Genomic DNA, 382917 nt, shown 5'->3' on the forward strand with positions numbered 1-382917 from the left:
CGGTTACATTCCGAACCCGGAAGCTAAGCCTCACAGCGCCGATGGTACTGCAGGGGGGACCCTGTGGGAGAGTAGGACGCCGCCGAACAAATTTTGAGAAAACCCCCGGACCGGGGATACCGGTCCGGGGGTTTTCTGCGTTCAAGGGCTTTTTCCGAGCCTCGATTCCCGGGCTTGTTCTCAGGTTCCGCGGTTTATAGGCGGCCGGCGGACTTCAGCGCCAGGTAGGCGTCCGCCAGGGCCGGCGCGAGGTCGTCCGGAGTCGCGTCCACGACAATGACGCCGCGACGCCGCAGCGTCTCGGCGGTGCGCTGACGTCCCGCCTCGGCCTGGGCCGCCGCCGCTGCCTCGTACACCGCGTCGATGTCTCCCCGGGCCTTCGCCATGCGTGCGACGTGCGGGTCCGCGACCGATGCCAGCAGCACCGTATGGCGCTGGGTGAGGCTGGAGAGCACCGGGAGCAGGCCCTCTTCGACCGGGGCGGCGTCGAGGGTCGTCAGGAGCACGATCAAGGAGCGTCGCGGGGTCGTACGCAGGGCTGTCGCGGTCAGGCCGCGGGCGTCCGTCTCGACGAGCTCCGGTTCGAGCCCGGCCATGGCGTTGACCAGGGACGGAAGGACGTCGCCGGCCGCACGGCCCTGGACCAGGGCGCGCACCCGGCGGTCGTAGGCGAGGAGGTCCACGCGGTCGCCGGCGCGGGAGGCCAGGGCGCCGAGGAGCAGGGCCGCGTCCATGGAAGCGTCGAGGCGGGGCGCGTCGCCGACGCGGCCCGCGGAGGTGCGGCCGGTGTCGAGGACCAGAAGGATGTGCCGGTCGCGCTCGGGACGCCAGGTGCGTACGGCGACCGTCGTCCGGCGAGCTGTGGCGCGCCAGTCGATGGACCGGGTGTCGTCGCCGGGAACGTACTCGCGCAGGCTGTCGAACTCCGTTCCCTCACCGCGCGTCAGCACACTGGTGCGGCCGTCGAGTTCACGGAGCCGGGCCAGTTTGGAGGGGAGGTGCTTCCGGCTGGTGAAAGGGGGCAGGACGCGTACGGCCCAGGGGACTTGGTGACTGCCCTGACGGGAGAACAGACCGAGCGGGCCGAACGAGCGGATCGTGACACGGTCGGCCAGGCGGTCGCCGCGGCGCGTGGGGCGCAGACGGGTCGTCAGACGGCGGCGTTCGCCGGCGGGGACCGTCAGGCGATGGCGGGAGGCCTCGACCTCCGTGCCGGGTTCCCAACTGCTCGGCGGCCAGGCGTCCCTGAGGTGCGCTCGCAGGAGGCGGCCCGAGGGGTTGGTGACGGTGAGGGTGACGTCGGCGGACTCACCGAGGCGCACCGAGGTGTCCCCGGAGCGGGTCAGGCCCAGACGTCGTACGGGAGCCGCGAGGGCGGCGTCGCAGGCGCAGGCCAGGGCCAGGGGGACGTTCACGGCGAGGACGCCCGTCCAACTGGGCCCCCAGATGCCGACGGGGAGTGCGCCCAGGGCCGCCAGGAGAGCGGCGCGTCCGGTGAGTGCCATCAGCGGGGGACGGGGACGTGGGCGAGGATCGCGCTGATGACGGAGTCGGCGGTCACGCCCTCCATCTCGGCCTCGGGGCGGAGTTGCACACGGTGACGGAGGGTCGGCAGGGCCAGGGCCTTGACGTCGTCGGGGATGACGTAGTCGCGGCCGGTCAACCAGGCCCAGGCGCGGGCGGTGGCGAGCAGGGCCGTCGCGCCGCGAGGGGAGGCGCCGAGGGTGAGCGACGGCGACTGGCGGGTCGCGCGGCACAGGTCGACGACGTAACCGGTGATCTCGGGAGAGACCGTCGTCTTGGCGACCGCGGCGCGGGCGGCTTCGAGGTCGGCGGGGCCGGCGACGGGACGCAGGCCCGCGGCGCGCAGGTCGCGCGGATTGAAGCCCTCGGAGTGGCGGGTGAGGACGTCGATCTCGTCCTGGCGGGAGGGCAGCGGGATCGTCAGTTTGAGGAGGAAACGGTCCAGTTGGGCCTCGGGGAGCGGATACGTTCCCTCGTACTCGACCGGGTTCTGGGTCGCGGCGACCAGGAAGGGCTCGGGCAGCGGCCGGGGGGTGCCGTCGACGGTGACCTGGCGTTCCTCCATCGCCTCCAGCAGCGACGACTGGGTCTTGGGAGGCGTGCGGTTGATCTCGTCAGCGAGCAGGAGGTTGGTGAACACCGGGCCGGGCTGGAAGGAGAACTCGGCGGTGCGGGCGTCGTAGACGAGCGAGCCGGTGACGTCGCTCGGCATGAGGTCGGGGGTGAACTGGACGCGCTTGGTGTCGAGTTCCAGTGCGGACGCGAGGGCGCGGACGAGCAGCGTCTTGGCCACTCCGGGGACTCCTTCGAGGAGAACGTGTCCGCGGCACAGGAGGGCGACGACGAGGCCGGTCACAGCGGGGTCCTGGCCGACCACGGCTTTGGCGATCTCGGTGCGCAGGGCTTCCAGGGAGGAGCGGGCGGTGTCCGCGTCCCTGGTGTACCCGGTGTACCCGGCGTTGTCAGTGGTCGGGTCCATCATGAAATGCGTACCTCTCTTTCGAGGGCGTCGAGTTGGTCGGCGAGGGAGACCAGGGCCGCGTCGTCGCGGGGCGGCGGCCCGAAGAGGAGCGGGAGCAGGGCCTGTGGGTTGCCGTCGACGTGGGTGGCCAGGGAGGGGAGCAGGGTCTCGGGCGCGTGTGCCTGGGCCGGAGGTACGCCGATGAGGGGGGCGAGGCGCGTGCGGGTGGCGGAGCGGAGAGCGGCGGCCGCGCGGTCGCGGGCGGCGGCCTTGCGGTAGAGGCGGGCGCGGCCTTCGGCGGTCTCGGAGGCGCGGATCGCGACGGGAAGCCGTTCGGGTACGAGGGGGCCCATGCGGCGTGCCCGCCACAGTGCTGCCACGACGGCCGCGATGAAGAGCTGCAGGGTGCCCCAGAGCCAGCCCGAGGGGAGCAGGTCGAAGAAGCTCCGGCCGTCCGTGTCGGTGGCCGAGTCGTCGGAGAGCGAGGGGAGGTACCAGACCAGATGGGTGCGGGAGCCGAGGAGTTGGAGCGCGAGCGAGGCGTTGCCCTGCTCGTCGAGACGCTCGTTGTAGAGGATGTCGGGGGCGCCGAGCACGACGGTGTCGCCGCTTCCCGTGCGTGCCGGCACGCGTACGAGCGTGGGCAGTCCGTCGCTCGGGTAGCAGGTGTCGGCGTTCTGGTCGGTGGTGCTGTAGCGGATGCCGCCCGTGTCGGCGCTGCCCGCTCGGCGGGCGGCGGGCAGTCCGCAGCGGGGGGAGAGCGTCGAGTCGAAGCTGACCGCGGGGTCGGCGGTGACCTCGGGGGCGAGGGTGCCGAGGGAGGGCGATCCGGGGGAGATCAGGACCGTACGGCCACCGGACTGTTCCGTCGCCGTGCGCAGGAGGGTCTGCTGACGCCTGGTCAGCAGGTCGGGGGACGTGATCAGCAGGGTGGTGTCGGGGCCGGCCGCGGAGCGTGCCTCGCCGAGGGTGGTGACCACGCGCGTGGAGACTCCCCGGTCGGCGAGGAGCCGGGCGACGGCCTTGCTGCCCGAGGGGTCGGCGGAGCGCGGGTCGAGGCGGCCGTGCAGGGTGTCCGAGCGGACCGCGGCTATCGCTACGCCGGCCGCCAGCAGGAGGACGAGCGCGAGGACGATTCCGCGCGTGCGGGTCCAGGTCTGGCGGGTGGTGGGCGAGGACGAGGTGGGGGTGAGGGTGGCCTCGGTCATGAGGCGGCTCCCCGGTGGCCGTCGCGGGCCGAGCCCGGGTGCGGGCCGGCGGCGCTGTCCGTGAGTACGGGCCTGGTGCGCTCCAGGTCGCGGTCGAGTCCGGTGAGGTGCTGGTACGCGCGGGGGTCGCCGGGGCGGCCGCCGTACGTGATGTCGTCGAAGTCGCGTGCCGCGGCGCGCAGCCGGTCGGCGTGGGAGGGCAGGGAGCGGCTCGCCTCGGCGGCCGCCTCGTCGGCCGTGCGGCCGGGGCGCGGATCGAGCAGGGCGCGTTCCTCCAGGGACCGCACGACGGCGCGCATCCGTTCCTGGACGGCCTGGTTCCAGTGGCCCTGGGCGGCGTGTGCCTCGGCGGCGGCGCGGTGTTCGGCGGCGCTCCTGGGGCGGTCGTCGAAGAGGGCGGCGGACGAGGCGGGGGTGCGGTGCGGAGTGCCCAGGCGCCACCACAGGGCGGCCACGACCGCCACGACGGCGAGGACGATGACGACGAGTCCGAGCGTTCCGCCGGGTGTCGCGGACGAGGCGGCGCCGAACAGTCTGTCGACCCAGTCCCAGAAGGCGTTCAGGGCGCGCTGGACGAGGCCGGGGTCGTTCTCGTGGTACATCCGCTTGGACAGTTCGCGTCTGGCCGCCTCCCGAGCGGCCTCACGCGATGTGGTCACCGGTGGTGTGTCGTCGCGGGACAGCGCGAGGACCGTCGTCGCACCGGTGTGCGGCCCCGCGAGTACCGCCGTGAGAACTCCCCCCGCCCCGTTCACCGCATCAACTCCCTGGTGTGGTGCCGGTGGTGCCGTATCCCTGGAGTCCGGCGGCCCGGGCCAGATCGAGGTCGAGGGCTTCGCGGCGGATGCGTCGGTCGATGTACAGGAGCACCGTGACGCCCGCGGTGATCGGGAAGGTGATCATGGATCCGATCACCGAGCCGATGCCGCTGACGATGAGGTAGGTCCAGCCGAGGTCGCCGCCGGAGCTGTCGAGGAAGCCGGTCAGGCCGTCGCCGCTCAGCGCGGCGGCGAGGACGGCGAAGGGGATCACGACGATCGACTCGACGATGAAGGCGATGATCGCGGCGAGGAGCTGGATGCCGAACACCCGCCACCAGGAGCCGCGGACGAGTTTCGCGGAGCGGCGCATCGACTTCACGATGCTCTGCTTCTCCAGCATCAGGGCGGGCGAGGCGAGCGAGAAGCGGATCATCAGCCAGAGGGTGACGACACTTGCGGCCAGGGCGCCGAAGACGGCGAGCGTGAAACCGGCGTCGGTCGAGCCGCCCGCCATCACGAGCAGACCCGGCAGCGCGCCCACGGTGAGGATCGCGACGGCGATGAGCGGGAGCAGCAGGGTCAAGCCGAGCAGCTTGGCGAGCTGGGGACGCGCGTCCCGCCACGCCTCGCCCGTGGTCACCGGCTTGCCGATCACGGCACGGCTGGTCACCGAGGTGAGCAGGGCCGTCGCGACGATGGTGCCGAGCAGGGTGACGAGCAGGACGAGACCCGAGCCGAGAAGGGCGTCGCCCATGGCCCGGCTCAGCTCGCCGATGGTGGCGCTGGGGTCGTTGAGCGCTTCCGTGTCGGTGCTGTCCAGGACGAAGCCCTGGAGCAGGATGATGGCGACCTGCGTGACGACGGCGACGGCCAGCGAGACGCCGAGGACCGTGCGCCAGTGGGCGCGCATGGTCGACACGGCGCCGTCCAGGATCTCGCCGACGCCGAGCGGTCGCAGCGGGATCACGCCGGGCTTGGCGGCGGGTGCCTGTGCGCTCCAGGCGCCGCCCCAGCCGCCGGGGCCTCCGGGAGCGCCTTGTCCGGGGCCGCCCCAGCCGCCGTGTCCACCGCCCTGGCCGCCCGGCGGACGGCCGCCCCAGCCCGGGGCGGATGCGGGGGGCCGCGGGGCCTGTGCGGGCCCCTGCGGGGCGGGCGCGGACCACTGACCGGGCGGGGGCTGCTCCTTGGACCACTTCGACGGCTGCTCGGGCGGGTTCGCTCCGTCCTGGTCCGCGGGCCGCGGGGTGCCGGACGCCTCCGGCGTCTCTTCGCCGGAGGGGGCGGATCCGGGCGACGCCCAGCCCGGAGTGTCGTTCATCGTCGCTCCTTCACGGTGCCCGTCCCGCGGTCGCGGCGGCAGGTTGGCAGCCATCGTGTCACGGCGTGCCCGGCAAGGGACGGGCCCCCGTATGGGCTGCACACCTTCAATTGTCCGCCGGGTACGGGGCAGACTGGGCGAATGGCCGATCACTACGCGCAAGCCCGCGAGGACAGTGGACCGACGGAGATACCCGCGATCCGCTGGCACGAGCCGCCCGAAGGGCCCGTAGTGGTCCTTCTCGACCAGACGCGGCTCCCCGCGGAGGAGGTCGAGCTGGTGTGCACGGACGCGCCGGCACTGGTGGAGGCGATCCGTACGCTCGCGGTGCGCGGGGCGCCGCTGCTCGGGATCGCCGGCGCGTACGGCGTCGCGCTCGCCGCCGTACGCGGCTTCGACGTGGAGGAGGCCGCCCATGCCCTGGCCGGTGCCCGGCCGACCGCCGTGAACCTCGCGGTCGGTGTGCGCCGGGCGCAGGCGGCCCACCGGGCGGCGCTCTCCGCGGGCGGCGACGAGGCGGTGGCCGCGGCGGCCGCGCTGAACGCGGCGCGGACCCTGCACCGCGAGGACGCCGAGGCGAGCGCGCGCATGGCCGAGCGCGGCCTCGCGCTGCTCGACGAACTGCTGCCGGGCGGCAGCCACCGGGTGCTCACGCACTGCAACACCGGCGCGCTGGTCTCCGGTGGTGAGGGCACCGCGTTCGCCGTGGCGCTCGCCGCGCACCGTGCGGGGCAGTTGCGGCGGCTCTGGGTGGACGAGACGCGGCCCCTGCTGCAGGGTGCCCGGCTGACGGCCTACGAGGCCGCTCGCAACGGCATGGCGTACACCCTGCTCACGGACAATGCGGCGGGCTCCCTGTTCGCGGCCGGGGAGGTGGACGCGGTGCTGATCGGGGCCGACCGCATCACCGCCGACGGTTCGGTGGCGAACAAGGTGGGGAGCTATCCGCTCGCGGTGCTGGCCAGGTACCACCATGTGCCGTTCATCGTGGTGGCGCCGGTGACGACCATCGATCAGGACACGCCCGACGGCGCGTCGATCGAAGTCGAGCAGCGCGCGGGTCATGAAGTGACGGAGATCGCAGCTCCGCAGGTCCCGATGGCGGGCGTGGAGCCGGGAGGGGGTATACCTGTGGCACCCCTGGGGACCCAGGCGTACAACCCGGCGTTCGACGTGACGCCGCCGGAGTTGATCACGGCGATCGTCACCGAAGAGGGCGTTGTTTCGCCCGTGACGGCTGAGGCTCTCGCCGAGCTGTGTGACTTGTCACGCCAGGTAACGATTTAGTTAATGGGATGATGTCGTTTATGAAGGGACGAGTCCTTGTCGTCGATGACGACACCGCACTGGCCGAGATGCTCGGCATCGTGTTGCGTGGTGAAGGTTTTGAGCCGTCTTTCGTAGCCGACGGCGACAAGGCGCTGGCCGCCTTTCGCGACGCCAAGCCCGACCTGGTGCTCCTGGACCTCATGCTGCCCGGACGGGACGGCATCGAGGTGTGCCGCCTGATCAGGGCGGAGTCCGGGGTACCGATCGTGATGCTCACGGCGAAGAGCGACACCGTCGATGTCGTGGTCGGCCTCGAGTCGGGCGCCGACGACTACATCGTGAAGCCGTTCAAGCCAAAGGAGCTGGTGGCGCGGATCAGGGCGCGACTGCGCCGTTCGGAGGAACCGGCGCCCGAGCAGCTCTCGATCGGCGATCTCGTCATCGACGTCGCCGGTCACTCTGTGAAACGGGAAGGCATGTCGATCGCGCTGACGCCGCTGGAGTTCGACCTGCTGGTCGCTCTGGCGCGTAAGCCGTGGCAGGTGTTCACGCGTGAGGTCCTCCTGGAGCAGGTGTGGGGCTACCGGCACGCGGCGGACACCCGTCTGGTCAACGTGCACGTCCAGCGACTGCGCTCCAAGGTCGAGAAGGACCCGGAGCGCCCGGAGATCGTGGTGACCGTTCGAGGCGTCGGATACAAGGCAGGACCGAGCTGACATGTCATGGGACAGTGCCGCTTCGGCGTCCGCTGAGCTGGGGGATCGTTCGGGGCGGCCTGTCGGCCGGGAAATGAAGGGCTCCCGCTGGGAGCGGTTCTTCGAAGGGGGACTGCTCCAGGGCGGGGTCCAGGGCAGCCCGGTTCTCCGGCTGCTCATACGTTGGGTGCGCCGTCCGCTGCTGCCCGTGATGCGGCTGTGGCGGCGCAACATCCAGCTCAGGATCGTCGCGACGACGCTGCTGATGTCGATGGGCGTCGTCCTGCTGCTCGGCTTCGTCGTGATCGGGCAGGTCCGCAACGGTCTGCTGGACGCCAAGGTGAGGGCCTCGCAGAGCCAGGCCACCGGCGGTTTCGCGGTGGCCAAGCAGAAAGCGGACTCCACGGCGACGGCGAACGGTGACGACGGTTCGGCAGCGGGCGGCCGGTCGAAGAACGTCAGCCAGTGGATGACCGACCTCGTCGTGTCCCTGTCCAGTGGCGGGCAGGGCGCGTTCGACGTGGTCACGCTCAACTCCACCGCCCCGGGCGGCGGCAGCGGCGGTCTCGCACCGCGGTACTCGGGCCAGGTCGACCCCACGGTGAGCGTCCCCGAGAACCTGCGCGCCCGGGTCGACAAGACCACCGCGGCGGCGCAGAGCTACACCCGTGTGGTCTACAAGGACGGCCGGGAGTCCCAGCCGGCGCTCGTCATCGGCAAGCAGGTCAGCGACCCCAACGGGAACGCGTACCAGCTCTACTACCTCTTCCCGCTGACGCAGGAGGAGAAGTCGCTGAGCCTGGTCAAGGGCACCCTCGCGACGGCCGGACTGTTCGTCGTGGTGCTCCTCGGGGCCATCGCCTGGCTCGTGGTGCGCCAGGTCGTCACACCGGTGCGGATGGCGGCAGGGATCGCCGAGCGGCTCTCCGCCGGACGCCTCCAGGAACGTATGAAGGTCACCGGCGAGGACGACATCGCGCGTCTGGGTGAAGCCTTCAACAAGATGGCGCAGAACCTCCAGCTCAAGATCCAGCAGCTCGAGGACCTGTCGCGCATGCAGCGGCGGTTCGTGTCCGACGTGTCGCACGAACTGCGCACACCCCTGACCACCGTGCGGATGGCCGCCGACGTCATCCATGACGCGCGCGTGGACTTCGACCCGGTGACCGCGCGGTCGGCCGAACTCCTCGCCGACCAGTTGGACCGCTTCGAGACGCTGCTCGCCGACCTGCTGGAGATCAGCCGGTTCGACGCGGGCGCGGCCGCGCTGGAGGCCGACGCGATCGACCTCAGGGAGGTCGTACGACGGGTGGTCGGCGGCGCCGAACCGCTCGCCGAGCGCAAGGGCACGCACATACGTGTCGTCGGCGACCAGCAGCCGCTGATCGCCGAGGCGGACGCCCGGCGTGTCGAGCGGGTGCTGCGCAACCTCGTCGTGAACGCCGTGGAGCACGGTGAGGGCAGGGACGTCGTCGTCAAGCTCGCCGCGGCGGGCGGAGCGGTCGCGATCGCGGTCCGCGACTACGGCGTCGGGCTCAAGCCCGGCGAGGCGACCCGCGTGTTCAGCCGCTTCTGGCGGGCCGACCCGGCACGCGCGCGTACCACCGGTGGCACCGGTCTCGGGCTGTCCATCGCCCTGGAGGACGCCCGGCTGCACGGCGGCTGGCTGCAGGCCTGGGGCGAGCCGGGCGGCGGTTCGCAGTTCCGGCTGACCTTGCCGCGCACGGCCGACGAGCCGCTCAGGGGATCACCGATACCCCTGGAACCCAAGGACTCCCGGCGCAACCGCGGACTCGACGACGCCGGGCTGCCGCACGGCGGCGCCACGAAGCGCGCCACGGTCCCCGTACAGCAGTCCGGGTCCGCCGCGGATCCGATGGCGCCGCGCGGGGCCATGGCCCCCCGGCTGGCCGGGGCCTCGCCCACGGCCGATCCGACGGCCCTGCCGGGCAACGGCGCCCGCGTGGTGCCCCGGCCCGCCGGGGCGCTGCGGCGCCAGGAGGAGACATCCGGCACCGGCCGGGAACGGACCGCGCAGGAGCGGGGGCGGGACGGCGAGACGCCGGAGGAGCTCGGACATGGGGAGGCATTTCGTGGGCGCTGACCGCGGGGGGAACGGCGTCCGCGGACGCCGTTCGGTGAGCGTCATGGTGTACGCCGGTTGTGGCGTCCTGCTGTTGGCGGGGTGTGCCTCGATGCCGGACAGCGGGGATCTGCGCGGGGTGGAGTCCACCCCGCGCCAGGACTCGCAGGTCCGCGTCTACGCCATGCCGCCGCATCCCGGCGCCTCGGCGGCGGAGATAGTCCAGGGTTTCCTGGAGGCGCTGACCAGCGACGACGCCAAATATGAGACGGCGGGCAAGTACCTCACCGACAGCGCGCGCAAGACGTGGGACCCGTACCACTCCACGACGGTCCTCGCGGACGCGCCGGAGCCGGTGGGAGCGCCCTCGGGGACCAAGGAGGGCAGCCGTGACGTCCTGTTCCGGCTGAACGGCACCAAGGTCGCCACCGTGGACGTCCGGCACGCGTACGGGCCGGACTCCGGCCAGTACAGCGGATCGGTGCACCTGACCAAGCTCAAGAGCAACAAGCAGTGGCGCATCGACGGTCTGCCGCAGGGCGTCGTGATGGGCACGTCGGACTTCCAGCGCAACTACGTGTCCGTCAACAAGTACTACTACGCGTCGAACGGGACCTCCGGGACCGGCCGTCCCCGGGGGACCGTCGCCGACCCGGTCTACGTGCGCGCGCAGGTGGACCCGATGACACAGATCGTGCGCGCCCTGCTGAAGGGGCCCACGAGCTGGCTGGACCCGGTGGTCAGGTCGAGTTTCCCCTCGGGCACGGACCTGAAGGACAGCGACGTGTCGCTGTCGCCCGACGACCGCAACAGCGTCACGGTGCCGCTGAACAAGAGGGCCGACCGGGTCGGAAGCGCCACGTGCCGGGAGATGGCGGCCCAGATCCTCCTCACCCTCCGGGATCTGACCCCCACCGGCGTCGACGAGGTGGAGCTCCAGCGGGCGAACGGCACACAGCTGTGCGTGCTGACCAAGGCCGGGGCCGAGAGCGTCGCCTCGCACGGAACGGGCGAGCACCCGGAGTACCAGTACTTCATCGACCACGAGCAGCGGCTCGTACGGATGCCCGGCGGCAACCGCGACAAGAAGCCCGAGCCGGTGCCCGGTGCGCTGGGCGAGGGCGGCAAGAAGCTGCGGGCGGCCGCGGTGTCGCGGGACGAGGACACCGCCGCCGGAGTGTCGGCCGACGGCCGGAACCTGTACGTCGGGTCGCTGGTGCCGGGCGGTTCGCTCGCCGAGCCGGTGGTGCGCAGCCAGGGCAGGACGGTCGACGACCGGCTGACGACGCCGAGCTGGGACGCGCACGGCGATCTGTGGGTGGCCGACCGCGACCCGAAGAAACCCAGGCTGCTTCTGCTGCGCAAGGGCGCGGGCGAGCCCGTCGTCGTGCAGACGCCGGAACTCGACGGGCGCATCGACGCGGTGCGGGTGGCCGCCGACGGTGTGCGCGTCGCGCTGATCGTCGAGAAGGACGGCAGGAGCTCGCTGCAGATCGGACGCGTCGAGAGGTCCGGTGCGGACGAGCCCGACGGCGCGTTCATCGTCGAACCGCGTTCCGTCGCGCCCCAGCTCGAGGAGGTCACGGCCATGTCCTGGGCCGGGGACAGCCGCCTCGTGGTGGTCGGCAGCGAGAAGGGCGGCGTGCAGCAGATGCAGTACGTCCAGGTCGACGGCTCCACCCCGCTGGGCACCTCGCCCTCCGCGCTGGCCAACGTCAAGGAGATCGCCGCGTCGGAGGACGAGCAGTTGCCGCTGGTGGCGCACTCCGAGGCGGACGGGATCGTGCGGCTGTCGGCGGGAGAGCAGTGGCAGAAGGTGGTCCAGGACGGGACGGCGCCGGTCTATCCGGGGTAGCGCCGTGTGCGTCTCAGGTGGGCTCGTCCGGTTCCCGGGCGGGCCCACCGCCGTTTCGGGAGCCGTCCACAGGCGGTTCTCCACGGTTTTCCACAGGGGTGGTCGAGCGGGCCGGGCGTTGGCACAGTGGTGGCCATGCGGGGGTGGTGGCGGGATCTCACGGATCTGGTGCTGCCGGCCGAGTGCGGAGGCTGCGGGATGCCTCGCACGGTGCTCTGTCCCGAGTGCCGTGCCGCCCTGACGGGCGCCGCGCCGTGCCGGGTGCGGCCGGTGCCCGAGCCGGCGGGGCTGTCCGTGGTGCACGCGGCGGCTCCCTACGGGGACGAGGTGCGGGCCATGCTCCTCGCCCACAAGGAACGGGGTGCGCTGGCGCTGGCGGCACCCCTGGGCGCGGCCCTCGCGGGGGCTGTGCGGGCAGGTCTGGGGCCTGCGGGACGTCCTGGTCCGGGAGGGCGGCTCGTGGCTCCGCAGGGACGACAGGGCGTCGGGAAGGGGGACGTGTGGGGAGAGCTGGAGTCCAGGAGGAGGGACGCGCGGGGAGAGCGGGCCGGGCCGGGCGGTGGTGGCGCGCGGGTACGGGAGACGGACGCGGGCACCGGCGGCGTGCCGGTCCGGGAGACGGGGGCGGGGCGCGGGCCCGTGCTGCTGGTGCCTGTGCCGTCGGCGCGGTGGGCGGTCCGGGCGCGGGGCCATGATCCGGTGCGGCGGATCGCGCTCGCGGCGGGGCGGGAGCTGCGGCGCGCCGGAACACCGGCCCGGGTGCTCGGTGTGCTGCGGCAGCGGCGGGCCGTGGCCGACCAGTCGGGGCTGAACTCCCGTCAGCGGGCGGCGAACGTGGCCGGCGCCCTGGAGGTCGTCGCCGGGGGCGAGCGGCTGCTGGCGGAGGGCGGGCGGGTCGTGTTGGTGGACGACCTGATGACGACGGGGGCGTCGCTGGCGGAGGCGGCGCGGGCGGTGCGGACGGCGCAGTCGGGTGTGCGGGCGCTGGGATGGACGGGTGAGAGGACGGTAGGGACGGAGGTGTACGGGCGAATCAGGGGTAGGGAGCAGGCCGGAGGGAAGAGCGGAGACATGGTCTGCTCGGCCGTGATCGCGGCACCGCCGGACGCCTTCGAAATAAACCGGAACTGACCGAGAACTTGCAACGTTGCAGGTAACGAGAGGGTCAATTCACCTGAACGGAGGTACGTATCAGTAGAGGGTGACGACATCCGTCCGGGCGAGATATGTTCGGTTGTGAGGCAATGGCGCAGGCCGTACCTCGCGCATCCGAGTGCCGAAGCGTGACTTTCCGGCAATCACCCGCATCGGTGGGGTGGAGATCTTGTCCTTGGGGGAGGAGGAGGTGAAAGTCACCGAGTCCGAGGTTCCGGGGCTCACCGGAGCCTGGTGCAAAAGGGAGATGCTCCGCCAGTGGAGCGGGGCTATCCGGGAACGGAGTTCTGCGTGGACATCGTCGTCAAGGGCCGCAAGACCGAGGTGCCCGAGCGGTTCCGCAAGCACGTGGCCGAGAAGCTGAAGCTGGAGAAGATCCAGAAGCTCGATGGCAAGGTGATCAGCCTCGACGTCGAGGTGTCCAAGGAGCCCAACCCCCGACAGGCCGACCGCAGTGACCGGGTGGAGATCACGCTCCACTCCCGCGGGCCGGTGATCCGGGCGGAGGCGGCGGCAAGCGACGCGTATGCAGCACTCGACCTGGCCGCGGACAAGCTCGAGGCCCGGCTGCGCAAGCAGCACGACAAGCGTTACACCCGCCGTGGCAACGGCAGGATCTCGGCGGCCGAGGTCGCCGACGTCGTCCCGGGGGCCGCGACCCTGAACGGCAGCGGTGACGTCGTCCACGACGAGGAGCCGGACGCCGTACCCACCAAGAAGATCGGCTCTCTCGAGATCATGGGGGAAGGCCCCTGTGTCGTCCGGGAGAAGACCCACGTGGCCGCACCGATGACGCTCGACCAGGCGCTCTACGAAATGGAGCTGGTCGGGCACGACTTCTACCTCTTCGTCGACTCCGAGACGAAGGAGCCCAGCGTCGTCTACCGGCGCCACGCGTACGACTACGGGGTCATCCACCTCAGCACGGACCCGATGGTCACCCAGGGCGGGGCGGACGCTCCGGGTGGCGCGCTCGGCGGCTGACCGTCCCCTGTGACGGATGAGAGCGGTGCCCCTGGAGCGCGAGTGCGCCCCCAGGGGCACCGGTGTGCGACCACTTCACGCCCCGCTCCGTCACCCCGCCGCCGTCCGGACGTGGAATCATGGCCGCACCGGCCCAACCGGTGGGTCGTTGCCTTGGGTTGGCGATGCCACGGAAACACAGGCCACGGCCTTCAGGGGGAGGAACGATGGCGGACAGCTTCGGACCGATGCGTGCCGGCGGCACCGGCGACGGAGTCGTCGCCTCCGGCCCGGACGGGAGTTCTTCACGCGAGGAGCCCATCAGGGTGCTCGTCGTCGACGACCACGCCCTCTTCCGCCGCGGTCTGGAGATCGTGCTCGCGGCCGAGGAGGACATCCAGGTCGTCGGTGAGGCGGGGGACGGGGCGGAGGCGGTCGACAAGGCCGCCGACCTGCTGCCCGACATCGTGCTGATGGACGTTCGGATGCCCAAGCGCGGCGGTATCGAGGCGTGCACCTCCATCAAGGAGGTGGCCCCCAGCGCGAAGATCATCATGCTGACGATCAGCGATGAGGAGGCCGACCTCTACGACGCGATCAAGGCGGGGGCGACCGGCTATCTCCTCAAGGAGATCTCCACGGACGAGGTGGCCACGGCCATCCGCGCGGTCGCCGACGGGCAGTCGCAGATCAGCCCGTCGATGGCGTCGAAGCTCCTCACCGAGTTCAAGTCGATGATCCAGCGCACGGACGAGCGCCGGCTGGTGCCCGCGCCGCGGCTCACCGACCGTGAGCTGGAGGTCCTCAAGCTGGTGGCCACGGGGATGAACAACCGTGACATCGCCAAGGAACTGTTCATCTCCGAGAACACCGTGAAGAACCACGTGCGCAACATCCTGGAGAAGCTGCAACTGCACTCCCGGATGGAGGCCGTGGTCTACGCGATGCGGGAGAAGATCCTCGAGATCCGCTAGGCGCCAGGCCGGGGCGTCACCGGACGCCGTCCGACGCCGCCGCCGGGCGTCACCCCAGGATGCGCGCGAGCTCCGCGGTCAGCGGTTCGCGCAGGTCCGGGGCGTCCACCCGCTCGACCCTCACCGCCGTGCAGTCCACCCAGTCCGCGGCCTCCGCCAGGGCCTGGGCCACCGCCGGGACCGCCTTCGCGCCGTCCAGCGTGACCTGCCGGGCGATCAGGGTGCGGCCCTCCCGCGCCGGGTCGACCCGGCCGACGAGCCGGCCGCCGGCGAGGACCGGCATCGCGAAGTAGCCGTGGACCCGCTTCGGCTTGGGCGTGTACGCCTCCAGGCGATGCGTGAAATCGAAGATCCGCTCCGTGCGCGCCCGCTCCCAGATGAGGGAGTCGAACGGGGACAGGAGCGTCGTGCGGTGACGGCCGCGCGGGACCGTCTCCAGCGCCGCGGGGTCCGCCCACGCGCTGCCGGACGGTCTCGCGCCCGCGCTCCCCGCACCGCTCTTGCCGGCCGCGGTCCTGCCCCAGCCCTCCACCGTCACCGGGACCAGACCCGAGTCCGCGATCACCGCGTCGACCTGTTCCAGCTTGAGGCGGTGGTAGTCGGCGATGTCCGCGCGGGTGCCGACGCCGAGGGACTGTCCGGCCAGGCGCACCAGACGGCGCAGGCACTCCCTGTCGTCCAGCTCGTCGTGCAGCAGGGCCTTCGGGACGGCCCGCTCCGCGAGGTCGTAGACCCGCTTCCAGCCGCGCCGCTCGACGCACACCACCTCGCCGTACATCAGCGCGCGTTCGACGGCCACCTTCGTGCCCGACCAGTCCCACCACTCACTGGTCTTCTTCGCCCCGCCCAAGTCCGTGGCCGTCAGCGGGCCTTCGGCACGGAGCTGCTTGACGACCTGGTCGTAGGCGCCGTCGGGCAGGTCGTGGTTCCAGTGCGGGCGGGCGCGGTAGGCGCGGCGGCGGAACGCGAAGTGCGGCCACTCCTCCACGGGCAGGATGCAGGCCGCGTGGGACCAGTACTCGAAGGCGTGCGGTACCGGGGATGTCCCGCCGGACGGCGCGGACGTCCAGTACGCCTGCTCCACGGTCTTGCGGCCGACGGCGCCGAGCCGGGCGTACGGAATCAGTTCGTGGGAGCGGGCGAGGACGGAGATCGTGTCGAGCTGCACCGCGCCGAGGTGCCGCAGGACTCCGCGGACGCCCGCCCGGCGGTCCGGGGCGCCCAGGAAACCCTGCGCCCGCAGAGCGATACGCCGGGCTTCGTCCGCGGAGAGTTCGGTGGTGGGACGCGGGAGACTCGTCATGCCCACACGTTAGGCGGTGCCACTGACAACCGGGACGCTCACGGGCGGACCGCGGCGGCGCCCGGGCGGGACCCGGGCGCGGGGCACGCGGGCGGCGGCCCGGTCCGGCTCCCCGCGTGCGATCGCCCGCAGGGAGCCGCCGCGGCGCTCACCTGCCCGGTAGGTACGGCGCCGTCGACGGCAGACCCAGGTCCGACGGGAGCAGCGAACCCACCCAGCAGTCCCTGCGTACGCCCTTGTTGTTGAGGGCGGAGCGCAGGGTCCCCTCGATGGTGAAGCCGGCGCGCTCGGCGACCGCGCGGGAGCCGGCGTTGCCGACCTCGGCGCGCCATTCGACGCGGTCGACGGACAGGTCGGTGAAGGCCCAGCGGGAAGCGGCGACGGTGGCCTCGGCGATGTAGCCGTTGCCGCGGTGCTCCTTGGTCGCCCAGTACCCCACTTCGCCGACGCCCAGGGAGCGCATGGTGATGGAGAGCATCCCGACCAGTTCCCCGGCGGGGAGGAAGACCCCGAAGGCGAAGGCCGAGCCGTCCGCCCAGCCCTCGGGCACGATCTGGTCCGTGAAACCCGACGCGTGCTCGCGCAGATAGGGGGACGGGATGGTGGTCCAGCGCTGGATGTCGGGATCCTGTGCGGCCTCGAAGACGGCGTCGGTGTCGTCCACGCCCACGGCGCGCAGGACGAGACGGTCGGTGGTCAGCGTGACGGGGTCCATCGGGCGATTCTGCTCGGGCAACCGGAAGGATGCCATTCCTTTGCCCTGGGTGACCGGTTCGCTACTTTTCGCTGAGGGAACGCGGCACCTTCGGCGCCCCCTGTCCGTTGTCCTGGTGGCTGTCACCGGCAGACCTCCCGGCGCGGTGTGGTCCTCGCTTACGATGGCCGTTGCTCAAGCTGTGATTTGAAACTGTCATTGAAACCGACCGTCCCAGGCCCGACCGGCAAGGAGACAAACCCCCGTGTCCGTCCTCTCGAAGATCATGCGTGCAGGCGAAGGCAAGATCCTGCGCAAACTGCACCGCATCGCGGACCAGGTCAACTCCATCGAAGAGGACTTCGTCGACCTCTCCGACGCCGAGCTGAGGGCCCTCACCGATGAGTACAAGCAGCGGTACGCCGACGGCGAGACCCTCGACGACCTGATGCCCGAGGCCTTCGCCACCGTCCGCGAAGGGGCCAAGCGCGCCCTTGGCCAGCGTCACTACGACGTGCAGATCATGGGCGGCGCCGCGCTCCACCTCGGCTATGTCGCGGAGATGAAGACCGGTGAGGGCAAGACCCTCGTCGGCACCCTGCCCGCGTATCTGAACGCCCTCTCCGGGAACGGCGTTCACCTCATCACGGTCAACGACTACCTGGCCGAGCGCGACTCCGAAATGATGGGCCGCGTCCACAAGTTCCTGGGCCTCGAGGTCGGCTGCATCCTCGCCAACATGACCCCGGCCCAGCGCCGCGAGCAGTACGCGTGCGACATCACGTACGGCACGAACAACGAGTTCGGCTTCGACTACCTGCGCGACAACATGGCGTGGTCCCAGGACGAGCTCGTCCAGCGCGGCCACAACTTCGCGATCGTGGACGAGGTCGACTCCATCCTCGTCGACGAGGCCCGTACCCCGCTGATCATCTCCGGCCCGGCCGACCAGGCCACCAAGTGGTACGGCGACTTCGCCAAGCTGGTCACCCGCCTGAAGAAGGGCGAGCCCGGCAACCCCCTGAAGGGCATCGAGGAGACCGGCGACTACGAGGTCGACGAGAAGAAGCGCACCGTCGCCATCCACGAGCCCGGCGTCGCCAAGGTCGAGGACTGGCTGGGCATCGACAACCTCTACGAGTCGGTGAACACCCCGCTCGTCGGTTACCTGAACAACGCCATCAAGGCCAAGGAACTGTTCAAGAAGGACAAGGACTACGTCGTCATCGACGGCGAAGTCATGATCGTCGACGAGCACACCGGCCGTATCCTCGCCGGCCGCCGCTACAACGAGGGCATGCACCAGGCGATCGAGGCGAAGGAAGGGGTGGACATCAAGGACGAGAACCAGACGCTCGCCACGATCACCCTGCAGAACTTCTTCCGCCTCTACAAGCGCCACGACCACAACGGCAAGGAAGTGCCCGGTCTCTCCGGCATGACCGGTACGGCGATGACCGAGGCCGCCGAGTTCCACCAGATCTACAAGCTCGGCGTCGTCCCGATCCCGACCAACCGGCCGATGGTCCGCAAGGACCAGTCCGACCTGATCTACCGCACCGAGGTCGCGAAGTTCGAGGCGGTCGTCGACGACATCGTCGAGAAGCACGAGAAGGGCCAGCCGATCCTCGTCGGTACGACGTCGGTCGAGAAGTCCGAGTACCTCTCGCAGCAGCTCTCCAAGCGCGGTGTCCAGCACGAGGTGCTGAACGCCAAGCAGCACGACCGGGAGGCGACGATCGTCGCCCAGGCCGGCCGCAGGGGCGCCGTGACCGTCGCCACGAACATGGCCGGCCGCGGTACGGACATCAAGCTCGGCGGCAACCCCGAGGACCTCGCCGAGGCGGAGCTGCGCCAGCGCGGCCTCGACCCCGAGGAGCACATCGAGGAGTGGGCGCACGCCCTGCCCGCCGCCCTGGAGAAGGCCGAGCAGGCCGTCCGCGCGGAGAACGAAGAGGTCAAGGACCTCGGCGGTCTCTACGTGCTCGGCACCGAGCGCCACGAGTCGCGGCGTATCGACAACCAGCTCCGCGGTCGTTCCGGTCGTCAGGGCGACCCGGGTGAGTCCCGCTTCTACCTCTCGCTGGGCGACGACCTGATGCGCCTGTTCAAGGCGCAGATGGTCGAGCGCGTCATGTCGATGGCGAACGTGCCGGACGACGTGCCGATCGAGAACAAGATGGTCACCCGCGCCATCGCCTCCGCGCAGTCGCAGGTCGAGCAGCAGAACTTCGAGACCCGCAAGAACGTCCTGAAGTACGACGAGGTGCTCAACCGGCAGCGCGAGGTCATCTACGGCGAGCGCCGCCGCGTCCTGGAGGGCGAGGACCTGCAGGAGCAGATCCAGCACTTCATGGACGACACCATCGACGCCTACATCGCGGCCGAGACCGCCGAGGGCTTCGCCGAGGAGTGGGACCTCGACCGGCTGTGGGGCGCCTTCAAGCAGCTCTACCCCGTGAAGGTCACCGTCGACGAGATGGAGGAGGAGGCCGGCGACCGTTCCGGTCTGACCGCCGAGTTCATCTCCGAGTCCATCAAGGACGACATCCACGACCAGTACGCGGCCCGCGAGGAGCAGCTCGGCTCCGAGATCATGCGTGAGCTGGAGCGCCGGGTCGTGCTGTCGGTCCTGGACCGCAAGTGGCGTGAGCACCTCTACGAGATGGACTACCTCCAGGAGGGCATCGGCCTGCGCGCGATGGCCCAGAAGGACCCGCTGGTCGAGTACCAGCGCGAGGGCTTCGACATGTTCAGCGCCATGATGGACGGCATCAAGGAGGAGTCCGTCGGCTACCTGTTCAACCTGGAGGTCCAGGTCGAGCAGCAGGTCGAGGAGGTCCCGGTCCAGGACTCCGCGCCGTCCCTGGCCAAGCAGGAAGCGGTCCCCGCGGGTGCGGGCGCGGCGCGCCCCGAGATCCGCGCCAAGGGCCTCGACGCCCCGCAGCGGCCGGACCGGCTGCACTTCTCCGCGCCGACCGTGGACGGCGAGGGCGGCATCGTCGAGGGCGACTTCGCCAGCGACGAGCCCGTGCGGTCCGAGGCGGACGGCCTCACGCGCGCGGAGCGCCGCAAGGCCCAGAAGGGTGGCGTGCGCCGCCGCAAGAAGTGAGTGAGGGTCGCCTGCGGCGGGCAGTGCCGCCGCGAGCGACCGGATGACACGGGGAAGGGCCGGACACCAGGTGTCCGGCCCTTCCCCGTGTCCGGGGGGGGTCGTTCAGTCGTGAGGGTGGGGTGTGCGGGGGCCGCCGAGTTCGATCGCCGTGCAGCGCCAGCGGAGGTCGGGGCCCTGTTCCAGCCGGAAGGCCATGGCGCGGAGCTGGTCGCCGGCGCCGATGCGGGCGAAGGCCTCGACGGCGTCCGGGCGGGCGACGTAGTAGCCGATGTCCCGGACGACGGGGCGGGCGCCGCGGGTGCGCAGCGGGCCGCGCTCGGCGAGCCGGACCAGTTCGTCGTAGGCCCGGCCCGCGGTGTGGCGCAGCATGCAGTGGACGGGGCGGGCACCGCTCAGTACGGCCAGCAGCCGCTCGGCGAAGACGTCGGTCGGGCGCGGTCCCGGAGCGGGGCGCCCGGGCGCCCCGGGGGACGCCGTGGCGAGCGTCCGGGCCCCACCGGGCGGCAGGGTGCTCGTGCGGGCCCCGCCGGGCGGCGGAGTGCTCGTCCGGGCCCCGCCGGGGGGCGGAGTGCTCGTCCGGGCCTCACCCCGTGGCTGGGTGCCTGTTGAGGGCGCGGGGGACGGGCTCGTGTCCTGGGGCGGGGTGCCGCCCGGGCGGCCGGCGGGGGTGCCCGTGCCCGGGGTGCGCGGCGGGGCGCCGCCGGGGCGGCGGGAGTCCTGACGGCCGGGCGGGCGGGTGCCCGGGTGGCGCCTGGTCCTCGTCATCACCTTGTTCATGGGTCGTCCCCGCTCGTCGTCCGGACCGGCGATACCCGCCGGTAACGTTCGTGTCGGGGATCTTGTACGAGCCGGGAAGGGGCCCGCGCAAGGACGGCGGGCGCGCGTCGCGGCCGCCGGAAAGTTCACCTATCAGGGTTGCCCCGAGGCGCGGAACCGTTGGCGGCGAAGGGGAGTACCGGGTGAATCGCGGGCGTGGGGTGGACGCCGCGACGGGTGCGGCCGGGACCTCGAAAGGGGACGCCCGCACGTATCCTGAAGGCCCTCCCCGGAGGCGCGGGACCGCCCTCCCCGGAGTGCTCGCACCGCGTGACCCTCGGAGCCCCGACTACGAAAGCGGCCAGCCATGCGCGTCTACGTCCCCCTGACCCTCTCCGGTCTCGCCGAGGCGTACAAGACGGGAGAGCTGCAGACGGGACCGTTCACCGCGTACGCCGTCACGCCCGCCCTGCGCGAGTGGTATCTCTCCGACGACATCGAGGAACTGGAGTACGCGGCGCTGAACCGCGCCGCACTGGCCTCGCTGCGGCTGCTGGCCATCGACCGGGAGGCCGTGCGGCGCCGGGTCGTCGTCGCGGTCGACGTCCCGGACCGGGTGGCGGCGGCCGACCCCGACCGGGGACTCGACCCCGCGGCGCTCGGCGAGGTGCGGGTCTCCCAGGACGTGACCCTGGCGAAGGCGGCCGCCGTGCACGTCGACGCGGACGACGCCGAGACGGACGTGACCGCGGCCGCGGCGGCGCTCGGCGCGGCGGACGCGGGTGACGACGACGCCCAGTTCGTGGTGGACGGGGCCGAGGACCACGAGCTGCTGTGGTTCGCCACGCAGGAGGTCCCGGGCCTGGTCGGACTCGGGGAGTAACGGCCCGGTCGCCGCCCGCCCGGTCTCCGCCCACGACGACGCGTTGTCGGTGGTGGCGGGTACGTTTCTCGGTATGGGGAAGCAAGGAAACGCGCACATCGTGTGGGACTGGAACGGCACGCTGTTCCACGACAATGACGCGATCATCGGGGCGACGAACGCTGCCTTCGCCGAGCTGGGGCTCGAGCCGATCACCTTGGAGCGGTACCGGGCGATGTACTGCGTGCCCGTGCCCAGGTTCTACGAGCGGCTGATGGGGCGGCTGCCGACGGACGCCGAGTGGCAGGTCATGGACGACACCTTCCACCGGTACTACGCCGAGCACCGCAGGGCGTGTGGGCTCACCGCCGGGGTGCCCGCGCTGCTCGCAGGGTGGGAGGCGGCGGGCCGCAGCCAGTCCCTCCTGAGCATGTACGGGCACGAGGAGCTGGTCCCGCTCGTGCGGGGCTTCGGCATCGAGCCGCACTTCCTCCGGGTCGACGGGCGGACCGGGCCCTCCGGCGGCAGCAAGGCCGAGCACATGGTGCGCCACCTCGCCGCGCTCGCCGGTGTCGAACCGGCCCGCGTGGTGGTCATCGGCGACGCGGTGGACGACGCGACGGCCGCGCGGCACGTCGGCGCCGGGGCCGTCCTCTACACCGGCGGCTCCCACAGCCGAGCCAGCCTGGAAGAGGCCGGCGTTCCCGTGGTGGACAGCCTGGAGGAGGCCGTCGAGGAGGCCGGCAGACAGGCGGCCTGAGGCTTCCGCCGCCTCTCGGACCGCGAGCCGAAGGACTCTCCCGGACCGTGAGCCGAAGGGCCCTCCCGGACAGCGAGCCGAAGGCCCTCGGCCGGTCGGCCGAGGCGCCCTCCCGGACAGCTCGTCCGAGCGCCGTGCCCGGTCAGCTCACCGGGGCCTTCGAGCGCAGCACCTTGAGGAACTCCCGCATCCAGGCGGAGTGGTCCGGCCAGGCGCGGGCGGAGACCAGCGTGCCGTCGACGACGGCCTCCGCGTCCTGGAAGGTCGCGCCGGCCGCCTGCATGTCGAGTTCCAGCGCGGGATAGGCCGTGACGCGGCGCCCGCTCAGGCTGTCCACGGCCGCGGTCAGCAGCGGCCCGTGACAGATCTGGGCCACCGGCTTGTCCGCGTCGAAGAACGACTTCAGGATCTTGCGGAGTTCCAGGTCGTTGCGGAGGTACTCCGGGGCGCGCCCGCCGGGGATGACCAGGGCGACGTACGCGCCGGGGTCGACCTCCGCGAACGCCAGGTCCGCGGGCCAGGTGTAGCCGGGCTTCTCGGTGTAGGTGTCGAAGCCCGGCTCGAAGTCGTGGACCACGAACTGCAGCTTCTTGCGGGTGGGGGCCGCGATGTGGACCTCGTAGCCCTCCTCGCGAAGACGCTGGTAGGGGTAGAGGACTTCCAGCGACTCCGCCGCGTCGCCGGTGACAATCAGGATCTTCGCTGCCATGGTGCTGCGCTCCCGTCGGCCGTCCTTGCGCGTCGCGTTCGCCGTCCCCGTCAACCTGCCTCCGGGGGAGGTGTTTGCCAAGGGGCAGAACACGGTCCGTAGGACGACGGTAGCCCGCAGTCGGCTCGCACTGCATGCCGTCGCCCTCTTCGTCCCTGTGCATAGTGTCAAAGTTCCACCCCCGGTTTTGTACACATACGGCTCATGACGACCCCCCGGTCGGGGGCGATAGCCTGGTGGCGTGATCAGCGCGATATCTCGCGGGGGCATCGTCGCCCCTGCCCCGCGCCCGGAGCACACGGACGACATCCGTGACCGGGCGTCGATCGCTGATCTTCACGGGCGGGACGGGATCACGGCGACGGCCGTGCGCGCGAGCGGAAACGCGGCGAGCGCCCACGGCAACGCGATCCGTACGTCGTCGGCACCCGGGGAACGGACGTCGCCGAGAGCGGCGTCACACTCTCCCGGGCGGCCCAGAATGGCCGATACCCCTCCGCCCGTCTCCCCTTGCGGCATAGCGTCGAACCCGACCGGACACCCCGCGTCACGGCGTTGCGTCGGAAGCGACGAGACCGTATTTCCTTCAACGTCACGCAACGGCGCGCGACAGGAGCCAGAGGACAATGCAGACCAAGCTGGACGAAGCCAAGGCCGAGCTGCTCGAGAGGGCTGCCCGGGTAGCTGAGAACAGCCCGGTCGGGGGGCACCTACCGACTGGGACGACGGGCGAGGGCACCCCCGACCGGGACACCGTGCTCGCGTTCCTCCAGCGCTACTACCTGCACACGGCCCCGGAGGACCTCACCGACCGCGACCCGGTCGATGTCTTCGGAACGGCCTTCTCCCACTACAGACTGGCCGAGACACGCCCTCAGGGCACGGCCAACGTGCGCGTGCACACGCCCACCGTCGAGGAGAACGGCTGGACCTCCAGCCACTCCGTCGTCGAGGTGGTCACGGACGACATGCCCTTCCTCGTCGACTCCGTGACCAACGAGCTGTCCCGTCAGGGACGCGGCATCCACGTCGTCATCCACCCACAGTTCGTCGTCCGGCGCGACCTCACCGGCAAGCTCATCGAGGTGCTGCCCACGCGGCCCTCCGCCGAGGACCTGCCGCACGACGCGCACGTCGAGTCCTGGATCCACGTCGAGATCGACCGGGAGACCGACCGCGCCGACCTGAAGCAGATCACCGCCGACCTGCTGCGTGTCCTGTCCGACGTCCGTGAGGCCGTCGAGGACTGGGAGAAGATGCGCGACGCGGCGCTGCGGATGGCCGAGGAGCTCCCGAAGGAGCCGACCGCCGACGATCTGCGCGACCAGGAGGTCGAGGAGGCCCGGGAGCTGCTGCGCTGGCTCTCCGGCGACCACTTCACCTTCCTCGGGTACCGCGAGTACCAGCTCCGCGACGACGACTCGCTGGCCGCCGTCCCCGGCACCGGGCTCGGCATCCTGCGGTCCGACCCGCAGCACGGCGAGGACAGCCACCCGGTCAGCCCGTCCTTCGAGCGGCTGCCCGCCGACGCCCGGGCCAAGGCCCGCGAGCACAAGCTGCTGGTCCTGACCAAGGCGAACAGCCGTGCCACCGTGCACCGGCCGTCGTACCTGGACTACGTCGGCGTCAAGAAGTTCGACGAGAACGGCGAGGTGATCGGGGAGCGCCGCTTCCTGGGCCTGTTCTCCTCCGCCGCGTACACCGAGTCCGTGCGCCGGGTGCCCGTCGTCCGCCGCAAGGTCGACGAGGTCCTGCGCGGTGCCGGGTTCTCGCCCAACAGCCACGACGGACGCGACCTGCTCCAGATCCTGGAGACGTACCCGCGCGACGAGCTGTTCCAGACCCCCGCCGACGAGCTCCGCGCGATCGTCACGTCCGTCCTGTACCTCCAGGAGCGGCGCCGGCTGCGGCTCTACCTGCGCCAGGACGAGTACGGCCGCTACTACTCGGCCCTCGTCTACCTCCCGCGCGACCGCTACACCACCGGTGTGCGCCTGCGGATCATCGACATCCTCAAGGAAGAGCTCAACGGCACCAGCGTCGACTTCACGGCCTGGAACACCGAGTCGATCCTGTCCCGGCTGCACTTCGTGGTCCGGGTCGAGCCCGGCACCGAGCTGCCGCAGCTCTCCGACTCCGACAAGGAGCGCATCGAGGCCCGCCTCGTCGAGGCCGCCCGCTCCTGGGCCGACGGCTTCGCGGAGGCGCTGACCGCCGAGTGCGGCGAGGAGCGCGCCGCGGAACTGCTGCGCCGGTACGGCAACGCCTTCCCCGAGGGCTACAAGGCCGACCACTCCCCGCGTTCCGCCGTCGCCGACCTGGTCCACCTCCAGGCGCTCGGCAAGGAGCCCCGCAAGGACTTCGCGCTCAGCCTCTACGAGCCGGTGGGCGCGGCGCCCGGCGAGCGCCGCTTCAAGATCTACCGCACCGGCGAGCAGGTCTCGCTCTCCGCGGTCCTGCCGGCTCTGAACCGCATGGGCGTCGAGGTCACCGACGAGCGGCCCTACGAACTGCGCTGCTCGGACCGTACGACCGCGTGGATCTACGACTTCGGGCTGCGCCTGCCCAAGTCCCTGAACGGCAACGGCGACTACCTCGGCGACGACGGCCGCGAGCGGTTCCAGGAGGCCTTCGCCGCCACCTGGACCGGACAGGCCGAGATCGACGGCTTCAACGCCCTCGTGCTGAGCGCCGGGCTCACCTGGCGGCAGTCGATGGTGCTGCGCGCCTACGCGAAGTACCTGCGCCAGGCCGGTTCCACCTTCAGCCAGGACTACATGGAGGACACCCTCCGCAACAACGTCCACACCACCCGGCTGCTCGTCTCGCTGTTCGAGGCGCGGATGTCGCCGGAGCGCCAGCGTGCCGGGGTCGAGCTGACCGACGCGCTGCTGGAGGAGCTGGAGGCGGCCCTCGACCAGGTCGCCTCGCTGGACGAGGACCGGATCCTGCGGTCCTTCCTCCACCTGATCAAGGCGACCCTGCGCACGAACTTCTTCCAGCAGGCGGTCGGCGGCACGCCGCACGAGTACGTCTCCATGAAGTTCGACCCGACGGCCATCCCGGACCTTCCGGCGCCGCGCCCGGCGTTCGAGATCTGGGTGTACTCGCCCCGCGTCGAGGGCGTGCACCTGCGCTTCGGCAAGGTCGCGCGCGGCGGTCTGCGCTGGTCCGACCGGAAGGAGGACTTCCGCACGGAGATCCTCGGCCTGGTCAAGGCGCAGATGGTGAAGAACACCGTCATCGTGCCGGTCGGCGCCAAGGGCGGCTTCGTCGCCAAGCAGCTCCCCGACCCGTCCGTGGACCGCGACGCCTGGATGGCCGAGGGCATCCGCAGCTACCGGACCTTCATCTCCGCGCTGCTCGACATCACCGACAACATGGTGGCCGGCGAGATCGTCCCGCCCGCCGACGTCGTCCGGCACGACGAGGACGACACCTACCTGGTGGTCGCGGCCGACAAGGGCACGGCCACGTTCTCGGACATCGCCAACGAGGTCGCCCAGTCGTACGACTTCTGGCTCGGCGACGCCTTCGCCTCCGGCGGCTCCGCCGGATACGACCACAAGAAGATGGGCATCACCGCCCGTGGTGCCTGGGAGTCCGTGAAGCGGCACTTCCGGGAGCTCGGCGTCAACACCCAGACGCAGGACTTCACCGTGGTCGGTGTCGGCGACATGTCCGGCGACGTGTTCGGCAACGGCATGCTGCTCTCCGAGCACATCCGCCTGGTCGCGGCGTTCGACCACCGGCACATCTTCATCGACCCGACCCCGGACGCGGAGACCTCGTACGCCGAGCGCCGCCGTCTGTTCGAGCTGCCGCGCTCCTCGTGGGCCGACTACGACACCGCGCTGATCTCGGCCGGTGGCGGCGTCTTCCCGCGCAGCGCCAAGGCCATCCCGGTCAACGCGCACATCCGTGAGGTCCTCGGCATCGAGTCGAACGTCGCGAAGATGACGCCGGCCGACCTGATGCGGGCCATCCTCCAGGCGCCCGTCGACCTGCTGTGGAACGGCGGCATCGGCACCTACGTGAAGTCGTCCGCCGAGTCGCACGCCGAGGTCGGCGACAAGGCCAACGACGCGATCCGCGTCGACGGCGCCGACCTGCGCGTCAAGGTCGTCGGCGAGGGCGGCAACCTGGGTCTGACCCAGCTCGGCCGGATCGAGTTCGCCCAGAACGGCGGCCGGATCAACACCGACGCCATCGACAACAGCGCGGGCGTGGACACCTCCGACCACGAGGTGAACATCAAGATCCTGCTCAACGCGGTGGTGGCCAACGGCGATCTGACCGTCAAGCAGCGCAACAAGCTGCTCGCCGAGATGACCGACGAGGTCGGCGCCCTGGTGCTGCGCAACAACTACGCGCAGAACGTGGCGATCTCCAACGCGCTGGCCCAGTCCCCGAGCATGCTCCACGCCCAGCAGCGCTTCCTGCGCCACCTGGTCCGCGAGGGGCATCTCGACCGGGCCCTGGAGTTCCTGCCCACCGAGCGCCAGATCCGCGAGCGGCTCAACGCCGGCCAGGGTCTGACCGGTCCGGAGACGGCCGTCCTGCTCGCGTACACGAAGATCACGGTCTCCGTGGACCTGCTCGCCACCTCGCTGCCGGACGACCCGTATCTGCACAGCCTGCTGCTCGCGTACTTCCCGACGGCACTGCGCGAGAAGTTCCGCGAGCAGATCGAGGGGCACGCGCTGAGCCGGGAGATCGTGACGACCGTCCTGGTCAACGACACGGTCAACACGGGCGGCACGAGCTTCCTGCACCGTCTGCGCGAGGAGACGGGTGCCTCGCTGGAGGAGATCGTCCGGGCGCAGACCGCGGCCCGCGCGATCTTCAACTCCAGCGCGGTGTGGGACGCGGTGGAGGCGCTCGACAACGCCGTCGCCGCCGACGTGCAGACCCGGATCCGGCTGCACTCGCGCCGGCTCGTCGAGCGCGGCACGCGCTGGCTGCTCAACAACCGGCCGCAGCCGCTCCAGCTCGCCGAGACGATCAGCTTCTTCACCGACGGTGTCGAGCAGGTCTGGTCGGAGCTGCCCAAGCTGGTCCGCGGCACGGACCTGGAGTGGTACCAGCAGATCTACGACGAGCTGTCGGACGCCGGGGTGCCGGACGAACTCGCCACCCGCGTGGCCGGGTTCTCCTCCGCCTTCCCGGCGCTGGACATCGTCTCGGTGGCCGACCGCACGGGCCAGGACCCGATGGCCGTCGCCGAGGTCTACTACGACCTCGCCGACCGTCTCGGCATCACCCGGCTCATGGACCGCATCATCGAGCTGCCGCGCGCCGACCGCTGGCAGTCCATGGCCCGCGCGTCGATCCGCGAGGACCTGTACGCGGCCCACGCGTCGCTGACCGCCGACGTCCTGGCGGTGGGCAACGGGGCCTCCACTCCCGAGCAGCGCTTCGAGGCCTGGCAGGAGAAGAACGCGGCGATCCTCGGGCGGGCCCGCACGACACTGGACGAGATCCAGGGCTCGGACTCGTTCGACCTCGCCAACCTGTCGGTGGCGATGCGGACGATGCGGACCCTGCTGCGCTCGCATTCCTGAGCGGTACGTGAACGGGGGCGCCCCGAGCCGGTCATGGCTCGGGGCGCCCCCGTTTCGCGCGCGGGGAAGGACGTGCGCCGGCTTCCTTGCCTGCTTCTGGTGATTCTCCGAAGAAACCCCGGCTCGCGATTTACCTATACCTGGTAAATAGGACATTTAGCTTTAGGGTGGGCTCGACCGACGGACAGACCTGTGGAGGATCCGGACCCGTGACAGTGCATCTCTCCGAGGGCCCGGCTCGCGTCGCCACCCTGCCCGCCCCCGTCGTCCGCCCCCGCTCCGTCCCGAGCGCCCCGAGGGCCCGCCGGCTCGTCCTGGAGGTCGCCCGGTTCGCCGTCGTCGGCGGCAGCGGGGTCGCCGTCAACATCCTCTTCTTCAATCTGGCGCTGCACGGCCTGCGGTGGGCCCCGATGGTCGCCACGGTGGTCGCGAGCTGTGTCGCCATGGGGACGAACTACCTCGGCTTTCGCTACTTCGCCTACCGGGACCGGGCCTCGCGCACCCGGCGCCAGATCGCCCTCTTCTTCGCGTTCAGCGGGCTCGGCGTCGCCATGGAGAGCGTGCTGTTCTACGCCGGCTATCAGGGTCTGGGCATGAGCGGCCCGCTCGGCTCGAACGTCGCCAAGGCGGTGTCGATCGTCCTGGCCTCGGCGTTCCGCTTCGTGGTGTACCGGACGTGGGTGTTCCAACACGCGAGGAACGGGCGATAGCGCCCCAAAACGGGCCGCACTGACTACGATTAATAGGATGAACGAGGATCAACCTCGCGCGTCCGCCGAGCGCCGCGCGTTCACCGGGTCCGGGCCCAGGAGACCTGCCGTCTCCGTGGTCGTCATCGTCTACAACGACGCCGCCCGGTTGTCCACGGCCGTGCGTTCCGTCCTGGACCAGACGCTGCACGACGTCGAGGTGATCGTCGTCGACGACCGGAGCACCGACGGCTCGTACGAGGTGGCGCGCGGGCTGGCCGCGGCGCACCCCGGCCGGGTCCGCGCCTGCCGGCTGCCCGAGAACAGCGGCGGCTGCGGCGCCCCCCGCAACCGCGGCATGACCGAGGCCCGCGGCACCTACGTCGTCTTCCTCGACAGCGACGACGTCCTGGAGCGCAACGCCTGCCGCAACATGCTGGAGGCCGCGGAGTCCACCGGTGCGGACCTGGTGTCCGGCCTGTGCGTGCGCGTGCACGTCGACGCGCGCACGCGCAAGGAGGTCAAGTGGTACCCCTGGCTGTACCGGCGCACCCGGACCCTGGAGTCGATCTCCGAACTGCCCGACCTGCTGGTCTTCGACACCCTGTCGACCAACAAGTTCTACCGCAGGCGGTTCCTGCTCGACGAGGGCCTGCGCTTCCCGGTCGGCATCCACTACGAGGACCTGCTCTTCTCCGCCCAGGCCTACGCCACCGCCCGCCGCATCACCCTCATCCCCAACCGGGTGTACGACTGGCGGGTCTCCGACAAGGCGGAGGCGAAGTCCATCAGCAACCGGCGCGACGAGATCGCCAACTTCACGCACCGCATGGAGATCCACCGCAGGGTCGACCAACTCCTCGCGGACAGAGGGCTCCTGGAGCTGAAGTTCGCCAAGGACGTCAAGTTCCTCAAGCACGACCTCGTGCTGCACCTGCGCGAACTGCCCTTCCGTGACGCCGCCTTCCGCGAGGACTTCGCGGCGATCGCCCGCAGGTACCTGGAGTCGATCGACCGCGCGGCCTTCGACGAGACCGAGCCCATCCAGGCCATCTGCGCCTACCTCCTCCAGGTGAGCGACTGGGACAACCTGCTGCCCGCCGTGGACACCCTCACCAACCGCGACAAGATCTCCTCGCCGCTCGTCGAGCGCGACGGCCGCGTGTACTGGTGCGCCGAGCATCTCGACGACCCCTTCGGCCGCCATGTCCTGGACGTCACCGACCTCGGCCACCACATCAAGCCGGTCGACCGTATGTTCCTGCGCAACACGCTGACCTCGTACGAGAGCACCGGCGGCACCGTCCGGCTCGCCGGGCGCGTCACCAACCCGCTCGGTGTGATCCCGCCCGGCGCCCGGCTCACCGGCGAGCTGGAGTTCTACGCCCGCCGTCCCGGAGTGCGCTTCCAGACCTTCCGCTTTCCCGTGGCGAACGTGCGGCACGCGGGCGAGAGCATCGCCTGGGAGGGCGCGGCGAACCTCCTGGCCGTACGGCCGCTCGGCATCGTGGACGCCGTGTGGGACGTACGGCTCCACCTCGACGTCGACGGGGTGCGCACCAGCACGAGGATCACCGCGGCCGAACCCGGCCTGGCCGTCGGACAGTTGCCCGTCCGGCCCCGGCTCACCCGGCTGGTCGCCGACCGCATGGAGCCGGTCGTCTCCTCACGCGGGCATCTCTCCTTCCGGCTGGTCCCCGACAAGAAGGCGAACCTCGTCGTGCGGCGCGGAGTGCACGGCCGGGCCGTCACACTCGCCAAGACCGGCTACCGCAAGGCCCGTTCCCTGCGCAAGGAACTCACCTCCGGCGAGACCAAGATCCGTATCTACCACGAGGTGTTCAGCCGGTTGCCCGTCCGCACGGGGCTCGTCGTCTTCGAGAGCCATCTGGGCCGCCAGTACAGCGACAGCCCCCGGGCGATCTACGAGGAGATGCGCCGCCAGGGGCTGGAGTTCGAGCCGGTCTGGTCTTACACCGGCAGCCCGGCCGGCTTCCCGGACGACGCCACCCTCGTACGCCGCTGGTCGCTGCCCTACCTCAGGGCGCTCGCGCAGGCCGAGTTCTGGGTCGACAACCAGAGCTACCCGCTGAAACTGACCAAGCGGCCGGGCACGACGTACATCCAGACGTGGCACGGCTCCGCGCTCAAGCGGATGGGCTTCGACGAGGCCGAATGGAAACTCAAGTCCCGTGAGGGGCAGGCCGAACAGCAGAAGGTACTGGACCGGTTCGACCGGTTCCTCATCCGCTCCGAGCACGACGTGCGTACCCTCGCGCGGGCGTTCCGGCTGAAGGAGCGGACCCTGCTGCGGGTCGGATACCCGCGCAACGACGCGCTCGTGCGGGCCAGACAGCGGGAGGCGGCGGGCGGCGGGCGCGAACGCGGCCCGCTCGCGGCGGAGCTGGGCATCCCCGACGACCGCCAGATCCTCCTGTACGCCCCGACGTTCCGCAGCCGCGGCGACGGGAAGAAGCGGTTCGAGCTGCCCTTCGACGTCGAGCGCTTCGCCGACACCTTCGGCGACCGCTACGTCCTGCTGGTCCGCTCCCACTACCTGAACCACGTCGTGCTCCCGCCGTCCGTACGCGGCCGGGTCGTCGATGTCACGGCCCACCACGACATGACCCCACTGCTCGCCCTCGCCGACGCCCTGATCACCGACTACTCGTCCGTGATGTTCGACTACGCCCTCCTCGACCGCCCGATGTTCTTCTTCGCCTACGACTACGACGCGTATGTGCACGAGGACCGCGGAACCTACTTCGACCTGCTGGAGCGGGCGCCGGGGCCGGTGGTGCGGACCGAGGACGAACTGCACGCCGTCCTCGGCTCGCTGGAGGAGCAGAGCGTCAAGTACGCGCCCAGGCGCGAGCAGTTCCTCGCCGACTTCGGCGAGTACGACCAGGGGACGGCGGCCCGCAGCGTCGTCGACCAGTTCTTCGGGCACGGGAGGCGCGGATGACCGGCCCGCGGCGGGACATCTTCTTCGTCTCCAACAGCGTCGACGAACTGGGCGGGGTGACGAGCTGGTCGCACCAGATGGCCCGGCTCTTCACCGAACGCGGTCACCGCGTGCATGTCGTGGGCGTCACCGAGCCCGCAGTCCCGCAGGAACTGGGCGAACTCCCGTACCCCACCACGACGTTGTACGACGTCCACCCGCCCCGCGTGGGACCGGCGCGGGGTCTCAGGGGGCGGCTCGACGTCGCGGAGCGGAGACTGCGTGCCGAGCGGGCCGCGGGCATGCGGGAGAAGGCCGCCGAGCTGACGGCGCTGTTCCGGGCCGCGCGCCCGGGTGCCGTCGTGATCGTCACCCAGGTGTGGGCCATGGAATGGGTGGAGCTCGCCGACACCGGCGGCATGACCGTCATCGGGATGAGCCACGAGTCCTACGACTACTCGCGGACGACCTCGCGCTTCCGCCGGGTGCTGAAGCACTACAAGGACGTCGACCGGATGCTCGCGCTCACCCGTGAGGACGCCGACCTCTGGATCGGGCAGGGCATGAACAACGCGTCCTTCATGCCGAACCCCCTTCCGTTCATGCCGGAGGTGCCCTCGCCGCGTACCGGGAACGTCGTCGTCAGCGTGGGGCGGCTGACCGACCAGAAGGGCATCGACATGCTCCTCGACGCCTGGGCCGAGACCGCCCCGCTCCACCCCGACTGGCGGCTGCGGATCTACGGCTCGGGCGAGGACGAGGAGATCCTGAGGAAGCAGTGCACCGCGCTCGGACTCGACGACTCGGTCGACTGGATGGGACGGACGAGCGATGTCCCGGGCGCGCTGCGCGGCGGCTCGGTCTTCGTGCTCTCCTCGCGCGGCGAGGGCTTCCCGCTCGCCCTCATGGAGGCGATGGCCGCCGGGCTGCCGTGCGCCGCCTTCGACTGCGCGCCCGGTGTCCACGAGATCGTCCGGGACGGCGAGGACGGCCTGCTGGCCACCCTCGGCAACACCGGTGAACTGGCCCGCCGGCTGGACACGCTGATGTCCGACAAGGCGCTGCGGGACTCCCTGGGCGACGCGGCGCGCGTGAACGTCCGGCGCTTCACGACGGAGGAGGTCGTCCGCGGGTGGGAGGACCTGTTCGCTTTCCTGGAGCGCTGAACGGGCGGACTGAGCCGGAACGAGCGTGGAACGAGACCTGGGGCGGAGCCGTCGACGGCTCCGCCCCAGGTCACTGCGCGCGGGTCACTGCGCGCGGGTCACTGCTCACGAGTCACCGCGCGGGTCGCGCGCTCGACGGACCCGGTGCGGCTACTTGCCCGTGAACTTCTCGTACTCCTTGAGGACGTCCGCGGTCGGGCCGTCCATGCGCAGCTCGCCGCGCTCCAGCCACAGCACGCGGTCGCAGGTGTCGCGGATCGACTTGTTGTTGTGGCTGACCAGGAACACCGTGCCCGCGGTCTTGCGGAGTTCGCGGATGCGGGCCTCGGAGCGCTTCTGGAAGGAGCGGTCACCGGTCGCGAGGGCCTCGTCGATCATCAGGACGTCGTGGTCCTTGGCCGCCGCGATGGAGAAGCGCAGCCGGGCCGACATGCCCGAGGAGTAGGTCCGCATCGGCAGGGTGATGAAGTCGCCCTTCTCGTTGATGCCGGAGAAGTCGACGATCTCCTGGTAGCGCTCCTTGACCTGCTCGCGGGACATGCCCATGGCGAGGCCGCCGAGGTAGACGTTCCGCTCGCCGGTGAGGTCGTTCATGAGGGCCGCGTTCACGCCGAGCAGCGAGGGCTGGCCGTCGGTGTAGATCCTGCCGTTCTCCACCGGGAGCAGGCCCGCGACCGCCTTGAGCAGCGTGGACTTGCCGGAGCCGTTGGTGCCGATCAGGCCGATGGCCTCGCCGCGGTAGGCGGTGAAGGAGACGCACTTGACCGCGTGGACCTTGCGGACGCCCGACGCCTTCTCGGACTGCTTGCGGCGCAGGATGCGGTTGAGGGCGGCGGTGGCGCTGCCCCGTCCGGCACCGGTGCCGTTGACGCGGTACACGATGTCGACGCGGTCCGCGATGACGGTCGGGATGGGCTCCGCGCCGGCCGCGGGGGCGGCCGTCGCCGCGCTCGCGGTGTCCTGCGGCTGGGTGTCCTGCGCGATGATGTCAGCCACGGCCGTACGTCTCCTCAGCCTTCCAGAAGTAGATGAAGCCGCCGACGCCCGCGACCAGCGCCCAGCCCACCGCCAGTGCCCAGACGTGGTGCGGAAGCTGGTGCGCGTGGAAGCTGTCGATCAGCGAGAAGCGCATCAGGTCGATGTAGACGGCGGCCGGATTGCTCTCCAGCAGGACCATCGCCCAGTGCGGCAGATGGTTCTTGCTGAGCACCTTGTCGATGCTCCACATGACGCCCGAGACGTACATCCAGGTGCGCAGGATGAAGGGCATGAGCTGCGCGATGTCCGGGGTCTTGGCGCCCATCCGCGCCACGATCAGCGCGACGCCCGCGTTGAACGTGAACTGGAGCACCAGCACGGGCAGCGCGAGCAGCCACGAGGCGGCGACCGGTACGCCGAAGAAGAGCAGGATGACGACCAGCGCGGCCATCGAGAACAGGAGCTGCTGGAGCTGCTGGATCGCGTACGACACCGGCAGCGCGGCACGCGGGAAGTGCAGGGCGCGGACCAGGCCGAGGCTGCCGGAGATCGCCCGGGTGCCCGCCATGATCGAGCTCTGCGTGAAGGTCCAGATGAAGACGCCGGTGACCAGGAACGGGATGTAGTCCGGCACGCCGTGCTTGGTGCCGAGCAGCACACCGAAGATGAAGTAGTAGACCGCCGCGTTGAGCAGCGGGGTCATCACCTGCCACACCTGGCCCAGCTTGGCCTGGCTGTACTGCGAGGTGAGCTTGGCGGTGGCGAACGCGGTGATGAAGTGGCGCCGTGCCCACAGCTGGCCGACGTACGCGGGCAGGCTCGGGCGCGCGCCGCTGACGGTGAGGCCGTACCGGGCGGCGATGGCCGCGGCGTCGTCGGCGGGGGAGACCGGTGACGCTGTCGGGGGCGGTGTGTTGAGGACCTGGCTCACATCCGTTGCTTTCGCTCGGGGGGTGGGGGCGCGCGGTCGGTCCCCGGGCGTTTCCAACGGCGTTTCCTACCGTTTTCTTACGTCGGAACGGGACCGTATCGTCGTAACGCGAGAGTAGGCCCACTCGACGTCGGAACGCAACCGTTTCGTCGTAACGCCCTATGCTGGTCCGTATGACGACGAACGCCGATACGGCCGCGAGTGCCGCCACGCCCGCGCCTGCCGACGGAAAGCCCAGGCGCCGCCGGGCTCCCGCCGGTGCGGCAGTCCTCCGCGAGGATGTGACCGAGGCGATCCGCGCCGCCGTCTTCGAGGAACTCGCGTCCGTCGGCTACGCCAGGATGTCCATCGAGGGCATCGCCCGCCGCGCGGGTGTCGGCAAGACCGCGGTGTACCGGCGCTGGCGCTCCAAGCTCCACCTCGTGCTCGACCTGGTCTCGGCGATCGCGGTCCAGGGGCTGCCCGCGCCCGACACCGGCTCCCTGGAGGGCGACCTGCGGCTGCTGTACGAGGTCACCTCGCGCGCCCTGCGGCACCCGGTGGCCGGCCAGATCATCCCCGACCTCCAGGCCGAGGCGGCCCGCAACCCCGAGATCGCGGACGCCATGCAGGCCGCGCTGCGGGAGGGCCAGCAGTCGGTGGCGAGCGGGATCGTCGCGTCGGCCGTCGAGCGGGGCGAGATCCGTGCGGGCGTCGACGTCGAACTCGCGCTGGACCTGATGTCGGGCCCGCTGTACTGGCGCGCGGTCGTCGTCCGCGGCCCCAAGGTCCCGAAGGGCTACCTGGCCAGCCTGGCCCGCGCGACGGCGGCGGCCCTGAAGGCCCTCTGACTCAGCCCGGCTCCCCCCGGGCCGCCCCTTCCCCGCCGGGCGGCCGCCCGGACAGCCGAACCGCGAGATCCACGAGCTCGGCCACCCGCAGCACCCGCCCACCGCAACCCGGCAACGGCACGTGCAGCGGCTCGCTCCAGCGGGCGGGCACGGCATCCTCCCCGTACACCGCCCCCGCGAGCGCACCCGTCACCGCCGCGACGGTGTCCGTGTCGCCGCCGAGATCGACCGCCGCGCGCACGGCGTCCTCGAAGGAGCCGGTGTTCCGCACGGCCCACACGGCCGAGCCGAGACAGGGCCACACGGCTCCGTTGAACTCGGTCGCCAGATCGGGGTGCCAGTCGCGGGCGAGGACCGTGGCGTAGCGGGCCCGGTGGTCCGGGTGGACGGCGTCGAGGGTGTCCGGGAGCGCGGTGAGGGGGTCTTGTCCGAGCAGGGCGACGCGGATCAGTTCGTGGAGGATCGCCGTCCCCTCCCAGGCGGCACGGTCGCCGTGGGTCAGGGCGGCGATGCGGCGTGCCGCGGACATCGTGGCGTCTCTGCCGTACGGGGCGAAGAACACGGCGGAGGTCGACGCCCGCATCAACGAGCCGTTCCCGGCGCCGCGTTGGTTGGTCTGGAAGTGCAGGGCGGCCGCCAGGTCCCAGGGGTCGCCGCTCGTCAGGACCGCCTCGGTCTGCAGACCGATGTCCTTGGGGTCGGCCGCCGCCCAGCGCCGGAACCGGTCGAAGACGTCCGGGAGTTCGAGGCGGCCGTACCGGAGCAGCGACTCGCCGACCAGGACGGCCATCTGCGTGTCGTCGGTCGCCTCACCCGGATCCCAGCCGCCGCCCCCGCACATCTCGCCGTCCTGCCCGGGCACCGGGAAGCGCCGGGTGAACGCGCCTTCCGGGCCGAACTCGAACGGTGCGCCGAGGGCGTCGCCCACCGCGGAGCCGAGGATGGTGCCGGTGGCGGTCATGGGGGGAGCGTACGGGGGAGGGAGGGGGCCGTCAGGGGGTCGGTGGGGTCCTGCGGTCGGTCGGCGCCTTCTCGGCCGGTGCGGGCGGTGGGTCTAGCTCCGGTTCGCGGCCGGGTGGTGGTGGAGCCAGCCCGACCAGGCCGAGGTGATCATGTCGTCCACGTCGTGGCGGGCCTTCCAGCCCAGTTCGTCGGCGGCGCGGTCGGCGGAGGCGACGACGCGGGCCGGGTCGCCGGGTCGGCGCGGGGTGGTGACCGGGGGCCGGTCGTACCCGGTGAGCGCGTTGATGCGGTCGATCATCTCGCGCACCGAAACCCCCTCGCCGCGCCCGATGTTGAGGGTCAGGGAGGCCCGGGGGGAGGCCGTCAGGGCGCGGGCCGCGGCCACGTGCGCCTCGGCCAGGTCGACCACGTGGATGTAGTCACGCACGCAGGTGCCGTCCGGCGTCGGGTAGTCGTCGCCGAAGACGCGCGGCGCGGCGTCCTCCGTCAGCTTCTCGAAGACCATGGGGACGAGGTTGAAGACGCCCACGTCGGCCAGCTCCGGGGCCGCCGCGCCCGCCACGTTGAAGTAGCGCAGACAGGCCGTGGACAGACCCGTCGCACGGCCGGTCGCGCGCACCAGCCATTCGCCCGCCAGCTTCGTCTCGCCGTACGGGCTCATCGGCGCGCACGGTGTCTCCTCCGTCACCAGGTCCACGTCCGGCATGCCGTACACCGCGGCCGAGGACGAGAAGACGAACGCCGTCACGGAGGCCGCGGTCACGGCCTCCAGCAGGACACGCAGGCCCTCGACGTTCTCCCGGTAGTAGTGCAGGGGCAGGTCCACGGACTCGCCGACCTGCTTCTTCGCCGCCAGGTGGACGACGCCGGTGACGGAGTGTCCGGTGAGCGTCCGGGCGAGCAGGTCGCCGTCCAGGGTCGAGCCGACGACCAGCGGAACGTCCGAGGGCACCCGCTCCGCGACCCCGGTGGACAGGTCGTCGTAGACCACGGCCTGTTCGCCCGCCTCGCGCAGCGCGCGGACGACGTGCGCTCCGATGTAGCCGGCGCCGCCGGTGATCAGCCAGGTCATGTGCGGCCGTTCCCCTCGTGAGTGAGTCCGTGGTGCCGGACGTCGTGCCTGCGGCCGGGGAAGGCGGGCGCGCGTGACGGTGTCCGCGTCCGCGCCTCGCGTCTCCGCGTCCGCGTCCGCGTATCAGTGAAGCAGGCGGCGGAGCCTGCGGGACACCACGCCGGTCAGGCCCCGCAGGCCGGACGCCGTCCGCAGCCCCAGTGCCCCGGCGTGCGTCCGGTAGGGCTGTACGAGGAGAACGCCGTGGTGAGCGTCGGCGACCGCGCGGCGGCGCAGCAGACCCGGGCCGCCGAGCGCGTGCGCCGACACCTCCCGGCTCGTACCGTCGTGAAAGCGCACGGCCAGGCGCAGATCCCAGACGCCCGCGCCCAGTGCCGACAGTTCCACCGGGGTCTCCGCGCACCAGGAGTCGCCGTGACGGTCGGCCACCAGGGCCGCCCTGCCGCGCAGGCCCACCCGCCCCTCGTCCCGGTGGACGAACGTCACGTCCACCGAGGCGGGACCCGCCTCGGCCATCCGCCCGTACAGCTCGTGCAGGCGCAGCCGCAGCCGGGTGCCCCGCGAACGGGGGCGCAGTTCCGCGTCGACGGCGGCGGGCAGCAGATGGGCGGGCCGGTCCAGGAAGTCCTCCAGGGTCACCTCGGGGAGATCCGCCGACCACACGGGTCTGCCGTCGCCGTCGCGGGTGTAGGGCGGGAGCAGCCGGGCCGGGCGGGCCGCGAGTTCCCTCAGGCGGGGCAGGTCGCGGGGGGCGGGGCAGGCGAGGATCACGCGGGCGACGAGGCGGCCGGGGGCCGAGGGGTTGACGCCGAGGTCGTCCGCGTCGAACGTCGACAGGTACGCCCGTGTGTGGTCCCACCAGGCGGTGCGGTAGCCGGGGGCGCGCAGTTCCAGTTCGCGCGTGTACATCCGCAGCTCGTGGTCGAGGAACTTGGCGCGCACGGCCCGCGCGAGCCGCTTCTCCCCGGCGCCCAGGAGGATCTCGTACGCCTCCCGGTTCGCCTCGGTGCGGGCCCGCCAGTTGTCGATGCCGGCGCGGTCGAGCGAGATGGACAGGCGGTCGGCGGTGCGTCGTACGTGCCAGATGTAGACCGTGTCGGGGATGAGCGCGATGCGCGGCGCGGCGGCCAGCACCCGCGCGGTGAACACGAAGTCCTCGTAGGGGTGGCGGCCTTCGGGGAAGCGGATGCCGTGCCCGCGCAGAAAATCGGTGCGGTACAGCTTGTTGACGCAGAGGGTGTCGTGGGCGAGGCGGAGGCGGCGCGAGGGGCGGGATATCAGGGCGGGCCGCGCGTAGAGGGCGCGTTCCCAGGGAACCTCGCGGCCCGAGGGCAGTTCCCGGCGCACGCAGAGCCCGGCGGCGACCTCGGCGCGGTGTTCCTCGGCGGCGCCGAGCAGCGCGTCCACCGCGCCGGCCGGCAGGACGTCGTCGCTGTCCAGGAACATCACGTACGGGGCGCCGGCCGCGTCGACGCCGTCGTTGCGCGGGCTGCCGCAGCCGCCGCTGTTGACCGGCCGGTGGATCACTCTCAGGCGTGGCTCCCCTTCGGCGAGGGTGTCGAGGAGGGCGGCGCTGCCGTCCGTCGAGCGGTCGTCCACCGCGATCACCTCGCGCACGGCGGGACCTTGCGCGAGCGCCGAGCGCACCGCGTCCGCCACATGGGCGGCGTCGTCGTACCCGATGACGACGACGCTGACCTTCGCCTGGTGAGGGTTCATGTGATCCACGGGTCGGAATCGTAGGGATTGCGGGTAATTCTCCGTCAAGAGACGGTCACTGTCGCGTTCGGAGCCCGGTGGGAATCCGGTGGGTGCCGCGCTCCCGCCCGGCCGGAACACCGCGGCGCGGGGCGGCCGCGGGCAGACCCGACCGCCACAGCCGTACGAAGGACACTCCCGCCGCCGTCGCCAGCAGGCCGTTGCGTACGAGCATCAGCAGACAGCCCGTCCAGGTGCTGTGCACCACCTCGCCGTACAGCCCCGGATAGGCCACCGAACTCACCGCCGTAGCCGCCAGGATCAGCGCGGCGACCGGGCGCTGCGTGGTGTGCCGCGAGGTCAGGCAGACGGCGGCGAGGCCCAGCAGCCACACCATGTACTGGGGGCTGATCACCCGGCTGGTCACGGTGAACAGCAGGACGGCCGTGAGCGCCGCGTCGTACGGGGTGGCCGTCGTCCAGCGCCGCGCGCGGACCCGCCACAGCAGCATGAGCCCGAACGCGGCGACGGTCAGGGCGAGCGAGCAGGCCGCGACCGCGCCGGTGTACGGACCGACGAACTCCATCGCGCCGTACTGGTAGCGGGCCGCACCGGGCCAGCCGGCGTGGCGCGCGAAGCCCAGGACGGTGCCGCCGAGGGACTCGATCTGGACACCCCGGCCGCTCTGCTGGCGCAGGAAGTCGAACGGGCCGCTGAAGAGGGCCGCGAGGACGGCGAGCAGGGCTGCCGCGGTGACCGCCGCCGAGGCCCACACCTCGCGGGTGCTCCGGCCCCGGGGGGTTCCGATCAGCGCGAGCGCGGGCCAGACCTTCACCAGGGCCCCCATCGCGGCGAACGCGCCGCACACGCGGGGACGGCGCGAGAGCGCCAGCAGGGAGACGACGGCGAACGCGGTGACCTGCACGTCGTACCGGGCGAGCGGGATGTGCAGCAGCAGGGGCAGGCCCAGCACCCACAGCCAGGCGCCGCGCGGACTACGCCCGGGCCGCAGCCCGGCGCGGGTGAGGGCGGCGGCGATCACCGCGTCGGCGGCGAGCGCGCAGACCACGAACGCGGTGAAGTACGTCAGCCCCGGCAGCAGTCCGGGCGCGAGCAGCACCGGGCCGGCCCCCGGCGGGTACTGCCACAGCCGGTCGCCGGCCGGGAACGCGCCCTCGGACAGCACGCCGTACCAGTGGAAGTAGAGATGGCCCACCTCGCGCGACACTCCGCCCCCGCCGAGCGGGGCGAGCCGGTCGTGGGCGAGGAGCCACAGCATGAGGGCGCGGGTGGCGAGCCAGGCGGCGGCGAGGGCGCGGACGCGTCCTGGCGTGCGGTGCTTCCGGAAGGGGCTCATGAAGCCCGGATCGTAAGCCGCATGGATGGGTCATACCGTGCAATAGGCTGTCAATACCGACTAAAGGTTGTTAATAGCAAAAAATCGCCCCCATGGTGTATGCGTGGATGAGGCTGTCGACGGCGAGGCATCCGGCGGCCCGGCGCCCGACCGCCCGGCCTCCGGCCGTCCGGCGTCCCGGGGCCTCCGGTGGCCGGGCCCCCCGTGGCCGGGACCGGCGCCGGGCCGACCGGCGCCGGCACGTGGCGGGCGTCGTCCTGTCCGTCCTCGTGCCCGTCCTGGCCATGCTCGCGATCGGCCTGTGGGGGCTCGACCGCGGCGGCATGTGGCGCGACGAGGCCGTCACGTTCCAGGTCGCCCGGCGCTCGGTGCCCCAGATCTGGCACCTGCTGCACTCCGTGGACGCCGTGCACGGCCTCTACTACCTCCTCATGCACCCCGTCCTCGCCTCCCACCCCGGCGAGGTCGCCCTGCGCCTGCCCTCCGTCTGCGGCGCCGCCGCGACCGCCGGGCTCGTGGCCGCGCTCGGCGTCCGGCTGGGCCGCCCGCGCGTCGGCCTGTGGGCGGGCCTCCTGTACGCCGTCACGCCCATGACCGGCCACTTCGCCCAGGAGGGCCGCTCCTACGCGCTCGTCGCGGCCGGGGCGGCCGGAGCGACCCTGCTGCTGGTCGGGGCCGCCCGCTCCACCCGGCCCGGCCCCTGGTTCGCCTACGGGGCGACGGCCGCCGCCACCTGCCTGCTGCACGAGATGGCCCTGCTCCTGCTCCTCGCCCACGCCACGACACTGGCGCTCGCCCGCGTACCGGCGCGGGTGTGGCGGGCCTGGACCATCGCCGCCGCGGCCACGGTCCTGGTGCTGGCGCCCCTCCTCCTGGTCTCCCACGGCCAGGCCGCGCAGGTCGCCTGGCTGCCGCGCACCGGCCTCGCCAGCGCGAGGCGGCTGCTCGGCATGTTCACCGGACCGGCCCGGCTCGTGATCGTGCCGTACCTCGTCCTCGCCGCCCTCGCGTTCCGGCCCGAGCGGACCCCGCGCGGCGCCCTCTCGCTCACGTCCGTCGCCCTGCCCCTGGTGGCCGTGCCCCCGGCGGTGCTGCTGACCGTGTCCCACTGGTGGCCGCTCTACGACGAGCGCTACGTCCTCTACGCCCTCGCCGGGGCCCCGCTGCTCGCGGCCGCCGGAGCCGACCACCTCGCGGCGAGACTCCCGAGGCTGCTGCCCCACGCCGTCACCACCGGCGTCCTCGCCGTGACCCTCGTCCTCGCCGTCCAGCTCCCGCTGCTGCGCGCGGACCGCAGCCCCGACCGCCGTCCCGACGACCTGGCCGCCGTCTCCGCCGTCGCCCACCGCGCACTGCGCCCCGGCGACCCGGTGCTGTTCCTGCCGTCCCTCGCGCGGCGCGCGGCCCTCGCGTACCCGAAGGGCTTCCGAGGGATCCGCGACATCGCGCTGAGCGTCCCCGCGCCCGCGTCCGGAACCCTGTACGGCCGTGAGGCGGACCCCGCCGAACTGCGCCGCAGGCTCGACGGGCTCGACCGGGTGTGGCTGGTGGCCGCGCCCTTCGCGACGCGCCGGGCCTGGTCCCCGGCGGAGGCGACCGAGCGCCTCAAGCTCGCCGTGCTCGACGAGCGGTTCGAGTCCGTGGAGCGGGTCGTGGGCCGAGGTGTGACGCTGCGCCTCTACGTACGCCGGCCTACGTACATCCCGGAGCCTCGGACAGGGCCGCCTCGTCCAGTGCCGCCGTCAGCCGGTCCAGCCGGGCCCGGAGCTCTCGGATCTCCTCCAGGTCCGCCCCGGTAGCGGCCGCGATCCGGCGCGGCACGTCCAGCGCGCGCTCCCGCAGCGCGGACCCCTCCTCGGTGAGCGCCACCCGCACGGACCGCTCGTCGCGCGCGCTGCGCTCCCGCCGTACGAGACCCGCCGCCTCCAGCCGCTTCAGCAGCGGCGACAGGGTTCCCGAGTCGAGCCGCAGATGCTCGCCGACCTTCTTCACGGGCAGCTCGCCGTGCTCCCACAGCACCAGCATGACCAGGTACTGCGGGTAGGTGAGCCCGAGGTCCTTCAGGAGGACGCGGTAGACGCCGCCGAAGGCGCGCGAGGCGGCGTTCAGCGAGAAGCAGATCTGTTCGTCGAGGCGGAGGAAGTCCCCCGTGACGGGGGCCCCGGGGCTCGGGGCGGGTGTCGCGGTCATGCCCTCAGGATAGCTCTAGCGAGCAATTAAGTTGTGCACAACTGAATTGCGTGCTCTAATTCTGGTCGTGGGGCCGCCGGACCGGCAGCCCCCGCCACGATTCCGACCTGAGAGGGATGGTCCCCATGGACGCGCTCTACACCGCCGTCGCCACCGCCACCCACGGCCGCGAGGGCCGTGCCGTCAGCTCCGACGGCACGCTCGACCTCGAACTCGGCATTCCGGTGGAGATGGGCGGCAGTGGCAAGGGCACCAACCCCGAGCAGCTCTTCGCCGCCGGGTACGCGGCCTGCTTCGCGAGCGCCCTCGGCCTGGTCGGCCGCGCCGCGAAGGTCGACGTCACCCAGGCCGCCGTGACCGGCGAGGTGGGCATCGGCAAGCAGGGCGAGGGCTTCGGCCTGGCCGTCACGCTCCGCGTCGAGCTGCCCGACACCGTGGACGAGGAGACCGGCCGCAAGCTGGTCGAGCAGGCCCACCAGGTCTGCCCCTACTCCAACGCCACCCGCGGCAACATCCCGGTCGAGCTCGTCATCGAGTAACCGGCACCGAGCGGGCCGGTGCCGGAGGGTCCGTCATCGAGCGGTACGGACCGCCGCACCGGCCTCACGTCGTGTCCGCGACGTCCCGCCCGCCCCGCGGGCGGGACGACGTCACGGACGCGACCCGGCACCGGCACCCGCATCGCCCTTCGCGCCGGCTCCTGCACCGGCCGCCGCACCGGTGCGGGTGCCGGGCCCCGGCCCGATCCGGGCCAGCACCTCCCCGGTCTCCCGGCTCCACGCCACCACCGTCGCCTCCTCGGGCACCGGCCGCCAGCGCGTCAGCAGCAGCCAGCGGGCGTGGTACCGGCGGGCGACCGCCGTGCGTTCGGCCCTGGTCGACGACGGGTCGAGATAGGCGCGCACGGCCCTGAGCCGGCGCAGCCGTTCGCTCTCGGCGAGGGCCGGGTCGGGCCAGGCGGGCGCCGCGAGATCCGGGCCGTAGCCCGCGAGCAGATGGACCGAGTAGTACCCGTCCGCGATGACCGCCTCGCCGGGCCGGATGTACCGGGCCGCCCAGTCGTACGTCGGCCAGTGCGGCGGCTGGGCGAAGCCGACGGGGTCGAGCCATCGCGGCACCACCGCTCCGGCCTGCACGGCCAGGAACCCGGTCAGCGCCCCCGCGGCCGCGGCCCCGCCCAGCACCCGCCGCCACGGTCCCCACGGCCGCGGCTCCGCCAGCTCCACCCCGAGCGCGAACTGGAGCGGCACCAGCGTGAGCCCGAGGATCCTGCCGTACGTGTAGTGGCCGCTCACCCAGCCGTACGCCACCACCGCGCACTCCAGCGCGAACATCAGGACCAGCGGATCGCGCCACCCGTGCCCCTCGCTCCGCCGGGCGCGCCGGGCGCGCAGCCACAGCGCGGGCACCCCGGTCAGCGCCAGCCAGAAGTGTCCGGGCATCCGGTCGTACAACTGCTCGTGCATGGCGTCCACGCTGCGGTCCCCGGTCAGCGCGAAGACGTCGAAGTACGGCCACGCGTACGCGACGAGGAGCGCCACCACGCCCGCGAGCAGCCACCGGCACACCACCGCCGGACGCCGGCCGCGTTGCCACCCCGCCACGAACGCCACCCCGCCCAGCACCGCCGCGATCGACGTGATCGGATGCACGAGCAGGATCAGTCCGTACAGGGCGCCGAGCGCCGCGTACCCCCACCGGCTTCCGAGGCCGCCCGGGCCGACGAACCGGACGAGGCCGCCCGTGCCCGCCGCGCGCCGGCCCGTGAACGCCCAGGCCCAGAAGGCCAGTCCGATGGCGAACGTCGAGGGATAGCCCAGGTTGCCGGTCATCGACATCAGCCCGAGGTAGCCGCTCCACCAGGCCCGCTCCGTGCCCCACAGCAGCACCATCGCGAACAGGCACAGGACGGGCGCCGCGCGACGGGGTGTCAGCACACGGGTGAAGCGGCCGATGCCGGTCAGCAGCACCAGCAGGTTGACCGGCCCCGACAGCCGCACCACCGCCCAGCCGCCGAGTCCGGTCAGCCGCGCGAAGGCGCCCTGGGCCACCGCGTACGGCGAGTAGTACGGGCTGCCCGCGCCCGGCAGGTCCGCCATCGGATGGCGCGGGTGCAGCAGGTCCGCCCGCAGGCGTTCGACGACTGCCGCGTGCTGGCCGGCGTCGCAGCACAACGGGGTCCGCCAGTACGCGAGTGTCATCACCAGCCAGAACAGGCCGCCCCAGACCTGGTAGGGCGTCGGACGCCGGCGGCCCCGGCCGCGCAGCGCGGTCGCGCCGCGGACGGCCACCCGCCGGGTGACGACGTCGGCGCTCATCGGGCGGCGGGGGAACAGGGAGCGGCGGTTTCCGGCATCTGCCCTATATGCCCGCCGCGATCGGCGGCCTAGCCCTTGATCACCTCATCGAGCGACCTCGGACTCCCTCCGCCTGTGCCCCGGAACCAGACCGCCGGGCAGCCGGGTGCCCGGGCGGGTGACCGTGTCCAGCAGTAGGGGCAGGCCCACCGCCGGCAGCAGCCACAGCAGCACGATCAGCCGGTCGCCCCAGACGTTGATGTCGGGGTGCGCGGCCTGGTTGAGCACCCCGGTGCCCGCCGCCGCCAGCAGGAACACGGCGAAGGCCCGATGCCTGCGCAGCGCCCCCCACCCGGCCGCCACCACGGCCGCGAGGAACAGCGGCTCCCACAACTGGCGGCGCGTCCACTCGATCCAGAAGGCCGCCTCCAGATGGAGGAACTCCGGCCACGGATGGACGCGGTCGGGACGCGCGTAATGCCCGGTGAGCAGATCCTGCACGCTCTCCGACTGGGACGGGTAGTGCAGGACCTTCGCGAGCAGCAGGGTGGCCAGCACGCCGCAGCCCGCCACCGCGCCCAGCGTCCGCAGCGGCCCGTCCCACCGGCGCCGCCGCGCCAGGAGCACCGCGCAGGAGGCGCCCAGACACAGCCCGAGGAACAGCGCCTGCGAGTGCTTCACCGTGAACAGGACCGCCAGACAGCCGCCGACCAGCCAGGTCCCGGCCCGCGCCCGGTCCTCCAGGACCAGCGCGCAGCCCCACAGGGCCGCGAGGGTCACGGCCATCATCAGGCCCTCGGTCATCGGGCGCATCGCCGTCGTACCGCACGGCAGGACGTAGTAGAGGGCCTGCCCGGTCAGGGCCGCGCCGGTGGAGGTGCCCAGGGTGCGCAGGAGGAGGAAGAGGAGGACGCCCCCGGCCACCGTCACGACGACGGCCGAGGCCCACAGGCCCCAGGTCACCCCCAGCAGCGTGACGAAGGGAACCAGAAGCACCGGATATCCCGGCCGCGCCTCGAAGATCCGCATGAATCGGGGCGGCATGAACGGCACCGTGTGTCCCGTCGTCGGCTCGGCCGCCAGCCGCGCGGACAGGCCCCGCCACTGCTCGCGCCGGCACTCGGCGACGACCCGCCGGGTCGGACTCGCCCGATGGAAGCGCACCACGTCGACGGCCTGGTTGCGCCGGGCCACGGACGCCTTGCCCGCGCACACGTAGTCGATCGTCAGCGCGGCGGCCTCCTGCTTGCCGTAGCCGCTCAGGTCCAGCGCGTAAGTCAGATAGTTCTTGGTGTCCGGGGTGTCCCGGTTGGTGACGTTGGCGAGCTGGAGGACCGCGAAGACGACGGCGATCAGGATCACCCGGCCACGGGCCGAACGCGGGACCCGCGCCCGGAACCGACGGGGCCGCGCGGCTCCGGGCGCGGCACCGCGGCCGCCCGGGACGCCGGTCGCCGTGTCGGTCGCCGTGTCGGTCGCGGGGCCGTCCGAGGCGGCGCTCATGACGACGCGAGGACGTCGTGGCCCGCCTGGGCGGGCAGGGCGGCGATCGTCGACGGCGGTACGAGCCGCTCGCCGAGCATCAGCGTGCGCACCACCCGCTCCGCGGCCCTGCCGTCGTCGAACTCGCAGAACCGTGACCGGAATCCGGCCCGCAGCCGCTCCGACTCCCCGTCCCGCCAGGCCTCCGACGCGAACAGTTCCGCCAACTCCCGCTGAGAGAAGGCGACATGTCCCGGAGCATCGGCCGTGATGTCGAAGTAGGCGCCCCGGCTCGCCGCGTACGCGCCCCAGTCGTCGGCGAGGAGCACGATCGGCCGGTCGAGGTTGGCGTAGTCGAACATGAGGGCCGAGTAGTCGGTCACCAGGGCGTCGGAGGCCAGCATCACGTCCTCGACGCACGGCTCGTCGGTCGCGTCGACCACGACACCGCGCCGGTGCAGCTCGGCCAGCCCCATTCCGCGCGCCGGGCCGTCCGCGAGCGAGGGATGCAGCCGTACGACCAGGGTGTGGTCCGCGCCGAGGCCGTCCGCGAACGCGGTCAGGTCGAGACGTTCGGCGTGCCCGCCGCGGACGTACTCGCGGCGCGTCGGCGCGTACAGCACCACCCGGTTCCCGGCCGGGATCCCGAGGCGCGCGCGGGCCGCCTCCCCGTCCTCGGTCCGGGCCCGCACCAGGACGTCGTTGCGGGGGCTGCCGCTGCGCAGCGAGGTGAAGTGGCAGGGGTAGGCACGGTCCCAGACCAGCTCCGAGTGCCGGTTGGCGACCAGGCTGTAGTCCCAGCGGTCGGCGCGGCGCAGCATCTGCGGCACGTCGACGCCGTGCCGCGCGCCCGGCTTGTGCAGCAGGTCCGCGGCCATGTACTTCAGCGGGGTGCCCTGGTGGGTGTGGACGTGGACGCTGCCGGGCCGCTTGACCAGCGAGCCGGGCCAGTTGACGTTGTTCACGAAGTACGTGGCCCGCGCGGTGATCCGGCGGTAGGCGAGCGAGTCGAGCAGGACGTGCTCGGTGTCCGGCGGCAGCAGCGCCGCCTGCTCCTCGTCACGCACCACCCACACCCCGCGTACGTGCGGGGCGAGTTCGCGCGCGGCGGCGTACACCGCGGCAGGATCGCCGAGCACCCCCCGGTGCGAGAACGCCGAGTACACCGCCAGACGCGGGTCCAGCGGCCGGTGTCCGTGCACCGCGGACCAGCCGTGCTTGACCCGCGCGGCGACGGCCCGGCGGCCCTGCTGTGCGCGCCGGGCCAGTTCCCGCCCCGCGCGGTCCGCCTGCCGCCGTACCCGGTAGCGGGTGAAACCGCCTTCCAGGAGCCGCAGTTCGGCCGGGACGGGACCGCTCCCGTGCCTGCGGAACAGCGCGGCCGTCAGCCGGAAGAACTCGGCCTTGTCCTCCTCGGGCAGCCGGTCCTCCTTGGAGAGGATGTCGAGGCAGTGCTCGCCCATCTTGCGGTGCAGGTAAGGGCGCCAGTGCGCGAGTTCCGGCCGGGAGCCGACGAACGCGAAGACCCGCTCGTACTGGTCGTGGATGTCGAAGTGCTTGCGGCTGGTGGTGGACAGGATGTTGCCCTGCCTGCGCTGGCGGTAGGCCAGACAGATCCGGTCCAGGGCCGCGATCCGCTCCGCGCTGAGCATCACCGGGAACGTCCAGGGCGTGTCCTCGTAGTACCCCGGCGGGAAGGCGAAGCCCTCCCGCTCCACGAACGCGCGGCGGTAGACCTTGTTCCACACCACCATCAACAGATCGAGGATCTCCGGGTGTTCGGCCGCGGAGAAGGTGCCGGGGCCGGCCTCCGCGAGGACCCGCGCGAGCACGTTCCTGCGGGTGCCGCCCCACCAATAGGTGCGCGCGTAGTCGAAGACCAGCACATCCGGGTCGGCCGTCTCGTCCAGGCGGTCGGCGACGGCGCGCAGCGCGCCCGGTGTGAGGGTGTCGTCGCTGTCGAGGAAGAAGAGGTAGTCGCCGCCGGCGAGCGGCATCCCGGCGTTGCGGGCGCGGCCGAGGCCCACGTTCTCCGGCAGGTGCAGCACCCGTACCCGGGGATCGCGGGCCGCGTACTCGTCGAGGATCTCGCCGCAGCCGTCCGGGGAACAGTCGTCGACGGCGATGACCTCGATGTCCGTGTACGACTGCTCCAGGACCGAGTCGAGACACTCGCGCAGAAAGCCCTGCACCTTGAAGACGGGGACGATGATGCTGAAGCGGGGCACGTCAGCTCCTTACGAGGGTGGACGCGGCGGGAGCCGGGACGCGTTCGGCGAGCGGCAGGACGGGCGGGATCGTCTCGGGGGACTCGCCCAGCAGCACCCTGCGCACCACCCGCTCGGCGGCCCTGCCGTCGTCGAACTGGCAGAAGCGCTCACGGAAGCGGGCCCGCAGCGCGGCGGCGGCCGGATCCGCGTAGGAGCCGTCGGTGAACAGCGCGGCCAGCTCGTCCGGGGTGCGCGCCACCCGGCCCGGCGGCTCCTCCATCACGTCGAAGTAGACGCCCCGGGTCTCCCGGTAGACCTCCCAGTCGTCCGCGTACACGACGACCGGCCGGTCGAGGTTGGCGTAGTCGAACATGATCGACGAGTAGTCCGTGATCAGCGCGTCGGCGGCCAGACAGACGTCCTCGGAGGACCGGTGCCCGGTCACGTCGATGATCCGTCCGCTGCCGCGCCCACGGCCCTCGTCGTAGAAGTAGTGGGCGCGCAGCAGGACGACGAACCGCTCGCCGATCGCCTCGCAGAAGGCCTCCAGGTCCAGCCGGGACTCGAAGCCGGTGCTGTGGTCGCGGTGCGTGGGCGCGTACAGCAGCGCCGTCCGGCCCTCGGGCACCCCGAGCCGTTCGCGGACCCGGGCCACGTCCTCGGCGGACGCCGTGCAGTAGACGTCGTTGCGCGGATAGCCGTACTCCAGCGCCTCGTAGCCGCCCGGGAAGGCCCGTTCCCACATCTGGGTGGAGTGCCGGTTGGAGGAGAGGTTGTAGTCCCAGCGGTCCACCCGGGCCAGCAGCTTGGTGAAGCTGCCGGTCGCGGCGGCCACCACCGGGAACGTCGACTGGTCGACACCCATCTTCTTCAGCGGTGTGCCGTGCTGGGTCTGGAGGTGCACGCTGCCGGGGCGTTTGACCACACCGTCCGCGAAGTTGGCGTTGTTGACCAGGTACTTGGCACGGGCCAGCACCTCCCAGGCGCGCCGGCTGCCGATCACCGCGTGCTCGACGTCCTTCGGCAGCGCGTCGACGGCCTCCGGCTCGACCAGGAACACCGACCGGACGTGCGGGGCGAGTTCGCGCGCCTTGGCGTGGATCGCCGCCGGATTGCAGGCGTAACCCCGGCCCCAGTACGCGCAGTACACCGCGAGGTTCTCGTCGAGGGGACGGCGGAGCTGGAGGGCGTAGCGCGCCCGGGTGCGCAGGGTCCGCCCCCGGGGCACCCGGCGCAGCACACCGGAGACGGCCCGGTTCGTGCCGCGCAGCGCGCGGAACGCGCTGTACGCGCCCGCCGCGAGCAGCAGGTGCTGCACCCCGAGACTGCCCGCAGGAGTCCGGAACCCGGCCGGACGGTGCCGCCGGTAGAGCTTGCCCGCCCGGCGGAAGAAGGCCCGGCGGCGGCGCGCGGGCACCCGGGCCGGGTGCGCGGCCGTCTTCAGGACCTGGGAGAAGAGCTGGCCGAACAGCGCCTTCGACCGGGCCGCGGGCAGGGTCCGCCGTGCGGCGTGGACGAGGACCCGCTCGACCTGGTCGAGGAGGTCGAAGTGGTGCTCGCCCGGGGCGTTGAGCCGACTGCCCTGACGGCGCAGGTGATGCCGTACGCAGACCGTCCGCAGCACCGCCGGCCGCTCGGCCGCCACCGTCACCAGGCCGCCCCAGCCCGTGTCCGTGTAATGCCCTTCGGGGAAGGCGAGTTCGTGCTCGGCGACGAAGCCGCGGCGGTACACGGCGCTCCACGCCGGAACGTGTACGCCGAGGACCTCCGGGGCCTTGTCGAGCGGGGGCGTGCTCGGCTCGCCCTCCCACCAGTGCACCCGCTGATGCCCGAAGTAGAGGACGTCCAGGCCGGCCGGGAGACCCGCGTCGAGGGCGTCCAGGGCGCCCGGCACCAGTTCGTCGTCGCCGTCGAGGAAGAGCAGGTACGCGCCCTTCGCCGCCGCGGTCCCGGCGTTGCGCGCCGCGCCCAGTCCGCCCGACGGCGGCGAATGGACCGGGACCACCCGGGAGTCCCGGTCCGCGTACGCGGCGGCGACCGCCGCGGCCGGGGAGTCCGGCTCGTCGCAGACCGGGATCAGCTCGAAGTCGCCGAAGGACTGGGCCAGGACCGAGTCCAGCGCGCGGGCCAGGTGCCCGGCGACTTCGAAGGTGGGCACGATGACACTGAAGCGGGGCATTCTGCTCTTTCTCTCAAGGGGCGCCTGACGGGGAGTTCATCTCCCGGGGCGCCCGGCCGGCCGCCAGGTGGAGGGCCGGGTGGGCGTGGGCCGCGAGGGACTGGACGGCACGCGGACTCCGGTTCAGAGGGTCTCGGTCGACGGAACGGCGCCCCCGGGAGCCGGGACGCCCCCGAGCGGCGGATCGGATTCAGGGACGCTCGCGAGCGGTCGGCCGGGGTCCGGGACGCTCCCGAGCGACTGGCCGGGGTCCGGGACGCTCACGAGGGTCCGCTCGGCGCCCGGAACGCCCCCGAGCGGTCGGCCGGAATCCGGGACACCCACGAGCGGTCGGCCCGAGTCCGGGACGCCCGTGGGCGACCGCTCGGCGCCTGGGACGCTCCCGAGCGGTCGGCTCGACTCCGGGACGCCCGTGCGCGACCGCTCGGTGCCCGGGACACCCACGAGAGGTCGGTCGATGGCCGGGACGCCCGCCAGGGCCGCTTCGGCCGAGGGGGCGGGGCGGCGTTCGGCGAGGGGGACGAACGGGGGCAGTCCGGCGCTCTCGCCGAGCACCACATGCCGTACGACCCGTTCGGCGGCCCGCCCGTCGTCGTAGGGGCAGAACCGCTCGCGGAACGCGGCCCGCAGCCGGGCCGACTCCGGGCCGCGCCACCGCCCGGTCGCGAAGACGTCGATCAGCTCGTCCTCGCCGCGCGCGAGGGCGCCCGGCGGGAAGGCGCGCACGTCGAAGTAGGTGCCGCGGGCCGCCTCGTACGCCTCCCAGTCGTCGGCGAGGACGACGACCGGCCGGTCCAGGACCGCGTAGTCGAACATCAGCGACGAGTAGTCGGTGACCAGCGCGTCCGAGGCGAGGCACAGCGACTCGACACTCGGATGGCCGGACACGTCGATGACCCGGCCGCCCGCCGTCTCCGTGAGCGGCGCCCCGTAGGCGTGATGGGCGCGGGCCAGCACCACGAACCGCGGGCCCAGCTCGCGCAGTACCCGCTCCAGGTCCAGGGTGCGCGGCCGGCTGCGACGGTAGTCCCGGTACGTGGGCGCGTACAGCACGGCGACCGCGCCCGCGGGGATGCCGAGCGAGGCGCGCAGCCGGTCCACGTCCGCCGGCGTCGCGTGCTGGAAGACGTCGTTGCGGGGCAGCCCGTACTCCAGCGTGGTGTACGAGGAGGGGAAGACGCGCTCCCAGACGAGCGTGGAGTGGCGGTTGCCGGACAGGCAGTAGTCCCACGTGTCGGCACCGCGCAGCAGCTCGGCGAAGTCGGTGCCGCGCGCGGCGGCCGGCCGGTCCTGGAGATCGAGCCCCATCCGCTTGAGCGGGGTCCCGTGTTGCGTCTGGATCATGACCTGGCCGGGCCGCTTGACCAGCCGCCGGTCGAAGTTGACGTTGTTCACCAGGTACTTGGAGCGGGCGAGTGCCGTCCAGTACGCCGCCGTGCCCGGACGCAGCGGCCGCGTCCGGTCCGGGATCGTGTGGTGGTGCTCGGCGTGCGCGATCCACGCGGTGCGGATGTGCGGCGCGAAGCTGCGGAACGCGGACTCCAGGGCGCCCGGGTTGCAGCCGTGGCCCCGGCCCCAGTAGCTGGAGAAGACGGCCCGGTCGGCGCGCAGCGGAAGACGGAGCTGCACGCGGTAGTGGCACTGGAGCGCGGCGCCGCGCACCGCGCGCCGCAGCCCGGCGGCCGGCCGCACGGCTCTCTTCCTCACCCGCGACAGGAAGGACAGCAGACGGTACGTGCGATGCGTGCCGAGGCCGACCAGCACGTGGCGCAGCCGGGTGCGCGGACCGCCCGGAGCGCCCGGGACACGGTAACGGCGGTAGTGCGCACGGGCCTTGCGCAGGAACTCGGCCCGGGCCGCGCGCGGCAGCCGGCCCCGCTTCACGAACACCGTGGCGAAGTGGTCGATCATGCGCCGGAACAGGACCGGACGCCAACGGTCCAGCTCCGGGTGCGCCGCGACATGCGCGAAGACCCGGTCGTACTGCTCGAAGACGTCGAAGTGCTGACGGCTGCTGGTGCCGAGGATGCTGCCGTGGCGCCGCTGGCGGTAGTGCACACAGACCCGGTCGAGGGTCGCGATCGTCTCGGCGGACATCAGCGCCGGATACGTCCAGGGCGTGTCCTCGTAGTAGCCGGGCGGGAACCGGAAGCCCGCGCGCTCGACGAACTCCCGGCGGTACGCCTTGTTCCACACCACCATCAACAGCCGCAGCAGTCCGGGCCGTTCGTCCAGCCGGAACGGCGCCGGGCCCTCCTCGGTGAGCTGCGCCGCGGCCTGGTTCCGGACGGTCTCGCCCGACCAGTACGTCCGCGCGTAGTCGTACACCAGGACGTCCGGGTCGCCCGTCTCCTCCAGCCGGCCGGCGATGGCCCGCAGCGCGTCCGGGGTGAGCGTGTCGTCGCCGTCCAGGAAGATCAGGTAGTCGCCGGTGGCGCGGTCGAGACCGGCGTTGCGGGCGCGCCCGAGGCCCACGTTCTCGGGCAGGTGCACGGCCAGCACACGGGAGTCGCGGGCCGCGAACTCGTCGATGACCGCCCCGCAGGCGTCGGGTGAACAGTCGTCGACCGCGATGAGTTCGAGATCGGGGCAGGACTGTTCGAGCACGGATTCAAGGCACTCGTGCAGGTACGCCTGAACCTTGTACACGGGGACGATGACACTGAACCTGGGCACGGGACATCCATGGGTCGGCGCGGGCATACTGCCCGGGAACGGCCGAAGGGGTGACTTGGTTACGCCAGATGTGGCATCCGGGGGACGCGGGGTGAACGCCGAGGGGCGGGCCGGTGTCCGGCCCGCCCCTCAAGCACCTCCGCGACCTGCCTACTTGACCGCGCCCGCCATCACCCCGGAGACGAACTGCCGCTGGAACGCGAAGAACACGGCCAGCGGGATCACCATCGAGATGAAGGCGCCCGGCGCCAGCACGTCGATGTTGTTGCCGAACTGGCGTACCTGTGTCTGGAGAGCGACCGTGATGGGCTGGCTCCCCGAGTCGGAGAACACCAGCGCGACCAGCATGTCGTTCCACACCCACAGGAACTGGAAGATCCCCAGTGAGGCGATCGCGGGACCGCCGAGCGGCATCACGACCCGTGTGAACAGGCGCAGTTCGCCCGCGCCGTCCAGTCGTGCCGCCTCCAGGAGCTCCCTCGGGATCTCCGCGAAGAAGTTCCGCAGCAGGAACACCGCGAAGGGCAGTCCGTAGCCGACGTGGAAGAGGACCACGCCGGTGACCGACCCGAAGACGCCGATCTTCCCGAAGAGTTCGGCGATCGGGATCAGCGCCACCTGCACCGGGACGACCAGCAGACCGACCACGCCGAGGAACCACCAGTCGCGGCCGGGGAACTCCATCCAGGCGAAGGCGTAGCCCGCGAGCGAGCCGATCACGACGACCAGCAGGGTCGCCGGAACCGTGATCAGCACCGTGTTGAGCAGCGAGTTGGTGATGTCGCTGTTCTCCAGGAGCCTCTGGTAGTTGTCCAGGGTGAGCTGCGAGGGCGCGGTGAACACTTTCCACCAGCCGCTGCCGCTCATGTCCTCGGGGCTGCGCAGCGAGGACAGCAGCAGCCCGATCGTCGGCACCAGCCAGAACAGGCCGACGAGCACCAGGAGGACGCGTACGACACCGCCGCCGAGCCCGCTCGCGATCCGTGAACCGAGCGAGGGCCGGGCCCTGTTCACGGCTGACGCGGGCGCGGTCTTCGCCAACTGTCCGGCATGTGTGGTCATCGCCGCACCTCTCGCCTGAGCCTGCGGACGTTGAAGGCCATCACCGGGATCACCAGCAGGAGCAGGAACACCGCGATGGCGCTCGCCACGCCCGGCCTGCCCTCCGAGAAGCCCTTGCGGTACAGCTCCAGGGCCAGCACGTTCGCGTCGTCCTGGGAGGAGCCGGGCGCGATGATGAACACCAGGTCGAAGACCTTCAGCACATTGATCATCAAGGTCACGGCGACGACCGCGAGCACCGGCGCGAGGAGCGGCACGGTGACCCGGCGGAACACCTGCCACTCGTTCGCCCCGTCGACCCGGGCGGCTTCCAGGAGTTCGCGCGGTATGCCCGCGAGACCCGCCGCGATCAGCACCATCGCGAAGCCCGCCCACATCCAGACGTACGAGCCGATGATGGCCGGGGTGACCAGGGACGGGCCCAGCCAGTCGACCCCGTTGTACGGCTCCGCGAAGTTGCTCGCCGGCAGCCGCAGCCGCGCTCCGTCCGCGGCGCCCGAGAGCGAGAACGTGCCGTCGTCGGCCACCTTCGCCGAGTCGACGACCTCGCCGTTCTTGACCGCCTCGATCCTCATCCCGGAGTAGCCCAGCTCGCCCGGGTCGACCTGGCCGAGCCTGCCGACGCCCTTCCCGCGGGTGAAGTCCTGCCAGGCCGTGCCCGTGACCTTGCCGGGATCCGTGGCCGCCCGCACCGCCTTCCTCGCGCTGTCCGGCATCCGGTCCGGGGCGACGCCGACCAGCGGCAGGGCGACGGACTGCCCGGTGTGCACGGCGTCCCGGGTGACGAACCCGCCCTTGTCGGCCGTCAGGGGCGACTCCCGGCCGGGGTGGGCCTTCGGGAACGCCGACGCCGGGGCGAAGGTGTCGTGCACCCCCACCCACACCGCGTTCGCGACGCCCTTGTCCGGGTCCTGGTCGTACACCAGCCGGAAGATGATGCCGGCGGCGAGCATCGAGATCGCCATCGGCATGAAGACGACCAGCTTGAACGCCGTTCCCCAGCGCACCCGTTCGGTGAGCACCGCGAAGATCAGCCCCAGCGCGGTCGCGACCGTCGGGGCGAACACCACCCAGATGATGTTGTTCTTGAGGGCGGTGCGGATGCCGTCGTCGGTGAACAGCGCCTTGTAGTTGTCGAACCCGGCGAACCCGTCGCCCTGTTGGTCGTAGAAGCTGCGCACGACCGAGTACCCGATCGGGTAGACCACGAGCGCGCCGAGCAGCACCAGGGCGGGCAGCAGGAAGAGCACCGCCACCGTCCTGCGGGTCCCGGTCACGCTCTTGCGTGTACGGGCCGGGGGCACCGGTGCGGTGCCTCCGGCCGTCGCCGACGTCATGTCCGGATCAGCCCTTGTAGGCCGCTGCGGCGTCCGATTCGAGCTTCGCCTGTGCCCCCGCCACGTCCTTCGGGTTCTTCAGGAAGTCCTGGAGGTCCTTCCACTCGCCCTTGCCGGGCGTGCCGCCGAAGGCCTGCGGGGCCTGGTCGGACATGTCGAAGCGGAAGTCGTCGCCCGCCGCGATCAGTGCCTTGGCGATGGCCCGCTGGACGGCGTTCGGATAGGCGGAGTCGGCCACGTTCCTGTTCGGGGAGAGGTAGCCGCCGAGCTTGGCCTGGATGGTCGCCGCGTCCGGTGAGGCGAGGAACGTCAGCAGCGCCTGGGCCGCCTTCGAGTCCTTCAGGACGACGGCCGCGTCACCGCCGCTGACCACCGGCGCCTTGTCGCCGACCGCCGGGAACGGGAACACCTTCGCGTCCGTCCCGATCTTCGCCTTCGTCTCCGCGATGTTGACGCCCACGAAGTCGCCCTCGAAGACCATGCCCGCCTTCGGCTGGTCGCCGCCGGTGAACGTCTGCGTGACCGAGGCCGGGAACTCCGTCTGGAGCGCGCCGTCCGGGCCGCCCGCGATCAGGTTCTTGTCGCCCCACAACTGGGCCAGCGTGGTCAGGGCGTCCTTCACGGACGGATCCGTCCACTTGATCTTGTGCTGGGCGAGCTGGTCGTACTTCTCGGGGCCCGCCTGGGAGAGGTAGACGTTCTCGAACCAGTCGGTGAGCGTCCAGCCGTCGGCGCCGCCGACCGAGACGGGGGTGACACCGGAGTCGTAGATCGTGTGCGCGGTGGCCAGGAACTCCTTCCAGGTCGTGGGCTCCTTGGCCCCCGCGTTCTCGAAGACCTTGGTGTTGTACCAGACCAGGGACTTGTTGGCGGCCTTGTAGTACACGGCGTACTGCTTGCCGCCGACCTTGCCGAGGTCCTGCCAGCCCTGCGCGTAGTTCTTCGTCAACTGGGCCTGCGCGTCCGGGCCGACGGGCTTCGCCCACCCCTTGTCGACGGCCTGCTTCACCGCGCCTACCTGGGGGAGCAGTGCCACGTCCGGGGGCGCGCCGCCCGCGATCTTCGAACCGAGGAAGTTGATGATCGGGTCCTGCGCCGGTACGAAGGTGACCTTCGCGCCGGTGCGCTTCTCGAACTCCGCGAGCACCTTCTTGAAGTTGGCCTGTTCCGCCCCGGTCCACACGGCGGCGACCTCCAGGGTGGCACCGTCGAGCTTGGGCAGGGTGACGGAGCCCGCGCCGCCGCTCTCCGTGGCCTTGCCGCCGTCGCTTCCCTTGTCGTCATCGCCGCCGCCACCGCACGCCGTCAGCGTGAGCGCGCCGGCGACGAGGGCGGCCGCCGCGGCCCGCGCGGCTCCGCGCGAGCGGCGGGTGGAGTGATCGGGCGACCTGCGTATCTGAGGAATGCTGCGCATCACTGCCCCGTTCTTCGTTCTTCGTCGAACGTCAAAGCGGCTGCTGCCCGGATCACTCCGGTCTACGCCTGCCCACTCGGGGGCGGCAAGACCGCCGGTGGTGTCAAGTGGGCGATCGTGACGGGGTCGTGACGTCGCGTCACGGTCGCGCGGCGCCCCGACGGCGCGCGACCGCACGGAGACGGGAGCGGCACCGACGCCCTGACGTGCGCGGATGCCGGTGACGGATTCCCGCCCCACGGGCGTCCCGGTACGGGCTGCGCCGGTCGGGGCGTTCCGGTCGCCGGGTGCAGGGGGCCGGAACGCCCCGACCGGCGGCTGCTGCGGTCAGGGCGCCCCGGTCGCCGGTCGCGGGGATAGGGCGCCCCGGCTGCGGCTTCCGGTGGTCGCGCCCCCCGTCCGCGGATCGCGGTGATCAGGGTGTCCGGGCCGGGGGCTGGGGCGGTCAGGCGTCTTCCGGCGGTGGGGTGCCCCGCTCCAGGCCGTGTCCGCAACGTCGCGTCGTCCGCCCGGTCGCCGGGCAGATGCGACTTTGTGGACACGGCCTACGTGTCCGGGCCGCCGGTTGTGGCGGTCAGGTCTTCAGGGTGCGGGTCACAGCAGCGAGGGCATCTCGGTCGCCGAGACGGAGCGCGCGGCCCGCTCCAGGGCGCTGGCGAGCAGGGCCAGGTCCGTCGGGCCGTTGCCCAGCTCGCGGACCGGGCGGCGGGCCGGCGGGTCCCCCATGCGGTGCCACTCCAGGGGCACGACCGTGGGCCGCAGGGTCGCCGTCCGCGGAATGCGTCCCGTGACCCGCCCGCCCTGGAAGGGGATCTCCCGGCCGTCGGGGAGCCGCAGCCGGCCCCGCCCGGGGGCCGGTTCCTCCGGTCCGGGCGACGGCGCGTCCAGGGTGACGCGCAACGCGGCGGAACGCGTCAGCTCCGACGCGGCCGTACGGCCGTCGGCGCCGGACGCCGCCACGAGGTGGACCCCGAGCCGGTCGCCCTCCCGGACGACGGCCTCCAGCGCCCGTACGACCGAACCGGCCGCCGGGCGTCCCGGAGAGCCCAGTGGCGGTGCCAGCAGGGCGTCCAGATCGTCGACGACCACGACCAGGCGGGCCAGCGCCGGCCCCGGCTCGGTCTGCCGGTGCGCGGCGGCGGGCCGCAGCCGCAGCGTCGAGCTGGACGGGGTGTCGAGGTCCGAGGCGCCCAGCGAGGAGGTCCCGCCCGACGAGCTTCCGCCCGAGCGCTGGGCCACGATCCGGCCGGGGACCGTCCGCCCGGCATGCCACTCCGCGAAGCCGAGCCGGCCGAGGAGTTCGGACCGCCGCTTCAGCTCGGCGCTCAGCGACTGGGCGAACTCCCGCATCCGGACGGGGTCGTTGGCCGTGAGGTGGGTGGTGACGTGTGGCAGGTCGGTGCAGACCTGGAGGCCTTCCCCGCCGCCCGCGCCGCCGTGGGCCGCGGTTCCGTCGCGTCCGTCCATCAGGACGATCCCGAGCCGGTCGGGCCGCTCGGCGGCGGCGAGGGACGCGGCGACCGAACGCAGCAGCTCCGTGCGGCCGCTGCCCGGCGGGCCCTCGATCAGCAGATGCGGGCCCTCGACGGGCAGGTCCACGGCGACGGGTCCGCGCGGGCCGGCGCCGAGCACCGCCCGCGCCCGCCCGCCGAACGCCTCGCTGTCGTCCGCGGCGTCCGCCCAACGCGCCATCAGGGAGGCGGGAGTGGCCCGCGCCAGCCCCAACTCGTCGAGCAGACGGGCCGTCTGGGGCAGGGGCGCCGACACGCGCGTGTGCCGGTCCCCGGTCGTGCCGTCCGTCCGCAGCGGCGCCAGGGAGCGGGCGAACCGCTCGGCCCAGGCGAGGGACACGGCGTCCACGGCGGCGACGGTGCCGTGCCCCACAGGGCCGCGCGGGAACGGGTTCCCGGCGCCGGAGGACGTACGGCCCGTGCGGGACGCGGTGGCGTCGGCACGGCCGCCGGAACCGGTGTGCCGGCCGGACGCCGGGCGCGGGATGCCCGTGTGAGCGGCTCCCGCGTGCCGGGTGCCGGAGTGCGCCGGCGAGGCGTGCGCGGCGCCGGAGGAACCCCGCCCGCCGCCGTCGGGCCCGCCGTGCGGTGCCGCTTCGGCACGCTCGCCGCTGCCGCCCGGTGCCACCCGCATCAGCCGCAGCGCCGTGGCCACGTCCCCGCTCAGCAACGCCACCGCCCCGCACTCGCGGAACGCCGACGACACCTCGCACGCCGCCTCGTAGGTCTCCGTCACCGGCGACGCGGGCGAGGCGGCGACGGTCTCGGCGAGGCACACCAGATGGATCCCGGCCCGCGAGCCCTCGTGCGCGAGGCGCGTCAGGCCCTCCCGCACGTCGGCGCCCCCGGGGTCCCCGTCCACGATCACCACCGTGTACGGGCCGTCGTACCCCTCGTCCACGTCGTCGGCCCGCGCCCAGGACGGCCTTCGTGCCGCGCCCGGCGAGCCGCCGTCGCCCGAGGGGGTGACGTGTCCGGCGCGCCCGGCGGCCGTGTCGTGCGTCCCGGACCGGGCGGCCGGAACCGTGGCACCGGCACCCCCGGACAGCGGACGACGTACGCGCGGTGCCTCCTCCGCCTCCGCCAGGTGGTCCTCCAGGCGGCGCAGGAGCTCGTCCGTGCGCGCCGACGCCTGCTCACGGTCGTAGGCGAGGAGCAGACGGCAGTCCTGGCCGTGGGCGGGACGCAGATGGGGGAGCCAGCCGAGCCAGGACCACTCGGCGGTGCGCTCCTCGACCGGGCGGGTCCGGTCGGTGCTGATGAGGACGATCTCCAGGGTGTCGGGGGAGTGCAGCACGGCGAGCTGCGCGACGACCGCGCGGGCCAGCCCGGACAGCCGCGCCCGTGGTCCGGCCAGGCCCAGGGAGCCGGCCTCCCGCAGCCCGGCGGTCACCGGCACGGCGGGCAGCAGGCCCGAGCCGTCCGGCGCGGTCCGGTCGGCCGTGCCCAGCCGTACCGTCAGTGCCTCGGGGTGACCGGGGCCGCGTTCCCACAGCCGGGGACCGGGGCCCATCGCGGTGAGCAGCAGGGTCGCCGGATCGGGCCAGCTCTCGGGCGAGCGCCGCACGGCGGGAAGGAGTTCCTCGACCGCGACGGCGCCGTCCTCGTACGTCTCCCGCGCCGGGGACGGTCCTCCGCGGCCGCCCGCCAGACGCCGGGCCCACGCGCCGATGCCGCCCCGCCTGCGGGCACCCGGCGGAATGTCCGTGCCGTGCGTGGGCGTGCCCGTGCGGGCGGAGGGGATGCCTGCACCAGGGGTGTCGGACGCGTCGGGGCCGAAAGCCTCCGCGTCGACCGGCCCCGTCCCGTCCTGGCCGGCGGAGCCCGCGGGCCCGCCCGTCTCGCGCGCGGACGTGCCGGAGCCGCGGCCCTCCGTCGTCGAGCCCCGCGGGCCGCTCTCGATCCGGGGCGCCCGGCCCTGTTCCGGCACCGCCGGGGGCACGGCCCGTCCGTGCTCCAGCGCTCCGGGGACGCCGCCCGCGGAAGCGCCCCACTCCGCGGTCCCGTAGGCGTGATGCGTCTCGCCCGCCGGCGGCAGACCACCGCTCTGGGCGAGGGAGGCGCTCTCCCCACGCGCGTGGGGCACGGCACCGCGCGGCTGAGAGGCGCCCGGTCCGGGGGCGGTGGTGCCTTGTGGGGCTTCCCCCGGGAAGCCGCCGGCGGTCGCGGACGTCGCTGAGGGCGCTGAAGCGGCCGGAGTCGCGGGGGCGGTGGAACCAGGGGAGGCCGAGCCGGGCCGGGCGGTGGCGCCGGCGGTCGCGGCGCCGTGCCCGGCGGCGAACCCGCCGGGCCGGGCGGCGCCGGAGGCGCCCGCCGGGGTGCCGTGACCGGCGGACCCGCCGTGCTGGGCGGTGGCGGAGGCGCCCGCGTGTGTGCCGTGACCGGCCGACCCGCCCGCCCGGGCGGGAGCGTCTCCGGCGAACCCGCCGGGGCGGGCCCGGGCATCCTCGGCGGAGCCGGTCCGCACCCGCACATGGCCCTCGCCGTCCGGAGCCGTCTCCACGAGGCCCGGGTTTCCCGGCGGGGCGAGCCGCAGGGCGGACTCGCCGACGCGCAGCAGCGCGCCCGCGGTGAAGGGGACGGGGCGGCCGCCGACACGGGAGCCGTCGAGTGTCGTGCCGTTCGTGGACCCGATGTCGGCGACCGAGACACGGCCCTCGGGGGTGACGGTGACCGCGCAGTGCAGGCGGGACACGTCCGGGTCGTCCAGCGGCACGTCGGCGTCCGCGGAGCGGCCGATGCGGATCTGGCCGCCGTGCAGCAGGTGCACGCCGCCCGCGTCCGGTCCCGCGACCACATGGAGCTGGGCCGACACGTCGTCCAGGTCGGGACCGGGCTCGGCGGGCGCGCCCAGACTGAGCACGGCGCCGTCGGTCAGCGGCGGCTCGCCGAGTGTGCAGCGCTGGGCGTCCAGCCGCTCCGCGCCCGCGTAGAGCACGATCTGGCCCCCGCCGGACTCACGGCCCCGCTCGCCCTGTGAGGTGCCCCCGCTTCCCCCGACCGCCGCGGCCAGTCCCGACGCGACCGCGGCCAGCGCCGTCCCGGCGGGCGCGGTGACCAGCACATCGCAGGCCGCGGCTCGCCCCCGCGGTTCCGAGGGCGGGCCCAGCGGGTCTACGACGGTCAGCCGGATCTGCATCGCCGTCAGGGGTCCCTTCAGCACAGGCGCCGCGACGAGGGCGAGGCTGCGCTGCGGTCCCCCACCGCAGATCCCCCCACCGCACACGGGCACGTCGGCCAGTAACTGGAGGCATCCTCGCACCTGCCACCGACAACACGCCCGCCCCCCACCCGTAAGTGATCTTGATTGGTCGGCTCTGCCCGTAAAAGTTCCTGACCAGTGCCCTCCCGATGACGGCTTGAGATCGCTCACGCCCGGTCCGGGCAACCAAGCGACCGGAGTGAGCGTCTTTCCGTCGAACACGTGCGAGCGTCTTTCCGTCGAACATGGACGGGGCCGCCTACGTAAGCGCTTATGCGAACCACAGGTGCCCTTATGCGAACCACAGGTGCGTACGGGACCTATGGGAAAGCACACGGGCAGGACAGCCCGTCGCCGGGCAGGTCGGCACTAGAGTGGGTCGGAAACTCCTGTACCACGGTGATCACGGTGGACGGACCAGGCAAGCAAGCAACAGGGAGCGCAACGTGCGGCCGGTAGGGAGCAAGTACCTCCTTGAGGAGCCCCTGGGGCGCGGCGCCACAGGCACGGTCTGGCGCGCCCGCCAGCGGGAGACCGCCGGCGCCGAGGCGGCCGTCGCGGGACAGCCCGGCGAGACCGTGGCGATCAAGGTCCTGAAGGAAGAACTCGCCGGCGACGCCGACATCGTGATGCGCTTCCTCCGGGAGCGTTCGGTGCTGCTGCGCCTGACCCACCCGAACATCGTGCGGGTGCGCGACCTCGTCGTCGAGGGCGATCTCCTCGCCCTCGTCATGGACCTGATCGACGGTCCCGACCTGCACCGCTACCTGCGCGAGAACGGGCCGTTCTCGCCCGTCGCGGCCGCCCTGCTCACCGCCCAGATCGCCGACGCGCTCGCCGCCAGCCACGCCGACGGCGTCGTGCACCGCGACCTGAAGCCCGCGAACGTCCTGCTCAAGCAGGACGCCGGCCAGATGCATCCGATGCTGACCGACTTCGGCATCGCGCGGCTCGCCGATTCCCCCGGCCTCACCCGGACCCACGAATTCGTCGGCACTCCCGCGTACGTCGCCCCGGAGTCCGCCGAGGGACGCCCGCAGACGTCCGCCGTCGACATCTACGGCGCCGGCATCCTGATGTACGAGCTGGTCACCGGCCGCCCGCCGTTCGCCGGCAGCTCCGCCCTCGAAGTGCTGCACCAGCACCTGAGCGCCGAACCGCGCCGCCCCTCGACCGTCCCGGACCCGCTGTGGACCGTCATAGAGCGCTGCCTGCGCAAGAACCCGGACGAACGGCCCAGCGCCGAGAACCTCGCCCGCGCCCTGCGTGCCGTCGCCTCGGGCGTCGGGGTGCACGCCTCACCCGCGCAGATCGCCGCCGCCGAGGGCGTGGGCGCCCTGCTCGCCCCCGACCCGGCCCCGGCGCACGTCCCGGACATGCCCGGCTCGGCCGACCCGACCCAGGTGCTCCCGCAGGGCGCGGGCTCCTACGACCCGTACGGCGCCACCAGCGTGCTGCCGCACACCTCGGGAGCGGCCGACCCCACCGCCGTGCTGCCGCCGGTTCCGCAGAACCAGCCGGGCGGACAGCCCGGCCGGGGCGAGGACCCGCACCCCTGGCAGAACCAGATGCGCGCGGCCCGTGACCGCAACGAACAGACGCAGGTCCAGTACCTCGACCCGAACGAGGACCCGCTGCGCCGCCGCCCGCAGCGCCAGGTCGCGCAGCCGCAGGGGCAGCCCCAGCAGCAGCGTCCGCAGCGCGGCCAGCAGCCGCCGCCCGGATACGGCTATCCGCAGCAGCAGCCCCAGCAGCAGTACGCGCCGCAGCACCAGCAGCAGCAGCGCTACGCCCCGGCGCCCCAGCAGCAGCCCCAGCCGCAGCGGTACGCGCCGGAGCCGCAGCGGCCGCAGCAGCCCGCCCCCCGTCAGCGCGAGCCCCGCCAGGGCAGCGCCAACCCGATGAAGATCCCGGGACTCGGCTGCCTCAAGGGGTGCCTGTTCACGATCGTCATCCTGTTCGTGGCCGGCTGGCTGGTCTGGGAGTTCAGCCCCCTTCAAGGCTGGATCCACTCCACCAGGGGTTTCTGGGACGAGCTGACCTACCGGTACGACCAGGTCAGCGGCTGGATCGGGGATCTCGGCTCGAAGGACCCCTCGGGCGGCTCGGGCAACTGATCCCCGGACGTCTGATCCGCGGAGCCCCGGACTTCTGGTCCGGGGCTCTGGTGCGACCGGTCCCAGGCTCCGGGGCAGCCGACTCTGGCGATTTGTCGACATCTGATGGGTGATTTCGGTCCGGGGCGTGAAGGTTGGCTCCGCGGGCGCGTACTTTAAGCGGCAACACGCGTCTGTAGGAGCAGTCTTGGCACGCAAGATCGGCAGCAGGTACACCGCGCACCAGATCCTGGGGCGGGGGAGCGCCGGCACGGTGTGGCTCGGCGAGGGGCCCGAGGGGCCCGTCGCCATCAAGCTGTTGCGCGAGGACCTCGCGTCCGACCAGGAGCTGGTGGGGCGCTTCGTGCAGGAGCGCACCGCGCTGCTCGGCCTCGACCACCCCCACGTGGTGGCGGTGCGCGACCTGGTGGTGGACGGCAACGACCTCGCCCTCGTCATGGACCTGGTGCGGGGCACCGACCTGCGCACCCGGCTCGACCGGGAACGCCGGCTCGCCCCGGAGGCCGCGGTCGCGATCGTCGCCGACGTGGCGGACGGGCTCGCCGCCGCGCACGCGGCCGGGGTCGTCCACCGCGACGTGAAGCCCGAGAACGTCCTGCTCGACATGCAGGGCCCGCTCGGCCCCGGCGGCTCCCACCCGGCCCTCCTGACCGACTTCGGCGTGGCCAAGCTCATCGACTCGCCCCGCCGGACCAAGGTCACGAAGATCATCGGTACGCCGGACTATCTCGCGCCCGAGATCATCGAGGGCCTGCCGCCGCGTGCCGCCGTCGACATCTACGCCCTGGCGACCGTGCTCTACGAGCTGCTCGCCGGTTTCACGCCGTTCGGGGGCGGACACCCCGGCGCGGTCCTGCGCCGCCATGTCACCGAGACCGTGGTCCCGCTCCCGGGCATCCCGGACGAGCTGTGGCAGCTCATCGTGCAGTGCCTGGCGAAGGCGCCCGCGTCCCGGCTGCGGGCCTCCGAGCTGGGCGCGCGGCTGCGGGAGCAGCTCCCGCTGCTGGCCGGTATGCCGCCGCTGGACGTGGACTCCCCGGACGCGGACTCCGCGGACGGGGACGAGGAGTACGAGGAGAGCGCGGAGCCGGTACCGCCCGCCGCGGCGCGTGAGCGGCGCGGGGCCGTGCCCCTGGTGCCGGGGGCCGCGCCCGACTCGAACCGGGACACGCACACCTCGATGCGGGTGCCGGCACCCGACGAGCTGGCCGGCGGGGCCCGGGGGACGGCTCGCGCGCCCCGGGCCGCGGGCGCGCCGCGTCCCGGGTCCGCCCGGCACCGTGCCTCCGCCCGGCGGCGGCGGATCACGCTGGGGGTGGCGGCCGTCGTCCTGGTGGCGGCCGGTGTCGGCACCTGGCTCGCCACCTCCGGCGACGGTGACGCGGCCCCTCAGGACACGAAGAACTCGGCCCCGGCTTCGCCCTGACCCCCCGCCCCACGAAGACCTGCTTTCGCCCCTCCGCCCCTACCCTCCCCCAAGGTCTCGGCTTCGCTCGACCAGGGGGGACCCCCCCTCGTCCCCGGGGGCGCTGCCCCCGGCCCCCCGGCCCCCCGGCCCCCCGCTCCTCAATCGCCGGAGGGGCTTGATTTTCCCGCCGGGGAGTTTCAGCCCGTCCGGCGATTGAGGACGAGGCCGTTCAGGCCGAAGCGGGGGTCTGGGGGCGGCAGCCCCCAGGATCGGGTCGGGTAGGGGCGGAGGGGGCGAGACTCGCTTCTGCCCGGTGCCGGGTGGTCGGCTGGGTCCCTCGGGGGCGAGGGGCGAGGCCCGGTTGCCGTAACCGTTACGCTGGAGGCGTGGCAGTCGTCGATGTTTCCGAAGAGCTCAAGTCCCTCTCCTCGACCATGGAGTCGATCGAGGCCGTCCTGGACCTCGACAAGCTGAGGGCAGATGTCGCCGTGCTCGAGGAGCAGGCGGCCGCGCCGTCCCTGTGGGACGACCCGGACGAGGCGCAGAAGATCACCAGCAAGCTGAGCCACCTCCAGGCGGAGGTCAGGAAGGCCGAGGCGCTCCGCGGGCGTATCGACGATCTGGGCGTGCTCTTCGAGATGGCCGAGGAGGAGGACGACCCGGACACCCGCGCCGAGGCCGACGCCGAGCTCGTCTCCGTCAAGAAGGCGCTGGACGAGATGGAGGTCCGTACCCTCCTGTCCGGCGAGTACGACTCCCGTGAGGCCGTCGTCACCATCCGCGCCGAGGCCGGCGGCGTCGACGCCTCCGACTTCGCCGAGAAGCTCCAGCGCATGTACCTGCGCTGGGCCGAGCGCCACGGCTACAAGACGGAGCTGTACGAGACCTCGTACGCGGAAGAGGCGGGCATCAAGTCCACCACCTTCGCCGTCCACTCGCCGTACGCGTACGGCACGCTCTCCGTCGAGCAGGGCACGCACCGCCTGGTGCGCATCTCGCCGTTCGACAACCAGGGGCGCCGCCAGACCTCCTTCGCCGGTGTCGAGATCCTGCCGGTGGTCGAGCAGACCGACCACATCGAGATCGACGAGTCCGAGCTGCGGATCGACGTGTACCGCTCGTCCGGTCCCGGCGGCCAGGGCGTCAACACCACCGACTCCGCGGTGCGCCTGACCCACCTGGCCACCGGCATCGTCGTCTCCTGCCAGAACGAGCGGTCGCAGATCCAGAACAAGGCCTCGGCCATGAACGTTCTGCAGGCCAAGCTCCTCGAGCGGCGCCGGCAGGAGGAGCAGGCCGCGATGGACGCCCTCAAGGGCGACGGCGGCAACTCCTGGGGCAACCAGATGCGTTCGTACGTCCTGCACCCGTACCAGATGGTCAAGGACCTGCGCACGGAGTTCGAAGTCGGCAACCCCGAGGCCGTGTTCGGTGGCGAGATCGACGGCTTCCTGGAGGCCGGAATTCGCTGGCGCAAGCAGCAGGAGAAGTAGGCACACGACAGAAGCGGTGCGGGCGGACGTTCTCCGCCCCCGCTGAAACCTCTTTGTCGACAAGGCAACTGCCGTCCACTGGGCGGCAGTTGCCTTCGTTTGTTGGGGCCGTATGGGTTTTCCGTCACAGTCACATGTCCCCAGGCCAGGCAAACGCTGCCGTTCCGGACATCGCGTACGCAACGACCTTGACGCTGCTTTGAAAACTGGGAAGGGTGACGTGTGGCATGCGTATCACCGGGGCGCATGTGAACCGGGGGGTCGAACGAAATCTCCTGTGACGCCGTGGCTCCGGACGCTGCTCCATTGACGATCAGCTACTGGGGGTAGCAGGCAGATGACCAAGAAGACGCGGATTCTCGCGGCCCGAATAGCCGCCGGCGCGGTGATCGCGGCCGGCGCCTCACTGACCGTGGCCGGTGTCGCCTCGGCGACCGGCACCGACGGCCCGACCCCGACCCCGACCCCGACCGTCACGGGTATCCCGGAGTCGCCGGATCCCGGGACGTCGGCGCCCACGACGCCGGATCCGGGGACGTCGGCGCCCACGACGCCGGATCCCGGGACGTCGGCGCCCACGACCCCGGATCCGGGGACGTCGGCGCCCTCGACGCCCACCGGCGAGCCGACCGAGGAGGACCCGAGCTCCGGCAGCAGCACCGCTCCCGCGGAGAACGGCACCGGCGGCAACAACGCCGACCCCGACGGCGGGTCCTCGGTGCAGGAGGAGGGCTCCTCGGCCCTCACCGACACCGGTTCGGACACCCAGGCCCAGGGCAAGGACGGCGCGCTGGCCGAGACCGGTGCCGGTCAGACCACGTTCCTGATCATCGGTGCGGCCACGATGATCGCCGGCGGTGTCGGCTTCCGCCTGCTGCCGCGCCTCGCGGGCGGCCGCGGCGGTGCCGCCGCCTGACGTTCCACACGTACGACGAAGGGCCCGGAGCAGCTCGCTCCGGGCCCTGCCCGTGTCCCGGGGTCGACGGCCGTGCCGGACCGCCCCCGCGGCTCTCAGACGGTCTGGTGGGCCACCAGCGCCAGTGCCGCGATCAGTACCGCGAGCAGCGCGATCAGTGCCATGGGGTTGAGTCCCGCGAAGGGGCTCTCCTGCTGGAGTCGCTCCCTGTTCGCGCGGCAGACGCGGCAGCGGCCCTCGCTGACGGGTGCCGCGCAGTTAGCGCATACCAGTCGGTCGTACGTCATGCGCCGGCCCTCCTTGCGACGTCTCCGCATACGCAGCGCTCTCGCGTACACATCGCCCTCTTAACGCTGCGGCGAACGCAACCGTTCCCCTACCACTGTGCCAGGTTCCGCGGATTTCGGCGCGGCCCCCCTTTTTTCCTGCCCCGCCCGGAGCGGCCTCAGCCCCTCGGACCGGGTGTGAATCGCGCCTCAGATCCGCGACAAATCGTGCAAGCCGCGCGCAACCCCGTACGCCGACTGCGCCGGCACACCCGGTTCGCGTATGGTCACGCACACCTACCCCCGGCGACCCGTGGTGCACCCGTGATCCGATTCGACAATGTCTCCAAGGTCTACCCCAAGCAGACCCACCCCGCTCTCAGGGATGTCTCCCTGGAGGTCGAGCGCGGAGAATTCGTGTTCCTCGTGGGGTCCTCCGGCTCCGGGAAGTCCACCTTCCTGCGGCTGATCCTCCGCGAGGAGCGGACCAGCCAAGGCCAGGTGCACGTCCTGGGCAAGGACCTCGCGCGCCTCTCCAACTGGAAGGTGCCGCAGATGCGCCGCCAGCTGGGGACCGTGTTCCAGGACTTCCGTCTCCTGCCCAACAAGACGGTCGCCGAGAACGTGGCCTTCGCGCAGGAGGTCATCGGCAAGTCCCGCGGCGAGATCCGCAAGTCCGTGCCCCAGGTGCTCGACCTCGTCGGCCTGGGCGGCAAGGAGGACCGGAGGCCCGGCGAGCTCTCCGGTGGTGAGCAGCAGCGCGTGGCCATCGCGAGAGCCTTCGTGAACCGGCCCAAGCTCCTCATCGCCGACGAGCCGACCGGAAACCTCGACCCACAGACCTCCGTGGGCATCATGAAACTGCTCGACCGGATCAACCGGACGGGCACCACGGTCCTGATGGCGACGCACGACCAGAACATCGTGGACCAGATGCGCAAGCGCGTCATCGAGCTGGAGAAGGGCCGTCTCGTCCGCGACCAGGCGCGCGGCGTCTACGGCTACCAGCACTGATCATCGTCCACGGAAAGGTCTGAGGAAGACGCCATGCGCGCGCAGTTCGTTCTGTCGGAGATCGGTGTCGGTCTCCGCCGCAACCTGACCATGACCTTCGCGGTCGTCGTCTCGGTCGCCCTCTCGCTCGCCCTGTTCGGCGGCTCGCTCCTGATGAGCGACCAGGTGAACACCATGAAGGGCTACTGGTACGACAAGGTCAACGTCTCGATCTTCCTCTGCAACAAGAGCGACGCCGAGTCCGACCCGCACTGCGCCAGGGGCGCGGTGACCAGCGACCAGAAGAAGCAGATCGTCGCCGACCTGGACAAGATGTCCACGGTCGTGCAGAAGGTCACCTACGAGTCCTCGGACCAGGCGTACAAGCACTACAAGGAGCAGTTCGGCGACTCCCCGCTGGCCAGCTCCCTCACGCCGGACCAGATGCAGGAGTCGTACCGGATCAAGCTGAAGGACCCGGAGAAGTACCAGGTCATCGCGACCGCCTTCGACGGCCGGGACGGCGTGCAGTCGGTCCAGGACCAGAAGGGCATCCTGGACAACCTGTTCGGGCTGCTCAACGGCATGAACTGGGCCGCGCGCGCGGTCATGGCGATGATGCTCGTCGTCGCCCTGATGCTGATCGTCAACACGGTGCGCGTCTCGGCGTTCAGCCGCCGGCGCGAGACGGGCATCATGCGGCTCGTCGGCGCCTCCGGCTTCTACATCCAGGCGCCGTTCATCGCCGAGGCCGCGGTCGCCGGACTCATCGGCGGCGGTGTGGCCTGCGGATTCCTGCTGATCGCCCGGTACTTCATCATCGACCACGGTCTGGCGCTGTCCGAGAAGCTCAACTTGATCAACTTCATCGGCTGGGACGCCGTGTTGACCAAGCTCCCGCTCATCCTCGCGACGAGCCTTCTGATGCCCGCCCTGGCCGCTTTCTTCGCATTGCGCAAGTACCTGAAGGTGTGACGCATCCCAACAGGGCCGTACCGTCAACCGGCGGTGCGGCCCTTCGCGTTGTCCTAGACTCACCGGCATGTCAGGCCGTGACCTGTTCTGCGAGCCCCGCCGCATTCGCCGCGGGGCGGCCCTGACATTGGTGTTCGCGAGCGTCCTCGTCGCCGGCGCGGCCACCGGATCGTTCTCCGACAATGCCCGGAAGACCGAGGACAGGACGCCCGGTTCGGCATCCGCACGCCGTCACGACGAGGTCACCCGGGCCGCCGCCCAGGCGATGGCGGACGGCAAGTCCCCCATGGAGGCCGCCGAACGGGCCGTCAGCCGCAGCGGGGACCGCTGGGGCGCCGTCTACTCCCAGGGCGAGTACGAGGAGTTCGAGGAAGCTCTCGACGGCCAGTACACCGGCGTCGGCCTGTGGGCCCGCCGCGAGCGCGACGGACGCATCCAGGTCACCCGCGTCAGCGCCGGCTCACCCGCGGCCGCCGCGGGCATCCGCGAGGGCGACCTGCTGCGCACCGTCGACGGCGCGAGGGTGGACGGCCGGCCCGTCACCGAGGTGGTCTCGTTACTGCGCGGGGACGCGGACGACGCGACCGCCGGCACCAAGGTCTCCCTCGGCCTGGAGCGCGGCACGCAGTCGTGGAGCCGGACCCTGCGCCGCGCCCGGCTCTCCACGGACTCCGTGACCGTCAGCAGCCTTCCCGGCCAGGTCACCCTGATCAAGGTCGACGCCTTCACCAAGGGCGTGGGCGACGCCGTGCGCACCGCCGTCGGCCGGGCTCCGGACCGGGCCGGGATCGTCCTCGACCTGCGCGGCAACTCCGGCGGACTGGTCGCCGAGGCCGTCACCACCGCCTCCGCCTTCCTGGACGGCGGCCTCGTCGCCACGTACGACGTGAACGGCGCCGAGCGCGCCCTGCACGCGAACCCGGGCGGTGACACCGTGAGACCCCTGGTCACGCTCGTGGACGGCGGCACGATGAGCGCGGCCGAACTGCTCACCGGGGCCCTCCAGGACCGTGGACGCGCGGTCGTCGTGGGAAGCCGTACCTTCGGCAAGGGCTCGGTCCAGATGCCGAGCCGGCTGCCCGACGGCTCCGTCGCCGAGCTGACCGTCGGCCACTACCGCACCCCCGCGGGCCGCTCCGTCGACGGCCGGGGCATCACCCCCGACCTGGAGGCGGACAAGGAGTCGCTGCGGCGGGCCGAGACCGTGCTGAGCGGCCTCGGAGACCTTCCCTGACCCGCTGACCGCGGTCCCGGTAATCGGCTTTCCCCCGAGCCCCCCTGTAGTGCGAAAATGGCCAGCACTATGAGCAAGGGAATGTACGTACCGAAGGAGTCCCAGCCCAAGCAGGGCGGCCAGGCCTCCGGCAAGGTCAAGGACGGCAAGCGCAAGATCGTCGCGCAGAACAAGAAGGCGCGGCACGACTACGCGATCGTCGACACCTACGAGGCCGGGCTCGTCCTGACCGGCACCGAGGTCAAGTCGCTGCGGCAGGGCCGCGCCTCGCTGACGGACGGCTTCGTCCAGATCGACGGGAACGAGGCGTGGCTGCACAACGCCCACATCCCGGAGTACAGCCAGGGCACCTGGACCAACCACACCGTGCGCCGCAAGCGCAAGCTCCTCCTGCACCGGGAGGAGATCGACAAGCTGGAGGCGAAGACACAGGAGACGGGTCACACCATCGTCCCGCTCGCCCTGTACTTCAAGGACGGCCGGGCGAAGGCGGAGATCGCGCTCGCACGCGGCAAGAAGGAGTACGACAAGCGGCAGACCCTGCGCGAGAAGCAGGACCGGCGCGAGTCGGACCGGGCCATCGCGGCGGCCAAGCGGAAACAGCGCGGCGAGTAGTACGGGCGCCGACGCGGCCGGTGAGGCGGTCCGCGGGAATACGCTGGCACCGTCGTGCGCTGGTCACGTAGGATGGCAACGCACCCCATCGAGGGCGCGGGTTCCTCCCTGGAGGGATCGAGCTTTGAAAAATCAACATGGGGATGATCGGTTTCGACAGCGGCTGTTGAAGCAGGGGAAGCGTGTCGAGGAAGCGGCAATGATCTCGTAAACCATATGTCGCAAAAAATAATCGCCAATTCCAAGAGCGATTCCCAGTCCTTCGCCCTCGCTGCCTAATAAGCAGTGAGTGAAGGACCCTTAATGGGTGTCAGCCCGGGAGTGTTCCCGACCCGGACCCTGGCATAATCTAGGGGACTAAACCATCGGGCCCGGTCACGGGGTTCGATGGGAAATCAAACAGTGGCTGAGCCCGTCGGCGACTTGTTCGCGTGATCGCCGGGGCTGAGAAAATCGCAGCGAACTGCGCACGGAGAAGCCCTGATTTTGCACCGTTGGACGCGGGTTCGATTCCCGCCATCTCCACTCATCCCATGTGTCTAATTGAATAGCGTTCAACTGAATATCGTGACGAAGGCCCCGCGGCTCAGGCAGCGGGGCCTTCGTCGTGTTTCCAGGAGTTCCGTGTCCTCAGGAATGCAGTGTGCGAGGTGCGGTACTGGAGCGTTCCGTCATCGTGGGCGTGAGCAGGGTCGCCTCCGGACAGGGCGTGCCGTTCAGTTTTCTCATCAGCAGGTCGACCGCCCGCCCGCCCACCTCGGCCGACGGAAGGGCGATGGAGGTGACCGGGACCCGCAGACTCCCGGCGAGCTCGTCCGGACAGATCGCCGTGACGGACAGATCCGCCGGAACCCGCAGACCGAGCTGCTCGAACGCGTCGATCAACGGCTCCAGGACCGGCTCGTTGTGGACGACCACACCGGTCAACGCGGGCTGCTCGCGCAGAAGTTGCTCGGCGACCCGGCGTGCGGCGGCCGGCGACGCCTCACAGGGGTGGACGGACGAGGCCAGGCCGTTCCGGTCGGCGGCGGCCGTGAAGCCCTGCACCACCCGCTGCGCGAACGCCGTGCCCCGCACGTACACCTCGGGCGGCGACCCGACCAGCGCGACGACCCGGTGCCCGAGCCCCGCGAGCCGCTCCACACACAGCTCACCGGCCGCCCTGAAGTCCAGGTCGATGCAGGTGAGCCCGTCGGGGGCGGCCGGAAAGCCGATGAGTACCGACGGCCGGTCCAGCGCGCGCAGCAACGGCAGCCGGGGATCGTGGAGCTGGACGTCCATCACGATCAGCGCGTCCACCAGCGCGGTGTCCGCCACCCGCCGCAGTCCCTCCTCGCCCTCCTCCTGGGTGAGCAGCAGGACGTCGTGGTCGTGCAGCCGGGCCGCCGTCACCACCGACACCGCGAACTGCATCACCACCGGCACATGGATGCCCGCCCGCAGCGGTACGACCAGCGCCAGGACGTTCGACCGGCTGCTGGCCAGCGCCCTGGCCCCGGCGTGCGGGCGGTAGCCCAGCCGGCGGATGCTCTCCTCGACGCGCTGCCGGGTCTCCTCGGAGATCGGCCGCTTGCCGCTGAGGGCGTAGGAGACGGTGCTCGGGGACACCCCGGCGTGCCGCGCCACATCGGTGATCTTGACCATCACTCCGACTCCAGATCGAGGGAGAGGAAGCCCGTCCCGGCGCGGGCCCGCACCTCGCGTCCGCCCGCGGCCAGCCCCCAGGGCGCGGACGGGTCGCCACAGGACGCGCGCAGGGTGTTCCCCTCGCGCACGACGGTGAAGGTGACCGGGCCGACCGGTACCGACACCCGGGCGCCGCGCTCCAGGCCGTACGCGCGCAGAGTGACCCCGTCGGCGTAGTCGTACTCGGGGCGGTCGTCCACCGCGCCGACCGGGATCACCGCGCCCGGCCGCACCAGCAGCGGCACGCTCAGGAATCCGTGCCGCTCGCGCACCCAGCGCGGTCCGGTCACCGGCGGCCCGCCGAGGTAGGGGGTCCACGTGCCCTCCGGCACGTAGTACGAGACGTCCCCCTCGTCGCTGAAGACCGGCGCGACCAGCAGATCCGGGCCCAGCATGTACTGCCGCTCCAGATGCGCGCACCCCGGATCTTCCGGGAACTCCAGGACCATCGCCCGCATCATCGGCACCCCCTCGGCGTGGGCGGTGCGGGCGGCCTCGTACAGATACGGCATGAGGCGGAGCTTGAGCCGGGTGAACAGCCGCAGGACGTCCACGGCCTCCTCGTCGAACAGCCAGGGCACGCGGTACGAGGACGAGCCGTGCAGCCGGCTGTGCGAGGACAGCAGGCCGAAGGCGATCCACCGCTTGAACAGGGCGGGCGTCGGCGTCCCCTCGAAACCGCCGATGTCGTGGCTCCAGAACCCGAACCCCGACATGCCGAGGCTGAGTCCGCCGCGCAGCGACTCGGCCATCGACGCGTACGTCGCCTCGCAGTCGCCGCCCCAGTGCACCGGGAAACGCTGGCTCCCCGCGGTCGCCGAACGGGCGAAGACGACGGCCTCCTGCTCACCCCGGTGTTTGCGGAGCACCTCGAACACGGTCTGGTTGTAGAGGTACGCGTAGTAGTTGTGCATCCGCTCCGGGTCGGCGCCGTCGGCGTACGCCACGTCCACCGGGACCCGCTCGCCGAAGTCCGTCTTGAAGCAGTCGACGCCCTGTTCCAGCAGCGCCTCCAGCTTCGCGGCGTACCAGTCCCGGGCCGCCGGGCTGGTGAAGTCGACCAGGGCCATGCCCGGCTGCCACAGATCCCACTGCCACACGCTTCCGTCGGGCCGCCGCAGCAGATGCCCGAGGGCCCGCCCCTCCGCGAACAGCGGTGAGCGCTGCGCGATGTACGGGTTGATCCACGCGCTGATCCGCAGTCCCTTGTCCTTCAGCCGCGTCAGCATGCCCTCCGGATCGGGGAACACCCGCGGATCCCACCGGAAGTCGCACCAGTTGAACTCGCGCATCCAGAAGCAGTCGAAGTGGAAGACGGACAGCGGGAGTTCACGGTCCCGCATGCCGTCGATGAAGGAGGTGACGGTGTCCTCGTCGTAGGAGGTGGTGAAGGACGTCGACAGCCACAGGCCGAAGGACCAGGCGGGCGGCAGGGCCGGACGCCCGGTGAGGGCCGTGTACGTGCGCAGGATGTCCTTCGGGGTCGGTCCGTGGATGACGTAGTACGTCAGCTCCTGTGTCTCGGCGCTGAACTGGACCCGGGAGACCGCCTCCGAGCCGACCTCGAAGGACACCCGGCCCGGATGGTCGACGAAGACGCCGTAACCCGCGTCCGTCAGATAGAACGGCACGTTCTTGTAGGCCTGTTCGGTGGCGGTGCCGCCGTCCGCGTTCCACATGTCCACGACCTGGCCGTTCTTGACGAGCGGCCCGAAGCGCTCGCCGAGGCCGAAGACCTGGGTGCCGACACCGAGGTCGAGCTGTTCGCGCAGATAGTGGGCGCCGGTCGCGTCCCGCATGATGCCCATGCCCTTGGCGCCGCTGCTGGTCAGGGTCCGGCCGTGCGCGAGGAAGTCGATGTGCCAGGGCGTGGTGCGGGCCACCCGGACGGACAGGGCGCCCGAGGTCAGGGTCGCGTGGCCGTCGTCGTACTCGGTGTGCGGGGTGAACCCGGTTCCGTGCAGCTCGAACCGGGGGCCCCGGGGCTCCTCGCCCTGGAAGTGGGTGAACGTGACGCCGATGACGTCGGGCATCGGCGCGTGGGCGCGGATCGTCACGACCGGTCCCTTCAGCAGGTCGCCGCGGTGCCGTATGGGCTGCGTCGGCGCGTGGATCTCCAGGCCGCCCGGCCCCGAGGTCACATCGAGGACCTCGACCGGGTGGGCCGCGGTGACGCCGTCGCGCAGCAGCCAGTAGCCGTCCGTGAACTTCACTGTCGTACCCCTTACTTCACTGCGCCGACGGCGATGCCGCGGGTGAGGGTCCGCTGGAAGACGAGGAAGAAGACGATGGCGGGCAGCACACCGAGGAGGGCGGCCGCGTTCGTCATCGTGGCGTCCATCAGACGCTGTCCCTGGAGGACGCCGAGTGCCACCGACACGGTCTGGTTGTCGTTGGAGATCAGCATGACCAGCGGCAGCAGGAACTCGTTCCACGTCCAGATGAAGAAGAAGACGAGGAGCACGCCGATCGTGGGGCGGCTGACCGGGACCACGATCCGCCACAGCACCTGCCACTGGTTCGCCCCGTCGATCCGCGCGGCCTCGATGATCTCGCGCGGGAACCGCCCGAGGACGGCGGAGAGGAGATAGGTGCCGAAGGCCGTCTGGATCACCGTGAACACGATGATCACGCTGAGCCTGGTGTCGTAGAGGCCGGCCTGCTTGCTCAGGTAATAGAGCGGATAGACCAGCGCCTCCTGCGGCAGCGTGTTGGCGAGGACGAAGAAGGCGAGCACCCAGGCGCGGCCCTTGATCCGGCCGATGCCGATCGCGTACGCGTTCAGCACGGACAGCACCGCGGCCCCGACCGCCACCGAGCCCGAGATCAGCACCGAGTTGAGGAGCTTCCGCCCGAAGTCGACGCGCTGCCAGAAGTCCTCCAGACCGTTGAGGTAGAGACCGTGCGGCAGGCTCAGAGGGCCGTGCGCGGAGTACTCGGCGGGTGACTTGACCGCGTTGAGGGCGACGACGGCGAACGGCAGCACCATGAACAGCGCGCCGATGACGAGGGCCACGAGGACCGGGTAGCGGCGAAGGGCGGTCATGCGCGGACCCCTTCCTCGGCGTCCTCGGCGCGGGTCTGGAACCTCAGCCCGATCAGCGCCAGCGCCAAGGTGATCACGGTCAGGACGGTGGAGATCGCGGCGCCGTAGCCGACCTGGGTCTTCTCGAAGAAGGTGGTGAAGGAGAAGTACGACGGCACGTCGGTGGCGCCGCCCGGACCGCCCTTGGTCAGGACGTAGACCGCCCCGAACACCTTCAGCGCGGCGATCGTGCACCACAGCAGGACGACCGAGATCTCCGGGCGGATCTGCGGCAGCGTGATGTGCCAGAACCGCCGCCACCAGCCGGCGCCGTCCAGCTCGGCGGCCTCGTGCAGCCCCGGGTCGACACGTTGCAGTCCCGCCATGAAGACCACGAGAGGGAAGCCGAGCTGCACCCAGACCATCACCCCCATCACGCTGTACAGCGCGAAGTCCGGGTCGCCGAGCCAGTCCCGCTGCCAGGAGCCGAGACCGACGGCCTTCAGCAGCGCGTTGAGCGAGCCGTCGTCGGGGGCGAGGATCCAGCTCCAGACGATGCCCGCGACCGCGATCGGCAGCACCTGGGGGAGGTAGTAGCAGGCCCGCAGCACCGCCACGATCCTGCTGCCGAAATGTCTGCCGATGTAGTCGAACAGGGCCGCGGCCAGGACGAGTCCGACGGCCGTCGGGACGAGGGCCATCGCCAGCACCATGAACAGGCTGTGCCGGAACGACGCCCAGAACTCGCTGTCGTCCAGCAGGGCACGGTAGTTGTCGAGGCCGGTCCACGAAGGGGTGCCGACCCCCTGCCAGTCGGTGAAGCCGATCCCGGTGTTCATCAGGAACGGCACGACGACGACGGCCGTGAACGCGAGCACGCCGGGCAGCAGGAACAGCGCGTAGGAGGTGTGCGGGCGGCTCGGGTGACCGGCCCGGGCCTTCAGGCCGGTCACCCGCCCGCCGCGTTCGGCGGTCACCGTCATGTCCGCGGTACGCCCTTGTCGTACGCCTTCTGGAGGTTGTCCAGGTAGGCGTCGGGTTTCTCGCTGCCGGTGATCAGCTTCTGTGTCTCGGAGACGAGGGTGTCGTAGAAGCCCGCCACCGGCCAGTCCGGGTAGAAGGCGAGCCCGTCACGCCCCGAGAGGGTGTTGTAGTCGGCTATCAGGGTCTTGGTCTTCGCGTCGGTGATCGCGGAGGTGTCCGCGGCCACCGGGACACCGCCCTTGTTGCCCAGCAGGTTCTGGATCTTCTTCGACATGGTGATGTCGATGAAGTCGTAGGCCAGTTCCTTGTTCTTGGCGCCCTTGGGGACCACCCACAGGTTGCCGCCGGAGCCCAGGGTGAGGTTCGAGCCGGGGAACAGGCCGGAGTCCCAGTCGAACTTCGCCTCCGACTCGAAGCGGCCGTACCACCAGCTCCCGGAGAAGAGGATCGGTGACTTGCCCTGGATCCAGGACACGCCCGCGTCCTCGGCCTTCGTGCCGCTGGACTTCTTGGAGATGTACCCCTTCCTCACCCAGTCGGCGAAGGTGTCCGCCGCGTAGCTCCAGGCCGTGTCGTGGAAGTCGGCCTTGCCCTTGTACAGCTCGTACGTGTCGACCCAGGAGCGATCGGCCTTGGAGAGGGCGAGCTGGTAGAGGTACTGCTGGGCGATGTACTCGGCGCCCGCGTTGGCGAGCGGGGTGACGCCCTTCGCCACGAACGCGTCCATGGCGGAGACCAGTTCGTCGTACGTGGCCGGCTCCGCGATCCCGTACTTCTTGAAGAGGTCCTTGTTGTAGAAGACCATCGTGTACTCGGCGTAGTCGGTCACGCCGTACCACTTGCCGGAGCCCATGACGCCGTTCGTGTCGTACTGGCTCGTGGTCCTCACCCCGGCGCTGAGCTTCTTGTCCCAGCCGCGCGCGGTGGCCTCCGCCGTGAGGTCGGTCAGCAGTCCCTGTTTGGACAGGAGCCCGGCCGTCGCGTTGCCCTTGTTGTACTCCATGAGGTCGGGGGCGTCGTTCGAGTTCAGGACCATGGGAGCGGTCTTCTGGATCTGCTCGAAGCCCTTCTCCTCGAACTTCACCTTCACGCCCGGGTGTTGCGCTTCGAATTCCTTGATGGCCTCGTTCCAGGCCACCCCCATCGCGCTGTCCGGCCCTTCGTAGTGCCACAGTCTGAGTGTTCCGCCGTCCGAGGAGCCACTGTCCGAGCCGCCGCATGCCGTCGCCAGCAAGGCACCTGTCAAGGTCACCGCCACCGTCGCCGCCAGGCGCCGTCGTGTCGTCGACATCCACTGCCTCCAGAGGAGTTGGATGGGTATCGGGCCGTCATGCACGCTCGTCGAATCGTTTCGATGCATGACGTCGAAGCGCTTCGACGGGGGAAGGTAGGTGGCGGCCGTGGGCACGTCAATGGGCTGAACCGGAATTGGGGCAGGGGTTCGACGGGTCGGACGACGTCGGGGGGGCTACGAGGTCGTGACCGGGTCCAGTTCGAGGTGGCGCTCCCGGTGCCGTGCCGTACCCGTCCTCGCGGCCAAGGTGGCGATCACGAGCGCGGTCGTCGCCGCCGCCACCGGGACCGTGTATCCCGCGGCCGGTGACCAGTGCTCCACCATCCAGCCCGCCGCCGCGGAACCGCCGGCTATACCGCCCAGCAGGCCCGTCACCGCGAGTGTCATGCCCTCGTTCAGTCGGCCCTCGGGCGTGCGCCGCTGAACCAGGGTCATGCCGGTGACCATGGTCGGAGCGGTCGCCATGCCCGCCACGAGCAGCGCACCCGCGAGAACCGGAAGCGAGCCGGTGAGCCGGACGGCGAGGAGCGGCAGCGTCAGCAGAACAGCCATGGCGCCGACACACACCGCGTACCGCCGAGCGGCGAGCGTGTAGGCGTCGAACGGGGCGGAGCCCGCGGAGTGTCCGAAGGGCCCGCCGTGCTCCGGAGAGCCTGCCGAGCGGTCGGCGGAAGCCTCGCGTCCGGGCGAGGGAGTCTCCCGTCGCAGCGTGCCGAACAGCAGGCCCGCCACGCACGACCCCGCCGCCTGGAGGGCGAGCACCACGCCCGCCGCGGAGCTGTGTCCCCGCTCGTCCGCGAACGCGATCGTGGCCACCTCCATCGCGCCGAACACCGCGCCGGTGGCGAGGAAGGAGAGCAGCAGCGGAGGCATACCGGGCGCGAGCACGGGCGACCCCGATGCCGTGACCGGCCGGAGCGGCGGCTGCGTCGAACGCTGCGCGGTGAAGAGCAGGACGCCCGTCATCAGCAGCGCGGAGCCCACGAGCATGCCCGCCGCCGGGGAGACCGCCCCGCACAGGAAGGCCGCGAGCACCGGGCCCAGCATGAAGCACAGCTCGTCCACGGCCTGCTCGAAGGAGTTCGCGGTGTGCAGCGCCGCCGCGTCCCCCTTCAGGAGGTGGGCCCAGCGTGCGCGGGACATCCCGCCCGTGTTGGGGGTCGTGGCGGTGGCGGCGTACGCGGCGAAGAGGGTCCAGTCGGGCGCGCCGAAGCGCACGCACGCCACCAGCCCCGTCCCGCCGAGCAGCGCGAAGGCCGTGGCGGGAACGGCCACCCGGGCCTGCCCGTGCCGGTCGACGAGCCGCGCGGTCCAGGGAGCGACCACGGCCGTCGCCGCGAGACCCGTCGCCGTGACGGCGCCGGCGAGCGCGTACGAGCCCCGCGCCCCGGCGATCATGATGACCGCGCTCACGCTGAACATGCCCATGGGCAGCCGGGCCACGAGATTCCCGAGGGTGAAGGCGCGGGTGCCGGGCAGCGCGAACAGACGGCGGTACGGGGTGAGCGGTGACATGGATGAACCGTCGCCCGGCGTCGCGGGGGCGGTCCAACACTTACTCCGTCGCGATTCACGCACTTGGGTTGTAGGTTCGCGTGATGCCTGGTCAACGCCCCTTTCCCGGTCACCTGGACCTCCGTCTGCTGCGTGCTTTCCTCGCCGTCGCCGAGGAGCTGCACTTCACCCGTGCCGCCGCCCGCCTGTACGTGGCCCAGCAGTCCCTGAGCCGTGACATCCGCCGATTGGAGCGGGAGCTTCGGGCGGAGCTGTTCGTGCGGACGACCCGGCAGGTGACGCCGACGCTGGAGGCCCAGCGGCTGCTGCCGTACGCGCGCCGTGTACTGGAGGCGCACGACGCGCTGCTGGACGCCTTCGCGCGGCCCGGCGGTGAGGAGCGGCCGCTGCTCGTCGACGTGAACACACCCGGTCTGGTCTCCAGCCGCATCCTCGACCGGGCCCGCGACCTCGCCCCCGGCAGCGAACTGATGGCCCGTTACGAGAGCGGCCTCACCGGCGCGGCGGCGGATCTGCTCGCCGGCCGGCTGGACGTGTCGTTCGGCCGCTTCGCGGGACTCGACCCCGCCGTACGGGCCCGGCTGGACCATCGGGTGGTGCGCTACGAGCCGATGGCCGTCGTCCTGCCCGAGGACCATCACCTCGCCGCCCTGGACGCGGTGCCGCTCGCCGCGCTCGCGGGCGAGACCGTGTACGCGGGGGCGGGGAACCCCAGGACCCTGGAGTGGACCGACCTGGCTCATCACCTGTTCGAGGGACGGGACATCAGACTCGCGTCACCCGCGCCGGTGGCTGTCGGGGCCCAGGAATTCGGGCGGATCATGGCGAAGTGGCGGAATCCTGTGCTCGCCGTAGTGGAGTTTCCGGCCATGCCCGGTTCGGTGTCGAGGCCTCTGATCGACCCCGTACCCCTGTCACCGGTGTCACTCGTGTGGCGCAAGGGACTTGTTCATCCAGGGATCGATGCGCTCGTACGAGCCGCAGCCGAACTCGCGAGCGAAGAAAGTTGGCTACTGAGTCCCCGGGGAGGGTGGATTCCAGCCACCGACGCCCTCATTTCCCTGAGAGATGCATGAGACGTATCCGTACGAGTCCCGCCCTGCGCTACATTCCTGCCTCCGGGCGCGGTGTGATATTGGGGCGCTTTGGACCGAGTGGGGGCTTGGTCCAGTCGACATGGACAGCATTTGCCCGGAGTCGTCGCGCACCCGTGAGCAGTCCCATGGGGGGATGCACGTGCGCGTGGAGAACTGGCGGAAAGACACCCAACCGGCCGACCGGGAGATCGATCGACGGGACGGGCGCCGCATCGATCCGTCACCTGTGCGGGAGGCCGGAGGGCCGACCGCCCGGCCGCAGGCCGACAGAACCCTTTCGTGGCCGGATATGGGGGTTGGCATCAGTCCCGAACACGGAGAACGCGCCGAGCGAGCGGTCGGCGGACGTCCCGAGCGAATCCCGGAGCCGGAGACCGACGTGCTCGCCGGTCGTGTGCCGGAGTCCTACGTGCCGACCGGTCGTGTGCCGGAGAGCGACGGGCTCGTCGGCCGTGCGCCGGAGAGCGACGGGTTAGGCCGCCGCCGGTCCGACGCGGGACCCACGTCCGAGCGGGAACCGGAGGCGTGGTCCGCCGCCGGAGGCACGGTCACGGCGGAGCGGCCGTCCCACACCCGTACGACCCAGGTACGGCCCTTCTTCAGCGACGGACCCACCTTCGACGACGGTCCGGCGACCGGGCCGCTCCCCGCCTCGGCACCGGACGTCGACCCTGCGCCGCGCGCTTCCGGGGAGAACCCCGGCGAGCCGGCGAACGGGCACGACCCGCACGAGGTCACCGTCCAGCTCGACGGCGCGAGTCGGGAGACGGGCGCCCGGCACGGCCGTACGCCACCCGGCCGGCCGGGCCGAGCGGGCAAGGACGCCCCGGGAACCGCCGAGGCGGCCGACGGACCCGTCTTCGTCGACGCCTCCGGCCGCCGCAGCCGCCGTTTCCGCCGCCTCGGCATGCTCGTCGCCGTGGCCTGCGCGGTCTACGCCGTCGTGATCGTCGCCACGCTCCTCTCGGGCAACTCGAACGCTCCCTGGCTCCCGGTGCCGGGCCAGGAGGAGGACACGCCCGCGGGGAAGGTCGAGACCTCCCCGCTGCCCACGCAGTCGGTGAACCCCGCCGGCAGGGGCGCCGCCACCGCGCCCGGCGCGCGGGCCAAGGCCTCCGACGGCACGACACCCTCACCCGGTTCGAGCGCCTCGTCCGGCGCCTCCGCCTCCGCCTCCGCGACGGGCGCGTCCGGCGACCCCAAGCCCAGCACGTCGGCGACCAAGAAGCCGAACCCCGGCGTCACCCCCAAGGACCCGGACCCCGAGCCCCAGCCGTCCGTCTCGGCGGACGGCCAGCCCTCGGCCTCCGCCCCGGCGACCACCCCCGGCAGCACACCCGCCCCCACGGAGACCACCGGCACCACAGGCTCCACCGGAGCGGGGGCCGGTACCGAATGAGCGGCCTCCGCCGACGCGCACCCGCCGGACCCACCACACTGCGCCAGGACCGCGACGCCCCGCGCCGCCGCCTCCCCATGCGCTTCCTGCTGCCCCTCGTCGTCCTGGTCGCGATGATGGCGATGCTGATGCTGCGCGGCTACGTGCACAGCGAGATCCTCGCGGACCACCGCGTCCGGCCCGAGGCGGCCACGGACAAGGTGCCGCAGAAGATCCTCGACGGCGGCCCGGTGATCGACACCCGCAGCGGCCGCACCACCAGCCTCAGCGTCCCGGACCACCGTCTCGTCCTCACCTTCGACGACGGCCCGGACCCGACCTGGACCCCCAAGGTCCTGGACGTCCTCAAGGCGCACCACGCCCACGCGGTCTTCTTCGTCACCGGCACCATGGCCTCGCGCTACCCGGACCTCGTCGAACGGATGGTGAGGGAGGGCCACGAGGTCGGCCTGCACACCTTCAACCACCCCGACCTGTCGTACCAGTCCAAGAGCCGTATCGACTGGGAACTGTCGCAGAACCAACTGGCGCTGGAGGGCGCGGCGGGCATCCGCAGCTCCCTGTTCCGCCCCCCGTACTCCTCGTTCGCCGACGCGATGGACGACAGGTCCTGGCCGGTGGCGCAGTACGTCGGAACCCGCGGCTACATCACCGTCGTCAACAACACCGACAGCGAGGACTGGAAGAAGCCGGGCGTCGACGAGATCGTCCGCCGGGCCACACCCAAGGGCGGCAAGGGCGCCATCGTCCTGATGCACGACTCGGGCGGCGACCGTCACCAGACCGTGCAGGCCCTGACCGAGTTCCTGCCCCGACTGCAGGCCAGGGGCTACGCGTTCCAGAACCTCACCGAGGCACTCGACGCGCCGAGCGCGAACACCCCGGTGACCGGCGTCGACCTCTGGAAGGGCAGGGCCTGGATCTTCCTGGTGCAGGCCTCGGAAAAGACCACCGACGTCCTGGTCGTCGGGATCGCGATCATCGGCGTGCTGGTCTTCACCCGCTTCGGGATGATGCTCCTGCTCTCCGCGCTGCACGCCCGCCGGGTCCGCCGCAAGGACTTCCGCTGGGGCGCGGCGCCGGTCACCGAACCGGTGACGGTGCTGGTCCCGGCGTACAACGAGGCCAAGTGCATCGAGAACACCGTGAACTCCCTCATGGCGAGCGAGCACCCCATCGAGATCATCGTCATCGACGACGGCTCGGGCGACGGCACCGCCCGCATCGTCGAGGACATGCGCCTGCCCGGCGTACGCGTCGTACGCCAGGAGAACGCCGGCAAGCCCGCCGCCCTCAACCGGGGCCTGGCGAACGCGTGTCACGACATCATCGTGATGATGGACGGCGACACCGTCTTCGAGCCGGCGACCGTCCGCGAACTCGTCCAGCCCTTCGCCGATCCCAGGGTCGGCGCGGTCGCGGGCAACGCCAAGGTCGGCAACCGGGAGTCCCTCATCGGCTCCTGGCAGCACATCGAGTACGTGATGGGCTTCAACCTCGACCGCCGCATGTACGACCTGCTGCGCTGCATGCCGACCATCCCCGGTGCCGTCGGAGCCTTCCGCCGCACCGCGCTCGAACGGGTCGGCGGCATGAGCGACGACACGCTCGCCGAGGACACCGACATCACGATGGCCCTCCACCGTGACGGCTGGCGGGTCGTCTACGCGGAGGACGCGCGCGCCTGGACCGAGGCCCCGGAGTCCGTCCAGCAACTGTGGTCCCAGCGCTACCGCTGGTGCTACGGCACCATGCAGGCGATCTGGAAACACCGCCGCGCCCTGATCGAAGGGGGCCCCTCGGGCCGCTTCGGCCGGATCGGCCTGCCCCTGGTCTCCCTGTTCATGGTCCTGGCCCCGCTCCTCGCGCCGCTGATCGACGTCTTCCTCCTGTACGGCGTCGTCTTCGGCCCGACCGGGAAGACGATCGTCGCCTGGCTCGGTGTCCTCACCATTCAGGCGGTGTGCGCGGCGTACGCGTTCCGCCTGGACAAGGAGCGCATGACCCATCTGATCTCGTTGCCCCTGCAACAGATCCTCTACCGGCAGTTGATGTACGTCGTCCTGCTGCAGTCCTGGATCACCGCCCTCACCGGCGGCCGGCTGCGCTGGCAGAAGCTGCGCCGCACCGGCGTCGTGGGCGCGGCACCGGGATCCGTCCCGGGTTCGGCCCCGGGACCGGTTCCTCGGCAGCCGGCGTCGCACGGCGGGAACGAACGGAGGCCGGTCGGATGACCACTCACGAGTACCCGGCGGGGGCGACTCCGCCGCTGGGCACCCCGAGGCCGGCGGTCCCGCAGCCACGTACGGACCCGGGAGCGCCCGCGGACGCATGGCTGCGCCCGCCGTTGCCGGGGTCGTTGCAGGGGCAGGGGCAGGGGCAGGGGCAGCGGCAGCCGGGTATGGACCCCGGTGCGCGGGACCCCGGTGCGCGGGACCCCGGTACCCGGGAACCCGGTACGAAGGACCACGGTAAGGCGCGGGGTACGGACCCGGCGCCGCGCCGCCCCGGCGGCCGCGATCGCTATCTGGACCTGCTCCGGTCCATGGCGCTGGTCCGCGTGGTCGTGTACCACCTGTTCGGCTGGGCCTGGCTGACGATCCTCTTCCCCTCCATGGGCGTGATGTTCGCGCTGGCGGGTTCCTTGATGGCGCGCTCGTTGAGCCGGCCGCCGCTGAGCGTGATCCGGGGACGTCTCAGGCGTCTGCTGCCCCCGCTGTGGGCGTTCGGCGCGGTGGTGCTCGCCATGATGTTCCTGGGCGGCTGGAACCCCGCGAAGGACCCCGACCTCGGTGGCGGCTGGCACGTGGCGGAGCTGCTCGACTATGTCGTCCCGATCGGCGCCCCTCCGTTCCCCTGGCATCTGGGTTCCCCGTCGGGCCTGTTCGAGGACACCTGGGCGGTCGAGGCGGCGGGTGTCCTCTGGTACCTGCGCGCCTACCTGTGGTTCGTGGTCGCGTCCCCGTTCCTGCTGTGGGCGTTCCGCCGTGCTCCGTGGGCGACGGCGCTGGCTCCCCTCGCCCTGACGGCCGTGGTCGGCACCGGGCTGGTCACCATCCCCGGTGAGACCGGCAACACCGTCACCGACTTCACCGTCTACGGAGGCTGCTGGATCCTGGGCTTCGCCCACCACGAGGGAATGCTCGTGAAGGTCCCGCGCTACATCGCCATCTCCTGCTCGGCCCTGATGATGGCCTTCGCCCTGTGGTGGGCCTCGGGTCATCTGGGCCCCGACGGCTGGGACATGAACGACATCCCGCTGGCCGACGCGATGTGGTCCTTCGGATTCGTCGTGATCCTGCTCCAGTACAGCCCGTCCTGGCGGGAATTGCCGGGCCGCCTCGCCCGGTGGGACAAGCTGGTGACGCTGTCCAACAACCGCGCGGTCACGATCTACCTGTGGCACAACACGCTCATCATGGCCACGGTCCCGATCCTCGACCAGCTCTACAACCTCCCCTTCATGGACAACGACGGGGCGGCGGCGGCCCTCGATTCCACCTACAGCCTGTGGATGTTCGTCCTGGTGTGGCCGCTGATAGGCCTGACCATCCTGGCCTTCGGCTGGATCGAGGACATCGCCGCCAAACGGAGCCCGCGCCTCTGGCCGAACGGGGCCAAGGGCCGCGGGGGCGGGGGGCGTTCGTCGCCCCGGGGGCACCGGGCGAAGGCCTAGCGGCGGCTGAGCGACGGGGTGTTCCTTGGCTGGTGCTTCACTGCGCCGACTCGCGGGGGCACCCCTCGTCCCGATCTCGGCCCCGGCCCTTGTCCCGGTCCTGCCCCTGGTCCCCTTTCATCCCGTGATGTCACTCAATCGAAGGTTCTGGGTGGCCGTTTGGTCATGCTATGAACCCCTATATCCACCTGCTCGGCGCCCTTCGTCCTGGTGTCGTGGGCAGGGGCCCCGCTAGCGTGACGTGCCGCCGCCCCTCCCGCACCCCACGCCGCCAGGAGCTCCCGTGAACCGCCGCGCCTGCCTGCTCCCGACAGCCGCCTTGCTCTTGCTGACCGCCTGCGGCGGGGGTGACGAGACGCGCGGGATCGCGGGGGTGGGGGCGGGGAGCGCGACGCCGGCTTCGCCGAGCGCGACGTCTTTGGCGGGTCGACCGGAGATCGAGTTGCCGTCGGATCTCACCTACACGTTCGAGTGGCCCAGAACGGGCGACAAGGTCAAGGACGCGGTACTGGAGGACGGCGAGCAGTCGATCAAGGCCGTCGACCTGGCCATCGTGAACCAGGACGCCCTCGACGAGGCATACCTCTTCTACTACGAGGGCGAAGCAGCCGCGCAAACCCAGAAGTTCGTCCAGGCATACGTCAACGCCAAGGCCCGTACAACGGGCGTGTTTCGCTATTACGCGGCGACTGTAGCCCTGAACGATTCCACCGACGCGTCGCTCGTCTACTGCGAGGACCAGAGCCACGCGTACGACATGTATCTCAAACCGAAGAGGATCAACAGAACGGCCGTCACGAACAACAGCTACGTTCTGTACAACACCCAGTTGCGCAAGAACGACAAGGGCGTCTGGGTCGTCGAGAAGCTCTTCTCTCAGAGGGGAAACGCAAAGTGCCGGCCCTGAGCGCCGGTCGGCGAGGGTTGACCTCCGCCGTGGTGATCGGTTCGCTCTGTCTGAGTGCGGCCCCTGCCCTGGCCGACACCGAGATCAGCGGAGGGGCTAAGACACTTTCTCCCGGCGGTCAGGCTTCTGGAGGTGTGGACAGCAAGGGCAACCTCTTTGCCGCCGCCGGTGCTGTCGTGTTCGATCGTTCGCGGAACCGGGGCGGTGAATCTGCCGGACCGGTGACCTCGGCCTCGGGTGGCTGGGTCCCGCCCGCCTGCTACTACGCTCCGAAATACACCCCGGCCCAGATGCAGACGTACAAGGAATCGATCTGGGGCCTCGAATCGACGGGGTACCAGTGGGACGCGGATCAGCGCGACACCTACGTGAACGGGCATCCGTACAAGGACTTCAACAAGGCCAAGTCCGGCAAGGGCTACTGGTGGGACGCGTACGTCACGCCGGGCCGTGAGGGCGACCCGGCCGCCTCCAGATGCACCAAGGACACCTTCTGGGTCGACAAGGGCGCGACCCCGCCGGCGGATGCTCCGGAGGCGATCACCCCGCAGATGCTGGCGCAGCTCGCGTACGCGGAGATGCGCGTGCCGTCGACGAAGGTGGACCTGGCCCCGGCGGGGACGACGAAGGTGAACCTGCCGACGTGGGCGTGGCTGGACACGGCGAAGTTCAAGCCGGTGTCGGTGACGGCGTCGGTGCCGCTGCTGAATGTGACGGCGACGACGACGGCGGAGCCGGTTTCGTTGAGGATCGACCCCGGAACGGCGGACGCACAGACGTATCCGGCGTCGGGCGTCTGCGAGATCACGGGCGACCGCATCGGCGAGGCGTACGCGAAGGGCAAGGCCGGGCAGACGCCCCCATGCGGGCTGCGGTACCTGCGCTCCTCGGGCACCGGCTCCTACCGGTTGCAAGCCACCCTCACCTGGCGAATCCACTGGACGGGCACCGGCATACCAGCGCCACGGAACCTGCCGGACGGCACCTTCGGGGCCGGCCAGGACGTCGTCGTCCAGGAGATCCAGTCCATCAACCGCTGAGTCCGGCTCCACGGACTCCCTGAGATCCGGAGAGAGCAGAGGGCGTGGCGGAGCGGTTGGCTGTCGACGGCGATGAGCTGTCGCACTTCATGAAGATGCTCGGCAAGTCGACCGAGTCGTTGCAGGGCTTGCGCAGGGCGTTGGGGGACGCCACGGTCTCCGGTCTGGGAACGGACGATCTCGACAGTGCCTGCGAGGAATTCCAGGACAACTGGAAGTACGGGGCCGACCAGATCGGCGAGCAGACCGAGGACCTGGCCAAGATCATCGGGAAGAGCCGGGACAGCTACCGCGAGGTGGACAGGGCCCTGGAGCAGGCTCTGGGGAAGGCCGGGAACGGCAGGGGCGGCGGTACGAGGTGACGTACGCGCCCGAGGGCACGGGGGCGGCGCCCGACTCGCGCATCCCCCACCCCGACCACCCGCATCTCGGCTTCGATCCGGTGCCGGGCCGTACGGAGACCGTGAGCGCCCTCCGCAAGAAGCTCACGGAGTGCGCGAAGGTTCTAGAGGAGACGCACGGGCTCGTCACCAGGCTGATGGACGGCAGCTACTGGAAGGGCGACGCGGCCGTCGCCTTCCGGGAGCAGTTGGACGGCGGACCGCTTCCCCTGAACCTGAAGAACGCGGCGCACTCCATCCGGAAGGCGGCCGGACAACTCGACCGCTGGGAAGGCGAACTCGACGACTTCCAGCGGCGGGCGAAGCGACTCGAACAGGACGCGAAGGACGCCCAGGCCGCCCTGGACCGGGCGAGGGGGCATGCCACGAAGGCGGGTGACAGCCCCGACCTGGAAGGGAAGGGCGCCGCGCACGACGAGGCGCGGAAGGCACTGACCAAGGCGAACACGGCGGTGGACGACGCCGAGGACGCCCTGCGCAGGATTCGGGGGACGGCGCGCGAACTCGCCGGGGAACACGAGCGCCGGGCCTGTCTGCGCGCCGGAAAGATCCGCGACGCCACGAAGAAGCTGGCCCCGCATGAGCCGGGTTGGTTCGACTCGGCACTCGACTGGGTCATCGAAAACCTGCCGGACATCTTGAGCACGCTGGGGGCGGTGATCGGCTTGGTTGCGTTGTTCGTTGTGTCGGGTGGGACGTTGGCCGCGGTGTTGCTGCTGGCTGCGTCGGCTTTGAGTGCGACGTCGTTGACCACCAGAGTCTCTGAGCATCCGACGGTGTGGGCGTCGTTGCGAGATGGCTTTGCCAAGGGGGAGCTCGACACCGACTTTTGGAGCAACCTCGTGACTGTCGGGGGTGACGCTCTAGGCATGATTCCCGGCATTGCCGCCGTGGGTAAGGGCGCTGCGGTTGGGCTTCGGGCTGCGAGTGAGACGGGTGAAGCCCTCTCCCTGGGGCAACGGGCCGTCCGGTTTGGGAGCAGCACCATGGAGCACGCGAAATCCATTTCGAGCTTGGACAATGCGTTGCTCGGTTTTACGGTTCGCGGCGCCAGAGCGGCACAGATCACGAAAGGGATTGAGGTCACCTCGGCTTCGGTGGGCGTCGGCACCGCTGGCGTTGGCCTCGCCATGACCGCGGTGGACACCGACGACGGGATCAAGGACGGCTCGGTGGCGACTATCGACGGCGCCAGGCTTGGCCTCGACGCCGGAGGTCTTGTCGATATCGCCCGTCACGTTTTGTGATTTCCGAACAGAGAGCAGACACCGCATGACTCCGACCGAGTACCCGACCGCATGGGACCACCCCCCGACCAGAAGGGCCTTCGTTGAGCACTTGATCTTGCTCGTTCTGCGCTTGGTGGGCTGGTTCGCTGTCTGGATCGGCTTGTTGGCTGTCCTGGTGGTCTTTCTGTCGCCGGGGTTCACCCCGCTCTTCGTCCCCCTCCTGGGGTATGCGACCTTCCGAGCCGTCCTCCAACTCGCCTACATCCGGCCCTCCATCTACATTCAGCGCGTGCTCTGGCAGTACCCCTGGCAGTTTCTCTCGGATGTGCCCCGGGGCCGGAACCGGCATCCGTTGGTCGAAGAGAATGAGATGTGGCTGGAGCTGCCCAACCCTGAGGAGCCGGGGGAGCGCATTCCACTGCTGTTTCTTTCCGGGATGCGTACCTTCTGGTGGATGCGACGGTTCGGTACCGCTCGTACGAAGCCGGAGCTGAAGGCGGAGATCGAGCCGCTCTGGTTCGCCGGTGATCCCCGTTTCATCGCCGTCATCGCGGCTTCCCGGCGGAAAGGCGAGGCCCCCAAGCGGCTGCACCTGCTCTACCAGCGCACGGCCACGGGCCGCCGGGGCATCGAGCCGACCGACTGGAACGCGAGTCCGGCCGCCCTCGAACGGGCCCGTCGTTCCGGTGCCCATGTCCCCGACGCGGTGCGCCCGCACTCGCATCCCCACTGACTCGTACCGGGCAGGATCCGATGACCACGGCCCCCCGCTTCACCGTCGCCGATTCGGCGGAAGACCCCGACGCGGACATCTGGTTCGCGGAGCCCGCCGGCTTCACCGCGGTGCCGCTCGACGCGCTGCTGCCCGCACCGGACTCCCCGGCGGCAGAAGATCTGCGTACGGCCCTCGCGCCGTTCCTCCAGGCGGCTCTCGATGAGACGGTACGGCAGCGGTTCCTCGCCCAATTCACTCAAGGGCAGCAACTGCTCGCTGCGTTACGTGAGGAGGGAACCGTTCACTGCTCGATCGGGTTGCACCGGGACGACGTCGACGAGGGGGCCGGGACCGGCGGCGGACCGTTGCTGTCGTTCTTCACCGTCTCCTGGCGGACCACGGCCGTGGCGCCGCGAGCCGTCACGGCCGCCCGTGCCGTGAGCGGGCTCGACGCGCGGACAGTCATCGAGTACGCCGAACTTCCCTGCGGGCCGGTCACGTTCAGCGAGACCGTTCATGTCCCCGACGCGGTCGAAGGGCTTCCTCGGACACCCTTGATCCAGTTCCGGGCCCACCTGCCGCATCCGGACTGCAGGCGGCTGGCCGTGTTCACGCTGAGCACGACTGCTGTCGGACGGCGCGAGCAGTACCGGGCGATCCTCCGCCGCATCGCGACGATGACCAGCTTCGAGGGGTCGGGGTCTTTGCGGACAGCAACCAGGTGAACCGTCGGCCCGAAGGGTCGCGTTCAAACGAGGCTGCCGGTAAGGCAGTTGGCCACACTATGGGCCTCTATGGGCAACCACTGTTACTGGGTTGGCACCGTTCGCGCTGGTGTCGTCGCACAGGCCGCCGTTAGCGTGTTGGTGCCCTTCCGCACCCCACGTTGCTCAGGAGTCTGCCGTGAACCGCCGTTCCCGCCTGCTTGCCACAGTCGCTGTCGGAGCGTCAGCCGCGCTGCTTTTGACCGCATGCGGTGGGGGCGCTGACAAGCCGAAGGCCAACGACAAGATCGCCGGCGCGGACACCGGTACCAGTAAGTCCCCGTCACCGAGCGCGACCGCTTCGGCGGGGGACTCCGGGCGCCCCGAGATCGTTTTCCCCGCCGGCGTCAAGAACGTGTTCGAGGACGAGAAGACCGGCGACCCGACGAAGGACGCCGTCCTCGCGGACAGCGCCCTCAGCGTCAACTCCATGGATGACGCGATCTTCCAGGGGAGCGTCAACACCAAGGCGTTGGGCTTCTACAACTCAGGCAAGGCGCTCAACGCCGCGATCACCTACGTCCAGGGGTACCTCGACAAGGGAGACACGTGGGTCGGCACCACGCGTTACTTCAACCGGCGCGTGACCTTGTCCAGTGACACGGCGGCGTCGGTTGTCTACTGCTCGGACGAGAGCAAGTCGTTCCTCAAGAACCGCAAGACCAAGAAGACCCAGAACACTCCCACGACAGCCGACAGCTACGTGCTCTACAACGCCAAGCTCGTAAAGAACGGTCGGGGAGTGTGGCAGACGACGGACATCATCTCGGACCGGGGGGCCAAAGCATGCCAGCCGTGAAGCAAGCATCCAGGCTAGTGACGGCCGCGACAGTGATGGCCGTTGCGGCCCTGGCTCCCGGGATCGCCTATGCGGGCGGACGGGGTGGCGACGGCAACGTCGGACAGACGCAGCAGCACGGCGATTCGCACGGAGACGGCAAACTCTCGGCCACCGCCGGAGCTGTCGTCTTCGACCGGTCCAAGAACGGGGCCGGGAATGCCGCCGGGCCCGTGACCTCCTCCTCCGGAAACTGGACCCCGCCGGCCTGTTACTACGCTCCGAAGTACACCCCGGACGAACTGCAGAAGTACCTGGAGCCCATCTGGAACGCCGAGTCCACCGGATCCCAGTGGGACCAGGAACAGCGCGACAAGTATGTCAACGGCGGCGAGGCCAAGGACTTCAACAAGGACAAGACCGGCGAGGGCTACTGGTGGGACTCGTACGTCACGCCGGGCCGTGAGGGCGACCCCCACGCGCTGGACTGCAACAAAGCAATCTTCTGGGTCGACAAGGGCGACGCCCCGCCGGCGGATATTCCGCAGGCGATCACCCCCGAGGTACTGGCACAGCTCGCGTACGCGGAGATACGCGTGCCCGGGACCAAGGTGGACCTCGCGCCCGAGGGCACGACGAAGGTGAACCTGCCGACGTGGGCGTGGCTGGACACGGCGAAGTTCAAGCCGGTGTCGGTGACGGCTTCGGTGCCGTTGCTGAAGGTGAGCGCGACGACGACGGCGGAGCCGGTTTCCTTGAAGATCGAGCCCGGTACGGCGGACGCGCAGACCTATCCGGCGTCGGGCGTCTGCGAGATCACGGGGGACCGTATCGGCGAGGCCTACGCGAAGGGCAAAGCCGGAGAGACGCCTCCGTGCGGGGTGAAGTATCTCCGCTCCTCGGGTGACGGCTCGTACAAGCTGAGGGCCACCATCACCTGGAAGATCCACTGGACGGGCACCGGCGTACCCGACGCCCGGAACCTTCCGGACGGCACCTTCGGGGCCGACCAGGACGTCGTCGTCCAGGAGATCCAGTCCATCAACCGTTGAGCCGCGATTCTGCGTACGTCCACTCCACGGGCTGCTGTCGCCCGTGCGCCCGTGTGCCCGTTCGCGTTTGTGTCGGCACCCAGGCCACGGCCGGCGTGTCGGTGCCGTTCCGCGCCCCACAGGAGTTCACCGTGAACCGCCGTTCCCGTCTGCTTGCGACCATTGCCGTCGGAGCGTCCGCCGTGCTGGTTTTGACCGCGTGCGGCGGGGACGGCGGCAAGCCGAAGGCCGACGACAGGGGCGCCGGGGCGGACATCGGCGGCGAGGCGTCGGCCACTCCCGGCGCGAGCGCGACGGCGCAGTCGGGTCGGCCGAGGATCGAGCTGCCCGCCGACCTGCACTACACCTTCGAGTGGCGCAGGACGGGCGACAAGGACAAGGACGCTGTCCTGGCCGACGGTGAGCTGTTCATCAAGGCCACGGACCAAGCGATCGCCAACCAGGATGTGCTGGACCCCGCCTATCGCTTCTACTCGGCGGAGGAGCTCGCGGCCGCGACGCAGAAGTACGTGCAGCGATTCGTGGACCACAAGGCCCGGACCACCGGCACTTACCGCTTCTACAGCGAGTCCGTGACCCTTCAGGGCGATGGAGCGGCGGCGCTCACGTACTGCGAGGACCAGGGCAAGGCGTACAACAAGTACGTCAAGACCGGAAAGGTCGACAGGACCCCGGTCACGAAGAACAGCTACATCTTCTACAACACGACGTTGAAGCGGAATGCGGACGGCGTCTGGGTGACGCAGGACATGCTCTCGGAGAGGGGCAGCGCCAGGTGTCAGCCGTGAAGATGCCGGTGCGTGAAAGTGTGAGGTCGTTGCTGGTGTGAACCGGCGGTTCGGGTGGGGAGTTGAGGGGCGCGTGAGTAAACGGCAGATCCGGAAGATGTTCCGGTTGATGGCGCAGGGGCAGGCGGTCCAGCTCACGAGCCCCATGGCCTCCGTGAAGAAGCTGGCCCGACTCGCTTTCGTCGCCCAGCAGTTCGGCTACGAGTACGCGGACGTGCGCCAGGGCGGCGGCCGCAACAACGCGCTCACGATGCTCATCGTGCCCGACCCGGGTCCGCAGGCTCAGGCGCGTGCCGCGCAGAACTGGGCGCAGTATCCGCAGGCCGCCGACGGGGTCTCGTTGCCGCCCGTCGTCCCTGACGCCCTGGAACTCCTCAAGGCCCGCATCAACTTCGACCTCACCGGCAAGAACGCCGAGAAGCGGATGCTGTACGCGGGGCTCGGTCTCACCGTCGGGTGCGCCGTCCTCGCGGTGCGGACGGGTGGGGGTTCCGTCGCCTTCGCGGGGGCCGGCATCCTGTGGGCCGTTCTGATGGTCGTCCTCGCGGTCGGTCTCGTCGTCACGCGCAAGCGGAACGCCAGGTTCGCGGCGCTGCTGGCGGCGGCCGGGTTCGCGCCGGTGACGGAGGAGGGCGGAAGGGTGCGGTATCTGCCGCCGACGGCGGGGTACGGCGGCCCGCCGACCGGCCCGTACGGCCCCTACGCCCCGTACGCCGGGCAGAGTCCGCAGACGCCTCAACCTCCGTACGCCGGTCAGATCCCGCAGCCACCTCAGCCCCCGTACGCTGGTCAGAGCCCGCAGACACCCCAGCCCCCATACGCCGGTCAGGCCCCGTACGCGGGTCAGGTCCCCCATGCCGGCGTGCCTTCGCAGGGTTTCAAGGATCCCTACGCCGGTCAGAACCCCCAGGCTCCGTACGCCCCCGGCCCGTACGTCCCGCAGCCTCCCGGCACCGCCCCTGGCGCGCCCGGCAACCCGTACGCCGCCCAGCCCGGCCCCGTACCACCGCGGCCGCAGCCGCAGTCACCCCAGCGGCCTTAGCGCCGCGGGAGCTACCGGCCCGGGCACGGCTGTTCCTCCCACACCTCCGCCAGCCCGAACGCCGCGAAGACCGTCGGGAGTTGGAAGACCACCGTGTGGCTCACCGCCGCGTGGGTCGTCGTGAAGACCTGGAGGGTGTGCAGGCGGTGGGCGGTGTCGTCCGGGGCGCGGACGTAGGCCGCGAGGGCCGGCCGGCCGTTGGCCGAGGTGGGGCGCAGGCGCCAGTCCTTGCCGCGCATCGTGAAGACACGGGCGATGAAGGCGACATAGGCGTCGGGGCCGACGTACCAGTTGAGGACCGGAGGCATCTCCAGGACGACGTCCTGGGTGAGCAGGGTGCGCAGGGTGTCGAGGTCGGCGTCCTCGAAGGCACGCTGATAGCGGTCGATCACGGCGCGCCCCTCGTGGTCCGGCGGTTCCGTCACCTCGTCCTCGGTCAGGCCGGCCTCGCCGAGCCGTGCCCGGGCCCGTTGGAGCGCGCTGTTCACGGACGCGGTCGACGTGCCGAGGGCTTCGGCCACCTCGGTCGCCGACCACGCCAGTACGTCACGCAGGATGAGGACGGCCCGCTGGCGCGGAGGCAGCAACTGCATCGCGGCGATCAGCGCGAGCCGCAGACTGCCCCGGGCGGCCACCACTCCCGCCGGATCACCGGTCCCGACCCCGGAAACGGGCCCGTCCGGGAACGGTTCGAGCCACGGCACCTCCGCCGCCGGTGTCATCGGCGCGCCCGGATCCTCGAGCGCGCCGACCAGGCCCGACGGCAGGGGCCTGCGGGCGCGGCCGCGCAGCGCGGTCAGACATCTGTTGGTGGCGATGCGGTACAGCCAGGTGCGCAGGGACGCGCGGTCGGCGTCGTAACGGTCGTACGCGAGCCAGGCCCTGAGCAGCGTCTCCTGCACCAGATCCTCGGCCTCGTGCACCGACCCGAGCATCCGGTAGCAGTGCGTCAGCAGCTCGCGCCGGTAGGGCGCCGTCCGCTTCTCGAAGTCCCCGCGCGCCTCGAAGTCCCCGCGTGCCCCGATGTCTCCGCGCGTGCCGGAGTCGTCGCGCGCCCCGAAGTCCCCGTGCCGACCGAGGCCGTCGTCGCGCCCGCCGTGGCCGTGGGCCTCGCCGTCGTCGCGCCCTTCGTCCCCGGTCAGACCCTCGTCGTCCCGTTTCCCCATCATCCGCTCCTCGGCCGCGTTCCGTCGCTCACCGGTACCTACCTCCGGATCCGCCTGAACTCATCGCCCCGGCACCGATGACTTCCGGCCGGCGCGGAAGTACGTACCGGCGTCGAACCCGTTCGAGGGAAGGAATCATCATGACCAGCACCACCGACGACGGCCAGGACATCCGCGGCGTCCTCGACCGTCTCTACTCCGCCTGGGCCGACTACGACGCCGACGCCTTCGCCGCGCTCTACACCGAGGACGCGACCGTCGTGATGCCGGGTGTCTTCAACGACGGGCGGGAAGAGATCCGTGCGTACATCGCGGCGGCGTTCGAGGGGCCGCTGAAGGGGTCCAGGCCGCTCGACGAGCCCCGGCGGATCCGTTTCCCGCGGCCCGGCACCGCCGTCGTCGTCAGCGAGGCCGGGATTCTCCTGGCCGGGGAGAGCGAGGTCCCCGCCGGCCGGCAGCACCGGGCGACCTGGGTGCTCGTCCGCGATCCCGCCGACGGGACCTGGGCCATCACCTCGTACCACAACGCGGCCGTCTGACCGACCCGGGCGAGGGGCGTACGGCGCACGTCCGCCGGACGCCCCTCGCCCGGTCCCGGACCCGTCCTCACGGCGCGGTCCGGGGCCGGGTGAGAGCAACGTTCCCTTCAGGTCACTCACAGCCACAGGGCGGAAACGCGCCCTCCCTACCTTCGGGAAACAGCAGGCCAGTAAGCCCGGAGAACCAATGGAGGCGTGAGATGACTGCCCCAGCCACGAGTACGGCCCCCGCGCGGGGCGGTCGCTGGATCGAGGAGTGGGATCCGGAGGACGAGGTCTTCTGGGCGGAGAAGGGGGAGAAGGTCGCCCGGCGCAACCTGTTCTTCTCCGTGCTGTCCGAGCACATCGGGTTCTCCGTCTGGACCATGTGGTCGGTGCTGGTCCTGTTCATGGGACCGGAGTACGGACTCACCCCGGCCGACAAGTTCCTGCTCACCTCGATGGTGACGCTCGTCGGCGCGGTGGTGCGGGTGCCCTACACCTTCGCCGTCGCGCTCTTCGGCGGCCGGAACTGGACCATCGTGTCCGCGAGTCTCCTGCTCGTGCCCACCGTCGCCGCGTTCGTCGTGATGGAGCCTGGCACCTCGTTCGGCACCTTCCTCGTGATCGGACTGCTGGCCGGGGTCGGCGGCGGCAACTTCGCCTCCAGCATGACCAACATCAACGCCTTCTTCCCGCTGCGGAAGAAAGGATGGGCGCTCGGCCTCAACGCGGGCGGCGGCAACATCGGCGTCCCCGTCATCCAGCTCGTGGCGCTCGCCGTCATCGGGGCGGCAGGCGGGCCCCGGGTGCTCCTCGGGATCTACATCCCCCTCGTCGTCGTGGCCGCCGTCCTCGCCGGCCTCTTCATGGACAACCTCACCACCGTGAGGAACGACACCGGCGCGGCCCTGGACGCCGCGAAGGACGCGCACACCTGGATCATGGCGTTCCTCTACATCGGGACCTTCGGATCGTTCATCGGCTACGCCTTCGCCTTCGGCCAGGTGCTCCAGGTCGAGTTCGGGCGGACACCGCTCCAAGCCGCCTACCTCACCTTCATCGGCCCGCTGCTCGGCTCGCTGATCCGGCCCGTCGGCGGCCGGCTCGCCGACCGCTACGGCGGCGCCAGGATCACCCTGTGGAACTTCGTCGCCATGGCCGCCGCGACCGGGGTCCTGGTGTTCGCCAGCAGTGAGAGGTCGCTGGCGCTGTTCGTCTCCGTCTTCGTGGTGCTCTTCGTGCTCAGCGGGCTCGGCAACGGCTCCACGTACAAGATGATCCCCGGCATCTTCCAGCGGAAGGCCCTGGAAGCGGGGCTCGAAGGGGAGGAGGCCGCCCGCCACGGACGGCGTCTCTCCGGCGCCGCCATGGGGCTCATCGGCGCGGTGGGCGCGCTCGGCGGTGTCGGCATCAACCTCGCCTTCCGCCAGTCCTTCCTCAGCTCCGGCTCCGGCACCGGCGCCTTCGTCACCTTCCTCGTCTTCTACGCGGCCGCCTTCGCGGTCACCTGGGCCGTATACCTTCGCTGCCCGGCCGCCGAGCCGGGGACGAGCGTCACCGCAGAGGCGAAGCCCCAGCTCAGCTACGCCGAGGTGTGACGTAACACGCCCGACATCACCTTGATCCGAGCCTGTCACGGTCCGTTGACAGGCTCGGATCAGCCGCGACGTACGACAGACAGCACAGACCCGTACGACGACTCGACGAGCGCGAGACGAGAACCCATGGACGACGAACAGCAGCGACCCGATCACGGGCCTCTCTCCGGGTTCACCGTTGGGGTGACCGCCGCGCGCCGCGCCGACGAACTGGGCGTGCTGCTCCAGCGGCGCGGGGCCACCGTCGTGCACGCGCCGGCCCTGCGGATCGTGCCCCTCGCCGACGACGGCGAACTGCTCACCGCCACCAAGGAGTTGATCGACGACGCCCCCGACGTGGTGGTGGCCACCACCGCCATCGGATTCCGCGGCTGGGTCGAGGCCGCCGACGGCTGGGGCCTGGGCGAGGAACTGCTCGCGCGGCTGCGGAGCGTGGAACTGCTCGCCCGCGGGCCCAAGGTCAAGGGCGCGGTCCGGGCCCAGGGGCTGACCGAGGAGTGGTCGCCGTCCTCCGAGTCGATGGCCGAGGTGCTCGACCGGCTGCTCGAAGAGGGTGTGGACGGCCGCCGCATCGCCGTACAACTGCACGGGGAACCGCTGCCCGGGTTCGTCGAGTCGCTGCGCGCCGCCGGGGCCGAGGTCGTCCTCGTGCCGGTGTACCGGTGGATGCCGCCCGAGGACATCGGCCCCGTCGACCGGCTGCTCGACGCGGCCCTCACCCGCGGGCTGGACGCGCTCACCTTCACCAGCGCCCCCGCCGCGGCCTCCCTGCTGACCAGGGCCGAGGAGCGCGGTGTGCGCGCGGAGTTCCTCGCCGCGCTCCACCACGACGTCCTGCCCGCCTGCGTCGGCCCGGTCACCGCGCTGCCGTTGCAGGCCCTCGGCATCGACACCGTCCAGCCCGAACGCTTCCGGCTCGGCCCCCTCGTACAACTGCTCTGCCAGGAACTGCCCGGCCGGGCGCGGACGTTGCCCGTCGCCGGGCACCAGGTGGAGATCCGGGGCCACGCGGTGCTGGTGAACGGGGCGCTGCGCCCCGTGCCGCCCGCCGGGATGTCGCTGCTGCGGGCCCTCGCGCGGCGGCCCGGCTGGGTGGTGGCACGGGCCGAACTGCTGCGCGCGCTGCCGGGATCCGGTCGCGACGAGCACGCCGTGGAGACCGCGATGGCCCGGCTGCGCACGGCACTCGGCGCGCCCAAGCTGATCCAGACGGTCGTCAAGCGGGGCTACCGACTCGCGCTGGACCCGGCCGCGGACGCCAAGTACGCCGACGCCTGAGGCCGCCGGTGCCGTAGCAGGGCACGGGCGAGGCAGGCCAGCGCGAGCGTCGACAGCAGTGCCCGTACGACGTTCCAGGCCACCCAGGTGCTCTCGAACCGGTCGCGCACCGCGGCCGGATCGGCGATCCGCACGGGGTCGCCCGCGTCCGCGAGGCCGTTGTTGAGCGGGACGTTGACGGTCACGGTGACCAGGAACGCGAGCGTGTACGCGGCGAGCGCGGCCAGCACCCACCACCGGTCCGGCGTGCCGCGCGACTGCCAGGCGGCGATCCCCGTCAGCGCCAGGGCGCCCAGGAAGCCCAGGAAGAAGACCGGGTTCTGGATCACCTCGTTGATGTTCCGCATCACCTCGATGAACACGCGGTCGTCACTGCGCGCCAGCGCCGGCATCACCGCGCAGGCGAAAACGTAGAAGGCCCCCGCGATCAGGCCCGTCGCGACCGTGGCCGCACCCAGTACACCCGCGGCGGCATCGCGCCGCTCCGTGCTGTCGTCCGTCATGTCCCTCAGTCAACCGGCGGGCCGCGGCGGGTGACATGGCCGAGGAGCGCGGCCGCATACGCGTGCGTCCACGGCACGTTCCGCCACGCGCCCGGTAAGCATCCGGCGGGCATCCGGTACGGGACCGGTGCCGAGTCTTCCGGCGGGGCGCCGGGGCATGCACTGTAGGGGGTACAGCGGCAGGTGACCCCAAGGCGGTGACAGGCGCATGGCATCGGGCATGGCCACAGCCTCGTACGAGCTGCGGTTCGACTCCGGGCGGATCTGCCTGGACCTGACGGCGACCACCCATCCCGAGGAACGCCTCGACTCGGCCGCCCGGTTGAGCGACTGGGTCCTCGCGTCCGGGCTGGTTCCGGCGGGTACCGTCCTGGCCGCCGTCGACGCCTCTTGGCTGCTCGGCTTCCGGGAACTGCGCGGACATGTCGCCCAGTTGGTGCGCGGCGAGCTGGACGGGCGGCCCGCGGACAGCGCCCTCGCCCGCGTCAACGCCGTCGCCCTCGCGGCTCCGCCCGCTCCCCGGGCCGTCCGCGCCGACGACGGTTCACTGCACAGGGGGCTCCGCACTCCGCCGTACAGCGGTGAACTACTGTCTGTGGTGGCCCGGGACGCCCTCGATCTGCTCACCGACCCGCTCGCGCGGGCGAGTCTGAGACAGTGCGAGGGCGACAACTGCCCGATCGTCTATCTCGACACCTCGCGCGGCCGGCGCCGCCGCTGGTGCTCCAGTGAGGTGTGCGGCAATCGGGAGCGGGTGGCCCGGCACCGGCGGCGGGCGGCTCTGGCACGCGCCTGATCACACCCGTCCGTGATGTTCCAGTGACGTGAGGTGATCGATATGCATTCTTTTCGCTGTCTACACATCTTCCCCAGAAAAAATCCTGAACACTTTGAACACCCGCGTACCAGCACACGTACCCGGTGATGAGCGACCGACTGGGGGAACCCCCGGACACCGGAGGTAGGCGTGCGCAAGGATTCAGCCGTGGCTGATGAACACAAGCCAAGGGCCCGACATCGCATGTCTCAGCAGTCCTCGTCGACCGAACCCGACGAGGAGCTGATGCGTGCGCTGTACCGGGAACACGCGGGGCCCCTGCTGGCCTACGTGCTGCGCCTGGTGGCCGGAGACCGGCAGCGCGCCGAAGACGTTGTGCAGGAAACACTCATCCGTGCCTGGAAGAACGCCGGCCAGCTCAATCGAGCGACCGGTTCGGTACGCCCCTGGCTGGTGACGGTCGCCCGGCGCATCGTCATCGACGGCCACCGCAGTCGGCAGGCCCGGCCGCAGGAGGTCGACCCGTCGCCGCTGGAGGTCATCCCCGCGGAGGACGAGATCGACAAGGCGTTGTGGCTGATGACACTGTCGGACGCGCTGGACGACCTGACCCCTGCTCACAGGGAAGTATTGGTCGAAACTTACTTCAAAGGGCGTACCGTCAATGAGGCGGCCGAAACGCTCGGCATTCCCAGCGGCACTGTGCGCTCACGGGTTTTCTACGCCCTTCGGTCGATGAAGCTGGCTCTTGAGGAGCGGGGGGTGACGGCATGAACACGTACGGGGGTTACGGAACAGGTGGTCCGGGAGCCATGCAAGGTCCACGAGGACAGCAAGGGTCCGGGGACAACATTCACGAGACTGTCGGCGCCTACGCGCTCGGCATCCTCGACGACATCGAGGCCACGGCCTTCGAGGAGCATCTCGCCTCCTGCGAGTGGTGCGCCCAGCAGCTCGACGAGCTCGCCGGGATGGAACCGATGCTCGCGGCCCTCGCCGACCTGCCCGCCTCGCAGGGCAGCCCGGCCATCGCGGAGTCCCTCTCGGCCCGCCCGAGCCCACGGCTCGCGGAGCGGCTGGTGGACGAGGTCTCGGCACGCCGTGCCCAGAAGCGCCGACGCGGCATGTACCTGGTGGCCGCCGCGGCCGCGCTGATCATCGGCGGCCCGCTGACCGTCATGGCGGTCAACGGCGGCAACGACACCGGCACGAACATGCCGCAGGCGCACGCCACCAGCCCGGCCAAGGCCGCCTTCGAGGTCATGACCGACAAGTCGTCGGCCGTCGACCCGAAGACCAAGGTCAGCGCCGTCGTCGCGATCGAGCCGAAGGACTGGGGCACCCACGCGGTCCTCCAGCTCAAGAACGTCACGGGCCCCGAGAAGTGCTCCCTGATCGCCGTCGGCAAGAACGGCGAGCGCGAGACGGTCACCTCCTGGTCGGTCCCGGAGTGGGGTTACGGCACGCCCAACGCCAAGACCGAGGAGGCCAAGCAGCCCCTCTACGTCCACGGCGGCGCGGCCTTCGAGCCGAACCAGATCGACCACTTCGAGGTCATGACGTTCGGGGGGAAGCGCCTCGTCGAGGTGAAGGCGTGAGCGGACTCCGGGCGCGGACGTAGCCCGGCGGGCCTCCCTTCGCGTACGGTTGACGGCTGCCCAGCACGTCAGAAGGGGGCGCCCGGTGGCCGCTCAGGCTCAGCAGGAAACCGCGCTCGGCTCGGTCCGGACATCCGTACCGGAGGAATCCGTCAAGGACGACTCCGTACGGGACCGTGAGATCGCGGTCGAACAGGAACATCTGGACCGGGTCTACCGGCGCCTCGAGGAGAAGATCCACGAGGCCGAGTTCCTCATGCACGACGCCGCCCAGCGCGGTCACGTCGGCACTCCGGGGGCGCTCGCGGAGCGGGACGCCCAGGTGTTCCGCGCGGGAATCCACCTCAACCGTCTCAACAACGAGTTCGAGGACTTCCTCTTCGGCCGGATCGACCTGCTCCGCGGCAAGGACGGCGTGAAGGGGCCCGACGGCGCCTACACCGCCGTGGAACCCGCCGAGGGCGCGGTCCGTGAGGACAACACCGCCGACATCGCGGAGACCCTCCACATCGGCCGTATCGGTGTCCTGGACGCCGAGTACGCGCCGTTGGTGATCGACTGGCGGGCTCCGGCCGCCGCCCCGTTCTACCGCTCCACCCCGGTCGACCCCGGCCGGGTAGTGCGCCGTCGCGTCATCCGCTCCAAGGGCCGCCGGGTCCTCGGGGTCGAGGACGACCTGATGCGTCCGCAGGTCAAGGCCTCCCTCGACGGCCGTGAGCTGCCTGTCATCGGCGACGGCGCGCTCATGGCCGCGCTCGGGCAGGCCCGCAGCCACACCATGCGCGACATCGTGGCGTCCATCCAGGCCGAGCAGGACATGGTGATCCGCGCGCCCGCCGCGTCCGTGACCTATGTCGAGGGCGGCCCCGGCACCGGCAAGACGGCGGTGGCCCTGCACCGGGCCGCCTACCTCCTCTACCAGGACCGCCGCCGGTACGCGGGCGGCATCCTGATCGTCTCCCCGACCCCGCTGCTCGTCGCCTACACCGAGGGCGTGCTGCCCTCGCTCGGCGAGGAGGGCCAGGTCGCGATCCGCGCGATCGGCTCGCTCGTCGACGGCGTGGCCGCCACGCTGTACGACTCCCCGGCGGTGGCCCGCGCCAAGGGCTCGTACCGGATGCTGAAGGTGCTGCGGAAGGCGGCGCGCGGCGCGCTGGAGACCCCGGCCGGCACGGCGCGCGGCGGCGGCAACGGCAACGGCAACGGCCAGCTCGCCCTCGGTGAGCCGGAACAGGCCAACGCGGGCACGCCCACCCGGCTGCGGGTCGTCGCCTTCGGGCGCCGCATCGAGCTGGAGTCCGCCGAACTGGACCGGATCAAGCACAACGTGCTCGGCGGGACCGCGCCGGTCAACCTGCTGCGCCCGCGCGCCCGCAGACTGCTGCTGGACGCGCTGTGGGCGAGGTCGGGCGCCGGGACCCGGCACTCGGACCCGGCGCTGGCCGCCGAGCTGCGGTCCTCGTTCGACGAGGACGTCACCTCCGAGGACAGTTTCGTGGCGTTCCTGGACGCCTGGTGGCCGGAGCTGACCCCGCGCGGGGTGCTGGCCGCCATGGCCGACGAGCGGCGCCTCGGGCGCTGGGCGCGCCGGATCCTCAACCCCGGCGAGGTCCGCCGGGTCGCCCGCTCGCTCAAGCGGGACGGGTTCTCCGTGCACGACGCGGCGATGCTGGACGAGCTGGAGGCGATCGTCGGGACACCCGCCCGGCCCAAGAAGCGCCGCGAACTGGACCCGCTGGACCAGCTCACCGGTCTCGACGAGCTCATGCCGGTGCGCGAGGAGACCCAGCGCGAGCGAGCCGAGCGGCTGGCGCAGGAGCGGACCGAGTACGCGCACGTGATCGTCGACGAGGCGCAGGACCTCACGCCCATGCAGTGGCGGATGGTCGGCCGGCGCGGCCGGCACGCCACCTGGACGGTCGTGGGCGACCCGGCCCAGTCCTCGTGGTCCGACCCCGACGAGGCGGCCGAGGCCCGTGACGAGGCGCTCGGCACCCGTCCCCGGCGCCGCTTCACCCTCACCGTCAACTACCGCAACCCGGCGGAGATCGCCGAGCTGGCCGCCAAGGTCCTCGCGCTCGCCATGCCGGGCTCCGAGTCCCCGTCGGCCGTACGGTCCACGGGCGTCGAGCCCCGCTTCGCGGTCGTACGGGACTCCCTGGCGCAGACCGTGCGCGCCGAGGCCGCCCAGCTGCTCGACCGGGTCGACGGCACCGTGGGCGTCGTCGTCGCCATGAACCGGCGCGAGGAGGCCGCCCGCTGGCTCGCCGGGCTCGGGGACCGTGTGGTGGCCCTGGGAAGCCTGGAGGCCAAGGGCCTGGAGTACGACGCGACGGTGGTCGTCTCGCCCGCCGAGATCGCCGACGAGTCGCCCGCCGGGCTGCGTGTCCTGTACGTCGCCCTGACCCGGGCCACACAGCAGCTCACCGTCGTCTCCAGCGACCGCGACGAGCCCGACGCGGACGGGGTCCCCGACCTCCTGCGGGACTGACGGGCCCCGCGCCGAAAAGAACTCCCGGGACGGGAATTGCTCTACGGGAATCCTTTGTTACCTTTGACGTGACACCGGCCCGATCCAAGCCCCCGGGCCCAACCTTCGTCGCTACGAGCGACCACTTGCCGCGAGGCGAGCATGGCGGGTCGGTGTCATTGACCGTCGTCCTTCACCGAAGGACCTGGAGAGGCCCACGTCACCTGTGACGTGGGCCTCTTTCGTCACCCGACCCTCTCTCGCTGAGGCGGACACCCTCTCGTACAGTGGAATCCGCTTTCCGAAGTGCGAACCCCCGGCGACCAAAACGTTCGCAATCCGGGGCGACTACCGCGTACTCAGTGGTAGGTGCGACGATCGGACGGCACACAGCAGTGACTCGGTGAAAGCAGAGGAAGTCGGCCATGGCAACGGCGCCCAGCGTCTCCTACTCGATGACGGTCCGGCTGGAGGTGCCCGCGAGCGGAACCGCGGTCTCCCAGCTCACGACGGCCGTGGAGTCCAGCGGAGGCTCGGTGACCGGCCTCGACGTGACCGCGTCCGGGCACGAGAAGCTCCGGATCGACGTCACCATCGCGGCGAGCTCCACCTCGCACGCCGACGAGATCGTCGAGGAGCTCCGGAACATCGAGGGCGTGACGCTCGGCAAGGTGTCCGACCGTACGTTCCTCATGCACCTCGGCGGCAAGATCGAGATGCAGTCCAAGCACCCGATTCGCAACCGTGACGACCTCTCCATGATCTACACCCCGGGTGTGGCCCGGGTGTGCATGGCGATCGCCGAGAACCCCGAGGACGCCCGCCGTCTCACCATCAAGCGCAATTCCGTTGCGGTCGTGACGGACGGCTCCGCGGTGCTGGGCCTCGGCAACATCGGCCCGATGGCCGCGCTGCCCGTCATGGAGGGCAAGGCGGCCCTCTTCAAGCGCTTCGCCGGCATCGACGCCTGGCCGCTGTGCCTGGACACCCAGGACACCGACGCGATCGTCGAGATCGTCAAGGCGATCGCCCCCGGCTTCGCGGGCATCAACCTGGAGGACATCTCCGCGCCCCGCTGCTTCGAGATCGAGGCCCGGCTGCGCGAGGCCCTCGACATCCCCGTCTTCCACGACGACCAGCACGGCACGGCCATCGTCGTCCTCGCCGCCCTGACCAACGCCCTTCGCGTCGCGGGCAAGGCGATCGGCGACATCCGGGTCGTCATGTCCGGCGCGGGAGCGGCCGGTACCGCCATCCTCAAGCTGCTCATCGCCGCCGGGGTGAAGAACGCCGTCGTCGCCGACATCCACGGCGTCGTGCACGCGGGCCGCGGTGACCTCGTCGACGCCGCCCCGGACTCGCCGCTGCGCTGGATCGCCGACAACACGAACCTCGAAGGCCTCACGGGCACCTTGAAGGAGGCGGTGCGCGACGCCGACGTGTTCATCGGTGTCTCCGCCCCGAACGTGATCGACGGCGACGACGTGGCCTCGATGGCGGAGAACGCCATCGTGTTCGCGCTCGCGAATCCCGACCCCGAGGTCGACCCGGCAATCGCCCGCCAGACCGCGGCAGTTGTGGCCACCGGACGCTCCGACTTCCCCAACCAGATCAACAACGTCCTGGTGTTCCCGGGCGTCTTCCGCGGCCTCCTGGACGCCCAGTCGCGTACCGTCAACACGGACATGATGCTCGCCGCCGCGGCCGCGCTCGCGAGCGTGGTGACCGAGGACGAGCTCAACCCGAACTACATCATCCCCAGCGTCTTCAACGACAAGGTCGCGGGCGCGGTCGCCGGAGCGGTGCGTGACGCGGCGAAGGCGGCGGGGGCGATGGTCGCGGCCAACGCGAGCGCGTAGCGCGGGTCGAGCCGGGCCGCGCGCACGTGCCGTACCGGCCGACGTCCCGGCTGTGACGGGCGCCACGACCGCCCGGAACCCGGCGCGTCGCGGAACGCGGGGCCAGTGGCCGCCTCTAGGGTGGCGGCCAGGCTCAGGCCTCGCAGGGGCCTCTTCGTGTGACCCCCAAGGGTGTTCGTGTGACTCCCAGGGGCGCCGGATTGGCTTTCCCGCCGCAGGTGGGGGCAGGATGCGTATTCGGGCGCGACGGTCTGGCGACGGACCCGGGTCCGGGAGCCGACCGAGGACCCTGGCAGCATCGGCTTCACTGTGCCCGATATGCGGCTCCGCCGCCTGGCACGCCTCAACAGCAAGAAGAACACGGGAGTAACAACATGAACCGCAGTGAGCTGGTGGCCGCGCTGGCCGACCGCGCCGAGGTGACCCGCAAGGACGCCGACGCCGTTCTGGCCGCTTTCGCCGAGACCGTCGGCGAGATCGTCGCCAAGGGCGACGAGAAGGTGACCATCCCCGGCTTCCTGACCTTCGAGCGCACCCACCGTGCCGCTCGCACCGCGCGCAACCCGCAGACCGGCGACCCGATCCAGATCCCGGCCGGCTTCAGCGTGAAGGTCTCCGCGGGCAGCAAGCTCAAGGAAGCCGCCAAGGGCAACTAGTCCCGGCGCCGGTACGTTCCCCTCGGACGCGGGACGCGGGAGGCGTACGAAGCCCAGCAACGCCAATGGGGCGGCCCTTTCAGGGGGCCGCCCCATCGGCGTACACGGGCGAACCCGCCGGAGCTCTAGCCGAGCGCCTTGCCGGGGGGTTCGACCTTCGCGCCGAGCTCCATGAGCTTGTCCATGCTGTGCTTGCCCGGGGGATGACCCCCGGACCCCCAGCCGGAGGTGTGCCGGTCCGGCCGGGGCGGAGAAGTCGGTGTCAGCCGAGCGCCTTGCCGGGGAGTTCGACCTTCGCGCCGAGCTCCATGAGCTTGTCCATGAAGTTCTCGTAGCCGCGGTTGATCAGGTCGATGCCGTGGACGCGGGACGTGCCCTGCGCCGCCAGCGCCGCGATGAGGTACGAGAAACCGCCGCGCAGGTCGGGGATGACCAGGTCGGCGCCCTGAAGCTTCGTCGGGCCCGAAACGACCGCGGAGTGCAGGAAGTTGCGCTGGCCGAAGCGGCAGACCGAGCCGCCGAGGCACTCGCGGTAGAGCTGGATGTGCGCGCCCATCTGGTTCAGCGCGGACGTGAAGCCCAGGCGGGACTCGTACACCGTCTCGTGGATGATCGACAGGCCGGTGGCCTGCGTCAGGGCCACGACCAGGGGCTGCTGCCAGTCGGTCTGGAAACCGGGGTGGACGTCCGTCTCCAGGGCGATGGACTTGAGCTGGCCGCCCGGGTGCCAGAAGCGGATGCCCTCGTCGTCGATCTCGAAGGCGCCACCGACCTTGCGGTAGGTGTTGAGGAACGTCATCATCGACCGCTGCTGGGCGCCGCGGACGTAGATGTTGCCCTCGGTCGCCAGCGCCGCGGAGGCCCACGAGGCGGCCTCCAGGCGGTCCGGGAGAGCCGCGTGGGTGTAACCGCCGAGCGAGTCCACACCGGTGATGCGGATCGTCCGGTCGGTGTCCATCGCGATGATGGCGCCCATCTTCTGCAGGACGCAGATCAGGTCCTCGATCTCCGGCTCCACGGCCGCGTTCGAGAGCTCCGTGACACCCTCCGCGAGGACCGCGGTCAGCAGGACCTGCTCGGTCGCGCCCACGGACGGGTACGGAAGCTGGATCTTGGTGCCGCGCAGCCGCTGCGGGGCCTCCAGGTACTGGCCGTCCTCCCGCTTCTCGATCTTCGCGCCGAACTGCCGCAGCACCTCGAAGTGGAAGTCGATCGGCCGGCCGCCGATGTCGCAGCCGCCCAGGCCCGGGATGAACGCGTGGCCCAGCCGGTGCAGCAGCGGGCCGCAGAAGAGGATCGGGATGCGCGACGAGCCCGCGTGGGCGTCGATGTCGGCGACGTTCGCGCTCTCGACGTGCGAGGGGTCGAGGATCAGCTCGCCGGGCTCCTCGCCCGGACGGACGGTCACACCGTGCAACTGCAGCAGCCCGCGTACGACACGGACGTCGCGGATGTCGGGGACATTGCGCAGCCGGCTCGGACCGCTGCCCAGCAGGGCGGCGACCATGGCCTTCGGTACGAGGTTCTTCGCACCGCGGACACGGATCTCGCCCTCAAGCGGGGTTCCGCCATGGACAAGCAGGACATCGTCGTTGACGGTCATGTATCTCGCGTTCCGATGAGTTGGGCACGGTGGGTCGTCGGCAGGCCGGTCGTACGGGAGCCGAACAGCAAGGGTAATGGGCACCCGCCCCGGCGCAGTAAGCCCGAGGAGGACTCAGCTCTGTCATAGCTTGGCCACAACACGAGCCGTCCCGGGCCGGGTACGTGGGGTCACCGTCACGGGTGTGCGCGGGCGACGCTTCGTTGCGCCCTGAGCTGCATTCACTCCCGTACGCGCATTGGCTCCCCACATGAAGGGAATGTGCGGGATCATGTCTGGCATGACCGAGGTGTCCTCGCTCACAGGGCGGCTGCTCGTGGCCACGCCCGCCCTGGCGGACCCGAACTTCGACCGTGCGGTGGTGCTGCTCCTCGACCACGACGAGGAGGGCTCCCTCGGTGTCGTCCTCAACCGTCCGACGCCGGTCGGTGTCGGGGACATCCTGGAGAACTGGGCCGGGCTGGCCGGGGAACCGGGTGTCGTCTTCCAGGGCGGTCCCGTCTCGCTGGACTCCGCGCTGGGGGTGGCGGTCATCCCGGGCGGCACGGCGGGGGAGCGCGCGCCCCTCGGCTGGCGGCGGGTGCACGGCGCGATCGGTCTCGTGGACCTGGAGGCCCCGCCCGAGCTTCTGGCGTCCGCCCTCGGCTCCCTGCGCATCTTCGCCGGGTACGCGGGCTGGGGACCGGGCCAGCTGGAGAACGAACTGGTCGAAGGCGCCTGGTACGTCGTCGAGTCCGAACCCGGTGACGTCTCGTCCCCGGCGCCCGAACGCCTGTGGCGCGAGGTCCTGCGCCGCCAGCGCAGCGAACTGGCGATGGTCGCGACGTACCCCGACGACCCCTCCCTCAACTGACCGGCGCACCGGCCCCCGTGCCTTCCGCCGAAGGCGCGCGACCCTTCCCTCAACTGATGGCCGCGAGCCCCAGTACCCTTGGCTTCATGAGCACTCTTGAGCCTGAGACCCAGCCCCAGCGAGGCACGGGGACGGGGACCCTCGTAGAGCCGACGCCGCAGGTGTCGCACGGTGACGGGGACCACGAGCGCTTCGCCCATTACGTCCAGAAGGACAAGATCATGGCGAGCGCGCTGGACGGCACGCCCGTGGTGGCGCTGTGCGGCAAGGTGTGGGTGCCGGGCCGCGACCCGAAGAAGTACCCCGTGTGTCCCATGTGCAAGGAGATCTTCGAGTCCATGGGCGCCGGTGGCGGCGACCAGGGCAAGGGCGGCGACAAGAAGTAGCGCCGGGCTTCGGCCCCGGCGCCACGCCGCGCAGACCGGCCACGGCCGCGACGTCCCCGGGCGAGGGGGCGCCGCGGCCGTGTCGTGTGCGGGGCCGGGCCGGCGCGGGGCGTTCGCGGGCACCGCGGCCGTCGTGTTCGAGCGGGGCGTGGCTGTGTCCCCCGCGGGCCGGGCCGTTTTTCACAGCCGTCCGCGATCACAGAGTGGTGTAGACCTCTTGTGGGCGGGTCCCGGTACTCCTTAGCCTCCGTGTGTTGTGCGATGCGAAACCGTCATTGCGCATGCCGCAACATGCTCTGGCTGGAGGACGCCCGTTGAAGCCCCGTGCTCCCGGACCGCCGTGGTGCGGACGGTGACCCTCGCGTCGCCGGTCGGCGCACGGCGCCCCGGGGTCGACCGGTGCGCCCCGGCCGACCAGCGTCCTGCGGCTGAACGGTGCGCTGGGGCTGACCGGTGTCCTCCGGCCGACCAGCGCGCCGCGGCCGGACAACGCCCTTCGGCCGACCGATGTCCTCCGGCCCACGGCTGCCTCGCGGTCGGCCGATGCCGTCCGGCCGACCGGCCGTACGGGGTCCGCGCAGCTCTCCGGTCGCAATGCTTCCGCCGCGTACGCGCCGTGCGGACCGCGGCCTTCCCGCGGAACTTCTCCGGGCATCCCGGGGCGGCGGGAATTCGTCCGCCAGTTCCTCGGGCGCCTTCTCCGGCCCGATCGCGCCGCGGTCGTCCCCGCGCTCATCGGATTTCCCGCTGCGGCACCGCCTCGACGATTCCGCTTCCGATTCCGGGCCGCCTCGCCGATCATGTTCCGGACCGCCCGGACGGTACCCGCGAGGCTCCGGCGGACCTCTCCTCCTCTTCCCGCCCGACTTCGGACCACCGAAGTCGGGCGGTCCGAAGACCATGCCGCGCGCGGCCTTCCCGCGGCCCTTCACGGCCCCGGTGCCGCGCGGTTTCACCGGGGCCGTCGCGGACGCGCGGAAGGCGTCCGTGAACCAGGCCTGGCGCACCGCACGCGATTTCTCCGGCGGGTCCCTTTCCCGCCCGCCGTCCCCCGGCCGCCCGGACGATTTCCCGCGCCGATACTCCGCGTGCCGATCCCCTTCGTACGCGAACCCCAGTGACCCGTCTCCGGCCCCGGCGGCGGTAAAGGACTGAAGGACGGATGGACATGAAGGACACGGGCCTGATCCCCGCTCCCCTCGTCGTCGAAGGCACGGCGGAGGGGCGGTTCACGCTGGACGCGGACACCGTCCTGTGGGCCGCGCCGGGCACGGACACCACCGCACGCTGGCTCGGCTCGGTCCTGGGCGCCGCGCTCGGACTGCCGCTGCGACCTGGGCCGCGGGACGCTCCGCGCGCCGTACGCCTGCTTCTCGACGACACCCTGGGGCCGGAGGCGTACCGGCTCGCTGTCGGCGACGACGGCGTCGAGATCCGCGGCGGCGACGCGGCCGGCGTCTTCTGGGGTGCCCAGACACTGCGTCAACTGCTGGGCCCCGACGCTTTCCGCCGCGCCCCGGTCCGTCCGCGGACGGCGTACGAAATCGAGCACGGGGTCGTCGAGGACGCGCCCCGATTCCGCTGGCGCGGCCTGATGCTCGACGTCTCCCGGCACTTCATGCCGAAGGAAGGCGTCCTGCGCTACCTCGATCTGCTGGCCGCGCACAAACTCAACGTCTTCCACTTCCATCTCACCGACGATCAGGGATGGCGTGTTCAGATCAATCGCTATCCGAAGCTGACGGAGATCGGCTCCTGGCGGGCGCGCACCAAATTCGGCCACCGGGCCTCGCCGCTGTGGGACGAGAAGCCGCACGGAGGCTTCTACACCCAGGACGACATCCGGGAGATCGTCGCGTACGCGGCCGATCGGCATATCGCCGTCGTCCCCGAAATCGACATCCCCGGCCACTCGCAGGCCGCCATCGCCGCGTATCCGGAACTGGGCAACACCGACGTCATCGACACGACCTCCCTGACCGTCTGGGACAACTGGGGCGTCTCCAAAAACGTACTCGCCCCCACTGACAACACCCTGCGCTTCTACGAGGGGGTGTTCGAGGAACTCCTCGACCTGTTCCCGGCGGACCCGGACCGCTTCCCGGAGTTCTCCGGTTTCTTCCACATCGGGGGCGACGAGTGCGCCAAGGACCAGTGGAGGGAGTCGGCCGCGGCGCAGGCGCGCATCCGGGAACTCGGCCTCGCCGACGAGGACGCGTTGCAGGCCTGGTTCATCCGGCACTTCGACAACTGGCTGTCCGCGCGCGGACGTCGGCTCATCGGCTGGGACGAGATCCTGGAGGGCGGTCTCGCCCCCGGCGCCGCCGTCTCCTCGTGGCGCGGCTACCAGGGCGGGGTCACGGCCGCGCGCGCGGGCCACGACGTCGTCATGTGCCCCGAGCAGCACGTGTACCTGGACTACCGTCAGGCCGCGGGCGAGGACGAACCGGTGCCGATCGCCTACGTGCGCACCCTGGAGGACGTCTACCGCTTCGAGCCGGTTCCGCCGCAGCTCACCGAGGCGGAGGCGAGGCACGTGCTGGGCACGCAGGCCAACCTGTGGACCGAGGTGATGGAGGACCACACGCGCGTGGACTACCAGGCGTTCCCGCGGCTCGCCGCCTTCGCCGAGGTCGCCTGGAGCCGTCTGCCGGTCCCCGGGGAGCGGGACTTCGCCGGCTTCGAGCGGCGGATGAACGCCCACTACGGGCGGCTCGACGCCCTCGGCGTGGCCTACCGCGCGCCCTCGGGTCCGCGGCCGTGGCAGCGGCGGCCGGGGGTGCTCGGACGCCCGATCGAGGGGGCGCCCCCGAACGTGTGAGACCGCTCACGGTCGCCCGGCTCCGGCGCCTGTGCTCCGGAGCCGTTGCACCGCAAGGAAAAATAGCCCCCAAGGCGCACCGAAGAGTGATAATCGGCTTCCACCGGTGATGCCGTGCGAAAACAGGCCATCTCCCTGGTGAGGCGGGCGAATGCCTCCTAGCGGACCCCCGCGTCGAGGGCCCGGGAAGATGTGCCAGAGTTGCCACGTCCGCCCTGTCAGCACGTACCGTACGGCAGCACAGGTGGGACCAGGTGGGGCAGCGGGAAGGGGCAACCGGTTTGACCACGCACGCACCGCAGACGGCGCAGGCCGTGACGCTGCCCGTCTCGCTGGACGAGGCGGTGGCGGCGCTGTCCGCCATGCCCACGGCCGTTCCGGTGGCCGGCGGCACGGATCTCATGGCCGCGGTCAACTCCGGACAGCTCCGGCCGGCCGCGCTCGTCGGCCTCGGCCGGATCACCGAGATCCGCGGCTGGCAGTACCAGGACGGCCACGCGCTGCTCGGCGCGGGCCTCACGCACGCCCGCATGGGCCGCCCCGACTTCGCGGCCCTCATCCCGGCGCTCGCGGCCGCCGCGAGAGCGGCCGGACCGCCGCAGATCCGCAACGCCGGCACCCTCGGCGGCAACATCGCCTCGGCCGCTCCCACCGGGGACGCGCTGCCCGTCCTGGCCGCCCTCGAAGCCACGTTGATCATCGCGGGGCCGGGCGGAGCCCGCCGCGAGATCCCCGTGTCGCATCTGCTCGCCGGCGTGGACATGCTCCGCGGCGGCGAACTCATCGGCTACGTGCGCGTGCCGCTGCTGCACGCCCCGCAGGTCTTCCTGAAGGCCACCGGCCGCACCGGACCCGGGCGCGCCATCGCCTCCGTCGCGGTCGTCCTCGACCCGGCCCGGCGCGGCGTGCGCTGCGCCGTCGGCGCCATAGCGCCCATGCCGCTGCGGCCGCTGGACGCCGAGGCCTGGGTGGCCCAGCTCATCGACTGGGACAACAACCGCGCGATCGTCCCCGAGGCGCTGAACGCGTTCGGCGAGTACGTGGCCGCGGCCTGCATCCCGGACCCCGTCCCCGCCGAGGACGGAACCCTCACACCGCTTCCGCCCGCCGTACTGCACCTGCGGCGCACTGTCGCCGCGCTGGCCCGACGAGCACTTGGAAGGGCACTGTCGTGACCGACGACCAGCACGAAGAGGGCGCTTCGCGCGGTGGGAGCCGCTGGGACCCGCTGCCCCAGGGCGACTACGACGACGGAGCCACCGCCTTCGTCAAACTCCCCGAGGGCGGCATAGAGGCGCTCCTCGCCAGCCGGGAGCCGCTGGCCGCGCCCGGACACGGCTACGTGCCCCCGCAGATCTCCGTGACGCCCGCCCCGCCCGAGTCCGCGGACCCGGCCGCCGGCGGCGCCTGGGCCGGTCGGGGCGACACCCCGCAGTGGCCGGATCACGACACCGCACAGCAGGCCGGCGGCCACGACGACCGGTTCGCGTACCACCCCGGGTCCACCGGGCAGTGGCAGTTCGACGACGGCTCCGGCCAGGCGCAGGGCCCCGGACACGACGTGACCGGGCAGTGGTCGATCCCGGTGGCCGGAGGCGACCTCCCGGACGAATCGGGCGAGTTCACCACCTCGGCGCTCGTCGAGCAGTGGGGCGGCACACCGCCCGCCACGCTCCCCGGCGGCGCGGCCGCGCCCTGGGCCGGCGAGATCGGACAGCCCTGGACCGCCGACGCCCACGAAGCGGTCGCTGAGGCCCCCGCCGGACACGCGGGGCATCCCGGAGTCGAATCGCCCGCGCAGGCCGCCCAGAGGCCCGCGCAGGCCGCTCACGAGGTCCCTGAGTCCGCCGCCGACCCCGAGCCGGTGACTGCGGGGACGCCCGAGGCGGCCGAGCCGGATCCGGCGCACGAGGCCGCCGTGACGGCCGACGAGACACCCGACGCGGACCTCCCGGCCCCGCCCGGACACGACGATCACCCCCTCGCCTCCTACGTCCTGCGCGTCAACGGCGCCGACCGGCCGGTCACCGACGCCTGGGTCGGCGAGTCGCTGCTCTACGTGCTGCGCGAGCGGCTCGGCCTCGCGGGCGCCAAGGACGGCTGCTCGCAGGGCGAGTGCGGCGCCTGCAACATCCAGGTGGACGGCCGGCTCGTGGCGTCCTGCCTGGTACCCGGCGTCACCGCCGCCGGCAGCGAGGTGCGCACCGTCGAGGGCCTGGCCGCCGACGGGCAGCCCTCCGACGTCCAGCGGGCGCTGGCCAGGTGCGGTGCCGTGCAGTGCGGTTTCTGCGTCCCCGGCATGGCGATGACCCTGCACGACCTGCTGGAGGGCAACCCCGCTCCGACCGAGCTGGAGACCCGCCAGGCCCTGTGCGGCAACCTGTGCCGCTGCTCCGGCTACCGCGGTGTCCTGGACGCCGTGCGCGAGGTCGTCGCCGAACGCGAGGCGCACTCCGCCACCGCGGCCGAGGCCGAGGCCGCCCCCGAGGCGGACGAGGCCCGCATCCCGCACCAGGCCGGCCCCGGCGCCGGCGGCATCCACCCGTCCGCGTACGAGGACGGCGCCGCCTACGGTTCCCCGGCACAGCAGCCGTACGGCCAGGACGGAGGCCAGGCGTGACCAACCAAGCCGCGACCGCGACACCGGCGGCGCCCGAGACGGGCCCCGAGCCCCTGCCGCACGGGCTCGGCGTCTCGCTGCCCGCCGCGGACGACCGCGCCAAGACCGAGGGCACGTTCCCCTACGCCGCCGACCTGTGGGCCGAGGGCCTCCTGTGGGCCGCCGTGCTCCGCTCGCCGCACCCGCACGCCCGCATCCTGTCCATCGACACCAGCCACGCGCGCGAGATGGCCGGCGTACGCGCGGTCATCACCCACGAGGACGTGCCCGGCACCCCGATCCACGGCCGCGGCAGAGCCGACCGTCCGGTGTTCGCCTCCGACGTCGTTCGCCACCACGGCGAGCCCATCGCGGCCGTCGCCGCCGACCATCCCGACACCGCGCGCATGGCCGCCGCCGCCGTCATCGTCGAGTACGAGGTGCTCGAACCGGTCACCGACCCGGAGCACGCCTTCGAGGCCGAACCGCTGCACCCCGACGGCAACCTGATCCGGCACATCCCGCTGAGCCACGGCGACCCGGACGCGGTCGGCGAGGTCGTCGTCGAGGGCCTGTACCGCATCGGCCGCCAGGACCCCGCCCCCATCGGCGCCGAGGCCGGACTCGCCGTGCCCCGCCCCGACGGCGGCGTCGAGCTCTACATCGCCTCCACCGACCCGCACAGCGACCGCGACGCGGCCGCCGCCTGCTACGGCCTCGAACCCGCGCGCGTGAAGGTCGTCGTCACCGGTGTCCCCGGAGCCACCGCCGACCGCGAGGACCAGGGCTTCCAGCTCGCGCTCGGCCTCCTCGCCCTGGCGACCGGCTGCCCGGTGAAACTCACCGCCACGCGCGAGGAGTCCTTCCTCGGCCACGCCCACCGGCACCCGACCCTGCTGCGCTACCGCCACCACGCCGACGCCGAGGGCAACCTCGTCAAGGTCGAGGCCCAGATCCTGCTCGACGCGGGCGCCTACGCCGACACCTCCGGCGAGTCGCTGGCCGCCGCCGTCTCCTTCGCCTGCGGCCCCTACGTCGTCCCGAACGCCTTCATCGAGGGCTGGGCCGTCCGCACCAACAACCCGCCCTCGGGCCATGTGCGCGGCGAGGGCGCCCTCCAGGTGTGCGCCGCCTACGAGGCCCAGATGGACAAGCTGGCGAAGAAGCTCGGCGTCGACCCCGCCGAGCTGCGCCTGCGCAACGTCCTGGCCACGGGCGACGTCCTGCCCACCGGCCAGACGGTGACCTGCCCGGCGCCCGTCGCCGAGCTCCTCCAGGCGGTACGCGACTACCCGCTGCCCGCCCTGCCCAAGGACACGCCCGAGGACGAGTGGCTGCTGCCCGGCGGCCCCGAGGGCGCGGGCGAACCCGGTGCCGTACGCCGCGGTGTCGGCTACGGACTGGGCATGGTGCACATGCTCGGCGCCGAGGGCGCCGACGAGGTCTCGACCGCCACCGTCAAGGTCCACGACGGCGTCGCCACCGTGCTCTGCGCGGCGGTGGAGACCGGCCAGGGCTTCACCACGCTGGCCCGCCAGATCGTCCAGGAGACCCTCGGCATCGACGAGGTGCACGTGGCTCCGGTCGACACCGACCAGCCGCCGGCCGGCCCGAGCTCCCGCGGCCGGCACACCTGGGTGTCCGGCGGAGCGGTGGAGCGGGCGGCCAAGATGGTCCGTACGCAGTTGTTGCAGCCCCTGGCGCACAAGTTCGGCATGTCCACCGAGCTGCTCCAGATCACCGACGGCAAGATCACCTCGTACGACGGAGTGCTGTCGACCACGGTCACCGAGGCGATGGACGGCAAGGAGCTGTGGGCGACCGCGCAGTGCCGCCCGCACCCGACCGAACCGCTGGACGAGAACGGCCAGGGCGACGCCTTCGTGGGCCTCGCGTTCTGCGCCGTCCGCGCGGTGGTCGACGTCGACATCGAACTCGGCTCGGTACGGGTCGTGGAGCTGGCGCTCGCCCAGGACGTCGGCCGGATCCTCAACCCGGCACAGCTCAGAGCCCGCATCGAGGCCGGCGTCACCCAGGGCGTGGGCGCCGCGCTGACCGAGAACCTCCGCACCAACCGCGGTCTGGTCCGCCACCCGGATCTCACCGGCTATGCCCTGCCGACCGCCCTGGACGCGCCCGACATCCACATCGTCAAGCTGGTCGAGGAGCGCGACGTCGTCGCACCCTTCGGTGCCAAGGCGGCCAGCGCGGTGCCGGTCGTGACCTCGCCCGCGGCCATCGCCTCCGCCGTACGCGCGGCCACCGGACGGCCTGTCAACCGGCTGCCGATCCGCCCGCAGGCGGCCGTGGTGACGGCCTCGTGACCGGGCGGGAGCGCGCCTCGGGCGAACCCTCGCCGGACGGCTCCGCCCCGCCGGTCCCCGGCGCCGAAGCCGGGCAGCCGCGCTACGAACCCGCGCCCGGCGTGGGCAAACTGCTGCTCTGGGTGCTGCTGTTCGTGCTCGCGGCCCTGGCCGTCGTCCTCGGCGGCGTCTACTTCACCTGACGCCCACCGCTTCACCTGACGCCCACCGCTTCACCTGACGTCCACCGCTTCATCCGACGCCCCCCGTTTCCCCGAGGCCCAACGCGGCGCCCCGCCGACGATTTCCCGACCGGGCGCGGTCCGTCCCGGCGCGCCCCTGGCGTTGTCAGTGGTGCGGCGTATCGTTCTGGCTCGTGGGGAACTGCCGTGGCACGACCGGCCGTTCCCTACCGGGGGAAGCACGGAGCGTTCACATGCGCGGGGGAGCCATGAGTACGACTGACACCGAGGTCGACGGCACGATCACACTGTCCGAGGACGAGCTGGGTCCGTTCGTCACGCACCCGGGCACCCGGGACCGGCTCACCGGCCCCGGACTGCCCCACGACGACGCGCTGCTCGCGTTCGGAGCCCTGCGCGAGCACGGCCTGCGCACGGTCGCCGACCTCGCGGGCGACGCCGACAAGCTCGCGGAGGAACTGCGCGACCAGCTCGTCGTCGGAGCGCTGCGCAGCCTCGACCGGGACCTGGAGTCGATCCTGCTCGACGGGACGACGGGGGCGGTGTCCTCGGCGTACGTCCGGCCGAACCCCGCCCATCTGGACCTCTCGCCCCTGGCGCCCTCCCTGGACGCCCTGCTGCGCTTCGCGGCGGCCACCGGGGAACTGACCCTGTCCCGGGGCCGTTCCGGCCCGTTCGGCCCGAAGGCGGTCGCGCAGGTGTCGGACCGGCTGAGCGCCGTCTTCGAGGACGCCACCGGCGAGGACGTCCCGCCGTACTGGCGGATGGCCGCCCTGATCCGCCCGCTCGCCCGGATCGCCGGACCCGGCGACGGACTCGTCCTCGGCCTGCCGAAACGGCTGCTGGACGAGGAGTTCGGCGCCGGTGGCATCATGCGCTTCGAGGACGTCGACTTCCCGCCCGCCCTGACGCACGAGCCGACCCGCCGCTTCCTGCGGGAGTCGGGCCTGCCCGAGGACGGCTTCCTGTTCCAGCTCGACACCGAGATGCCGCTGGCGGCCCTCACCGAGTACTACGCGGACGAGGGCCCCGACGCGTTCTCCGCCGCTCTGCTCCCGGCCGCGGCCGGGAGCCTCATACGCCTCGGCGACCTCCTGGAGGACACGAGCCTGGTGTTGGACGGCACCACGGGCGCGGTGCTCGCCTGGAGCGAGCCGGACCTCACCCTGCGCCCGCTCAACGCGGACATCTCCACGCTGGCCTTCACCCTGTGGCTCCTCCACCGCGAGAAGACGGTGGACGCGGTCCACCACCTGAGCGACTCCTACGAACAGCTCGCCGCCACCCTGACCGAGACGCTCGCCACCGTCGACCCCGGCGCCTGCGACCGGACCCCGGTTCTCCCCGGCGACGACGGCCGCCGCCACTGGCCGGAGATATTCGAGGACCGCTCGGCCGGCATGCTGTACGCCTAGCGGTCCCGGTCCCGGTAGCCTCGGCCGCCCGGCAGGAACGGCCGCCCCGAAGCAGAACGGTCGCTCCGAAGCAGAACGGCCGCCCCTGGACGGGACGGCCGACTCCTGCGCGGAGACCGTGGCGGGATTCGAACCCACGTAACTCGAGTTGCAGTCGAGCCCCTGAACCACTCGGGCACACGGTCGTTCTCAGGTGCGGCACGGCTCACTCGTTCCGAACCTGATGAGAAGACCGTAAGCGCGGTGCCGCAAGGGGCTCAAGGGTTCCGGGGCGGCCGCAACGCGACTGCCACACGCCGTTCACGAAAGGCGGCCGACCCGCCGGGAACGGGGTCGCGTCACGGCCCGGGGGAGTGGTCCTAGGTCCAAAGACCCGTCCGATCACCGACCACCGACAGGAGTCACCGAAAGCTGCGCACCTTACGCTGACCGGCATGACAGCAGTGGAAGTGGGCGAGGCCGCGACGATTCCCTCCGGGGACGAGGGCGAGAACGAGGACAAGGACGACCGCGGGGTGCTCGGCCGGGCCTACCGGGCGCTCACCATCGGGATCGTCTCCGTGGTCCTGGTGATCGCGTTCGAGGCGACGGCCGTGGGGACCGCGATGCCCGTGGCCGCGCGAGAGCTCGACGGGGTCGCCCTGTACGCGTTCGCGTTCTCCGCCTACTTCACCACGAGCCTGTTCGGGATGGTGCTCGCCGGCCAGTGGTCCGACCGCGACGGGCCGCTGACCTCGCTCGCCTCGGGCATCGGCGCGTTCGCCGCCGGACTGCTGCTGTCCGGGACCGCCGGTGGGATGTGGACGTTCATCCTCGGGCGGGCCGTCCAGGGCCTCGGCGGCGGCCTCGTCATCGTCGCCCTGTACGTCGTCGTCGGGCGGGCCTACCCGCAGCGGCTGCGGCCCGCGATCATGGCGGCGTTCGCGGCGGCCTGGGTGGTGCCGTCCGTGGTCGGACCGCTCGCCGCGGGCGCGGTCACCGAGCACCTCGGCTGGCGCTGGGTGTTCATCGGCATTCCGGTGCTGGTCGGCGTCCCGCTCGTGTTCGCCCTGCCCCAGATACGGCGGCGGGCCTCCGGACCGGCCGGGGCGGGCGACCGCGCGCCGCTGGACCGGCGGCGCATCCGGCTGGCGTTCGGGATCGCGCTGGGCGCCGGGCTGTTCCAGTACGCCGCCCAGGATCTGCGCCCGCTCTCCCTCGTCCCCGCCGCGGCCGGTGCCGCGCTGATCGTCCCCGCCGTGCGCGGGCTGCTGCCCCGCGGCACCTGGCGGGCGGCCCGCGGACTGCCGTCCGTGGTGCTGCTGCGCGGGGTCTCCGCCGGTGCCTTCATCGCCGCCGAGTCCTTCGTGCCGCTGATGCTGGTCACCCAGAGAGGACTGTCGCCGACGCTCGCCGGGCTCTCGCTCGCGGCCGGCGGCGGGACCTGGGCGCTGGGGTCCTGGGTGCAGGCGCGGCCGCGCGTCGAGCCGTACCGGGACCGCCTGATGTTCCTCGGCATGCTGCTGGTCGCGGCGGCCGTCGCCGCCGCGCCGAGTGTGCTGATCCCCGCCGTGCCGGTGTGGACCGTCGCCGTCGCCTGGGCGTTCGGCTGCTTCGGGATGGGCCTGGTGATCGCCTCGACCAGCGTGCTGCTGCTCCACCTCTCGGCCCCCGAGGAGGCCGGCGCCAACTCCGCCGCCCTGCAGATCTCCGACGCCCTGTCCAACGTGCTGCTGCTCGCCGTCGGCGGAGCCGCCTTCGCGGCCCTGGGCGGCGGCGCGGTCGCCGACGCGGCGACGGCCGCGACCTCCGGCGCCCACACCTCCCACCCGGCGGCCTTCGCCGTGGTGTTCCTGCCCATGGCAGGGGTGGCGCTGCTGGGCGCCTGGGTGACGACACGCCTGCGGGAACCGGCGAGTACGGGCTGACGGGACCCGCCGCGACAGCTCGTGCCGCGGCTCCCGCGGAGGGTCGCCCGGGGTGCCGGTGGTGCGGGCGGGTGATCTGTGACGTCAGTCCCATCCACCGCCGCCCCGGCCTTGTCCACACCTCGTCGCGCCGCGGGCGCCGGTAGGGTGGCCCGGTTGTCATACGTAGCCGAGCCGTCCGCGCGCCTCCCGTCACGCCTCATCCGACGCCCCGCGCACGGATCCGGACGCTCCCAATCGACACCCAGACCGGAGACCGTGACTACCACCGCCGCCAGCGCCTCCTCGCACACCCACCACCTCTCGCCCGCCTTCCCCGGACGAGCCCCCTGGGGTACCGCCAACAAGCTGCGCGCCTGGCAGCAGGGGGCGATGGAGAGGTACATCCAGGAGCAGCCGCGCGACTTCCTCGCCGTAGCCACCCCCGGCGCCGGCAAGACGACGTTCGCGCTGACGCTCGCGTCCTGGCTGCTGCACCACCACGTCGTGCAGCAGGTGACCGTCGTCGCGCCGACCGAGCACCTGAAGAAGCAGTGGGCCGAGGCGGCCGCGCGGATAGGGATCAAGCTTGATCCCGAGTACAGCGCCGGGCCCCTCAGCAAGGAGTACCACGGCGTCGCCGTCACGTACGCCGGTGTCGGTGTGCGGCCGATGCTCCACCGCAACCGCTCCGAGCAGCGCAAGACCCTCGTCATCCTCGACGAGATCCACCACGCCGGCGACAGCAAGTCCTGGGGCGAGGCCTGCCTGGAGGCGTTCGAGCCCGCCACCCGCCGGCTCGCCCTCACGGGTACGCCGTTCCGCTCCGACACCAACCCCATCCCCTTCGTCACGTACGAGGAGGGCAACGACGGGATCCGGCGGTCCTCGGCCGACTACACGTACGGCTACGGCAACGCGCTGGCCGACAACGTCGTGCGGCCCGTCATCTTCCTCTCCTACAGCGGCAACATGCGCTGGCGCACCAAGGCGGGCGACGAGATCGCCGCGCGGCTCGGCGAGCCGATGACCAAGGACGCCATCAGCCAGGCCTGGCGCACCGCGCTCGACCCGCGCGGCGAGTGGATGCCGAGCGTGCTGCGCGCCGCCGACCAGCGCCTCACCGAAGTGCGCAAGGGCATCCCGGACGCCGGGGCGCTCGTCATCGCCTCGGACCAGGAGTCCGCGCGCGCGTACGCCAAGCTGATCCGGGAGATCACCGGCACCAAGGCGACCCTCGTGCTCTCCGACGACACCGGGGCCTCGAAGCGGATCGACGACTTCTCGGCGAGCGACGACCGGTGGATGGTCGCCGTCCGCATGGTGTCCGAGGGCGTCGACGTGCCCCGCCTGGCCGTCGGCGTGTACGCCACCACCATCTCGACCCCCCTCTTCTTCGCCCAGGCCGTCGGCCGTTTCGTGCGGTCCCGCCGGCGCGGCGAGACGGCGTCCGTGTTCCTGCCGACCGTCCCCGACCTCCTCACCTTCGCCAACGAGATGGAGGTCGAGCGCGACCACGCCCTCGACAAGCCGAAGAAGGAGGGCGAGGAGGACCCGTACGCCGAGTCCGAGAAGGAGATGGAGGAGGCGAACAAGGAGCAGGACGAGGACACCGGCGAGCAGGAGCAGTTCTCCTTCGAGGCGCTGGAGTCCGAGGCCGTCTTCGACCGGGTCCTCTACGACGGCGCCGAGTTCGGCATGCAGGCCCACCCGGGCAGCGCGGAGGAGCAGGACTACCTCGGCATCCCCGGCCTCCTCGAACCCGACCAGGTGCAGCTGCTGCTCCAGAAGCGGCAGGCCCGGCAGATCGCGCACAGCCGCAAGAAACCGGACTCCGAGGCGGACCTCCTGGAGATCCCCGCCGAGCGCCGCCCCGTGGTCTCCCACAAGGAGATGCTGGAACTGCGCAAGCAGCTCAACACCATGGTCGGCGCGTACGTCCACCAGAGCGGCAAGCCGCACGGCGTGATCCACACCGAGCTGCGCCGCGTCTGCGGCGGCCCGCCGAGCGCGGAGGCCACGGCCGGACAGCTCCGGCAGCGCATCGCCAAGGTCCAGGAGTGGGCCACGCGGATGCGGTGACGTACCCCGGGGAACCGGCGGGGACGCCCGAGGCGTCCATGACCGGGGACATGGGGAACCGGTTACCTCCGGACACAGCGGTATCCGGAACCCGCGGCACGTGGGGCCGCAGCCGTTCCGAGGGGGCGCGTGCCGGCCGATGAGGCGCGCACGGTGGCCTGTGCGCTGCGTACGCGGGTGGTGTACGCGGTGTGGCGCACGCCCCGCGTTCCGGGACAAACGGAATCACTTCGCACCGGCCGATGCCCGGATTCTGGACGGAGGCTTCCGCTCAGCGGACCGGCTCGCTACTGTCCGGCTACGCACACGCCCCGTGGCAGCGCCGCCGCGGAGCGCAGCCGTGAAGCGACTGCGGCCCGGGAACAGCCCGGGGCGCCGGCCGACCGGCGGCCTCTGAAGCGCGTCGCCGACGGGACTCGGTGTCGCATCCGCCGTACGAGGGCCGTCGACCTCACCACTAAGGAGTGGGCGTCGTGACCGCGGAGACCTCTCAGACGCTCGACCGGGGACTGCGGGTCCTCAAGCTGCTCGCCGACACCGATCACGGGCTGACCGTCACCGAGCTCTCGAACAAACTGGGCGTCAACCGGACCGTGGTGTACCGGCTGCTCGCCACGCTGGAGCAGCACGCACTCGTACGCCGTGATCTGGGCGGCCGTGCCCGGGTCGGGCTCGGCGTGCTGCGCCTGGGCAGCCAGGTGCATCCGCTGGTCCGGGAGGCCGCGCTGCCCGCGCTGCGGGCGCTGGCCGAGGACATAGGCGCGACGGCGCACCTGACCCTGGTCGACGGGACGGAGGCGCTCGCCGTCGCGGTCGTCGAGCCGACCTGGACCGACTACCACGTGGCCTACCGCGCCGGTTTCCGGCACGCGCTGGACCGGGGGGCCGCGGGTCGCGCGATCCTCTCCGCCCGGCAGGCGCCGGTGGGCGAGCCCGGCTACACGCTCACGCACGGCGAGCTGGAGGCCGGCGCGTGCGGGGCCGCGGCGCCGCTGATCGGGGTGACGGGGGTCGAGGGCAGCGTGGGCGTGGTCATGCTGGCCGACGCCGTACCGGAGCGGGTCGGCCCACGCGTGGTCGACGCGGCCAAAGAGGTGGCCGACGCCCTGCGCTGACCGGGCCGGGGGCCTTGCGGGACCGTGGTCCGCGCTGAGGTCATCCGCGGGTACGGGTCAGCGGCCCGTGGGTTCGTACGGAGGTCGCGGGGCGTTTGCTCGGGAGAGGGGCACGCTGGTCCGCGCGGAGGCCGCGGGTATGTGCGGGGAATTGCGGCCGTGGGTCCTGCGCGGAGATCGCGGGGTGCGGGGCGGAGGCCGTGGGACCTGTGCGGAGGTCGGGTCGGGTGGTGACGTTAGATTGACCCCGTGCTCTCTCGCCTCACGCGCCCCCGGGCCGTCGCCGTCTGCGCCCTTCCCGTCGTGGCCCTGCTCGCCACGGCGGTGTTCGCGCCGCTGCCGTTCTCCCTGGCGCAGCCCGGCCTGACGGCGAACGTCCTCGGCGAGAACAAGGGCGAACCGGTGATCACCATCAGCGGGGCGCCCACCCGGAACACCAGCGGCCAGCTCCGGATGACCACGATCGAGGCCACCGGCCCGGACGCGAGCGTCTCCCTCGGCGACGTGCTCAGCGCCTGGTTCGCCACGGACAAGGCCGTGATGCCCCGCGACTCGGTCTACCCGAGCGGCGGCAGCGTCAAGGAGATCGAGCGGCACAACGCGAACGAGATGAAGGAGTCCCAGGACAGCGCCACCGAGGCGGCCCTGGGATACCTGCACGAGAAGGGTGATGTGAAGGTCACGCTCAAGCTCGCCGACGTCGGCGGACCGAGCGCGGGACTGCTCTTCTCGCTCGGGATCATCGACAAGCTGGACGGCGACGGCAGCGGCGGCGACCTCACGGGCGGCCGGGTTGTCGCGGGTACGGGGACGATCGACGCCGACGGCAAGGTCGGCGCGGTCGGCGGTGTCAGCCTCAAGACCCAGGCGGCCCGCCGCGACGGCGCGACCGTGTTCCTGGTTCCGAAGGCGGAGTGCTCGGACGCGAAGGCGGAGCTGCCGAAGGGGCTCCGCCTGATCCCGGTGACCGACCTCGACGGAGCGGTGAACTCCCTGGTGGCCCTGGAGAAGAACAAGGGCTCGGTCCCGAGCTGCTAGTGACCGGCTCCCGGTAGTGACCGGCTCCCGGTTCCGGTCGGGAACGTGGTCCGTCAGCAGGCGACGGCCACGGTCGCCCTCGGCGCGGAGGCCAGCCGGAGGCCGACCTCCACCAGCGCCCAGCCGACACGGGCGCGCACTCGGCCGGGGTTCCTGGCCTCGGTCGTGAGCCGGTACGCGTCGGCCTCGGCCCGCAGGTCGGCGGCGCGCACGTGCTGCAACTGGAGGTGGGTGTCGGGATGCATGGCAGTGACCTCTCTGTCGGTGCGATCGAGTCGTGCGGGGAGTCCGGCCGGGTGGATCAGGCGGAGGCCTGAGGGAAGACGTGCGTGTGGAAGCGCACCTGCTCCGCCTCGGGATCGTCCTCGGGCCGTTCGAGGGCGCAGTAGCTGTCGAGCAGGTCGTGCATCTTCTTGACGAGTTCCTTGGCCTGCGCCGGGGTCAGGCGCATCGTGAAGTCGCTCATGTCGGAGGCGGGGGTCCATGTGTCCCCCCACTCCTCGCGGGTGCCGAGCCAGGTCGACAGCTCACGCGCGTGGGTGGTGGCCACCTCGTGCAGGAACATGTCGGCCGCTCCGCGTACCGCCGGGTCCGGGTCGCTGAGCAGGTCCTCGCCGAAGTCCAGGCCCTGGTGCACCGCCCGCCACCACCGCTCGCGCCCCTTGCCCCGCTCGGGGGCGTCCTCGACGAAGCCGTGCGCGGCGAGTTGCCGCAGGTGGTAGCTGGTGGCCCCGCTGGACTCGCCCAGCCGCTCGGCGAGCATCGACGCGGTGGCCGGCCCCTTCTGGCGCAGGCTGCTCAGCAGTTCCATGCGCAGGGGGTGGGCGATCCCGCGCAGGGAGCGGGCGTCGAGGCGGCGGTGCTGCGGGGGTTCGGGCGGCAGGGGTGGCTGCGGGGGGAGGGGTGCTTCCGGGGGAAGCGGTGGCTGCTCCGTCATGTGTACAAAGATAGCGTTGCAAAGAAGTCCTTGCAACGGGTTCTTTGTAACTTTGCCGGCGGGTCCCGCCCACCGACCGAATCCCCGAAGTCGTCGGCCCCGTAAGCCTGTTCAGTCCTGCTTCACGAATCCCTCCGACGTCATCCAGTCCAGCGCCACCTCGTGCGGGTCCTGGCCCTGGACGTCCACCTTCGCGTTCAGGTCCTGCGCCACCGTGTTGTTCAGCCTCTTCGTCACCGGCTCGATGACCTCGGCGATCTGCGGATACTTCTTCAGGGCCTTGGTGTTGATCACGGGAGCGGCGTTGTAGTTGGGGAAGAACTTCTTGTCGTCCTTCATCACCACCAGGTTCATCGACTTGATGCGCCCGTCGGTGGTGAACACCTCCCCGTACGTACAACTCCCCTTCTCCACCTGGGTGTAGATGATCCCGGTGTCCATCTGGGTGATGTTCTTCGCGGGGATGTGCATCCCGTACGCCTTCTCCATGCCAGGCAGTCCGTCGGCCCGGTTGGCGAACTCGCTCTCCACGCACAGCGTGACGGCGCTCGGGTCCGACTTCGAGAGCGCGGCCACGTCGGACAGCGTGGTCGTGCCGTACTTCTTGAAGTTGGCCTGGTTCATGGCGAGCGCGTACGTATTGTTGAGGGCGGACGGCGGCAGCCAGGTGACCCCGTTCTTCGGGTCGGCGTCGTGCACGGCCTGCCACTGCTTCTGCGGGTCCGGGATCGGCTCGCTGTTGCCGAGATAGGTGATCCACGCGGTGCCCGTGTACTCGTACATGGCGTCCGCGTCACCGTTCTTGATGGCCTCGCGCGCGCCGATCGAGCCCTGGATGCCGGTGCGGTCGACCACCTTCGCGCCCGCCGCCTGGAACGCGATGCCCATGATCGCGCCGAGGATCAACTGCTCCGTGAACTCCTTCGACGCCACCGTGAGGTTCGCGCCCTTGAGCGGCTCGCCCCGCCCGATGGTCCCCGGCTCCACGTTGTCGGTCATGGGGGAGCCGCTGGTCAGCCCGCACGCGGACGCCAGGACGAGGACGGCGGCCAGGGCCGCGTGGGCGCGCGCCCTCCTCATGTCCCCACCTCCAGCCCGCGCGGCCGCAGCAGCAGTTCCGCCAGCGACGCCAGCCAGTCGACCAGGAGCGCGAGGGCGACGGTGAGGATGGCGCCGAGGACCAGGACCGGCATGCGCTGGGTCGTGATGCCCGTGGTGATCAGGACTCCGAGACCGCCACCTCCGCCGAACGTGGCCAGCGTCGCGGTGCCCACGTTCAGGACGAGCGCCGTACGGACGCCGGCGAGGATCAGCGGTACGGCCAGCGGCAGTTCGACCCGGGAGAGCACCCCCAGCGGTGACATGCCGATGCCGCGCGCGGCCTCCAGCAGGGTCGGGTCGTTGGCCTTCAGACCGGTGATCGTGTTGGACAGCACGGGCAGGATCGCGTAGATCGTGATGCCGATCAGGGCGGACTTCTCGCCGGTGCCGAGCCAGATCACGAGCAGGGCCAGCAGGCCGATCGCCGGGGTCGCCTGCCCCATGTTGGCGACCGTCATCGCGAGCGGGGTCAGCTTGCGGAACGCCTTGCGGGTCAGCAGGATCCCCAGCGGAATCGCGATGATCAGCACGAAGAACGTGGAGATCACCGTCAACTGGATGTGCTGCCAGAGGGCCTTGGACACCTGGCCGTTCGACAGGGCGTTCTTGGAGATCGCGTCGAGGTCGGCCTGCTGGAACCAGATCCAGGTGCCCAGCAGCAGGGCGATCAGCACGGCGGGCAGGAAGGTCAGCTTCTGCCAGCTGATCCGGCGCCTCGGGGCCGTCGGCGCGGGCGGTGGCACCTCCCGCTCCGTGCCCTCACCCTCGCTGTCGTCACGGAAGGCCACCCCCTTGACCTCGTGTTCGCCCTCGGGACGCCGATCGGCGGGTGGTGTGCTCACGCCTTCGCCTCCCCGCCGTCGACACCCTCCTGCTCGAACTGGGTCTGATGGGCGCGCGCCTCCTCCAGCTCGTGCTGGTGCTCCATGGCCTCCAGCCGGTCGGCCTCCAGGAGTTCGTGCACGGAGTTCATCAGGGTCTCCATGTCGACCACCCCGGTGTACTCGCCGCGCCGCCCGGTCACCGGGACCCGGCCCGAGTTGTCCGTGAGCACCGCCTCCAGGGCGTCGCGCAGGGTGGCGTCCCTGGTCACCGTGTCGTGGATCAGCGTGCCCGCCCGCGCGAGCGAGCCCTTGGCCCGCATCAGATCGCCGCGCCGCAGCCATTTGTAGGGGCGGCCCCGCTTGTCGAGCAGCAGGATCTCGTTCGTACCGCTGGAGCGCAGCTTGCCGAAGATCTCCTGGAGCGGATCGTCCACGGTGACCGTCGGACAGCCGCTGATCTCCACGTCCCGTACGCGGCTGAGGTTGAGCCGCTTCAGCGCCGCGCCCGCGCCCACGAAGCCCGACACGAAGTCGTCGGCCGGGTTGGTGAGGATCGCCTCCGGGGTGTCGAACTGTGCGATGTGCGAGTGCTCGCGCAGCACCGCGATCCGGTCGCCCAGCTTGATGGCCTCGTCGAAGTCGTGCGTCACGAACACGATCGTCTTGTGCAGCTCGTACTGGAGCCGGATCAGCTCGTCCTGGAGGTGGTCGCGCGTGATCGGGTCCACCGCGCCGAACGGCTCGTCCATGAGCAGGACGGGCGGGTCCGCGGCCAGTGCCCGCGCCACGCCCACGCGCTGCTGCTGGCCGCCGGAGAGCTGGCGCGGATAGCGGCCCCGGAACTCGCCGGGGTCGAGCCCCACGAGGTCCAGCATCTCCTCGACCCGGGCCGTGGTCCGCGCCTTGGACCAGCCGGTCATCCGGGGGACCAGCGCGATGTTCTGGGCGACCGTCATGTGCGGGAAGAGCCCGGAGGACTGGATGGCGTACCCGACCTTGCGGCGCAGCTTCACCGGGTCCATGTCGGTGACGTCCTCGCCGCCGATCCGGATGCGGCCGCCGCTCGGCTCGATCAGCCGGTTGATCATCTTCAGGGTGGTCGACTTGCCGCAGCCGGACGGGCCGACGAAGACGACGAGCTCACCCGCCTTGATCTCCATGTTGACGCTGTCGACGGCCGCTTCCCGGCTGCCGGGGTAGCGCTTGGTGAGGTTCTCCAGCTCGATCGTGGCACCGGTGGTGGACGACGTGCCCCCGCCCGAGCCGCTTCCGCCGCCCGCTCCGCTTCCGCCGCGCGCGCCGCCCGCCGCGCCGACGGGACCCTCGGCGTCCGCGGGGCCTTCGGCGGTCTCCGCTGTCTCAGGCACGGATCCCCTTCGGAATGGTCAGCCGGCCCAGCAGGACGTAGGCGGCGTCGAAGAGCAGCGCCAGGATGATGATCCCGACCGTGCCCGCGAGCACCTGGTTGAGCGCGTTCTTGCTGCCCAGCGAGCTGATGCCGCGGAAGATCTCGTTGCCGAGGCCGGGCCCGGAGGCGTAGGCCGCGATGGCGGCGATGCCCATGAGCATCTGGGTGGAGATCCGGATGCCGGTCAGGATCGGCGGCCAGGCCAGCGGCAGTTCGACCCGCATCAGGCGGGTCGTCCGCGACATGCCGATACCCCGGGCCGCGTCCACCAGCGAGGGATCGACACCGCGCAGGCCGACGATCGCGTTGCGCACGATCGGCAGCAGCCCGTACAGCGTCAGGGCGATCACCGTCGGCGGGACGCCCAGGCCCACGATCGGGATCAGCAGACCGATCATGGCCAGCGAGGGAATCGTCAGGATCGCGGAGGTCGTCGTGGTGGCGAGGTTTCCCGCCCAGTCGCTGCGGTAGGTGACGACGCCGATCAGCACGCCGATGACGGTCGCCACGACCATGCACTGGAAGACCGCGCTGGCGTGTTGGTAGGCGTCGGTGAGGAGCTGTTCGTGGCGGCTGCTCAGGTACTGCCAGAAGTTCACGCCGGGTCACCCCGCTCCTCGGTTCAGCGCTCGGTCGCCGCCTGTTCCACGAGCGGGATGATCCGCAGTGGAACCGGGTTCTCCATGACGATCGCCGTGGAGGCCCGGACGATGCCATCAAAACCGACAACCCGGTCGATCACACGTTGGAGATCGGCGTTGGAGCGGGCCACCAGGCGGCACAGCATGTCCCCGCTGCCGGTCGTCGTGTGCAGCTCCAGCACCTCGGGCACGGTCGTCAAGTGGGCGCGTACGTCCGCGCCTTGTCCCTGCCGGATCTGGAGCGTGGCGAACGCCGTGACCGGATAGCCGAGCGCGGCCGGGTCGACCTCGGGACCGAAGCCCCGGATGACTCCGTTCGACTGAAGACGGTCCAGCCGGGCCTGCACCGTCCCCCGCGCGACCCCGAGCCGCCGGGACATCTCCAGCACGCCGATGCGCGGCTCCTCGGCCAGCAGCACGAGCAACCGCCCGTCCAGATGATCGATCGCCATGGGTGCCTCCGAGATGGTCATCGTGTACAGAAAGCCCGACGGTACGGGCCCTTCGCTGAACATATTGCTCAGCCGACAGGCGAACTATTGCGCACCTTGCGGAACGGAGAGAGCCTGCGGCCATGACGCAGACCACACACGACACTCCCGACACCGCCCGGCAGGCCGATCCCTTCCCGGTCAAGGGAATGGACGCGGTCGTCTTCGCCGTCGGCAACGCCAAGCAGGCCGCGCACTACTACTCCACGGCCTTCGGCATGCGGCTCGTCGCGTACTCCGGACCGGAGAACGGCAGCCGCGAGACGGCGTCGTACGTCCTCGAGAACGGCTCCGCGCGCTTCGTCTTCACCTCGGTGATCAAGCCCGCCACCACCTGGGGCCACTTCCTGGCCGAACACGTGGCGGAGCACGGCGACGGCGTCGTCGACCTCGCCATCGAGGTCCCGGACGCGCGTGCCGCCCACGCGTACGCCGTCGAGCACGGCGCCCGCTCGCTCGCCGAGCCGTACGAGATGAAGGACGAGAACGGCACGGTCGTCCTCGCCGCCATCGCCACGTACGGCAAGACCCGCCACACGCTCGTCGAGCGACGCGGTTACGAGGGCCCCTACCTGCCCGGGTACGTGGCCGCCGCGCCCATCGTCGAGCCGCCCGCCCGGCGCACCTTCCAGGCCATCGACCACTGCGTCGGCAACGTCGAGCTCGGCCGGATGAACGACTGGGTCGGCTTCTACAACAAGGTCATGGGCTTCACGAACATGAAGGAGTTCGTGGGCGACGACATCGCGACCGAGTACAGCGCCCTGATGTCGAAGGTCGTCGCCGACGGCACGCTCAAGGTCAAGTTCCCGATCAACGAGCCCGCCATCGCCAAGAAGAAGTCCCAGATCGACGAGTACCTGGAGTTCTACGGCGGCGCCGGTGTCCAGCACATCGCGCTGAACACGAACGACATCGTCGCGACCGTTCGGGCCATGCGCGCGGCCGGTGTCCAGTTCCTCGACACCCCCGACTCCTACTACGACACGCTCGGTGAGTGGGCCGGCGACACCCGCGTGCCCGTCGACACCCTGCGCGAGCTGAAGATCCTCGTCGACCGCGACGAGGACGGCTATCTGCTCCAGATCTTCACCAAGCCGGTCCAGGACCGTCCGACCGTCTTCTTCGAGATGATCGAGCGGCACGGTTCGATGGGCTTCGGCAAGGGCAACTTCAAGGCCCTGTTCGAGGCGATCGAGCGCGAGCAGGAGAAGCGCGGCAACCTCTGACCCGGAGAACCGGCCCTTCCTGAAGACCGGCCGGTCCCGACGGTCCTGACCTGCCCGGCGGACGCCCACGACGGCGTCCGCCGGCCAGGTTTCCGCGTTTCTGCCGGTTGCCCGGTTGCCCGGTTGGCCGGTGCCCCGGGGGACTGGACAGGGGCGTCCTGGGCTTCGGCCTCGGGCTCCGCTTCGGTGTCAGTGGGCCGCGGGCGCTCCCGGGGCCGCCCCGTCCTCGTCCGCCGCCTCTCCCGAGTCCTCCGGCGGGCCCCCGGCAGGCGGCTCGCCCAGCGCCGTCAGCGCCTCCCGTGCCGCCGGCGCCAGCAGCGGCGAGAAGTACGGATTGATCCGCAACGCCTCGGCGAGATGCCGGCGGGCCGGACCGGACAGCCCCAGATCACGCTCGATCTGCCCCCGGTGGTACGCGTACAGCGCGCTGCGCACATCGCCCCCGTGCTCCTTGTCCGTGGCCCGCACGGCGAAGCCGAGCGCCTCCTGGTCGTTCCCGGCGCGGTGCAGCGCCCAGCCCAGCGCGTCCGCCGCCGCGATGCCGGGCTGCCGCTGCCACTCGGCGCGCACCTCCCGTACCGCGGCCCGCGGGTCGCCGTGATCCGCCTCGAAGAGCCCGAGGACCGGTTCGTCGTCCACCCCCGCGGCGCCGTCCCGTCGCGCCAGGTCCCGCACCAGGGCGTACTGCGCGCGCGCCTCCGTGCCGCGCCCGAGGGTGTCGTACAGCTCGCCCAGCTCCAGCGCGTACCGCGGCACGGGCCGCCCGGCGAGCGCCGCCCGGTACGCCCGCAGCGCCTCCGACGTGCGCCCCAGCGCCGCCAGCGCGCGCCCCTGCCCGGCCAGCGCGTCGTACGCGTGGGCGTCGGTGCGCACCGCGGCCCGGTAGTGGTCCAGGGACTCCTGGCGGTCGCCGCGCTCCCAGGCCAGGTCCCCGGCCTGCGTGAGGAAGGCCGCCTGCTCGGGCGCGCCGGCCGCGCCCGCCGCCGCGTCCGAGATCGCCGCCGCCGCGTCCTCGCGCCGGCCGCGGTCCCGGTACACCCGCGCGGCGACAGCCTGGGCCGCCGGCCCGGAACGCAGCGCGAGCAGCCTGCCGAGGGCCCTGTCCACGGCCTTGTGGTCACCGAGCCCGGAGTACGCGTCGATGAGCGCCGGATACGTTGTCCACCGCTTCGGCGCCAGCTTCTCCGCCGACTCGCCCCACTGCCGCGCGGCCCGGAAGTCGCCCCGCGCGCCCGCGAGGGAGGCGAGTCCTTCCAGTGCCGCCGCATTGTCCTCGGGCCGCAGTTCCAGCGATCTGCGCAGCGCCTTCTCGGCCTTCGGCCAGGACGCGGCCGCCGCCGTCCGCCGCGCCCGCTCCGTGTACGCGACGCCCAGCACCGCCCACGACACGCCGTCGCGCGGACGGGCCCGCACCCGGGCCTCGCGGTCGTGGATGAGCGCGGTGAGATCGGGCAGTGCCGCGGGCACTCCGGCATCCACCGCGCTCACCGCCCGCGCCACCGGACCCGGGGCGGGCCGCGCCGCCCCGCGCCCGTCCAGGGAGGGCAGCAGCACCAGCACACCGCCGAGCACGGCACAGCCGGCCACCGCTCCGATCAGCGCGCGCCGGCCGAGCGGGGAGCGGCGCGCGCCCGAGGGCTTGGGGGACCGTGCGGCGGAGGCCTCCGGGGACCGCTCGCCGACGGGCTCCTCGGACCGCGGTCCGGCGGGCACCGCGCGCCCGGACCCGGCGGGCACCGGCTCTCGCTCTTCGATCTCCATGCGGTTCACTGTGCGTCAATAGGAAGACCGCACCCCGGCATGCGAAGCCTCCCGCGAAGGGGGTTCACACCGATGGCCCCGGGTGCGACCCTGTGATCATGAGCCGTATCGAAGCCCCGCGCGATGAGGACACGGCGGCGACCGGCGGTCTCCTCGACCGTCTGCTGAGCGGTCTGCCCGCCGAGGCCGTGCTCACCGACCCGGACGTCACGGTCTCCTACGCCAACGACATGGCGAGCTTCTGCGAGGCGGGCACCCCCGCCGTGGTCGTCCTGCCGCGCACGGTCGAGCAGGTCCAGCACGTCATGCGCGTCGCGACCGAACTGCGCGTCCCCGTCGTCCCGCAGGGCGCCCGCACCGGCCTGTCCGGAGCGGCCAACGCCACCGACGGCTGCGTGGTGCTGTCCCTGGTGAAGATGGACCGCATCCTGGAGATCAGCCCGGTCGACCGCATCGCCGTCGTCGAACCCGGTGTCGTCAACGCCGCGCTCTCCCGCGCCGTCGGCGAGCACGGCCTGTACTACCCGCCGGACCCGTCGAGCTGGGAGACGTGCACCATCGGCGGCAACATCGGCACGGCCTCCGGCGGCCTGTGCTGCGTGAAGTACGGGGTGACGGCCGAGTACGTCCTCGGCCTGGACGTCGTCCTCGCCGACGGACGGCTGATGTCCACCGGACGCAGGACCGCCAAGGGCGTCGCCGGGTACGACCTCACCCGCCTCTTCGTGGGCTCCGAGGGCTCGCTCGGCATCGTCGTACGGGCCGTCCTCGCCCTGAAGCCGCAGCCGCCCCAACAGCTCGTGCTGGCCGCGGAGTTCGGCTCGGCGCGGGCAGCCTGCGAGGCCGTCTGCAAGATCATGGAGGGCGGTCATGTGCCCTCCCTCCTCGAACTGATGGACCGGACGACCGTCAAGGCCGTCAACGACCTCGCGCACATGGGTCTCCCCGAGACCACCGAGGCGCTGCTGCTCGCCGCCTTCGACACCCACGACCCGGCGGCCGACCTCGCTCTGGTCGGCGCCCTCTGCGAGGCCGCCGGAGCGACCCAGGTCGTCCCCGCCGAGGACGCCGCCGAATCCGAACTCCTGCTCCAGGCACGCCGGTTGTCGCTCACGGCGCTCGAAGCGGTCAAGGGCACCACGATGATCGACGACGTGTGTGTGCCGCGCTCCCGGCTCGGCGACATGCTCGACGGCATCGAGCGCGTCGCCGAGAAGTACGCCCTGACCATCGGCGTCTGCGCCCACGCGGGCGACGGCAACACGCACCCCACGGTCTGCTTCGACGCGGCCGATCCCGACGAGTCCCGGCGCGCCCGCGAGTCCTTCGACGAGATCATGGCCCTCGGCCTGGAACTCGGCGGCACGATCACCGGCGAGCACGGTGTGGGCGTGCTGAAGAAGGAGTGGCTGGCCCGCGAGATCGGCCCGGTGGGCGTGGAGATGCAACGGGCGATCAAGACGGCGTTCGACCCGCTGGGCCTGCTCAACCCGGGCAAGCTGTTCTGAGATCCGGGACCGGCCGTCCGCCGACCTGTCAGAACCGCTCACCGTCCGCCGCTCACCGTCGGCCGCTCCGCCGGACCGGCCTTCGCCCGTCGCTGCACCGGACCGGCTTTCGCCCGTCGACCCGTCAGGACTGCTCTCCGTCCGTCGACTCGTCGGACGGCCAGGGGTCGCGCAGCCACAGATCGTCAGGGGACGGCGCTCCCGTCGGGTCGAGCGAGGCCGAGAGCTTCGGGGACGGCGCGAGCAGCTCGGCCAGACCGGCGTCCATGCCGAGCTGCCCGGCCTCCGTGCCCGGGGGGACCGCCCTGAGCGTGCGCTCCAGCCAGGCGGTGATCTGCGTGGCGGGCGCTTCGAGCAGCGCGTCGCCGTCCGGCGAGCTCAGCGCCATCAGGACGACGCTCCGGCCGCCGACCTTCGTGGGCCACACCCGTACATCGCCGTGACCACACGGCCGGAACACCCCCTCGACCAGCAGCTCACGGGCGAATGTCCAGTTGACGGGATGGTCGGAGCCGACGTGGAAGGTGATGCGGACGGCGTACGGGTCGTCGGCGCGGTAACTCAGGCGCGCCGGGACCGGGATGCTGTGTTCCGGCGACAGGACGAGATGAAGCTCGAGCTCGCGTTCCACCACGGTGTGCATGTCGATGCGCTCCCTTTCGTCGTACGGGCTCCTGCTGACGGGCCCGTACGAGTGGAGAGCGCCTGGCGCCGTGACCATTACGCGGGTTCGGAGAAAACTTTTCGGGACCGCCTCGGCCCTTGTCCGGGCACACCGTTCGCCCCCTCGGACGCCCGGGCGCCCGGGCGCCCGAGGGAGCGGAACCTTGCCCGAAAGGAGTCGGTACCGCGGGACGGGCCGTGACGCGTGCGCCGGTCTGGTAGATGTGGACGTCCCACACGACCCCCGAGCAGATACGGGACGACGGACATGAGCGCCCCAACCCCGGCCCCCGGTGACGACAGGCCCCGCGAAGGGTATTACCCGGACCCCTCCATCCCTGGATACGTCCGGTACTGGAACGGCGCCGCCTGGGTGCCGGGCACGAGCCGCCCGGCGCCGTCGGGCGGTGAGGCGCTTTCCCCGCCGGCCGCCGCGCGTCCCGCGCAGGTGCCCGCTCCGGCGTCGTCCCCCGAGTTCTCCGCCGCACGCGGGCAGACGGCCACTCCCGCCGTGGAGGAGACGGGCCCCCATTTCTTCGACGAGGACCCGGAGCCCCACGGCACCGCCTCCGCCGAGCCCCACGCCGCCGCGTCCGGCGAGGCCCACCGCGCCGCCTCGGCCGAGGCCCAGCACGGCAGTCGGCCCGAGCCGGCGGCCTCGTGGGGTGCCGACCGCTCCCGGCAGTCCGGCTTCGGCGGCGACCAGGACCGCCGGGTGTCCTGGGGCGCGCCGAAGACGTCCGGCGCGCGCGACCCGCGTACCGCGGGGTTCACCGACGCGGTGAGCGGACCCGACGGGGCGTCGGCGCGCACGGACGGCACGACGACGATTCCGCCCGCCGACTCCGGCGCCGCCGCCCGGCCCCCGGCGTCCCCGAGTCCGGTGGTCTTCCGCCGTCCCACCGGTCCGGTGCCGTCCACGGGGCCGGAGGGCGGGACGGGCGCGGGCGGTACGAGCCGTACGGGCGAGGCGAGTTCGGGCGCGGCCGTCGCGGGCGCGGGGCGGTCCACAGCGGACCCCGTGCCCGCCGAGGGCGACACGCGGTTCGGTGCGCCCTCCCCGCGTACGGAGTGGCAGGGCGGGGGCACGACACCGCCGAGTGCGCCGGGTGTGCCCGCCGGGCCGGGCCCGTCGGCCGCCCCTGCCGGCTTCGGACCGCTCACCGCGTCCGCCCCGTCAGCAGCGCCCGCCGGGTCGGGTTCCTCCGGCGTCCCCGCCGGGTTCGGGCCGCCCGCCGCGTCAGCCGCGCCCGGTCCGTCCGGCGTCCTTGCCGGGTCCGGGTCGCGGACCGCGCCTGCCACGTCCGGCCCCTCCGGCGCCCCTGCCGGGGCCGGTCCGTTCACGGCGCCCGCCGGGTCCGGGTCGGCTTCCGCGCCCGCCGGCTCCGGCTCGTCGGCCGTGCCCGCTGTGTCCGGCCCCTCCGGCGCTCCCGCCGGGGCCGGTTCGTTCACGGCGCCCGCCGGGTCCGTGGCACCGGCCGCGTCCGGTCCGTCGGCCGCCCCCGCGGCCGGTTCCACCGCCGTGCCCACGGCGGGCCCGGCGGCCGCACCCGGTCCATCCGCGGCACCCGCAGGGGGTTTCGGCGCGGGCGCCGGCGTACCGGGCGCCTCGGGTGCCGTCGCCCCCGGGGCCGGGCAGGTCGCCTCCGGCCCCGTCGTCCCTCAACAACCCGGCGGGGCCGCCCCCGTGGCCTCCGGGGCCGGCGGCGGACAGCCCTCCTGGGCTCAGCAGGTGCACCAGCTCGCGGGCGACCCGGCCGACGAGGGGCAGCGGGTTGCGCCGTGGAAGCCGCCGGTCGACGACGTGTTCCAGGCGGCCGCACGGCTCCAGGCCTCGGCCCGCCCGGCCGGCCTCGGCCGACGGCTGGCCGCCCGGCTGCTCGACACCGTCGTCATCGCCGGCGTCACCACGGCGGCAGCCGTCCCGCTGGGCACCAGGGCGGTCGACCACATCGACGAGAAGATCGACGCGGCCAAGCTGTCCGGCGAGAAGGTCACCGTCTGGCTCCTCGACGCCACGACCGTCTCCTGTCTCGGCGCCGTCCTCGCCGTCCTGCTCGTCGCCGGCGTCCTCTACGAGGTCCTGCCCACCGTCAAATGGGGCCGCACCCTCGGCAAGAAACTGTGCGGCATCGAGGTGCGCGACATAGAGGGTCACGAACCGCCCACCTTCGGCAGGGCACTTGGTCGCTGGCTCGTCCTCAGCGTGCCGTCCCTGCTGGTCGTCGGTCTCGTGGGCGTCGTGTGGTGTCTGTTCGACAAGCCCTGGAACCAGTGCTGGCACGACAAGGCGGCGCACACGTTCGTGGCGGGCCCGGCCCGGTAATCCCGTCCCCCGGACGGCCCTTCGCCGGATGCGGAGCCGGGGGGTTCGCGGTCGACTCGGGCCATGAGCAGCGAACCGCCGCCCCCGGACTCCGGCCGGCCACCGGACGAGGACCCGTTCAAGAAGCAGCCCCCGCCCGGTGAGGGCGCGGGCTCCCCGTACGACCCGCCGCCCCCGTCAGGCGACCGGACCCCGCCGTACGGCAGCGAGCCGCCCCCGTTCGGCGGCGGTGGCCCCTACAGCGAGGGCGGCGGCCCGTACCAGGGAGGCGGTCCGTACCCGGGCGGCGGCCCGTACCAGGGAGGGGGGCAGCACCCGGGCGGCGGCGACCCCTACAGCGGTGGCGGTCCCTACGGCGGCGACCCGCTTGCCGGCATGCCGCCGCTCGCCGACAGCGGGAAGCGGGTGCTGGCCAGGATCCTGGACATGATCCTGGTGGGCATCGTGGTGTGGCTGCTGTCCTGGGCGTTCGGGGTCACCGAGTACGACGTGGACTCGAACAAGATCGAGTACAGCAAGTCGCTCGGGCAGTCCCTGGTGGCCGCGGTGCTCTACGTGGCGTACGACACCGTGATGATCAGCAGGACGGGCCAGACCCTCGGCAAGCGGCTGTTCCACCACCGGGTCGCCAACCTCGACAACGGATCCACCCCCTCGGTGCAGACCTCCCTGGTCCGCGCCCTGGTGCTGTGGATCCCGTTCGCGTTCTGCTGCGCCTGCATCTGGACGGCGATCGCGGGCGGCTGGAGCTTCTTCGACAAGCCCTACAAGCAGGGCCTGCACGACAAGGCGGCCAAGACGGTGGTGGTCGACACCGGCTGAGGCCCGCCGACGGCATCGCGGCACGGGACGACCGGACAGCGGGCCGGGAGAGGGGCCGGGCGACACGTCGCGCGGCGGGAGCGCACACCGCAACGGCGGGTCCGTGGTCCACGGGCCCGCCGTTGCGGTACGAGGTCGCGACGTCCGGGGTGCCGGCGCGTACGCGGTCTCAGGGCCCCGCGGGTTCGCGCACGGGCTCGGGCGCGGAGGACACGGAGGCGGACACGGACGCGGTCTCGCGCTGCGCCGGTACTCGCTCGTGGACGACGGCCGAGGCGGCGGGCGCCGGCTTCGGCAGGGGGACCGTCATGGCCACCAGCAGTCCGAGAGCGAGCGCCGAGAGGGTGATCAGCACGATCCCCAGACTCGAACTCGTCTGTGACAGCAGCAGCATGGCGAGGGTGGAGAAGATCACGGTGCAGGAACCGTAGGCGAGCTGTGCGGCGGTCGGACGAGGCATGGCAATCGTGTCCTCGGATGGGGGTTCTCCCCCCGGGGCCTCTCGCGATGGGGGAGGGTGCGGATAGATGTCGGGGGTGGGACAACGGTGTCGACGTGGCTGTCCGCCGGCTTCCGACGTCCGCCAATCGACTCTATTCGCCTGCATGCCCGAGTGGAACGTCCGGTAAGCGTGACCTTACCCACGGTGCCGGTGCACAGGGGGCGCACGGATTCATCACGTCCTTCAAGTGGGTCGGAAAGCGCGCCCGTTGGTGGGGTTCGGGGCCGTCCGGATACCGAACGGAGGCTCCGCATAATGCACTTGCCAGGTTCAAGTCAAGATCTGTTTTTTCTTTCGTAACTCCGGTCAAATGTCGTCACTTGAATCGCGTAGACGCGTGCGGACCTCCATGACCCGGAACCCCCTCCGCGCGAACGTGCGCGGGGGAGGACATCAAGTGACCAACAGACCATGGACGTTCAGAGCGGCCGCGGTGGGCGTAGCCTTCGCGGCGGCCACCGCCACGTTCTCTACGTACGCCGTGGCGCAGGCCGACTCGGCCGGCGCGTCACCCGTCGTGAACCGCCACGACCCGCAGCCGGTCAAGAACACGGTCGACCACGACCTCGACGGCCCGCTGAGCAAGACCCAGGACGCCCAGCGCCAGGAGGCGCTGAACCAGGTCATAGCCGGCGACGCCAAGGTGCAGAAGCGCAACGGCTCGCAGGTCGTCCAGCTCAAGAGCAAGAAGGGCGACAGCAAGTACGTCGAGCTCGGTCGCGAGAAGACCGACAAGATCTTCACGATCCTGGTGGAGTTCGGCGACAAGACGGACCCCAAGTTCGGCGGCACCGCCGGACCCGGGCACAACCAGATAGCCGCGCCGGACCGTGCGAAGGACAACAGCACGGCCTGGCAGGCGGACTACAACCAGAAGCACTTCCAGGACCTCTACTTCGGCACCGGCAAGAACGTCGAGTCGATGAAGAAGTTCTACGAGACGCAGTCCTCGGGCCGCTACTCGGTGGACGGCGAGGTCGCCAACTGGGTCAAGGTCCCGTACAACGAGGCCCGTTACGGCAACAACGCCTGTGGCAGCACGAACTGCCCGAGCGTGTGGAACGTCGTCAGTGACGGCGTCACCGCCTGGGTCGCCCAGCAGAAGGCGGCGGGCAAGACCGACGCGGCCATCAAGGCGGACCTGGCGCAGTTCGACCAGTGGGACCGCTACGACTACGACGGCGACGGCAACTTCAACGAGCCCGACGGCTACATCGACCACTTCCAGATCGTGCACGCCGGTGAGGACGAGTCCGCGGGTGGCGGCGTCCAGGGCAAGGACGCGATCTGGGCCCACCGTTGGTACGCCTTCGGCACCGACGCGGGCGCCACGGGTCCCGCGGACAACAGGCTTGGCGGCGCGCAGATCGGCGACACCGGCATCTGGGTCGGCGACTACACCATCCAGCCGGAGAACGGCGGACTCGGCGTCTTCGCCCACGAGTACGGCCATGACCTCGGTCTGCCGGACCACTACGACACCGCCGGCGGCGACAACTCCACCGGTTTCTGGACCCTGATGTCCTCGGGTTCGTGGCTCGGCACCGGCAAGAAGTCCATCGGTGACCTGCCCGGCGACTTCAACGCCTGGGACAAGCTCCAGCTCGGCTGGCTGAACTACGACACCGCCAAGGCCGGCAAGCAGTCCACGCACAAGCTGGGCGTCGCCGAGTACAACACCTTCGACAAGCAGGCGCTCGTCGTCTCCCTGCCGGAGAAGGCGGTCACGACCACGGTCGTCAACCCGGCGCAGGGCTCGTCCCAGTGGTGGAGCGGCAGCGGTGACAACCTGAAGAACACGCTGACCCGGTACGTGGACCTCACGGGCAAGTCGTCGGCGAAGCTGACCCTCGACGGCTGGTACGACATCGAGGCGAACTACGACTACCTCTACACCGAGGTCTCGACCGACGGCGGCGCCAACTGGACCGCCCTGGACGGCACGGTGGACGGCGCCGCCATCCCGCGGGACGGCAGCGACAAGCCCGCCCTCACCGGCACGGTCGACGCGTACAAGAAGCTCGTGTTCCCGCTCGACGCCTACGCGGGCAAGAAGATCGACCTGCGCTTCCGCTACCAGAGCGACGGCGGCGTGGCGCTCAAGGGTTTCGCGGCCGACGAGATCAGCGTCACCGCCGACGGCACCGCGCTCTTCTCGGACAACGCCGAGACGGCCGACGCCGCTTGGACCGCCGCCGGCTTCTCCCGCATCGGCGCCTCGTTCACCAAGAACTACGCGCAGTACTACCTCGCGGAGAACCGTCAGTACGTGTCGTACGACAAGACCCTCAAGGTCGGCCCGTACAACTTCGGCTTCTCGACGACCCGTCCGGACTGGGTGGAGCACTACGCCTACCAGACCGGCCTGTTGATCTGGAAGTGGGACACCTCGCAGGCGGACAACAACACCAGCGAGCACCCCGGTGTCGGCCTCGCGCTTCCGGTCGACTCGCACCCGAAGGCGCTGTGGTGGGACAACGGCACGCTGATGCGCAACCGCATCCAGGCCTACGACTCGCCGTTCAGCCTGAACCGCACAAGCGGTATCACGCTGCACAGCGCGGACGTCGCCACGAAGATTCCGTCGTCGAAGGGGGTGTCGGTCTTCAACGACCACACCAGCGACTACTACGACAACCGGAACCCGACCGGCGGTGTCAGGGTCACTGACACCAACACCAAGATCGAGATCGTCAAGCAGGCCAAGGATGGCTCGACGATCTCCCTCAAGGTCGGCCCCGCGGTGAAGTAACAGCGTTTTCGCAGGTCAAAAGCGTATCGGCGGCAACCCCTGGCGGGTTGCCGCCGATCGTGTTTAGGTGCCTCCTGTGCCTGGCTTATTGACACCGACATCTGAACCGACTCGCACGGGGGTGTGACCGCATGGCCGCAGGAGGCTTCTGCAGACTGCCGAACGGCAGCGTCGTGGTGGCGCTGAACCTGCCCAGCCCGGCGGGTCCGGCGGGCGGCTGCGTGCGCTTCCTGGTCGTCGCGCCGAACCGCGCCCGCGCCCTGACCAGGCTGCGCAACCTGGGACTGCGGGCCGTCTACCTCCGGGGCAACGGATCACCGCCGACCCCCGACGAGATCACCGCCGTCCTGCACCACCCCGACGGGCTCATATGGCGCACGGCCCCCGAGAGCGGTTGCACGGAGCTCACCCAGGAGCTGTGGCACCCGGTCAGAACCCTGCTCAGACGCCCGGCACCCCAGCCGTGACCTGCGCGGACGCGGGCCGAGGCGGCGAGGGACACACCACGTCGCCGCCCGGTACGCCCGCGTGAGGGGTCCGACCCCGTGACCACGGTCGGCCGGGTCCTGGACCAGGCGGCCCCACGTCAGGGGCGGCCGGGCTCTAGACCACCGGCTTGCCCGTGAGCTCGATCCCGGCGGAGCGCATCTCCTCCAGCGCCCGCTGCGTCGTCTCCTCCGCCACGCCGGCCGTCAGGTCCAGCAGGACGGTCGTACGGAAGCCCTGCCGCGCCGCGTCCAGCGCGGTCGCCTTCACGCAGTGGTCGGTCGCGATGCCGACCACGTCCACCTCGCCGATCCCGCGGGCGCGCAGCCAGTCGCCCAGCGGCAGACCGTTCTCGTCCGCGCCCTCGAAGCCGCTGTACGCCGCCGCGTAGGCGCCCTTGTCGAAGACCGCGTCGATCGCGCCGGAGGCGACGGCCGGGGCGAAGTTGGGGTGGAAGCCGACCCCCTCGGTGCCGGCCACGCAGTGCGCGGGCCAGGAGTGCACGTAGTCGGGGTTGTCGGCGAAGTGGCCCCCGGGGGCGATGTGCAGATCGCGGGTGGCGACCACGTGCCGGTAGCCGGCCGGGGCCTGCCCGATCAGCTCCGTGACGGCGGCGGCCACGTCGGCGCCCCCGGCCACGGCGAGGCTGCCTCCCTCGCAGAAGTCGTTCTGCACGTCTACGACGATCAAGGCGCGGCGCATGGGCTGTGTCCTTCGGCTATGGGGGCGGCAGACAAGGGTGCGGGCCCGGCCGTTGAACTTCCGAGCCTAGAGAATTCCGGGGCGGTGCGGGAGGGGGCATTCGGCTTTCGCGGCCCGCGCGGGCACGCTGCCGTTGCATTCCCGCTCACCGAGGGTTCATGCGCGGTACCACCCCGGTAACGCCCGCACCACCCGTCACTGGCGTATCAGACGTATTCGGTGGGGATCACCGGCTCGCCGCGCGAGAGCTGGGTCGCCGACAGCGGCAGCCGGGCGCGGGCCGCCGCGTGCCGGTCGCGTACGACGTCGAGCGGCTCGCGGGACAGGACCTGTCCGCCCTTGACCAACTGGACCAGGAGCTGCCGGTCGGCCAGCTCGGCGGGCACCGGCCCGACGCCGATCACCTCGGCTTCGGCGACCCCCTGCTCGTCCACGCGGCGTGCGGCCCACTTGCGGCCGCCGATGGACGTCTTGCCGCCCGTGGACCTCTTGGCCACCGGCTCCAGCGGGGCCTTCGGGTCGGCCGACTCGGCGCGGGCGACCAGTTTGTAGACCATCGAGCACGTCGGATGGCCGGATCCCGTCACGAGCTGGGTGCCGACGCCGTACGCGTCCACGGGCGCCGCCGCGAGCGAGGCGATGGCGTACTCGTCGAGGTCGGAGGTCACGACGATCTTCGTCTCCGTCGCGCCCAGCTCGTCGAGCTGGCGGCGCACCCGGTGGGCGACGAGCAGCAGGTCACCGGAGTCGATGCGCACCGCGCCGAGTCCGGTCCCGGCGACCTCGACGGCCGTGCGGACGGCCTCGGCGACGTCGTACGTGTCCACGAGCAGCGTGGTGCCGCGGCCCAGCGAGTCCACCTGGGCCCGGAAGGCGTCCCGCTCGTGGTCGTGCAGCAGGGTGAAGGCGTGCGCGGACGTGCCCACGGTCGGGATGCCGTAGCGGAAACCGGCGGCCAGGTCGGAGGTGCTGGTGAACCCGCCGACGTACGCGGCGCGCGAGGCGGCCACCGCGGCCAGCTCGTGGGTGCGCCGGGCGCCCATCTCGATCAGCGGGCGGGTTCCGGCTGCGGAGGACATGCGGGAGGCGGCCGCCGCGATGGCGGAGTCGTGGTTGAGGATCGAGAGGATCACCGTCTCCAGGAGCACGCACTCGGCGAAGCTGCCCTCGACCCGCAGGAGGGGCGAGCCCGGGAAGTACGCCTCGCCCTCGGGGTAGCCCCAGATGTCCCCGCCGAAGCGGTACGAGGCCAGCCACCGCAGCGTCGGCTCGTCCACGATCCCGCGCTCGCGCAGAAAGCCGATGACGTCCGGGTCGAACCGGAAGTTCTCGACGGCGTCCAGGACGCGCCCGGTGCCCGCGAGGACCCCGTAGCGCCGCCCTTCGGGCAGCCGGCGGGTGAAGACCTCGAAGACCGAGCGCCGCTCGGCGGTTCCGGCCGCGAGCGCGGCCTGCAGCATCGTCAGCTCGTACTGGTCAGTGAAGAGCGCCGTAGAAGGAACATCCACCGGCAGCCCAAGGTCCGCTGTGTTCATGGCAGGGATCGTACCCCCATTTCGTCAGTTTGACGATTTCTCTCGGACCGGCGATTCCCGGAGCGCCCGAGCCCCTGTTCCGCGCCCCCTTCCGGGGCCCGTTTATGCGGGTGCCCCCCTCGGGTGGGAGCATGGGCGGTGTGACGGCTCCCGCACCTCTAGAGATCGAGAAGACCGAGTCGGCGGAGGAGGTTTTCGCCGTACCCGAGCCGGACGTCCCCTGGGTCACGATCGTCCACAACGACCCGGTCAATCTGATGAGCTACGTGACGTATGTCTTCCAGACGTACTTCGGCTACTCCAAGGACAAGGCCACCAAGCTGATGATGGACGTCCACCACAAGGGCCGGGCCGTCGTCTCCAGCGGCACGCGCGAGGAGATGGAACGCGACGTGCAGGCCATGCACGGCTACGGTCTGTGGGCCACCCTTCAGCAGGACCGGAAGTAGCCGGCCCCCTGTCAACCGACCGCCCGCAGGACCGGAAGTAGCGAACTCACTCCATGCCCGGACACTTCGAACCGCTCCCCGGCGGCGGCGCGGCCGTCGCGCTCGACGAGGTCGAGATCTCCATCATCCGCTCCCTCGCCGTCCAGCTCCTGGAGCTCATCGGTCCCGGCCCCGCGGAGGACGACTCCGCCGACCCGCTCGCCGAGCTGTTCGCCGAGGGCCCCAGTGAGCCGCCGAGCGACCCGGTGCTCCTGCGCCTGTTCCCCGACGCCTACAGCGGCCCCGGCGTCGAGGCCGGGACGCCCGAGCAGGCCGAGGAGCAGCGCGCCCACTCCGCCGAGTTCCGCCGCTTCACCGAGAACGACCTGCGCGCGGGCAAGCGCGAGAACGCCCTCGCGGTGATCCGCTCGCTGGACGCGCTGACACCCGGCGGCGACGGGGGAGCGGTCCTGGAGCTGAGCGCCGCGCAGTCCGGGCAGTGGCTGCGCGCCCTCAACGACCTGCGCCTCGCCATCGGTTCACGGCTCGACGTCGTCGACGAGGAGGACACCGACCTCCTCTACCGCCTCCCCGACGAGGACCCGCGCAAGCCGATGGTGATGGCGTACCTCTGGCTGGGTGGCCTCCAGGAGACCCTGGTCGCCACCCTTATGCCCTGATCCGTCCCGAATACTCCACCAGGCACGCCTTCCTGAGTGTTCGCTCAGGGGACGCTCAAATCCGGATAACGATCACGTCACCGTAACCGCGCCCTTTGGGGCGCGGTTCGACATTTTGTCCGGTTCTTCCTGTGGTCTGCGCAACACGAGCCGCAACCGATCAACGCCGCCCCCGTGATAGATCTTCACGACCGCCCGGCAGGACACCACCCATGTCCCGCCGGGTGCGCCACCGAGCCGGCGGACCGCCGGCCAGGCACAAGCTCCACCTGTCCGGGGGGATCGGAAGCCGATTCGAAGCCGAGGGAATGGCTCGTTCCGGTTTGGAGAAAGGCGCACCAGACATGACCTCATCGCAGGTCGACAAGAGTCACGACGGCAGTGAGGCCGTGGGCGGCGACGCCCCCGAAGAGGGGTACGAGCGCGGGCTCGGCAGCCGTCAGGTCCAGATGATCGCGATCGGCGGCGCCATCGGCGTCGGCCTCTTCCTGGGAGCCGGGGCGAACATCGCCAAGGCCGGACCCAGCCTGATCATGATGTACGCCCTCGCGGGCGTGATCATCTTCTTCATCATGCGGGCGCTCGGCGAGCTCCTGCTCTACCGCCCGGTCTCGGGCTCCTTCGCCGAGTACTCCCGCGAGTTCCTCGGCCCGTTCTTCGGCTACTTCACCGGCTGGACGTACTGGCTGATGTGGGTGGTCACCGGCATGGCCGAGCTCACGGCCGCCGCGATCTACGTCCACTACTGGTTCCCTGCGGTCCCCCAATGGGTGACCGCGCTGGTCTTCCTGGTCGTGCTGTTCGTGGCGAACCTGATCTCCGTGAAGCTCTTCGGCGAGATCGAGTTCTGGTTCTCGATGGTCAAGGTCACCGCCCTGCTCGGCATGATCGTCATCGGTGTCGGCGTCCTGACCTTCGGCTTCAGCTCCGCCGGTGACACCGCCACGGTCAGCAACCTCTGGCAGTTCGACGGCTTCTTCCCCAACGGCATCGGCTCGTCGCTCATGACCCTCCAGGGCGTCATGTTCGCCTACCTCGCCGTCGAGCTCGTCGGCGTCACCGCGGGCGAGTCCGAGGACCCCGAGAAGACCCTCCCGAAGGCCATCAACACCCTTCCGTGGCGCATCGCCCTCTTCTACGTCGGAGCCCTCACGGTCATCCTCTGCGTCGTGAAGTGGACGGAGTTCGCGCCGAACGTGAGCCCCTTCGTCGCGGCCTTCGCGAAGATCGGCATCCCGGCCGGCGCCGGCATCGTCAACTTCGTGGTCCTCACCGCCGCCCTGTCCTCCTGCAACTCCGGCATGTACTCCACGGGCCGCATGCTGCGGAACCTGGCCGAGAGCGGCGAGGCCCCGAAGGTCTTCAGCAGGCTGTCCTCCACCAAGACGCCCGCGTTCGGCGTCACGGTCTCCGTGCTCTTCATGGGTATCGGCGTGATCCTCAACTACGTCGCCCCCGGGAAGGCCTTCGGCTACGTCACCTCGGTGGCCACCGCGGCCGGCATCTGGACCTGGCTGATGATCCTCGTCAGCCACATCCTCTACCGCCGCGCGGTCGACGCCGGCCGGCTCCCGGCCTCGTCCTTCCCCGCCCCCGGCGGCGCGAAGTGCAGCTATGTCGCCGTCGTGTTCCTCCTCTTCGTCACCGGCCTCATCGCCTACGACTCCGAGTCCCGCATCTGCCTGTACGTGATGGCCGTCTGGGCCGCCGCCCTGGCCATCGGCTGGGCGGTCCTCAAGGCACGCAACCCCCAGGTCACCGAACGCCGCGAGCCGGAGTTCGAGAAGGTCGGCTGACCGCCACCACGGACGCCCGGCCCACCGGCCACCGCTCAGGACGTCCGGCATACGGGCCGTCCCGTACCACGCCTCGGTACGGGACGGCCCTTCTGTCTATCCTGACCAGCATGCTGACCATCACCGAGGCCCTGTTCGACCAGATCGTCGCCCACGCGCGCCAGGACCACCCCGACGAGGCGTGCGGCGTCGTCGCGGGCCCCGCCGGCACCGACCGCCCCGAGCGCTTCATCCCCATGCTCAACGCGGCCCGCTCGCCCACGTTCTACGAGTTCGACTCCGGCGATCTGCTCAAGCTCTACCGCGAGATGGACGACCGCGACGAGGAGCCCGTCGTCATCTACCACTCGCACACCGCGACCGAGGCCTACCCCTCCCGCACCGACCTCGCCTACGCCAACGAGCCCGGCGCGCACTACGTCCTGGTCTCCACGGCGGACACCGACGACGCCGGCCCCTTCCAGTTCCGCTCCTACCGGATCGTGGACGGCGAGGTCACGGAGGAGGAGGTCAAGGTCGTGGAGAGCTACTGATCTCACCCATCGACCAAAAAGCGTCCGGAATGCGAGATCACACCCCGGAGCCCGTACCGGGAATCGATACGATGAGCTCATGGTTCTGAACGACGTGAGCGACAAGACGCCGGGCATGCTGCTCGTGGCGCGCCTGCACGTCGACCTCTGCAGGCTGCAGAGCGCCATCTGTACGCACTGACCTGCCGCCGTACGGCCGGAGAGCCGCGGCTCCGCAACCGGCGTACCCCTTGCCCCGCCCGCGCTGCCGCGCGTCGTCCGACCTGACTTCCTTCCGACAGGAGCCCGCAACCATGGCCATCGAGGTCCGCATCCCCACCATCCTCCGCACCTACACGAACGGCGAGAAGGCCGTCGAGGGCGGCGGGGCGACGCTCGCCGAGCTGTTCACCGACCTCGACACCCGTCACGCGGGCATCCGGGCCCGGATCGTGGACGGCGGCGAGCTGCGCCGCTTCGTCAACGTCTACCTCAACGACGAGGACGTCCGCTTCCTCGACGGCATCAACACCAAGCTCACCGACGGCGACAACGTCACCATCCTGCCGGCCGTCGCCGGCGGCATGGCCTGATCGGACCCTGGTCACCGATGCGCTACGACTCCCCGCTTGCCGCGGTGGGCAACACCCCTCTGGTGCGCCTGCCGCGGCTGTCGCCGTCCGCGGACGTCCGTATCTGGGCGAAGCTGGAGGACCGCAACCCGACCGGTTCCGTCAAGGACCGGCCGGCCCTCCACATGATCGAGCAGGCGGAGAAGGACGGCCGCCTGACGCCGGGCTGCACGATCCTGGAGCCGACCAGCGGCAACACCGGCATCTCCCTGGCCATGGCGGCGAAGCTCAAGGGCTACCGCATGGTCTGCGTCATGCCCGAGAACACCTCCCAGGAACGCCGTGACCTGCTCGGCATGTGGGGCGCCGAGATCATCCCCAGCCCGGCCGCCGGCGGTTCCAACACCGCCGTGCGCCTCGCCAAGGAACTCTCCGCCCAGCACCCGGACTGGGTGATGCTCTACCAGTACGGCAACCCCGACAACGCCGGCGCCCACTACGCCACGACGGGTCCGGAGATCCTCGCCGACCTCCCGTCCATCACCCACTTCGTGGCGGGCCTCGGCACCACCGGCACCCTCATGGGCGTCGGCCGCTTCCTGCGCGAACACAAGCCGGACGTCAAGATCGTCGCCGCGGAGCCGCGCTACGACGACCTGGTCTACGGCCTCAGGAACCTCGACGAGGGCTTCGTACCCGAGCTGTACGACGCCTCCGTCCTCACCACCCGCTTCTCCGTGGGCTCGGCCGACGCGGTCACCCGCACCCGGGAACTCCTCCAGCAGGAGGGCATCTTCGCGGGCGTCTCCACCGGAGCCGCGCTGCACGCCGCGATCGGCGTCGGCAACAAGGCCGTCAAGGCCGGAGAGCCGGCCGACATCGCCTTCGTGGTCGCCGACGGCGGCTGGAAGTACCTGTCGACGGGCGTCTACACGGCGGCGACGACCGAAGAGGCCATCGCGACACTGCAGGGCCAGCTCTGGGCGTAGCCACGTACCGGATTCACCGAGGGGCGCGCGAACCGGTCGACGGTTCCCGCGCCCCTCGTCGTGTCCGCGAGGCCGCTTGTCGTCTCCGCGAGGCCGCTCGTCGTGTCCGCGAGGCCGCCGGAGCGCCTGGGCGCGCCTGATCCGCAGTGCCTCAGCGCGCCAGATAGCGGACCTGGTCCCACAGGACCGGATCCACCACACCCACCCGGCGCCGGAAATCTCCCACCGGCACCTCCCGCAACTCGTCCGTCTCCAGGAAACTCGGCCGCCCCTGGGCGTCCCCCACGGCCCCGGGCGGCAGCGGGATCACCCCGGGCCGCTCGTCGTGGTACTTGCTGGTGATCTTCGCGACGGTCACCCGCTTGCCGCGCACCACCAGCACCAGGCACGGCCGGTCCTTGGCCCCCGGCCCGTCCTCGTAGGGAACGTTCGCCCACCAGATCTCCGCCGCCCGCGGCAACGGCCCGCCGCGGGCCGTCGCGCCCCGGCGAGGCCCCCGGGCCCGGCCCGGCGGACGCCTCCGACCGGCCGGCCGGCGCCCGCGGCGCCCCCAGCCGTCCACCAGCGTCGCGACCAGCGCGAGCAGAACCACCGCCGCCAACGCGAGCCACCAGGACGTGTCCACAGCAACGAAGGTACCGGCGCCCTCGTGCCGCCGCCCGCCCTGCGCGAACCCCGGGCGTCCGGAGAGGTGCCGTCCGAACTGATCCAAACGCCACCCCTCAGGTCCATCCGAACCGGTGACAGCACAGGTGAGTTCGCCCACAACGGCCCCTGGCGGAGGAGCGACCAACCCTTTTGCGCCTTACGCTCGACGGACCGCACGACCCCCGTCCTCCCCCTTTCCAGTAGCCACCCGCCAGCGGAGGTTTCTGCTTTATGAAGCTCACCGTCGTCGGCTGCTCGGGGTCGTTCCCGTCCGCGGAATCGGCCTGCTCGAGCTACCTCGTAGAGGCCGACGGCTTCCGGCTGCTTCTCGACATGGGCAACGGTGCCCTCGGCGAGCTGCAGCGCCACTGCGGTCTCTACGACCTCGACGCGATCTTCCTGAGCCATCTGCACGCCGACCACTGCATCGACATGTGCGCCTACTTCGTCGCGCGCTACTACCGGCACGACGGCGGCCGCTGCGCCCCGCTCCCGGTCTACGGCCCCGAAGGCACCGAGCACCGGCTCACCACGGCCTACGCCGACACCCCCTCCGCCTCGTCCATGAGCGAGGTCTTCGACTTCCACACGGTCAAGCCGTCCACGTTCGAGGTCGGCCCCTTCACCGTGCACACCGAACGGGTGGCGCACCCGGTGGAGGCGTACGGCATCCGGGTGGAGCACGGCGGACGTTCGTTGACGTACTCCGGTGACACCGGGGTGACCGGCGCCCTGGACGAACTCGCCCGCGACACGGACCTGTTCCTGTGCGAGGCCGCGTTCACCCACGGCAAGGAGAACATCCCCGGCCTCCACCTCAACGGCCTGGAGGCCGGCGAGACCGCCGCCCGCGCGGGCGCCCGCCGCCTCGTCCTCACCCACATCCCCCCGTGGACGGACGCCGCCACCAACCTGACGGACGCCCGCTCGGCGTACCAGGGCCCGGTGGACCTGGCGGTACCGGGAGCGATGTACGAGATCTGACGCCCCGGCGTGCACGAAGGCCCCCGGAACCAGACGGTTCCGGGGGCCTTCGGCCGTAGGGGAGGGCGGCTCACGCCTTCGTGAGGTCCTCGATCTCCTCCTCGGGCTCACGGCCCGGGGTGGGGAGGTTGAACTTGGTGATCGCGAAGCGGAAGACCACGTAGTAGATCCCGGCGAACACCAGGCCGATCGGGATGATCAGCCAGGGCTTGGTGGCCAGGTTCCAGTTGAGCGCGTAGTCGATGAAGCCCGCGGAGAAGGTGAAGCCCGCGTGGACACCGAGCGCCCAGGTGACCGCCAGGGACAGGGCGGTGAGCACCGCGTGGATCGCGTACAGGAGCGGGGCGATGAACATGAACGAGAACTCGATCGGCTCGGTCACACCCGTCACGAACGAGGTCAGCGCCAGCGAGATCATCATGCCCATCACGGCCTTGCGGCGCTCGGGGCGGGCGGAGTGCGCGATGGCGATCGCGGCGGCCGGCAGACCGAACATCATGATCGGGAAGAAGCCCGACATGAACATTCCGGCGGACGGGTCACCGGCGAAGAACCGGTTGAGGTCACCGTGGACGACCACGCCCGCGGAGTCCTTGAAGTCGCCGATCTGGAACCAGGACACGGCGTTCACGAACTGGTGCATGCCGACCGGGATGAGCGCGCGGTTGATGAGACCGAACAGACCGGCGCCGACCGTGCCGAGACCGGTGATCCACTCGCCGAAGTTGGAGATGCCGTCACCGATCGGCTCCCACACCAGACCGAAGAAGACGCCCATGGCGGTGCCGACGAACGCCATGATGATCGGCACCAGACGGCGGCCGTTGAAGAAGCCGAGCCAGTCCACGAGCTGCTTGCGGTGGTAGCGCTGCCACAGCACGGCGGACAGCAGACCCATGATGATGCCGCCGAGGACACCGGGGTTGTTGTAGGTCGCCGCTATGTCGGCGCCCTTCTGGATCTTCGCCTCGGTGACCGGGAAGGCCTCGAGCACCTTGCTGTAGACCAGGAAGCCGACCAGGGCGGCGAGCGCCGTGGAGCCGTCCGCCTTCTTGGCGAAGCCGATCGCCACACCGATGCAGAACAGCATCGCCAGGTTGTCGAAGATCGCGTGCCCGGCGGTGGCGAACACCAGCGTGACCTTGTCGGGCAGGTGCAGCTTCTGCGCGATGTCCGGTACTCCCAGGCGCAGCAGGATGCCCGCCGCCGGAAGCACGGCGATCGGCAGCTGCAGGCTGCGGCCGACCTTCTGCAGGCCCTGGAACAGGCCGGATCCCCGCTTCTTCGCGGGTGCCGCCGAGACGGTGGCGGTGCTCATAGTTCCTCCATGCGCTGGGCGCTGCCGGGGGACGGGAAGGTACGACAGAGGTCGGCAGCGACCATGTGGTCTACACCACCAGTGGTGTAGACCTGTTTCTAGCACGGTGAAGGCCGGATAAGGAAGGTCCGAATTTTGTGGCCTCGGCCATAACAGGAATAATCGGTTCCGAACATGCCGAAGGCCCCCGGACCGGCAGGTCAGGAGGCCTTCGTCGTGAGCAGGGGGTGCGGGGGGCTACGCCTTCGTGGTGTCCTCGACGTCCTCCTCCGGCTCCCGCCCCGGAGTCTTCAGATCGAACTTCGTGATCGCGAACCGGAAGATCGCGTAATAGACCGCGGCGAAACACAGCCCGATCGGGATGATCAGCCACGGCTTCGTCGCCAGGTTCCAGTTGATGACGTAGTCGATCAGACCCGCCGAGAAACTGAAGCCGTCGTGCACGCCGAGCCCCCAGCTCACCGCCATCGACACACCCGTCAGCACCGCGTGCACCGCGTACAGCAGCGGCGCGATGAACAGGAACGAGTACTCGATCGGCTCGGTGATGCCCGTGACGAACGACGTCAGTGCCACCGAGAGCATCAGGCCGCCGATCTCCTTGCGCCGATGCGGCTTCGCGGTGTGCGTCATCGCGAGGGCCGCGGCCGGCAGCGCGAACATCATGATCGGGAAGAAGCCCGTGAGGAACTGCCCCGCGTTCGGGTCGCCCGCCAGGAACATGTTGATGTCGCCGTGCACGACCTGACCGTCGGGCTTGGTGTAACTCCCGAACTGGAACCAGATGGGCACGTTCAGGAACTGGTGCAGACCGATCACCAGCAGCGCCCGGTTCGCCAGACCGAACACACCCGAACCCCACGCCCCCAGACCCACCAGCCAGTCGCTGAAGTTCTCCAGCGCGGTACCGATCGGCGGCCACACCCACAGGCACAGCGAGGCGAACGCGATCGACACGAACGCCATGATGATCGGCACCAGACGCCGCCCGTTGAAGAAGCCGAGCCAGTCCACCAGCTTCGTACGGTGATAACGCTGCCAGAAGTACGCCGACAGCAGCCCGATGACGATGCCGCCGAACACCCCGGGATTCTGGTAGGTGAACTCGACGACCGAGTTGTCCTCCAACTGGCAGCCCAGCGCGATCTTGACGCTCCCGCCCGGACAGGTCTTCGGGAACGCCCGCAGCACGTTGTAGTAGACGAGGAAGCCCACGACCGCCGCCAGCGCCGTCGAACCGTCCGCCTTCTTCGCCATCCCGATCGCCACGCCGACACAGAACAGCATCGGCAGCCCGAGGTTGCCGTCCAGCAGCGCCCCGCCCGCCGCGCCGATCACCTTGGACAGGTTGTCCCAGCCGAGCCCGTCCGCGCCGAACACATCCGGCTGACCGAGCCGGTTGAGAATGCCCGCGGCCGGCAGCACGGCGATCGGCAACTGCAGACTGCGGCCCATCTTCTGCAGTCCCTGGAAGGCCTTGTGCCAACGGGCGCGCGCCGGCGATACGTCACTTACGGCACTCATGGGCGTCCTCCGGGCGGGCCGGTTTGGCGACTGCCCGCCCACTGGTGTAGACCAGTTGCGGCGGGTCGCTCTGTCGTGATCGCCATCCTTCGGCACGTACGACATGGCCGCTCGCGAAGTTGGGCCAACTGTGGGTTACTGCGACAAAGCGGTTCGGATCAGGGAGTAGGACATGGCCACCAAGGCTGAGAAGATCGTCGCCGGGCTCGGCGGCATCGACAACATCGAAGAGGTCGAAGGCTGCATCACCCGCCTGCGCACCGAGGTCCACGACGCCTCACTCGTCGACGAGGCCGCCCTGAAGGCCGCAGGCGCCCACGGCGTCGTCAAGATGGGCACCGCCATCCAGGTCGTCATCGGAACCGACGCCGACCCCATCGCCGGCGAGATCGAAGACATGATGTGACCACCGGGACCCACTGAAGCCACCCGGCCCCCCACACGCGCCGCACACCGCTTCAGGAGCCGCACCGGCTCACCCATGAGGGGCTGAATCCGCCACCGGCGGACAGCCCCTCATGCCTGTGCGGATAGGCTCGACACCATGTCTCGAATCGACGGCCGCACCCCCGAACAGCTTCGCCCCATCACCATCCAGCGTGGCTGGAGCAAGCATGCCGAGGGCTCCGTCCTCGTCTCCTTCGGCGACACCAAGGTCTTCTGCACGGCCTCCGTCACCGAAGGCGTCCCGCGCTGGCGCAAGGGCAGCGGCGAGGGCTGGGTCACCGCCGAATACTCCATGCTCCCCCGCGCCACCAACACCCGCGGCGACCGCGAGTCCGTCCGCGGCAAGATCGGCGGCCGCACCCACGAGATCAGCCGCCTCATCGGCCGCTCCCTGCGCGCCGTCATCGACTACAAGGCGCTCGGCGAGAACACCATCGTCCTCGACTGCGACGTCCTCCAGGCCGACGGCGGCACCCGCACCGCGGCCATCACCGGCGCCTACGTCGCCCTCGCCGACGCCGTCACCTGGGCCCAGGGCAAGAAGCTCGTCAAGCCCGGCCGCAAGCCCCTCACCGGCACGGTCTCCGCGGTCTCCGTCGGCATCGTCGGCGGCGTCCCCCTCCTCGACCTCCGCTACGAGGAGGACGTCAAGGCCGACACCGACATGAACGTCGTGTGCACCGGGGACGGCCGCTTCGTCGAGGTCCAGGGCACCGCCGAGGCCGAGCCCTTCGACCGCAAGGAACTCAACGCCCTGCTCGACCTCGCCGTCGCGGGCTGCGACGAACTCGCCGCCATCCAGCGCGCGGTACTCGAAGAGGCCTCACAGGCAACCGCGGGTTAACCCTTAGCGTTCTTATGGGTACGGGCGTACGGTCCTGCCGTGCGCCCGCCGGCCCCCTCGGGCGGATCGGGCCGACCGCGCAGCGGGCCGGTGCGATGCGGTCGGTGTGGCCGCACCACACCACGCCCACGGGGAGGGACCGTTCCATGGCCGCGCGCCACCACCATCGTCGTCGTACCGCCGCACTCGCCGCCGTCGCCGCACTCGTCGTCCTGCCGGCGGTCGTCGGCTGCGACGCCGTCAGCAAGGCGCTCGACTGTGTGCAGACCGCCGACTCGATAGCCGACAGCGTCACCGACCTCCAGCAGGCCGTCGAGAACGCGGCGAACGACCCGTCGCAGACCGACGCGTCCCTCAACGCCATCGAGAACAACCTCGACAAGATCGGCGACCAGACGGACAACGCCGACGTCAACAAGGCGGTCGACGAGCTGAACAAGGCCGTCGCGAACGTCCGCACAGCCGTCAAGAACGGCGACGCGACCCCCGACATCAGCCCCGTCACGGCCGCGGCGGGCGAACTGACGAAGGTGTGCACGCCGTAGGCCCGGAGTCGGGCCGCGGAGCTGTCGAGACCGGAGCCGGAGTCGGGCCGCGGGCCATCGAGAACCCGGACTCGGGGCGGGTCGCTGGGCCATCGAGAACCCGGGACCCGGGCGGGCCGCAGGCCATCGAAACCCGGGACCCGGGACCGGGCTGCGGGCCACTTGAACCGGACTCCGGGGCGGGCTGCGGGGTCGTCAGGAACCAAGCCCCGGGCGGACTCGGCGATACTGGCGGGCATGACCCGCCTGATCCTCGCCACCCGCAACGCCGGAAAGCTCACTGAGTTGAAGGCGATCCTCGCCGACGCAGGGCTCACCCATGACCTCGTCGGCGCGGACGCCTACCCCGACATCCCCGACGTCAAGGAAACCGGCGTCACCTTCGCCGAGAACGCCCTGCTGAAGGCCCACGCGCTGGCCCGGGCGACCGGACTGCCCGCCGTCGCCGACGACTCGGGCCTGTGCGTCGACGTCCTGAACGGCGCCCCCGGCATCTTCTCCGCCCGCTGGGCCGGCCGCCACGGCGACGACCGGGCCAACCTGGACCTGCTCCTCGCCCAGCTCTCCGACATCGACGCCCCGCACCGGGCCGCCCACTTCGCCTGCGCGGCGGCGCTCGCCCTGCCGGACGGCACGGAACGCGTGGTCGAGGGCCAGTTGCCCGGCACCCTCCGCCACACCCCGGCCGGCACGAACGGCTTCGGCTACGACCCGATCCTCCAGCCCGAGGGCGACACCCGAACCTGCGCGGAACTGACCCCGACGGAGAAGAACGCGATCAGCCACCGAGGCAAGGCGTTCCGGGCACTGGTACCGGTGGTGCGGGAGCTGTTGGGCTGAGCCCGGCCTGTCGAGCGCCGCAGACACGAAGGCCCGGTCCGGTTGCCCGGACCGGGCCTTCGCCCTCCAACTGTGCGGTCGGTGGGACTCGAACCCACACGGGATTGCTCCCACGGGCACCTAAAACCCGCGCGTATAGCCCATTCCGCCACGACCGCGTCAAAACGGACATATCATCCGTCCGTGCCGCTACGTGCCGATCAGTCTACGGGTGACTCCGCGTCCTCTGAGGGTCGCCCGTCTTTCCGGCGGCACCATGTCGACGTCAGCGCATGACAGTTCGGGCAGAGGTATCGCAGATTTTCGACTCGGTTGTCCAGCCAGTCGCCGTTGACGTGGTCGATCTGAAGCGTGATCGGTTGTCCCAGCCAGGTGCCGGGATTGCCGCAGGAGGCGCAGGTGTCCGGAACGCCCAGTTCCTGGAGTGCTGAATGCAGCCGTGCTCGGTTGGGGCGGGCGGATCCTGTCGGCAGGACGACCAGCACCCGTTGCGCGGTTGGGGGCGTCGGGCGCCCCGGACGCCCCCAGGTCCGGCGCTTGAAGTGGCCTGTGTCGAGACCGAGGCGGGAGGCCGCGCGTCGGACACGCCGGTGATTGGTGTCGTTGAGGTCCATACCGAGGCCGCGCATCACGTCGGCATAGCTGGTGGAGCCTTGCACGAGAGCACGCAACGTGTCTTCGGAGATCGATGTGCGCCGGTGAGAGAAGTGCCCGACGTCGACGTGATGGGTCGCCAGCATGCGACTCAGTGCCACGCGCGAGCGGCTGTCGTCCGGAACGCCCAGCGCGCGTGCCACGCCACGCACGCTCGTCGAAGCCGCAGCGGCTGTCCGCAGTTCCTCCGAGGTGAACGGCAGTTCCGACTCGGGCCGGTCCATCCCCGGAAAGTGGCTGACGTCGATTCCCGCCGCGCTGATGCGGCGGCGGATGTGCGAGAGCGTTCCCGTGGCAGGGACGGCGCCCAGTTTCAGCGCCACTTCGCGCAGCGAGGACGACGAGGCGGCAGCCTCCGCGATGGCGGCATCCGGGTATTTGCGCCACGGGCTGCGCTTGACGAAGTGATGTGTGTCGAGTCCGTGGTTCGCCACCTTCTCCTGGAGCACGCGGCGTTGGCCGCCACTCGGCCTGAGGCCGAGTCGTCGCATCAGATCGGTCCAGTTGCGCGCCTGGGTGACGGCCGGTGCGAGGCGTTCCCTGCGGTACGGGTCCGAGTCCGGCACGGCCTGGCTTGAGGCGGCCGGTGCCACCGATTCAGTTGCGTCCTGCATGCGCACAGGCCCCCTCCGTTCCGATCGGATGTTCGCGACCTCGCACGGACTAACGAACCGTTTATCGGACGGTTACGCCTTGTGAGGAGGTGGTCGGGATCAGTGGCCCGATGTGGCCTTCAGGCCCACCACCGATGCCAGGAGCAGGCAGATGAAGAAGATGCGGGCCGCTGTCGCGGGTTCGCCCAGGAGGGTCATTCCCAGGATCGCGGCGCCGGCCGCGCCGATGCCGACCCAGACGCCGTACGCCGTACCGATGGGCAGCGACTTGGCCGCCTGTGACAGCAGGACCATGCTCGCGATGATGCCCGCGGCCGTCAGGAGGCTGGGGACCGGGCGTGTGAAGCCGTCCGTGTACTTCATCCCGATCGACCAGCCGACTTCGAGCATTCCGGCGACGATCAGCAGGATCCAGGCCATGACGGGTACCTCCGGGAGACGACGGCCGGGCAGGGCTGCGTCGTCTTTGCTGAGCCCGGTACGGCGCGTCTCGTCGGGGTCCCTCCACCGTAGCAAGGAATGGCGGAAGGGGCCGGTGACCATGGTCACCGGCCCCTTCGGGGTACGTAGGCCCTACAAGTAGAGGCCGGTCGAGTCCTCGGACCCTTCGAAGCGGTCGGCGGCCACGGCGTGCAGATCCCGCTCGCGCATCAGCACGTACGCGGTCCCGCGCACCTCGACCTCGGCCCGGTCCTCGGGGTCGTACAGGACCCGGTCCCCGGGCTCCACCGTGCGGACGTTCTGTCCGACCGCGACGACGTCGGCCCAGGCGAGACGCCGGCCGACGGCCGCCGTCGCGGGGATCAGGATGCCGCCGCCGGAGCGCCGCTCGCCCTCGGCGGCGTCCTGCCGTACCAGCACGCGGTCGTGCAGCATCCGGATGGGCAGCTTGTCGTCATGGGTGCTGTGCGTTTCACGGTTGGCGCTCACGCCCTGAACCTACCTGTCCCGGCCGGTTTCGTACGCGGGCGGGTCAGCCCTTGCGCCGCCGCGTCCCCATCACGAGCAGCCCGACGAGCCCCACCGCGACGAGGGCCACCGGCACGATGCGCTCCAGCCGGGGCGCGCCGTCCTCCGAGACGAACTGGCCCTTCACATCGCCCACGACGCGGTTGACGCCGACGTAGGCGCGCCCGAGGGTGTGGTCGATGTTGGAGGCGACCTTCGCCTTGGCGTCTCCGACGATGGTCTTGGGGTGCACCCGTACGCCGATCTCGTCGAGCGTGTCGGCGAGGGTTGTGCGGCGGTGCTTGATGTCCGCCTCGATCTGCGCCGGAGTCCTGGTATCCGGCGTTCTCGACGTATCCGACACCGCGCTGCCTCCGTGGTCGTGTAGTGACTCCCTGATTCGGACAGTCTGTCAGTTCGTACCGGACCGCACCCCTCGGCACCCCCCATTACGCTCGTTCCGTATCCATTCCACCGGCCACGTGAGGTTCCGATGAGCGAGCGACTGCAGCCCGGCGACACCGCCCCCGCCTTCACCCTGCCCGACGCCGACGGCAACGAGGTCTCCCTCGCCGACCACAAGGGCCGCAAGGTCATCGTCTACTTCTACCCGGCCGCGCTCACTCCCGGCTGCACGAAGCAGGCCTGCGATTTCACGGACAACCTGGACCTGCTGGCGGGTGCCGGTTACGACGTGATCGGTGTCTCCCCGGACAAGCCCGAGAAGCTGGCGAAGTTCCGTGAGAAGGAGTCGCTGAAGGTCACCCTGGTCGGGGACCCCGACAAGACGGTCCTGGAGGCGTACGGGGCCTTCGGCGAGAAGAAGCTGTACGGCAAGACGGTCGTCGGTGTCATCCGCTCCACGGTCGTCGTGGACGAGGAGGGCAAGGTCGAGCGGGCGCTGTACAACGTGAAGGCGACCGGGCACGTGGCGAAGATCATCAAGGATCTGGGGATCTGACCCGCCGCTTCCGACCGCTGCCGCCGAACAGTGGGCTCTGACCGCCGGACCTGATCGCAGGTCCGGCGCCCGGCCGTCCCACGGCCACCCCGCTCAGTGCCTGCCCTTCCTGGGCGTGAGCCCGCTCAGCGGTCCCTGGCCCGCCGTCGAGCCCGTGGTGCCGGTGTCCGTGGGGTCTCCACCCGTCGTGGTGCCGGCCGAGGTGCCGCCGGTCGTCGTGCCGGTCCCGGTGGTGCCCTCGTCCGTGGGGGTACCACCGGTGGTACCGGCCGTGGTCCCGCCGTCGGTGTGGCCCGGGGTGTGGCCGTCGGTCCGGCCCGGGGTGTGGCTCTGGCCCGGGCTCCGGCCGTTCGGCGTCGCCGGCGCGCTGCCGCCCGCCCCGCCCACCTCCTCGCCGTCCGTGCCGCCGTCGTTCTGTTGGCCGGTGGCGTCCGGGTCGTCGGTCTCGTCGCCGGGGTCGTACATCTCCTCGGCGCCCGGCTGGAGTTCGAGGTCGAAGTCCGAGACCTCGGTTCCCTCCAGGGCGTTCCGGGTGAACTGGGCCCAGATCTGCGCGGGGTAGCCGCCGCCGTTGATGCGGGCCTGTCCGAGGGCGCCGTAGAGGGACTTGTGGGCGCCGGTGTCGGGGTCCTGGCCCATGACGGCGACGACGGTGGCGAGGTCGGGGGTGTAGCCGGCGAACCACGCGGCGGTGTCCTCCTCCGCCGTGCCGGTCTTGCCCGCGGCGGGCCGGCCGGCGTTCTGGGCGGCCTGCCCGGTGCCGCCGTCGACGACGCTCTGGAGCATGGAGGTCGTCGTGTCGGCGGCCTCACGGCTGACGGCCTGCCGGTCGGCCGACCCCTCGTCGTCCTGGGCCGGCAGCTTCACGTTCTCCGACCCGTCCTTGGTGATCTTCTCCACGAGGGTGTACGGGCCGTGCCTGCCGTGGTTGGCGAGCGTGGCGTAGGCCTCCGCCATGTCGAGGACGCTGGCGGTGGCCGGGCCGAGCGCGATGGAGGGGGAGGCGGTCAGGTCGGGGGTGCCGGCGGGCAGGCCGAGGGCCACGGCCGTCTTCTTCACGGTCGTGGGGCCGACGTCGACGGCCATCTGCGCGTACACCGAGTTGACCGACCTGTCGGTGGCGGTGCGCACGGAGATGTTCCCGTACGACTCGCCGTCCTCGTTCTCCGGTGCGTAGGTGCTGCCGTTCCAGCCCCGCACGGGCCGCTGGTCGGTGCCGTCGTAGACGGTGTTCGGGGTGATGTCGCGGCCGTCCTGGGTCTGTGCGCCGTTCTGGACGGCCGAGGCGAAGACGAACGGCTTGAAGGTGGAGCCGACCTGGTAGTCGCGGCGGGTGGCGTTGTTGACGTACTGCTTGGTGTAGTCGATGCCTCCGTACATCGCGAGGACCTTGCCGCTGGAGGGGTCGATGGCGACGCCGCCGGCGCGGACGTAGGCGTCCGCCTTGCGGTTCTCCTTGTCGAGCCGGTCCGTCACCTGGTCGTTCACGGCCTCCACGAAGGCGTCCTGCTTGGACTTCTGGAGGGTGGTGGTGATGCGGTAGCCGCCGCGGGTGAGGGTGTCCTCGTCGAGGATCCCGTTGGAGGTGAGATAGGCGGTCACGGCCTGGACGAGGTAGCCGCGCTGGCCCGACAGTCCCGCCGAGCCCCTGGCCTGCCGGGGGGTCGGGAAGGAGACGTGGCCGCGTGCGGCCCGGGTCAGCCACTTCTGCTTGACCATGCCGTCGAGGACGTAGTTCCAGCGGGCGAGGGCCCCGGCCCTGTTCTCGGGGTGCGCGATCACGTCGTACTCGCTGGGCGCGTTGAGCAGGGCGGCGAGGTAGGCGCCCTGGCCGACGGTGAGGTTCCTGGCGTTCACGCCGTAGTAGGCCTGGGCCGCGGCCTGGATGCCGTAGGCGTTGCGGCCGTAGTAGCTGGTGTTGAGGTAGCCCTCCAGGATGTCGTCCTTGCTCTTCTCCCGGTCGAGCTTGACGGAGATGAAGAACTCCTTCACCTTCCGGGTGACGGTCTGTTCCTGGCCCAGGTAGTAGTTCTTGACGTACTGCTGGGTGATGGTCGAGCCGGACTGTCTGCCCTTGCCGGTGACGGTGTTCCAGCCGGCGCGGATCATCGCCTTGGGGTCGATGGCGGACTCGCTGTAGAAGTCGCGGTCCTCGGCGGCGAGGGTGGCGTGCTGGGCGTCCTTGGAGATGTGTTCGAGCGTGACGTTCTCGCGGTTGACGTCGCCGTCGCGGGCGAGCTGGCTGCCGTCGGCGTACAGGAAGACGTTGCTCTGTTTGATCGCGGCGGCGTTCGCGGAGGGGATCCTGACGAGGAAGTAGCCGAGCGCGAAGAGGCCGACCAGGAGCAGTGCCGTCCCGAGGACCGTGCCGAGCACCATGCGCCAGGTCGGGACGAGTCTGCGCAGTCCGGTCCGCTTCGGCCGCTGCTTCCGCTTCCGCTTCTGCAGCGCCGTCTGCTTCTGGTTCGGCCGCGCGCCGGGTCCGCCGGGGCCCGCGCCCGGTCCGTCCGGTCCTGTTCCCGGCTCCGACCGCCGGCCCGTCTGCGGTCCCGCCGCGGGGGACGGGTTCGGGCGGGGGCCCGCTTCCGGTTCCCTCGGTGCCCAGCCCTGGCTGCGCTGCTGCGGCTCGTCGCTCATCTGTTCGCCGGACTCCTGTTTCGCGTCGTACGTAGCCGTACGCCCTCGTACGCCTGGTGCGCCCCGTATGAAGACTCTCGCACCATGTGTTCCGTTCCTCGATCCCGGCACGCGTCGCGCCGGAAAATGCCTGGCGGCCCCCGCGGGGCCGGGACTAGGCTCCTGCGTTTTGGCTCAACGCTGAGGAAAGGGACGGGTTGTGGGCACGGCGCGGTTGTACGCGGCTGTCGCGGGCAGCGGGTTCCGGCGGTACGCCACCTATCGGGTCGCCACCGCCGCCGGGGTCTTCACGAACACCGTCTTCGGGCTGATCCTGGCGTACCTGTTCATCGCCCTGTGGGACAGCAAGCCGCACCTCGGCGGCTATGACCAGGCACAGGCGCTCACCTACGTCTGGGTCAGCCAGGGGCTGCTGATGGTCGTCGCGATGATGGGCGGCGGCTTCGAGGACGAACTGATCGAACGCATCCGTACGGGTGACATCGCGATCGATCTGTACCGGCCGGCCGACCTCCAGGTGTGGTGGCTCGCCCAGGACATGGGCCGGGCGCTGTTCCATCTGCTGGGCCGCGGAGTGGTGCCGCTCCTGTTCGGCGCGCTGGTCTTCGACCTGGCGCTGCCCTCGGATCCGCTGACCTGGCTCGCCTTCCTGGTCGCGGTCGCGCTGGGGGTGGTCGTCGGGTTCGCGATCCGCTTCCTGGTGGCGCTGTCCGCGTTCTGGCTGATGGACGGCGCGGGGGTGGCGCAGCTCACCTCCATCGCGGGGATCTTCTGCTCGGGGATGCTGCTGCCGCTGAACGTCTTCCCGGGCGCGCTCGGCGAGGTCGTACGGGCGCTGCCCTGGTCGTCGCTGATCCAGGCGCCCGTGGACGTCCTGCTCGGCACGGCGGATCCGCTGGGCACGTACGCGGTGCAGGGTGCCTGGGCGGTCGTTCTGCTGGCGGCCGGGCGGCTGGTCCAGTCGGTGGCGACACGGAGGGTGGTGGTGCAGGGTGGCTGATCCGGTGGAGCGGGGGACGGGGGTCGTGGCGGGCCCGGCGCGGGAACGGGAGCCGGCGGGGGAGCGGGGCGCGGCGCGGGAGTCGGCGGGGGAGCGGGGCGCGGCCGGGCGGGCCGGTGCGGCGGCGGTGCGGGCGCCGGAGTTCCGGCCGTTCGAGCGGCAGGGCGCGTACGAGCGGCTGCGGGACGGGCTGCGGGCCTACCGGCTGATCACCGCGATGTGGATCCGCTCGACGATGGCCTACCGTGCCTCCTTCGCGATGACCGCCTTCGGGAACTTCGCGGCGACCGCGCTCGACTTCGTGGCGATCCTGCTGATGTTCTCGCGGGTCGACCGGCTGGGCGGCTACAGCCTGCCCGAGGTCGCCCTGCTCTACGGGGTGTCCGGTACCGCGTTCGGGTTCGCGGACCTCGCGCTCGGCTCGATGGACCGGCTGGGACGCCGGGTGCGCGACGGCACGCTGGACACCCTGCTGGTGCGTCCGGCACCGGTGCTCGCGCAGGTCGCCGCGGACCGTTTCGCGCTGCGCCGCCTCGGCCGGATCACCCAGGGGCTCCTCGTCCTCGGGTACGCCCTCGCCGTCCTCGACATCCACTGGACGCCGCTCAAGGTGCTGATGATGCCGATGATGCTGCTCAGCGGCGCGGCGATCTTCTCGGCGGTGTTCGTGGCGGGCGGGGCGTTCCAGTTCGTCGCGCAGGACGCCTCCGAGGTGCAGAACTCCTTCACGTACGGCGGCAACACGCTCCTGCAGTACCCGCCGACCGTGTTCGCCAAGGACATGCTGCGCGGGGTGACGTTCGTCCTCCCGCTCGCCTTCGTCAACTGGCTGCCCGCGCTGTACGTGCTGGGGCGGCCCTATCCGCTCGACCTGCCGGTGTGGGTCGCGTTCGCACCACCGGCCGTCGCGGGGCTCTGCTGCGCGCTGGCCGGGTTCGCCTGGCGCGCGGGGCTGCGCGCCTACCGGAGTACGGGAAGTTAGGGGAACGGACGTGGCCATCGCGGCGGACAGGGAGTCGGCGGCTCCGGGCAGGGAACCGGGCGCGCGGACCGGGTTCATCGAGCTCGACGGGGTCGAGAAGGTCTTCGACGTGCGCAGGAGGACGGGGTTCCTGCGGGGCGAGCGGCGGCAGGTGCGGGCCGTCGACTCGATCTCGTTCACCGTGGAGCGCGGTGAGATGGTCGGCTACATCGGGCCGAACGGCGCCGGCAAGTCGACCACGATCAAGATGCTCACCGGCATCCTCACCCCGTCCGGCGGCCGGCTGCGGGTCGCCGGTCTCGACCCGTCCCGCGAGCGCACTCGGGTCGCGCGCCGGATCGGGGTCGTGTTCGGGCAGCGGACGACGCTGTGGTGGGACCTCCCGCTGATCGACTCGTACCGGCTCATGCACCGGATGTACCGGGTGCCGGACGCGCGGTTCCGGGAGAACCTCGACCGCTGTGTCGAACTCCTGGAGCTCGGGGCCCTGTTGGACGTGCCGGTGCGGCAGTTGTCGCTGGGGCAGCGGATGCGCGGCGACATCGCGGCGGCCCTGCTGCACGACCCCGAGGTGCTCTATCTCGACGAGCCCACGATCGGGCTCGACGTGGTGAGCAAGGTGCGGGTCCGGGAGTTCCTGCGGGATCTGAACGCCGAACGCGGCACGACGGTCCTGCTCACCACGCACGACCTCACCGACATCGAGCAGTTGTGCCGCCGGGTGATGGTCATCGACCACGGGCGGCTGATGTACGACGGCGCGCTGAGCGGGCTGCACGAGGTGGGGGAGAGCGAGCGGACCCTGGTCGTGGACCTGGAGCGCGAACTGCCGCCGATCGAGCTGGAGTCGGCGCGGGTGGTGAAGGTGGAGGGGCCGCGCCAGTGGCTGGCGTTCCCCGCCGCGACGTCGGCCGCTCCGCTGGTGGCGCGGATCGCGGCGGAATATCCGCTGGTGGACCTTTCGGTACGGGAGCCGGACATCGAGGCGGTCATCAGCCGGATGTACGCCGGGAAGGCAGGGGCGTAGCGGGGGCGGCCGCACGGGTGGTGCGGATGGCCCGCGGGCGGGGGAACTCGTAGGCTGCTGCCATGACGGACGAACTCCCGGAGCTGCGTGCCTCCGACGCCGATCGCGAACGTGTCGCCGAACAGCTCAGGGACGCCCTCGCGGAGGGCCGCCTCGACATGGAGGAGTTCGAGGAGCGGCTGGAGGCGACGTACGCGGCCCGTACGTACGGGGAGTTGACGCCGATCACCCGCGATCTGCCGGGCGCGGTGCCGTCCCCTCGAATCTCCATGGTCAAGCAGCCTGTGGACGACGGCAGTTGGGGCTCTCGTATCGTCGGCGGCGAGGGAACGTCCGCGTGGGGTGTGGCGGTTCTGTCCGGCTTCGAGCGCAAGGGCCGTTGGACGGTGCCCAAGCGCTTCAACTCCTTCACCTTCATGGGCGGCGGCGAGATCGACCTGCGCGAGGCGAACTTCGCCGACCGTGAGGTCGTCGTCAACTGTGTCGCGGTCATGGGCGGGTTGAACGTCATCGTGCCGCCGGGCGTCGAGGTCGTGGTCCGCGGTATCGGCATCATGGGCGGCTTCGACCACCGTGAGGAGGGCCGGCCGGGCGACCCCGGCGCGCCCCGGGTGATCGTCACCGGGTTCGCGTTCTGGGGCGGGGTCGGCGTGGAGCGCAAGCTCACCCGTGCCGAGCGCCAGCGCCTGAAGGAGGAGCGGCGGCAGGAGAGGCTGGAGCGCCGGGAGGCCCGCAAGGAGCTTCAGGGCTCCCGGGGCGGTGGCCTCGACGACATGTTCGACGCGCTCGACGAGGCCCGCGACCTGATACGCGAGCGGCACGACGAACGCCGTGAGCGCCACGAGGAGCGTCACCTGCGCCACGAGGAGCGCAGGGACCGCCACCGGGAGCGCCGCGAGGACCGCCGACGGCGGCACGACGGGGACTACTGAGGTCCGTTCGCCGGCCGGGCGGCGGGCTTCCTCCGGTCAGTGGGGCGCCGCCTCCGGCCGATGCGACCTCGGCCGCCTCCGGCGGTCGGAGCCCCGTTTCCCTCCGGCGGACCGGAGCCCCGTCACCACCGGCGGATCACAGCTCCGCCGGAACCGCGCCCTTCAGTTCCTTCAGGTCGAACACCTCGGCCATCCGGCGGAACCCCTCGTCGCTGGGGTGCAGGTGATCGCCCGAGTCGTAGTCGGTCCGCAGCCGGCGCGGGTCGTACGGGTCCCGCAGCGCGGCGTCGAAGTCGACGACGGCGTCGTACACCTTCCCGGCCCGTATCTCCGCGTTCACGGCCTGGCGTACGGCCTCCCGGGCATCGGTGTATCCGCGGTGCCCCTCGAAGGGCATCAACGTGGCCCCGACGACCCGCAGTCCGCGGGCGTGGGCCTGCCGCACCAGGGTCCGCAGGCCGTCGGTCACGGTGGTCGGATCGACCTGGTGCGGGTTGCGCAGGATGTCGTTGACGCCGAGGTCGATGACGACGGCCCTGACGTTCGTGCGGTCGAGCACGTCGCGGCCGAACCGGCTGAGCCCGCTGGGGTTGTCGGCCGGCCGGCCGAGCCCCGCGGCGAGGACCTGGTTCCCGCTGATGCCCTGGTTGACGACGCTGTAGCGGGGCGTGTCCCCGGACCCGGCCGCGGCGCGCAGCCGCTCCGAAAGGACGTCCGTCCAGCGGCTGTTGGCACCCACGGTCGAGGTGATGCCGTCGGTGAGGGAGTCGCCGAGGACGACGACGGTGCCCGTGGCGTCGTCGCTGAGCACGTCGAGCGCGGTCAGGTAGCGCCAGTACGGGCTCTGTTCGGTGTACGAGGCGGCGCTCGCGTCCTCCGTGCGGTCACCGTCGGCCACGTACGAGATCTGCTGGGCGTGCGGGTGGTAGGTGACCGGGCCGGACGGGGTCGGCGAGTACGTGGTGACGAGGACGTCCACGTCGTGCGGGACGAGCACGCGCACGGCGTCGCTCGTCACCTGCCGGCCGGCCGGGATGTCGACGCTCGTGGCACCGCCGAACGTGAGGCGGCGCATGGTGTCGACGGTGGCGGCGGCGCTGTTCGCGGTCGCGGCGACGGCGATCGTCGCGTGCGTGACGACCAGCGGCCGCTGCCCGTAGAGATTGGACAGCGTGATGCGGGCACTCGTACCCCCGGCGGCCGTGTGCACGACGTTGCGCACGGAGCTGCCCGCGAGTCCGTAGGACTCCGTGCCGGGCTCGGCTCCGGCCGGGGAGGCGGACCAGGCGCCGACCCAGGTGCCGGTGGAGGCGGGGGCGGCGTCGTGCGACGTGTGGCCACCGGCTACGGCGGCCCGGGCGTCGGTGCCGTCGTCCGCGCCGACACCGATGTATATGGCGGCGGAAAGGACCACGACCAGGGAAAGGATCGCGGCGAGCAGGGCATAACCGTGACGCTTGGTCATGCGGTGCGTGTCTCCTCGGACGAGGGAGCCCGAGGCTCCGAATGTGATCACTCCATGATGCGTCATGGGTCGGGAGAGCGACGACGCGCCCCCTTGAGGGATTCCCCCGTCGATTCCCCGTCCGAACAGACGCCGGGAACTCCTGGGGCGTTCCAGGAGTCGGTGAGAAGAGAGTGAGAAAGGGACAATGTGTACGAGGCGTGACGTGGCCTGCGAACGGGTGGAGTGAATGGGACGCACGAATTCGGGTGAGGGGGACGGCATGGAGCGGCATGCCCGACCCGCCGACGCCGCGAACGGCGCCGAGGCCGGGGGAACCGGGGCGGCGGAGACCGGTTCCGCGGGTGCCGCCGTTGGGGCGGGGGCCGTTGAGGCCGCGGACGCCGGCGCGGCCGAGGGAGTCGCGGAGGCATCTGACGCCGGCGGGACCGCCGGGGTCGGGAAGGACGCGGGCGGCGACGGGACCGCCGGGGTCGGGGAGGTCCCGGGCGGCGACGGGACCGCCGGAAGCGGGAAGGTCCCTGGCGCCGGTGGTGATGGTGCCGGTGCCGGGAAGTCCGCCGGTGCCGCGAGTGGCCGGACGGCCTCCGTGCCGGGGCGGGCGATGAACACCTTCAGCCCCGCCGACGAGGAGAAGCGCCGCGGGGTGCGCCGGATGAAGGCGACGGCCACCGGCCTGCTGCTCTTCGTCGCCCTCGTCTACGTACTGGCGAAGTGGGCCTCGAACGAAGGCGCGGGCGCCTGGGCCGGCTATGTCGCGGCGGCCGCCGAGGCGGGCATGGTCGGCGCGCTGGCCGACTGGTTCGCGGTCACGGCCCTCTTCCGGCACCCGCTCGGCCTGCCCATCCCGCACACCGCGATCATCCCCACCAAGAAGGACCAGCTCGGCGTCTCCCTGGGCGAGTTCGTCGGCGAGAACTTCCTCTCCCAGGAGGTCGTCCGCCAACGGCTGCGCGCTGTGGGCATCGGCAGCAGACTGGGCGCCTGGCTCGCCGATCCCGAGCACGCCGACCGGGTCACGGCCGAACTGGCCGCCGCGCTCAGAGGCGCCCTGACCGTGCTGCGCGACTCCGACGTCCAGGCCGTCGTCGGGGAGGCGATCACGCGCCGCGCCGACGCCCAGGAGATCGCGCCCGGCATAGGGAAGATGCTGGAGAAGATCGTCCTGGACGGCGGCCACAAGCGGTTCGTCGACCTGGTGGTGGTCCGCGCGCACGACTGGCTGGTGTTCCACGACACGCAGGTGATGGACGCCGTCCAGGGCGGCGCGCCGGGCTGGACCCCCCGTTTCGTCGACAAGAAGGTCGGCGAACGGGTCTACAGGGAACTGCTCCGCTTCGTCACCGAGATGCGCGACTCCCCGACCCACCCGGCCCGCGGTGCCCTCGACCGGTTCCTCACCGACTTCGCGTCCGATCTGCAGTCCGACACGGACACCCGCGCGCGGGTGGAGCGGCTCAAGGGCGAGGTGCTGGGCCGCGGCGAGGTCCAGGACCTCATCGCCTCCGCGTGGACGGCCGTACGGTCGATGATCGTGTCCGCGGCGGAGGACGAGCGCAGTGAGCTGCGGCTGCGCGTGCGGGCCTCCCTGCTGTCCCTCGGCGCCCGGATGGCCACGGAGCCCAAGCTCCAGGCCAAGGTGGACGGCTGGGTGGAGGGGGCCGCCGTGTACGTCGTGACGACCTACCGCAAGGAGATCACCTCACTCATCACGGACACGGTCGCGGGCTGGGACGCCGAGCACACGACGAGGAAGATCGAGGCACACATCGGACGTGACCTGCAGTTCATCCGGATCAACGGCACGGTGGTCGGCTCACTGGCCGGACTGCTGATCTACGTGGTGTCACGGGGGCTGGGGGCTTAACCGGCCAAAGGGCGGGAACCCGGCGGAGGTTCACCCGACGGAGAGGGAACCCGGTCGGGCTCGCCCGACGGAGAGGGAACCTCATGTCAGCCCCCGCCTCACCGGCATCCGTCCCGGCGGCCGACGGCACGGTCACCACGAACGTGCCGTCCCGTCTGGACCGGCTGCCGTGGTCCCGCTGGCACTGGATGATCGTGATCGGCCTGGGAACCGTGTGGATCCTGGACGGCCTGGAGGTCACGACCGTCGGCAACATCGCGGGCCGGCTCTCCGAGGAGGGCAGCGGCCTGGCCATCTCCTCGGCGCAGGTCACCGGTATCGCGGCGGCGCTCTATGTGGCGGGCGCCTGCGCGGGCGCCCTGTTCTTCGGCTGGCTGACCGACCGGTACGGCCGCAAGAAGCTCTTCATGATCACGCTCGTCGTCTATCTCTCGGCGACCGCGCTCACCGCCCTGTCCTTCGACGCCTGGTGGTTCTTCACCTTCCGCTTCCTCACCGGCTTCGGCATCGGCGGCGAGTACGCGGCCATCAACTCGGCGATCGACGAGCTCATCCCCGCCCGGTTCCGCGGCCGGGTCGACCTGATCATCAACGGCACCTACTGGCTCGGCGCGATCGGCGGTGCGCTGCTGTCGATCGTCATGCTGAACACGGACATCTTCGCCAAGGACCTCGGCTGGCGGCTGACTTTCGGCCTCGGCGTGGTCCTCGGTCTGGTGATCCTGCTGGTCAGGCGGCATGTGCCGGAGAGCCCGCGCTGGCAGTTCATCCACGGCCGCGGCGAACAGGCGGAGGAACTGGTCACCTCGGTCGAGCAGGAGATCGAGGAGGAACGGGGCGAACCGCTGCCGGCGCCGGAGGGCGAGATCACCATCGAGCAGCGCAAGAGCATCGGCTTCGGCGTCATCGCGAAGACGGTCTTCGGCCGGTACCCGAAGCGGGCCGTGCTCGGCCTCGCCCTCTTCGTCGGCCAGGCCTTCCTCTACAACGCGATCACCTTCGGCTTCGGCTCCATCCTGACCACGTTCTTCGACGTGCCCACCGGCGGCACCGGCTACTACTTCGCCGTCATCGCGGCCGGCAACTTCCTCGGCCCGCTGCTGCTCGGCAAGCTCTTCGACACCCTCGGCCGCCGCGTGATGATCTCCTCGACCTATCTGCTCTCCGGTCTGTTGCTCTTCGTCACGGCATGGCTCTTCGACCAGGGCGCGCTGAACGCGGTGACGATGACGGCCTGCTGGTGCGTGGTGCTCTTCTTCGCGTCGGCGGGCGCCTCCAGCGCGTATCTGACCGTCTCCGAGGTCTTCCCCATGGAGACCCGCGCGATGGCCATCGCCTTCTTCTACGCCATCGGCACCGCGGCCGGCGGTATCAGCGGTCCGCTGGTCTTCGCCGACCTCACCAAGTCCGGCGTCGTCGGCGACACGGTGCTGGCGTTCCAGATCGGCGCCTCGCTGATGTGCGCCGCGGGCCTGGTCGCCGTGTTCCTCGCGGTCAAGGCCGAGCGGCGCTCCCTGGAGGACATCGCCGCGCCGCTGTCGACGGCACCCTCCACGGCAGCCGCCTCACCGGCGTCCACCGCACGGGCGACCTGAACCCGGCGCCGGCCCGGGCGAGCGGTTCCTTCGGACTCCCCGGTTCCGCGGCGCGTCGAAGCCCCGCTTGTGCGACGCGTCGTAGCTCGTCCCTGGTTCCGCGACGTGTCGTAGCTCGTCCACGGTTCTGAGTACGCGTACTCTGTCGCGGCCCCGCCGGGCGCGTGACCCTCGTACGCATGACCGAGAAACTGCTCCGCCCCTTGCGAACGCGCCCTTGGCCGGAACGCTGGCTGACGCGTGTGCTCGGCGCCGCCCTCTCCTGCGCGGCGTACCTGACCTGTCTGCCCTGGGACCTGCGCGACCGCGCGGAGACGCCGGGCTCCACCGTCGAGACCACCCCGATGACCGGTACGGGCGTCCTCGCCCTCGCCGCGGTCCTGCTGCTCCTGGCCGTCCACTTCGGGCTCCGGGACGCGCTGGCCTGGCCGTTGCTCCTGGTCGCGGCACCCCCGGCGATCCTGCTCCACGTGTCGCTGCGGACCCACCCCGGCCCCCCGGACGGCCTGGCCGGGGTGTGGCCGCTGACCTGGGCGGCCGTCACGCTGCTCGGGGCCACCTGCGTGCTGGTCGTGAGCGCGGTGGCACGCCAGTTCAGGACGGACCTGGCGGACGCCCTGGAGGAGGAGCGGGTCCTGGCCGGTCAGTGGTGACGGTGGGACACGTGGGCCGGCCGGCCCACGGTGACGTGGAAACACGCGGGCGGCCGACAGACCCAGGTCCGCCCGCTGCCCGCCCGGGCCCGCTCACTGCCCGTAGAAGTACCGCGAGCTCTTCTCGTTGAAGTACGAGGCGTAGACGCGCCCGAGGACCGGCTTGCCGCGGTACATCCCCACGTACTGACGCGAACTGTCGACCACGACGGGCCGCGTCATGCAGGCGAACTTGACCCGCTGCTGCGCCTCGGCCCACTGCACGGCCGCCGGGTCGACCCGGTCGCTGACGAGCAGCGGGAAGGCGCCGATGCCGTTCTGGAAGCCGACGGGCAGACCGCCCTTGGTGTCCTTGGCGTACTTCATCACCTGGTCGGTGAAGCCGGAGATGGCCTGCACGGTTATCTCCGGGACGACCGCGGCCACCGTGAACAGGTGCAGCTTCGTCCCCATCCAGCGCATCCGGAACTCGGCCCGCCGCCCCACGAGTACGGGCACCCCGGCCCACTCCTCCCACCGCGTGGCACATCCGTCGGCGGTCAACTGCTGCTCCACGAAGGTCAGGTAGGTGCCCGGCCCGGATTGCTGCTGGTTTGCGTCCATGGCGGGATCCTAGGGCCCGGGGCCGACGGCCGGAACGGGTGCCGCCCGATCGGTCAGGTGCCGGTCGTGGACCCCGGCCGGATGATCATCAGGACGGTGACGGTGGCCCACAGCAGGTTGAAGATTCCGGTGAACATGGCGAGCCGCACGGTCGCCGCACGGTCGACGGTCCCGTCCTGGACGGCGCCCTCCAGGATCGCGCTCTGCCGGGGCAGGACCAGCACCGCGAGGACCACGGCCGCCAGCGCCGTCAGCACGATCGAGACGATCAGCCAGGTGTCGCCGAGGACACCCATGTCGCTCGCCGTGGCGAACCCGAAGACGGGAACGACGACACCCACCACGGCGTACACCTGGCAGATGCGATGCAGGAGCCGGGTGGTGGCGAGGGCGCTCGGGTCGTCCGGCGCTTCGAGGACCTTGCGCGCGGCCGGCGGGAACATGCTCGCGGCGACGGTGACGGGCCCGATGGCGACGATCGCGGCGATGACGTGGACGGCGAGGAGGAACTTGGTCACGGGGTGACGGTAGAGGTCGGGCGGATCATGGAGAAGTGGCACTTTTGCCAGGGGGCAACGGATTCTGGCCAGGGCCTTCCTGGTCGAAGTGCAGGCGTGGTGGTGGCCCCGGCGTACGTCTCGGGGCGTGGCGAGAACCCGATGTATGCGTAGGCTCTGGTCATGCATACCGTGGCTGTACTGGCGCTCGACCAGGTCATCCCGTTCGATCTCGCGGCCCCGATCGACACGTTCGGCTGGGCCCGGCTGCCCGACGGCCGCCCGGCGTACCGGACCCGGGTGTGCTCGGTCACGGCGGGCGCGGAGGTGAGCGCGGGCGCGTTCACGCTGCGCGCCCCGTACGGACTGGAGGCGCTGGCCGACGCGGACACGATCATCCTGCCGGGCGTCGCCGACCCGTCCGCCCCGCTCCCGCCGGGCGTCGCGGAGGCGCTGCGCGCGGCGGCCGCGAACGGCACCCGGATCGCCTCGATCTGCGTCGGCGCCTTCGTTCTCGCCGCCACCGGCCTGCTGGACGGACTGCGCGCGACCACGCACTGGGTCGCGGCCGCGGAACTGGCCGCCAGGCACCCGGCGGTGACGGTCGACCCGAACGTGCTCTACGTCGACAACGGCCGGTTCCTGACCTCGGCGGGGGCGTCGGCGGCGCTGGACATGTGCCTGCACATGATCCGCAAGGACCACGGCTCGGCGGTCGCCGCGCATGCCGCCCGGCTTTCGGTGATGCCTCTCGAACGGGAGGGCGGCCAGGCCCAGTTCATCGTCCACACGCAGCCCCCGGCCCCGGCGGGCACGACGATGGAGCCGCTGCTCGACTGGCTGGAGGAGAACGCGGACCGGGAGCTGACCCTGGAGGACATCGCGGTCCACGCGGGCATGAGCACCCGTACCCTCAACCGCCGCTTCCGCGAACAGACGGGCACGACACCGCTCCAGTGGCTGCACCGGGCCCGGGTGCGCCGCGCCCAGTACCTCTTGGAGACGACCACGTACCCGGTCGAACGCATCGCCACCCAGGCGGGCTTCGGATCCCCGACGGCGTTCCGGGACCGCTTCAAGCGGGTGGTGGGCACGAGCCCGTACGCCTACAGGCGGGCGTTCCGGGGGACGGAGGAGCGGGCTTCCTGAGGCCGGGCACGGCTCCGGGCCCGGCGTGGGCCCGGTAGGAGGCGCGGCCGGGCGCTCAGCACTCGGAGGCGTCGGTCGGTCCCCGGCGTTCCCGGTGCCCGGGCCGGGCTCAGGCGTGTCGGTCGGCCCCCGGCGTTCCCGGGCCGAGGGCTCAGGCGCGTCGGTCGGCCACGGCCCAGGAGGCGAGGGCCATGGCACCGGCGACACCGAAGACGGCGGGCCAGGCGCCGACCTTCTTGGCCAGCGGGTGCGACCCGGCGAACGCGGCGACGTACCCGGCGGTCAGCACCCCGGCGGCCGCGCCGCCGGCCTCCTGCTTCCACTGCCGGGCGGCGGCGACCCCCGCGGCGGCGAGCACGACCCCGCCGAGCTGCCGCTTCCTCGTCCACCGGGCGACGCCGTACCCACCGACAAGCCCCCCGGCGGCCACCACCGCGGCCGGAACCTTCGCCATCACTGCCTCCTCGTTCGTCCCCCGAGGCTAACGCCCTGCGGGAGCGGGGCGTGCCCGGGCCCCGGCACCGGGGGCCGACTGACGGTGCCACCGGCAGACGGGCCGCATCACCTTTCCCGGGCCCCACCCGGACCCGACGGCTCGCACCGACTCTTCGAACTCCTCCTCGCCCCGCCCCCGGAGGCGTTCCGGACGTTCGCTGAGGACTGCTACGAGGTGTCGGTGGGCGTCGAGGCAGTACGTCGCGCGCAGATGTATTACGTAGCTGAAGCGGACGCCGCCTGGTGGGAGGGCGTTCAATCAGACTTCCGCATCTGCCCCCGAAGGTCGGCAGGGGTGCGCCAGGATTCTCCGAGGAAGCTCCTGTGGCACATGCGATGGCAGTTCGCGCACAGCAGGGCAAGATCTGCGATCCGGGTCTCCGTTACGCCCGATATGTGGAGAGGCAGCCTGTGGTGGACCTCGATGTACCCGGCTCCCAGCTCGCCATAGGCGGTGGTGAAGTCGAACGAGCACACTTCACAGTGCAGGGTGCCGCCCTCCTCCAGGACCGCCCGGATCTTCCGGTCGCGCAGAGGCCTGCTCCGTTCACGGTGGAGGGCCCAGCGCGTGAGGAGCTGCCCCTCGCGTGCCGCGTCCGCTTCGCCTTCCTGGGCCGGGGTGCCGATGATCTCGGCGGACGTCATACCCGCACGCAGGGCCTTGGCGGTGGCAAGCATCTGGTCGGGACGGTCTGTGAAGTCGGCCACCACCTCGCTAGTCAGTCGGCCGCCCTTCATGGGGGCCCCGCCGTATTCGGCCCTGGCTGTCACGATGTTGCCCGTCTTCAGGCTGACGCTGCCCGGGGAGCGGAACTTCGGATCCGCCGCCGCGCCATCGTGCAGCGGCAGTCGCCTGAGAAGCTGGGACAGGTCCTGCACCTGCTGGTCGGTTGTCCGAAGCTCTCGCCATTCGTTTTCGGCAACGAGCGCGCAGGCCAGCACCAGCTCGTCCCGAGTCCAGTCAATTCTCGCCACAGCAGTATCGTACGAGCATTCGAAATTGCCCATGGTGCTGGTGGCCGAGGTGGTGCTGAGGATGCCGCACACTGGTGTGTGCCGCCGTGTCGAGACGCAATGTCAGTGGGTCGTGTCACCCTCTGTGATGGCTGCCGTATGAGGCGTCACTGGTATTCGTGCAAGAGGAGGGGTCATGACGGGGACTGACCGGGGTTACACGTCGATCGAGATCTGCGCCGGCGCTGGCGGGCAGGCGATCGGACTGCACACGGCCGGTTTCAGACACCTTGCCCTCATCGAAATCGACAAGTACGCGGCGGCCACGCTGCGCGAGAACATCGAGGTGCACCCGAAGTGGGACTGGGAGCGCGCCAACTGCGATGTCCTCTGCCAGGACGTGACGGAGTTCGACCCCGCGCGCGACTTGGTCAAGAGTGCCGGTCTCTACAAGCGGGGTGAGGTTGACCTGCTTGCCGGGGGTGTGCCGTGCCCGCCCTTCTCCCACGCTGGCAAGCAGCTCGGTGAGGACGACGAGCGTGATCTCTTCCCGCGCATCCTGGAGCTGGCCGAACTCATCCGCCCTCGCGCAGTGATGATCGAGAACGTCCGTGGGCTCATGGACCCCAAGTTCTACGACTACAGGTCGCGGATCCAGGCCAGCCTTGAGGACATGGAACCTGACGAGGACGGGCTTCCTGGCTACGAGGTCGTGGCGTGGAAGGTCTACGAAGCGGCGGAGTTCGGTGTCCCGCAGCTCCGGCCGCGCTCCATCCTCGTCGCCTTCCGGAAAGACGTGCTCAAGGATCTGAAGTACGAAGCCCCGACACCCAGTACCGAGACGGCAACAGTGTTGGGCAAGCTTGCGGAGACGATGAAGGCGCGCGTCGACGTGTTTGAGGGCGGTCCTCGGGAAGCTGAGGCCAATGAAGTGCTCAAGAAATGGAAGAAGGCTGCCGCCAGCGGGACCGTCGCTCCCACTCTCGTAGGCGGCTCCAAGAAGCACGGAGGCGCCGACCTCGGTCCCAGCCGTGCCAAGAAGGCATGGGAAAAGCTGGGCGTCTCGGGCCTGGGCGTGGCCAACGCGCCGGTGGACGGTAAGCCGACCGGCACTGAGGATCGCGATCTTTTCCGTCCCGGGGGGCCCATGCTCACGGTCCGCCAGGCGGCGATTATCCAGGGGTTCCCGATGTACTGGGAATTCACGGGAGGCAAGACGGCCCAGTACCGACAGATCGGCAACGCGTTTCCGCCGCCCGTAGCCGGGGCCATCGGTAAATCGATCATGGAAGTGCTCAAGGCGGACCGCAATCGCGCCGCCAGCCAGTGACTGAGGATGGCTGAGCTGCGGCGCACATAAGCGGTGTCGCAGCTCAGCCGGCCTTCAGGGCAGTCGGCTGTTCAAGTGCGCGAGTAGGGCATGGATGTCATCGGCGTCCATGCCCAAGCCCGTGGTCTCCTCCTCTTGGAGGTCGCCTAGCTGGCGCACCGCCGGGTCATCGAGCACGCTGCCCAGGAAGTGCAGCTTCTTTTCGAGGCGCACGGCCACGATTTCGTCGATCGTGCCCCGGGCCGCCAGCACGGTCACGCGCGTCTCGGTACCTGGGGGCAGCCCCAGCCGGTGAATCCGGTCAAGGCTCTGGAGGAAGCGGCCAGCCATGAAGTCGCGGTCCACGTACACGGCGTCATGGCAGACCTGGTGAAGGCTGATCCCCTCACCCAGGGTCGCCGGGTTGGAGATCAGGACCATGCACGAGGGGTCCTCACGGAAGCGGCTGAGCTCAGCTTCCCGGTCCGGGCCCGAGGTGGCGCCGTAAATGGAAGCCGGGGCATGGGGTGCCAGCAGCTCCTCCAGGGTTTTCTGGCTTCGGATGAACCCAGTCCACACCAGTGTCTTACGTCCGTCTTGTGCGTTCCTCGCGACGATGCGAACAGTCTCCGCGTACTTCGGTGAGAGTTCATGCTGAGGAAGCCGCCGCAGCAGCGTCTGCAAAGAGTCGCTGTCAGGGACATCAATCGCTGGCAGCTGAAAGGCGAGTGGATCGTAGGGGTTGTCACTCGGAGCCAGCAGCGAGGGGCTGATCGCGGCCATCAGCAGGCGCATCGCCGCCTTGCCGAGTGAGGCCAGATCACCCCGCCGAGCGGACGGGTCCCCCTTGAGAGCGCTGTACAGCTCGCGGTGCAGCGGAGGAAGGTCGACATACCGGACCACGGGTTCGAAGGGCGGGAGGCCTAGTTCCTTCTTTGTCGTACGGGTGAACAGCGGGCGCAGAGCCCGGCTCGCGTAAGCGAGGTCACCACCGTTGACCGCCTCGACCACGAGCTGTTTCCCGTGTCCCGGCCACACGAACGAGAGCAGGTTTTCCAGATCCCGGGCGCTGTTGGGGGCTGGCGTCCCGGTGAGGATGAGACGCCGCCGGGCCAGTGGCCCGAGCGATAGACAGGCAGAGCCGTAAGTGCCGCGCGCTCCGAGTTTCATGCGGTGCGCCTCGTCAAGCACGAACATGGCCGGAGCCGTGCGCAGCCACTCCGACAGTCGGCTGACAGAGCCGGACAGCCGCTCATAGTTGACCAGGACGACATCAGCTTCGGGATCCAGAGATCCGTTGTCCATTACGGAAGTTCGCAGCGGTTCCTTGAAACAGACGCCCCCTTCGAAGCGCCAGGCCTCGTACGCCGCCTTGGGGCAGATGACAAGCAGACGCCGGACCTCGCCCCGCTCCCTCAGTGCGCTGAACACGGCGAGAGTCGTGCGGGTCTTGCCGGCTCCAGGAACGCTGAAGTTCGCGCCATGGCCCAGGGACAGCAGTTCCCCGATATCGCGGAGCTGGAATGACGTCAGGTCTGCCTCCCAGCCCGCGCCAAGCAGCGTGTGGAGATCCTCCGGCGCGAGCGGCGCTGACTGGGGCTCGGCAGACGGTGAGCCAAGCCGGGACTGCACGGTCTCAGAGTCATCAAGAACACCGGTGACCAGGCTGGCCAGCTCGGGTTCCCACTCAACGTCAGTGTGGGGCCAGCCCGCCAGTTCGCCGATGACGGACAGGAAGCTGTCCATGTCGGTCTCCGACGTCAGCGGGCCCAGCTGGCCACCCGGAGTCACCCGCGTGGCCAGCATGCCGAAGTCTCCTTCCAGGCCTGGCCTGGCCCGGAGTACAGCCCGTGTCCTTGTGACGTCGAACGTGATGCGCAGAGACGGGCTGTCAGGGCGTGTCATTGCTGGCCTGCCACGGCCTCACGCAGCCAGGTCAGGCCCTCCCCCGGAAGCTGGATGCTCCTTGAAGCCTCAGCGGACACCTTCGTCAGTGCTTGGCGGAGCGTGATCAGAGCGTCGTCGAAAGCGCCCTCGTCCAGGCTGTTGTTTCCGCGGGCCATCACCAGGTCGGTCACACACTGCTGAAGATCGTCGACTGCCGCGGTGATCCGGTCGGGAGCGGCAAGGCGCTTCCTCTGCTTGCGGCTCTCGTCAACAGCGGCTCGGACCGACTCGCCGAACGCAGTCCCCAAAACGCTCACCGACTGGTTGGCGTCAGTGATCTCCTCGGGCGTCGCGGTGGCCGCGGACTTCTGCGTAGCCTTGGCTCTGAGCAGCGTGTCAGTGAGGGCGCGCGCCTGCGCCGTTTCAGAACTCGGGGCTGGAACGGAACGGTTGAGGCCCGGGATGGAAACCGCCTTCGGGGGCTCTGCTTCCACGGCTCGAGATCGCTCGGGCAGACGATGCTCCAGAAACTTCTCGCGAAAATCGGTATGGATGGCCCGAATGTCAGTCTTGGCGATGTCGAGAACGATCGCGGCCAGACGGTACTCAAGAAGCGTGTTGGCCTTTTCCTTGTTCCTGGCCTTCTCCTTCACGTAGACGCGGTACAGCTCGGCGAAGCGCTCCTGGGCGTCCTCGAAGTCCATCAGGCGCAGTTTGTTGCGTCCGTGCTCGCTACGCTTCTCCAGGTCACGCAACTGTCCGAGGACCCAGGTATCCCGTTCCAGCGCCGGTGTCGTGGTGTGGAACAGCTTGGAGATCGCGGCGAGGGGAAGCCCCAGCTGGATCTGCTCCTCAACGGCCATGAGCCGGTTGATGTAGGAGTACTCGCGCCGACGGTCGGGCCTGAGCTGCAGCGACAGTTCGACTGTGAGGATGTCGTCCCAGGCGCAGCTGGCGGGGAGTACACCTACGCGGATGGTCCGGACGCCCAGCTTCTTAAGAGCGGCCCGGCGGGTGTTTCCGTTGACGAGAACGCCTTCACGGGAGATGAGTCCCGGCTCGTTCTGCCGGTGTTCGCGCAGGCTCTCCATCAGCTTGTCGAAATCCGGGTCGCGCTGGTGAGGGTCAGACGGCTTCGCCATCAGCAGATCGTGCAGATAGCTCTGGCCGGCGTCGGACCATGAGTCCTTCGCCAATTCCTGTTCCCGCAAGGGGTCGTGGGCGCGCTGAGCGCTGACTCTGTGTGTAGCGGGGTTGTAGTAGAGCCGGTCCACGTCCATGTCGATGACCTCGACGTGGATCGGCCGGCCCCGGAACTCAACACGGAGTGTCTCAGGCACGGCGTCGCCCGTGCGCGCGTCCTGAAGCCGCTGCTCGACCAGGGCGCGGTTCTCCTCCGCAGTCGGCGGGAAGCCGAAGTCCGTCGGCATGGGTACCTCTCGTAACTGGATTGAGTTCTGGGGACTGATGGGGGCGTGCCAATGGTCGGCCCGCCCCCATCGGGCGTTTACTTCAGACCGTCGCGGAAGGAGTCGCGTGCTTCGGCCGGCAGGGCACGGTACTTCGCCCAGAGATCTTCGACAGCGCTGAAGGTCCGGGCGTCCTGCTTGATCCAGGTCTTCAGGATGTCGAGTTCGAGGGAGGGCAGCGATACAGCCTCGGAGAGCAATGCCGGCACGTCGTACGTGGAACCGATCCCGCCGACACGGCAGCGGTTGCACTCGACGACGTACTGCTGAGCCTTCGTGCCGTTCGGCAGCCGGACTTCACGCTTGGCCACGTCGAGCTGGGCTGTGATTTCCGAGTCGGTGTACTTGTCTCCGGGGGTGGCACCACACGAGCTGCACTTGTGGCCATAGGCGGCCAGCAGCTCCCGGCGCTGGTTCACCGTGATCGCGGTCTTCGGACGAGTGCCGCGCCCCGGCTCCCAGACGGCTTCGCCGCGCTGGACGTAACGCTGTTCGTTGGCGTCGAGGTCGATGTCCTCGCGCTTGGTGTCGATCTTCCACCCGAAGTCGCGGAGGTCCCGCATGCGACGGTCGATCTGTGCCACGTCCGGAAAGGCGTCGCGGAGCTCCGTCTTGGTGAAGACGTTCCCCTCGCCGACCACCTGGACGAGCCAGAGAGCGGCGCGCTTCATCGTGCCCAGTTTGCTGTCCTGCCATGAAGGCAAGGCCGTGCTCATCTCCACCTCACAGCGCCTGTGCGGGCCAGCCCGACTGCGTGTCAGGACAGTTGGCGCCTGACAATGGCCCGCTGAGCACAACGGAACATCAAGTCCGCCTGAAAGAGAAGTGGCTGAGTGTCCAGATGAGTATCCGGACACAGTTGACAGGTCGGTTGAGGCTGGATGGAGGCACACTGTCGTCAAAGCTGTGGTGGGGTGGGACAGAAGGAGCTGGCGTGCCGCGATCGGGTCGCTTCAGGGAACTGGATGCCGGAATACCGGAGGGGAGAAAAGCCCTCGCCAGGGTCTTGCGCACCTTGATGAAGGTGGTCGGCCTGTCGCTGAGGCAGACGCATGCCGAGCTGACACGGCGCGACTGCGGCTGCGACACCTCAGCGAGTGCACTCTCCGACCTGCTCAACGCGCGCATCCACAAGCCGAAGCGCGAGGTGATCCAGGCGCTCTACGAACTGGCGGAGACGGCCGCGCAGACGAGCGACGCCTCCATGCCGGTCACCTGGGAAGAGCTTGAGGACCTCTGGGTGAAGGCATGCGAACTGCCGGCGGCTTTGTGCACGAGCTGCCAGCACCCCGTGTTGCCGGTCCCCTCAGCGCAAGGGGACCGGCAACACGGGAAAGGGCAGTGGCCCACCGCGCTGACCCTGTTGGACATGAAGCAGAACAGAAGGGCCGAGGATGTTGCCGGCATCCTTCGGCACGTCGGTGTGGTGGGCGAGCCGACGGAGGTGGCTCACGCGGTAGCCGCGTGCAGGGCATGCGGGCTGGGTTCTGAGGCGGACGTGATTCTCCGGTACGCGCAGACCGGACGTGATGGGCGTCAGCTTGCGGAGATTGCTTATGAGTTCATGAGGATCGAAGACAACGCCATGGCCCAGCGCGCACTCGGGATGTTCCTGGCTATGTAGGAGCGTCCGCTTTGCTGGCGGGGGAGGCCGGACGCCTGGATACCACCGCTTGGCGGATCGCTTCACCGCATTCTTCCGCTGGCTCGTGTTCCCAGAAGCGCAGGACAAGCCAGCCGGCTGCCCGCAAGCGCTCGTTTGTATCGCGGTCGCGGGCCATGTTCCGGGCGACTTTGTCGGACCAGTAGCCGGGATTGGTCCTCGGTGAAACGTAATGCTCAGGACAGCCGTGCCAGTAGCACCCGTCGATGAAGACGGCTACTTTCGCGGGCCGGAAGACCATGTCGGCGGTGCGGCGAAGGTCGGGCAGCGGGCGAGCCGCGACTCGGTAGCGCAGACCTTGAGCGTGCACCAGCCGGCGGATAAGCCGCTCCGGGGTGGTGTCCCGGCTCCGGATCGCCTGCATGTTGCGGCGGCGCGCGGCGGACGAAGCCCAGGAACCCTCGGGCGGCACCCAGGTGGTCCCTGACGGATCTGGTTCTGAGTCGTGAGTTGTCATCTGCGGTGATTTACCAGGTGGACAGAGTTGGTGGCAGTGTTCCGTAAGGAAGGAGGCGGCCTTGTTCGATGATCTCGTCGAGGTCGTCCTTCTGTTTGCTGCTGCCGACAGCGGCAACCGCGGCCTTCAGGGCGTCGAGGGCCACGTGATAGATGGCATCGGCTTCCCCGGTCCCCCGTGCGATCGAGGCGATCCGGCTGGGCATCGGTTCCGCGGTCACCACCACCAGGTGCGGCAGCCGTCCGCGCCGGTGCCTGATCATTTGAAGGAACTCGTGACGCACGTTTTGTATGCGATCTGACCTGATTGTCCATTTGCAGGATACTGCAGCATGCAGATGGCGGCGGGACGCACCATCGGCCGCGGGGCTCGTCACGCCTATGGCCACATCAGGTTTGACGAGGTAATCGCGGCCCAGGTCGAGGCGGGTCGCGAAGGGCGCGTGCATCGTCAGTCCTGTCTGGTGTGTGAAGGCAAGGACGGTGCGGGTTCGACGGGGTCGTCTGACTGGGCGAGAACCCATTGCTTGCCGTCCAGGACGGCCACGGGGGCATCCTGGTGATGGGCCCGCGCGCTCACCACTCGGGCGCTGACGAACTCGCCTTCCTCGGGGAGAGGGAGCCCCAGCTGGGCGGCGATCTCGCGGTGGGTGGCGTAGTCCCCCATGATGAGGATGCCCTCCGCCCTGAGCGCCGACCGGCTGCCGCCGTTGCCGCGGACCCGCTTCATGTAGTCCTTCTGCTGGGCCACGGTGCGCACCACGTTGCGGCCGATGCGTCGCCTCTGGGCGCGCCGGAAGAGTTCGTTCAAGCGACGTTGGCCTGAGTCCGACGCGAACACGGCGGCCCGGTCCGCGGTGTCCATGTGGAGGAGTACGTTCTCCGGAAGGGCTTCATCCCGCCACAACCACCTGATTTTGTCCCGGTGTTCAGCCTTGATCGTGAGCTTGAGGTCACGGTTGTTCCCCGTGTTGAGCCACTCGTGACGTATCCGGACAAGCCCGATACTCCAGAGGGACTTGTAGTCATCCGCCCAAGCCAGCAGGCAGAGGTGGTCCATCGCCTCGGGAGGAATCATCCACCCGCCGAACTGCTGGGAGTACTTGCAGTCCACGTCGATGTCGGCGATCTGGTAGTCCATGGCGTCGCCGTCGGCGAACCTGAACTCACGCTGGAGATTGATCTCCACGAGAGTTCCCGCGTGGGTCTTCTCGGTCTTGAAGAGCGCCTTCCAGTCGTAGCGTCCGGTCACCTCGCCGTTGAGCAGCTGGTCGATGGTGTCGCGGAGGACCCTGGCAAACCGTCGGCCCGTAGGGTCCTGCGCCATGATGCGGTCGTAGACCCGGTCCAGTTCAGGGTCCACCCCGGCCGCCAGGTTCGGTAGAGCGACCGAAACGGCGGCCTTGATGTCGGCCTCTTCGAAAGGAAGCATGTTCTCCCCGTTGGTGAGTGATCCGCAGCGTGCGGAGCCCTCGCGCCTTAGTCCGCGTTGACGATAACCGCGTCTGGACGAGTGGAGTCCTTGGTTTGGAAGCGGACAAGCTGCTTCTTCGTGTCGATGGCTGCCTTCGGCGGAATCACGGTGAACGCCATGATGACGCGGTCAGTTGCCGCAGTGCCCGTCGTTGCGACAGCTTTGACCTCATCGTCCTGAGCGGCTTCTACGACGGGATACAGGATCACTACGCCCCGCGTCGCTCCGAGTGCGGGGAAGCTGTCTCCCGTGGAGGCCAAGTCAGGCCGTTCGATCAACTGCTGGGCGAACAGACGGTGTTCCATGCCCGAGATACGGCCGAAGGACTGCTTTCCAGACTGGCGGCTTCGGCGGAACAGGGAGAACGGTCCCTGGCCCAGCACAGTCGCCTCGATCCGATTGCGCTGTGTTCGCTGCGGAGTGATGACCAGCCAGTCGTCAACCTTGGCCAGGCGGCCGTCAAGCTGGGACAAGTAGGTCAGGTGCGGGGTGAGAACGTTTCCGTCCTCCCACTCCAGCGAGCTCAGAACGGAAAGGAGCTGAGCGTGCGGGACGACCGTGGTTGCCGCCTGGAAGCTGCGGGGGAGGGGCGAAGTCTCGTCCGGCCGCAGAACGCAGGTCGCTGAGGTACCGCTGAGTGCCGCGAGGACGGACTTCCAGCGCTCGGTGTTGCGCGAGGTCAGTACAGCGTCCTGCGGATAAGCGGCCGGCTCGATCGGCTTGCCCGGCGACCTCACCTCCACCAGCTCCGCGTTGAACATCTTGTTCCGGGCCGACGGCTTCACCCACGGCAGGTGCTGGGCCACTAGAGGCGGGATCTGGGCGGGGGTGACCTGGGGGCGGCCGTCCGTCAGCGGGGCGTAGCGGGCCAGTTCGTCGCGGAAGAGTTCCTCGTCGCGGCAGATCGCCTCGAAGGCCTCGTACAGGTCGACGGTCTTGGCGTTGCGGCCCTTGCCGAGCTGCTCCTCGCGGCCGATGTACAGACGCACCAGGTCCCGGTACCCGGCGCGGAAACCGAACCAGCGGCCCATCTGCATCAGGGTGTCGGCCTGCTGTGTCGTGCGGCGGTAATACGTGATGGTCAGGCCGTCGACCGTGAAACCTCGGGACAGCTTGGTGCCACCGACGAGGATCTTCCAGACGTTCGGGGTGCGGGCGAAGTCGAGGTCGGGCTGAGCGTAGTCGCGTTCGCTCTCGCCGTTGACGACGATGACAGGGCTGCCGCCCTGGCTGATCAGTTGGCAGGCCCGGGAGACGAGCGGCTTGAGGTCCGCGTACGTCGCGGGGGTGGGCAGGGAGTCGTCCGCGTAGGTGTGGAAGTCCTTTTCAAAGAGAGCTGCCAGACGTGCGTGACCTTCTGGACCGGTGTACGCGGCGTTGTGCCACATGGTGTTGATCCGCAAGGCGAGGGCTGCGTGCTCGGCCATACGGACCGACTCGTGCACCAGCATGGTGTGGTGCCGGAAAGGTTCGGACGGAACGCCGTGCTTCTCGCGGTATACCTTCAGCGCGCCCGTGAGTACGAACGCGTCCAAGGCCTCCTGGAGCCGGTCACCCGTGCTGTCGTAGATGCCCCGGACGTGCTTCCTCTCGGCTTCGCCCTCGCCGCCGGCGATCGTGTCCAGGTCGTGGAAGTCCTGAACACCCATGTATCCGTGGGGCCGGGGCAGCGAGATCAGGAAGTCGCGCGGGAAGAGGTCTTCCTCGTCGCCCGGGTCGACGAACACGTTGGCGAACGGGGTCGCGGTGTAGCCGACGTACTGCGCGCGGGGAAGCAGCTTGAGCAGCGCGCTGATCTGGCCGTTGATCGCGGTGCGGGTGACCTTGCCCTCCTCCCATTTCTTGGGGTCCGTCGTGTTCACCGAGGCCTGGTCCGACTCGTCGTCGATGATCAGGGCCGGGATCTCGCCGAGGATCGGACCCATCTTCTTGAGGTCCCTCACCAGCTTCTCCAGCACCGACTTGTTCTTCTTCACGACCATGATCCGTGCGCGGGCCGCGTGCAGATTCGCCGGGTCGTGCAGCGGGCGGGTGCGGTCGGGCTTCTCGAACTCCAGCGCGCTGATGCCGCGTTCCAGGGACATGTAGTCACGGTCGCGGGAGGTGAGACGCTCGATGTCGAAGGCGCCGAGGTCGGAGGGGCGGGCGCCGAAGGAGACGAACTTGGCGGGCCAGTCCTCGTCGTCCTGGTAGTCGATGCCGACCACGGCGTCCGGGTCGGTCGGGTCGGCGGCGCCGAGGATGTTCTCCTGGCCGATCAGTTCCATGTCGAGCCGGCGCTGGGTCTGGCCGCGCAGCAGGTTCAGGGTGCCGCCGAGGACGATCACGAGGCGGTAGCCCGCGTCGATGGCCTTGGCGGTGACGCCGGTGAAGTTGGCGGTCTTGCCGGACTGCACGTAGCCGACGACGAGTCCACGCGCGCCGTAAGGGGTGTCGCTGGTGGGGTCGGCCAGCCGCTCCACGACCGCGTGGGCGGCTTCGTCCAGACCGGAGACGGCCGCGTCGCCCCAGCCCTTGCGACGCAGCAGACGCTCGTACGACGTCCAGTAGAAGGCGCGGTTCGCCGCCTGTTCCCGGGTGTACCAGGGCTGGAACTCACGGCTGATGGTGACGGGACCGGGTTCCGTGTGGACGGGGACGGCGGTGTCGAACGCCTTGCGGAGATCCACGTCCAGCCCGAGCTTGTCGTAGACCTCGGCGCGGCGTCCGGGGGTGCGTGCCGTCGTGGCCGACCACGAGGGGGTCTGCTCGAAATCCCATGCGGTGAGCTTGCGGCGCCAGACGGCGATCAGGTCGTCCCCGGGGGCAGCGGCCAGGATCCGCTCGTGGAATCCGGCAACGTCCGTGTCCGCCGGCTCTTCGTCGTCGGCGAGCGCAAAGGCGAGCTTGGCGAAGTGCTTGGGGCCGCGCCGGCTCATCGCGTCGAGCACCTCGCCGTGGAGGTCGGTGAGGCGGTCGGGGGCGGGCGCGTTCTCGGCGGTCACGGTGGTCGGGTGGCCTCTCTGGTGTGCGGGAAGGTGCGGGGGAGGTCCGTGGACTAGTCGTCGACGCGGGCGAGTTCGGCCCGTACGGCGGTGACGAGCACGCTGTTCCACAGGGCGACCCTGTCGGTCTGGTTGGCCCAGACCCGCTCCTTCTGGAAGATCTCGTTGAGCATCAGGTAGAGAAGGCTCTTGAGGACCGGAGCGTCGTTGGAGCCTCCTCGCCGACCGCCGTTGAAGGCGTGCCGGTAGTCCTTGTTGAGGACGACGAGGCGCTCCTTGTGGTCGATCGTGAAGAGGAGTTCGCCGGAGTCGGCACCGGCCGGCACGTCGAGTTGGGCCCAGACGAACGTGATGGGGTCGTCGCCCTCCAGCTGGGGCAGTTCGTCGCGCAGCGTCCGCTTCAGCTTGGGATCGATTCCCTTGCCGGGCGGAATGACGGCCATGCGCTTGACCTCGGTACGCCGCTTGGCGGCTTCGCGGTAGGCCGTCTCGGCGTCACGGACGTATTCGGTGAACGTGTGACCGGTGCCGGCGTTGGCCGCCCGCTCCAGACCGCGGGCGAACGCCGGGGTGACCTGGACGCCGTCCTTCTTGACGGTCAGGGAGAACACGTCGTTGGGCTCGGACGGCAGGTCCAGGGCGATCCTGGCGAGGGCGAGGTGGCTCTCCGGACTGCGGGTGTCGTTCCAGCCGCCTGCCTGGACGAGGCGGTCGTTGCGGTAGAGGTAGAAGCCCTGGCGTTCGGCGAGCGGGCCGATGCCGCGGTAGGCGACCAGCGGAGACTTGGGCGGCCATATGTGCGCCGTGAACGAGACGTCTCCGAGGCCTTCCACAGGGGCGGTGTACGTACGGGGATAGCCAGGGCGACCGGGAACCCGGTACCCGAACGGGTCGATGGGCTCGACGCCCCGGTGGTCCAGCTCCTCCCGGGTGTGGACGTCCTCGACGACGATGTCTATGTGGAAGCCGTCGCGTGCGAGAAAGCGGTGGAGGTGGAGGCCGAGGTGGGTCTCGAGCCGGTCGATCGCGTCGTTGAGATAGCGGTCGGTCTGACCCGCGGTGATGGTCTCGAACGGGCGGACCTGGTCCCAGCGCACGATCGTGCCGTGCCAGCCGATGATTCCGTCATAGCGGTCGACCAGGTCCTGGCAGTACGTCGCGTCGACGATGTCGCAGGTGAAGTCGGCCTGCGCACGGGCGGTGAGCCAGCGACGGCCGGTCGACGGACTGCGTTTGGTCCGGCTGATCACGGTGAGCGCGTCGGCGTGCGAGAGGGAGGCGGCCTTCAGGCCGGCGCCGAAGTGCCCGAGGGCCCCGGCGGCGTAGTTCTCGCGCCCGCCGACGGTCATCGCTGTGTCCAGGCCCGCCTCGTCCATGCCGTGACCGTTGTCGATGACGAGCAGGCCGACGAGGCGGTCCCGTCCCCCGCGTTTGCCCGTGTCCCGCAGGAAGCTCACGACGACGTCCCGGGCCCCAGCGTCGATCGAGTTGTCGATCAGGTCGGCGATGGCCGCCTCGAAGCTGTAGCCCTGGTGGGCGAGTGATTCGAACGACCTGGCCGCCGGGGGAAGCCGCTTGCTTCCGCTCGTGGGTACGTCGAACTGCCAGTCGGAAGACGGCTGGTAGGGCGCCATACGTGGTCCTCGCGAGCAGGGACACGCCCTGAGCGTGCGGGCATGCCGGTTCAGCAGATCAGGTGTGACGTTAGCGTGAACGAGTTGTGGAGGAGTAGCGGGGCCGACATAAATGGGAACGCGGCCCCTGGATCTTCCAGGGGCCGCGTTTCAAGGCGTGTGCCGCCGCCGGTCTCAAGCGTCCTGGGCCCCGTGGCACTCCCCGTAAGAAGCCCCCGACCCGCACCAGCATCCAGCCCCCCGCTGCGGGGGCCACGCGACCGCCAACCCCCGGGCTGCCAGCGTCGTCGCGTACTGGGGGAGCAGGGTCGTGTCCGCGGGGGACGAGGCTTCCGAGGCGGCGAAGGCCTCGTAGGAGGGGACCGTGGCGGTGACGATGCCGAGGTTCGGGGTGCCGGAGACGGCCAGTTCGCGCAGGGACGCCTCTATCGTCGCGAGGTGCTCGTCGTGCGTCGGGTACTCGGTGGTGAGGTCCGGGTACGCGGTGGTCAGTTCCGTGAGTTCGGGGGCCGACCAGTGCAGGACCGCCACCGGGAAGGGGCGTGAGAGGGCCTCGCGGTAGGCGCCCAGTTCGGCCTGGAGACGGGTGATCTCGGCCTGGAGTTCCGCCGGGTTGTCCGAGCCGAGGGACCAGACCCGCTTCGGGTCGTGGAGCTCGTCCAGGGAGATCGGGGACGAGTGCAGGGTGTCGGCCAGCGCGTCCCACTCGTCGTGCGCCGCGCCCAGCATGCGGCGCACCCGGTGACGGCCGAACAGGAGGGGGAGCGTGGAGTAGGGGGGTTCCGCCACGTCCGTCAGGAGCAGGGTCGTTCCCTCGGTGAAGGTGTCCTGTGCCGCCTCCAGTTCGTCGTGCGACTCCAGGGCCTCCGCGACGATCACCCAGGGGGCCGGGTCGCGGGGGGCCGCCGCCCGGACGCCGTCGATGATCGCGCGGGCTTCGGCCTCGTGGTCGTACTCCCACAGGTTCGACGCCTTGAGGGCGCGGACCAGATACGGCTTCTCCAGAGGCGTCTCGGGAGTGTCCGAGGAGAGGAGGCGGTCGTAGAGGGTGGTGGCGCCGGGGCGGTCGCCGGCCAGTTCGAGGTGGGCCGCGGCCTGCAGGAGCAGGTGCTCGGCGTCCTCCGGGTACAGGCCGGCGGTCCGCTCCAGGCGAGCCGCTTCGGCGGTGTGGTCGACGTTCTCGGCAGGCGTGTCGGGGCGCATGGGGGACACCGTACTGCCGCCGGGCCGCCAAGGAGAGAGACCTGCAGGCCAGAGACGCGGGAGTCCCCGACGGCATATTCCGGGATCCCCGGCTGGGGTGAGATCCCCGGCTGGGGAGTGGAGGAGAGGGGAGGGCGGGAGGAGGAGGGAGCCGGTCGGCCGTTGCCGGCGCCGCTGACTCCACCGTCGCTGTCGCCGCGAACGCCGTCACCGCGCCGGCGACGCGTCGGTCAGCTTCGTCTCACGCCGCCACCCCGTCCACCTGCAACGTCTGTACCGACCCGGCCGGGAACGAGAGGGCCACGGACTTGCCGTTCAGGTAGGTGTCCGAGTGGGCGGTGTAGAGGTCGCCGGTGCCGGAGGTCAGGGTGGTCCAGCGGGGGACCAGGCCGCCCGTGCCGCCGGAGACCGTGGTGAAGCGGGAGAGGTCGAAGGTCAGGGTCTGGGCGGACGTGGCCTTGTTCACCGCGACGATCACCAGGCGCTTCGCCGCCGCGTCGTGGGCCGCCACCGCGTAGTCCACGCCCGTGTCCACGATCGTCATGCCGGGGCGGATGTGGCGGCTGAACTGGGCCATCACATACAGCTTCGTCTCGACCGCGCCGGCCGTCAGCGTGCCCGCGTCGTACTTGATCATGCCCCAGCCGGCCGTGGGGTCCATCACCTGCCAGTACACCCAGGCGGTCGGGTGCAGCCAGCGGAAGTCGAGGAGGAGGTTGCTCGCCAGGGTCAGGCCGGTGCCGTCCCCGTCGCCGTACTCGGAGTTCCACAGCGCCTTGCCGGACGACGTCACGGCGTCCGTGTAGAGAAGGTCCCGGCGGCCCCCCGAACCCTGGTAGCCGTGCACGTTGACCCGGTTGACCAGGGCCTTGGTCGTCGAGCTGAAGGAGCTCCATGTCGTACGGGCCAGGTCGTAGCTCGTCTCGTCGGACGCGGAGATCCTGGTGGCCGTCAGGCCGCGCTTGTCCAACTCGCTGCGCAGGTAGGGAAGTACGGCCGACTGGACGGAGGCGTCCATGTGGCAGCCCTCCTGGGTGCCGGTGGACGTCCACCAACTGGAGGAGGGCTCGTTGAACGCCTCCACGGTGGCGAAGTTCACCCCCCAGTTCGTCTTCGCGTAGAGGGCGACCGCCGCGAGGTGGGAGGCGTGCTGGCGGTAGTTCCAGGACTGGAGGTTGTTGCCGCCCCCGGCCGCGCCCGACGGGTTGTGGTTCAGACACATCCACCACATCGGGGAGTTGGCGAACAGCTCACTCGTCGCCCCGCGCGCCGTCGCCCTGGTGAGGGCGGCGCGCTGGGTGGCGTCCGCCGTCCATTTCCAGGCCGAGGACGTCGGGTCCTCGTTGTTCCAGTCCTGCCAGTAGCCCTCGATCTGCTTGAAGGAGGGGATGTCGGCGGAGGCGGTCATGGTCTCGCCGCCCACACTGTTCGCGCTGCACGCGCCCAGGTTGTAGCGGGCGATGGTCAGTCCGAGGCCCGGGCGCGAAGCGCCGTTGTACGTCGTCGACTTGGTGGTGAAGAAGAGGTCGGCGAAGTCGTCGCGGGCGCCGAAGACGCCCGCCCACCAGGCCAGTGAGGTGCCCCACCCCTCCCATTTCCCGTACGTCGCCGCCGGGTTCACGGCGATCGTCGCGTCCGCGCGGGCCGTACCGGTCGCCAGGGCGCCGCCGAGGACCGCACCGCCCGCGGCGCCCAGGAGTGTTCTGCGTCGGATCATGGCTGGCTTCTCCGTCCGTCTCAGCGCGACTCACGTCCTTCGCGGACGGAGTCGGCCATGGCTGTCGACTCGACTTCGAACTCGGTCGCCGGTTGGTTCCCGCCGGCGCTTGCCCGTCCCACTGATGCCGTCCCGCTGATGCCATCAGGAAGCATCGGGTGTGGCGCCTGAGGTTGTCGAGAGTTGAGACAGCCCTTTCTAAAACCAGTGGAGGAAGCCCTGGCCGGACAGGAGCCGCGCGGGGCTGGAGAGTTGGCGGGGTGACGCCTATCGTGCGCCCGGCGAAGGGGGCGTACGGATGCGGGCTCCGGGGGTCGTGCACCACGGCACGCGGCGACGGCGGGCCGCGTACCGGCGAGCGGTCTGGAGCGGTGCCGAGGTGCTCGTCACCGTCGGAGTGGTGCTGCTCCTCCTGGTGGCGCACCAACTGTGGTGGACCAACCGGCAGGCGCGGCACGGTGCCGAGCGCAAGGTGCAGGCGCTGGAGCGGGAGTGGGGGACCCCGGCCACCGGGAGTTCCGGGAGCGGTGGTGGCGCGGAGTCCGGTGCCGGTGCGGTGGCCGGGAGCGGCGGGGACGCGCAGGACGGGACCGGACGGACGGCGGGGCGGAACTCTCCGTCCGGATCCAGTGGGGGCGATCGGAAGCAACCCCGTTGGTCGCAGGCCTACGCCGTCCTCGGCATTCCGCGGCTCTCGCTGCGGGTGCCGGTCGCGGAGGGCGTCAGCAAGGCGAACGTCCTGAACAAGGGATACGTCGGTCACTACAAGGGCACCCAGCAGCCGGGCCAGGCCGGGAACTTCGCGCTCGCCGGGCACCGGAACACGCACGGGGAGCCGTTCCGGTACCTTCCGAGGCTCCGGCGCGGTGACACGATCACCGTGGAGACGAGGGCCGCCGTCTACACGTACACCGTCGACCGCACGCTGTCGCAGACGTCGGCGCGGGACGTCGGGGTGATCCGCCCGGTGCCGCGCAGCACCGTCCGGCCGTCGTACGGGTACACGCGGCCGGGGTACTACATCACGCTCACCACGTGCACCCCCGAGTACACCTCCCGGTACCGCATGGCGGTGTGGGGGAAGCTCACCTCCATGCGGCCCCGCTGACGGGCATCGGCGGCTCCGCCGGTCACGTGCGTCGGGCTCCGCCGGGTTCCGTCACAGCCGCGCGCGGGCTCCGCCGGGCTCACGCCCGGTCCCGCAGGGCCAGCACGCTCGCCGCGGCCACGGCGGCCAGTCCCGCCGACACCGCGATCGCGATGTCCGCTCCGTGCGCCGGCCCACCGGTGGAGGTGACCAGGGCGATCGTGAGGGCGACCCCGGCGCACGAGCCGATGTAGCGGAAGGTCTGCTGGGCGCCCGAGCCCATCGCCGCTCGGGTCGCGGGCACGGACTCGACGGCCAGCAGGGGCAGCGCGGCGTTCAGCAGGCCGCTGCCCACCCCGGAGAGCACGAAGCCCGGCAGCAGGTGGGTCCAGGAACCGGAGCCGATCGCACCGAGCATCGTCAGGACGCCGGCCGCGTGCAGCGCGAAGCCGAGGGCGAGCTGGTGGCGGTGCGAGACCCGGCCGGCGAGACGGCGGGCCTGGAGGGCGACCGTGAACGAGAGCCCGGACCACAGCAGGAACAGCCACGCCGTGTCCATGGCGGACATCCCGAGCGTCCGCTGGAGCAGCGCCGGCAGGAAGCTGAACAGGCCGATCACCGCGAGGCCCATGAAGAGCCCGCCCGCCGACGAGGCGAGGAATCGGCGGTGCCGGAGGAGGCCCAGGTCGATCATGGGCGTGGCGCTGCGGCGTTCGACGGCGACGAACACGGCCATCAGGACGAGGAACGCGGCCAGCAGCAGGCCGACCGGGGCGCGCAGCCAGCCGTCGCGGCCGAGCGTCAGCGCCGCCACCAGCGACACCAGCGCGAGGCCGAAGGTCAGCGCCCCGGCGAGGTCGGGCCGGCCGCCGCGCGGTGCGCGGGACTCGGTCAGGGCGCGGGTGCCGAGGAGGGCGACGGCCAGAGCGGCGGCGCCGAGGACGGCGTACGCCATCCGCCAGTCCCAGCCGGCTATCGCCCCCGCGAGCAGCGGGCCCGCCGCGATGCCGCCGCTGACGAACGCGCCCCACACCCCCGTCGCGTGCAGCCGCCCGCGCGGGGTCGGGAAGGCGTGCACGATCAGCCCGAGGCTGCTCGCGAGGATCGCCGCGCTCGCCGCTCCCTGCGCGATGCGGGCCAGGGTGAACAGCCAGGTGGAGTTCGCGAGCGCGCCCAGGGCGGTGGTGAGGCCGAGGGCGACCGTGCCGGCGAGGAAGATCCGGCGGCGGCCGTAGTCGTCCGCGAGGCTGCCCGCGACCAGGAGCAGCGCGGCCAGGCCCAGCGGGGTGCCGTTGAGCAGCCAGGCCTGGGCGGAGACCGAGGTGTGCAGCGCGGCCGCGGTGTCGGGGAGCGTGACCATCGGGGCCGTGTACGTCATCAGGGCCACGGCGGTGGCGGCACTGGTGAGGGCGAGGGTCGGGGTGGCCCGCGGAGCGCTGTCCTTCGAGGGGGCCGGAAGGGGAGTCGGGGAGGCCGGAGGGGCCGGGGAGACGCCGGTGGCGTGCGCGGGCTGCGTGCTGGTGTCGGGCCGGTCGAGCCGGGTCATGGCCTGCCTTCACTTCCCTGGGTCGGGTCGGTCGGTTCAGCGGGTCGGACGGCCGGTCGGGCCAACCTGTCCACACCCTTCGGTTCGGTCATTGAACCTTGTGTATGCGTAGACCGTAACACCTAGGTTCGCTCAATGAACCAACAAGTCGGAAAGTGGCTACAGTGGGGGCATGGCTCTGGGCAAGGACTACGCGACGCAGGAGTGCTCGATCGCCCGCGCGCTGGAGGTCGTCGGCGAGCGCTGGACGCTCCTCGTCATCCGCGACGCCCTCTACGGCGTACGGCGCTACAACGACTTCCTGGTGCACCTCGGCATCCCGCGGGCCGTGCTCGCGACCCGTCTTCAGGCGCTCACCGCCGAGGGGATCCTCGAGAAGCGCCGCTATCAGGAGTCGCCGCCGCGTGACGAGTACGTCCTGACCGACCGCGGTGTCGCCCTGTGGCCCACCCTGCGCTCGCTCGGACTGTGGGGCCGCGAGCACTTCGGCGAGAGCCGCCTGCGCTACTTCCGGCACGCCGCCTGCGGAACGGAACTGGGCCCGTACGGCGAATGCCCCCGCTGTGCGCTGGTCGTGCCCGTCCCGGACGTCGAGATGACACCGGGCCCCGGACTCGACCGGGACCCGGCGGATCCGGTCAGTCGGGCCCTGGTAGCGCCGAGGCGGCTGCTGGAGCCGATCGACACGGACCCGCGGAAACCGGCGGCGGCCGTGTCCGGCGAGCCGGCCGCACCGGCCGCAGCGGAGGCATCGACCACAGCGGACGCATCGGATGCACCGGACGCCTGATCCGTACGCGGCGACCGCTTGTCGCGTACGGACCGACGGCATGCCCTGCGCACGGACCGGCCGCACGGGCCTACGCGCGGACTGACGGCATGCCCTATGCGCGTACCGGCCGTGCGCCCTACGCGCGAACCGGCCGCGGGCCGTACGTACGGACCGGCCGTGCGACGGATCCCGTGACGGATGCCGCAGCCGATCCAGGGCGGTCGGTCCGGAACCATCCTGTATAACGAACGGAGAGACACGCGCACCACGTACGAGAGGAGGAGCGGTCGATGATCCGGACCTGGGCCGATGCCCGTCCCGCCGCCGTACTGCTGCTCCTGCTCCTCGAGGTCGCCCTGCTCGACACGGGCACCCTCACCGCCACCGTCGCGATCGCCGCGACGGCCGCCGCCGGGTCCGCCTTCGCCGCGTGTTCCCTCATCGTGGCGCGCTGCGCGCCCGTCGTGCCGCCCACCCGGGTCCGTACGACCATCCGCGACCGCGACCGCCGCACGGCCTTCCTGCCGCAACGGGATCCCGACGCCAGCGGGCGGCCGCGCCCCAGGGCGCCCGGACACGCCCTCCCGGCGACCGCGTAGGCACCCGCTTCCTCCACCCCCGGTGAATGTCCGCCCGGGGTGGCTCTCCACTCCCGGTGGCTCACCCCGAGTGGTACTCCGTCACGGGTGACCCGCGCGGGCCGTCATGCCGCAATCCGTACTCCCGGCACGACGAGACCCCCGGAGGGCTCCCGCATGTCCACGTTCATGTCCGTTTTCGCGCACCTGGTCGAGCACCTCGCCGATCTGCTCCAGCCGCTGTTCCACGCTTCGGCCGCCGCCGCGGCGATCGTCCTGTTCACCGCGCTCGTACGCCTGCTCGTGCACCCCCTGTCGCGGGCCTCGGCACGCGGACAGCGGGCGCGGGCGGCCCTCCAGCCGCGGATCGCCGAGCTGAAGAAGGAGCACGGGAAGGACCGCGAGAAGTTCCAGAAGGCGCTGATGGAACTGCACGCCGAGGAGAAGGTGTCGCCGCTCTCCGGATGCCTGCCCAGCCTGTTCCAGATGCCGGCCTTCTTCCTCCTCTACCACCTGTTCTCCAGCTCGACCATCGGCGGCGAGGCCAACACCCTGCTCGGGCACAAGCTGTTCGCCGCGCCGCTCGGGGGCCGGTGGGCGGACGCGCTCGGCGACGGCGGACTCTTCGGGCCGGCCGGTCTCGTCTACCTGGGCCTCTTCGCCGTCGTCACGGCCGTGGCCGCGTTCAACTACGTACGGACGAAGCGGATGACCGCCGCCGCGACTCCGGCGGGCCAGGGCGACAACGAGGGCCGGAGCGAGAGCGAGCAGGCGGCCGCGTCGGCGCTCGCCTCGGTCGGCAAGATCATGCCGTTCATGTCCTTCTTCACGCTGTTCACCGTGGCAGTGGTGCCGCTGGCCGCCGCCCTGTACGTCGTGACCAGCGCGACCTGGAGCGCAGTGGAGCGGGCGGTCCTCTACCGGGACATGCCGGGGGCGGCGCCCGCGGCCGCGGTTCTCGCCTGACGCGACCGCGGCCTCGGGTCCGGTCCGTGAACGGGGTCTTGCGGACTGGACAGTGAGCTTGGAGGATCGCACGGTCCCCCCGACGGCCGCACCCGTCGGCCGGACGGCCCGCGACCGAGGGAGATGGTGACCATGAAGCTGCTGCGAGTCGGTACGTCCGGGTCGGAGCGGCCCGCGCTCCTCGACGCCGAGGGGACCCTGCGCGACCTGTCGGGCCTTGTCGCCGACATCGACGGGGCGCTGCTCGCCGACGACGTGGCGCTCGACCGGATCCGGTCCGCTGCGGCGGCCGGTGAGCTGCCCGCGCTGGACGCGGACGGACTGCGCGTGGGACCCCCGCTGGCCCGGATCGGCAAGGTCGTGTGCATCGGGCTGAACTACCACGACCACGCCCGGGAGACCGGGGCCGAGCCGCCCGCCGAGCCGGTGATCTTCTTCAAGGCGGCGGACACCGTCGTCGGGCCGAACGACACGGTGCTCGTGCCGCGCGGATCGGTGAAGACGGACTGGGAGGTCGAGCTGGCCGTCGTCATCGGCCGTACCGCCCGCTACCTGGAGTCCGGGGAGCAGGCGCTCGCGCATGTCGCCGGGTACGCGGTGGCGCACGACGTCTCCGAGCGCGCGTTCCAGATCGAGCGCGGTGGCACCTGGGACAAGGGCAAGAACTGCGAGACGTTCAACCCGCTGGGGCCCTGGCTGGTGACCGCGGACGAGGTCCCGGACCCGCAGGCGCTGTCGCTGAGGCTCTGGGTGAACGGTGAGCTCAAACAGGACGGTACGACGGCCGAGCAGATCTTTCCGGTCGCGGAGGTCGTCCGGTACGTGAGCCAGTTCATGACCCTGTACCCGGGGGATGTCATCAACACCGGTACGCCCGCCGGGGTGGCGCTCGGCCGGCCCGAGCCGAAGCCGTATCTGCGGGCGGGGGACGTCGTGGAGCTGGAGGTCGCGGGGCTGGGGCGGCAGCGGCAGACGCTCGCCGACGCGTAAGCGCTCCGCTGGGTTCGCCGGGTGGGGTTCGCTTCGGCCCGGGTGCCTTTTCGCGTGCGGGTGCGTTGTGGTTGGCCGCGCAGTTCCCCGCGCCCCTGATGGGGCTGTGCTGCGCGTTGTTCTCTGCGGGTGCTTCGTGGTTGCTCGCGCAGTTCCCCGCGCCCCTTACGGGGCTTCCCCGCGCCCCTGGGGAGGCGCGGGGAACCGGGGTGCTACGCGGTCAGGAACTTTTCCAGGGCCTCTACGACCATCTTGTGGTCCTCGATCTGGGGGAGGCCCGAGACGACCACGGTGCCGATGACGCCCGCTCCCGTCACGGTGATCGGGAACGCGCCGCCGTGGGCCGCGTACGTGTCGGGGTCCAGGCGCGAGGAGTCCTCGAACGTCGTGCCCTTGGCGCGGAAGCGCGAGCCGACCAGCAGCGAGGAGCACCCGTAGCGCTCGACGACGCGGCGCTTGCGGTCGATCCAGGCGTCGTTGTCCGGAGTGGACCCCGGCAGCGCCGCGTGGAAGAGCTGCTGGCCACCGCGGCGGATGTCGATGGCGACCGGCGCCTCGCGCTCGCGGGCGAGTTCGACGAGGAGCGTGCCGAGGGCCCAGGCGTCGTCGTGGGTGAAACGCTGGAGCGTCAGCCGGCGCTCCTGCTCCTCCAGGTCGGCGATCTCCGGTGCGACGGGCGCGTTCACAGGGACACCACCACGGACTCGCGGGCGGAGCGGCGGGCCGCCTCCAGGACGTCGAGGGCGGCGGCGGCCTCGTGGGCGGTGACCGGGTTCGGGGCGCCGTCACGGATGGCGGCGGCGACGGCCGCGTAGTACGCCGGGTACGTGCCCGGGACCGTCGGCTCGGGACGTCCGCCCCCGGTCAGCGGGGACTCGCCGGAGCCGACGCGGCCCCACAGGGCCTCCGGCTCGACGCCCCACGCGGCACCGGCGCCGGGGCGCTTGCCGTCGCGCAGGTCGGCCTCCTGCGGATCGAGGCCGTACTTGACGTAACCCGCCTGCGAGCCGAGGACGCGGAAGCGCGGGCCGAGCTGGGCGGTCGTCGCGGAGACGTAGAGGTGGGAGCGGACCCCGTTCTCGTGCGTGATCGCGATGAACGTGTCGTCGTCGGTCAGCGCGCCCGGACGGCGGACGTCCGACTCCGCGTACACCGAGGCGGCGGGGCCGAAGAGGACGAGCGCCTGGTCGACGAGGTGGCTGCCGAGGTCGTAGAGCAGACCCCCGATCTCCGCCGGGTCGCCGGACTCGCGCCAGCCGCCCTTCGGCTGCGGGCGCCAGCGCTCGAAACGCGACTCGAAGCGCCAGATGTCGCCCAGCTCGCCGTCGGCGAACAGCTTGCGCAGGGTCAGGAAGTCGTTGTCCCAGCGGCGGTTCTGGAAGACGGAGAGCAGCAGGCCGCGCTCGTCGGCCAGGGCGGCCAGCTCGCGGGCCTCCGCCGCCGTACCGGCGATGGGCTTGTCCACGACCACGGGGAGGCCGGCCTTCAGGGCGGCGGTCGCGATCGGGACGTGGGTCTTGTTCGGGGACGCGATGACGACCAGGTCGAGCTCGTCGGCGCGTGCCAGCAGGTCGTCGGGGGTGGCGGCGAAGCGCAGCCCGTCGCCGAACTCGGCGCGGGCCTGTGCCTGGCGCTCCGGGTTCGAGGTGACGACCGTGTCGAGGGCGAGCCCCTCGGTCGTGGCGATCAGCGGGGCGTGGAAGACGGAACCCGCGAGGCCGTAGCCGACGAGACCCACGCGAAGGGGCGTACCTGTACCAGTCATGCCTGTCATGCGTCCTACTTTCGCAACGCTGTTGCCAAAGTGCAAGCGCGGGGGACAATGGGTGATGTGAACAGGACCAATGCGGGTGGGGCCGGGAAGCAGGGGAGCCCCGGGAATCCAGGTGTACCCCGGACTCCCGGAGTTTTCGCGGACCAGGGCGGGGGCGGGGCCTCCGGTGTCTTCGCCAACCAGGGTGTTCCCGGGAATCCGGGTGGCGGTGGCAGCGGTGGTGGCGCGGGCGCCGGGGCGGTCGGGGTGAACCTCCCTGCTCTGCGCAGTCACAACGCCGCGCTGGTGCTCGATCTGCTGCGCACGGCGGGGCCCTCCGGCATCAGCCGTCTGGAACTCGCCGAGCGGACCGGGCTGACCCCGCAGGCGGTCAGCAAGATCACCGCGCGGCTGCGGGCCGACGGACTCGCGACGGAGGCGGGGCGTCTCGCCTCCACGGGCGGCAAACCCCGTACGGTGCTGCGGCTCGTGCCCGAGGCGGGGCACGCGGTCGGGCTGCATCTGGACCGGGACGAGCTGACCGCGGTGCTCTGCGATCTCACCGGGGCCGTGGTGGCCGAACGGCGCGCCCCGCTGGATCTGGGGGCCGGGGCCCGTGCGGTGGTCGAGGGGGCGGCCGGTGAGGTCTCGGCCCTGCTCGGCGAGGTGTCGCCGCTGGGTGTGGGGGTCGCCCTGCCGGGGCCGCTCGACCACACCCTGGGGGTGCTGCACCGGGTGACAGGATTCCCCGAGTGGGACGGGTTCGCCCTGCGGGACGCGCTGGCCGGGCGGCTCGGGCTGCCGGTGGTCGTGGACAAGGACACCAACGCGGCGGCGCTCGGGGTCGCGGTGGGGACCGGGGCCCGGTCCGGCTCCGGCGTCGCGGGCGGCGGATCGTTCGCGTACCTCCATCTCGGTACGGGACTGGGTGCCGGCCTCGTGATCGGCGGGGCCGTGCACCGGGGGGCCCGTACCGGGGCCGGGGAGTTCGGACACCAGGTCATCCAGCTCGACGGGCCGCTGTGCGAGTGCGGGAACCGCGGGTGCATCGAGGTGCTGTGCCTGGACGCGGTCGGGCGGGGGACCGTGGCCGAGGCGGCCCGGGTGCTCGGCGCCGGAGCGGCGAACCTGGTGGGCCTGCTCGACATCGACCTCGTGCTGCTGGGCGGGCGCACGGTCGCGGCTCACGAGGAGGTCTTCCTCCAGGGCGTCGGGGCCGTACTGGAGGAACGGGCCCGGCGTGAGGGAGGCGGCGCGGCGGTGCCGGTCCTGGCGGCCCCCGGCGGCGCGCGAGGAGTGGCCGAGGGCGCGGCCCAACTGCTCCTGGCCCCGCTGTTCGGGCGCGGGGAGGGCTGAGCGGGTCGCCGCCGGTGAGCGTGTGCGCCGGCCGGGGGCGAGCGGGGCGTCGTGTCCGTGACGTGTGCTTCGGCCGTGGACCTTCGCTCCGGGCGGGCGGAGGGAGGCCGAGCGGGCCGGTGCGCCCGCGGAGCACGCCCAGGGTCTGTCGTGCGGATCAGGTGGCGCGGACGTGCGGTGCCTTGTCGCCCCCCCGGCCCCCTCGCGTACCGCCGCATGATCCGGACGGCAGGAGCCAGGCCCCGGCTCTCGGTCGCGCGGGTCGTCCCCGAAGGGCCGGGCGAACCGGTCCCGGGTCGGCCGGGCCCGTACCCGGGATCCTTCGGCGGGCGGTGCCGCCGGACGGGGGGACTTCGGGGGCCGAACGGGGGTGGCTCCCCGTTCGGCGGTCCGGCGGAAGGGGTGCGGCGTGGCAGGGTCACGGGGCCATTGCCGGTGACCGAACCGACGCATTCGACCCTCCCGATCCACGCCCCTTCCCGATCGGCCAAAGGCTCCTCATGCGACTGCGTACCTCCCATCCGCTCGCTCCGACCGCCCTCGCCCCGACCGCTCTCGCACTGTTCGTGACGTTCACGCCCGCCCCGGCGCAGGCGCTGGACGTCCGCCCGGACTGTGTCTCGTCCGACACCCACGACTTCCCGATCAAGACCCGGATCCACGGCGGCCCCGACGCCTACGAGGCCGGCGGCGGCTCCGGGACCTGGTACATCGACCTCACCAACACGACAGCGCACCCCTGCGGCGCGATCCATCCGGTCGTCGTCCTCGTGGACGAGAAGCGGACGCTGCGGCCGGAGCAGGCGCGGCTGGAGTTCTACGAGGGGGAGCGGGCCCACGCGGTGCGCTTCGAGCGGAGCGACGAGGACGAGAACGTCGGACCGTTCGACGACGGGTTCCCCGGCTTCACCGTCGCCCCCGGCCGCACCCTCACGGTGAAGGTGCGGCTCTCCCTGTCCTCCGGCGCGAGCGCCCCGAACGCCGTCGTCGCGAACGCCGCCGTGGTGCAGAAGCACGACGACGACGGCGACTGGGTGGGGGAGTCGAACGCCTACCGCTTCCGGATCGAGGGCGCCGTCGAGGACCGGGAGCCGGAGCCGGGCAAGGAGACCGGTACGGGAGAGGACCCGGACGGTACCGGTGACACCGGCGCCGGCACCGGTACCGGCACCGGCGCGAGTGAGGACCCCGGTGCGGCGGCCCGTACGGACACGGGCGGCGGGACCACCGCCGGGACCGGTACGACGGCGCCCTCCGCCGACGAGCTGGCCAGCACGGGACCCGGCGGGCCGAACCGGCCGGCACTGGCCGCCCTCGCCCTCGCCCTCGTCTCCCTCGGCGCCGGACTGTTCGCCCTGGTCCGGTGGATGCGCCCGCGTCGGCGCTGACGGCTGGAGCGGTGCCCGGCGCCGACGCCCGGAAACCGGCGCGCCCGGCGGCGGTGTCCGGCGCCGCCACCTGGAAGCGGTGCCGGGAGCGCCGTCTGCGACGATCGTCTCCGTGGACTATCCGAACGACCAGGACCCCGGCGCCCCCGTCCGCTCCGGTATTCCGGAGCACGGCCGCATCCCCAAGTACTACGCGGTCAAGGCGCACATCGCCCGGCTCGTCGAGGAGCTGGGCGAAGGAGGGCTCCTGCCCACCGAGCGCGACCTCTCCGAGACGTACGAGGTCGCACGCGAGACGGTGCGCCAGGCGCTCCGTGAGCTGCTGCTCGAAGGGAAGCTGCGCCGGCAGGGCCGCGGCACGGTGGTCGCCGGCCCCAAGCTGGAGCAGCCGCTCTCGCTGGCGAGCTACACCGAGGGCGTACGACGGCAGGGACGCACCCCGGGTCGAACGCTCGTCTCCCTCGACCGCTTCCCCTGTCCGGAACCACTCGCCGCCGAGGCGGGGCTCCGGCGCGGCGAGCCCGTCTGGCACATGGAGCGGGTGCTGCTCGCGGACGACGAACGGGTCGGGCTGGAGAGCACCTACGTCGCGGTCGACCGGGTCCCGGACCTCGACCGCGACTTCGACCCCGACTCCTCGTTCTACGCGTACCTCCACGACCGGCTCGGTGTCGCGTTCGGCGACGCCGACGAGCGGATCGAGACCGTGCTGGCCACTCCGCGCGAGGCGCTGCTCATCGGAACGCCTCCCGCGCTGCCGATGCTGCTGATCCACCGGATCTCGCGGGACACCCGGGGGCTGCCGCTGGAGCGGGTGCGGACGCTCTACCGGGGGGACCGGTTCTCCTTCACCGCCCGTCTCGGTGGCTGATCCTCGCCGGTGAGGCGGGCTCCGGCCCCCCTCTTTTTGTAACGTGAAGATAACGGGTCTAGCCCAAACGTGATGGGCAGTTCATCATTCGGTTGCCGGCCGGACCCTCCCGATTCCCCCGTCCCGAGGAGCGTTGACGTCGTGAGAGTGATAGTCGTCGGAGCCGGTGTGGTGGGAACCCTGCACGCCTGGCATGCGGTGGAGCGCGGCCACGAGGTCGTCCAGATCGAGCGTGAGGCCGAGGCCCGCGGGGCCTCGCTGCGCAACTTCGGACAGATCTGGGTCAGTGGACGCGCCGGAGGAGAGGAGCTGGAAACCGCCCTCAGGGCGCGGCGGTTGTGGGAGGAGATCGGGGCGAGCGTCCCCGGTATCGGCTTCCGGGCGTGCGGGTCACTGACCCCCGTGCGCAACCCGCGCGAACTCGCCGTCGCCGAGGCCGCCCTGGCCCGCGACGACGCCGCCGCCCGGGGATACGAACTGCTCACCGCGGACCAGGCCCGAGCCGTCAATCCCGCGCTGCGCGGCGCCTTCGAAGCGGCCCTGTACTGCGAGCGGGACGCGGCCGTCGAGCCCCGCACCGCCCAACTGGCCCTGCGGGAAGCACTGCTGAAGTCGCCGAACTACACCTTCCGGCCGGGCCGCGAGGTCCGCGAGGTGATCGGCGAGAACGCGGTGCGCGACGACCACGGGGACATCCACACCGGCGACGCCGTCGTGCTGTGCACGGGAGCCTGGCTCGGCGGCCTCGTACGCGAACTGGCGGGCCCCGGCCTGCCCGTGCGGCGCGTCCGGTTGCAGATGATGCAGACCGACCCGCTGGGCGAGCCGCTCACCACCTCCGTCGCCGACGCGGACAGCTTCCGCTACTACCCCGCGTACCGGAGCGAGGCGCTGGACGAGCTCAACGCCCGTCAGCCGCAGGCGCCGACCGCCGCCGAACACCGGATGCAGTTGCTCATGGTGCAGCGCGCCGACGGCGGGCTCACCATCGGCGACACCCACGAGTACGAGCACCCCTTCGCCTTCGACACCCTCGAAGACCCCTACGACCACCTCGCCGAGGTCGTCGAATCCTTCCTCGGCCGCCCGCTGCCGAGGATCCGGCGCCGCTGGGCCGGGGTGTACGCGCAGTGCACCGACCCGAGCAGGGTCGTGCACCGCCAGCAGGTGCGGGACGGGGTGTGGCTGGTCACCGGGCCCGGCGGGCGCGGCATGACCTGCTCACCCGCTATCGCGCAGACCACCGCCGACGAGCTGGGATGGTGACCGAGTTGAACGACATACGACTTGTGGTGCTCGACATGGCCGGCACCACCGTCGCCGACGGCGGCCTCGTGGAACGGGCCTTCGCCGCGGCCGCCGCGGAACTGGGCGTCGAGCCCGGTTCCGCCGACCACGCGGCGAAGCTCGACCATGTACGGGCCACCATGGGCGAGTCCAAGATCTCCGTGTTCCGGCACCTGTTCGGTGAGGAGGCCCTCGCCCGGCGCGCCAACGCCGCCTTCGAGAAGGCGTACGGGGAACTCGTCGACGACGGGCACATCGCGCCGGTCGCCGGGGCCCGCGAGGCGATCGAGGAACTCCAGGGCGGCGGCCGGACCGTCGCCCTGACCACCGGGTTCGCCCGCGTCACCCAGGACGCGATCCTCGACGCCCTCGGCTGGAGCGACCTGGTGCCGCTCACGCTGTGCCCCGCGGACGCCGGAGGCCGCGGACGCCCGTACCCCGACATGGTCCTGGAGGCCTTCCTGCGCACCGGGGCCGCGGAGGGGGTCCGGGAGATCGCCGTCGTCGGCGACACCACGTACGACATGCTCAGCGGTGTACGCGCCGGGGCGGGTGTCGTGGCCGGTGTGCTCACCGGGGCGCACCAGGAGGAGGCGCTGCGCGGCGCCGGGGCCGGATACGTGCTCGGCTCGGTCGCCGAACTCCCGGCGCTCCTCGCCGACACCGCCGCCGGGGCCGGACGATGAGCGGCGGCATCCGCTTCGACCGGGTCTCCGTCGCCTACGACGGCACCACGGCTCTCGACTCCCTCGACCTGACCGTCGAACCCGGCGAGGTGATGGCCCTGCTCGGACCGTCGGGCTCGGGGAAGACCACCGCGCTGCGGGCCGTCGCCGGTTTCGTACGGCCCGCGGCCGGGCGCGTGTTCATCGGCGACCGCGATGTGACCGGACTGCCTCCGCACCGGCGGGGGATCGGCATGGTCGTCCAGCAGTACGCGCTCTTCCCGCACATGCGCGTCGAGGACAACGTCGCCTTCGGTCTCAGGGCGCGCGGGGTGTCCAAGGGCGAGATCCGCGAACGGGTCGGCGAAACACTGGAGATGACCGGGATGTCCGCGTACGCCCGGCGCCATCCGCGCGAGCTGTCCGGCGGGCAGCAGCAGCGCGTCGCCATCGCGCGGGCGCTCGCCGTCCGGCCGGGGGTCCTCCTGCTCGACGAGCCGCTGTCCGCGCTCGACGCCCGGTTGCGCTCCGGAATGCTCACCGAACTCGCCAGGCTGCACCGGGAGTTGCCGGACATGTCGATCCTCTACGTCACCCACGACCAGGTCGAGGCGCTGACGCTGGCCGATCGGATCGCCGTCATGGACAAGGCGCGGCTGCGGGACGTCGGCACACCGCGGGAGCTGTACCGGGCGCCACGCACCGAGTTCACCGCGGCTTTCGTGGGCGAGGCGAACCTGCTGCCGGTGCGGGTGGTGGCGGACGGAGTCGCCTTCGCCGGGACCGAGTTGAAGGTGGCGACGGGGGACGCCGTCGAGGGTGCCGGCGCCACCCTGTGCGTACGGCCGCACCTCGTCGGACTCGGCGCCGGCCCCAACGTCCTCAACGGGCGTCTGGCCGAGGTGCAGTGGCGCGGTGCGACCCATCGCCTCCACGTCGAGGTGGGCGGCCACCGGGTGATGGCCGATCTGCGGGAACTGCGCGCCGCCCCCGCGCCGGGCGACCTCGTCGACCTGCATTTCGCACCGGAGGACGCCGTACTGCTCGCCGCAGGGGTGACCGATGGGTAGGCCGGGCGAGCCCGTGATCACGGGCGACCCGCCCTCGTCGGCCGCGCCCGCTCTCCCCCGGGCTCCCGGCTCCGCCCCGGCAGGGGACACTCCCGTCGCCCCGCGGAACGACGGCCCACAGCGGGTGAAGGGGAACGGAGGGACCCGGCGCCGGCCCACCGCCGCGCTCTGGGCCCTGCCGCCCGTAGCCGTCCTCGGCCTCGTCTTCCTCTACCCGCTCGCCCTCGTCGTCCGGCAGTCGTTCCGGCCCGAGACCGGGGGGACCTCCGCGCAGGCCTACGGTGACGTGTTCGCCTCCACCGCGTTCCGGGAGGCCCTCGGGACCACCGTGTGGCTGGCGGTGGGGGCCACGGCCGGCTGTCTGGTCCTCGGGTTCGCGCTCGCCCTGGTCATCGCCTTCGTGCCGTTCCCCGGAGCGAAGGCGGTCGCCCGGTTCATCGACGTGTTCCTGTCCTTCCCGTCCTTCCTGATCACGCTCGCCCTGCTGTTCCTCTACGGGACCACCGGCATCGCCAACGGGCTCTGGACCGGCGCCACCGGGGCCGCCGAGGGGCCCTTCCGGTTCCTGACCACGCCCGGGGGGGTGCTGCTCGCCGAGGTCACCTACTTCACCCCGTTCGTCGTGCGGCCCCTGCTCGCCGCCTTCTCGGGGATCGACACCCGGCAGCTCGAGGCGGCGTCCTCGCTCGGGGCGCGGCCCGCGCGGATCGTACGGCAGGTGATCCTGCCCGAGGCGCTGCCCGCGCTCGCGGCCGGCGGCGGCCTCGTCCTCGTGCTCTGCCTGAACGAGTTCGGGATCGTCCTGTTCACCGGGGCGAAGGGGGTCACGACCCTGCCGATGCTCGTCTACAGCAAGGCGATCCTGGAGTCGGACTATCCCGGAGCCTGCGTCGTCGCCGTCGTCAACGTCCTGATCTCCGTTGGTCTCTACGGTCTCTACCGGGTGGTGAGCCGCCGTGCTGGTGCATAGCCGCAAGGGCAAGTGGGCCGTCTGGGCCTTCTTCCTCGTCCTCTTCCTGCCCCTGTTCGCCCTGCCGCTGCTCGTCGTCCTCGCCGCGTCCTTCGCCACCAACTGGTCCGGCGCGCTCCCCTCCGGACTCACCACGGGGCACTACGCTGCCGCCACCCGGGGCGAGTCCCTCCACGCCCTCACCACCAGCCTGGTCACCGCGGTCACCGCGAGTGTGCTCGCGATGCTCGTCGGCACCTGGGCGGCGCTCGCCGGGCACGCCCTGGGACGGCGCGGCAGGCGTGTTCTCGACACGCTGTTCATGCTGCCGCTCGCGGTGCCCTCCGTCGTCGTCGGGCTCGCGGTCCTGGTCGCCTTCTCCCAGCCGCCGGTCTTGCTCAACGGCACCCGGTGGATCGTCCTCCTCGCGCACGCCGTTCTCGTCACGGCGTTCGCCCACCAGTCGGTGTCGGCGGCCGTCGTCCGTCTCGACCCGGCCTACGAACAGGCCGCTGCCTCGCTCGGCGCCCGGCCCTCGACCGTGCTGTGGCGGGTGCGGCTGCCCCTGCTGCTGCCCTCGCTCACCGCCGCCGCGGGCCTCTGTTTCGCCCTGTCCATGGGCGAGTTGAGCGCCACCATGATGCTCTACCCGCCCGACTGGACCCCGCTCCCCGTCCGGATCTACGCGGCCACCGACCGCGGCGCCCTCTTCACCGGGTCCGCGCTCGCCGTGGTCCTCATGACGGCGACGGTGCTCGTCCTGTCCGCCGTCTCCCGGATCCGCACCAGGGCCTCCTACCGCTGATCCGCCCGCCGTTCCGTCCCACCCTCGAAACCCGACACCGCAAGGAGTTCATCTCGCCATGCCCGCACACGCGCACTCCCGGCACCTCACTCCGCTCGCCGCCGTCATCGGCGCCCTCGCCCTCGCCGGCTCCCTCACCGCCTGCGGCGGGGACTCCGCGGCCTCCGACGCCAATGTCGTCACCGTGTACAGCGCGGACGGCCTCAAGGGCGAGAACGGGGACGGCTGGTACGACAGAGTCTTCGAGGACTTCGAGAAGCAGACCGGGATCAAGGTCGAATACGTCGAGGGAGGCTCGGGCGAGATGGTCCAGCGGGCCGTCCGCGAGAAGACGAACCCGCAGGCCGACGTCCTGGTCACGCTCCCGCCGTTCATCCAGCAGGCCGACGGCAAGGGGCTGCTCCAGAAGTACGCCCCCAAGGGCTCCGAGCAGGTCGACGGGGCCGACAAGGCCGCCGACGCGACCTGGACGTCCGTCGTCAACAACTACTTCGGGTTCGTCTACAACAAGAAGGAGCTGAAGCAGGCGCCCACCACCTGGAACGAGCTGCTGGACGGGACGTACAAGAACAAGCTCCAGTACTCCACCCCGGGCGTCGCCGGAGACGGAACCGCCGTGCTCATCAAGGCGATCCACGACTTCGGCGGCAAGGACGCGGCGCTCGCCTACCTGAAGAAGCTCCAGGCCAACAACGTCGGCCCGTCCGCGTCCACCGGCAAACTCGCCCCCAAGGTCGACAAGGGCGAACTGCTGGTCGCCAACGGAGACGTCCAGATGAACCACGCGCAGTCCAAGGACATGCCGAACCTGGGCATCTGGTTCCCGCGCGCCACCGACAAGGCCGCCGACGCCGCCGGGAAGCCGACCACCTTCGCCCTCCCCTACGCCGCGGGCCTCGTCACCAAGGCGCCGCACTCCGCGAACGGCGAGAAGCTCCTCGACTTCATGCTGTCCGCCGCCGCGCAGCGGCAGGTCAGCGAGATCGGCGGTGGCTTCTCCGCACGCAAGGACGTCAAGGCGACCGACGCGAACGCCATCGCGCTCACCGAGCTCATGGACGGCGTCGAGGTCTTCCAGCCGGACTGGTCCGACATCGACAAGAACCTGACCACGTACGTCGAGGACTGGAAGTCCGCCACAGGGAGCTGAACCACCCCCGGCCGAAGAGCCGTTGGCCGGACCACCTCGGCCGGGAGGCCACCGGCCGACCCGACCGACCGCGACGCCCCTGGAACCACCGGGGACCTCGCCGCGCATCGCGCCACCCCGCTGTCCATCCGTGCTCCACACCCTCGTCCCCCTTTTCGGAGGATCACGTGTCGTCACGCATGTCCCGTCGCTCCCTGCTCGCCTCCGCGGCCGTTCTCGCCCTCGCCGCCGGCCCCCTCGACTCCGTCGCCCGAGCCGCCGCCAGGACTCCCAAGGTCCTCGTCATCGGCCTCGACGGCACCCTGCTGGACCGCGTCAAGGACGCCGACGCCCCCAACCTCGACGCCCTCATGGCCGCGGGCCTCACCGCGCCCAGCAGCATCTACGCCAACCCCTTCGCGCCCACCCTCTCCGGCCCCGGCTGGTCCACGATCATCACCGGCGTCTGGCCCGACAAGCACAACGTCAAGGACAACACCTTCACCGGCCAGAAGTTCGCGCAGTACCCGGACTTCCTCACCCGGATCGAGACCGCCCGGCCGTCCCTGTCGACGTACGCCGTCTCCTCCTGGGCGCCCCTGACCGACACGGTCTTCTCCTCGAAGGCCGACACCCGCGTGTCCACCCCGAGCGCCGAGTACGACACCGGCACCACCTCCCGGGCCGTGGCCCAGTTGCGCGACGCGAACCCGGACGCGGTGTTCGTGCAGCTCGACAACGTCGACCACGCGGGCCACAGCTACGGCGCCGCGAGCAAGCAGTACCTGGACGCCATCCACGGCGTCGACACCCAGGTCGGCCAGATGGTCGCCGCGGTCAAGGCCCGTGCCACGTACGGCTCCGAGGACTGGCTGATCATGATCACCGCCGACCACGGCCACACCGACGCGGGCGGCCACGGAGGCTCCAGCACGCCCGAACGGCAGACGTTCATGATCGCGACCGGCCCGGCCCTGGCCGCCGGTTCCGTGCGTCACGACGTCAAGATGCCCGACGTCGCCGCCTCCGCCCTCGCCCACCTGGGACTGGCGATCGACCCGGCCTGGGGCCTCGACGGACGGCCCGTGCAACAGCCCGTCCCGGACGACTTCGACACGCTGCGCCCGCAGCTCACCGCCCGCGTCGACGAGACCGGCATCGGCGCCTCGGTGCTCGGCTTCACGCACACCCCGCCGAGCGGCTGGTCGGTCGACAACTCCGCGATGGGCACGGGCGGCGTCACCGAGTGGCGCGGCTGGTCCTTCACCACGGACGAGTTCTGGACGAAGGCGCAGGCCGACCAGAATCGCGAGGGCAACGTCCGCGCGCGGAATGTGTTCGCCGTGGCCGACGGCGACGAATGGCAGGACAAGACGTTCTCGGGCACGTTCGACTCCACGCTCGTCAGTCCCGCGTACCCGGTCACCGGGGGCGCCGCCGTCACCCTCACGTACACCACCTACTACCGCCAGGAGTCCCCGCAGAAGGGCGAGGTGCTCGTCTCCTACGACGGTGCCGCGCCGGTCGCCGTGAGGACGTACACCGCCGACACGTCCTCCCGCGTGGAGAGGCTGACCCTCCAGGTCCCGGCGGGTGCGACGACCGCGCGCGTGCGGTTCCGCTACACCGGCGGCAACAACTGGTACTGGGTGATCGACGGAGTGTCGGTGAAACCGGTCTGACCGGACCGGCACCGCAGGGCCCTGACTAGGCTGAGGGCGTCGGCACAGTGTCGTTCCGGCGCCCGCGGATCGAGTGCGTACGTACGCCAGGACGGCAGGAGACCCAGCACATGTCAGAGCGCAAGCCCATCGATTCGTGGCTCACCGACATGGACGGTGTCCTCATCCACGAAGGTGTGCCCATTCCCGGCGCCGACGCCTTCATCAAGAAACTGCGGGAGTCCGGGAAGCCCTTCCTGGTCCTGACGAACAACTCCATCTACACCGCGCGCGACCTGCACGCCAGGCTCAACCGCATGGGCCTGGACGTGCCGGTCGAGAACATCTGGACCTCCGCCCTCGCCACCGCGAAGTTCCTGGACGACCAGCGGCCCGGCGGTACGGCGTACGTCATCGGCGAGGCGGGACTGACCACCGCCCTGCACGACATCGGGTACGTCCTGACCGACCATGAACCGGACTACGTGGTCCTCGGCGAGACCCGTACGTACTCCTTCGAGGCCATGACCAAGGCGGTCCGGCTGATCAAGGGCGGCGCCCGGTTCATCGCGACCAACCCGGACGAGACCGGCCCGTCCACCGAGGGCCCGCTGCCGGCCACCGGAGCGGTCGCCGCGCTCATCACCAAGGCCACCGGCAAGCAGCCGTACTTCGCGGGCAAGCCCAACCCGCTGATGATGCGGACCGGCCTGAACGCCATCGGCGCGCACTCCGAGTCCAGCGCGATGATCGGCGACCGCATGGACACCGACGTGCTGGCCGGTCTGGAGGCGGGGATGCAGACCTTCCTCGTGCTGACCGGACTGACCACGCCGGAGGAGATCGAGCGCTATCCGTACCGGCCGTCGAAGATCGTCGACTCGATCGCGGACCTCGTCGACCGCGTCTGAGCGGGCGTTCCGGCCTCCGGAGCGCCGTCGGGCGGGTTCCAAACCCCTGGCGGCGCGCAGGGACCCGTACGGAGCAGCGGCGGCCCGCTGAAGATGCGGGCCGCCGCCCGGAGGGGGAGTCTCCAGTTGTCTGGAGGTTTCACGATGCGCTCAATGCGTCTCACTCTCTGCGCCGGGGCGGTGGTCGCGGCCGGGTTCGCTCCCGCCGCGTACGCGGCCGACGCGGGACCGGCCGGAGTGTCGGTGAACCCGGCTTCCCCGGCCGCCGGCAGCGACATCCGGCTGCGGGCCATGGGCTGCGCGGGGCGCACGGGCACCGCGGTGTCGGACGCGTTCGTCTCGGACGCCCGGCTGACCGGCGGGGGCGGCGGGGGACTCGTCGGTGACACCCGCGTCCGCACCGCGCTGCGCTCCGGCAGCTACGGCATCCAGGTCGACTGCGACGGCCATCGCGACCGGGTCAAGGGCACCCTCACCGTCCCGGCACCCGACTCCTCCCCGAGCGCCGTCCCGCCCGCCTCGCCGGTCGCGGCCGTGAACGCGGGCGGTGGCGGAACCGCCCGGCTCGCCGCGGCGCACGACGACGCTCACGCGGCCGGACCGGGCACCCGGCAGGCCGTGGTCGGCCTGGTCCTCGCGAGCGCGGCCGCGATCGCCGTGGCGATCCGCAGCGCGCGCCGGGGCGACGACGGCCGCGACTGACATGGCCGAACGGGAGCGTTCCTCCGGCACCGGACGTCTGCTGACCGGTGTGGCCTGGCTGGTCCTGCTGCTCGGGCTGTGGCTGTGGGGCCGCGAGGTGACGGACGTGCGGCTGGGGACGTCGGCACCGACGACGGGGGACATCGCGGCCGTCGGCCGGCCGCCGGAGGTGCGGCTGCCTCCCGCGCTCAAGCCTCTCGGCAGCGCCCGGCCGCAGCGCGTCGACATTCCCTCGATGGGGGTGCAGGCCCCCGTCGTGGCCCGCGGGCTCGACGGCCGGGGCGCCATCGATCCGCCGCCGTTCGACCAGCCGGGTGTCGTCGGCTGGTACGCGGCGGGGGCGAGACCGGGGGCCGCCGGGACGGCGCTCCTGGTCGGCCACGTCGACACCGAGACCCGGCCCGCGGTCTTCTACCGGCTCAGCACCGTCAAGCCCGGCGACACCGTCCGGATCACGCGCGACGACGGGACGGTCGCCGAGTTCACCGTGGACGACGTCCAGGTGCTGCCGCGCGACCACTTCGACGCCCGACAGGCCTACGGGGTACGGGAGGCGGGGCGGGCCGAGCTGCGGCTGATCACCTGCGGCGGGACCTTCGACCGTGCCGACGGCAGCTACACGGCGAACGTGGTCGTCTCGGCGTATCTCACGGGGAGCGGGTTGTAGGGCGGAGGGCGGAGGGCGGAGGGCGCTGGGCGGCCGGGCGGGGCAGGGCCGGGGCCGCGACAGGGCGGTACCGGGCCCGGTCGACGGCCGGTTCCCCGAAGCCGCCGACCGGGCTGGTCCTCGACCGCACGCGCACGGGCTGCGGGAGTAGCCCGGCGTCGGCACGGGAGGTCCGGGGGCCCGCCCACCGGAGTGACGCGGTCGGGCCGGAGCGACCGACCTGATGCCGAGCCCACCTGAGGCCACCCTAGAACGGACGAGCGCCACCGTTCCTAGACTGTTTGACGCCAAGTCCGCAGCGGGGGCGGCTTCGGTGGACGCCGTCGGCGAGCACCCCGGTCGGACGGCCTCCGGGCATGACGAAGGGCCCCCTCGTTCATCACGAGGAGGCCCTCCGGTCGGTGCGCCGCCAGGGACTCGAACCCCGGACCCGCTGATTAAGAGTCAGCTGCTCTAACCAACTGAGCTAGCGGCGCCTGCTGACAGGAAAACTCTACCCGACCCGCGAGGGTGCTCCCGACCGGGTGTGCGGCCGCGGGGCAGGTCGGGGCGTTCCCGTACATCATTCGGACCGTCAGCGTGCGACTCCGGATGCCAGTTGAGAAACTGACGAATGTGCAGAATTGCGACATTTCAATCTGGAGTGCGAGGGGCGTCACATGAAGACTCCGGTGTTCGAGGAAGTCGATCCCGCGAGTGACTGCGATTGCCCCGGATGTGTTCACTGGCGGCGCGTACTGCCCCTTTCCTCGCGGCTCGGACCGTCCGGCCCGCTGGGCCATCCGGCGGCCCGCGCCCGTGTCCTCGGCCTCGCGGGGGTGGCGCGCACCCCCATGGCGCTCGCGCTGGCCGTCTCCGCGGGAGCCGTTCTCGGCACGGTGCCGGCGGTCGCCGCCGTGCACGCGCCCGCCCGGCCCGGTCTTCCCCCGGCCGACGGGCACGACGAGACCCCTCAGGGGCACCGGGCGCCGCTGCACGGCCCGGCGGGGAAGCCCGCGCTGCCCGTCAACCCGGGCAAGGCGGTCCGGGGGCCCACCACCACGCGGGCCGCGATCATCAGCCGGGCCAGGACCTGGATCGACGCGCAGGTGCCGTACAGCATGGACGACTACTGGCGGGACGGATACCGGCAGGACTGCTCCGGCTTCGTGTCGATGGCCTGGAACCTGGCGGGCAACGAATGGACCGGCAGCCTCGGCAGCTTCGGGGTGCGGATCACCCGGGACCGGCTCCAGCCGGGCGACATCCTGCTCTTCCACAACCCCGACAACCCCGAGAGGGGCTCGCACGTCGTCATCTTCGGCGGCTGGACGGACTACACGCACACGCAGTACGTCGCCTACGAGCAGGCCCCGCCGCGTGCCAGGAAGCAGTCCACCCCGTACGCGTACTGGACGAACTCGGACCGCTACGTGCCCTATCGCTACCGGGGGATCACGGAGGGCGCGGGCGGTCCGCCGCCGTCCACGTCGACCCGCTATCCGGGGGCCGCGTACTTCGGGACCGGCGCGGACAACGCGTACGTCACGCAGCTCGGCCGGCTCCTGGTGGACCGGGGCGGGCGCCGCTTCTACCCGACGGGACCGGGGCCGCGCTGGTCGGCGGCGGACCGGCGGGCCACGCAGGCGTTCCAGCGGGCGCAGGGCTGGAAGGGTGCCGACGCGGACGGGCTGCCGGGACCGAGGACCTGGTCGTACCTGGTCGGCAGGAAGGGCAGGAACATCCCCGCCGTGACGGCCGGACCGGATTCCACGGGCACCGTGCCCGGCTATCCGGGACGCGCGGTGTTCCGGCCCGGTGCGAACGACGCCCAGGTGACCGCGCTGGGAAGGCAGCTCGTCAAGAAGGGGTTCGGCACGTACTACACGTCCGGTCCCGGGCCGCGCTGGGGCGAGGCGGACCGGCGCAACGTCGAGGCGTTCCAGCGGGCCCAGGGCTGGCGCGGCGGGGCGGCGGACGGCTATCCGGGACCGGAGACCTGGCGGCGGCTCTTCTCCTGAGCGGCCGGGTTCCGCACGGCTCGTGAACACACTTCCAGGCGCGGAGGCATGGAGGCAGCTATGAGTACGACGACGTCAGACACCCCGGAGTTCGAGGGGGCGGCTCCGGCGGAACCCCGGCCCGACATGGCGGCCGGGGGAGGTGGTCACCGGTCGGAGGCCGGGGGCGGAGACGGCGACGGTCGCCGGTCCGAGACGGTCGCCGGGGCCGGGGCCGGGGCCGAGGACGGTGACGGTGACGGTCGCCGGTCCGGGACGGTGGACGGGAACGGGAACGGGGACGGGGCCGAGGCGGTGGCCGGGGTGGGTGGTCATCGGTCGGACGCCGCGGCCGAGGGCGGCGGTGGTCACCGGCCCGCCCGGCTCATCCACAACGAGGTCACCACCGAGATCCCCGTCCACCTGCTCTTCCGCGACGACCCCGACCCGGTGTCCGTGCCGCTCGCGCCCGCCGTCGTGGGCCGTCGGCGCGGCACAGGGGAGCAGCCGAGAATCCGTCGGCCCGCGCCCGGCCGCCCGCCGCGCCCGGTGCCGGAGGCCGATCCCGAACTGGTCGAACGGCCCGCGCGGGTGCTGCCCGGCGCGGCGGGTGTGCTGGCCGGGGCCTGTGGTGTGGCCGGATGCGCCCTCACCACCTGGTGGGCGGGACTCCTGCCGCCCTCCGTGCTGGCGGCGCTGGAGGTCCACGGGCACGCGGGCACCGGACTCGGGCCCGCGGAGTGGGCCGCGTACGCCGGCGCGGGCGCGGTCGCCCTGTTCGGCTTCGGCGGCCTCGCCCGCGGCCGGGCCGGGCGGGCCTGGGTGCTCGGCCTGTTCGGGCGCTATCGCGGCACGGTCCGGCGCACGGGTCTGATGTGGGTCAACCCGCTGGTGCTGCGCCGCCGCGTCGACGTACGGCTGCGGCACTGGCGCAGCGAGCCGATGTCCGTGGTCGACGCGAACGGGATCGAGTTGCGGGTCGTCGTGCTCGTCGTGTGGCGGGTCAAGGACACCGCGCGGGCCACGCTCGCGGTCGACGACCACCGGACGTATCTGCGCGAATGTGTGGAGGCGGCCCTGTCGCGGGTGCTCTCGCAGCTTCCGGCCGAGCTGCCGCCCGCCGTGATCAGGGATCTGACCCTGCGCAACACGGACGCGGTCGGCGAGGCGCTGACCCGGATGGTGGCCGCGGACACGGCTCCCGTGGGCCTGGAGGTGTTCTCCGCGCAGCCGACTCGGATCGAGTACGCGCCGGAGATCGCCGCGGTGATGCAGCGCCGGCGGATCGCGGCCCTGGACGCCCAGCACCGCGACAGCGTGCTGGGCTCGGTCGTCGACTCGGTCGAGGACACGGTGACCCGGCTGACCCTGCGCGGGCTGGTCGAACTGGACGACTACGAACGCAAGGCGTTGGTGAAGGACTTGACGGTGGCGTTCTGCACGGGGCGCGGGGAGGTCTCCTCGTAGGCGGCCGGGCGGGGCGGACAGGTTCGCTATTGGTATGGACATGTTCAACTACCCGCAATAATCTGACACTTGGTCTAGACCTGAAAATCGCGCGCACAGCTCACGGGAACATCCCCCACGTCCTCCAGGAGCGGCAGCATGCGCACACGGACGAACCACCTCCGCGCCGGCGGGCCCCGCACCGGCCGGAAGGCCAAGATGTACGCGGCGGCGCTCGGCCTCGCGACGGCGGGCACCTTCGTGCTCTCCACCGGCGGAGCCAGCGCCCACGGCTACACCGACCAGCCCCTCAGCAGGCAGAAGATGTGCGCCGCGAACGGCGGCATCGTGGCCAACTGCGGTGACATCCAATGGGAGCCGCAGAGCGTCGAGGGCCTCAAGGGCTTCCCGGCGGCGGGCCCGGCCGACGGGCAGATCTGCTCCGCGGGCCACACCAACTTCGGCCAGCTCGACCAGCCGAAGACTCCGGCGGGCACGGCCTGGCCGACGACCAAGGTCACCGCCGGCCAGACCTACACGTTCCGCTGGCAGTTCACCGCGATGCACGCGACCACCGACTTCAAGTACTTCATCACCAAGACCGGCTGGAACCAGAACCACGCGCTGACCCGCGCGGACCTGGAGACCACCCCGTTCCTGACGGTCCCCTACAACGGACAGCGCCCCCCGTCCACGCTCACGCACACCGGCACGCTGCCCAGCGGCAGGACCGGACACCACGTCGTCCTCGGGGTGTGGACCGTCGCCGACACGACGAACGCGTTCTACTCCTGCGCGGACGTCACGTTCTGACCACCGGGGCCTTGGTGGCCCGATTTCTGAGCCCTCCTTGAGGCGCGGGTGCCACCGGTGCGGGTATGTTCCCCGCACGCCGACTCGACCAAGCCGGCGTGCGGGGAACCACATCGACCACCGGGGGACCGTCATGAGTGCGATCTTTTACGTCATACCCAGCCTGATCATCGTCGTGGTGCTGATCGCGGCTGCCAGGATCGTGCGCCGCTCGCTGGAGCTGCGCAGCGCCTGGACCAGCGGGCTGACGGCGGAGGCGCGCTGTCTGCGCTCGTACACGACCGTGAGCGGGGGCGGCAACGACACCTCCGTCACCACGACGCTGCACCACGTCTACGAGTTCACGACGCGTGAGGGCCGGGCGGTCCGCTTCGAGGAGGCCCGCGGCCGCGCGACGGTCATCGAGGGTGACATCGTCCCCGTGTACTACACCGCCTCGCACCCCGAGAAGGCCACGGCGCAGCCGCCGAGCCCGGCCAGTGCGGCCGCGGGCACCCTCGGCCTGCTGGTGTTCTTCGGTCTGATCGTCAGCTTCTGCGTCGGCTTCATGATCACCTATCACGAGACGGTCTCGAGCATGGACGGGTTCCTCGACGGGATCTAGCACCGGTCGCGATGCCTGCTCCGCGCCCGCCGACGGCGGGCGCGGACCGGGGCCTGGCCGTCGCGGACCGGCGTCGGCCGGCGCCGGGCGGGCCGGAGGGTGCACATGCCTCTCCTCATCTGACGAACCGTCAATTACGGTACGGCTCATGGCATCCAGCAGGCGCACCATCGGGGAGCTCGTGCGGGAGCGGTGGGGCGACCACCGGCCGGGGCTGTGGTTCGAGGGCCGGGTCGTCAGCCATCACCAGGTCGCGGCGGGAGCGGCGGCCCGCGCGGCACTGCTCGCCGAGCTGCTGCCGTCCGGCGCGGAGCCGCACGTGGGGGTGCTGCTCGACAACACTCCCGAATACCCCCTGTGGCTGGGGGCGGCCGCTCTCGCCGGTGCCGCCGTCGCGGGGATCAACCCGACCCGGCGCGGACCCGAACTGGCCCGGGACATCCTGCACACCGAGTGCCGTGTGCTGGTCACCGAGCGGGCCCACCTGCCGCTCCTCGACGGACTCCAACTCCCGGACGTGCGGGTCCTGGTGACCGACACGGACGCCTACGCCGAGCTCCTGAAGGCGTACGAGGGCGCGAAGCCGGACGAGGGCGGGGCGAGCCCGGACAGCCGTTTCCTGCTGCTCTTCACGTCCGGCTCGACCGGCGCGCCCAAGGCGGCGATCTGCACCCAGGGCAGGATCGCGGCGGCCGGTCACTCGCTCGCCGGCCACTTCGGGGTGCGCGCGGACGACACCCACTACATCTGTATGCCGATGTTCCACGGCAACGCCGTGATCGCCGACTGGGCCCCCGCGCTGGCGGCCGGTGCGGGGATCGCGCTGCGGCGCCGCTTCTCGGCCTCCGGGTTCCTGCCCGACGTACGGGCCTGCGGGGCCACGTACTTCACCTACGTCGGCCGTGCCGTGCAGTACCTGCTGGCCACGCCCGCCCGACCCGACGACCGCGACAACCCGCTGCGCCTGGGATTCGGGACGGAGGCCGGGGCGGTCGACGCGGCCGCCTTCGAGAAGCGTTTCGGAGCCCGGCTCGTGGAGGGCTACGGGTCCTCCGAGGGTGGCGCCGCCGTCCAGCGGACGCCCGGCACCCCGGCCGGGGCGATCGGCCGGGCGGCGCCGGCGGACGACCTCGCGGTGATCGACCCGGACACCCGGCGCGAGTGCCCACCGGCCGTCTTCGCCGAGGACGGGCGTCTGCTCAACGGAGGCGACGCGATAGGGGAGTTGGTGAACCGGGGCGCCAGTCTCTTCGAGGGGTACTGGCGCAATCCCGAGGCCGAGGCGGCCCGGCGCCGGGGAGCGCCGCACGGACCGGGGGAGGGGAACGGTGGGGCGGGAGAGGGCTGGTACTGGACCGGCGACCTCTTCTACCGCGACGCCGACGGCTTCCTCTACTTCGCCGGACGCGCCGACGACCGACTGCGCGTCGACAGCGAGAACCTCGCCGCCGCGATGATCGAGAACATCCTCGCGCGGTACGAGGACGCCGCCGCCGTCGCGGTGTACGCGGTACCGGATCCGGTGGCGGGCGACCAGGTGATGGCGACCCTGGCCCTGAAGGAGGGCGCCCGCTTCGGGCCCTCGCCCTTCGCCGCGTTCCTGCTCGCCCAGCCGGATCTGGGCACGAAGATGGCGCCCCGGTTCCTGCGGATCGTGGAGCGGATGCCCGTCACCGCCACCAACAAGATCCACCGGGTGGCCCTGCGGCGCGAGGGCTTCCGGTGTGCCGACCCGGTGTGGTGGCGGCCGCCGGGCGAGCCGGCGTACCGGAGACTCACGGCGGCGGACGTGGACGGCCTGGTGGCGCGGTACCGGGCGCACGGCCGGGAGGAACTGCTGACGCGATAGCCGCCGGGACGGCTCGGGGACGGGCGCTCCAGCGGCACACGAGCGGCGCTCGTCCCTGGCCCGGTACTCGTACAGGTCCGGGGCCGGTGACCTTCGTCCCGGGGCGGCCCGGGGGAGGGGCGACCTTCGTCCCGGACGGTCCGGGGTCCGGGGGGCATCCGTCCCGCGTCCGTCCCGGACGGTCCGCGAGGGCCGGTGACGCCCGGCGGTGTCTTGTGAACGGTGGCGGCACGAGGCATCCCGGCCGCCTTCCGCGGGGAGGATATCCGGGCACGTGTGCCGAGGGGCCTGTGCGCCACGGGCCCGAGCCGAGGGAAGAAGGGCGTTGCGTTGCCTGATCCGGGTCGCGGACTCGTCAGCCGCGGGGCGATGCCGCCCCGGCTCACGTCCGCGCCGGTGCCTCCGGTGATGTCGCCGTCGCCGAGGCCCGGAGCCGGCCGGGGAGACGGCATGCCCGCGTGCCCCAGGCCGCCCCCGGGAGGACCGCCGCCCCAGCCGGCCCGTGTGCCCCACCGGCCGGTCCGACGCCCCCCACCCCCACCCCCTCGACGGCACCCGAAAGGCCATCATGTCCCCCACGCATGACCCGCTCGACCGCGGACACAACGACGACCTGCTCGGGTTCGTCAGAGCCAGCCCCTCGCCGTACCACGTGGTGGCGAGCGCGGCGCAGCGCCTGGAGAAGGCGGGCTTCGCGGAGGTGCGCGAGCGGGACGAGTGGACGGCCGGTGCCGAGGGAGGCCGCTATGTCGTACGCGGGGGAGCACTCGTCGCCTGGTACGTCCCGCCGGGCGCCCCCGCCGGCACCCCGTTCCGGATCGTCGGCACCCACACCGACTCGCCGAACCTGCGGGTGAAGCCCGTGCCGGACACCGGCTCGGCGGGGTGGCGGCAGATCGGCGTGGAGATCTACGGCGCGGTGCCGCTGAACACCTGGCTCGACCGGGACCTCGGCGTCTCGGGGCGGCTGGTCCTGCGTGACGGTTCGACCCGGCTGGTCCGCGTCGACAAGCCGCTGCTGCGGGTGCCGCAGCTCGCCATCCACCTCGACCGGACGGTGAACGAGGGGCTCGCCCTGGACCGGCAGCGGCACATGACCCCGCTGTGGGGGCTCGGCGGCTCCGCGCCCGGCGCGCTGCTCGGACGGGTCGCGGACGAGGCGGGCGCCGACGCCTCGGAGGTCCTCGGCTGGGACCTCATGCTGCACGACATCCAGCGGCCCGGATATCTGGGCGCGGACGAGGAGTTCATCGTCGCGCCGCGCCTCGACAACCAGATCTCGGTGCACGCGGGTGTCACCGCCCTGGTCGCGGCGGCCGGCTCGGAACGGCCGCCCGCCTCCATACCGGTGCTCGCCGCCTTCGACCACGAGGAGGTCGGCAACGAATCGGAGTCCGGAGCCGGGAGCCCCTTCCTGGAGCGGGTGCTCGGCCGTTCCGTGAGCGCGCGGGGCGGCGGCCGGGAGGACTTCGACCGTGCCCTCGCCGGTGCCCTGTGCGTCTCCTCCGACATGACCCACGCGGTCCACCCCAACTACGCCGAACGGCACGACCCGGACCACCGTCCGCTGCCCAACGGCGGTCCCGTGATCAAGGTCAACGTCAATCAGCGGTACGCCAGCGACGGTGTCGGGGTCGCCGCCTTCGCCGCGGCCTGCGAACGGGCCGGGGTGCCGTATCAGCCGTTCGTCTCGAACAACGCGATGCCGTGCGGGACGTCGATCGGTCCGGTCATCGGGGCCCGTCTCGGTGTGACGACGGTCGACGTGGGGGTGGCCGGGCTGTCGATGCACTCGGCGCGCGAACTGTGCGGGGCACGGGATCCGGAGCTGCTGGCGCGGGTGCTGACGGAGTTCGTCACGGCGGGGCGGTCCGGGGGATGAGCGCGGGCGCCTGAGGCTCCCGGACATGCGTGAAGGCCCCCCACTGATGTGGAGGGCCTTCACCAAGGTGCGCCGCCAGGGACTCGAACCCCGGACCCGCTGATTAAGAGTCAGCTGCTCTAACCAACTGAGCTAGCGGCGCATGACTCTCGCCTTCCGCTTCCGCGGTCGGCGACGAAGGAAATACTACCTGGTCCGCGCGGGTGCTTCCGACCAGCCGCGCGGACCATGCGCCGACCACTCGTGCGGGCCGTTCGTGCGGGCCCGTACGGGCTGTGCGCGGGCCCGGTGCGGTGGCGGCGGTCAGATCGCGAGGGACAGCAGCACCGGGGTCGCCCCGCGGTTCAGGGTGTCCGCGGCGCGGCGGAGCCGGTGGGCGTGTTCGACCGGGAGCGAGAGGGCGAGGCAGCCCACGGAGGAGCCGGCGGTGATCGGGACGGCCGCGCAGACCGTGCCGATCGCGTACTCCTGGAGGTCGAGCACGGGCACGGTGGCCGGCTGGGAGTCGAGACGGGACAGCAGGAGCCGCTCGCTGGTGATGGTCCGCGAGGTGAGCCGGGCCATCTTGTGGCGGGCGAGGTGGTCGCGGCGGCCGTTGTGGTCGAGCTGGCCGAGAAGGCTCTTGCCGACCGCGCTGGCGTGTGCGGAGGAGCGGAAGTCGACCCATTCGTTGACCGCGGGGGTGGACGGGCTCTCCGCGTACTGGGTGACGTGCACCTCGCCGTCGATGTAGCGGCTGATGTAGATCGCGGCGCCGACCGAGTCGCGGAGCCGGTCGATCGTCCGCTGGAGTGTGTCGCGCAGCGCCTGCTCGCGGCCGTGGGCGGAACCGAGGCGGCCGAGGGCGGCGCCGGTGACGTACGCGCCGTCCGCGACCTGCTCGACGTAGCCCTCCCTGCGCAGCATGCGCAGCAGTGCGGTCAGCCGGTCGGCGCCGAGGCCGGCCCGGCGGGCGAGCTCGGTCGTGGTGACACCGGTGGTGTGCTGGGACAGCGTCTCCAGGACGCGCAGGGCGTCCTGGGCCGAGTTGTACGGCGCGGTCGGCTCGTTCATCAGCGCCACGGTTTCCCCCTGCGCTTCATGGCCCGGCTCAAAAATGACGTCGGCCCGGACACCTGGGCTCACTACACGATAACGGTCAAGGCGCCGTCTGTGGCGGTCCGTTGACGAGATTGGTGGTGCGCTCCATGCCTCTCAGCAGGAGCGCATCACCCTGGCATATGCCAAAGGCATGGCACTTCGGGCATGCCCCACGCGCGGGACCTCGTGCCTTGCCGGCCGCGCTCCCGCTCCGCCCCTCGTTCGCTCCCTGACCTCAGAGGACCGCGCCGAGGAATTCCCTGGTCCGTTCGTGCTCCGGGTCGCTGAAGATCTTCTCCGGCGGGCCGGATTCGATGACATGGCCAGAATCGAACATCAGCACCTGGTCCGAGATGTCCCTGGCGAAATTCATCTCGTGGGTCACGCAGAGCATCGTGATGTCCGTGGTGTGGGCGATGTCTCTCAGGACGTCGAGGACGCCCGCGACCAGTTCCGGGTCGAGCGCGGACGTCACCTCGTCCAGGAGCAGCACCTGCGGGCGCATCGCCAGCGCGCGGGCGATGGCCACGCGCTGCTGCTGGCCGCCGGACAGCCGGCCCGGCCGCGCGTCGCACTTGTCCGCGAGACCGACCAGGTCCAGCAGTCCGCGGGCCCGTTCCTCGGCCTCGTCACGGGACAGGCCGAGGACGGTCACGGGCGCCTCGGTGACGTTTCTGAGCACGCTCATGTTCGGGAACAGGTTGAACTGCTGGAAGACCATCCCGATCTTCTTGCGGACCTCGCGGACCTGCTTCCCCTCGGCGGGGAAGAGCCGGTCCCCGGCGACCGTGATCGTGCCCTCGTCCGGCCTGGTCAGTGTCATCAGCAGCCGCAGGATCGTCGTCTTGCCGGAACCGGACGGGCCGATCAGCGTGACGTGCTTGCCGGAGTCGACGCGGAAGTCGAGGTCGTCGAGGACGGTGGTGTCCCCGAAGCGCTTGGTGACCTTGTCGAAGCGGATCAGCTCGCTGCCGTCCACCGGGGGATTGGCGAGGTCGTCCAGAGGGCTGGTTGCGGTGTTCGTGTCAGCGGACAAGGCGTCGCTCCAGGGCTCGCAGCAGCAGGGAAGCCGGGTAGGAAATGAGGATGAAGGCCACACCGATGACCGTGAGCGGCTCCGTGAACTGGAAGTGCTGCTGCGAGTACAGTCGCGCCTCGCCGAGCATCTCCAGCACGGTGATCGTCATCAGCAGCGGGGTGTCCTTGAGCATCGCGATGACGTAGTTGCCGAGCGCCGGCACCACACGGCGGACCGCCTGCGGCAGGATCACCGCCGTCCAGGTGCGCCGCGCGGGCAGGCCGAGCGCCGTGGCCGCCTCCCACTGGCCGGCGGGCACGCCCTCGATACCGGCCCGGTAGACCTGCATCGTGTACGTCGAGTAGTGCAGCCCGATCGCGATGACACCGGTGGTCAGCGCGGAGAACGTGATGTCCCACTCGGGCAGCACGTAGAAGAGGAAGAAGAGCTGCACCAGCAGCGGGGTGTCGCGCACGAACTCGGTGGCCGCCCCGACCGGCCAGCGCACCCAGCGCGTCGGCGTCCGCATCAGCAGCGCCCACACCAGGCCGAGGGCGAACGAGATCACCGAGCCGAGGGCCAGCGCCTGAAGCGTGATCAGCAGACCGTCCCAGAAGTGCGGCATGAAGTCGCCGACGGCGTTCCAGTCCCAGGTCACGAGGCACCACCGATCGTCGTCTCCCTGCAGGGTGTGCCGTTCATGAGGCAGCTCCGCCCGCGGCCGCGCCGGCGCCCGCGCCGGCCGTCGCCGTCCGCTTCGCCTCGCGGGCCGGCATGCCGTCCGACGTCCTGCCGACCCCGGCCTTGAGCCGCTTCTCCAGGCCGCGCATCAGCCGGGTGAGCAGGAAGGCGATGACGAAGTAGATGAGCAGGACGTACGTGTAGACCTCCGCGCTCTGCTGGAGGGCGAGCCGCACCAGGTTGGCGCTGAAGGTCAGATCGCCCATGCCCATCACGGAGACGAGCGCCGTGCCCTTGAGCAGCTCGACCAGCAGGTTGGAGAAGGGCGGGATCATCTCCGGCACCGCCTGGGGAAGCAGGATCAGCCGCATCCGCTGCCAGGGCGTGAAGCTGAGCGCGATCCCGCCCTCGCGCTGCGCCGGGTCGACCGCGGTCAGGGCGCCGCGCACGATCTCCGATCCGTACGCCCCGTACGTCAGCCCGAGCGCCAGCGTGCCCGCCCACAGCGGGACGAGCTGCCAGCCGAAGGCGAGGGGCAGCACGAAGTACACCCAGAAGATCATGATGAGCGCGGACGTACCGCGGAACACCTCGGTGTAGAGGCCCGCGAGGAAGCGGACGATCCACGACCGCGAGGTGCGGGCGATTCCTGCCAGGAAGGACATGGCTCCGGCCAACAGTGCGCTGAGGAACAGCAGTTGGAGGGTGACCCAGATCCCTTCGAGGACGAGATTCCAGAGTCCCGATGTCATCCGCGGCACAGCTCCTTCGCGGTCATGTCGGTCATCTCGGCCCGGGTGAAGCCGAACGGCCGCAGGATGCGGAAGAGTTCGCCGCTCTCCTTCATCTTCCGCAGTTCGACGTTGAAGGCGTCCCGCAGCCGCGTCTCCTGCGAACGGAACGCGAAACCGCCGCCGTCGACGTGCGGCTTGCCCTTGACCAGCGGTGCGAAGGGCTTGGTGCTCTCGGCCTTGCCGGACCGCTTCACCACTTCGTGGACGGTCAGCGCGGTCCCCGCGAAGACGTCGGCGCGCCCCGCCTCGACCGCGTTCAGCCCGGCCACCTGATCGGGCACGATCAGGATGTCGCTCTCCTCGTACCCGGCCTCGACGGCGTACTGGATCTCCGCGTAGCCGGTCCCGGTCGCGAAGGTGGCCTTCTTCGCCACGACGTCCCGGTAGTCGCGCAGCCCCTTCGGGTTGCCCTTGCGCACGATGAAAGCGTCGAGCATCTGATAGTCCGGGTCGGCGAAGACGACCTGCTCGCAGCGCTCGGCGTTGATGTACATCCCGGCGGAGACGACGTCGAACTGCTGCGAGTTGAGCCCGGGTATGAGGGAACCGAACTCGGTCGGCACCGGCTGGACGCGGTCGACCCCCAGCCGCTTGAACACGGCCTTGGCGAGTTCCGGCGCCTCTCCGGTGAGTCGGCCGTCCCGGTCGATGTAGCCGAAGGGGATCTCGCCCGCGATGCCGAGCCGGACGACGCCCTGCGCCCTCAGCCGGTCGAGCAGATCACCGCCGTCCGTCGACGCCGCCGTGGCTACACGACTGCAGCCGGCGGCGCCGAGCGCCCCGAGCGCCGCCACGCCCGCGAGCAGCGACCGGCGGGTCGTCCCGGACGGCGGTCTGTCGTGTCCCGTTGCGTTCGCACATGTTTTCCCAAGTGGTGGAGCCATGGCCGCGCGGCTACCCGGGACCATGCGATGTATGCGGGCCGGATTCGTCCTTGCGCCCGCGGCCGAGGAGTTGTACGGCCTCGGCCCGGCCGGTCCCGGACCGGCCCTCGCGGCGAGAGTGCGTGTCGGACGGCGCCGGGCGGGCCGAGACTTCACGGACACGACCTGGGCCCCTCCCGGGCGGTTCAGTGTCCCGGCACGTACCCGCGCTGCTTGTCGACGACGTTCGCCAGCGGCTTGCCCGCGGCCCAGCGCTCGTACAACTCCACGAACTGCTCACCCAGTTCGTCCCGCCAGCCGACCGTGTCCCCGCTCATGTGCGGCGACACGATAAGACCCGGGACGTCCCACAACGGGCTGTCGTGGCCGAGCGGTTCGTGCTGGAAGACATCGAGGGCCGCGCCCGCGATCCACCGCTTCGACAGTGCCTCGGCGAGCGCCTCCTCGACGACGAGCCGACCGCGCCCGACATTGATGAAGCGGGCCGAGGGCTGCATCATCCCGAAGCGCCGGGCGTCGAACATGCCGTGGGTCTCCGCGGTGAGCGGCGCCGCGGACACCACCCAGTCGGCGCGCGCCATCAGCCGGTCCAGCTCCCCGGGCCCGTGGATCCCGGTGCGCGGGACGCGTCCCACCAGCGCCGTGGTGACACCGAGCGCCTTGAGTGTGCGCACGATCGCCCGCCCGATCGGCCCCGACCCCACCACGCAGGCTCGGGTCCCGGCCACCCGCTGCGACTCCCGGTGCCGCCATTCGTGCCGGCGCTGGAGGTCCCAGGTCCGCGGCAGGTCCTTCGCCATGGCGAGGACCAGAGCGGCCACGTACTCGGCGATCGGCCGGTCGAAGATGCCGCGCGCGTTGGTCACCACCGTGTCGGAGGCGGCGAGCTCGGGACACATCAGATGGTCCACGCCCGCGCTCGCCGTGTGCACCCAGCCCGGCCGCGGCCCCTCGCCCGGCCAGGCACGGCGTACGGCCCGCGAGGCGAAGTCCCACACGAGGAGCACGTCCGCGTCCGGGAGCTTCTCCGCGAGCGTGGACTCGTCGGCGTGCTCGATCCGTACCCGGCCGGTGAGCCGGCCCAGCCGGGGGAGCGGGTCGGCGTCCAGGACGAGCAGGGTGGCCGGGGCCGACGGGCGGGGCGCACCGGGGGACGTACGGGCGTTCATCAGGGGAAACCCTTTCGCAAGGGGATCGACCACGCTCGCACCCGAACCCGCGGCCGTCAACACCGGCGTACGACGCCGTCCCCCGGTCGGAGGAGAACCCTGGGGACCGGTGATCTCGGCCAACCAGGTGGAGAAACGGTCGGTGCTGCGCCAACTGGGTACCCGGGCGGTGGCCCCCGGCGGACGGCTGATTGACCGGGCCGCCCGGCGGGGACCGTACTTCCCGATGAACAGGAAGGTTGGGCATGACCGCACTCGGATTCCTCCACCCCGGCCACTCGGCCGAGGACGACTACCCGCGCATCGAGCAGCTTCTCGGCAGTGACATCCGCCTGGCCGTCGTGCACACGGACATGGACGAGGACCCGCACCACGTGGACGCGCTCCTCGACATGGGCTCGGCACGGCGCCTCACGGCGGGCGTCGAGGAGCTGCGCCTGTCCGGCGCGGAGGCCGTGGTCTGGGCGAGCGCGAGCGGCAGTTTCGTGTACGGGGTGCAGGGCGCCCACGAGCAGGTCCGCGGCCTCGCCATGGCGGCCGGACTGCCCGCGTCCTCGACGTCCTTCGCCTTCGCGCACGCGGCGCGGGAGATCGGCGCGGACCGGGTCGCGATCGGGGCGGCCTGTCCCGAGGACGTGGCAGCGCTCTTCGCGCGGTTCCTGACGGAGACCGGAACGGAGGTGGCCGCGGTGCGCGGCTCCGGTGCCGTTACCCCGGCCGAGCTCGCCGGCTGGGACTACGACCGGGTCCTCGCGCTGGCCCGGGAGTCCGACCGTCCGGACGCCGACGCGATCCTCCTCCCCGACACGGCCCTGCACACCGCCTCCCACCTCACGGCCCTGGAGAAGGACCTCGCCAAACCGGTCCTCACCGCGGCCCAGGTCACGGTCTGGGAGGCCCTGCGCCTGACGGACCGCAGGGTGAACGCCCCGGACCTGGGCACCCTCTTCACCCGAGAACCCATCGTCCAGGCCTGAACCCCGGCTCCGCGGTTTCAGCCCCTCCGGCGTTTGAGGAGCGGGGTCCGGGGCGGAGCCCCGGGTACGGGACGGGTAGGGGCGGAGGGGGCGAAACAAGCCCCCCGGCCCCACCCCGAGGAGCTCCCCGGCCCACCCCCGGGGAATAAGCGGAGACACCCTCCTGTTCGCAACGCGAGGAGACGACGTACGCGAAAACAGGAGGCACCCCGGTGGACGAGACGCCCGAGACGGACGAGATCCGCGGCACAGCACAGGGCACCGCCCCCGTACCCCTGTCCGTACTGGACCTGGTCACGGTGGGCGCGGGCCGCACCGCGACCGACGCCCTCCGCACCAGCGTCGAGATCGCCCGCCTCGCGGAGAACCGCGGCTTCCACCGCTACTGGGTGGCCGAACACCACTCGATGCCCGGAGTGGCCAGCTCCTCGCCCGCGGTGATCCTCGCCCACCTCGCCGCCCACACCCACCGCATCCGGCTGGGCTCCGGCGGAGTGATGCTCCCCAACCACGCCCCGCTGGTCATCGCGGAGCAGTTCGGCACCCTGGAGGCGATGGCCCCGCACCGCGTCGACCTGGGCCTCGGCCGGGCCCCGGGCACGGACGGCGCCACGGCCGCCGCGCTGCGCCGCACCCAGCGGCCCGCCGAGGGCGCCGACGACTTCCCCGAACAGCTCGCGGAACTCGTCCGTTTCCTGGACGACGACTTCCCCGACGGCCACCCCTACACCCGGATCCACGCCGTTCCCGGCCCCGTCCAGGCGACCTCGCCGGGCGGCGTCCAGTCCCCGCACCGGCCCCCGGTCTGGCTGCTCGGTTCCTCCGGCTTCAGCGCCCGCCTCGCCGGTGCCCTCGGCCTCCCCTTCGCCTTCGCGCACCACTTCTCGGCGCAGAACACGATCCCGGCCCTCGACCTCTACCGCGAGTCCTTCCGGCCGAGCGCGGTCCTCGACGCCCCGTACGCCCTCATCGGCGTCTCCGCCCTCGCCGCCGACGAGGAGAAGGAGGCCCGCCGTCAGGTCCTGGCGGCCGCCCTGAGCATGGTCCGCCTGCGCACCGGGCGTCCCGGACTCGTGCCCACCCCGGAGGAGGCCGAGGCGTACGAATTCAGCCCGATGGAGCGGGAGTTCATCGGCTCCTGGAACGCCAACGTCATCCACGGCACCGCCGACGAGGTGCGCGCCGGCCTCGACGACCTCCAGAAGCGCACCGGCGCCGACGAGTTGATGATCACGGGCAACGCCCACAGCGGCGACGTACGGCTGCGCTCGTACGAACTGATCGCGGACGCCTACGGGTTGCCTGGGGAGCCGGCCGCCGAGGCCTGAGGACGGTTCGCCGACATCAGGAGCGCGGAGATGCGTTCCGGCGCCACCGGCCGGGAGTAAAGCCACCCCTGGCCGGTGTCGCAGCCGATGCCGCGCAGCCGTGACGCCTGCGAGGCGGTCTCCACGCACTCGGCGGTGACCGTCAGGCCGAGCCGGTGGGCGAGCTGGATGAGCGCCTCGACGATGACCTCGTCGGCCGGGTTCGGGTGGGCGGAGGAACCGTCGGCGTTCTCGTACTGGAAGCCGCGGACGAAGGAGCCGTCCAGCTTCAGCACGGACACCGGGAGCCTGCTCAGGTAGGCGAGGTTCGAGTAGCCGGTGCCGAAGTCGTCGATGGCGATGCGGACGCCCATGTCGCTGAGGGCCTGCAATGCCTGGAGCGGACGGCCCGCCGAGCCCATGACCGCCGACTCCGTCAGCTCCAACTGCAGCAGATGCGGGGCCAGTCCGGTCTCCGCGAGGATCTTCGCCACGTCCGCCACCAGGTCGGAGTCCCAGACCTGGCGCACGGCGACGTTCACACTGACGAAGATCGGCGGCGCGTCCGGACGGTCGAGCTGCCAACGGCGCGCCTGGCGGCAGGCGGTGGCCAGTACCCAGCGGCCGAGCTGGACGATCGAGCCGTTCTCCTCGGCGAGTCCGATGAACCGGTTCGGTGTGAGCGTCCCGAACCGCGGGTGGTTCCAGCGGACGAGCGCCTCGACGCCGTGCACCCCGCCGTCCTCCATGCCCACCAACGGCTGGTACTCCAGGGTGAATTCACCCCGCTCGACGGCCGAGCGCAGGGTGGAGGACAGGGCCTGGCGGGTCATGCGGTGCGCGTTGCGCTCCGGGTCGAAGAGCGTCCAGCGGCCCTTGCCGTCCGCCTTCGCCCAGTACAGCGTGGTGTCCGCGGCCTGCATCAGACCGGTCGCGGTGGTGCCGGTGGCGCGCCGCTCGACGACCCCGATGGACGCCGACAGGGACAGCCGCTGCCCCGACAGGTCGAACGGCGCCTGGAGCGCCTTCAGCACGGACTCGGCGAGATCCGCCAACTGGTCGGTGCCCGTGGAGTCCTCGACGAGCAGGGCGAACTCGTCCCCGCCCAGCCGCGCGACCAGGGGAGCGGCCGCCCGCGTGAGGCCGGCCGCCTCGGCGCAGCGGGTCAGCCGCTCCGCGACCGCCGCGAGCAGCCGGTCCCCGACCCGGTGGCCGAGGGTGTCGTTGACCGCCTTGAACCCGTCCAGGTCCAGATAGCAGAGCCCGATCCGGCCGGTTCCGCACTCCTCGTACGCCTCGGCCTCCAGCGCCGCCGACAGGCGCTCGAAGAACAGGGTGCGGTTGGGCAGCCGGGTCACCGGGTCGTGCATCTGCAAGTGCCGCAGCCGTGCCTGGAGTTCACGCCGCGCGCCGATGTCGGTGACCGAGATCAGGACGGCCCGTTCCTGCGGGGGCAGCGGCGCGATCGTGACCTGCGCCCAGATCACATGGCCGTCCGGGTGCTTGAGCCGGCGGGTGCAGCGCAGCCGGGCCCGGCTGCCGCCCAGCATCTCGCGGTACGCGTGCCAGGTGCGGGCGTCGGAGGCGAGGTCCACCAGGTCGGCGGCGGCCCGCCCGGCCAGCGGCCGCGTCCCGGCGCCGAGCAGCGTGCCCAGTGCCTCGTTGGCGGCGACGACGAGACCTTCGCGGTCGACGACCGCCATCGCGAGAGGAGCGGTGGCGAACGCCGCGTGGAAGGTGCGGAGTGACGTTCCGTCGGGAACCACCGGTGGCGCGGGCGTCCTGGAGGGCGGCCCTGGCGTCACGGACGGTACGGAGGGGACGAGTGGGCCGGGAGAGGTCCCGGCGGACGTACGAGAAGGCGCGCTTACGTGACGTTCTGTGACGGCCGGCCGGACGAGGTCCCCCGCGGGCGCCGGCCCTTCGGACGTTCCGCTCACCGTTCGCTCCCGCAGTGCACTCGTTCTTCGTATGGGTCTCTCGGGGCGGTCGGCCGGTGATGGGCGGCCGCGCAAGCCGTGTCCGTGCAGGAAAGTGTGCCGATCATAGAGGCTGCCCCCGAAACGGTGCGGCCACTGTCCAGTGTCCAGGAACAACCACCTGTTCTGACAGATCGTTTCTGCCTGTTATCCGGACGGGTTCCTTCTCCTGTCCGCCGCATGTGACGTTCCGTGCATGTCCGGGGGTGTCGGTCGGCTCGTCGCCTCACCCTTCCGGTGCAGACAAACAGGGCGAAGTAGTACAAATGCGATCAGGCTGGAGGCGGTGTCCCGAAACCGCATCCGGAGGTCGACGTGCCGCGTCCGCTCCCCCTGAGGGTTCTCGCTCGCGGGGCCCGTCGCGGTCTCGCCCGCGACGGGGCGCTCCGCTGGCGCAGCACCGCGGCCATGTTCACCTCGATGACCGCGCTCGCCGCGACCTCCCTGGGTCCGGGCCACGCGCTCGCCGAACCCCTCGCGTCGCCCTGCGCCCTGACGCGGACCGCGGCGCACCACTCGGAGGGCGCCGACACCTGGAACAGCGCGTACGTGCGTCCCACCCGCCCCCTCGACGCCGTGATGGTCTTCCTGTCGTTCCCGGACTCCACCCCGCGCACCACGCCCGCCGAGCTGACGGGCGACTACTTCCCGGCCACCAGCCGCTTCTTCGAGCAGGCCTCGTACGGAAAGTTCACGGTCCGGCCGCACCCCCAGCGTGCCTGGATCCGGATGCCGCACGCCTCCACCTCGTACGCCATACAGCGCGACTGGAACGCCGGCGACCGTGCCGCCTATCTGCGCGACGCTCTCGCCGTGGCCGACCCGAAGGTCGACTTCTCCCGTTACGACGTCGTCTACTTCGTGGCGGACCCGGACGCTCCGGGCGTCGACTCGGACGCCACGAAGGTCGTCAACCTGGACACGCCCCTGCGCGCGGACGGCAAGGACATCCGGCGCGTCGTCACGGTCTTCGAGAAGCATCCGCCGGACCGCCTCGTCCTCGCGCACGAGACCGGCCACGTCTTCGACCTGCCCGACCTCTACCACCGCCCCGCCGACGGCAAGGGCGACTGGGACACCTACGTGGGCGACTGGGACCTCATGGGCAGCCAGTTCGGCCTCGCCCCCGACCTCTTCGGCTGGCACAAGTGGCGGCTGGGGTGGCTGGAACCGCGCCAGGTGGCGTGCGTACTGGGCTCGGGCACCACGCGGCTGACGCTGGAGCCGCTGGAGACCGGGCCCACGCGCTCCGCGGTGGGTTCGGCCGGCGCCGGCGCCGGGGGAGTGGTCGGCGCCGGGGTGCCGGCCTCCCGCCCGGGCGCGTCGACGACGGGTGGACCGGCCGTGGCGGACGGCACGGGAGGGATGGCGGCGATGGGAGGGGCGACCGAGTTGAGCGGGGCCACCACGGCGGCCGGGACGAGCGGGGCCACCAGGACGGCCGGGGCGAACGGAGCCACCAAGGCGACCGGAACGGAGGAGGCTGCCGAGGCGGCGGGGACAGCAGAGGTGGCCGGGACGGAGGGGGCTGCCGGAGTGAAGGGGGCCTGGCAGGGGCCGCGGGTGCCCCCGGGCGCGGCGCGGACGTCCTCGCGCGGTTCCGGCGCGCCGGGCACGTCCCCGATCGCGGTGGGCGTGGCGGCACCGCCCGGTTCGCAGACCTTCGGCGTCGGCTCGGGCACCAAGCTGGCGGTGGTCCCGACGGGCCCGGACAGCGCCATCGCCCTGGAGGCCCGCGGACCGGCGGGCAACGACAGCTCGGCGTGCGAGCGGGGCGTCCTGGTCTACCGGGTCCGCAGCCGGACCGAGTCGGGCAGCGGCCCCATCCAGGTCCTCGACGCCCACCCCCGCTCCGAGTCCTGCTGGGAGGACTCGGTGTACCCGCCGCTCGCGGACGCCCCGGTGCGCCTCGGGGAGAGCTTCGCCGTGCCGGGCGCGGACGTCCGGGTCCAGGTGGAGGACCGGACCGCCTCGGGGTCCTGGACGGTGCGGATCACGACGGGCTGAGCGGCCCCGCGCGGGCGGAAACGACGAGAGCGGCATGCTCGCGTTTCCGCGAATCATCCCGCTCTCGTTGGCGTGCGCCGCCAGGGACTCGAACCCCGGACCCGCTGATTAAGAGTCAGCTGCTCTAACCAACTGAGCTAGCGGCGCCTGCTGACGTCGTAGACCTTAGCATCCTGATCGGCGGGAGGAAAAATCGATATCCGTACCGCCGCCGCCGCCGCCGCGCGGGTCGCCCGTACGGCCGCCCAGAGCAGGATCTCGGGGCCGGGGAGCCAGGGCTGCCGTGTGTCGGGGGCGACCAGCCAGCGGGAATCGGTCCGTACGGTTTCCGGCGCGCCGCCCCCGGGACGCGGCGGGGGCACGGTCACCGCGTCCCCCCTGCCGTGGCAGAGCAGCGGCGGAACCTCCCGGCACCGCCCCGACCGGCCGCCCGGTTCCGTGCCCCATTCCTCCCACTCCATGAGCGAGGGGAGACGCTGGGCGGTGCCGGGCGCGGCGAACAGCAGGATCCGACCGCGGTGGGCCGCCACCGGGCCCGAGCCCGGCCCCTCCTCCCAGAGCCGGTCGAGCATCCGCCGCCCGAAGAGGGCCGAGGCGCTGACGACGTCGAACGCGCCGCCGCAGAGCAGGACGACCGGAGCGTCGGGCCGCTCGCGCCACAGGGCGAGTGTGCTGCGCGGATACGTTCCCGCCGAGGCGAGCCAGGCGGCTCCCTCGGCCGTGACACCGGAGACGTCCAGCCGTTCGGACGACCTCGCCCCGGGGCCGTGCGGGGTGCTGCTCGGCGCGTTCCGTGTGCTGCTCATGCCGCATACATCTACCGGCGGTGAGCGCCCGGCCCCGGACGGTTGCCCGAAACCGGGACAGGAGGGGCCGAGGTGGAGTATCTTGCCCGGCTGGCATATGCCAGGACCGGGTGAAAACGGGGTGGGAACGGGGCGCCCGGAGGTCCCGGTCCGGACCGGGACCTCCGACGGCGCCCGTCCCGGACGGGCGTGTCAGAGCGGGTCGGTCACCCCGTGACCGTGTCCGTTGCCCTCCGTGCCCCGCAGCAGGCCCTGGCCGAACTCGACCATCTTCTTCGCGTAGTCCTCGGTCCACTCGGCGCGCTCGGCGATCGAGGCGGTGGTCAGCCGGTCGAAACGACGCGGATCGGCGAGCTGCGCGGCGGCGATGGCCTGGAACTCGACGGCCCGGTCGGCGGCGGCACGAAACGCGTGCGCCAGCTCCGTGGACCGGTCGAGCAGTGCGCGCGGGTCGTCGATCGACTCCAGATCGAAGAAATGCTCCGGGTCCCCGGCGGCTTCCGCGGGCTCGAAGAGCAGGGGCGCGGGGCGTAGCCGCGGTTCGTTCCGACGCGGCGTGGGCTCCGCCATGTCTTCTCCTCCTCATGCGGTTCGGGGCCCCTCTCGGCAAAGGGCCACCGTCCATTGTCTCGCGCCCGCGCAAGTGGGCCCGACCTCAGGACCGCCAGGCCACCCGGTGTTCCGCCAGGTGTGACAGCACCGAATGATTGGCCTCCCAGCCATCCGGAAACTTCACGGTCACCCCCAGCTGTACGGGTTCGGTCGACGGGTGGTCGTCCAGCAACTCCGTGATTCCTTCCCGGCAGATCACGATGCACGCGTGCCGGTGCCGGGAAGCGAGGACGCACAGACGTCCGGTCTCCAGATGGAAGGCCGTGGCGTCGGGCCGCCCCGACAGCGGGTGCAGGACGACCGTGACATCGAACTCCCGTCCCTGGAGCCGGTTCGCCGTGTCCACGGTGACGTCCGTGACGCCGAGACCCGCCAGCGCCGCCCGTACGGCCGCGGCCTGGTCGCGGTGCGCCGTGCCGACCGCGATCCGCTCGGCCGTCAGCGGCACCGGCTGCTCCGCCCGCTCCGACGTGGCCGCGCCGCCCCGGTCGAGCAGCCGCCGCACGACCCCGGCCACCGCGCGCACCGCCTCCGGGTCCGTGCGCGGAGTGTGCCGGGCCGGCAGCTCCAGCAGACCCCAACCGGACTCCGCCGCCTCGTCGATGACCCGGTCGGTGCCCGAACCGTCCGACGGGACACCGAAGTTCAGCCGCCGGTCGCCGTGACCGGTGCCGCTGCGGAACGGCGTGTACGGGTAGAAGGCGGCCGAGACCAGGGGCGCGGCCGACGCGGGCAGCCGCCAGGACACCGGCAGCCGGTGCTGCGGCAACCGCGGATTGTGCGCGAGCAGCGTGGACACCGCGGACGCGGACGGGTCGTAAGACAGTCCCGCCCACTGCTCCGCGCCGACGATCGAGAACGGGTCCAACTGGCCGGGGTCGCCCACGAACAGCGCCCGCTCGAAGAGCCCGGCGACCGCGAGGAGCGCGTCCGAGCGCATCTGGTACGCCTCGTCGACGATCGCGTGCCGCCAGGGCTCGACACCCTTGACGTGGGCCCACTTCGCCGCAGTCGAGACGACGACGTCCAGGCCCGCGAGGTCCGCCGCCTTCGTGGACTTGCGGACCTGGTCGAGGCCGTCGAGGGCCTTGTCGTACGGATCGGAGTCGCTGCTGTGCAGCCGGCCCACGGGCAGGTCCGGCTCCTTCTCCGCGAGCCGCATCACCAGGTCGTCGACCTGCGCGTTCGTCTGCGCGACGACCATCAACGGGCGCCCCGCCGCCGCGAGTTCGAGGGCGGCCCGGACGACGAGGGTCGACTTGCCGGCGCCCGGCGGGGAGTCGACCACGACACCCCGGTCGCTGCCGTGCAGGGTGTCGCGCAGGATCGCGTCGGTGGCGCGGGCGGCCTCGGCACCCGGGTCGAACACGGCGGTCACAGGATGTCCTCCTCGGTCACCGGGTCCGGCAGCGGCGGGGCGCCGGTCTCACCGGGCGGCCCTCCGTGCGTCCACGGCGTCTCCTCCGGGTCGGGCAGCTTGGCGCCGCCGCGCTGCTCGTGCTCGAAGAGGGTGAAGCAGACGACGTCCCCCTTCTCCGGCACGGACCCGGCCTCGGGCTCCTTGCCGCGCCCCATCTTGTCGACGATCCGCAGCACCAGGGACGCGCCCTCGTCGTCGTACCCCACGAACTCCGCGGCCTGCGGCCTCCCGCCCAGCGAGCGGTACACCCTGGCGCGTTCCCCCAGGTGCGGGCGGTCGTCCGTGCGGACGGTCACCAGCGGGCGGGGGCTCGGCCGCTTGCCCTCGCCGTACGCCATCACCACCTCGGTGACCTCTCCGGCGAATGCCTCCCCGGCGAGCCGCCGGCCCGCCATGACCAGCGGGTCGTCGAGGGCCTCCTGCGCCTCAAGCCGGGCCTGCTCCCGCTCGCGCGTGGCCAGCTTGTTCGCGGCGGTGACCGCGTCGTCGTGGCGCGGCTGCGGCGGCTCGCCCGCCACGACCCGGTCGCGGTGCCCGGTGAACGACCAGCGGTCGCGGGTCCACCGGTCGGCGGCGTGCGCCCCTTCCGGCAGCGTCCGCAGCAGGTCGAGGCCCCGCCAGACCGCGTCCCAGGTGGGGCGGGTGACGCTCTCGACCAGTTCACGGATCGTCCGCTCCGCCGCGGTGAGTTCACCGAGCCGGTCGTCCGCCTCGACGCCGTCCTCGGCGGCGGCCAGCGCCGTCCGCGCGCGGTCGTAGCGTTCGATCGCGGGGGCCAGCAGCTCGTTGTCGAAGGCGGGGTCGGTGGCCGGTCCGGCGGGCGGGCACACGAGCTGACCGCGCGCGTCGCGCTGGAGCTCGGCCCGCACCGCCGCCTCGGCGCCCTCCTCGCCGTGCGGCGGGTCGAGCCAGGCGAGCAGCGCGCCGAGATGCTGGTCCTCCAGGCTGCTCTGCCCCGTGGCCCAGTGCCGGGACAGCACGTCGGTGAGGGCCAGGAGCAGGGCGGAGCCCGGCACCCGGGCGCGCTCCCCGAAGTGGGTCAGCCAGCGGCCGAACAACGGCACCCGGGGAGGCGCCGGATGCGGGGTCTCGGGATCCTGCTCGGCGGTGCGGCGAAAGCGGGTGGAGCGCCCGAGGAGACGGACGAGCTCGATGCCGGCCCGGCCCGGCACGACGATCTGCGGCGCGTCCGCGCACAGCTCGACCTCGACCTTGACGCGCTTGCCGGTCTCCGGGTCGGGCTCGCTGCGCTCGGCCGCCTCGACCACGTCCGCGAAGGTGTCGATGTAGGGCAGGACGACGTCCGCCAGTTCGGCGAGGAAGGCGAAGCGCAGGTCGCGGTCGCGGGGCTGCGGTACGACCAGCAGCCGGGGCGCGTCCCGGTCCGTGCCGACGAGAGCGCCGAGCGGGGCTCCCGCCTCGCCCGCGGTGGTGAGCGGCACGAACACCAGGGGCCGTTCGGCGAGATGGCGGTGGAGCGCGGTGGCGGCGGGCTGCGCCCGGCCGCTCTCGACGGCCTCCAGCCGCGCGAGGGCGGTGATCAGCGACATACGCCCGCCTCCCGGCCGTCGGCGACGCCGGGGGCGGCGGCTTCGGGTGCGCCCGCACCGGTGGGCACCGGCGTTTCGTGTGCGTCGGCCCCGGAAGCGCCGGTCTCCGGGACCGGGGAGCCGGGTGCGGGCACGATGGGTGACGCGGCGAGGTCGCCGGCCGATCCCTTCCGGTCTCCCGCGAGGTCGTGCGGCACACCGGTCCGTGCCGCCGCCGCGGCCGGTACGCGGGCCTCCGCCGCTCGGGTGCCGGCCTCCGGGGCCGTGCCGCCCAGGGCCTCCGCGCGCAGCAGCGCGGCTCGCCTGAGGGCCGCGACGGCGGGATCCCCGGGATCGCCCGCCTTCCCGCGCGCCGCGGCCAGGACGTCGGGGACGGTCGTCAGACCGCCCAGCTCCGCGCGCAGCGAGCGGCCGAGCGAGGTCACCGCGCCCTCGGCACGCGAACGGGCCCGGCAGTGGAAGGCCAGTTCACAGGCGGACAGGCACTCGGGCGCGTAGGTCGCGGGAACCGCCTCGACGGCCGTGATCAGTTCCTCGGCGGGAAGGCCGGGGGAGAAGCAGGTGCCTGCGGGGAGGGCGGCCGCGATGTCCTCGACGCGGGTGAGCCGGGCGAGCTGGCGGCGGGTGACCGCGCGCTGCTTGCGCACGTCGACGGCCGAGGCGGCCGGGAGGTTGGAGAAGTCCTTCGGGCAGACCAGCAGGACACGGTGGTGGACCTCGGGGGCGGGATCGAGGCGGGCCGCGACCTCCTCCAGGGCCAGGACGTACACCGCGGACTGCCGGGCGGCGGCGCCCACCTTGGCCGGGTCGGCCGAGCCGTCGAGCATCGGGAACGACTTGATCTCGACGACCGTCCAGTCCCCGTCCGGATGCACGACCACCGCGTCCGGCTCCAGGAAGGCCGGGGAGCCCGCGACGTCCAGGGCGAGCATCGGGTGGTCGAGCAGTGTCCAGACACCGGCCCCGGAGGCCTCGCGCAGCGCCAGTTCCGTACGGGCCGTGCGCCCCTCGGGACCGATCGCGCTCAGGTCGGGCACGGCACCGGCGCCGGGCGGCTCGGCGCCCGGGTCCAGCCTCTCGTGCACCAGCCGCAGCAGTTCGGCACCGCCGTCGGCCTTGACCCGTGCCTCGAACGCGTTGCCCCGCATGAAGGCGAACTGCGACATCCCGAACGCCGACGGCGCGCCGAGCGCACCGGCCAGCTTCGCCTTGTCCACACCCACGCCGTCCAGCAGGGCGCGCCGGTCGCACCCGGGGTTGGCGGCGAGCGCCGCGAGGGCGCGCGCGTCCAGCGCCTTCGGCGCGATGTCGGGACCGCGCAGCTCAGCGAGCTGCTGTCGCAGCGCTGTCGCCCGCGTCCGTGGCGGCGGAATCCGGCTCGGCTCCCGGCCCGGGTCGGGACTCGCGCTGTCGGGGAATTCGTTCACCCGTGGAAGTCTGGCACCCCGCACTGACAATCGCGGAACCCTCGCCCCCCGAGGCCCCCCCGCCCCACGGGACGACGGCCTTCAGCAGCGTCCGCACACGATCCGCCGCCCGCATGACGAACGGGGTCAGCAGCAGACCCGCGCCCATCACCGCGACGCCCGCGACGGCGTCCAGGAAGTAGTGGTTGGCCGTGCCCATCACGACGATCGTGGTGAACAGCGGATAGACGACGGCGGCGGCCTTGGCGGCGGGCGTACGGCCGTGGCGCCACAGCATCACTCCGCACCACAGCGCCCAGCCCACGTGCAGGCTCGGCATCGCCGCGTACTGGTTCGTCATCCCGCCCATGCCGCGCGGCGCGCTCGCCTCGCCGCCCCACCAGCCGTAGCCGCTGTACTGGGCCATCGTGTCGACGAAGCCGTGCTCGGGCGACAGCAGCCGGGGCGGGCAGGTCGGCAGCAGCGTGAAGCCGATCAGGCCGAGGAACGTGGAGGTCCAGAGCCAGGTGCGGGCCGCGCGGTAGCGCACGGACCGGGAGCGGAACAGCCATATCAGGATCGCCGGCGTCACCAGGTAGTGCAGCGAGGCGTACCAGAAGTCGGCGGGCACGCCGAGCCAGGCCTCCCGCGTGAACAGCCGGTTCAGCGGATGTTCGGCGTTGAGGTGGAGGGCCTTCTCGACGCGCAGGATCTCCAGGCCGTGGTCTATGGCGCCGGAGGCGGCGTCGCCCCGGGCGAGCAGCCGGCCCGCGGTGTACGCCAGGTACACGAGCACGATCAGCGGGACCTCGGTCCACCAGCGCAGACGCACCTGCGACGCGGCGGACGCGCGCAGTTCGGCCCACCGGCCCGACCGGACGCGCGGTGCCGCTCCGGTACGCGGTGTATCGGTCTGCGGCATCCGATCGCCCTCCCCCATCTGCTCGTGTCCATCTGCCCGTGGTGACCGGCGGTCGGTGGCCACCCGGGGATTTTACGGTGTGCGCGAATGCCCCGAAGGGGCGCCCCGGATGTCAAAGACGCGGAGATCGCCCCCCGGGTTGCCCGGAGCGGCGGTGCGCGATGATGGAGTGACCCACTCCTCAGTCGTCCACGGGTGAGCAGCGCCTCATTCGTGCCGCCCGTCCCGGAAGGCTCCTCGTCATGGCACCGCGCATCCTGCTGGCCCGGCACGGACAGACCGCATGGTCACTGTCCGGAAAGCACACCGGCAGGACCGACATCCCGCTCCTGGAAGAGGGGCGGCGCGGAGCCAAGCTGCTGGGCGAGCGGCTGCACCGGTCGCCGCTGGACTCGCTGCCCGCCGCCGAGGTGCGCACCAGCCCGCTCTCGCGCGCGAGCGAGACGTGCGAACTGGCCGGCTTCGGGGAGCGGGCGACGACCTGGGACGCGCTCCTGGAGTGGGACTACGGCGCCTACGAGGGCATGACCCCGGCCGAGATCCAGGACGTCCGCCCCGGCTGGTTCATCTGGCGCGACGGTGTCCCCGAGGGGGAGACCCTGGAGCAGGTCACCGCGCGCGCGGACGAGGTCGTCGCGTGGGCCCGCTCCGCGGACCGCGATGTGCTGATCTTCGCCCACGGCCACATCCTGCGGTCCATAGGCGCCCGCTGGCTGGGCCTGCCGCTGGACTTCGCGGCCCGTATACGCCTCAACCCCACCTCGTTGTCGGTGCTCGGCTGGGCCTACGGGGAGCCCGCGATCGAGGTGTGGAACGACTGCGGGCACCTGAGCGTCTGACCGGCGCCCCCGGTGGCTCTCACGCCGTGCGGGGCAGGCTCGCGTGGCGGTCGAGGAACGCCGAGACGCCCGAGGCCCTGCGGTGCGGGAGCAGCACGCGGGCCGTCGCCGCCAGCATGGTCTGGATGCGGGAGGACTGGACCTCGTTGAGCAGGTCCAGGACGCGCAGACCGGCCAGGGCGGCTTCGTCGGGACGGCCGCCGCGGGCGAGGTCGTCGGCGAGTTCCGCGGTGTAGAGGGCGATGTTGCGGGTGAAGTGCGGGTCCTGGAGGTGCGCGGCGCGGCGTGCGTGGCGGGCGGCCCGGGGCCAGTCGCCCAGCGTCGACCAGCACTGCGCCTCCAGGCCTTCCAGCTCGGCCTCCCCGTAGAAGGTCATCCACTCGGGGTCGGTCTCCGCGGGACCGCGTTCGTAGAGGGCCTGCGCGCGGGCCATCGCCTGTTCGCATCCCCGGCGGTCGACGAGTCCGGCCCAGCCGCCCGCCTCGCGCAGGGCGAGCAGGGAGAGCAGCCGGGAGGAGCCCAGGGGGCGTGCGGCGCGCTGGGCGGCCTGGGCCGCGCGCACGGCCTCGCGCGGGCGCCCCGCGTCGCGGGCGAGGAACGCGGTGTTGCAGAAGGCGTGGGCCTCCAGGCCCGCGTCGCCCGCCATCCGGGCGGTGGCGAGGGCTTCCGCGTAGTGGGAGCGGGCGTCGTCGAAGCGCCCGGAGTCGTGTGCCAGCCAGCCCACCGAGATGGCCAGCTCGCCGGCTCCGGAGTACAGCCGGTCGGCGGTCGTCTGCCGGGTGGTGCCGGCGTCGAGCAGCTCGTACGCGGTGCGCAGGGGGACCGCCGCGCGTCGGTAGAGCCCGTCGGCCCCGTGTCTGTCGTCGAGCAGCCGGATCCGGCGGACGGCCTCTTCGAGGGCGCCCGCCTCGGACGTACCGGCCCGGTGGACGTGTCGTTCGGCGGCCGCGGCGCTGCCGCCGAAGGGTCCCAGTGAGGCCGCCGCCACGGTGGCGGTGCCTCCGGTCATGAATGCGCGACGCTGCACGTCGCTCTCCTCGTGGTTCTGATCGCGTTTCTCGTACGGGCCGTACGGATCCCACCAGGGGTGCGGGTCGTACGGATCGTGCGGGCGGTGCGGATCGTGCGGGCTGTCCGTGTGGTGCGCGGTGTGCGGGCCGTACGGGGCCGGGACGCGGAGCTGACCCGGCATCTCATACGTCTCGTGCGCCCCGTCCGTCTCATAGGGGGCATGTGGAGGGTTCGTGGAGTGCGCGAGGGGTGGCTCCCCCGTGTCGCGCGCCCCGCGTCCGCGTACCCATGAGCGGGGCGTGAAACCGAGATCCGTCAGCGTGCGGCCGGGAAACATGTGCAGGAACACCCGCTCGTACGCGTAGTTGGGACAGCGGATCTCGCCCGCCTCGACGCGCCCGATGTAGCGCGCGTCGCAGCTCACCCGCTCGCCGATCTCGCGTGCGGCCCTCCGTACCAGCGCGGCGAACTCGCCCGGGGAGCGCTGACCGCGCAACCGCCGGAAGGCGAGATTCGGCCGTGCCGGCCGGGGGGACGGGGACGAGGTCACCGATGACGACGCCATGGCCGGGCCCTCTCTTGCGAACCGTCGAACCACGCCGGATCCGTGGCTGAGTTGACCTGGTTGTACCCAGTAGGTGCCCTGGTTCCGGCGGGGCAAGAACGTACCTGTTGTGACAACGCCGCCACGCTGGGTTTGGCTACAAACCGGATATCTCATCCACGATCTGCCATGAACTGCCATCCTTTGTGGCGGAGTTTCGCCGTAGCCGTTGACGTCCTGGCGCGTTGAACCGGGTGGACCGGGAGCCGCCCGAACTCCCGACCCACTCGTCATGAGGAGGGGTTCCGTTGGAGGCCGGGATGCAGATCACGCAGAGCACCGATTTCCGTACGCCGCCGTCGACCGCGCAGCACGGGCCGTCCCCGGAGTGCGGCGTACCGCAGCGGCCGGCCGCAGAATGCGACCTGGTGACCGTCCCGGCCCGCCAGGGGCTGGAGGCGGTCGACATCCTGCGCCGCGGCGCGGCCGACCTCGTGGGGCCCGTCCTGCACGACGACGGCTGCGACACCCTCGGCTTCCTGGTGCCGCCCGGCACCGCCGACGCCTGGGACGTGCCCGGCAGCACCTGTACGCAGACCAACGGCCGCGGCCTGAGAGCGGCCCCCGAGCCCCCGGTCGAGGGATCGGACTGGCTGCTCCCGCCCGGTGAGGCGGACCTCGCGACCGATCCGGCCGTGCTGCGGGCCGCGCTGGGCGAGGCCGCCCGGCTGATCGAGGCGGCGGACGGCTGCCGGTGAGCGGCCCGGAGACCGGCCGCTGAGCCGACCCGCCCCCGCGCCCCGATAATGGCCAGATGGCAAGGGCGAGGAAACAGCGGGCGGACGACGGCCGCGACACCGGGCGGGGCGGACGGCGCGGGCAGGGCGCCGCCGAGGCCGTCGTCGAAGCCGTGGACGGGGGGCTCGCCGAGCTGCTGCCCGACCGGGACCGGGCGCGCGCCTGGACCCTGCTCATCGACGGCGCTCCGCAGTCCCACGTCGACCTGGACGACCCCTCGTTCCTGAGCTTCGAGTACCAGCGCCGGCTCGGCCATGTCATCGACCTCGTCGCCCCGCCCGGCAGACCCGTGCAGGTCGTCCACCTCGGCGGCGGCGCCCTCAGCCTGGCCCGCTACACCGCCGCCACCCGTCCCCGCTCCACCCAGCAGGTCGTCGAACGCGACGCGGCCCTCGTCCAACTGGTGCGCCGCGAACTGCCGCTGGACCCGAACGCCCGGATCAGGGTGCGGTCCGTGGACGCGCGGGAAGGTCTCGCCAAGGTCCCCGACGGCTGGGCGGACCTGGTCATCGCCGACGTCTTCAGCGGCGCGCGCACACCGGCCCATCTGACGTCCGCCGAGTTCGTCACGGAGGTCCGCCGGACCGTGAAGGACTCCGGGGTCTACGCCGCGAACCTCGCCGACGGGCCCCCGCTCGCCCACCTCCGCGGGCAGATCGCCACCGTCGCCTCCGTGTTCCCCGAACTCGCCCTGGTCGCCGACCCGACGGTGCTGCGCGGCAAACGCTTCGGCAACGCCGTCCTCGTCGCCTCCGGCCGGCCCCTGCCCATCGCGGAGCTGACCCGGCGCGCCGCCTCCGACCCGCATCCCGCCCGGGTCGAACACGGCAGGGAACTCCTGGACTTCACTGGGGGCGCGGCACCGGTCACGGACGCGGTGGCGGTCGCGTCACCCGCGCCGCCGCCTTCCGTGTTCCGCTGACCCGGCGTGGGGGGCACGGCGTCGGCGGGGCGCCCTTCGTCAGCAAGGCTCAGCGCACGTAAGCCCGTTCGCGGCGGAGTCCGCTGCGCGGCGGAGGCCGGTTCAGTACGTCCCGATGTCCACGTGCGGGGGACCGTCGTGCCAGTCGCAGAACACCGACACCCGGTCGGCGCCCGAGGAGAACTCCACGCGGATCCACGTCTCGGTCTTCCACACCTGCATCGACCAGCCGGTGTTCGGCGTCGCGGACACCAGCGTCCCGTACGTGGCGGTGATGTCGAAGACCACCCGGCCGCCGTCGGAGTCGTAGCTCTTGACCTGCCCGGAGGAGGACGGGGACGCGGCCGGGACCGACGGCGACGATGAGGGACCGCCGCCCGCAGAGGCGGACTTCGAGGGCGTCGCGCTCGGCTTCGGGGTCGCGGACGGCGTGTTCGCGGCGCTCTTCGACGGCTCGGCCCGCCGGGTCGAGGACGCCAGGGGTCTCGTCTTCTCGGCCGTCGCGCCCGCCACCGTGATGGGCAGGGCGCGCGGCGGGTCGTAGGCCGTGCCCGTCATGACGGTGTGGACACCCCACCAGGACAGCGTGACCGCCGCGCCCGTGGCGAGCGACCACGCGAGTACGTGTACGAGTCCTCTGCGCATCGCGGCCATACTGCACCACGAGCACCACGGGTGTCTCACGGCCCCGGAAGGATCCGGAATGTCCCCGGGGGGAGCGGGCCGGGATTGTCCACAAGTGCCTGGCGGGCGTTGTCCACAGGCCCGGACGGCCGCCCCCGGATGGCGTACGGTGCCGCCCATGGCAAGTGTGCTCGTCGTCGAGGACGACCAGTTCGTACGCTCGGCGCTCATCCGGCATCTGACCGAGGCCGCGCACATCGTGCGCAGCGTCGGCACCGCCCTGGAGGCGCTGCGCGAGGTCGCCCATTTCCCCTTCGACGTCGTGATCCTCGACCTCGGACTGCCCGATCTGGACGGGTCCGAGGCACTGAAGATGCTGCGCGGGATCACCGACGTCCCGGTGATCATCGCCACCGCGCGGGACGACGAGACGGAGATCGTCCGCCTGCTCAACGCCGGGGCGGACGACTATCTGACCAAGCCGTTCTCGGTCGAGCACCTGTCCGCGCGCATGGCGGCGGTGCTGCGCCGTTCGCGCACCACCGTGGGCGAGGCCCCCGTGTCGACGGTCATCCGCGTCGGCGGGCTCGCCATCGACCCGCTGCGCCGCCAGGCGGAACTGGACGGCGTACGACTCGACCTCACCCGGCGCGAGTTCGACCTGCTCGCCTTCCTGGCCGGGCGCCCCGGTGTGGTCGTGCCGCGCAAGGAACTGCTCGCCGAGGTGTGGCAGCAGGCCTACGGCGACGACCAGACCATAGACGTCCATCTCTCGTGGCTGCGCCGGAAGCTGGGGGAGACGGCGGCACGCCCGCGCTATCTGCACACCCTGCGGGGCGTCGGCGTGAAGCTGGAGCCGCCGAGAGCGGAGCGGCCGCTGTGAGGTGGGCACTCGTCAAGGTGTGCGTGGCGGTGACGACGATGGTCGTCGTCGCCTTCGCGGTCCCGCTCGGCCTGGTGATCAAGGAGATGGCGCGCGACCGGGCGTTCTCGAACGCCGAGCGGCAGGCCGCGGCCATCGCGCCCGCGCTCTCCATCACCACCGACCGGGACGAGCTGGAGCGCGTCGTCGCCTCGGCCGGCTCGGACGCGCAGATGGCCGTGCACATCCCCGCCGCCGACGGGAAGCCGACCGTCGAGATCGGCGAACAGCGCGCCGTCGGCAAGGACATCGCCATGACCCGGCGGCTGGGCCGGGCCTCCACCGCGGAGGTGCCCGGCGGCTCCGCGCTGCTCCAGCCCGTCGCACTCAGCTCCGGCAAGATCGCGGTCATCGAGGTGTACGTCCCCGAGGCCGAGGTCAGCAACGGCGTCGGCACGGCCTGGGCGGTCCTCGCCGCGGTCGGTGTCGCCCTGATCATCGGCTCCGTCGCGGTCGCCGACCGGCTGGGCGTGCGGATGGTGCAGCCCGCGCAGCGCCTCGCCGAGAGCGCGCACGAACTGGGCGAGGGGAAGCTGGGCTCCCGCGTGCCCGAGGAAGGGCCGACCGAACTGCGGCAGGCCGCCGTCGCGTTCAACTCCATGGCCGATCAGGTCGTCCAACTGCTCGCCAACGAGCGGGAACTCGCCGCCGACCTCTCGCACCGCCTGCGGACACCGCTGACCGTGCTCCGCCTCAACGCCGCCTCGCTCGGCGACGGGCCCGCCGTCGAGCAGACCCGGGCCGCCGTCGAACAGCTCGAACGCGAGGTCGACACGATCATCAGGACGGCCCGGGAGGCCAAGCCGCAGACCGCGGCGATCGGTGCCGGAGCCGGGTGCGACGCCTCCGAAGTCGTCCGTGAGCGCATGGACTTCTGGTCGGCGCTCGCCGAGGACGAGGGGCGCAAGGTGCGGGTGGCCGGTGTGGACCGGCCGTGCCGCATACCCGTGGCCCGCGCCGACCTCGCCGCCGCGCTCGACGCGCTCCTCGGCAACGTCTTCCGCCACACCCCCGAGGGCACGGCCTTCGCGGTCGACGTGCACAACGCCGAGGACGCCGTGATCGTGCTGGTGTCGGACGCGGGCGCCGGAATCCTGGACCCGGAGGCGGCGATGGCCCGCGGCCGGGGTTCGGGCAACGACGGGTCGACGGGCCTCGGCCTCGACATCGTGCGACGGCTCGCGGAGTCGACGGGCGGGGACGTACGGATCGGCTCCTCCGTGCTCGGCGGAACCGAGGTCCGCATCTGGATCCAGCTCGACGGCAGAGCCCCCCTCCGCACCGGCCACCGCGGCACGGTACGCCGCCGCAAACGCAACGCAGCCGCACGCTGAGCCGGCCGGCCGACACACCAGGCCCGAGCTGAGCCCGCCCCGAGCCGAGCCAGCCCGTTCCCTTCCGAGCCCGCCCGTGCCGACCCAGGCCCGCGTCGAACGTTCGCGCCCCCGCCGGGCCCGCTCGCGGTCGGCGTCGGTCGTGTCCGCCGCATGCGCCCCGCGTGGCAGCGGCATACGGCAAACCGCCCACATTGGTCTCGACCTTTAACGTCTCCCGATGGCTTCCTTAAGCGGACCCTAAGATCCTCAACCGCCGTCCGTATCACGCGGTTTGACCGATTCCGGATCGCTAGCGTGATGCCCGCACCCCCTGGGACGACCCCAGCGAACCCCCCCGTGAAAATCCGCGAAGGCAGGCACACGCGATGAGCAGCACGCACCGGCGCAAGGTCAGTGGCAGGAACAAGGCGATAGGCGGCATCGTCGCGGCGGCCGTGGTCGGCGGCGGCGCCTTCCTGTTCACCGGCGTCGCGAACGCCTCCAGCGTCGGCGCCGCGTACACGAGGACCAGCGAGTGGTCCACGGGCTACACCGCGCAGTACGTCGTCTCGAACGACACCGGCCAGCGCAAGCCCGACTGGAAGCTGGAGTTCGACCTGCCCTCGGGCTCCAAGCTCAGCTCGCTGTGGGACGCCACCTCGGCGGTGAGCGGACAGCACGTCACCGTGACGCCGCCGGCCTGGGACAAGGACGGTCTGGCGGCCGGCGAGTCCGTCACCGTCGGCTTCGTCGTGAACGGCACCGCGAACCCGACGGGCTGTGTCATCGACGGCACCAAGTGCTCGGTGGACGGGGCGACACCCGAGCCGAGCGGCCGTCCGACGCAGACCGCGACCCCCACGGCCACGCCCACCCCGACCGCGAGCGCGACACAGAGCGCGACCCCCAAGCCGACGGCCACCGCCACCGCCACGGCCACCCCGTCCCCCACGCAGACCTCGGGCAGCGGCAACACGACGACCGCCGGCTTCGCGCCCTACGTCGACACCTCCCTGTACCCGGCCTTCGACCTGCTGAAGGCGGTCGACTCCACCGGCGTGAAGAACTACAACCTCGCGTTCATCACCGACGGCGGCGGCTGCACGCCGAAGTGGGGCGGCGTGAGCGACCTCGCCAGTGACGGGGTGGCCGCGCAGATCGGCGCGCTGCGCGCCAAGGGCGGTGACGTCCGGGTCTCCTTCGGCGGAGCCTCCGGCTCGGAGCTGGCCACCGGCTGCTCCTCGGCCGACACGCTCGCGGCGGCGTACGGCAAGGCCGTGGACGCCTACAAGCTGACGAAGGTCGACTTCGACATCGAGGGCGGGGCGCTGCCCAACACGGCCGCGAACACCAAGCGCGCGAAGGCCATCGCCAAGCTGCAGCAGCAGCACCCGGACCTGGACGTCTCCTTCACCCTGCCGGTCCTGCCCCAGGGCCTCACCCAGGACGGCGTCAACCTGCTCGCCGACGCCAAGTCCAACGGCGTGCGGATCAGCGCCGTGAACATCATGGCGATGGACTACGGCCCGGCCTTCAGCGGTGACATGGGCGACCTCGCCGAGCAGGCCGCCACGGCCACCCAGGCGCAGATCAAGAGCGTCCTCGGCCTCTCCGACAGCACCGCCTGGAAGACGGTCGCCATCACCCCGATGATCGGCGTCAACGACGTGTCCTCGGAGATCTTCAAGGTCGACGACGCCTCGCAGCTCGTGGCCTTCGCGAAGTCCAAGGGCATCGGCTGGCTCTCGATGTGGTCCGCCACCCGTGACAAGCAGTGCGCCGGCGGTGCCAAGAACACCGCGGACGCGGTCTGCAGCTCCATCGTCCAGGGCGACGGCGCCTTCTCCAAGGCGTTCGCCGCTCTCAAGTAGCCATCGCGAGAACGGGGGTTGCGCGCCCCGGCCGGACCTCTCCACCCCCCACCCGGCCGGGGCGTCGTAGCAGGACGTGAAAGGCGGGGGCCGTGTCCGGTGACTTCCGGAGACGGCCCCCGCCTCTCGCTCTTCCGCCAGGCTTCCCACCGGCTTCCCGCCGGGCCTTCCACCGTCCAACGGGGCGGGGCGCGGCACCCCCCTCGGGTGCCGCGCCCCTTTCCCCCGTGTCTGCGGGCGCCGGCCTACTCGGCGGGCGCCACCGGTGCCAGCGTTCCCGTGCGGGCCGCCTGGCTGTACCAGTGGGCGCTCGACTTCGGGGTGCGCTTCTGGGTCGCGTAGTCGACGTAGACCGCTCCGAAGCGCTTCTCGTAGCCGTAGGCCCACTCGAAGTTGTCCAGCAGGGACCACAGGTAGTAGCCGCGGACGTCCGCCCCGTCCTCGATCGCGCGGTGCACGGCGGACAGGTGGCCGTGCAGGTAGGCGACGCGCTCGGGGTCGTGGACGCGGCCGTCCGGGTCCGGCTTGTCGTCGTAGGCCGCGCCGTTCTCCGTGATGTACAGGGGCAGGCCCGGCGCCTCACGGGTGTACCGCATGATCAGCTCGTGCAGTCCCTGCGGCTCGATCGTCCAGCCCATCTCCGTGCGCTCGCCCGGCGTCTGGTGGAACGCGACATCGTCCGCGCCCGGCCAGGGGGAGTGCGCGCTGGAGCCGTGGCCGTCCGCGCGCGGACCGTCCGAGACGGCCTCGGCGGCCGAGACCAGCGTCGGCGTGTAGTAGTTGAGGCCGAGCGCGTCCAGCGGCTGGTGGATCAGCGCGAGGTCGCCGTCCTGGACGTACGACCAGTCGGTGATCGACCGGGTCGCCGTGAACAGCGTCTGCGGGTAGGCGCCGTGCAGCATCGGGCCGTGGAAGACGCCGTTGGCCAGGTCGTCGATGCGCTGGACCGCGGCCAGGTCCGCCGGGTCCTGCGAAAGCGGCCGGATCGGGCAGGAGTTGAGGCTCACCGCGACCGTGTTGCGGGCCGGCATCACGGAACGCAGCGCCGAAGTGCCGAGCCCGTGCGCGAGGTTCAGATGGTGGGCCGCGCGCAGCGCCGCCGCCGGGTCCGTCCGGCCGGGCGCGTGCACACCCGAGCCGTAGCCCAGGAAGGCGCTGCACCAGGGCTCGTTCAGCGTGATCCACTGCTCGACACGGTCGCCCAGCGCCTCGCCCACGATCTGCGCGTACTCCGCGAAACGCAGCGCCGTCTCGCGTTCGGGCCAGCCGCCGGTGTCCTCCAGCTCCTGCGGCAGGTCCCAGTGGTAGAGGGTGATCGCCGGCTTGATGCCCTTCGCCAGCAGCTCGTCGACCAGACGCCGGTAGAAGTCCAGGCCGCGCTGGACGGCGGGCCCCCGGCCGGTGGGCTGCACCCGCGACCAGGAGACGGAGAAGCGGTACGCGCCGAGGCCCAGGTCCGCCATCAGGGCCACGTCGTCGCGGTAGCGGTGGTAGTGGTCGACAGCGATGTCACCGTGCTCGCCGCCTGCCGTCTTGCCAGGTGTATGGCTGAAGGTGTCCCAGATCGACGGCGTTCGGCCGTCTTCCCGTACCGCGCCCTCGATCTGGTAGGCGGAGGTCGCCGCACCCCAGAGGAAGGCCGGAGGAAACGTCACGGGTGTTGCGGACTCAGGCATGGAAGCGCTCCCAAGGGGGTCGTCAAGACCGACGAGTTGGAGGGGGGAAGGTGAAGGCGGGGCGGAGGGGCCGAGGCGGCGGTGACCCGGCCCCCGAAGAGGCGTTCAGCCCTTGATCGCGCCCTGCATGATCCCGCCCACGATCTGCTTGCCGAACAGGAGGAAGGCGATGAGCAGCGGCAGGGTGCCGAGCAGCGCGCCCGCCATGATGACGGCCTGGTCGGGGATGTAGCCGGTGCCCAGCGCGTTGAGGGCGACCTGGACCGTCGGCTCCTGCTGGTTCAGGGCGATGATCGGCCACAGGAAGTCGTTCCAGGACATCACGAACGTCAGCAGGCCGAGCACCGCCATCGCCGGGCGCGCCGCGGGGAAGACGACGTGCCACACCACGCGCAGACTGTTCGCGCCGTCCACCCGCGCCGCCTCGATGAGTTCGGAGGGCAGAGCCTGCAGCAGGTACTGGCGCATGAAGAACGTACCGAAGGCGCTCACCAGGGTGGGCAGGATGACCGTCTGGAGCTGGTTGGACCAGCCCAGGTTGCTCATCCACAGGTACAGCGGCACGACGGCGAGCTGCGGCGGGATCATCATCGTGCCGATGGTCAGCAGCAGCAGGAGTCCGGAGAACTTGAACTTCAGCTTGGCGAAGGCGAACCCGGCGAGGGTGGAGAACACGACCGTACCGATGGTGACGGTGCCGGCGACGATCGTGGAGTTGATCATCGCGGTGCCGAGCCCGGCCTGTTCCCAGGCGGCCTCCAGGTTCTTGAACAGGTTCCCGCCGAACCACAGCGGCGGCGGATTCTGCGCCAGCCGCGTGTTGTTGCGCGAGGCCGCGATGGCCGTCCAGACCAGCGGTGCGAGGGAGACCAGCGCGAACACGGCCAGGACGACATAGGTGACCGGACCGGCGTGGAGCTGCTTGCCCGCGCCGAGCACCCGGCGGCGTCCGGGCTCGCGCTTGTCCGGGGCCGGCCTCGCGTCTGCCGGGGAGGCGGTCAGTTCAGTCGTGGTCATTGGGATTTCCTCAGCCGTCGGGTGATCAGCAGGTTGATCGCGGCGATGATCAGCAGGATCAGGAACATCGTCCATGCGATCGCCGACGCCTTGCCGAGGTTGCCGATGCCCCAGCCCTGGTCGTACATGTACAGGCCGAGCGTCTGGTATTGGTGCGCCGAGCCGCCCTTCGAGCCGCTGACCCCGCCGAACAGGAGCGGTTCACCGAAGAGCTGGGTCGCGCCGATCGTGGACACGACGACCGTGAACAGGATCGTCGGCCGCAGCATGGGGATCGTCACATGACGGAACTGCTGCCAGCGGCCGGCGCCGTCGAGGGAGGCCGACTCGTACAGGTCCGCGGGGATCGCCTGCATCGCCGCGAGATAGATCAGCGCGTTGTAGCCGGTCCAGCGCCAGATCACGATCGAGGAGACGGCGAACTGGCCGCCCCAGTCGGACTCGCGCCAGTTGATCGGGTCCACCCCGACGAAGTGCAGCAGCCAGTTGATCATGCCGCCGTCCCACGAGTACAGCAGCGTGAAGACCAGCGTCGCCGCCGCCACCGAGGTGGCGTACGGGGTGAGCATGACGACCCGCCACACGGTCGAGCCGCGGAGCCGGTAGTTGAGCATGTGGGCGATCCCGAGCGCCATGATGAGCTGCGGCACCGTGGAGATCACGCCGATGGTGAAGGTGTTTCCCAGGGCGTTCCAGAAGAACTCCGAGGACAGCAGGTTCTTGTAGTTGTCCAGACCGGCCCAGGTCTGGTGGTCGAGCCCGGAGAGCTGCACATTGTGCAGCGAGTACCACGCCGTGTAGAGCAGCGGTACGAGCCCGAAGGCTCCGAAGATGATGAAGAAGGGGGCGATGAATGCGTACGGCGACGCCTTCATGTCCCAGCGGTACAGCCGGCTGCGCCAGGAACCCGGGTCCTGCGGCGGCTTACCGCGACCCTGAGCGCCCCGGGCCGCGCCCGGCTGAGAGCCGGGCGCGGCGTCGGCGCTCGTCGCGGGGTGCGCGAGAGCCTGCTTGGAGCTGGTCACTGGCCGAGCACGTCCTTGATCTCAGCCTTTGCCGCGTTCCAGCCCTGGTCGGGGGTCTTGCCCTTCTGCTCCACCTGGAGGATGCCGACGTCGGTGATCGCGGTGCTGATCGGCTGGTCCTTGGTGCCGAAGTACTGGACCGGGATGGTCTTCGCCGAGTCGCCGAAGATCTGCGTGATCGGAGCGTTGGAGAAGTACTCCGTGGTGGCGGCGGCCGGCTTGAGGGTCGCGTAGGCCGACGGGGTCGACGGGAAGCTCGCCTGCTTGGCGAAGACCTTCGCCTGCTGCTCGGGGGCGGTCAGCCACTTCGCCAGCGCGATGGCCTCCTTCTGGTGCTTGCCCGCCGTCGGCACGCCGATGAACGAACCGCCCCAGTTGGCCGCGGTCGGCGCTGCCGCCACGTCCCACTTGCCCTTGCCCGAGTCACCGGACTTCTCCTGGATGTAGCCCATCATCCAGGCGGGGCAGGCCACGGTCGCGAACGAGCCCTTGGCGAAGCCCTGGTCCCACGTCGGGTCGAACTGCTTCAGCTTGGCCGACATGTTGCTGGTCGCCACCGACATGGCGGCGCTCCAGGACTTCTTCACGCCCTTGGACTTGTCCCAGATGACGTTGCCGTCCTTGTCGTAGTACCGCTCGCTCTCGCCGCCGAGCGCCGCGTTGTACACCGAGGAGGCGGAGTCCACGAACTTGGTGCCGCTGGGCGCCTTCTTCATGTAGTCCTTGCCGACCGCGACGTACTTGGCCCAGTCGCCCTTCCACTGCTCGGCGAGCTTGACGCGGTCCGTCTCCAGACCGGCCTTCTCGAAGAGGTCCTTGCGGTAGCAGATCGCCATCGGGCCGATGTCGGTGCCGAGCGCGATCGTCTTGCCGTCCTTGGTGGTGGCCTGGGACACCTTCCAGTCGAGGAACTGCGACTTGTCGACCTCCTTGCCGAGGTCGACGAACTTGTCGGCCTGGGTCTGGACGGCCTCGGTGATGTTGCCGACCTCGATCGCCTGGATGTCGTCGGTGCCGGAGCCGGCCTGCAGACGCGTGAGCGTCTTGGGCCAGTAGACGTCGGTACGGGTGGTGACGTTCTCCTTGATGGAGATGGTCGGGTGCAGCTTCGTGTACTCGTCGTAGAGGCCGGCCTGCTTGTAACCGAAGACGCCGAAGGTGCCTACGGTCAGGGTCGTCTTGCCCTTGCCGCTTCCACCGCCGTTGTCCGACGAACCGTTGTCCGGGTCGCTCGAACAGCCGGCCAGCAGTCCCGTAGCCAGCGCGGCGACGACCGCTATGGCCCCCAGTCTGCGGGACCGGCGGGTACTCGTGCGCATTGCGTCCTCCTGTTGCCTGACGTGCCGACCCCCCGGCCAACTGCATTGGTGGCGCCCGTTGTTTCTCGCTGCGGCTCGGGCGGGGAACGTGCGGGATGTGTATGTGTCAGGTACTGTGGGAGCGCTCCCACAGGTGATGTGTTGAAGAGTCGTCGGTTCCGGCGGGGGTGTCAAGGGTGAGGGAGCGGAGAGATGCCTTCAGTTATCGGCCTGTTAGCTGAAGATGTCATTCCGCCACCTGGCCGGAAGCGTCTCATGGCCCGTCCGGCACTTTCGGGGCGGCCGTCCGTGAGGTGACGCCTCCCGGACCGGGGCCCAGCGACGCGGGTCCCGCCGGACGGGGCTGTTACATTCCAGGCCAGGTTGGTGTCGACGGGAGGCGGAGGCCATGGCAGTCCACGGAGCGCGGGGCCGCAGTGGCGGGCGGCCGACCCTCGAAGAGGTGGCCGCGCGCGCGGGAGTGGGCCGTGGCACGGTCTCCCGGGTGATCAACGGTTCCCCGCGGGTCAGCGACGCGACCCGGGCCGCGGTCGAGGCGGCGGTGGCCGAGCTCGGCTATGTCCCGAACACGGCGGCGCGCGCCCTCGCGGCCAACCGCACGGACGCGATCGCCCTGGTCGTCCCCGAGCCGGAGACGCGCTTCTTCGCGGAACCGTACTTCTCGGACATGCTGCGCGGTGTCGGTGCCGAACTCTCCGAGACCGAGATGCAGTTGCTGCTGATATTCGCGGGCAGCGACCGGGAGCGGGAGCGCCTGGCGCAGTATCTGGCGGCCCACCGCGTGGACGGCGTCCTGCTGGTCTCGGTGCACGCCGACGATCCGCTGCCCGATCTGCTCTCCCAGCTCGAGATCCCGGCCGTGATCAGCGGCCGGCGCTCGGCGGAGGAGACGCTTCCGTCGGTGGACTCCGACAACTACGGCGGCGGGCGCGCGGCCGTGGAGCATCTCGTCTCCCGGGGGCGCGGCAGGATCGGCCACCTCGCCGGCCGCATGGACGTCTACGGCGCCCAGCGGCGCGTCGACGGCTACCGCCAGGGTCTGCGGGACGCGGGCCGTGAGGTGGACGAGCGGCTGATCGTCCCCGGTGACTTCACCGAGGAGGGCGGCCGCCGTGCCATGACCCTGCTCCTCGAGCGCTTCCCGGATCTCGACGCGGTGTTCGCCGGGTCCGACGTCATGGCGGCGGGCGCCCGCCAGGTGCTGCGCGAGAGCGGCCGGCGCATCCCGGACGACGTGGCGCTCATCGGCTACGACGACTCCGCCATAGCCCGTCACATGGATCCGCCCCTGACCAGCGTCCGCCAGCCCATCGAGGAGATGGGCCGGGCCATGATCGACCTCCTCCTCGGCGAGATCGCGGACCGCCGCCCGACGGCCTCCCGCGGACTGGAGAAGCGTCAGCTCGTTCTGCCCGCGGAACTGGTGGTGCGGGCCTCGTCCTGAGACGGTCGCGCGGCGGGGCGGGACGCGTCACCGCGGTGCCGAGAACTCCCAGCGGATCTCGCCGTCGTGGAGTTCGTCCGTCGCGGTGAGTCCCGCCGCCGCGGCGACGGCCGCCGACGCGTGGTGGGCGGGGTGGACATGGGCCACGACCGTGTGGACGGGGAACGTCCGGACCACGTACGGGACCAGCGCCCTCGCCGCCTCCACCGCGTACCCCCGCCCCTGCCAGGGCGTGCCCACGACCCAGGCGACCTCCGCGGTCCCGTCCGAGACGGTCGCCTGGACCGTCCCCACCAGGCGCCCCGGCTCTCGCTCCCGCAGCACCCAGTTGCACCAGAGGACGCCGGGATCGGGCGAACCCGCGACGAGGCGCTCGTACCGGGCCCGCAGCGCCCCCGGAGTGTCCGGCTCCCCGCCGATGAACGCGTGCAGCGCCGGATCGGACAGCACCGCGGCCATCTCCTCGGCGTGCTCGGCCCGCAACGGCAGGAGATCGAGCCGGGCGGTGGCGAAGGGTTCCGTGGTGGCGAAAGGTTCCGTGGGGTGGGGCACGAAGGGGAGCGTACGGGCCGCCGGGGCCGGGAACGCAATCAGCCGGTGACCTTTTCACAAGGTCACCGGCTGACTACTCAGGGTGAGTGACGGGACTTGAACCCGCGGCCACCTGGACCACAACCAGGTGCTCTACCAACTGAGCTACACCCACCATGTCCGGTCTTCTTGGTTTCCCTGACCGGCCGAGAAAAAGTGTACAGGGTTCTGAGGGGTGCTCGCGCACACCTTTTTCCGGGGCCCAGCAGGGCCCCGTCAAAGGCCTATTCGACGGGCAGGACGTGCTTGGCCGCGATGGTGCGGGCCGTGTCCGAGTCGGGGCCGGGCTGCGGGACGAAGATCGCCTCGCGGTAGTAGCGGAGCTCGGCGATGGACTCGCGGATGTCGGCCAGGGCGCGGTGGTTGCCGTTCTTCTCCGGGCTGTTGAAGTACGCCCGCGGGTACCAGCGGCGGGCCAGCTCCTTGACCGAGGAGACGTCCACGATGCGGTAGTGGAGATAGCTCTCCAGCGTGGCCATGTCCCGCAGCAGGAAACCGCGGTCCGTCCCGACGGAGTTCCCGCAGAGCGGGGCCTTGCCCGGCTCCTTGACGTGCTCACGTACGTAGGAGAGGACCTGCTCCTCGGCGTCCGCCAGGGTCGTCCCCCCGGCGAGCTCCTCCAGCAGGCCGGAGGCCGTGTGCATCTGGCGCACCACGTCCGGCATCGTCTCCAGGGCCGCGTCCGGCGGGCGGATCACGATGTCCACCCCTTCACCGAGCACGTTCAGCTCAGAGTCGGTGACCAGCGCGGCCACCTCGATGAGCGCGTCATCCGACAGCGAGAGTCCGGTCATCTCGCAGTCGATCCACACCATGCGATCGTTCATGTGTCTCACCCTACGGCCCGCCCCCTCCGGTTATCCCGCCCGTGCGTCCCGCCGGGGCGGCGGATCGCGCCCCGGCCTCATGCGAAGGGGCCCGCACCCGAAGGTGCGGGCCCCGCGCGTCCGCCGACGTCCGACTACGGCGCGCTGCGCTGTCCCGGCAGGCTCGGCCTGCCCGTCGCGTACAGCTCCGCCCGTTCCCGCATCGCCTCCGCGGAGAGCGAGGCCGCCGCGCCCAGGCCGGCCGCCGCGGTGCGGCGGGTCTGCATCGGGACCGGGCCCGAGTGCTCCTGGTGCAGTGACGGCGGCGGTCCGACCGGACCCGTCGGCCCGTCCGGATCCGTGACCCGGTCGGCCTGGGGCCTGCGGGCGCGGTACGCCGCCCGGTACGCGGCCGGCGACGAGCCGAGCTGCCGCCGGAAGTGACCCCGCAGCGCCACCGGCGAACGGAAGCCGCAGCGGCCCGCGACCTCGTCCACCGAGTAGTCGGACGTCTCCAGGAGACGCTGCGCCTGCAGGACGCGCTGAGTGATCAGCCACTGCAGGGGAGCGCTTCCGGTGAGCGAGCGGAACCGGCGGTCGAAGGTGCGGCGGCTCATGTAGGCGCGAGCCGCCAGCGTCTCGACGTCGAACTGCTCGTGGAGATGCTCCAGCGCCCAGGCGACGACCTCCGCGAGGGGGTCGGCGCCGATCTCCTCCGGCAGTGACCGGTCGAGATAGCGCTCCTGGCCTCCGCTGCGCCGCGGCGGGACCACCAGACGACGGGCGAGCGCGCCGGCCGCCTCGTTGCCGTGGTCCGTCCGCACGATGTGGAGACAGAGATCGATTCCGGCCGCCGTACCCGCGGAGGTCAGCACGTCGCCGTCGTCCACGAAGAGCTCGCGGGGGTCGACGTGCACCGACGGATAGCGCTTGGCCAGCGTCGGCGCGTACATCCAGTGGGTGGTCGCCGGACGGCCGTCCAGCAAACCGGCCGCGGCGAGCACGAAGGCGCCGGTGCACAGCCCGACTATGCGGGCGCCTTCCTCATGGGCGCGGCGCAGTGCGTCGAGCGCCTCCTCCGGTGGTGGCGAGGTGATCGACCGCCAGGCGGGCACGACGACCGTGCCGGCCCTGGAGATCGCTTCCAGGCCATGTGGTGCGGTGAGTTCCAGGCCCCCTGTGGTCCGCAGCGGGCCTTCCTCGCCGGCACACACCAAAAGGCGGTAGCGCGGCACGCCGGCGTCCTGGCGGTCAATCCCGAACACCGACAGCGGAATGGAACTCTCGAAAATGGGGCCGCCGCTGAACAGCAGCACCGCGACGATCTCCTTGCGGCGTCGCCCGGACAGTTTCCGGGCCGCGGATTCCGGCGCGGCAGTGGAGTCGTGGCTCATCCTGCTAAGCCCCCCTCGGTGGTCGCGGCTCCTCGGTTGTGTCGCTCCTGCACGTTTCCCCTCGGTCCTGCACGAGTCCCCCGCCGTAAGACAAGATCGAATCTACTGTGTCCCGTTGAGCCAAGGTGACCAGTTCGCTACTCCGTAGAATGTCGACATGGCAACTTGGCGTGAAGCATTCGATCACGAAGCGTTGCACTCGTGGGCGCCGCAGGGAAGTGCGCCTCGTGGCAGTGGCCAATCCACGTAGGGTGCGCGAGCCCTCCGTACCCCTTTAGGTGCAGGTCGAACGGGGGTTGGGGGGTCGTTCGAGCAAGGGATGAGCCACTACCGGAAGTTGGCTGAAAAGAAGCGTAGGTGTACGCGCAAACCGGTCAGTCGACCGGCTTGCCTCCCCTGGTGTGACGAGCGCCTCGGTGAACTCCCGTGCCGTTCCCGCCCCGTGGGCCGATCCGCGCCCCCGACCCGTTCCCGCGTCCCCTGACCCCCGCGCTCCGCGTGCCGCCCGGACCGCCCCTCCCGTGCCGTCCGCGCCGGTGCGGGGCAGGCCGGCGTGCGCGTGAGGGAGCCGTGCCGCGCCGCTCGCCGGCCGGCGGTGCCGCCCCCCGCTCGGACTGACGCAGCAGGATCACACAGGCCCCCGTCACGGCGGCGAGACCGAGAGCCGTACCGGCCGCTCCGGCGAGTGAGCTGCCGCACCAGAGGAGGACCGCCGGGACCACGACGCAGGCGAAGGCCGCCCAGCGGACCACGTCGCTCACGGCGTCCACCGCGCCGGGCGCCGGGGGGCGCGGACCGGAGCGTGTTCCCGATCGCGATCCGGGGCGTGATCCCGAACGGGATCCGGGGGGCGGCGAGGGTGACGGGGAGGGGGCGGGGCGGACCCCTGGGGCGGGGGGTGCCGAGGGTGCGGGGGAACGGGGGGCGGCGTCGGGTCCGGACACGTGCTGCTCCCTGGTGCTCCGGTGTTCTCCGTGCTCCCCACGGCGTGTGATCTCCATGGCGTGCCTCGGCGGCGGCGGCCGCGACCGGTTCAACGCGTGTTCGACCCGCCGGTCACTGCCCGGCGGGTGGGGCGTGTGCCCGGAAGGGGGCCGCCCGGTCCCGCCGGGCGGCGGAGTTCCCCGTTCCCGGGCGCCGGTGCAAATTCACGGGGAGCCCTGCGCAAACCGCCTGTACGGGGCAGCAACCATTGCGTTACGGGCACCCTCTCGTGCATGCTCCCTGGAATGCCGCGTAAGGCGCGCGGGATCTGGGCAGAGGAGGCGTGCCGCCGTACCCTTGGGGGTATGGGGTTGGGAAGATGTTTCCCAGACACAGCTCTGCCGTTCGTTGTCGTCCCCACCACGAGGATCCAAACGCCGAGACACCCATGGCCGGTCACGAATTCTTCGATCCCGCGGACCGCAAGCGCCCGCTCGCCGATCCCACGGCGGCCGAGCCCCTGGCGGCGGAAGAACCCCGCCAGTCCTGCGATCCCGCTTTCAAGCACGGCGTCGTCGTCGGTTTCGACGGTTCGACGTCCAGCGAGCGTGCCCTCGCCTACGCGATCGGGATGGCGCACCGCGCCGGCTCGGGCCTGATCATCGTCCATGTGGCCAACCGGCTGCCCACCACGGTGTGGGCGGGCTGCGAACCGCCGGTCTTCGTCGACGTCCCCGACCACCGCACCGAGGTGCTGGGGCTCGAACTCGCCTGCGCCGAATACCTCTCCGAGGTGCCCTGGATCCTGGTCGAGCGCGGCGGCGACATCTGCCACGAACTCGAGGAAGTGGGGCGGGAGTACGAGGCGGACGCGATAGTCGTGGGCTCCACGCACGGCATCGTCGGGCGCATCTTCGGCTCGGTCGCCGGACGCCTCGCCAAGCGCGCCAAGCGCCCTGTCATCGTCATTCCCTGACGCCCCGCCCGCCCGCGACGCGGGTCGCCGGTGTTCTCCGTGCGGTGAGTGAACCTACTGGCGCGTAGAGGTGTTTGTGCCTTTGTGAAGGGCATATACGGGACGCCGGTCCGACGCGGCGACCGGTACGGCGCAGCACAACTGCACAGGCATGAAGGGAGCCCGCCGTGGACAACGACGTCTCTGCGGGAAGCACCACCACCATCGTCGGAAGACTCGCGCTCGGTGTGACCCTGCTGGCCTTCGGCCTCGGGTACACCGACTTGATCGACGGAGTGACGGCGGCCGACGCCGTGTCACTGGCCCACTACGTAGGCGGGGTCGCGCTGTTCGTCGCCGGTCTGCTCGCTCTCCGCGACCGTGACACGGCCAACGGCACGGCCTTCACGGGAATCGGCGCCCTCTGGTTCACCTGGGCCGTCTCGGCCGGCGGCCAGGTCTCCGACAACGCGGCGGGACTCTTCCTGCTGCTCTTCGCGCTCGTCGTGCTCTCGCTCGCCCTCGCGGGCGGGGACACCCTCGGCCAGGGCGCCTACGGACTGTTCTTCGTCTCGCTGCTGCTTCTCGCCGTCGGCCGCTTCGCGGACAGCGGCGCTCTGGGCAAGGCCGGCGGCTGGTTCGCCGTCGCGGCCGGCGCGGTCGCCTGGTACGCGGCGACCGCCGCTCTCGCCCACTGGCCCACCGCACTTCCGCGACGCGCCGCCGGCCGGGGGGTGACGGCCACCGGCTGACCTCGGCGCGGGCCGGGGTATTGGGCGGCTCCGGCCCTTGAAGAACGATCCCCGTGCGCGGGTGGTGCGCACGGGGATCGTCCATGTCCGGTCGCCGGCAGGGGACTTGCCCGGCGGGGAAGGGGCGGGCGGACCAACGGCCGGTGGTCCGCCCGGTGGTGACTACTCGACGGTGACGGACTTGGCGAGGTTTCGCGGCTTGTCGATGTCCCGGCCGAGCGCCAGCGCCGTGTGGTAGGCGAGGAGCTGGAGCGGGATGCCCATCAGGATCGGGTCGAGCTCGTCCTCGTTCTTCGGGACGACGATCGTCTGGTCGGCCTTCTCCTGGTGCTGGTGCGCGACCGCGAGGATCTGGCCGCTGCGGGCCTTGATCTCCTCCAGGGCGGCGCGGTTCTTCTCCAGCAGGTCGTCGTCGGGAACGATCGCGACCGTGGGGAGCGCCGGCTCGATGAGCGCCAGCGGACCGTGCTTGAGCTCGGAGGCCGGGTACGCCTCGGCGTGGATGTACGAGACCTCCTTGAGCTTCAGGGAGGCCTCACGGGCCACGGGGTAGCCCCGGACGCGGCCGATGAAGAGCATCGAGCGGGCCTCGGCGTACTGCTCGGCCAGCTTCTTGATCTCGTCCTCCTGCTCCAGGATCTCGGCGATCTGGGCGGGGAGCTTGCGCAGGCCCTCGATGATCCGCTTGCCGTCGCGGACCGAGAGGTCGCGGGTGCGGCCGAGGTGCAGGGCGAGCAGCGCGAAGGCGACGGTGGTGTTGGTGAAGCACTTCGTCGAGACGACGCAGACCTCGGGGCCGGCGTGCACGTACATGCCGCCGTCCGCCTCGCGGGCGATCGCCGAGCCGACGACGTTGACGACGCCGAGGACCCGGGCGCCCTTGCGCTTCAGCTCCTGCACGGCGGCGAGGACGTCGTAGGTCTCACCGGACTGGGAGACCGCGATGTAGAGGGTGTCGGGGTCGACGACCGCGTTGCGGTAGCGGAACTCGGAGGCCGGCTCGGCGTCCGCGGGGATACGGGCCAGCTCCTCGATCATCTGGGCGCCGATCATGCCCGCGTGGTACGAGGTGCCGCAGCCGAGGATCTTCACGCGGCGCACGGCGCGCGCGTCGCGGGCGTCCAGGTTCAGGCCGCCGAGGTGGACCGTCGAGAACCGGTCGTCGATCCGGCCGCGCAGCACGCGGTCCACGGCCTCGACCTGCTCGTGGATCTCCTTGTGCATGTACGTGTCGTGGCCGCCCATGTCGTACGAGGCGGCCTCCCACTCGACGGTGGTCGGCTCGGAGGTCGTCCGGGTGCCCTCGGTGGTGTACGTCCGGAAGTCGTCGGCCTTGAGCGTGGCCATCTCGCCGTCGTCCAGCGTGACTATCTGGCGGGTGTGGGTGACCAGGGCGGCGATGTCCGAGGCGACGAACATCTCCTTCTCGCCGATGCCGAGCACGACGGGGGAGCCGTTTCGGGCCACCACGATGCGGTCGGGGAAGTCGGCGTGCATCACCGCGATGCCGTAGGTGCCCTCTATGACCCGCAGCGCCTCGCGGACCTTGTCCTCGAGCTTCTCCTGCTGGGAGCGGGCGACCAGGTGGGTGAGCACCTCGGTGTCCGTCTCGGAGAGGAACTCGACGCCGTCGGCCTCGAGCTTCTTCCGCAGGTCGGAGGCGTTGTCGATGATGCCGTTGTGGACGACCGCGACCTTGTTGTCGCCGGACATGTGGGGGTGCGCGTTCTCGTCGGAGGGGGCGCCGTGCGTGGCCCAGCGGGTGTGGGCGATGCCGGTGGTGCCGGCGAAGCGCTTGGGAACCTTCGCCTCCAGGTCGCGGACGCGGCCCTTCGCCTTGACCATCTTCAGGCCGGCCGACTTCGGGGAGGTCACGACTATGCCCGCCGAGTCGTAGCCGCGGTACTCCAGGCGCTGAAGGCCTTCGAGGAGCAGCGGGGTCACATCACGCCTGCCGATGTATCCGACGATTCCGCACATATACGTAAAATCCCTCAGCCGTAAACGATGCGGCGCAGTTGCCTGAGCGTGAGCTCGGGCGGCGCGACCGCGCGATATTTCAGGTCCGCCTCGATCCGTTCGAAGATCGACTCGTTCACCAGGCCCTGGGCCTGGAGCTCGCGGTGGCGGCGGCGGACGAACTCCTGGGCCGTCTCGTCGAAATAGGCGAGAACGTCCTGGATCACCCGCAGCGCCTCACCCCGGTTCAGGGGGGTCGACCGCGTCAAATGATCAACGAGTTCGTCGTGCACCCGTTGATCCTGGGGTACCGGAAGACGATTCGCAAGAATCTTGCCCGATATCGGGCAAGTGCTTGTTGAATCTCTCATGGTGTGCTGTTTGCGGGCTGTCCATCCGGCGTCCTGCGGCCCGTCGATTGCCCGGAGCAACTTCTGGAGCCATGGACACTCCACGCATGGGCGTACCCGAGCAGCTCGCCGAGAAGATGACCATGGCCGAGCAGCACGAGTACCTTCGCGCCAAGTTCTCCCGGCGCAACATGATCAGAGGCGGCGCCGTGACCATCGGCGCCGTCGCGGGCGGGGCCTTCGTGCCCGGCGCCGCACAGGCCGCCGTCCCGGCGGGGCGGACGGCCGCCCCCGCCTCCACGGACAAGGTCGACGGCGCGCTCGTCGCCCCCTTCGGCCGCCACCTCGCCTTCGGCAACGACCCGCGCACCGAGATGACCGTCTCCTGGCAGGTGCCGACCGCGGTCAGCAAGCCCTACATCCGCGTCGGCGCCCACCCCTGGGACCTCTCGCGCAAGATCGAGGCCGAGGTGCGCACCCTCTACACCCCGGCCGGCGTGGGCGCGAGCGGCGACCACACCCAGTACTACCTGCACGCCAAGCTCACCCACCTGCGCCCCGGCAGGACCTACTACTACGGCGTCGGCCACGCGGGCTTCGACCCGGCCCAGCCGCACCTCCTCGGCACGCTCGGCACCTTCACCACCGCGCCCGACCGCGCCGAGCCCTTCACCTTCACCGCCTTCGGCGACGAGGGCGTCGGCTACCACGGCCTCGCCAACGACGCCCTGCTCCTCGCCCAGAACCCCGCCTTCCACCTGCACGCCGGCGACATCGCGTACGCGGACCCGGCGGGCCAGGGCAAGACCGCCGACACCGGCTTCGACTCGCGCATCTGGGACCAGTTCCTCGCCCAGACCGAGACGGTCGCCAAGCAGGTGCCGTGGATGCCGGCCTACGGCAACCACGACATGGAGGCGTGGTACTCGCCCAACGGCTACGGCGGCGAGGAGGCCCGCTGGACGCTTCCGGACAACGGACCCGACAAGGCCAACCTGCCGGGCGTCTACTCCTTCGTCCACGGCAACACGGCGATCATCTCGCTCGACGCCAACGACATCTCCTTCGAGATCCCGGCCAACCTCGGCATCTCCGGCGGCACCCAGACCAAGTGGCTGGAGGCGCAGCTCAAGAAGTACCGCGCCTCGAAGGACATCGACTTCGTCGTGATCTTCTTCCACCACTGCGCGTACTGCACCTCCACGGCGCACGCCTCGGAGGGGGGCGTGCGACAGGAGTGGGTGCCGCTCTTCGAGAAGTACACCGTCGACCTGGTGATCAACGGCCACAACCACCAGTACGAGCGCACGGACGTCATCAAGGGCAACGCGGTCACCAAGAAGCTGCCGATCGGCGGCACGGCGTACACCGAGACCGAGGGTGTCGTGTACGTGACGGCGGGCGCGGCCGGCCGCAGCCTGTACGCGTTCACCGCCCCCGAGTCCTACGAGGGCAAGGAGAACGAGGTCGAGTCCGTCGCCTCGTTCGTCAACCTCAAGGACGGCAAGCAGAACGAGACGGTCACCTGGTCGCGCGTGCGCTACCTCAACTACTCGTTCCTGCGCGTCGACGTCCAGCCGGCCGCGAAGGGGCACCTGGCCACCCTGAAGGTCCGCGGCATCGCCGAGACCGGCGCGGAGGTCGACCACTTCACGATCGCGCGCCGGGCCAAGTAGCCCCCAGGGCCCCGTACCCGGCCACGCGGGGTACCACCGGTCCACCGGCACCAGGTACGCCCGGAAGGCGGGGCGTACCGCCTCCCTGACCGGCGGCCGGCCCCCGCGCGGCGGTCCTCGCCCGCCCGTTCCTACAGGCGCTTGAGGACCGCCTGCTTGGCCAGGGCGAACTCCTCGTCCGTCAGGACGCCCTCCCTGCGCAGCTCGCCCAGTTCGCGGAGCCTGCGCAGGAGGGCGTCGTGGTCGGCCCCGGGCTCCGGTCCCGCGGCCGCCTCCCCGCCGGGCTCCCCGCCCGGCCGGTCCTCCACCGCCGCCGCCGGATGCGGGAGCCGCACCTGCACGGCCGCCGCGACCAGCGCCATCAGCGGGTCCCGCTTGAAGCCCCACAGCTCCACGGAGTCGGGGTCGTACTTCGGCGGCGCCTTGGTCCCGGAGCCGCGGACGGTGAAACGCAGACAGCCGTTCTCCAGCCCGGCCGCGGGCCGCCACTCGACGGCCGTTATGTCCACGAGCGCCAGCGTCCGGGCACCCGCCGCGGACTTCGCGTCCTCCGTCTTCCAGTTCCACTCCAGACGTACGCGCTCGCCGTCGAAGCTCGCCGTGCCGTCCCCCGCGGACGCGGACAGCGGCACCGCCGGGCCGGGCAGCAGATAGCCGTCGACCGGGCCCGTGGGGACCTGGTCGAGGAGCAGCGCGCCCCGCACCTCGTCCACGAAGTACTCGGCGACGCCGAACCGGTCGGCCTCCACCGTGAGCTGATACGGGTCGTTCGGCTCCGCGAGCTTGCCGCCCGTCGCCTGGAGCAGCGGGTCGGCGCCGTCGCGCAGCCGGAGCCTGAGCCGCCCTGCCTTCCTGCCCTGCTCCAGCGAGACGCCCGCCAACGCGCCCAGTGGCACGGTGAGTTCACCCAGCGTCCGGCGCAGCAGGCCGACGTTCTTGTCCCGTCCCGGGGTCAGCCGCAGCGTGTCGCCGTCGAAGATCCACGTGCCGTCCCGCTGGATGATTTCCGCCATGAGGAGGATTGTTCCACCGCGACTGAGGCAGAGTGGTCTCGACCAATTCGAGGTTTCGACCACAACGAAGGGCACGGCGGGGAAAGCGGCCGAGGACGGGCCGGGAGAGCCCTCGCCGGGCACCGAAGGGAGCGCATGTGAGACAGCACCACAGAACGCCCCGCCTTCTCGGTACGCTGCTGCTCGTGGCGGCGGCCGGCTTCTCCCTCGTGGGCGCGGCACCGCACACCCGGGCCACCGCCACCCCACCGGGCCGCGTCGTCCCGGCCCCCGCCTCCGTCGAACCGGGCGGAGCCCCGTACCGCATCACCGGTGACACCCGCATCCGTGTCGACGACTCGCGCGCGGTCCGCGCCGTCGGCGAGTACCTCGCGGACATCCTGCGGCCCTCCACCGGATACCGGCTGCCGGTCGCCTCGCACGGTTCCGGAGCGATCCGGCTCCGGCTCGGCGGCAAGGGCCTCGGCGCCGAGGGCTACCGGCTCGACAGCGGGACCTCTGGCGTCACGATCACGGCCGGCGAGCCCGCGGGCCTCTTCCACGGCGTCCAGACCCTGCGTCAGCTCCTGCCCGCCGCCGTCGAGAAGCACTCCGTCCAGCGCGGCCCCTGGCTGATCGCCGGCGGAACCATCAAGGACAGCCCCCGCTACGCCTACCGCGGAGCCATGCTCGACGTCTCCCGGCACTTCTTCACCGTCGCCCAGGTCGAGCGGTACATCGACGAACTGGCCCTGTACAAGGTCAACAAGCTGCATCTGCACCTGAGCGACGACCAGGGCTGGCGCATCGCCGTCGACTCCTGGCCCCGGCTCGCGGCCCACGGCGGCTCCACCCAGGTCGGCGGCGGACAGGGCGGCTTCTACACCAAGGCCGACTACCGCGAGATCGTCCGGTACGCCTCCTCGCGCTTTCTGGAGGTCGTCCCGGAGATCGACATGCCCGGACACACCAACGCCGCCCTCGCCTCGTACGCGGAACTGAACTGCGACGGGGTCGCGCCGGACCTCTACACCGGCACCGACGTCGGCTTCAGCTCGCTGTGCGTGGGCAAGCCGGTGACGTACTCCTTCGTCGACGACGTGATCCGGGAGCTGGCCGCGCTCACCCCCGGCGGATACCTCCACATCGGCGGCGACGAGGCGCACTCCACCAGCCACGCCGACTACGTGACCTTCATGGACAAGGTGCAGCCCCTCGTCACCAAGTACGGCAAGAAGGTGATGGGCTGGCACCAGCTCACCGGGGCCACCCCGGCGAAGGGCGCCCTCGCCCAGTACTGGGGGCTCGACGACACCAGTGCCGAGGAGAAGGCGCAGGTCGCCGCCGCCGCGCGGAACGGGACCGGGCTCGTGCTGTCGCCCGCGGACCGGCTCTACCTCGACATGAAGTACACCGCCGACACCCCGCTCGGCCAGGACTGGGCCGGTCTGGTGGAGGTGCGGCGCGCCTACGACTGGGACCCGGGGAGCTACCTGCCCGGTGTGCCCGCCTCGGCCGTCAAGGGCGTCGAGGCGCCGCTGTGGACGGAGACGATCCAGAACTCCGCGGACATCGACGTCATGGCCTTCCCGAGGCTGCCCGGCGCCGCCGAGCTCGGCTGGTCCCCCGCCTCCACGCACGACTGGGACACCTACAAGGTGCGCCTCGCCGCCCAGGCGCCCCGCTGGGACGCCCTCGGCATCGCGTACTACCGCTCGCCCCAGGTCCCCTGGCCCGCGCGCTAGGCGGAAAGCGACGGGCGCCCCGGAGGACCGTCTCCGGGGCGCCCGCCCGTCTCAGGGCTCCTGGAACGCGTCAGGAGCCCGGTGCTCAGAACCCGGCGATCGGGTTCTTCAGGGTGCCGATCAGTTGCAGCGCGCTCGACGGATCCGCCAGGTCGACCATCTGCCGGTTGTCGCGCAACTGGAGCCGGTTGAGGCAGGACAGCGCGAACTCGGGCGCGAACAGGTCGTACTGCCGGAACTTGTCCTCGAGTTCGGGCGTCGCCTCCTGGTACGCGCGCACCGACTCGGCGACCGTCCGCCAGAAGTCCTCCTCGGAGAGGACTCCCTCCTCCGCGAGCTGGGCGGCCAGGAAGCGGAAGAAGCAGTCGAACACGTCCGTGAAGATGGACAGCAGCTTCGTGTCCTCGGGGACGTCGACGCGGATCCGCTCCACCGCGGGCGGCAGCACCGCCTGCGGGTCCATGACCACGATCTCCTCGGCGATGTCCTTGTAGACCGCCCGTCGCACCGCCCCGTCCTCCAGGACGAGGATGACGTTCTCGCCGTGCGGCATGTAGACCAGGTCGTACGCGTAGAAGCTGTGCAGGAGCGGGGTGAGGTAGGCGCGCAGATAGCCGCGCAGCCACTCCACCGGCGTCAGACCCGACCGCTCGATCAAGGCGGCCGCGAACGAGGCGCCCTCGTGGTCGACATGGACGAGGGACGCCATCGTCGCCAGGGACTCGCCGTCCTGGAGCGAGGGGACCGGGCTCTCGCGCCACAGCGCGGCGAGCATCTTGCGGTACGGGGAGTACCGGTCGGTGGCCGCCTCGTACTCCAGATGCCGGTAGCCGACGGCCGCCCGCTCGCGGATGATCGACAGACCCGTCGACTTCAGCACCGGGTCGTTCTCGACGAGCTGGGCCAGCCAGTCGTTGATGGCCGGGGTCGCCTCCATGTAGGCGGCGGACAGACCCCGCATGAAGCCCATGTTCAGAACGCTCAGCGCCGTCTTCACGTAGTGCTTGTGCGGGCTGCTGGTGTTGAAGAACGTCCGGATGGACTGCTGGGCCAGGTACTCGTCGTCGCCCTCGCCGAGACAGACCAGGCGCCGCTGGGCCACCTCGGCCGCGAACGTCACGGACAGCTTGTTCCACCACTGCCAGGGGTGGACGGGTATGAGGAGGTACTCCTCGGGGTCGAGCCCCCGCTCGCGCAGGATCCCGTCGAACCGCTCGACCGTCTCCGCGCCCAGCTCGTCACGCACGAAGGACTCGTACTCGATGCCGACGCCCGCCGTGAAGGCGGCCCGTGAGCGGTGCGCCGCCAGCCACACCAGCCGCACCGGGTTCGCGGTCTCGGGAGCGTAGGCGAGGTAGTCGTGCACACCGAAACCGAGCCGCCCGTTGTTGGCGACGAAGCAGGGGTGCCCCTCGGTCATGCCGGTCTCGATGGCCTGGAAGCCGGCGCCGGCCAGCTCGCGGACCGGGACGCGCGGCTTGGTGAGCTTGTAGCAGGTGCCCGCGAGGGTGGAGGAGATCTCCTCCAGGTAGACCGGCAGGATCTGGTCGCTCAGACCGAGCGACGTCTTCAGCTCGATGAAGAAGTCCAGCGCCGACAGCGGGAGTTCGGCACCGTCGCGGTGCCGGGTGATGGACTCGGCGGCCACCTGCCAGTGGTCGAGCAGGCGCCGGGTCGCGGTGAACCGGTAGCTCGTGAGCCCGTCGTCGCCGAGGACCTCGTAGCGGCCGTCCGGCAGGCTGCGCGGGGTGATCAGCCGCTCGTGGGCGAACTCGGCGAGCGCCTTGCGCAGAAGGAGGCGGTTGGCGTCGGCCCAGCGCTCGGGGGAGAGGTGGGCGACACTCTCGGCGGGGCTCACGCGGCCACCGCCTTGGCGAACTGCTCCCGGGTGCAGAAGCTCAGCAGCGCCTTCTTCTCCGGCTTCTGGATCTCTTCGACGGGCACGAAGCCGACGGCCTCGTTGAGGGCGTGCACGGCCGTGTTGGCCACGTCGGGCTCGACGACGACGCGCTCGGTCGCCGGGTCGGCGAACAGGTGCTCCATCACCGAGGTGATCACGGCCCGGGTGAAGCCGTGGACGGGGGTGTCGCTCGGGGCGACCAGGAAGTGCATGCCGACATCGCCCGGCCGCGGCTCGTACAGGCCGACGAGCTCGACGTAGCGGGGGTCGTAGCGCTCCATGAGGAAGACGGGCTCGCCGTCCAGGAGACCGAGGAAGGCGTCGTGGTGGTCACTGGCCGCGATGGCCATGTACTCGCGCTCCACGTCGTGCAGTCTCGCCTCCTGCATCATCCAGAAGGCGGCCTTGGGGTGGGTCACCCACCGGTGCAGCACCGGCGCGTCCTCGACGGGGTCGAGGGGGCGGACGGTGAAGGTGCCGATGGCGGTGGCGGTGGTCATACGGAGAACTCCTGGAACGCGATGGCCTTTTCGACCGGGTAGTACTCGGTGCCGAGCAGCTCGCGGATGATGGACGCGTTGCGGTACGGGCCCATGCCGAGGTCCGGTGAGGTGATCGAGTGGGTGTGGACGCCCGCGTTCTGCAGGAAGATCCCGCCGCCCGTGACGTCGATGGCGTAGTTGCGGGCCACGTCGAAGTTGCCCTGGGTGTCGTAGCGGAGCCGGTCCTTGACCGGTGCGAGGAACGCGGGCTCCGCGTACCGGTAGCCGGTGGCCAGCACCAGGCCCGTCGAGCTCAGCTCGTAGTCCCTGCCCTGCTCCTGCTGGCGGAACCCGAGGGTGTACGTGCCCCGGTCGTGGCGCGCGCTCTCCAGCGAGGAGTTGGTCAGCAGCCGGGCGGGAACCGGGCCGCCGAGGTTCTTCTGGTAGAGCAGGTCGAAGATCGCGTCGATCAGCTCCCCGTCGATGCCCTTGAACAGACCCTTCTGCTCCGACTGGAGGCGGTAGCGGGTCGCCTCGGGCAGCGCGTGGAAGTAGTCGATGTACTCCGGGGAGGTCATCTCCAGGGTCAGCTTGGTGTATTCGAGGGGGAAGAAGCGCGGCGAGCGGGTGACCCAGTTCAGCCGGTAGCCGTGGACGTCGATCTCGCTGAGCAGGTCGTAGAAGATCTCGGCGGCGGACTGGCCGCTGCCGACCAGGGTGATCGAGTCCTTGGCCTGGAGCTCCCGCTTGTGCTGCATGTAGCGGGAGTTGTGGATGAAGTCGCCGCCGAGGTCCGCGCAGGTCTCCGGGACGTGGGGCGAGGTGCCGGTGCCGAGGACCAGGTGCCGGGCGCGGAACAGCTCGCCGGCCTCGGTCCGTACGGTGTACACCTCGTCCTCGTACGTCACCTCCGCGACCGTCGTCCCGAAGCGGACGCAGCCCAACTTGGACGCGGCCCAGCGGCAGTAGTCGTCGTACTCGACGCGCAGCGGGTAGAAGTTCTCCCGGATGTAGAACGCGTACAGACGACCCGATTCCTTCAGGTAGTTGAGGAAGGAGTACGGGGAGGTCGGGTCGGCGAGGGTGACCAGGTCAGACATGAACGGGGTCTGCAGGTGCGCGCCCTCCAGGAACATGCCGGAGTGCCACTCGAAGTGGGGCTTCGACTCCAGGAAGACACCGTTGAGTTCGGCGATCGGCTCGGTGAGGCAGGCGAGGCCGAGGTTGAAGGGCCCGAGCCCGATCCCCACGAAGTCGTAGGTGGTGTCCGTGGATTCAGCAAGCGCGGTCAAGGGACTCTCCCAGGTACTGCTCGGCGTGGCCGGCGATCAGGTCGAGGACGGCGGCGATGTCGTCCTGTGTGGTCTCGGGGTTGAGCAAGGTGAACTTCAGGTAGTGGCGTCCGCCGACCTTGGTGCCCGCGACGACGGCGTCGCCGGACGCGAACAGGGCCTTGCGGGCGTACAGGTTGGCGCGGTCGATCTCGGCCGGGTCGGTGACGGCGGCCGGGATGTACCGGAAGACGAGGGTGGACAGCGAAGGCCGCACGACGACGTCGAAGCGCGGATCGGCGGCGAGCAGTTTCCAGCCCTCGGCCGCCAGGTCGCAGACCTCGTCGAAGAGTTCGCCGATGCCGTCGGCGCCCATGACGCGCAGCGTCATCCACAGCTTGAGCGCGTCGAAGCGGCGGGTGGTCTGGAGGGACTTGTCGACCTGGTTGGGGATGCGTTCCTCGACCATGCGGCGCGGGTTGAGGTACTCCGCGTGGTAGGTCGCGTGGCGCAGGGTCGCGGCGTCGCGGACCAGCACGGCCGAGGAACTCACCGGCTGGAAGAAGGACTTGTGGTAGTCGACGGTGACGGAGTCGGCCCGCTCGATGCCGTCGATGCGGTCCCGGTGCTTCAGCGAGGTGAGCAGTCCGCAGCCGTAGGCCGCGTCCACGTGCATCCAGGTGCCGAACTGGGAGCACAGTTCAGCGATCTCGGGCAGCGGGTCGATGGAGCCGAAGTCGGTGGTGCCCGAGGTGGCGACGACGGCCATGGGCACGAGGCCGTCCTGGCGGCAGCGCTCCAGCTCGTGGGCGAGGGCGACGGTCTGCATGCGCTTGTCGTGGTCGACGGGGATCGAGACGACGGCCTCGGGGGCGAGGCCGAGGAGTTTGGCCGACTTCTTGACGCTGAAGTGGCTGACCTCGGAGGCGAAGATCCGCAGATCGGCGAGGTTCTCCGCCTTGGCCTCCTCGCGGGCCAGGAGCAGGGCCTGGAGGTTGGACTGGCTGCCGCCGCTGGTGAACACCCCGTCCGCGGCCGGGCCGAGACCGATGCGCTCGTTCGTCCAGTCGATGAGCCTGCGCTCGATGAGGGTGCCGCCGGCGGACTGGTCCCAGGTGTCCAGCGAGGAGTTGACGGCGGACAGGACGGCCTCGCCGAGCACGGCCGGGATGACGACCGGGCAGTTGAGGTGGGCGAGGTAGCGCGGGTGGTGGAAGTAGACCGCGTCCCGGAGGTAGACCTCTTCCAGCTCGTCGAGGACGGCCGTGGTGTCGTGCAGCGGCTTGTCGAGGTCGATGCGCTCGATGCGGGGGGCGAGTTCGTCGACCGTGACACCCGTGAACGGGCGGTCGGTGGCGGCGAGTTTGGCGGCCACCCGCTCGACCCCTTCGGTCACGGAGCGGCGGTACCGGTCCGCGGTGGTGTCGTTGAGCAGGTGCGAGCGCATGTGGGGGTCCTCCGTGCGGGGAGACAGTCCGAGCGGGACACGGGAAAGGGCGAGGTCGCGACGTTCGACTTAGGTTAGCCTAACCTAAGTCGATCACGCTTCCTCGCCCTGGCCCGTCCTACGTGACGTACGCCTCCTTCCGGGCCGCGGATGGCCCCGGGGGAGCCGAACTACTCTCCCCGCTCCCGCAGTTGTTCCTCGGTCAGACCCTGCCGCCAGTACCCGACGAAGGTGACCCGCCGGCGGTCGATACCGCGCTCGCGCACCAGATGGCGGCGCAGCTCCCGCACGCACCCGGACTCGCCCGCGATCCAGGCGTAGGGGGCCTCGGCGGGCGGGAGGTGGGCCGACCGCAGGGCGTCGAGCGCCAGGGGGCGCTCCCCGGCGGTGTGGTCGTCCCCGACCAGCCAGGTGATCTCGGCGTCGGCCGGGGTGGCCAGGTCCTGGATGTCACCGGCGTGCGGGACCTCCAGCCAGGCCCGCACCCGCAGTCCGGCCGGGAGCGATTCGAGGATGGCGGAGACCGCGGGAAGGGCCGTCTCGTCGCCCCACAGGACCACGAGGTCGGCGTCCGCGGGCGGCCGGAAGCGGATGGCCCGGTTGTCCGCCACGGCGGGGCCGAGCAGGACCACCCGGTCGCCGGGCGCGGCGCCGGACGCCCAGCGCGAGGCGGGCCCGGCGGGGGCGGGTGCGCCCGGCTCCAGGCCGTGCAGCGCGAAGTCGATGTCGATCTCGTCGGGGTCGCGGCGCAGCGCCCGCAGGGTGTACGAGCGCATCACCGCCCGCACGTCGTCGGGCAGTTCGCGCCAGCCCTGCCACCAGTCGTCGCCGAGTTCGACGGGGACGGCGGGCTCGCTCTGGCCGGGGTGCGGGAGGAACAGGGACAGGGACTGGTCACGTCCGTCGGAGTGGAAGTCCCGCAGGTCGGGTCCGCCGAAGGTCACCCGGACCAGAGACGGGCCGAGCCGCCTCGCCCGTACGACCCGGAGGGTGAAGAAACGGAACGGGGCGGCTACGGCCGTCGTCATGCGTGCTCCTGAGTGATCGTCAGGGGGTCACCGCGGAGGGTGTCAGGCGACCTTCTTGGCGTTCTCGATGGCCTCGGCGAGGCGCTCGAGGGTCGGGGTGCACTTGTCGTACGACAGGATCGCCTCGGGCGTCCGGGCGATGACCTGGCCGGCCTTGACGGCGGGCAGCTTCTTCCAGGTGGCCTCGGTGATGTCGGCCGGCTGGATGGTCGCGCTGCGGTCGTCCATGATGATGATGTCGGCCGGGTACTGGTCGACGTTCTCCCAGCTCAGGTTCTCGAACCAGCCGCCGCTGGCCTTGAGGGCCTTGGCGGAGGGCTCGACGATGTTCACGCCGAGGGCCTTGAAGTACTCCAGGTCGATGGAGAGGTTGGAGCCGGACACGTAGAAGATGTCCTGGCTCGCGGAACCGGCCAGCACCTTGATCTCCGGGCGCGCCTTGGCGGCCTTGCGCAGCCGCTCGGCGGCGGCCTCGAACTTCTTCTTCGCCTCGACGATCTTCGCCGACTTCACGTCGGCGCCCAGGGACTCGGCCAGCGCGTACATGCGCTCCAGGGACTGGGGCATCTGGCGGTCGTAGACGGAGACGGCGACGCTCGGCGCGAGCTTGAGGATCTTGTCCTTGGACTCCTCGGGGACGTACCAGAGGGTGCCCGCGGAGTCGAACGTCGTGGAGATCAGCACGTCGGGGGCGAGGCCCGCGTACTTCTCGATGTTGAACTGGCCCCACTCGTTGCCGAGGACCGTCAGCTTGGTGACGTCCATGTCGCCGGCCTGGACGTCGGCCTTGCCGTCCTTGGTCGTGGTCGGGCCGAACACGCCCTTGACCTCGACGCCGTAGTCGAACAGGGCGGCGGCGACACCGGTGAAGGCGACGATGTTCGCCGGGGTCCTGTCCAGCTTCACGGTCGTGCCGCGGTCGTCCTTGAACGTCCAGGGGCCGGCCTTCGCCGCGGCCTTGGTCGCGTCCGAGCCAGCGCTTTTCGCGGCGTCGTCGTCACCGCAGGCGGCGAGGACGGCGCCGAGGCCGAGGGCGCCGCCCGCGGCGAGGATGCCGCGACGGGAGAGCTGAGTGGCACGGGCGTTGGACATGAGTGTGGCCGCTTTCGACATGGGGTGGAGAAGATCCACCGGATCAGTTCGAAGGTAGGTTAGCCTAACCTCAGCTGATGTCCAGCGGCTGGGGCACCTTGATCGAGTCCGCGGTCGACGACCCGTCCGACACACCGCGGCCACCGGCGCGTTCAGGCCACCGACGTGCAGCGGCCACCGGCGGGAGCAGGTCACCGACGTGCGGCGGCCACGCGCGCGCCCAGGCCACCGATGCCGCGGCCACCGGCGGGAGATGGCCACCGACGCACCGCGGCCACCGGCGGGCGGGTGCCCGTCGGTGGCCGCGGTGTGTCGGTCGTGCGCGGGTCTCAGCCCGTGAGGCCCAGTTCCCGGGCGATCAGCATGCGCTGTACCTCGCTCGTGCCCTCGCCGATCTCCAGGATCTTGGAGTCGCGCCACATACGGGCGACCGGGTACTCGTTCATGAAGCCGTAGCCGCCGTGGACCTGGGTGGCGTCACGGGCGTTGTCGACGGCGATCGTGGAGGAGTACAGCTTGGCGACCGCCGCCTCCTTCTTGAAGGGCTCGCCCGCGACCAGACGGGACGCGGCGTCACGCCAGCCGACGCGGGCCATGTGCGCCTTCATCTCCATGTCGGCGATCTTGAACTGGATCGCCTGGTTGGCACCGATCGGGCGCCCGAACGCGTGCCGCTCCTTGGCGTACTTGACGGACTCGTCGACACAGCCCTGGGCGAGACCCGTGGCCAGCGCCGCGATGGCGATGCGGCCCTCGTCCAGGATGCGCAGGAACTGCGCGTAGCCGCGGCCCTCCTCGCCGAGCAGGTTGGCCGCCGGGACACGCACGTCCGAGAAGGACAGCTCACGGGTGTCGGAGGCGTTCCAGCCGACCTTCGAGTACGGGGCGGCGACCGTGAAGCCGGGGGTGCCGGAGGGGACGATGATCGCGGAGATCAGCGGCTTGCCGTCGGGCTTGCGGCCGGTGACCGCGGTGACCGTCACCAGGCCCGTGATGTCCGTGCCCGAGTTGGTGATGAAGCACTTGCTGCCGTTGATGACCCATTCGTTCGTCTCGGGGTCGAGCCGGGCCGTCGTACGGGTCGCGCCCGCGTCCGAGCCGCCGTCCGGCTCGGTCAGGCCGAACGCGCCCAGGATCTCGCCGGAGCACAGCCGCGGGAGCCACTCCCGCTTCTGCTCCTCGGTGCCGAACAGGTGGATCGGCATGGCGCCCAGCGAGACGCCCGCCTCCAGGGTGATGGCCACGGAGGAGTCGACCCGGGCCAGTTCCTCCAGGACGATGCCGAGGGCGAGGTAGTCGCCGCCCATGCCGCCGTACTCCTCGGGGAACGGCAGCCCGAACAGGCCCATGCGGCCCATCTCCCGCACGATCTCGTACGGGAACTCGTGCCGCTCGTAGAAGTCGCCGATCTTCGGCGCCACGACGTCGTGCGCGAACTCCTCGACCGTGCGGCGGAGTTCTTCGAGCTCGGGGGAGAGGCGGTGGTCCAGGGACATCGTGTTCACTCCTGGTGGGACTGCGTCGTTTGACCGATGGCTTTGACGGTGCGGGACGGGCTGGGTCGGCCCAGTTGTCCGGCCATCCACACGCTTGTGGCGGTGAGGCGGCCGAGGTCGACCCCGGTGTCGATACCGAGGCCCTGGAGCATCCATACGAGGTCTTCCGTGGCGAGGTTGCCCGTCGCCGACTTCGCGTACGGGCAGCCGCCGAGGCCGCCCGCGGAGGCGTCGACGGTGGCGACGCCGTGCTGGAGGGCGGCCAGGGTGTTGGACAGCGCCTGGCCGTACGTGTCGTGGAAGTGCACGCCGAGCGCGCTGGTGGGCACGCCCTCCTCGTTCAGTTCGGCGAGCAGGGCCTGCACATGGCCCGGTGTCGCCACGCCGATCGTGTCGCCGAGGCTCAGCTCGTCACAGCCCATGTCCCGCAGCGCCTTGCAGACGCGGACGACCTGGTGGACCGGGACGGGCCCCTCCCACGGGTCGCCGAAACACATCGAGACATAGCCGCGGACGGAGAGCCGCGCCTCCTTGGCGCGGTTCACCACCGGCTCGAACATGGCGAGCGCCTCGTCGACCGTCCGGTTGAGGTTGGCCTTCGCGAAGGACTCCGTCGCGCTGGCGAAGACGGCCACGTGCCGGGCGCCGAGCGCCAGCGCCCGCTCCAGCCCGCGCTCGTTCGGCACCAGCACCGGGAGCGCCACCGGCAGGTCGGCGACCTGGGGGAACAGCTGTTCCGCGTCGGCCAGTTGGGGAACCCACTTGGGGTGGACGAAGCTGGTCGCCTCGATCGTGGTCAGGCCCGCGTCCGCGAGGCGGCGGATGAACTCCGCCTTCACCTCGGTCGGTACGGTCGCCTTCTCGTTCTGGAGCCCGTCGCGCGCGCCGACCTCGTAGATCCGCACCCGGGCGGGCAGGTCCTGGGTCGGTACGGCCATCGGCAGGCCGAGTTCGGAGGTGTTCACGCCGTCTCCTCCGCGGGAGTGATGACGGCCAGGACCTGGTCCATGGCGACCGTCGTGCCGGGGGTGACGTCCAGTTCGCTGACCGTCCCGGCGTGCGGCGCGGAGATGACGTGCTCCATCTTCATCGCCTCGACCACCAGCAGGCTCTGCCCGGCGGCCACCTCGTCGCCGACGGCGACCTTCACGACGGTCACCGTGCCGGGCATGGGGGCGGTCAGCGAGTCGGCGCCCGCGTGCGCGGAGCCGGTGAGCGACGCGGCCACCGGGTCGTGGTCGCGCACGTGCCAGGCGTCGCCGTCGCGGCCGATCCAGTCGGCGGCGCGGTGGAAGGTGTGCCGCACCCCGTCGAGGGTCACCGCGACGCGGTCGGCGGTGACCGTGTGGGTGCCGCGCGGGGTGTACTCCACCGGGTCGAGGACCCGCAGGGAGAAGCCGACCGGCTTCGGGGTGCCGCCGAGCCGCCAGCCGCTCGGCACCGAGAACGGGTCGGTCCAGCCCTCGCCCGACGGGGCCAGAGCGGCGAGCCGGACCGCCGCGGCCGCCTCGTACACCTCCTCGGGCACCTCGGACGACACCAGGCCGTCGGCCTCCCGCTCGACCAGACCGGTGTCCAGGTCGCCGGCCACCACGTCCGGGTGGGCCAGCAGCCGGCGCAGGAAGCCCGCGTTCGTCTGGACCCCGAGCGTGACCGTCTCGGCGAGGGCCGCCCGGAGCCTGCGCAGCGCGGTCGGGCGGTCGGGGCCGTACGCGATGACCTTGGAGAGCATCGGGTCGTAGAGGCTGCCGACCTCGGTGCCCTCCGTCAGGCCCGAGTCCGTGCGCACGCCGTCGCCCTGAGGTTCGTGCAGCGCGAGCACCGTGCCCCCGGAGGGGAGGAAGCCGCGCGCCGGGTCCTCGGCGCAGATCCGGGCCTCCACCGCGTGCCCGGTGAGGGTGATGTCCCGCTGCTCGTACGGCAGGTGCTCGCCGGCGGCGACCCGAAGCTGCCACTCGACGAGGTCGAGGCCGGTGATCAGCTCGGTGACCGGGTGCTCCACCTGGAGGCGGGTGTTCATCTCCATGAAGTAGTACGAGGACGGGTCGCCGCCGGGGACGATGAACTCCACCGTGCCCGCGCCCCGGTAGCCGCAGGAGCGGGCCGCCTGGACGGCCGCCTCTCCCATCGCGGCGCGCGTGGCGTCGTCGAGGAGCACGCTGGGCGCCTCCTCGATGATCTTCTGGTGACGGCGCTGGAGGGAGCACTCGCGCTCGCCCAGGTGCACGACGTTGCCGTGGCCGTCCGCCAGGACCTGGATCTCGATGTGCCGGGGCCGGTCGACCCAGCGCTCGACGAGGAGCGTGTCGTCGCCGAAGGAGGCGCGCGCCTCGCGCCGTGCGGCGGCGATCTCGTCGGCCAGGACCCCGGTGTCGCGCACCAGGCGCATGCCCTTGCCGCCGCCGCCCGCGCTCGGCTTCAGGAGCACCGGGACGCCGATCTCGCGGGCGGCCGCGATCAGCTCCGCGTCCGTCAGACCGCTGCCCGAGGAGCCGGGTACGACCGGGACGCCGGCCGCCTTCACCGTCTCCTTGGCGCGGATCTTGTCGCCCATCAGGGAGATCGCCTCGGCGGACGGGCCGATGAAGACCAGCCCGGCCTCCGCGCAGGCCCGCGCGAAGGCGGCGTTCTCGGCGAGAAAGCCGTACCCCGGGTGCACCGCCTGGGCGCCGGTGCGGGCCGCCGCCTCCAGCAGTCGCTCCACCGACAGATAGCTCTCCGACGCGGGCGCCGGTCCGATCCGTACGGCCGTGTCGGCCTCCCGGACGTGCCGGGCGTCGGCGTCCGCGTCCGAGAAGACGGCCACCGAGCGCACGCCGAGCGCGCGCAGGGTGCGGATGACGCGTACGGCGATCTCACCCCGGTTGGCCACGAGCACTGTGTCGAACATGGGTCCCCTCACATCCGGAAGACGCCGAACTGGGGGTCACCCAGGGGCGCGTTGGCGCAGGCGGTCAAGGCGAGTCCGAGGACCTGCCGGGTCTCCATCGGGTCGATCACACCGTCGTCCCACAGCCGGGCGCTCGCGTAGTAGGCGCTGCCCTGCTGCTCGTACTGGCGGCGGATCGGGTCCTTGAAGTCCTCCTCGTCCGCGGGCGGCCAGGACTCGCCGCGCGCCTCGATCTGGTCGCGCTTGACGGTCGCGAGGACGGAGGCGGCCTGCTCGCCGCCCATCACGGAGATCTTGGCGCCCGGCCACATCCACAGGAAGCGCGGCGAATACGCCCGGCCGCACATCGAGTAGTTGCCCGCGCCGTACGAACCGCCGATCACGACGGTCAGCTTGGGCACGCGGGCGCAGGCGACGGCCGTGACCATCTTCGCGCCGTGCTTGGCGATGCCGCCCGCCTCGTACTGGCGGCCGACCATGAAGCCGGAGATGTTCTGAAGGAACACCAGCGGGATGCCGCGCTGGTCGCACAGTTCGATGAAGTGGGCGCCCTTCTGGGCCGACTCCGAGAACAGGATGCCGTTGTTGGCGACGATGCCGACCGGGTGGCCGTGGATCCGCGCGAAGCCGGTGACCAGCGTCTGCCCGAACTCGGCCTTGAACTCGGCGAAGCGGGAACCGTCGACCACGCGCGCGATGACCTCGCGCACGTCGTAGGGGGTACGGGAGTCGACCGGCACCGCGCCGTACAGCCCGTACGGGTCGACCTTGGGCTCGGCCGACGCGGTGACCTCCCAGGGCAGCTCCCCACGCGGGGGGAGCGTGGAGACGATGGTGCGCACGATCCGCAGCGCGTGCGCGTCGTCCTCGGCGAGGTGGTCGGTGACGCCGGAGGTCCGGGAGTGGACCTCGCCGCCGCCCAGCTCCTCGGCGGTCACCACCTCACCGGTGGCGGCCTTCACCAGGGGCGGCCCGCCCAGGAAGATCGTCCCCTGGTTGCGGACGATCACGGCCTCGTCGCTCATCGCGGGCACGTACGCGCCGCCGGCCGTGCAGGAGCCGAGGACGGCCGCGATCTGCGGGATCCCGGCGCCGGACATCCGCGCCTGGTTGTAGAAGATCCGTCCGAAGTGCTCGCGGTCGGGGAACACCTCGTCCTGCATGGGCAGGAAGGCGCCTCCGGAGTCGACGAGATACACGCAGGGCAGACGGTTCTCCAGCGCGACCTCCTGGGCGCGCAGGTGCTTCTTCACCGTCATCGGGTAGTACGTGCCGCCCTTGACGGTGGCGTCGTTGGCGACGATCACGCACGCGCGCCCGCTCACCCGGCCGATCCCGGCGATGACACCGGCGGCCGGGGCCGCGCCGTCGTACATCCCGTCGGCGGCGAGCGGCGCCAGTTCCAGGAACGGGGAGCCGGGGTCGAGCAGGGCGTCCACGCGGTCGCGGGGCAGCAGCTTGCCGCGCGCGGTGTGCCGCGCCCGTGCCTTCTCACCGCCGCCGAGCCGCGCCGCGGCCAGCTTGCGGCGCAGCTCCTCGCCGAGCGCGCGGTGTGCCGCCTCGTTGGCCCTCCAGGCCTCCGACGCGGGATCGGCCGCGCTCGTCAGCTCCGGTGCCTCTTGCATCCTGCGGTCCCCTCACCAGTGGTCGACCAGTTAATGAGCGTTAACGCAACTTCCTTCAGGTTAACGACCGCTAACGCCGGTGTCTAGAATTGTTTTCATGGCCACCAGAACCGACGCCCCCACCCGGCGCGAGCAGATCCTGAGGGAGGCCGCGCGGCTGTTCGCCGAACGTGGTTTCCATGGCGTGGGAGTGGACGAGATAGGAGCGGCGGTCGGCATCAGCGGCCCCGGTCTCTACCGGCACTTCGCCGGCAAGGACGCGATGCTCGCCGAGCTGCTGGTGGGGATCAGCGGGCAACTGCTCACGGGCGGCCGGCGCAGGGTGGCGGAGGCCCGGGCGGGCTCCGGGGGAGGTGTCGAGAGGGGTGCCGAAGGGCTCCTCGACTCGCTCATCGAGGGGCACATCGACTTCGCGCTCGACGACCGTCCCCTGATCACCCTGCACGACCGTGAGCTGGACCGCCTGCGGGACAGCGACCGCAAGCTCGTGCGCCAGCTCCAGCGCCAGTACGTCGAGCTGTGGGTGGAGGTGGTGCGTGAGGTGTACCCGGATCTGGTGGAGCCCGCCGCGCGCTCCGCCGTGCACTCGGTCTTCGGCCTGCTGAACTCGACCCCGCACCTGGGGCGGCCGGGCGCGCTCCCCGGGCGCGCCGGCACGGCCGAACTGCTGCACCGGATGGCGCGGGGGGCGTTCGGAGCGGCCGCTGTGGCTCCCGGTGCGTGACGAGCGTCTCGGGGGGTGACCCCTGGACGGCGCTCGTGACCGGCGGGTAACCTCATATCTGAGCAAGCGCTTAGACATAACACCAGGTATCCAGGCGGAGGTGGCGGCGGTGCGCCGTACTGTGTTCAACGAGGACCACGAGGCGTTCCGGGAGACCCTGCGCGCCTTCATCGAGGCCGAGGTCGTCCCGGTCTACGACGAGTGGTTCGCCGCCGGCCAGGCGCCGCGCGACTTCTACTACAAGCTCGCCGAGCTCGGCGTCTTCGGCATCCGCGTGGACGAGGAGTTCGGCGGCGCCGGCATCGACTCGTACAAGTTCGAAGCCGTGATGTACGAGGAGACCGCGCGCGCCGGTGTCCAGTTCGGCGGCTCCGGTGTGCACGTGCTGCTCGGCCTGCCCTACATCAAGATGCTCGCCAGCGACGAGCAGAAGAAGCGCTTCCTGCCGAAGTTCGTCAGCGCCGAGGAGATGTGGGCCCTCGCGATGACCGAGCCGGGCACCGGCTCCGACCTCGCGGGCATGAAGACCACCGCCAAGCTCTCCGAGGACGGCACGCACTACGTCCTCAACGGCTCCAAGACCTTCATCACCGGTGGCGTCCACGCCGACCGCGTGATCGTCTGCGCCCGCACCTCCGCGCCCACCGCGGACGACCGCCGCTTCGGCATCTCCCTGTTCGCCGTGGACACCAAGTCCGAGGGCTACTCCATCGGCCGCAAGCTCGACAAGCTCGGCCTGAAGACCTCCGACACCGCCGAGCTGGCGTTCGTCGACGTGAAGGTGCCCGTCGAGGACCTGCTCGGCGAGGAGAACAAGGGCTTCTACTACCTCGGCCACAACCTCGCCTCCGAGCGCTGGGGCATCGCCTTCGGCGCCTACGCGCAGGCCAAGGCCGCCGTCCGGTTCGCCAAGGAGTACGTCCAGGAGCGCACCGTCTTCGGCAAGTCGGTCGCCTCGTTCCAGAACACCAAGTTCGAGCTGGCCGCCTGCCAGGCCGAGGTGGACGCGGCCGAGGCCGTCGCCGACCGCGCCCTGGAGGCCCTCGACGCCGGTGAGCTGACCCCGGCCGAGGCCGCCAGCGCCAAGCTGTTCTGCACCGAGGTCGCGCACCGCGTCATCGACCGCTGCCTCCAGCTCCACGGCGGCTACGGCTTCATGAACGAGTACCCGATCGCCCGCCTGTACGCGGACAACCGGGTCAACCGCATCTACGGCGGCACCAGCGAGATCATGAAGACGATCATCGCCAAGGACATGGGCCTGTAAGGTCCGAGAAAAGACTGCGCGGTACAACTGCCTTATGAGCGAGGCACTTCAGGATCTCCTCGATCTGCTCGATCTCGAGCGGATCGAGGAGAACATCTTCCGCGGCCGTTCCCGGTCCGCCGTCGTCCCACGGGTCTTCGGCGGACAGGTGGCGGCGCAGGCCCTCGTGGCCGCCGGGCGCACGGTCCCCGAGGACCGGCTCGCCCACTCCCTGCACGCGTACTTCCTGCGGATCGGCGACCCCGGCGCACCCATCGTGTACTCCGTGGACCGCATCCGCGACGGACGCTCCTTCACCACCCGCAGGGTGGTCGCGGTCCAGCACGGACAGCCGATCTTCCACCTCTCCGCGTCCTTCCAGACGTACGAGGAGGGCATGGAGCACCAGGCCCCGATGCCGCCCGCCCCGGACCCGGAGACGCTGCCCACGGCCGCCGAACTGCTCCCGCTGTACGCCGACGTCTTCACCGACCCCGAGGTCGTGGAGCGCATCCTGGAGGCCCGCGAGTCCGTCGACCTGCGCTATGTCGACGCGCCGCCGTACGGCACCGTCGGCGAGGCCCGTGAACCGCGCTCCCAGGTGTGGTTCCGCACCAACGGCAAGCTCGCGGACGACCCGCTGCTCCACGTCGTGCTCGCCACCTACGTCTCGGACATGACGCTGCTCGACTCCATCCTGCTCGCCCACGGGCGCGGCGGCTGGGTGACCGGCGACGTCGTCGGCGCCTCGCTCGACCACGCGATGTGGTTCCACCGCCCGTTCCGCGCCGACGAGTGGCTGCTGTACGACCAGGAGTCACCGTCCGCGTCCGGCGGCCGGGGCCTGGGCCAGGCCCGGATCTACACCCAGGACGGCCGGCTGGCCATCTCGGTGATCCAGGAGGGCGTGGTCCGCGTCCCCCGGTAGGCGTTCGCGGGTAGAAGTGGGGCATGACCGACACACCGCAGGACACCGGCGGCGGCGAGAGCGTCTCCACGGTGATCGTCGCCGCGGCCGCCAACCTCGGGATCGCCCTCGCCAAGGCGGTCGCGGGTGTCATCAGCGGCTCCAGCGCGATGCTGTCGGAGGCCGCCCACTCCGTCGCCGACACCGTCACGGAGCTGCTGCTGCTCACGGCACTCAAACGCAGCGAGAAACCGGCCGACGAGGACCACCCCCTCGGCTACGGCCCCGAGCGCTACATCTGGGCGCTGCTCGCCGCCGTCGCCACCTTCGTCGGCGGAGCGGTCTTCTCGATCTACGACGGCATCCACACCCTGGTCGCGGGCGAGGAGCTCGGCGACCCGCTCGTCTCGTACATCGTGCTGGCCGTCGCCTTCCTCCTGGAGGGCTTCTCCCTGCGGACGGGACTGCGGCAGGCGCGCGGCGAGGCCGCCCGGCTGGACGCACCCTTCCGGACCTACCTCCGGCGCACCCCCGACACCGCCGTGAAGGCCGTCGTCATGGAGGACTCGGCCGCGCTCGTCGGCCTGGTGCTCGCCGCGGGCGGCCTGCTCGGCGGCCAGCTCACCGGATCGGGCGTCTGGGACGGCATCGCCTCGCTGCTCATCGGGCTCCTGCTGCTCTACGTCGCCTGGGTGCTGGGCCGTTCCAACGCGGAGCTGCTGATCGGACGGCCGCTGCCGAAGCCCGTGCGGGTGCGGATCAGGGCGGAGCTGCTGGAGATGGAGCACGTGGAGGCCGTACTGGAGCTGATCACGCTCGTGCAGGGGCCGCGCGAGGCGCTCGTCGCCGCCAAGGTCGACTTCCGGGACGCGTCGACCGCGGCCCAGATCGAGTGGGCCTGCGAACAGGCCGAGGACCGGATCCGGTCGGTGTTCCCCGTGGTGAGCAGGGTGTATCTGGACCCGACCCCGGGCTACGCCCAGCGGCGGTCAGAGGGGCTGAACCCCTGGCCGTGAGGTGAGCAGGGTTTCTGGACCCGATCCAGGGCTATGCCCAGCGGCGGTTCGAGGGGCTGAACCCCTGGCCGTGAGGTGAGCAGGGTGTGTCTGGACCCGACCCCGGGCTGTGCCCAGCGGCGGTCAGAGGGGCTGAACCCCGCCGTGAACGGGACGCCCGACCGGCGGCCGAGGTGCGACGGCGCGGGCCGGTGGGCGCCGTCCGGGAGCCGCCCGCACCGGGGCGCGTCCCGGCCCGGTCGTCTTCCCGCCGCCGCGCTTCCCGCCGCCGCGCTTCCCGCTGCCGCGCTTGCCCTCCGCCGCGCTGCCCTCCGCCTCCACGGGCGGGGCACCAGCGCGTCCCGCCCCCTCCGCCCCCCTCCCCGGCACCCCCGGGGCTCCGCCCGGACCCGCTCCTCGAACGCCGGAGGGGCCGAGTCGCCGAGGAGGCCGGGGCTCAGACCAGGCCGGCCTCGTTCAGCAGGTACGCCGTCATCGGGTCGTAGTGGCGCGGGCTGAGGACGTGGTCGTCGAGCGGGACCGCGACCTGGAGCGTGCCCTCCGACTCGGCGAGGAAGAGCGCCGGGTCGTTGCAGTCGGCGTAGCCCACGGAGTCCACCCCGTGCTGACCCGCGTAGCCGGCCCAGCCGTGGTCGGCCACGACCAGGTCGGGCAGCGGGCGGCCCTCCCGCTCCAGCGCGGTGAGGATCGCCCGCATCGGCTCGCCCGAGTGCGTGTGCCACAGCGTGGCGCCGTGCTCCAGCACGGCCACGTCCGCGAACTGCATGACGTACCCCTCGTCCGTCTGGAGCCCGTCCGGGATCACCACGATCTCGCAGCCGGCCGCGCGCAGGGCGGCGGCCGTGGCCCGGTGCACGTCCAGCAGCCCGCCCGGGTGACCGGTCGCGAACAGCACCCGCTGCCGGTCCTCGGCCGCCTTGCGCAGCCGGCCCGCGAGACGGTCCAGCGCGTCCACGGTCAGCTCGGGGTCGATGGTGTCCTGGCCGTAGCGGTGCTCCGGGTCGTCGTTGACGCCGACCCGCTCCGCCATCACCGCGAGCACGTCCTGCTCGTCGGTCCAGCGGTCGCCGAGTTCCAGACCGAGCCACCAGTTGCGCTCGCCGTTCGCCAGCTTGCGGTAGTGGGAGAGGTTGTTCTCGCGGGGGGTGGCGACATCGCCCGCGATACGGGTCTTCACGAGATGGTCGACGAGTTCGGCGCGGCTGGGCGTCCCGGGTATCGGCATAGCACCATTGTGCCGGTGCGCTCGGCCCCCCGGCGCGGCCGTCCCGTTCGCTGGGACGTGCGTCACTCGGGTGTACGGACGGCCGCCCCGTTCCCGGTACCCCGCGTCTCCTCCTCCCGGAGCGCGAACCACAACTCCATGCGTACGTCCGGGTCGTCGAGGTCCGTGTCCAGCAACGCGGCGCAGCGGGCGACGCGTTGGCGGACGGTGTTGCGGTGGACGGACAGGGCGACCGCCGTGCGGTCCCAACTACCGTGCAGGGAGAGCCAGGTGCGCAGGGTCTCGGTCAGGGCCGGAGTTCCGGCGACGGGAGCGAGGAGGGCCTGGGCGTGGGCCTCGGCGTCCGCCGGGGGGACGAGGTCGGCGAGCGCGGGACGGTGGCCGTGCCGAACCAGGGCCGCCCGGGTGGCGCGGGCCCGGGCCAGCGCGCGGGCCGCCTGGGTGTCGGCGGCCGCCCACCCGTGCGGGCCCGCGGGAGCGCTGACCCCGCAGACCCAGCCCGGCTGCGCGGCGGGCGCGCGATCGCCGGGGACGAGGACGCGGACGACGTCGCCGCCCACGTCCACCAGCGCGGAGCCCAGCGCGGCCGCGAGCGCGGACGCCGCGACGGTGTCCGGCGCGGGGCCGTCCCCGGCGGGGCGCGCGTGCACGACCACCCACCGCTCTCCGCCGAGCAGCGGCGCCACCGCCTCGGGCGCCGCCCCGAGCAGCAGCCGCACCAGGGCCGCCGACCGTCCGGCCTCGCTCGCGCTCTGGTGCTCCCCGGTGAGCAGGGAGAGCAGTACGGAGGCGACGGAGGCGATCGTGTGGTCGCCGGGGTCGCGGCGCGGTGCGGCGACGCCGAGGACGAAGCCCTGGCCGCTGCCGAGGGCGTAGGCCGTGAGGTGGACACCGCCCACGGTGTCGGTGGCCGAGGACGGGGCGGGCCCCTGGGACTCACGGGGCCGCACGACCCCGGCGAGCTCGCCGAGCACGTCCTCGGGTGCCGGGCCGGGGCGGGGCGGCTCCGGCGGGTGGGCCGGCGGGACGGTTCCGGCGTGGGCCAGCTCCGTGCCCTCCGGGCCGTACAGCGCCGCCCAGCCGTTCACCCGCCGGGCGAGCTGCCGCAGGACCGCCGGCACCGGATCGGGTCGGGCGGCGGCGGCCGCCAGGCTCTGCTGGGCCTCCGTCACCCGGCGCAGCTCGGCCAGCCGGGCCTGGGCCATGAGCTGCCACACCGCGCGGGCGACCCCGGAGAACGTCGTCCGGGGCGGGACCTCCAGCAGGGGCAGCCCGTGGGTGTCGCAGGCCGCGACGAGGGCGGGCGGGACCGTGTCGTGGACCGGCGCGAGACCGAACCCGAGGGCCGCGCCGCCCGCCGCGACGATCCGGGAGACATAGCCGTCGAAGTAGTCGTCCGGGCCGGGAGCGCCTTCGCCGGGGACGGCCGCCGAGGGCACGTGGACCCCGGCCGTCAGCAGCAGCTCGCCGCCCAGCAGGTACGGGTAGAGGTCGGCCATCTCCGAGGTGTGCGCCCAGTGGATCACCGTGTCGGGTTCCGCGGGCCCGGCGATCAGGCGCAGACCCAGGTCCTCGCGGGCCAGGAGCGCCGACAGCGGCACGGGAGGGGTCGGCGGCACGGCCGGGGCGGACACGGCCGGGGCGGGCACGGCCGGGACGGAGGGCGGCGGTGAGTCCGGCACGACGGCGGTGCCTCCATCCCGTTCGGGGCAGGGAGGGACGGTTCTCCGTCCCGTTCGGATCAGGATGGACGATTCCTCCATCCCGTTCGGTTCGAATGGATGAAACGTACACTTCGCAGCCGCATTCCGGCCACCTAAGGTCGGTCCCGACCGGCAGTCACGGGTACGGGCGTATGTCCCCGTGATCAGTCGCCGGATCGTCCCCCACATCCCCGCACGACACGCCACCGAGCACCCGAGGAGACCCATGGCCGTCGACTACACAGTGATCGTCGTCTATCTGGCCGGCATGCTGGCCATGGGCTGGTGGGGCATGCGCCGCGCCAAGTCCAAGAGCGACTTCCTCGTCGCCGGCCGCCGGCTCGGACCCGTCATGTACTCCGGCACCATGGCCGCGATCGTCCTGGGCGGCGCGTCCACCATCGGCGGTGTCGGCCTCGGCTACCAGTACGGGCTCTCCGGAGCCTGGATGGTCTTCACCATCGGCCTCGGCCTGCTGGCCCTGTCCGTCTTCTTCTCCGCCCGCATCGCGCGCCTCAAGGTCTACACCGTCTCCGAGATGCTCGACCTGCGCTACGGCGGCCGGGCCGGAGTCATCTCCGGCGTCGTCATGTGGGCGTACACCCTGATGCTCGCGGTCACCTCGACCATCGCGTACGCCACGATCTTCGACGTCCTCTTCGACATGAACCGGACGCTCGCGATCATCCTCGGCGGCTCGATCGTCGTCGCGTACTCGACCCTCGGCGGCATGTGGTCGATCACGCTCACCGACATGGTGCAGTTCGTCGTCAAGACGATCGGTGTGCTGCTCCTGCTGCTGCCCATCGCGGTGGTCAAGGCGGGCGGCTTCTCCGCGATGAAGGCCAAGCTGCCCACCGAGTACTTCGACCCGCTGGGCATCGGCGGCGAGACGATCTTCACCTACGTCCTGATCTACACGTTCGGCATGCTGATCGGACAGGACATCTGGCAGCGCGTCTTCACCGCGCGCAACGACCGCACCGCCAAGTGGGGCGGCACCGTCGCCGGCACCTACTGCCTGGTGTACGCCCTCGCCGGCGCCGTCATCGGCACCGCCGCCAAGGTCATGTACCCGAAGCTGCCCAGCGCCGACACCGCCTTCGCGACCATCGTCAAGGACGAACTCCCGGTCGGCGTGCGCGGACTGGTGCTCGCCGCGGCCCTCGCCGCCGTGATGTCCACCTCCTCCGGCGCCCTGATCGCCTGCGCCACCGTCGCCAACAACGACATCTGGTCGCGGCTGCGCGGCGCCGTGAAGCGCGACGCGGGCGAGGAGCACGACGAGGTCAAGGGCAACCGCGTCTTCATCCTGGTCATGGGTATCGCCGTGATCTGCACGGCGATCGCGATCGACAACGTCGTCGAGGCGCTCACCGTCGCCTACAACCTGCTCGTCGGCGGTCTTCTCGTCCCGATCCTCGGCGGACTGCTGTGGAAGCGCGGCACGGTGCACGGCGCGCTCGCCGCCGTCGGCGTCGGCGGTGTCGCGGTCATCGGCCTGATGGCGACCTACGGCATCCTCGCGAACGAGCCCGTCTACTACGGACTGCTCCTCTCCCTGGCCGCGTACGTGATCGTCTCGCTGGCCACGCCGGCGACCGACGCCGCGGTACTGGCCACCTGGCGGGAGCGGCTCGCGGGCCGTGACGCCGAACCCCTGTCCGAACCGGTCCCGGTTCCCCAGTAGAGTCGTGTTACTTGTACTTAGTTGTACATACGCGATGAAGCGTAGGAAAGAAGGCAAAACCCCATGAGCAGCAACGAGACGCCCCGCGGTCCCGTCGATTCCTCCCGCGTCCCGCGGTACGCCGGTCCCGCGACCTTCGCCCGGCTGCCGCGCCTCGACGAGGTCGGCACCACCGACGTCGCCGTCGTCGGTGTGCCGTTCGACTCCGGCGTCTCGTACCGGCCGGGCGCCCGCTTCGGCGGCAACGCGATCCGCGAGGCGTCCCGGCTGCTGCGCCCCTACAACCCGGCGCAGGACGCCTCCCCGTTCGCCCTCGCGCAGGTCGCGGACGCCGGTGACATCGCGGCGAACCCGTTCAACATCAACGAGGCCGTGGAGACGGTGGAGGCCGCCGCCGACGAACTGCTCGGCACCGGCGCCCGCCTGATGACGCTGGGCGGCGACCACACCATCGCGCTGCCCCTGCTGCGCTCGGTCGCCAAGAAGCACGGCCCGGTCGCGCTGCTCCACTTCGACGCGCACCTCGACACCTGGGACACCTACTTCGGCGCCGAGTACACCCACGGCACCCCGTTCCGCCGCGCCGTCGAGGAGGGCATCCTCGACACCGAGGCGCTCTCCCACGTCGGCACCCGCGGCCCGCTGTACGGCAAGCAGGACCTCACCGACGACGAGAAGATGGGCTTCGGCATCGTCACCTCGGCGGACATCTACCGCCGCGGCGCCGACGAGGTCGCCGACCAGCTCCGCCAGCGCATCGGGAACCGCCCGCTCTACATCTCCATCGACATCGACTGCCTCGACCCGGCGCACGCGCCCGGCACGGGCACCCCGGAGGCGGGCGGCATGACCTCCCGCGAGCTCCTGGAGATCCTGCGCGGACTGTCGTCCTGCAACCTGGTCTCGGCCGACGTCGTCGAGGTAGCCCCGGCGTACGACCACGCCGAGATCACCGCGGTGGCGGCGTCCCACACCGCGTACGAACTGACCACCATCATGTCCCGCCAGATCGCGGAGGCCCGGAACAAGTGACCCACGACCACGACCTGGTTCTCCGCCCGACGGCGGCTCAGACGGAGGCCGCGCTCAACCCGCCCCCCGGCCGCAACGGCGGAGACCTGGTCGTGGAGACCCTCTCCGGTCTCGGCGCCACGACCGTCTTCGGGCTGCCGGGCCAGCACGCGCTCGGCATGTTCGACGCGCTGCGCCGCTCCTCGCTCCGCTACATCGGTCTGCGCGTCGAGAACAACGCGGGATTCGCGGCGGACGCCTACGGCCGCATCACCGGCGAGGCCGCGCCGCTGCTGCTCTCCACCGGCCCCGGGGCGCTGACCTCGCTCGCCGCGCTCCAGGAGGCCCGGGCCGCCTCGGCTCCCGTCCTCGCCATCAGCAGCCAGATCCCCACCGCGGGACTCGGCGGCGGCCGCCACGGCTACCTCCACGAACTCCCCGACCAGCAGGCCTCGTTCAGGGGGGTCGTCAAGTCCGTCCACACGGTCCGTACGCAGTCGCAGATCCCCTCCGCCATCGCGGCGGCCTGGGAGTCGGCGCTGACCGCGCCGCACGGGCCGGTCTGGGTGGAGATCCCGCAGGACGTCCTGCTCGCGGAGACCCACCTGCCGCAGGTCACGGCGATGGACGCGACCCCCGAGGACGTCGTCCCGCGCCCCGAACTGACCGCGCTGGCCGCCCACTTGCTGTCCTCGGCGGCCCGCCCCGCGATCATCGCGGGTGGCGGGGTCGTCCGGTCGGACGCGTCCGGCAAGCTGAAGGCGCTCGCGGAGACGCTGAACGCGCCGGTCGTCACCACCTTCGGCGGCAAGGGCGCCTTCCCCTGGACCCACCCGCTCTCGCTCCAGTCCTGGCTGGAGGACCGGCACACCACGGACTTCCTGGAGGACGCGGACGTCCTGCTCGTCGTCGGTTCCGGTCTCGGTGAACTGTCCTCGAACTACCACACGTTCAAGCCCCGCGGTCGGGTGATCCAGATCGAGGCCGATCTCGGCAAGCTGGAGTCCAACCACCCGGCGATCGGGATCCACGCGGACGCGCGCCTCGCGCTGTCCGCGCTCCTGGAGACGGTGGAGGAACGCCCCGATCCGTCGGCGGCGGAGCGCGTGAGCACGGTCCTCTCCCTGGTGGCGGAACGCATCGCCGCCCAGGAACTCACCCTGGAACAGGACGTGCTGGCGGCCGTACGCCGGGCCCTGCCGGCCGGCTCGCCGTCCTTCTGGGACATGACGATCCTGGCGTACTGGGCGTGGTCGGCCTTCGACCCGCGCGGGTGCAACACCATGCACTCCGCGCAGGGCGCGGGCGGCCTCGGCTACGGCTTCCCGGCGGCCCTCGGCGCGGCGGCGGCCGATCCCTCCCGCCCGGTCCTCGCGGTGTCCGGCGACGGCGGCGCGCTCTATTCGATCGCCGAGCTCGCCGCGGCCAGGCAGTACGGCCTGAACGTCACCTGGCTGATCGTCGACGACGGCGGCTACGGCATCCTGCGCGAGTACATGACCGATGCCTTCGGCCAGGCCACGGCGACGGAGCTGTCCCGCCCCGACTACGTGGCCCTCGCCGAGTCCTTCGGCGTCCCCGGCGTCCTGACGACCCCCGGGGCGCTGGAGGAGGACCTGGCCAAGGCCCTGGCCACGCCCGGCCCCTCGGTGGTCGTCCTGCCGGCGGTGCTGCGGATGTTCGCGCCGACCCACCTGGACTGAGGGCCGCCCTCGCCGGGGACGAGCGCCACCCCGGGACCCCTTCCACGAGGAAGAGGTCCCGGGGCTCGCGGACCGCCCGCCTACCAGATCGCCTCGACCCACTCCGGGTGGTCGATGAACGGGTTGCGGTTGTGCTGGTAGGTGTCGTAGATGACCTGGTTGCGCTTCTCCTCGAAGGCGCTCGGCGGGTCCGCCTCGTTCCACGCCTTGAGCACGGAGAGCTTGCCCATGTACGGGTTGCTGCCGTTGCCGACCTTCTCGTTGGGCTCCAGGTTCGCGAAGCCGTCGTCACCCTCGTAGCGCACGGCCATGTAGAGGATCATGCGGGCCACGTCGCCCCGGTCCGCCGCGCGAGGCGCGAAGGAGTCGGAGTCGACGGTGCTGCCCCCGCCGTTGGTGACCGCGCTGCCGCCGTTGTCGAAGTCCAGGTTGCCCCGGATGCTGTTGACCTGGACGTCCGCCGGACGCAGATGGTGCAGGTCGGTGCCGGGACCGGTCACCTCGCCGAAGTCGCCGTGCGACTTGGCCCACGTGTGCTCGCGGTTCCAGTCGCCGACGTCGCCGCCGTTGAGGGACTTGGCGCGCGACACGCCGCTGTACAGCAGGATCACGTTGTTGCTGTTGTTCGGGTCCTGGTCGGTGGCCATCAGCGCGTTCCAGACGGCGGAGTACGAGATCTTGGTCTGGCTGCTGATGATGGTGTGCAGCGAGGACTTCAGGCTCGTTCCGGTCTTGCCGACCGCGTTCTTGTAGTACGTGCTGTCGTACGCGGTCGTCGTCGCGCTCGCGGGGGTCGCGGTCAGTGTCGGCAGGGTGATGCCGATGAGGATCGCGGAGGTGCTCAGCGCCAGGGTTTTCCAGCGTCGCATGTGCGTGGCGGGCATCGTGGGGTGTCCGATCTACGCGGGTTGAATGGAGCGGATAACCGGGAGGGTGACATGGACATGTGATTCGGCGGGTTAAGGGGACGTGATGGTTTCGTGTCGGGATTCAACAACTCGGTTGTTCTTCGCGGGACATGACGGAACGGACGGGCCCCGGCGAAAACGGAACGGACGGCCCCCGGCCGATGTGGTCGGGGGCCGTCCGCCGGGGCGTGCCGGGAGGCGTGATCAGTCCAGGTCGGAGGGGTCCAGCCGGTAGAGCGCCGAGGCCGACTGGCCGCCGTTCGAAGCGGAGGTTCCGGAGCCGGACGGGGAGCCGGAGCCGGACGACGATGGGGATTCGGAGCCGGAGCCGGAGCCGGACGAGGAAGTGGAGCCGGACGACGCCGACTTGTCGTACTCGCTCTCCTTCACCGCCGTGCCGTTCTTCCGCACCCAGGCGGTGATCTGCGAACTGAGCGTATTGTTCCCGCCCATCCCGCCGCCCATCCCGCCGCCGAGCTGGATGTAGTGCAACTCGCCCTTGCGTACGAGGTCCTTGAGCTTGGCCAGGGCCATGGCGTTGTCGGAGCCGGTGAAGCCGAACATGGAGATGACGGGCTCGCCGGTGCTCACGATCAGCGACGCCGCGCTCTGCGAATTCGACACCGCGAGCAGCCACTTGGCGCCGTCCCGGTGCTTCTCCAGGTAGGTGACCATGGCGCCGCTCGTGGTGCCGCCCATGCCGCCTCCGCCGCCGCCGAATCCGCCCGGCCCGTCGTCGCTACCGCCCTGGGGCAGCCCTCCGTTGGCGCCCGGCGCCTGGCCGCCGCCCGGGAACTCCCCGTTCGCGCCGCCCGGTTCGCCCGTGCCCGGGCCGCCTCCGGGGAAGCCGCCCTCGGGCAGCTCGCCGCCACCAGGTGCCTGCCCGCCCCCGGGGAGGCCCTCGGGCGTCTCGCCGTTCCCGCCGGGTGCCTGGCCGCCGCCGGGGAAGCCGCTTCGGCTGCCGCCGGGGCCGCCGAAGCCGCCGCCCGTGGACGGCCCCGCGGTCGGATTGGTGCCGCCCATGCCGCCGCCCATGCCGCCGCCCGCGGACGCGGGCTCGGAGACGGCGTACGCCGCCGGGCCGGCGAGCGCCGCGACGACCGCCGCGGCCACGGAGACCGTGAACAGCCGGGCGCGCCTGCCGGAGCGGAAGACGACCAGACCCGCCACGGCCAGTCCCATGACCACCGCGACCGCGGGCCACAGCCAGCCGTTCCAGTCGGCGGTCCGGCGCAGCAGGACGACCGCCCAGAGCGCGGTGACCGCGAGTCCGGCGGGCAGCACCCACACCCAGCGGGTGTCAGGGCCGCGCAGGGCGCGCAGCAGCATGACACCGCCCGCGCCGGTCAGCGCCGCGATGCCGGGGGCGAGCGCGGTCGTGTAGTAGGGATGCATGGTGCCCTCGGCCATGCTGAACGTCAGGTGGTGCAGGACGGTCCAGCCGCCCCACAACAGCAGCGCGGCACGCGTCGGGTCCGTGCGCGGAGCGCGTCCGCGGAGCACCAGGCCGCCCACGAGCGCGATACCGGCGAAGGGGAGCAGCCAGGAGATCTGACCGCCGAGGATGTCGTTGAACATCCGGCCGAGGCCCGCGGTTCCGGAGAAGCCGCCGCCGCCCATGCCGCCCCCGCCGCCGTTGCCCTCGCCGCCCAGCACCCGGCCCAGGCCGTTGTAGCCCATGATCAGGTCCCAGGCGGAGCCGTCCGTGGAGCCGCCGATGTAGGGGCGGTCGGCGGCCGGTACGAGGGAGACGGCGGCCGCCCACCAGAAGCTCGCGACGGCCAGCGCCACGGTGGCGAGCAGCAGGTCGCGGACCTTCCTCCTCCAGGGCAGCCGGCAGGCGTACACGTACACGGCGAAGACGGCGGGCAGGGCGATGTATCCCTGGAGCATCTTGGTGTTGAAGGCGAGCCCGAAGCACACCGCCGAGCCGAGCAGCGGGAGCAGCCTGCCCTCACGGGTGGCCCGCAGACCGAGCGCCGCGCCCGCGACCATCAGCAGGACGAGGGTGGTGTCCGGGTTGTTGTCGCGGTTGATGGCGACCGTGATCGGAGTGAGGGCGAGGACGAGGGCCGCGACGGCGGCGGCCGCGTGCCCGAAGTGCCGCTTCACGCTCGCGTGCAGGATCCAGATCGTGCCGAGCGCGGCGGCGACCATGGGCGCCATCATCTGCCAGGTGCCGAATCCGACGACCCGGCAGGACAGGCTCATGATCATGAGCGCGAACGGCGGCTTGTCGACGGTGATGAAGTTGCCCGCGTCGAGCGAGCCGAAGAACCAGGCCTTCCAGCTCTGGGTGCCGCTGAGCACCGAGGCGCTGTAGAAGCTGTTGAGGTCGGAGGCCGACAGGTTCCAGGAGTAGAGGACTCCGGCCAGTACGAGGATCGCGAGCAGCGCGGGCAGCGACCAGCGGGGGGCGGCCGACGCCCGCTCCGAGGGTCCCGCCTCCGGTACGGGAGCCGGAGGCGGGGCGGCGGGAGTCGCGGGGGCGCCGGGCGATGGGTCAGTGGCAGACGTCACCATCGCACCCTGCCGCGCGCCGATGGGCGCGGACTGTGGCCCGCCTGGGGGTGAGCTGTGCGTTCGGACTCCCGCGCACGAACCCCAGTACGCAGAACACCCGTACAACTATCGGGCGTTCCTGTGAGTCATTCGATGCGAGCGCGCCCTTGGCGCGCTCCGTATCGCTTCAAGGGGATGGGAAGCCTCCATGACTCACCGGATATCCCGGGCTGCCCGTGTGCTCGCAACGAGCCTCGGTGCCGCGGTGATCGTGCCGATCGCGATCGCCGCGGCACCGGCCGGTGCCGCGCCGGCGCCGACGGTCAGCTGTACGTCGAGCAAGGCCGGTCTGGCCGCCAAGCTGAAGACGGACATCACCGCGGCGCTCGCGAACCGCAGGGGCACCGTCGCGGTCGGACTGTACGACCGCTCGACGAACACGACCTGCACGCTCCGCGCCACCACCTCGTTCGACTCGGCCAGCACGGTGAAGGTCACCGTCCTCGCCACGCTGCTGTGGGACGCGAAGAAGCACAACCGCTATCTGACGAGCACCGAGACCTCGCTCGCCACCAAGATGATCACCCAGTCGGACAACGCCTCGACCACGAGGCTGTGGAACCAGCTCGGTCTGACGAAGATCAAGGCCTTCCTGACCGCGGCCGGGATGACGAAGACCACACCGGGCACCGGGGGCTACTGGGGTCTCACCCAGATCAACGTCACCGACGAGCAGAAGCTGCTCAAGCTCGTCACCGCCAAGAACACGGTGCTGAGCGACGCCTCGCGCGCCTACATCCTGAAGCTCATGGGTCAGGTCGTCTCCTCGCAGCGCTGGGGGACACCGGCCGGGGCGCCCTCGACGGTCGCCGTGCACGTCAAGAACGGCTGGCTCTCGCGCTCCTCGAACGCGTGGCGGGTGCACAGCCTCGGCACCTTCAACGGGGGCGGCCGCGACTACATGATGTCGGTGCTCACCGTGGGCAGCAGCACCATGGACTACGGCGTCGCCACCATTCAGGCCGTCGCCAAGGTCATCCACAAGGACCTCGTGCCGACCACCGTCGCCCCTCAGCGGTTCACGCCGACCTCGCAGCCGACGGAGGCCTTCCCGGCCGTCCCGGCGGGCTGACCGGGCCCGGGAAACCGCGCCGTCACCGTCGTCCACCCTTTCGTACTCCGTCGTCCGCCCGCCCGGCCATCAGGCCCGGCGGGCGGACCTCTTTCGCGGGGACGGGCGCACGATTGTTGCGGAGGGATGAAATCCGCTTCATTCGGTGTTGGTCTCTTCCGGCGGAGTGAGATCTACGGAAGGCACCGGAGTGGCGACGGAACGGGGATGGGCACGGCGGCTCGCCGGGTACGCCTGGCGGTACCCGAAGGACGTGGTGCTCGCGCTCGGGTCCTCGCTGGGCGGCATGGCCCTGATGGCGGTGGTCCCGCTGGTCACCAAGGTGATCATCGACGACGTCATCGGCGACCACACCAGGGACATGGCCCCCTGGGCGGGCGCGCTGGTCGGCGCCGCCGTCCTCGTCTACGCCCTCACCTTCGTCCGCCGCTACTACGGCGGCCGGCTCGCGCTCGACGTCCAGCACGATCTGCGGACCGACATGTACGAGACGATCACCCGGCTGGACGGGCGGCGCCAGGACGAGCTGTCCACCGGGCAGGTCGTGGGCCGCGCGACCAGCGACCTCCAGCTCATCCAGGGCCTGCTGTTCATGCTCCCGATGACCATCGGGAACGTCCTGCTCTTCCTGATCTCCCTCGGGATCATGGCCGCCCTGTCCCTGCCGCTCACCCTGGTCGCGCTGGCCGTCGCCCCGGCCCTCTGGTTCGTCGCCAAGCGCAGCCGCTCCAAGCTGCACCCCGCCACCTGGTACGCGCAGGCGCAGGCCGCCGCCGTGGCGGGTGTCGTCGACGGCGCCGTCAGCGGCGTCCGCGTGGTGAAGGGTTTCGGCCAGGAGGAGCAGGAGACCGGCAAGCTGCGCGAGGTCGGACGGCGGCTCTTCGCGGGCCGGCTGCGGACCATCCGCCTCAACGCCAAGTACACCCCGGCCCTCCAGGCCGTGCCCGCCCTCGGCCAGGTCGCGATGCTCGCGCTCGGCGGCTGGCTGGCCGTACGCGGCCAGATCACGCTGGGCACCTTCGTGGCGTTCTCCACCTACCTCGCGCAGCTCGTCGGACCGGTGCGGATGCTGGCCGTCGTGCTGACCGTCGGACAGCAGGCCCGCGCCGGCGCCGAGCGTGTGCTGGAGCTCATCGACACCGAGCCGTCGATCAAGGACGGCACCAAGACCCTGCCGGCGGACGCGCCCGCCACCGTCGAGTTCGACGACGTGTCCTTCGGGTACACCCCGGACCGGCCCGTCCTCGCCGGGCTGAGCTTCGAGATCAGGCCCGGCGAGACCCTCGCCGTCGTCGGCTCCTCCGGCTCGGGCAAGTCGACCGTCTCGCTGCTGATGCCCCGCTTCTACGACGTGACGCACGGCGCCGTCCTCATCGGCGGGCACGACGTCCGCGAGCTCACCACCGCGTCCCTGCGCGCCGCGATCGGGCTCGTCCCCGAGGACTCCTTCCTCTTCTCCGACACCATCCGCGCCAACATCGCCTACGGCCGCCCCGACGCCACCCAGGACGAGATCGAGACCGCCGCCCGCGCCGCGCAGGCGCACCGCTTCATCGCCGAGCTGCCCGGCGGCTACGACACCAAGGTCGGCGAGCACGGCCTCACGCTCTCAGGCGGCCAGCGTCAGCGCGTCGCCCTCGCCCGCGCCATCCTCACCGACCCGCGGCTGCTCGTCCTCGACGACGCCACCTCCGCCGTCGACGCCCAGGTCGAGCACGAGATCCACGAGGCGCTCGGGCAGGTCATGGAGGGCCGTACGACCCTCCTCATCGCCCACCGCCGCTCCACCCTCAACCTCGCCGACCGCATCGCCGTCCTGGACGGCGGCAGGCTCGCCGACATCGGCACCCACGACGAGCTCCAGGAGCGCTCCGCGCTCTACCGGCGGCTGCTCACCGACCCGGACGAGCTGGGCGGCGTCTCCCCGGGACACGCCCTGCCGGCCGCGCCGCGGGAGGACACCTCCGTACGGGAGGAGCTGGACGCCGAGTTCGACGCCGAGCGCGGAGTGACACCGCGCCTGTGGACCGGCGACCGCGAGCCCCGCGACAACGCGCTCGACGGCATGCCCGCCACCCCGGGACTCCTCGCCCAGGTCGAGGCGCTGCCGCCCGCCGTCGATGTGCCGGACGTCGACGAGGCCCGCGCGGTCGGGGCCGAGGACTCCTACGGACTGCGCCGGCTGCTGCGCGGCTTCGGTGCCCCGCTGCTCGTCAGCCTCGCGCTGGTCGCCGTCGACGCGGTCATGACACTGCTGCTGCCGATCCTGATCCGGCACGGCATCGACCAGGGCGTCACCCGGCTCGCGCTCGGCGCGGTGTGGGCGGCGGCCGCGCTCGCGCTGATCACCGTGCTCGTGCAGTGGGCCGCGCAGATCGGCGAGACCCGGATGACCGGCCGCACCGGCGAGCGGGTCCTGTACGCACTGCGCCTGAAGATCTTCGCGCAGCTCCAGCGCCTCGGACTCGACTACTACGAGCGGGAGCTCACCGGCCGGATCATGACCCGGATGACGACCGACGTCGACGCCCTGTCCACGTTCCTGCAGACCGGTCTGGTCACCGCGTTCGTCTCCGTCGTCACCTTCTTCGGCATCATGGGCGCCCTGCTGGTGATCGACGTGCAGCTCGCGATGGTCGTCTTCGTGACGCTGCCGCCGCTGGTCGTCGGCACGTTCTTCTTCCGCCGGGCGAGCGTGAAGGCGTACGAACTGGCCCGCGAGCGGGTGTCCCTCGTCAACGCCGATCTCCAGGAGTCGGTGTCCGGGCTGCGGATCCTCCAGGCGTTCCGGCGCGAGGACGCGAGCGGGCGGCGCTTCGCGGAGGGCAGCGACAGCTACCGCAGGGCGCGCATCCGCGGCCAGTGGCTGATCTCCGTCTACTTCCCCTTCGTCCAGCTCCTTGCCTCGGGGGCCGCGGCGGCCGTGCTGATCGTGGGTGCCCACCGGATCGACTCCGGCACGCTCACCACCGGCGCGCTGGTCGCCTACCTCCTCTACATCGACCTGTTCTTCGCGCCCGTGCAGCAGCTGTCGCAGGTGTTTGACGGCTACCAGCAGGCCACCGTCTCGCTGGGCCGCATCCAGGAGCTGCTCCGCGAGCCGACCTCGACGAAGTCCGCCGACGCGCCGCGGGACGTGCCCTCGCTGCGCGGCGAGATCGCGTTCGAGGACGTCGGCTTCGCGTACGGCGGCGCGGACGGCGCCGAGGAGGCGCTCAGTGCGGTGTCCCTGCGCGTCCCGGCCGGGCAGACCGTCGCCTTCGTCGGCGAGACCGGCGCGGGCAAGTCGACGCTCGTGAAGCTGGTCGCCCGGTTCTACGACCCGACGGCCGGACGGGTGACGGTCGACGGCATGGATCTGCGCGACCTGGACATCACGTCCTACCGGCACCGGCTCGGCGTCGTCCCCCAGGAGGCCTACCTCTTCCAGGGGACCGTCCGCGACGCCATCGCCTACGGCCGTCCCGGCGCCGGCGACGCCGAGGTGGAGGCCGCCGCCCGCGCGGTCGGAGCGCACGACATGATCGCCACCCTGGAGGGCGGCTATCTCCACGAGGTCGCCGAGCGCGGCCGCAACCTCTCCGCCGGACAGCGCCAGCTCATCGCGCTGGCCCGCGCCGAGCTGGTCGACCCGGACGTGCTGCTGCTCGACGAGGCGACGGCGGCGCTCGACCTCGCGACCGAGGCCCTGGTCAACCAGGCCACCGACCGGCTGGCCGGCCGCCGTACGACGCTGGTGGTCGCCCACCGGCTGACGACGGCCGCCCGCGCCGACCGGGTCGTCGTGATGGACCACGGCCGGGTCGCCGAGGACGGCACCCACGAGGAACTGCTCCGCCTGGACGGCCGCTACGCGGCGTTGTGGCGGACCTTCGTGGGCGCGCCCGAGCCCGAGGAGCCGGTCAGCTCCTCGGCTTGATGCCGGAGATCCTCTTCGTCGCCAGATCCGACTGCACCGTCAGATAGGTGTACGTCGGGTGCGCGGCGGAGCCCCAGGTGAGCCGGACCGTCGACCAGGTGTGCCCGGCGCCGCTGTCGCCCGCCGTCACCTTCCAGGCGCTCGGCACGTCCTGGGCGCGCAGCACCCCGTCCGCGTGCTGCCGGTGCTCCCAGCCGGTGAGCTGGGTGCGCAGCGCCGGGGTCAGGTAGAAGGACCGCAGCCGGGTGCTCAGGGTGCCGGAGTCCCCGTCGGTCACGGCGTCGATGTAGGCGCCGTAGAAGTCGGCCACGCGGTCGTAGGCGGGGCCGTTGCTCCCGCTGCGGGCGGGTGGCGCCGCGGCGGAACTCGCGACGGCCGGCACCGAGGCGCCGGCGGCGATCAGAAGGGCCGCGGCGATGACCGCGCGGCCGGTGGTGAGGGGGGAGTTGGTGCCGGACATGGTGAACCGCCTTTCGTTTCCTGGCCAGTTGGACCCGGGAGAAACAGGCACGGTTGTCTTCAAAAAAGGCAAAAACCTCGCAAGGGTGAGATGCGCCCGCCCGTGAGGCCGTAGCGGTACGCAACCATCCGCCGTACGTCCTGCGTCCGTACACCAGTACGCTGATTGCTGCGGGAGGGACGACAGTGGACAGTGGTGCGATACGGCGACGGCTGGCGCTCGGCCTGGCCGTGCTGACAGCGGGCGGACTGCTCGCCTTCATGAGCGCGGGCAGCGCCCAGGCCGCCTCCTCCTCCTGCTCGGGACGCAAGGTCCGCACCCTGCCCTTCACGACCGGTTCCGTGCAGGTGTACAAGCGCAGCGGCTATGTCTGCGCCGTGACCTTCCCCGAGGCGCGGGGCTCGCGCAAGCGGATGTCCGTCAGCGTGCAGGCGCGCGGCGGCCGGCCGGTGGTGGACTCCGGGCACTTCGCGCATCACGCGGGCCCGGTGACCCTGTACGCGGGCCATCGCTGCGTCCGGATCAAGGGCTCGGTCGGCTCGGGTTCGGTGAGTTCCGGCTGGATCCTGTGCTGAACCACGTATGACCCAAGACCCTCTGGTGTCACGGGAGTTGCTCCGTTAGGTTCCGGCGGACAACCGAGTGATCCCAGGGGAGGGTGCATGCGCAAGGCGCTCAGAGGGCTGCTCGTGCTCACGGTGCTCATCGGCACGCTGAGCACGGCCGGGACGGCCACCGCCGTCCGGTCCGAGGCCCACGGCACCACGGCGGCAACCAGCACGGCCGACGAGAGCAAGGACATCCTGGACCGGCTGCTCGCGATCCCGGGCATGAGCCTCGTCCAGGAGAAGCCGTACACCGGCTACCGGTTCTTCGTCCTGAACTACACCCAGCCGGTCGACCACCGGCACCCGTCCAAGGGCACGTTCCAGCAGCGGATCACCGTGCTGCACAAGGACACCTCGCGCCCGACGGTCTTCTACACCGGCGGCTACAACGTCTCGACCACGCCGAGCCGGCGCGAACCGACCCAGATCGTGGACGGCAATCAGGTTTCCATGGAGTACCGCTACTTCACGCCGTCCCGGCCCGAACCGGCCGACTGGTCCAAGCTCGACATCTGGCAGGCGGCGAGCGACCAGCACCGTATCTTCCAGGCGCTGAAGCCGGTCTACGGCAAGAAGTGGATCTCCACCGGCGGCTCGAAGGGCGGCATGACCGCCACGTACTACGAGCGCTTCTACCCTCATGACATGGACGGCGTCGTCGCCTACGTCGCGCCCAACGACGTCGTGAACGACGAGGACTCGGCGTACGACCGCTTCTTCCGGCAGGTCGGCACCGAGGAGTGCCGCGACCGGTTGAACGCCGTGCAGCGCGAGGCCCTGGTGCGCCGCGAACCGCTGGAGAAGAAGTACGCGCAGTACGCCGCCGACAACGGCTACACCTTCACCACGGTCGGCAGCCTGGACAAGGCGTACGAGGCGGTCGTGCTCGACTACGTGTGGGGCTTCTGGCAGTACAGCCTGCTGAAGGACTGCGACACGATCCCCGCGGACGCCGCGACCGCGAGCGACGACGACATCTGGAACTCCGTCGACACCATCTCCGGGTTCTCGTTCTACACCGACCAGGGCCTGGAGCCGTACACCCCGTACTACTACCAGGCGGGCACCCAACTGGGCGCGCCCACCATCCACTTCCCGTACATCGAGAAGAAGTATGTCCGCTACGGCTACCAGGCCCCGCGCACGTTCGTGCCGCGCTCCATCCCGATGAGGTTCCGGCCGTCGGCGATGCGTGACGTGGACGGCTGGGTCCGCCGGAACGCGCACCACATGCTGTTCGTCTACGGCCAGAACGACCCCTGGGGCGCCGAGCGGTTCCGTCTCGGTTCCCAGGCGCGCGACTCCTACGTCTTCACGGCTCCGGGCCTGAACCACGGCGCCAACGTCGCCGGGCTCGCCGCCGACGAGAAGGCGCTGGCCACCGCCCGCATCCTCGACTGGGCGGGCGTCGCCTCCACGGCGGTCCAGGCGGACCCCTCGGCGGCCCGGCCGCTCGCGAGGTTCGACGCGAGGCTGGACAGCCGCGACACCGAACGGGACATGACTCTGCGCCCGTGACCGCAACAAGGCCGCGCCCGCCCGTGACGACACGGGCGGGCGCGGCCTTGTTCCGTCGGACAGGCCCTAGTACCTGAGCCCGTACCCGATCGGGTACAGCACCTGCGCCGGGTCGTCCGCCCGTTGCACCGGCACCGGCAGACTGCCGCGCGGGTCCACCCGGCCGGCGATCACCCGGGCGGCGGCCCGCACTTCGACGTCGGTCCAGGAGTACGAGGCCAGGCAGGCGCCGACGCCCGGGATCCGGGCGATGTCGTACGGGTTGCGGATGGCGACCGCCGTCACCGGGACACCCGTGGCGACCAGACGGTCGACCAGGGTCTTCTGGGACCCGGTCGCCGTCAGGTTGTACGTCAGGGCGACCACCGCGTCCGCGTCGGCCGCCGCCGTGACGGCCTTGTCGATCGTGGCCGCCGACGGGGCCGTACCCGTGGACAGGGCCGTCGCCGTGAAGCCCAGTCCGGTCAGCGCGGCCGCCATGACGGTGGTCGGCGGCCCGTCGGACAGCGACGGCGAGGCCGGATCGGCGCCCACCACCAGGACCCTCGGGGTGCGCCGCCGGGACAGCGGGAGCAGCCCCTTCTCGTTGACCAGCAGGGTGGTGGTGCGCTCGGCGATCCGGTCGGCCGCCCGAAGGTGCTCCGGGACGCCGACCACCCGGTCCACGGCCGCGTCACGGACGTACGGGTCGCTCAGCACCCCGTGCTTGGCCTTGAGCCGCAGGATGCGCAGGATCGACTCGTCGAGCCGGGCTTCGGTCAGCTCGCCGCCGCGCACGGCGTTCAGCACCGCGTTCCACGCGACGCCCAGGTCGGGCGGGTTGAGGAGCTGGTCGACACCTGCCTTGAGCGCGAGGACGGGGACGCGGTCGTCGCCGTACTTCATGCGCACGCCCTCCATGCCCAGCGAGTCCGTCACCACGACGCCGTCGTAGCCGAGTTCACCGCGCAGGATGCCGGTGAGGATCGGGTGGGAGAGGGTGGCGGGGTCACCGGCCGGGTCGAGCGCCGGGACCATGATGTGCGCGGTCATGATCGAGTCGATGCCGGCGCGGATGGCCGCCCGGAAGGGCACCGCGTCGAGCTCCGACCACAGTTCGCGGCTGTGGGTGATGACGGGGAAGCCGAAGTGGCTGTCCACGGCGGTGTCGCCGTGGCCCGGGAAGTGCTTGGCCGTGGCCGCGACCCCCGAGCTCTGGTAGCCCTTCACCTCGGCCGCCACCAGGCCCGCCACCGCGTCCGGATCGGCGCCGAAGGAGCGCACGCCGATCACCGGGTTGGCCGGGTTGACGTTCACGTCGGCGTCGGGGGAGTAGTCCTGGTTGATGCCGATCGCGCGCAGCTCGGCGCCGCTGACGCGGCCCACGGTCCGGGCGTCGGACCGCGAACCGCCCGCGCCCAGCGCCATGGCGCCCGGGAACAGCGTCGCGGGCCTGCCCACCCGGGCCACTATCCCGTGCTCCTGGTCCGTGGAGATCAACAGGGGTAGCCCGCGCGGCAGTTCCAGCGAGGCGCGCTGGATCCCGTTCGACAGGTCGGCGATCTGGTGCGGATCGCGGGTGTTGTGCGCCCAGGCGAAGTAGATGATGCCGCCGACGCGGTACTTGGCGATCAGCTCGGCGGCCGTGCGGACGCCGATCTCCTTGAGGTTGGCGTCGATGTCGGCCTGGTCGGGCGCGGTGGCCGAATGACCGTACACCCGCATGACGAAGAGCTGGCCGACCTTCTCCTCCAGCGTCATACGGGAGATCAGGGCGCGCAGGGCCTTGTCGGTGCCCGGGCGGGCCTGTGCCGCGTGGGCGGGGGTGCCGGCGGCCAGCGCCGCGGTGACGCCCGCCGTGGCGGCGAGAACCGTACGCCGGGAGGGCCTTGACGGTCTGTCCGGCCCGGCGGGCGCGGACGGTCTTGCGGTGCTTCCCGTGCTGGAGTCGCGCACAAGCGCTCCTTCCCTCGTGAAGGAAACTTCCGAGGAGTCACGATTATCCGGGAAGTTTCTTCCAGTCAAGGGTGTGCACAGGGCGCGTCGGTCCGGCTCCGGGTTCGGGCGGTGGGTGGGTCGGGGCCGTGCCGGTGCATCAGCCCGTCGCCGTCGGGTGAGGGGTGGGCGTCGGTGGCGACGGGCATCGATGTACCGGCCCGGCCCCTCGCGCCGGATCCCGGGTGCACGATCCAGCCCCTCCGGCGTTTGAGGAGCGGGGGTCCGGGGGCAGTGCCCCCGGGTACGGGAAGGGTAGGGGCGGAGGGGGCGATGGAACCGCCCGGACCTGTGGAGCCGTGGGGTAGGCGGCGGGGACCCTTGCGGTGGGCTCCGGTTGTGGGTGTCAGGGGCGTTTCGACACCATGGGCCAGCGGGACTGGAGGGTTCGGACCGTCTCGGCGATGGCCGGCCGGCGCGCCGCCCCCGCGCGCCACAGCGCGTAGAGCCGGCGGACCGGCAGTGGGTCGAGCGGTACCTCCGCCACCCCGTCGGGAAGGGGGCCGCGGCCGAGGCGCGGGATCAGGGCGACGCCGAGACCGGCGGCGACGAGGGCGATGAGGGTCGGGTTCTCCTCGGCCTGGTGGACGATGTCCGGCTCACTGCCCGCCGCGCGCAGCGTGCGCACCAGCCAGTCGTGGCAGACCCGCCCGGGCGGCTGGCAGATCCACCGCTGGCCGCCCAGGTCCTCGCGCCGTACCGACGACCGCCCGGCGAAGGGATGCCCGGCGGGAACGAGCAGATCGCACAGGTCGTCGCCGATCACCGCCTGCTCCACCCCCGGCGGGGCGGGCAGCGGGGAGATGTCCCAGTCGTGCGCGACGGCCAGGTCGACCGCGCCCCTGGCGACCAGGTCGACGGACAGATGCGGGTCGATCTCCGTCAGCCGGGTGTCCAGGGCCGGATGCCGGGCGGCCAGGTCGGCCAGGACGGCGGGCAGCAGACCGCGGGCCGCCGAGGCGAACGCGGCCACCGTCAGCCGCCCCGCGGGCCTGCCCCGGCGTTCCTCCAGCTCGGTCTCCGCGCGCTCCACGATCGCCAGCAACTCCTGTGCCGTGTCGGCGAGTTGTTCGGCCTGCTCGGTGAGCCGGACACCGCGTCCGCGCCGCTCCAGCAGGACGGTCCTGGTCTCCCGCTCCAGCTTCGCGATCTGCTGGGACACGGCGGAGGGGGTGTAGCCGAGCGCGGCCGCGGCGGCGCCGACCGTGCCGTGCACCGAGACGGCGTGCAGGGCCCGCAGGCGCTGGAGATCGAGCATGGAGGCCTCCCGGTCCGCGATGTCGCTCCCCTCCAGCTTACGTAAGCGTTGCTTCATCCATCCATGCAGACATTCGCGCTGGTGCTACACGGTGGTGGCGTCGGATGCTCGACGTATGCGACCCGCACACATCAGCCTCGCCGTCCTCGTCGCCGCCGTCTGGGGCGTGAACTTCACCGTCATCGAGGTCGGCCTCGACCACTTCCCACCGCTCCTCTTCTCCGCCCTGCGCTTCCTCGTGGCGGCCCTGCCCGCCGTGTTCCTCGTGGGCCGCCCCAAGGTGGCGTGGAAGTGGATCGTGGCGGTGGGACTCGTCCTCGGCGTCGCGAAGTTCGGGCTGCTGTTCATCGGCATGGACGCGGGGATGCCCGCCGGACTGTCCTCCCTCGTGCTGCAGATCCAGGCGGTCTTCACCGCGGTCCTCGCCTTCGCCTTCCTCGGCGAACGCCCCACCCGCGTCCGGCTGGCGGGCATGGCCGTGGCCCTCGCCGGGGTGGGCCTGGCCGCCGTCGACGAGGGCACGGCCGGCCCCCTCGGCGCCTTCGCCCTGGTCGTCGCGGCCGCGGCCTGCTGGGGACTGTCCAACGTCCTCACCCGCAAGGCGTCCCCGCCCGACCCGCTGAACTTCATGGTGTGGGTGAGCACCGTCCCCGTCCTGCCGCTGCTCGGCCTGTCCCTGCTCACCGAGGGCCCCTCCCGCGACCTCGACGCGCTCCGCGCCCTGGACCTCCAGGGCGCCGGAGTCGTCGTCTACGTCGCCTGGATCACGACCGTCTTCGGCTTCGGCGCCTGGGGCTGGCTGCTGCACCGGCACCCGGCGTCCACCGTCGCGCCCTTCTCGCTGCTCGTCCCGGTCTTCGGCATGTCGTCGGCCGCCCTGTTCCTGCACGAGTCGGTCGGTCCGCTGCGGTGGGCGGCGGCGGCCCTGCTGGTGGGCGGGGTGGCGCTCACCTCGCGGACGCCACGAAAGGTCCAGCCGGCGGACGTTCCAGCGCCGGAGCGGGCCGGGGCGCCAGCATGACCCCATGGCCGTCGTCGACATTCCCGGTTCCAAGTCCATCACCGCCCGCGCGCTCTTCCTGGCAGCGGCGGCCGACGGGGTCACCCGCCTCGACCGCCCGCTGCGCTCGGACGACACCGAGGGCTTCGCGGAGGGCCTGACCCGGCTCGGCTACCGCGTCGGCCGGACCCCGGAGAGCTGGCACATCGACGGCCGCCCGCAGGGCCCGGCCGTGGCGCGGGCCGACGTCCACTGCCGGGACGGCGCGACCACGGCCCGCTTCCTGCCCACCCTCGCCGCCGCCGGACACGGCACCTACCGCTTCGACGCCTCCGCCCAGATGCGCCGCCGCCCACTGGGACCCCTGTCGCGGGCGCTGCGCGACCTGGGCGTGGACCTCAGGCACGAGGAGGCGGAGGGCCACCATCCGCTGCGCATCGAGGCGGCCGGGGTGGAGGGCGGCACGGTCACCCTCGACGCGGGCCAGTCCTCCCAGTACCTCACCGCCCTTCTCCTGCTCGGCCCGCTGACCCGCACCGGCCTGCGCGTCGAGGTCACCGACCTGGTCTCCGCCCCCTACGTCGGCATCACCCTCGCGATGATGCGCGCGTTCGGGGCGGACGTGACGGTGGACGGCGACGTCTTCGACGTGGCGCCCGGCGGCTACCGGGCCACCACCTACCCCGTCGAACCCGACGCCTCCACCGCGAGCTACTTCTTCGCGGCGGCCGCCCTGACCGGCCGTGAGGTCACCGTGCGCGGCCTCGGCGCGGAGGCGCTCCAGGGCGATCTCGCCTTCGTGGACGTCCTGCGCCGGATGGGCGCGCACGTGGAGACCGGGCCCGACCGCACGACCGTGCGCGGCACCGGCGAACTGCGCGGCCTCACCGTGAACATGCGGGACATCTCCGACACCATGCCGACGCTCGCCGCGATCGCGCCCTTCGCCTCCGGCCCGGTCCGCGTCGAGGACGTCGCCAACACCCGGGTCAAGGAGTGCGACCGCCTGGACGCCTGCGCGGAGAACCTCCGGGCGCTCGGCGTCCGGGTGGAGACCGGCCCCGACTGGATCGAGATCCACCCGGGCGTCCCCGCCGCCACCGAGATCAGGACGTACGGCGACCACCGCATCGTCATGGCCTTCGCGGTGACCTCGCTGCGCGCCCCCGGCATGACCTTCGACGACCCCGGATGCGTCCGCAAGACGTTCCCCGCCTTCCACGAGGTGTTCGGGGCCTGGGCCGCCGCCGGGAACGACGGCTGAGCCGGCCCGGCGTCCGTCTCCCGCGTCTTGTCGGGAAGATCCGGGGCGGCTAGCTTCGCGACGGACGGCGCCGACCGCGCCGGAGACCCGACCGGGAAGCGGTGAACAGATGTCCTCCGATGCCTCCCTTGTCACACTCGCCGTCGTCGGCGCCGGGGACCGGGGGACCGGTCACGCGCGCTGGGCCCTCGACCACCCCGAACGCGCCCGGGTGGTGGCCGTCGCCGAACCACGCCGGACCCGGCGCGAACGGTTCGCGGCCGCCCACGCCCTGGAACCGGACGCCGCCGTGGACGACTGGCGGGTGCTGGCCGCCCGCGGCCGGATCGCGGACGCCGTACTCGTCTGCACCCTCGACCGCGAACACCTCGAACCCGTCCTGGAGTTCGCCGCCCTCGGGTATCACATCCTGCTGGAGAAGCCGATGGCCCTCACCGAGGACGAGTGCCGGCGGATCGTCGACGCCGTGGAGAAGGCCGGTGTGATCCTCGCGGTCGGACACGTCCTGCGCTACACCCGGTACAGCCGCGCCGTGAAGGAGATCGTGGACTCCGGCAGGCTCGGTGACGTGATCAACGTCCAGCACCTGGAACCCGTCGGCTTCTGGCACCAGGCCCACTCCTTCGTCCGCGGCAACTGGGGCCGTACGGACCGGGCCACGTCCATGCTGATGGCCAAGTCCTGCCACGACATCGACTGGTTGCAGTACGTCCTCGGCCAACCCCCCGTCCGCGTCTCCAGCTTCGGACGCCTCTCGCACTTCCGTCCCGAGAACAGGCCCGAGGGCGCAGCCGACCGCTGCCTCGACTGCGCGGTGGAGAACACCTGCCCCTACTCCGCCCGGCGCGAGTACGGCGACCGGCTCGCCCGCGGCGAACACCACTGGCCGCTGAGCGTGCTCGTCGACGACTACACCCCCGAGGCCCTGGAGACCGCCCTGCGCGAGGGCCCGTACGGGCGGTGCGTGTACGCCTGCGACAACGACGTGGTCGACCACCAGGTGGTCTCGATGGAGTTCGCCTCCGGGGCCACCGCCACCTTCACCATGACCGCCTTCACCGAACAGGCCGACCGCCGCACCCGGATCTTCGGGACCCGCGGCGAACTGCGCGGCGACGGCGGGAGCTTGAGTGTCTACGACTTCCTGACCCGGACCGAGGAGGCCGTCGACCTCACCGCGCCGGGCGCCATGGACGCGGCCGGCGGCCACGGCGGGGGCGACGCCGCCCTGATGGACGCCTTCGTCGCCGCCGTCGCCACCGGGAACCCCGGCCTCGTGAAGTCCGGTCCCCGGGAGTCCCTCACCAGCCATCTCACCGTGCTGGCCGCCGAACGCGCCCGGCGCGCGGGCACCGTCGAGGCCGTATAACCGCTGGACACGGGCCGACCCCACCGCGTAGGAATCGCAGCGGACACGACCGGATCGACGAAGGGACGCGGGGCGTTGGGTTTCCAGTTGAAGGGGCCGGTCCTCGAAGGCACACGGGTACGGCTGGAGCCGCTCGGCCACCGGCACGCGGCCGACCTCGCCGTGGCGGCGGAGGAACGCCGGGACACGTACGCGTTCACCTGGGTGCCCCGGGCCGACGAGGTCGGGGACTACGTCGACGCGCAGCTCGCCCGCGCCGCGACGGGCAGGCTGGCGCCCTACGCGCAGATCTCCCTCGCCTCCGGACGGGCCGTCGGTGCCACCTCGTACTGGGAGCCGCGGTCCTGGCGTTCGGACGACCGGCTCGACGCCGTCGAGGTCGGCTTCACCTGGCTCGCCGCCTCGGCCCAGGGCACCGGCCTGAACGCCGAGTCCAAGCTCCTCCTCTTCGGGCACGCCTTCGAGGAGTGGGGTGTGGCACGCGTCGACCTGAAGACCGACGCCCGCAACGCCCGCTCCCGCGCGGCGATCGCGAGCACCGGCGCCCGCCTGGAGGGGGTCCTGCGCAACTGGTCCCGCTCCTGGGCGCCGGGCGAGGACGGCCTGCTGCGCGACTCCGCGGTCTTCTCGGTGACGGCGGCGGAGTGGCCCGAGTGCCGGGACCGGCTGACCGCGCGGGTGGCCGGGGCGTCGTCCCGGACGGGCGGGACGACGGTCCGCTAGCGGCGTCCGTTGCCCGGGCGGCCCGGCCTCCCAGATTGCGCGGGCGGCCCGGGAGGTCTTCGAGCGGCTCGCGCGGGGCGCCACTCGGAGGCTTCCGGGCGTGGTCGATCGTCCGAGCCCCTGGACCCGGGAGCAGGGAATCGGAAACGATCGGCCCATGAGCACGTACGACACCGATGACCTCGCGAGCGACGCCCCCGCGCCGGGCCGGCGGTCCTTCCTGATCCTGCACGGCTGGCAGAACCACCGCCCGGAGGGCCACTGGCAGCACTGGCTCGCCGGGCGGCTCGGGGAGCTGGGGCAGCACGTCGTCTATCCGCAGCTCCCGGACGCCGACGACCCGGACCTGGAGGTGTGGCTGGCGGAGCTGGCCCGCCACCTGGACGCCCTGCGCGGCTCCGAGCGCGTGGTCGTCGCGCACAGCCTCGGGGCCGTGCTGTGGCTGCATGCGGCCGCGCGCGGACTGCCCGGCGCCGTCGGCGTCGACCGAGTGCTGCTCGTCGCCCCGCCGTCCGCCTCCGTTCTCGCCGGACTGCCGGAGATCGCCGGATTCACCCTGACCGAGAAGGGCTTCACCCTCCCCGGCCCCACCCGGCTGGTCGCCGGCGACGACGACCCGTACTGCCCCGAGGGGGCCGACGCGGTCTACGGCGACCCCCTGGGCGTACCGGCCCGCATCCTGCCCGGGGCCGGGCATCTCGGCATGGACGCGGGGTACGGACCCTGGCCCTCGGTGCTGGAGTGGTGCCTGGACGGGACGGCGCCGCTCACCGCCCGCGCGAGCTAGTGTGCCGGCCGGCCCGCTGATCGCCGGGGGCCGGCTGCCGGCCGCGGACGGCCACCCGTTGCTCGGGGACGCCTGCCCTCTGGTCGCGGACGTCCACCCGCTGGTCGCGGGGGTCGAACAGGGAGCCGGTCCGCGGGGGATGCGCGGGGCGCTGCGGGACGACGGCCGTGCCCCGGCGCCGGCGCCGCGAGGACCGGCTCCGGTCCCCGTCGCCGAGCATGAGCTGCGGGTCGAACATCACCACCACTCCGGCCAGGATCAGGAAGACGACCGGTCCGATGAGCATGGGGAGCAGGATCGAGGCCGGGGAACTGTTGCCGTACAGCCCGGACACGTAGGACGCGTCCGTCGCGCCGCGCAGATGCACTTCGACGGCAGCCATGGCGGTGTAGTGCGTGCCGGTCAGGGCGACGCCCATGAGGAGGGCGGCGCCGAGGGCGGCCGGGAAACCCCGGTACGAGGCGGCCGTCCACACTGCGGCGGTGGCGGCGGTGACCGCGAGCAGCACGGAGGCCGACACCATGAGCGAGTCGTGGTCCAGGGAGCCGTTCAGCTCGATCGCGGCCATGCCGGTGTAGTGCGTGGCCACCACGGCGAGCCCGGTGAGGATTCCGGCCGCGGTGAGGGTGACGGGGGTGGCGCCGCGGTATCCCACGGCGAAGACGCCGAGACCGACCATCGCGATCGCCAGGACGAGGCTGAGCGAGACGAGACGCGAGTCGTAGCCGATCGGGATCCCCTGGATCCTGAAGCCGACCATCGCGACGAAGTGCATGGTCCAGATGCCGCAGCCTATGGTCGCCGCCCCGAGGGCCAGCCAACCCGGCTTCCACGACTGCCGGTTGTTCAGGGACCGGACGACGCAGCGCAGCCCCAGGGCGCTGCCCAGACAGGCGACGAGATAGGAGGCCGCCGGAGTCACCGCCCCGAACTCGAAGCCCTCCACGGTGCCTTGCATATATGCCAACTCCCCCAGGGAACGGGTTACTTGGGGGAGTACGGTCCCGTGCCCAGGTTGCGTGAGCGGTTCCGTACGGTAGGTGTTTGCGTTAACTCTGCGATGCGGCTTCGTTCAACGGGCGGACAGGCTGTCCGCACTCCGGACGGTGCGCCCCGGGCGCGCGCCGCCGCGGTGCGGTCACTCCTTGTCGGCGCGCAGGTCCAGGCGCCAGTCCTGGCCCGTCAGGTCCGCGCCGAAGGACCGGTGCGGCTTCTCGGCGACCAGGGCGAAGCCGTGGCGCTGGTAGATCCGCCGGGCGGCGGCCAGGACGTCGTTGGTCCACAGGACGAGCTCGTGGTAGCCGACCCCGCGCGCGAAGTCGGTGACGGCGCCGACGAGACGGTCGCCGATGCCCAGGCCCCGCGTCTCCGGCTCGACCAGCAGCAGCCGGAGGCGGGCGGTGCCGGGCGTGTCGTCCCGTACGCACATCACGCATCCGACGGGCCGCCCGTCGAGCTCGGCGATCCACACCCGCTCCAGGTGGGGGTCGTGGTCCTCGGCGAAGTCGGCGACGATCCTCGCGACCAGGCCCTCGTAGTCGGCGTTCCAGCCGTACTCGGCCGCGTACAGGGCCGCGTTGCGCTGCACGATCCAGCCGAGGTCGCCGGGGCCCGGTTCGCGCAGGAGGACGTCCTCGGGGCCCGGTGCGGCCCGCCCGTCCCCCAGGAGGGTCCGTACCGTGCGCATCGCCTCCGTGAGCCGCGGCCGGTCGGCGGGCGGCACGGTCGCCAGCAGCGTGCCCACGCTCCGGCGTGCCCGCTCGTCGAGCAGCGCGGCGGCCTCCCGGCCGCCCGCGGTGAGCGTGATCCGGCGGCGCCGCGGATCCTTCTCGGACGCGGTGCGCTCGACCAGTCCGTCCTGCTCGAACTTGTTCAGGATCCGGCTCAGATAGCCGGAGTCCAGGGCGAGTTCGGCCCGCAGGTCGGCGGCGTCCGCCTGGGGCGTGTGCGCCAGTTCGTACAGGACGCGGGACTCGGTCAGCGTGTACGGCGCGTACAGATGGCGGGCGTAGTCGAGCGCGCCGATGACGTTCGTGTAGAAGCGGTTGAAGGAGCGGATGTCCTGAACGGTCATGATCGGCCCCGAGGGTCGGCTGTACCCGGTCACGGTCGGCGCTTGCCTGCTCCGGCTGAATGTCTGACCCAGTCAGAGATAATCGCCACCCCGAGCATAGAACCACCTTGGCTCCCGGGCCTACCCCGCTGTCGCCGGTTCGGTCCGGTGGGTGGGTCGGGGCCGTGCCGGTGCATCAGCCCGTCGCCGTTGGACGGAGACGTGACCGTCGGTGGCGACGGGCATCGATGTACCGGCACGTCCCCGACGGCGCGTTCCCGGCTGCGGGTGCGGGATCCAGACGGTCACAGCCCCGGCCGTGCCAAATTTCCGCCCCGCCGGGGAAGTTCCAACCCCGGCCCGAGCAAATTCGAACACCGGGCGGAGCAAATTCCAGCCCCGGCCGGGGAACGTTCAGCCCCGGCCGGGAAGATCCAGCCCCTCCGGCGTTTGAGGAGCGGGGTCTGGGGCGGAGCCCCAGGTGCGATGGGGGTCCCCCCTGGTCGAGCGAAGCCGAGACCTTGGGGGAGGGTAGGGGCGGAGGGGGCGAAGAAAGCCCCTGAAGCCCGGGGAACATGGGCAACCCCGGGGAGCCCGGCCCCGGGAGACCCCTCGCGGCAGCGGGTCCCAGGCTCAGGGTCCGGGAAGGGGAGGTCAGCCCAGGGTCCGGGAAGGGCGGGTCAGCCCCGGGGAGCCCCGGTGGAGCCGCGAACCATCAGTTCGCCCCGCACCGTCGCGATCCCCCCGGGCGGCGGCTCCTCCCGCCCCATGGCGATCCGCCCGGCCCGGGCCCCCGCCTCGGACAACGGCAACCGCACGGTCGTCAGGGCCGGCACCGCGTCGATGCTGAACGGCAGATCGTCGAACCCCGCGACGGACACGTCGCCGGGAATGCGGAGCCCGGAGTCGCGCAGCGCGGCACAGGCCCCCAGCGCCACGGTGTCGTTCGCGGCGACGACCGCCGTCAACGACGGATCACGGCGCAGGAGTTCGAGCGTCGCCTCGTACCCCGACCGGCGGTCGTAGCGGCCGTGCACGGTACGCCGGGGATCGTCCTCGATGCCGTGGGCGTCGAGCGCCGCCCGGTGGCCCTCCAGCCGGTGCCGGGTCGTCGTGCGTTCCTCGGGCCCCGCGATGTACCCGAGCCGCCGGTGCCCGAGGCCGATGAGGTGCTCGGTGAGCTGCCGCCCGCCCCCGCGGTTGTCGAAGGTGAGCGCGATCGCCTCGGGCGCCTCCGGCGCGGGCGGCCGCCCGCACAGCACGACCCGCGTGCCCGCCTCGGTCAGCTTGCGCAGCTTGGCGGCGACCGCGCCCGCGTGCGCGGTGTCCTCTATCGCGCCGCCGGTGAGCACCACCGCGGCGGCACGCTGGCGCTGAAGGAGCGTGAGGTAGGTCAGCTCGCGCTCCGGGGAGCCGCCGGTGTTGCAGACGACCCCGAGCCGCTCCCCGCCCGCGCGTCCCCCGGGCCCGCCGATCTCCGACTGGATGGCCGCCGCCATGATCCCGAAGAAGGGGTCGGCGATGTCGTTGACCAGGATGCCGACGAGGTCGGAGGTCGCCGCGGCCAGCGAACTCGCGGGCCCGTTCAGCACGTAGTCCAGTTCGTCCACCGCCCGCAGCACCCGCTCGCGCGTGGAGGAGGCCACGGGGTAGTTCCCGTTCAGCACGCGCGACACCGTCGCGGGAGAGACCTGCGCGCGGGCCGCCACGTCCGCCAGGGTCACCGTCATCTCGTCGTCCTCCGGTAGCGCCTTGTCGTACCACTTCGTACGGGGTCGTACATGTCGTACGTCGTCGTGCCTGGTCATGTCTCGTCGTACGGCGTCGAACACGGAGTCGAAGGCCGGGTGCGCCGCTTCCTGTGGGCAGGGTCCGTGCAGACCATACGGCCATCGGCCCCCGTTGTTCGCCCCCTCGAACAACTCGTCTTCGCGGTGGTCTTGTCCGTACCGCTGCGCAGAGGCTAGCTTCTCACCGAATGGAAAGCGCTTGCTGCCACGCTCACCAGGCGGCGTGCGCGGCGCCCGAGGCGTACGGAGGGAAAAGACGTGACACGCAAGACGGTGCGGATCGCCATGAACGGCGTGACGGGACGCATGGGTTACCGGCAGCACCTCGTCCGCTCGATACTCGCCCTGCGCGAGCAGGGTGGCCTCGACCTCGGCGACGGCACCGTGCTGTGGCCCGAACCCGTCCTCGTCGGCCGTCGCGAGGACGCGCTGAAGGCGCTCGCCGAGCGGCACGGCCTCGCCCACTGGTCGACGGACCTGGACGCGGTGCTCGCCGATCCGTCCGTCGACCTCTACTTCGACGCCCAGGTGACCTCCGCCCGCGAGGAAGCCCTCAGGAAGGCCGTCGCGGCCGGCAAGCACATCTACACGGAGAAGCCGACCGCCACCGGGTTCGCCGGAGCCCTCGAACTGGCCCGCCTCGCGCACGCCGCGGGCGTCAAGCACGGCGTCGTCCAGGACAAGCTCTTCCTCCCGGGCCTGCTCAAGCTGAAACGGCTCATCGACGGCGGCTTCTTCGGCCGGATCCTGTCCGTCCGCGGGGAGTTCGGCTACTGGGTCTTCGAGGGCGACTGGCAGAGCGCCCAGCGGCCCTCCTGGAACTACCGCGCCGAGGACGGCGGCGGCATCGTCGTCGACATGTTCCCGCACTGGGAGTACGTCCTGCACGAACTCTTCGGCCGCGTCACCTCGGTGCAGGCGCTCACCGCCACCCATGTCCCGCAGCGCTGGGACGAGCGGGGCAAGCCCTACGACGCCACGGCCGACGACGCGGCCTACGGCATCTTCGAGCTGGAGGGCGGCGCGGTCGCCCAGATCAACTCCTCCTGGACCGTGCGCGTCCACCGCGACGAACTCGTGGAGTTCCAGGTCGACGGCACGGAAGGGTCGGCCGTCGCCGGGCTGCGCAACTGCCGCGTCCAGCACCGTGGTTCGACCCCCAAGCCGGTCTGGAACCCGGACATCCCGGCCACCTACTCCTTCCGCGAGCAGTGGCAGGAGGTCCCCGACAACGCCGAGTACGACAACGGCTTCAAGGCCCAGTGGGAGCTGTTCCTGCGGCACGTCCACGCCGACGCCCCCTACCGCTGGGACCTTCTCGCCGGCGCCCGTGGTGTCCAGCTCGCCGAACTGGGCCTGAGATCATCGGCCGAGGGCCGCCGTCTCGACGTACCGGAGATCGCCCTGTGAGCATCCGACTCCCCGACGCCGGCGGCCGGTTGCGGACCTACGAGCCACGCACCGACCCCCTCGCCGTCCTCCCCGCGGCCGCTCCCCTCGCCTCCCGGACGGTCTTCGCCGCCGCGCACGTCGTCGCCGACCCGTACGCGGACGTCTCGCCCGAGGCGCCCGCCGCCGTCGACTGGGACGCCACCCTCGCCTTCCGGCGCCATCTGTGGTCGCACGGACTCGGTGTCGCCGAGGCGATGGACACCTCCCAGCGCGGGATGGGCCTGGACTGGGCCGGGGCCGCCGAACTGATCCGGAGATCATCGGCCGAGGCCAGGGCCGTCGGCGGCGGGATCGCCTGCGGAGTCGGCACGGACCAGCTCACCGGCCCTGCCACGCTCCCCGAGGTGCGGGCCGCCTACGAGCAACAACTCGCCCTCGTCGAGGAGTCGGGCGCGCGGCCGGTCCTGATGGCCTCGCGCGCCCTCGCCGCGGCCGCCGCCGGACCCGAGGACTACCTCGACGTCTACGGCCACCTCCTGCGCCAGGCGGCCGGCCCGGTGATCCTGCACTGGCTGGGCCCGATGTTCGACCCGGCCCTGGAGGGCTACTGGGCCTCGGACGGTCTGGACGCGGCGACGGAGGTGTTCCTGGAGGTGATCGCCGCACACCCGGACAAGGTGGACGGCGTCAAGGTCTCCCTGCTGGACGCCCGACGGGAGGTCGGACTGCGCCGCCGGCTCCCGGACGGCGTCCGCTGCTACACCGGCGACGACTTCAACTACCCCGAGCTGATCGCGGGCGACGAGCGAGGCTTCAGTCACGCGCTGCTCGGCGTCTTCGACCCGCTCGCCCCCCTCGCCGCCCGGGCGGTGCGCGTCCTGGACGCCGGGGACACCAAGGGGTTCCGTGAACTCCTCGATCCGACCGTCGAGTTGGCCCAGCACCTCTTCCAAGCTCCGACCCGCTTCTACAAGACGGGTGTCGTCCTGCTGGCCTGGCTCGCCGGCCACCAGGACCACTTCGCGATGCTGGGCGGCCTCCAGTCGGCCCGCTCCCTGCCCCACCTCGCCCGCGCCTACGAACTCGCCGACGGACTGGGCCTGTTCCCGGACCCGGGACGCGCCGAGACCCGGATGAGGACCCTGCTCGCCCTGTACGGAGTGACCACATGAGCAGCCTCGCCCGCTTCTCCGTCAACCAGATGACGGTCAAACAGCTTTCGGTCCCCGACCTGGTATCGGGCTGCCAGGAGTTGGGCGTTCCGGGGGTCGGGCTGTGGCGTGAGCCCGTGCGGTCGTACGGGCTCGACGCGACCGCGAAACTCGTCCGCGACGCGGGTCTGGCCGTCACCACCCTGTGCCGGGGCGGCTTCCTCACGGCGATCGACCCGGGGGAGCGGCGGCGCGCGCTGGACGACAACCGGGCCGCCGTCGACGAGGCGGCCGCACTCGGCACCGACACCCTCGTCCTGGTCTCCGGCGGCCTGCCGCCCGGCTCGAAGGACCTGGGCGCCGCCCGGGAGCGTATCGCCGACGCGCTCGGCGAACTGGGCCCGTACGCCGCCTCCCACGGGGTGCGTCTCGCCGTCGAGCCGCTCCACCCCATGTACGCGGCCGACCGCTGTGTGGTGTCCACCCTCGCCCAGGCACTGGACCTCGCCGAACGCTTCCCCGCCGACCAGGTGGGCGTCACCGTCGACACGTACCACCTCTGGTGGGACGACACGGCCCCCGCCCAGATCGCCCGCGCGGGCGCGGGCGGCCGCATCCACAGCTTCCAGCTCGCCGACTGGACCACCCCGTTGCCCGCGGGCGTCCTCGACGGCCGCGGCCAACTCGGCGACGGCTCGGTCGACTTCCGGGCGTGGCGCGGCCTGGTCGAGGCGGCGGGCTACACCGGACCCATCGAGGTCGAACTCTTCAACGAGGAACTGTGGGCCAGGGACGGGCGCGAGGTGCTGGCGGAGACGGCGGCACGCTTCGTGGAGCACGCGGGCTGACCCGGTTCCCGCCCGGAAAAAATCTTCGGAAGTGCGTACAACCCTTCCGCGACCTCGTGGGTCGTACGTGGCATCAGGACCTTTGGAGGGGGATCCGGGGGGATCGCGGGGGTTCTGATACGGAGGGGAAAGCCGAGGGGCCCGGTCGACGGACCGGGCCCCTCGAAATTTTCCGGCCCTCGGACGGAGCGCCGGAGCGCTGTCGGTGGCGGGCGGTACCGTCGGATCATGACCGATCAGGCGGGGGCCGCCCAGACGGGCGAGCGGCGGCCGGCCACGCTGGAAGGCGTGCTCGAACGCATCACGTACGCCAACGAGGAGAACGGCTACACGGTCGCCCGGGTCGACACCGGCCGGGGCGCCGGTGACCTGCTCACCGTCGTCGGCTCCCTTCTCGGCGCCCAGGTCGGCGAGTCCCTGCGCATGGAGGGCCGCTGGGGCTCCCACCCGCAGTACGGCAAGCAGTTCACCGTGGAGAACTACACGACACTGCTCCCGGCCACCGTCCAGGGCATCCGCCGCTATCTCGGATCCGGCCTGGTCAAGGGCATCGGACCGGTCTTCGCCGACCGCATCACCGAGCACTTCGGCCTCGACACCCTGCGGATCATCGAGGAGGAGCCGAAGCGGCTCATCGAGGTCCCCGGACTCGGCCCCAAACGCACGGGGAGGATCGCCGACGCCTGGGAGGAGCAGAAGGCGATCAAGGAGGTCATGCTCTTCCTCCAGACCGTGGAGGTGTCCACCTCCATCGCGGTCCGCATCTACAAGAAGTACGGCGACGCCTCGATCTCGGTGGTGAAGAACCAGCCCTACCGCCTGGCGTCCGACGTCTGGGGCATCGGCTTCCTCACCGCCGACAAGATCGCCCAGTCCGTCGGCATCCCGCACGACAGCCCCGAGCGCGTCAAGGCGGGCCTTCAGTACGCCCTGTCGCAGTCCACCGACCAGGGCCACTGCTACCTCCCCGAGGAGCGGCTGATCGCGGACGCGGTGAAGCTGCTCCAGGTCGACACCGGCCTGGTGATCGAGTGCCTGGCCGAGCTGGCGGCCCCCGCGGAGGACGGCGAGGACCCCGGCGTCGTCCGGGAGAAGGTCCCGGGCCCGGACGGCGACGACCCGGTGACGGCGGTCTACCTCGTCCCCTTCCACCGCGCCGAACTCTCGCTCTCCGCCCAGGTGCTGCGCCTGCTGCGCAGCGACCGCGACCGGATGCCCGGTTTCCGTGACGTGGCCTGGGACCGGGCGCTGGCCTGGCTCAAGGGACGTACGGGCGCGGAGCTGGCCCCCGAGCAGGAGGCGGCGGTCCGGCTCGCGCTCACCGAGAAGGTCGCCGTGCTCACCGGGGGGCCGGGCTGCGGCAAGTCGTTCACCGTCCGCTCGATCGTGGAGCTGGCCCGCGCCAAGGGCGCCAAGGTGCTGCTCGCCGCGCCCACCGGCCGTGCCGCCAAGCGTCTGGCCGAGCTGACCGGGGCCGAGGCCTCCACCGTGCACCGGCTTCTGGAGCTCAAGCCGGGCGGTGACGCGGCCTACGACAGGGACCGCCCGCTCGACGCCGACCTGGTCGTCGTGGACGAGGCCTCCATGCTCGATCTGCTGCTCGCCAACAAGCTGGTCAAGGCGGTGCCCCCGGGCGCCCATCTGCTCTTCGTCGGCGACGTCGACCAGCTTCCGAGCGTCGGCGCCGGCGAGGTGCTGCGCGACCTGCTCGCCGAGCGGGGCCCGGTCCCCGCGGTGCGTCTCACCAAGGTCTTCCGCCAGGCCCAGCAGTCCGGGGTGGTGACCAACGCGCACCGGATCAACTCCGGGCAGCATCCGCTCACCGACGGCATGAAGGACTTCTTCCTCTTCGTCGAGGACGACACCGAGGAGGCGGGGCGGCTCACGGTGGACGTGGCGGCCCGTCGGATTCCGGCCAAGTTCGGTCTCGACCCCCGCCGGGACATCCAGGTCCTCGCTCCCATGCACCGGGGCCCGGCCGGCGCGGGGCTCCTGAACGGACTGCTCCAGCAGGCCATCACCCCCGGCCGCCCCGACCTCGCCGAGAAGCGGATCGGCGGCCGGGTCTTCCGGGTCGGCGACAAGGTCACCCAGATCCGCAACAACTACGACAAAGGCGAGAACGGCGTCTTCAACGGCACCGTGGGTGTCGTCACCTCCCTCGATCCCGTCGAGCAGCGGCTGACGGTGCGTACGGACGAGGACGAGGAAGTGCCGTACGAATTCGACGAGCTCGACGAACTGGCGCACGCCTACGCGGTGACCATCCACCGCTCCCAGGGCAGCGAGTACCCGGCGGTGGTGATCCCCGTGACCACGGGCGCCTGGATGATGCTCCAGCGCAATCTGCTCTACACGGCGGTCACCCGGGCCAAGAAGCTGGTCGTTCTCGTCGGTTCGCGCAAGGCGATAGGCCAGGCGGTGCGTACGGTGTCCGCGGGACGCCGGTGCACGGCCCTGGACTTCCGGCTCTCCGGCTCGTGAACCACCGCTCGTGAGGCACGGCTCGCGGCACCGCTCGTGAACCACCGCCCCGTACGCGGCGCACGGGTCCCGCGCGGGCGGCGAACGGGGCCTTTCGGGCATGGGGCGAGGGCCGTCGGAAAAAATGATCGATCAAACGAGTCATGAAGGTCACAGAGCACTTCCGGTTGCGGGGCGGACGCGGCAGGATGAGCAGGTTGGCGGCACTCAGTGCCGCCGATAGGCCCAATGGTCGACCCCGAGTGCACTCTCCAGGGCCAAATGGGGGATGGTAGAGACAGTCAGGGCACCTCGAAGAAGAGGCACAACGTCGGTGAGGGATGACGTGAGCGACAACTCTGTAGTACTGCGGTTCGGCGATGGCGAGTACACCTACCCGGTGATCGACAGCACCGTCGGCGACAAGGGCTTCGACATCGGCAAGCTCCGCGCCCAGACGGGTCTGGTGACGCTGGACAGCGGGTACGGCAACACCGCCGCGTATAAATCCGCGATCACCTATCTCGACGGTGAGCAGGGCATCCTCCGCTACCGCGGCTACCCGATCGAGCAGCTCGCCGAGCGGTCCACCTTCCTGGAGGTGGCCTACCTGCTGATCAACGGCGAGCTCCCGAACGTCGACGAGCTCTCCACCTTCAAGAACGAAATCACGCAGCACACCCTGCTGCACGAGGACGTCAAGAACTTCTACCGCGGCTTCCCGCGTGACGCCCACCCGATGGCGATGCTGTCGTCGGTCGTCTCGGCGCTGTCGACCTTCTACCAGGACAGCCACAACCCGTTCGACGAGAAGCAGCGCAACCTCTCCACGATCCGGCTGCTCGCCAAGCTCCCGACGATCGCGGCGTACGCGTACAAGAAGTCGATCGGCCACCCCTTCGTCTACCCGCGCAACGACCTCGGGTACGTCGAGAACTTCCTGCGCATGACCTTCTCGGTCCCCGCGCAGGACTACGAGCTCGACCCGGTGGTCGTCTCCGCGCTCGACAAGCTGCTGATCCTGCACGCCGACCACGAGCAGAACTGTTCGACCTCCACCGTGCGTCTGGTGGGCTCCTCGCAGGCGAACATGTTCGCCTCGATCTCCGCCGGCATCTCCGCGCTGTGGGGCCCGCTGCACGGCGGCGCCAACCAGTCGGTCCTGGAGATGCTCGAGGGCATCCAGGCCAACGGCGGCGACGTCGACTCCTTCATCCGCAAGGTGAAGAACAAGGAGGACGGCGTCCGCCTGATGGGCTTCGGCCACCGGGTGTACAAGTCCTTCGACCCGCGCGCGAAGATCATCAAGGCTGCCGCGCACGACGTCCTGTCCGCTCTCGGCAAGTCCGACGAGCTGCTCGACATCGCGCTGAAGCTGGAGGAGCACGCGCTCTCCGACGACTACTTCGTCTCGCGCAACCTCTACCCGAACGTCGACTTCTACACCGGCCTGATCTACCGCGCCATGGGCTTCCCGACCGAGATGTTCACGGTCCTGTTCGCCCTCGGCCGGCTGCCGGGCTGGATCGCCCAGTGGCACGAGATGATCAAGGAGCCCGGCTCCCGCATCGGCCGCCCGCGCCAGATCTACACGGGCGTCGTCGAACGCGACTTCGTGCCGGTCGAGGCCCGCTGAGGCTCGCACACGACCACCGGGCTCCGTACGCGGGGCCCGGTGAACCTGTGACCAGGCGAAAAACGGAAAGCGCCCTGCTACCGGTCCCCCCACGGGCCGGCAGTCAGGGCGCTTTCCTTGTCCCGGTGCGGATTCCCCCCACGGGATCCGGCCGGGCGTCTGTGGACAGCGCCTGAATCGCTGTGTGCCGGCACGGGGCCGACGGTGAGCCGGGCGAGCGGAACTCGCCGTACTGCGGTGCGATCTGCCGGGACGCGTACGGATCGGGAGGGCCGCTCAAAGCTCCCCGCAGTACGTGCCCCGGCGACGCAATTTCCGGGAACGTCCCCCAAGACATCCCCAGATGCCAGTCGCGCCCCCCAAGACGCTTCTGACATCGCCAACTTAGACTGACGAACCCCTTCGGTGGTTACGTTCACATCACTGTGATCTGGATCTCTTGCATATGTCCTGAAGATACGCAAGAGCCCCGATACGGGAATCGCGAACCAATCGTAAGGAAGATGCGCGAGCCTTGTGAAGAGCTTATGTGAGGCTCTCGTTGGACTCTAGGGGGACTCAGGCTCTGTCGTCACGCGAATGCTCTCAGTCGAAGGCTGTTCGTGACCACGAAAACGGACGAAAAGGCCATCGCGGCCCCCGCGATCATGGGATTCAGCAGGCCGGCGGCCGCGAGCGGAAGCGCCGCCACGTTGTAGCCGAAGGCCCAGACCAGATTTCCCTTGATCGTCGACAATGTGGCGCGCGCCAGCCGGATCGCGTCCGCGGCCACCCGCAGATCCCCGCGCACGAGCGTCAGATCGCTCGCCTCGATCGCCGCGTCCGTCCCCGTGCCCATCGCGAGGCCCAGATCGGCGGTGGCCAGCGCCGCCGCGTCGTTCACCCCGTCGCCGACCATCGCGACGGTCCGTCCCTCGCCCCGCAGCCGCGCGACCACGGCGACCTTGTCCTCGGGCAGCACCTCGGCGATCACGTCGGCCGGGCCGATGCCGACCTCCCGTGCCACGGCCTCGGCGACCGCCCGGTTGTCCCCGGTCAGCAGCATCGGCGTGAGCCCGAGGTCCCGCAGCGCGCGTACGGCCTCGGCGCTGGTCTCCTTGACCGTGTCGGCGACGGCCAGCACGGCCGCCGCGGTGCCGTCCAGCGCGACCACGACGGCCGTACGGCCCGCCGCCTCGGCCGTGTTCTTCGCGTCCGCAAGCGTTCCCGGCAGCGTCCCGGGGAACCGGCCGACGGTGACCTCGACGCCGGCCACCCGCCCGCGCACGCCCCGTCCCGGCACGTTCTCGAAGTGCTCCGGCGCCGGAAGGTCGCCGACGCGCTCCTGGGCGCCTGCCGCGATCGCTCGGGCAACCGGATGCTCGGAAGCGTGTTCCAGGGCTCCCGCGAGCCGCAGGACGTCTTCCTCGGCCCGCCCCTCGGCGACGTGGACCTCGTGCAGACTCATGCGGCCCGTCGTCACCGTGCCGGTCTTGTCCAGGAGGACGGTGTCGACACGGCGGGTGGACTCCAGGACCTCGGGTCCCTTGATCAGGATGCCGAGCTGGGCGCCGCGGCCGGTGCCGACCATCAGGGCGGTCGGGGTGGCCAGGCCGAGCGCGCACGGGCAGGCGATGATCAGCACCGCGACGGCGGCGGTGAAGGCCGCGACCGTGTCCCCGGTGACCGCGATCCAGACCCCGAACGTGCCGAGCGCGATGAGCAGGACGACGGGCACGAAGACCCCGGAGATCCGGTCGGCCAGACGCTGCACCTCGGCCTTGCCGTTCTGCGCGTCCTCCACGAGCCGGGCCATCCGCGCGAGCTGCGTGTCCGCGCCGATCCGGGTGGCCTCGACGACGAGCCGGCCCCCGGCGTTCACGGTCGCACCGGTGACGGCGTCCCCGACGCCCACGTCCACCGGCACCGACTCGCCGGTCAGCATCGACGCGTCCACGGCCGACGCGCCCTCGACGACGGTGCCGTCGGTGGCGATCTTCTCGCCCGGCCGTACGACGAAGCGGTCGCCGACGGCCAGTTGCGCCACGGGGAGGCGGACCTCACGGCCGTCCCGCAGGACGCCGACGTCCCTGGCGCCGAGTTCCAGCAGTGCCCGCAGGGCCGCTCCCGCACGTCGCTTGGAGCGGGCCTCCAGGAAGCGTCCGAGCAGGATGAACGCGACGACCCCCGCGGCGACCTCCAGGTAGAGGGCGGAGGCGCCGTCCGTACGGGAGACGGTGAACTCGAAGCCGTGCCGCATGCCCGGCATCCCCGCGTCGCCGAAGAACAGCGCCCACAGGGACCAGCCGAACGCGGCGAGGGTACCGACCGAGACCAGGGTGTCCATGGTGGCCGCGCCGTGCCGCGCGTTCGTCAGGGCGGCCCGGTGGAAGGGCAGCCCGCCCCAGACCACGACGGGCGCGGCGAGCGTCAGGGAGAGCCACTGCCAGTTGTCGAACTGGAGGGCAGGGACCATCGACATGAGGACCACGGGCAGGGCGAGCACCGCGGAGACGGTCAGCCGCTCGCGCAGGGCGGCCGTCTCGGGATCGTCGTCGGCCGCGGGCGATTCCTGCTCGACGGGTGACGGCGGCGCGGGCGGCGGGGGCTCCTCGGCGGTGTAGCCCGTCTTCACCACGGTGGCGATCAGATCGGCGACCCGTACCCCCTCGGGGTAGGAGACCTTGGCCTTCTCCGTCGCGAAGTTGACCGTGGCGGTGACGCCGTCCATGCGGTTGAGCTTCTTCTCCACGCGGGCCGCGCAGGAGGCGCAGGTCATCCCGCCGATGGAGAGTTCGATCTCCGAGGGCGTGCCTATCGGCGTCTCGGGTGCTGCGGTGGTCATGGTGCGGCTCCAGGAAGGGGCCGGGCCGCGCGGAGCCGGTATCAGCCGGTCGGCACGGCCCGGTACGGAGAGAAAGAGCTGCGGGGGTTCGCTCAGGCCAGGCCGACGAGCTCGAAGCCCGCCTCGTCGACGGCGGCGCGGACGGCGCCCTCGTCGAGCGCGGCCGCGGAGACGACGGTGACTTCGCCGGTGGAGGCGACGGCCTTCACGGAGCTCACACCGGGGATCGCGGAGATCTCGCCGCTGACGGAGCCTTCACAGTGTCCGCAGCTCATGCCGCTCACCTTGTACACGGTGGTGACGGAACCCGGGGTGCCGGTCTGGGCGGTCATGGCGTTGCTCCTCATCGAGGCGTTCTGGGGCGTACGTGCACGGGAGGGATCCCTGGGAACACAGGGTTCCCCTCGATGCTCACCACACTATACCCCTAGGGGGTATTTCTCCAAGTGGCGTCGCGGTGCGCCAGGGAGCGCGCCCAGACCAGCCCCACGAGCGCGACGAGGAACAGGCCGCCCACCGAGAACAGGGTGAGGAGGTGCTCCTGTCCGCCGGTGGGCCTCGGCAGCCCGCCGCGGGCCGGCAGCGTCCTGTCGAGGCCGGCGCGGCCGAGCCGGTCCACCAGCCACAGCGCGATCCCGCGCGTCGAGTCCCACAGGGCGTGCAGCAGGGAGGCGCCGAGGCAGGCGCCGGCCACCTGGGCGGTCGGGCGGAAGCGTCCGTCGGGGCGACGCCGTGCCAGCAGGGCCGCGCCCGCGACCGCCGTCCACAGGCCGTGCCCGAACGGAGTGAGCACCCCGCGCAGGATCTCGGTCTCCAGGAGCGTGCGCAGGTCGACACCCTGGAGCGACACGGCCGCGTCGAAGGCGTGGCCCGCACCCTCCAGCGCCGCGAAGCCGAACCCGAGCGTCGCGCCGAGCACCAGGCCGGCCCGTGGCCCGCGGATCCGGGTGTGCCGGCGCAGCAGGAACATCAGGGCGCCGAGCTTCACGGCCTCCTCGGCGAGTCCGGTGCTCACGAACATCCCCAGCGAGGGGCGGGCGAGCTGGTACTCCGTCACCGAGGCGCCCAGCGCGCCCAGGGCGCCGCCGGCCAGGAAGCAGCCGAGGAGCGGACTCGTGCCCAGGTCGCGGCCGTGCCGCTCGTAGGCCCAGAGCGCGAAGGCGACCGGCACGAGGAAGGAGCCCAGCAGGATCAGCGTCGGCAGCGGTGCGACGTCGCTCGTGGCGTACGTGACGACCGCGGTCAGCGCCCAGAGGGCCGCCCCGATACCCAGGCAGCGCTTCCAGAGGCCGGCGGGGATCAGGGGACACGGCGGCGGGGGCTGCTGTGGTCCGGGAACGCGGGCCCGGGGGGTGTCCGGTGGCTGATTCTGGGGCACGGCCATCCCTCTGTCCCTCGGGGCGGCCCGTGGGCTCGGACGGGGGACCCGCGTTCCGGCGTCGGGGCGGCCCCGGGCGCGTGGCGAGGGCGCGCGGACGGACCGATGCCGCGGATCGCTGATCGATTTGTCCGAACCTTATGGCACATGTCGCGGATGTCGCAGTCCGGAGCGCTGATGCCGACCGGTCCGGCGTGGCGCGGCCTGGTGTGGTTCGGCGCGGCTCGGTTCGGTGCGGCTCAGTGTCCGGCGGGCGATCCGCTCTCGAGCAGCGGCTCCAGATAGCGGTGCATGACCGTCTTCAGCTCCGCGATGTAGCCGTCCCGTTCGGCGCCCTCGTGGGACATGACCAGGGTGAGGCCGGCCTTGAACAGATGGACCGCCATGTTCGCGGTGCGGGTGCGCTCGGCGGCCGGCAGGTCCGGCAGGCGGGCCCCGATCATCTCCTCGACGCGGGCGAGCATCGTGCCGTGCAGGGTGCCGATCTCCTCGACGATCACTCCCGGGGTGTCGGCGCCGTGCATCAGGACGGCGAAGGCCGGGTGCTCGACGTTGAACTCGATCAGCGGGTCGAGGACCGCGTCGAGCATCCGGTCCAGCGGGAGACCGGCGTTCTCCTGGGCGAGCGCCTGCCCGTGCGAGCGGGCCCAGTCGTCGAGGAGCTGGTCGCTGAGGCCGACCGCGATGGCCTCCTTGTTCGGGAAGAACTGGTAGAGCGTGCCGGGCGAGACGCCGGCCTCGCGGGCGATGGCGTTGGTGCTCGCCGCGGTGTAGCCGGTCCGGCAGAACACCGAGGCCGCCGCCTCCAGGAGCTGGGCGACGCGGCGCTCGCCACGGGCCTGACGGCGGCGCGGCCTCTCCTCGGCCGACTGCCGGTGCTCCTGGGGCTCCTGGGGCTCCTCGGTCTGCTGCTTCTCGGGCACGGGTCATCCCCAGCTTCTCGGGACACGATTGACAAATACGAGCGGTCACTCGCATTCTTGAAAAACGCGAGCGACGTCTCGTGTTTGCCAGTCTATGGCAATGGGCGATCCATGATGCCTGCACGGATGCGGGTCATCGGGTCACGGTGAAGGGGACACCGCATCATGTCCGAAGTCGACGGCGCGGACGCCGGGCCCGCGACGGGGGCCGGCGGGAGCCGGGTCGAGCAGGGGACCGAGCACGGAGGTACGGGCTCGGGCGGCGGTACGGACGGGGGTGCCCGCCTCGGGGGCTGGACCCGGTTCGTGACCGCGCGCCCACGGCTCTCCCTGCTCGTCGCCCTCCTGCTGACCGCGCTCGCCGTGGTCGCCGGCAGCGGAGTCGCGGACCGGCTGGGCAGCGGCGGCTGGGAGGACCCCACCGCGCAGTCCACGTACGCGACCAAGGCCCTGGAGCGGGAGTTCCCCGCCTCGCAGCCCAACCTGCTGCTCCTTCTCGACGCGGGCAAGGGCTCGGTCGACGACCCCGCGGTCGCCGCGGAGGCCCGGCGGATCACGGCACGTCTGGCCGCCGAGCCCGGCGTCACCGGCGTCGGTTCGTACTGGCAGACCCCGTCCCCCACGCTGAAGGCCCGCGACGGCCGCGAGGCGCTGATCGCCGCCCGGCTCACCGGCGACGAGACCGCCGCGGCCCGCACCCTGGACCGCATCGCCCCCTCCTACCGAGGAGAGAGCGGGCCCGTCGAGGTCGAGGTCGGCGGACCGGTCGCCGTACGCCACGAGATGCAGACGACCATCAAGGAGGACCTCACCCGGGCCGAGATGATCGCCCTTCCGGTGACCCTCCTGCTGCTGGTCATGGTCTTCGGGAGCGCCGTCGCGGCCCTGCTCCCGCTCGGGGTCGGGATCATCGCGATCCTCGGCACCAACGCCGTGCTGCGCGGACTCACCGAGGTCACGGACGTCTCGGTCTTCGCGATGAACCTGACGACGGCCCTCGGCCTCGGACTCGCCATCGACTACGCCCTGTTCATCGTCCGCAGGTTCCGCGAGGAACTGGCCGGCGGCGCGCCGCCGCGCGCCGCGATCGGTGTCACCCTGCGCACCGCGGGCCGGACCGTCCTCTTCTCCTCCCTCACGGTCGCCGTGTCGCTGGCCGCGATGCTCGTCTTCCCGCAGTACTTCCTGCGCTCCTTCGCCTACGCGGGCATCGCCGTCGTGCTGCTCGCCGCGGCCGCCGCCCTGATCCTGCTCCCCGCGGCGCTGATGCTCCTCGGCGACCGGGTGAACTCCCTCGATCTGCGGCGGCTGTTCCGGCGCGGCAGGCCGGACCCGGTCGAAGGCGGGGCCCTCTGGGGACGCACGGCCTCGCTCGTCATGCGCAGGGCGCCGCTCTTCGCGGTGGCCACCACGGCCGGCCTCATCGTTCTCGGACTGCCCTTCCTGGGCGTGAAGTTCGGCACGGCCGACGATCGGCAGCTCCCCTCCGGCGCGGAGTCGCACATCGTCCAGCAGCACATCCGCGACGGCTTCGCCGGCAGCCCGGGCAGCGCTCTGGAGGTCCTGGCCGAGGGGAGCGCCACGGAGACGGAGTACGCCCGGTACCGCGAGCGGATCGCCGCCCTGCCCGAGGTGCTGCGCGTGGACGGCCCGCTGGTGAAGGGCGACGCCGCCTACTTCTCGGTGCTGCCGAAGGGCGAGGCCGTGGACGAGGGGGCCCAGCGGCTGGTGGGCGAACTCCGGGCGGCCGACGCTCCGTTCAAGACCTCCGTGACGGGCACGGCGGCCGTCCTGGTCGACTCCAAGCACGCGATAGCCGACCGGCTCCCGTGGGCGGCCGGCTTCATCGCGATCGTCACGCTGTTCCTGGTGTTCCTGCTGACGGGCAGCGTGCTGATCCCGGTCCAGGCGGTCCTGCTCAACGCGCTCAGCCTGACCGCGATGTTCGGCGCCGTGGTCTGGGTCTTCCAGGACGGCCATCTCTCCGGCCTCCTCGACTTCACCAGCTCCGGTTCGATCGAGACGACCCTCCCGGTCCTGATGTTCTGCGTCGCCTTCGGCCTCTCCATGGACTACGGCGTCTTCCTCCTCTCCCGTATCAAGGAGGAGTACGACCACACCGGCGACCACCGGGAGGCGGTCCGCTTCGGACTCCAGCGCACCGGCGGACTGATCACGGCGGCGGCGGTCATCCTCGCCGTGGTGATGGTCGCCATCGGCACCTCCCGGGTGGCCAACACCAAGATGCTCGGACTGGGCGTCGCGCTGGCGGTCCTGATGGACGCGATGGTCGTCCGCAGCCTGCTGGTCCCGGCGGTCATGCGCCTGACGGGCAGGGCCACCTGGTGGGCACCGGGACCCCTGCGCCGCTTCCACGACCGCTTCGGCCTCAGCGAGTCGGAAGCACCGGCGCCGGCTCCGGACACCGAGCCGGTCCGGGATGCCGAGCCGTCCGCGAACACCGAGTCGCCGGACACCGAGTCGCCGGTCGCCGAGCCGGTCCCGGACAAGGTGTCCGAGGCGGAGCCGGCCCCGGACGCGCCGGAGGAACCGGACGCGGAGTCCGCCCGGGACACGGCCGAGGCGCGCCGCTAGCGTTCCTCGGGAGTTGATCTCCGAGTGGAGGGCGGGAGCCGATGCGGGCAGTGGTGTTCGAGCGGTACGGGGAGCCGGCCGAGGTCCGGGAGGTGGCGGACCCGGCGCCCCCGGAGCACGGGGTGGTGGTGCGGGTCGAGGCCACGGGGCTGTGCCGGAGCGACTGGCACGGCTGGATGGGCCACGACCCGGACATCACGCTGCCGCACGTGCCCGGCCACGAACTGGCCGGGGTGATCGAGGCGGTGGGCGCCGGGGTGAGCGGCCATCGCCCCGGCGACCGGGTCACCGTCCCGTTCGTCTGCGCCTGCGGAAGCTGTGCCGCCTGCGCGGCGGGTGACCAGCAGGTGTGCGAGCGGCAGACCCAGCCGGGGTTCACGCACTGGGGCTCCTTCGCCCAGTACGTGGCGCTCGACCACGCCGAGGTGAACCTGATCCCGTTGCCGGCGGAGCTGTCCTTCGCCACGGCGGCCTCGCTGGGCTGCCGGTTCGCCACGGCGTTCCGGGCGGTGGTCGCGCAGGGGAGGACGGCTCCGGGGGAGTGGGTCGCGGTGCACGGCTGCGGGGGCGTGGGCCTTTCGGCGGTGATGATCGCGGCGGCCTCCGGCGCACGCGTCGTGGCCGTCGACGTGTCCCCCGAGGCGCTCGCCCTGGCGCGGAGGTTCGGGGCGGCGGAGTGCGTGGACGCCTCCGCCGTGGCGGACCCGGCGCGGGCGGTCCGTGAACTGACCGGCGGGGGCGCGCACGTGTCGCTGGACGCCCTCGGATCGCCGGGCACCTGCGCGGCCTCGGTGGACAGCCTGCGCCGCCGCGGCCGGCACGTCCAGGTCGGCCTGCTGCCCTCGCCGACCGGTCTCACCCCGGTCCCGATGGCCCGGGTGATCGCCCTGGAACTCGAACTCCTCGGCAGCCACGGGATGGCGGCCCACGCCTACCCGCCCCTGCTGGAGCTGGTCCGCTCCGGAGTGCTCCGCCCGGATCTCCTCGTGACCTCCACCATCGCGCTGGACGCCGCGCCGGCCGCCCTGGCCGCCATGGGGTCCGCTCCGGGCCGGGGCGTGACGGTGATCGAGCCGTGGGCGTGAGGGCGCCGGGTGGTGCGTCGCCCCGGGTGACGCACCACCCCGGCCGGACGCGTCAGGTGTCCCTGCGGCCCCGGTTTCCCGGGCGGGAGGCGACCCAGGCGCGGACGGTGTCGGCGTACCAGTAGGGCTTTCCGGCCTCGACGTGGTCGGGCGGCGGCAGCAGCCCGTGTTTGCGATAGGACCGGACGGTGTCCGGCTGCACCTTGATGTGCGCGGCGATCTCCTTGTACGACCAGAGCCGGCGGTCGGTCATGAGTGGCACCTCCCCGCGCGCGCCGCGGCGGCGGCCTGGGACGGCCGTCGGGGGAGCCGGGCGCTGCGCTGGTGATCACAAAGCGTGTGCCCGGTGAACGACGCGGCGTGAGGGCTGGGCCGTGGCTGTCGCCCGGGTGTGACGCAAGACCCGCGTATACGCGACATGTGTGACACAGAGGAGTTTTTTGTGACACGAGTGACGCATTGGCGGTAGCGGGACGGAGTCGCCGCCCGGTCGTACGAACGGCCCGCCGGGCCCCGAGCACCCGGGGGGCCGGGGGTCCGGGTGCCCCGGGCGGCGGGCGTCAAGCGCCGCAGGACCTCAGGAACTCCCGGGTGCGCCGGGCGATCGGCAGCGGTTTGTCCGGCGGGCACGGATACATGTCCTGCTCGACGATCGCGAACAGCTCGACGCCGAGATCCTGGGCGGCGGCGAGGACGGGTTCCAGCTCCGGCACGCCGGAGGGCGGTTCGCACATCACGCCGCGCGCCACGGCCGGCCCGAACGGGAGCTCCTCGGCCCGCACCCCGGCCAGCACCCGCGGGTCCACCTGCTTGAGATGCAGGTAGCCGATGCGTTCGCCGTACGTCTCGATGAGCTTGACGCTGTCGCCCCCGCAGTAGGCGTAGTGGCCCGTGTCCAGGCACAGCGACACCAGCGAGGAGTCGGTCGCGTCGAGGAAACGGGTGACGTTCCGCTCGCTGTCGATGTGCGTGTCCGCGTGCGGATGGACGACCACCCGCAGCCCGTAGCGCTCGCGCACCTCATGGGCGAGCCGCTCGGTCTGGGTGGCCAGATCCCGCCACTGGGCCGGCGTCAGCTCGCTGTCCTCCAGCACCGCGCCGGTCTTGTCGTCCCGCCAGAAGGCCGGGATGACCACGAGATGCCCGGCGCCCATCGCCTGGGCGAGCGCCGCGATGTCCGAGACGTGCGCCCAGGTGGACTCCCACACGTCGGGACCCCGGTGCAGTCCGGTGAAGACCGTGCCCGCCGACACGCCGAGCCCGCGCCGGGCGGTCTCCTCGCGCAGGACGTCCGGATCGGTGGGCAGATAGCCGTACGGGCCGAGCTCGATCCATTCGTAGCCCGATCCGGAGACCTCGTCGAGGAAGCGCTGCCAGGGGACCTGCAGGGGGTCGTCGGGGAACCAGACGCCCCAGGAGTCGGGAGCCGAACCGATCCGGATGCGCGAGAGTGAGGACGGAGGTGACGACCGCGGTGACGACTTCGGTGAGGGGTCGGGGGACGACTGCGGCGATGACTGCGGCGGCGACGACGTCATGGGCGCCAGCTTCCGGCGGCTCCCCAGAGGTGTCAAGCCATGGTCCGAATGTCTGGACAAAACGTTGACAGGGTCCCCTCGCGGGGCTAGACCTGGGGACAGCCACAGGGACCACCGAGAAGGGAACTCGATGGCGTACGAGCTGATCACCATGGGGCGGATCGGCGTGGACCTCTACCCGTTGCAGACGGGGGTCCCGCTGTCCCGGGTGACCTCCTTCGGCAAGTTCCTCGGCGGCTCGGCGACCAACGTCGCGGTGGCGGCCGCACGGCTCGGACGGCGTACCGCCGTCGTCACCCGAACGGGTGCGGATCCCTTCGGAACCTATCTGCGCGAGGCGCTGCGCGACTTCGGTGTCGACGACCGCTGGGTCGCCGAGGTCCCGGGACTGCCGACGCCGGTCACCTTCTGCGAGATCTTCCCGCCGGACGACTTCCCCCTGTACTTCTACCGGCAGCCCAAGGCCCCCGACCTGGAGATCCGCGCGCACGAACTCGACCTCGACGCCGTGCGCGAGGCGGGGGTCTTCTGGATGACCGGCACGGGACTGAGCGCCGAACCGAGCCGCACGGCCACCCTCACCGCCCTGGCCCACCGGGCCCGCTCCGGTACGACGGTCTTCGACCTCGACTGGCGCCCCATGTTCTGGACCGACCCCGCCTCCGCGCGCCCCTTCTACGCGGAGGCCCTGCGCCACGCCACCGTCGCCGTCGGCAACGTCGACGAGGTCGAGGTCGCCACCGGAGAACGCGAGCCGCACGCGGCGGCCGCCGCGCTCCTGGCGGCCGGTGTCGAACTCGCCGTGGTGAAACAGGGCCCCAAGGGCGTCCTCGCCGTCCATCGCGACGGCACCACGGCCGAGGTCCCGCCCCTGCCGGTCGAGGTCCTCAACGGCCTCGGCGCGGGCGACGCGTTCGGCGGCTCCCTCTGCCACGGACTGCTCGCCGGCCGGGACCTGGAGAAGACCGTGCGCCACGCCAACGCGGCGGGCGCCATCGTCGCCTCCCGGCTGGAGTGCTCCTCCGCGATGCCCACCGCGCACGAGATCGAACAGGCCCTCGCCGCCGGAGCGGTGCGGTGAGGGCGGGCCACGTCGGGGGAGCCCGCCCCGAACAGGGCGGCGACGGGCCCGCGCCCGTACGCGTCGACGTCTCCGCGCTCGCCCGGACCCGGGCCCGCCGTCCCGAGGCGGTCGCGGAGGCCGCCGCCCGGCGCGCGCGACGCCCGCTGATCGAGGGCTCCGGCCGGCTGATGATCGTCGCCGCGGACCACCCGGCCCGCGGCATGCTGGCCGTGGGCGAGCGGAGACTGGCCATGGCGGGGCGCGCCGACCTGCTGGAGCGCCTGTGCGTCGCGCTCGCCCGCCCCGGGGTCGACGGCGTGCTCGCCACCGCCGACATACTGGACGACCTGCTGCTCCTCGGCGTGCTCGACGGCAAGGTGGCCATCGGTTCGATGAACCGGGGCGGACTGGCCGGTTCCGCCTTCGAACTGGACGACCGGTTCACCGGCCACCGCCCGCGGGACATCGAGCGGTTCGGTCTCGACGCCGGCAAACTCCTGCTGCGCATCGACTACGACGACCCCGGCTCGCTGCGCACGCTGGAGTCCGCCGCCCGCGTGATCGACGACATGGCCGAACGCCGACTTCCCGTCTTCGTCGAACCGTTCCTCTGCCGTCGCCGGGACGACGGCACCCTGCGCAATGATCTGAGCGCCGAGGCCGTGACCAAGTCCCTCGCCATCGCGGGCGGCCTGGGCGGCAGTTCGGCCTACACCTGGCTGAAGGTCCCCGTCACCGAGAACCCCGACGACATGGCCCGTGTCATGGAGACCTCCACGCTGCCCGCCGTCCTGCTCGGCGGTGATGTCGGCGAGGACCAGGAGGGTGCGTACGAGAAGTGGCGCGGTGCGCTCCAACTCCCCACCGTGCAGGGACTGGTGGTGGGCCGTTCGCTGCTGTATCCCGCGGACGGCGATGTCGCCGCGGCCGTGGACACCGCCGTAGGACTTCTGTGAGGGCCGCATGAGTCGTCCGAGCAACGAGCTGTACGTGCCCGCGGGCACCACCGCCGACGCCTACTACGCCCTCGACATCGCCCCCGAACGGGCCGGCTGGACCCACAGCAGCCTGCGGATCGTGGAGCTGGCCCCCGGCGGCACCCACACCTTCACCACCGGGGACAGCGAGTGGATCGTGCTCCCGCTCGGCGGCGGCTGCGCGGTGCGCACCAAGGACGGCATGGACGAGGAGGAGTTCCAACTCCTGGGCAGGCGGAGCGTGTTCGACGGAGTCTCCGACTTCGCGTACGTTCCCCGTGAGGCCCGGGCCCAGATCGCCTCCGGCGCGGGAGGCCGCTTCGCCCTGGCAGGAGCGAAGTGCGAGCGCCGACTCCCCGCCCGCTACGGCCCCGCGCCGGAGGTTCCCGTCGAAGACCGCGGCAGCGGCGGCTGCGCGCGCCAGGTGCGCAATTTCGCCGCCGCGGACGTCTTCGACTGCGACCGGCTCATCGCCGTGGAGGTGATCACCCCGGGCGGCAACTGGTCCTCGTATCCGCCGCACAAGCACGACGAGCACCTGCCCGGTGTCGAGTCCCTGCTGGAGGAGATCTACTACTTCGAGATCGACGGACCGAACGGGTTCGGCTATCAGCGGGTATTCCCCTCCCGTGAGGGCGGTTCGGACGTCCTCGCCGAGGTCCGCACCGGCGACGCCGTCCTCGTCCCCGACGGATGGCACGGCCCGTCCATCGCCCAGCCCGGTCACACCATGTACTACCTGAACGTCATGGCGGGGCCGTGCGGGGACAGGCAGTGGCGGATCCGCTTCCACCCGGGACACGCGCAGAGCACAGGGGGATACCGATGACCTCGACGACGAGGCTGACGGTCGCGCAGGCGCTGGTGCGGTTCCTGGCCGCTCAGCACACCGAACGGGACGGCGAGCGCCACCGGCTGATCGGCGCCGTCTGGGGCATCTTCGGCCACGGGAACGTCGCCGGGATCGGCCAGGCACTCGTCGAGTACGCCACGGTGCCCGGCGGGGGGACACCCTCCGCGGCCCCCGTGATGCCGTTCCACCAGGGGCGCAACGAACAGGCCATGGTGCACGCGGCCGTCGGCTACGCCCGCCAGCGCGGCCGGCTGTCCACGCACGCGGTGACCACCTCCATCGGGCCCGGCGCCACCAACCTCGTCACCGGCGCCGCGCTCGCCACCGTCAACCATCTCCCGGTGCTGCTCCTGCCCGGCGACGTCTTCGCCGGTCGCCCCGCCGACCCGGTGCTCCAGCAACTGGAGGTCCCCTTCGCCGGGGACGTGTCGGTCAACGACTGTCTGCGTCCGGTGTCGAAGTACTTCGACCGGATCACCCGCCCCGAGGCCCTGATACCGGCGGCGCTCCAGGCGATGCGCGTGCTGACCGACCCCGTCGACACCGGCGCCGTGACGCTCGCGCTGCCCCAGGACGTGCAGGCCGAGGCGTACGACTGGCCCGAGGAGTTCTTCGCCGAGCGGACCTGGTCCGTACGGCGCCAGGCTCCCGACGCGGGCGAGCTGGCCCGCGCCGTCGAGGCGGTCCGCGCGGCCCGGCGTCCGCTGATCGTCGCGGGCGGCGGCGTCCACCACAGCCGTGCCGAGGAGGCGCTCGCCGCGTTCGCCTCGGCCACCCGTATCCCCGTCGCCTCCACCCAGGCCGGCAAGGGCTCGCTGCGCTGGGACCATCCGCAGGACGTCGGCGGCATCGGGCACACCGGCACGGCGACCGCCGACGAGCTGGCCCGCACCGCCGACCTGGTGATCGGGATCGGCACCCGCTACACCGACTTCACCACCGCCTCGGGCACGCTGTTCGCCGCCTCGGGCGTCCGCTTCGTCAACCTCAACATCGCCGCGTACGACGGGCACAAGCTCGCCGGCTCTCCGCTGATCGCCGACGCCCGCGCCGGCCTCGAAGCGCTCACCGGGGCATTGGCGCCGCACCGCCACCGCGCGGAGCCCGCGTACGTCACCGAGTACACCGACGACAAGGAGCGCTGGGAGTACCGCGTCGACGCGGCCTACGAGGCGGAGGACATCGACATCCGGCCCACCCAGCCGCAGGTCCTCGGCGTCCTCGACGAGCTGGTCACCGACGAGGACATCCTGATCAACGCGGCCGGCTCGCTCCCCGGCGACCTGCACAAACTGTGGCGGGCGCGGTCGCGGGACCAGTACCACGTCGAGTACGGCTATTCGTGCATGGGCTACGAGATCCCGGCCGCGATCGGGGTGCGGATGGCGGCCCCGGACCGGCCCGTGTGGGCGCTGGTCGGCGACGGCACGTATCTGATGATGCCCACCGAGATCGTCACCGCCGTGCAGGAGGGCGTCGCGATCAAGGTGGTCATCCTGCAGAACCACGGGTACGCGTCCATCGGCGGGCTCTCGGAGTCCGTGGGCGGCGAGCGCCTGGGCACGGCGTACCGCCGTCTGGCCGCCGACCGTACGTACACAGGAGTGCCGCTGCCGGTCGATCTCGCGGCCAACGCGGCCAGTCTGGGTATGCGGGTCCTGTGCGCGAGGACCGTGCGTGACCTGCGGGCGGCCCTGGCCGAGGCGCGCGGGGCGGACACTCCCACTTGTGTCTACGTGGAGACCGAAACGGCAGACACAGTGTCGGGCGCGCCCCCGGCCCAGGCCTGGTGGGATGTACCTGTGGCCGAGACCGCGACCCGAGCGTCGGCGGTCAAGGCCCGCGAGGAGTACGACCGGCACGTCGCCGCCCGACGCCGCCATCTGTGAAGGAGTAATTGGCCATGACGAAGACCGTCGACCACTGGATCGGTGGCAAGACCGTCGAGGGTGCGTCGGGTACGTACGGGCCGGTCACCGACCCGGCGACCGGCGCCGTGACCACGAAGGTCGCGTTCGCGAGTGTCGAGGAGGTCGACGCCGCCGTCGCCGCCGCGAAGGACGCGTACGCCACCTGGGGTCTGTCCTCGCTGGCCAAGCGGACCACGATCCTGTTCAAGTTCCGCGCGCTGCTCGACGCCAACCGCGACGCCATCGCCGAACTGATCACCGCGGAGCACGGCAAGGTGCACTCGGACGCGCTCGGCGAGGTCGCGCGCGGTCTGGAGATCGTCGAGCTGGCCTGCGGGATCACGACGCAGCTCAAGGGCGAGCTGTCGACCGAGGTGGCCTCCCGGGTCGACGTGTCCTCGATCCGCCAGCCGCTGGGTGTCGTCGCGGGCATCACGCCGTTCAACTTCCCGGCCATGGTCCCGATGTGGATGTTCCCCATCGCCATCGCCTGCGGCAACACCTTCGTCCTCAAGCCCTCGGAGAAGGACCCCTCGGCGGCCATGAAGCTCGCCGAGCTGCTGGCCGAGGCCGGTCTGCCCGACGGTGTCTTCAACGTCGTGCACGGTGACAAGGTGGCCGTCGACCGGCTCCTGGAGCACCCGGACGTCGCCGCGGTGTCCTTCGTGGGCTCGACGCCGATCGCCCGCCACATCCACACCACCGCCGCCGCGAACCACAAGCGGGTCCAGGCGCTGGGCGGCGCCAAGAACCACATGCTGGTCCTGCCGGACGCCGACCTGGACGCCGCGGCCGACGCCGCCGTCTCGGCCGCGTACGGCTCGGCCGGCGAGCGCTGCATGGCGATCTCCGCCGTCGTGGCGGTCGGTTCCGTCGGCGACGAACTCGTGGCCAAGATCCGCGAGCGCGCCGAGAAGATCAAGATCGGTCCCGGCAACGACCCGGCGTCCGAGATGGGCCCGCTCATCACGGCCGCCCACCGCGACAAGGTGGCCTCGTACGTGAAGGGCGCCGCCGACCAGGGCTGCGAGGTCGTCCTCGACGGTACGGGCTACACGGTCGAGGGTCATGAGGACGGCCACTGGATCGGTCTCTCGCTCCTGGACCGCGTGCCGGTGACGGCGGACGCGTACAAGGACGAGATCTTCGGCCCGGTGCTGTGCGTGCTGCGCGTGGAGACGTACGACGAGGGCGTGGCGCTGATCAACGGCTCCCCCTTCGGCAACGGCACCGCGATCTTCACCCGGGACGGCGGCGCGGCCCGCCGCTTCCAGCTCGAGATCGAGGCGGGCATGGTCGGCGTGAACGTGCCGATCCCCGTGCCGGTGGGCTACCACTCCTTCGGCGGCTGGAAGGACTCCCTGTTCGGGGACCACCACATCTACGGCAACGACGGCACGCACTTCTACACCCGCGGCAAGGTCGTCACCACCCGCTGGCCGGACCCGTCGGAGGCCCCGGCAGGCGTCGACCTGGGCTTCCCGCGCAACCACTGAGGCGTCCGCGCCCCCGGTGCCCCGTCCCTCGCACGAGGGGCGGGGCACCGTCGTGCCGGGGTCCACTACTGCCGCGCGGCCGCCTTCTTCATGAGCTCGGTGACATCACCGGTCTGTGCGGCCGGCGGGGCCTTCACATCGGCGGTGGCGCCGAACTTCTCGAAGTCCATGGTGATCGTCGCGTTGCCGATCGTTTCCTTCAGCCGGGCCGGCAAGTCCTCGGCGCCGACCCAGATGTCCATGGTGATCGAGTCGGTGCCGCCGGTCATCGAGTTGAAGACGGTGTCGTCCCCGGACGCGAGGGCGTCCTTGGCCTTGCCCATGTGGTTCTTGTCGATCACGGCCCGGTAGTGGGTCGTGCTCTTCCCGCCGATGGTCTCCTTGCCGAGGTCCTCGGCATTGCTCGCGTACTTCAAGCCCCTCATGGCGGCCGCCGGGCTGCCGCTGTTCGAGCTTCCGCTCAGCGCCTGGGCGCCCTTGTCGCCGAATATGGCCGACACGTCGACCTTCATCCACTCCTTGCCCTTGAGCGGTCCGGAGGGCTGCGGTTCGGTGTCGTAGTAGTACGCGCCGTCCACGAGGAGTGCGCGGATCCGGGGGGCGTGCGTCAGCGCCTCCATCTTCGCGGCCCTGGTGTCCATCTCGACGTCGTACGCGAAGCCGTCTCCCCAGGAGTAGGTGCCCTCCATGGCTATGGGGGCGCCGCCGTTCATCGTGGTGGTCATCTTGACCTCGGCGGAGCCCAGGGACTCCGTCCGGTCGGTGGCCCGCCCCAGCGCCGCCATGATCGTGTCGGCGTGGCTGACCGCCTCGGCGGCCTTCCTCGTCGTCTCCGCACCGCATCCGGCCGTCCCGGCCAGCGCCGCCGCGGCCACCCCCGCCCAGACCACGCCCCGCATGTACCGCATGTTCCCCACCCCTGTCCGTGCTTCTCCGTGCGGCAGGACTCTAGCGGCGGGGACTGACATGACCACCACAGATTAACGTCCGGAATGCGGACTGATTCCGGTGAGTTTCGGAGCTCGGGCTGCGGTTCTCGTCACGTCGTGACGAAACGGGTAGTGCAGGTTTTTTGGCTCTACCCCCTTTGAAAGCAAGGTCACAGTCTGTTGCGTGTTGAGGATTGCAACACGGGCGTGTTACGGCCTGGGAAAGTTATGTGACGTGCGTTGCTCCGCTACTGCGGATTCCGTAGGTAAACGGCCATTGACGCAACGGTTTCCGTCAAGGTTCCATCAGCGCGGGAGCGGACGAGAACGAAGAACGACGCGAGCCGCCGGAGGCGATATCGCTCCCGCCCGAACACCTGATGCACGAGTCGATCGGAACCGCTTCATGACCGACACGCTCCGCCCCGTCGAGACCGCCGTCCCGGACGCCGCACCGACGGCGACCGGGAACCCCAAGACGCTCAAGCGTTCCATCGGCGTCGTCGGCGGAACCCTGCTGACGCTGTCCTGCGTGACCCCGGCTTCGACGCTGTTCGTGGTCATCCCCGACCTCTTCGGCTCGCTCGGCACCGCGACCGCCCTCACGATCGCGATCGGCTCGCTGCTCTGTATCGGCGTGGCGTTCTGCTACTCGGAGCTGGGCACCCTCATTCCCAGCGCGGGCGGCGAGTACGCCATGGTCTCGACGATGGCCGGACGGCTCGCGGGCTGGCTGGTCTTCGTGATGTCCCTCCTGGTGGTGATGATCGTCCCGCCGGTGATCGCCATCGGCACCGCCGACTACCTCGCCCCCGTGGTGCACCTCGACCCGGCGATGACCGGCGCGGGCGTGATGCTCCTCGCCACCGTCGCCGGCCTGCTCGACCTGCGCGCCAACGCCTGGATCACCGGCATCTTCCTGGTCCTGGAGGTCATCGCGGCCGGAGTCGTGGCCCTGCTCGGCTTCACCCACGCCCACCGCGGCCTCGGCAGCCTCACCTCGATGCAGGTCGCCGGGACCGGCGCGCACACCGACCCCGTGACGGCCATGCTCGTCATCTCCGGGCTCGCCATCGCCCTCTTCGCCACCCAGGGCTTCTCGACCGCCGTCTACCTCTCCGAGGAACTGGAGAACCCGCGGCGCAACGTCGCCCGCACGGTGCTGGCCACCCTCGCCATCTCCACGGTCGTCATCCTGGTCCCCGTCGTCGCCATCACCATGGGCGCCTCCGACATCGGGGAGCTCACCGGCGGCGACATCAGCAGCATGGTCACGGCCTGGTCCAACTCGGCCGTCGGCACGTTCGTCAGCCTCTGCGTCGCCCTCGCGATCATCAACGCGGGCATCGTCATGGTCATCCAGAACTCGCGCGTCCTGTTCGCCTCGGCCCGTGACAAGGCCTGGCCCGAGCCGGTCAACAACGGCCTCTCCAGGCTCGGCCGGTTCGGCTCCCCCTGGGTCGCCACCCTCCTGGTGGGCGTCCCCGGCGCCGCCCTCTGCTTCGTCAACCTCGACACCCTGTACGGCGTCACGGGCGTGTCGGTGACGGCGATGTACCTGCTCGTCGCGGTCGCCGCCCTGCTCGCCCGGCGCGGTCACCACAAGCACACGCCGGCCTGGCGGATGCCGCTGTGGCCCGCGGTGCCGGTCCTGCTGATCGTCGTGCTCGCCTACGTCCTCACCCAGCAGGAGACGCAGTACCTGCTGTGGACCGGCGGCATCACCGCCGTCGCCACCCTGTACTGGGCCTTCTACCTGCGCCCGCGCCGCGACACCCGCTGGCTGGTGTCGATCCCGGAGGACGCGCAGGCGTAACCGGAGCGGCACACCGTCCGGCTCCCTCGCGCCGGGCCCCGCCCCCCGACGAGGGCCTCACCCGAAGTCCCACGTCATCACCGTGCACGACCCGTCGTCCTCGCCACCCGCACCGCGGTACGTGGCGAGGGCGATGTCGTTTCCCCTGTCCACACCCACCCACATGCCGTAACAGCCGCGTTCCCGGGCCAGGGCGGCGAGTTCACGGACCAGCGCCCGGCCGGTGCCCCGCCTCCGGAACGGCTCCGCCACGGCCAGCTCGTACAGGAACATCTCGCTGCCCTTGTCCGGGTGGACCGTCTCGACACCGCTGACGAAGCCGACCGGCACCTCGCCCTCGTAGGCCAGGAACAGATGATGGCCCGGAGCCTCCAGGAACCGCCGGGCCCACTCGGGACGCACGGGAGCGTCGAAGAGGTACTCGGCGGCGGTCAGTTCCCCGACGGTGGCGGCGCGGCGCAGCTCCATGGCCCGTTCGTACCACGGACGCGGTACACGCGGCCCCTGCCGTACCTCCCCGGGAGGGGTGCCGGTTCAACCCGGCGGCTGTCCCCGTTGTCGGCGGGCGCCCGTACCGTTGAGGCATGGATCTTCGACTGCCCCGGCCGCGCGGGCCGCGCCGGGGGCACCTCGCCGCTCGCACGACGGCGCGAGCCCGCGGGAGATGGGCGGCCGCCGCCGCTGCCCTCGTGCTGCTCGCCGGCGCGGGCACCTGGACGGCCGTGGCCTCCGACGGGCCGGCCGCCGTCCACCGCTCCGACCGCGTCATGACCATGGACGGCGGAGTGCGGCTCGACACCTCGTACTTCACCGCGGGACCGTCCTCGAAGCGCCGCCCCGCCGTCCTCCTCGCGCACGGCTTCGGCGGCAGCAAGGCGGACGTCCGCGACCAGGCCGAGAAACTCGCCCGCGACGGATACGCGGTCCTGACCTGGTCGGCCCGCGGCTTCGGCAGGTCCACCGGCCGGATCGGACTGAACGACCCCAAGGCCGAGGTCGCCGACGTCTCCCGGCTCGTCGACTGGCTCGCCCGGCGCCCCGAGGTCCGGCTGGACGGCAGCGGCGACCCGCGCGTCGGCGTGGCGGGCGCCTCGTACGGCGGGGCGATCTCCCTGCTGGCCGCCGCCGACGACCGGCGCGTCGACGCCATCGCCCCGTCGATCACGTACTGGAACCTCGCGGACGCCCTGTTCCCGAACGGGGTGTTCAAGAAGCTCTGGGCGGGCATCTTCATCAACTCCGGCGGTGGCTGCGCCCGCTTCGAGCCCGAGCTGTGCGCGATGTACAACCGGGTCGCAGAGTCCGGGAAGCCGGACGCGGCGGCGGTGAAGCTGCTGGAGGAGCGCAGCCCCTCCGCCGTCGGCGACCGCATCAAGGTCCCGACCCTCATCACCCAGGGCCAGTCCGACTCCCTCTTCCCGCTCGGCCAGGCCGACGCGACGGCCGAGGCCATCAAGGCCAACGGCGCTCCCGTCGACGTCGACTGGATCGCCGGCGGACACGACGGCGGCGACATGGAGACGGACCGCGTCACCTCCCGCGTCGTCTCCTGGTTCGACCGGTACCTGAAGGACGACAAGAACGCCGCCACCGGCCCCGCCTTCCGCGTCACCCGCACCGGAGGCGTGGACTCCACCGACGGCGCCGCCCTCCTGCGCGGCGCGAGTTCGGACACCTACCCGGGACTCGACAGCGGCCCGCACACCGTCGCCCTGATCGGTGGCGAGCAGCGCTTCCAGAACCCTGCGGGCTCCACCCCGCCCGCCATCTCGGCCCTGCCGGGACTCGGCGGCTCCGGCGGCCTCTCCCAGCTCTCCAGTCTCGGCGTCGGCGTCTCCCTGGACTTCCCCGGCCAGTACGCCCGCTTCGAGTCCGCGCCCCTCCGCGAGGACCTGCGGATCACCGGCTCGCCCACCGTCACCGTGCACGTCGCGTCGACCAGCGACGACGCGGTCCTCTTCGCGAAGGTGTACGACGTCGGCCCCGGCGGCACCCGACAGGTCCTGCCCTCCCAGCTCGTCACCCCGGTCCGCGTCGAGGGCGCGAAGAACGGCAAGGACGTGGCCCTGACCCTGCCCGCCGTCGACCACGCGGTCCAGAAGGGCCACCGGCTGCGCCTGGTCCTCGCCTCGACCGACCTCGGCTACGCCTCCCCGGCCGCCCCGGCCACGTACACCGTCTCGCTCCGGAGCGGCGGCCTCCAGGTGCCGACGGCCCCCGGAGTGAAGACCGCCGCGGCACCCCTGCCGTCCTGGGTGTGGTGGCTGCCGCTCGCCGGCGCGCTCGCCGCCCTGGCGCTGCTCGTGACCGGCCGCCGCCGTACGAGCGCCCCCGCGCCCGACTCCGAACTGGTCGACGTCCCGCTCCAGATCACCGGTCTGAGCAAGCGCTACGCCAAGTCCGCCGACCGGTACGCGGTACGGGACCTTTCGTTCCGCGTGGAGAAGGGCCAGGTCCTCGGCCTGCTCGGGCCCAACGGCGCGGGCAAGACGACCACCCTGCGCATGCTCATGGGCCTCATCAAGCCCGACGACGGCGAGATCCACGTCTTCGGGCACGCGATCCGCCCCGGCGCGCCGGTCCTCTCCCGCGTCGGAGCGTTCGTCGAGGGCGCGGGCTTCCTCCCGCACCTGACCGGCCGCGAGAACCTGGAGCTGTACTGGCGGGCCACCGGCCGTCCCCCCGAGGACGCCCATCTGGAGGAGGCGCTGGAGATCGCCGGACTCGGCGACGCCCTCGCCCGCGCGGTGCGCACCTACTCCCAGGGCATGCGCCAGCGCCTCGCCATCGCCCAGGCCATGCTCGGCCTCCCGGACCTGCTGATCCTCGACGAACCCACCAACGGCCTCGACCCGCCGCAGATCCGCGAGATGCGCCAGGTGATGATCCGCTACGCCGCCGCGGGCCGCACGGTCATCGTCTCCAGCCACCTCCTCGCCGAGGTCGAACAGTCCTGCACCCACCTCGTGGTCATGGACCGCGGCCGGCTCGTCCAGGCGGGACCGGTGTCCGAGATCATCGGCTCCGGCGACACCCTGCTCGTCGGCACCGGCGCGCCCCTCGACGCGCCGGTCGTGGAGAAGGTGGGCGCACTGCCGGGCGTGCTCTCGGCCGTCGCGACCGAGGACGGACTGCTCGTCCGCCTCGACGCCGGCGGCAGCGCGCAACGCCTGGTCGTGGAACTCGTGCGCCTCGAAGTACCGGTGGCGTCGGTGGGACCCCACCGCCGTCTGGAAGACGCGTTCCTCACCCTGATCGGAGGCTCCGCATGAGCACGCTCGTCGAGCGGACCGAGACGGCCGACGGGTACCGGGCGCGCCGCACCCTGCCGCTGCGCGTCGAGCTCGTCCGCCAGCTCAAGCGCCGCCGCACCCTGGTCATGGGGATCGTCCTCGCGGCCCTGCCCTTCGTCCTGCTCCTCGCGTTCGCGATCGGCGGGGACCCCGGCGGCCGCAACAACCAGGTCACCCTGATGGACACGGCCACCGCGTCCGGCGCCAACTTCACCGCGGTGAACCTGTTCGTGTCGGCGGGCTTCCTCCTGGTGATCCCGGTCGCGCTGTTCTGCGGCGACACGGTCGCCTCCGAGGCGAGCTGGTCCTCCCTGCGCTATCTGCTGGCGGCGCCCGTGCCCAGAGCCCGGCTGCTGTGGTCCAAGCTCACCGTCGCGCTCGGTCTCAGCCTCGCCGCGATGGTCCTGCTGCCGGTCGTCGCGCTGGCCGTGGGTACCGCCGCGTACGGCTGGGGCCCGCTGGAGATCCCCACCGGCGGCGCGCTCCCCGCGGGCACCGCCGCCCAGCGGCTCATCGCGGTGATCGCGTACATCTTCGTGTCCCAACTGGTCACCGCGGGGCTCGCGTTCTGGCTGTCGACGAAGACGGACGCGCCGCTCGGCGCGGTCGGCGGCGCGGTCGGCCTGACCATCGTGGGCAACGTCCTGGACGCGGTCACCGCGCTCGGCCACTGGCGCGACTTCCTGCCCGCCCACTGGCAGTTCGCGTGGGCGGACGCCATCCAGCCGACCCCGGAGTGGGGAGGCATGATCCAGGGAACGGCGATCTCCGTGACGTACGCGGTCGTCCTGTTCGCCCTGGCCTTCCGCGGTTTCCGGCGGAAGGACATCGTGTCGTAGGCCCCCGGAAGATCACCTACCGGTCTCGGTGACCCCTTGCCGTGGCCGCTTCGCAACCCTTCCGCAACCCGCCCGAGCGCACGTCACGGCCCCCTCGGCCGTCACAGTCACACAGGTCGGCCCACACAAGGGCCGTACGCCGAGGGGGCACAGATGGGGATGAAGTACACACGGACGGCGGCCGGCACCGGCCGCCCACGCGGCGGCGCGCGGCGGGGGAACCGCCGAAGGGCGGCCGCCGCGCTGCTCGCCCTGCCGATCGCGGGCGCGCTGCTGCTCACCGGATGCGGCGCGGGCGGCGGCAGCAACTCCACGGACGGCTCGGACAAGTCCGGCGGCCGCAACAACCTCCCGCTGCCGGCACCCGCGCAGCCGACCGGCGGCGCCGCCGGGCGCGACGCCGAGGGCGAGCAGTCGGACGCCCCGGACGTCCAGCCGTCGCCCGACTACCTCTCCACCTTCGCCCTCGACGTCGACACCGCGTCGTACGGCTACGCCCGCCGCAGCCTCGCTGACGGCCGCGCCCCCGACCCCTCGACCATCCGCCCCGAGGAGTTCGTCAACAGCTTCCGCCAGGACTACGAACGCCCCGACGGCAACGGCTTCTCGCTGTCCGTGGACGGCGCCCGGACGGACGACGGACGCTGGTCCCTCGTCCGGGTCGGACTCGCCACCCGGCCCGCCGAGAGCGAGCGCGAACGCCCGCCCGCTGCCCTCACCTTCGTCATCGACATCTCGGGTTCCATGGCGGAGCCGGGCCGGCTCGACCTGGCCAGGGAATCCCTCGACGTGATGACGGACCGGCTGCGCGACGACGACTCGGTCGCCCTGGTCACCTTCAGCGACGAGGCCGAGACCGTGCTGCCGATGACCCGGCTCGGCGACCACCGCGCCCGGGTCCACCGGGCGATCGACAGCCTGGAGCCGACCGACTCGACCAACCTCGGCGCCGGGGTGCGGACCGGGTACGCGACCGCCGTCGAGGGGCTGCGCGAGGGGGCCACCAACCGGGTCGTCCTGATCTCCGACGCCCTCGCCAACACCGGCGATACGGACGCGGACGACATCCTCGAACGGATTTCCTCGGCCCGACGCGAACACGGCATCACCCTCTTCGGCGTGGGTGTCGGCAGCGACTACGGCGACGCCCTCATGGAACGCCTCGCCGACAAGGGCGACGGCCACACGACGTACGTCTCCGACCGTGACGAGGCCCTCACCGTGTTCTGCGACCAGCTTCCGCAGAACATCGACCTCACGGCACGCGACGCCAAGGCGCAGGTCGCCTTCGACCCCCAGACGGTCGAACGGTTCCGGCTGATCGGCTACGACGACCGGAAGGTCGCCGACGAGGACTTCCGCGACGACCGGGTGGACGGTGGCGAGGTGGGCCCCGGCCACACGGTCACCGCCCTCTACGCCGTCCGCACCCGCCCCGGCGCCTCCGGGCATCTGGCCACCGCGACCGTCCGCTGGCTCGACCCCGAATCCCGCGCCCCGCACGAGGAGACCGGCAGCCTGGAGACCGGCGACCTGCGCGACGGCGTCTGGACCTCGCCGTACTCCTTCCAGGTCACCGCCGTGGCCGCCTACTTCGCCGACGACCTGCGCGCGGGCGACGCCCGCTGGAGCTCCCTGCCCGGTGTCCTCTCCCTCGGACAACTCGCCTCGCGGGCCCGCACCCTGGCCGACGTGACCGAGGACAAGGACGTCGCGGCGCTCGCCGCCGCGATCGGCCAGGCCGACGGACTGGACATCTGCTCCGACGACTGCGCCCGGTAGGGGGCCCGGCGATCGTGCGCGGCCCATTGAATTTCCGTTACGCACGGGTGAGTCGACTCGGCGGTAGGAACCCTGCGACCGGGAGCCGTGACGGGCGTACGCAAGGATCTGCGACGGGAAGCGGTACGCGGGCCGAGGCGCTGTCCGTGGTGCGGAGGCGGTCAGCTTCGGGCGCGCCGTTGCCCGGCAGGACCGGGGGAACGGCGCGGCGAGTAAATCCTCAGGCCACGGGTCAGGTGAATTCTGAAAGGTTCCGCGATCCTTTCGGGTGACGACGTGCAACCAATCGGGCCGGGCTCGGCTGGGGTGGCGGCAGGAATCGCTTCACCAGCAGAAAAGGAACCAGGGGAAATGTTCAAGAAGGCAATAGCCGTCCAGGGTTCCCTGAACAACCCCTGCGTCGGCCCGTCGGCCAGGGGCAACGCCCAGAACGTGCTGGGCCTGCCGGCACAGGCCGGCGCCCAGGAACGGCGCGCTCGGAAGCTGACACCGTTCCGGGCCCCGCACGCATGTTCTCGTCGTATATATGAATTCCATTTCTGACGTGTTGACATTCCCGCTCCGGGTGGAACGCTTCTTCCGCTCCCTCTTCGGAAGGAGCGTTTCTCCTGCCGTGAAGCCTCCGCGTCCATTCCGGGTGGGGCGATTCGAGTGAATTCCCCCCGGGCGTATGTTTCGCAGTTTCTTCGGAGGCCCGTCCCTCGTTTGCAGCCCGCAGGTCATGATGCGAGCCGCCCAAGTGAGCTCGCTCGGTCTCGGCCGACAAAGGGGCATGACCGCAGAGAAGGGAAGCCACGTGAAGCTCAGGAAGAGCACTACCGTCGTCGTCGGCGCGATCATGGCCCTGGGCATGGCTGCCCCGGCCTTCGCGGACTCGGGCGCCGAGGGCGTCGCCGTCAACTCTCCCGGTGTCCTCTCGGGCAACGTGATCCAGGTCCCGATCCACATCCCCGTCAACGTGTGCGGCAACTCGATCAACGTGATCGCCCTGCTGAACCCGACGGTCGGCAACGTCTGCGCCAACCACTGACGTTTCGGCACTTCAGCCGCCTCCGGCTGTGCCACGGCCGGCCTTGGACCTCCTCGCGGAACCCGAGGCCGGCTCCTCACTTCTCCCAGCAGGAAGACAAACAAGAGTGCGACAGAACCTGAGTAGGGGAGTGGTCCTGGCCGCGGCTGCGACAGGCATCATGTCCCTGTACGCCAGTCCGGCCTTCGCGGACTCCAGCACGACCGCGACCGCTGCGGACTCACCCGGCGTGGTGTCGGGAAACAACGTCCAGGTTCCGGTGAACGTGCCGCTGAACATCTGTGGCAACACGGTCGACGTCGTCGCCGCCCTCAACCCGGCGTTCGGCAACTCCTGTGCCAATGGCCCGGTTGCGCAGGGCCGGCACGCGGCGCCGCACCACCCCGTCCAGCACGCCGCCGGCTCCGCGCACCACCCGGGACGCGCTGCCGTCCCCGGCGGCATCGACCACGTGCGCGGCCAGGGTGGCCACCCCGCCGAGCACATCGGCAACGGCGGTCACGCCGGCCGGCCTGCCGGTGGTCTCGGCGGTGAGCGCGGTCTCGGTGAGCTCGGTGGACTCCGTGATCTGGCCGGCCATGGCGGTCAACTCGGTGAGCTCCGTGATCTGGGCGGCTACTTCGGTGAGCTCGCCGGCCACGGCGATTCGGGGTACGGCGACTTCCGGCAGGGTCACTCCGGCTACGGCGATTCGGGGTACGGGGACGTTCGGCAGGGGCACTTCGGTCACACGAGCCCCGGCCACCGTGACTCGGCCGCCCACCACGGCGGCTGGAGCGGTGCCTCGGCGTACGGCACGACGCACGGCTCGCCCGGTGTCCTGTCGGGCGACCAGCTCGCGGCTCCGTTGGATGTCCCGGTCGAGCTCTGCGGCAACACCCTGGACGTGATCGGTCTGCTGAACCCCGTGTTCGGCAACACGTGCGCCTACGACCACGCGCCGGACGGCCACCCGGCGACCCCGCCCCCGCGGACGGTTCCGCAGCCGCCGAAGCACCACACCCCGCCCGTGAAGGTCCACGAGCAGCCCCCCGTCCCGCCCACGGTGCACCGTCAGTACACCCCGCCCACGCTGGCGGAGACCGGTAGTGAGGGAATGCTCGCCAACGGCGCGATCAGCGCCGCGCTGCTGGTCGGCGGCGCCCTGCTGTACCGGCGCAGCCGGGCGATGTCCCGCCCGTGACGCCGCGCTCCGGGTGCCGTTCGCGCTCCGGCGCCCGGCACCCGGAGCCGATCCACGCATCAGCGTGCCCGCCGTGAACCCGGCGCGCGCGTCCGCGTGTCCTCCGTGAACCCGGCTCCGTGGACGAAGCGCGTGGCCGGGCCGAGGGCGGTGGCCGTGGCGGTGATCAGGCCCGCCACGAAGAGACCCGGCACGGACGGATCGACGTCCCGGCCGACCACGGGGGAACCGCCCGGCAGGGCCGCCGGACCCCGCGGCTCGTCGTCCAGGAGACCGGGCAACTCGCGCCGGGCCCCGAAATCCCGTGGCGGCGACGACCGGGATCAGCTTGGGCCGGCCCCCTTGGCCACCAGTGGTGGCCCCCGTCGCCGTGCGGCCCGCTCACCGCGAGGTCGCTCACGTCATCCGACGGGACCAGTCCGGCGGGCCGGAAACCCGGGCGGCCACTTGGCGCAACAGCGCGGCCGAGTCCCCGAGGGACGGGCCGGGGAGAGACGGCGGGCGCGTCTCGCTGACAAAGCGGTATCCGCCGACGGGACTTCCCTCGGGACCGACCGGTGTCGAGGGGCACGGCCGCCGGGCCGGTCACCCCTGAGAGTGATCGTCAGAACGCGAGACCGGGACACCGGTTGGCTGAATCGACATACGTGTGACTGAGTGTCAGTCATCGGAAAGGAAATCCGAGGATCAAGAGGGAGAGGAGCAGGCATGGCCCCACAGCGGCAGCGGCCCCGGAGCGGAAGGCTGGCGTTCATCGCGGCCGGCATCGTCACGTCGGTCGCCCTCGCGTCCGGTCCGGTGTACGCCGTGGGTGCCGGGGCGGTGCGGGTGGGCGACCCGCCGGCTCCGACACCCACGACGGCGAATCCGCCGGTGGACTCCTCAACCGGCGGAGTCGTTCCGGCGGCCGGCGCGAACTCGGCCGCGCACCCGGCCGTGAGGCCTGCGTCGACGCCCACCGGGCCGCCGACCTCGACCCCCGCCGTATCCGAGAAGCCCCGCGCGGACGGTGCGAACCCGGCGCGGCCGGGCCTCGCCGGGCTGCCGGCGTTCGGCGCCTACCTCGACTACGGGCCCGAGGGCGTCGCCCGGATCGCGCAGCTCAGCCGGTGGCTGGGCGGTACCGAACTGCGGGTCGGTCACACGTATCTGCCCGGCGACCGCTGGAGCAACATCGAGGGCGCGCCCGGATTCCTGGACTCCTGGGCGGACTGGCGGCTCCGCCGGGACGACCGGATGCTCGTCCTGAACGTCCCGATGATGGAGCGCAACGAGGAGGGCCTTTCCGACGACCAGGTCCGCCTGCTGCTGGGCGAGGCCGCGACGGGGGCCTTCGACCACCATTTCCGCGCGCTCGCGGAGCGGCTCGTCGAGCTGAAGGTGCCCGACACCGTCATCGTGCTCGGCTGGGAGATGAACGGCGTCACGTACACCCATCGCTGCGGTCCCGACCCGGAGGCGTGGAAGACGTACTGGAACAGGATCGTCACCGCCATGCGGTCGGTGCCGGGGCAGAGATTCCGGTTCGATTTCGCCCCGAACCGTGGGCTGGACGCCGTTCCCTGGACCGAGTGCTATCCCGGTGACGACACGGTCGACATCCTCGGCATGGACGCGTACGACCAGCCGTCGGGACTCTCGTTCGAGGAACAGGTGAAGGAGCCGTACGGGCTTCAGGAGCAGGTGGATTTCGCCAAGGCCCACGGCAAGTCCATTTCGTATCCGGAGTGGGGCCTTTACCGGAACGGCGACAACGCGACGTACATGAAGGACATGCTCGCCTGGATCGGCGAGCACAAGCCGGTGTACAACACGCTCACCGACTACTGCCCGCACGGCGTGTGGCAGTGCCAGGACAACCCGCTGGCGGCCCAGGCCTACCGGGCCGCGCTGTCCCATGTCACCGATTCGCCGCCGACCGCTCCGGCACCGACCCCGACCTCTGAACCGGCGTCGACGCCGGCACCCGAGGCCTCCGAACCGACTCAGTCCCCGGGTCCGACGTCGGAACCGGTGTCGACCCCGACGCCCGAGGCCCCCTCCCGGCCCGAGCCGGCCTCGACCCCGAAGCCGACCCCGACGTCGGAACCGGTCGCGACACCGGAGCCGGCCTCGACACCCGAGCCGGTCTCCACTCCGACTCCGACGTCCAAGCCGAAGCCGAAGCCGACCCCGGTCAAGACGCCGAAGCCGAAGCCGACCCCGGTCAAGACGCCTACGCCCAAGCCGACTCCGGTCAAGACGCCGAAGCCGACTCCTGTCGGGCCTCAGACGCCCGAGCCGGTCCCGACCCCGGCCAAGACGCCGGCGGCAAAGCCGGTGTCCACCCCGACCCCGACGCCCACGCCGCCCCCGGCACGCGAGCCCGTCCCGGACGTGACACCGGACCGGACCACCTGCTCGTCGCTGGACCTCGGTGACTGGGTGGAGTACTGGATCGGCGGCAAGCCGTGCGTCCACCTCGACCTGCCGTCCGACGACTGGTGGTCGGGCGACTGGTGGTCGAGCGGCTGGTGACCCCGGGTGGCGGCGGGCCGGTCAGGACCCGCCGCCACCGCGTTCCCGCCAGCTCCGCAGCAACTCCTTGCCCCGCCGGCGCGCGGCGACGTCACCGACGACCGCCGAGATCAGCGGCGCCGTACGCCGGCGGGCCAGGAGCAGTCGCTGGTTGAGGACCGGGTCCGGGCGCCAGTGGTGCTTGTACGGTTCGTCGCCGCGCAGCAGGCTCAGCGACCCGCGGTCACCGCCCGCGGTGTGCCGGGAGCAGGCGTCGAGCAGTATCACCGCCACGTCCGCCTTGCGTTCGCGCAACCCCGGGTGGGCGCCGTACAGATAGCCGCCCGCGAGGCGCCGGGACAGCAGGGTGAGGTCCACGGCCATCACGGCGCCGTCGAGCCGGAACTCGGTGACCACCGCGTCCCCGGACCGCACCATCGGGCCCACCGAGCGGACCAGATGCTCGGAGAACCGCTCCTGGAGGTGCTCGGACGTCACCTTCCGGTCCGCCCACTGCAACCGGTGCAGTTCGAGCAGCCGGCCGAGGGCCGCGTCCACCTCGTCGTGGCCCACCACCCGCCGTTCGACCCCGAGCGCGGTGAGTTTGCGCAGCTTGGCCCGGACGCGCTGGGCCTTGGAGGAGGGGAGACGGCCGATCAGCTCGTCCATCGAGACGGCCGGAAGCTCCAGACACAGGGAGTCCCCGACCTGGCGGCGCGGTCCGCTCCAGTGCTCGTAGACCCGCTCCACGGCGCCGCCGGGACGGACCTCGCGGAAGTCGATCAGCGCGGTGCGGGCCGCGGCCGACAGTCCCTCGGCGAGCAGGGCCGCCGCACGGTCGGCGTGTTCGTCGTCGAGGAGCACGTCCGCGTAGTCGGAGATCGGTCCGCCGAGCGGCACGAGCGCCGACAGCCGGCGGCGGGCCCGCATCAGCGGCGCGACCGCGAGCAGTTCACCCCCTTCCCGCACGACCACCAGCCGCAGCCGCCCCGGTGTCCCGTACGACAGCCACCAGGAGTGCAGCCAGGCGTGGCTCTGGAAGGCGGTGGCGGCGCCGCACCGCTGGTACAGGCGCCCCCAGGCCGCCGCCATGTCGGTGAACTCCCGCTCTTCGGTGATGAGTTCGGCCCGCGCGGTGTCGAGTGCACCGGCCTGGAGCGTCGTCGCGCTCACCGCTGGCCGTGCACATCGGCGGCGGTGGCGGGGCTCGGTACCGAGGCCGGGCGGGCCGGGTCGGCGGACCGCCGGGGCCGGACCAGCAGCACGAGTCCGCCGAGCAGTCCGCCCGCGCTCGCGCCGACCAGGCCCGTCACCGTCGGGGACGGCGACGACGCCGAAGCCGGCTTCACCGCGCGGGAGAACGACACGAGCTGGACGTGGGTGCTCTTCTGGCTCGCGTTCGCGTGCTGCGTCAGCGAGCGGGTGACCGCGTTGGCCATGTCGGCGGCCCGGTCGGGGTGCGTGGAGGTGGCGGAGACCGCGACCATCGGGGCGTCCGGCGACGTCGCCGTCCGCACGCTCGACTCCAGCGTCCTCACCGGCACACCGGCCCACACCTGCGCGTCCCCGAGCACCGCGAGCTGCGTGGCGACACGGCCGTATGCCTGGGCGAAGCCGAGCGCGGCCGAGGGATCACCCTTGTCCGTCGGTACGGCGATGACATAGCTCGTGGCCGTGTAGGACGGGGGCTTCACCACGCCGTACGCGCCGCCGAGCGCGCCGCCGAGCACGGCCGTGGCCGCGAGCAGCGACCACGCCGGCATGGTCCTCGCCCGGGAAGGGGCCGAACCCCAGGGGCGGTGGCCCCTGGTGAGGTTTTCGGACATGTGGAACTCACTCCAGTCAGGTGCGCGCGACAGCGGCCGCGTACACGTCCATGAGCTGTGCGGCGCTACGGGTGATGCAGTAGTGGTGGGCCGCCTCCGGGGCCGAGCGGGGGGCGGGGCCCCGGGCCCGGACGCCGGTCAGCGCCCGCGCGAAGGACTCCGCGCCGCCGTCGACCCGGGTGGCGCCGCGAGCCGCTCCGGGCGGCAGGTCCTCGACGGCCGGGCAGGAGACGTACAGCACCGGAAGTCCGGCCGCCAGCGCCTCCACGACGGCCAGCCCGAACGCCTCCTCGGGGCTCGGCGAGGCGAGGACGTCCATGGCGGCTATCAGGGACGGGAGATCGGCGCCGGGAGAACCGCCGGCGGGGCGCTCGCCGGCGAACAGGACCCGGTCCGCGACTCCGGCGTCGTGCGCCGCGCGCCGCAGCGCGACCTCCTCCGTGCCACCGCCGACCAGCAACAGCCGGCAGTCGCCGGGCAGTTCGGCCACCGCGCGGATCAGGACGTCGAACCGCTTGCCGGGCGCGAGCCGGCCGACCCCGCCGACGACGTACGCGTCCTCCGGGAGCCCGAGCCGGCGGCGGGCGCGTTCGCGCAGGTCCGGGTCGAAGCGGAAGCGGGCGATGTCGACGCCGTTCGGCACGATCTCGATGCGCGGTGCGGGCACACCCCAGCGGCGCAGCCGTTCGGCGACCGTGGGCGAGACGGCGACGGTCGACCGGCCGAGCCGCTCGCCGGCCAGATACAGGGCGCGTACGCCGGGACTCAGCGGGCGGCCCTCCATCTGCGAGTCGCCGAGCGAGTGCTCGGTGGCCACCACCGCTCGCACCCCGGCCAGCCGGGCGGCGAGTCTGCCGTACACGCAGGCCCGGTAGAGGTGCGTGTGGACGAGGTCGTAGCGGCCCGCGCGGATCACCTTCACCAGGCGGGGGAGGGCGGCGAGGTCGCGGTTGCCGGACATGCCGAGATGGATCACGCGCACGCCGTCGGCGGCGAGCCCGGCGGCGACGGGGCCCGGGTTGGTGAGCGTCACGACGTCGCAGGCGACGGGCAGGTGCCGCAGCAGCAGGCGCAGCTGCTGCTCGGCGCCACCGATCCCGAGGCCGGTGATGATGTGCAGCGCCTTCACCGGCCCGCCTCGACCGGGCGGCGGCGCAGCCGGTGCAGCCGGTGCTTGAGGAACAGGCGTACGGAGGTGTCGTTCTCGCCGATGTGCACACGCGGGAGGGCGTATCGGCCGGTCAGCGGGCCGGGGTCGATCGCGCAGCCGTAGCGGTAGCCGGCCTCGCGGACGGCGTCGACGACCCGGCGGTCGACGGTCCCGTACGGATAGCAGAAGCCGTCGACGTGAGCACCGATCAACTCCGAGAGCGCCGCTCTGCTCTCGGCGACCTCGGCCCGCAGCACGGCGTCGTCGGCCTGCGTCAGGTCGACGTGGGTGAGTCCGTGCGAGCCGACCTCCATGCCCTCGGAGGCGGCGGCGAGCCGGATGCCCTGCTTGCCCAGCAGCGGCTTGCGGGGGCCCAGCGGATCCCAGGCGTTGTCGCCGTCGAGCCGGCCTGGAAGGACGAAGAGGGTGGCGCCGAATCCGTGGCGCCGCAGGAGCGGCAGAGCGGTCTCGACGAAGTCGGCGTACCCGTCGTCGAAGGTCAGGGCCACCAGATCCCGGCCCAGGCCGCGGGCGCGGGCCGCGAGCAGGTCCGCGACGCACACCCCGCGCAGACCGTGCCGGCTCAGCCAGCCGAGCTGCTGGTCCAGGCGTCCGGGGGAGACCGTGACGTGGTACGGGTCGTCGGAGCAGTCCCCGACGGAGTGGTACATCGCCACCCAGGGCGGCGCGTCGAGGGCGTTCTTCGTACCGGTACGTCTGCTGCTGTCAGCGGAAACGGGCACAGGAAACCCTTCGTGTGACGGAACGGACTGCGGAGGCGAACCCCTCGACCCGGAAGGCCCAGGCCAGCAGGGCGAAGACGACGGTCACGACCGTGCCGCCGACGACGAGTCCGAGCAGCGGGGAATCCACGCCGCTCGCGCACAGACCGCCGGTCACCGCCGCGGTCAGGGCGGCCCGCAGCGGTTTGCCGATCTCGGACAGCACGGCGCGGGTACGGATCGGCACACTGCGCGGACCCATGCCGTACAGCAGGAGCCCGGCGGTGAGGGTGATGCCGGCCGCGTTGGCGGCGGCGATGCCGCAGACCCCCCAGGGGCCGACGGCCAGGACCCCGGTCCAGCAGGTCGCGACGATCCCCGCGGTCATCGCGAACAGCGGGTACCAGGTCGGCCGCCCCGAGCAGAAGTACGAGCGCACGAGCGCGCCGACGAGGGTGTGACCGAGCAGTCCGAGGGCGTACACCCGCATGACGGCCGCGGTGGCCGCCGTGTCCTGGGCGGTGAACGCGCCCCGCTGGAAGAGCAGTTGGATGATCTGCGGGGCGCACGCCACGACCGCCGCCGCGCCGAGGAGCACCGTGCAGGCGACGAGCGTCAGATCGCGCTCCACCCGGTCGCGGGCCCGCTCGGTGTCGCCCTCGGCGACGGCCTGCGCGACCACCGGGAAGGTGACCGTGCAGAGCATCAGCGAGAGCACCATCGGCATCTGCGCCACTTTCTGGGCGTAGTTCAGATGCGAGATGGCCCCGGCGGGCAGCGAGGAGGCCAGGAAGCGTTCGATGAGGACCTGGGACTGCCGGCACAGCGCGAAGAGCAGCACCGTGCCGACGAGGGCCAGGTCCATCGGGCGGGCCGGCTCACCGTCCAGGGTCCCGGGCGCCGACCCCCCGCGCCGGAGCTGCCGCCACAGCGACGGTGCCTGCGCCACGACCATCAGCCCGCCGCCGACCGCGACACCGAGCGCCGCCGACCGTACGCCGTAGCGCGCGCCGAGGACGAACATCACCGCGATGATCCCGGTGTTGTACGCGATGTAGATCGCCGCCGGTGCCACGAAGCGACGGTGCGCCCGCAGGGCCGCGCTGCAGTACCCGGCGAGCCCGAAGGAGAACACGCAGGTCGCGGTCAGCCGGGTGCAGTCCACCGCGAGCCGGGGATCGGGCAAGCCCGGCGCGAGCGCCTCGACCAGGTACGGCGCCCCCGCGATCAGCAGGGCCCCGACGGCGGCGAAGGCGAACGTCAGCCGGGGCAGGGTGGCGGCGACCAGCGCGCGGACGGGATCACCGGCGGCTCCCTGGGCACGCCGGGTCACGGCCACGCTGAAGGCCGGGATCAGGACGAAGGCCAGCCCGTCCTCGATCAGCAGGGTCGCCGCGAACTCCGGCACCGTCCAGGCGACGAGGAACGCGTCCGTGTCCGATCCGGCCCCGAACAGATGGGCGAGCGCCTGGTCCCGGCCGAGGCCCAGCAGGGCTCCGGCGATCGAGAGCGCGATGGTGACGAGAGCCGCCCTGGCGAGAAACCGGTTGGACGCGCCCTCGGGCCGGCCTCCGCCCTCCCGGGCCCCGGGCACCCGCCCACCACGCGGCCCACCACGCGCCCCGGCATCGGCACGCCCCCGCGCTCCGGCCCTCGCTCTCGCACCCGTACCCGTGCTCGCACCCGTACCCGTGCTCGCATCCACGCTCGTGCCTGTGCCTGTGCCTGTGCCCGTGCCCGTGCCCGTACTCGCACCCGCACCCGTCCCGAAGTCCGGATTCGTGTGCGGGTCTTCGCCCGCCCTGGGTGGTGTCACCGTCATCGCGCCGCGGCCTCTTCCCGTACGGCGGCGGTCGGTGCCGGCGCCTCGGTGTCCGCGGCCGCCGACGGATCCATCAGCGCCCACCAGCCGATGACCCCGAAGACGACGGCCGTCAGGACCGTGGAGGGGCCGCCGATGTCCGCGTACACGAAGTCGACCAACTGCCAGACGAGCAGCCCGCACGCGACGAGCCCGCAGTCCGTGCCGGGCGGGGTCCGGCCCGCGGCGGGACCGGATTCCGCGCCGTCCCGTGCCGCGCGGCGCACGCGGAAGAGCCCGCGCAGCGCACCCGCCAGCAGTACGAGCCAGCCGCCCGCCAGGGCGAGCAGTCCGACGAGACCCTGCTCGCTGAGCACGAGGAGATACATGTTGTGCGGCGAGAGCAGCGCCTGTTTGTGGAAGGCGGCCCCCGCGCCCGCGATGTCGCTGCCCGAGGACAGCGCGAGCGAGGCATGAGAGTCCCGGTACTCGGGGAAGCCCTTCAGCCCGACGCCCGTCAGCGGATGCTCGCGCCACATGTCGGTGGCCGCCGCCCACATCGTGTACCGGTCGGTCACCGACTGGTCCGGCGCGTCGGCGACCTGCGTGATGCTGGTGACCCGCTCCTGGAGCATCGCGCTGCCGAAGCCCAGCCCGCCCACCAGGATCATCCCGGCCGCGGCCAGCACCGCGACCGTCCGCACCGCCCGCCGCAGCCCCGCCAGCACGAGCTGCGCGCCGCAGGCCACCGCCGTGGCGATCCACGCGCCCCGGCTGAACGAGAGGGCCAGCGGCGGCAGCAGGGCCAGCGCGCACACCACGGCGACCGCGCGCCGCCGTGCCTCGTCCGATCCCAGGGCCAGCGCCACCGCGCACACCACCCCGAACGCCACCACCGTCGCCATGCCCATCACGTCGGTCGGCCCGAAGGTGCCGACCGCCCGGACCTCCTCGCCCTGGTACGAGGCGCCGGTCCCGGTGACGTACTGCCGTACCCCGACCGCCCCCTGCCACAGCGCCAGCGCGACGAACGACCAGGCCAGCAGTCTGAGGTCGCGCCGGTCGCGTACGAGCAGCAGCACCGCGGCCGGCACCAGTACGAAGATCTGCAGATACCGGGTGAGGCCGGTGATCCCCGCCCCCGGGTCCGCCGCCCCTGCCGCCGCGACCGAGATGCCGATCACGGGGAGCCCGAGGACCAGGGCCGCGGTCGTGGACAGGGGGCGCCGCCGGGTCCGTACGAGACGCACCGCGCAGCAGAGCACCACGAGACCCGACATGGCGTCCGCGATGTTCGCGCCGCCCTCGCCGCTCGGCGTGAACGGCAGCCCGAGCAGCGCGATCACCGCGACGACGGGCAGCACCGGCAGCGCCCGCCGCAGGGCTGCAGTCACGGTGTCCAGGGGAGTGAGGGGCGGGGCCTGGCTCACCGGCTCAGCTCCCCGTCGGGCGCACCAGCGCCGCGGCCGTGCGCAGCAGGATGCAGATGTCCTGCCACATCGACCAGTTGTCGATGTACGCGTTGTCGAAGCGGCACCGGTCCTCGATCGAGGTGTCGCCGCGCAGCCCGTGCACCTGGGCGAGTCCGGTGATGCCGGTCTGCATCCGGTGACGGGCCGCGTAGCCGGGGTAGGTCTGGCTGAACTTGGTCACGAAGTAGGGCCGTTCGGGGCGCGGGCCGACCAGGCTCATGTCGCCCCTCAGGACGTTCAGGAGCTGGAGCAGCTCGTCCAGCGAGGTGCGCCGCAGGAACTGGCAGAAGCGGCTCATCTCCTGCTCGCCCGCCACACTCCAGCGGGTCGCGGCCTCGTGCGCGTCGACCGGGCGGTGGGTGCGGAACTTCAGCAGCGTGAACGGCCGTCCGTCCTTGCCGATGCGCTCCTGCCGGAACACCACACCGGGCCCGTCGGTCAGCCGCAGGACGGCCGCGAACCCCAGCAGCAGCGGACTGACCGCCATCAGCAGGGCGCCGGAGACGGCGACATCGAGGAACCGCTTCCCGAATCCGGCGCGCCGCCCGCCGACCGTCAGGGGGCGGCAGGCGAAGCCGGCGAGCGTGTGTCCACCCGCGCGGTCGTACGACGGTGAGTCCGGGTCGACCTCCCACAGCGCGCAGCCCGCGAGGGCCAGCGCCCGCAGCATCGGCCCGCGCCGGCTCGGCGGCTCCACCACCAGCACGGCGCGCACGCTGTTCTGGATGAGCGCCCGCTGCACCTCCTCGCCGGTGGTGAGCACCGGCAGGACGTCGAGGCCGGTCGGCCGGTCGGCGACGACACCGACCGGCCGCACCCCGCAGTTCGGGTGGCGCAGGAAGGCCGCGGCCACCCGCTGGGCCGTCCCGGCCGGACCGATCACCAGGGCGGCGGCCGGGTGCCGCGCGAGCGCACGGCGGCGCCGCCAGTGCACCGCGCCGCGGCCGGCCAGGCTGATCGCCGCCTGCGCGGCGCACCCGAGCGCCAGCGTCCGGACCGACAGCGCCTCGTCCGGGACGAACGCGGCGAGGACGGCGGCCAGGGCGCACCAGGTGACCACGATCCGCGCGCAGACGGCGGGCAGTTCGTCGAGCAGGGCGGGCAGCGGCGCCGGCCGGTACAGGGAGCCTCGCGCGTTCAGTAACACCACGCCGAGCAGCAGGGCGACGACGGCCGGCGGGTGTTGCTGGATCTCCGCGAGGGTCTGACCGGCCGTCAGCGCCGCGACGGCGTCCACGGCGGCCAGCGGCGGCCAGGAGGCGCGTCCGACGGTGCGCCGCTGGCCGGCCGGGAATCCGAGGCCGCCACCGGTCCTGCGCGAGGGCATGACCGAGAGGGATGAGAATCCGTACTCCCGGGGCTGTCCGCCGGGGGAGGGAACGGTGCTTTCCGCAGTCACGAGTGGATGGACTCCCTGCACTCGGTGTGGTCCGCGCACATGACGCCCCCGGCGTGCTGCGGCTGTCGCCCGGTCAGTAGTTCGCGGTACACCCCCGCGACCGCGTCGGCCGTGAGGCGCACGTCGTGCGTGGTCAGTACGTGGTGGCGCCCCTGCCGGCCGAGCGACGCTCGCAGCGGGGCATCGGCCAGCAGTGCGGCGATCGCCTCGGCCAGCGGCGCAGGTTCGGGCGAGGCCACCAGGCAGCGGGTGTCGTGTCCCGGCGGCAGGCTCTCGCGGGCGCCGTCCACGTCCGTCATGACGACCGGGCGACCGCAGGCCATGGCCTCCAGCGGGGCCAGCGCCATGCCTTCCCAGCGGGACGGCAGTACGACCAGGTCGGCGGCCTGGTACCAGGACACCGCGTCGGCGGCGGCCCCGGCGAACAGCACGTCACGCGGTGCCCCGGCGCGCAGCCGTGCCGCGTCCGGCCCGTCACCGACGAGTACGAGACGCGCGGTGGGCACCCGCCGCAGCACCGCGGGCCAGGCGTCGAGCAGGATGTCCTGCCCCTTCTGCCGGCACAGTCGTCCCACGCACACCACCAGCGGAGCCGCCGGACCGACCCCCGCGAGCAGCGGCATCCCGGCCCGTACGGTGCCGGCGGCGGCGGGGTGGAAACGCTCGGGGTCGACGCCGTTGGGGATCACCCTCCAAGGGGCGCGCACTCCGGCTCGTACGCCGGTCGCGCGCTCCGCCTCGCTGACGCACACCACCCGGGACGCCCAGCGGGCACCCCACCGCTCCCAGCGCAGCGCGAGTGCCGCGGCGGCACCGTCGACGGCCTCGAACGACCAGGCGTGCGGCTGGAACACCGTCGGTACCCGGCCGCGCAGCGCGAGCCGGGCCGCGAGCCCCGCCTTCGCGCTGTGCGCGTGCACCACGTCGGGCCGCACCCGCGCCAGCACCCGGCCGAGCCGGCGTACCTCCTGGGCGAGCTGCGGCCCGGGTGCCCGTGTCGCGTGCCAGGGGCGTACGTCCGCGCCGAGCGCCCGCACCTCCCGGGCGAAGGGGTTGCCGTCCGGGCAGGCGACGGTCACCCGGGTTCCGGCGGCGAGCTGGGCGCCGACGAGGTCGGCGACCACGCGGGCGACGCCGCCGTCGACCGGCTGTGTGACATGAAGGACCCGCGGCGGAGGGTCTGTTGGCAGATGCATGCGCGGTTCCTTGCTCACGGGCGGCGCGCCGGGGCGCGCGTCACTGCTTCGCGTCGACGGCGGCGAACAGTGCTTCGACCCAGGCCGCGTCCCGCTGCGAAACGATCCGGAAGGCCAACTGGTCACCCCTGCCGGAGATCTCCTTGCCGAGACCGAGGAGGTCCGAGTCGTGGGGCGGGACGGATTGCGCGTAACTGCGGTACGTCGTGGCGGAGTTGGCGGGCCGCGCTCCGTCGGTGAGCGCACGGCCGATGAGCTGCCTGCCGGCGAGCGGTCTGTCGGCGTTCGGCGCCGCGGACACGGGGCCACGGGGGGCCCGGAACGCGGCGGGGGTGGAGCGCCCCGCGATCGCACGGCGCGGCAGGCCCGGGGAAGTTCGCATGACCGGCGGTGCCCTTTCGGGGAAAAGGTTCTGGACCAGCGGACGGACGGAAATCCGAGAATCAGATGAATCAGGCACGTGCGCTTCGGCTCCCCGCGAGCTGCCGGCGCCCTTCGACGCCCGCTTCCGGACGTCCTCGGAGAGCCCGACTTTAGCCGGTGTCCCCATTTATCAGTGAAAGCAACGATGTGTGTCGTATTGGTGAAGCCCGGCCGCCCGGGACATCACCCCTTTGGAGGCACAACCCGCGTGAGTGCCGCGCGTTGAATCCAGAGCCGGGCAGCCCGCCCGGATGTTGTGTCGATTTCCAAGGAGCACTTCCCCATGTCGCGTATCGCGAAGGGCCTGGCCCTTACCTCCGTCGCCGCCGCCGCCGTGGCCGGCACCGCCGGCATCGCCGCCGCCGACAGCGGCGCGCACGGCGCGGCCGCCCACTCCCCGGGCGTCCTGTCGGGCAACGTCCTGCAGGTTCCCGTTCACATTCCGGTCAACGTCTGCGGCAACACCGTCAACGTCATCGGTCTCCTGAACCCCGCGGCCGGGAACGTCTGCGTCAACCACTGACGTCATCGCGGACCCTTCCTGGCCGGCCGCTCTCCGGAAACGGGGGGCGGCCGGTCCGCGTCGCGGACCGCAGCGGCGGTGCGGGATTTTTCCGCACGCGGAGTTTCCGTCGCCTGCGGGGCTCGTTAGGCAGCGAAAGCGGAATTCCCGCCGGCGGCATCCGTCGCCGAAGAAAGGAACACGATGAAGTCTCTGAAGGCCGCCGCCGTAGTCGCCGGGTCCCTCGTCATCGCCGGTGCCGCCGCGCCCGCGTTCGCCGCCGGAGCCTCCGGCCTCACGCCCTCCAGCGTCAACGGCGCCCTGGAGACCGTCACCAGTCAGCGTTCGATCAGCGCGCAGGACGTCCTTCCCCTGCAGCACCAGTCGAACGCGCTCGACACCGAGAGCAAGGACTCCGTGCTGAGCGGCGTGAACGGCGCGACGAAGACGCTCAACTCGGCCGCCGCCCCCGCGAAGCTGCTCGGCGGGCGTCCCCTTCAGGGTTAGTCGTATCCGTTGTCCGCATCCCCTGCGCGCGTGTCCTCCGCAATGCCCGCGGACATTTCCCTAGGCTCTGGAGAGAATCTCCGATGAAAGGGCTCGCAATGAAGAATGCCAAGAAGGCCGCTCTTATTTTCGCCACCGCCGGAATGGCCGCGGGTGCCGCCGCGGGCAGCGCCGTCGCGGACTCCGGCGCCGAGGGTGCCGCGGTCAATTCCCCGGGTGTCCTGTCGGGCAACGTCGTGCAGGTTCCCGTACACATTCCGGTCAATGTCTGCGGCAACACGGTCAATGCCATCGCCCTGTTGAACCCGGCTTTCGGCAACGCCTGCTTCAACCACTGACACCGCACGGCCGATGTGATGAGAAGGGCCGATTTCCCGCGCGGAATCGGTCCTTCGCGCTGTTCGAGCCGTGTACCTCGTTCGTGTGGTCACACTTCGGATGTCCCCCGGGAGGGTGATTTCCGGGGAGAACCCGAACGGGCGCATCGATAGGGTTCCGCGGTGACCTCAACCTCAAGCGAAATGAGCCCTCTTCGGGCTGCCGATCTCGGCACGCTCGCCGTCATGGCATTCAGCGGAGAAGCCCCCGACGGCGACATGCCCTATCTCCTCGCCTACTCGCTGGGAGACGGCGACGGGGGTCCCGAGGGGTCCGCGGCGGCCATCCGGCAGCTTCTGATCGACAATGGACTGGCCGTGGGCGACACGCTCATCGACGGATCCCGGCAGCCGAGCCTGCCCCTCACCCTGCTCGTCGAGGCCGGCCAGGCCGTCGTCAGCATGCCGCACCTCAACGCCCAGTGCGTCGCGCCGCCCGAGTGGCTCGCGGCGGTCGATGAACGCGGCTACGCGTACTTCCTGTTCGCCACCCGCGCCTGGCCCGTGGCCCGGCCCGGCCACCCCGTGGCGCCCGAGGACCTGACGGCCTTCGCGGGCGACGAGGGGACCCTGCTCAGCGCGTCCCACGTGCTGCTGCCCGCGCGCAGGCTGCGCGGTTGATGACGGCCGCCGCGGAGCGGGGGACGGGCGGCGAGGACGACGGCGCGGGCGGGCACACCACCGGCAGCGGCCGTGTCCTCGCCGTGCTGCTGGTGCTCACCGGGGCGGCCGGTCTCCTCGCCGCCTGGGTCATCACGATCGACAAGTTCAAACTGCTGGAGAACCCGAACTTCGTCCCTGGGTGCAGCCTCAACCCGGTGGTGTCCTGCGGCAGCGTCATGAAGAGCGAGCAGGCGTCGGCCTTCGGGTTCCCCAACCCGATGCTGGGCCTGGTGGCGTACAGCGTGGTGATCTGTGTCGGCGTCAGTCTGCTGACCGGTGCGGGATTTCCCCGGTGGTACTGGCTGACCTTCAACGCGGGCACGTTGTTCGGCGTCGGATTCGTGAGCTGGCTCCAGTTCCAGTCCTTCTACCGGATCAACGCGCTGTGCCTGTGGTGCTGTCTGGCCTGGGTCGCCACGATCATCATGTTCTGGTACGTCACGTCATTCAATGTGCGGAACGCATTCCTGCCCGCTCCGGAATGGCTGAAGGTATTCCTCGCGGAGTTCACCTGGGTTCTCCCGGCGCTGCACATCGGCGTCGTCGGAATGCTGATTCTCACCCGCTGGTGGGATTTCTGGACGAGCTGAATCTCCCTATCGGACGACTAATGAGTCCGTCGGGGGAATCTTGAGCTGATGGCGTCCCGGAATCGTTACGTGGTACGGACGCCGATCCGCCGAACCCTGAAAGGGGCCGTACCTGAGATGAAGCCGACCACGCGAGGCACGCTCGCCGCCGTCATGACCGGTGTGGCCGCGGCGGTGGGCGCCGCCTCTGCCGCGCCCGCCGTCGCGGCCGGCACGGTCCCGATCCCCGTGCCGTTGAACGGAGTCGAGCAGTCCCTCGGCCAGAAGGCGACCGGCGTCTCGGGCGAACTGCCGTTGCCGCTGCCGGGCCGGCTGGAGGGACCGCGGTACGTCGAGGGCCTGATGATCCCCGAAGGGGCCGTGCCGGAGGCGAACCTGGAGATGGGCTCCGGTTCCTAGACCGTTCCGTCCGGCGGCGCGGTCCCGTGCGTCCCGGATCGGACCGGCCTCCGGCCTCCGGCCTCCGGGGGAGCCTGCCAGGCCTTCGGCCGCCGCCGGGCTTCCCGAAACCGACCGCTACAGCATGAGTTCGTCGAGGAGAGAAGCATGTTCGCCAGATGGATGCCGGACAGACTACGGAGGCGTGGGCGGGGCGACCGGGTGCCGGACGCCCCGGCGCGAGGCCGCGGGACGGGACGCGTGTCGGGCGGACTGGCGCTCACCCGGCGCGGCGCGATGCGGGGACTGCTCGTGTCGGCCGTCGGGGTGGCGCTGGCCCCCGTCGTCGCGGCCTCACGGCCGCCGCGCCGCCGCCCCCGGGACCTCTCCTTCGACGAGATGTACCGCGGCCGCCACATCCTCGGTACGCGCGGAGGCTCCGACGGCCGGGCCGCGTTCGCCGGGGACGAGTGGCAGGTCACGGTGGACGGTCGCCCGCTGCATCTGATGCGCCGCGCGGACGGCAGCTATCTGAGCATGGTGGACCACTACGAGTCGTATCCGACACCGCTGGCGGCGGTCCGCGCGGCCGTGGAGCAACTGGGCCCGGCCGAGCAGCTCAGGAGCATGACGGGCGGCGCCGGCGGGCCGGCGATCGGCACACGCAACGGCGGTACGGAGGGGAGGGGCCACCACCATGGTGTACACGCGTAAGAACGTCAGCACCCTCACGAGCACGGAGCGCCGCCGCTTCGTCGCGGCGATGCTGGAGGTCAAACGCCGGGGAGAGTACGACGAGTTCGTCCGCCGGCACATCGACTACTACGTCGCCGACGGCGACGGCGGACTGCGCGCGGCCCACATGGCGCCCTCGTTCCTGCCCTGGCACCGATGCTTCCTCCTGGACCTGGAGCAGGCGCTTCAGCGCGTGGACTCCGGAGTGAGCGTGCCGTACTGGGACTGGACGCGGGACCGCACGCCGGCCTCCGCGCCGTGGACCGAGGACCTGCTCGGCGGCGACGGCCGACGCAGGGACCGGCAGGTCATGACCGGACCCTTCGCCTACGCGCAGGGCAAGTGGACGATCAAGGAGGGCGTGACCGACGGCGCGTTCCTCATGCGTGAGTTCGGCCGCCCGCGCAAGCCGCTCCAACTCCCCACACGAGCCGCGCTGGACGCGGCCCTCGCCGACCCCGTCTACGACACGGCGCCCTACGACTCGACGACCAGGCGCGGCTTCCGCAACCGGCTGGAGGGGTGGGGGCACGGGACGGGGAACGCCACGTGGGAGAACCACAACCGTGTCCACCGCTGGGTCGGCGGCCACATGCTGGGCGCGGCCTCCGTCAACGACCCCGTCTTCTGGCTGCACCACGCCTTCGTCGACCTCCAGTGGTCCCGCTGGCAGAAGAAGCACGGAGGCGCCCGCTATCTGCCCGAGCGTCCTCCGGGGGCCCGCGACTCCCAGTACCGGCGCATCGTCGCCCGCCACGAGAAGATGCCCCCGTGGGGCGTGACCCCGGCCTCGATGGAGGATCACACGCACATCTACCGGTACGCGTAGCGGCGGTTTCCGAGGTGCGTACCGTCATCTACTGGTACACATAGAGACATCTGCCGGGACGCGTGGCCACGCGTCCCGGAAATGGCGAGGCCCCCGGCGGTGACGTCCCGCCGGGGGCCTCGCGTGCGTGCCGACTACCGGGTCAGTTGCCGTAGCCGCGGGTCGCGGTGTGCTTCTTCACCTCGTGGTGCTTCTTCTTGCCGTGGTGGTCCTTGAGGTGGCCACCGTCGTTCACGCAGGTGTTCCCGAACGCCGGGTTCAGCAGGCCGACGATGTTGATCGTGTTGCCGCACACGTTGACCGGAACGTTGATCGGGGCCTGGATGACGTTGCCCGACAGGACACCGGGCGAGCCGACGGCCCCGCCGTGGGCGCCGGCGTCAGCCATGGCCATGCCGGCGCCGCTGAGGGCCACGGCACCCGTGCCCACGACGACTGCGGCGGCCTTCGCGATGCGAGACATCACGTTCTCCTTAGATCTCGACGAGTGCGATGGCTCGGACGCGACCGCACTTCCCCTTCAACGCGTCCGTCCACACCTGGTCACGGGCGTTCCGCCAAGGGATCACTGTTCGAACAGGGGCCTGAGGGACGGCCGTTCGACCGGCCCGGGCTCCCGGGTGACGGAGCGGGGACCGGACGGGGGATCAGGCGAGCTGTCGGGTGGAGGACGGGGCGGGGACCGGGCGGACGCGGTCAGCCGAGCCGGCGCAGCGGTGTGCCCGCCAGGAACGCCCGGATGTTCTCGACGGCCGCCCCGTAGTACGTCGCGTAGTTGGAACGCGACACATATCCGAGGTGCGGGGTGGCCAGCAGGCGGGGCGCCGAGCGCATCGGATGGCCGGCGGGCAGCGGTTCGATGTCGAACACGTCGACGCCCGCTCCGGCGATACGCCCCGCGCGCAGCGCGTCCAGTAGGGCGTCCTGGTCGACGATCGCCGAGCGCGAGGTGTTGACGAGGTAGGCGGTGGGCTTGAGGAGGGCCAGCTCGGCGGCGCCGACGAGCCCGCGGGTGCGGTCACCGAGCGCCAGGTGCACGGAGACGAAGTCGCTGCCCGCCAGCAGCTCCTCCTTGGAGGGCGCGAGTTCCACGCCCACCTCCTCGGCCCGCTCGGCGGTGAGGTTCTGGCTCCACGCACCGACCCGCATGCCGAAGGCGAGCCCCACCTGGGCCACCCGGCCGCCGATCTTGCCCAGCCCGAGCAGACCGAGCCGCCGTCCGTACAGATCGGCGCCGACGGTGCTCTGCCAGGGACCACCCTCCCGCAGGGAGTTGCTCTCCGTGACGATTCCCCGCGCGAGGCCGAGCAGCAGGGCCCAGGTCAGCTCGACCGGGGGAGTCGAGGAACTCGGCGTGCCGCACACCGTCACCCCGTGCGCCTCGGCGGTGGCGTAGTCGATCACCGAGTTGCGCATCCCCGAGGCGATCAGCAGCTTCAGGCGCGGCAGCCGCGCCAGCAAGGACGCCGGGAAGGGCACGCGTTCGCGCAACGTGACCACGATGTCGAAGTCCGCCAGCGCGGCGGCCAGCGCGTCCTCGTCGTCGAAGTGCCGGTCGAATCCGGTGACTTCCACGGAGTCCGCGACGGGCGCCCAGTCGGCGCTCCGGGTCGCGACACTCTGATAGTCGTCCAGCACGGCACAGCGAAGACGCATGTCGGGTCCCTTCAGGCTCAGCCGGGACCCTACCCGAGCGGTGCGTGGAGGAGCCCGGCGGACCACGACCGAGGGTCCCGGGGGGAAGCCGCGACGGTCACTCCCTCCCCATGGCAGTATCTGGGCACTATGAATGCGTCGCCGGCGGTACGGAGTCTGCGCGCCGCGGTGTTCGCCGTACTGTGCGTGCTGCTGGCCGCCGGAGGGCACACGCTCGCCACCGGCCGGCCGCCGTCGCTCCCCGCGGAAGGCGCGGGACTCCTCGCCGTCTTCGCCGCCGGCTGTGTGTTCGGCGGCCGTGAACGGTCCCTGTCCGGGATAGGCGGCGCCATGCTCGTCGCGCAGGCCGGACTCCACCTCGGCTTCGACTCCGCCCGGCCGCGCATGACGATGAACATGCACGGGATGCACATGGCGCACCCCGCCGCCCACGCTCTGACCCCTCACGCCACTGCCGCGCACGTCGCCGCCGCTCTGCTGGCGACCTGGTGGCTACGGCGCGGCGAGGCCGCCCTGTGGTCCCTGCTGCGCCGCGCCGTCGCGTTCGTGCCTGGGCTCGCCGCGTGGTGGAGGTCGAGGACTGGTCCGCCCCCGGTACGGCCGTACGAGGGTGCCGCGGGCCGGACACCCGCCGAACCGTGGCCGCTCGGGCGGGCGCTGCTGCGTCACGCAGTCTCGCGCCGGGGACCGCCCGCAGGGCTCGCCCTCACGCCCTGACCACGTTCCCCCTCAGTACGGAGTTCCCCGGATGTCCCCGATCAGTACCACCCTGCGCCGCACCGGCACCGTCGTCGCCCTCACCACTGCGGGCGTCCTGACCGCCACGGGCGCGGCCTTCGCGCATGTCACGGTCCACCCCGAGAGCTACGCCAAGGGAGCCACGGACGGCCTCCTGAGCTTCCGCGTCCCCAACGAGGAGGACACCGCCAGCACCACCAAGGTGCAGATCTTCCTGCCCACCGATCACCCGGTCGTGGGTGTCCTGGTCACCCCGCAGGCGGGCTGGACCGCGAAGGCGACGACCGTGAAGCTGAAGAAGCCCGTCAAGACGGACGACGGCACGATCACTGACGCCGTCTCCGAGATCACCTGGACCGGCGGCCGGATCCGCCACGGCGAGTTCCAGGACTTCCAGGTCGCCTTCGGCCAGCTCCCGGACGACGTCGACCAGTTGACCTTCAAGACGCTGCAGACCTACTCGGACGGCAAGGTGGTCCGCTGGATCGAGCAGCCGCAGAAGGGCCAGGAGGAGCCGGAGAGCCCGGCTCCGGTGCTCGCCCTCACCGCCGAGGGCGCTGGAGAGGAGCCCGCCTCGGCCGGGACCGGGGCCTCCGGCTCCGACGCGTCGTCGTCCTCGTCGTCCGCCTCGTCCTCTTCCTCGGGCGCCGAGGAATCCACCGCGAGCGCCAAGAGCAGTGACTCCACCGCACGCGCCCTGGGCACCGCGGGCCTGATCGTCGGAGTCCTCGGCCTGCTCGCGGCCGCGTTCGCCGTCGTACGAGTCAGGAACACCCGCTCCTAGCCCGCTCCTAGCCCGCCCCGTCGTCGCCCCGTCGACTCCCGTCGGCGGGGCGGCCGACCTTCGGGGGTCAGCCGCCGGCGTCGCGCGGCTCGCTCCCGTGGTCGGCCTCGGCGTCTCGCGACTCGACCCCGCGAGACGCCGAGGCCGGATCAGGCTGTCGGCCCGTCAGACCCTCGGCCGTGTGTGCTCCGACCTGCGGCCGTGTGTGCTCCGACCCGCGGCGGTGTCTGTCCAGACCTCCAGTGGTGTCGGCTCAGACCCCGGGAGGTGTCTGCTTCCTGCCGAGGAGGACCATCACGGCACCGCCGATCACGACGAGGCCGATGGCCGCCCCCGCGATGACCGGGGTCAGACTGGAGCCGCCGGTCTCGGCGAGGTCGGTGCCCCCGCCGGAGCCTCCCACCGACGCCGGGCTCGGCTCGCTGAGCGTCTGGGTCGTGACGTCGCTCGTGGCGCCCTGGGTCTTGCAGTCCAGCACGCCCTTGAACCGCTTCCCGCCGCCGTCCGAGCCGCCGATCGTGAAGTCGTAGGCCTGGTCCTCCTGCAACGGGATGGTGAGGGTCTCGGAGATCCCGGCCGCGACCGTGTGCTCGTCGCCCATCAGCTCGAACGTGAACGCCGCGTCGCCCTTGTTTGCCACCGTGATGTCCACACCGCCCTTGGCGCAGTTCTTCTTGGCGGACAGGGCGGGTATCGCACCCTTGGCCGCCCAGTTCGCGCTCGCCGTCGCGGAGACGGTGGACTCGCTGGAGCCGGCGAGGATCTGCGTCTGGCTGCGGGTCTCCGAGGTGAAGGCACGGCCGACCGGCACGGTCGTCGAGGCCTGCACGGTGAGCGAGGTGGATCCGTCCACGCCGTCCTCGGGCACGTCGAAGAAGAGCCGGCTGCCGTCCGCCGCGGAGGTGACCGCCCTGCCGTCCTTGTCGACGACCTTCACTCCGGCGGCTGCGATGCCCGTCGGCGGGGTCACCGTCACGCTGCCCGCGTTGGTGTGCACCGTGACCGGGCCGAGCCGCTCACCGGGGTGACCGGACACCGCGGCCGGGGTGAGCGTCAGCGAGGCCTCGGGCTCCGGCAGGTTCCGCGCGTTCTTCTCCAGGTAGTCCGCGAGCTTCTCCGCCCGCGGGTCCGCGGCGTCCACGTCGGCGCCGTCCGAGTACCGCCAGATCGCCACCTGGGTGCCGGCCGCCGCGTCCTGCTCCGTGAGACCGGTGACACCGGCCTTCCCGGCCAGCGCCGCCAGGTCGTTCACCTGCGGGTAGGAGTTCTCGAGGATCCAGCGGATCTTGCCCGCGTCCTTGTTGCCGCTCAGCGACGTGCCGTTCCAGGAGGTCTCCTGATACCGGGCGTCCCGCTGGGTCGGGTTGTGGAGGTCGACGCAATAGGTCTGCAGCATGCCGCCGTTCTCGACGGTCATCTCGAACAGTCCGGCCGAGACCCAGGAGTCCTCGCCGTTCTCGTGAATGACCGCGGAACCGTACGTCTTCAGGTCCCCTATCGTGGCGCTCGCTCCGGCCTGGCTCTGCGGGATCTCCTCGGCGTCGGCCGTGCCGGCCGCGGCGACCGTCCCCGCGGCGGCGAGCCCCCACACCAGGGCCGCGGCGGCGAGACGGGCTGCCCCTCGCCCGCGTGCTGACAACACAGAAGACACAGAATTCCCTTTCGCGCAGGACCCTTTGACATGGGGGACGGTCCCGCCAGCAGAATCAGAAGCCCCGAGAGCTGTGTTCGGCATCCTAAAGAAGCGCCGCATCGCTCCTCCTGGTCATGTCGTCCGGCAACCGATCTGACTCGGAATCGTTATCGCGATCACTTCCGTGAACTGCGCCTATCGACAAATCCACAAGGGCTGTTCGCCATGTATTTGTCGATAAGCCGCAGTTCGGTCAGATCGATCCCTCCGCTGACATCACGTCACCCCGGCCGGTTCCGGACTCGGTTGGAAAGCTCCCTCCGGCGGGGTGTCGGGGACCGATTCCCAACTGGGTTCGGGGCGCTGCGCCGCAGCCGGCTCGCCCTCCTTGGACGGACGCCGGAAGGCCGACGTGCCGCGCGAGAGGTCATGGCCGATCGCCACCGCGTCGATGTCCGCCGACGTCCAGCTCTGCCCGTCGCGCGTCTCGGTGCGCACCTTCAGCCTGCCCTGCACGATGACCGGATCGCCCACCGAGACCGAGGCCCCCACGTTCGTCGCGAGCGCGCGATTGGCCCACACCGTGAAGAAGTTGGTGTGCCCGTCAGTCCATCCGTTCTTCTCGCGGTCCCAGTACCGCGAGGTCACCGCCAGCCGGAACCGCGCCGACGCGCCGTTCGCCAGATCCCGGTACACGGGCCGTGTCGCCACGTTGCCCACCGCGCACACCATCGTCTCGTTCATCGTCGATCCCTCCCGTACGGATGCGTCTGCCGCGGCGACCGCATGCGCTGCGATCGCCGCGGGATCAGACTGCCTCCGCCGGGCCGGACCCGCTGGACGCTGTGGGCCGACGGACGGTTGTGGAAAACCGCGTCACCCGACCGGGCGACCCGGACCGGGCGACCCGGACCAGGTCACCGGACCGGGTAGCCCGCACCAGGTCACCGGACCGCGTCACCCGGCCAGGTCACCGGACGTGGGCACCCACCGTCGCCGTCCCCGCGGCCACGGTCCCGATGACCCGCCCGTACTGCTCCCGCACCTCGCGGTACCGCAGCAGCTCCGCCGCCACCGGATCCAGTACCCGGGCTCTGCCGCACGCGGCGGCCGCCTCGCGCAACCGTCTCTCCGCATCCAGGCCGTAGCGCCGGGCCGGCCCGCGGGCCGCCATTCTGCTGGCCCACTCCACGGCCGGGCCGCCGACGATGCCCGACACCATCAGCAGCACCGGGATCCCGAGGTTCGGGGACATGACCCCGATGATCTGGCCCACCAGCCAGAGCCCCCCGATGACCTGGACGATCGTCATCGCGGCCTGTGCCAGCACCGCGACGGGCCACCAGCCCGGCCGCGGTGGCCGTCCGGCCGGTGCGCTCGCGCGCGCCGCCATGTCGTCCAGCGCCTCGGGCAGCCCCTGCGCGCCCCGTACGGCCGCCTCGCGCACCGCCTGCGCCCAGGGCGTGGGAAGCCCGTACGCGGCCCGTTCGGCGACCGTCCGTACCGCCTGTTCGACCCGCTGGCGGGCGGTGGCCTCCTCGTCCGCCGGAGCGCGCACGGGCAGCCGCCCGGTCGGGGGTTCGCGCCGCTCCAGATACCAGCGCCACAACCGCAGCCAGGGCGTGCCGCAGGCGCGGTTGGCGTTGCGGCGCCAGGACCGCTCGGCGGCCTCGCCGGTCGCCACGGCGCCGACCGCGTCCGCGAGCCGGTCCGCGAACTCGTCCCGCGCCTCCTCGCTGAGCCCGACCCGCCGTCCCGTCGCGTAGATGGGTCGCAGCCGCGCCGCGGCCGCGTCGAGATCGGCCGTGATCCGCCGTGCGGCGGCGCCCCGCTCCGCCACGAACTGGCCGAGACACTCACGTAGTTCGGGGACCCCGGCGCCGGTGAGCGCGGACAGCGACATGACGGTCGCGCCCGGTTCCCCGTACTCGCCGAGTGCGACGCCGTCCTCGTCCAGCAGCCGCCGCAGATCGTCGAGCACCTGGTCGGCGGCCTCGCCGGGGAGCCGGTCCACCTGGTTGAGGACCACGAAGGTGACCTCCGCGTGCCCGGCGAGCGGTCGCAGATAGCGCTCATGCAGGACGGCGTCCGCGTACTTCTCCGGATCGACCACCCAGATGACGGCGTCGACCAGCCGGAGGACCCGGTCCACCTGTTCGCGGTGCTGGACGGCCGCCGAGTCGTGGTCGGGCAGGTCGACCAGGACCAGGCCGCGGAGCTGTGCCTCGGCCTCCGCGCTCTGCAACGGGCGTCTGCGCAGCCGCCCGGGGATGCCGAGCCGGTCGATGAGGGTGGCCGCGCCGTCGCTCCAGGTGCAGGCGATGGGCGCCGAGGTGGTCGGCCTGCGGACGCCGGTCTCCGAGATCGCCACGCCAGCGAGCGCGTTGAAGAGCTGTGACTTGCCGCTGCCCGTGGCCCCGGCGATGGCGACGACGGTGTGCTCCCCGGAGAGCCTGCGGCGGGCCGCCGCCTCGTCCAGGACCCGGCCCGCCTCGGCGAGCGATCCGCTGTCGAGGCGGGCACGGGACAGCCCCACCAGTTCGCGGAGCGCGTCCAGGCGGGAGTGCAACGGCCCGTCGTACGCGAGGGGGGCGGGCACCGCCGGGACGGCGGCCTTGGCCTCCACCGACGGCGTCTGGTACCGGGCCGCGGCCGCCTCCGTCACGCGCCGCGCGATGAGGCCGTCGTCCCAGACGGGGCCGTCCTCCGCGCGGGTCGGGTCGTCTCCCTCCCCACGCGCGTGGGGCTCCCCTCCGGAGGCGTCCTGAGAGGCGCCCTGCCCGGTCGTGCCGTCGCCCCGCGCGGCCCGTCCGCCGACGCCCGCCCGGTCGCCGCCTCCGGCTTCCCCGGCGGCCTCTCCGGCGCCTTCCGGGGGCCGGGCCCCGGGACGGGCCGCACCGGCCGCACTGTCGTCCCGGCGGCCGTCCTGAGAGTTCCTGGTGGGCCCGGTCGACCTGTCGCGTTCTTCGCGTTCGTCGCGGCCGATGCGATTGTCACGACCGTCGCGGCTGTCACGACCGTCGCGGTTGTTGCCGTCCGTGCGGCCGGAGTGCCCGTCGCGCGATGTGCCCGAGGCGCCCGCATGGGAAGGGGCGTCTTCGCGGGCGGTGGCGCTTTCGCCCACGCCGTCCTCGGGCTGGTCCTCTCCGGGACGGCCGTCCTCTGGACGACCGCCTCCCGGCCCTCCGCCTCCCGGCCCTCCGTCTCCGGGACGTCCGTCACCGGGACGGTCGGCTTGATCCGTGTGGTCAGTGACGGCAGTCACCGCGGTCACCTCTCCTTCTGCAGTACGGACAGCGCGGCGATGAGTTCGGCCTGGGGTTCCGGATGGACGTCGAGCGCTTCGAGGGGCGCGAGACGGCGCTCGCGTTCGGTCTGCAGGGCCTTGTCGACGAGGTCGGTGAGCAGCCGGCCGCCCTTGTCGCGCAGCCGCAGCGCGCCGTGGGCCCCGATCCGCTCGGCCAGTCCCTCGCCCGCGCTGCGCGCCCTGCGGCCGCCCAGGAGCGCGGTGGCGACCAGCGCGGCCACCACCGCCGAGTCCGGCGCGACACTCTTGTCGAGGTCGCGCACCTCGTCCTCGGCGTACTCCTCCAGGACGCGCCGCCAGCGCCGTACGGCCAGACCGATCCGGTGCTCCGCGCTCTCCAGCGCGGGATCACGGTCCGTCAGCCCCTGCGCGTTCGAGGCCGGTTCACGGCGCCAGGCGTCGTCCACGCGTTCGTCGGCGGCCGTGACGGAACACAGCAGCAGGGCCGACAGGCTCTCCACGAGCGCGTCCAGCAGTTCGTCGGCGGTGCAGTCGAGGGGATAGGCGCGCCAGCGCTTGAGGGCGTCCCCGGAGAGCACGGCCCCGGCCTGTAGGCGCCCCTTCGCGCGGGCGTGCTCGCTGTCGTACGCCCCGTCGACCACGGCGGTGAGCCGTGTCGCGGCGGCGTACTGCGCGGCGGTGGCACTGGCCAGTTCCGGCATCCGCGCCTTCAACGAGTCGAGGACACCGTGGGCGGTACGGGCCATGGCCCCGTGACGGGCTCCCGGGTCCTGGACCTGGTGTGTGAGCCAGGTACGCAGCGGGGCGACGGCCGTGGCCGGGAGCAGACCGCCGCCCCAGGCGGACTCGGGCAGCTCGGGCACGGTGAAGCGGGGCGCCTCACCGAGTCCGGCCTTGGAGAGCAGCGCGCCGTACTGCCGGGAGACCTCGGACACCACCTGGTGCGGCACCCGGTCCAGGACCGTGACCAGGGTCGCCTTCTGCTCCTTGGCGGTACGCAGCAGATGCCAGGGCACGGCGTCCGCGTACCGCGCGGCCGTCGTGACCATCACCCAGATGTCGGCAGCGCAGATCAGCTCGGCGGCCAGCACCCGGTTGTCGGCCACCAGTGAATCGACGTCGGGCGCGTCGAGGAGGGCGAGGCCGCGGGGGAGCGTGTCGGCGGTCTCGATCCGCAGCACCCGCTCGCCGCGTTCGCCGGCGGGGGGAAGATCGTCGCCGGACTCTCGATGGGGCATCCACACGCGCGTGAGCTGGGGCAGCACGCGCATGCCGCTGAACCAGTGATGGTCCTCGGGATGGCACACGAGTACCGGGGTGCGGGTCGTCGGGCGCAGTACGCCCGCTTCGCTGACCCGGCGCCCCACAAGGGAGTTGACGAGGGTGGACTTGCCGGCACCGGTGGACCCTCCGATGACGGCGAGAAGGGGTGCTTCGGGTTCTCTCAACCTGGGCACCAAGTAGTCGTCGAGCTGTGCGAGCAGTTCGTCGCGGTTGGCACGCGCGCGTGGAGCCCCTGCCAGGGGCAGCGGAAAGCGTGCGGCGGCGACACGGTCGCGCAGAGCGGAAAGTGCGTCGAGCAGCTGAGGCCGTACGTCCAAGGTCACCACATGCGAAGAATGCCCAATTTTGGAGTCTTTCTGAAGCATATGAGTATGTCTGCGCGCCGACAGGACACACGGGGCGGAAGGGATGACTGGGGCGCAGGCATAACGAGTGCACAACACCCGATGCGCGAGACGCCAAAAGCGGTGCACGATTCGTACCTGCCTGCGATTATCAGGACCGCTTCACGCAACCTCCACATCGAGCCACGGAGGCGAAGCGCGAGGGACAGGGAGACAGGAGCCCTATCCTTGTCCCCGGCAAGGTCACGGATCCGCCCACACCCGGGCACCAGGACACAGGCCGACACACCCGGCCCCCGTAGCTCAGTGGATAGAGCAGGCGCCTTCTAAGCGCTTGGCCGCAGGTTCGAGTCCTGCCGGGGGCGCCAGTCTCCGCCCTCCCGTCCGGGAGGGCTTTTTGCTGGTCGGAGCAGGTTTCACTCGATACGGCGATGCCCCGAACACCTTCCCGATGATCAAGAGGAGGGTCCGGGGCGGTCCGGCTGTCGCCGGGTTTTCGAGGGTGGCCCTGCCGAATGCGTGCCGAGGTTTTCGGCGAGGAGCCTCAGTCCGTGTCGGACGGCTCGGGAAGATCTCCCGCGGCTTCGAGGCGCCTTTTCAAGTCAGGAAGCCGTCCTCGACGCATCGCGCGTAGGTCGCCAGGAGCACCGGGACGCTGTTGCCGGCCCGGTCCGCCACCCGGGAGGGCGGGATCCCGTCGTTGAGCCACTTGGTCGGGCGCGTGTGCCGGTTGTCGTGGACCCGCCGTCCCGTGGGCGAGTTGAAGACGTGCCGGGACGGGACGACCTTTGTGCGGCCACCGTTGAACCCTTCGGCCGCGTACGACGTACCAGTCGCCGGGGAGCGCTTCTGTGCTGCCCGAAAACGCAAGGCGGACGTGCAGTCGGCGCGGGAGGGAGCATCGACCTCCATGCATCTGTCGTGCACGGATCGCCGAGGCGGTGACTGAGTGTTGCGAACGGGACACCGGAAGAGGGCCGAACGATCTCATTAGTCGCACGTCAATCCATCAGCAGCGATCTCGCCCCAGGCGCAGCCGCGAACTCGGCGCCCGTTCGGAACCATGTCTCGGGTCTCGACGGGCTCCGCGGCCTGGCCGCGCTGTACGTACTCCTGTTCCATTGCTGGCTACTGGTCTTTCGAGGTTTTCCTGCCAACTCGGGCCCTTCGTGGCTGGGCTGGCTGATGTACGGGCGTTTCGCTGTCGTCTTCTTCCTGATTCTCTCCGGATTCTCGTTGGCCATCTCGGCGGCGCGCAAGGATTGGCAACTGGGAGGCGTCGCCGACTTCCTGCGACGGCGTGCCTGGCGAATCCTGCCTCCCTACTGGGCGGCGCTGGCGTTCAGTTTGATCGTTGCCTGGCTGGTGGTGCCCGCATCACATCTCGGACCCCCGACCGGCAAAACGATCCTGGTTTACGGTCTTGTGGTCCAAGACATATTCACGGCACCGACTCCGAACGGCGCGTTCTGGTCGATCGGAGTGGAGGCCGAGCTCTATCTCGTTTTCCCGATTTTCCTGCTGCTGCGGAGGCGACTGGGGGCGACAGCCCTGATCGCGATCGTCACATTCATCGTCGTCGCGCATGGCCTTCTGTCGAAAAATGCGCTGCCGGTCGAGGGGATGAACGGGCTGACGTTGAATCTTGCCCCGGTGTTCGTCGCGGGCATCGTCGGTGCCGGAGTCATCGTCGCTTCGGAGAAGGTCCGGCGCATGCCGTGGCATTGGATGGCGGCTCTGGCGGCCGTTCCGGCGTTGTACCTCGTCGTTGTCAGGGGGTCGGTCTGGACGGTGGAGCACTACTTCTGGATGGATCTCGTGGTCGTTCCGGCCATGACGCTGCTTGTCGTGGCGGTTTCCACGGGGAAGCCCAATTTCCTTGTGCGATTCCTGGACACACGCCCTGTCCGTCGCCTCGGCAACGTCTCCTACAGCCTGTATCTCATTCATCTGCCGATCATCATGGGCATTGTTCGAAAGGTCGCCCCGCACTATGTGTCGCCGGGGCTGCCCACGTTCTGGTTCACGCTCTTGCTGGGGGTGCCCACTTCGCTTCTGGGAGCATGGGTCTTCGCCGAGGTATTTGAAATGCCCTTCAAGAGGAACCGATCGTGGAAACTCATGCTCGAGGCGGTGTCTTCACGCTGGCAGGGCATGCGTCTGATCGGTCGCCGGTCGCTTCGGACTGGCCAAGCCGAGAACAATTGACGAGGGTTGTGGTACGCGCTGTAACGCCTTCGGCCGATAAGGTCCAAGGCGTTACAGCGACAGGCTCTGGACGGAATCTGTTCAGGTCTACCTGACAATCCGTTTTCCTTCGCCGCATGGGTGTACGCGGCATACGCGTAGAGGCGATGTTCGTCCCCGGTCACCTCAGCGTGTGGGACGTCCTGCCCGATGCAGCGTCGATCTCGTCATGGGCCTTGGTCAGCAGTTGCATGGCGAGCTCGTTCAGGGCCCGCGCGCCCGCGACCTCCTCGCCGACCCTGGGCTGGTTCGAGTCGGAGGGGTGGCGGCTGGCGTATCCGTGGGCGCGTACCTCGCTGCCGTCGGGAAGTCGCAGCAGGGCGGCCGCGCGGGTGCGGTGGTCGTCCTCCTGGAATTCCATCTCGACATGCCAGCCGACCGTGGTCCGTGCCTGCATCGCTGTCATTTGTGTCATCGCGATCACCTCCGAAGCAGCCGCCCCCGGTGAAGCCCCTAACAAGAAGTGTGCCCCTCCGGCCCTCCTGGCACGAGGCGAGGGCCCGGAGGGTGACACGGGGTGGCGCAACCGTGGCTGTGCGGCGACCGAGGCGGGCGCCCGGTGTCCGGCTTCCGGTGTCCGGCGTCCGCGAACAGACCGGCAGCGACAGGTCCGCGGAGCCGCCGACCCACCGTCCTCCACCGAGATCCGGTCAGCCGGCTGACGCTGCCGGGCGACACCGCCCGGATCGCCGCGGGCGGCTGCCGCGGCGGCCGGCCCTCGGCCGGGAGGCGACGCTCCCGGAGGCGACGGTCCCTTCTCGGCGGATCGCGGAAACGACCTGGCCGTCCGGGCCGTCGGCGTCTTGCCGCTGACGGCCCGGAGCCTCAGGTCAGTTGGTGAAGTAGAGGTACTTCCAGGAGCTGTAGGTGGTGGAGTTGACGTCGTCGCCGGAGGAGTCGTTGATGTAGGCCGACCGGATCCGGACGCGCAGGCCCGCCTCGTCGGAGGAGCCGAGGTCGATGACGCTCTTTCCGTTGGTGCCCAGTGCGTAGAACTCCTCGAAACCGCGGTGCCACTTGCCCCCGACGTAGACGTCGACGTCCAGCCGGTGGTGGCGGCCCGAGTAGTAGCTCATCGTGGTGGTGTACAGCGGGCCGACATTCTTGCGGTACCAGTAGTACGTCTCGGAGCTCCCGCCGACCTTGGCCGTCTTGTAGTGCTTCGTGAGCGAGGTGGAGACACTCACCTGGGCGTACGCGGTGACCTTGACCGTCTTCGGGGCGGTACGGGCGTCACCGGCGAAGACCGCGGTGACCGTGGTGTCCCGCTTCATGTCCACCACGGCGGAGACGTTTCCGCTGGAGTTGACGGTCGCCTTCTTCACCAGGACGTTGGGCTTGTCCGAGCCGAAGGGGTTGGCCCAGATTTCCACCGTGCGGTTCTTGTAGGTGGCGCCGAGGTGCGCGGTGAAGGTGACGTCCTTGTCGTACGCGTACACCGTGCCGTTGTTGTTCAGGCTCAGCGTGGTGGCGGTCCGGGAGACGGCCACCGTGTCGGAGCCCGACGCCGCGGCGCGGGTCGCGTCGCCCGCGTAGGAGACGGCGTACTTCACGGCGCCGCCGGAGGGCGGGGTGTCGGTGAAGGAGAAGGTGCCGTCCGCCTTGGTCTTCACCGAGGCCAGCGCCTTGCCCGACGGCGACTCCAGGTCCGTCCGCTTCACCGCGAGCACCGTGCCGGCCGGCAGAGCGTCGGCGTTGGTGACCTTGCCGGTGACGGTCAGCGACTTGGCACGGGTGGCCGTGGCGGGCGCGGTCACTGCCACCGTGGTGGTGCTGCGGGAGACGGTCACGGTTCGTGTGGTGGAGGCCGGGGCGTGGCTGGTGTCGCCCGTGTAGGAGACGGTGTATTTCGCGTCGCCTT

Annotated in this window: 313 protein-coding genes, 7 tRNA genes, 1 rRNA gene, 1 other RNA gene, 5 pseudogenes and 1 riboswitch; of the genes and pseudogenes, 176 read left to right on the forward strand and 151 right to left on the reverse strand. The window is 71.5% G+C overall.

The features are described from left to right. A 5S ribosomal RNA gene (rrf, locus tag ACIQ7M_RS07490) occupies positions 1-88 on the forward strand; the annotation flags it as partial. Positions 89-194: 106 nt separating this feature from the next. Here the strand turns inward: rrf and ACIQ7M_RS07495 are convergent. Genes ACIQ7M_RS07495 through ACIQ7M_RS07515 form a run of 5 tightly spaced genes read right to left on the reverse strand, consistent with a single transcriptional unit; the run spans position 195 to position 5772 of the window. Next, positions 195-1505 (reverse strand): DUF58 domain-containing protein, encoded by a 1311-nt coding sequence (locus tag ACIQ7M_RS07495; protein ID WP_403640954.1) that lies wholly within the window; start codon positions 1503-1505, stop codon positions 195-197. After that, positions 1505-2503 (reverse strand): MoxR family ATPase, encoded by a 999-nt coding sequence (locus tag ACIQ7M_RS07500; RefSeq protein WP_355769245.1) that lies wholly within the window; start codon positions 2501-2503, stop codon positions 1505-1507. Before ACIQ7M_RS07500 ends, ACIQ7M_RS07495 begins: the two co-directional genes overlap by 1 nt. Further along, a complete protein-coding gene (locus ACIQ7M_RS07505; protein WP_403640957.1) occupies positions 2503-3693 on the reverse strand; it encodes a DUF4350 domain-containing protein in 1191 nt (396 codons plus the stop codon). The genes ACIQ7M_RS07500 and ACIQ7M_RS07505 overlap by 1 nt, the downstream gene beginning before the upstream one ends. Continuing rightward, complete coding sequence (locus ACIQ7M_RS07510; RefSeq protein WP_403640960.1) at positions 3690-4448, reverse strand: DUF4129 domain-containing protein; 759 nt, start codon at positions 4446-4448, stop codon at positions 3690-3692. Before ACIQ7M_RS07510 ends, ACIQ7M_RS07505 begins: the two co-directional genes overlap by 4 nt. A gap of 4 nt (positions 4449-4452) precedes the next feature. Further along, positions 4453-5772 (reverse strand): glycerophosphoryl diester phosphodiesterase membrane domain-containing protein, encoded by a 1320-nt coding sequence (locus ACIQ7M_RS07515; protein ID WP_403640963.1) that lies wholly within the window; start codon positions 5770-5772, stop codon positions 4453-4455. Between the two features lie 141 nt (positions 5773-5913). Here ACIQ7M_RS07515 and mtnA point away from each other — a divergent pair, with 141 nt between their 5' ends. From mtnA to ACIQ7M_RS07550, 7 genes are all read left to right on the forward strand, one after another. After that, a complete protein-coding gene (mtnA, locus tag ACIQ7M_RS07520) occupies positions 5914-7059 on the forward strand; it encodes an S-methyl-5-thioribose-1-phosphate isomerase (RefSeq protein ID WP_403640966.1) in 1146 nt (381 codons plus the stop codon). A gap of 8 nt (positions 7060-7067) precedes the next feature. Then, positions 7068-7757: a two-component system response regulator MtrA gene (gene mtrA / locus ACIQ7M_RS07525; RefSeq protein ID WP_192582811.1), complete on the forward strand. Its 690-nt coding sequence runs from the start codon at positions 7068-7070 to the stop codon at positions 7755-7757. 1 nt (position 7758) lies between these two features. Then, positions 7759-9840: an MtrAB system histidine kinase MtrB gene (gene mtrB, locus ACIQ7M_RS07530; protein WP_403640971.1), complete on the forward strand. Its 2082-nt coding sequence runs from the start codon at positions 7759-7761 to the stop codon at positions 9838-9840. A gap of 43 nt (positions 9841-9883) precedes the next feature. After that, the gene (locus ACIQ7M_RS07535) at positions 9884-11674 is read left to right on the forward strand and encodes an LpqB family beta-propeller domain-containing protein (protein WP_403640974.1); all 1791 of its coding nucleotides are present in this window, start codon (positions 9884-9886) and stop codon (positions 11672-11674) included. Between the two features lie 135 nt (positions 11675-11809). After that, entirely contained in the window at positions 11810-12805 is a 996-nt protein-coding gene (locus tag ACIQ7M_RS07540) for a ComF family protein (RefSeq protein WP_403640977.1), read from the forward strand. Positions 12806-13120: 315 nt separating this feature from the next. Continuing rightward, on the forward strand, positions 13121-13813 hold the full coding sequence (gene hpf, locus ACIQ7M_RS07545; protein WP_382790406.1) for a ribosome hibernation-promoting factor, HPF/YfiA family: 693 nt from the start codon (positions 13121-13123) through the stop codon (positions 13811-13813). 206 nt (positions 13814-14019) lie between these two features. Further along, positions 14020-14766, forward strand: a complete 747-nt coding sequence (locus ACIQ7M_RS07550) for a response regulator (protein ID WP_386987498.1) — start codon at positions 14020-14022, stop codon at positions 14764-14766. Between the two features lie 49 nt (positions 14767-14815). On the opposite strand, the gene ACIQ7M_RS07555 is transcribed toward ACIQ7M_RS07550, so the two are convergent. Both ACIQ7M_RS07555 and ACIQ7M_RS07560 read right to left on the reverse strand, forming a co-directional pair. Beyond that, positions 14816-16069, reverse strand: coding sequence for a winged helix-turn-helix domain-containing protein (locus ACIQ7M_RS07555; protein WP_403640981.1), 1254 nt, complete (start codon positions 16067-16069; stop codon positions 14816-14818). A 148-nt stretch (positions 16070-16217) separates the two neighbouring features. Beyond that, on the reverse strand, positions 16218-16784 hold the full coding sequence (locus ACIQ7M_RS07560; protein WP_386987503.1) for a GNAT family N-acetyltransferase: 567 nt from the start codon (positions 16782-16784) through the stop codon (positions 16218-16220). Between the two features lie 244 nt (positions 16785-17028). On the opposite strand from ACIQ7M_RS07560, the gene secA reads away from it, so the two are divergent. Beyond that, positions 17029-19875: a preprotein translocase subunit SecA gene (gene secA / locus ACIQ7M_RS07565; protein ID WP_355769210.1), complete on the forward strand. Its 2847-nt coding sequence runs from the start codon at positions 17029-17031 to the stop codon at positions 19873-19875. 105 nt (positions 19876-19980) lie between these two features. Here the strand turns inward: secA and ACIQ7M_RS07570 are convergent, their stop codons facing one another. Further along, a complete protein-coding gene (locus ACIQ7M_RS07570; protein WP_403640985.1) occupies positions 19981-20655 on the reverse strand; it encodes an Rv3235 family protein in 675 nt (224 codons plus the stop codon). A 346-nt stretch (positions 20656-21001) separates the two neighbouring features. On the opposite strand from ACIQ7M_RS07570, the gene ACIQ7M_RS07575 reads away from it, so the two are divergent. Continuing rightward, positions 21002-21517: a DUF6912 family protein gene (locus ACIQ7M_RS07575; RefSeq protein ID WP_355773977.1), complete on the forward strand. Its 516-nt coding sequence runs from the start codon at positions 21002-21004 to the stop codon at positions 21515-21517. A gap of 73 nt (positions 21518-21590) precedes the next feature. Then, complete coding sequence (locus ACIQ7M_RS07580) at positions 21591-22256, forward strand: HAD family hydrolase (RefSeq protein WP_355773980.1); 666 nt, start codon at positions 21591-21593, stop codon at positions 22254-22256. A 142-nt stretch (positions 22257-22398) separates the two neighbouring features. Here the strand turns inward: ACIQ7M_RS07580 and ACIQ7M_RS07585 are convergent, their stop codons facing one another. Then, on the reverse strand, positions 22399-22965 hold the full coding sequence (locus ACIQ7M_RS07585) for a DJ-1/PfpI family protein (protein WP_355773982.1): 567 nt from the start codon (positions 22963-22965) through the stop codon (positions 22399-22401). A gap of 626 nt (positions 22966-23591) precedes the next feature. Between ACIQ7M_RS07585 and ACIQ7M_RS07590 the strand changes: the two genes are divergently transcribed. From ACIQ7M_RS07590 to ACIQ7M_RS07605, 4 genes are all read left to right on the forward strand, one after another. Next, the gene (locus ACIQ7M_RS07590; RefSeq protein WP_403640990.1) at positions 23592-28529 is read left to right on the forward strand and encodes an NAD-glutamate dehydrogenase; all 4938 of its coding nucleotides are present in this window, start codon (positions 23592-23594) and stop codon (positions 28527-28529) included. Positions 28530-28738: 209 nt separating this feature from the next. Continuing rightward, on the forward strand, positions 28739-29239 hold the full coding sequence (locus ACIQ7M_RS07595) for a GtrA family protein (protein WP_403640993.1): 501 nt from the start codon (positions 28739-28741) through the stop codon (positions 29237-29239). A 37-nt stretch (positions 29240-29276) separates the two neighbouring features. After that, positions 29277-32183, forward strand: coding sequence for a CDP-glycerol glycerophosphotransferase family protein (locus tag ACIQ7M_RS07600; RefSeq protein ID WP_403640996.1), 2907 nt, complete (start codon positions 29277-29279; stop codon positions 32181-32183). Continuing rightward, a complete protein-coding gene (locus tag ACIQ7M_RS07605; protein WP_403640999.1) occupies positions 32180-33328 on the forward strand; it encodes a glycosyltransferase in 1149 nt (382 codons plus the stop codon). The genes ACIQ7M_RS07600 and ACIQ7M_RS07605 overlap by 4 nt, the downstream gene beginning before the upstream one ends. Before the next feature lie 150 nt (positions 33329-33478). On the opposite strand, the gene ACIQ7M_RS07610 is transcribed toward ACIQ7M_RS07605, so the two are convergent. Both ACIQ7M_RS07610 and ACIQ7M_RS07615 read right to left on the reverse strand, forming a co-directional pair. Beyond that, positions 33479-34324, reverse strand: a complete 846-nt coding sequence (locus ACIQ7M_RS07610; RefSeq protein WP_403641002.1) for an ABC transporter ATP-binding protein — start codon at positions 34322-34324, stop codon at positions 33479-33481. Beyond that, complete coding sequence (locus ACIQ7M_RS07615) at positions 34317-35237, reverse strand: ABC transporter permease (protein WP_386984746.1); 921 nt, start codon at positions 35235-35237, stop codon at positions 34317-34319. Before ACIQ7M_RS07615 ends, ACIQ7M_RS07610 begins: the two co-directional genes overlap by 8 nt. Positions 35238-35398: 161 nt before the next feature. On the opposite strand from ACIQ7M_RS07615, the gene ACIQ7M_RS07620 reads away from it, so the two are divergent. After that, positions 35399-36067, forward strand: coding sequence for a TetR/AcrR family transcriptional regulator (locus tag ACIQ7M_RS07620; protein ID WP_403641006.1), 669 nt, complete (start codon positions 35399-35401; stop codon positions 36065-36067). Position 36068: 1 nt separating this feature from the next. Here the strand turns inward: ACIQ7M_RS07620 and ACIQ7M_RS07625 are convergent, their stop codons facing one another. From ACIQ7M_RS07625 to ACIQ7M_RS07640, 4 genes are all read right to left on the reverse strand, one after another. Then, positions 36069-37028, reverse strand: a complete 960-nt coding sequence (locus ACIQ7M_RS07625) for an ADP-ribosylglycohydrolase family protein (protein ID WP_403641009.1) — start codon at positions 37026-37028, stop codon at positions 36069-36071. Between the two features lie 93 nt (positions 37029-37121). Further along, positions 37122-38102, reverse strand: a complete 981-nt coding sequence (galE, locus tag ACIQ7M_RS07630; protein ID WP_403641012.1) for a UDP-glucose 4-epimerase GalE — start codon at positions 38100-38102, stop codon at positions 37122-37124. Positions 38103-38225: 123 nt separating this feature from the next. Further along, a complete protein-coding gene (locus tag ACIQ7M_RS07635; protein ID WP_403642177.1) occupies positions 38226-39821 on the reverse strand; it encodes a glycosyltransferase family 2 protein in 1596 nt (531 codons plus the stop codon). Positions 39822-39876: 55 nt separating this feature from the next. Further along, positions 39877-41157 (reverse strand): glycosyltransferase 87 family protein, encoded by a 1281-nt coding sequence (locus ACIQ7M_RS07640; protein WP_403641015.1) that lies wholly within the window; start codon positions 41155-41157, stop codon positions 39877-39879. Between the two features lie 92 nt (positions 41158-41249). Here ACIQ7M_RS07640 and ACIQ7M_RS07645 point away from each other — a divergent pair, with 92 nt between their 5' ends. Further along, positions 41250-42956, forward strand: coding sequence for a hypothetical protein (locus tag ACIQ7M_RS07645; protein ID WP_403641018.1), 1707 nt, complete (start codon positions 41250-41252; stop codon positions 42954-42956). Here ACIQ7M_RS07645 and ACIQ7M_RS07650 read toward each other — a convergent pair. Then, positions 42850-43347, reverse strand: a complete 498-nt coding sequence (locus tag ACIQ7M_RS07650) for a MarR family transcriptional regulator (protein WP_355771374.1) — start codon at positions 43345-43347, stop codon at positions 42850-42852. The genes ACIQ7M_RS07645 and ACIQ7M_RS07650 overlap by 107 nt on opposite strands. Positions 43348-43472: 125 nt before the next feature. Here ACIQ7M_RS07650 and ACIQ7M_RS07655 point away from each other — a divergent pair, with 125 nt between their 5' ends. Continuing rightward, positions 43473-43886 (forward strand): organic hydroperoxide resistance protein, encoded by a 414-nt coding sequence (locus ACIQ7M_RS07655; protein WP_361681287.1) that lies wholly within the window; start codon positions 43473-43475, stop codon positions 43884-43886. A gap of 111 nt (positions 43887-43997) precedes the next feature. Here ACIQ7M_RS07655 and ACIQ7M_RS07660 read toward each other — a convergent pair whose 3' ends face one another. The 9 genes from ACIQ7M_RS07660 to ACIQ7M_RS07700 form a co-directional block, all read right to left on the reverse strand. Continuing rightward, positions 43998-45665, reverse strand: coding sequence for a hypothetical protein (locus ACIQ7M_RS07660; protein ID WP_403641022.1), 1668 nt, complete (start codon positions 45663-45665; stop codon positions 43998-44000). Between the two features lie 84 nt (positions 45666-45749). Next, the gene (locus tag ACIQ7M_RS07665; protein WP_403641025.1) at positions 45750-47147 is read right to left on the reverse strand and encodes a hypothetical protein; all 1398 of its coding nucleotides are present in this window, start codon (positions 47145-47147) and stop codon (positions 45750-45752) included. Then, the gene (locus ACIQ7M_RS07670; protein ID WP_403641028.1) at positions 47144-49354 is read right to left on the reverse strand and encodes a CDP-glycerol glycerophosphotransferase family protein; all 2211 of its coding nucleotides are present in this window, start codon (positions 49352-49354) and stop codon (positions 47144-47146) included. Before ACIQ7M_RS07670 ends, ACIQ7M_RS07665 begins: the two co-directional genes overlap by 4 nt. Before the next feature lies 1 nt (position 49355). Then, positions 49356-51515 carry a CDP-glycerol glycerophosphotransferase family protein gene (locus ACIQ7M_RS07675; RefSeq protein WP_403641031.1) on the reverse strand — a complete coding sequence of 720 codons (2160 nt, stop codon included), beginning with the start codon at positions 51513-51515 and terminating at the stop codon, positions 49356-49358. A 123-nt stretch (positions 51516-51638) separates the two neighbouring features. Further along, entirely contained in the window at positions 51639-54191 is a 2553-nt protein-coding gene (locus ACIQ7M_RS07680; protein WP_403641034.1) for a CDP-glycerol glycerophosphotransferase family protein, read from the reverse strand. A 150-nt stretch (positions 54192-54341) separates the two neighbouring features. After that, positions 54342-55253 (reverse strand): carbohydrate ABC transporter permease, encoded by a 912-nt coding sequence (locus ACIQ7M_RS07685; protein ID WP_355770413.1) that lies wholly within the window; start codon positions 55251-55253, stop codon positions 54342-54344. Beyond that, positions 55250-56590 (reverse strand): carbohydrate ABC transporter permease, encoded by a 1341-nt coding sequence (locus ACIQ7M_RS07690; RefSeq protein ID WP_403641038.1) that lies wholly within the window; start codon positions 56588-56590, stop codon positions 55250-55252. The genes ACIQ7M_RS07685 and ACIQ7M_RS07690 overlap by 4 nt, the downstream gene beginning before the upstream one ends. Before the next feature lie 7 nt (positions 56591-56597). Further along, on the reverse strand, positions 56598-58004 hold the full coding sequence (locus tag ACIQ7M_RS07695; RefSeq protein ID WP_403641042.1) for an ABC transporter substrate-binding protein: 1407 nt from the start codon (positions 58002-58004) through the stop codon (positions 56598-56600). Between the two features lie 594 nt (positions 58005-58598). Further along, positions 58599-62654 (reverse strand): FHA domain-containing protein, encoded by a 4056-nt coding sequence (locus tag ACIQ7M_RS07700; protein ID WP_403642181.1) that lies wholly within the window; start codon positions 62652-62654, stop codon positions 58599-58601. Positions 62655-63163: 509 nt separating this feature from the next. On the opposite strand from ACIQ7M_RS07700, the gene ACIQ7M_RS07705 reads away from it, so the two are divergent. The 4 genes from ACIQ7M_RS07705 to ACIQ7M_RS07720 all read left to right on the forward strand — a co-directional run bounded on the left by ACIQ7M_RS07705 (position 63164) and on the right by ACIQ7M_RS07720 (position 68651). Beyond that, positions 63164-64834, forward strand: a complete 1671-nt coding sequence (locus ACIQ7M_RS07705) for a protein kinase (protein WP_403641045.1) — start codon at positions 63164-63166, stop codon at positions 64832-64834. 187 nt (positions 64835-65021) lie between these two features. Next, on the forward strand, positions 65022-66260 hold the full coding sequence (locus ACIQ7M_RS07710; RefSeq protein WP_355775395.1) for a serine/threonine-protein kinase: 1239 nt from the start codon (positions 65022-65024) through the stop codon (positions 66258-66260). A 368-nt stretch (positions 66261-66628) separates the two neighbouring features. Beyond that, the gene (gene prfB, locus ACIQ7M_RS07715; protein WP_386989671.1) at positions 66629-67735 is read left to right on the forward strand and encodes a peptide chain release factor 2; all 1107 of its coding nucleotides are present in this window, start codon (positions 66629-66631) and stop codon (positions 67733-67735) included. 337 nt (positions 67736-68072) lie between these two features. Beyond that, entirely contained in the window at positions 68073-68651 is a 579-nt protein-coding gene (locus ACIQ7M_RS07720) for a hypothetical protein (protein ID WP_403641050.1), read from the forward strand. 95 nt (positions 68652-68746) lie between these two features. Here ACIQ7M_RS07720 and ACIQ7M_RS07725 read toward each other — a convergent pair whose 3' ends face one another. Further along, the gene (locus ACIQ7M_RS07725) at positions 68747-68938 is read right to left on the reverse strand and encodes a hypothetical protein (RefSeq protein WP_326787440.1); all 192 of its coding nucleotides are present in this window, start codon (positions 68936-68938) and stop codon (positions 68747-68749) included. Positions 68939-69241: 303 nt separating this feature from the next. Here ACIQ7M_RS07725 and ftsE point away from each other — a divergent pair, with 303 nt between their 5' ends. The 5 genes from ftsE (at position 69242) to ssrA (ending at position 73262) form a co-directional block, all read left to right on the forward strand. After that, positions 69242-69931, forward strand: a complete 690-nt coding sequence (ftsE, locus tag ACIQ7M_RS07730) for a cell division ATP-binding protein FtsE (protein ID WP_355766942.1) — start codon at positions 69242-69244, stop codon at positions 69929-69931. A 33-nt stretch (positions 69932-69964) separates the two neighbouring features. Beyond that, entirely contained in the window at positions 69965-70885 is a 921-nt protein-coding gene (gene ftsX, locus ACIQ7M_RS07735) for a permease-like cell division protein FtsX (protein WP_355766939.1), read from the forward strand. Positions 70886-70952: 67 nt separating this feature from the next. After that, complete coding sequence (locus tag ACIQ7M_RS07740) at positions 70953-72119, forward strand: S41 family peptidase (RefSeq protein ID WP_403641055.1); 1167 nt, start codon at positions 70953-70955, stop codon at positions 72117-72119. A 69-nt stretch (positions 72120-72188) separates the two neighbouring features. Beyond that, complete coding sequence (gene smpB, locus ACIQ7M_RS07745) at positions 72189-72734, forward strand: SsrA-binding protein SmpB (protein WP_351861961.1); 546 nt, start codon at positions 72189-72191, stop codon at positions 72732-72734. A 139-nt stretch (positions 72735-72873) separates the two neighbouring features. Continuing rightward, positions 72874-73262, forward strand: a transfer-messenger RNA (tmRNA) gene (ssrA, locus tag ACIQ7M_RS07750). A 102-nt stretch (positions 73263-73364) separates the two neighbouring features. Here the strand turns inward: ssrA and ACIQ7M_RS07755 are convergent. The 6 genes from ACIQ7M_RS07755 to ACIQ7M_RS07780 form a co-directional block, all read right to left on the reverse strand. Beyond that, positions 73365-74378, reverse strand: coding sequence for a LacI family DNA-binding transcriptional regulator (locus ACIQ7M_RS07755; protein WP_355766933.1), 1014 nt, complete (start codon positions 74376-74378; stop codon positions 73365-73367). Then, the gene (gene yicI / locus ACIQ7M_RS07760) at positions 74378-76633 is read right to left on the reverse strand and encodes an alpha-xylosidase (protein ID WP_403641060.1); all 2256 of its coding nucleotides are present in this window, start codon (positions 76631-76633) and stop codon (positions 74378-74380) included. Before yicI ends, ACIQ7M_RS07755 begins: the two co-directional genes overlap by 1 nt. Positions 76634-76644: 11 nt before the next feature. Further along, positions 76645-77466: a carbohydrate ABC transporter permease gene (locus ACIQ7M_RS07765; protein WP_403641063.1), complete on the reverse strand. Its 822-nt coding sequence runs from the start codon at positions 77464-77466 to the stop codon at positions 76645-76647. Beyond that, positions 77463-78428: a carbohydrate ABC transporter permease gene (locus ACIQ7M_RS07770; RefSeq protein ID WP_403641066.1), complete on the reverse strand. Its 966-nt coding sequence runs from the start codon at positions 78426-78428 to the stop codon at positions 77463-77465. The genes ACIQ7M_RS07765 and ACIQ7M_RS07770 overlap by 4 nt, the downstream gene beginning before the upstream one ends. Beyond that, a complete protein-coding gene (locus tag ACIQ7M_RS07775) occupies positions 78425-79720 on the reverse strand; it encodes an extracellular solute-binding protein (RefSeq protein ID WP_355766921.1) in 1296 nt (431 codons plus the stop codon). The genes ACIQ7M_RS07770 and ACIQ7M_RS07775 overlap by 4 nt, the downstream gene beginning before the upstream one ends. A 177-nt stretch (positions 79721-79897) precedes the next feature. Then, a complete protein-coding gene (locus ACIQ7M_RS07780; protein ID WP_403641069.1) occupies positions 79898-81238 on the reverse strand; it encodes an MFS transporter in 1341 nt (446 codons plus the stop codon). 83 nt (positions 81239-81321) lie between these two features. Between ACIQ7M_RS07780 and ACIQ7M_RS07785 the strand changes: the two genes are divergently transcribed. The 14 genes from ACIQ7M_RS07785 (at position 81322) to ACIQ7M_RS07850 (ending at position 96126) form a co-directional block, all read left to right on the forward strand. Next, complete coding sequence (locus tag ACIQ7M_RS07785) at positions 81322-82314, forward strand: LysR family transcriptional regulator (protein ID WP_403641072.1); 993 nt, start codon at positions 81322-81324, stop codon at positions 82312-82314. A gap of 430 nt (positions 82315-82744) precedes the next feature. Then, positions 82745-83734, forward strand: coding sequence for a hypothetical protein (locus tag ACIQ7M_RS07790; RefSeq protein WP_403641075.1), 990 nt, complete (start codon positions 82745-82747; stop codon positions 83732-83734). Further along, a complete protein-coding gene (locus tag ACIQ7M_RS07795; RefSeq protein WP_403641078.1) occupies positions 83731-85968 on the forward strand; it encodes a glycosyltransferase in 2238 nt (745 codons plus the stop codon). Before ACIQ7M_RS07790 ends, ACIQ7M_RS07795 begins: the two co-directional genes overlap by 4 nt. Beyond that, complete coding sequence (locus tag ACIQ7M_RS07800; RefSeq protein WP_403641081.1) at positions 85965-87410, forward strand: acyltransferase family protein; 1446 nt, start codon at positions 85965-85967, stop codon at positions 87408-87410. The genes ACIQ7M_RS07795 and ACIQ7M_RS07800 overlap by 4 nt, the downstream gene beginning before the upstream one ends. Before the next feature lie 283 nt (positions 87411-87693). Next, positions 87694-88317, forward strand: a complete 624-nt coding sequence (locus tag ACIQ7M_RS07805; RefSeq protein ID WP_403641084.1) for a hypothetical protein — start codon at positions 87694-87696, stop codon at positions 88315-88317. Then, positions 88314-89357, forward strand: a complete 1044-nt coding sequence (locus ACIQ7M_RS07810; protein WP_403642184.1) for a hypothetical protein — start codon at positions 88314-88316, stop codon at positions 89355-89357. The genes ACIQ7M_RS07805 and ACIQ7M_RS07810 overlap by 4 nt, the downstream gene beginning before the upstream one ends. Before the next feature lie 44 nt (positions 89358-89401). Continuing rightward, complete coding sequence (locus ACIQ7M_RS07815) at positions 89402-89719, forward strand: type VII secretion target (protein WP_403641087.1); 318 nt, start codon at positions 89402-89404, stop codon at positions 89717-89719. Further along, positions 89716-91005 (forward strand): putative T7SS-secreted protein, encoded by a 1290-nt coding sequence (locus tag ACIQ7M_RS07820; protein WP_403641090.1) that lies wholly within the window; start codon positions 89716-89718, stop codon positions 91003-91005. Before ACIQ7M_RS07815 ends, ACIQ7M_RS07820 begins: the two co-directional genes overlap by 4 nt. Positions 91006-91030: 25 nt before the next feature. Continuing rightward, positions 91031-91720 (forward strand): hypothetical protein, encoded by a 690-nt coding sequence (locus ACIQ7M_RS07825; RefSeq protein ID WP_403641093.1) that lies wholly within the window; start codon positions 91031-91033, stop codon positions 91718-91720. Positions 91721-91740: 20 nt separating this feature from the next. Further along, positions 91741-92427, forward strand: coding sequence for a hypothetical protein (locus tag ACIQ7M_RS07830; protein WP_403641096.1), 687 nt, complete (start codon positions 91741-91743; stop codon positions 92425-92427). 178 nt (positions 92428-92605) lie between these two features. Beyond that, a complete protein-coding gene (locus ACIQ7M_RS07835) occupies positions 92606-93265 on the forward strand; it encodes a hypothetical protein (protein WP_403641099.1) in 660 nt (219 codons plus the stop codon). Beyond that, positions 93253-94296, forward strand: coding sequence for a hypothetical protein (locus ACIQ7M_RS07840; protein WP_403641102.1), 1044 nt, complete (start codon positions 93253-93255; stop codon positions 94294-94296). Before ACIQ7M_RS07835 ends, ACIQ7M_RS07840 begins: the two co-directional genes overlap by 13 nt. A 131-nt stretch (positions 94297-94427) precedes the next feature. Continuing rightward, positions 94428-95084 (forward strand): hypothetical protein, encoded by a 657-nt coding sequence (locus ACIQ7M_RS07845; RefSeq protein WP_403641105.1) that lies wholly within the window; start codon positions 94428-94430, stop codon positions 95082-95084. A 73-nt stretch (positions 95085-95157) separates the two neighbouring features. Next, on the forward strand, positions 95158-96126 hold the full coding sequence (locus tag ACIQ7M_RS07850; RefSeq protein WP_403641108.1) for a hypothetical protein: 969 nt from the start codon (positions 95158-95160) through the stop codon (positions 96124-96126). An 11-nt stretch (positions 96127-96137) separates the two neighbouring features. On the opposite strand, the gene ACIQ7M_RS07855 is transcribed toward ACIQ7M_RS07850, so the two are convergent. Then, positions 96138-97292, reverse strand: coding sequence for a sigma-70 family RNA polymerase sigma factor (locus ACIQ7M_RS07855; protein ID WP_403641111.1), 1155 nt, complete (start codon positions 97290-97292; stop codon positions 96138-96140). A gap of 140 nt (positions 97293-97432) precedes the next feature. Here ACIQ7M_RS07855 and ACIQ7M_RS07860 point away from each other — a divergent pair, with 140 nt between their 5' ends. From ACIQ7M_RS07860 to ACIQ7M_RS07870, 3 genes are all read left to right on the forward strand, one after another. Next, positions 97433-97831, forward strand: coding sequence for an SgcJ/EcaC family oxidoreductase (locus tag ACIQ7M_RS07860; RefSeq protein WP_403641114.1), 399 nt, complete (start codon positions 97433-97435; stop codon positions 97829-97831). A 200-nt stretch (positions 97832-98031) separates the two neighbouring features. Beyond that, positions 98032-99411, forward strand: coding sequence for a nitrate/nitrite transporter (locus ACIQ7M_RS07865; protein WP_403641117.1), 1380 nt, complete (start codon positions 98032-98034; stop codon positions 99409-99411). Positions 99412-99537: 126 nt separating this feature from the next. Then, positions 99538-100689, forward strand: a complete 1152-nt coding sequence (locus ACIQ7M_RS07870) for a uroporphyrinogen-III synthase (protein ID WP_355768962.1) — start codon at positions 99538-99540, stop codon at positions 100687-100689. Here ACIQ7M_RS07870 and ACIQ7M_RS07875 read toward each other — a convergent pair. After that, on the reverse strand, positions 100638-101192 hold the full coding sequence (locus ACIQ7M_RS07875; RefSeq protein ID WP_403641120.1) for a DUF1772 domain-containing protein: 555 nt from the start codon (positions 101190-101192) through the stop codon (positions 100638-100640). The genes ACIQ7M_RS07870 and ACIQ7M_RS07875 overlap by 52 nt on opposite strands. Positions 101193-101400: 208 nt before the next feature. Between ACIQ7M_RS07875 and ACIQ7M_RS07880 the strand changes: the two genes are divergently transcribed. The 6 genes from ACIQ7M_RS07880 (at position 101401) to ACIQ7M_RS07905 (ending at position 108553) form a co-directional block, all read left to right on the forward strand. Further along, positions 101401-101988 (forward strand): CGNR zinc finger domain-containing protein, encoded by a 588-nt coding sequence (locus tag ACIQ7M_RS07880; RefSeq protein ID WP_403641123.1) that lies wholly within the window; start codon positions 101401-101403, stop codon positions 101986-101988. Positions 101989-102213: 225 nt separating this feature from the next. Next, positions 102214-102744, forward strand: a complete 531-nt coding sequence (locus ACIQ7M_RS07885; protein ID WP_037619265.1) for a sigma-70 family RNA polymerase sigma factor — start codon at positions 102214-102216, stop codon at positions 102742-102744. A 38-nt stretch (positions 102745-102782) separates the two neighbouring features. Then, positions 102783-103568, forward strand: coding sequence for a zf-HC2 domain-containing protein (locus tag ACIQ7M_RS07890; protein ID WP_355768953.1), 786 nt, complete (start codon positions 102783-102785; stop codon positions 103566-103568). Between the two features lie 85 nt (positions 103569-103653). After that, a complete protein-coding gene (locus ACIQ7M_RS07895; RefSeq protein ID WP_403641126.1) occupies positions 103654-106059 on the forward strand; it encodes a HelD family protein in 2406 nt (801 codons plus the stop codon). 404 nt (positions 106060-106463) lie between these two features. Beyond that, complete coding sequence (locus tag ACIQ7M_RS07900; RefSeq protein ID WP_355768947.1) at positions 106464-107897, forward strand: NAD-dependent malic enzyme; 1434 nt, start codon at positions 106464-106466, stop codon at positions 107895-107897. Between the two features lie 374 nt (positions 107898-108271). Then, positions 108272-108553, forward strand: a complete 282-nt coding sequence (locus ACIQ7M_RS07905) for an HU family DNA-binding protein (protein WP_037619258.1) — start codon at positions 108272-108274, stop codon at positions 108551-108553. Between the two features lie 262 nt (positions 108554-108815). Here ACIQ7M_RS07905 and murA read toward each other — a convergent pair whose 3' ends face one another. Next, positions 108816-110156, reverse strand: coding sequence for a UDP-N-acetylglucosamine 1-carboxyvinyltransferase (murA, locus tag ACIQ7M_RS07910; RefSeq protein WP_355768943.1), 1341 nt, complete (start codon positions 110154-110156; stop codon positions 108816-108818). Positions 110157-110436: 280 nt separating this feature from the next. Between murA and ACIQ7M_RS07915 the strand changes: the two genes are divergently transcribed. The 8 genes from ACIQ7M_RS07915 to ACIQ7M_RS07950 all read left to right on the forward strand — a co-directional run bounded on the left by ACIQ7M_RS07915 (position 110437) and on the right by ACIQ7M_RS07950 (position 120736). Beyond that, complete coding sequence (locus tag ACIQ7M_RS07915) at positions 110437-111009, forward strand: YqgE/AlgH family protein (RefSeq protein ID WP_355768940.1); 573 nt, start codon at positions 110437-110439, stop codon at positions 111007-111009. A gap of 86 nt (positions 111010-111095) precedes the next feature. Beyond that, positions 111096-111395, forward strand: coding sequence for a DUF3039 domain-containing protein (locus tag ACIQ7M_RS07920; RefSeq protein ID WP_351861896.1), 300 nt, complete (start codon positions 111096-111098; stop codon positions 111393-111395). A 1168-nt stretch (positions 111396-112563) separates the two neighbouring features. Beyond that, positions 112564-114216 carry a beta-N-acetylhexosaminidase gene (locus tag ACIQ7M_RS07925; RefSeq protein ID WP_403641132.1) on the forward strand — a complete coding sequence of 551 codons (1653 nt, stop codon included), beginning with the start codon at positions 112564-112566 and terminating at the stop codon, positions 114214-114216. 281 nt (positions 114217-114497) lie between these two features. Next, positions 114498-115391 (forward strand): FAD binding domain-containing protein, encoded by an 894-nt coding sequence (locus ACIQ7M_RS07930; RefSeq protein WP_355761051.1) that lies wholly within the window; start codon positions 114498-114500, stop codon positions 115389-115391. Then, positions 115388-116836: a 2Fe-2S iron-sulfur cluster-binding protein gene (locus ACIQ7M_RS07935; protein WP_403641137.1), complete on the forward strand. Its 1449-nt coding sequence runs from the start codon at positions 115388-115390 to the stop codon at positions 116834-116836. The genes ACIQ7M_RS07930 and ACIQ7M_RS07935 overlap by 4 nt, the downstream gene beginning before the upstream one ends. Continuing rightward, positions 116833-119139, forward strand: a complete 2307-nt coding sequence (locus tag ACIQ7M_RS07940) for a xanthine dehydrogenase family protein molybdopterin-binding subunit (protein ID WP_386984194.1) — start codon at positions 116833-116835, stop codon at positions 119137-119139. The genes ACIQ7M_RS07935 and ACIQ7M_RS07940 overlap by 4 nt, the downstream gene beginning before the upstream one ends. Beyond that, positions 119136-119321: a hypothetical protein gene (locus ACIQ7M_RS07945; RefSeq protein ID WP_403641142.1), complete on the forward strand. Its 186-nt coding sequence runs from the start codon at positions 119136-119138 to the stop codon at positions 119319-119321. Before ACIQ7M_RS07940 ends, ACIQ7M_RS07945 begins: the two co-directional genes overlap by 4 nt. Before the next feature lie 248 nt (positions 119322-119569). Next, on the forward strand, positions 119570-120736 hold the full coding sequence (locus ACIQ7M_RS07950; RefSeq protein ID WP_403641145.1) for an SUKH-4 family immunity protein: 1167 nt from the start codon (positions 119570-119572) through the stop codon (positions 120734-120736). A 113-nt stretch (positions 120737-120849) separates the two neighbouring features. On the opposite strand, the gene ACIQ7M_RS07955 is transcribed toward ACIQ7M_RS07950, so the two are convergent. Then, a tRNA-Cys gene (locus tag ACIQ7M_RS07955) sits at positions 120850-120921 on the reverse strand. Positions 120922-121170: 249 nt separating this feature from the next. Here ACIQ7M_RS07955 and ACIQ7M_RS07960 point away from each other — a divergent pair. The 4 genes from ACIQ7M_RS07960 (at position 121171) to ACIQ7M_RS07975 (ending at position 126857) form a co-directional block, all read left to right on the forward strand. Beyond that, the gene (locus tag ACIQ7M_RS07960) at positions 121171-122643 is read left to right on the forward strand and encodes an MFS transporter (protein WP_403641148.1); all 1473 of its coding nucleotides are present in this window, start codon (positions 121171-121173) and stop codon (positions 122641-122643) included. A 258-nt stretch (positions 122644-122901) separates the two neighbouring features. Then, positions 122902-124704, forward strand: a complete 1803-nt coding sequence (locus ACIQ7M_RS07965; RefSeq protein WP_355761034.1) for a DEAD/DEAH box helicase — start codon at positions 122902-122904, stop codon at positions 124702-124704. A 473-nt stretch (positions 124705-125177) separates the two neighbouring features. Beyond that, entirely contained in the window at positions 125178-125819 is a 642-nt protein-coding gene (locus tag ACIQ7M_RS07970) for a helix-turn-helix domain-containing protein (RefSeq protein ID WP_355761031.1), read from the forward strand. A 249-nt stretch (positions 125820-126068) separates the two neighbouring features. After that, the gene (locus ACIQ7M_RS07975; RefSeq protein WP_355761028.1) at positions 126069-126857 is read left to right on the forward strand and encodes a S16 family serine protease; all 789 of its coding nucleotides are present in this window, start codon (positions 126069-126071) and stop codon (positions 126855-126857) included. Positions 126858-126910: 53 nt separating this feature from the next. On the opposite strand, the gene ACIQ7M_RS07980 is transcribed toward ACIQ7M_RS07975, so the two are convergent. The 7 genes from ACIQ7M_RS07980 to ACIQ7M_RS08010 form a co-directional block, all read right to left on the reverse strand. After that, on the reverse strand, positions 126911-127102 hold the full coding sequence (locus ACIQ7M_RS07980) for a hypothetical protein (protein ID WP_403641153.1): 192 nt from the start codon (positions 127100-127102) through the stop codon (positions 126911-126913). A gap of 56 nt (positions 127103-127158) precedes the next feature. After that, the gene (locus ACIQ7M_RS07985) at positions 127159-127794 is read right to left on the reverse strand and encodes an ArsR/SmtB family transcription factor (protein WP_403641156.1); all 636 of its coding nucleotides are present in this window, start codon (positions 127792-127794) and stop codon (positions 127159-127161) included. A 111-nt stretch (positions 127795-127905) separates the two neighbouring features. Beyond that, positions 127906-128874 (reverse strand): glycine betaine ABC transporter substrate-binding protein, encoded by a 969-nt coding sequence (locus ACIQ7M_RS07990; protein WP_355761020.1) that lies wholly within the window; start codon positions 128872-128874, stop codon positions 127906-127908. After that, positions 128871-129683 (reverse strand): ABC transporter permease, encoded by an 813-nt coding sequence (locus ACIQ7M_RS07995; protein ID WP_355761069.1) that lies wholly within the window; start codon positions 129681-129683, stop codon positions 128871-128873. Before ACIQ7M_RS07995 ends, ACIQ7M_RS07990 begins: the two co-directional genes overlap by 4 nt. Positions 129684-129733: 50 nt before the next feature. After that, positions 129734-130945, reverse strand: coding sequence for a betaine/proline/choline family ABC transporter ATP-binding protein (locus ACIQ7M_RS08000; RefSeq protein ID WP_386984207.1), 1212 nt, complete (start codon positions 130943-130945; stop codon positions 129734-129736). A gap of 133 nt (positions 130946-131078) precedes the next feature. Continuing rightward, entirely contained in the window at positions 131079-131726 is a 648-nt protein-coding gene (locus ACIQ7M_RS08005) for an ABC transporter permease (RefSeq protein ID WP_403641159.1), read from the reverse strand. A 23-nt stretch (positions 131727-131749) separates the two neighbouring features. Next, positions 131750-132220 carry an Lrp/AsnC family transcriptional regulator gene (locus tag ACIQ7M_RS08010; protein ID WP_355761067.1) on the reverse strand — a complete coding sequence of 157 codons (471 nt, stop codon included), beginning with the start codon at positions 132218-132220 and terminating at the stop codon, positions 131750-131752. A 122-nt stretch (positions 132221-132342) separates the two neighbouring features. On the opposite strand from ACIQ7M_RS08010, the gene hppD reads away from it, so the two are divergent. Then, on the forward strand, positions 132343-133488 hold the full coding sequence (hppD, locus tag ACIQ7M_RS08015; protein WP_355761012.1) for a 4-hydroxyphenylpyruvate dioxygenase: 1146 nt from the start codon (positions 132343-132345) through the stop codon (positions 133486-133488). A 189-nt stretch (positions 133489-133677) separates the two neighbouring features. Here hppD and ACIQ7M_RS08020 read toward each other — a convergent pair whose 3' ends face one another. Continuing rightward, complete coding sequence (locus ACIQ7M_RS08020; protein WP_403641163.1) at positions 133678-135249, reverse strand: tetratricopeptide repeat protein; 1572 nt, start codon at positions 135247-135249, stop codon at positions 133678-133680. Positions 135250-135341: 92 nt separating this feature from the next. Here ACIQ7M_RS08020 and ACIQ7M_RS08025 point away from each other — a divergent pair, with 92 nt between their 5' ends. Continuing rightward, positions 135342-136757 (forward strand): FAD-binding oxidoreductase, encoded by a 1416-nt coding sequence (locus tag ACIQ7M_RS08025; RefSeq protein WP_386984179.1) that lies wholly within the window; start codon positions 135342-135344, stop codon positions 136755-136757. Positions 136758-136881: 124 nt separating this feature from the next. Here the strand turns inward: ACIQ7M_RS08025 and ACIQ7M_RS08030 are convergent, their stop codons facing one another. Next, positions 136882-137400: an SsgA family sporulation/cell division regulator gene (locus tag ACIQ7M_RS08030; RefSeq protein ID WP_403641166.1), complete on the reverse strand. Its 519-nt coding sequence runs from the start codon at positions 137398-137400 to the stop codon at positions 136882-136884. A 288-nt stretch (positions 137401-137688) separates the two neighbouring features. Between ACIQ7M_RS08030 and ACIQ7M_RS08035 the strand changes: the two genes are divergently transcribed. After that, positions 137689-139746 carry an RDD family protein gene (locus ACIQ7M_RS08035; protein WP_403641169.1) on the forward strand — a complete coding sequence of 686 codons (2058 nt, stop codon included), beginning with the start codon at positions 137689-137691 and terminating at the stop codon, positions 139744-139746. Between the two features lie 63 nt (positions 139747-139809). Beyond that, positions 139810-140568, forward strand: coding sequence for an RDD family protein (locus ACIQ7M_RS08040; RefSeq protein ID WP_403641172.1), 759 nt, complete (start codon positions 139810-139812; stop codon positions 140566-140568). A 169-nt stretch (positions 140569-140737) separates the two neighbouring features. On the opposite strand, the gene ACIQ7M_RS08045 is transcribed toward ACIQ7M_RS08040, so the two are convergent. After that, a complete protein-coding gene (locus tag ACIQ7M_RS08045; RefSeq protein ID WP_355760995.1) occupies positions 140738-141028 on the reverse strand; it encodes a hypothetical protein in 291 nt (96 codons plus the stop codon). 439 nt (positions 141029-141467) lie between these two features. Here ACIQ7M_RS08045 and ACIQ7M_RS08050 point away from each other — a divergent pair, with 439 nt between their 5' ends. Both ACIQ7M_RS08050 and ACIQ7M_RS08055 read left to right on the forward strand, forming a co-directional pair. Further along, positions 141468-143822 (forward strand): immune inhibitor A domain-containing protein, encoded by a 2355-nt coding sequence (locus ACIQ7M_RS08050; protein WP_403641176.1) that lies wholly within the window; start codon positions 141468-141470, stop codon positions 143820-143822. 131 nt (positions 143823-143953) lie between these two features. Next, positions 143954-144289, forward strand: coding sequence for a hypothetical protein (locus tag ACIQ7M_RS08055; RefSeq protein WP_355760990.1), 336 nt, complete (start codon positions 143954-143956; stop codon positions 144287-144289). A gap of 136 nt (positions 144290-144425) precedes the next feature. Here ACIQ7M_RS08055 and ACIQ7M_RS08060 read toward each other — a convergent pair whose 3' ends face one another. Beyond that, positions 144426-145010, reverse strand: a complete 585-nt coding sequence (locus ACIQ7M_RS08060) for an isochorismatase family protein (RefSeq protein ID WP_355760987.1) — start codon at positions 145008-145010, stop codon at positions 144426-144428. A gap of 206 nt (positions 145011-145216) precedes the next feature. Then, a complete protein-coding gene (locus ACIQ7M_RS08065; RefSeq protein WP_403641181.1) occupies positions 145217-146545 on the reverse strand; it encodes a nicotinate phosphoribosyltransferase in 1329 nt (442 codons plus the stop codon). 131 nt (positions 146546-146676) lie between these two features. Between ACIQ7M_RS08065 and clpS the strand changes: the two genes are divergently transcribed. From clpS to ACIQ7M_RS08100, 7 genes are all read left to right on the forward strand, one after another. After that, entirely contained in the window at positions 146677-146994 is a 318-nt protein-coding gene (gene clpS, locus ACIQ7M_RS08070; RefSeq protein WP_355760981.1) for an ATP-dependent Clp protease adapter ClpS, read from the forward strand. A gap of 53 nt (positions 146995-147047) precedes the next feature. After that, positions 147048-147653 (forward strand): DUF2017 domain-containing protein, encoded by a 606-nt coding sequence (locus ACIQ7M_RS08075; RefSeq protein ID WP_355760978.1) that lies wholly within the window; start codon positions 147048-147050, stop codon positions 147651-147653. A 344-nt stretch (positions 147654-147997) separates the two neighbouring features. Beyond that, positions 147998-149449 (forward strand): amino acid permease, encoded by a 1452-nt coding sequence (locus tag ACIQ7M_RS08080; protein WP_355760975.1) that lies wholly within the window; start codon positions 147998-148000, stop codon positions 149447-149449. Between the two features lie 110 nt (positions 149450-149559). Beyond that, positions 149560-149982 carry a M67 family metallopeptidase gene (locus ACIQ7M_RS08085; protein WP_355760972.1) on the forward strand — a complete coding sequence of 141 codons (423 nt, stop codon included), beginning with the start codon at positions 149560-149562 and terminating at the stop codon, positions 149980-149982. A gap of 79 nt (positions 149983-150061) precedes the next feature. Further along, complete coding sequence (locus ACIQ7M_RS08090) at positions 150062-150163, forward strand: putative leader peptide (RefSeq protein WP_339129578.1); 102 nt, start codon at positions 150062-150064, stop codon at positions 150161-150163. Positions 150164-150275: 112 nt separating this feature from the next. Then, positions 150276-150554 carry a MoaD/ThiS family protein gene (locus ACIQ7M_RS08095; protein WP_037619201.1) on the forward strand — a complete coding sequence of 93 codons (279 nt, stop codon included), beginning with the start codon at positions 150276-150278 and terminating at the stop codon, positions 150552-150554. Positions 150555-150571: 17 nt separating this feature from the next. Beyond that, positions 150572-151522, forward strand: a complete 951-nt coding sequence (locus ACIQ7M_RS08100) for a cysteine synthase (RefSeq protein WP_355760968.1) — start codon at positions 150572-150574, stop codon at positions 151520-151522. 151 nt (positions 151523-151673) lie between these two features. On the opposite strand, the gene ACIQ7M_RS08105 is transcribed toward ACIQ7M_RS08100, so the two are convergent. After that, positions 151674-152147, reverse strand: coding sequence for a type II toxin-antitoxin system PemK/MazF family toxin (locus tag ACIQ7M_RS08105; RefSeq protein ID WP_355760965.1), 474 nt, complete (start codon positions 152145-152147; stop codon positions 151674-151676). A 254-nt stretch (positions 152148-152401) separates the two neighbouring features. Between ACIQ7M_RS08105 and ACIQ7M_RS08110 the strand changes: the two genes are divergently transcribed. Beyond that, positions 152402-153154 carry an MBL fold metallo-hydrolase gene (locus tag ACIQ7M_RS08110; protein WP_389846313.1) on the forward strand — a complete coding sequence of 251 codons (753 nt, stop codon included), beginning with the start codon at positions 152402-152404 and terminating at the stop codon, positions 153152-153154. Between the two features lie 70 nt (positions 153155-153224). On the opposite strand, the gene ACIQ7M_RS08115 is transcribed toward ACIQ7M_RS08110, so the two are convergent. Together ACIQ7M_RS08115 and ACIQ7M_RS08120 are read right to left on the reverse strand one after the other, a co-directional pair. Further along, on the reverse strand, positions 153225-154472 hold the full coding sequence (locus ACIQ7M_RS08115) for a PTS transporter subunit EIIC (protein ID WP_403641190.1): 1248 nt from the start codon (positions 154470-154472) through the stop codon (positions 153225-153227). A 237-nt stretch (positions 154473-154709) separates the two neighbouring features. Then, positions 154710-155996 carry a PTS transporter subunit EIIC gene (locus tag ACIQ7M_RS08120; RefSeq protein WP_355760956.1) on the reverse strand — a complete coding sequence of 429 codons (1287 nt, stop codon included), beginning with the start codon at positions 155994-155996 and terminating at the stop codon, positions 154710-154712. Between the two features lie 172 nt (positions 155997-156168). Here ACIQ7M_RS08120 and ACIQ7M_RS08125 point away from each other — a divergent pair, with 172 nt between their 5' ends. The 4 genes from ACIQ7M_RS08125 to rdgB all read left to right on the forward strand — a co-directional run bounded on the left by ACIQ7M_RS08125 (position 156169) and on the right by rdgB (position 158672). Next, on the forward strand, positions 156169-156402 hold the full coding sequence (locus ACIQ7M_RS08125) for a glucose PTS transporter subunit EIIB (RefSeq protein ID WP_069920430.1): 234 nt from the start codon (positions 156169-156171) through the stop codon (positions 156400-156402). 138 nt (positions 156403-156540) lie between these two features. Continuing rightward, on the forward strand, positions 156541-157287 hold the full coding sequence (rph, locus tag ACIQ7M_RS08130) for a ribonuclease PH (protein ID WP_103554520.1): 747 nt from the start codon (positions 156541-156543) through the stop codon (positions 157285-157287). A 146-nt stretch (positions 157288-157433) separates the two neighbouring features. After that, positions 157434-157832 carry a hypothetical protein gene (locus tag ACIQ7M_RS08135; protein WP_355760953.1) on the forward strand — a complete coding sequence of 133 codons (399 nt, stop codon included), beginning with the start codon at positions 157434-157436 and terminating at the stop codon, positions 157830-157832. Positions 157833-158069: 237 nt separating this feature from the next. Next, the gene (gene rdgB / locus ACIQ7M_RS08140) at positions 158070-158672 is read left to right on the forward strand and encodes an RdgB/HAM1 family non-canonical purine NTP pyrophosphatase (RefSeq protein ID WP_403641195.1); all 603 of its coding nucleotides are present in this window, start codon (positions 158070-158072) and stop codon (positions 158670-158672) included. A gap of 73 nt (positions 158673-158745) precedes the next feature. On the opposite strand, the gene ACIQ7M_RS08145 is transcribed toward rdgB, so the two are convergent. The 5 genes from ACIQ7M_RS08145 to ACIQ7M_RS08165 form a co-directional block, all read right to left on the reverse strand. Further along, positions 158746-158830 (reverse strand) — tRNA-Leu (locus ACIQ7M_RS08145). A 42-nt stretch (positions 158831-158872) separates the two neighbouring features. Continuing rightward, positions 158873-159940: an HNH endonuclease gene (locus tag ACIQ7M_RS08150; protein ID WP_403642189.1), complete on the reverse strand. Its 1068-nt coding sequence runs from the start codon at positions 159938-159940 to the stop codon at positions 158873-158875. 99 nt (positions 159941-160039) lie between these two features. After that, positions 160040-160360: a DMT family transporter gene (locus ACIQ7M_RS08155; protein ID WP_403641198.1), complete on the reverse strand. Its 321-nt coding sequence runs from the start codon at positions 160358-160360 to the stop codon at positions 160040-160042. Positions 160361-160394: 34 nt separating this feature from the next. Next, a riboswitch (guanidine-III (ykkC-III) riboswitch) is annotated at positions 160395-160464 on the reverse strand. Positions 160465-160513: 49 nt separating this feature from the next. Continuing rightward, positions 160514-160816, reverse strand: a complete 303-nt coding sequence (locus ACIQ7M_RS08160; RefSeq protein ID WP_326790934.1) for a co-chaperone GroES — start codon at positions 160814-160816, stop codon at positions 160514-160516. A 97-nt stretch (positions 160817-160913) separates the two neighbouring features. Further along, positions 160914-161252 carry a DUF3618 domain-containing protein gene (locus ACIQ7M_RS08165; protein WP_382790107.1) on the reverse strand — a complete coding sequence of 113 codons (339 nt, stop codon included), beginning with the start codon at positions 161250-161252 and terminating at the stop codon, positions 160914-160916. 129 nt (positions 161253-161381) lie between these two features. Here ACIQ7M_RS08165 and bcp point away from each other — a divergent pair, with 129 nt between their 5' ends. Continuing rightward, positions 161382-161849, forward strand: coding sequence for a thioredoxin-dependent thiol peroxidase (bcp, locus tag ACIQ7M_RS08170; protein WP_037619171.1), 468 nt, complete (start codon positions 161382-161384; stop codon positions 161847-161849). A gap of 93 nt (positions 161850-161942) precedes the next feature. Here bcp and ACIQ7M_RS08175 read toward each other — a convergent pair whose 3' ends face one another. Then, positions 161943-164486, reverse strand: coding sequence for a transglycosylase domain-containing protein (locus tag ACIQ7M_RS08175; RefSeq protein ID WP_403641202.1), 2544 nt, complete (start codon positions 164484-164486; stop codon positions 161943-161945). Between the two features lie 199 nt (positions 164487-164685). Here ACIQ7M_RS08175 and ACIQ7M_RS08180 point away from each other — a divergent pair, with 199 nt between their 5' ends. The 4 genes from ACIQ7M_RS08180 (at position 164686) to ACIQ7M_RS08195 (ending at position 168427) form a co-directional block, all read left to right on the forward strand. Continuing rightward, positions 164686-165486, forward strand: coding sequence for an ABC-2 family transporter protein (locus tag ACIQ7M_RS08180; RefSeq protein ID WP_355760936.1), 801 nt, complete (start codon positions 164686-164688; stop codon positions 165484-165486). Positions 165487-165613: 127 nt separating this feature from the next. Next, entirely contained in the window at positions 165614-166468 is an 855-nt protein-coding gene (locus tag ACIQ7M_RS08185; protein ID WP_403642192.1) for an ABC transporter permease, read from the forward strand. 16 nt (positions 166469-166484) lie between these two features. Then, complete coding sequence (locus tag ACIQ7M_RS08190) at positions 166485-167495, forward strand: ATP-binding cassette domain-containing protein (protein WP_403642195.1); 1011 nt, start codon at positions 166485-166487, stop codon at positions 167493-167495. A 62-nt stretch (positions 167496-167557) separates the two neighbouring features. After that, positions 167558-168427 (forward strand): DUF1707 domain-containing protein, encoded by an 870-nt coding sequence (locus ACIQ7M_RS08195; protein ID WP_355760934.1) that lies wholly within the window; start codon positions 167558-167560, stop codon positions 168425-168427. Positions 168428-168563: 136 nt separating this feature from the next. Here ACIQ7M_RS08195 and ACIQ7M_RS08200 read toward each other — a convergent pair whose 3' ends face one another. Then, entirely contained in the window at positions 168564-169892 is a 1329-nt protein-coding gene (locus ACIQ7M_RS08200; RefSeq protein WP_403641206.1) for an SGNH/GDSL hydrolase family protein, read from the reverse strand. 229 nt (positions 169893-170121) lie between these two features. Between ACIQ7M_RS08200 and ACIQ7M_RS08205 the strand changes: the two genes are divergently transcribed. The 3 genes from ACIQ7M_RS08205 to ACIQ7M_RS08215 all read left to right on the forward strand — a co-directional run bounded on the left by ACIQ7M_RS08205 (position 170122) and on the right by ACIQ7M_RS08215 (position 174007). Beyond that, positions 170122-171759, forward strand: a complete 1638-nt coding sequence (locus ACIQ7M_RS08205) for a DUF445 domain-containing protein (RefSeq protein ID WP_403641209.1) — start codon at positions 170122-170124, stop codon at positions 171757-171759. Positions 171760-171842: 83 nt separating this feature from the next. Then, positions 171843-173354 (forward strand): MFS transporter, encoded by a 1512-nt coding sequence (locus ACIQ7M_RS08210; protein WP_403641212.1) that lies wholly within the window; start codon positions 171843-171845, stop codon positions 173352-173354. A gap of 179 nt (positions 173355-173533) precedes the next feature. Continuing rightward, the gene (locus ACIQ7M_RS08215; RefSeq protein ID WP_403641215.1) at positions 173534-174007 is read left to right on the forward strand and encodes a hypothetical protein; all 474 of its coding nucleotides are present in this window, start codon (positions 173534-173536) and stop codon (positions 174005-174007) included. A 93-nt stretch (positions 174008-174100) separates the two neighbouring features. On the opposite strand, the gene ACIQ7M_RS08220 is transcribed toward ACIQ7M_RS08215, so the two are convergent. Together ACIQ7M_RS08220 and ACIQ7M_RS08225 are read right to left on the reverse strand one after the other, a co-directional pair. Then, entirely contained in the window at positions 174101-174610 is a 510-nt protein-coding gene (locus tag ACIQ7M_RS08220; RefSeq protein ID WP_403641218.1) for a levansucrase, read from the reverse strand. A gap of 53 nt (positions 174611-174663) precedes the next feature. Further along, positions 174664-175128 carry a DUF2269 family protein gene (locus tag ACIQ7M_RS08225; RefSeq protein ID WP_403641221.1) on the reverse strand — a complete coding sequence of 155 codons (465 nt, stop codon included), beginning with the start codon at positions 175126-175128 and terminating at the stop codon, positions 174664-174666. A 162-nt stretch (positions 175129-175290) separates the two neighbouring features. Between ACIQ7M_RS08225 and ACIQ7M_RS08230 the strand changes: the two genes are divergently transcribed. Beyond that, on the forward strand, positions 175291-176256 hold the full coding sequence (locus ACIQ7M_RS08230) for a GlxA family transcriptional regulator (protein ID WP_403641223.1): 966 nt from the start codon (positions 175291-175293) through the stop codon (positions 176254-176256). Between the two features lie 151 nt (positions 176257-176407). Here ACIQ7M_RS08230 and ACIQ7M_RS08235 read toward each other — a convergent pair whose 3' ends face one another. Continuing rightward, the gene (locus ACIQ7M_RS08235) at positions 176408-176710 is read right to left on the reverse strand and encodes a hypothetical protein (RefSeq protein ID WP_403641225.1); all 303 of its coding nucleotides are present in this window, start codon (positions 176708-176710) and stop codon (positions 176408-176410) included. A gap of 296 nt (positions 176711-177006) precedes the next feature. Next, a complete protein-coding gene (locus ACIQ7M_RS08240) occupies positions 177007-177726 on the reverse strand; it encodes an HNH endonuclease (RefSeq protein ID WP_403641228.1) in 720 nt (239 codons plus the stop codon). A 175-nt stretch (positions 177727-177901) separates the two neighbouring features. Between ACIQ7M_RS08240 and ACIQ7M_RS08245 the strand changes: the two genes are divergently transcribed. Further along, positions 177902-179035, forward strand: coding sequence for a DNA cytosine methyltransferase (locus ACIQ7M_RS08245; RefSeq protein WP_403641231.1), 1134 nt, complete (start codon positions 177902-177904; stop codon positions 179033-179035). 54 nt (positions 179036-179089) lie between these two features. Here ACIQ7M_RS08245 and ACIQ7M_RS08250 read toward each other — a convergent pair whose 3' ends face one another. From ACIQ7M_RS08250 to ACIQ7M_RS08260, 3 genes are all read right to left on the reverse strand, one after another. Beyond that, positions 179090-180919, reverse strand: a complete 1830-nt coding sequence (locus tag ACIQ7M_RS08250; protein ID WP_403641234.1) for a DEAD/DEAH box helicase — start codon at positions 180917-180919, stop codon at positions 179090-179092. After that, entirely contained in the window at positions 180916-182331 is a 1416-nt protein-coding gene (locus ACIQ7M_RS08255) for a ParB N-terminal domain-containing protein (protein ID WP_403641237.1), read from the reverse strand. Before ACIQ7M_RS08255 ends, ACIQ7M_RS08250 begins: the two co-directional genes overlap by 4 nt. Positions 182332-182408: 77 nt before the next feature. Continuing rightward, positions 182409-183086 (reverse strand): hypothetical protein, encoded by a 678-nt coding sequence (locus ACIQ7M_RS08260; RefSeq protein ID WP_403641240.1) that lies wholly within the window; start codon positions 183084-183086, stop codon positions 182409-182411. 218 nt (positions 183087-183304) lie between these two features. On the opposite strand from ACIQ7M_RS08260, the gene ACIQ7M_RS08265 reads away from it, so the two are divergent. Next, positions 183305-183994, forward strand: a complete 690-nt coding sequence (locus ACIQ7M_RS08265; protein ID WP_403641243.1) for a hypothetical protein — start codon at positions 183305-183307, stop codon at positions 183992-183994. On the opposite strand, the gene ACIQ7M_RS08270 is transcribed toward ACIQ7M_RS08265, so the two are convergent. The 7 genes from ACIQ7M_RS08270 to ACIQ7M_RS08300 all read right to left on the reverse strand — a co-directional run bounded on the left by ACIQ7M_RS08270 (position 183987) and on the right by ACIQ7M_RS08300 (position 193501). Then, positions 183987-184490: a very short patch repair endonuclease gene (locus ACIQ7M_RS08270; protein WP_403641246.1), complete on the reverse strand. Its 504-nt coding sequence runs from the start codon at positions 184488-184490 to the stop codon at positions 183987-183989. The two genes, ACIQ7M_RS08265 and ACIQ7M_RS08270, sit on opposite strands and share 8 nt — an antisense overlap. Positions 184491-184500: 10 nt before the next feature. After that, entirely contained in the window at positions 184501-184938 is a 438-nt protein-coding gene (locus ACIQ7M_RS08275; protein ID WP_403641249.1) for an NgoMIV family type II restriction endonuclease, read from the reverse strand. Positions 184939-184940: 2 nt separating this feature from the next. Continuing rightward, positions 184941-185921, reverse strand: a complete 981-nt coding sequence (locus ACIQ7M_RS08280) for a NaeI family type II restriction endonuclease (protein ID WP_403641252.1) — start codon at positions 185919-185921, stop codon at positions 184941-184943. 47 nt (positions 185922-185968) lie between these two features. Beyond that, a complete protein-coding gene (locus tag ACIQ7M_RS08285; protein ID WP_403642198.1) occupies positions 185969-188881 on the reverse strand; it encodes a Z1 domain-containing protein in 2913 nt (970 codons plus the stop codon). Between the two features lie 119 nt (positions 188882-189000). Continuing rightward, entirely contained in the window at positions 189001-190581 is a 1581-nt protein-coding gene (locus ACIQ7M_RS08290; protein WP_403641256.1) for an ATP-binding protein, read from the reverse strand. A 174-nt stretch (positions 190582-190755) separates the two neighbouring features. Beyond that, complete coding sequence (locus ACIQ7M_RS08295) at positions 190756-191784, reverse strand: SEC-C domain-containing protein (RefSeq protein WP_403641259.1); 1029 nt, start codon at positions 191782-191784, stop codon at positions 190756-190758. Positions 191785-192025: 241 nt separating this feature from the next. Then, positions 192026-193501, reverse strand: a complete 1476-nt coding sequence (locus ACIQ7M_RS08300; protein WP_403641262.1) for a beta-1,6-galactanase — start codon at positions 193499-193501, stop codon at positions 192026-192028. Between the two features lie 298 nt (positions 193502-193799). Between ACIQ7M_RS08300 and ACIQ7M_RS08305 the strand changes: the two genes are divergently transcribed. Beyond that, positions 193800-194609, forward strand: a complete 810-nt coding sequence (locus ACIQ7M_RS08305; RefSeq protein WP_403641265.1) for a class E sortase — start codon at positions 193800-193802, stop codon at positions 194607-194609. 79 nt (positions 194610-194688) lie between these two features. Here ACIQ7M_RS08305 and ACIQ7M_RS08310 read toward each other — a convergent pair whose 3' ends face one another. After that, a complete protein-coding gene (locus ACIQ7M_RS08310) occupies positions 194689-196134 on the reverse strand; it encodes an MFS transporter (protein ID WP_403641268.1) in 1446 nt (481 codons plus the stop codon). Between the two features lie 172 nt (positions 196135-196306). Here ACIQ7M_RS08310 and ACIQ7M_RS08315 point away from each other — a divergent pair. The 4 genes and pseudogenes from ACIQ7M_RS08315 to ACIQ7M_RS08330 form a co-directional block, all read left to right on the forward strand. Then, positions 196307-196825, forward strand: a pseudogene (locus ACIQ7M_RS08315) (winged helix-turn-helix transcriptional regulator); the annotation flags it as partial. A gap of 371 nt (positions 196826-197196) precedes the next feature. Continuing rightward, positions 197197-197505, forward strand: coding sequence for a DUF6412 domain-containing protein (locus ACIQ7M_RS08320; RefSeq protein WP_355760898.1), 309 nt, complete (start codon positions 197197-197199; stop codon positions 197503-197505). A gap of 168 nt (positions 197506-197673) precedes the next feature. After that, positions 197674-198450, forward strand: a complete 777-nt coding sequence (locus tag ACIQ7M_RS08325; protein WP_403642201.1) for a YidC/Oxa1 family membrane protein insertase — start codon at positions 197674-197676, stop codon at positions 198448-198450. Between the two features lie 132 nt (positions 198451-198582). After that, the gene (locus tag ACIQ7M_RS08330; RefSeq protein WP_403641271.1) at positions 198583-199440 is read left to right on the forward strand and encodes a fumarylacetoacetate hydrolase family protein; all 858 of its coding nucleotides are present in this window, start codon (positions 198583-198585) and stop codon (positions 199438-199440) included. Positions 199441-199652: 212 nt separating this feature from the next. Here ACIQ7M_RS08330 and ACIQ7M_RS08335 read toward each other — a convergent pair whose 3' ends face one another. Beyond that, positions 199653-200126: a heme-degrading domain-containing protein gene (locus ACIQ7M_RS08335; protein WP_355771919.1), complete on the reverse strand. Its 474-nt coding sequence runs from the start codon at positions 200124-200126 to the stop codon at positions 199653-199655. Further along, on the reverse strand, positions 200123-201214 hold the full coding sequence (locus ACIQ7M_RS08340; RefSeq protein ID WP_355771922.1) for a Gfo/Idh/MocA family oxidoreductase: 1092 nt from the start codon (positions 201212-201214) through the stop codon (positions 200123-200125). Before ACIQ7M_RS08340 ends, ACIQ7M_RS08335 begins: the two co-directional genes overlap by 4 nt. Positions 201215-201271: 57 nt before the next feature. Here ACIQ7M_RS08340 and ACIQ7M_RS08345 point away from each other — a divergent pair, with 57 nt between their 5' ends. The 13 genes from ACIQ7M_RS08345 (at position 201272) to ACIQ7M_RS08405 (ending at position 214654) form a co-directional block, all read left to right on the forward strand. Further along, the gene (locus ACIQ7M_RS08345) at positions 201272-202549 is read left to right on the forward strand and encodes an ROK family protein (RefSeq protein WP_403641276.1); all 1278 of its coding nucleotides are present in this window, start codon (positions 201272-201274) and stop codon (positions 202547-202549) included. Between the two features lie 500 nt (positions 202550-203049). After that, positions 203050-203937 (forward strand): hypothetical protein, encoded by an 888-nt coding sequence (locus ACIQ7M_RS08350; protein WP_403641279.1) that lies wholly within the window; start codon positions 203050-203052, stop codon positions 203935-203937. 112 nt (positions 203938-204049) lie between these two features. Then, the gene (locus tag ACIQ7M_RS08355) at positions 204050-204808 is read left to right on the forward strand and encodes a GntR family transcriptional regulator (protein WP_355771931.1); all 759 of its coding nucleotides are present in this window, start codon (positions 204050-204052) and stop codon (positions 204806-204808) included. A gap of 141 nt (positions 204809-204949) precedes the next feature. Beyond that, positions 204950-206074: a TIGR03364 family FAD-dependent oxidoreductase gene (locus ACIQ7M_RS08360; protein ID WP_403641283.1), complete on the forward strand. Its 1125-nt coding sequence runs from the start codon at positions 204950-204952 to the stop codon at positions 206072-206074. Continuing rightward, on the forward strand, positions 206068-206781 hold the full coding sequence (locus tag ACIQ7M_RS08365) for an HAD family hydrolase (protein WP_403641286.1): 714 nt from the start codon (positions 206068-206070) through the stop codon (positions 206779-206781). The genes ACIQ7M_RS08360 and ACIQ7M_RS08365 overlap by 7 nt, the downstream gene beginning before the upstream one ends. Then, on the forward strand, positions 206778-207830 hold the full coding sequence (locus tag ACIQ7M_RS08370) for an ABC transporter ATP-binding protein (RefSeq protein ID WP_403641289.1): 1053 nt from the start codon (positions 206778-206780) through the stop codon (positions 207828-207830). Before ACIQ7M_RS08365 ends, ACIQ7M_RS08370 begins: the two co-directional genes overlap by 4 nt. After that, positions 207823-208800: a 2-aminoethylphosphonate ABC transporter permease subunit gene (locus ACIQ7M_RS08375; RefSeq protein ID WP_403641292.1), complete on the forward strand. Its 978-nt coding sequence runs from the start codon at positions 207823-207825 to the stop codon at positions 208798-208800. Before ACIQ7M_RS08370 ends, ACIQ7M_RS08375 begins: the two co-directional genes overlap by 8 nt. Beyond that, positions 208787-209584 (forward strand): ABC transporter permease, encoded by a 798-nt coding sequence (locus tag ACIQ7M_RS08380; RefSeq protein WP_403641295.1) that lies wholly within the window; start codon positions 208787-208789, stop codon positions 209582-209584. Before ACIQ7M_RS08375 ends, ACIQ7M_RS08380 begins: the two co-directional genes overlap by 14 nt. 58 nt (positions 209585-209642) lie before the next feature. Further along, positions 209643-210734 carry a 2-aminoethylphosphonate ABC transporter substrate-binding protein gene (locus tag ACIQ7M_RS08385; protein ID WP_403641298.1) on the forward strand — a complete coding sequence of 364 codons (1092 nt, stop codon included), beginning with the start codon at positions 209643-209645 and terminating at the stop codon, positions 210732-210734. 179 nt (positions 210735-210913) lie between these two features. Continuing rightward, complete coding sequence (locus tag ACIQ7M_RS08390) at positions 210914-212395, forward strand: alkaline phosphatase family protein (RefSeq protein ID WP_355771952.1); 1482 nt, start codon at positions 210914-210916, stop codon at positions 212393-212395. Between the two features lie 110 nt (positions 212396-212505). Next, entirely contained in the window at positions 212506-213285 is a 780-nt protein-coding gene (locus ACIQ7M_RS08395) for an HAD-IIA family hydrolase (protein ID WP_355771953.1), read from the forward strand. Positions 213286-213438: 153 nt separating this feature from the next. Beyond that, positions 213439-213987, forward strand: a complete 549-nt coding sequence (locus ACIQ7M_RS08400; protein ID WP_403641303.1) for a hypothetical protein — start codon at positions 213439-213441, stop codon at positions 213985-213987. A 1-nt stretch (position 213988) separates the two neighbouring features. Then, complete coding sequence (locus ACIQ7M_RS08405) at positions 213989-214654, forward strand: class F sortase (protein ID WP_355770845.1); 666 nt, start codon at positions 213989-213991, stop codon at positions 214652-214654. A gap of 402 nt (positions 214655-215056) precedes the next feature. On the opposite strand, the gene ACIQ7M_RS08410 is transcribed toward ACIQ7M_RS08405, so the two are convergent. After that, a tRNA-Lys gene (locus ACIQ7M_RS08410) sits at positions 215057-215130 on the reverse strand. A gap of 183 nt (positions 215131-215313) precedes the next feature. Between ACIQ7M_RS08410 and ACIQ7M_RS08415 the strand changes: the two genes are divergently transcribed. From ACIQ7M_RS08415 to ACIQ7M_RS08440, 6 genes are all read left to right on the forward strand, one after another. Continuing rightward, the gene (locus tag ACIQ7M_RS08415; protein WP_403641306.1) at positions 215314-216654 is read left to right on the forward strand and encodes a peptidoglycan-binding protein; all 1341 of its coding nucleotides are present in this window, start codon (positions 215314-215316) and stop codon (positions 216652-216654) included. A gap of 60 nt (positions 216655-216714) precedes the next feature. Beyond that, on the forward strand, positions 216715-218100 hold the full coding sequence (locus ACIQ7M_RS08420; protein ID WP_403641309.1) for an SPFH domain-containing protein: 1386 nt from the start codon (positions 216715-216717) through the stop codon (positions 218098-218100). A gap of 138 nt (positions 218101-218238) precedes the next feature. After that, positions 218239-218892: a lytic polysaccharide monooxygenase gene (locus ACIQ7M_RS08425; protein ID WP_403641312.1), complete on the forward strand. Its 654-nt coding sequence runs from the start codon at positions 218239-218241 to the stop codon at positions 218890-218892. A 133-nt stretch (positions 218893-219025) separates the two neighbouring features. After that, positions 219026-219496, forward strand: coding sequence for a DUF3592 domain-containing protein (locus ACIQ7M_RS08430; protein ID WP_389846254.1), 471 nt, complete (start codon positions 219026-219028; stop codon positions 219494-219496). Between the two features lie 148 nt (positions 219497-219644). Then, positions 219645-221345, forward strand: coding sequence for an AMP-binding protein (locus ACIQ7M_RS08435; RefSeq protein WP_403641316.1), 1701 nt, complete (start codon positions 219645-219647; stop codon positions 221343-221345). Positions 221346-221913: 568 nt separating this feature from the next. Next, positions 221914-223227 carry a M18 family aminopeptidase gene (locus ACIQ7M_RS08440; protein WP_403641319.1) on the forward strand — a complete coding sequence of 438 codons (1314 nt, stop codon included), beginning with the start codon at positions 221914-221916 and terminating at the stop codon, positions 223225-223227. Positions 223228-223295: 68 nt separating this feature from the next. Here ACIQ7M_RS08440 and ACIQ7M_RS08445 read toward each other — a convergent pair. The 7 genes from ACIQ7M_RS08445 to ACIQ7M_RS08475 all read right to left on the reverse strand — a co-directional run bounded on the left by ACIQ7M_RS08445 (position 223296) and on the right by ACIQ7M_RS08475 (position 228853). Next, a tRNA-Lys gene (locus ACIQ7M_RS08445) sits at positions 223296-223369 on the reverse strand. Positions 223370-223530: 161 nt separating this feature from the next. Next, positions 223531-224289, reverse strand: a complete 759-nt coding sequence (locus ACIQ7M_RS08450; RefSeq protein ID WP_355770826.1) for an IclR family transcriptional regulator C-terminal domain-containing protein — start codon at positions 224287-224289, stop codon at positions 223531-223533. Positions 224290-224542: 253 nt separating this feature from the next. After that, complete coding sequence (gene ehuA / locus ACIQ7M_RS08455; protein WP_403641323.1) at positions 224543-225343, reverse strand: ectoine/hydroxyectoine ABC transporter ATP-binding protein EhuA; 801 nt, start codon at positions 225341-225343, stop codon at positions 224543-224545. Then, entirely contained in the window at positions 225333-225983 is a 651-nt protein-coding gene (gene ehuD / locus ACIQ7M_RS08460) for an ectoine/hydroxyectoine ABC transporter permease subunit EhuD (RefSeq protein WP_389846249.1), read from the reverse strand. The genes ehuA and ehuD overlap by 11 nt, the downstream gene beginning before the upstream one ends. Positions 225984-226023: 40 nt before the next feature. Beyond that, positions 226024-226758: an ectoine/hydroxyectoine ABC transporter permease subunit EhuC gene (gene ehuC, locus ACIQ7M_RS08465; protein WP_403641327.1), complete on the reverse strand. Its 735-nt coding sequence runs from the start codon at positions 226756-226758 to the stop codon at positions 226024-226026. Further along, a complete protein-coding gene (gene ehuB, locus ACIQ7M_RS08470; RefSeq protein WP_403641330.1) occupies positions 226755-227684 on the reverse strand; it encodes an ectoine/hydroxyectoine ABC transporter substrate-binding protein EhuB in 930 nt (309 codons plus the stop codon). Before ehuB ends, ehuC begins: the two co-directional genes overlap by 4 nt. A gap of 185 nt (positions 227685-227869) precedes the next feature. Further along, positions 227870-228853 carry a D-2-hydroxyacid dehydrogenase gene (locus ACIQ7M_RS08475; RefSeq protein WP_355770814.1) on the reverse strand — a complete coding sequence of 328 codons (984 nt, stop codon included), beginning with the start codon at positions 228851-228853 and terminating at the stop codon, positions 227870-227872. A 245-nt stretch (positions 228854-229098) separates the two neighbouring features. Between ACIQ7M_RS08475 and ACIQ7M_RS08480 the strand changes: the two genes are divergently transcribed. After that, positions 229099-229830 carry a decarboxylase gene (locus tag ACIQ7M_RS08480; protein ID WP_403641334.1) on the forward strand — a complete coding sequence of 244 codons (732 nt, stop codon included), beginning with the start codon at positions 229099-229101 and terminating at the stop codon, positions 229828-229830. Between the two features lie 212 nt (positions 229831-230042). Continuing rightward, on the forward strand, positions 230043-231158 hold the full coding sequence (locus tag ACIQ7M_RS08485) for an LLM class flavin-dependent oxidoreductase (RefSeq protein WP_403641337.1): 1116 nt from the start codon (positions 230043-230045) through the stop codon (positions 231156-231158). On the opposite strand, the gene ACIQ7M_RS08490 is transcribed toward ACIQ7M_RS08485, so the two are convergent. Then, the gene (locus ACIQ7M_RS08490) at positions 231122-233077 is read right to left on the reverse strand and encodes a putative bifunctional diguanylate cyclase/phosphodiesterase (RefSeq protein WP_403641340.1); all 1956 of its coding nucleotides are present in this window, start codon (positions 233075-233077) and stop codon (positions 231122-231124) included. The two genes, ACIQ7M_RS08485 and ACIQ7M_RS08490, sit on opposite strands and share 37 nt — an antisense overlap. A 354-nt stretch (positions 233078-233431) precedes the next feature. Between ACIQ7M_RS08490 and ACIQ7M_RS08495 the strand changes: the two are divergent. Then, positions 233432-234418 (forward strand): annotated as a pseudogene (locus ACIQ7M_RS08495) (M6 family metalloprotease domain-containing protein); the annotation flags it as partial. A gap of 778 nt (positions 234419-235196) precedes the next feature. Here ACIQ7M_RS08495 and ACIQ7M_RS08500 read toward each other — a convergent pair. The 7 genes and pseudogenes from ACIQ7M_RS08500 to ACIQ7M_RS08530 all read right to left on the reverse strand — a co-directional run bounded on the left by ACIQ7M_RS08500 (position 235197) and on the right by ACIQ7M_RS08530 (position 241839). Further along, positions 235197-235270 (reverse strand) — tRNA-Lys (locus ACIQ7M_RS08500). After that, positions 235261-235929, reverse strand: a complete 669-nt coding sequence (locus ACIQ7M_RS08505) for a bifunctional DNA primase/polymerase (protein WP_403641343.1) — start codon at positions 235927-235929, stop codon at positions 235261-235263. The genes ACIQ7M_RS08500 and ACIQ7M_RS08505 overlap by 10 nt, the downstream gene beginning before the upstream one ends. 192 nt (positions 235930-236121) lie before the next feature. Then, positions 236122-236499, reverse strand: a complete 378-nt coding sequence (locus ACIQ7M_RS08510; protein WP_386985457.1) for a hypothetical protein — start codon at positions 236497-236499, stop codon at positions 236122-236124. Positions 236500-236584: 85 nt separating this feature from the next. Continuing rightward, a complete protein-coding gene (locus ACIQ7M_RS08515) occupies positions 236585-237919 on the reverse strand; it encodes an AAA family ATPase (RefSeq protein ID WP_403641347.1) in 1335 nt (444 codons plus the stop codon). After that, positions 237916-239511, reverse strand: a complete 1596-nt coding sequence (locus tag ACIQ7M_RS08520; RefSeq protein ID WP_403641350.1) for a hypothetical protein — start codon at positions 239509-239511, stop codon at positions 237916-237918. Before ACIQ7M_RS08520 ends, ACIQ7M_RS08515 begins: the two co-directional genes overlap by 4 nt. 260 nt (positions 239512-239771) lie before the next feature. Next, a pseudogene (locus ACIQ7M_RS08525) lies at positions 239772-240884 on the reverse strand (hypothetical protein); the annotation flags it as partial. Further along, the gene (locus tag ACIQ7M_RS08530; protein ID WP_403641353.1) at positions 240835-241839 is read right to left on the reverse strand and encodes a phosphatase PAP2 family protein; all 1005 of its coding nucleotides are present in this window, start codon (positions 241837-241839) and stop codon (positions 240835-240837) included. The gene ACIQ7M_RS08530 and the pseudogene ACIQ7M_RS08525, both read right to left, overlap by 50 nt. A 242-nt stretch (positions 241840-242081) precedes the next feature. On the opposite strand from ACIQ7M_RS08530, the gene ACIQ7M_RS08535 reads away from it, so the two are divergent. Then, a complete protein-coding gene (locus ACIQ7M_RS08535; RefSeq protein ID WP_355770386.1) occupies positions 242082-242678 on the forward strand; it encodes a histidine phosphatase family protein in 597 nt (198 codons plus the stop codon). Between the two features lie 19 nt (positions 242679-242697). On the opposite strand, the gene ACIQ7M_RS08540 is transcribed toward ACIQ7M_RS08535, so the two are convergent. After that, positions 242698-244254: a hypothetical protein gene (locus ACIQ7M_RS08540; protein ID WP_403641356.1), complete on the reverse strand. Its 1557-nt coding sequence runs from the start codon at positions 244252-244254 to the stop codon at positions 242698-242700. A gap of 299 nt (positions 244255-244553) precedes the next feature. Here ACIQ7M_RS08540 and ACIQ7M_RS08545 point away from each other — a divergent pair, with 299 nt between their 5' ends. Together ACIQ7M_RS08545 and ACIQ7M_RS08550 are read left to right on the forward strand one after the other, a co-directional pair. Next, on the forward strand, positions 244554-244991 hold the full coding sequence (locus ACIQ7M_RS08545; protein ID WP_355770380.1) for a hypothetical protein: 438 nt from the start codon (positions 244554-244556) through the stop codon (positions 244989-244991). A 56-nt stretch (positions 244992-245047) separates the two neighbouring features. Next, the gene (locus ACIQ7M_RS08550) at positions 245048-245953 is read left to right on the forward strand and encodes a fused MFS/spermidine synthase (protein ID WP_355770377.1); all 906 of its coding nucleotides are present in this window, start codon (positions 245048-245050) and stop codon (positions 245951-245953) included. Positions 245954-246055: 102 nt separating this feature from the next. On the opposite strand, the gene ACIQ7M_RS08555 is transcribed toward ACIQ7M_RS08550, so the two are convergent. Next, positions 246056-246598 carry a hypothetical protein gene (locus ACIQ7M_RS08555; RefSeq protein WP_403641360.1) on the reverse strand — a complete coding sequence of 181 codons (543 nt, stop codon included), beginning with the start codon at positions 246596-246598 and terminating at the stop codon, positions 246056-246058. A gap of 157 nt (positions 246599-246755) precedes the next feature. Between ACIQ7M_RS08555 and ACIQ7M_RS08560 the strand changes: the two genes are divergently transcribed. From ACIQ7M_RS08560 to ACIQ7M_RS08570, 3 genes are all read left to right on the forward strand, one after another. Further along, a complete protein-coding gene (locus tag ACIQ7M_RS08560) occupies positions 246756-247460 on the forward strand; it encodes a response regulator transcription factor (RefSeq protein ID WP_361681732.1) in 705 nt (234 codons plus the stop codon). Beyond that, on the forward strand, positions 247457-248833 hold the full coding sequence (locus ACIQ7M_RS08565) for a HAMP domain-containing sensor histidine kinase (RefSeq protein ID WP_355770370.1): 1377 nt from the start codon (positions 247457-247459) through the stop codon (positions 248831-248833). Before ACIQ7M_RS08560 ends, ACIQ7M_RS08565 begins: the two co-directional genes overlap by 4 nt. Positions 248834-249201: 368 nt before the next feature. Further along, positions 249202-250686 carry a cellulose binding domain-containing protein gene (locus tag ACIQ7M_RS08570; RefSeq protein WP_403641365.1) on the forward strand — a complete coding sequence of 495 codons (1485 nt, stop codon included), beginning with the start codon at positions 249202-249204 and terminating at the stop codon, positions 250684-250686. A gap of 245 nt (positions 250687-250931) precedes the next feature. On the opposite strand, the gene ACIQ7M_RS08575 is transcribed toward ACIQ7M_RS08570, so the two are convergent. The 4 genes from ACIQ7M_RS08575 to ACIQ7M_RS08590 form a co-directional block, all read right to left on the reverse strand. Then, a complete protein-coding gene (locus ACIQ7M_RS08575; RefSeq protein WP_403641368.1) occupies positions 250932-252362 on the reverse strand; it encodes a GH1 family beta-glucosidase in 1431 nt (476 codons plus the stop codon). Between the two features lie 105 nt (positions 252363-252467). Continuing rightward, positions 252468-253379, reverse strand: a complete 912-nt coding sequence (locus ACIQ7M_RS08580; protein WP_355775827.1) for a carbohydrate ABC transporter permease — start codon at positions 253377-253379, stop codon at positions 252468-252470. Then, positions 253376-254404, reverse strand: a complete 1029-nt coding sequence (locus ACIQ7M_RS08585; RefSeq protein WP_403641371.1) for a carbohydrate ABC transporter permease — start codon at positions 254402-254404, stop codon at positions 253376-253378. Before ACIQ7M_RS08585 ends, ACIQ7M_RS08580 begins: the two co-directional genes overlap by 4 nt. Next, complete coding sequence (locus ACIQ7M_RS08590) at positions 254401-255723, reverse strand: ABC transporter substrate-binding protein (protein ID WP_403641374.1); 1323 nt, start codon at positions 255721-255723, stop codon at positions 254401-254403. Before ACIQ7M_RS08590 ends, ACIQ7M_RS08585 begins: the two co-directional genes overlap by 4 nt. Positions 255724-256111: 388 nt before the next feature. Between ACIQ7M_RS08590 and ACIQ7M_RS08595 the strand changes: the two genes are divergently transcribed. Then, the gene (locus tag ACIQ7M_RS08595) at positions 256112-257167 is read left to right on the forward strand and encodes a LacI family DNA-binding transcriptional regulator (RefSeq protein WP_403641377.1); all 1056 of its coding nucleotides are present in this window, start codon (positions 256112-256114) and stop codon (positions 257165-257167) included. Positions 257168-257194: 27 nt separating this feature from the next. Here the strand turns inward: ACIQ7M_RS08595 and ACIQ7M_RS08600 are convergent, their stop codons facing one another. The 4 genes from ACIQ7M_RS08600 to ACIQ7M_RS08615 all read right to left on the reverse strand — a co-directional run bounded on the left by ACIQ7M_RS08600 (position 257195) and on the right by ACIQ7M_RS08615 (position 259958). Further along, complete coding sequence (locus ACIQ7M_RS08600) at positions 257195-257719, reverse strand: GNAT family N-acetyltransferase (RefSeq protein ID WP_403641380.1); 525 nt, start codon at positions 257717-257719, stop codon at positions 257195-257197. 81 nt (positions 257720-257800) lie between these two features. Then, positions 257801-257873: transfer RNA gene (locus ACIQ7M_RS08605), tRNA-His, on the reverse strand. Positions 257874-257982: 109 nt separating this feature from the next. After that, the gene (gene orn, locus ACIQ7M_RS08610; protein WP_355763633.1) at positions 257983-258585 is read right to left on the reverse strand and encodes an oligoribonuclease; all 603 of its coding nucleotides are present in this window, start codon (positions 258583-258585) and stop codon (positions 257983-257985) included. Between the two features lie 134 nt (positions 258586-258719). Then, positions 258720-259958, reverse strand: a complete 1239-nt coding sequence (locus ACIQ7M_RS08615; protein WP_355763630.1) for a helix-turn-helix domain-containing protein — start codon at positions 259956-259958, stop codon at positions 258720-258722. Positions 259959-261330: 1372 nt separating this feature from the next. On the opposite strand from ACIQ7M_RS08615, the gene ACIQ7M_RS08620 reads away from it, so the two are divergent. Both ACIQ7M_RS08620 and ACIQ7M_RS08625 read left to right on the forward strand, forming a co-directional pair. Further along, entirely contained in the window at positions 261331-261858 is a 528-nt protein-coding gene (locus tag ACIQ7M_RS08620; protein WP_355763627.1) for a universal stress protein, read from the forward strand. Between the two features lie 167 nt (positions 261859-262025). Then, positions 262026-262589, forward strand: coding sequence for a GPR1/FUN34/YaaH family transporter (locus ACIQ7M_RS08625; protein WP_355763624.1), 564 nt, complete (start codon positions 262026-262028; stop codon positions 262587-262589). A gap of 162 nt (positions 262590-262751) precedes the next feature. On the opposite strand, the gene glmS is transcribed toward ACIQ7M_RS08625, so the two are convergent. Together glmS and ACIQ7M_RS08635 are read right to left on the reverse strand one after the other, a co-directional pair. After that, positions 262752-264569 carry a glutamine--fructose-6-phosphate transaminase (isomerizing) gene (glmS, locus tag ACIQ7M_RS08630; RefSeq protein ID WP_355763621.1) on the reverse strand — a complete coding sequence of 606 codons (1818 nt, stop codon included), beginning with the start codon at positions 264567-264569 and terminating at the stop codon, positions 262752-262754. A gap of 14 nt (positions 264570-264583) precedes the next feature. Next, positions 264584-264841 (reverse strand): hypothetical protein, encoded by a 258-nt coding sequence (locus ACIQ7M_RS08635; protein ID WP_351861678.1) that lies wholly within the window; start codon positions 264839-264841, stop codon positions 264584-264586. 164 nt (positions 264842-265005) lie between these two features. On the opposite strand from ACIQ7M_RS08635, the gene ACIQ7M_RS08640 reads away from it, so the two are divergent. Beyond that, on the forward strand, positions 265006-266574 hold the full coding sequence (locus ACIQ7M_RS08640) for a fibronectin type III domain-containing protein (RefSeq protein WP_403641387.1): 1569 nt from the start codon (positions 265006-265008) through the stop codon (positions 266572-266574). A gap of 131 nt (positions 266575-266705) precedes the next feature. Here ACIQ7M_RS08640 and ACIQ7M_RS08645 read toward each other — a convergent pair whose 3' ends face one another. Further along, positions 266706-267587 carry a DUF4429 domain-containing protein gene (locus ACIQ7M_RS08645; RefSeq protein WP_403641390.1) on the reverse strand — a complete coding sequence of 294 codons (882 nt, stop codon included), beginning with the start codon at positions 267585-267587 and terminating at the stop codon, positions 266706-266708. 137 nt (positions 267588-267724) lie between these two features. Here ACIQ7M_RS08645 and ACIQ7M_RS08650 point away from each other — a divergent pair, with 137 nt between their 5' ends. After that, positions 267725-269311: a beta-N-acetylhexosaminidase gene (locus tag ACIQ7M_RS08650; protein ID WP_403641393.1), complete on the forward strand. Its 1587-nt coding sequence runs from the start codon at positions 267725-267727 to the stop codon at positions 269309-269311. Between the two features lie 85 nt (positions 269312-269396). On the opposite strand, the gene ACIQ7M_RS08655 is transcribed toward ACIQ7M_RS08650, so the two are convergent. The 10 genes from ACIQ7M_RS08655 to ACIQ7M_RS08700 form a co-directional block, all read right to left on the reverse strand. Further along, a complete protein-coding gene (locus ACIQ7M_RS08655) occupies positions 269397-271169 on the reverse strand; it encodes an IucA/IucC family protein (RefSeq protein WP_403641396.1) in 1773 nt (590 codons plus the stop codon). Beyond that, on the reverse strand, positions 271166-271711 hold the full coding sequence (locus ACIQ7M_RS08660) for a GNAT family N-acetyltransferase (protein WP_386986479.1): 546 nt from the start codon (positions 271709-271711) through the stop codon (positions 271166-271168). Before ACIQ7M_RS08660 ends, ACIQ7M_RS08655 begins: the two co-directional genes overlap by 4 nt. Further along, complete coding sequence (locus tag ACIQ7M_RS08665; RefSeq protein WP_403641401.1) at positions 271708-272985, reverse strand: lysine N(6)-hydroxylase/L-ornithine N(5)-oxygenase family protein; 1278 nt, start codon at positions 272983-272985, stop codon at positions 271708-271710. The genes ACIQ7M_RS08660 and ACIQ7M_RS08665 overlap by 4 nt, the downstream gene beginning before the upstream one ends. Then, on the reverse strand, positions 272969-274411 hold the full coding sequence (gene desA, locus ACIQ7M_RS08670; RefSeq protein WP_389846198.1) for a lysine decarboxylase DesA: 1443 nt from the start codon (positions 274409-274411) through the stop codon (positions 272969-272971). Before desA ends, ACIQ7M_RS08665 begins: the two co-directional genes overlap by 17 nt. 170 nt (positions 274412-274581) lie before the next feature. Then, positions 274582-275439, reverse strand: coding sequence for a siderophore-interacting protein (locus ACIQ7M_RS08675; RefSeq protein WP_403641404.1), 858 nt, complete (start codon positions 275437-275439; stop codon positions 274582-274584). A gap of 42 nt (positions 275440-275481) precedes the next feature. Beyond that, complete coding sequence (locus ACIQ7M_RS08680; protein WP_403642203.1) at positions 275482-276531, reverse strand: ABC transporter substrate-binding protein; 1050 nt, start codon at positions 276529-276531, stop codon at positions 275482-275484. 329 nt (positions 276532-276860) lie between these two features. Continuing rightward, on the reverse strand, positions 276861-278021 hold the full coding sequence (locus tag ACIQ7M_RS08685; protein WP_389851174.1) for an acyl-CoA dehydrogenase family protein: 1161 nt from the start codon (positions 278019-278021) through the stop codon (positions 276861-276863). Between the two features lie 11 nt (positions 278022-278032). Further along, positions 278033-278992, reverse strand: a complete 960-nt coding sequence (locus tag ACIQ7M_RS08690; protein WP_386986133.1) for a hydroxymethylglutaryl-CoA lyase — start codon at positions 278990-278992, stop codon at positions 278033-278035. Continuing rightward, positions 278989-280917 carry an acetyl/propionyl/methylcrotonyl-CoA carboxylase subunit alpha gene (locus ACIQ7M_RS08695; RefSeq protein WP_403641408.1) on the reverse strand — a complete coding sequence of 643 codons (1929 nt, stop codon included), beginning with the start codon at positions 280915-280917 and terminating at the stop codon, positions 278989-278991. Before ACIQ7M_RS08695 ends, ACIQ7M_RS08690 begins: the two co-directional genes overlap by 4 nt. Positions 280918-280925: 8 nt before the next feature. After that, positions 280926-282542 carry a carboxyl transferase domain-containing protein gene (locus ACIQ7M_RS08700; protein ID WP_355763586.1) on the reverse strand — a complete coding sequence of 539 codons (1617 nt, stop codon included), beginning with the start codon at positions 282540-282542 and terminating at the stop codon, positions 280926-280928. Between the two features lie 97 nt (positions 282543-282639). Here ACIQ7M_RS08700 and ACIQ7M_RS08705 point away from each other — a divergent pair, with 97 nt between their 5' ends. The 4 genes from ACIQ7M_RS08705 (at position 282640) to ACIQ7M_RS08720 (ending at position 286435) form a co-directional block, all read left to right on the forward strand. After that, complete coding sequence (locus tag ACIQ7M_RS08705; RefSeq protein WP_355763583.1) at positions 282640-283266, forward strand: TetR/AcrR family transcriptional regulator; 627 nt, start codon at positions 282640-282642, stop codon at positions 283264-283266. A gap of 109 nt (positions 283267-283375) precedes the next feature. Beyond that, entirely contained in the window at positions 283376-284533 is a 1158-nt protein-coding gene (locus tag ACIQ7M_RS08710) for an acyl-CoA dehydrogenase family protein (protein ID WP_403641412.1), read from the forward strand. Positions 284534-284567: 34 nt separating this feature from the next. Then, the gene (tesB, locus tag ACIQ7M_RS08715; RefSeq protein ID WP_389851161.1) at positions 284568-285440 is read left to right on the forward strand and encodes an acyl-CoA thioesterase II; all 873 of its coding nucleotides are present in this window, start codon (positions 284568-284570) and stop codon (positions 285438-285440) included. A 23-nt stretch (positions 285441-285463) separates the two neighbouring features. Beyond that, positions 285464-286435, forward strand: coding sequence for a cation diffusion facilitator family transporter (locus tag ACIQ7M_RS08720; RefSeq protein ID WP_355763578.1), 972 nt, complete (start codon positions 285464-285466; stop codon positions 286433-286435). 436 nt (positions 286436-286871) lie between these two features. Here the strand turns inward: ACIQ7M_RS08720 and ACIQ7M_RS08725 are convergent, their stop codons facing one another. Both ACIQ7M_RS08725 and ACIQ7M_RS08730 read right to left on the reverse strand, forming a co-directional pair. Further along, positions 286872-287660, reverse strand: coding sequence for a phosphatase (locus ACIQ7M_RS08725; protein ID WP_355763575.1), 789 nt, complete (start codon positions 287658-287660; stop codon positions 286872-286874). A 62-nt stretch (positions 287661-287722) separates the two neighbouring features. Continuing rightward, positions 287723-289294, reverse strand: a complete 1572-nt coding sequence (locus tag ACIQ7M_RS08730; protein WP_403642205.1) for a PucR family transcriptional regulator ligand-binding domain-containing protein — start codon at positions 289292-289294, stop codon at positions 287723-287725. Between the two features lie 295 nt (positions 289295-289589). On the opposite strand from ACIQ7M_RS08730, the gene ACIQ7M_RS08735 reads away from it, so the two are divergent. The 3 genes from ACIQ7M_RS08735 (at position 289590) to ACIQ7M_RS08745 (ending at position 293767) form a co-directional block, all read left to right on the forward strand. Continuing rightward, entirely contained in the window at positions 289590-291053 is a 1464-nt protein-coding gene (locus tag ACIQ7M_RS08735) for a sodium:solute symporter (RefSeq protein ID WP_386986116.1), read from the forward strand. Between the two features lie 63 nt (positions 291054-291116). Further along, entirely contained in the window at positions 291117-292085 is a 969-nt protein-coding gene (gene speB, locus ACIQ7M_RS08740; RefSeq protein WP_403641418.1) for an agmatinase, read from the forward strand. Then, the gene (locus ACIQ7M_RS08745) at positions 292082-293767 is read left to right on the forward strand and encodes a thiamine pyrophosphate-binding protein (protein ID WP_403641421.1); all 1686 of its coding nucleotides are present in this window, start codon (positions 292082-292084) and stop codon (positions 293765-293767) included. The genes speB and ACIQ7M_RS08745 overlap by 4 nt, the downstream gene beginning before the upstream one ends. A gap of 80 nt (positions 293768-293847) precedes the next feature. Here ACIQ7M_RS08745 and ACIQ7M_RS08750 read toward each other — a convergent pair whose 3' ends face one another. Both ACIQ7M_RS08750 and ACIQ7M_RS08755 read right to left on the reverse strand, forming a co-directional pair. Next, positions 293848-294651: an endonuclease I family protein gene (locus tag ACIQ7M_RS08750; RefSeq protein ID WP_384788315.1), complete on the reverse strand. Its 804-nt coding sequence runs from the start codon at positions 294649-294651 to the stop codon at positions 293848-293850. A gap of 228 nt (positions 294652-294879) precedes the next feature. Beyond that, entirely contained in the window at positions 294880-297195 is a 2316-nt protein-coding gene (locus tag ACIQ7M_RS08755; RefSeq protein ID WP_403641426.1) for an ArnT family glycosyltransferase, read from the reverse strand. 190 nt (positions 297196-297385) lie between these two features. Between ACIQ7M_RS08755 and ACIQ7M_RS08760 the strand changes: the two genes are divergently transcribed. Both ACIQ7M_RS08760 and ACIQ7M_RS08765 read left to right on the forward strand, forming a co-directional pair. After that, positions 297386-298309, forward strand: a complete 924-nt coding sequence (locus ACIQ7M_RS08760) for a serine hydrolase (RefSeq protein WP_355763559.1) — start codon at positions 297386-297388, stop codon at positions 298307-298309. Between the two features lie 190 nt (positions 298310-298499). Next, a complete protein-coding gene (locus tag ACIQ7M_RS08765) occupies positions 298500-302228 on the forward strand; it encodes an ABC transporter ATP-binding protein (protein ID WP_403641430.1) in 3729 nt (1242 codons plus the stop codon). Here ACIQ7M_RS08765 and ACIQ7M_RS08770 read toward each other — a convergent pair. Beyond that, on the reverse strand, positions 302212-302688 hold the full coding sequence (locus ACIQ7M_RS08770) for a hypothetical protein (RefSeq protein WP_403641433.1): 477 nt from the start codon (positions 302686-302688) through the stop codon (positions 302212-302214). The two genes, ACIQ7M_RS08765 and ACIQ7M_RS08770, sit on opposite strands and share 17 nt — an antisense overlap. Before the next feature lie 185 nt (positions 302689-302873). Here ACIQ7M_RS08770 and ACIQ7M_RS08775 point away from each other — a divergent pair, with 185 nt between their 5' ends. Both ACIQ7M_RS08775 and ACIQ7M_RS08780 read left to right on the forward strand, forming a co-directional pair. Then, a complete protein-coding gene (locus tag ACIQ7M_RS08775; protein WP_355775025.1) occupies positions 302874-303263 on the forward strand; it encodes a hypothetical protein in 390 nt (129 codons plus the stop codon). Positions 303264-303350: 87 nt separating this feature from the next. Then, positions 303351-304814, forward strand: coding sequence for a S28 family serine protease (locus tag ACIQ7M_RS08780; RefSeq protein WP_403641437.1), 1464 nt, complete (start codon positions 303351-303353; stop codon positions 304812-304814). A gap of 66 nt (positions 304815-304880) precedes the next feature. On the opposite strand, the gene ACIQ7M_RS08785 is transcribed toward ACIQ7M_RS08780, so the two are convergent. Further along, a complete protein-coding gene (locus tag ACIQ7M_RS08785) occupies positions 304881-306749 on the reverse strand; it encodes a glycoside hydrolase family 3 protein (protein WP_403641440.1) in 1869 nt (622 codons plus the stop codon). A gap of 385 nt (positions 306750-307134) precedes the next feature. Continuing rightward, positions 307135-308046: a LysR family transcriptional regulator gene (locus ACIQ7M_RS08790; protein WP_403642207.1), complete on the reverse strand. Its 912-nt coding sequence runs from the start codon at positions 308044-308046 to the stop codon at positions 307135-307137. Positions 308047-308161: 115 nt separating this feature from the next. Between ACIQ7M_RS08790 and ACIQ7M_RS08795 the strand changes: the two genes are divergently transcribed. The 5 genes from ACIQ7M_RS08795 to ACIQ7M_RS08815 all read left to right on the forward strand — a co-directional run bounded on the left by ACIQ7M_RS08795 (position 308162) and on the right by ACIQ7M_RS08815 (position 313189). Beyond that, on the forward strand, positions 308162-309067 hold the full coding sequence (locus ACIQ7M_RS08795) for an EamA family transporter (protein ID WP_355773259.1): 906 nt from the start codon (positions 308162-308164) through the stop codon (positions 309065-309067). A gap of 4 nt (positions 309068-309071) precedes the next feature. After that, positions 309072-310310: a 3-phosphoshikimate 1-carboxyvinyltransferase gene (gene aroA, locus ACIQ7M_RS08800; RefSeq protein ID WP_403641444.1), complete on the forward strand. Its 1239-nt coding sequence runs from the start codon at positions 309072-309074 to the stop codon at positions 310308-310310. A 109-nt stretch (positions 310311-310419) separates the two neighbouring features. Further along, positions 310420-311679: a Gfo/Idh/MocA family protein gene (locus ACIQ7M_RS08805; RefSeq protein ID WP_403641447.1), complete on the forward strand. Its 1260-nt coding sequence runs from the start codon at positions 310420-310422 to the stop codon at positions 311677-311679. A gap of 75 nt (positions 311680-311754) precedes the next feature. Continuing rightward, a complete protein-coding gene (locus tag ACIQ7M_RS08810) occupies positions 311755-312402 on the forward strand; it encodes a GNAT family N-acetyltransferase (protein WP_386988900.1) in 648 nt (215 codons plus the stop codon). A gap of 157 nt (positions 312403-312559) precedes the next feature. Continuing rightward, the gene (locus ACIQ7M_RS08815) at positions 312560-313189 is read left to right on the forward strand and encodes an RBBP9/YdeN family alpha/beta hydrolase (protein ID WP_403641450.1); all 630 of its coding nucleotides are present in this window, start codon (positions 312560-312562) and stop codon (positions 313187-313189) included. Here the strand turns inward: ACIQ7M_RS08815 and ACIQ7M_RS08820 are convergent. From ACIQ7M_RS08820 to ACIQ7M_RS08830, 3 genes are all read right to left on the reverse strand, one after another. After that, entirely contained in the window at positions 313170-314147 is a 978-nt protein-coding gene (locus ACIQ7M_RS08820; RefSeq protein WP_403641453.1) for an MHYT domain-containing protein, read from the reverse strand. The genes ACIQ7M_RS08815 and ACIQ7M_RS08820 overlap by 20 nt on opposite strands. Positions 314148-314327: 180 nt before the next feature. Then, positions 314328-315263, reverse strand: coding sequence for a GNAT family N-acetyltransferase (locus ACIQ7M_RS08825; protein ID WP_403641456.1), 936 nt, complete (start codon positions 315261-315263; stop codon positions 314328-314330). A gap of 659 nt (positions 315264-315922) precedes the next feature. Continuing rightward, on the reverse strand, positions 315923-316972 hold the full coding sequence (locus tag ACIQ7M_RS08830; protein WP_355764710.1) for a LacI family DNA-binding transcriptional regulator: 1050 nt from the start codon (positions 316970-316972) through the stop codon (positions 315923-315925). Between the two features lie 318 nt (positions 316973-317290). On the opposite strand from ACIQ7M_RS08830, the gene ACIQ7M_RS08835 reads away from it, so the two are divergent. The 5 genes from ACIQ7M_RS08835 (at position 317291) to ACIQ7M_RS08855 (ending at position 324522) form a co-directional block, all read left to right on the forward strand. After that, positions 317291-318442: a Gfo/Idh/MocA family oxidoreductase gene (locus ACIQ7M_RS08835; RefSeq protein ID WP_355764639.1), complete on the forward strand. Its 1152-nt coding sequence runs from the start codon at positions 317291-317293 to the stop codon at positions 318440-318442. Continuing rightward, positions 318439-319596: a dihydrodipicolinate synthase family protein gene (locus ACIQ7M_RS08840; RefSeq protein WP_403641460.1), complete on the forward strand. Its 1158-nt coding sequence runs from the start codon at positions 318439-318441 to the stop codon at positions 319594-319596. The genes ACIQ7M_RS08835 and ACIQ7M_RS08840 overlap by 4 nt, the downstream gene beginning before the upstream one ends. Then, entirely contained in the window at positions 319593-320423 is an 831-nt protein-coding gene (locus ACIQ7M_RS08845; RefSeq protein ID WP_403641463.1) for a sugar phosphate isomerase/epimerase family protein, read from the forward strand. The genes ACIQ7M_RS08840 and ACIQ7M_RS08845 overlap by 4 nt, the downstream gene beginning before the upstream one ends. 228 nt (positions 320424-320651) lie before the next feature. After that, positions 320652-322907 carry an ATP-dependent RecD-like DNA helicase gene (locus ACIQ7M_RS08850; protein ID WP_403641466.1) on the forward strand — a complete coding sequence of 752 codons (2256 nt, stop codon included), beginning with the start codon at positions 320652-320654 and terminating at the stop codon, positions 322905-322907. A gap of 325 nt (positions 322908-323232) precedes the next feature. Then, on the forward strand, positions 323233-324522 hold the full coding sequence (locus tag ACIQ7M_RS08855) for a citrate synthase (RefSeq protein ID WP_329299786.1): 1290 nt from the start codon (positions 323233-323235) through the stop codon (positions 324520-324522). 571 nt (positions 324523-325093) lie between these two features. Here the strand turns inward: ACIQ7M_RS08855 and ACIQ7M_RS08860 are convergent. The 4 genes from ACIQ7M_RS08860 to ACIQ7M_RS08875 all read right to left on the reverse strand — a co-directional run bounded on the left by ACIQ7M_RS08860 (position 325094) and on the right by ACIQ7M_RS08875 (position 329647). After that, a complete protein-coding gene (locus ACIQ7M_RS08860) occupies positions 325094-327346 on the reverse strand; it encodes a heavy metal translocating P-type ATPase (protein WP_403641469.1) in 2253 nt (750 codons plus the stop codon). A gap of 92 nt (positions 327347-327438) precedes the next feature. Beyond that, positions 327439-327678 carry a heavy-metal-associated domain-containing protein gene (locus ACIQ7M_RS08865; RefSeq protein WP_355764654.1) on the reverse strand — a complete coding sequence of 80 codons (240 nt, stop codon included), beginning with the start codon at positions 327676-327678 and terminating at the stop codon, positions 327439-327441. A 95-nt stretch (positions 327679-327773) separates the two neighbouring features. Continuing rightward, a complete protein-coding gene (locus ACIQ7M_RS08870; protein WP_403641474.1) occupies positions 327774-328730 on the reverse strand; it encodes a PrsW family intramembrane metalloprotease in 957 nt (318 codons plus the stop codon). Between the two features lie 233 nt (positions 328731-328963). Then, positions 328964-329647 carry a TetR family transcriptional regulator gene (locus ACIQ7M_RS08875; RefSeq protein ID WP_403641477.1) on the reverse strand — a complete coding sequence of 228 codons (684 nt, stop codon included), beginning with the start codon at positions 329645-329647 and terminating at the stop codon, positions 328964-328966. A 165-nt stretch (positions 329648-329812) separates the two neighbouring features. Between ACIQ7M_RS08875 and ACIQ7M_RS08880 the strand changes: the two genes are divergently transcribed. Further along, complete coding sequence (locus ACIQ7M_RS08880) at positions 329813-332242, forward strand: MMPL family transporter (protein ID WP_403641480.1); 2430 nt, start codon at positions 329813-329815, stop codon at positions 332240-332242. Between the two features lie 41 nt (positions 332243-332283). Further along, entirely contained in the window at positions 332284-333327 is a 1044-nt protein-coding gene (locus tag ACIQ7M_RS08885; protein ID WP_403641483.1) for a zinc-dependent alcohol dehydrogenase family protein, read from the forward strand. A gap of 52 nt (positions 333328-333379) precedes the next feature. Here ACIQ7M_RS08885 and ACIQ7M_RS08890 read toward each other — a convergent pair whose 3' ends face one another. Together ACIQ7M_RS08890 and ACIQ7M_RS08895 are read right to left on the reverse strand one after the other, a co-directional pair. Further along, complete coding sequence (locus ACIQ7M_RS08890) at positions 333380-333580, reverse strand: MerR family transcriptional regulator (protein ID WP_355764666.1); 201 nt, start codon at positions 333578-333580, stop codon at positions 333380-333382. Between the two features lie 307 nt (positions 333581-333887). Then, positions 333888-334865, reverse strand: coding sequence for a sugar phosphate isomerase/epimerase (locus ACIQ7M_RS08895; protein ID WP_355764668.1), 978 nt, complete (start codon positions 334863-334865; stop codon positions 333888-333890). Positions 334866-334995: 130 nt separating this feature from the next. On the opposite strand from ACIQ7M_RS08895, the gene iolC reads away from it, so the two are divergent. From iolC to mmsA, 5 genes are read left to right on the forward strand one after another with little or no spacing between them, the layout of a single operon-like run. Next, a complete protein-coding gene (gene iolC / locus ACIQ7M_RS08900; RefSeq protein WP_403641487.1) occupies positions 334996-335946 on the forward strand; it encodes a 5-dehydro-2-deoxygluconokinase in 951 nt (316 codons plus the stop codon). Next, positions 335943-336884, forward strand: a complete 942-nt coding sequence (locus ACIQ7M_RS08905; protein WP_403641490.1) for a deoxyribose-phosphate aldolase — start codon at positions 335943-335945, stop codon at positions 336882-336884. The genes iolC and ACIQ7M_RS08905 overlap by 4 nt, the downstream gene beginning before the upstream one ends. 7 nt (positions 336885-336891) lie before the next feature. Then, positions 336892-337734 carry a 5-deoxy-glucuronate isomerase gene (iolB, locus tag ACIQ7M_RS08910; protein WP_403641493.1) on the forward strand — a complete coding sequence of 281 codons (843 nt, stop codon included), beginning with the start codon at positions 336892-336894 and terminating at the stop codon, positions 337732-337734. After that, positions 337731-339647: a 3D-(3,5/4)-trihydroxycyclohexane-1,2-dione acylhydrolase (decyclizing) gene (iolD, locus tag ACIQ7M_RS08915; protein ID WP_355764679.1), complete on the forward strand. Its 1917-nt coding sequence runs from the start codon at positions 337731-337733 to the stop codon at positions 339645-339647. Before iolB ends, iolD begins: the two co-directional genes overlap by 4 nt. 14 nt (positions 339648-339661) lie before the next feature. Beyond that, entirely contained in the window at positions 339662-341164 is a 1503-nt protein-coding gene (mmsA, locus tag ACIQ7M_RS08920; protein ID WP_386979375.1) for a CoA-acylating methylmalonate-semialdehyde dehydrogenase, read from the forward strand. 65 nt (positions 341165-341229) lie between these two features. On the opposite strand, the gene ACIQ7M_RS08925 is transcribed toward mmsA, so the two are convergent. Continuing rightward, positions 341230-342072 (reverse strand): hypothetical protein, encoded by an 843-nt coding sequence (locus ACIQ7M_RS08925; RefSeq protein WP_403641498.1) that lies wholly within the window; start codon positions 342070-342072, stop codon positions 341230-341232. A 427-nt stretch (positions 342073-342499) separates the two neighbouring features. On the opposite strand from ACIQ7M_RS08925, the gene ACIQ7M_RS08930 reads away from it, so the two are divergent. Further along, positions 342500-343909, forward strand: coding sequence for an APC family permease (locus ACIQ7M_RS08930; RefSeq protein ID WP_386979369.1), 1410 nt, complete (start codon positions 342500-342502; stop codon positions 343907-343909). Positions 343910-343966: 57 nt separating this feature from the next. Here ACIQ7M_RS08930 and ACIQ7M_RS08935 read toward each other — a convergent pair whose 3' ends face one another. Next, the gene (locus tag ACIQ7M_RS08935) at positions 343967-344377 is read right to left on the reverse strand and encodes a GNAT family N-acetyltransferase (RefSeq protein ID WP_355764690.1); all 411 of its coding nucleotides are present in this window, start codon (positions 344375-344377) and stop codon (positions 343967-343969) included. 116 nt (positions 344378-344493) lie between these two features. On the opposite strand from ACIQ7M_RS08935, the gene ACIQ7M_RS08940 reads away from it, so the two are divergent. From ACIQ7M_RS08940 to ACIQ7M_RS08960, 5 genes are all read left to right on the forward strand, one after another. After that, complete coding sequence (locus ACIQ7M_RS08940) at positions 344494-347181, forward strand: alpha/beta fold hydrolase (RefSeq protein ID WP_403641504.1); 2688 nt, start codon at positions 344494-344496, stop codon at positions 347179-347181. Then, positions 347178-348041: an ABC transporter permease gene (locus ACIQ7M_RS08945; RefSeq protein WP_403641507.1), complete on the forward strand. Its 864-nt coding sequence runs from the start codon at positions 347178-347180 to the stop codon at positions 348039-348041. The genes ACIQ7M_RS08940 and ACIQ7M_RS08945 overlap by 4 nt, the downstream gene beginning before the upstream one ends. Before the next feature lie 159 nt (positions 348042-348200). Further along, complete coding sequence (locus ACIQ7M_RS08950; RefSeq protein ID WP_403641510.1) at positions 348201-349823, forward strand: von Willebrand factor type A domain-containing protein; 1623 nt, start codon at positions 348201-348203, stop codon at positions 349821-349823. 772 nt (positions 349824-350595) lie between these two features. Beyond that, positions 350596-350853, forward strand: a complete 258-nt coding sequence (locus ACIQ7M_RS08955) for a chaplin (protein WP_355764701.1) — start codon at positions 350596-350598, stop codon at positions 350851-350853. Positions 350854-350959: 106 nt separating this feature from the next. After that, entirely contained in the window at positions 350960-352036 is a 1077-nt protein-coding gene (locus tag ACIQ7M_RS08960; protein ID WP_403641515.1) for a chaplin, read from the forward strand. Between the two features lie 59 nt (positions 352037-352095). Here the strand turns inward: ACIQ7M_RS08960 and ACIQ7M_RS08965 are convergent, their stop codons facing one another. Beyond that, positions 352096-352317, reverse strand: a complete 222-nt coding sequence (locus tag ACIQ7M_RS08965) for a hypothetical protein (protein WP_403641517.1) — start codon at positions 352315-352317, stop codon at positions 352096-352098. Between the two features lie 427 nt (positions 352318-352744). Between ACIQ7M_RS08965 and ACIQ7M_RS08970 the strand changes: the two are divergent. After that, positions 352745-354061, forward strand: a pseudogene (locus ACIQ7M_RS08970) (glycoside hydrolase family 26 protein); the annotation flags it as partial. A 513-nt stretch (positions 354062-354574) separates the two neighbouring features. On the opposite strand, the gene ACIQ7M_RS08975 reads toward ACIQ7M_RS08970, so the two are convergent. The 9 genes from ACIQ7M_RS08975 to ACIQ7M_RS09015 form a co-directional block, all read right to left on the reverse strand. Then, entirely contained in the window at positions 354575-355624 is a 1050-nt protein-coding gene (locus tag ACIQ7M_RS08975) for a GNAT family N-acetyltransferase (RefSeq protein ID WP_389850918.1), read from the reverse strand. 77 nt (positions 355625-355701) lie between these two features. Beyond that, entirely contained in the window at positions 355702-356358 is a 657-nt protein-coding gene (locus ACIQ7M_RS08980; protein ID WP_403641520.1) for a lipopolysaccharide biosynthesis protein, read from the reverse strand. A 16-nt stretch (positions 356359-356374) separates the two neighbouring features. Further along, positions 356375-357487: a glycosyltransferase gene (locus tag ACIQ7M_RS08985; RefSeq protein WP_403641523.1), complete on the reverse strand. Its 1113-nt coding sequence runs from the start codon at positions 357485-357487 to the stop codon at positions 356375-356377. Beyond that, entirely contained in the window at positions 357484-358251 is a 768-nt protein-coding gene (locus tag ACIQ7M_RS08990) for a polysaccharide deacetylase family protein (protein WP_355771631.1), read from the reverse strand. The genes ACIQ7M_RS08985 and ACIQ7M_RS08990 overlap by 4 nt, the downstream gene beginning before the upstream one ends. Beyond that, the gene (gene murJ, locus ACIQ7M_RS08995; RefSeq protein ID WP_403641527.1) at positions 358235-360052 is read right to left on the reverse strand and encodes a murein biosynthesis integral membrane protein MurJ; all 1818 of its coding nucleotides are present in this window, start codon (positions 360050-360052) and stop codon (positions 358235-358237) included. Before murJ ends, ACIQ7M_RS08990 begins: the two co-directional genes overlap by 17 nt. Beyond that, positions 360049-361425, reverse strand: a complete 1377-nt coding sequence (locus tag ACIQ7M_RS09000) for an O-antigen ligase family protein (RefSeq protein ID WP_403641530.1) — start codon at positions 361423-361425, stop codon at positions 360049-360051. The genes murJ and ACIQ7M_RS09000 overlap by 4 nt, the downstream gene beginning before the upstream one ends. A 40-nt stretch (positions 361426-361465) precedes the next feature. After that, entirely contained in the window at positions 361466-362902 is a 1437-nt protein-coding gene (locus ACIQ7M_RS09005; RefSeq protein ID WP_386979340.1) for a sugar transferase, read from the reverse strand. Beyond that, positions 362899-364098 (reverse strand): glycosyltransferase family 4 protein, encoded by a 1200-nt coding sequence (locus ACIQ7M_RS09010; protein ID WP_403641533.1) that lies wholly within the window; start codon positions 364096-364098, stop codon positions 362899-362901. The genes ACIQ7M_RS09005 and ACIQ7M_RS09010 overlap by 4 nt, the downstream gene beginning before the upstream one ends. A gap of 40 nt (positions 364099-364138) precedes the next feature. Next, positions 364139-364480, reverse strand: coding sequence for a hypothetical protein (locus ACIQ7M_RS09015; protein WP_403641536.1), 342 nt, complete (start codon positions 364478-364480; stop codon positions 364139-364141). Between the two features lie 324 nt (positions 364481-364804). Here ACIQ7M_RS09015 and chpG point away from each other — a divergent pair, with 324 nt between their 5' ends. The 8 genes from chpG to ACIQ7M_RS09055 all read left to right on the forward strand — a co-directional run bounded on the left by chpG (position 364805) and on the right by ACIQ7M_RS09055 (position 369102). After that, entirely contained in the window at positions 364805-365044 is a 240-nt protein-coding gene (chpG, locus tag ACIQ7M_RS09020; RefSeq protein WP_355771645.1) for a chaplin ChpG, read from the forward strand. Positions 365045-365227: 183 nt separating this feature from the next. Further along, positions 365228-365530, forward strand: a complete 303-nt coding sequence (locus tag ACIQ7M_RS09025) for a hypothetical protein (protein WP_403641539.1) — start codon at positions 365228-365230, stop codon at positions 365528-365530. Between the two features lie 98 nt (positions 365531-365628). Then, positions 365629-365868, forward strand: a complete 240-nt coding sequence (locus ACIQ7M_RS09030; protein ID WP_403641542.1) for a chaplin — start codon at positions 365629-365631, stop codon at positions 365866-365868. Positions 365869-366030: 162 nt separating this feature from the next. Next, entirely contained in the window at positions 366031-366528 is a 498-nt protein-coding gene (locus ACIQ7M_RS09035; RefSeq protein WP_355771654.1) for a DUF5949 family protein, read from the forward strand. Next, positions 366525-367160 (forward strand): vitamin K epoxide reductase family protein, encoded by a 636-nt coding sequence (locus tag ACIQ7M_RS09040; protein WP_403641545.1) that lies wholly within the window; start codon positions 366525-366527, stop codon positions 367158-367160. The genes ACIQ7M_RS09035 and ACIQ7M_RS09040 overlap by 4 nt, the downstream gene beginning before the upstream one ends. A 117-nt stretch (positions 367161-367277) precedes the next feature. Next, positions 367278-367559 carry a hypothetical protein gene (locus ACIQ7M_RS09045; RefSeq protein ID WP_355771660.1) on the forward strand — a complete coding sequence of 94 codons (282 nt, stop codon included), beginning with the start codon at positions 367278-367280 and terminating at the stop codon, positions 367557-367559. Positions 367560-367721: 162 nt separating this feature from the next. Then, the gene (locus ACIQ7M_RS09050) at positions 367722-368252 is read left to right on the forward strand and encodes a tyrosinase family oxidase copper chaperone (RefSeq protein WP_403641549.1); all 531 of its coding nucleotides are present in this window, start codon (positions 367722-367724) and stop codon (positions 368250-368252) included. Then, complete coding sequence (locus ACIQ7M_RS09055) at positions 368236-369102, forward strand: tyrosinase family protein (protein WP_403641552.1); 867 nt, start codon at positions 368236-368238, stop codon at positions 369100-369102. Before ACIQ7M_RS09050 ends, ACIQ7M_RS09055 begins: the two co-directional genes overlap by 17 nt. A 142-nt stretch (positions 369103-369244) precedes the next feature. Here the strand turns inward: ACIQ7M_RS09055 and ACIQ7M_RS09060 are convergent, their stop codons facing one another. Beyond that, positions 369245-369565, reverse strand: a complete 321-nt coding sequence (locus ACIQ7M_RS09060; protein ID WP_386979317.1) for a chaplin — start codon at positions 369563-369565, stop codon at positions 369245-369247. A 233-nt stretch (positions 369566-369798) separates the two neighbouring features. After that, positions 369799-370758, reverse strand: coding sequence for a D-2-hydroxyacid dehydrogenase family protein (locus ACIQ7M_RS09065; RefSeq protein WP_403641556.1), 960 nt, complete (start codon positions 370756-370758; stop codon positions 369799-369801). A gap of 129 nt (positions 370759-370887) precedes the next feature. On the opposite strand from ACIQ7M_RS09065, the gene ACIQ7M_RS09070 reads away from it, so the two are divergent. Then, on the forward strand, positions 370888-371475 hold the full coding sequence (locus ACIQ7M_RS09070; RefSeq protein WP_403641559.1) for a hypothetical protein: 588 nt from the start codon (positions 370888-370890) through the stop codon (positions 371473-371475). A 31-nt stretch (positions 371476-371506) separates the two neighbouring features. After that, complete coding sequence (locus ACIQ7M_RS09075; RefSeq protein WP_403641562.1) at positions 371507-372280, forward strand: YcnI family protein; 774 nt, start codon at positions 371507-371509, stop codon at positions 372278-372280. Positions 372281-372533: 253 nt separating this feature from the next. On the opposite strand, the gene ACIQ7M_RS09080 is transcribed toward ACIQ7M_RS09075, so the two are convergent. The 4 genes from ACIQ7M_RS09080 to ACIQ7M_RS09095 all read right to left on the reverse strand — a co-directional run bounded on the left by ACIQ7M_RS09080 (position 372534) and on the right by ACIQ7M_RS09095 (position 378791). Continuing rightward, entirely contained in the window at positions 372534-373922 is a 1389-nt protein-coding gene (locus ACIQ7M_RS09080) for a Cys-Gln thioester bond-forming surface protein (RefSeq protein WP_403641565.1), read from the reverse strand. A 267-nt stretch (positions 373923-374189) separates the two neighbouring features. Continuing rightward, positions 374190-374657 (reverse strand): single-stranded DNA-binding protein, encoded by a 468-nt coding sequence (locus ACIQ7M_RS09085; protein ID WP_403641568.1) that lies wholly within the window; start codon positions 374655-374657, stop codon positions 374190-374192. 226 nt (positions 374658-374883) lie between these two features. Beyond that, positions 374884-377178 (reverse strand): GTPase, encoded by a 2295-nt coding sequence (locus ACIQ7M_RS09090; RefSeq protein WP_403641571.1) that lies wholly within the window; start codon positions 377176-377178, stop codon positions 374884-374886. A gap of 5 nt (positions 377179-377183) precedes the next feature. Continuing rightward, positions 377184-378791, reverse strand: a complete 1608-nt coding sequence (locus tag ACIQ7M_RS09095) for a dynamin family protein (RefSeq protein WP_403641574.1) — start codon at positions 378789-378791, stop codon at positions 377184-377186. Positions 378792-379101: 310 nt separating this feature from the next. Between ACIQ7M_RS09095 and ACIQ7M_RS09100 the strand changes: the two genes are divergently transcribed. Further along, a tRNA-Arg gene (locus ACIQ7M_RS09100) sits at positions 379102-379177 on the forward strand. Between the two features lie 229 nt (positions 379178-379406). Here the strand turns inward: ACIQ7M_RS09100 and ACIQ7M_RS09105 are convergent. Further along, a complete protein-coding gene (locus tag ACIQ7M_RS09105) occupies positions 379407-379721 on the reverse strand; it encodes a hypothetical protein (RefSeq protein ID WP_403641577.1) in 315 nt (104 codons plus the stop codon). Positions 379722-379817: 96 nt separating this feature from the next. Between ACIQ7M_RS09105 and ACIQ7M_RS09110 the strand changes: the two genes are divergently transcribed. Next, positions 379818-381017: an acyltransferase family protein gene (locus ACIQ7M_RS09110; RefSeq protein WP_403642210.1), complete on the forward strand. Its 1200-nt coding sequence runs from the start codon at positions 379818-379820 to the stop codon at positions 381015-381017. 160 nt (positions 381018-381177) lie between these two features. Here ACIQ7M_RS09110 and ACIQ7M_RS09115 read toward each other — a convergent pair whose 3' ends face one another. Together ACIQ7M_RS09115 and ACIQ7M_RS09120 are read right to left on the reverse strand one after the other, a co-directional pair. Then, complete coding sequence (locus ACIQ7M_RS09115) at positions 381178-381462, reverse strand: DUF1876 domain-containing protein (RefSeq protein WP_326790949.1); 285 nt, start codon at positions 381460-381462, stop codon at positions 381178-381180. A 424-nt stretch (positions 381463-381886) separates the two neighbouring features. Further along, a pseudogene (locus ACIQ7M_RS09120) lies at positions 381887-382917 on the reverse strand (Ig-like domain repeat protein); the annotation flags it as partial.

Source organism: Streptomyces sp. NPDC096324 (genome assembly GCF_044763015.1).
Taxonomy (GTDB): Bacteria; Actinomycetota; Actinomycetes; order Streptomycetales; family Streptomycetaceae; genus Streptomyces.

Coding starts and splice junctions, on each gene's coding strand:
- ACIQ7M_RS07495 (WP_403640954.1), bottom strand. CDS start 1,505: ATGGCACTCACCGGACGCGCCGCTCTCCTGGCGGCCCTGGGCGCACTC.
- ACIQ7M_RS07500 (WP_355769245.1), bottom strand. CDS start 2,503: ATGGACCCGACCACTGACAACGCCGGGTACACCGGGTACACCAGGGAC.
- ACIQ7M_RS07505 (WP_403640957.1), bottom strand. CDS start 3,693: ATGACCGAGGCCACCCTCACCCCCACCTCGTCCTCGCCCACCACCCGC.
- ACIQ7M_RS07515 (WP_403640963.1), bottom strand. CDS start 5,772: ATGAACGACACTCCGGGCTGGGCGTCGCCCGGATCCGCCCCCTCCGGC.
- mtnA (WP_403640966.1), top strand. CDS start 5,914: ATGGCCGATCACTACGCGCAAGCCCGCGAGGACAGTGGACCGACGGAG.
- mtrA (WP_192582811.1), top strand. CDS start 7,068: ATGATGTCGTTTATGAAGGGACGAGTCCTTGTCGTCGATGACGACACC.
- mtrB (WP_403640971.1), top strand. CDS start 7,759: ATGTCATGGGACAGTGCCGCTTCGGCGTCCGCTGAGCTGGGGGATCGT.
- ACIQ7M_RS07535 (WP_403640974.1), top strand. CDS start 9,884: ATGGTGTACGCCGGTTGTGGCGTCCTGCTGTTGGCGGGGTGTGCCTCG.
- ACIQ7M_RS07540 (WP_403640977.1), top strand. CDS start 11,810: ATGCGGGGGTGGTGGCGGGATCTCACGGATCTGGTGCTGCCGGCCGAG.
- ACIQ7M_RS07550 (WP_386987498.1), top strand. CDS start 14,020: ATGGCGGACAGCTTCGGACCGATGCGTGCCGGCGGCACCGGCGACGGA.
- ACIQ7M_RS07555 (WP_403640981.1), bottom strand. CDS start 16,069: ATGACGAGTCTCCCGCGTCCCACCACCGAACTCTCCGCGGACGAAGCC.
- ACIQ7M_RS07560 (WP_386987503.1), bottom strand. CDS start 16,784: ATGGACCCCGTCACGCTGACCACCGACCGTCTCGTCCTGCGCGCCGTG.
- ACIQ7M_RS07570 (WP_403640985.1), bottom strand. CDS start 20,655: ATGAACAAGGTGATGACGAGGACCAGGCGCCACCCGGGCACCCGCCCG.
- ACIQ7M_RS07575 (WP_355773977.1), top strand. CDS start 21,002: ATGCGCGTCTACGTCCCCCTGACCCTCTCCGGTCTCGCCGAGGCGTAC.
- ACIQ7M_RS07580 (WP_355773980.1), top strand. CDS start 21,591: ATGGGGAAGCAAGGAAACGCGCACATCGTGTGGGACTGGAACGGCACG.
- ACIQ7M_RS07585 (WP_355773982.1), bottom strand. CDS start 22,965: ATGGCAGCGAAGATCCTGATTGTCACCGGCGACGCGGCGGAGTCGCTG.
- ACIQ7M_RS07590 (WP_403640990.1), top strand. CDS start 23,592: ATGCAGACCAAGCTGGACGAAGCCAAGGCCGAGCTGCTCGAGAGGGCT.
- ACIQ7M_RS07600 (WP_403640996.1), top strand. CDS start 29,277: ATGAACGAGGATCAACCTCGCGCGTCCGCCGAGCGCCGCGCGTTCACC.
- ACIQ7M_RS07605 (WP_403640999.1), top strand. CDS start 32,180: ATGACCGGCCCGCGGCGGGACATCTTCTTCGTCTCCAACAGCGTCGAC.
- ACIQ7M_RS07620 (WP_403641006.1), top strand. CDS start 35,399: ATGCTGGTCCGTATGACGACGAACGCCGATACGGCCGCGAGTGCCGCC.
- ACIQ7M_RS07625 (WP_403641009.1), bottom strand. CDS start 37,028: ATGACCGCCACCGGCACCATCCTCGGCTCCGCGGTGGGCGACGCCCTC.
- galE (WP_403641012.1), bottom strand. CDS start 38,102: ATGACCTGGCTGATCACCGGCGGCGCCGGCTACATCGGAGCGCACGTC.
- ACIQ7M_RS07635 (WP_403642177.1), bottom strand. CDS start 39,821: ATGAACCCTCACCAGGCGAAGGTCAGCGTCGTCGTCATCGGGTACGAC.
- ACIQ7M_RS07640 (WP_403641015.1), bottom strand. CDS start 41,157: ATGAGCCCCTTCCGGAAGCACCGCACGCCAGGACGCGTCCGCGCCCTC.
- ACIQ7M_RS07645 (WP_403641018.1), top strand. CDS start 41,250: ATGGTGTATGCGTGGATGAGGCTGTCGACGGCGAGGCATCCGGCGGCC.
- ACIQ7M_RS07650 (WP_355771374.1), bottom strand. CDS start 43,347: ATGACCGCGACACCCGCCCCGAGCCCCGGGGCCCCCGTCACGGGGGAC.
- ACIQ7M_RS07655 (WP_361681287.1), top strand. CDS start 43,473: ATGGACGCGCTCTACACCGCCGTCGCCACCGCCACCCACGGCCGCGAG.
- ACIQ7M_RS07660 (WP_403641022.1), bottom strand. CDS start 45,665: ATGAGCGCCGACGTCGTCACCCGGCGGGTGGCCGTCCGCGGCGCGACC.
- ACIQ7M_RS07665 (WP_403641025.1), bottom strand. CDS start 47,147: ATGAGCGCCGCCTCGGACGGCCCCGCGACCGACACGGCGACCGACACG.
- ACIQ7M_RS07675 (WP_403641031.1), bottom strand. CDS start 51,515: ATGCCCCGCTTCAGTGTCATCGTGCCCACCTTCGAAGTCGCCGGGCAC.
- ACIQ7M_RS07685 (WP_355770413.1), bottom strand. CDS start 55,253: ATGACCACACATGCCGGACAGTTGGCGAAGACCGCGCCCGCGTCAGCC.
- ACIQ7M_RS07690 (WP_403641038.1), bottom strand. CDS start 56,590: ATGACGTCGGCGACGGCCGGAGGCACCGCACCGGTGCCCCCGGCCCGT.
- ACIQ7M_RS07695 (WP_403641042.1), bottom strand. CDS start 58,004: ATGCGCAGCATTCCTCAGATACGCAGGTCGCCCGATCACTCCACCCGC.
- ACIQ7M_RS07700 (WP_403642181.1), bottom strand. CDS start 62,654: ATGCAGATCCGGCTGACCGTCGTAGACCCGCTGGGCCCGCCCTCGGAA.
- ACIQ7M_RS07720 (WP_403641050.1), top strand. CDS start 68,073: ATGACCAAGAAGACGCGGATTCTCGCGGCCCGAATAGCCGCCGGCGCG.
- ACIQ7M_RS07725 (WP_326787440.1), bottom strand. CDS start 68,938: ATGACGTACGACCGACTGGTATGCGCTAACTGCGCGGCACCCGTCAGC.
- ftsX (WP_355766939.1), top strand. CDS start 69,965: ATGCGCGCGCAGTTCGTTCTGTCGGAGATCGGTGTCGGTCTCCGCCGC.
- ACIQ7M_RS07740 (WP_403641055.1), top strand. CDS start 70,953: ATGTCAGGCCGTGACCTGTTCTGCGAGCCCCGCCGCATTCGCCGCGGG.
- smpB (WP_351861961.1), top strand. CDS start 72,189: ATGAGCAAGGGAATGTACGTACCGAAGGAGTCCCAGCCCAAGCAGGGC.
- ACIQ7M_RS07755 (WP_355766933.1), bottom strand. CDS start 74,378: ATGGTCAAGATCACCGATGTGGCGCGGCACGCCGGGGTGTCCCCGAGC.
- ACIQ7M_RS07765 (WP_403641063.1), bottom strand. CDS start 77,466: ATGACCGCCCTTCGCCGCTACCCGGTCCTCGTGGCCCTCGTCATCGGC.
- ACIQ7M_RS07770 (WP_403641066.1), bottom strand. CDS start 78,428: ATGACGGTGACCGCCGAACGCGGCGGGCGGGTGACCGGCCTGAAGGCC.
- ACIQ7M_RS07775 (WP_355766921.1), bottom strand. CDS start 79,720: ATGTCGACGACACGACGGCGCCTGGCGGCGACGGTGGCGGTGACCTTG.
- ACIQ7M_RS07780 (WP_403641069.1), bottom strand. CDS start 81,238: ATGTCACCGCTCACCCCGTACCGCCGTCTGTTCGCGCTGCCCGGCACC.
- ACIQ7M_RS07785 (WP_403641072.1), top strand. CDS start 81,322: ATGCCTGGTCAACGCCCCTTTCCCGGTCACCTGGACCTCCGTCTGCTG.
- ACIQ7M_RS07795 (WP_403641078.1), top strand. CDS start 83,731: ATGAGCGGCCTCCGCCGACGCGCACCCGCCGGACCCACCACACTGCGC.
- ACIQ7M_RS07800 (WP_403641081.1), top strand. CDS start 85,965: ATGACCACTCACGAGTACCCGGCGGGGGCGACTCCGCCGCTGGGCACC.
- ACIQ7M_RS07825 (WP_403641093.1), top strand. CDS start 91,031: ATGACTCCGACCGAGTACCCGACCGCATGGGACCACCCCCCGACCAGA.
- ACIQ7M_RS07830 (WP_403641096.1), top strand. CDS start 91,741: ATGACCACGGCCCCCCGCTTCACCGTCGCCGATTCGGCGGAAGACCCC.
- ACIQ7M_RS07840 (WP_403641102.1), top strand. CDS start 93,253: ATGCCAGCCGTGAAGCAAGCATCCAGGCTAGTGACGGCCGCGACAGTG.
- ACIQ7M_RS07855 (WP_403641111.1), bottom strand. CDS start 97,292: ATGGGGAAACGGGACGACGAGGGTCTGACCGGGGACGAAGGGCGCGAC.
- ACIQ7M_RS07860 (WP_403641114.1), top strand. CDS start 97,433: ATGACCAGCACCACCGACGACGGCCAGGACATCCGCGGCGTCCTCGAC.
- ACIQ7M_RS07865 (WP_403641117.1), top strand. CDS start 98,032: ATGACTGCCCCAGCCACGAGTACGGCCCCCGCGCGGGGCGGTCGCTGG.
- ACIQ7M_RS07870 (WP_355768962.1), top strand. CDS start 99,538: ATGGACGACGAACAGCAGCGACCCGATCACGGGCCTCTCTCCGGGTTC.
- ACIQ7M_RS07875 (WP_403641120.1), bottom strand. CDS start 101,192: ATGACGGACGACAGCACGGAGCGGCGCGATGCCGCCGCGGGTGTACTG.
- ACIQ7M_RS07880 (WP_403641123.1), top strand. CDS start 101,401: ATGGCATCGGGCATGGCCACAGCCTCGTACGAGCTGCGGTTCGACTCC.
- ACIQ7M_RS07885 (WP_037619265.1), top strand. CDS start 102,214: ATGTCTCAGCAGTCCTCGTCGACCGAACCCGACGAGGAGCTGATGCGT.
- ACIQ7M_RS07890 (WP_355768953.1), top strand. CDS start 102,783: ATGCAAGGTCCACGAGGACAGCAAGGGTCCGGGGACAACATTCACGAG.
- ACIQ7M_RS07900 (WP_355768947.1), top strand. CDS start 106,464: ATGGCAACGGCGCCCAGCGTCTCCTACTCGATGACGGTCCGGCTGGAG.
- ACIQ7M_RS07905 (WP_037619258.1), top strand. CDS start 108,272: ATGAACCGCAGTGAGCTGGTGGCCGCGCTGGCCGACCGCGCCGAGGTG.
- murA (WP_355768943.1), bottom strand. CDS start 110,156: ATGACCGTCAACGACGATGTCCTGCTTGTCCATGGCGGAACCCCGCTT.
- ACIQ7M_RS07915 (WP_355768940.1), top strand. CDS start 110,437: ATGACCGAGGTGTCCTCGCTCACAGGGCGGCTGCTCGTGGCCACGCCC.
- ACIQ7M_RS07920 (WP_351861896.1), top strand. CDS start 111,096: ATGAGCACTCTTGAGCCTGAGACCCAGCCCCAGCGAGGCACGGGGACG.
- ACIQ7M_RS07925 (WP_403641132.1), top strand. CDS start 112,564: ATGAAGGACACGGGCCTGATCCCCGCTCCCCTCGTCGTCGAAGGCACG.
- ACIQ7M_RS07950 (WP_403641145.1), top strand. CDS start 119,570: ATGAGTACGACTGACACCGAGGTCGACGGCACGATCACACTGTCCGAG.
- ACIQ7M_RS07960 (WP_403641148.1), top strand. CDS start 121,171: ATGACAGCAGTGGAAGTGGGCGAGGCCGCGACGATTCCCTCCGGGGAC.
- ACIQ7M_RS07980 (WP_403641153.1), bottom strand. CDS start 127,102: ATGCATCCCGACACCCACCTCCAGTTGCAGCACGTGCGCGCCGCCGAC.
- ACIQ7M_RS07985 (WP_403641156.1), bottom strand. CDS start 127,794: ATGACGGAGCAGCCACCGCTTCCCCCGGAAGCACCCCTCCCCCCGCAG.
- ACIQ7M_RS07990 (WP_355761020.1), bottom strand. CDS start 128,874: ATGAGGAGGGCGCGCGCCCACGCGGCCCTGGCCGCCGTCCTCGTCCTG.
- ACIQ7M_RS08010 (WP_355761067.1), bottom strand. CDS start 132,220: ATGGCGATCGATCATCTGGACGGGCGGTTGCTCGTGCTGCTGGCCGAG.
- hppD (WP_355761012.1), top strand. CDS start 132,343: ATGACGCAGACCACACACGACACTCCCGACACCGCCCGGCAGGCCGAT.
- ACIQ7M_RS08020 (WP_403641163.1), bottom strand. CDS start 135,249: ATGGAGATCGAAGAGCGAGAGCCGGTGCCCGCCGGGTCCGGGCGCGCG.
- ACIQ7M_RS08030 (WP_403641166.1), bottom strand. CDS start 137,400: ATGCACACCGTGGTGGAACGCGAGCTCGAGCTTCATCTCGTCCTGTCG.
- ACIQ7M_RS08035 (WP_403641169.1), top strand. CDS start 137,689: ATGAGCGCCCCAACCCCGGCCCCCGGTGACGACAGGCCCCGCGAAGGG.
- ACIQ7M_RS08040 (WP_403641172.1), top strand. CDS start 139,810: ATGAGCAGCGAACCGCCGCCCCCGGACTCCGGCCGGCCACCGGACGAG.
- ACIQ7M_RS08045 (WP_355760995.1), bottom strand. CDS start 141,028: ATGCCTCGTCCGACCGCCGCACAGCTCGCCTACGGTTCCTGCACCGTG.
- ACIQ7M_RS08055 (WP_355760990.1), top strand. CDS start 143,954: ATGGCCGCAGGAGGCTTCTGCAGACTGCCGAACGGCAGCGTCGTGGTG.
- ACIQ7M_RS08060 (WP_355760987.1), bottom strand. CDS start 145,010: ATGCGCCGCGCCTTGATCGTCGTAGACGTGCAGAACGACTTCTGCGAG.
- ACIQ7M_RS08065 (WP_403641181.1), bottom strand. CDS start 146,545: ATGAACACAGCGGACCTTGGGCTGCCGGTGGATGTTCCTTCTACGGCG.
- clpS (WP_355760981.1), top strand. CDS start 146,677: ATGGGCGGTGTGACGGCTCCCGCACCTCTAGAGATCGAGAAGACCGAG.
- ACIQ7M_RS08075 (WP_355760978.1), top strand. CDS start 147,048: ATGCCCGGACACTTCGAACCGCTCCCCGGCGGCGGCGCGGCCGTCGCG.
- ACIQ7M_RS08080 (WP_355760975.1), top strand. CDS start 147,998: ATGACCTCATCGCAGGTCGACAAGAGTCACGACGGCAGTGAGGCCGTG.
- ACIQ7M_RS08085 (WP_355760972.1), top strand. CDS start 149,560: ATGCTGACCATCACCGAGGCCCTGTTCGACCAGATCGTCGCCCACGCG.
- ACIQ7M_RS08090 (WP_339129578.1), top strand. CDS start 150,062: ATGGTTCTGAACGACGTGAGCGACAAGACGCCGGGCATGCTGCTCGTG.
- ACIQ7M_RS08095 (WP_037619201.1), top strand. CDS start 150,276: ATGGCCATCGAGGTCCGCATCCCCACCATCCTCCGCACCTACACGAAC.
- ACIQ7M_RS08100 (WP_355760968.1), top strand. CDS start 150,572: ATGCGCTACGACTCCCCGCTTGCCGCGGTGGGCAACACCCCTCTGGTG.
- ACIQ7M_RS08110 (WP_389846313.1), top strand. CDS start 152,402: ATGAAGCTCACCGTCGTCGGCTGCTCGGGGTCGTTCCCGTCCGCGGAA.
- ACIQ7M_RS08115 (WP_403641190.1), bottom strand. CDS start 154,472: ATGAGCACCGCCACCGTCTCGGCGGCACCCGCGAAGAAGCGGGGATCC.
- ACIQ7M_RS08120 (WP_355760956.1), bottom strand. CDS start 155,996: ATGAGTGCCGTAAGTGACGTATCGCCGGCGCGCGCCCGTTGGCACAAG.
- ACIQ7M_RS08125 (WP_069920430.1), top strand. CDS start 156,169: ATGGCCACCAAGGCTGAGAAGATCGTCGCCGGGCTCGGCGGCATCGAC.
- rph (WP_103554520.1), top strand. CDS start 156,541: ATGTCTCGAATCGACGGCCGCACCCCCGAACAGCTTCGCCCCATCACC.
- ACIQ7M_RS08135 (WP_355760953.1), top strand. CDS start 157,434: ATGGCCGCGCGCCACCACCATCGTCGTCGTACCGCCGCACTCGCCGCC.
- rdgB (WP_403641195.1), top strand. CDS start 158,070: ATGACCCGCCTGATCCTCGCCACCCGCAACGCCGGAAAGCTCACTGAG.
- ACIQ7M_RS08150 (WP_403642189.1), bottom strand. CDS start 159,940: ATGCAGGACGCAACTGAATCGGTGGCACCGGCCGCCTCAAGCCAGGCC.
- ACIQ7M_RS08155 (WP_403641198.1), bottom strand. CDS start 160,360: ATGGCCTGGATCCTGCTGATCGTCGCCGGAATGCTCGAAGTCGGCTGG.
- ACIQ7M_RS08160 (WP_326790934.1), bottom strand. CDS start 160,816: ATGCTGCACGACCGCGTGCTGGTACGGCAGGACGCCGCCGAGGGCGAG.
- bcp (WP_037619171.1), top strand. CDS start 161,382: ATGAGCGAGCGACTGCAGCCCGGCGACACCGCCCCCGCCTTCACCCTG.
- ACIQ7M_RS08175 (WP_403641202.1), bottom strand. CDS start 164,486: ATGAGCGACGAGCCGCAGCAGCGCAGCCAGGGCTGGGCACCGAGGGAA.
- ACIQ7M_RS08195 (WP_355760934.1), top strand. CDS start 167,558: ATGACGGACGAACTCCCGGAGCTGCGTGCCTCCGACGCCGATCGCGAA.
- ACIQ7M_RS08200 (WP_403641206.1), bottom strand. CDS start 169,892: ATGACCAAGCGTCACGGTTATGCCCTGCTCGCCGCGATCCTTTCCCTG.
- ACIQ7M_RS08205 (WP_403641209.1), top strand. CDS start 170,122: ATGGGACGCACGAATTCGGGTGAGGGGGACGGCATGGAGCGGCATGCC.
- ACIQ7M_RS08210 (WP_403641212.1), top strand. CDS start 171,843: ATGTCAGCCCCCGCCTCACCGGCATCCGTCCCGGCGGCCGACGGCACG.
- ACIQ7M_RS08215 (WP_403641215.1), top strand. CDS start 173,534: ATGACCGAGAAACTGCTCCGCCCCTTGCGAACGCGCCCTTGGCCGGAA.
- ACIQ7M_RS08220 (WP_403641218.1), bottom strand. CDS start 174,610: ATGGACGCAAACCAGCAGCAATCCGGGCCGGGCACCTACCTGACCTTC.
- ACIQ7M_RS08230 (WP_403641223.1), top strand. CDS start 175,291: ATGCATACCGTGGCTGTACTGGCGCTCGACCAGGTCATCCCGTTCGAT.
- ACIQ7M_RS08235 (WP_403641225.1), bottom strand. CDS start 176,710: ATGGCGAAGGTTCCGGCCGCGGTGGTGGCCGCCGGGGGGCTTGTCGGT.
- ACIQ7M_RS08245 (WP_403641231.1), top strand. CDS start 177,902: ATGACGGGGACTGACCGGGGTTACACGTCGATCGAGATCTGCGCCGGC.
- ACIQ7M_RS08250 (WP_403641234.1), bottom strand. CDS start 180,919: ATGACACGCCCTGACAGCCCGTCTCTGCGCATCACGTTCGACGTCACA.
- ACIQ7M_RS08255 (WP_403641237.1), bottom strand. CDS start 182,331: ATGCCGACGGACTTCGGCTTCCCGCCGACTGCGGAGGAGAACCGCGCC.
- ACIQ7M_RS08260 (WP_403641240.1), bottom strand. CDS start 183,086: ATGAGCACGGCCTTGCCTTCATGGCAGGACAGCAAACTGGGCACGATG.
- ACIQ7M_RS08270 (WP_403641246.1), bottom strand. CDS start 184,490: ATGACAACTCACGACTCAGAACCAGATCCGTCAGGGACCACCTGGGTG.
- ACIQ7M_RS08275 (WP_403641249.1), bottom strand. CDS start 184,938: ATGCACGCGCCCTTCGCGACCCGCCTCGACCTGGGCCGCGATTACCTC.
- ACIQ7M_RS08280 (WP_403641252.1), bottom strand. CDS start 185,921: ATGCTTCCTTTCGAAGAGGCCGACATCAAGGCCGCCGTTTCGGTCGCT.
- ACIQ7M_RS08285 (WP_403642198.1), bottom strand. CDS start 188,881: ATGAGCCGGCGCGGCCCCAAGCACTTCGCCAAGCTCGCCTTTGCGCTC.
- ACIQ7M_RS08290 (WP_403641256.1), bottom strand. CDS start 190,581: ATGGCGCCCTACCAGCCGTCTTCCGACTGGCAGTTCGACGTACCCACG.
- ACIQ7M_RS08295 (WP_403641259.1), bottom strand. CDS start 191,784: ATGCGCCCCGACACGCCTGCCGAGAACGTCGACCACACCGCCGAAGCG.
- ACIQ7M_RS08300 (WP_403641262.1), bottom strand. CDS start 193,501: ATGATCCGACGCAGAACACTCCTGGGCGCCGCGGGCGGTGCGGTCCTC.
- ACIQ7M_RS08305 (WP_403641265.1), top strand. CDS start 193,800: ATGCGGGCTCCGGGGGTCGTGCACCACGGCACGCGGCGACGGCGGGCC.
- ACIQ7M_RS08310 (WP_403641268.1), bottom strand. CDS start 196,134: ATGACCCGGCTCGACCGGCCCGACACCAGCACGCAGCCCGCGCACGCC.
- ACIQ7M_RS08320 (WP_355760898.1), top strand. CDS start 197,197: ATGATCCGGACCTGGGCCGATGCCCGTCCCGCCGCCGTACTGCTGCTC.
- ACIQ7M_RS08325 (WP_403642201.1), top strand. CDS start 197,674: ATGTCCGTTTTCGCGCACCTGGTCGAGCACCTCGCCGATCTGCTCCAG.
- ACIQ7M_RS08330 (WP_403641271.1), top strand. CDS start 198,583: ATGAAGCTGCTGCGAGTCGGTACGTCCGGGTCGGAGCGGCCCGCGCTC.
- ACIQ7M_RS08340 (WP_355771922.1), bottom strand. CDS start 201,214: ATGACAGGCATGACTGGTACAGGTACGCCCCTTCGCGTGGGTCTCGTC.
- ACIQ7M_RS08350 (WP_403641279.1), top strand. CDS start 203,050: ATGCGACTGCGTACCTCCCATCCGCTCGCTCCGACCGCCCTCGCCCCG.
- ACIQ7M_RS08365 (WP_403641286.1), top strand. CDS start 206,068: ATGGTGACCGAGTTGAACGACATACGACTTGTGGTGCTCGACATGGCC.
- ACIQ7M_RS08370 (WP_403641289.1), top strand. CDS start 206,778: ATGAGCGGCGGCATCCGCTTCGACCGGGTCTCCGTCGCCTACGACGGC.
- ACIQ7M_RS08375 (WP_403641292.1), top strand. CDS start 207,823: ATGGGTAGGCCGGGCGAGCCCGTGATCACGGGCGACCCGCCCTCGTCG.
- ACIQ7M_RS08385 (WP_403641298.1), top strand. CDS start 209,643: ATGCCCGCACACGCGCACTCCCGGCACCTCACTCCGCTCGCCGCCGTC.
- ACIQ7M_RS08390 (WP_355771952.1), top strand. CDS start 210,914: ATGTCCCGTCGCTCCCTGCTCGCCTCCGCGGCCGTTCTCGCCCTCGCC.
- ACIQ7M_RS08395 (WP_355771953.1), top strand. CDS start 212,506: ATGTCAGAGCGCAAGCCCATCGATTCGTGGCTCACCGACATGGACGGT.
- ACIQ7M_RS08400 (WP_403641303.1), top strand. CDS start 213,439: ATGCGTCTCACTCTCTGCGCCGGGGCGGTGGTCGCGGCCGGGTTCGCT.
- ACIQ7M_RS08405 (WP_355770845.1), top strand. CDS start 213,989: ATGGCCGAACGGGAGCGTTCCTCCGGCACCGGACGTCTGCTGACCGGT.
- ACIQ7M_RS08415 (WP_403641306.1), top strand. CDS start 215,314: ATGAAGACTCCGGTGTTCGAGGAAGTCGATCCCGCGAGTGACTGCGAT.
- ACIQ7M_RS08420 (WP_403641309.1), top strand. CDS start 216,715: ATGAGTACGACGACGTCAGACACCCCGGAGTTCGAGGGGGCGGCTCCG.
- ACIQ7M_RS08425 (WP_403641312.1), top strand. CDS start 218,239: ATGCGCACACGGACGAACCACCTCCGCGCCGGCGGGCCCCGCACCGGC.
- ACIQ7M_RS08430 (WP_389846254.1), top strand. CDS start 219,026: ATGAGTGCGATCTTTTACGTCATACCCAGCCTGATCATCGTCGTGGTG.
- ACIQ7M_RS08435 (WP_403641316.1), top strand. CDS start 219,645: ATGGCATCCAGCAGGCGCACCATCGGGGAGCTCGTGCGGGAGCGGTGG.
- ACIQ7M_RS08440 (WP_403641319.1), top strand. CDS start 221,914: ATGTCCCCCACGCATGACCCGCTCGACCGCGGACACAACGACGACCTG.
- ehuC (WP_403641327.1), bottom strand. CDS start 226,758: ATGACATCGGGACTCTGGAATCTCGTCCTCGAAGGGATCTGGGTCACC.
- ehuB (WP_403641330.1), bottom strand. CDS start 227,684: ATGGCTCCACCACTTGGGAAAACATGTGCGAACGCAACGGGACACGAC.
- ACIQ7M_RS08475 (WP_355770814.1), bottom strand. CDS start 228,853: ATGAACGCCCGTACGTCCCCCGGTGCGCCCCGCCCGTCGGCCCCGGCC.
- ACIQ7M_RS08480 (WP_403641334.1), top strand. CDS start 229,099: ATGACCGCACTCGGATTCCTCCACCCCGGCCACTCGGCCGAGGACGAC.
- ACIQ7M_RS08505 (WP_403641343.1), bottom strand. CDS start 235,929: ATGAGCAGCACACGGAACGCGCCGAGCAGCACCCCGCACGGCCCCGGG.
- ACIQ7M_RS08510 (WP_386985457.1), bottom strand. CDS start 236,499: ATGGCGGAGCCCACGCCGCGTCGGAACGAACCGCGGCTACGCCCCGCG.
- ACIQ7M_RS08520 (WP_403641350.1), bottom strand. CDS start 239,511: ATGTCGCTGATCACCGCCCTCGCGCGGCTGGAGGCCGTCGAGAGCGGC.
- ACIQ7M_RS08530 (WP_403641353.1), bottom strand. CDS start 241,839: ATGCCGCAGACCGATACACCGCGTACCGGAGCGGCACCGCGCGTCCGG.
- ACIQ7M_RS08535 (WP_355770386.1), top strand. CDS start 242,082: ATGGCACCGCGCATCCTGCTGGCCCGGCACGGACAGACCGCATGGTCA.
- ACIQ7M_RS08540 (WP_403641356.1), bottom strand. CDS start 244,254: ATGGCGTCGTCATCGGTGACCTCGTCCCCGTCCCCCCGGCCGGCACGG.
- ACIQ7M_RS08545 (WP_355770380.1), top strand. CDS start 244,554: ATGCAGATCACGCAGAGCACCGATTTCCGTACGCCGCCGTCGACCGCG.
- ACIQ7M_RS08550 (WP_355770377.1), top strand. CDS start 245,048: ATGGCAAGGGCGAGGAAACAGCGGGCGGACGACGGCCGCGACACCGGG.
- ACIQ7M_RS08555 (WP_403641360.1), bottom strand. CDS start 246,598: ATGCGCAGAGGACTCGTACACGTACTCGCGTGGTCGCTCGCCACGGGC.
- ACIQ7M_RS08560 (WP_361681732.1), top strand. CDS start 246,756: ATGGCAAGTGTGCTCGTCGTCGAGGACGACCAGTTCGTACGCTCGGCG.
- ACIQ7M_RS08570 (WP_403641365.1), top strand. CDS start 249,202: ATGAGCAGCACGCACCGGCGCAAGGTCAGTGGCAGGAACAAGGCGATA.
- ACIQ7M_RS08575 (WP_403641368.1), bottom strand. CDS start 252,362: ATGCCTGAGTCCGCAACACCCGTGACGTTTCCTCCGGCCTTCCTCTGG.
- ACIQ7M_RS08580 (WP_355775827.1), bottom strand. CDS start 253,379: ATGACCACGACTGAACTGACCGCCTCCCCGGCAGACGCGAGGCCGGCC.
- ACIQ7M_RS08590 (WP_403641374.1), bottom strand. CDS start 255,723: ATGCGCACGAGTACCCGCCGGTCCCGCAGACTGGGGGCCATAGCGGTC.
- ACIQ7M_RS08595 (WP_403641377.1), top strand. CDS start 256,112: ATGGCAGTCCACGGAGCGCGGGGCCGCAGTGGCGGGCGGCCGACCCTC.
- orn (WP_355763633.1), bottom strand. CDS start 258,585: ATGAACGATCGCATGGTGTGGATCGACTGCGAGATGACCGGACTCTCG.
- ACIQ7M_RS08615 (WP_355763630.1), bottom strand. CDS start 259,958: ATGAGCCACGACTCCACTGCCGCGCCGGAATCCGCGGCCCGGAAACTG.
- ACIQ7M_RS08620 (WP_355763627.1), top strand. CDS start 261,331: ATGGCCGGTCACGAATTCTTCGATCCCGCGGACCGCAAGCGCCCGCTC.
- glmS (WP_355763621.1), bottom strand. CDS start 264,569: ATGTGCGGAATCGTCGGATACATCGGCAGGCGTGATGTGACCCCGCTG.
- ACIQ7M_RS08640 (WP_403641387.1), top strand. CDS start 265,006: ATGGGCGTACCCGAGCAGCTCGCCGAGAAGATGACCATGGCCGAGCAG.
- ACIQ7M_RS08645 (WP_403641390.1), bottom strand. CDS start 267,587: ATGGCGGAAATCATCCAGCGGGACGGCACGTGGATCTTCGACGGCGAC.
- ACIQ7M_RS08660 (WP_386986479.1), bottom strand. CDS start 271,711: ATGACCACCGCCACCGCCATCGGCACCTTCACCGTCCGCCCCCTCGAC.
- desA (WP_389846198.1), bottom strand. CDS start 274,411: ATGCGCTCGCACCTGCTCAACGACACCACCGCGGACCGGTACCGCCGC.
- ACIQ7M_RS08675 (WP_403641404.1), bottom strand. CDS start 275,439: ATGACGACGGCCGTAGCCGCCCCGTTCCGTTTCTTCACCCTCCGGGTC.
- ACIQ7M_RS08680 (WP_403642203.1), bottom strand. CDS start 276,531: ATGTCCAACGCCCGTGCCACTCAGCTCTCCCGTCGCGGCATCCTCGCC.
- ACIQ7M_RS08695 (WP_403641408.1), bottom strand. CDS start 280,917: ATGTTCGACACAGTGCTCGTGGCCAACCGGGGTGAGATCGCCGTACGC.
- ACIQ7M_RS08700 (WP_355763586.1), bottom strand. CDS start 282,542: ATGCAAGAGGCACCGGAGCTGACGAGCGCGGCCGATCCCGCGTCGGAG.
- ACIQ7M_RS08705 (WP_355763583.1), top strand. CDS start 282,640: ATGGCCACCAGAACCGACGCCCCCACCCGGCGCGAGCAGATCCTGAGG.
- tesB (WP_389851161.1), top strand. CDS start 284,568: ATGAGCGAGGCACTTCAGGATCTCCTCGATCTGCTCGATCTCGAGCGG.
- ACIQ7M_RS08720 (WP_355763578.1), top strand. CDS start 285,464: ATGACCGACACACCGCAGGACACCGGCGGCGGCGAGAGCGTCTCCACG.
- ACIQ7M_RS08725 (WP_355763575.1), bottom strand. CDS start 287,660: ATGCCGATACCCGGGACGCCCAGCCGCGCCGAACTCGTCGACCATCTC.
- ACIQ7M_RS08735 (WP_386986116.1), top strand. CDS start 289,590: ATGGCCGTCGACTACACAGTGATCGTCGTCTATCTGGCCGGCATGCTG.
- speB (WP_403641418.1), top strand. CDS start 291,117: ATGAGCAGCAACGAGACGCCCCGCGGTCCCGTCGATTCCTCCCGCGTC.
- ACIQ7M_RS08750 (WP_384788315.1), bottom strand. CDS start 294,651: ATGCCCGCCACGCACATGCGACGCTGGAAAACCCTGGCGCTGAGCACC.
- ACIQ7M_RS08760 (WP_355763559.1), top strand. CDS start 297,386: ATGACTCACCGGATATCCCGGGCTGCCCGTGTGCTCGCAACGAGCCTC.
- ACIQ7M_RS08770 (WP_403641433.1), bottom strand. CDS start 302,688: ATGTCCGGCACCAACTCCCCCCTCACCACCGGCCGCGCGGTCATCGCC.
- ACIQ7M_RS08780 (WP_403641437.1), top strand. CDS start 303,351: ATGCGCAAGGCGCTCAGAGGGCTGCTCGTGCTCACGGTGCTCATCGGC.
- ACIQ7M_RS08790 (WP_403642207.1), bottom strand. CDS start 308,046: ATGCTCGATCTCCAGCGCCTGCGGGCCCTGCACGCCGTCTCGGTGCAC.
- ACIQ7M_RS08795 (WP_355773259.1), top strand. CDS start 308,162: ATGCGACCCGCACACATCAGCCTCGCCGTCCTCGTCGCCGCCGTCTGG.
- aroA (WP_403641444.1), top strand. CDS start 309,072: ATGGCCGTCGTCGACATTCCCGGTTCCAAGTCCATCACCGCCCGCGCG.
- ACIQ7M_RS08805 (WP_403641447.1), top strand. CDS start 310,420: ATGTCCTCCGATGCCTCCCTTGTCACACTCGCCGTCGTCGGCGCCGGG.
- ACIQ7M_RS08815 (WP_403641450.1), top strand. CDS start 312,560: ATGAGCACGTACGACACCGATGACCTCGCGAGCGACGCCCCCGCGCCG.
- ACIQ7M_RS08820 (WP_403641453.1), bottom strand. CDS start 314,147: ATGCAAGGCACCGTGGAGGGCTTCGAGTTCGGGGCGGTGACTCCGGCG.
- ACIQ7M_RS08825 (WP_403641456.1), bottom strand. CDS start 315,263: ATGACCGTTCAGGACATCCGCTCCTTCAACCGCTTCTACACGAACGTC.
- ACIQ7M_RS08830 (WP_355764710.1), bottom strand. CDS start 316,972: ATGACGGTGACCCTGGCGGACGTGGCGGCCCGCGCGCAGGTCTCTCCC.
- ACIQ7M_RS08845 (WP_403641463.1), top strand. CDS start 319,593: ATGAGCAGCCTCGCCCGCTTCTCCGTCAACCAGATGACGGTCAAACAG.
- ACIQ7M_RS08850 (WP_403641466.1), top strand. CDS start 320,652: ATGACCGATCAGGCGGGGGCCGCCCAGACGGGCGAGCGGCGGCCGGCC.
- ACIQ7M_RS08860 (WP_403641469.1), bottom strand. CDS start 327,346: ATGACCACCGCAGCACCCGAGACGCCGATAGGCACGCCCTCGGAGATC.
- ACIQ7M_RS08865 (WP_355764654.1), bottom strand. CDS start 327,678: ATGACCGCCCAGACCGGCACCCCGGGTTCCGTCACCACCGTGTACAAG.
- ACIQ7M_RS08870 (WP_403641474.1), bottom strand. CDS start 328,730: ATGGCCGTGCCCCAGAATCAGCCACCGGACACCCCCCGGGCCCGCGTT.
- ACIQ7M_RS08880 (WP_403641480.1), top strand. CDS start 329,813: ATGTCCGAAGTCGACGGCGCGGACGCCGGGCCCGCGACGGGGGCCGGC.
- ACIQ7M_RS08885 (WP_403641483.1), top strand. CDS start 332,284: ATGCGGGCAGTGGTGTTCGAGCGGTACGGGGAGCCGGCCGAGGTCCGG.
- ACIQ7M_RS08890 (WP_355764666.1), bottom strand. CDS start 333,580: ATGACCGACCGCCGGCTCTGGTCGTACAAGGAGATCGCCGCGCACATC.
- ACIQ7M_RS08895 (WP_355764668.1), bottom strand. CDS start 334,865: ATGACGTCGTCGCCGCCGCAGTCATCGCCGCAGTCGTCCCCCGACCCC.
- iolC (WP_403641487.1), top strand. CDS start 334,996: ATGGCGTACGAGCTGATCACCATGGGGCGGATCGGCGTGGACCTCTAC.
- iolB (WP_403641493.1), top strand. CDS start 336,892: ATGAGTCGTCCGAGCAACGAGCTGTACGTGCCCGCGGGCACCACCGCC.
- iolD (WP_355764679.1), top strand. CDS start 337,731: ATGACCTCGACGACGAGGCTGACGGTCGCGCAGGCGCTGGTGCGGTTC.
- mmsA (WP_386979375.1), top strand. CDS start 339,662: ATGACGAAGACCGTCGACCACTGGATCGGTGGCAAGACCGTCGAGGGT.
- ACIQ7M_RS08925 (WP_403641498.1), bottom strand. CDS start 342,072: ATGCGGTACATGCGGGGCGTGGTCTGGGCGGGGGTGGCCGCGGCGGCG.
- ACIQ7M_RS08930 (WP_386979369.1), top strand. CDS start 342,500: ATGACCGACACGCTCCGCCCCGTCGAGACCGCCGTCCCGGACGCCGCA.
- ACIQ7M_RS08935 (WP_355764690.1), bottom strand. CDS start 344,377: ATGGAGCTGCGCCGCGCCGCCACCGTCGGGGAACTGACCGCCGCCGAG.
- ACIQ7M_RS08940 (WP_403641504.1), top strand. CDS start 344,494: ATGGATCTTCGACTGCCCCGGCCGCGCGGGCCGCGCCGGGGGCACCTC.
- ACIQ7M_RS08945 (WP_403641507.1), top strand. CDS start 347,178: ATGAGCACGCTCGTCGAGCGGACCGAGACGGCCGACGGGTACCGGGCG.
- ACIQ7M_RS08950 (WP_403641510.1), top strand. CDS start 348,201: ATGAAGTACACACGGACGGCGGCCGGCACCGGCCGCCCACGCGGCGGC.
- ACIQ7M_RS08955 (WP_355764701.1), top strand. CDS start 350,596: ATGACCGCAGAGAAGGGAAGCCACGTGAAGCTCAGGAAGAGCACTACC.
- ACIQ7M_RS08975 (WP_389850918.1), bottom strand. CDS start 355,624: ATGGCGGCGGCCTGGGGGCGCCTGTACCAGCGGTGCGGCGCCGCCACC.
- ACIQ7M_RS08980 (WP_403641520.1), bottom strand. CDS start 356,358: ATGTCCGAAAACCTCACCAGGGGCCACCGCCCCTGGGGTTCGGCCCCT.
- murJ (WP_403641527.1), bottom strand. CDS start 360,052: ATGACGGTGACACCACCCAGGGCGGGCGAAGACCCGCACACGAATCCG.
- ACIQ7M_RS09010 (WP_403641533.1), bottom strand. CDS start 364,098: ATGCATCTGCCAACAGACCCTCCGCCGCGGGTCCTTCATGTCACACAG.
- ACIQ7M_RS09015 (WP_403641536.1), bottom strand. CDS start 364,480: ATGCGAACTTCCCCGGGCCTGCCGCGCCGTGCGATCGCGGGGCGCTCC.
- chpG (WP_355771645.1), top strand. CDS start 364,805: ATGTCGCGTATCGCGAAGGGCCTGGCCCTTACCTCCGTCGCCGCCGCC.
- ACIQ7M_RS09025 (WP_403641539.1), top strand. CDS start 365,228: ATGAAGTCTCTGAAGGCCGCCGCCGTAGTCGCCGGGTCCCTCGTCATC.
- ACIQ7M_RS09030 (WP_403641542.1), top strand. CDS start 365,629: ATGAAGAATGCCAAGAAGGCCGCTCTTATTTTCGCCACCGCCGGAATG.
- ACIQ7M_RS09045 (WP_355771660.1), top strand. CDS start 367,278: ATGAAGCCGACCACGCGAGGCACGCTCGCCGCCGTCATGACCGGTGTG.
- ACIQ7M_RS09050 (WP_403641549.1), top strand. CDS start 367,722: ATGCCGGACAGACTACGGAGGCGTGGGCGGGGCGACCGGGTGCCGGAC.
- ACIQ7M_RS09055 (WP_403641552.1), top strand. CDS start 368,236: ATGGTGTACACGCGTAAGAACGTCAGCACCCTCACGAGCACGGAGCGC.
- ACIQ7M_RS09060 (WP_386979317.1), bottom strand. CDS start 369,565: ATGTCTCGCATCGCGAAGGCCGCCGCAGTCGTCGTGGGCACGGGTGCC.
- ACIQ7M_RS09065 (WP_403641556.1), bottom strand. CDS start 370,758: ATGCGTCTTCGCTGTGCCGTGCTGGACGACTATCAGAGTGTCGCGACC.
- ACIQ7M_RS09070 (WP_403641559.1), top strand. CDS start 370,888: ATGAATGCGTCGCCGGCGGTACGGAGTCTGCGCGCCGCGGTGTTCGCC.
- ACIQ7M_RS09075 (WP_403641562.1), top strand. CDS start 371,507: ATGTCCCCGATCAGTACCACCCTGCGCCGCACCGGCACCGTCGTCGCC.
- ACIQ7M_RS09085 (WP_403641568.1), bottom strand. CDS start 374,657: ATGAACGAGACGATGGTGTGCGCGGTGGGCAACGTGGCGACACGGCCC.
- ACIQ7M_RS09105 (WP_403641577.1), bottom strand. CDS start 379,721: ATGGAGGTCGATGCTCCCTCCCGCGCCGACTGCACGTCCGCCTTGCGT.
- ACIQ7M_RS09115 (WP_326790949.1), bottom strand. CDS start 381,462: ATGACAGCGATGCAGGCACGGACCACGGTCGGCTGGCATGTCGAGATG.